Source organism: Paenibacillus sp. S02, from assembly GCF_019454065.1.
GTDB classification, from domain to species: domain Bacteria; phylum Bacillota; class Bacilli; order Paenibacillales; family Paenibacillaceae; genus Paenibacillus; species Paenibacillus polymyxa_B.
Map to the genome: position 1 here is coordinate 704,044 of NZ_CP073682.1, position 461,373 is coordinate 1,165,416.

A 461,373-nucleotide genomic window follows, 5' to 3' on the forward strand; every position below is an offset into this window, starting at 1 on the left:
CAATCACAGGTGCGGCGGGTTCCGTGGCGATTGCTCCAGGTATACCGGGCTTGGCATCCCTGCCGATATTCTTCGGCACAGGATTTGCTGGATTCGTAATTGCCATTATAGTAGCTTATATATTCACAGCCATTACTACGTATTTCTTTGGATTTAATGATTCAATGGAAAAAGAAATGATTGCAGTCCATGAAGAGAAGAAAGAAGCTGAAACCCCAGCTCCTGCGCTGACGAACGAGAATATTTCCAGCCCGCTGACGGGTGCTGTCAAACCGTTATCCGAGATATCTGATGAAGTGTTCTCTACTGGAGCCATGGGTAAAGGCGTTGCTATTGTGCCTGAGGATGGCAAACTGCTCTCTCCATTCAACGGAACTATAGCTAATGCCTTCCGTACAGGCCATGCGATTGGTATTGTATCGGATGGAGGAACGGAGATCTTGGTTCACATCGGTATGGACACCGTCAAGTTGAAAGGACAGCATTTTAAAACGCATATCTCAGAAGGGGATCGGGTTACCAAAGGTCAACTGCTGGTCGAGTTTGATATTGGAGCAATTAAAGCTCTGGGCTATGACATGACTACACCGATTATTGTGACGAATACAGCCGAATACTCTGACGTTAAGGTGCTGGGAAATAACCGAGTGTACACAGGAGATTCATTGCTGGAGGTCAAGCTATGAAGACTACGGAAAGACTAAATCAAATCAATGCACCTTTGGTTATTTATGAGGTAATGAGCGAAGCATTCCGCCCGTATGGAAGGCTGCTGCCTCATTTTAATACCACAGAGCTCATCAAGTATGCAAAAGAAACGACCAGTGTACCCGATCAGGGAAACCATTATGTACCTTCGGTCGCAGAACTCGAAGACTTCGGTGTAATTCACCGGATTCAAGATGAGGTGTACGGCCAACTTCCAATTCAGGCTGGTTTTTGCGCAGGTCAGAATACAGGTCTGACCGGGCTGGAATATCATCAGGGCAGCGAGGTGGTGATTGCCGCTACAGACTGTATTCATCTTGTCGGCAGAGTACAGGACATTGAGGACAATTCCTATGACAGTGCAAATGTTTAGGTGTTTTTTCAGCCTAAAAACACGGTTGTCGAGATATATTCAACGACACTTCATTATGCTCCCTGTAAAGTTGACAGTGAAGGATATTTGACGATTGTGATCCTTCCGGCAGGAACGAATATGCCACTTGGAGCGGGAGAAGGTAGCCGTGGGAATCTACTGCTGACTAAGAAAAATAAATTTCTTATGGTTCATAGTACACAGATGGAAAAAATCGCGGCTGGCGTCCATCCCGGGCTGAACGGGAAGTTGCTGAATATTTCACCCATTTGAGTCAAAGTCCATCATTCATAAATTAAACTAAGGGACCAGCTAGCGGGTCCTTTTTTTAACTCAATTTCAGCTGCTTACCTTTATCCCTTGAAACGGAATAGGGAAATCCCTAAATATTTTTAATTTGAACTACATTGTGATTCTAATCACATATAGCTCTATCTGCTGCATTAGAATAGAAGCATAAGCAATATTCATAGGAACGTAGGAGATGTCATCGGATAGGAAGCATCGTCGAATGAATGGAGGAACCGGTATATGATAAACAGTAAACAGAAACTTGTGGTTATAGGGAACGGGATGGCTGGTATCAATACGGTCGAACAAATTTTAAAATTAACGGATAAGTATGAAATTACGGTCCTGGGAAATGAGCCGCATCCGAACTATAACAGGATCATGCTCTCTTATGTATTGGAAGGTAGTAAAACGATTGATGATATCATACTGAACGATTTGCAATGGTACGCGGATCAAGGGATTACTTTATATACAGGAAAAATGGTGAAAAGCATTGACGGTGAGAACAAGAAGATTCACACCGAAGACGGACTGGAAATTGATTACGATGTAGCTTTGGTAGCTACTGGCTCACAATCATTTATTTTGCCTATTCCGGGCAAAGAATTACCGGGTGTCATCGGTTTCCGAGATATCGCCGATTGCTCGGCAATGCTTGAGGCAGCGAAGACCTTTAAAAAGGCAGCTGTCATTGGTGGAGGCCTATTGGGGCTGGAAGCAGCTAAAGGCTTGGTCAACCTGGGTATGGATGTTACGGTCGTTCATTTAATGGAGGATTTGATGGAACGTCAGCTGGACCGGGAAGCCTCTGCGATGTTGAAAGCAGAACTAGAACGCCAGGGAATCAAGTTTGCTATGCAAATGCAAACTGCGGAGGTGTACGGTCAAGATCGGGTACAAGGACTGCGATTTTCAGACGGAAGCGAGCTGGAAGCGGATTTGGTCGTTATGGCCGTCGGGATCAAGCCTAATATTCAGGTGGCTGTGCAAAGTGGTATGGAAACGAACCGTGGTATTGTAGTCGATGATTTGATGAGAACCTCCGTGCCGGATGTATATGCTGTAGGGGAATGTGTTGAACACCGCGGAACCTGTTACGGCTTGGTAGCTCCGCTGTTTGAACAGGGGAGTGTAATTGCCAAACATTTGGCAGGCGCGGATACTGAAGGTTATATGGGATCGGTGGTTTCCACCAAGCTCAAAATTTCAGGGGTGGATGTTTTCTCTGCTGGCGAATTCATAACCCAGCCTGAACATACGGTGATTGTAGCAAAGGATGAGTGGAAGCGCACATACAAAAAAGTGCTGCTTCGTGAAAATAAGATTGTTGGAACTGTACTGTTTGGCGATGTGAGCGAATCTGCTAGTCTTCAAAAATATGTGCGTCAGCAAACATTGATGACAGATGAGATATATGGACAGATCATGGGTACGGGATGCAGCAATCACGGGGCGAAAACATCATCCGCTGAAACGATGGCCGATGATGAAATTGTGTGTGGCTGTAACGGTGTAACTAAAAAGGCCATTGTGGATGCAATTAATGAAAATGGACTGACTACAGTCGATGAAATTAAAGCATGTACCGGAGCAACGCGCTCCTGTGGAGGATGTAAGCCGGTCGTGGAGCAGATTCTACAATATGTTCTTGGAGACAGCTTCAAGACGTCAGCCAAGCAAGGAATATGTGGCTGCACAACATTGAGTCGGGACGAGATTGTGGAAGCGATCAAAACCAAAGGGCTGACAACAACGCGTGAAGTTATGAATGTACTGGGTTGGCATAATGATGAAGGATGCTCCAAATGCCGTCCGGCGCTGAATTACTATTTGGGAATGATTAACCCGGATACCTATGAAAATGAGGGAGATTCCCGTTTTGTAAATGAGCGATTGCACGCAAACATTCAAAAGGATGGAACATTTACAGTTGTTCCTAGAATGTACGGTGGTGTAACGACCCCAGAAGATTTGAAGAAGATAGCAGATGTTTCTCTTAAATACAACGTTAAGGTCGTTAAAGTAACAGGAGGGCAGCGGCTTGATTTGATTGGTGTCCGTAAAGAGGATCTGCCTAAAGTATGGGAAGAACTCGATATGCCGTCAGGATATGCCTACGCGAAGTCACTTCGTACGGTTAAAACCTGTGTTGGATCGCAATTCTGCCGGTTTGGCACACAAGACTCGATGGGAATGGGAGAAGTGTTGGAACGAAAATTCGAACGATTGGATTTCCCGGCAAAATTCAAATTAGCGGTTAATGGATGTCCACGCAACTGTGCGGAATCATGTACCAAAGATATCGGAATCGTAGGTAATGATGGGGGCTGGGAGATCTTTATCGGTGGTAATGGCGGAATTAAAGCAAGGTTGGCTGATTCACTCTGTAAAGTGAAAACCGACGCCGAGCTGATTGATATTGTAGGAAGCGTAATGCAACTCTACCGGGAAACAGGACAATACCTGGAACGTACTTCGGAGTGGGTGGAACGGATCGGTCTGGAAGAGATTCAGAAGGCAGTCGTTCATGATACAGATCATCGACAAGCTTTAGTAGAACGCATCGAATTTGCATTACAACAGGTCGAAGACCCTTGGAAAAAGATCATCAATGATGAGGATTCTCGTAAGAACTTATTTGAGGTTGTCACCCCGTCTATTGTGTAATTGTATCTAAAATGCCTGAGGAAGGGAGCAATCAAGCAAATGATCAAGAATGCCGAATGGCTTGTTGTCGGTCATAGTAAGGATTTTCCGATCAGAATAGGACGTACCATCCATATCAAAGGTGCTGAAATTGCTGTTTTTCGCACTTCGGAGAATGAGCTTTATGCCGTTGAAAATGTCAGTCCTCATCCCAAAAGAGGCCCTCTTACAGAGGCGATAGTATCTGGTCATTATATTTATGATCCTTTATATGACTGGAAAATTGATCTGCAGACAGGCGTCGTTCAAGAGCCTGATCACGGACAAGTCAAAACGTTCGCCGTTTGTGAAGAGGGAGAAGAAGTAAAAATATCGCTCGAAACGGTTTAGTTCGTCTGATGGAATACAAATAAAAAGGGCTCGACAGGAACAATCCTGTTGGGCCCTTTTTGGCTTGGATTAGGTAATGGTGACGCCTGCACTTGCATAACCTACGATAGTGTTTACGAGGGAAATACCTGTAGCTGTGGCAGAGAAAACCATAAGCAGACGGGTCTGTGCGGTTACGGGAATAGCCAAACTGGTAGTAATGCCACTAGAGGTCGTTCCTAAAGCAATGATACCAGTCAGTGGGGGAGCCAATGTAACGATTGCTCCGGGAACTGCTGTAAAGGTATTATCAGGTGTTGGGGAGCTAAACAACTGGGCAGTAATCGTCGCAGTTGAACCAATGAGAGTTAACGCAGCTGTTGTACTGAAGTAACCAGTAATAGATGTAATTACGCCATCCCGTGGAACAGAAAAAGCAAAGTTAATCAGAGGTCCTACAAGTGTACCTGTCAGGTCTATGACCCCGCCTACGAGACTAATACCTGTTGCTGAGCTCCCAAAGCCGATCAAACTTGTGGTTCCTACCACTCCGCCAAGAACAGTTGTCAGTATAGCAGGTCCTCCCGAAGCAAACGGGATGATGGCTCCCGAGCCGGTGGCTCCGGTAATCCCTGTAACGCCCGTAACACCCGTAACACCCGTGGCTCCAGCAGCTCCGACAGCGCCAACTGCGCCTGGCAAACCATCAGCCCCAGTCGGCCCTATGGCTCCAGCAGGCCCTATGGCCCCGGCTGGCCCGACCAATCCATCCGCGCCCGTAGCGCCCGTGGCGCCTGTCACACCCCCGGCAGGTCCCGCAGCACCCGTAGCGCCGACAGGTCCGGCAGGTCCAGCCGCCCCAATTGGCCCCGCAGGCCCGGCAGGGCCAACAGGTCCGGGCGCTCCGATAGGTCCAGCGGCGCCGATAGGTCCGGGAGGCCCTTGTGGCCCTGGTCCACCTGCGGGTCCAGGCGCACCGCCGGGTCCCACAGGTCCAGGAGGTCCTTGTGGGCCAGACTCCCCTGACAAGTATGTTTCACCTAATACGTTGCTAACCGTCGTTCCAGCGATTCTGATCGCGCTGATTAAGCTGTCTTTAAGAGCAGGATCAAGGGATTCTTGTAAAACGATGGACAATAGGGCATCCAGCAATTGTTGCAGTGCAGTACCTACGCCGATCGGAGAGAAAGGTGTAGCTTCTAACGCAACAATAGCAAGTTCCAGCGCTGCCAGTAAGTCTGCCTTAACCCCGCCTCTAAGTCTTAAGCTTTTCGCCAGAGACAACAAACGTCTTAAAACCTGTTGCAAGGAAGATACATTGGCCGCAGAGGGGTTTGCGAATACGACGGGGATGATCGCGGTCAATTCATGAATCAGTCTGAGAAGAGCTTCGATACTTTTATTTACTCTTGTTGGTTTACAGTCTTCGTCTTTTTTTGAAGCACCACTGAACCTGAACGGTTTTTTATGTTTCATGCTCAAATATCTCCTCCTTATCATTCTTCCTACTGTAGAGGTGATAGGTGGTTCATCGCCCCGCTTCGCAGATATTTATAATATATTTACTGAAGCGAAAAGGGTGAATAAACAAGCAAAAATGATTGTTGAAGGCTTGTACATAAAATATACATAAAAAAATACGGCCCCCGAGAAGCTTGGGGGCCGAGTTGTATTTGCTTATACTCATCTGATGTATGAAGCTTGAAAAGTCTTATTTAAGAATACGTACCAGCAGTTCAGCCATTTCACCTCTGCTGATGGCCGCTTTTGGCTTGAGCGTTCCATCTGGATAACCGCTGATCCAACCGGAGGATACTGCATTTTGGAATGCTGCCGAGGCCCATGCTGCAATCTGCTGCTCATCCTTGTAGGATTGCAGTGCAGTAGTGCTGGAAATGGATGTTTGATTCTGCATCGCGTGTGACAGGATCACCATCGCCTGCTCACGGGTAAGACTCTCATCAGGTCCGAAAGTTTGAGCGGTTAGCCCTTGAATCCATCCCTGCTGGTGAGCAAAATCCACGGCTGATCCAGCCCAGTGTCCCTGCATATCTGTAAATGAGGTAGAAGGGCTCTCATCTCCAGCAGTTCCCAATGCTCTGGTCAGTATGGCTACAAATTCTGCACGGCTTACAGCGCGCTCAGGGCGTATGTTGCCGTCTTTATAGCCTTGTATCCAGCCTTTGTCTGCAAGAGATTGTAGGGACTTCGCTGCCCAATGGCCTTGTACATCCGGCCATACCTGAGCTAGCTCTTGTGAACCTGACGAATTGATTTGGTCATTTTGCACACTGGCATTATCGGTTTGAGACTTTGCGTCTGTGGCGACGGCAAAGGTACCTAACCCGGTCGTATTGACACTCACACCCGACAAAATCCCCTTTGAATCCATTACAGCAGTCCCTTTTAGAATCTCACGCTCGCCATTCTCATGAATAACAAGAATGGAGAACTGGGGCTCTGGATTGTGTAACTCACCTAAGGATTCGTTATCCAGCGGTAGAATGATCGACGAGGTTCCTGTCACATTGGCTTTGATGTCTGTAACCGGACCCATCAGCGTCAGGCTGGATTGTTGCTCAGCCCAATCACGGATCTGCTGTGCACGTTGTACATCTACCTGCTGGAATGACAATGTAACGTCCTGCTGGCCTGAGGCCATGCTGGTTAAGGTGTCACTGGATATCATCAGTGTTCCATATCGGGATATTACCGATGCACCAATCTTATCCCATTTATTCAGTAAAGAATGAGAAAGGATAACACGACTCAGTTGCTTCTCCTGCTCCAAACGAATGTCTGCGTATGCTTTGCCTTCGCGAAGTGCTTGCTGTATCTGCTCATCCAGGAATGCCGGCGAAGGAACAAAGAGGGAGAACTCTTTCCCTTGTTCAGAAAATCCGATCTGTGGTATGAAAGCAGATAGATCCTCATTCTTATCTTTGTTAGATTTGCCTGTGTTTGCAATTACCTTGGCAGGGACGGTGACTTCTATGGCTTGCGTCAAAGCACGAGAACCATCGCTTACCCTCATAACATCCAGCATGATAGTTACAACGGAAGGAGTATCTGCTTGAACAATAGTTCCGTCTGTACGCACGATGTCTGGCTGGCTACTGCTGCTGATGGTCACACGGAAACCATCAGGTACAACAGGCAACCTGAGCAGTGTGTCACTTGTTGTAGGAGCTGCTATGCTTGTGATGGAATCCGCAACGCGCTGTGCGGTTAACCCTTGCGGATACACTAGCCCTGACGGAGCGCTCTTCATACCATTTACGTTCTGCAGCACATAGTAGCTGGCTCCTTCAGGAACAGGTGTAAATGTATATCTTCCCTCTCCCGAAGCAATTCCTTCCGCTATAAGCTCCTGCTGGGCATTGTACAGCTCAAGCCGTGCGCTCGGTAAGGCGCCTGTAACGATCACAGAGGCTACATCCTCATTGCCTGCTGCGGCTGTAACAGCACGAGGCAGCACGTTTATACGGCGTTCTGCCGGCTCTGCCGTCCAACCACCGTTGTCGCTATAAGCATAGTTCAATACATATACACCAGGTACATTTGTATCAACATTTCCGCTACCTGAAAGCTCAGGGAGCAGGATATTGCCGTATACACTGTCCAGTACGCTGGCTCCTGGATCAGTGAAGCTGTCGCCGGTTTCCAGAACAATTGGATTACTGCCGTTTAATCGTACGTAAGGTGTATTCGGTAATGCCTTCAGCACTGTGATCGTGAATGTTCTTTGTACAGAAGCTGCACCTTTAGAAATAATGGCAATTAATTGTACATTCACATCACCGTCTGCATATTTAGGCCGATTCACCTGACCGCTGTTGCTGAGTATATCTGGTTGATCCGAAGACCAGTCGATCTGGGTGTCAAATGCTCCTGTATGAGGCAGAGCGATGGAATCCTTGATCCCTTGCGGATAATCTAAATTCAGTGTATTGGCTGCCAAATTTACGGCTTCATCAGCGCTTACGGGCAGTGCAGGCACGAGTAGGCCGAATGTTTTTCGTAGCTCAACCCCGCCTCGTGACACAACTGCTTCCAGCGTGATGGTCTGATCGCCCTGCACATAGCTTGGGAATGTTACATGCCCAGTATGATCCAGGAACTGGGGCTGATTCGATGACCATGACACCTGAACACCATTCAGAGCGTCTTTTGGCAAATATACGTCTCCGATTACTGTAGTCATTGGCAACTCAAGCGCCCTGTATGCTGCGTCAACGGCTTCTGTATCGCTCATGGGCAGACTGACTACATGTGCATTAAAATTCTTTGTTTTCGTTAAGCCTGCAAGTTGCAGGGTAGCCGTTAGGGTAACATCCGTATCTCCACTATTATAAGAGGGTCTGGTGAGTGTTCCATCTGCTGCAATAATTAGTGGTTTGGCTGAGGACCATTCGATCTGCGCTCCACCATAACCGGATAAAGGGAGAGGAATATTTTCTGTTACCGCAGACAAATTGCCAAGTGAGAGGGTGTCTACTGCTTGATCCAATGTATCTTGTGCAGTTATCTTCGGTACGGTTACTTCGAAAGTTTGTGTATCCGAGGTGCTTCCCTTCGCAATCGTAGCTGTCAGTTTTACTTTTCGGTCACCCAGATCGTACCGCGGGCGTGTGACAGCCCCCTCGTTCGTAATGACGTCAGGAGTATCCGAACTCCAGCTCACCGTCGTATCATTCAATCCAGCGAGTGGTAGCGTCAGCTTTTGGGATACCGAATCAGCTGTATCTCCAGGTGAGAAGCCTAAAGCAAGAGCGGCTTTTGCCTGTGCAACCCTCTCGGCATCGGTAAGTATGTTCACTTTAACCTCTGAGGGAGTGCTCTCCCCCTTAGCATTTACAGCCTGAACCGTGTAAAGGGCTTCACCTGGCGGCAATGCTGAAGTGTCTATAAATTGGGTTGAGTTACCTGTATAGAGGGTTACACTATCTCGTATGACTTTGTAGGAAGTTGCATAAGGAACAGCATCCCAGCTTAACTCCACCGTATTTCCATTTTTGGTTCCTGTAAAATGACCCGGAGCCTGTGGAACGGGCAATCGCTCCCCATAAGCTGCGAATTCCATGATGGAAGCCCATTGATTGTTTCTCGCATTTCCTTGATCAATATATACTCGCAAGTATCGTGTAGTTACAGGAGTAATGCTCTTTTCAACATTAGAGCTCCCATTATTCTGGACGGTATCAACAGTCACCCAATTACTTCCGTTGCTGCTTGTTTGCAATCGGAAACTGTATGGATCACGTTGATCCTGCCACCCGTCATGGACTCCCATACCTGTAACAACGTATCGATCTACGATATACCAATCTCTCAAGTCTACCTGGATCCATTTCTCCCCGTCGCTGGCTTGATACCAGCGGCTTGTCGGCCCGATTGACCCATCCACAGCTCTGGAGGGATCATAGGGCTGGCTATAGCCACTGGATGTGGTTGGTTTATTGAGTACCACATTTTCCCAACCGGCAGCATGTGCCTCATTCGTCCCTATGAGCAGGAACGCACCGCTGATGAATGGCAGCAATGGAACCAGCAAGCGATACGGTTTCAAATTGTTGCGTGTGAAGTTATTGCCTTCGAGCACGCCATCACCTCTTCTTCATTAATTAGCCCACCGATGAACGCATTCATTAAGGGCGGGATGGGTAGTTCCCTTCGGTTGCGATGTAGTAGTTTACATTTGGCAACGGGGAAGCCCCGCGCAAGTCAGGCAATGCAAATGTGTTCATTCCATCGCCGCCAAAATTAGTGCCCAGCAGGCTGAACAATGCAGCATTCTGATTAATGCTCAAGAGCTGACCCTCGCATTTTAGCCATCCCTGGGGAGCGAACATGTACGGGTAGATTGTAATTTCCCCTATATAAGGCTCGGGCGATGCTTGAGCCTGTTTAGGGCTGATTGCCGTTCCTCCTAACAAAATGACCGCCAGCAGACTCAATACGGCGGCTTTCTTCCAAAAATGATTCTTCATACCTACAACTCCTTTTTAGATTCGAATAATGGCCCACGAATTCAACAAATTTGTGACATTAGTCATAGAATGAATAGATATTATCATGTAATTCCACTTTTGGCACTACAGTTCATCTATCAAATTCACCTTTTTATTCCTTTTGTGAGTAAAGAAATTTATTCCATTGCCGATGCATCATTTTTCTAATCCAGGTAAATCTATATACAAATCCTATGGAAGTGAAGGAGGAAAGAGTGTGTGGCAGGTCATCGGAACTCATATGCCCAAATGGAACGTATGGTTGGAAGCTTTCTTTTTGTTCATCATACCTTTGATTATTTTTCTGACAGTACGACAAATTAGAGCGATGGATGGTCGAGAGAGCAGACGTATGGAACGATTAAAGCTTTTAGAAGAAGAAGACCGTTCACAGCATACAGATCGTAATCCGTCTGTAAGTGAGGCTGAGAAGGTAAAGGAGACCTTTATCGAAGATTATGAAGCCAATGTAGCAAAAATCAGACAAGCCGTCACGGATATGTCAGACGTGAACGAACGATCTATTTTTCTGGAAAAATTGAGCGCTGTAGGCACACTTTTTTTTGTGGATGGATTAACGGACAAGGTTGGCATGGATCAGAACATTTTAAAGCCGCTGATGGATTGGGGCAGCTCCGGGCAAGGGGGGGAAGATCTTCCGAGAGGAGAAGAGCTTCGGGATATGTTAATTCGTCAGGTTATGCTGGTATCGGAGACAGAGTATACGTTAGAGGTGCAGTTCTCCTTACAAAAGGTGCTGTTCGGTTCAGTCATACTCTTGATTCAGGGCATACCGGGTGCTTTCGTGCTGGGTACACCCAAAGGGAATACACGAGGGGTGGAAGACCCCATATCGGAATCGGTGCTGCGGGGACCACGAGTCGGTTTTACAGAGATACTCAGCGACAATACGGCAATGCTGCGCAGGCATGGAGAAAGTACGGAGCTGGCCATGTCGTCCTTCAAAGTGGGCAAAAGAGTGGAAAAGCAGCTGATGGTGGTGTATTTCAGAGACATTGCCGACCCGGAGCTTGTGGATGAGGTGAAGCGGCGGGTCAAAACCATTGATATGGATGAGGTGCTGGAGTCGGGCTATGTGGAGCAACTTATTGAGGATAATTTTCTTAGCCCCTTTCTGCAAATTCAAAATACGGAGAGACCGGATCGGGTCATGGCTGCATTGCTGGAGGGACGTGTGGCGATTCTGCTGGACGGTACACCTTTTGCGCTCCTTATGCCTGTGACGTACGGCATGATGCTCCAGTCTCCCGAAGATTACTATGAACGATGGATACCGGGGTCGCTTATTCGATTTCTTCGTTTTATGGCAACTTCGATATCTCTGTTCGCCCCATCGCTCTATATTTCCTTTATCTCGTTTCATCCCGGACTGATTCCAACCAAGTTGGTCATTTCCATTATCAGTGCGAGACAGGGAGTTCCGTTTTCGACACTGATTGAGGCCCTGATTATGGAAATTTCCATCGAAATTTTACGCGAGGCAGGACTTCGGCTCCCCAAACCCATCGGTCCAGCAATGGGCATCGTCGGCGGTTTGATTATTGGACAGGCCGCTGTTGACGCCGGGATTGTAAGTCCTATTCTCGTTATTGTGGTAGCAGTCACGGCGATTTCTTCCTTTGCCTCACCTGTATACAGCGCCGGGATCTCTATGCGTGTTCTTCGTTTTGGGGCCATGTTCACGGCGGCTATTTTCGGTTTGTATGGAGTAATCATGTTTTTCCTGATGTTGAGCATTCATATGGCTAAATTACACAGCTTCGGCGTGCCATATCTTAGTTTAACGGCCCCTCGTTCGTTGAAGGACTGGAAAGATTACTTCTTGCGAGCACCGTTACAATTTATGAAAAACAGACCCATTCTATTGAAGCATAAAGACCCTAAGCGACAAGGATGAGTTCAACAACACAGGAGGGAGCAAGATGACCCGTGGGAAAAAAACGGATAAAATTACAACATTACAGACGACGGCGATTGTGGTCTGCTTTATGCTGGCTGCCGGGTTGCTTACCCTTCCCAGAGTAGCCGTTGAAACTGCAAAAACACCGGACGCGTGGATATCTGTCATTTTAGCAGGGGCTATCACTTTCCTGTTTGGATGGATTATGGTCAAGCTAAGTTCACGTTTTCCGGAAAGCACCTTCTACCAGTATGTTCAGCGGATAACAGGCAAAGCCATCGGCAAAGTGATGGGTATGTTGTTCGTTATCTATTTTGTTTGTATAGCCGCATTCGAAATCCGAACTGTGGAGGAAGTAACGTCGTTCTTTTTACTTGAAGGCACTCCGGCGTGGGCAATTTCAGCACTTTTTATGTGGCTCTCTCTGTACCTATGCATGGGTGGGGTGGGAGCATTAGGTAAAATATGTCAAGTTATATTCCCGATTACGGCAGCTATCTTTTTATTGATATGCTTGCTGAGTTTGAATATTTTCGAATTGAATAATTTGCGTCCTGTTTTGTCCGAGGGTGTGATGCCAGTGCTTAAAACGCTCAAGACTACAACCCTGACCTTAACGGGGACAGAGTGCCTGCTGATTATTCTTTGTCGGATGGAAAAACCGGAGAAAGCAACCAAGGCGATTGGACTTGCTATCGGGATCTCGACCATTTCTTATGCAGCTACGCTGATCTTATGCATTGGCGCCTTTTCGGTGGAAGGAGTTATGACCAGAACCTGGCCTTTTTTAGATTTGGCCCGCAGTTTTGAAGTGGAGTATCTGTTATTGGAACGGTTCGAATCCCTATTGTTGTCTATTTGGATTATGCAAATTTTTGCTACATTCAGTATTGCTTTTTATTGCGCTTCGCTCGGAGTTTCTCAAATTTTGAATAGCTCTTATTCCAAGGCGCTGTTTATTTTGCTCCCGTTCATCTACGTCCTGTCCCAAATCCCCAAAAATCTGAATGAGTTATTTTCTTTTGGAACGATGATCGGGAATGCAGCTTTCATTTTATTCGCTCTGCTTCCACTCCCTCTGCTGCTTATTTCTCACTGGAGGGGGCTGCGGTCATGAAGAGAGTCCAGTCAGGATTACTCGGAATGGTGGCTCTCCTGATATGCTGTACACTTTCAGGCTGCTGGAGCAGCTCTCCGGTGGAGGATCTAAATCTGGAGACGGGCATTGCTATGGATGTAGTGTCACAATCTTCACAAGAAGAACAAATCAATCGAAAAGGAGGAAACTATCCAAAAAAAGAGTTAATCACCGGTACCTTTCAATTTATCATCCCAGAGGAGAGCGGCGGCTCCAACAGTTCCTCCCCACAAGCTAAAAAGTTTTTTAATATTACGGAAACGGGGGATTCCGTTTTTGAAATGATAAGAGAAATTTCATTGCGAACCAACCGACCGCCCATTGGACAACATTTGAAAACGATTATTATCAGCTCCAGTCTGCTTCGCAAGATTCCATTGTATGAGCTGCTGGACTTTTTCTTGGGGGATAATGACATTCGGCCCAGCGTCCAGCTGCTGATTAGTACAGACAAGGCAGGCAATGCGCTTCAGGAAAAAATTCCCGGTCAAATTCCTGCCTATATCTTAAAGGATATTTTCCAAAATCGTAAACGGAACGCGCGGTTGATAAAGCCCGTGGCTTTGGTTAAAGTGGTCGGGCCCATGAAGGGTAAAAGAAGCTTTATATTGCCCAATGTCATTACGGCGGAGAATGAAATCAAGCTCGCAGGTGCGGGAATCATCAAGGGAAAGACACAAACCTACGGTGGTTTTCTGAATGAGTCAGAGGTCGAGGGTCTCATGTGGATCAAAGGTCAATTGGTTGGAGGCGTGCTGAAAAGTAGTGATCCCCAAACCGGTAAAAATATAGCTTATGAGATCAAAGCGGTGAAAAGCAGGATCAAGGCCAACGTTCAGGGGGACGACATTTCCTTCCAAGTAAAAATGACCTCAGAGGGACGTGTTTCCGAGGTTTTTAACAAGAAAGAAAATTTGCGTAGCAATGATGTGCTCGGACAAGAAGAGAGTATCTTTCAGGAGAGAGTTAATTCATTAGCTGAACAAACTGTAGCCAAAATGCAAAAGCTGCAGGCTGATGTTGGAGGCTTCGGAGAAGCGTTGAGGATTCAACACCCTAAAGTTTGGCGTAAGGTTAAAGAGGATTGGGATACCACTTTTAGTACCATTCCTGTACGTTTTAGCACGGATATCCATATTGAAGATTACGGCTCTTCGATTACGACGGCAGACTAGTTTGCACCTATGTAGAAAAACCTTCAATACCACGAATCTACGTGGCGTTGAAGGTTTTTTAGGCTATTCAAACAGGGACAGTGTTTCTTCCAGCCACGTAATATAGCTTTCTTCCCGATTAATGGCACGGCTCAGCACCAGATAATGCCCAAATTGATTAGAACCGGGGGCTTGGAGGTTTTCGTCCAGCTGTTGGAGGGTTTTTTTACTTTCGTACAGATACTCCAGCTTCTCTTTACGTTTGGTTATCTGATCCTCGAACAATCGCTTGTTCTCTTCCTTGGGGATGGCTGCTGAGAAATACAGCATGAGCATAAACTCATCCTTTTCCGTTTCCGGTAACTCTTTGGGGCTCAACAGCCATTCGGTCAGCTCTTGGGTTCCTTTGGGGGTGATGCAGTACAGCTTCTTTTCCAGCTTGGCTCCTGTAATAGAGGTGCGATATTCAATAAGCTCTTCTTCGGTCAGCCTTTTTAACTCAGGATAAATCTGACTGTGTTTGGCGCTCCAAAATTGTCCGATTTCCTGCTTGAATTGACTCGTAATATCGTAGCCGCTCATTTCCTCTTTGTGAACAAGACCCAAAATGGCGTATTTTAATGTGCGTTTCAACGTAGCTCTCCTTGTCAAACGTTATTTGACACTAGTATACCATAGTGCTACAATTTATATGTACTTAACAACATGTTTAATATTACATGTTTTGAATTGAATACTTATTATTTTTGGTCTCCTATTCAATTCATAAAAACTTATAATTTAGGAAAGAAGGATGCAAGATGGACAAATTTATCGGCAGCCACATGATCTACACTTATGAGAATGGTTGGGAGTACGAAATATATATTAAAAATGAAGATACGATCGATTATCGCATTCATAGTGGTATGGTAGGCGGCCGCTGGGTACGTGATCAGAAGGTCAATCTGGTGAAGCTGGTGGAAAATGTGTATAAAGTATCGTGGACCGAACCGACAGGCACTGACGTGTCTTTGAATTTTATGCCTGAGGAAAAACGTATGCACGGCATTATTTTCTTCCCTAAATGGGTTCATGAGCATCCAGAAATCACTGTGCGCTATCAAAACGATTTTATTCCACTGATGGAGGAATCGCGCGAAAAGTATGAAACGTATCCGAAGTATGTGGTTCCTGAATTTGCAGATATTACATTTATCGAAAATGCGGGTGTGAACAACGAACAATTAATTTCCCAAGCACCTTATGCAGGAATGACAGACGATATTCGTGCAGGTAAACTGCAAGTGTAATCAACTCTGTGCTGAAAGTGTAAAAGCCTGGCCTGTGATAAACAGTCTCAGGCTTTTTTACGTGAACTGGAAAGTGGATTGACAATGGAGTTATGGACGATATTTAGAATGAATAGTAGACCAGGCCATGCTCGATAAGATATGAACGACTAATCCGAGGGGGGAGTATGGTCGCTGATGGGGAGAGAATGTGCAGGTTCGCATGGGTAGTCAGATCGGATAAGGCAGATAGAGCTAGCCCTGTTTTATCAGGCCCCCAGTGATCAGCATGGTGCTGAATATATTGCTCAGCCTCGGTTAAGGAAAGACCCTTGAGCGAGGTAAACACGGAAGCCCAGCGGACAAGGTCAAAGGCACCTTTAATTTCAGGCAGCTCATATTCCGCCAGACCTTGAGCGCCGTTACACGACATAGTAAGCAAGCCACAGCAATGGTGTTGATAAGGTTTTGAGTCAGGAAATTGACGATAGTCGTATTGAATCATTTCCATGGAACCAATGCGTAATTGGGTCGCTTGGGACGTTGTGGGCTGGGCAAGCGTCATGCTCATGCTAGAACGGCCTCCTTCTCGGATTCACTGTAAATAGGGATGGAAGAATCATACGTCACAGCGGATGTAATGTAAATCACGAATACAAGTGTAAAATGAGGATATGTAGCGGAAAACGAGCTTTAATGCCAATGGAAACGGATACTTGCATCCATTTCTTTTATTATCTTGGGGAACGTCTTTATATCACAAAAAAACAACCCCAGATCTCCCCAGGGTCGTCTCTACTAAAAATATAGTTCAGCATTTCGTAAAATGCTTGTTTTGCTGGTCACACGGGTGTGACGTCCTGAATCGCTTCTTCTTCTTTCCAAATCACGTTCTCGCGATAGTTTGATCCCCAATCGTACATTGCTCTCAGTACCGGAATCAGGCTTTCGCCATGCTCTGTCAGGGAATATTCCACATGAGGAGGCACGACAGGATAGACTTTACGCAGAATGAGTTTATCTTCCTCTAGCTCACGCAATTGGTTAGTCAGCATTTTTTGCGTAATGTGGGGGATTAGCTTCTTCAATTCACCAAACCGCTTGGTGCCTTCCATACCGAGATGCCACAAAATAATCAGCTTCCATTTTCCACCGATGACCGCGAGAGTCAATTCCTTATCACAATTAATCAGCTTCAAATCAATCCGGTCTTTTACAGTAGTGATATTCATCGACCTCCTGTCCGTAGTTATTCCAAGTATACTATTTATAGCTACTATACGCAAAAGGATATACATCCATTTTGGAAACTATACATATGCTTGGACACTTATAGACCGGACAGGGATACCTAATGATGTGTACAAGCGGGAAGAGTCCAGAAATCTGCGGCGTTAAGAAGGAATTACGATAGTATTAAAGGACTCCGGCTCCAGCTCCAAGCGGTGTGTTGTTTCACCGAGAGACAGATTCAGCACACGCGATTCCTTGAACGGATTGGCGATGATTACCACCCTTTGCCCGTCTGTATTTTGAAAAGCAACTGCATTTCCAGTCCATGAGCCACGAAGTCCGATGCGTCGGGCACCCGGTAATACAAAATGAGAGAAATGCTTCATGACATAATACTCTGGATTCAGGACAGGTTTTCGATCCGCTGGATCAACCGTAATCATCGAATTTTGCTCCCAGCCCCATGTGCTCTTGCCTCTCGGCTCCAAAACCATATTCCAGTAAATATAAGCATTCACGCCATTGGTGAAGTAGTGCTGGTACAGATTATATACATATTTGGCGTAGTCCCATGAGTTTTCTCCGTTACCGCATTCATTTTCTGTTTGCATGTAACGAAGCTCAGGATAGCTGGCAACGGTGCGCTGAATGGCATTTTTGCCTGCCCACTGGTAGCCTACGCCTTTAATATATTTGTAGGCCTCGGGGTCACTCAACACGGTATGGGCATACTCATCGAATCCGGTCGAAGTCTTTTTCATTAATTCCTCCCACGGATCGGGTGCGTTAATGGTGCCCAGCCAAATTTCCGTATCCAGTCCGTGTTCCTCAAAAGCAGGGCCCAAATAATCACGAATAAATTCACGCAGTTGCTCTCCGGTCCATACACAGGAAGGGAACTTCTGATCGGCAATGACTTCATTTTGAACATGAATCTGATGAATTGTAATACCTGCATCTCGATAAGCCTGAACAAATTTGACAAAGTACAATGCATACGCTTTCAAAATATCCTTTTCCCAGCGCAAAGTGCCATAATTGTAGGCTTTCGGTGATTTCATCCATGTTGGCGGGCTCCAGGGTGAAGCGAACAACTTCAAGTCTGGATTGAGTTGTAACGCTTCCCGAATAAAAGTAATGAGATATTGCTGATCACGCTCAATGGAAAAATGCTTCATTTCCACATCGCCGTCTGTTTCATTGTGGCTGTACCACTCCAACGCGTAGTCACTCGCTCCAATAGGGAGTCGGCATATTGCAAATTTGTGCTCGCCCTCTGGATGAAAGAGAGAATGAAGCACCCGATCTCGTTCGTCCTTTTCCAAATGGTTCAGGGCCACATAACCCAATTCATTAAAACAGCCACCAAAGCCTTCGACAAGCTGATGAGTTTCTCCCGTAAGGGCTAGGTTGGCACTCTCTTGGGTATCGGTCAAATGATGAGCTTGGGAATGCCAAGCTTTAGCTTTGGAAGTGGAAAACCACTGAATGGTTTGATTACTCATGCGTTACCCTCCTGTTCAAGCTTTTTGTATCTCTTCTTATTATAGGGTAGGATCATAGGAGATGAGATGGCCTGAGCCACGACAAATTTGCCCTAATCCAAGGTTGAATTTGCGAATGAGAACTTCTGCTGATAAGAAGTGTCAAGAACACATAAAGTACACATGTCTTTGATATGCTGGTGCCCTAGAATGACCGAAAGAGGGAAGTCGATTGAAGAAAAGAGTTCTTCTCGTGGAGGATGAAATACGTATTCGTGAAGTGATTGCTGATTATTTTAAACAGAATAATTGGGAAGTCTATGAAGCAGGCAATGGAAAAGATGCACTTATCTGGCTTGATTCTGTGCAGCCGGACCTGATTATACTCGACATTATGATGCCGGAACTGGATGGTTGGGAGGTGTGCCGCCAGGTGCGTAGCCGTTCAGGTGTGCCGATCATTTTGTTGACAGCCAAATCCGGTGATGATGATAAAATATTAGGCTTTGAACTGGGAGCCGATGATTACGTTACCAAACCTTTCAGCCCCAAGGTGCTGGTCGCCCGCGCCAACGCGCTGATGAAACGGGTGGAGGGACATGTACAGCCAGAGTCGCATATTTTGCGGTTCGGTAGTGCCATTCTCAACACGATGGCTCATCGGCTTGAGGTGGATCAGGCGGAAGTCGAGCTGACGCCCAAGGAGTATGAGCTGCTGCGGCTGCTTATACATAATAAAGGCATAGTCATTTCACGGGATGCGATACTGAACCGGGTGTGGGGCATCGACTTTGAAGGAGATACACGAGTTGTCGATACGCATATCAAAAAGCTGAGAAGTAAGCTGGGCCGTGAATCACGCCATATCCGCACGGTTTTTGGTACAGGCTATAGGTTTGAGGAGGAAGAATGAACAAACGGGGAGTTACCTTTAAGTTGTTCATTATGACGGTTGTGTTTTTCCTGTGTTTTTACGGTATGGTGATTTTAAGTCAATTGCTGTTTTTTGAAAATTTTTATCAGCAACAGAAGATTGGTCGTGTAGAAAGCCGTTTGAAAAGCTTCGGTCAAAGTTATGTCCAGGAGGCTTGGGGATCGGGTAGGGTTTCGCGAGAGGCAGCTCGCTTTATGCTTCAGAATAAGAACCAGTTGGCGATTGTAACGCTGGACGGAAAAGTAAAGCTGGATGATGCGTTTCATATCAATCTAAGAACAGCAGATGGTAAAATCGTTAAAATATCGCTGTCTCTGTTTATGAGTGAGTACGGAGATGAACTGAGAGCTGCCCGGATTCAGCCCGGTGATACGGTAACGGTTGAAGGTGAGGGATTGGGAACGGAAGGCATCTCTACCGCTAATTTAATTTATCCAACCGGCATACAGAAGCTTGGTTTCAAAAATATAGGACCGACTTCGGAAGAGGCAAGCACAGATGGCAGTGTAAGGTTTTCCGGTACGGTGACAGAGATTGTACTGCCGGATCTGAAAACATGGAGTCAGCGACAAGGTTTACTGTTTAGTGCGCTGGAGGAATGGTTCCCTTTGTCACAGGCGCATCTGGAGAAACTTAAGAATTTCGAAGTGTTGGAGGAAGATTGGACGGAACCTTGGACAGGGGTACGTAATGCAGTCATAGTCCATCCTGTTCGTCAGGACACGGGCGAGATCGACCTCCTGTTTACAGTGACATCGTTGCAGGAAATTAGTGAGACGAATGAAGCTCTGCGCTGGTTTTATCTGTACCTAGGGATCGGGGGATTTGCACTCATTTTGATTTTGTCCCTATTCTATTCCCGGATGGTGACCCGTCCGCTCATTGCTTTGAATAATACCGCCAAGCGAATGGCTAAGCTCGATTTTACAGCCCATACACCAATCCGGCAGAATGATGAACTGGGCAGCCTGTCCTACAGCATGTATACCCTGTCCCAGAACCTGGACACAGCTTTGCGCGAGCTTCAGGAGGCCAATCAGCAATTGGTGGAGGACATGGAACAGAAGCAGAGGATGGAGGCTGTGCAACAAGACTTTTTTGCCAACGCTTCTCATGAGCTAAAAACCCCGCTGAGTATCATTAAAGGCTTCGCAGAGGGACTACAAGATGGAGTTAGCGCCGGGAAGCAGGATCATTATATGAAAGTCATTATAGAGGAAGCGGACAAAATGGAGCGATTGGTCAAAGATATGCTGGACCTCGCCAAATTGGAATCTGGAACCCTCAAGCTCCGCAAGACGACCTTTATATTGAGTGAGCTGGTGGAGGAAGTCGTGGACAAGCTATTTCATCTGTTGAAGGAGAAAAAGCTGGAAGTGGTCATTATCCCCGCCAATGAGATGCCGATTCATGCCGATGTAGGATGGCTGGAACAGGTGATTATCAACTTTTTTGTCAACGCCATACGGCATGCTGAGGAAGGAAGCTCGATCACGATTCGTATCGAAGGATCTGGAGAAATCAGTATTTTTTCCATTGAAAATAAAGGTGAGACCATTCCTGACGATCAACTGGAGCAGATATGGGATCGGTTTTACCGGGCCGAGCTGTCCCGAAGCCGCCAGACAGGTGGGACAGGACTGGGGCTGTCTATCGTCAAACGAATTTTAGATTTGCACGAATTCCGCTATAAGGTGGAGAATACCAAGGACGGCGTCCGTTTTGTTGTTATATTCGGAGGCTAAGCTACGGCAAAGGAGTTAAGAATATGAAATGGAATTGGTTGCCCTCACTGTGCACGATTGCAAACCTGGGGGCAGGGGTCTTATCCCTGTATTTCACGATTCATGAGCAATACATGACCGCTTTTATTCTCGTGGTGGTGGCTGCTTTATGGGATGTATTAGACGGTTTGCTGGCAAGGCTGCTGCATTGCTCCAGTGATTTTGGCAAACAGCTCGATTCGCTGGCGGATGTTGTCTCATTTGGGGTTGCCCCTGCTTTCTTGATCTTGTTATACAAGCTGGGAGATACCCATTGGATAGGACCGCTTGTGGCTGTTTTGTTTGTCATATGCGGTGCGGTAAGATTGGCAAGATTCAACCTAATGGCTTTTAGCAAAGGCTTTGTAGGTATGCCGATTACGGCGGCGGGTGTGATTTTGTCCTTTATGTTTTTATGGAGTGAGCATTTGAAGCCGGGGTTGTTGCTTGCATTAATGGTAGTGCTGTCGTTCCTGATGGTTAGCCGTATTCCCTTTCCGTCCTTCAAAAAATAATCGGTCAGGAGGTGGCTCCCCTATGGAATGGGTCATCAGCATGATTACACAATACGGATATATCGCTATTTTTGCTCTTCTTGCTCTTGGGATTATCGGCTTACCGGTTCCAGATGAAATTATTATGGTGTTTGTCGGCTATTTATCTTCTATTATGGTACTGAATTATTCGGTGTCTATATTAGTCAGCTTCATCGGTGCAATGACAGGGATGATGATCAGCTACACGCTAGGCAAAAAGCTGGGTCAGCCCTTGGTGGATAAGCATGGCAAGTGGGTTGGATTGACACCGAAGCGATTTGCAAGAGTTAAGGGGTGGTTTGCGCGTTTTGGGTTATGGACCATTTTGTTTGGTTATTTTATCCCAGGAGTCAGACATGCGACAAGCTATTTGTCGGGCATTAGTGCGATGCCTGTCCGAAAATATATGCTGGTGGCAAGCGCAGGTTCTCTGATATGGACGCTTATTTTTATCTCCATTGGTTATATTGCAGGGGCGAATATAAACTTTCATTAAGGTGACCTCAAAAGTAATGTAGCATTTTTCACGTATACCACCGATAATATAAATAAAGATACTGTACAACCAGTGAGGGGATCTGTATTGAATGCATTAATGAAGTATATTGAGAAGTTACCTAGTTTTCTGCAAATGATCTTGAATATCTCGCTGTTTCTGGTCGGGCTGATTTTAAGCTTCTTACTTCTAAAAGAAACATGGTCCATTTTTTCTTATGTTTTTTTGTACACAGAGGCCGACAAAAATTACTATGAATTCACGGAAGAGTTGCTTGTGTTTTTCTTGTATTTTGAATTCATAGCATTAATAGTTAAGTACTTTAAAACCAATTTTCATTTTCCATTACGTTATTTTATCTATATTGGGATCACGGCTGTCATCAGGCTCATTATTGTAGATCATGATGATGCTAAAAATACATTCTGGTGGTCTATTGCTATCTTAGTCATGGTAGGTTCTCTATTGATCGCTAACAGTAAATTGATAAAAAGAGAAAATTGATGCTCAGGAAGATTGCAAAGTTGACAGTCAAGTGGGAAAGAGGGAATAAAGACGAATGGTAAGAAACTGGATGAATCATGCGGGCGTCAGGCGGGTAGCCGTCCTTGCGATAATCGTTTTGCTGTTGTTTATGTTAAGAAGCATGATGAATATTATGTTGTTAACACTGCTGCTTACGATCTTGATTGGTAGTATATATAACGGAGTGAATAAGTTGGTCAAGCGGTTCGTCAATGTGCCGTCAATGATCGTGCTGCTACTGGTGTATGGGTTGCTAATTCTGATTATGGTGTGGGGCGTTTACAGAATGGTGCCGCTAATCGTTGTACAGGTCAAGCAGGTGTATCTCATGATTCAGCAAGCGTATATGTATCCTGATCGTAATCAATGGAACGAAACGATTATCGAATTTATGGACACGCTGAATGTTCAGCGGCTATTTGAGCCTGGCCTGAGTGCAGTGATGAAGGTCAGTCAATTGGGAACACAGCTTCTGGTGTCGATTATTTTGAGCTTGTTCTTTCTGATGGAAAAATCATATATTACACGTTTTACAGCTACGTTTGTAGATAGCAAGCTGGGCTGGTTTTTCAAGGAAGTGGGTCATTTTGGCCGTATGTTTCTGGATACGTTCGGGAAGGTATTGGAGGCTCAACTGCTGATTTCACTTATTAACTGTATATTGACCACGATTGCACTCTGGATTATGGGCTTCCCTAATCTGCTCGGTCTTGCGCTCATCATTTTCGTACTGGGATTGGTTCCGGTGGCAGGTGTGTTTATCTCACTGGCACCGCTCGGCCTGATCGCTTTCAGTGTCGGCGGCATTCAATATGTGATTTATCTAGTTATTCTGATCGTGGTGATTCATGCGATTGAGGCCTATTTCTTAAATCCGAAGCTGATGTCATCCAAAACGAATTTACCGATCTTCTTTACCTTTGTCGTACTTATTTTCTCTGAGCATCTGATTGGAATTTGGGGCTTGATTGTAGGTATTCCGTTGTTTGTTTTCTTCCTTGATCTGATTGGGATAAAACGCAAGCAAGAGAAGGATACTTGATTCAGCACTACAGATTCCACCCTTGTATAGTGACTATTGATTCATCACGAATGCCTGCGAAGCCGCAGGCATTTTTTTATTGCCCTTTTGTTCATAGGAAAAAATCGCTGACGTTCATCATCATGCAGGAGGTGTCCAACGGTACACTTCGCTTTCTTGGGGATAATGAATACCGTCAGGGTAACTAATCAGCTCGATAATCATTCCCCAGGGTGATTTTCCATATACAAACTGGTTACGTGCTCCTGCTTCAATTCCGGTTAGCGCATGTGGACGCGACAAGAGTGTTCCTCCGGCTTGTTTTCCTTCTTGTGGAGGCTGCTGCTTGTTGAGGGCATCGTAGCAGATGTCGGCCCCGAAAGCGTCCTGTAAAAAGGTCGTCGCCTGTTCCACGTCAGGTACCGTGATTCCAATATGGTCGATTCCGCGTGTGGGATGTTGTTTTGGAGTCATGTGTACATCTCCTCCTTCTCGTATCTATTGTTTTACCCATTATCTAATGAATTTTCACTTACTTTTTAATTCTCTTGTTAGCTATAGTACACTGAATATGCAAGATTAGATCAAGTTAAAAGAAATGAGATGATCGGATGGAACAGAAAATTAAGGTATTGGCTATATCGGGTAGCCTTCGTCAAAAGTCCTCCAATACAGCGCTTATGAAGGCTACTATTGAGCTGGCTTCTGAAAATATGATATTCACAGTTTATGATGGATTGGGGGATCTTCCGCATTTTAACCCTGACTTGGATGTAGATGAGGGGTCAGCTTCCGTAAGAGAGCTGCGGGAACAATTGAAACAAGTGGATGGAGTGCTGATCTGTACACCGGAATATGGGAATGGGGTGCCGGGTGCTTTGAAAAATGCCTTGGATTGGCTCGTATCTTCAGGTGAATTTGTAAATAAACCTACAGCGGTCATTAGCGCGTCACCGTCTCCTATGGGCGGCCATCTGGCGCATGCCTCGCTGCTGCTCACATTGCAAATGATCAATGCAGAGATTGTGGAGAATGGAAAGGTCATTATTCCGCATATCACATTGAAGTTAAATCAGGAGGGTGAAATTACAAACGCTGAAACTAGGCAGGAGCTGGAAGCATTACTTCAAGGGCTTGAGCAGGCTTGCACAAGCACAGGAACTCTTTAGACTTTTGAAGTTTAATAAAGGAAAAGCAGCGGCAGTCTAAGATTTCATTTTCACCTTCGAAGCTGCCGCTTCCTCTTTTAATTGATTTTAAAGTTTGAATTTTAGACAGTGTCCAATAAGCTCTCGTATACCTTTAATCGGGCATATACCGTTTCGAGTATGGGGTAAACAGTATTACTTGTTGAAGCCAATGCAAGCAGTGAACCATGTAAATGACTGGCTTCAATCGGAAGCTTTTTAAGCATATCGCGTTGCATGGATGACATCATCTCTGGTCGTAAGGATTCCATCGTTTTCAGTGTATGAGCTTCCATCTCTGAATCAATCGGCATCCCCGCGTTGCGAGCAAGTATGACAATCTCATGCAGCAGCTTTTCGTAAATAGCACGTGACTCTGCCGTGGCAAGTATAGTTCCAACCGAGGCATCCATCAGTGTTGTAATTGCACTCAAGCTGGCAACGAATATATATTTCTGCCAAACTTCACGCTGGATATCGTGGCTTCGTGCCACTGTGAAGCCTGCATGATCAAGATGATTCAGCAGCAATTGTGTACGCTCTGAGTGCATTCCGTTCCATTCACCGAAGACGATACGGTGGAACGGACTTGTCTGAACAACAGAACCATCATGATCCAGCGTAGTTTCAATATAACAAAGTCCGCCCAGCACTTTTTCAGAACCGAATTGCTTGCGCAAAAAGTCAAAATGTTCGTAACCATTAAGTAACGGAAGAATCATGGTATGATCACCGACATAAGGCTCAAGATCGAATTGCAATTGGGGAAGATGATACGCTTTGACCGAAATGATAATACAGTCGAACGGATCGGCAGCTTCACCATTTGTAATAGCACGGACTGGTGTCTGAAAATCCCCATGAACACTTTTAACAATCAGACCGTCTTCTGCCAACTGAGATTTTTTTGAAGGGCGTACGAAGAAGGTCACGTCTTCTCCTTTTTGAACAAGAAGTCCCCCAAAATAGCCTCCAATCGCCCCTGCACCTACAATCAGAAATCGCATTATAGGGTCCCTGCCTTTACTTTTGCATTCCCGTATAATCCTTCTACTACGTTCTCATCTGCCTTAAAAACATGCTCCTCGCCTGGAAAAGAACGATTCTTCACGTCTTCGACATATTGCCCGATGCTGTTACGAATCAAAGCACCTATATCCGAATAGGTTTTTACGAACTTCTTCTCCCGGTAAGGAGCTGAGTATTGTAACATGTCATGATACACCAAAACCTGGCCATCACAGTATCTCCCCGCACCGATGCCTATGACCGGAATAGATATCTCTCGGGTGATGCTCTTCGCTACTTCCTCTGTCACCAGCTCCAGCACGATGGCAAAAGCTCCCGCTTGCTTCAGGGCCCGGGCATCATTTAGAAGGCGCTCAGCGGCCTGTGAGTTTTTACCTTGAATGAAGTATCCGCCGATTTGATGCACAGACTGTGGTGTAAGTCCGATATGCCCCAGCAGTGGGACGCCGGATTGAACAATTCTCTTCACGGTGTCGCAAATTTCCATGCCCCCTTCTAGTTTCACGGCATGGGCATGTCCCTCTTGCATGAGCCTGCGCACATTAGTAAGGGCTTCTTCACTACTCCCGTGGTACGTCATAAATGGCATATCCGCGACAATAAAAGTATGTTCCGCACCGCGCACGACAGACCGTGTATGATAGACCATATCATCCATAGTGACGGGCAGCGTGGAGTCATAATTAGATAACACATTACCTACGGAATCACCGACAAGGATGATATCGACCCCGGCTTCCTCAGCCAAACGAGCAGATGGATAGTCATACGCCGTAATCATACTTATAGGTAAGCCTTCTTGTTTCATTTTCTTCAATTGCAAAATATTAAGTGCTTTCGAGGTTGCCATGGTTGCATTCAAATCCTTTCCTACCTTTATTTTAGATCACAAAAAAAACCTTTCAGCACATGGCTGAAAAGGTCCGAAAGGCAAAAAAAGAGTCAATTTGCGACCGTTCTTTTGTCTCGGTCCTTGCGGATCAGAGCAAAATCCAACGAGTTCACCTCCATAGGCTCACACATCTACATATTGAATTACACTAACTAGAGTACCATTCGAATGTATCGATACAGCCTCTCACGGAAGTATACCAAAATATAGGGCTGTTGCATAACATTCTCTACTATATGAACAAAACAAGCCCCTCCAACTTCCTATTCGGAAGTAAAAGGGCTGTCAGCTTGGCAGATACACTAAATGAAATATTGCTAAATCATCAGGACGTGTATGAGGTCACGGACGGTCGATAAATTCATATAGAAAGGATTGACCCTCTCGGTTGAATTCTAATTGTAGCATGGGACTATTGTATGTGGAGAGCGTGATATAATAGGGCACAAATCGTTTCATAGATGATGACTCAAGCAGAGGAGTGAAGGCTGGTGTATGAACAAATTGTAGCGTATGGTCTGAGCCAAAAAGAGGCTGTTAAGGATTATCCATTCGGTGCTGAAACGCTAGTACTGAAAGTTGGAGGCAAGATGTTTGCTCTATTATCTGAAAAGGACGGCATTAGCCACCTATCCTTGAAATGTGATCCGATCATTGCGGTAAATCTGCGTGAACAAAACAAGGCGATTAAGCCAGGCTATCATTTAAATAAAAAGCATTGGAATACGATTGAGGTTGATGCTACCTTCCCACTGGAGGATTTGTACAGCATGATCGACCATTCGTATGAGCTGGTCTTCAAGAGCTTAACCAAAGCGCAACGCGAAGCGATTACGATGAGAATACGGGCAACGGATTTGTAAAGGGCTGGTGAAGCCCTTAGGTTGTATCCAAAAATACTTACTAACATGATTATAGTTTTACTTGACAGAAATCACGAATAGATATATTCTTAATTTAAAGATAATTCATTTGAAAATAATATCAAGGAGTGGAACTTAACATGAGCGAACTGGTGAATATTATTCAAGAGAGAAGATCAGCTTCTAAATTTATTCCTGATGTTACTATAGATGCAAAAGAACTAGAAGAAATATTTCAGCTGGTGAAGTTTGCTCCATCGGCTTTTAATTTACAGCATGCGCGTTATATCGTAGTGCAGGATGCAGATACCAAACAAAGACTGCATGATGAGGCGAGTAAGCAGTATAAAATATTAACGGCTTCGGCGACCATTATAGTGCTGGGGGATACAGAAGCTTATACCAAGGTAGCTGACCTCAACGAAGGCTTCCTGAATTTGGGTGTTCTGAGCAAGCAGGAATATGATAGTACAGTGGAATCGGTGACTCAGTTTTATCGCGAGCGGGGACCTGTCTTCCAGAGAGAAGAAGCGATCCGTAATGCCAGCCTGTCGGCTATGCAATTGATGTTGATTGCCAAGGACAAAGGCTGGGATACTTGCCCGATGATCGGTTTTGATCCGGCGAAGGTGCAGGAAGTACTGAATATTCCAGAGCAATTTGTACCCGTGATGATGATTACCTTGGGCAAAGAGGACGAATCGGGTCAGCGGGCACGGGGATATCGCAAGCCGGTTGGACAATTTGTCAGCTACAATGGGTTTTGAAATTTGTAAATCATTTGTGTAAATAAATCAACATGTTAATGAAGGAGTGATAAAGATGTCATTGAAAACCGCTGGAATTCACCATATCACGTCCTTTGCAGGAGACCCGCAGGGCAACGTTGATTTTTACGCAGGCGTACTTGGTCTGCGATTGATTAAAAAAACGATCAACTTTGATGCTCCAGAAGTATACCATTTGTACTTTGGTAATGAAGAGGGCAGCCCGGGAACGATCATTACCTTTTTTCCAGCTCCGGGTACACGCAAGGGTAAGATTGGAGGTGGACAGGTCGGGATTACGACGTATGTCGTGCCGTCCGGTGCTTTGGAATACTGGGAAAACCGTCTGCACAGCTTGAAGGTATCTTTCACGAAGGCCACTCGTTTTGGCGAGTCATTCATCCAGTTCCGAGACAACGAGGGCTTGCATCTGGAGCTGGTGGAGCGGGAAGATGGCCCGGTGAACACGTGGACAGCAGGCGGCGTGCCTACGGATAAAGCTATCAAGGGCTTTGGCGGGGCCGTACTGTACAGTGCGGATTCCAAGCATACGCAAGAGGTGTTGGAGAACGTCTTGGGGATGACTCCCATCGGAGAAGACGCAAATGCAGGCTACATCCGCTATCAGACGACAGGTGATTTGGGCAACCTGATCGACATTCCGGTCAAAGATGTCCCGTGGGGGAATGGCGGCGCTGGTACGGTTCACCATATTGCCTGGCGCGCGCAGGACGATACGGAGCATCAGGCGTGGAACGAATGGGTTCATCAGCATGGTTTTGGGACCAGTGGTATTGTAGATCGCCAATACTTTAATGCCGTATACTTCCGCGAGCGGGGTGGTATTTTATTCGAGATCGCAACCGATCCACCCGGATTTACCGTGGATGAGGAATTGAATGAGTTGGGGCACAAGCTGATGCTGCCTGAATGGTATGAGCCTCAGCGCACCCAGATTGAGTCTAACCTGGTTCCCATTGAACCTAGAGTATTAAAACAGGATTAATCTGCTCGATCCAAACAATCATATTAGAAGAAAAAAGGTCCAATGCGGGAAGATTTCTACCGTAATTGGACCTTTTTTGCATGTGGAATTGTCATACTAACGTAAAAATAAGCGTGGAAGAGTCGGCTAGATCATGAGCAGTTCGCGAATCTCCAGCTCGGTCAGTGCCGAAAGGGTTTCTTGCCCCGGTTGGATGACCTGGTCGATCATGTTTTTCTTTTTTTGTTGCAGCTCATACATTTTATCCTCTACCGTGCCTTGGGCGACGAGACGAATAACCTGTACGACTTTTTTCTGGCCCATTCGGTGTGCGCGATTGGTAGCCTGCTCCTCTACAGCGGGATTCCACCACAGGTCATACAGAATGACAGTATCTGCGCCGGTGAGGTTCAGGCCAGTGCCTCCTGCCTTTAGGGAAATCAGGAACAGCTCGCGTTCTCCTTCGTTGAAGCGACTGCACAGCTCGACTCGTTCCGGAGCGGGAGTCTGCCCATCCAGGTAAAAGTAGGACCCCCCTTCTCGAGCAAGCTCGCGTCCGATCATTTGAAGCATCGTAGTGAACTGTGAAAAAATGAGTATCCGTTTCCCGGAGCTAAGACATTCCGTAATGATCTCCAACAGCTGTTCAAATTTGGCGGAGCTTCCCGTATATCCTTCGATGAACAAGCCTGGATGACAGCAGAGCTGACGAAGTCGGGTCAGACCTGCGAGAATTTTGATCCGATTTTTCTGAAATCCTTCCTCGTTGAGATGCTTCAACGTTTCATGCTGGAGCTTGGCCAGATAGGCTGTATACAGCTTTTTTTGATCTGGCAGAAGCCGGGATACCTGCACGGATTCGATTTTCTCCGGCAACTCCTTGAGGACATCACTCTTAAGACGGCGCAGCAGAAACGGACGAACCCGCTTGGCAATCACATTTCGAGGCAGGTTGTGAAACACTCTTTTCCCACCGGGAAATAGCGCAGGAAATACAACGTCAAAGATGGACCATAGCTCTTCCAATGTATTTTCTATTGGCGTTCCTGTCAGGGCAAAACGGTAACGGGCTTTTACATCCTTAACAGCTTGTGCTGTCTGGGTGGCATGGTTCTTGAAAGCCTGCGCCTCGTCCAGTATGAGCGTATGAAACGATGGTTTGCTGTACACATCTGCATCGCGCCGTAGCAGCGGGTAGGACGTAATGACGACGTCATAACTGGCGGCATCCCGTATGATCCGGCCGCGTTCTTCCGGGCTGCCATCTGCGATAGTGACGCGGACGTGTGGAGCAAATTTCTCCAGCTCATTCCGCCAGTTGTACACCAGTGATGCAGGGGACACGATCATGGCTGGAAGCTGCTGGCTGCGAATCTCCGGCAATACTGAGACGAGAAAGGCGATACTTTGCAGCGTTTTACCCAGCCCCATATCATCTGCCAAAATGCCCCCAAAACGGTAATGCGCCAATGTCTTAAGCCATTGAAAGCCGTAAACCTGATAATCTCTCAAGATGGGGGCAAGCATGTCTGGAACTGGAAAGTCGAGATGGTCTGGGTTGCGTATATTTTCCAGTAGCTGGCGAAAGGTTTTACCCAAAGTCAGGTTTTTCCCATGATCGTGAGGATCAATTAAGTACAGTCCTTGCGTGACGGGAACACGAATTTGCGCTGCATCCAGATCGCTTTTGCGGATACCTGTTTCATTCATGAACCGAATCAATTCCTTGTACTCCTCTGTTTCCAGCGGCAGCAAGGCGCCATTCGGCAGACGGTGATATCTCTGTTTTTCCTCTAACGATTTGAGCAGTTTGCGAATTTCCGGTTCCGGTATGCCCTCAATGTCAAATTTAAATTCAAGCCAATCCGTACGTTCATCCCATTCCGCCCGTATCCTTGGGGTAGGCAGAGTATTGTTTATTTTTGCTTTGACTGCACCTGTAGCATAGACATCCAGCAGCTTTTCCAGTTGCGGAACAGTATGATACAAAAAATCATACTCTGCATCTTCATCTTCCATAAAATATCCGCTGTCTGTTCTGGCAAAAGAGCTATGCTCCATCAGTTCCAAAATCCGCTGCTCCTGTTCCCCATCACGTATCAGAATTCGGTCGTTACCAGGAGTTCGTGCATCTGTTTCCAGTGGGTTGATGATGATATCCCCATATTGGAACTCCAGCCCTGCCAGTAGCTTGTCTCTTACCCGGTCCAGATATAGCTTTGCCTTCAATGGCTGCTGTGTGACCCGATCTGAGACGGACCGAGTCATATGAACACGTCCGAGCTTCATTAACCCGGGTACAACCTTGTCCATAAAAGATTCCATCTGCTCTGGCGCAATCAGAACTTTTCGCCTGTGGTGTACCTCTACCATCCGTTTTAGATCGGACAAACGCCGTAAGGGATCGGCCTTCTGTTTGACAAGCTTGCCATCGGCAATGACGACACCATAGTCCTCCATGATAGTCAAGTCATCCAATCCTTGTATGCTTAGCTGGTAGCCTTCGGTTATGGTCCCGGCCTCATCAAATTCAAATTGCAGTGGAAGCATTAGGTCGGACTGGGGAATACCCTCGCTCATGTTTCCGTGAATTTCAAAGTAGACGCCCTGTGCTGTTGTCAGCAAGGGGAGCAGCTTTTCCCAAGCCGCAGGCGGAATGAGGAGCATTCGCTCGCCGCTCATATGACTACCGGAAGATGAATACGTACCTGAAGTTTCCCGAATCATACGCTCATGGTGGCACACCTGGGATAATTGCTGGAGAATAGCGTCATGTTCAGGTCGGAAGCGGTATACCTCAGGCTCGTATGAGAAGCTTTTCGTGAACATGTAGCTATCCCCACGGTCAATACTATCCAGAAACGGACGAATTTTCTGGACGATATATAATCGTTTGGGACCAGCCTTCATTTCTACACTAAACATATATTTTTGGTAACCGTAGGCAAAAGGCCGGATCACGAACTGAAAATCCAAGACCGCACGAGTATCCAGCAGGGTAGGCGTGCTGCGAAGCGGTCGCTTGCGGTCAAATAGTTTTAACATACTGTCGGTCAGCTGGAGATCCCCTTGTGTGATGTCAGAGGATCGTGCCGTTTTAGCAGTGTAATCATACGAAGCATCTGTAGATGTGTACATCCCGTCTGAATCCATGCTTCCTGCTGTATCTGGGGCAGTACCGGGATGAAGTCTGGAGGCGTAGGAGCGCACTGACAGACTTTTTCCACGGCGTATATCATGGGCGTTAAGGAGAACAGCAGCGATATGTTTGCAATATCGTCCGGTGTTCTGAAATGTGCTACAGGTGCACTCTGCTCGGATACTTCCATTGGATCGGATCATCGCCGCAACAGCATAAAAGCTGCTTCCTTTGACCGTAGCTTCGTATACCCCTTCATCATGATCTATTTGTGTAAAGGCCACTCTTTTGGCCCGGTAATAGGCATCCCCGTCGTCATAAGCAGCTTGACTGCATAGTTGTCTGATGGCTCGCCGGGTAAGTTCAAAACTCATGATTCGTAATCCTTTCCTGAGTTATTCCGTTTTCTTACATGATAACAGAACAGACAGGAGGATGGACACTTGCGTGCGAAACGTAACTCTACAAAAAAAGGAGAACAGAAAAAAACAGGCCTTGGTCCGTCATTGAACCAAAGCCTGCCAGGGGGCTACAGCTATATTATATGTCGGGCAGTCCTTCTTCTTGCTCATGGACACCCAGCGCGTTACGTGCCATCTCCATATATTCATCTAGTCCGGATTTGAGGGCGAATTCGGCGATAAGCACAGGGTAAGCCGCGGTCAGTTCAACGATATGTTCGCTCATACACGGCCATACACGTCCGCCAGCTGTCTCGTAAAGCTTCAATAAACGAGTAAGCTCTACTTCTCCGAACAAAGTATAGTAGCTCGTAAAATCAATCGCCGGATCAGCCACTTCGGCCTCGGTCCAGTCCAGCATTCCAGTAACCTCTGTATTCGAAGAGACTAGAATATGGCCTGGGTGCAAATCGCCGTGTACAAGTGCGGAATATTCCGGCCAGTAGCTATCGTCTGCCAGCCAGGTTTGCCATCGTTGCCATAGCTCGCCAGATACACCAAAGACGCTCCTTATTTCCTTCATCCGCTGGGCCATCAATTGCCGAACTTCGTCGTGCTGCTTTACGCGGACACCGAAATCTGCTGCCTGTTGGTGATCCGTCCGGTGCAACGCGGCTAAGGCTTTAGCGAGCGAAGCAACGAATCTTTCCGTCATAGCCTCAGGATTGATGAACCATACGTAGCTTTTGGTTTCCATATCAATGGTAGCGGCAGGAGTGCCCTCCAGTTGAGGGTAGGCGATGAACTCTGGACTATACACTTGCCAATCCGGTACCGCTACAGGAAGAGTATCACGAATCAACTGAAGCACTTTGTGCTCGTAAGCGGCTGATTGGACCACATCTGTTCGTCGCGGTGTACGTAGAACCCAAGGGGTACCCTGAATGTCTTTGGCGAATAGTGCCCGGAAATCTAGCCCGGACTCGTTGAGCTCCAATCCTTCATGTAGTATGTGAAGCCCGTTGCTTTTGGCAAGGGCCAATATATCGCTAACTTCTTTTGAGTTAGTCAAGGAACGCTTTTCAGTCATATGAAACACACCTCATTGTTCAGATTTAGTTTAAAAAAAGGTAACTTAAACAAGCCTCAACCTTCCATATAAAAAAACCGGTTGAGCTTCATTGAAAAGCCTATCCTTTTATCTGAGACGCATGTAGTGAGTACACATGAAAGAGCAAACCTCCTTTACAAAATAGGGCATCTAACCCAGCACCAATATAACATCCTACATTGGAGGATGTCTACAATACGAGGAATAATATAAATGGCTACCCCGGTTCGCTTATCTGTGGGTTAGAGAAGTTTTTACAAGCTGCACATAGCAGGATACAATGGAAGTGTTAAAGAAAGGAGACGGATACTTTTGCAAAATGAAGAGAAAAAGACCGATTCCAAATCCGGCTCATCCAAATGGTACCTTGGTAGTGCAGCAGCATTGCTTCTTCTGAAAGGTAAGTCGTTACTTGCTCTTTTAAAATTCAGTAAATTTGGCGGTGCGCTGATATCTATGGCGCTAACGATTGGCACATATGCGATCATTTACCCGTGGGGATTTGCGGTCGGATTCGTGTTGCTGTTGTTTGTGCATGAGCTGGGACATGTATTGGCCGCCAAGCGCAAGGGGCTTCCCGTGTCAGCACCGTTATTTATTCCTTTTCTCGGTGCGCTGATCACAATGAAACGGCAACCTTTGGATGCGCAGACAGAGGCTTATGTAGCCATGGGCGGCCCGTTACTGGGGACGGTTGGGGCTATGGCGGTATACGCAGGAGCCTATGCAACAGACAGTCCCCTGTTGTATGCGCTCTCGTATGTCGGCTTTTTCCTGAACCTGATCAACCTGCTGCCGATTCATCCGCTCGACGGAGGACGGATTTCCACGGCAGTGACGCGTTGGCTGTGGCTGGTGGGCCTATTGGGTGGAATTGTAGTCGTAGTATATTTAAAATCCTTTTTATTTTTCTTGATATGGGCGTTCTTTGCCTACGATTTGTACAAAAAATATGTTAAACGCAATAAAGAGGAGGTTAAGGTCCAATCCTTTTTGCAAAAGCCACTGGTGAACGTACAGCATCTGTATGAGCAAGGATATCCGCTACCCGGACCGGAGCACACGCGCAGATTATCTTTTAATACCTACTCGGATTTGGAGGGGCAGCAATATGTGACGGTGTATATGGAAAGTCTGGATGTGGAGCAGACGCTTCTGCTGCCACAGCAGTGTCTTGTCCAGCATGTATGGCTGAACGGTGTGGAACATATACCGACGCCGGATGCGTACCAGCTCAGATTGCTGTGTGGGATTGATTACATTCCGTTTGAAAATGATAAATATTACGAAGTACCCGCATCATCGCGCTGGAAATTCGGCATCGGTTACTTGGCTTTGGCCGTATTCCTGATGGGGATGATGTATGTGGTGCACCAGCATATAGGGGATATTAGGCTGTGATTCGAATAATGAGAGCTTGGTCAAGATTTTAGATCATTAAGGCAACGGTACAGCTTATAGAAAATAGAGTCAAGAGAGCGCGACAACCGCAATATTCGGTGTCACGCTCTTTTTTTGGTTGAATAACACGGTGGAGCCTTTGCTATCCGTCCTTATATCTTAAATCCTTTGTGCATCAGTAATCGGCTTTAACGTTTGACGGTATTTAAGTGGGCTGGTGCCTGTCCAGCGTTTGAACTGTCTGCTGAAATGAGCCAAACTGGAGTATCCGAGCAGGGAAGCTACCTTGTTGAGTGGCAGATTGGGCTGCTGGATCAGCACCTTAGCCTCATGCAGCTTGGTCTCCGATAGATAGTGACGTGGAGAATAGCCGTATACCTTGCGGAACACTTCCTGGGCGTAGCCAGGACTGATCCCGAGGGAAGCCGCTACATCTTCAAGGCGGAACGCTTGCTCGCCAGATTCATCTTCCCGATAAGGCTTAAACCTTGATTGAATGGCTTCCATGATGGCCTTGGCATATTGAACGGATGAAGGCGCAATTCTGGGCTCCAAACCGGTAGATATCATTTGCGAGAATATCCCGAATAGCTCAAATAAGGCAATTTGCATACGAAAACGATCTGCTGTCGTATATTCTCCGCTTTCCTGCACCATGCCAATCCAGCTATGGACGACCTTTTGCAGCTTGGTATTCGTTTCAGTACCCGCTGGGAAAAAGAGCTGATTGCTCTTAATCATTTCCTGACGGAACAATGGATCATCGACATTAAAATGAGAGCTAAAATAGTACATGCCGTTTGGGGAAACACACTGACTCACATGCTTGAAACCCGGCGGAATAATTAAAATATCACCTTCCCCAACCGAATATACGTTATTTTCCATAATCGTTTCCTGACAACCTTCTAAAATAAGTGCAATTTCAAAACCGATATGAGATTCCTCAGGCATGCACCAATCCGCTTTGACCCGGTGAATATGGGCGCCAAAAAATTTCACATTCCAGTCAATAATGGGCAGCCATTGGCAATCGTGGAATAGAGCTGGATCAACATCAGGATTTAATATCATCAGATCACCTTCGATTAGGGCAAATTTTACACCGCTTAGACAATCTCATTGTATCTAACATTTAACTATAATAAAAGAGCGTTTACAAATGCTATAGTATAAGCTTTTACATAAAAGAAAGCGCTTATAAGTAGATTTTTTGAAAGCGATGCCATATTGTAATCAGGAGGAGCTATGGAAACAACATCGAAAGAACGTGTATCGTATTACGTTTACTTTTTGGGGAGCAACGTAATTCTCTGTCTGGTCGCCTCTTTTGCGATGCTATTTTATACGGATTATGTTGGCATATCTGTTTCTATTATCGGTACTTTATTCGTACTAGCCCGTATATGGGATGCCCTTAGCGCTCCGATCTTCGGTGTGATCATTGACCGAGCCAATCTAAAGGGCGGCTTGGTTCGTCTATATCTTGCACTTCGGAGCGACTGGAATCGAATTTTGCTAAATCCTAACGAACCTAATTGGAGGACGACTTGATGAAAAAACTACTGTACGGTGTTGCCTATTATGATGAGTATATGCCATATGACCGTTTGGACCAGGATATCCAAATGATGAAGGATGCGGGCATCAACGTGGTGCGGATTGCCGAATCCACTTGGAGTACGCATGAACCACAAAATGGTGTGTTTGATTTTACCTCTGTGGATCGGGTGCTGGACGGCATGCATAAGGCGGGTATCGAAGTCATTGTGGGGACGCCCACCTATGCTGTACCCACATGGCTAGTGAAGGAGCATCCCGATGTATTGGCGACAACGCCTCAAGGTCCGGGCAAATATGGAGCTCGCCAGATTATGGACATTACGAACCCGGTGTACCTGTTCCATGCCGAGCGAATCATACGCAAGCTGATCGGACGGGTGAGTCAGCATCCGGCGGTCATTGGCTTTCAGACGGATAATGAGACCAAGCATTACCACACGAGTGGGCCCAATGTGCAATTGCAATTTGTAAAGTATTTGCGGGAGCGGTTCGAATCGCTGGAGGAGCTAAACCGCAAATTTGGTCTGGACTACTGGAGTAATCGCATCAATAGCTGGGAGGACTTTCCTTCGGTGGTCGGAACGATTAATGGAAGTTTGGGCGCAGCCTTTTCCCAATTCCAGCGCAAGCTGGTGACGGATTTCCTGGCATGGCAGGTCGCGCTGGTGAATGAATATAAGCGGGAAGACCAATTTGTTACGCAAAACTTTGATTTTGAATGGAGAGGTCATTCCTTTGGTGTTCAGCCAGACGTGGATCACTTTGCGGCATCGCAAGCCTTTGATGTGACTGGGGTGGATATTTACCATCCATCACAGGATGACCTAACTGGCATTGAAATTTCCTTCGGTGGCGATGTGGCGCGTTCGACGAAAAATAACAACTATCTAGTGCTGGAAACGGAAGCGCAGGCCTTTACCCACTGGGTTCCCTATCCGGGGCAATTGCGTCTGCAAGCGTTCAGCCATCTGGCTTCCGGGGCCAATATGGTGGCATACTGGCACTGGCATTCCATCCATAATTCCTTCGAAACCTACTGGAAGGGTCTGCTCAGCCATGATTTTGAGCCGAATCCTGTGTATGAGGAAGCACAGACCATAGGGAAGGATTTTGCAAGATTGTCTCCGCATTTGGTCAACCTGAAAAAGAAAAATAAAACGGCGATTCTGGTCAGCAACGAAGCATTGACGTCGATTGACTGGTTTAAATTTAATATGAGTAGCCCGTTGAATTACAATGACATCGTACGTCGTTTGTATGACGAGTTGTATAAACTGAATATCGGGACGGATATCGTTCATCCAGGTACAGAATCGTTTGACGACTATGATCTCTTGATCGTCCCAGTCCTCTATTCTGCCCCAGACGAACTACTGGAGAAGCTGAACCGATATGTGGAAAAAGGTGGTCATGTCGTATACACATTCCGAAGCGGATTTACCGACGAGCATGTGCAGGTAAGAACGTCCCGGCAACCGGGCGTGATTAGCGAAGCCTGCGGCATTCATTACAGCTTGTTCGTGGAGCCAAAGGAGGTGACGCTTAAGAATAATCCTTTTGAGGTGGCACCAGAGGACAATCAGGTAGATACATGGATGGAGCTGATTACCCCGACGACCGCCGAAGTGTTGGCCTATTACGATCACCCGCATTGGGGAAAATATGCCGCGATTACGCAAAACCGCTATGGTCAGGGAACAGCGACCTACATCGGCTGTATCGTCAGCCCGGCGGTCATCCGCGAACTATTCAGCTCTGTAGCCAAAAAGGCGGGAGTATGGGGAGTGGATCAGGAAACGTCTTATCCGATCATTGTTAAATCCGGCACGAATGAGCTGGGACGGACAATCCGGTACTATTTTAACTATTCCGAACAAGCAGGCTCGGTGGTATATCCACATGGAGACGGCAAGGAGTTAATCGGGGGGCGTACAGTTATCCAAGGACAAACGCTTTCATTAGAGCCTTGGGGTGTTATAATTATCGAAAAAGCGTAAATGATGAATAATGAGCTGAAATCGATTTACGATTAATATCATATAGGTATTCTCCGGAAGTATCCGGTAAATGAAGCGCCCCTGCGAATTGCGGGGCGTTTTCGCATATGGCTGAATAGAGGAGTGCATCGCTATGCCAAACCGAGCAGTCCGCTGGTTCCGGGCGCTGACGGCCCCGTATCGACGCAGCATTCAGCTCAAGCTGATCTTGACGATGATTGTTCTATCTGTGCTACCGGTCATTGCTGTCACGGTGCTGGCTGCGGAAAAAAGTAGAGCTTCCATGGAAACTGAAGTGGTAGAGACGAACATGTCCAATATGAAATGGACGGGGATTTATATCAGCGACCAGCTAGATCGTCTGAATCATCTGATTTACAGCATTCAAATCAGCCCTGATCTGAGCGATTATTTGAATGAGCGCGAGCCTGACAATCTTTCAAGCCAATTTAATGCTCAGCGAAAAATGCTGAATACGATGGCGAATGTGTATTATTCGGCCGGAAGTCATGTGATCGGCATCCAGCTTTATTTGAAGCAATCGCAAACCCTGTTTACCTTTAATAGCATGCAAAATGAAATTACGACAGTGAGCGGTATTCCCCCACAGTATGCCGAGATGTGGCAAGCGAATAAGGATTATTCGATTCGTCCAAGCTCTGCTGACCCGGAACGCTTTACTTTGACGCGCAGTATTCGGCGTTTTGAAGACCAGAAGCAGACGGGGGCTATTTCATTGGATGTATTGTGGTCGCAATTCGATCAGACGCTGGGCCTGCTGGGACGAGGGGATCAGCATCAGGTGCTTATTACAGATGGAGATGGCAGGGTCATGTATCCAGCACAGGCTCGGCAGTCGCCTCCACCTACAGGTGTGCTGACAGCTCTTCGTGACGTTAAGCCAGGCCCTGGAGTGATTCAAACTACTGAACATTATGTGTTCTATAATGATCTGGATGTAGTTGGGCTAAAGCTGGTCAAAATCGTACCCACTTCCTCCATTAACCACAGTGCCTTTTCAACCATGCTGTATGGTATTATCGTAGGCGTGATTTCAATCCTAGTTTCCATCTGCATTGCCGTTTTCATCGCATGGCGGACTGCACGTCCGATTGTTCATTTGGCGCGTTCCGTACAGGAGCTGGATATGATCAAAGGACCGATTGGACAGCCAAGTACACGCCCGGATGAGATTGGGCTGCTGGAAAGAAGTCTGCATGGGATGGCAGGCCGAATTCGCGAGCATATTCAGGCGGAATACAGTATAAATTTGCAAAAAAAGACGGCTGAATTGAAAGCGCTCCAAGCGCAGATTCATCCACATTTTCTGCAAAATACGCTGCAAATGATCGGAAGTATGGTATTTTCTCAAAAGCCGGAGGACACCTATGAAGTCATTCGGTCGCTGAGTGAGATGTTCCGTTACGTGGTACGGGAACCTCAGGATTTGGCCTCTTTACGCGCAGAGCTCGACCATGTGGGACATTATATGCGCATCCAGCAACGGCGATTTCCACAAAGATTGGTGTTCCAGGTGGAGACGGAAGAACAGGCGATGGATATTCGACTGCCTAAGCTATCGCTTCAGCCATTGTTGGAAAACGCGTTTCAGCACGGTCTTGATCGAAAGGCGGGGGCATGGCAAATGGGGATTCGGGTGGAGATTATGAAACAAGATGTGTGTATTACGGTTTGCGATAATGGAAACGGCATGGCCCCGGACAAGCTGGAAAAACTACGGGCAAAGCTGGAAAACGCGTCGGAGGAACCGATCTGGGCGCAGGGTAGTCATATCGGATTGAGCAATGTGTCTTCACGCATACGGATGAATTTTGGAATGCACTACGGAGTGACGATAGATAGTGTGCAGGGAGTCGGTACACGTGTCACCATTCGCATTCCATTCACCTCAGCAGAGGAGGGAAAAGTATGATCAGAGTATTAATTGTGGACGATGAGCCGTGGAATCGCGATATTCTGAAGACATTTGGCACATGGGAAAAACTTGGAATGTTGGTAGTGGGTGAGGCTGAAGACGGGGACGAGGCGTTCAGGCTGGTCGAGGAGTTAGCTCCCCATATTGTGATTACTGATATGCGCATGCCGGGTGCGGACGGAGTGGAGCTGCTGCAAGCGCTAAATAACCATTGTCCTGATGTGAAAATCATTGTCGTAAGCGGATATGATGACTTTGCGTATGCCAAACATGCCATCCGTTATAAGGCCGTCGATTATTTGTTAAAGCCAGTCAATCCTGCAGAGCTGAATGCAGTGCTACTCAAATGCAAAAACGATCTGGAGGTCAAGGTGGCCGAACAGCAACAAGAAGCGACAGAGCTGGATTATGAGTTTTTTCACAAGTTGACCCGGTATAAGCAACTGCTGCGTCTTTATTTTAATGAGTTGAACCGTGACGGGGTGAACCTAACCTGCAGGCAGGTTATGCAGGAGCTGGAGAGTTATGGAGCACCAAGTCCACATATGCTAGGCAGGCTGGTGCAGGAGCTTCTTTCCCTGCTGAAAGAGCTCGCAGCGGATAACGGGCTGGATACTTCTACGGCAAAGGCAGGATTTCCACTGCCGCAGGATGCCGTGTCCTCTGTAGAACATGCGCTGGAATTCGTATCGTCGTGCTATGTTCAGGAACTGGATCAGCTCATTCGGCAGCGAAAATACAAAAACAAACTGAATTTAGAAGAGGTACGGCGATATATCGATAGTCACTTTGCTGGGCCGATTACACTGGAGCAGTTGGCGAAAAACTTTTTTGTGAGCAAAGAGTATATGAGCAAGGTATTTAAGCAGGAGTATGGTCAAAATGTAACGGACTACATCGTAGAGCGAAGAATGGAAAAGGCGCGGGAATGGCTGGCCAATAAACAGATTTCAATTAAAGCAGTTGCGGAGATGGCAGGATATGAGGATGTGTCTTATTTCTATCGGGTATTTAAAAAGCATTTTGGCATGGCACCCGGTGAAATGAGGAAGGAAGTTTAAAAAAGTCCAATTCAATAAGCTAAGGGTGTCCAATGGCAGAAGTGACCTCCCACTCTATAATGAAAGCGTATACAAAACGAGCAGTACAAAGGAATTTGGCCTTTACGAAGTTCGCACAGAGCTGAATAGAGGTTGAAGACCGGCGGAATAGCTGCTTTGAATAACAGCTGATTTGCCGATGGGTAACAGTTATTTTCAAAATAGGGGAGGTCATTTTTTATGAAAATGTGGAAAGGTGTATTGAGCACGATGCTGGTTGGCACGTTATTGGCCGGGTGTGGAGCGAATTCTTCAGGCAGTGACAGCAGCGGTTCCGGTGGAGATGGCAAAACGGTGAATCTCAAAATGTTTATTGCTCAGCCCCGTTTGAAGGAGCACTACGATAAATACATTAATGCGTTCGTAGCGAAAGAGAAGAAAGATAAAAATATCGACGTTACGGTTCAACTGGAGATGCCGCCTGCTGACAACGCCGCACAAATTTTGAAGACAAGACTCGCATCCAACGATGCGCCGGACGTATTTGCATTGCACGCGGTGAATGAAATTCCTCCGTTTTATAAAGCGGGCTATTTGGAGGATTTGTCCGGTCAGCCTTTTGTTAACAAATTGATGGATAGTGTGAAGCCTTCGGTGACAACCAAAGACGGAAAGGTCGTAGCGGTTCCTTTGGAGACGATCTCATGGGGCTACTTGTACAATAAAAAGATATTTAAGGATTTGGATTTGCAGCCGCCGGGAACGTTGACCGAAATGAAGGCTGTGGTCGAGAAGCTGAAAGCGAATAATGTGAAACCGTTCCTGTTGTCCTACAAGGAATCCTGGATTCCACAGCTGTTCGTGCCTCTGACAGCAGGTGCAATGATGAACACACAGAATAAGGATTTTATCGACCGGATGAATCAGGATAAAGGCTCTTTTTCCGAAATGAAGAGCATGTTCGATATTATTGATCTGGTGAATAGCAATGGTACTGACAAGGCGCTGGAAATCGGCGGGGATGATGGATCGGCTGCGTTTGCCTCGGGTAAAGCGGCGATGTGGATTCAAGGGCCGTGGTTTGCGGAAACGATTTTAAAATCGGATCCGAAGATGGATTTTGGGGTAGCACCGCTGCCGATCAATGACGATTCCAATGCGACATTGATTAATTTGTCCACTTCGACTTCGCTGGCTGTATCCTCTACAAGCAAGAATAAGGAGGTTGCGCTCGATTTTGTTAACTATGTGCTGGATGACAAGGATTCTAGCGCGTTCTATGAAGCATTGAAATTCAACCCGATCTCCAAAGTGCATACGTTTAAAAGCTATCCTTGGGTTAATGACGCTACCGAATACGTGAAAGCAGGCAAGTCGTACCAAGATCCATCTATCCCGCAAGCGGTCAAAGACGAGGCAGGCAAATCGCTACAATCCTATTATGCTGGTCAGCTCTCCCAGGATGACGTAATTAAGGCGCTGGATAAGGCATGGAAATCGTATAACAAAGTGAACAAGTAACGGTAACCTACAGAATTACACCGGGAGGGAGAGACTCCATGCCTTTTAAAATCTATAAAAAATACGTCATGCTACTGGCGTTTACAGCCCCGGCGCTGATCTTTTACGCCATCTTCCTGCTCATTCCAACGATCAGCGGCATGTACTACAGCTTTACAGACTGGAACGGATTGAATCCCAATTACAGCTTTATCGGCTTGGGGAACTTTGTGGAATCGTTGAAGGAAGACCCCGATTTTCTCAATTCCCTTTGGTTTACCCTTAAATACGTATTGGTCATGATTGTGCTGCAAAATGTACTGGCCCTGGCTCTGGCAGTGTTGATTGAGTCGCGTACACGTACCAAAGGATTTTTCCGGACGATATTTTTCATGCCCAATATGATCAGTACCATTATTAGCGCATTTATGTGGACCTTCGTTTTTTCTTCCGTGCTGCCACAGATCGCCGAAAAGACGGCTATCGCTTTTTTGGGCCAATCGTGGCTGGGCGATCCGAAAGTATCTTTCTTCTCAATTATTATCGTGTCGCTCTGGAATGGTGTCGGTTATATGATGATCATCTATCTGGCTGCGCTTCAAGGTGTACCACAAAGCTTGAAGGAGGCTGCTATTATTGACGGGGCGAACGCATTTCAGACATTGCGAAGCGTAACGATGCCGATGATTACCCATGCGATTACGATCTGTTTCTTCCTGACGCTGAATGGTGCCTTCAAGGTGTATGAGGTCGTATACGGACTGACTGGCGGGGGGCCGGGGCGCAGTACACAGGTGATTACGATGAACATTTATGAGGAGGCGTTCTCCAACAACTTCCGTTATGGTTATGCGAGCGCCAAATCCGTTATTTTGTTCGCAATCGTTCTCATTTTCACCCTGATTCAGCTGCGTGTCATGAAGAAGAGGGAGGTGGAGGCATGAGGCTGAAGAAAGCCAATTCCTTGCTGATTACGCTGATTCTGTGCGTGGGCGCTGTCGTGTCCTTCTTCCCAATCTACATGGCGGTAATTAACTCGTTTAAAACACAGGGTGAGATGTTTGCATCCTTTACGGCGCTGCCCACGAAGCTTCACTTTGAAAATTACAGTCAGGCTTTTCATCAGACTCATTTGCTGAACAGCGCCCTTAATTCCACGATTATTTCTTTTATCGGCATTGGTGGCATTGTGATCTGTTCGGCACTGGCAGGCTACAAGCTGTCTCGTACACAGGGGAAACTGAGCAGTGCGATTTTCTTCCTGTTTGTCGCATCGATGCTGGTACCGTTTCACTCTATTATGATACCGCTTACGCGAATGGCAAAAGATTTGTCCGTTCAGGGCAGTACGTACGGCTTGGCCCTGATCTATATCGGCTTGGGTGTGAATATGGCGATCTTTTTGTATCATGGATTCGTCAAATCCATACCGCGTGAGCTGGAAGAATCCGCCCAAATGGACGGCTGTAATGAGTTTCAAACATTCTTTCGCATTATATTTCCTTTGCTGCTGCCAATCACAGTTACCATTGCGATTTTGGATTTTCTGTGGATTTGGAATGACTTTTTGCTTCCATTGTTAATGCTGACGGATGTGAACCATTACACCCTGATTCTCTCGACCAATATGCTGTTTGGAGAGTACAACAAGGATTGGTCGCTTATTCTGGCCGCACTCGTGCTGACCTCCATCCCGGTTATCCTGATCTATGCCTTCTTTCAGAAATTCATCATGGAGGGCATTGCGGAGGGAGCGGTTAAGGGATAACTGGAGACGGCGGGCAGTCAGATGGTACTTCCCATCGCCCTCATATCATAAATATCAAAGCCTTCCTATAAACAAGGAAGGCTTTTGTTTTGGAATGACTGCACATCCAATGTTACTTCGAGAAAATGCTGATAATGAGCATTTTGCATAAATCCCAAGAGCGTTTTCAAATCAGTAATATATGTACTTACGAGCGTTGGAAATCAATTATGCAAAATACTGATAATAAAAAATAAAAGCGAAATGATGATCAAAAATAGATATATACTAGAAATCCGTTTTCCGATTGTAGCTCCAAACTCTTTAGGATTTTTATATCCAATGATTAAACTGGGAATAAAAAAAATACTGGATAGAAAAATGGTGTAGTGAAACCTAGTATTATCAACACTGTTAGACCAGGCGGGCAATCCTAAAAAGGAAAGCAACTGGTCTCCTAATATGTAATTGCCGAATTCGAAAGAAACAACCATGCCAAGAAGAGATAACAGCAGTGAAAGTGATCCCCAACCTATTTTTTTTCTGTTTTTTCTCAACAATTCAAAGATAATTAGTAAAATTACAATTGCTTGTATGCTGTATGTCAACATGATTGAAAACATAAAGTACCTCCTTAAACATCAGAATCAAATGATAAGATGTCAATTTCGGAAATGAGTATACCATTTTTTGGAATGTTTTCATATGCCTTTCAATACAGCGATCGTATGATCAAAAGGAACGCGAAGCGGCCTTAGCCATACAATATTTCATCTGAATGTAAAAGGAGATGATTATGTTGGCTACCTTCTCGGCCGCGCTTCAAGTGAAAAAGCGGATGGCCAAGCGAGTTTTAAAAATGTCCGGTGTCCACGGCATTGGCGTAGGGTACAGGGACCCTGCCCATCCCAAAAGAGGAGCCGCTGTCATTGTGTACACAGACCGTCTCGTTTCGGCCTCTACCGGACTCCTGTCGGCCACCGCATTAGGAAAGAAAACGAACGTTCCAGTCCGAATTGTAAAGACTGGAAAGATCAGAGCCAATGCCACGGACTACAAAGTGCGCATACGCCCGGTCATCGCCGGCTACAGTGTCGGGACGATTGAAGGCTCCGGTTCAACCGGACTCATCGTTGCCCCAACTGGAGCGCCGGCGACACGTTATCTTTTTAGCAATAACCATGTCCTCAATCCCTCCAATACAGACAATCGAGAGGCTACAATTCAGCCAGGCGGAGCCGATGGGGGGACGGTTGCCCAGGATCGTGTAGGACGGCTTTATCGTTATGTACGCTTGAATCCCACCGGAACGAACCTGATTGATGCGGCGCTTTCGCTTCCGACCCGTAACAACTTGCTCAATCCGCGTTATGCTACAGTAGGAGCGATTCCGGGTCATGTGACCGCTTATCGCATAGGGGAAAGATTGAAGAAGGTAGGGCGTACGACCGGGCGGGTCAATGGCACGGTAGAATCCGTCTATACGGACCTGCAAATCAATTATGGCGGAGAGTTGGGCTTACTGACCTTCGAAGATCAGACGGTTATTAGAGGTACGACTCCCGTATCACTACCTGGGGATTCCGGCTCTGTATGGCTCAGACAGTCAGATAATTATGCAGCTGCGGTTAACTATGCAGGTACGGCAGATGGTCGCTTATCTATAGCCTTTCCGGTGCAGTGGGCCATGCAGGTATTCAATACACGGGTAGCCCGCCCCAACGGGGCAGGCAGGGTGCTCAGGGTAGATACAGGATCTTCCCCTCGCTCTTATACTAGGCAGCTCACCAGCGAGGAGCTGGTTCGCCTAAGACCAAGGACGACACGCATTAGACGGAGCTAAGCACTCTCCAGATGGAAAAGTTGTCGCTGATCGTCCCGGTAAAGCGGTCGCTTTAAATGCTTTCCATAGGACGGCTCGCTTCGAAAGCATCATTTCCCCGGATTTCTCCCCTGATTACAGATTTAACTTAAGAAATCCGGGGGTGGAGCTAATATAGCAAGAATCATTCACGATACCAATCATTTACGACACAAATGATTCACGACACAAATGATTCACAGTACAAATCATTTACAATCTAAAACGTTAACGGCATGAATGAATGTGTAAATGTATTCTAATCTGCTCCTTCGGCATATGAACGGGCTCCCACATCATGGGCTGTAATGGTGCTGCTTGCCGAGGCCAAGCCCCGGATTTCCTGAGCGGTCAGGGCTCTGTTGTAAATGATCAGTTCATCCACTGCACCGTTCAGGTAGGGATCATCAAACTGGGATTTCCCAATATAGTTCCGATCTGTCAGTCCAAGGCTGGAAGGCTTCAGCGTCAAGTTCGTGTTACGCGTCGCCTCTACACCGTCCACATACATCATTCCAGTATTGCCTGACAAAGTCACGGCGACATGCTTCCAAACCCCTGTTGCGAGTTCTGGCGCATTCAACTGTTGTTCCTCTCCGTTCCCCGAGACAGTGATAGCAAAGCGCATACCCGTTCCCTCGGCCTTGGGTGTCAAAAACATATACCGATCCGTGCCTGCTCCAAAATCAAACAGGCGTGCCCAGCCGTTATGCGTGTTCACCCGTACCCACGCGGCAATCGTAAAGTCATTTAGGCTGCTAACGATACCACCGGGCAGGCTAGCAAAGGCGTTTGTACCGTTAAAGTGCAGGGCATTGCCTTTTCGTCCGGCGCCCCACGCGCCTCCACTTACACTGGCCTGCTGTCCATAACCTGACGAATCGGCTGCGGTAGATCCGGCCGTTTCGTCAAATTCATAACGGGCTACAATATCTCCGGCGGGAGACGGGTTATCTGTACTCGACTGGATACGGATATCATAGTTGGCTGCTGCACCGATATTCAGTCTGACCGTGGTCGCAGAGCTGTTAGCAGCCGTGACTGAGCCGGTTTTGGTGCCGTCTACGAGCACGTCATACGTACCTGCCGCGAGTCCGGTCAAGCTCATAACGGTGGTATGAGTCGTGCCTGGGGTCATATTTTTCAGTGTCAGACGGATGTTGTTCTTGGACTTGGACACGATGGCCGAGCTATATTGATCCCGATTCAGCTCCAAACTCAGCTTTTGGGTGATCAGATGCAGACGTTGGAATACACCGTCTTTTGGAGTAATCGCGTAGCTGTTACTGCTTTCTGTAACGTCACAGCCATAGCCGAACAAGCCGAATATTGGATCTACAGCAACATCCGAGCTTAGGATTTTAATGGCTCCAAACAGTCCCAGATCGGCTTCTCCGGACATGCCGCGCCATCCGTTAAAGAGGGGGCCGCCGTCCAGACCGAGTGCGCCATAATTGCCCTTGCCCGCCTGATATGTCCACGATACCGCCCCGATGTTGGCAGGATCAGAGCTGATCTGTCCCGAGTTAATCGCTCCGATGTTCGCCAGCTTGGCGGCATAGGATAGACGCTGATCCACTTCGGGCTTGGACGAATGCCGACGTGTCCAGTCATCCATCGCATAGCCGGCAAGTGAGGTGGTGTACTGGAAGTTCCACCAATTCTCTCCGGTGATGGTGACCGGATCGGCGTAATAGTACCAGACAGGCATATGACCGCGTGCAGCACGCGTTTTGGCGTTGATTTTGCTCATCATCGTCGTATTGTTGTTCATTTTGGCGAGTGTATATACGGCTTCTTCGCCTGTATTGTCATAGTTATACTCAGAGCCATAAGGATAGGTGGTGTTTTTGAAATTGTTGTACTTGGTAGCCATTTTGCCAATCAGGTCGTTAGCCTCGGTGGTCAAGCCTTCTTCCTGAAGCGCTTTAATAATATCAGGTGTAGTTAGCTCACCCATGAGTCCCGTGTTCCAGTTATAAGCAACAGGGCCTTCATACAACGCTTTAAAAATACGATAAGCACGTAGCAAATATGTGTTTTTGCTATTGCGATAGCTGATCAGGTTGGGATACAGCTTGGCAAGTTTATACATGCTAAAAAACGTATTATAAATGTGCGGATAGGCATAGCCACGGTACGTTGGTGTCGTGTTAGGCTGCGGCATCAGGAAATCAGGAACCAGATAATCGGTATGATGGCCTTCCATCAAATTCGTCCAGATGGCCACTTCCAAATAATCATCGACTGCCTTGATCTCAGATGCCACGGGCTTCTGAACGTTTTTCTCCGCCAGAAACTGGCCGTGAGTTAGTCCCCAATCATCACCCCAGCCCCAGTAACCAGCAAAGCTGTTGCGTCTAGCCTTGTACTGCATCATCCAGTCATCAAAGACCTTGTCCCTCAGGTCGCCCGGCACGTTCCATTGGGTGCTGTTGACCATGAAGGTAGAGTGGCGCTGAAGTGCAGCTTCGACTGGCTCGATGGCATAGAACTGGAGAACGGTTTTTTCGCCGTTACCATAGTTTACAGTAATATTGTTATGTCCCAGTCGTCCCAGTGTAAGTTCATATATTTTATGGTTTGTAGGGGCTGTTTCCAGATAGCTGATGGTCGTTTCAGACGGATATTGCGCTGTAACAGAGGTAATGGATTTGCTGGTATGCAGATCGAATTTGGCCTTGAGATTCGTCGGGAAAATCATACCCGGAACCACGGTCACATCCACATGTCCCTCACTGTACAGCCTGTCCTTTACGGCCTGCTCGTCCGCTACCTTGTAAAATTTAAAGGCATACGTTTTGCTTTCACCAGGAGCCAGCGACAGACTGGTGCTTCCAAGATAGCCACGGTTGGTGCTCTTGATGACATTGGAATGGATATAGAACACATTCAGTCCTTCGGACCAGCCACCTTGCTCCATAGCCCATGTGCTGCCGGGATGCTCCTCAGTTCTCCAATGGTCCTGATATTCGAGACCAGCACCCGTTGAGGCATCAGGGATCAGCAGTACATACGGTCCGATGCCGCTAGGTCGTCCGGCGGTAATAAAGGAGCTATTATGGCCTACAAAGGAGTGTGAGAGTACTCTGGTTTCATAAATTTGTTCATTATTGCCACCGGACCAGTACTCATTAAACGGAAGCGGCAGTCCCCAATCTCCGATCTCCAGTGTTTGATTAGAGGTGTTCGTTACTTTCATTTGCCAATGCAAATAATCGTTAACCAACGAATAAGTTTCATGTAAAATGAAATTACGTATTCCCTGATTGTTTGATGAATTCTGATAGGCTACCTGGACACTGTTTCCAGAAGAGGTGATCTGGCGCGCATCAGCAGAATTACTTGTCCATGCCCGAATCCACGCACCGTTGCCGAGACGATAGGTGAACATCAGTTCACCCAGCCACTGATGATCCGACGTATTCTGTTTAGGTGCGTTGGAGCTGTTCATGACATAGTTGGTATTAAAAGTGTCCCCTACCAGCCGTAAGGAAGAGAGATCCCCGTAATCTCCGACAGAGATGGAGAACACTTGATTAGATAGCTGTACTGACATGCTATCAACCTCCTAACAAAGGTTCGTGAGAGTGCTCACAACGTTAATATATGTGTGAGAAATACTTTTGCTACCCTATGCATGAGAATTGATAGAAAATAGATTCATATAGATGTCCTAGAGGGCTCTCAATCGTGGAGGTAGAGGTATTATGAAAATTAAAATGGAGTTGCCAAAGATTCCTGCGGACTTACCTATACTAAACGAAGAAATGTATTCCTTACGGTCCAAAGGCGAATATCGTATGGGGTCTGTAGAAGATATGATTTTGGATAATGTGGAAGCGGTTAAGGTTTCATTAGAAAAGATGACTTTTAAAAATGTAACGATCATGGAATCGTCATTACCGGAAAGTGAATGGACAGACGTCATTTTTGATAAATGCGATCTGTCTAATGTTAATTTTTCCGGTTCCTTTATCCATCGGGTAGAGTTCAGGAACTGCAAACTGCTTGGAACAGACTTTTCCAGAAGCAGGCTCCAAAACGTTCGTTTTTCGGATTGCTTAGCGGATTATTCAATGTTCCGTTTTGCTAATTTTAAGCAAGTTGGTTTTGAGGATTGTTCTTTAATAAGTGCCGATCTGTATCATTTAACACTACAAAAAACCTTTTTTAACCGTTGCAATCTGGATCAAGCGGTGCTATCCGGGTCCAAGCTCAAAGGAATTGATCTGAGCGATTGCGAATTTGATGGGTTGCAGGTGGATATAGAAGATTTGAATGGCTGCATCATCTCACCGCATCAGGCTTCATCATTTGTAGGGCTGTTGGGACTAGTGATTAAATAAAGAAACTCTTCACTGATTTTTAATATGGTCCCAAGCCTGGCGCAGACGGTTAAACCCTTCAATAATTTGTTGCTCCGTTAAATGGGCAAAGATAAAGCAGGCTGATGGAGGTCCCGGTGTCAGTTGGTAATCGGCGGCATCACGCCATGTGACTCCGTAAAATCGTGCTGTCTGCATCAAATGATGATACTGGGCAGACTCATGCTTCCAGATGGCATAGGCATGTAGTCCACAATCGTTCTGATGCCAGTGAAACAGTTCACTTAACTGCTGTATTTCACGCTGGAATACGTCGTAGCGTGATCTGTATATTCGAGTCATCCGACGCACATGGCGAACGTAGTCCCCGCGCATCATAAAACGTGCCAGTGCGCGCTGTTCCAAGCGGGCAGGCGGCAGGGGATCGTATAGTCGTTTGGCAGCTGTCAGCGCTTGGGCTAATTCAACGGGCAGGATTGCAAACCCGAGTCGAAGGCTGCTGAACATGCTCTTGGAAAAGGAGCCGACATAGATGACACATTCTGTGCGATCCAGTGCTTTTAATGGTTCAATGGGTCGTCCTGCCCAACGGAATTCACTGTCATAATCGTCCTCAATGATCCACGCTCCCTTGGATGCTGCCCATTGCAAAATATGTTGACGGCGTGTTAATGGCAACACTGCACCAGTTGGAAACTGTCGTCCAGGTGTAACAAATAGGAGTTTGGAATCCCAATCCTGTGGGACAATTCCATATTGATCCATTTCAGCAGCATGTATCTGTCCGCCTGAGGCAGTAACTGCACGATAGATGCCGGAATAACAGGGATTCTCCAATACAATTCGATCTTGTTCATGAATAAGCAACTGACTTAATAACGTGATCACTTCCATGGAACCACTGCATAATACGACTTGATCCGGCGTGGCCGTAATTCCGCGTGTTCTGCCAACATGATGGCAAATCGCTTCACGCAGCCATTCATCACCGCTCACTGGTGCAGTCGTCGCGTCAGACGAGGGCTTTTGCAGATCTTTTCCAGCGGCAGTCATTGCGCTTTTCCATGCGATCTGTGAGTTGCCCTCCAATACAACTTCTCCTGCCTGAAAAGAAATCAAAGGCTGTTGCGCACTGTCTCTATTTGTAGCAGAAGCAGGAGACCGCTGTAAGTTTCGTTCCCTTTCGATCTGCATGATTCGTTGTCCCCAAGCTGATAGAGCAGGGGCTTTTTGTTTTACAACAGGTGAATTTTGTTTCTGCTGGTTGATTAAAGATTTGTCAGGCAGCACCGCGGTCTGTTCCATAACAAAGGTTCCTCTACCTACTGCCGAATCTATATATCCTTCTGCCAACAACATATCATATGCCTCTTTAACGCTCCCTCGCGAAATTCCATACATCACAGCCAGATCACGAGTGGAAGGCAGACGCGTACCACTGGCAAGGGAGTCATTGAGGATTCCCTCACGAAGAGCATGATACAATGCCAAATATTTTAAATGATACTTTTGAAGCGCACGCTGATAAGCAATCGTAATATCCATACTCTTCTCCTTCGATTGGACCACTCATTTTCGTTCATATTGGATCTTTTTATGAATCCATTTTCAACATAATCTGAAATGTATCATTGGTCAATAGATGAAAGGAGAGTTCCCTGTGAGAAGAAAAGAATTTACGGTGGCAGAACTAGAGGAAATAGAGCAGTTTCTAAGCGAGGTCAGTTTCGGATTTTTAGGCATGAACAGCGAGGATGGTTTTCCGCGTGTGGTTCCCTTGAATTTCGCTTATGGAAATGGCGTTTTTTATATTCATGGCAGCCGTGCTGGAGAAAAGATGGAACGGATGAAAGAGGATAATCGAGTTACTTTTTCAGCCGCCAAAGAATATGCGCTCATTCCATCTTATTTTACGGATGAGCATATGGCATGTCCGGCGACTTCATTTTTTAAAAGTATTACCGTGCGTGGTCATGCGGAGCATGTAGTGGATTTGGAAGAAAAAGCATCGGCATTTTCCATTTTTATGAGTAAGCTGCAACCAGAAGGTGGGTATGACACGATTGATGCCAGCGATTCTCGGTATGCTTCACGTTTAAAAGGGGTCGCTCTGATCAAAATTGTACCGGAGGAATGGACTGCCAAGTTTAAATTCGGCCAAAATGTTAAAGATCAGGAACGTCAGCAAATTATTGACGGCTTGCAAAAACGGGGGCTGGATGATGATCTGACAACGATTGAGATGATGCGCAAATATTGTCCTCATCACTGATATATATTGAAAGTCAGGATTTTGCAAAATCCTCAAGTATAAATATTTGAATTCGGCGTAATAATTCCTGCTCGCTCACCGTCAGATTGGTTAATTATACCTTGTAGGGAGATGCCCTTGATTTTCCAAAACGTTCAGTCCTTCTGTATTAGGACTTTTGAAGGACAGGTATATATCATCCTCAAGCCCGTTGTTCTTACTGCATAGGAACTTTATAATACGATAGATTTGTGGCGTAAGGGGGCAAGACCGTGATGAGAGCAGGAGTCAGAAGTCGGGAGAGTCGACGGTTGTTACTGGAAGCGGGGGCTGAAGAGTTTGCTCAGACGGGGTTTTATCAGACAAAGGTAAGTTCGATCGCGGCACGTGCAGGATTGACGCAGCCGGATTTTTATATTCATTTTGAAAGCAAGGAACAGTTGTACGAGGAGCTTGTGGAGAGCTTCGGTACTTTGGTGAATGATACGGTACAAAGCATGAAGATAGGCCCAGACCTAAGCGAGGCTGAAATTTTGAAACGGGGACAAGTGTTTCTGGAAGCTATTTTTCGCGTGTTGTCTAATAATCCGGCGATCACTCGTGTCGGATTTTACCAAGCGACAGATTCAGTACGTATTAAGGCAGAAATGGCTGAGCATATCAAAAAGCATCTGCTGGCGGCGCAACGATGGGGCTCCTGCCGTGAGGAACTGGACCCTGAACTGACAGCAGAATGCGTGATCGGCTTGATTGAACGGCTGACGTTAACTAAATTGCTGCCTGGACGTGAAAGTCCGTCTGTGCTTGCCAAGCAGGCACGAAACCTCCTGTATCACGGCATGCTCGGGTCCGAAGAATAACAGGACAGTACAACCTCAACCTAGATTTGGGCGGTTGGTGCGGCATTTGTCCCTATCATGGAAGACGGCATAAGCATAAGATGCTCTTGTAAACCATGAAGGGAGGAATCACCATGTCTGGAGTAGGCGCTGGTTATGGAGCTTTTACATCTACAGGAGCGATTCTGGTACTTTTCATTCTGCTCGTTATTATTTCCAAAGCATTTATCATCTAATTCGTAGCTCAAGGATTTAAAATTCGGGAGATTTGCTGGAATCAGTAGGGAGGAGGAATACGAAATGGGTGAAGTAGATAGAGGTTGTGGCGGTTGTAACATGTTCACCTCCACTGGTGTTATTCTGGTTCTCTTCATTTTACTGGTTATCATCACTCGTACTTGTTTCATCTAAAGCTATATTCATGGGCTTGAGCACCGATGCTCGGGTCTATGACCGTGCAAGCCAAACTAGGAACTGTCTCCAACAGAGGCGGTTTCTTTTTTATATAAAAGTTTACGTTGACGTTAACGTTATAGAGGCGTAGTATTTATATATAATCTTTTTCATAAGGTGGGTGTCATGGTTACGTATAAAATTGATGAGGTCGCTAAACAAAGCGGATTAACCAAGCGAACCATTCGTTATTATGAGGAAATCGGCTTGTTGCCCTCTCCGCAGCGCAGTGAAGGAAATATGCGCCTGTATACACAGGAGGATGTGGATTTACTAAAAAAAATAGTGAGTGCCAAGGAAGTGCTTGGATTCTCCTTGCAAGAGCTTCAGCGTTACATATCCACAGCAGAAATGCTCAAGGGCCAGCGGGAGGAATATCGCGAGCGAACAGAGCATTTGCAACCGAACGAGCGACGGGCCATGTTGGAGGATATGGAAGGTACACTGAACGAACAGTTGGAATTAATGGAGGGAAAAATCAACAGCATCCGTATGCTCCAGACTGAGCTGGAGGAGTTGCGGGTTAGGGTGCGTGAACGCAAGATTCTTCTGGATGAGGAACTTGATCACGACCCGTCATAACAAGAACATTTACATTCAGATGTGGAGGTAACATCATAATATGAGTTCACAACACGCATTACCTGAAGAGTTAAAAGAACGCTCAGGCTTGCTGTCTCAACCTAAAGCGGTATGGGCGGTCGCCTTTGCTTGTGTTATTTCATTTATGGGTCTGGGATTGGTCGATCCGATTCTTCCGGCCATTGCCGATCAGCTTCATGCTACGAAAAGCCAAGTGTCATTGCTGTTCACCAGCTATAATCTGGTAACAGGCGTTGCGATGCTGATTACAGGCGTTGTATCTAGTCGATTGGGTGTCAAATGGACACTACTAACCGGGATTTTGTTTATTATTGTGTTTGCCGGACTGGGCGGCACCGCCAGTACAGTTGGCGGAATTGTGGGCTACCGGGCAGGCTGGGGTTTGGGGAACGCTTTGTTTATCGCAACAGCGTTGTCTGCGATTGTAGGCCTGTCCACTTCTGGAACAGCTAAAGCAATTATTTTGTATGAAGCGGCATTGGGCCTCGGGATTTCAGTAGGTCCGCTACTGGGCGGTGAGTTAGGTTCCATTTCCTGGCGCGGTCCGTTTTTCGGTGTAGCCGGACTGATGGTAGTGGGATTTTTGTTCATTACGTTTATGCTGCCTTCGATTCCAAAGCCCAAAAAACGCGGTTCCATTGCCGATCCGTTCAAAGCGCTCAGTTATCCGGCTTTGCTCACGCTCGGTATTGTAGCGTTGTTATATAACTTTGGATTTTTTACGTTGATGGCGTATTCTCCATATGTAATGAATCTGGACGAGCATGGTTTAGGTTATGTGTTTTTTGGCTGGGGAATTATGCTGGCCTTTACCTCGGTGTTTGTAGCACCGAAGATTCAAGCACGCTTGAGCGTGGTATCTTCCATTAGTATCATGCTGACGCTGTTTGCCATTGATTTAGGTGTTATGGCGATCGGGACGGTAGCTGGCTCGCCAACGACTGTCATTGTCGCCGTCATTGTAGCTGGTATTTTTCTGGGGATTAACAATACATTGATTACAACTGCTGTTATGCAGGCTGCTCCAGTGGAGCGCTCGACAGCATCTGCGGCCTACAGCTTCATGCGGTTTTTGGGCGGGGCAATTTCGCCGTGGCTTGCAGGGAAGCTGTCAGAGTGGTACTCAGCAGAAACCCCGTTTTATTTTGGAGCATTGATGGTACTGATTGGCGTAGCTGTGCTGATCGTACGTCGTCGACATATGCAGGATATTCAGGTGGATGCACACTAAGATCGAACTTCTGAGGAGGAAAAGAGTATGAGCGAATACAAACATATTCTGGTCGCGATTGATGGTTCGGAACACGCTATGAAGGCGTTGCAGACAGCCAAAACGTTGTCTAAGCAGCTTCAGGGGAATCCGCATCTGACTGTATTGCATGTAAATCCGGCTTTATCCATGAATGAGCCCCCGGTTGGGGTTGATGTGGATGAGCGGATCGAAGAGGAAGGTCGTCATATCTTGGAACCAGCATCCGACTATTTGAAGGACGAGGGTATTTCTTACCGTATGCTGGCGGGTCATGGTGATCCGGCGAGTGTCATTTGCGAAAGTGCAAAGCAGGAGAAGACGGATTTGATCATTATGGGAACGCGGGGCAAAGGACTTGTTTCCGAATTGATACTGGGTAGCGTGAGTCATCAGGTGATTCAGCATGCACCTTGTCCGGTGTTGACGGTAAAATAGATGTTAAAAGGAACGTTGATATCAAGAGAAGGAGGAAAAAGCATGCAGCAGCATTTATTTATTGGTGGAGAATGGAAAGCAGCTTCATCGTACACGACGTTGAAATCACCGTATTCCGGGGAAACCATTGCTGAGGTGGCAGAGGCCACAGCAGAGGATGCCAAGGCGGCTATTCGGGCGGCCTCTGATACACGCTCGGAGATGCGGGCCATGCCAGCGCACCAGCGGTCAGCCATTTTGGAGAAGCTGGCCGACCTGCTGGAAGAGCGGCGTGAGGATGCAGCGCGCATCATTGCACGTGAAGCGTCAAAACCATGGAAGGCTGCGCTGGCGGAGGTTGACCGGACGGTGCAAACCTACAAGTTCGCAGCTGAAGAAGCCAAGCGGATTCACGGGGAAACCATTCCGCTGGATGCCGCACCGGGCGGCGAGGGCCGTATGGCCTACACGCTCAAAGAACCTGTAGGGGTAGTAGGAGCTATTACACCATTTAACTTCCCGATGAATCTGGTTGCTCATAAAGTGGGTCCCGCGCTGGCAGCAGGCAATACGGTCGTATTGAAGCCTGCGGAGCAGACGCCGTTGTCGGCTTACTTGATTGCGGAGCTGCTGGAGCAGGCTGGATTGCCTGCGGGCGCTCTTAACGTGATCAGCGGCGATGGTAAAACCATTGGCGACGTACTTGTCACTGATCCGCGCGTCAGCTATATCACTTTTACCGGTAGCCCAGCGGTCGGTACAGAAATTCGCTCCAAGGCTGGCTTGAAGCGGGTCACGCTGGAGCTGGGTTCCAACGCGGCCGTTATTATCGACCGTGATACGGATGTAGACGCGATCATCGACCGTTGTGTGAGTGGAGCCTTTGCCAATCAGGGGCAGGTATGTATCTCAGTTCAACGTATTTACGTTGCTGATGAACTGTATGATACCTTTGTATCCCGATTTATCGAAGCAACTCAACGTTTAAAAATTGGAGATCCGCTAGAGCCGGACACGGATGTATCCGCGCTTATTTCAGCCAAGGATGTCGAACGTGTCCGTGAATGGCTGGAAGAAGCGGTTCAAGCAGGCGCAAGGATCGCTCTGGGTGGCCAAGCCAAGGGAGGTATTCTGGAGCCGACGGTTTTGCTTAATGTGGACCCGACTTCCAAGGTGTCCTGTCGTGAAGTGTTTGCCCCGCTTGTGTTGATTCATTCTGTTAGCTCTATAGATGAAGCCGTAAACCATGTGAATGATTCGATCTATGGCCTGCAGGCGGGAATTTACACGCGTAATATCACGACCGCGTTGGATGCAGCGGACAAGCTTGAGGTGGGCGGCGTGGTAATCAATGACATTCCAAGCTTCCGTGTCGACCATATGCCGTATGGTGGTGTGAAGCAAAGTGGCACCGGACGCGAAGGCGTAAAGTATGCCATGGAAGAAATGCTGGAAACAAAGCTGATCGTTATTAAACGGTAGTAGTTATATAAAAGCCTATCTGATGAACATAGATAATACGTTTTGCGTATGTCTGCTCATTAGATGGGCTTTTTTTCACCTTTTGCGCGATTATCAGATGAAAATAAAGTATTAAACTGGTAAATATTTGGATAAAGCGTAATTAGCTTGAGTTTTAGACCGTTGGAACTGTTCCACCGTCAATATTATATTCACTTCCTGTAATTGAAGCGGCCCGGTCGGATACCAGAAAAGCAACAAGCTCAGCGACTTCTTCTGGTCGTCCTGGACGACCAATTGGAATTCCTCCCAACGAGTCCATCAGTTGCTTTAATGCACTTTCTCGGTCACCTGTCGTCTCAGCAATCCGATCAATCAAACTTTGTGCTGCCTTCGTTTCGATAAAGCCTGGCGCAACTGTATTAATACGAATGCCTTGAGGTGAAAACTGCTTGGATAGCCCTTTGCTGTAAGTAGTTAAAGCTGCTTTGGCCGCAGCATAAGCCAATGTTGCATCATATAGCGGCAAGCGACGTTGAATGGATGAAATATGAATAATAACACCGGAACCCTTTTCCACCATAGCCGGCAGCAATCCACGGTCTAAACGGATGGCAGCAAACAGATTGGCGTTAAAAGTTTGCTGCCAATGCTCGTCTGTCAAGATAAGGGCTCCCCCGGATGGGGCTGACGAGCCTCCAACATTGTTGACAAGAATATCTACACCGCCTAGGCGCTCAAGAACACTGTTTACTACTTGATCTACACCTTCAGGCGTACTAATATCGGCTGGAATAAACAGGTCTGGATTTTCTAAATTAACTGGAGTCGTTCGAGCCGTAGTTATTACGGTAGCACCTGCAGCCGTAAGTCTCTTAGCAATAGCCTCTCCCATTCCTTTGGTACCGCCTGTGACCAAGGCTCTTTTGCCTTTAAACTCACTTAAAATGTTTTCTAATTGAAAACTCATGCGAATAATTCCTCCTAAATTTTACAATGTGGTTGAGAAATACCTCTAGGTATCTCCCCTCCGAGTTCACTTGTCTTGCGAACCTTACAAACTTTCGACAATGACACCCCGGTACCGCCCTCCGCGCAGTCGATGCTTTAGGGCTTTTTGATAGGCTGGACTAAAGTACCAAGCTTGTGCTTCCTCAAAAGTGGGGAATTCCAAGATGGCCAGCCCTTCAATATCGGGTCCTTCGAGGACTTGGTATGCGCCATACATTGCTAGGGGGTTGACGGAATGTCCCGCCAAACCTGCCGGTGCCAACTCAGAATAGAGTTGGAGTTCAGTTTGATCGGTACTCTGTTCACGTATAAAAACAACATAAGCGGGCATATTCGTTTTCCCTTTCTTATTTTTTTCAGGATTTTGCAAAATTCGATTCCAGTCGCTCCGAAGTGCAAGATATAGACGAACTAAACCATTTCGATCTATATCTTGTTCATTGGAAGTCGCTTATGGGATTTTTGCAAAATCCTCTTTTAATTACTTTATGGAAGTGTAATAATCAGTTCTTTAATTTTATTGTTGTTTACTAGAAATTGATGTTTAAGTAGGAGTGGGTCGGGAAGATTCGATTTATCAAAGTCTCCGTCTACTTTCGCAATTACGACGATGGTATTATTACTGTCATCCATATCCACGATCTCGAAGGTGACATTCGGCTCCAATATTTCTGCTTCACACCATGATTTTATGGCTTCCATACCTTTGATTTCGCGATGATTATCCAAGATCAACGCATCTTTATCGAAAGCGGAAGTAAATACTTCAAGCTGGGATTTGTTCGCTGATGTAAAGTAAGTTTCTACTGCCGGTGGCATGGTTCTATGTGGATTCATTGATTCTTCAACCTCCTATGGTGAGTATGTTGTGAGCGATAACTTCAAACTCATCATAGCAGTAATAATATGACTACATGGTGTCATATTATAGAGGATCATTTAAATTTCTTTTCATCGTTTCTAAATGAGACAATATTCTTGTACGTACTTGTTCGGGGCTAACCTCTATAAGGAGGGGACCAAAGGACAGCAGATAACTGTCCAGCCAATTGCCTACAGGAAATTGTGCCGTGACGGAATAAGAGCCGTCTTCCTTCTGAGTAATTGTTTTCTCGGCAAATTCATCGTATACGCGGTAAGCTCCTTGAGCAGAAATGTGAAGAGTTACTTCAATGGTATGAAGCAAGTCGTTCATCTTTGTATCTGTAGATGCTACGACCGTTCTTGGCTCATAACTAATTTCGGTAACTGCAATCTCTTTCATTCGGCTAATCTTAAATACACGATGACTTTCGGTATTTAAACAGTAACCTTCCACATACCAGGATTTATCTTTAAACAAGAGCTTGGCAGGTTCGACACTACGATAACTCTGTTCCCCGGCGACGTTATAATAGCGGAACTTTATAACACGGTTTGTGATTATTGCGTTGCGTATAAGCGTGAATAGCTGTCTCTGGCTATTTTGGCTTCCCCATGGCGAAAAATCTACTTCGATCCAGTTTCCCATGTCTTTTTTAAAAAGCCTACTCAATTTGTTCAACACTTCTTCTACCTGTGGGATGGTAGCTGTAGCCACACTCTGAAGGGCCATTAAGATATCATCTTGTTCCTGCTCGGACAGTAAAGAGGTGTTAAAGACATAACCCTCCATCAATGATATTCCGCCGCCCTTGCCTCTACTGCTGTAGATGGGAATCCCAGCTGCGCTTAAGGCATCTATGTCCCGATAAATCGTTCGTGTGGAAACCTCAAAATGCTCTGCCAATTCATCAGCAGTCACTTTTTTCTTATGGAGTAACATATAAACGATTTCAAAATGTCTGCTTAACGGCATACGCATCACCTCTCTCGGTAGCATACACCTTATAACATGACATTATAAAGTCATATTAAGTGATTCTTGACATCACACCCTAATGGGCATCAACTGGGGGACTTTATTTTCTTTGAACAGCGATAATAACACTGCCTTGGGATCAGATCTTTTTACAATCTTTTATATAAAGTTGAACAAAAAGCACTTGCAAAGTAAAAAGGAATAAAATATACTGAGACCAATCAATAGTGATTGATCAATCACTAACTAAATCAATAAGCAACGGAGGTGATATTCATGAGCAGGATACTGCTCAAGTTTACTCAAACGTATCTTTATCGGAACAATGGATTGAGCATATTCAGTTGATTGAAGGAGTACGAAGTTAAGTAATTGATCAATCACTTATTATAAAGTAAATGGAGGAGAGAACATGAAGCATCTTATTATTTACGCACATCCATCCGAGGGAAGCTTTAATCATGCAATTTTGACCACAGCAGTCGAGGGGCTAAAGCAAAAAGGACATGATGTGGTTGTTCGTGATCTATATGCAATCAACTTTCAACCTGTGGTTAGCAGCAGCGAGGTTATTAGAGGAATCGGAGAAGATGTTGTACGTGAACAGGAATTTTTGCAATGGGCAGAGGTAATCACCTTTATTTATCCTATTTGGTGGACGGGGATGCCAGCCATTATGAAGGGATATATTGACCGCGTATTCTCTTACGGATTTGCTTATAAATATGTAAATGGAGTGCAGATGGGAATGCTCAAGGGAAAGAAAGCTATTATCCTCAATACGCAAGGAAAATCACATGCGGAATATGCCAGCAATGGCATGGATCAAGCACTTCGCTTGACGTCCGACAAAGGCATATTTGAATACTGTGGACTTGACGTCATGTATCATATATTCTTCGAGTCGGTACCCCATTCTGATGAAGATACGCGTAAGAAGTGGCTTCGCCAGATTGCAGATATGGCCAGCAAAGCCTAATGGAAATATGTTTTAGGGGCAGAGGATTAAGAATTAGGGGAATCGAAGTAGCCAGTGGCTAACCCAAAAGGCATCGCGTGCATCTACAGGCGATGTCTTTTGGGTTGATCCAATATTGAATGTGTTCCAATCGACACTCGCTCATGGCAAGCGGCAATTGCTACAATAAGGGTTGGATATTAGTTTTTCCGATTTTTCCGATTGGCGCTACGAGATCCACCGGAAGGCCACTGTGATCCACCACCTTGACCATGTTGAGGCCACCACTGTGACCCACCGCCCTGACCGCCGCCTTGACCATGTTGAGGCCACCACTGCGACCCACCGCTCTGACCGCCGCCTTGACCATGTTGAGGCCACCACTGCGATCCACCACCTTGACCGCCGCCCTGACCATGAGGAGGCCACTGCGATCCACCACCTTGACCGCCGCCCTGACCACCGCTTTGTCCTGGAATAGAAGGCATACTTGGATAAGGGCCTTGTGCCTGACTGATTTGAGTAACATCAATATAAGACTGCGTACCATTAGGATATAGCACTAACATTGATTTGTTAGTGGGATCTACGCTTTTTACAAAAGCGACGATCTGTTGACCATTTACAGTAAATATTCCCCATAAATTAACAAAATTGCTCACTTCAGTAGTGGTCGCGAAATGTGGTTGTAACGGCCCCATCGAACGATGAGAAGAATGTTTAGACAAGGTGTGTATCTCTCCTTTAAATTGAATTTTGCAACATCATATGTGCAAACGTACTCGTTGGAATGGGCAATGTTCCTACAAGATATTTTCTTGAAAAAATTCATTGTCCCAAAAAAGTGTGCCTTTAGCGACTACTAAAAACATACCTTTACGAATGAAAAACATTTGGTTTATAGCATCATGGATGAAATCGAGATAAATGCATCTTAGAGAATTTAGTTAATCAATTGAAACAATTTGCCATGCACCATCTTTATCTTTTTCTAAATAGAAGGTATATCGTATATCGGGTGAATATCCTTCTTCATTATTCAGCCGTTCCCCTACAATGGGTATCAATATCCGATTATTTTCTTTCATAGCTTCAGCAATACCAGTAAACTTCACCGGATGATCGAAGAGGTAATCGTGACCTGTTCCAACGTCTGGACCGAGCGCAGCATGGAATTGATCCAAATCTTTTGACACGAAGGCAGCTATTGCTGCTTTGAGTTTTGCTATCATGGCATCCTCAATTAGAGGGTCTTTAACATCATTCCATTTGATCTCGTCCAAGTTTTGCATGGCGACTGGTTGATCTGTTCCTTCTTTTACTACCGTACCTGAGGTTGTTGGTATTGTTTCATTGGTAGATGTATCCGTTGTTTCTTGCTTTCCACAACCAGCAAACACACTTACACTTATGGAAAGTATAAGAATAGAAATAATTTGAGCAGGTTTGTTCATATTAGATTCACCCGTCCTTATTTACAACCATATGTAAAAACAGTTTTACTTTTTTTGGTGATAAATCATAGTTGTAAAATATTTTTTACATTATTGGGGTTAAAGTGGATTAATTGAAAAATAACATTAGAAGTGTGCGGTGGTTTACTATAGAAAAATGAATAAATAAATGAAATGACCTTCTCTAATTAAAGAAGGTCATTTTTTAATTCAGGAACCATTATTAAATGTAGCACAGCCTTCTGCTTATAGGTGTTCTCGCTTGCAAGTCATGCAGTGGTTCTTTATACCTAGTTTGGAATTTTCGCATGGACGTTCATGCGTTTTGTCGGTTAGCTATGATGCTGCGTATCACGGTTCAAAAGTAGCTGCACATGATGAAATCTCTGGTGTATATCTATGTAGGTATCAAGCTGTAGTTATAGCATTTTTTTGAGCTGGGATATACGGGCTTGGGAAACTTCAAGTATTTTGGCATATTCGTGCTGTGCTGCATTGGGGTGTGTTTGCATTAATTCTTTTAGACTTTCGATCATCTGTTGTGTCGATCGCCGCAGACGTTTGGGCTCTTTAATAGATCGTTGTGAGTTGGATAAAGCTGATTTGGCTGGTCTTAGGATAGGGCTAAAATGTATTCCCTTTTTTAAACTTTCAATACAATCCCCGCAAATAAAGCTGTCTCTAAAATAAGTTAATTGTTCTGTTGAACCACACATTTTACACGTCACCCCAGTATATTTTCGAAAGGCAAGAATACCAGTTTCCTCATCTGCAAAAATCTCAACAGGATCACCCACATTATAATCCATGGAAATTCGCATTTCTTTGGGGATAACGATACGGCCTAACGCATCTAGGGGACGTGTCATACCTGTACTTTTCAAATGATAACCTCCTTTTTTTATATCCTTATAATACTAAATAGTTATGATAAAAAAGAATAGGCTTAGAGAAGCAATCGCATATATTTAGTAAACTGTTGAAAAGTATACAAGTAATTACCAAAATATGTTTTATTATTAGAGGAAACGTGTTGAGGAGATTATAAAGAATTTCCGATATATATTCATAAAGGATATTCTAGTTGGCAATGAAATTGTTAGTAACACGGGATAAGGAGATGTGAATTACATATGAGAATACTTCAGTTTTGGAAGAAGAATAAGAAAGCTGTGGTGGCAATCGATTTGGATACTGCTATTCCAGCAGCGATTATAAAGGTTAGCGGATTAATAGATCAACCAGAGGAATTTACCGCCGAGGCGAAGAAGTCTGCTGCTATGCTGGGGGAAGAGGCACTGGCTCTATTTCCGCGTTATTTTTTTGGGACGGAGTTGCAGAAACCAGAGAGCTTGGCGGGAAAGTACGAAGGTTTGGGCGACTGGCTTCATATTCAACAGGATGCGATTTTTGAGATCATCTACTATTACAAGGAACAATCGATTCCCATGTTGTATGAGGTGGCGTTTGGTGTGTACGATTGGACGCAATATAAGGCGGTACGGGTACTAACTCGATTAGCACGTGAAGGTCTTCAGACCGATCAGATTGTGGATGATATTATCAGCCATGTCGACGATTTTCGTTATGAGGCACAAATGCCCACGTTCTATTTTCTGTCCGGACTGACGGGCAATAAGAAGGTTGCTTCGCTGCTGCAAAGGCATTTCCTTGAGAATCTGGAATACGATCCGATCGATGCCTTTGATATTTTCGAGAATTTGTACCGTTGTTCGCCGGATGTTGCCATGAGGCATGCCGATTTTCTCAAAGCAATTGCCCGCGGTGAAGGCCTAGAAGGCCGTTCCCCCTTGCTGGATGGAGCTATAGGGACTACCGATGGGAATGGCAAGCAAGAGTACCACTGGCCCGACGATGAACCTGTCGAAGAGCATCACCAATTACGAGCGGCCATATTTTATTATCGGCTGAATCCTCAGGATGAGGAGGTTAATCGGCTGTTGGATCATTGGGAAGTGAACCATCCGGAGGAGAATGTTAGGAGTTATATTGGGAAATTGAGAGAAGAAGGACAGGGAGAGAGCTAGCTTTTCTGCTAGACGAATATCGGAATCTTAATTTTGCACTCTTTACTATGAAAACTTATACTTATCGTTAAAGCTGACTTGAAGAGAAAATAAAAGAACGAGGAGGGGAATAACCATGTACTCCATTAAAGAAGTTCAAATCAAGAGCGGATTGCCCGCATCTACCCTTCGTTATTATGAAAAAGAAGGCATATTACCTGATGTCGGTCGGGATGAAGGTGGCAGAAGGGTATATACCGAAAAACAAATCGATTGGATTAGGTTCCTTATGGCTATGAAAGATACAGGGATGACTATTGAAGAAATTAAGGCATACCTTGAGCTAAATGTAAAAGGAGAAGCTACAATCCAAGAGAGAAGAGATTTTCTTGTAGCCCACAAAAAGAAAGTGGAAGCACATGTGGCACAAACGCAGCACAATTTGGAGAAAATTATTCAAAAGATAGCTTTTTATGATCATGTGGTTATGGGGAAAAGCCTCTCTTAGGTATCGTTTGATCTGTAAATAGTGGTAAAGTCAAATCGAATAGATGGAGCCCCCGGCATATTTGAGAATACGTGCTGGAGGGCTTTTTTGCATAGATATCTAAAGATGCAGATTCTAGGTCGTAAGTATGGAAAATGGGCGGTTCACAACGCGCTTATAGGGTAAAAGTGTAGTACCAAGGTGGGCAAGTGGGGGTGTTGACTCTCACGCCACGTGAGACACTAGACTGTCAAGCAAGGGAGGTGAAGCGGAATGGCCTATACGGTAAAGGAAGTATCTAATCTGTCGGGAATCAGCGTACGAACTTTGCATTATTATGATGAAATCGGATTGCTGAAACCGCATCATATTGGAAATAATGGATATCGCTATTACGAACAGGAACAACTTTTGAGGCTTCAGCAAATCATGGTGTACAGGGAACTGGATTTGCCTTTATCTGAAATTGGAAATGTGCTGGAGCAAACCAAGGAACAAAAAGCCGAGGTTTTGCAGGAGCATCGAGCCAAGGTCGAGGCCAAAGTCTTCCGCTTGCATACTCTCCTACAGACCATCGACGAAACGGTGGCTCATTTGAAAGGGGAACAAGCAATGAAACCAGAGCACATGTACCAAGGGTTTAACCCGGAAAAGCAGGAAATGTACGAACGTGATTTGACAGGCCGTTATGGTCAAGAGGCTCAGGAAACAATTCAGGAAAGCAAGACGGCGACAAAGAACTGGAGCAAAGAGGATTATTTGGATTCACAGGCAGAGGCTGATCAGATTCATCGGCAGCTGGCTGAAGCCATGAATAAAGGATTGAAGCATAATAGTGAAGAAGTACAGGCACTGATCCGCCGTCATCTTCAATGGGTAAGCCGATTCTATACTCCTACAGCAGAAATTTATAGCGGGCTGGGAGACTTGTATGTGGAGCATGAGGATTTCAGTAAAATGTATGAAGGCTATCGCCCCGGACTAGCTGAGTATTTGCGAGACGGGATGAAAGTTCTAGCCGAACGGGAATTAAATTAACAAAGTGGGGAAGAAGGGCTGTAAAAGGTCTGAAAAAGAGGTGAACAACAAGCCAATTCCGATGGCCTACTGTTCACCCTTTTTGTGTGTAGAGCAGTTTACATGCTGCTTTGTGTCGCTCTCATGCCTTGCTGGCTGTTGTTTCCGTACTGCTGCATGCCACTACCGCTTACATAATGCTGTCCAGTCGTCCCCATGTGTTGCGGGAAGCTGTGATTCATGTGGCTTCCTGCATTATAGGAGGATGGTTGCATACTGCGTGAGGCGTAGCTATCGCCAAATCCGGGCTGAGTCATTTGACTACTGGATCGAATAGAGTTTTCCAACTGACTACACAGTTGAATAACTTGCTGGTACTGCTGCATAGCCTGCTGGTGATGCTGAATTGCAGTTTGGATCATTTGAGCTGCACTTCGTTCACGTTGCACCAGGCTTTCAAGACTGGATGCATTTTGTTGTTCCTGTTGCAGCAACTGCTGATACATGGCAGTTCCTTGCTGTGTTTGTTGTACCAATTGCTGCATGATTTGTTCACATTGATGAAGTTGTTGTTGTGGAGCCATGTTGTTGTACATGAATCATCAATCTCCTTCGCCGCATAATTTTGGGTTTCAGACCCTCATATATTGTGGCGAAGGGAGACCATATATATGCACAATTTTGGTTACAAGCTAGACACCAGAATAGCCGTAAATTCCTCTAGGAATACACGATCTTCGTGATCAAAGCGGCCTTTTAGCGGGCTGTCAATGTCCAGCACTCCAATCAGTTCCCCGTTCTTGACAAGGGGAATAACGATTTCACTATTGGAAGCAGCGTCACAGGCGATATGTCCTGGAAACGCATGCACATCATCTACAACAAGCGTTCGTTGTTCTGCGGCTGCAGTACCGCATACGCCACGTCCCAGTGGAATCCGTATACATGCAGGTAATCCCTGGAAAGGACCAAGTACAAGCTCAGTGCCATCATAAAGATAGAAACCGCTCCAGTTAATATCTGGAAGGAAATGACCGAGTAATGCTGAAGCATTCGCCAGATTGGCAATGGTATTGGATTCATCATGAATAAGTGCCCGGAGTTGTCCAAGAACCGATTCGAATTGTTCATGACGTGTGCCTTCGTAAGGAATAGCTTGAAACATGTAGAGTTCACGCTCCTAACATTAAATTGGTTGTATATATCATCAAAAATAGGTAATTATGCAATTCGCTTTTACCATTGGTTAATTAATTTAAGATATAACGATTGTATATATTCAGTCAAGTGGAAAATCACTTTGTAACCTTTCGGTATTCTCCGTACTCTAACCTCTGTACAGAATCATTTTGGGAAGGGGAAAGCTGTACGTTTTAGCGGGGCAAACAATATAGAAAGTAATTCAGCAAGGGTTGCCCTCATCTGTTTCCAGCTTATCCTCTATGGGTAAAAACAGTGTAACATGGTTGGCCTAGGCCAGGGAGGAGTTACAATTATGCATGCAGATGTTCAGAACTTGTTTATCCGTATACAGATGCTTTCTTATGCACATCAGAACGATCTCACGGTAAGAGATATTCAACCTGTGTTGGAAGAGCGCGGTTACCGTGTAGGAGAACGTGAGGTCAAGCAGGAGCTTGAAAACCTGACGCAGGAAAACTTTCTGACACCGCATGATGATATGTTCAGCATTACTGGTGCAGGGATCGATGAATTACAGGAAATTCAGTCGATGCTGGGCGTACTGTACAAGGATGTTGTGAAAAAACCGACTCGCACCACTACCCGAGCCTCTTCTTAAAGGCTTAGATGCTCAATACTTTTGATTCGGAAGACAAGCCCTCAAACGGTTTAATCTCTTATAATATAGAAGATGCCCTTCTAATTCCTAATTCTAGGAACAGGAGGGCTATTTATATATATAAGCTTCTCAGCTTTAAATAAGGTTGTGTTTGTTGAAGGTGTATGCTTAAATGTAGCGTATATTTAGTCATTTTAATGCTGGAAGGATGATTGAACATGTGTGCATATGCATGTAAAGGGCATATACCACCGCTGGAAAGTCCGCGTCTTTGGCTGCGAAGGATGGAAAGCGGGGATGCGTCTACGATGTTCGCTTGCTGGTCTGACCCGGAGGTTCACCGTTATATGAACCTTTCTGGTATGTCAGGACGTGAGGACGCAGAGGATATGATTGAGCTGTTGAATGAGCTGGCGAAGACGGAGGATGCGCTGCGCTGGGGAATAGAGCTGAAGGAGAATGGGAAGTTGATTGGAAGCTGTGGTTTTAATTATTGGCAGACGGAGGGAGCCTATAAAGCCGAGATTGGTTATGAAATAGCCAAGCCTTATTGGCGACAGGGTTACATGACCGAGGCGCTACGCTTGGTGCTGTCATTCGGGTATAACACGATTCGGTTGAATCGGATCGAAGCGCTGGTGGACCCGCGTAATACAGGCTCGCAAGCCCTGCTGTCCTCGATGGGCTGGACAAAGGAAGGGCTGCTGCGGCAGGTACAGCATACATCTACAGGTTTTAAGGATATGCTGATGTATTCTTTACTGCATGAAGAATGGCTCAGATTGGAGGCACAACGAAATGCTGTTTCAGTATAACGGCGGTTCGTCGCCGCTGCACAGGCTAGGGCCGTTAAGTAAGCTAATATGGGTGGGATGTTTTAGCCTCCTGTCGATGGCATGGGATTCGACGTTGCGGGAAGCAGCACTCTTGGCTGTACTGATTGCTGTGGCTGGCTTGGGCGCACGTTTGACCTTAGCACGCCAACTTCGGGCTATGTCGTTCCTGATTGGTTTAGGTATCCCGTATTTTATACTGTCTATCCTAGCGATTCGAGAAGGACATACCGTGGCTTCATGGGGACCCATTGTCATTACAGCAGAGGGACTGGATATCGCAGGGGCGTTAACGTTGCGGATTTTTGTGTTGTTTTTGGCATCTTATATCTATCTCTCGACGACCGATCCCCGAGATTTTGTGCAGGCATTGAATCTGCGCTTGCGTGTTCCTTATCGGTTTGCGTTCGGTATTTCAGTGGCACTAACGTTTCTCCCCTTATTGGAAGAAGAAGGGCGAACCATTATGGCAGCACGGCGTGTTCGTGGACAGGAACCACCACGAGGGTGGGGCAATCGGTTATCATGGTGGAGCGGGTATGCGGCTGCCGTGTTGGTGAATGCTGTAAGACGGGTTCAGCAGACGGCGCTGGCTATGGAGGGCAAAGGTTTCGGCGCTTATGCAGAACGGACATATCTTCGTACACTGAACAATGGGCGTGTAGGCAATTTATGTGCTATGACTGCTGTATTAACTACGGCTGTTTTATGGTGGAGCTTATAAAGTGAAGCCTCTTATTTTTGTTCTTATTGTCAACCTATTAAATATAATTAGGTTGACAATAAGGCTGCAAATGAATACATTTATACAGTAGCAGCTTGTATAAGGATCAGAGCTGTAATCTTATAGATTAGATAGGGAGAGGAGTCAAGAAGTACATATGAAGGAATCTCGTATGTTTGCAAAGTTTACAACGCTGGATATCGTACTCATGGCGATGCTGGCCACGTTGAACGGCGTCATGACCGTGTATTTGTCGATCATTAACAAAACATTAAATAGTCTGGGAGGGCCTATTGCAACTTCCGCTATTGTCGGGCTGTACATGATATACGGCTTGTTGGCCTATTATATTATTCGTAAGCCGGGTACGGCGGTTATTGCTTATGCTTTTGGCGCGGTAGTGCAGTCTTTTATGGGCTCTGCTTATGGAATTGCTTCTATTATCGCGGCGGCTGTCTGCTATATGATTGCGGCTGAGTTGGTATTTGCCTTGTTGCGATATCGGCGCTGGAACGCAGTTTCGCTGATGCTAGTGGGTGGGGCTATGGTTCCGCTGTGGTTTATTGTCGCAGCCAATATGTTTGGCTATATGCATTGGGGTTGGAAGGTGCTAACGATTGCACTGGTCGTTCGTATCCTGAGCGGCATTGTCCTATGCGGTCTGCTGACGAAAGTGCTGGGCGATGCCTTAAATCGTACGGGACTGTTAAAACGTTTTGAACTGGGACGCGCTTCACGTGCATAGCCGTGGCTATGCGTGTGGTTATATCTTCAACAATGGGGATCGAGGGTATTTCAGTTATGAATGAACATAGCGATAATAATTCTAGCCGTAAAATAGCCGTATCCTTGAAGAATTTTGGCTATCGGTATGATGATCAGGCAGAGCCAGCGTTACATGGTCTGACACTGGACATTGCGGTGGGTGAGCATGTAGCCATTGTCGGAGCTAGTGGAAGTGGAAAGTCTACGCTATGTCAACTGCTTCATGGCGGATTGTCCCGTTCCGGTGAGGGCGAACGGACAGGGGAGCTGACCGTGTACGGGATGGACCCCGATACCGCTGATCTGGCTACTGTCGCCACCACTGTCGGCGTCGTGCTTCAGGACCCGGATGCCCAGCTGGTACAGGGAATCGTCGAAGACGAGATTGCTTTTGGGCCGGAGAACCTGCGCGTGCCTCCGGCAGAAATAGCGCAGCGCATTGCTGCTGCGCTGGAGGCCGTCGGCCTAGCTCCCGAGCGCGGCTCCTTCGTGCGGCGCCTCTCGGGAGGCCAGCGCCAACGCACCGCGATTGCTGCGGTACTGGCGTTAGAAGCGCCGCTGGTCGTGTTCGACGACGCAGCTGCGCAGTTGGACCCGCCGGCTGTATGCGACTTCGCCCTGTTATGTCGAAGGCTCCATGCCGAAGGCCGGACGGTGGTCACCGCGTCCGGCCGCATAGACGATGGCGCGCGAGCAGCGCAGCGCGTCATCGTCTTGAAAGGCGGGACCGTGCAGCTGCAGGGTCCGCCCGAAACGCTGCTGCGCGAGCATGGTGCGCAGCTGGCCGCCTTGGGGCTGCTCCCCTCTCCCGCAGGGAGGGGAGACATGCCACGTGAGCCGGGGGTGAATCCCGGCTCAGCGGCGGACCGCGCTGGGCAGCCATTGTTGGAGGTGAAGGGATTGACCTTCACCTATCCCGGTAGCCAGCGGGAAGCGCTAAAGGGCGTGAGCCTAGCTCTTGCGCCCGGTGAACGAGCCGTGCTGCTGGGTGAGAACGGCTCGGGTAAAACCACGCTCGGCAAGTTGCTCATGGGCCTACTCCCAGCACCGAAGGGGTGCATGCGGTGGGAGGGGCAGGATATGGCGAAGCTGCCAATTCACCAGCTGGCTACCGGAATCGGCTATGTGTTCCAGCAGCCAGAGCATCAGTTTGCAGCTGCAACGGTGTGGGAGGAGTGCTTGTATAGCGTGCGCGCCAAGCTTGGTTTACGGACCGGGGAGCCGGTTCCCGCGGCATATGTGGAACGGGCGCAGCGCTTGCTGGCCGCCGCCAGGCTGGAGCACAGACTGGATGCCTCCCCGTTCCTGCTAAGTGGAGGCGAAAAAAGGCTCTTGAGCGTTGCGGCACAGTTCATCTTGCCCAAAAAGCTATACATTTTGGATGAGCCTACCGCAGGAACGGATTACGAAGGGGCGAGTATTCTGCTCCGTATGTGCACAGAGCAGTCTGCCGAAGGTGCGGCTTTTCTGGTCATCACCCACGATATGCAGGTGGCTGAAAGCTTTGCCAGCAATGTTCTGTGCATGGAAGAGGGTCATCTCTATAAAGTGGAAAATAGTGAGATTTATCATATGATTACAGTTGACAAAAATTAACGACTTGTAGACAATAATATATATACATCGTACAAAACAGGCGGCCTATATAGGCCGCCTGTTTACGATTATGCAGTGCGGGTAATAATCCAATCTGGAAAGGCAAACAGCACAGATACAACATAGTTTTTATAAGGGAAGGATTTGTGATTTGCTTGGGAAACGATAAACCCATGAAGCGCGGACTCGTGCTGACAGGTGTTCTATTGGCCACTTTTCTGGCCGCAATTGAAGGAACGGTTATCGGTCCAGCGGGACCGACGATTGTTAGCGAACTGGGCAGTGTGAATTTGCTCAGTTGGATTTTCACGGCATATTTGCTGACGATGGCAGTGACCACGCCTATTTTCGGCAAGCTTAGCGATTTGTTTGGCCGAAAACCCATTTTTTTAATCGGCTGTTCGTTGTTTGTACTTGGCTCTTTGCTTTGTATGCTGGCTAGTAGTATGGAGCAGCTTATTATCTACCGGGCCATTCAGGGTATTGGTGCGGGTGGTGTCATTCCCGTTACCTTTACCATTATCGGTGATATATACAAAATGGAGGAACGCGGCAAAGTCCAAGGTATGATCAGCTCCGTATGGGGAATTTCTTCCCTGATCGGGCCTCTCTTGGGTGGTTATGTGGTTACCTATTTTGGTTGGGAGTGGATTTTCGGCTTTAACGTTCCCTTTGGATTGCTGGCTATGTTCTTCATCGCCCGTTACTTGCGGGAACAGGTAAGCAAGCGTACTGCGCGTATCGACGTGCCGGGAGCGGTTACCTTTACCATCGGGATGACGGCTCTCTTGCTCGTATTGGCACTGGGCGGGCAGTATATCGGTTGGGCTTCTCCTGAATTGCTGGCCTTGGCTGCCGTAGCCATTTTGTTCCTGATTTTGTTTTTGGTTATCGAAAAACGCGCTCAGGAACCGATGGTGCCACTAAAGCTATTTCGGATACGGGATATCGCTTATTCCTGTGCCGCAGCACTGTTAGTCAGCACCCTGCTGATCGGACTGACTAGCTATCTTCCACTATGGATTCAAGGTGTACACGGTGGAGATGCCGCTTCATCTGGCCTCGCGCTGGCTCCAATGTCCGTAGGCTGGCTATTTGGCTCCATGATCGGAGGACGCATTTTGCTGACCTTGGGCTCACGTCGAACCTCTTTGATTGGGCTGACCCTGATTGTATTGGGGGCCTTCGTCATGACCTTGATGGGCCAAACGGCCCCGATCTGGCTGCTGTTCCTGTCTACATTGTTGTATGGACTGGGGTTCGGCTTCTCGATGACTGTGTTTACGATTATTGCCCAGTCCTCGGTCGGGTTCCAGTTGCGTGGCGCGTCTACAGCTTTGAATACATTCCTGCGCACGTTGGGGCAAACAATCGGGGTTGCAGCCTTCGGTTCATGGCTGAATTATCGCATTGCTGCCCAGACAGCAGACGGACAGCTTACACAGCAAGGGGTAACGCAGGAGGATATTAACGGTCTGCTTGCACCTCATGCTTCACAGAGTCTAAGTGACAAGGTTGCCGGATTACTTCGTTCTGTACTGGAAAACAGTCTGCATTCCCTGTTCGTTATCATGGTCGTTATTGCAGTTATTAGCTGGTTTGTCGTCCTCGGATTGCGGAACCGCCCGCCGGGTACGGAAGAAGAGGCAGATCAGCGCGTAAAGACACCACAAAGAGAACACGCATAAAAAATAATATAAATCTTTCATTATAAAAGAGATAGCCCGGACCTTTGAATAAAAGTCCGGGCTATCTCTTTATTCAAAGGTCTCTCCTCCTACTGATTCAACAAAAAACCATCTCGTATAGGACCAATAAATTTCCCAGCATACAAAAAGAAAATAAAAATCTCTTTGAGATTGCGATATATTCATAGGGTATAGGTAACAAAATGGTAAAAAAGTCTTAAGAAATTGTAACAAAAAATATGTTTCTGAATTGAGCTGTAGGGTACTAAGGAACCATTTTTTTGAATTCGCTTACAAATTGGGCTTTGTATGATTTATTTTAGAACGATTTTGCATGTGAATGAAGCAACCAACCTAGCAAAATGGGACACGGAAAAAAATCAAGTAGCAAATTTTTCTGAATGTAATAGGAATGAAAAAAAAGGAATTTTCAGAAAATTACTAGGAAAATATGAGGATGAAATTCAAGAGGCGCCTGTTTTCTTACCTCATATAATAGGGCTTTTCAGTCTATATCAATCGTTTGACATACCGTATAAAATGGCCCTACCAACCAAAAAGTTGGGTTTCAAATCTAGAAGCATAATTAGATTAAGGGAGATGGAGTACTTGAAGTTTAACAAATGGTTCAGTAAAGCAGCCACTGCAACAGTAGCAACTACCTTGCTGTTAGGAGGCGGCGTTCAGGCTTTTGCCGAGGAAAATGATGCATCTGATCTCAAAACAGACAATGCATTTACGCAAATTACGCGTAATGACATGCTGAATATTTTCAAACAGCAAGGCAAAGAGAAATATGAGGTTCCGTCCTTCGATGCCTCTACAATTAAGAATATTCCTTCTGCTATTGGTCGCGATAGCTCAGGCAAGCTGATTGATTTCGATGTCTGGGACTCTTGGCCGTTACAAAATGCCGATGGCACAGTAGCCAATTACAAAGGGTATAATATCGTTTTTGGATTAGCAGGCGATCCTAAAAGAGGCGAGGATACATTCATATACCTGTTTTATCAAAAAGCGGGCGATACTTCACTGAGCGGCTGGAAAAATGCCGGCAGAGTATTTAAGGACAATGATAAATTGCTTGCCAACGATCCGATTCTAAAAAATCAGTCAGAAGAATGGTCAGGTTCAGCTACCTTAACCTCTGATGGACAAGTACGTTTATTCTATACCAGCAGACAGCCCTATGATCCGAATAACAAATTATTCGGCAAGCAAACCTTGAGTACGGCTCAAATTAATGTCTCTCAGTCTGATGATAAGACACTGAAAGTAGATGGAGTCGAGGATTTGAAATCCATCTATGACGGTGGAGATGGGAAAACCTATCAAAATGTGCAGCAAAGCGTCGGAGTGGATATGGATAATCATACCCTTAGAGACCCTCACTATGTCGAGGATCAAGGCCACAAATATATTATATTTGAAGCCAATACAGGGACTGAGACAGGCTACCAAGGCGAAGATTCGCTTCAAAACTCAGCTTATTATGGCGGCAATAAGAAATTCTTCAGTGAAGAGCTTTCTAACCTGCAGCAAAGTCCTAAGAAAAAAGGAGCTGAGCTGGCGAACGGCGCACTGGGCATCGTTGAATTGAATGATGATTATACGTTGAAAAATGTAATGCCCCCTTTGATTGCATCCAATCTGGTAACAGATGAAATTGAACGGGCGAATGTTTTCAAAATGAACGGTTTGTGGTATTTATTTACGAGTACGAGAGGTTCCAAGGTGACTGTAGATGCGATCGGTGACGATGATATTTACATGCTGGGTTATGTTTCTACTTCCTTGACAGGGCCTTATAAACCGTTGAATGGAACCGGTCTCGTTCTTCATCAGGATCTGGATCGTGATGATATTACCTGGACGTATGCCCATTTTGCTATCCCGCAAGGCAAAGGCAATAATGTAGTCGTTTCGAGTTATATGACTAATCGAGGGCTTTTCCCGGATCACAAATCTACTTTCGCACCAAGCTTCCTGCTGAATATTAAAGGCTCGAAAACCTCTGTTGTGAAAAATGGTATTTTGGAGCAAGGGCAAATCACGATTGATCCAGCGAATGATAAAAAAGAACACCAAAATGAATATGGAAAGAAATAAGTAGGTATATGCAGTATGTCCGAAGGCGGCGGCTTGGTAGCAACCCGATCTGTCGTCCGTCGGACGATACATAACGATGTAATGAGAGGTAAGGAGGATCGTCATAATGAGAAAAAAAGCTCCCAAGAGCATTTGGATACGATCCGTTGTAATCATCACAGGCTTAACTATATTTATAGCTATGGGATGGAGTATGTACCAACAGGATGCAGCCGAACCCCAAAAACCTGCTGCAAATCCAAAAAATCAAGCTAATCAAAGTAAGCATACAACACCAACCTACCGGGCATCCTATCATTTTACCGTTCCGGATAAGTGGAAGAATGATCCTCAACGGCCCATTTATTTTGATGGAAAATATCATTATTACTATTTGTATAATCGTGACTATCCCAAAAAGAACGGTACAGAATGGCGACATGCCACATCAACCGACCTGGTTCATTGGAAAGATGAGGGGGTGGCGATTCCCAAATATACGAACCAGAATGGAGATCCTTGGTCCGGTTCGGTCGTGATCGATGATAATAATACCGCAGGGTTTGGAAAAGGCACGCTGGTAGCCATTGTGACACAGCCCTCCGCAGATGGCGGAAAGCAGGAACAATTTTTGTGGTACAGTAAGGACAAAGGCAAGACGTTTACTTCTTACCGCAACAAGCCTGTGATGTCCAACCCCGGTACAAAGGACTTCAGAGATCCCAAAATCATCCGAGATACTCAACGTAATCAATGGGTGATGGTCATGGCAGAGGGAACAAAGATTGGCTTTTATGAGTCTGATAATTTAAAGAATTGGCGGTATACGAGCGGCTTTCAAACGGAAAATATCGGGCTTGTGGAATGTCCTGACCTTTACCGGATGCGGGCGGATGATGGAACCTATCAATGGATTCTAGGTGTGAGCGCCAATAGTAAATCAACAGGCGGACCCAACACGTATGCTTACTGGACGGGAGATTTTAATGGAGAAGCATTTCTCCCTGATCACAGTGAACCTGGGTGGCTGGATTATGGGTTTGACTGGTATGGTGCAGTTACGTTCGAGGAAGGAAAAGACAAAGATAAATATAGTCACCGTTATGCTCTGGCCTGGATGAACAATTGGGATTATGCCAATAACACGCCTACCCTAAAGGAAGGCTTTAATGGAATGGATTCGATTGTTCGCCAAATTCGACTGAAACATACGGCAGATGCTGGATATCGTTTGGTTTCACAGCCTATACCCAATTTGGAGCGATTCCAAACATCCAAAAAATCATTAGGAATGATTAAAGTAGAGGGTACTCACCGGCTTCCGGTAGCAGGCGATGCCTATCAGCTAGAGGCGGATGTCTCTTGGTCCACGATTAAAAATGTAGGATTGAGGCTTCGAGAGTCGACGGATGGCAAGCGCCATGTCGATGTGGGTGTCTCAGTGGACGGTCAATACTCTTACGTAAACAGAGCGAACACTGGGCAGCCGGATCAGAGTGGAAAATATGTAGAGAGCAAGGCGCCATTTGATCCCGATAAGAAAAAGGTCCACCTGAACATTCTCGTCGATAAAACCAGTATTGAAGTGTTTATCGATGATGGAGCAGTAGCTTTTTCCTCCTTAATATTTCCACGATTAGAGGATCAGAAAATCACTCTGTTTTCCGATGGCGGTCCAGCAATTTTTAATAATGTAGTGGTCAAACATTTTAGTCGATAGCAGGTTATGCTGCTCGTAAGCTTGGGCATATTTCGCTCTATTCAGGTATATAAAAAGTCCACTCATGAATATAAGGGTGGACTTTTCTGTGTAAATCTAAATTTTCGTTTAGCACAGCTATAAGATTGTTCGTTTATTCACAAACGATCAGTTGCTAAAATTACTATTCGTTCTATTTGTGATAAGGTGACAGGTTATCAGCGCTACGGCCCAATTTTTTGAGCAAGCCGATGAGTTGATCTCTTTCGGTTTCACTGATTCCGCTAAAGGCACGTTCAATCTGACGTGTATAATCAGGATAAATTTCGTCCATGACACGTTGTCCTTCGTCCGTCAATTCTGCATATATAATCCGACGATCTTGGTCGCACGGGTGACGGTGCAAATAACCGCGGCTTTCCAGCTTGTCAATAACATAAGTGACATTTCCGCTTTGCAGAAGCAGCTTTGCTCCAATTTGTTGGATTGGCTGCGCGCCCTTGTGATATAAAACTTCCATCACGGCAAAGGCCGTTGGGTTGAAGCCCACCGTTTTGATGCCAGCAACCGCATGTTCGTTTACACTTTTGAATGACTTGGCAAACACGCTATACAAATGCATAGATTGTTGTGTCACCAATGTTCGGTAATCTATCATCTTCATTCCGCCTTTATGTATGGATTTGGGCATCCTTTGACCGCTCGGCTCGGATGACCGGGCAACCATACCCTTGTTACTAGCATAAAGGGATTTACGTAGCGAAAACATGCGATTTGTCACAGTAGCTGCTTTTTTAACTATTTAATTTCAAAGCTTTAAAGTAAATTTTTGAAAAATAAAGGTTTTGAATGTAAAAATACTGTTCCGGTTGGTTATATTAAAAATAACATACCTAAACTAATGACCCCAATTAACAAAATAAGCTATTTCAGAGGAGATGAAACACATGGATACGGGTTCTTTCCGTTTTCAATTTCGTGATCCGCAGCAAGCCGCCCAAGCCTGTGAAACATTAAAGGAAATTGGATACTCCGCCAGCACAAATGGTGACACAGGTCTCAGTGTTCATATTGAGAACCAGGATGTGCTGTCTGCATTGGAGATTTGCCAAGCCTATGAAGGAAGTATGATTGAGGTAGGAACTCTGTTCTCTAGACCGGATGCAATTCCCGATCTGCAAGGAAATGTCGGCGTACAAAATCCAGGTTATAGCCCGGAGGACTGGATTATCCCGGCGCACACGATCAACGAGGATTGGAGTGAAGCGTATAAAAACGGCTCCTCTCGAACGTACAGCAACACAACGGGGGAGCACAACGTCAGCTCTGATCAACAACCGGAGGACGAAGTGGATGGATTTTCTGGAAGTATCCATATTTGACCCGAATGATGACGCAATGTCGTTCAGGTGGATGTTTATGTTCCAAAAATGTTTTGTGAAGTAAAAGCACCAGTAAACCTTGAGCGGGTTAGCTGGTGCTTTTTTATTGATAAAGAAGAGTCATTCATTCACATGAAATATATTGGAGAGGGCAATCTAAAGAATGGAGAGATCTGTCTCAAAATTCAGGAGTAGGGTGATTTTTTAAATGGACAAACCGTCTGGTATGCAAAAAGAACAAAAACTAAAATGGTGGCAACTTAGCTTGTTAGGAGTTGCAGGTACTATCGGTACAGGATATTTTCTGGGGTCCGGCTTAGCGATTTCTATTGGCGGTCCAGCCGTACTGATTGCGTACTTTTTGGCAGCGGTTGGAACATATGTAGTGTTTGATGCTCTTTCGCGAATGACGGCAGATCATCCTGAACAGGGTTCTTTCCGTTCCTATGCCCAAAAAGCATTTGGAAGTTGGGCAGGATTCGGCAGTGGCTGGGTATATTGGTTTTCAGAATTGCTTATCAATGGGAGTCAACTAACCGCGCTATCTATATTCTCACGCTTCTGGTTTCCTCAGGTACCGATGTGGATCTTTGCGGCAGGCTTCGGGATTTTAGGGCTTGTGATTGTTTTTTTTGGCAATAAGGGTTTTGATCGAGTTGAAAATGTATTGGCCATCATTAAAATGGCGGCTATTGTTATGTTTCTGGTCTTGGCCGTTGCTCTTTTGGCAGGCTGGATCGGAGGAGGAAAATATAATCCAAAGCTCCCCAACAGTTACAAAGAGTTTTTCCCTACCGGCGGTATAGGATTGTGGTCATCTTTTATTTTTGCCTTTTATGCATACGGAGGTATTGAAGTGCTCGGAATTATGTCTAATCGGCTTCAAAAACCGGAGGATGCACCTAAAGCAGGAAAAGTAATGCTGGTTACACTGGTTGCAGTGTATGTGCTTTCGATTGGTCTGGCTGTGTCTATGGTGCCATTAAGTGCCTTTAACCCGAAAGAAAGTCCTTTTGTGCTTGCGCTCAGCAGCGATCATCTAGTTTTTGTGCCTCATTTATTTAATGGAGTGCTTATTATTGCAGGGTTCTCAACAATGACAGCATCCCTATATGCAGAGACATCAATGATGCTTACGCTCGCACAGGAAGGAGATGCCCCCACATTATTTTCACGGAAGTGGAAGGGTAAATATCCTCTTTATGCACTTAGTTTGATCTCCGTCGGATTAATCTCAGCCATCGTAATGTCGTTGCTACTACCGGGAAAAGTATATGAATATATCACTACTGCAGCGGGTTTAATGCTGTTGTATAATTGGTGCTTTATTTTGCTGTCTTCAGGTAAGCTACTGGAATCGAGTAGATCAAATAATATTAAACGTTGGATTGGATTATTGTTGATAGCTATGGCTGTGGTCGGATCATTTTTTCATAAACTTAGCCGCCCGGGAGTGTACATCAGCTTATTGCTTGTCTTGTTAATTGCAATATGTGACCTTATCGTACAATGGGTTCGCCGAAAGCCCACCAAGGAATCTCGTTAACTTTGTCAGGAAGTTAAGTGTTAGCGTAAAAAAAGTAATTGAAATGCTTGTACACCAAAATAAAAGCCAAAACCGATAAGAGATAATCCAGACATCCAAGAGATGGTTTTAAGCAATCCGGTTTTTAGAAACCTACGGAAAATACTTGAAGCGGCTGCCATAGTCACATCCCAGAGTAGCACACCTAATACAATCGCTCCGCTAAAGATCATTAGCTGTTGTACTGGATATGAATTAGCGACGTTTGCGAGTATGGACCCGTAAATCCCAAGCCAGAACAGGATGGAGAGAGGATTGAATAATGACATCAGGAAGCCCGCTAGGAATGAGTTGGTTAGGGTATTACCATTTCCCCGTAATTCGGACTCTGAAATCACGCCAGCATTTTTAATACTTTCAAGACCTGTATACACAAGCACGAAAAATCCAAACAACCATAAAAAAGCTTTGACAAACGGGGCATTAAGAAGGTGGATCATTCCCAAATAGACAAGCAACATATAGATTATATCTGCGGTTATTGCACCAAGACCAATAAACCAGGCATGCCAAAACCCATTCTTAATACCTCGATCCAACTGTGCGGCATTAATCGGTCCAATGGGAGCGGAAAGTGACAAACCAAGAAAAATATAACTGATAAACGTATTAATGTCCTTTTTCCTCCTTGAGTATTATTGGATGTTATGTATTTGTCTATATTAGTTTATTCGGACAAACCCATCTGTAAGACCATTTTTTTGTACGTATATTGCAGGAGTAGTCTCGTTATTGCCAACCACTATCAATGAATTAAAACTAAAAAAGGAGCTCTAATCCCGTACACAAAAGGATTAGAGCATTTTTAATGACAGGTTATAAAAAAAAGTCTATTTGATCGAATAATTGGGCTTGACACTTTTATTGAAAGCGCTTATATTTATCTCGTAAACAATACGTTATATAACGTTATATAAAAGGGAGAGATCACAATGAATGTACATCAGACGGTTCAAACGATTTATGAACAAGCGAGTGGGAAGATTTCAGAGGTTTATTTAGTAGCCTGCGGGGGCTCATTAGTCGATATGTATCCCTCAAAATATTTTCTGGATAGTGAAGCAAAGAAGTTGGTAGCAGGCATGTATACAGCAAATGAATTTGTGCACGCGCTGCCAAAACGTTTAGGTAAAAACGCAGTAGTCATCGTTTGCTCCCATGGTGGAAACACACCGGAATCGGTTGCGGCTGCTAAATCAGCCAAAGAGAAAGGCGCTTACACCATCGGCTTAACCCACAATAGTGAAGCGACACTGCTCAATTATTCCGATTATTCATTCCTCTACGAATGGGGAGATGAGAGCGATGTCAAAAATAATCCTATGGCCATTATTTTAGAGCTTACTGTTGAGCTGCTTCAGATCGCTGAAGGCTATGTGCATTATCAAGCTTTCCAGAACGGCTTGGGAGCAATTAATGGAATTATTAACCGGGCAAAAATACAAGTTGAACCGCGTGCGAGTGTATTTGCTGACAAATATCGCAATGAAGATCTCTTCTATATTCTGACTAGCGGAGCTTCTTATGGACATGCCTACGGATTTGCTATCTGTTCTCTGATGGAAATGCAATGGCTCCATGCGGCGTCAATCCATTCCGGTGAATTTTTCCACGGTCCGTTTGAAGTAACGGATAAAGAAACTCCATTTATTCTGATGATCAACGAAGGACGCACACGGGCATTGGATGAACGGGCACGGACTTTCCTGAATCAATATGCCGAGAAAGTGGAAGTGATCGATGCGAAGGAGCTTGGAATCGGAACCATTGCCGACGAGGTCGTCGAGTTTTTTAACCCGGTTTTATTTTACAGCATTGTATGCGTTTATCGTGAAGCACTCGCAAATGTACGCAATCACCCACTGGAAACTCGCCGTTATATGGGCAAAGTAGCTTACTAAGCGCACTTACCAACAGGAGGAAACCATCATGAAAGTTCTAGGCATTGGCGATAATGTGGTAGATAAATATGTTCATCTGCGCATGATGTATCCTGGCGGCAATGCGCTTAATTTCAGTGTGTTTGCCAAAAAAGAAGGAGTAGATGCAGCCTTTATAGGAGTATTCGGAGATGATAACGAAGCACAACATGTAGAACACATTCTCCGTGAGCTGGAAATCGACATTTCACGGTGCAGATATCACAGCGGTGAGAACGGCTGCGCACGTGTAACCCTAGAAGACGGAGACAGAGTATTTCTGGGCAGCAATGAGGGAGGAGTTACACGTCTCCATCCGCTGGAGCTGAGTGAAGATGACAAGGCCTATGTTGGCGGGTTCGACCTTATTCACACCGGCTTGTACAGTCATACAGGGCACTTGCTGCCTGAATTGGAGACGCTGGGAATCCCTCTTTCTTTTGACTTTTCGGATGATTTCGTAGATGCACAGGTGGAGAAATATATTGCGTATGCCGATTTCGCTTTCTTTTCTTGCAGCCATATGACGGATGAAGAGACACAGAACTATATCCGCTCCAATCGAAAAAAAGAGGGGCAAATCCTGGTAGCCACACGCGGTGGAGATAGATCTATTGCCTATGATGGTACTAAGTTCTATTTTCAAATGCCTGATTCCGTGGACGCTGTGGATACGATGGGGGCAGGAGACTCTTATATAACCGCCTTTTTACTGAGCTTTTTAAAAAATAGCAACATTCAGGACGCTATGGCAGAGGGTTCGAGGGTTGCCGCCCAGAGCTGTCTGGTAGAAGGTTCTTTCGGATACGGCGTCCGTTACTAATAAAATATTTTCAAATATCTTCACTTGTAAGAATATGTAACATTTGATACTCTAAGTGGGAGTAATATAACGTTATATGACAAGTGAGGGCACATTATGTTGAATTCAGATCAAGCAGAGCCATTATATATTCAATTACAAAAAGCAGTCAAAACCGCTATTCATAATGGAACATTTACGCAGGGAAGTCGTATACCGACCGAAACTGAGCTAAGCGAGACCTACAATGTAAGTCGAATTACCGTAAGAAAAGCAATTGCCGAATTGGTTCATGAAGGTTACCTGACCAAACGTCAAGGCAAAGGTACCTTTGTCAATGTACCCAAAATTGGGCGGAAGATTGAACATATCATCAGCTTTACAGCTGCCTGCAAATCCAACGGCCTCTCTTCACACAGTGTGGTCACAGAACGTGAAATCATAGAAGCAGATGAGGAAATTGCACATCAGTTGCAGCTGCCACAAGGAGAAAAAGTGTTATTTATTCAGCGCAAGAGATACGCCGGTGATCGACCGCTAATGCTGGAGAATAATTTTTATCCTTATGACCGATTCTCTTTTCTAATGGAAGAACAGTTGGAGGGGTCTGTATACGAACTGCTGCGTCATAAATACAGCATCGATCCAAACCAACCGGGAGAGACGATATTACAAATCGCTTTGGCGGATGAATACCAGGCAAAGCTGCTGGAGACGGCCATCGGACAGGCGTTGTTCTACATGCACACGATTATTTATGATCAGCATGGAAGCCCCGTTCATGTAGGTAAGCAGTACATCATTGGAGACCGTTATCAATTCTCAATATAAATCCGTTGCCTGTTAGGTAATGTTATTCAGGTACGGCGCAGCTTCTGCTTCCACTTCATAAGAGAAGCAGAAGCAATATTATAACGTTATATTACGTTATGTTATAGGCGGATAAATAATGAGGGGGTGAAACTGTGCAAGGGAAGAATGACACATTAGCGGACAAAGTCTTACTGTCAAATGCTATTTTTAATGGCTTAGAAAATGAAGCTTCGCCTGGGTTTGTTGCACTGCGAGGAGAATGTATTGCAGCAGTAGGGCGTCCCGAGCAAGCACAAGCTTGGATAGGAGCGGAAACGGTTGTCTGTGATTTGGGTGATGCTTTTATCATGCCAGGAGTTCATGACAACCATGTATTTTTTACCGGATATATGTCGATGCATCGGGGCGTGGATTTGACTCATGCAGCCTCGATCGAAGAAGCAGTGAAATTTATGCTACAAGCGGCAAACAACCTTCCGCCAGGGAAAGATGTAACCGCTTACGGTTGGAGCGAGGAAGGATGGGGCAAGCTGCCTGAGCAAAGCTTGTTAGACGAGCTGTTCCCTGATCGTGCGGTAATTGCCATTAACCTAAATAAAAGCTACTGCTGGATGAACCGACTGGCTCAGGAGAAATATCAATTTTTGCCGGATCAATGCAGTGCTGAGGCACGCGCATTGCTGCTCCAAGCTATGATGCAGGACCACAGCCTTGTCAAACAAGAGTTTATGGAGTTTTGCCGCATACTAGCTGCACGAGGAGTTACTTCCATAAAAGATATTGGCTTTGACCGGCATAGCGAGCTGCTGCCGATCCTAGAAGAATTGAAAGAAACAGAGGAACTGCCGCTCAGATTTCATTTCTCGCTTGAACCCGTTGTTGAATCGCTTGATATTGCCACCGGAATGAAGTATAAAGCACTTTATAATGGAGACCTTATTCGTTTCCAAGGATACAAGCTGATGCTTGACGGTGTCGTAGCAGATCATACGGGGGACATGCTGGAACCTTACGCAGATATGCCCGGAGTAACGACTTTGAGGACGGTTGACTACAAAAAGATTGAAGCCTCTGTGCTGGAAGCAGACAGCCAAGGTATCAAATGCTGTCTAACTGCAGAAGGTGACGCTGCGATTCGCCAAGCGGTATCCATGATTGAAAAATGCCGCGAACAACAAGGTAATAACCTTATCAGACATTCTATCAGTGATCTAGAGTATCCTCATCCAGATGATCTGATCAGAATGGGCGAGAACGAAATTTTTGCCGAAGTCTACGCCCAAATCCTGCTACTGAATCCAACCTATGAAGAGGCCTATATGCCTGTTGTGGTAGGCAAAGGTAATGAAAATCGGTTTTATAATTATAAATCTATGCTGGAGGCTAATGTGCCAATAACCATTGGGACTGATCTGCCTTTATTTATCACCAGTGTTCCCGATTCGCTATATGCAGCCTCTCACCGATTATTCCCGGATGGCTCGCCTGCAGGAGGCTGGTATCCTGACCAAGGGATGCCGCCATCCGAAGTTTTAAAGGCATGGACCATTAATGGAGCCAAACATTGTTATATGGAAGAGGTTACAGGCACGCTGGAGGCTGGAAAATATGCTGACATCGCCGTTTTTGATCGCGACCTCCTTAACGCATCCGCTGGTGACATCAGGGACGCCCAAGTGATATTGACCATTATGGGAGGGAAGGTTACGTATAACCATTCTTGGAATGAGGGATAAACATGAACATCAAGAATATGAAATGGAAATTATCCTTGCCCCATAGCTATACTTTAATTTTTTTGATTATTATTACAGTCGCCGCATTGACATGGATTGTGCCCAGCGGACAATTTGAGCGTCATGAAGTGACAGTGAACGGTGTGACCAAAACGGCGATCGTTTCGGGAACCTATCACACTGTACCCAAAACTGGTGAGAACGGTGATTTAAGACAAGGACTCCCCCAAATCCTAAGCGCACCTATTGAGGGGATTATCAATGCTGCGGATGTCGTCTCTTTTGTCCTTATTGTGGGCGGCTCCTTCGGGATTATACTGCAGACGGGAGCCATCGATCGTGCCCTGACAGCTCTTGCCAGACGGCTGAAGAATAAGGGGATTCTGCTTATTCCAATTGCCATGGTTATATTCAGTCTCGGAGGCTCTACCTTTGGGATGAGCGAAGAAATTATTCCGCTTTATGCGATTTTTATTCCGTTAATGTTTGCCCTAGGCTTCGATTCTATGACTGCTATTCTCATTCTATTTCTGGGAACGCAAATCGGCTACGTTGGTTCGACTGTTAATCCATTTTCAGTATTGATTGCCCAGGGGATCGCAGGAGTGGAGGGGAATCCTCAACTCTGGCTGAGATTTATTGAATGGCTTGTATTTACTATGATTTCTATTGCCTTTACGATGTGGTACGCGCATCGTGTTAAGAGAAATCCGGAGAAATCCATTGTGTTTCAGAGTGATATTATAAATCGTGAGCAATTTATAAAAGAAAATACAGGTGAGGACGTCGTCTTCACGTTTCGGGACAAATTAATAATAGGTGGATTTATTGTAACGCTTGGAGCAATTGTCTGGGGAATTTTGGCCAAAGGCTGGTATATGACTGAAATTGGTGCCCTTTTCTTCGCACTCGGTCTTTTTGTCGGGGTAGTTACTAAAATGAGCCAGAAGGAAATAGCTGAGAATTTTGTAAAAGGGTGTGGAGAATTCATCTACGCTGCAGTGATCATAGGTCTCGCCCGCGGAATTCTGATTATCGCCGAGCAGGGTATGATCATCGATACCGTATTGAATGCACTCGCAAGCATTCTGGAAGGATTGCCAAGTTACTTGTTCACTACCATTATGTTGGTTGCACATAATATTATTACTTTCCTAGTCCCATCTTCTTCGGGGGAAGCAGCACTAACCATGCCTGTACTTGCACCGCTTGGCGATCTTGTAGGTATCAATCGTGAAGCAGTAGTCACAGCGTACCAATTCGGTAACGGGTTAACCAATCTAATTTCACCGACAGGCGGAGTACTGCTGGCGGGATTGGCCATTGCCCGGATCAGCTTTGGACAGTGGCTGAAGGTAATCTTCAAGCTATTCCCGATCCTGTGGTTAGTTGCTGCTATTTTTGCTGCTATTTCGGCTGCGGTGGGTATCTAATAAATCAAGTGAGAGCCCCTGTCTTCTAGAGACAAGGGTTTCTTTTTATGCATAAGTTTACGTGGAAAATGAATAATATGGATAGCATTTTCCTAAGGAGGAAATAAAATTGATGCATGCTGATAATAGATTACTCATTGCTGCTCTAGGCGGTGTTAATGAAATCGGGAAAAACATGTATTTTATCCAATACGATCAGGATATTGTCGTTATCGATTGTGGCTCCAAGTTTCCTGATGAGAACTTGCCTGGTATTGACCTCATTGTGCCGGATGTCACCTATCTGCTGGAAAATCAGGATAAAGTCAGAGCTCTCATTGTGACTCATGGGCATGAGGATCACATCGGAGGTATTCCCTATCTGCTGAAGCAGATTAATATGCCCGTTTATGGCACAAAGCTCACCATCGAATTAATTAAGATTAAGTTAAGGGAGCACAACCTTTTACGTGATGCTGAGCTACATCTTATAGATGCGGATTCAACGGTTCAAGCGGGAACGATTCAGGCATCCTTTTTCACTACCGTCCACAGTATCCCGGATTGCCTGGGTGTCTTTTTTCAGACACCGGAAGGAAATGTGGTCCATACTGGGGATTTCAAATTCGATATGTCTCCCGTCAGTGGACCTTTCCCCGATCTTCATCGCATGGCTGAAATAGGAAAGAAGGGGGTAAAAGTGCTGCTCTCCGAAAGTACAAATGCCGAAAGGCCAGGATTTACTCCTTCAGAACGTTTGGTTGGCGGACATATTTTGGATGCTTTTGCCAGAGCCAAACAGCAAGTATTTATTTCTACGTTTGCATCCAATGTTAACCGTGTCCAGCAAGTCATTGACGCGGCTGTGGAAACAGGCAGGAAACTCGTTCTACTGGGTCGCAGCATGATAAATGTGGTGTCAGTGGCTAAGGAGCTGGGTTTCTTACACATGCCTGAGGACTTGTTGATTGAGGCGGGAGAAACAGAACGGTTTCCTGCAGAAGAAATTGCTATTTTATGTACAGGAAGTCAGGGTGAGCCGATGGCTGCACTGTCCCGTCTAGCCAATTCTTTGCATCCCAGAATCGAAATTTTGCCTGGTGATACTGTAATCATTGCTGCAGGAGCCATACCCGGGAATGAACGGAATCTTTCCCAAGTCATTGATAACCTGTACGTACTGGGCGCCAACGTTATTTATGGATCAGGCAGTACCACAGGGATGCATGTATCCGGTCATGGCAGCCAGGAAGAATTAAAATTAATGATGACCCTGATGAAACCTGAGTATCTGATTCCCATACACGGTGAATTCAGGATGTTGTATCAGCATCGTCAGCTAGCGGAGTCTGTAGGGATTCCGATGGAGAATGTATTTATCGTCCATAACGGTGACACTGTTCAAATCCAAGAGGGAAGGGCATCTCTGGGGCCCAAAGTATCAGCCGGCAATAGCTTGGTAGACGGATTGGTGACAGGGGACGTAGGTAATATTGTACTGCGAGACCGTAAAAAGCTTTCTTCAGACGGAATGCTGATTATTGTGATGACGTTGAGCAAAAACGAGAAACAAATGCTCGCAACACCTGAGGTCATTTCAAGAGGCTTTGTATATGTTAAGGATTCCGAAGAGCTCATGAGTCAGATCCACGACACGATTATGTCCACAGTGAACGAGTTAACAGAAATCGAAATGAGTCAGTGGGGACTGATTAAGCAGATGTTAAAAGATGATGTTGGCCGGTTTATTTACAGTCAGACGAAGAGAAGACCCATGATTTTGCCTATCATTATTGAGGTATAGCATAGCGACAAATGTCAAAACAAGATGGAGCTTGTTCTTTACGCCATTTTTAAAAAAAGGCTTAAATCAGTAAGATGACTGATTTAAGTCTTTTTGATTTCCTTCCTACTTTTCCTATAAGAATGCGGATGTAATGGCGGTTTGCAGCGCAGCGGAGGATTTGAATCTGGAGAAGCGACAGCGTTCGCCTTTGCCACGGAATTCTTACCCTTAAATGTTTTATATAATCAAGAGAATCCCGTGGCAACAGCGATCGTAAGATCAAATCCTACGCGCAGCGTCTTAATCGCTTACGGCCGCTTGGGTTCCTGCTGTATGCCCTGTCGTAAACGCCGCTGTAATATTATAACCACCTGTGTAACCGTGAATATCGAGAATCTCACCGCAGAAGAACAATCCAGGCATCAGCTTGGACTCCATTGTTTTCGGATTAATCTCCTTCAAATTCACACCGCCCCCGGTAACAAATGCTTCCTTCAGAGAGAGCGTACCGTTCACACGGATTGGAAATGCCTTAATACGATGAGCAAGTTCTTGCCATTGCTGCTTGGGAATATGATCATAGGTCAAGTCCTCACGCAGTTCGGCTTGCTGGAGCAACAATGGAATCAAGCGTTCCGGCAAATAAGGCTTAAGCACGTTTTTGATCGCTTTTTTAGCATCGACCGATGCCAATTCCAGCGTCTCACGGTAGACTTCATCGGCATGTTTGTGAGGCTGCAAATCGAGAGTCAACAACACCGTGTTCACCTTATCCTTTTTCATTCCCTTGACGACAAACTGACTGCACCGCAAAGCAGTCGGGCCAGATAGACCGAAATGTGTAAAAATCATATCTCCTTCATGGACGACAACTTTCTTTTGCTTCGCATTCCATACGGTCAGACTGATGTCGCGTAAGGATAGTCCCTGAAGCTCTTTCGTCTGGATGAACGTCTCGCCTGAGGTCAACGGCACCTCTGTTGGATACAGCTCCGTAATGGTATGCCCTGCTTGTTCTGCCCATGCATAGCCGTCACCTTCCGAGCCGGTATGCGGGACGGATTTGCCACCAACGGCTACAATGACATTACGGCTATGTAGGATTTCACCGGAACGCAGTCGCACCCCAGCTGTATGACCTTCATTGTAAATAACCTCTTGAACAGGACAGCTTGTCCGAATCTCGACTCCTTGAGAGCGTACTTTGTTGATCAAAGCATCGACAACTGTTTTGGCTTTGTCCGTCACTGGAAACATACGCCCGTTGTCTTCTTCCTTTAAGGCTATACCCAACTGTTCAAAAAAGGCGATGATATCCCGATTGCCGAAAGCCGCCAGTGCACTGTGCAGAAATCGGCCATTGCCGGGAATGTGCCGAATGAGTTCGTCCAGCTCTTTGGCATTCGTGACATTGCAACGGCCTCCACCAGAGATCCCCAGCTTACGCCCGAGTTTGTTTCCCTTTTCCAGCAAAAGAACCTTGGCACCTTCACCGCTGGCAGCAGCAGCCATTAATCCGGCTGAGCCGCCTCCGATCACAATAACGTCGTAAGTCATAAACCTCTTCCTTTTCGTCGACAAATTTTCAAAATCATTCAGAACGGCGTAACCGATTTTTCATCATAACGTAATACCGTCACTTTAGATAGCTTTCGAGTACAGTAAAACGCGTATATCTTTCAATTGTAGGGATTTGGATTGCGTAAAAACGCTCCTCTTATAAACATCTAGTATTTAGCAAATTTTGTCGTTCTACACCGGGATTTTAACACATATATTGTAATATATTGTAGCCTGTGCTTTAATTCAACTAACGGCGTCAAGGAAAGATGATGAGGGGGAGAAGTCCTTGTTAATTGCGTTGAAGGAAAGTGTGCTCCAAGTTCTCCTTGCCGTTATATCGGCGGGTTTTTTCTCTATATTAACGGATTATGGGGATAAGAAAAAGGTTTGGGGTAGCAATCTGCTTCCTGGACCCAATCAAGGAATACTGTATTTGTGTTGCTTGCCAGCCATATTGCTATGTACACTCTTTCAATATCAGTCTCCATATGGTCTACCTTCCAATCTCGGTATTATTCCCCTTGCAGTTGGCATCATGTACGGTAGACGTCGCACTGCCTTCGTGCTCGCCGCTTCCGCACTGATGGGAGTCCTAATTATAGCCCAGTCGACAGAAATGTCCCCGATGTATGTGGGCACGGGTTTTATCCTTTTTCCTTTTATGCTCCTGCATGTCAAGTTTTTTCAAAGAGGAACAATGTTGGACAAAAAACTCCTGATCTCCGCATATGTTGTGGCTGATATGCTGTTTAAGGCGATATTTCCGCTACTGTGGGGCAAACAGGATATTGCGGTATACATTCCTGACTTACTTACAACGTTTTGGAATATTGGTGCAGGGGTGCTGGCAAGTTTTACGGTCGTGAGCCTGATGCATAATGCCTTTGAGAAGCTGGCGCTACGGCGTGATGTGACTGAGTTTACGAGCAAATATTTAATTGAAGTGGATAAGCTGCGTCAAGTTATGGATTTGATGCCGTTATCTCTTGTTACTTTGGACAGCGAAGAACGAGTTATACATATGAACAAAACGATGCTGGAACTCTATCGGGACTACGATCCCTACATTACGCTGCCTGAGGTAGTAGGTCGTCCATTCACCTCGTTATATGGTTTTAGCGCTTTGCCTGCGGTTAACGAACGAGTTGCGAAAGCGTTGGAAGGAGAGGCGGGGGCTGATTTTATAAATGTTACCCCCAAAGTATTCTTCTCAAGTTTCCTTCCTATTCGGGACAAACATGCAAACCAAACGACAGGTGTCATTATCGCCTTGCAAGATATTACAGAGCTGGAGACGCTGCGCAGTGAGCTAGGCAATTTTGAAAGGCTCAGTCTGGTTGGACAGATGGCAGCAGGCATTACTCATGAAATACGTAATCCGATGGCGGTTGTGCGTGGTTTTTTACAGCTTATGCGTGAGAAAAGCCCAGAATCCCTCAACCATTATTACCGCATTGTGATGGAGGAACTTGACCGGGCGAACGGGATTATTAACGATTTTCTTTCACTGGCCCAGAATCGAATTGTCGAAAAGGAGCAATGTCATTTGCATGATATTATTCGCGAACTGACGCCTTTATTGTGGGCAGATGCGAATCTGAGGGGACAGACGATTGAGCTAAAGCTGGAGGATCATGTGACGATGCTGCATTTGAACCCTAAGGAAATGAAGCAATTGCTGCTTAATTTATCGCGTAATGCGATGGAAGCTATGGGGGAAAAGGGAGTGCTGACCATTTCTACTCATGAGGAAGGGGATTTTGTGGAACTGGAAGTAAAGGATACAGGGCCAGGAATTCCGCAGAAACAGCTTGAAAAGCTGTTCCAACCTTTTTACACCACCAAAACGAAAGGTACAGGTCTGGGTCTGGCCTTATGTCAAAGTATAGTGGAGCGTCATCACGGTACGATTGTCGTAGATTCGGTGGAGGGAATGGGCACGCAGTTTAAAGTTCGATTGCGCAGAACCGTTCCAACTTACCGGGAGCATTCTGAGCTTCCTGTCATGAATTCGATACAGAAATAATCGTGCAAATATATAGCCGGATTTTTGCAAATTACGTGAAAAAGATTGTATAATGAAGTTTAGATGTCCATGCCTTTACTACGGCAAAGGATGAAATTAGAAACGTAGTATACATGATTTTTGGAAAAGGAGTGAAAGAATATGTCTATGTCTTTCGATCAATATATGAGAGATTCAGTTCAGCCGATGCGCGATGAACTGACGAATCTTGGGATTCAGGAACTGCGTACTTCTGAAGATGTGGAGGCCAAGCTGCCTAATGCTAAAGGTACAGTGCTAGTTGTTGTGAACTCGGTATGTGGTTGTGCCGCAGGCCAATGCCGCCCAGGTGTGGCTGAAGCACTGAAGCATGATCTTACGCCAGATCATCTGTATTCGGTTTTTGCCGGACAGGACAAGGAAGCAACAGCAAAGGCTCGCGAATTTTTCGCACCTTATCCACCGTCTTCCCCTTCTATCGCGCTGTTGAAAGACGGCGAGCTGGTTCACTTCATCGAGCGTCATCAGGTGGAGGATCGTTCGGCAGATCAGATCGCTGCTGATTTGACCAGTGCATTTGATCGTTTTTGCCGGTAAGACTGCTCAAGCTATGCCCCGCATTTTTCGCCTGCGAAACTTGCCGGGGCTTTTGCATGTTGGCTTGTGAAGGAAATTCCTAAAAAAGAGGTGCTTATCTGATGAGTTTGCAGGAACAGATTATTGCTGAATTGGGAGTACAGCCTACGATTAACGTAGAAGCGGAGGTCCGTAAGCGGGTGGATTTCCTCAAGTCGTATGTAACGAAAACGGGAAGCAAAGGGCTGCTGATCGCCATCAGTGGCGGGATTGACAGTGCCGTAGCAGCCGCTTTGTGCAAGCGGGCTACAGATGAGTTGACGCAGGAGCAAGGGGACGAATACAAAACGCTGGGTGTATTCCAGCCATATGGCCAACAGGAAGATATTGAGCATAGCTACGCGGTAGCCAAAGCGTTCGACCTGAAATATGCTGGGGAAACGAACATTAAGGAAGCCGTGGACAAGGTTGCCGTGGAAGTGGAGCATACGTTAAAGAATATCGGTCTGGAGCGTTCCATTACTCCGCAAGTGAGAGGGAATGTAAAGGCAAGAACACGTATGGTGGTTCAGTACGCACTCGCGAATGAGTTGAATCTGCTCGTCGTTGGCACAGATCACGCTTCAGAAGCCATCACAGGCTTTTATACCAAATGGGGCGATGGAGCGGTCGATATTACGCCGCTTAGTACGCTTAACAAACGTCAGGTGCGCTTGCTGGCCAGCTATCTCGGAGTTCCGCAGGCCATTTTGGACAAAGCGCCTACAGCAGGATTGTGGGAAGGCCAGACGGATGAAAAAGAACTGGGGATCTCCTACGAAGCAAACAGCGACTACCTGGAAGGCAAGGAAATTGACCCGGCGGCACGCGAAAAGCTGGAAAGCTTCTTTACACGTACAGCGCATAAGCGGACAAGCATCCCAGGAGTTTAAGCATTAATCATTTTGGAATTGTAAAATGCTCAAGTGAGGATTTTACAAAAATCCAATAAGCGATTTTCAATAAACAATATATAGATCGAAATGGTCTAGTTCGTCTATATATTGCACTTGGAGCGACTGGAATCGAATTTTGCAAAATCCTGAAGTAAATAAATGCGGCGATCCGCCCGGCGGATCGCCGTTTGTATTGAAGGGGCAATAATTAATTGGCGATCCACTCAATGAAGCGACGGGTTTCGGTAATCGCTTGATCGAGTGGAAGACTGCCTCCCTGGAATGGATGAACGGTATTAAAGGTATGAGTGCCGCCTTGAATTTGTACCCATTCGATGTCGGGACGAACGGAAGTGAGCAGGGCAGAGCCTTCCCGTAGACGTTTGGAATCTTCGGTTCCCTGGATTAGTACAGCTGGGAGCTGGCTGTTGGCAAGTCTGTCTACAATGGCAAAACGCTGGCGATTTTGTTCCAGGTCTTCCAGAATGACAGCATCCAGCGGAAGCTGTTGCCCGGTTCTTGCGTTTTCCACATAGCTACGCCCCTTGGCGCGCATTTCTTCTTTTTGCGGTAAAGTAAACAGATCAAGATCTGTCACGCCATTCCATGAAATGACGCCAGCAATCTCGCCAGGATGATCTAGAGCATATACAAAGCAGCTCCCCGCGCCTCGGCTATGTCCTAACAGAAACAACGGCAATTCTCTGAACTCATGACGTGCTCTCAGATTGGATAGCAATAGTTCCAAATCCTCTTGTTCGCGGCTATAGGTGTTGCGTGCGAACTTTTCCAGCTCGGTAAAATTCTCTAGATCCTCACCTATGCCATTATGTGAAAAGTTGAAGGTCACAACATGGTTATCCATACTCAATGCTTCTGCTATATAGGGGAACATGCCCCAATCCTTAAATCCTTTGTAGCCGTGAGCGATGATGAGCAGGCTTTTGGCTGTATTTTTAGCGGGAAACCAGGAAGCCCGGATCACCGCATCTGTACCTGCTTCGGTACCTGCTTCAACAATAATGGTTTCTGACATCCTATCCTTCCTTTCAACGGGAATTTTTTTAAATGGGCATATCAGCTGAATTTCAAAACATTCACCTATAGCCTTTCTTATTTTAACATATTTTGGTGCTGTTTTTACGCCTTTGTGACTCGCCAGGGTGTGGACGCACTGTTACAATAGATCCAGTAAAGTAAAAAGGACGGGGAATACCCAAATGATCTACGGAATTGGACATGATGTGCTGGAAATAAGCCGTATGGCTAATATTTTGGCAGGTAAATATGCAGACGCGTTTTTGAATCGGGTGCTGACCCCGGCAGAACGTGAGCTTGCTGTGGAACGCAAGGGTAGACTAACGGAGTTCGTAGCAGGGCGCTTTGCCGCCAAGGAAGCGATAACGAAAGCCTTCGGTTGCGGAATTGGGCAAATCATCGGGTTCGGCGATATGGATATTTTACCGGAACCTGGGGGGAAGCCAGTAGTTTATTTGTCTTCATCCGCGTGGGATAGACTGAGGTTGCCGTCTACAGGTGACTCGAATTACAGCATTCACTTGAGTATTACACATCAGCCTAACATTGCCTCTGCTTTTGTGATTGTCGAATATAAGGAGATGTGATGTGATGACTACAAATACATTGGAACAAAAGCGTTATTTCAGCTTTGAACTGTTGAATTGGTATACACGTAACAAACGCGATTTGCCGTGGCGCCGCCATCGGAATCCTTTTTATATCTGGATCTCGGAAATTATGCTTCAGCAGACGCGTGTGGATACGGTCATTCCGTATTTTAATCGCTTTATTGCACGTTTTCCTACAATTGAAGCGCTGGCGGAAGCACCCGAAGAGGATGTGCTTAAGCTGTGGGAAGGGCTGGGTTATTATTCGCGGGCCCGGAATTTGCAAACTGCGGCAAAACAAGTAGTTGAGCTTCACGGCGGGCAGGTACCGGATGATACACAAGCTGTCGCTGCACTGAAAGGGGTAGGCCCGTATACGACGGGGGCGATTATGAGTATCGCCTTCAACCGACCAGAGCCTGCTGTGGACGGGAATGTGATGCGTGTGCTGTCGCGTTATTTTCTCATTGAAGAGGATATTATGAAGGGCAGCACGCGGGCGCATATGGAAAGTCTGGTACGGGAGCTGATTCCCGAAGGAAGAGCCTCTGATTTTAATCAGGCTCTGATGGAATTGGGGGCGCTGGTCTGCACGCCGAAGTCGCCTCATTGTCTGACCTGCCCAGTCATGGAGCATTGCTCGGGCAGGTTGGCAGGTCGCGAGGAGACACTGCCAGTCAAGACCAAGGCGAAGCCGCCGCGGCTGGAGCCGCGCTCCGTTGCTCTCATCGAGGGCAGCGGAGCGAACGCCGGCCGCTTGCTCGTACGGCAGCGCCCGGCCAAGGGCCTGTTGGCCCGCATGTGGGAGCTGCCGCATGAGCTTGCCGGGCCGGAGGGCTACAACGGCCCGGTGCCGGATGAGCCCGCCATGGACCATTTGGCGGCTCATTTGCTGGCAGAGGGCGTGCTTGCGCGCCCGGTGCGGTTTGTACGTGAGGCGGAGCACACGTTCAGCCACATTCACTGGAACCTGCGTGTGTTCCAGTGTGAAGAGGTCGCCGCCCCTGCCGGGGAGGCGGGAGGATATCCGTTGGCTGCCGAACAGCGGGCCAGCTACATCACCGGAGCGAAGCCGAGTGCATTGATTACGCTGGCTGAGCAGGCGGAGCACACGCGCAATGCGCTGCCAGCGGGGTACCGCTGGATCAGCGAGGCAGATATGGCCACCTTGGCGTTTCCCAAGGTGTTCCTCGATCTGATCACCGAGTATTATACGAAGCAAAAAGGGAACTGATGTTAATTGAATAGCTGTCAGCAAAAAATAAAGTATTTTCTTAGTGCTTAGGTTAAGATAAGTCTCCTGTTTAAGCACTACATGCTACCCGCGTACGTTCTTTAATTAAATATTGGAAATGGATGTAGGGAGGGGGGCGTAGCGCAAGCGAAGGTGTAGGAGCGTCCTATTATTGAACTAACGGGCAGGTTAACGAAATCATGTCATGTTCTTCGTATTAAGCATAAAGTGTGATTTGACCATAACATTTTCAGTCATATATACAAATAAGCCACTCCGAATGCGGAGTGGCTTATTTCAATAAAAATCAGTTACGATTAACCTAATGCCTTAGGATTGGTTTTCTCCTGTCTGTTTGGAAATGGCAGTCTTTGTGAATGTTAAATCAATCTGATATTAATTTTGAGTAAATATTAAGATCGCTAAACTTTCCTTCAGTTTTTTCGTATTGTCTAAGTGTTCCTTCAAACGTAAAATTGAGTTTTTGTAAAAGCTTTATAGAATTTGCGTTTTCAGGAACAACCTTGGCCTCGATTCGATTTAATTTTAAAGAGGAGAATGCGAAGTCCAACAACGAAGAGATAGCTTCTGAAGCGTATCCTCTTCCCCAAAATGACTTAGCTATGTCATATCCAATTTCTGCTTTTTCATTTTCAAAATCCAAAAAATTATAACCACAAGAGCCTATAATTTCGTTCGTTTCTTTTTTAATTATTGAGAAACGAACAGCCTTCCTGTCTTGAGAAAGATCTTCTAAAAGAGTAATCATTTCTTTTGCCTGACTCTCATTAGTAAAACAACTAACATTCATAAACCTTGTAACACTTGGATCAGACCAAATCTTAAACAAGCTAGACGAATCTGATACCTGCATTTTCCTCAGATGTAAACGTTCTGTGTGTAATTCTGTAATCAATACTTTTACCTCCATTATATTTTAATAATTAGGTTTAAATATTGACATCTGCGCATAGTTCAGTCCCTTCATCTGGAAGTTAGCTTCATTGTATCAATAACTTATTAGATAAGACAAATTATTTCTGGGGTGAAAAGGGGAAAAGAGGAGAAACTTTAAAAGTAATATTCAACATTGACTGCAGTTTTACATTTTTTTTATCTTTATTTGCGAAACGGTTACCAGATTGTTTTGGTGTTTGCTTAGCGAACGTTACACACATTACGACACCAGTGTTTACCACAAAGATGGACCACCCAACTGACTCATTGCAGATTGTAGCGGTCAATAGAGCAGTCTAAGCTAACGGGAAACGATAGCTCGATAAATTGGCTTTTACCACTTTTAAACAACATGCTAAAATACATGTGTACCAGTTAACCCCTGAGTCTAACGTGGAGCATATAAGACTTCTATAAAGTATTTGTGGTAACTGGTACCGTATTAGAAGGAATTAGCCCTTAATAGGCGTATATATAATTGTGCAGTGACCTCTCTGGGAACAACCGCCCAGAATAGGTTTGGAGCCGGCAGGACATCCTCCTGGACTTCTTTAACAAAAATGAGGCGCTCCATGTTTTTGGCGCTGCACATTTGATGATTATTCAACCTGTCGAAATGACAGGTTTTTTTGCGTAGAAAAATAAAGAACTTAATAGAGAAAGCAGGAAATTGTTTCCTTCTGTCGAAAGAACTTAACAGAAGCCCTTTAAAGTTATTGAGGCAGATTCTCGACCTCTCAGTTTATTATGGGTAATGCACCGAATCTAAAACCTGACATGCTACATTGGGCCCATTGCGGAGCTCTTAAGAAAACTTGGTTAATCTGGTGCAAATGATTCGAATAGGTGATCATAAGTTGAATAATTTTATGCTTACGGATACGAGCATTATTGAAGACCAAGACAACTCAAGAGCTTTTTATCCCTTCTATGTTGGAATAGATATGGTTCGGATTTCCATGTTGCTGCTTGCATTCCATTTGAAAAGTTCCGCAGTGAGAAGGAATGGAAACGTAGTAAAACAATGAAGTTTAACTCGGATAGCCAAGGGATTACAAAGTTTATCCATGCTTTAGAAGATATTCAAGCACAATTCGAGTATAAACCCCAGGATTTCTTTATATTACTGGAACCAACTGGTGGGCATTATTCATATTTAGTTGTTAGAGTTCTATTAGATCGAGGTTACTCTATATATCAGGTTGAAAATAAAGCTGTAAAGGATTTTCGTGAACGCCAGCTAGGGCTTATGAAAAATCCGATGAAATTAATGCTAGAATCATGGCCTATATGGGATGGCACAAAACCCTTCATCCTGATACGCGTTCGGTGCGTATAGTTCGTCCTGCAAGTGCAGAGCAGGTTTTATACCGCACATTAACTAGGGATCGCTGGTTGCTTACTACTCAATTAACGAGACGTAAGAATCAAGTCCAGCAATTATTTTCTGTAACCAATCCTGAACTTAAACGAGCTTTTAAAAAGACAGGTGCGTTAAGTGTCCTCAAATTAGCCTGAAGTATCCTACAGCGCAAGAAATGGCCAAGGTAACTCAGGATGAACTTAGGCAAACTCTAATAACAATTGGTGCAAGAACTACTGCTACAAAAGCCTCTATGACCTTGGCAGAACTGTTACCCAACACATTAGCCTTGAACATTCCACATCTAGCTGAACGGCAAACGTGGCTTATTGAAGAGGCCTTGCGTATAGATGAAGCGATAAAAAGCATGGATAAACAGATAGCTTCCCTGCTTTATGGGAATAAAGAAAAAGGATATAAACCTCATCCTTATACAATGATACTTATGTCCTTCCCTATCATGAGTGAATCTATGGCCTGTACATTTATCGGTGCTATTGGTGATATTGAACGTTTCTCAACATATTTAGAGCTTAAAAAGTACCTTGGTGTAGCTGCGGAGAATAAAATCTCGGGAACATCCGTTTTTAAGAGTAGGCAGACATACGAGGGTGTTAGAGATACTCGTAGAGTTCTATTCTTAATGACTTTGCTACTAATATCTCCAAAAATAAGTAAAAATAGTTTTCGTGTTTACTATAAACGATTAGTTGATCGAGGAATGGCAAAGAGAAAAGCAATAGGGCATGTATGCGGTAAGATTGCCCAAGTTTTATACTCATGCCTTAAAAACAATGAAACGTATGATCCTTTCAAACACGCGAGCAAAATGGGAGTAATCCTTGACGAAGATAAAGTAAGATTAAAGATCCCAGCTAATTTAGAAGATTACGAACGCCAAGCGGATGAGTTAGCAGATGACGATGTCTTATAAACGACCAGTATCTTACACTGCCTTACACTGAACATAAATAGCTCATTGCATGTAAAATTGGAAATAAGAAGCTTCCAAATTTCGGTAATGGGCTCATTTACATTTTTCTAAGCGCTACACTACATTAGACTGAGGCTAGAAAATTGAAACAGCGACAACCAAGGACGAGAAAATAAAGTCCTAGACTGTCGCTGTTTCCATTGAACTAACGTTTCACGTTAGTTTAGAGACGTGCGAGTTCAACTGCATTTTCTAGTTTATTACGACTGCACTGATAACTAAAGGCTGCTTATTCTATTAAATTCAAATCTTCAGCTTTACCACTACTTGTGATACGTTCCCCGCGATGTCTGCAACGGCAAGTTTCAAGGCCTTCATTTGCTGGAAAACACATTCTTCATGCAACCTAATATATATGCCCCTCAACTGAAAGCTTTTCCAAAAAACTATCCGTCACATCTCGCGTCATGATGGATATATAGAAAATCCAATATGTCTGCAATAAGCGTTTTATGGAAATATTCGCGATCAAAGCCGGAAGGGTCTTGCGAAGGGAGAAATGCCGGGGTCTTCATCGATTCCGGGAAGGGGCTCAGAAAGGAGTAATGTCCAGCGTTTTCAACTGTTCTGTATTGTATCTTCTTCGGATCAGCAGCGCCACCCAATATCATTTGTGCGTGAAAAGGGGGAGTGTATGGATCCTTCTCTGCATCCAGCATCAAGATGGGAAGGTTAACCGCACGCAAGGCCCCTTCAGCTCGGAACCAAACTGCCGCCGGTGCTAGTAGAACTAGGGACTTGATTCTGTGATCCCGTGTAACCTCTATGAGCTGCGGCTTCCCGTCCGAGGCTTCATGAGGAAACGAAGTAGGCATGCCACCCGCCGCTGCCAATGCCGTGTAACCGCCCAAGGAATGCCCGATGATCGATACGGCGTTCGGCATTAATTTCTCCTTAAACATCTTACTTTCGAAAAACCAGTCGGTGGCCATCCTAAGGTGTCTAGGTCTGTAGGCAAGGTTCTGTACCGTCCCTTCCAAGCTGTTGTCGTTTCGATTGTTGTACGGATGCTCCGGCATGCCGACGATAAAACCGTTGCGCGCTAAATGCTGAGCCAGCGTCCGGTATACAAGCGGCGAACCTCCGGTACCGTGAGAAATAATAACCAATGGAAGCCTCCCTCCCGAAGGCTCTGCGCCTCTGGCCAATTCCAACAGGTATGGCCCCAATCGCTCTACTTGTTCAGGATTGTCTACCGGATACATCACCGTCATGGGAAATGTAATGCCTAAAGAAGCATCGTCTATTTTTACTTCTCGGTATCCTGCATACCCTTTCTTAAACTCTGCGTTTCCTATCATCCACCATACTTCCTTTCCTCGCACTTCGCTCCAGTTACAATATGGGGCCAATGGGTATATAAATATCAAACTCGGAATCATCATTCGTAGGACCCAAATATCTATGATCGTATCGTGCAATTTCCGGATCGTTCGTGCGCATTCTTCCCGATTTCGGTAACCAAGTGTTATAGATGTAATAGAACGTATCTGGCATTCTATCCAACGAGCCCCGGTGCGTGAATACGGCGTATGTAGCTGCTGGGAGGACTTTATTGATCATACCTTCAGGGATCTGACCCTCTTCACTTACTTCGACACAGGCGGTGTAGGAGACTTCCCATTGAACTCCTGTAAGCATAATTAATGCGTAAAAGGTGGATTCAGGATCTCGTCTTCTCTCGATTTCCGCCACTCGTTGCCTGAAACAGCTCCACAGCTTTCCGATTTCTCGGGAGTCCAGTCCCCTTAATTCCATTCCAACCAAATAGCGTTTTTCCTTGTTGATAATTAAAGGGGCGAGGGTTACTCCGTAGAGCAGATGCCTCATCCCGGTTTCATCCAACGCTTTCTTCTCCATCGTCCGAAACAGCGTGTCTTTCATGTTTATTTGCTTGCGGAACCGTCCCGGCGATATGGCGAACATTTTTTGAAAGGCACGTGTGAAGGCTTCCTGAGATTCAAACTGATATTTGATGGCAATCTCTACGATTCTAAGATCGGAATGAAACAAATCGTACGCCGCATGAGTCAATCTCCGCCTCCTGATGTAATCCGAGACGGTGTTTCGTGTGACGGATTGGAAGATTCGGTGAAAATGATAGGGGGAGTATCCTACCCATTCCGCAATTTCTTCGGCTGTGGTCTTTTCTATCAGATGGTCTTCAATATAGGCTATCGCTTTGGTCACCGATTCAATGTAATTCATTCAACACCTCCATGGAGTTACCACAACTGTACATCATTTCGTCATTTTATTTTTGATATATTTTGCGGAAATGGGGCACATCAGAAACTTTCCGTTATTTGTGATACGGTTAAGCGTATCATTATTAACTAATCTGCCCGTTAGCTTAATGAAGCAACGTCAGTCTAATACTTTATTTTTCAGTCTAGAACTTTATTTTCTTTTGACAATAGCGGCAGTATGGACATGAGGTTGATCCATACTGCCGCTATTTTTCTGTTTTTGGAATGAATATGCCTAATTTAGTTGCGAACGAAGCGTGTTATTTTTGGGGATTTTTTCGGTATTCGGATGGAGTCATCTTGTTTACCGTTTTGAACATTTTGGAGAATAGGAGTACATCTTTATACCCTACAGACCGCGCAATATCTCCGATTTTAAGGGAAGTATTTCTTAATAGGGAGCACGATTTTTCAATCCTCAAATGTAATAAAAATTCCTGCGGTGACTTATTTAGTTGCTGTTTAAATAAACGATGCAAATACGAACGGTCAATTGAAATGTACTTGGCAATGTCACTTACGGTAATGAAGTGTGAATAGTTTTGTTGAATGAAGAGAAGCGCTTCTTTAATATACCGCTGCTGTCTTACCTCATGGTTGACTTCCTGATTAGGGTAATGTTCAAACATCAAATACAGAAATTCATACAGCTTGGATGCAAGCAGCAGGTCTTTGTTGGATTTCAGTGTAGAAGAAACGACGATGCTCTCCATACAGCGGGCAAGGCTGCCCTCCGCTTCCAATCGGAAAATGGGATTGTCCCTATTGATACAGGTCCGGCTTAGATATTCTTTTGCTTGCACCCCATTAAAACCAATCCAGGCATATTCCCATGGGTCCACTTCATCTGCTTCATAATAAATTAAAACCTTCGGCTCAATAAAGAAAGCATCGTTTTTCTCCAAATGATAGATTTTATCGTTGACTTTAAAGATCCCTTTTCCTTTTAAAATATAATGCACCATATACCCGCTTCGAATGGCTGGACCATAAGAGTGTTTGCTGGTACAGCTTTCTTTGCCACATGTGTATAAATTGAGATCCAGGTTGTTATAGGAATGATTGGAAAAGTGTGAACTCATTTGTTTTCACCCCTTAATTCATCTCTGCATATTATCACACCGTTTCATATAGAGTCTACATTATTCCATATAATTATTAAAACTATTCAATTATTATTAGGATGTAAACAATAATCAAACAACATAATTTATAATTTTTGAAAAACGTACTATTGGCGCTATAAGGGGGTTGCTATGGCTATACACATCGATAAAGAGAAGCTTTTATTCCATTTACAAGGCAGCAATACGAGTTATGTCATGCAGGTTATACGAGATGGTTATTTAGCCCATCTGTATTGGGGAAAGAAAATTCAGAACTATCGGGGAAGCAATAAGATCATCTTTATGGATAGAGGATTTTCACCCAATCCGGATGGCGAGGATCGAGCCTTTTCACTGGATACCATCCCACAAGAATACCCGTCATTTGGAAATAGTGATTTCAGAATTCCTGCGTATCAGCTTCAATTGGAGAATGGTTCTACCGTGACAGACTTTCGGTATAAAGAACATCAGGTTTACCAAGGCAAGCCCAAATTGAAAGGGCTTCCTTCTACTTATGCAGAGGATGATGGCGAAGTAGAAACCCTGGAAATCGTCCTTGAAGACCCATTAATTGATGTAAAGATTGTACTATCCTATAGCCTGTATCAAAAGCGGGATGTCATTACCCGTTCAGTCCGTTTCGATAATGAAGGTCGGCAGCAGCTAAAACTGCTTAAAGCGTTAAGTGCTAGTGTGGATTTTCGTGATGATGAATACGAACTAATTACCTTGTACGGTGCGCATAATAATGAAAAAAATATAGCAAGGCGAAAAATTTTACCCGGAATTCAAATGGTAGACAGCTGCCGTGGAGCTAGTAGCCCTCAACAGGCACCCTTTATGGCACTTGTAAGAGAAGGAACAGATGAAGAACAGGGTGAAGTGTACGCCTTTAATCTGGTGTACAGCGGGAACTTTACGGCCCAGACTCAGGTAGATTCCTATCGGAACACAAGAGTCACCATGGGGATTAATCCTTTTGATTTTACATGGCTGCTTGAACCGGAGGAATCGTTCCAAACGCCAGAAGTGGTCATGGTATACACCGAAAATGGCTTGGGCGGCATGTCGAGAATTTATCATGAATTATACAGGAACAGATTATGTCGTGGGCCTTTTCGTGACAAGGAGCGGCCGATCCTGATTAATAACTGGGAAGCCACCTACTTTAACTTTGATGCCGACAAGATTGAGCAGTTGGCGAAGGAAGCTCAAAGTGTAGGAGTGGAGCTGTTTGTATTGGATGATGGATGGTTTGGAAAACGGGATGATGACAATACTTCATTAGGCGATTGGGTGGTGGATCGTCGCAAACTTCCAGATGGATTGCCGGATCTTGCAAACCGCATACGAAATCTGGGTATGGAGTTTGGTTTGTGGTTTGAACCTGAAATGGTATCCATAGACAGCGATTTATACAGAAAGCATCCAGATTGGTGTATCCATGTCCCTGATCGTCCGTATACGTTGGGAAGAAATCAGCTGATGTTGGATTTATCGAGGAAGGAAGTGTGTGAGTACATTATTAAGTCGGTTTCCGATATTTTATCGGACGTTCCAATTACTTATGTAAAATGGGACATGAATCGTCACATGACGGATGTGGGTTCGGCAGCCTTGCCGCCAGAGAGACAAAGGGAGACTGCGCATCGTTATATCCTGGGACTCTATAATATTATGGAAGAGCTTACATCAAAGTTTCCCCATGTCTTATTCGAGAGCTGTTCTAGTGGAGGAGGCCGTTTTGATGCCGGCATGCTCTATTACATGCCTCAGACCTGGACGAGTGACAATACGGATGCCATTTGCCGACTGAAAATTCAATGGGGAACAAGTCTTGTCTACCCTCCAATTACCATGGGGGCACACGTCTCCACAGTACCCAACCATCAAGTGGGCAGAATAACTCCCTTGGAGACAAGAGGTTATGTCGCCATGGCCGGGAATTTTGGATATGAGCTAGATTTGACGACATTAACCGTTGAGGAAAAAGAAATAGTAAAAAAACAGATAGCTCTATATAAAGAAATTAGATCGCTTATTCAATTTGGAAAGTTTTACAGAATAATCAATCCGTTTGATGATAATGAAGCCGCATGGAGCTTTGTATCAGAGGATCAAACGGAAATGGCGGCCAGCTATTTCAAGATTTTATCCCAACCTGCTGCCGCGATTAAAACATTAAAATTCAAAGGTCTGAATCCAGACTACGTTTATAGAAATGTAGAAACCGGTGAGCTATTCGGCGGTGATGAATTAATGCATGTCGGCATAACGCTTGCCAGGGTGAAGCAGGACTTTTTAGGCATGTTCTGGAGATTTGTTAAAGAAGACATCTGACTCAGCTAGAGGAGGTTTTACTAGATGGAAGCAAAAGAGAAGCAGTATAAGCAAATTTCTCAAGAAATTTTAAAATATATCGGTGGTGAAGAGAACATTATCGGTGTGGCCCATTGTGCCACAAGATTAAGAATTGTCCTTGAGGACAATGAAAAAGCGGAATTAAAAAAGATTGAAGATATTGATCTGGTTAAAGGCGTTTTCATAGCGGGGGACCAACTGCAGATCATTTTTGGAGCAGGGTTGGTCAATAACATCTATGCCGTGTTCTCCAAACTGACCGGAACAGAAGATATGTCATTAAGTGATGTCAAATCGAAGTCCGCACAAAAGCAAAATCCTTTTCAAAAAGCCATTAAATCGCTGTCAGATGTCTTCATTGAGATCATGCCGGGAATTCTTGCCGCCGCATTGTTAATGGGGATAACCGGGCTGTTAGGTCAGAAGGGGTTATTTGGTCCTAAGTCGATTGTGGAGATGTACCCAATTTTTCAAGGGATCAATCGCTTCGTTCAAATCGTTTCCACGGGTATTTTTACAATCCTGCCGCTGCTTGTTGTTTATTCCGCAACCAAGAGATACGGCGGTCGTCCTATTCTGGGGCTTGTGCTGGGTGCGATTATGCTTCATCCGGCACTGGCAGATGCTTTTGAGGTAGCTAAAGGGAGTCAAAATCCGGAATCGATCAGTCTTTTCGGCCTTCCCGTACAGTTGGTTGGATTTCAGGGCGGTATTATTATTGCTCTAATGATGGGATATGTGGTAGCCAAGTTGGATCAGTTTTTTAACAAAAAGGTTCCAGACATGATTAAACTATTTTTGGCTCCTTTGCTGACTGTCTTTGTTTCTTCCCTTCTATTGTTTACGATTATCGGCCCTCTTGGGCGAGAGCTAGCCAGTCTGGTCACCGTTTCGCTGCTTTGGATGACGCAAAATCTTGGGATATTCGGTTTTATGTTTTTTGCAGGCATTCAGCAGATCATTGTTATTACAGGCTTACATCATGTTATGGGTGCGGTAGAAGCGCAGCTGTTAACCGATACAGGCAGAAATTTTATCAACCCATTGGCATCAGTAGCTTTGATGGCTCAAGGGGGCGCCGTTTTGGGGTATATTCTTTTGAATCGCAAAGACACCAAGGTTAAAGAAATGGGTTACTCTGCATTCGGGTCTGTACTTTTTGGAATCTCGGAACCAGCGATCTTCGGGGTCACTTTAAAGTATAAGTTTCCCCTGGTTGCTGGATGCCTCGGAGGAATGATTGCGGGAGCATATGTATATTTAAGCAAGCTGACAGCCATAGGATTCGGAACCACGGCTCTTCCTGGCTTTGCAATTGCAGCGTCAGAGAACCATGGTCATATGAATTATCTTATCGCTCATCTTATTGCCCTGTTATGTGGAGCATTATTTACATTGGCTTACGGTGCTTTCAAGAGCAAGAGGTCAACACTCTGAACCAAGAGAATATTGATAGGTGAATAACTTAATCAGTTACAATCAAGCTTTTATGAAAACGATTAAAAGAAGAGAATATGCGTGGAATGGACAAGAGAGCATAGATGAAAAAATAAAAGGGCCGTCCTCGGTAGTTAAAAACTACGGAGGACGGTCCTATGTTCACATGAGTATATATTTACTGCTTAAAGCTAATCGATGCTAACATCGCTCTCAATCAGCCCTTTGCCGATTACATTGGCCGAAACCGGAGCCTTGCCGAGCTCCCGAGACCATATGGACAACTGCCCAATATGGTGGATTTGGTGGGCAATGACATGGCGCATCACCTCGCCCCAGGCATCAATTACAATTCTGCCGTCCGGGAGGTGATCTTCAAACCTTTTCCGTTCCAGACCATCATGCCAGGCGAGCACGAACGGCTCGACATCGAGTCGAAACTTTGCATCCAGCTCACGGACTTTGTCGAGCGTATCATACAGAGAGAAGTCCTCCTGAAAGTCGGGTTTGCCCTGAATCGTTTGAATCCAGCTCCACTCCACATCAACGATATGAAAGAGTGTCTTTAGAATGCCGCCGACTCCGCCGACGCGTTGTTTCAGTAATTCCTCCTGCGACACCTCTTCACACCAGCGGTACCATTGTTCCCGAATTATCCAGTTGTATCGAAAAAAAGTCTGCATCCATCAACCTCCAGGGACTGTATTTAAGAATCCTCTCCATCAGTTTACCATGCAATGCCAAAAGGGCTGTCTCATTCGTAGAAAATCTACTTTTGAGACAGCCCTTTATTATAGGATAGAGATGTTGTTACTGGCTTATTTCTTTGCAGCCGCGTAACGTTTGTTTACTTCATCCCAGTTGATTACATTGTAGAATGCTGCAATGTAGTCTGGGCGTTTGTTTTGATATTTCAGGTAGTAAGCATGCTCCCAAACGTCCAGTCCAAGTACCGGAGTCAGACCTTCGGACAGCGGGCTATCCTGGTTTGGAGTGCTAGTGATCGCCAGTTTGCCGTCTTTGCCGACAACCAACCAAGCCCAGCCGCTACCAAAACGTGTTGTAGCTGCTTTAGTGAAGTCTTCTTTAAATTTGTCGTAGCCGCCCAGCTCGTTGCTGATTGCTTCAGCAATAGCACCTGTCGGTTGTCCACCGCCGTTAGGACCGATAACTTCCCAGAACAGGCTGTGGTTGTGGTGTCCACCACCGTTGTTGCGAACCGCAGTGCGGATGCTTTCAGGAACGCTGTCCAGATTGGAGATCAGATCCTCCAGGCTTTTGCTTTGCAATTCAGGAGCGCTCTCCAGAGCTGCGTTTAAGTTCGTTACATATGTGTTATGGTGACGATCATGGTGAATTTCTACTGTCAGTGCATCAATGTGCGGTTCCAGTGCGTCTTTTGCGTAAGGAAGTTCTGGTAATTGAAATGCCATAGTAAAATCCCTCCTGGTTATATGGTTGGGTAAGTGTTCCTATGTAATAATACCCTCGACAGTTATATTAAACCGCATTCAGCCTATTTAATCAACATTTTTGTTTGTAAAATAGCAAACTGGGCAATACGGCCTGGTAGCTAGCATGTCCAAAAACCCGATTGGAATACATAATACATAGGTAATAAGAGGTAAATTGTGAACATTAAAATGTAAACGCTTTATATACAGCGCTTACATGAGAAAAAGGGATGTATTCCGTCAAAAAGTATGGTTTAATGGTCAAGGAAGCAGAAATTTCGGCTTTTTTGTCGTCTGCTATAATCTGTCATGTCTATGACATGACGAACTTGAGGGCATACACCCTTTTCCTGTTCTTCATTTCATATATAGCAGATCGTATGCATTTTTATCATAATGCCTTGTGATTAACACCATGATAAGAAATTTAAGGATTTATGTAAAAATGACGGTGCTGTCTCAATTTTTTTATTATGCTTACGAAAAGGGAGATATTACTTATGCACGTTCGTTCCTTTCAATTAAGTGATGTGAACTCAGTAACGGAACTCATGCAAATTGCCTTGTCAGAGGAGTGCTACAAAGAGACGGTGAGTGCGTTTGCCCGTCAGCTTTCGTGGGATTCCGGTTTGATCATCGTTGCAGAAGAAGAGGGTGAGATCGTTGGTGCTTTGATCGGCACGATCGATCAGAATGATGGTTGTTACTATCGTATCGCTATTCACCCAGATCGTCGTCGGATGGGAATCGGCAAATCGCTTGTGGAGTCCATGGAGCAGCGTTTTCAGCAACGTAAGGTTAGCCGTATTTGGGTAGCAGGGGACAAGCATAACAGTGCGGCCATGCCTTTGTACGAAGCGATGGGCTATGGAGCAAGCCAGATTTTACAGGCTTTTCAGAAGCTGAGTATTTTGGCGCCTCATTAATCGGGAATCGAAATAAAGAGAATTGAATAACATTAAGTATAATATTTACATTTAGAGCATATCTGAGTAACCGTTGCAATCGGGTACGGGATATGCTTTTCTATTTATAACAGGGTTGAGGAGGTTTAATTATGGACGCTTTGGCTCCTTCGTCAGGCCCACTTCCCTCGCCGGAAACGTCCAAACCAGCAGGTCGCTCTGGTTACATACGCGATTGGTTAGTCACTCTTCTGATCGCCATGGTCGTCTTGCTGCTTCTGAACCTGTTTGTATTTAACTTGTCCACGGTCAGAGGACATTCGATGCAGCCGACGCTAATGGAAAGCCAGCATTTGTTCGTCAACAAGCTGGTTTATAATTTTCATGATCCGGGCAGGGGGGACATTGTGATTTTAAAAGATCCCGATTCCAAGCTGTCGAGTCCAAGATTTTTAGTGAAAAGAGTCATAGGTATTCCCGGAGATGTAATCCGGGTTGAACATAATCATTTGTATGTGAACGGTGAACTGCTAAATGAACCTTACACCAACTCTGACGTGGAGGATGGTGATTATGGTCCTTTTACGGTGGAGCCGGAGCACTTTTTTGTCATGGGAGATAATCGCCATACTGCAGCAAGCAAGGATAGCCGCTATTTTGGCAGCATTAAATCTCAAGATTTACTGGGACGTGCAGAATTTATATTTTGGCCGATATCTGAGTGGAAATGGCTATAGAGCAACTAAAGTCTGAAATTAATGCGGAACACGTCCGAACCGATCAGGACCATGACGGAGCAGGCGGTTACCGATTAGGAAAGGAAGAGGATGATGAAAGAAGTGATGGTATATACCGACGGTGCTTGTTCGGGAAATCCGGGTCCTGGGGGCTGGGGGATTGTTTTGCTGTATGGGGAACATCGAAAAGAGCTGTCAGGTGCCGAGAAAATGACGACAAACAACCGTATGGAGATCAAGTCTGTGATTGAAGCACTGAAGCTGCTCAAGGAGCCTTGCCATGTGAAAGTACACAGTGATTCTGCCTATGTCGTCAATTGCTTCAAACAGGGCTGGATTAAGAATTGGCTTCGTAATGGCTGGCGCAACAGTAAAAATCAGCCAGTGGAGAACAAGGAACTATGGGAAGAATTGTGGGAACTGATGGGTAAGCATGAGGTTGAATATGTGAAGGTTAAGGGGCACAGTGACAATGAACTGAATAATCGCTGTGATTTTCTGGCGACCAGTGCTGTTAAAAATTTACGGTAGCATCTGCTGCTGTTTTCTGTTGAAATTTGAGATATGAGAATTTTGCAAATCCTCATATCTGTAATGATAAAAAGTGGAAGAGAGGTGAGTATCGGATGCAACGCGGATTGACTCAGGCGGCTGCCGGAACCGCTTCGACTTGGGCTTCGCTCAAGCAGGAAATTATTGAGGCAGCCCCAGGGCTGGGTATCGACTCCATCGGGTTCGCATCCGCCGACCCCTTTCTGTCTCTGAAAGCTATATTGGAAGAGCATCGTGCGAAAGGCTATGAATCCGGCTTTGAAGAGCCAGATATTGATAAGCGGATCTACCCGGAGCTGTATGGCTCACAGCCTGCATCTCTGATTGCTATTGCGGTGGCGTACCCTTCCAAAATGAAGGACCCGCCGAAGTCGGACAAGGGGAAGTACCGTGGTATTTTGGCACGTTCAGCCTGGGGGAAAGATTATCATCTGGTACTACGCGAAGCGATGGAAAAGCTTGAGGCTTTTATAAGTGAGCGGGTACCTGATGCCATATTGAAAAACATGGTGGATACCGGAGAATTGTCGGATCGAGCCGTTGCGGAACGCGCAGGGATTGGCTTTAGCGGCAAAAATACGATGATGATTTCACCGACGCTGGGATCATGGATTTATCTAGGTGAGCTGTTGACGAACATTCCTTTCCAGCCAGATGAACCGGTAACGGATGGTTGCGGCGAGTGTACCAAATGTTTGGATGCCTGTCCTACGGGCGCGCTTGTGGGTCCTGGACAGCTGAATGCCCAGCGGTGTGTGTCCTTTTTGACGCAAACGAAGGGCTTTCTGGATGAGGAGTTTATGCGGAAGATAGGGAATCGGCTGTACGGATGTGATACCTGCCAAATGGTATGCCCCAAAAATCGGGGTCTCAACTGGGATCACCATCCCGAGCTTACACCCGATCCTGAAATTGTGAAGCCGTTGCTGCTGCCGTTATTGGATTTGAGCAACCGTGAATTCAAAGACCGATTTGGACAAAGTGCGGCGGCTTGGCGAGGGAAGAAGCCCATTCAACGCAATGCAGTCATTGGACTGGGCAATTTCAAAGATATCAGCGCAGTGCCCAAGTTAACGGAGGTTTTATTGAATGATCCGCGTCCCGAGCTGCGAGGCACGGCGGCATGGGCTTTGAGTCGAATAGGAGGGGAAAATGCTATGACAGCGATCAAGCAAGCATCAGAGAAGGAACAACATGAGCAAGTACGCGAAATGATCGCGCAAGCGCATTCCAAACTAGAGGAACAAGAGCAGGCAGAACAGCAAAAGGCGTCTGAATTACCAAAATCAGAAGTAACGGCCGGGGATTCACAGGGTCCAACCACCATTTATTATGATGAGATGGAGACACCTGTGGGCACGTTGACGCTGTGCGCTACGGATCGGGGGCTGTGCCGAATAGACTATGGCGTTTTTCATGCGAAGGAAGCATTGCTTCAGCAATGGGCTCGCACATGGATTGGGGAATATGTCTATGTGCAGGAGCCGGAAAAACTGCGCGAAGCCGCAGACCAATTGCGTGAATATTTTGCGGGAGAACGACGGGAATTCAGTATAGCCTATGATTTGAGAGGCACTCCTTTTCAAGAGCAGGTATGGCGTGCACTGCAAAATATTCCGTACGGGCAAAGTGTGTCCTACAAAGATATTGCGGAATCGATCGGACGAGCCAAGGCGGTACGTGCTGTGGGTGGAGCCAATAACAAAAATCCGTTACCCATCCTGTTTCCATGTCACCGGGTATCGGGTGCAAACGGAAGTTTGGTCGGTTATGCTGGAGGCTTACCAGTCAAGACGAAGCTGCTGGATTTGGAGAAACAATAAGGACATATGTTTGCAAAAAGTGATTTGCTAGCTGTCCCATGTTTTGCTATGATAGGTTCGTGCAATTCAAGATGTTTCATATAAATATACAGAGGTGACGACTTCGTGGTGTGGAATATTGTCATTCCGATTATTACCCTGATTGCTGGTTTGGTTGGGGGATTTTTCATCGGTGCTTATTATCTTCGTAAACAGCTTGAAAAGATGCAAAACGACCCTGAAACGCTGCAAAAAATGGCCAAACAGATGGGTTACAACTTGAATGGGAAACAAATGCAAAAAGCCCAGCAGATGATGAAGAACCAACAGTTCTCCAAAAATCAGCCTGGTCCGCGTAAAAATCAGGGCCGTCGGAAATAATGAGCAACGAGAGCACGGATGCCGCATGAGGTTGCTGCATAGAGGAGGATTACTGTGGCTGGCGTAAAAGATTATATTAACCGCAAAGCTGCGGATAACCGGGATAAAATCGAGTACCATGTGGAGCAGATTTTACAACTGATCGGTGAGGACCCCAAGCGTGAAGGGTTGTTGGAAACACCGGCACGCGTTGCGCGCATGTATGAGGAAATATTTGCGGGTTATGAGGTTGATCCCCGGGATGCGTTGGGTGTGACATTTGACGAGAATCACGAGGAGCTTGTGATCGTAAAGGACATCGTCTATTACAGCCAGTGTGAGCACCATATGGCTCCTTTCTTCGGAAAAGTGCATATCGGCTATGTACCCAGCGGCAAAATTGTAGGACTGAGCAAGCTTGCACGTCTGGTAGAGGCAGTGACCCGCCGATTGCAGGTACAGGAGCGTATTACATCACAGATCGCTGATATTTTAAATGAAGCGGTCTCCGCTCACGGGGTTATGGTGGTCGTGGAAGGCGAGCACCTGTGCATGTGTGCAAGAGGTGTCAAAAAGCCTGGCAGCAAAACGGTAACGTCTGCAGTACGCGGTACGTTTCGTGATGATGCAGCGCAGCGCGCAGAGTTTTTGTCGCTGCTCAAGGATTGATCGAACATCGCAAGACGTTTATGTGATGAACAAAAAAAGGGTGGTTTACGCATAGGCGTAGCCACCTTTTTTTGTTAACATCAGAAATAGAGACGACGGGATAGCTGCCTTAAAATTACGATTTGCCTATGGATAACAGTTATTTTTAAGATAGGGGATAACGTATGGAGAATGTACATAGATCAACAGAAAAAACAACAGCTTTGCCTGAGTTGCAGTGGTTTGAAACGCCACTCGCGGCCACTCAGGAGGATGTTTTGTCTCCGCTGGCTTGGGAGGAGCTGGCCTGTCGGCAAGTAGGGAAAGGAGCTGCACCCATTTTGCATCTATGGCGGCATCCGTCAGCGCTTGTGATCGGTCACCGGGACCGCAGGCTTCCCTACGCCCCACAGGCGATGGAGCGAGTGCGCAACGCGGGAACCTCGGTATGCGTACGCCCTTCGGGTGGAGCAGCTGTCATGCTGGACAGGGGGGTACTGAACCTGTCCTTGATCCTGCCGAATCCACAGCGGGCCATCAGCCTGCATGAAGATTTTCGGCTCATGGCAGCGCTAATTGCCGATGCGCTGGTTCCGTGGTCTGGCGAGGCGCAGACCGGAGAAATCCTCGGGTCCTTCTGTCCCGGGGATTACGATGTCAGCGTCCGGGGCCGCAAGTTTTGCGGCATTGCACAGCGGCGCCAAGCCAAGGCGTATATCATCACAGCCTTCGTGATGATTGAGGGCAGCGGTGCAGAGCGTGCACAGGCGGTGCAGCAGTTCTATACAGAGGCAGCCGGGGACACGTCGGCAGGCGTGCAGCAGCAGGATTACCCCCGGGTGAATCCAGCAACGATGGGTAGCCTGACAGAGCTGGCTGGCGTGCCGTCTGTTGAGGCGTACACGGCATCTCTGCGTCGTGTCGTCGAGAGCCAGGCAGCCATTTTACCTGCCGATGGCTGGCTGGTACACCCGGAAGGATTGACCGAACAAATAGCAGCGCTCAGAGAGCGATACGATTTGCAGGTGTAGTCTTTCTTTAGCTTAGAAGCTTAGAAGGGTTGCCATCTCAGTTTGGAGGCTTGTGTATAGCGCTCTGCAACCTCCGGCCAGTTAACGACATGCCACCAATCCTCAATGTATTTGTTGCGCTCGTTTTGATGCTTTAAGTAATATGCATGTTCCCATACATCTATCGCCAGCAGCGGAATGGACTCCCATTGAGTCAGATTCTGGTGCTTTTCGGCCTGCAAAATTTCAAGCCGTCCCGCGCGTGGACTCCATACCAGGATAGCCCAGCCGCCACCCTCGACCTTTTCGGCTGCCGAACTGAATTGCTTTTTGAATGCATCGTAGCTGCCAAAATCCTTTTTAATCTGTTCAGCCAGCGGTCCGCTTGGGTTTCCACCGCCTTGAGGACTCATGATCGTCCAAAAAAGAGTATGCAGATAATGGCCTGCGCCGTTAAATGCCAGTTCACGTTCCCAATGTTTTACGAGGTCAAAATCACCTGTTTTTCGGGCTTCTTCCAGCTTCTTTTCCGCTTTATTCAGGTCATTCACGTAGCTCAAATGATGCTTATCATGGTGAATACGCATCGTTTTCTCATCAATATACGGTTCAAGCGCATTATAGGGGTAAGGGAGCGGCGGTAGCCGATGTCCCCCAATAGGAACCGACCGGCCGGGTGAGGATTTTTCCGTTGCCGAAGGTTGTGCCTGGCTGGACTTGACGCCTTTAGTCGTCCATGCGCCTTCTCCCCTTATGCCTGCCTGCCGTTCTCGAAACGCTTCCTCTGGGTAATTCTCACCCTCTGCCGCTACATGATACAACCTAGCAGCCCTTGCGATGGAGCCAGGTTCTTGAAAGGGGGTTGTCGAGATCAGGAAATATTGGCTTTCATGTGCCGCGTGTAATACAACTCCGGCGGATTTTGGCTGCTGACGCAATGCATGACTGTGCTCGCTCAGCAGACCGAGCTGTCGTACATACTCCTGTGACTGACGGTTTGCGGTTTGCAACAAATCGTCCAGTCGACGATTTAATTCTTGTGAGTCAGGCTGAGAGTTTAAGGCTGACTCTGACAATGGCATCTTTACAGATGATGTTGCGTCTAATCCCCTTGACTGTTTTGAATGTTCAGTGAATTCGTGTGTATGTGCTTGTGGAGCAGCCGACATCTGTTTCCATTCCTGATGCCACGCCTGATCTGCCGGATCGAGTGCGCTCCGTTGCTCTTCTAGCAACTCTATGGCGGTGCGTTCCGTCTGTTCGAATACAGTCCGCCAATCATCCAGCAGCCGTACATAAGTAGGCTCCAGTCCCTCGGTAGCGGATTTAATTACTTCCACATGCCAACTTTCCTGCTGCTTCCAATGCCGAATTTCCTCCAGCACACGTAAGGGCAGGAAAGACCCATAAGTACTCAGCATCGTTTTTTACCTCCCGTATCCTACTATGGCTATCCGGCGGATCTGGCAGATCTGCCCTGGATGCATACGTACCCAGTATATTCGCTGTCCCATCGGGAATATGTCTATGAACTCCCTTAATCTGGTCACATCTGTTACGTAGAACAATGAATAACCATGGAAAACGAAAAAGAAGCCCAGCTACGGCACGGGTTAAGTGTCCATAGACAGGCTTCTTTCAGACGAAGAATAGAATACAGTTCTTCGAAAAATTTACTTCGTAGTCGTTTGTTTGTGGGCATCAGCGACGGTTTTCTTGTCCTCCAGCTCCTGTACACTGCTTAGAAACGTCGATACCCGTCGCAAATATTCACGAGGGTGCTCTCTGAAAATAAGCTCATGTATCCCGTTTTTAACAATCCATACACTGGAAAGTGGGTTGGTTTGATTGGCAGCGAGCTTTTCCGCAATAGGATAAGGAGCTTTTTCATCCTGTGTACCATGCACAAACATGATCGGGAACGGATAGTTTTCCTTTTTAACCTCCTGATATGGAATCTGATGCAAGCTGGTGCCGTTCAATACTGGAAACAGCAACTCCAGAATTTCCAAAGACGGATGTCTTGGCAGATTAATTTGATTGTGAATGTTATGGTACAGCGTATCCGGTTCCAGCAGGAAAGTGCTGTCCAAAATCATTGCGTCCACATCCTTGGTTTGCAAGCCTGCCTGAAGAGCGGTTCCTGCCCCCATAGAGAAGCCCCATACGATAATTTCCGACGAGCCGCGTTGCTTCGCAAGCTGAATTGCCCCGAGAAGCTGTTGGGATTCCGCTTTGCCTCCGGTCGCGACTGCTTTGCTGTTTTGTGACGCGAATCCATAATCGAACATCACCACATTAAAGTTCAAACTGTGGGCATAATGCGCCAGATCATACATGGGAATCCAGCTTTCTTCGCGGTTAGCTCCATAACCATGGCTGAAAATAATCGTTTTCCGCGATTGATCTGCCGGGATATACCAGCCTTGTACCATGCGGCTACCATCCTTGGCAGGGAAGCTGACTTCCTCATAAGGCATGCTTTTGGCCTGCATCGGATTAGAGTACAGCGGTGCAACGGTGGGATTCGTAAGTACCCATGCGATGTAAGCATGCAAGGCAATAAAACAAAACAACAGAAAAAAGACGACCGACAGCAGCAGAGCAATCACAACGTGCTTGAACCGCAGCAGACGGGGATTAGAGAGTGGGGTGGACGGCTCCTGAACAGCGGTCTGTAGCTGAGAGTTGCGCTGGGATGTCGAAATCATGTAAGAGCCTCCTTATACAAAATTGATCTTCATTTCATAGAATATAGGTATAATTCCACTTGAAAATGATAGTGTAGATCCGTATAGATACCTATTATCGTATGATGGGGATTATCCAAAGTCAACGCCTGAACCGGAAAAGTAAAAATGATGCAAAGAATTGTCGATGTTTGTTCTCGTTCTGTAATATGGTTGTCACAAAAACATCGGTTTACAGTAGCCGCGACTATTCTATATAATTTATGTAACCATGTTTCATAGTGTGAAACGAATATGGATACAAGAGGAGCGGTTCACGATGGAAGACCGTAAATTAACCGTTCGCGCTGTAGAGCGTGCACTTGATATACTGCTGTGTTTTACCGCAGATTCGGATCTTGGCCTGACGGAGATTGCCTCCAAAATTGGTCTACATAAAAGCACGGTTCATCGGCTGCTGACTACGTTGGAGGATCGGGGCTTTGTCGTTCGGAATGCCGAAACGGAAAAATATCGACTTGGCTTCCGCATTTGGGAGCTATCCACGCATTTGTCCCAAAGTGACGAGCCGGCGGTGTTGTTACAGCCTGCAATGGAAGGACTACGTGACCGTTTGGGCGAGACGGTCAGCTTGTACTTACGGGACGGCAGCATGCGTATTCGCATACAAGCCGTGCAGAGCAATCAAGCGATCCGCAGAGTTGCGCCTGTAGGTGCGCGTATGCCGCTGGCTGTAGGGGCCTCCAGCAAGGTGCTGGCAGCCTTTATGCCGCCGCAGGAGCTGGAAGCCCTGCTAAGCGGGGATGAATGGCCGCTCTCGGTAGACCCGGAGGTCTATAAAGCCCAGCTACAGGACATTCGCGAGAAGGGCTATGCGACCAGCTATGAAGAACGGGAGCCAGGGGCTGCTGCTGTGGCTGCGCCAATTGTAAACCGGAAGGGACAGGTCACTGCGGCTTTATCTGTATCCGGTCCGGTCAGTCGGCTTGCACCCGAGACGCTACATGACTTTGCTCCGATTTTGATTGAAGCGGCGAAGGAAATGGGGCTTATGCTTCCGTAACAAGAATGAACACAGTTGAAGCAAGCAGAGTGATTTGATGGGGAGCGTCTCCTTGGTAAAGGGAACCTAGAAGGGTTGCCAAAGCCATAAATTTAAAGTAGTCTGGTAAGGATGGCGGGATGTCTGTTATAGCCGCCTCATGTGAATAGAAGTATCACAGTTACTGGGGGAGCCTGTAATGCCGGGCTGAGATGGAATCGTGCAAGATTCCGGACCCTTTGCACCTGATCTGGATCATACCAGCGTAGGGAAGTAATCGGCCATTGAAATGTATACGCGGCTGCTGTCTACGGTGACGCATTGGAATAGGATTATTCCACATGCGTACTGTCTGGATAGCTGCCTCGTTAGATTAGCCGGTTCCCTGGGGAACCGGCTTTTTTGCATAGATCAGCGCCACCCTGGGAATGGTTCCGGATCGGTGTGTCATTTCATCGAAACGGGAGGAATGGACAATGAAGCCGACAGAAGCAGAAGGAACAAAAGGAACAGAATTGAAATCAACAGAAGTAAGATTGGTAGGAACAAAAGAAGTTGAGGTAGAGAAGACAAACGGGGAGCAAGCCAATGGGATAACGCCCTTTCCAGGGAGCCGTAAGGTATATATTCAAGGCTCGCGGCCGGACATTGCCGTGCCAGAGCGCGAAATTGCTCTTCATCCTACACATACGCCGCAGGGCACGGAGCATCATGAGCCATTGCGTGTATATGATACAAGCGGTCCCATGACTGACGAAGCCTATCAGGTCGATATTCGTCAGGGCCTGCCTCCATTACGGCGAGCTTGGGCACTGGAACGGGGCGATGTGGAGGCTTATGAGGGACGCGCCGTCAAGCCGGAGGATAATGGACTGAAACCTGGCTCCAAACGGGAGACAGTTGAATTTCCCGGCGTGACCAACCGTCCGCTTCGTGCTTCGCAAGGTCGTACAGTGACACAAATACATTATGCGCGGCAAGGGATCATTACGCCCGAAATGGAATTCGCGGCGATCCGCGAAGGGGTGGAGCCTGAGTTTGTACAGCAGGAGTTGGCGGCTGGACGAGCCATTTTGCCTTCGAATATCAATCACCCGGAAAGTGAGCCCATGGTCATTGGGCGTCATTTTCACGTGAAGATCAATGCGAACATTGGCAATTCTGCGGTTACCTCCTCCATCGAGGAGGAAGTGGAGAAAATGACCTGGGCTGTGCGTTGGGGCTCGGATACAGTTATGGACCTGTCCACAGGCCGTAATATCCATACAACACGTGAATGGATCATTCGAAATTCTCCTGTACCGATTGGGACTGTGCCGCTGTATCAGGCACTTGAAAAGGTGAACGGCGAAGCAGAAGCGCTGACGTGGGAGCTGTATCGCGATACGCTGATTGAGCAGGCGGAGCAGGGAGTGGACTATTTTACAATTCATGCGGGTGTATTGCTGCGGTATATACCGATGACGGCGAATAGAATGACGGGAATTGTATCCCGTGGCGGGTCGATCATGGCAGCCTGGTGCCTTGCGCACCATCAGGAGAATTTTTTGTATACACATTTTGAAGAAATCTGCGAAATTATGAAAGCTTATGATGTGGCCTTTTCTCTCGGGGATGGTCTACGTCCGGGTAGTATCTATGATGCAAATGATGAAGCACAGTTTGCAGAGCTGGAAACGTTGGGCGAGCTAACGCAAATCGCCTGGAAGCATGATGTTCAGGTCATGATTGAAGGGCCAGGACATGTCCCTATGCATAAAATCAAAGAGAATGTGGATTTACAAATGGAGATTTGTAAGGAAGCTCCTTTCTATACCTTGGGACCGCTCACGACGGATATTGCCCCCGGATATGATCATATTACTTCAGCCATCGGGGCGGCGATGATCGGTTGGTTCGGGACGTCCATGCTGTGCTATGTTACGCCTAAGGAGCATTTGGGTCTGCCCAATAAGGATGATGTCCGCGAGGGTGTCATTACCTACAAAATTGCGGCACATGCTGCCGATCTGGCGAAGGGTCATCCACGGGCGCAGCAGCGGGATGATGCTTTGTCCAAGGCACGCTTTGAGTTCCGCTGGCGGGACCAGTTCAATCTGTCGCTTGATCCCGAGCGGGCCTTGTCCTACCATGATGAAACGCTACCGGCAGAGGGCGCCAAGGAAGCACATTTTTGCTCGATGTGTGGTCCCAAATTTTGTAGTATGCGTATCACGCAGGACATTCGCGCCTATGCAGCGGATAAGGGGCTGAACACTCAAGAAGCAGTAGCTGCCGGGATGCGTGAGAAGGCAGAGCAGTATCGGGATGGAGGTCAGTAAAACGAACGTGTGAGTTTAGGAGCAAATGAATTAAAAAAAGCCGTGGTTCTCTACAGTCGATGTAGGGAACTACGGCTTGTTAGCTTATGTAAAGCGGGATCATGTAACCGGATAAACGGCGCCTTATTTTTTACCCATTTTTTCATTCAAAATGTCCTGAAAGCTGAGCTTCTTCTCCGAGCTATCTTCTTTCTTCTGCATACTCACCGCGTTGGCACGTTGGTATTGGTGGTGAAAGGGCATCAGGGTGTGGACGGTTAAGTTCATTGTATTCATGTAGGTCATTCCTCCAATTCCATATTGTCAAATTCAGATTGAGTTGCTTAGGACGTCTGTATAGGACTATTTGTATGTACTTGATGTCGTAATGCTATGTAGGTTGCTTGGTAATGTTTCAATCATTATACCCACATTTTTTCAAAGTAAAACGCTTTTGACATAAAACAGGAAGATGGTCATATGTGTCCAAAATGTCGATTAGGAGGATGGTCGTTTTAGAGGAAAATGTGCCTAGGTCTAAAACAAGGGCTAGAGGCCCGTTTTCTTAGTTTAGTAGTCGGGATTGTGTTTTTTTGTCGAATAACCTTGTAAAAGGAGAATTTTGCGAAATCCAAGTCAGGATTGAGGCAGTCTGGTGGCGAATTAAAGTGTCAAAGTTGTATTGACTTTATGTTTGGTAGTAGATACCATGAACTGGTTGTCAGCGTATTTTGACAACAAGAGTCAGCCAATCCATCTGGCGATTCATCCTTTGAAATGTTAGAGAAAGGATTAGAGTATATATGAAAAAAAGTATTGCAGATATCGCATTTATTATTCTGGGTGCGTTTTTTTTCGCGCTAGCTGTTAATCTGTTTGTGATCCCGAATGAGTTTGGTGAGGGGGGCGTTACAGGGGTCACGATCATCCTGTACTACCTGTTTCAGTGGTCTCCCTCGATCGTTAATCTGGTGATTAATGGCTTGCTGTTGATTGTCGGATATAAATTTTTGGACAAGAGAACGACCCTGTACACTATAATTGCGGTCGCTTTTAACTCGCTGTTTTTACATTTAACGGTCAACTGGCGGATTGATTCGCATGAGCCGACGATTAATGCTGTATTTGCCGGAGTTTTGGTGGGGGTCGGCATTGGCTTAATTGTACGGGTAGGTGGCACTACGGCGGGAACGGTCATTTTAGCCCGAATTGCCAACAAGTATCTGGATTGGAATATCAGCTATGGCCTGCTGTTTTTTGATTTGATTGTCGCGTTCTCTTCCTATTTTATTATTGGTCCAGAAAAATTGATGCTAACTATCGTTATTTTGTACGTTGGTACGAAGGTGATGGACTTCATGATCGAAGGGCTAAACCCCAAAAAAGCGGTCATGATCATTTCGGAGCACCAAGATAAAATTGCCGAGATGGTTATCACGAAAATGGATCGTGGAGTTACTGTCCTGTCAGGCCACGGCTATTACACTAAAAATCCAAAAGAAGTGCTGTATATCGTCATTAGTAAACAAGAGGTGTCAGCGCTTAAAAAGATAGTGAAAGCCATCGACACAGCAGCATTTATCACCATTCATGACGTGCGGGACGTGTTCGGAGAGGGCTTTTTGGATATTTCGAAGTAATTCGCGTGCGAAGGTAAGGTTATAGGAGAATATAATTTGGAAGCCGGTCCTGAGAGGATCGGCTTTTTTTGTCCTGTTTTTTACTTTATATAGGTTCTCATACAGATAAAAAAATACCCCCGATCCGCAGATAAATCTGCACTCGGGAGTTCTGTACATATGATGTTACATTATTAAGCTTGAATCATTTGACGCAATACGGTTTGCAGAATACCACCGTTGTGGTAGTAGTCGATATCGACAGTGCTGTCCAGACGGGCAATTACCGGGAATTCGAACTTCGTGCCATCCTCGCGTTTAGCCACAACCGTAAGCTCTTGACCCGGCTTCACGTCATTGTCGATGCCAAGAATGTCAAACGTTTCACGACCGTTCAGACCCAGGCTGGACCAGCCATAGCCTTCCTGGAATTGCAGAGGTAGCACGCCCATGCCGACCAGGTTACTGCGGTGAATCCGCTCGAAGCTTTCCGCAATGACAGCCTTAACGCCCAACAAAAGCGTACCTTTGGCCGCCCAGTCACGGGAGCTGCCTGTGCCGTATTCCTTACCAGCAATGACGATCAGGTTCTGATCGGCTGCCTGATATTTCATGGATGCATCATAGATGGACATTTCCTCATCCGTTGGCAAGTATTTGGTCACGCCGCCCTCAGTGCCTGGAGCCACATTGTTGCGGATACGGATGTTGGCGAATGTACCGCGCATCATGACCTCGTGGTTACCGCGACGGGAGCCGTAGGAGTTGAAGTCCTTGCGTTCCACGCCATGCTCCTTCAAGTACAGTCCTGCCGGGCTGGAAGGTGCAATGTTGCCTGCTGGTGAGATATGGTCCGTTGTGACCGAATCATTCAACAGGGCAAGCACACGGGCATTACGGATTTCCTTGATATCCTGCACGCCATCCTGAAGTTTTTCAAAGAATGGTGGATTTTGAATATAAGTTGATTTTTCATCCCATTCATACAGTTCGCCTTCAGGAACCGGAATGGAGTTCCATTTTTCGTTAGCAGTAAATACATTCTCATATTTACGACGGAACATATCTGGGCTGAGAGACAGGCTGATGGCTTCCTTGATCTCCTCGGAGGTTGGCCAGATATCTTTCAGGTAGACAGGCTGATTGTCCTGATCGTAACCGAGCGGATCATTCACCAAATCAATGTTCACTGTGCCTGCCAGCGCATAAGCGACAACCAGTGGCGGTGAGCCGAGATAATTGGCTTTGACCTGCGCATGCACACGACCTTCAAAGTTCCGGTTGCCGGAAATGACTGCGCCAACCGTCAAATCATTGTCTGTGATGGCTTGACTCACTTCGTCAGGAAGTGGGCCGGAGTTACCGATACAGGTTGCGCAGCCGTAGCCTGCTACATGGAAGCCGAGGGCTTCGAGCGGTCCGATTAATCCGGCTTTTTGTAGGTATTCCGTCACGACGAGGGAGCCTGGTGTCAAGCTTGTTTTAACATAGCCTGGCTTTTTGAGCCCGCGCTGCACTGCTTTTTTGGCCAGCAAGCCCGCACCGAGCATAACGCTTGGATTGGAGGTATTCGTGCAGCTTGTGATAGCTGCAATAACGACTGCTCCTGTACCCAACTCGCTGGTGGAGCCGTCCGGATGGGTCAGCGGAATCTTCTGTGCGATTTTTTCATCGCTCAGTCCATAGCCGCCCTTGTCCACTGGAGTACGGATAATGCCTTCAAACGTTTCTTTCATGCGGCTAAGCTCAACACGGTCCTGCGGACGTTTGGGTCCGGCGAGACTTGGTACAACCGAAGCTAGATCCAGTTCAATCGTATCGCTGAACACAGGGTCCGGCGTATCGGATGTGCGGAACATGCCTTGGGCTTTGTAATATTCCTCTACGAGGCTTACTTGCTCATCAGAACGTCCGGTGCTGCGCAGGTAGGCCAGCGTTTCCGCATCGACCGGGAAGAAGCCAATCGTTGCGCCGTATTCCGGTGCCATGTTGGCAACCGTCGCACGGTCAGCCAAGCTGATGTTAGCCAGACCAGGCCCGTAAAATTCTACGAATTTGCCGACTACGCCTTTTTTACGCAGCATTTGCGTTACAGTGAGCGCGAGATCGGTAGCGGTAGAGCCTTCCGTCAGACTGCCTGTCAGCTTGAAGCCAATCACATCGGGAGTGACAAAATACAGCGGTTGCCCCAGCATGCCCGCCTCTGCCTCAATCCCGCCGACACCCCAGCCAACAACACCAAGGCCGTTAATCATTGTGGTATGGGAGTCTGTTCCCACGAGGGAATCCGGGAAGACGACCGTTTCGCCGTCAATGGTTTTGGTGGCGGCCACGGAGGCGAGATACTCCAGATTGACCTGATGGACGATACCGGTGGATGGCGGAACGGCGCGGAAGTTGTTGAATGCCGTTTGCGCCCAACGCAGAAAACGGTACCGCTCCTCGTTGCGTTCAAACTCCACATTAATATTGTAATCCAGCGCATCACTGGTACCGAAAGCATCGACCATGACCGAATGGTCGATAACGAGATCGACAGGAACGAGTGGATTGATTTGTTTCGGATCACCGCCCGCTTTTTTCACCGTATCACGCATGGCAGCCAAATCGACAACCACCGGGACGCCAGTAAAATCCTGAAGCACGATGCGTGCAGGAATGAATGGAATCTCCTTGTTGGTGTCCCGATCCTCAGCCCAGCCTGTCAGCTGCTGTACATGTTCTTCTGTAATGGCGCGTCCGTCAAATTGGCGAACCGCAGCTTCCAACAACACTTTAATGGAGAAAGGCAGCTTGGCAATACCGCTCTTTCCTTGTTCCTCTAGTGCCTTAAGACTGTAGTAGCGATAAGGCTTACCGTTAACTTCGAGACTACGGGCAATGGAGAATTGATCTTTTCCTGACATAAGTATTACCTCCTTGAAGTGGATGCTTGGGGGAAAATAGGGATGTCGTTTTTTCGACGTCTTGCACAGTTGGTTTAAATTGGTTGCGTTCTCAATTACATCTTCAGTGGTTCATTACGTGTTAGAGGTTGTGATGAATACAATTTGTTTCATTAGATGAAACGTGATTTCAAAATGATTGCTTTTGGATTAAGTATACCGTTTTCAGGCAGTTCCGTAAAGTTTTTTTGGCCTAAAAGATGTGTTGCAGATTGGAAAATAAAACGTTCCGCTCCCTCGCGTTTCGATGTTCATACCAAGCTTTAGAGATTCATACTTATAGATAGAGAGCATATCAGACCAGAGATGCAAGAAAGGAAGTTATACATCATTCCGGTTATCCCCGGAAAAGGATAGCGGGACGAATATGGAGGGATAGGGATGGGGGAGCGGGAATGGAAACAGGCCCTTTTTGCTTACGTGAATCAATACAATCGCAGTGAGGTGAATGGTGTACCGCAGCCGGATGAGTATCTGGAGGTGGGTCAGCGGATGGAACGAGCAGCACGTGCGGCCAGATTGGACCAGTGGTACAACGAACGGGATGCTGTTCCCCTACGCAGCGAGACACGCGCCAAGCCGCTACGAATGGTGCAGGATACCCCGGATGAGGCTGTGGTAGATGTACAACTGCATGTCCGACTCTTTTATGAGAAGGGTGGGATGACTCACCGGGAGGATCGGATTGAACGGGAGCGTCTGACGTTCACACGAGAGGGTGAAGCCTGGCAGGTAGCAAGAATTGAGCGCGATCCGGCAGAAAGGAAGCCAGCGGGGGGAGAGGTTCCTTTTGAACAGGCTTCGTTTAATCAAGGAGGAAATCTGCCACTGTTGAATCGCGGTGTGCTGGGCTTTGGTTCATCAGCACGTCCCAGCCGATATCGCCGCGAAGAAGCAGCGGCCTATGCAGATCAATGGTGGGATAGCTTCAATCCGGAGTTTGAAGGTTTTGATGTGGATTGCACCAATTATATCTCGCAATGCCTCTTTGCAGGGGGGGCACCGATCCACTATACTGGTAAAAGAGAATCGGGCTGGTGGTATAAAGGACGGGTTGCCGGACGTGAGCTGTGGAGCTACAGTTGGGCAGTTTCCAACAGTCTGGAGCGGTATTTGGGCTCCAGTTCATGGGGGTTGACTGCTGAGCAGGTGAGTCGCCCAGAGCAGCTCATGCTGGGGGACGTCATTTTTTACGATTGGGATGGTGACGGAACCTTCCAGCACAGCACGGTGGTAACGGCCTTTGATGCGGGCGGCATGCCGCTAGTCAATGCACATACGGTAAGCTCCAGACATCGTTATTGGGACTATAAAAATTCGTATGCGTGGACCGACAACACGGTATATCGCTTTTATCACATCGCCGACTATTTTTAAATGAGATGATGAATAACAGGTACAGTGATGCAAATCAGTCACAATGACGAAAGCAGGAAAGCGGAGGATAGGCATGGCAAATCAAAAATTGACCGTAGGGCTGGTGTACGGTGGCAAATCGGGCGAACATGAGGTTTCGCTGCAAACGGCGTATGCCGTAATGAACGCTTTTAACTATGAGAAATACGAGATTATTCCTTTTTATATTACGAAGGCTGGCGATTGGCGTAGAGGGGCGCTATTAAGCGCTCCTCTGGCTTCTGTAGAGCAATTGAAGCTGGAACGGGCAGAGGGCGGCACCAAGGCGGCATTAGATACGTTGTTCGGCAAGCTGTACGGAGAGCAGTCGCTGGATGTGCTGTTTCCGTTGCTGCACGGCACCTTTGGCGAGGACGGAACGATTCAGGGTCTGTTCGAAATGGCGGATATGCCATATGTCGGTGCAGGAGTGCTGGCTTCGGCAGCAGGTATGGATAAAGGCGTCATGAAGAAGCTGTTTGAGCATGCAGGATTGCCGCAAGTGAAATACTGTTATTTTAATAGTACACAGTGGGCCCAAACCAGTCATGATCTGGTACGTAACATGGAAACCGAGCTAGGTTATCCTTGCTTTGTCAAACCAGCCAATCTGGGATCAAGTGTCGGTATTTCCAAAGCCAGCAACCGAGAAGAACTGGAAAAGGCTGTAGATCTGGCTTTGCAATTTGACCTGAAGGTGATTGTCGAGGAGTATGTCGATGCCCGTGAGATTGAGGTCAGCGTACTTGGCAATGACGAGCCGATTGCCTCTGTACCGGGTGAAATTGTATCGTCGAGTGATTATTACGATTACGCTGCCAAATATACAGATGGCCAATCGGAAATGCTTATTCCGGCACCGTTGGATGAGGAAGTGGCAGATCGTATTCGTGAAGCCGCATTGCAGGCATTCCGCGCTCTGGAAGGCTGCGGGATTTCCCGTGCCGATTTCTTCGTCAGACGCTCGGACGGACATATCCTTATTAATGAAGTGAATACAATGCCTGGTTTTACACCGTTCAGTATGTATCCATTACTGTGGAGAGAAACAGGCGTATCCTATGCAAGTCTGCTGGACCGCATGATTGCCCTTGCACTGGAGCGTTATGAGCGCAGGTCGGCACTGCACTACGAGAACTCATAAACGAAACAAAGGGGAGCTGATCACTCTCCTTTTTGTTCATATAAATGGCATATCTTTGAGCACAACACTAAACCCTTAATCATGAAAGGTGGCGGCTACACATGGGCTTTCAAACTGAATTTAACTCAGTGTGCAAATTCAAGAGCGAACAAGAACTTTACGAACTCCTGGAATACGGACGTGGCAAAATGGTTAAATCCGGGCTGCGCGTGTTTCCGACAGGCCAGAAGGTCATCGCTTACAGCGTGGATAACGTGGCAGTAGCCATCGTGCAGATTGTGGGCTGTATCGCCGAAATTAATTTCCAGGGCGATGAAGTGACCGAAGTTGAAATGATTCTCATTCGTAAGCTGAATGAAGAGGAAGCGAGAATTCAGACCGCATTGGCGGATGAAATGTTTTTTGGAGCACAGCAGCAATCCTAGCTGTTTCCTTCTTGCAATTTGTGCGATAACACCGAATCAGCAGGTGCTTTTCCGGGTATGATCAGTAGAAAAGGGTTTTAGGTCACAGAACGAAAGCGGCCTTACCATCTACTGCGACTGCTGAAAGGAAGACACCCTATGATAGTAAGGTTCGGTTATGTAGCCATGTCGGTCACTGTACAAAATGCATCCCCCTCTAAAACCATGACAATGGCCAGCTTTAACAAGATTGGAGACCGAGAAGCTGCGATCCGCAAGCTAGAACGGATAGCAGCCGAAAATCTCCATAATACGTTGAGGCTACTGCGCCATAATCGCGCGAGTGATGTCCAGGTCTATCGTTTCTCATCTAAGCTGATTCCGCTCGCGACCCATCAGGATCTGCGGGATTGGGACCCTTTTCAGGCGCTTGCTGCTGACTTTGCAGAGGTTGGGAACTATGTCAAGGCGAATAGGATGAGGGTATCGTTTCACCCCGATCATTTTACAGTGTTAAGCACTCCCCGCCCTGAGGTGTTGCAGAGCTCCATTAATGATCTGAAGTACCACAAAGCGATGCTGGAGGCCATGGGGCTCGGTGCCGAAGCCAAGAACAACATTCATATTGGTGGTGCATACGGAGATAAGGTGACCTCAGGTCAGCGTTTTGTAGAGCAGGTTAGTGCGCTGGATCTTTCGTTAAGAGAACGGTTAACGCTGGAAAATGATGATAAAACGTTCAATGCGGTGGAAACGCTGGAGGCTTGCAAATTGACGGGGTTGCCGATGGTTCTCGATATTCATCATCAATGGGTGAATAATGAGGGGGAAAAGCCGTGGGAGCTATGGCCGGATATTTTGGATACCTGGAAAGGGGATTTGGCCCAAGCGGGATCTTCTGCTGATTATCCATTGCCACCCAAAATCCATGCGTCCAGTCCCAAAAGTGAAAAAGATCCCCGGGGCCATGCGGACGGTGTTCTAGTGGAGCCGTTGCTTACCTTTTTGCGCAATATTGCCGGATATACGGATCGGATTGATGTCATGCTTGAAGCCAAGCTTAAGGATGAAGCGTTATTCGGATTGATGAATGAACTGTGCCTTCAGGAAGACAATGGGGTTAAAGTGCTGGATGGGGCTTCCGTAGAAATTATGCCTTAGAAAGTGGCATTTCGCGGATAAAGCTCCCATTTAGAGAAACTTTATGCAGTTTATTGTGTATACTAGAATGTGTAAACTAGCAAACTTGTACTGAAACAGAGATGGTTAAGAGACTGTGCTGTAGGGCAGATTCGTAAACCACGTAACAATGATATAGAAAGTAGAGTGAACACGTTGAACGAACATGAAAACGAAAAGGTTCCCTATATCGTATCAGGAAAAAGCTATACTGCCGTGGCTATCAACGCGGCATCCAAAGCCGGGGAATGGATTAAGAGCAGACTGGGAACTGTTGAACATTTGAATACCAAACAGTCTCCTACGGATCTAGTGACCGAGGTAGATAAAGGTGCAGAGCAGATGATTCGCAGACTGATTCTGACCCATTTTCCCGATCATGCCATTTTGGGTGAAGAGAGTGTAGAGCCGGGAGCCGAAGCTTCGGCTCGTGCATTAGAGGCTGCCCGTGAAGAGGAATATTTATGGATTATTGATCCGGTAGATGGCACTACCAATTTTGTACACAGTCTGCCGTATTACAGTGTGTCTATTGCCTTGGCTCATCGTGGAGAGGTGATTGTCGGGGTCATTTATGATCCGTCCCGTGATGAAATGTTTGTAGCGGAAAAAGGAAAAGGCGCGTATGTACATGGCAATCGCATGCAAGCATCGAGAGAAGAAACACTGGGAGATAGTCTGGTCTGCATCGGCTTCCCACCGGACCGTACGTATGCACAACCGCTAAATATGAAAATTACGCAGGTTCTTACACCTCAAGTACGTGGCATTCGGGCGCTGGGCTCGGCAGCATTGCATCTGGCTTATGTAGCGTCAGGACGGCTGTCGGCTTATTGCGAAATTGGTTTGAATGCGTGGGATGTAGCAGCGGGCGCTTTGCTGGTACAGGAATCAGGCGGTACCATCACCGATACATTGGGCAGACCTTATGACCTGAGTGTACGGCATATTGCAGCTACGAATACAGCTATTCATTCTCAACTTATTCAAGTGCTGAAAGAAGCAGACGCAACCGGGTTATAATTCTACGTAGACCATCATCCAGAAGGAGGAAATCGCGATGAGCCAATCCGAAGAATTGGAACGCCAGCTCAGTGAACTGCTGACGGAAGGCGAAATTCGTGAGAATGAGGCCAAAAAGCGGGAACGGCTCAGCCCTAAATATGAGGTGCGGGTTCAGACTCATATCGATCCCATTGTTGAGGAGACGCGTAAATACCGGAGTATGGCACGTGAACTTGATGACCGATACGACGAATATATGAGCAAGGCGGACAAATCGAAACCAACCGATCAACGCTAAGCAAATACAAATACCTCTTGCCGAATGACCAAGGCATGGGGTATTTTGTATGTTATAAAGGAGGCGACATTCACTGATTACCTACTTTAAAAGCGCTTACAAAAATGCTGGAATCCATCATAAAATGGTACTACTGATTACGGTGCTTATGCTGGTTAATTTTGCAGTTGTTGCAGTCATACTTAAGTACGTATTTCATATTTATGATAATCAAATGTACAAAAAAACATCCGAAGTACTCAATATTTCTTCAATCGGCATAGAAAATGAGCTGAAGGATGTGGAAAAAGTTACTTTCAAGGTAACAACGGACGAGCAGCTTCAACGTTATTTGCTGCAATTAGAAAAGGAAACGTCACCTTATGCCAAAATGGTGCTGCGTAAAAAAATAACGAATAGGCTCGTCGCCTTTGCCGGCTCTGAGACCTATGTCTATTCTATGATAGTAATCGATAAAGAGGGACAGGTCATGAGCGCGGGCAACCGCGAAGGTATTCCCCAAGAGCTTCGATCCACCCTGTCGGAGCTGGCAGACGAACATGACGGTTCCAATGCATGGTATGCGGCAGGCCATTCCTCCTTGCTGGCAGCTCGGCAGTTCAAATCCTTTACCGATTCCAATTTTACACTGAATGGGCTCGGAACGCTTGCGATTCGTGTGCGAATTGACCGGATTGTAGCGGATCGTGTGCAGACCTCCGGCCGTGACGGACAACTGATGATTACAGATGGAAGGCGGATGATTTATCCCGAAACACCACTTTTGAGTGAGAGTGATATTCAGGCCGAGCTTGGTCGGAAGCAGCCTTACGGGATTGCGACCTACTCAGGAGGGACCTTCTTCGCTGCTCAAATCAAATCCTCTTATACAGGTTGGACGTATTTGCATATGACCCCCTTCGATGATATGTTTCGCAGTATTACGATCATTAAAGAAGTTGTAAGCGCTATTTTTGTCATTATGCTTCTTATTGCATTGGCACTGGGGGCTAGGTTGTCAGGGAGCATTACCAAACCGATCGTTCAACTAATCCAGAACATGCGTAAAATAGAAAAAGGCGATCTCGACCGTTTGGAAGAAGAAGCACTTGGCGCGGTCCCCCTTTCTACACAGGATGAGGTAGGCTTGCTACATCGGACATATAAGAAAATGATTCGCCGCATTCGTGAGCTCATTAATGAGAATGTTGCCAAGCAGCTATTGCTGCGAGAAACAGAGCTAAAGGCACTACAGGCACAGATTAATCCACATTTTTTATACAACACGCTGGAATCCGTGAACTGGCTCGCCAAGGCCAATAAGCAGGATCGGATTTCAGAGATGGTGGAAGCACTTGCTTTTCTACTGCGCAGTGCGGTTAGTTTTGAAGAGCAGCTGATTCCGCTTCGAAAAGAACTGGATATTGTAAGGAGCTATGTAACGATCCAAAAAACACGTTTTGATGAACGTCTCATTTTCCATCTGGATGTCCCGGAAGAACTGATGGACGCGCAAATTCCGAAGCTAACGCTTCAGCCCTTGGTGGAGAATGCCATCCATTATGCGCTGGAGCCGCGGATTGAACCCTGTCGAATTGCTATTATTGCGAGAGAAAGCGAGGGGGCTCTGTTTCTGCAAGTTGAAGATGACGGACCGGGAATGACGCCTGATTTCTTGGAAAAGCTGCGGAGCGGGCAGGTCACGACTCGTGGACAGGGCATTGGACTTACGAATATTCAGGAACGGATTAACCTGACATTTGGTACACCTTGGGGGATAGAGCTGCATAGCGAGTCAGGAACAGGAACGTCGATTCATGTCTGTATTCCATATGTGAAAGGGGATCAGGGTCGTGTACAAGGTGCTACTGGTTGATGATGAGCGTATGATTTTGGAAGGCATATCACAGGTGGTTGATTGGGGTAAAGCGGGAACGAAATTGGTTGGTACGGCACGTAACGGGATTGAGGCTTATGATCAGATTCAGGCCAGCCCGCCTGACTTTGTGATTAGCGACATCTCTATGCCTGGACTAGACGGTATCGGACTGGTTGCCAAAACGACGGAGCACTTTCCAGACGTTCGTTTCATTCTGTTGTCTGGTTACAAAGATTTCGACTATGCCTGTCGGGCCATGCAATACGGGGTGAAGCACTACTTGTTGAAGCCATGCAATGAGCGGCAAATTCATGAGGCTCTGACCGAGTTGGGGCAGGAGCGGGAGGAGCAGGAAGAACGCAAGCAGTTTGTGAACCGGATGAAGCTAGATTTTCAGCGTATGCTGCCTCATGTGAAGGAACACTTTTTGAAGGAGTTTATTTCCTATAAAACTTACGGTAGCCGTGATATCGCATTTTATGAGCGGTTATTCGGACTTGAATTGCAAGATAAGCAGGTTCGAATGCTACTGCTGCGGGTGGAGGAATCCCATGAGCCGGAGCATTTGTTTGCATTGCAAAATATAGCGGCAGATTTAATGGATGATGTCTTGCTCAGTACGACCATGCAGGGGCAATTGCTCATCGTGCTGGAAAGCGAGGATGATACGTCACGGTTTATGAAACAAATTGAAGCGGTACGTGCGACATTTCATCGCTTTTACAAGCTGGAGGTAACGGTCGCAGTTAGTGAGTCGGATAGTATGCAGCATTCACGGGGGATGTACCGGGAGACACTGCATTGTATGAATCACCGTTTTTACACCGGGGAGGGTAGTCTGATTACGAAGGAGGATTTAGCGGCTGAGGATACCCGGGAGATGGCAGATTTGGAACTGGACGAGGAGAAGTTCGGTCTGCTGATCAAGGCTGGAAATACGGTGGAGGTTGCACAGGAAGTGGATCGGTTGTTCGGTATTCTGTCCCGTATGAAGCTGGAAATTTCCGTGACCCGCTCCTATGTGCTTCAGCTCTATGCCGCTATGATCCGTATATGCCCTGAAGAAGAGCGTGCGGCGTTTACGAGCCGAATGGTGGTGCTGGCAGAGCAAAAAACGCTGGCATGTCTCAAATCTTTTGTACAAGAAGCTGCCGAACGAATGACCGCAATATATTATAAAAGTAATGTGTATCGCCAATCTTCCACCGTTGATAAAATGATCACTATTATTGAGCAAAACTACAGAAAATCCGATCTGTCGCTGAACGGAGTGGCAGGTCAAATGCTGTATATGAATTCCGACTACTTAGGGAAGATTTTCAAAAAGGTGACGGGTGAAAACTTCTCCCACTACGTCAATCGTTATCGGATCGAACGTGCGGCTGAGCATATTCGGGAGACCGGAGACGTGAAGGTGTTTGAGCTGGCGGAATGGTTCGGCTTCGGCGGGAACGCGCAATATTTTAGCCAGGTGTTCAAAAAGTGGGCGGGTATGACGCCTTCCGAGTACATTAAATCACATGAACGGGGATGAGCGTATGGAGTCCCACTGTTTTTTAAACCCAGGAAACCTGATTTGTGTATTCCATTGTTTCTCTGCTTTTGGGAAAATAACAACAGGAGCTAATGTAAACGCTATCATTTACGTAAATGCGTTGTCACTCGTAATTTGGCTCCTTTCTAGAACAGTGAAAAGGGGAGAGATAGGTGGGCAAAAAGGGATGGTTTCTGATCATAGCTATGCTGCTCGTTTTGACGACGGCATGTAGCGGAGCGGACAGCGGCGGCAATTCGGGCACAAGTGCAGACGGGAAAGTAAAGTTACGTATCGCTTGGTGGGGATCGGATACGCGTCATGAATACACGCAAAAGGTCGTTGATTTGTATAAGCAGAAAAATCCAAATGTAACGATTGATGTGGAATATGCCTCTTTTGATGACTATTGGAAAAAACTAGCTCCGCAGGCTGCGGCTAATCAGTTGCCAGATATCGTGCAAATGGACATTTCGTACATTAGCCAATATGCGAAAAATGGTCAGCTGGAGGATCTCGCGCCTTACTTGAATCAAAAAATTCAGGTTGCTGATGTGACCGAAAATGTACTCAAAACCGGCGTAATTGCTGGAAAGCAATATGGTATCCCAACCGGTGTTAATGTTCTGGGTTTCCAGTATGACCCGGCGTTGCTCAAAAAAGCGGGTATAGACAAAATTCCTGACAACTGGACATGGGATCAATACAAAGAAATGGCTTTAAAGGCTGGTTCCAATAAAGTATACTTTGACAGCTCGATGGCTGCCGATATTTTCTTCCACTACTATTTGCGTACGCAAGGAAAGACTCTCTACAATGCGGAAGGAACAGGATTGGGGTATGACGACGATAAGCTGTTTGTTGACTTCTTCAGCGGATTGGCTGAGCTGATTAAGAAGGGAGCGACCCCGCCTCCTGAAATCATGAACCAGACCAAGGGGATTCTTGAGGAATCCGATATCGTAAAAGGAACAGGCATCGGTATTTGGCAGTGGTCCAATCAATATGTGGGCTTACAGCAGGTCGTTAACCGCCCAATGGCACTGGCTCCGATGTTTGGGCCGAATATGGAAAAAGGCGTATATATGCAGCCTACGATGTACTGGACGGTTGCTTCCCGTTCACAGGTGAAGGATGAAGCCGCTAAGTTTATTGATTTCTGGATGAACGATGTAGAAGCGAATAAATTGATTAAAGGCGAACGGGGCGTACCGATTTCCGCCAAAATCAAGGAAGCTGTAGCGCCGGAGTTGAGCGAGCCTACGAAGCAGGTGTTTGAATTTGTAGCTTCCATGGAGCCGAAGGCTTCTCCAATGAGCCCGCCGCCACCAGTCGGATCGCCGGAAGTGATTGCGACTCTGACCGATTATATTGAGCAGGTCAATTTCGGACAGATGACGGCTGAAGACGCAGCGGTCAAATTCCGGGCTGATGCGAATACCATCCTTGCGAATAACAAGCAATAATAAGCGCAATAAGGCCTTTGGATATCTGACAACGTTTTAGCATAAGAATCGATAGGATCGAAGGAACATCTCATTAAGTTAACCGTGCGTAGTCCAAAGCATGATTGCGTACGGTTGATTTGACGAACCAACTGCATAAGCACCCTCTGCAGACATCACAACATTATTCATATAACAACGAATTATTAACATTAAAAAGTATTGCTAATTCTTTAAATGCAACAGAAGGGAGGCTTGATGAGCTTGCGAAATCATCAGAGCTTGAAAGCCAATATGACCGGATATGCGTTTATCAGCCCGTTTATTGTGGGCTTTCTGGCGTTTACGTTAATTCCAATGTTTATTTCGCTGTATCTGTCCTTTACCACCTACAACCTGTTCACCCCGCCCAAATGGATTGGTTTGGGTAACTTCGAAAAAATGTTCACAGGCGACCCGAAATACTGGAATTCGATCAGGGTCACGTTTACGTATGTATTGGTCGGTGTACCGTTGCGACTGATTTTCGCGCTGTTTGTGGCTATGATTTTGAATACCAAATCGCGCATGGTCGGCACCTATCGGACAATGTACTATCTGCCATCCATTATCGGAGGTAGCGTTGCGGTATCGATTATGTGGCGGAACATTTTCAGTAATAACGGCATAGTGAACAGCCTACTTTCGACTCTAGGGGCGACTCCGGTGAAATGGTTTGGTGATCCGGATGCTTCGCTTACGATGCTGATTACCCTGTCCGTATGGCAATTTGGCTCCTCTATGCTGATTTTTCTGGCAGGTTTGAAGAACATTCCTGTTGAATTGTACGAGGCGTCCAGTGTAGATGGTGCTAAGCCAGTACGAAAATTTTTCAGTATTACGCTGCCGTTGCTTAGCCCCATTATTCTATTTAATCTGATTATGCAGACGATCAGCGCCTTTATGACCTTCGTCCCGGCTTATGTTATTTCTAAGGGTGAAGGAGGCCCGATGGATGGAACGATGTTGCATTCTCTGTATCTGTTCCGGCAGGCGTTTATGTTCAGCAACATGGGATATGCGGCAGCCATGGCTTGGGTCATGCTCATTATGATTGGGATACTGACAGCGATTTTATTTATAACCTCCAGATACTGGGTATTTTATGAAACGGAAAAGGGGCGCTGATAACGATGGCATGGAAAACGGTCAAATGGCCAATTTATCACATACTGGTTGCTGCACTGGCGCTCCTGATGCTGTATCCCGTTTTTTGGATGCTGTTCAGCTCGTTTAAAGAAAGTCGGACGATATTCGTCACGGCATCCTCGCTTTTCCCTACAGAATGGATCTGGCAAAACTATGTAACAGGCTGGAAAGGGACGACTGGCTACAACTTTGGCACGTACATTCTAAACTCGCTCACGATCGTGGTGATTTCAACGATTGGAGCCGTGCTTTCCTCCTCATTGATCGCATTTGGCTTTGCACGCTTGAAATTCAAAGGGCGTAACTTGTGGTTTGCTTTGATGATGGTGACGCTTATGCTACCAGGGGATGTGGTACTGGTACCGCAATATATTATTTTCACCAAGCTCGGTTGGATCAATACGATCTTACCGTTGGTGGTACCCTCCTTTTTCGGGATGCCGTTCTTCATCTTTCTGATGGTGCAGTTTATACGGACGATTCCAGCAGAGTTGGATGAAGCGGCGACGATTGACGGATGCGGCAAGTTCCGGCTGTATTTCAGAATTATTTTACCCTTACTCAAATCGTCGTTGGCTACAGCGGCAATCTTCTCTTTCTACTGGAAGTGGGAGGATTTGCTTGGTCCGGTACTCTATCTGAATTCGCCGGAGAAATATACCGTATCTATTGCACTCAAGATGTTCCTCGACAGCGAGTCGGCTTCCAACTGGGGAGGAATGTTCGCGATGTCTATCCTAAGCCTGCTTCCAGTTATCGCTGTATTCTTCGCATTCCAGAAGCAAATTGTAGAAGGAATGAGTACGAGTGGTTTGAAGGGGTAAGATCCAAAATCCATAGCGTGAGTTATGAAGCTTACGAGTGGAAATGGAAGGCATCCGGGTTGGTGCGATTGAATGGACGGGATTTGAGGGCGATGGCTGAGAGGTGAGTAAATTGTGGAAGTTTGATTTTGGTCCGGGGGAGCCTGCGGATGGCTACAAGGGAGTGTCTCCGGATTGCTTATATACAACTGAACAGGGCTATGGCTTTGAGACTACGGAGCATGTGTACGGTCGAAAAAGGCAGAGTGCAGCCAAGGATGCACGCACGCGGCTGCGAAGCAGTTTTTGTATTCCACTGAACGCTGCATTTGTTGCAGATGTGCCAGACGGGCTGTATCTCGTCACTATACTGGTCGGCGATTCGCAGGCTGAAACGCTCACGCGACTCAAGGCTGGTGAAGGCAAGCACATGCTTCCCCCAGTGCACACGCTGCCGGGCCAGTTCGCCGAAGCACTGTTTGCGGTGCCTGTCCGGGGTGGCAAACTGCGCCTCACCGTATCAGGCACCGCGCCACGGCTCAATGCGCTGGAGATTGCGCCAGCGCCACAGACCCTCCGGCTATTCCTAGCCGGAGATTCCACGGTTACGGATCAGGACGCATCCGGTTATCCGTATACTGGCTGGGGCCAGGCTTTGCCCGCCCTGTTCAAGCATGATGTCTGCGTGGATAATCATGCCGTATCGGGACGAAGCTCCAAAAGCTTCGTGGACGAAGGACGGCTGGGTGTCATTTTGGGCGAAATAAAGGCAGGAGATTTCCTGTTCATCCAGTTCGGTCATAATGATCAGAAGCCTGATCCGGAGCGGGCTACAGAGCCTTTTACAACCTACAAGGAGCACCTTCGCCTCTACATCGATGGGGCAAGAAGCCATGGGGCAACCCCGGTACTGGTCACGCCCGTACATCGTCGCTATTTTAGCGAGGATGGTACGCTATCTGACACGCATGGTGACTATGTAACAGCGGTTCGTGAGCTGGCGGAAGAAGCGAATGTACCGCTGATTGATTTGTCTGCCCGTACGCAGGAGTTATATGAGCAGATGGGTCCCGAAGAGAGTAAAGAACTTTTTATGTGGTTGCTGCCTGGTGAATACATGAACTTTTCCGGCGGCTTAGAGGATAACACACATTTTCATGAGAATGGCGCGGTTCGTATTGCAGACATGGTGGTGGATGCTGTGAAGGAACTGGATTTGCAACCGCTGCGCATGTATTTACGTTGAAGGACGACCTTTTCATGTACGGGCGTCAAGGAGGTAACTCACGTGAAACTTACCAAAGGGGGAGACGTGGAAATGCCTGCATTGATTTTTGATGAAGAACAAGTTAAGCAGGTGATCGACCGGGTAGTAGAACGCACCTTTCAAATGCACTACAGCTGGGATTGGCCGGGCGGAGTAGCCTTTTACGGAGTATGCGAAGCGTATGAAGCGACAGGGAACGAAAAGTATCTGACCAAGCTGAAAGAATGGGTTGACGAAAATATCGAGGATGGGCTTCCATCTCTCTCGGTGAACGGCGTTTCTGTTGGGCACTGTTTGTTGACGCTTTATCAGGCCACAGGTGAGCAAAAATACCTTGATATTGCTATCGAGATGGCAGAATTTTTGGCCAAAAAAGCGGAGCGGTTTGCCGACGGCATTTTCCAGCATACGGTGAACTCACTTCATGATGTATTTCCGCAGCAAGCATGGGCGGATACGATGTTTATGGCCGGTTATTATTTGCTGCGCATCGGTCATCTGTTAGGCAACAAGGAGTATTGGGAGGATGGGGTTCGTCAATATCACGGGCATGAAGAATTTTTGCAGGACCCGGATACGAATCTGTATTATCACGGATGGGATCATGCGAATCAAAGCCGGATGTCAGGAATATATTGGGCGCGCGGCAATTCATGGGCAGCCCTCACGATGGCAAAAGCGCTGAAACTTGTGGAGGTGCAGCATCCATCTTATATGATCATCGACGGCTCGCTGCGTGACCAGCTCAATGCACTGGTGCGGCTGCAATCCCCAGAAGGGCTGTGGCATACGGTGCTGAACGATGATACCTCTTATCTGGAAACCTCGGGCTCGGCAGGAATTGCGACCGCCTTGCTTATGCAAGGAAGATTGTTTAACAAATACACCCAAAAGGCGATCGAAGTTATTCTTTCCCGCATTAAGGACGACGGAACAGTAACGGGTGTATCCGCTGGAACTGCTGTAATGAACGATATTGACGGCTATCGAAACGTTCCATACAAACGCATTCAGGGATGGGGTCAGGGATTGGCGCTTGCTTTTCTGGCTCAACTATTGCGTACCAAGGAGAATCCGTACGGCTAGAAGAAGGGACATAGGGAAACGAAAGTATTCATAGGTCAAAGGAGGCCGATAGCATGGGAGATACTGAACTTTCTCAGGAGCTTTCTCATGAAAAAGTAGCTAATCAGCCGCGAGGCAGCCTATTCTGGGTCATCCCCGATGGGTATATTCCACCGGAAAGCCGGGGAGAGCTGCTCAGTCATGAGAGTATATGCGTGCTGAATTGTGGGAGCCGTGTGGCAAATCTGAGTATAGACATCTATTTTGAAGACCGCGAGCCATTGGAGGGATTGATCGAGGTGGTGGAAGGAAGACGAACCCGTCATATCCGAACAGCCTCGTTGGAGAAATCCGGCGAACGGATTCCGGTAGGTATTCCTTACGCAATTACGGTCACTAGCGATGTGCCCGTAATCGTACAATATAGCAGATTGGACGCGACACAGCCGGAATTGGCGTTAATGAGTGTCATGGCGTACCCTATCTAATGCGACGAAGACTAAGAAATGAAAAAAGAAATCTCTCGGCTGGAATTGCGCAGCTTGGAGATTTCTTTTTTTGCAGGCAAATGAGTGTCTATTTTTAGCCCGTTTTTTGTGATTTTGCCGAAGTTGTTTTGATTGGCGTGAAGTTTTTTCGCCCTCCGAAATTGGTACCCAACACGCCGATAATGATCATCACAGCCCCAATAATGTGATAGTAGGCAAGCTGCTCCTTCAAAATGTAAGCACCAGCAATCATGGAAATGAGGGTGGATAAATTGCCGATCACACTCATTTTGGAGGCTTCGATCCACTTCAAGGCAAAGCTCGATAACAGCGAGGTGACGAGGGTAGACAGAATGCCCAGATAAATCAGTGCCATCCAATAACCAGGCTTCACCAGTGGAGCAGTATAGGCGCTCATGGAACCGTCTATGGCATGATATCCCAGTGCCACCACGTTAAAAACGATACATCCCAAAATAGAGGTAACGTAGGTCAATTCCATTGGGTTGTACTTTTGTGTTAATGGTCGTGCCAGCACATTATAGCCGGATAGGCATATCGCAGAAAGCACGAGCAGAAGAATACCGCCATAGCTATTGGATGCTAGCGGTGCTCCGCTTTTCATCACAAATATAAAAACCACGCCAAAGACAGAGAGCAGTAAGGAAATCTTCTGGACTACCGTTGTACGCTCTTTAATAAAATAGGAAGCTAACAGCAGCGTAAAGATGGGAACGGTTGCTTGGATAATTCCACCTTCCGATGAAGAAGTGCTCATCAGCCCGAAGGCTTGCAGTGGAAAATACACTAATGGCGAGAGCAGCGCCAGTGGTAAAATGCGCAGAATGTCACGCATCTTGATGTTGATCTTGATCCAACCGAGCAACACGGGAATGGTCAAAGCGATAAATGACAGCGCAAAGCGGTGGGCGATCACATCCAGCGGGCTCGCCTCTGTGACTGTCAATTTTACAAATAAAAATGAAAATCCAAGTATAGCTGCATAGCTGAGAGCTGCCAGATAGGCGGCTCCATTTCTGGAACGACTGTTCATAATAAACCTCCGTAATAATGACCTTAACCTGTGGTTCTCTCAATATACCCGGATGGCATAACCTGATACAATCCATAAAACCTGCAACTGTACGGGTACAGTTGTGAAATGAAAAAAAGCCGGAACGAAGTCCCAGAGGTCGGATACCCATCCCTAAGACTACTTCCAGCTCTTATCCTATTCATATTCTATCACTTACTGCTTGGTTTACTTACCTTGTGACATCGCCCGGAACGAATCGTCCGCCGCTTCCAGCGTGGCATCCACATCTTCGTCCGTATGCGCTGTTGTGAGGAACCATGCTTCGTACTTGGATGGTGCCAGATGAATACCGCGATCCAGCATGTGACGGAAGAAGGATGCAAACGCTTCGCTATCCGTATCCTGCGCCTGCGCGTAATTCGTGATCGGATGATCACAGAAATGCGTCGAGAACGCTCCACGAATACGATTGATCGTCAATGGCACGCCGTAGCGTTCGGCAGAGGACTGGATACCGTCCGTCAGCCTCACAGCCAGACGTTCCATCTCTTCATACACGCCTTCCCCTTGAAGGACTTCAAGGCAGGCGATGCCTGACGAGATGGACGCCGGGTTGCCCGCCATCGTACCCGCCTGATAAGCTGGGCCGAGTGGGGCAACCTGCTCCATGATGTGCTTGCTGCCGCCGTAGGCACCAATCGGCAGACCACCGCCCATGATTTTGCCCAGCGCGGTCAAATCTGGCTGAATCGCATCATGGTTGTCCAAACCTGCATACGTTTGGGTGGAACCGAAGTGGAATCGGAATGCGGTAATGACCTCGTCATAAATGACGAGTGAGCCGTTCGCACGCGCCATGGAGCACAACCCTTCCAAATAACCGGGCTGCGGCATGACCATGCCGAAATTACCGACAATGGGCTCGACCATGACTGCCGCCACATCGTCGCTCCAACGCTCCAAGGCTTGGCGCAACGCATCGAGATCATTGAATGGCACGGTAATAACCTCACTCGCAATGTTGGTCGTAATGCCTGCGCTGTCCGGTATGCCCAGTGTGGAAGGACCGGAGCCTGCGGCAACAAGTACCAGATCCGAGTGACCATGGTAGCAGCCGGCAAATTTGATGATCTTGTTCCGCCCAGTATAGGCCCGTGCCACACGAATCGTCGTCATGACCGCTTCTGTGCCGGAATTCACAAACCGGACCTTGTCCATGGAAGGAATTGCTTCCTTCAGCATCTTCGCTAGTTTGATTTCCAATACCGTTGAGGTTCCGTACAATACGCCGTTCGCGGCCGCTTCGCTGATAGCCTTGGTAATATGGGGATGGGCATGTCCAGTAATAATAGGACCATAAGCCGCCAAATAGTCGATATACCGATTATCATCCTCATCCCAGAAATGAGCACCTTTAGCGCGTTTCATGAATACTGGAGCGCCGCCGCCCACAGCTTTAAAGGAGCGTGAAGGGCTATTAACGCCCCCGACAATATGCTCCAGGGCTTCTTTATATAGTGCTTCGGAGTTTTCCCGTTTCATCATCAAAAACTTCCTTTCCGTTCATTAAAATAGGGTATACACACGCCAAAGGGCAGCGTTCACGGCTGCCCCTGCATACATCATTATAGCTCTTTTTGACCTGTCTTTGTTGTTGATTGTGTGGAAGCATCCTCATTACTGGTTTTACTGCCCCCTGTAAAAGAAGCTTTATCCTTCTTGGTAGACGATGCACTGTCTGGCTGTTTCGTTTCGTTCTGATCCTTATTTTGTTCCTGTGTTTGTGCGGGTGGATTGTTAAATATATCCTGCACATACGTTTTCAGTTCTTCCGGATCGCGGACAGTAAGAACTGCCGCGCCGCCCACATTCTCTTCTCCGAGCATCTTCATCGGTGGAACCTGTTCGCTGCCTGCAAAGTTGCTTTGGTACCCCACATTTGCCAGCTTCCACATATCGTTAACACTGAGATTCGTGTCAATGAACGGGTTAACCTGCTCTAAAATATTCGGCAAGTTAGCGATGGAAGTCGTGGTCTGCATTTTCTGGGCTATTGCCTCCAAAAATGCCCGTTGCCGTCCTGATCGGGAGAAGTCGGACATTGCATCGTGGCGGAACCGCACATATTGAAGCGCCGTGTTTCCATCCAGATGCTGCATGCCCTTTTTCAAATCAATATCGTATTGATGTTTATCCGCATTACTTGTATAATGCATATCCTTTTCCACTTCAAAATCAATCCCGCCTACGGCATCCACCAGTTTGATAAAGCCCTGGAAATCCGTGTACACATAATATTGCACTGGGATGCCTAATAGATCGCCAGCCGTCTTCATGGCTGTGTTGGGTCCGTGAGTAATGGCGGTGTTAATTCGATTTTTTCCATAGCCGGGAATATCCACGTACGTATCACGCAAAATAGAGAACAGGTGGATTTTTTTCTTAACGGGGTCCAGCGATACGACCATCATGCTGTCTGATCGGGGAACTTCCCCTTTCTGGATACCGCGCCCATCGACACCCATCAGTAAAATGTTAACCATATCGGTACCTTCCCACTTGGGCGGTTCTGGCGTACGAACCTGATCGACCTGCTTAACATTTTTGAAGGGGGAGTTAGCGCCCTCTTTATGCAGATTATCCAGCTGATTATAAATGGATGTAAAATAGTACACGGCAAAGCCGACAATCGCGACGATTACCACGGCTAGAACCGACCATATCGTCCTTTTGGTTCTGCTTGTCATGGATGCTCTCCCTTTCGCTTTTCAGTTCATTACATTATAATTTCTTTTTGGAGCACAATCAATTTAACTATGGATTTTACAAATCCTGATTGAGAGGTATAACATGCTGGCAATTGATGTGCAGGATCTGCGCAAAACATTTAAGGTTCAAAAAAATCGCGAGGGCTTAAAAGGTGCCTTCCTTGATTTATTCGCCCGCGAATACAACGAGGTAGCCGCGGTCAAAGATATATCCTTCCGTATTCCGCAAGGAGAAATATGCGGTTATATCGGTGAGAACGGCGCCGGAAAGTCCACCACGATTAAGATGCTGACAGGCATTCTCGTGCCGACATCGGGACATCTCAAGGTAGGCGGTTATGTCCCCTATGAGGAACGCGAGAAATTTGTAGGCAACATTGGTGTTGTTTTCGGTCAACGCAGCCAGCTTTGGTGGGACATCGGTGTGATCGAGTCATTTCAACTACTGCGGAAAGTATATCAGGTTCCGGCTACGGACTTCAAACGTAGGCTGGATGAGCTGGTAGAGAGACTGCAATTGCAGGATCTGCTAAGCCGCCCGGTACGCAAGCTTAGTCTCGGGCAACGGATGCGCTGTGAGTTGGTAGCAGCCTTGCTGCACAATCCGTCCATTGTTTTTCTGGACGAGCCGACCATTGGGCTCGATATTATGGTAAAGTCCGAAATCCGCGAGTTTCTAAAGGACATGAACCGGGATTACGGTACGACTATTTTGCTGACAACCCATGATTTGCAGGATATTGAAGCGCTGTGCTCGCGCGTCATTATGCTGGATGATGGGAATATCATCTATGATGGTGGTCTGGAGGATCTGAAGGCACGTTGGGGTACAGGTCGAGAAGTACGGTTTCAGTTCGGCACACCGACCCAATTGGAGCAATTACAGGCATGGACTGCTGATATGCCACTGGCTTGGACGGCGGATAACGATTTGGCTGCCAAGGTATGGATTCCGCTTCATATTAATGTATCGGATGTGCTCGCAAGCGTAGTCGGTCGCACGGACATTACGGATATCAAAATCATTGAAACCAACACGGATGATATCGTCCGCAGTATCTATCAGTCTGGCTCGGCGGAACGCCAGGGCAATCCGGTAGTGGAGGCCAAAGTTCATGCTTAGCGTATACACCGATTTTATTCGTATCCGATTTCTCACGATGCTTGCGTATCGTGTGAACTACTATTCAGGAATCCTTATTTATTCCATGAATATTGGCGTGTATTATTTCACATACAAAGCGATATATGGCGATGCGGGTAGTATTGGAGGTTTTACCGCTGCTCAGATGACGACGTATGTTGCAGTATCGTGGATGGCGAGAGCCTTTTATTTTAACAATCTGGATCGTGAAATCTCGACGGATATTCGTGATGGAAGCATCGCAATTCAGATGATCCGACCTTATAACTATGTACTTGTTAAATTTATGCAGGGACTCGGTGAGGGAATGTTCCGTTTTCTGTTGTTTATGATTCCGGGCATGGCGATTGCGATGCTGCTGTTTCCGGTGACGCTCCCCAGTGATCCGGTAGCCTGGGTTGGTTTTCTGGTCATGCTGTTTTTCAGCTTTCTGATCAACACTCAGATCAATATTATTACGGGGTTAACGGCCTTTTTTATCGAAAATAATGAGGGCATGATGCGTATGAAGCGCGTAGTTGTAGATCTGTTTTCTGGGTTGATTTTGCCAATCAGTTTGTTTCCAGGCTGGCTGGCGACGATCGCCCAATGGATGCCGTTTCAGGCGATTACCTATTTGCCGGGCTCTGTATTTACGGGACGTGTAAAAGGCGTTGGTATCTGGAATGTACTGGGTATCCAAATCATTTGGCTGGTCGTTCTGCTCGTGCCGATGATCATCATTTGGCGACTGGCGCGCAGACGTCTGTTCGTGCAGGGAGGGTAAGCCGATGATGTACTATTTGGGTCTCATTAGCGAATATTTAAAAAATTACATGAAGTCACGGCTCACCTATCGGGCCGACTTCTGGGTAGAAGTTATTTCTGACCTGCTGTTTCAGGCCACGAATCTTATTTTTATCCTGGTTATTTTTATGCATACAGACAGTTTGGGCGGCTGGAGTGAAAATGAAGTCGTGTTCGTTTATGGATTTTTCATGGTTCCATACGGACTATTCAGTTGTTTTGTCAATCTTTGGAACTTTAGCGAGCGTTACATTGTGAAAGGTGAACTCGACCGGGTAATGACCCGTCCCGCGTATAATCTGTTCCAGATTTTCCTTGAAAATGTGGATCCGCCTGCGCTGGTGGGCTCAGTGATCGGCCTGATTATTATGGGGATCAGCGGGGCACAGATGGATTTGGCTATGGAGTGGTGGTTCGTACCAGCGCTGATCGTTTTGAGCCTAAGTGCCGTGGCGATCTATACGGGCATATACACCATATTGACTTCTCTTTCATTCTTTTCGGATGCGCCTACAGGAATTATCCCGCTCATGTACAATATTCAGGGCTACGGACGTTATCCAGTAACGATCTATAACCGAGCCATTCAGGTTGTGCTGACTTGGATACTACCTTTTGCTTTTGTTGGTGTATATCCAGCCTCCCTGTTCCTTCACCGAGAGGACATGCGCCATATGGCGCTCTTAACTCCTGTGATGGGGATTGTCTTTCTGACATTGGGCTTACTGGCATGGAACTGGGGGATTCGCCGTTACAGGGGCGCAGGCTCATAGGGCGGATCACATAAGAACCCCCACAAGATAGGAGATGATGAGATGTCCACGACATTTACCGTTATTGGGCAAGAGGCACCAGATTTTGAATTGCCTGGGAGTGAGGGAAAGTGTGTCAAGCTGTCTGATTATCGAGGCAGTAGGGTATTACTGTATTTCTATCCCAAGGATTTGACCTCTAGTTGCTCGACTCAGGCTTGTGATTTTCGGGATAAACATACGGAGTTTGAAGACTTGAACACGGTGATTCTGGGGATAAGCCCTGATCCACTCAAACAGCATGACAAGTTTATTGCAAAGTACGGACTCCCTTTTCAGTTGTTATCTGATGAAGAGCATCAGGTGGCTGAGACGTATGGGGTATGGCAGCAAAAACAGATGTACGGTAAGCAGTACATGGGCATTGTTCGGTCTACGTTCCTTATTGATGAAAATGGCATTTTAGTTCATGAATGGCGTGGTTTAAGAGTAAAAGGGCATATTGATGCTGCGCTGGCATACATTCAGGATATGGCGTAAGTGAAGAACCAAAGAAAACCTTTTGAAACCGAATCGTGCTTTCAGGCGTATCGGTTTCAAAAGGTTTTTGTTAATTTTTAGATATATTTTGCCGCTGCTTCCACTTTTGTTTGCAGAGATAAACACCCCATAATAGAAGCGGAATGATCAAGCCGTTCGTATAATTCCAGGCTGCCAGTGGATAAACAAGAGTTCTCACATAATAGAAGACATTAGGCGATATCAAAATGGTCATGCCAAACACAAGCGCTCCTGCGGGGATGACAAAGGGACGGATATTAGAAATTCGGAATAGTTGGGTAGTTCCGAAAGTAAACGCGTAAAAGAAAAGAACACCTTTGAAATAGGCAGCAAGTGCCCAGGTTAAAGTTACTAACGATTCAACTCGTGTAATATAATTGAGCTCATTAATCTTTGTTGTGAGTGCAGAAGAAATGTAAGGACTATAATTGGTCACAAAGGGACCAACGACAAGGAGAGAGAGAAGCAAAAACACGCTAATCAGGAATCCGCCTATTAGAGAGGCGAGTAACACGTCCTTTCTAAAATGGGCATGTTTGTTAACATAGGGAAAAACCATGAGCATGACAGACATTCCAGCAAATGGCATAGCTGTAGCTGGAACGATCCCTTTACTAATGGGACCCATTCCGTTTTCCAGACTAGGCTGTAAATTAGAAAGATGAATTTGCGGCAAGAGTGCAAGAATCAAACCAAAGAAAATGAATACATATACAGTTAACAGCATCTCACTAACGCGACTAAAAGCCTCTATTCCCGATAGCACAGTAAACACCAGTAATGCTACCTCCATAGCCAGCAGGATGCGCAGAGGGGTTTCTACAAGTAACTGTGAAGTTAGGAAATCACCTACTTCTCTCGCATTAAAGGCGGTGTTCATTAAGAAATAAAACAAATACCAACAGGAAAGAATGGTTCCGAAAACAGGTCCCAAAATTCTACGGATGGCTTCAATAAGCGAAAGGTTCGGGTATAGCTCGTGAACGCGAATAAGCACGTAAATGATAACTAAGCCTAACGGGATGGATAGTATAGAGCTGATCCAGGCATCTTGGTGAGCGATATGTGTAATGATAGTCGGATAGATCAAGAGCATATCCCCGATTAAACACAGGAAAGTAAGGACAGTCACTTGTCGGACACTGATACGGAATTTTTTTGACATGTGTGCCTACCTCCTTTTTAAAAACCAAATAGATGTGACACAAAGGTATTTATGGGGTTATAGATCATTTCGATCAAAATCAGCGGGCTTGGTGTAACCTCTAATTTTACTGCAAGGACACTCAACCATGTTCCTAATCCAAGCATAAGGATGTACACCAACATATCCTTAAAGCGACGCTTGCGGTACAAGCCTGGCAAATCTTTGACGGCGATAGCCAGACCGATACAGATGACGATAATGGTAGCCAGCATGCGCATGCTCCTTCCGTGAGGGGTGAGAATTCACCCGGGTCCCAGACTGTGACGGCCCTTCGATCTAAACTTATATACAACAAGCAGCAGGAGAGGAAGGACAACGGAATCGGTCAAATCCCAATAAATCCAGGCATGGACGATCGTATCCAAATAGTAAGTAATATTGGGTGCCGAGACGATAATCAAACCAAATAGAATCATGAAGCTGGGGCCAAGAAAGGTCCTTACATTGTCCAGTCTCAGCAGTTGAGTCATGCCCAGTGTAAAGGCATAGAAGTGTAAAATGGTTTTAAAGAAAGTAGTGATAATCCAGGCTGTGCTCATCATGGACTCTACCCGTTGCAAGAAACCACCAATATTAATCTTTTTGGATAACGTATAGGAGGTGTACACGCTGTTCTCTGTTACAAAAGAGCCCAGTACCATGAGTGAAACAATTAGCAGCACGCTTAACAGGATGCTGGCAGTAAGCCCGGATAGTAAAACGGACTTTTTTAGACCCGGTTTTTTGCTTACATAGGGAAGAATCATCAATAAAAAGGCTAATTCTCCGAATGGATAGGACAATGCAAATATGCTTCCTTCGATAACCTTAGGTATATCTTGCTCCATTATCGGCTTAAGCTGCTGACTGTCACATTGGGGGAGTAAGCACAGGATTAGAAACAAAGTGAACACCAAACATAAGGGAAACAATATTTGAGCAGTACGGGCAATAGGCTCCAGCCCCATATACAATCCCCACATCATGACAAGGATTAAAATTAAATTGATAACGGGGAGAGGCGTCATGACATAGGTCTGGTTGTTCATAAAATCCCCGACCTCTCTTAAATAAATCGCGGAGTTTATTAATAAATGGAATAAATACCATATCGAAATGAGTGCGCCTAGCCATGGGCCCAAAATTCGCTGACAGAGTTGGATAAAGGTGAGCTCAGGATAGAGCTGATGTACCCGCAGGAGTAGCCATAGTACAGCCAGTCCTGCAGGGATACTTAACAATGAGCTGATCCAGGCATCCTGTTTGGATATGCCTGTAATGATGGAAGGATATACCAACACGCAGTCTCCGAAAATACTCAAAAATACGAGTACGGCTATATTTGAGATGCTGATTCGCCCTTTCTCCTCCACCAAGCTCACTCCTTCATTTGTTTTTGGAATGATTCAAACAAGGAACCAATTTTTTTAATTTTCGTCTCTGCTTTGTATTCGATTTGCAAGTCCATAAATGGATTTTCTTTTTCTTCTTTCATCCTTTTCCAAAGTTTGGGCTTAGACTGGTGAATCAGCTGGCCAAAGCCGAAAATGTCTGACTTATATTGATGACGGACAGTCTCTACCGAATGCTTCATGATTTCAACGATTTTTTCATTACTTGCGGCTTCAATTTCTTTAATATCATCCATACTGTCTAGCTTCATATGCTGGCAGTTGACTTCTCGTACTGTGCTGTTGTTGGTAACTGATATCAAGATAACAGGCTCTCCATCACGAATCATAACTTTGTTTTTGGTGTCACTACTCAACGTTAACAAGGCGATATTACCACCTCCCTGACAGTCCGCGTGTCCCGTGGTAGAATCCACTTTATTCCGGATATAGTTGAATCCTTTACTGTCTTGTTCACTGATCCACCCCAGCAATCGGTCTTTTTGGAATACACCTATACCAGAAAACCTCAATATGGTTCCAGGCGATATGCTTTTGGTGTCATCTTCACCTTTTTCAATGGATGCCTCAATATCTCCCACAGCCTCCAAAGCCGGCAAAGTAGATTGGATGTCGGGATTAGTCAGATCGCTAAGCAATTGATCCATGGTTACTTTGGTCGCAGGTGCCCACGTCTTGGTTAAGGTGTCCAATGAAGCGAACATTTTGTTGGCCGGTAACTTTTCCAAAGAAGTCGGTATTTTTAAAATCGTAGAAGCCTTATTATTCTTGGCTATCGCAATATAAAAGTCACTTCTTGTAGAGGGCTCTCGCATCAAGGCTTCAATCACATCAGAAATTCCTTTTCTCGCATACTCCTCACCTAAAATCAGCATACGAATATGAGATAAATAAATGGAGCGCGGACTTGTGTCAGTCATTTTTTGAATGGCCTCCTGAATCGTGGGTGCTGTGGCCTCATAAGTAACCACTGGAGAGCCTGCACTTGGTGAAGATTTTGAAGCCACTGCAGAAGGAATAACCACCTGAGCCGTCACCTGATACTGGTCTCCTTTCATATCCACTCCGATTCCAATAGCGATGCCAAGTTCGTTTAATTCTTTGCGGTCCCAGCAGCCCCCTAATATTAATCCGATCAGCCCCCAGACGAACAGCAAATGAATGGTCTGCTTCATGGTTGATCCCTTCTGGTTTGTGATTTATTGCCGATCCGTCTTTTTTTCGTTTTTTGGCGGATCGTATTTTGGATAGAGATGGATTGAGGACGCTTCGTCATATGAGGCCAGGGCAAGCGAAACAGCGTATCTTTCATATCGCTTTCCACATAGGGGCCAAATGGACTCATGTAAGATACTCCAAAGGATCGCAGACTGGTCAAGTGCAGTAAAAGTACGATTAATCCCATCAATATTCCTAGAAGTCCGAAGGCTGCGGCTAGCATCATTAAGGCAAAGCGGACAATACGAACTGCTATGGATAGACCGTTTTCCGGAATAACATAGCTGGAGATGGCAGTGATTGACACGATAATGACCATAGCCGCCGAGACAACCCCTGCATCCACAGCTGCTTGTCCAATGACCAGTGTGCCTACAATAGATACAGCTTGTCCGACTGTCTTGGGAATACGCACCCCGGCTTCACGCAAAATTTCATAGGTGATCTCCATAAGCATCGCCTCGACAAAAGCCGGAAATGGGACGCCTTCCCTTTGTGCAGCGAGGCTGATCAGTAAGTTTGTAGGGATCATCTCCTGATGGAAGGTAGATACAGCGATATAGACTGCCGGTGCAAGCATAGCGATAAAAAAAGAAAAAAAGCGCAACATACGCAGCAAAGTGCTGATGTCAGCGCGCTGGTAATAATCCTCTGCTGATTGGAAAAATTGGACGAACAATGCAGGTATCAACAGAACAAAGGGTGTCCCATCTACCAATATAGCGATTCGGCCCTCCAGCAGGCTGGCAGCGACTGAATCCGGGCGCTCGCTGTTATATATGGTGGGAAACGGGGTGAAGGTCGCATCCTGAATTTCCTCCTCGATGTAACCCCCTTCCAAAATCCCGTCAATATCAATTCGGTCCAGACGTTCTCTCAGTTCCTGAATAACTCCTTCGTCAGCAATCCCTTTGATATACATCACGGACACATTGGTATGCGTGACTTGACCGATCTGTCTTGTTTCCATCCAGAGGCGCGGATCGCGGATTCGTCTGCGAATTAGAGCTGTATTGGTACGCAAATTTTCGGTAAAACCCTCCATTGGACCCCGTACAACAGTCTGTGATTGGGGTTCGCTGACATTGCGATCCTCCCAACCGACCGCATCAATCCATATGCCTTTTGTGTATCCGTCCAGCAGAATGATAATACCGCCGGATAACATCCGGTCGAATAAAGCATCCATTTCCTCCAAACTACCTGAGTTACCAGCAATCAATACTTGATCCTTTAAATAGTCGAACGGTTCCGCGCCCTCTGGTACATGATGTTCGTTTACCCGCATTAATGAACGCAGAACGGAATCATGGAGCAATTGAGTGTTAACCAGACCATCGATATAAAACAAAGCTGCTGGCCATTTTTGCATCCATAATAGCTGTTTAATGATTAAATCTCCGCTGTTTCCAAAGGAGCTTTCAATATGGTTTACATTATCTTTCAAGTTAGAGGACACATGAGTAAGTGGACAACTTTTATTCTGATTTGGCATACGTAAAATCCTCCGATATTGGAGTTTGTTGGCTTAGTATGCTCTGAATATATGAATTTATGCCTTGACGATTATAGAGTGATTTTTATAAATTAGATATATAACTAATTAGACCTATGTGTAATAAATGAATCCTAAGTATCGGAGTTGATTAAAATGGTAGATAGGCAATACAGGAAGTTATTTGCCGCAGGTATCATTAACGGAATGGGAGATCGATTCTGTCAGATCGCTTTGTTGGCTTTAATTTATCGGCTTACCGGTTCAGGATTCAGTGTGGGTATCATGCTGGGATTGCGGGTGATTCCTTTTTTAGTCCTGTCACCTGCGGCGGGCGTGCTTATTACCCGCATATCCCGGCGTGTGCTTATGATGACCACGGATCTTTTCAGAGGCTTGGCAGCCCTTGCCTTTTTAAGTGTTCATAGTCCTGAGGACATATGGATCATTTATGGAGTCAGTACCCTGCTAGCCTGCGGAGAAGCTTTGTATGCTCCTGCTCGTAAATCGTCCATTCCGCTGCTTGTTCATCCCTCCGAATTATTGAAGGTGAACAGTCTTGAGCAGGTGATGAGCGGGCTGGTGCTGGTCATTGGTGCTGCTGCCGGAGGCATCATATCTGCTCTCTTTGGACCACAAGCTGCATTTATATTGAACGCAGCAAGTTTTTTTGCCGCAGGTCTGATCGTTCGCAATATTGCATTTCCACCTGTCATGAAGGAGAAAATAAGCAGGGACGATTCCTATGTTAAACCACAAAGTCCTTCGTTGTTAGATCATCCAAACCGGAGCAGATCGCGAATGTTGGACTGTATTCGTGCATCCGTTCCTCTCCAAGTTGTTGTTGCATTTGAGTTGCTGGTTCCCATGCTCAATGGCATTGATAATGTTCTGATTAGTGTATATGCAGTGCAGGAATTCAGGCTGGGCGATGCCGGGATCGGATTGTTTTACGCCGCTTTGGGCGCGGGTCTGGTTGCCAGCTATGCAATAGGACATTTATTCAGTTGTTCTTTATTGAAAGGAGGACTGGTATGCCTTTTGTTGGAGGGGATTTTACTTATGGGATTAAGCGGTATTTATCACGCATGGGCGGCGGTTGCTATTTACTTCTTAATTTCGTTGGCTGGCGGGGTAGGGGCCATTTGTCTGGATACATTATTAATGCGGGAGACCCCATTGTATTTACAGGGTCCATTGTTGGGCATGCTGACGGCGTGGAGCCAAGGTATCATCGGACTGTCTATGTTTGGAGCAGGGGTGGCGATTGAAATGATGGAGCCGCGTATGTTGGGTTTGGCTGGAGGCGCGGGGTTTGTGGTGATATCTATCGTGATTTCGATGTATTATGAAAGGACTCGTAACCGTAAGGCAGCAGGAGTTTGATTACTTCGTGTCATCCTTGTTGCTGGTTTTCACCGATTTTTCGGATTTGCGTAGCGAGCTAAACAGGAAGCTTCTCCACCGGTAAATAATATATAGCAGGATCATGAACCCAACGACTCCCGCAATTCGCAGTGCATACAGCTCTACCAAATGGAAAATGGCATCCCATTGGGGACCAAACAGCTTGCCGATGCTTAGAAAGAGGATGACCCAGAATAAAGCGCCGCTGTAAGCATACAAGACAAATTTACGGAAAGAAAGAGCAATAATCCCGGCAAAATAACCGGTAAAATGCCTGACACCGGGGATGAAATATCCAAGGAAGATAAGCCAGTATCCATATCGTTGGAACCATTTTTGTGTTTTCTGAAGCTTGTCCGGCGATAACAAAATCCATTTACCGTATTTCTGAATAAAGGGGAGTCCAGCCCATCTTCCAATAAAGTAGGTAATAGTCATACCGAGGGTTGTGCCCAAAAAAGCTAGCAGCACCAGTTTACCGAAATCTAGGGTACCGGCATAGGAAAGATATCCCGCATAAGCCATTGTGGTTTCCCCGGGAAAAGGTAAAGCAATAAACTCAAGCAGCAAGCCGAAAAAAAGGACGCCGTAGCCGTATTCTTCGAACAATTGCGCGATCCACTTCAGCACATCCATCGTTTACACTCCTACGAACAGATTGAGTATTTTAGAATCAATTCATTTTAACAATCTTTTCATGCCCACTCAACTCCGGCTGATTTCTTGACGTCTTGTTTTATCGTTGCGTATAATGAAACGAACAATTGAGGGAGGCACGGTAATGAATAAGCCTAATGAAATCGTTGTAGTTCTCGATTTTGGAGGACAATACAACCAGTTAATCGCAAGAAGAATTCGGGATCTCGGTGTATATAGCGAGCTCCTTCCATACAATACGCCTGCGGAGAAGCTGAGAGAGCTGGCGCCAAAAGGGATTGTTTTCTCAGGCGGACCTTCCAGCGTATATACAGACAATGCTCCTCAGGTGGATCGGGCAATTTATGATCTTGGCATCCCTATCTTTGGTATTTGTTATGGCATGCAGCTGATGGCTCACCAACTGGATGGTAAGGTAGAACGTGCGGGCAAGCGTGAGTATGGCAAAGCAGACGTGCAATTCAATGAGGATGCCCGCTTGGCTAAAGGACTGGATTCTCGTCAAACCGTATGGATGAGCCATGGGGATCACGTAACAGATCTGCCAACCGGATTTACACTAGATGCAGGAACAGAGAGTGCGCCGATTGCCGCGATGAGTAACCTGGAGCGGAATCTGTATGCGGTGCAATTCCATCCAGAGGTACGTCATTCCGTTCAAGGTAACGAGATGATCAGCAACTTCCTTTATGAAGTGTGCGGTTGTGAAGGCAACTGGACCATGGAATCGTTTATTGAAGATCAAATTCGTGAGATTCGTCAACAGGTTGGCGACAAGAAAGTATTGTGTGCCTTAAGCGGTGGCGTGGATTCTTCCGTTGTAGCGATGCTTATTCACAAAGCGATCGGTGACCAACTGACGTGTATGTTCATTGACCATGGATTGCTGCGCAAAGGTGAAGCCGAAAGTGTAATGGAGACGTTCGTTGGTAAATTTGATATGAAAGTTGTCAAAATTGACGCACGTGAGCGCTTCTTGTCCAAGCTGGCAGGAGTTGATGATCCGGAACAAAAACGTAAAATCATCGGTAACGAGTTTATCTATGTGTTCGAGGAAGAATCTTCTCAATTCGACGATTTTACTTTCCTGGCACAAGGTACACTGTATACGGATATTGTAGAGAGCGGAACAGCAACGGCACAGACCATTAAATCCCATCATAATGTGGGTGGTTTGCCGGAGAACATGAAGTTCAAGCTGATCGAGCCGTTGAATGCCCTGTTCAAGGACGAAGTGCGTAAAGTCGGAGAAGAATGCGGACTGCCACCTGAGATTGTATGGCGTCAGCCGTTCCCAGGTCCGGGTCTTGCCATTCGTGTGCTGGGTGAAGTGACAGAGGACAAGCTAACCATTGTTCGTGAGTCGGATTACATTTTGCGCGAGGAGATTGCTAAAGCCGGTCTGGACCGGGAAATCTGGCAATACTTCACCGCTTTGCCGAATATGAAGAGTGTTGGCGTTATGGGCGATGCTCGTACGTATTCTTACACTGTTGGTATTCGTGCAGTAACCTCTATCGACGGTATGACTGCCGACTGGGCACGTATCCCTTGGGATGTGCTGGAGAAAATCTCTGTGCGGATCGTAAACGAAGTGGATAACGTGAATCGCATCGTGTACGATATCACTTCCAAACCACCAGCAACGATTGAGTGGGAATAAACGCGGAGACTCCCGCGCCGTAACCATGAATCCTTTAAGATTTACCAATACAACATCAGGACTCCTCCGTATCGGCGAAATATCGCTATGCGGTTGGAGTCTTTTTTATGAGGGCAAGGATGGAGATATGAAGTCATTTATTGTTGCAAAACGGAATATGAAGCTGAAAAAAGGAGATATTATTCAATGTTAATGTCTCCTTTTTTTATATGGTTTTATTAGATTCAAGCTATAAATAGCTTAAATCAAGTATGAAATTAAACGTTCACTTCTTTTTCATGTCATGCTCTAATGGTGTCATGTTTTGATACTAATATATTTTATAATGTACCTAGATTAAAGTGTTGCATATCTCGTTTTATTAAACGCTGTTCTAAGGAGAATAAAGAGATGAAAAAATTATTTCTGTCGTCCTCATTTAAGGATGTTGCACCATGCTTAGTCCATTTCGCTGGTGAAAACTTAGAAGGAAAAAAAGTCACCTTCATCCCAACCGCAAGTATTCCAGAGAAAGTTAAGTTTTATGTGGATTCAGGGAAAAAAGCATTGGAGAATTTAGGATTAGTCGTGGATGAAATCGAAATCGGCACAGCAACATTGAATGAAATAGAGAGTAAAATTAGAGGAAATGACTATATTTATATTACCGGAGGCAACACATTTTATTTACTTCAAGAGTTAAGAAGAACCGGGGCTGACAAAATCATTGCTGATGAAGTTAATGCAGGGAAGTTATATATAGGCGAATCGGCAGGTTCGATAATTTTATCACCGAATATCGAATATGCCCGACTTATGGACAATGTGGAGGAGGCGCCTGCTTTGGATTCCTTTGTTGCGCTCGGGATAATTGAATTCTATCCAGTCCCCCACCATACGAACATCCCGTTTAAAAAAGCAGTGGAGAGCATCATTGAGGAATATGGCAGCCAATTAAATTTATATCCAATCAGCAACGCGGAAGTTATTTTGGTTGAAAGTGACAGTATAAAGGTCGAGAATGCATGATTTTAAAAGATCAAGAACCTTTAACTCCACATCTATCGTGGTGTTAAAGGTTCTTTTTTATAATTCTACCTTACCATACGATCTTTTTCCCAGTTGCAGCCGATTCCTCAATGCGGTCCAGTAGCTGATGCAGCTTTAAGGCATGGTTGAAATCGGGAGCGAGACGGGTGTGTGTCAAAATATCCTCGGCAAAAACATAATGAGCCTTGGCTACATTCAGGGTTACCCCTTCTTTTGGAAAATCCAGGCTTATATTAGGCTCTCTAGTTATACTTATTTGTTCAAAAGCGCCATTAGGACCATGACTCTGCGTACTGTTTGGATCGTACACAAGTTTTTCGAGCGTTAGATTCCCGAATTGAACATGCCCAAGTGAAGGATTCTGTGTCAAACGCAAAATGCCCTTTTTCCCCTGAATCTCTATCTCAAACTTAGACTTCACTCCACCTTGAATGTGAACGGATACCGGTGCTCCTTTTTCCAATATTCCGTGAATCAGAATCTGATCGGCTGTATCCTTGGAAATGACTTCACCCGTTTCCTGAATAGTGGCTTCGCTATAACGGAATGATGTGATGGCCGATAGCTCGCGGAATTCGCCAACGATGTATTGCAACGCATCCAGGGAATGCCCACCATTAATCGTGAGCAGATTAGCCCCATTGGCTCTTTTTAGCAAATAAGCAGTGTCCTGATTTACTTGTCCTCCTTTGCCGGGAGTAGCTACATGCATATGACAGGATATAATTTCACCAATCTCTCCGCCCTCCACGATCTTTTTCATCGTTTGCACTTCAAGATCCTGCCGTGCCTGCAAGCCGACGGTATGATGAATGCCTGCCAGCTCCGCCGCCTTGGCCATTTCAGCAGCTTCCGCAGTGTTTGCCCCCAAGGGCCATTCACAAAAAATATGTTTTCCCTCTTGAATTGCCGCCATCACCGCCTCGTAATGATGGGGAACTTTTATGCTCACCACAACCATGTCTACATCCTCGGAAGCTGCGAGCTTTTTGGAATCATCAAAAGCCAGAGCCGCACCTACTTCTTCTGCGCTTTGTCGCGCACTCTCCATACGAGAGGTACCGACGGCAGTGATATCCAGGTTCGAGTGCTTGAGCAAAGCCGGAATATGCGTTTGACTGGCCCATTTATTATTCATCGAACCTCCTACGATACCTACACGAATCTTCTTTTTGATCATGTTGCCATACCTCCTGATTTTTAAAATGAGGGTGGAAAATAGCATCCAAGGCCAATATAATACACTTAACTCATAAATAATAATGCTTGTTTATGATATAGGTATCATTTTATTTGATGGGTGGTGAAGGGGTGGATATTGAAAATATGCAGGCATTTGTTTCGGTGGCAGAGCTGAGAAGCCTGACAGAAGCAGCACAAAAGTTGAATCACCTGCAATCGAATATGACGGCCAAAATAAAGAAGCTGGAGGCCCATTACGGGACAGCGTTATTTTACCGAAAGCCCCGTGGTATGGAGCTGACACCCGCAGGAGAAACCTTGTATGCTCAGTTCAAGCAAATGTTGTTGCTATGGCAAGACACGGAGATGAAAATGAGACCGCAGGAGGAAAAGCTGCGCATCGGTACCATGCAGTCTATCGTGGCGGGCGAAACAACGAGGGCGCTCACGAAGGTATATGAGCTGTATCCGCAGGCTTCGGTTACATTAAAAACCGGAACCACCACGGAAATGGAGCGGTTGATCCTTGACGGCGAACTCGATATTGCTTTTGTTACAGGGTATCCCGCCAACCCGTATATTCATTATCAAAAATTATGCCGTGAAGAACTGGTGCTGGTGGGGAAAGGCATACATGAAGGCTCGGATCTCAAACAGGTACTCCAAGGAGCGTCTATTATCATATTGTCGGATGGCTGCCTGTACCTCACGTATTTAGAGAAGATGTATCAGGACATGCAATTGACCCATGGCGAGGTGGTAGAGGTCGGTGTGTTTGATACGATGGTGCAATTTTCTTTGATGGGAATGGGAATCACCCTCATGTCCAAAAAGCTGGCGCGGCAATTTAAAGTAACATCCTATTTGCCCGCTCCCCCAACCTTCGGCTACATGGATACATATTTAATAACCCGACCAAATCACGAAATGACAGCGATTGAACATAAATTTATCGAAATCAACAATACGATCTAATAGATAGGAGAGACATCGAATGACAATCAATCAAGGCAAATACCAAGGCAGCCATGCTGTATTTCTGGGCGATAGCATTACGTTTGGATATGAATTGCGTGATGGAGAAAAGCCTTACCCCCACCTTGTGAGCGACGCACTGGGATTCCTAACCTTTGAGAATCACGGCATATCTGGCAGCAGTGTAGCCAGCGGCGGTTTTGAACCGATGTGTGAGCGTTATGAGAAAATGAACCCTCATGCGAACGTGATCTTTTTTATGGGGGGAAGAAACGATTTTTCGATGGGAGAAATACCGTTCGGTAGCTTGGATACGCCATCGACAGAAACGCGTACGTTTTATGGTGCGCTCAAGCATATTGCCGAAGGACTAATTAACCGTTACCCGGACAAGCTGATCGTCTTTTTGACTCCGCCTCACGGATCAAGTGATACGGTTCCTGAGCATCTGCCTAATGCCATTACTGGTCAAGTCTATAGCGCGTATGCACAGGCCGTGAGAGAAGTGGCCTCACTTTATTCTTTCCCGTGCTGCGATCTGTGGAATATCGCCGGAATTCAACCACTATTGCTTGTACATAAACAGATGTACTTTACAGGGGAAAATGGTGTTCCTGACGGCCTGCACCCGAATCAGGCAGGCCACGAGCGGATGGCGGCCCGTATTATCGGATTTATGAATACACTGTAATTTGGACCATTTCATCGTTTTATCGAATGACCCTACTAACTACAAATTCTAGAATGCTCAGGCTATTCGTTTAGCTTGAGCATTTTTTCCTGATTGTAGGATTTGTATATACAGACTTGTCTCAGGACTTGTTTATTTTTAGTGAGGGTGTATAATACTTGATATATCAATTGATGGGTCAAGTATTAGGAGGAGGGTTTGTCATCGAACATTGCTCTGAAAAAAGCCAGTTGTTTTATCGCATGCATCTTTTGTGTAAAGAAATGAATAACGCCTTTGAAGCACAGTTAAAAACCAGCTTTACCAAGGTTGAAATTTTGTATCATATTGATCATCGTCAGGAACTAAGTCAGCTGGAGCTCCAACATCTGCTCGTTCTGGATGGTGCAGCAGTAACCCGACATCTGAGAAGGCTGGAAGAGGAAGGTCTGATTTTACGTAGTAAAAAAGAGCAGGATAAGCGTGTGACCTATATACGTTTGACCGAATTAGGGGTTCAAGAACTGCAAGTTTTGTCAGAGCAAAGACAAGCCTTTCAGGAAAAGCTGCTATGTAAGTTTACAGATGAGGAAATTGTGGCTTTGACAGATGTGCTACAGCGTATGTCTAGCAATGTAAAGAATATGTAAATGTGCGAGGAGGAAATGAATATGAAAGCCATCGTTATAGATCAGTATGGAAGCAAGGATGAATTGAAAGAAAGAGAAGTGGCTACTCCTACACCACAGGCTCATCAGGTTGTAGTTAAAGTGGCGGCTACCTCCATCAATCCAATTGACTGGAAGCTGCGTGAAGGTTACTTAAAACAAATGATGGATTGGGAGTTCCCGATTATTTTAGGCTGGGATGTAGCCGGCACTATTTCGGAAGTAGGCAGCGAGGTCACCGATTGGAAAGTGGGAGATGAAGTGTTTGCACGCCCGGACACCACCCGGTTTGGTACTTATGCCGAGTATACCTTGGTGGATGATCACCTGCTGGCACGTAAACCTGCCTCAATTTCTTGGGAGGAAGCCGCTTCTGTACCTTTGGCGGGGTTGACTGCTTGGCAGGCGCTCTTTACACATGGTCAACTGGCCAAAGGGGAGAAAGTATTAATCCACGCAGGTGCAGGTGGCGTAGGCATGTTTGCTATCCAGTTTGCCAAACAAGCCGGAGCCTATGTCATTACTACAGCCAGTGAGCGTAATCATGAACTGCTTGCTTCATTGGGAGCCGACCAAATCATTGACTATCGTACAACTCGTTTTGAGGAAGTTTTATCTGATGTGGACGTGGTGTTCGATACGATGGGTGGGGATGTTCAGGAGAACAGCTTTAAGGTAATGAAAAGGGATACTGGACGGATCATATCCATTGTCAGCAATTTTGACGAAGAGCTGGTGAAGGAGTACAACGTAACGGCCAAAAATATATGGCTGGAGCCCGACGGACAGCAACTACAGGAAATTGCCGATCTGTTGGAGCAAAAGAAAGTAAGATCGGTAGTAGGAGCTACGTTTCCTTTTTCACAAAAAGGTTTGTATGACGCACACGCTTTAAGCGAAACCCACCACGCTGTTGGTAAAATTGCAATAACCTTCTCATAAGGACGCATACACATATACAGCACGAAAGGAATTGCACACGATGAAGATTTTAGAAGATTATTTTCACTACTATGATTTAGCAAAAGATGACGAGAAGAGTAGAGAACGATTAATTAGCCTTTTTTCTGAGAAGATTGAGTTTGTATTGAATGGTGATCGAAAACAAGGTATGAACAGTTGGAAAAGCTTCTTGAATATGTTCTTTGAGGGATCGCTCGAAATCAAGCATATGTATGAAGGTTGGAAACCTGTACCCAGAGAACCTGATACCTATCAAACCAAATGGGCAGTGTGTGGTAAAAAAGCAACAGGCGAAGTTTATACACTTACTGGAGTGGACAAGGCCCGGCTGGATGCGGAAGGTAAGATCGTTTATCTGGAAAATATACCAGACACAGCGAATGCCTTTGATAAGTACAAAAATATCTGATTCCTCTAAATCATAACCCGTCAGCTGCATAATAGCTTGCGGGTTTTCTGTTTTCCGAACAATACATATGTGTTCAATTTGTAACATTCGCTTTTTCTGTTGACAAGCAGTAGGTGAGAGCCTAAAATAACGAATGTAATAATATAGCGCATATGAATGCGAATATTACTTCAAACGAACGATAACAATACGAGTATGCTTTGCGTAGGAGGAATTACGACTCATGGAGCGTTTCTTTAAATTAAAGGAACATGGCACGAACGTCCGCACAGAGATTATTGCGGGGATTACTACTTTTATGACCATGGCTTATATTCTGGTGGTCAACAATACCTTTTTAGGTCCGACTGGAGCAGGTATGCCCAGTGAAGCTGTCTTTTTTGCGACGGCGGTAGGTGCAGGTTTGGTCACCATACTGATGGGTTTATTCGTTAATGTGCCGATCGGCATGGCGCCGGGTATGGGCTTGAATGCTTATTTTATGACTGTAGTCCTGAGTTCCAATGGCATGATTACTTGGCAAGCGGCACTTGGCGCTGTATTTATATCCGGTATCGTCTTTCTGATTTTAACCGTGACACGAGTAAGACAGATGCTGCTTGTCGCGGTTCCGGAAAATTTAAAGACAGCCATTACAGTGGGTATCGGCTTGTTTATTACGATTGTCGGCTTCAAGCTTTGTAATCTGGTTATGGTGAGCATCGTTCCAGGGACAGATGTTGGTCAACCGGTTCCAGGGCATGCTTTTAATTTGATTCTGGGAAGTCTGGTACATCAAAAGGATGCACTACTGGCGCTAATCGGATTGCTTATTATCGCAGCACTGATGGTCGTTCGGGTCAAAGGTGCATTGCTGATTGGGATCGTAGCTACTACATTAATCGGTATTCCGATGGGAGTAACAAATCTGAGTAGCTTGACAACAGGCAACTGGATTCCTGATTTCAGTAATTTGGCTGTAGGTCAGTTAGACTTGAAAGCAGCTTTGCATATTGGTCTGTTTGATATCATTTTCATTTTCACATTTGTAGAGTTGTTTGATACGTTTGGTACCTTGGTAGGTACAGCTACACGCGCGGGTATAATGAAAGATAAGAAAAAAGGCGAGAAAATTATCGGTAAAGCGATGCTGGTGGATGCTGTTGGTGTAAGTACCGGCGCAGTATTGGGTACAAGTACGATTACAGCATTCGTAGAAAGCTCCGCAGGGGTAGAAGAAGGCGGACGTACCGGACTGACTGCTGTAACGACAGGTGTTCTGTTCTTGTTGGCCCTGTTTATTGCACCATTGGCTCTGGTTGTGCCTTCTGCCGCTACTGCTCCAGCTCTGATTATCGTTGGGGTCCTGATGATGAGTCAGGTTCGCAACATCGACTGGGATAACTTCCTGTTGGCGTTTCCTGCATTTTTGACCATCGTGCTAATGCCTTTCACAGGTGGAATCGCGAATGGTATCTCTGCTGGTATTCTGTCTTACGTTGTGCTGGCTGTGTTCAGTAATCTGTTTACCAGCAATAAAGTTAAAATTCACTGGCTCATGTGGGTGCTTGCTATTATTGTAGTGATCCGCTTTGCCTTTATGGGCTCCGAATAATCAGTAGATATAGAACACAGAACCTCTTTCCTGTTGCTTAAGGGAAGAGGTTCTTTTTTTGTAGTTAGACGCAGATAGATACAAGTAGCTATTATATAGAAGGAAAACGAATAATAAATAAAGCATTGTGAAATCTTATCTAATAAATGCTTGCAAAAGGGATATGCATATGGTATATTCTAATTCCGGCCAAGAAATACAATGTTGCGAGCGAGTGTTACAAAAAAAGATTTCAAAAAAATGCTTGCAAAGTTGGTTCGGACATGATATGATATAAGAGTTGATGAAGCGACAAACTGAATCAACGGAAAAGAATGTTTGATCTTTGAAAACTGAACAACGAGTGAGTAAAACGATTTTGTTCGCAAAATCAAACAAGAGATATTTTTATCTCGTCAGTTTCAAAATGAGCTTATCGCTCTTTCTATAAACCAGCTTCGGTTGGTCTTTAATGGAGAGTTTGATCCTGGCTCAGGACGAACGCTGGCGGCGTGCCTAATACATGCAAGTCGAGCGGGGTTGTTTAGAAGCTTGCTTCTAAACAACCTAGCGGCGGACGGGTGAGTAACACGTAGGCAACCTGCCCACAAGACAGGGATAACTACCGGAAACGGTAGCTAATACCCGATACATCCTTTTTCTGCATGGGAGAAGGAGGAAAGACGGAGTAATCTGTCACTTGTGGATGGGCCTGCGGCGCATTAGCTAGTTGGTGGGGTAAAGGCCTACCAAGGCGACGATGCGTAGCCGACCTGAGAGGGTGATCGGCCACACTGGGACTGAGACACGGCCCAGACTCCTACGGGAGGCAGCAGTAGGGAATCTTCCGCAATGGGCGAAAGCCTGACGGAGCAACGCCGCGTGAGTGATGAAGGTTTTCGGATCGTAAAGCTCTGTTGCCAGGGAAGAACGTCTTGTAGAGTAACTGCTACAAGAGTGACGGTACCTGAGAAGAAAGCCCCGGCTAACTACGTGCCAGCAGCCGCGGTAATACGTAGGGGGCAAGCGTTGTCCGGAATTATTGGGCGTAAAGCGCGCGCAGGCGGCTCTTTAAGTCTGGTGTTTAATCCCGAGGCTCAACTTCGGGTCGCACTGGAAACTGGGGAGCTTGAGTGCAGAAGAGGAGAGTGGAATTCCACGTGTAGCGGTGAAATGCGTAGATATGTGGAGGAACACCAGTGGCGAAGGCGACTCTCTGGGCTGTAACTGACGCTGAGGCGCGAAAGCGTGGGGAGCAAACAGGATTAGATACCCTGGTAGTCCACGCCGTAAACGATGAATGCTAGGTGTTAGGGGTTTCGATACCCTTGGTGCCGAAGTTAACACATTAAGCATTCCGCCTGGGGAGTACGGTCGCAAGACTGAAACTCAAAGGAATTGACGGGGACCCGCACAAGCAGTGGAGTATGTGGTTTAATTCGAAGCAACGCGAAGAACCTTACCAGGTCTTGACATCCCTCTGACCGGTCTAGAGATAGGCCTTTCCTTCGGGACAGAGGAGACAGGTGGTGCATGGTTGTCGTCAGCTCGTGTCGTGAGATGTTGGGTTAAGTCCCGCAACGAGCGCAACCCTTATGCTTAGTTGCCAGCAGGTCAAGCTGGGCACTCTAAGCAGACTGCCGGTGACAAACCGGAGGAAGGTGGGGATGACGTCAAATCATCATGCCCCTTATGACCTGGGCTACACACGTACTACAATGGCCGGTACAACGGGAAGCGAAATCGCGAGGTGGAGCCAATCCTAGAAAAGCCGGTCTCAGTTCGGATTGTAGGCTGCAACTCGCCTACATGAAGTCGGAATTGCTAGTAATCGCGGATCAGCATGCCGCGGTGAATACGTTCCCGGGTCTTGTACACACCGCCCGTCACACCACGAGAGTTTACAACACCCGAAGTCGGTGGGGTAACCCGCAAGGGAGCCAGCCGCCGAAGGTGGGGTAGATGATTGGGGTGAAGTCGTAACAAGGTAGCCGTATCGGAAGGTGCGGCTGGATCACCTCCTTTCTATGGAGAATCGTTTCCTGCAATGGAAACATTCAAATATGAAGCGTAAGCTTCAAAACTCAGGTTTAGGCCTGTTACTCACTCGTTGCTCAGTTTTGAGAGCTCAAACTCTCAAGCTTCGACGAATGTTTCATTCACACATCCGTGTGGAACCGAAATATTCATCGGGTTTCGCTTCGATGAAGCGAATTGCACCTTGAAAACTGGATACCGAAACGAAATTGCGTTTTAGAATATTCCTTTAAGCTGATCTTGTGTAAACAAGTGAAATAAAGGTAGCTGCCTTGAATTTCATTCACACGTAAGTGTTGAACTGAAATTCAAAGCAAATCGTATTTACGATGTAAATACTAGGTTAAGCTACAAAGAGCACACGGAGGATGCCTAGGCGCCAGGAGCCGACGAAGGACGTGGCGAACAACGATAAGGCCTCGGGGAGCTGTAAGCAAGCTTTGATCCGGGGATGTCCGAATGGGGAAACCCGGCTGTCTTCATCGACAGTCACTTTCTGCTGAATACATAGGCAGAATAGAGGCAGACCAGGGGAACTGAAACATCTAAGTACCCTGAGGAAGAGAAAACAATAGTGATTCCGTCAGTAGCGGCGAGCGAACGCGGATTAGCCCAAACCAAGGAGCTTGCTCCTTGGGGTTGTGGGACGTCTCACATGGAGTTACAAAGGAACCGGTTAGATGAAGAGGTCTGGAAAGGCCCGCCAGAGAAGGTAAAAGCCCTGTAGTTCAAAACTTGTTCTCTCCGAGACGGATCCCGAGTAGTGCGGGGCACGTGAAACCCCGTATGAATCCGGCAGGACCATCTGCCAAGGCTAAATACTCCCTGGCGACCGATAGTGAAGCAGTACCGTGAGGGAAAGGTGAAAAGCACCCCGGAAGGGGAGTGAAATAGATCCTGAAACCGTGTGCTTACAAGAAGTCAGAGCCCGATCTATGGGTGATGGCGTGCCTTTTGTAGAATGAACCGGCGAGTTACGTTCCCGTGCAAGGTTAAGGTGAAGAGCTGAAGCCGCAGCGAAAGCGAGTCTGAATAGGGCGAATGAGTACGTGGACGTAGACCCGAAACCGGGTGATCTACCCCTGTCCAGGGTGAAGGTGCGGTAACACGCACTGGAGGCCCGAACCCACGCATGTTGAAAAATGCGGGGATGAGGTGGGGGTAGCGGAGAAATTCCAATCGAACCCGGAGATAGCTGGTTCTCCCCGAAATAGCTTTAGGGCTAGCCTCGGAAAAAAGAATCGTGGAGGTAGAGCACTGATTGGGTGCGGGGCCCGCAAGGGTTACCAAGCTCAGTCAAACTCCGAATGCCATAGATTTAGTTCCGGGAGTCAGACAGTGAGTGCTAAGATCCATTGTCGAAAGGGAAACAGCCCAGACCATCAGCTAAGGTCCCCAAGTGTGTGTTAAGTGGGAAAGGATGTGGAGTTGCACAGACAACCAGGATGTTGGCTTAGAAGCAGCCACCATTGAAAGAGTGCGTAATAGCTCACTGGTCGAGTGACTCTGCGCCGAAAATGTAACGGGGCTAAACACACCACCGAAGCTATGGCTTGATGCTTGCATCAGGGGTAGGGGAGCGTTGAATGCGGGTTGAAGGTGTACCGTAAGGAGCGCTGGACTGCATTCAAGTGAGAATGCCGGTATGAGTAACGAAAAGATCTGTGAGAATCAGATCCGCCGAAAGCCTAAGGGTTCCTGAGGAAGGTTCGTCCGCTCAGGGTAAGTCGGGACCTAAGGCGAGGCCGATAGGCGTAGTCGAAGGACAACAGGTCGAAATTCCTGTACCACCGTAATCCGTTATGAGCAATGGGGTGACGCAGTAGGGTAGTGACGCGGACTGATGGATGTCCGTCTAAGCAGTGAGGCTGGTGTGTAGGCAAATCCGCACATCGTTAAGGCTGGGCTGTGATGGGGAGCGAAAATTGTAGTAGCGAAGGTCATGATCTCAGACTGCCAAGAAAAGCCTCTAGCCAGGAGAAGGTGCCCGTACCGCAAACCGACACAGGTAGGCGAGAAGAGAATTCTAAGGCGCGCGGAAGAACTCTCGTTAAGGAACTCGGCAAAATGACCCCGTAACTTCGGGAGAAGGGGTGCCTCGGTAGGGTGAATAGCCCGAGGGGGCCGCAGTGAAAAGGCCCAAGCGACTGTTTAGCAAAAACACAGGTCTGTGCGAAGCCGCAAGGCGAAGTATACGGGCTGACGCCTGCCCGGTGCTGGAAGGTTAAGGGGAGTGGTAAGCCCTTCGGGGCGAAGCTATGAACCGAAGCCCCAGTAAACGGCGGCCGTAACTATAACGGTCCTAAGGTAGCGAAATTCCTTGTCAGGTAAATTCTGACCCGCACGAATGGCGTAACGACTTGGGCGCTGTCTCAACGAGAGATCCGGTGAAATTTTAATACCTGTGAAGATGCAGGTTACCCGCGACAAGACGGAAAGACCCCATGGAGCTTTACTGCAGCTTGATATTGAATTTGGGTACGATCTGTACAGGATAGGTGGGAGCCGTTGAACTTTGAGCGCCAGCTTGAAGGGAGGCATCCTTGGGATACCACCCTGATCGTATCTAGGTTCTAACTTGGTACCGTGATCCGGTGCGAGGACAGTGTCAGGTGGGCAGTTTGACTGGGGCGGTCGCCTCCTAAAGAGTAACGGAGGCGCCCCAAGGTTCCCTCAGAATGGTTGGAAATCATTCGAAGAGTGCAAAGGCAGAAGGGAGCTTGACTGCGAGACCTACAAGTCGAGCAGGGACGAAAGTCGGGCTTAGTGATCCGGTGGTACCGCATGGAAGGGCCATCGCTCAACGGATAAAAGCTACCCTGGGGATAACAGGCTTATCTCCCCCAAGAGTCCACATCGACGGGGAGGTTTGGCACCTCGATGTCGGCTCATCGCATCCTGGGGCTGAAGTAGGTCCCAAGGGTTGGGCTGTTCGCCCATTAAAGCGGTACGCGAGCTGGGTTCAGAACGTCGTGAGACAGTTCGGTCCCTATCTGTCGTGGGCGTAGGAAATTTGAGAGGAGCTGTCCTTAGTACGAGAGGACCGGGATGGACGTACCGCTGGTGTACCAGTTGTTCCGCCAGGAGCACCGCTGGGTAGCTATGTACGGAAGGGATAAGCGCTGAAAGCATCTAAGCGTGAAGCCCCCCTCAAGATGAGATTTCCCAGTATGTAAGACCCCTTGAAGACGACGAGGTAGATAGGTTGGGGGTGGAAGTGCAGTAATGCATGGAGCTGACCAATACTAATCGGTCGAGGGCTTATCCTAAAATAAAACGCAAATGAGTTTCGGATCCAGTTTTCAGGGTGTAACCTTGAAGGTATGTACAAGTGACATACGACAAGCGCATGGCTATTCATTCACACGATAAGTGATGAACCGAATAACCGTACGGTAGAATTTACAATGTAAATTCATGTTTGGTGGCGATAGCGGAGGGGTTCCACACGTACCCATCCCGAACACGACCGTTAAGCCCTCCAGCGCCGATGGTACTTGGACCGCAGGGTCCTGGGAGAGTAGGACGTCGCCAAGCAACAAACAAAAGAGACCATGATCTTCTGAAGATCATGGTCTCTTTTTTGCGTTAAAAGGCAGAGGAATTTTATTTAAAGCGAGTTTGTTATAAGTTCAACTGGATAAGTGGATATTAACTAGTAAATAAGAAGACGTTTTTAAAATAATTTAGTACCAGGTATTAGTATCTGGTGTTATAATGTGAATAAGGATTACAAAGGAGAGTGATCAAATTGTTGAATTCAAAAGCTAAGCTTACGGCCTTTGGCACTTATGTGCCTGAACGCATTTTGACAAACGCCGATTTGGAGAAGCTTGTGGACACTAGTGACGAGTGGATTGTACAAAGAACGGGTATGCGTGAAAGACGAATTGCGGCTGAAGATCAATATGTATCTGATTTATGTATACAAGCTATTACACGTATGATTAACCTGTATGACGTAAATATAAACGATGTTGAGATGATCATTGTAGCGACTAGTACACCTGATTACTACTTTCCAAGCACGGCTTCACGTATTCAGGCTCATTTTGATATTCCGAACACGGGGTCAATGGATATTAGTGCAGCATGTGCAGGTTTTTCCTATGGACTTCATTTGGCAAATGGCCTTATTACGGGTGGTCTGCATCGTAAGGTGCTAGTAGTGGGAGCCGAAACGTTGTCCAAAATTACAGATTATACGGATCGGACGACGTGTATACTTTTTGGAGACGGTGCAGGAGTTGCACTTGTTGAATATGACGAGGATGAAGGATCATTTTTAACTTCTGATATAGGTACTTATGGGCAAGGGGGAGCACATCTTTACCGTGTGGGATTATCTGATCATTTGGATGGAGAGAAGCTGCAAGACCATGGATTTATTGCTCAAAATGGACGTGAGGTTTATAAATGGGCTGTTCGCTCTGTTCCAACGGGAATCGATCGATTATTGGATAAGGCAAATATGAAGAAGGAGGATCTTGACTGGTTTGTCCCTCATAGCGCTAATTTGAGAATGATCGAGTCCATATGTGAAAGAAGTACAGTACCTTTGGAAAAAACGCTGACCAGCGTAGAGTTGTATGGTAATACATCGGCGGCATCCATCCCGTTGGCTTTGCAGTGTGGTTTGGATGATGGACGTTTACGGTATGGACAACATGTGTTGTTATATGGATTTGGGGGAGGCCTCACCTATGCGGGGCTGCTATTAAAATGGAGTGTGCCTGATTTGTAAGTTATCCTAACCGATGTAGAAGCAATAGCAATAGTATGTAGGATCATGTTAATAAGAGCCGTTGGCATTAGAATTTATCGTAAGATGGCAGGATGGTATAATTAACACTATGAGAGAAAGGAGCGTAACATGAAGGTATTGGTATTGGCAGAAAAACCGTCTGTGGCCAGAGAGATTGCACGTGTGATGGGTAGCCGCGAGAAGCATAAAAGTTATATAGAAGGACCCCAGTACGTGGTGACTTGGGCACTGGGACATTTGGTCGGCTTAGCAGAGCCGGAGGATTACGATTCTAAGTATGCGACCTGGAATTTGGAGGACCTGCCTATTCTTCCGAAGAGTTCAAAGTTAAAGGTGCTGCGCGAAAGTAATCACCAGTTCAAAGCTGTGCAGCAGCTCATGAAGCGGCAGGACATTGGAGAGCTTATCGTGGCAACAGATGCTGCTCGTGAAGGAGAATTGTTGGCACGCTGGATCATCCAAATGGCAAACTGGAAAAAGCCCTTCCGGCGCTTATGGATCTCCTCGCAGACGGACAAGGCGATTAAGGCAGGTTTTGCAAAGCTAATGCCTGGTCAGCAGTTTGATCGTTTATATGAATCGGCTCGCTGTAGAGCTGAAGCAGACTGGATGATTGGTCTCAATGTAACTCGCGCGTTGACTTGTCGTTATAACGCCCAACTTTCGGCTGGAAGAGTGCAGACGCCAACGCTGGGGATGATTATGGGGCGTGAGAAAGAAATTACCGAATTCCGTTCTCAGGAATATGATACTTTGACGGCGGATTTCGGCGATTTTCAGGCAACTTGGCGGGCAGAGAGCGGGGATTCACGCATGTTTGACCGCACTCAAGCAGAGGCTTTGCGCCGCAGGCTTGAGGGGGCCAAAGGCACAGTTGCGAGTGTTAAAAAGAGCGAAAAGAACGAGCCTCACCCGCTAGCGTATGATTTAACGGAGCTGCAAAGAGATGCTAATCAGCGCTATGGCTTTTCGGCTAAACAGACGTCTAATCTGCTTCAGCGTCTGTATGAACAGCATAAGCTGGTGACCTATCCACGTACGGACAGCCGTTATCTGACATCCGATATGGTGGACACACTTAAGGAAAGGCTCAGTAGTGTAGCAGTAGGTCCATATGCTTCCTTGGCACGTCCGCTATTGCGTAACAACCTACCAATCACAAAGCGAATTGTGGATGACAGTAAAGTCACGGATCATCATGCGATTATTCCTACTGAGCAGACATTATTGCTTAATCAGTTGAGCCCGGAGGAACGTAAACTGTATGATCTGATTGCACGACGTTTTATCAGTCTATTCTATCCGCCTGCACGTTATGATGCTGTAGCCGTATCAGTAACGGTGGAGCAGGAGACGTTTCAGGTAAAAGGCACAAATGTAAAAGATAGCGGATGGCGTGCTGTATATGACGCGAACCATTATGATATGGATGATGAAGAAGCAGAGGATCGGGAAAACAATGGACGAGGCGTTATTTTACCTGAGCTGCAAAAAGGAGATTCAGTCCGGTTACAGCGTTGTCTTGTACGAGCTGGGCGAACGATGCCGCCGAAGCGGTATACAGAAGCAGCCTTGCTCGCTCAGATGGAAAAGCATGGACTGGGTACTCCTGCTACCCGCGCAGATCTGATCGAGAAGCTTGTCAGCTCGGATACGATTGAGCGTCAGGGGAACGTGATGCATCCCACGGGGAAAGGTAAGCAACTGATTGAACTGGCAGCTCCACAGCTTCGAACGCCCGAACTGACGGCACGTTGGGAAGCGGAGCTGGAACGGATTGCTCGTGGTCAAGGACAACCGGAACCGTTTTTGAATTCTATTCGTGCTATGGCGAAAGAGTTGGTTTCCACTGTAAAAAATAGCAGTGCGGAGTACAAGCCCCACAACGTGACGAATAGTCATTGTCCTGATTGTGGTACAAAGCTGTTGGAAAAGAAGGGCAAGAAAGGAAAGTTCCTTGTATGTCCAAGTGCGGATTGCGGTTACCGTCGTTCAGGGGAAAAACGTTTGTCCAATCGACGTTGTCCGCAGTGTCATAAGAAAATGGAAATGAAAGAGGGCAAGGCAGGGCTATATGTAAGATGCCTGCCCTGCGGCATTACTGAGACGTTGGATACGGACAAGCAACGGGTAAACAAACGGGAACAGCAAAAGCTAGTAAGACAATTTGAAAAACAGGAATCTTTTGGCTCCAGTTTGGGTGATTTGCTAAAAGCAGCGATGGAACAAAAGCAGGGCAAATAACGGATGACCAAAAGTGCTGTAGTCAACATAATCAGCAGGTATACGTCGGTATAAAAACGATCACTCCTTGGCATGGTAATCCGAGGAGGTGAGTATTTATGCCCAAGCATAAGTCGCTTAAAATCAATAATCAGCAAAATAAATCAAGTATTCTGGAGGAAGAAATCGCTCCTCATCCAGAGAAGCAAGCGAAATATCCTCCAAGCTTGAATGGGATTCCCAAACAGCAGTCTTGATGCTACATGGGAGGAACAACGAATTACTGTTTAAGACCAAGACGATTGGATATCAGATGAAATAGTTACTAATGCTAGAATTGTCTCGCAAAAAAAGAAGCAGCAGTTACGGTGGTCAACCGTAATCGCTGCTTCTTTTTCATAATAAAGATGATCTATTTATTTGATTTGGGATGACTGCTTTTAGTATTCATTAAAAAAGGATTGAATTTGGTTAACATCGTGTGTTTGGGTCAAAGCAAGCATGAGCAAAATCCGTGCTTTTTGCGGATTAAGCGAATCGGTCGACACAAAGTTCGATGCTGCGTCTTTTGTTGACGGGGACACAACTCCACTTCCCACGCGGCTGGAGCGGGCAATAATAACTCCTTTTTTACCTGCGGCCTCTGCGCCTTCTGAGGAGGTCTTGGACAAGGAACCATTACCGGAACCAGCTACGACAATACCCTTGGCACCAGCTGCTACGGCTGCATCATACAGATAGCGACCATTGTTTTGATACTCGTATAAAATATCTACTTGCGGCAGTTGAGTCAGGTTAGAGATGTCGAATACAGAAGAAGTCGTATGCTTGTGCGTGGATTTGTTGTAGTAGTACACTTGATCACCCACAACAGCTCCAAGGTATCCCTGCTCTACAGACTTGAACGTATCGACTGCTGTTGTGTTCGTTTTGGTGATGTATCTTGCTGCACCGATACGGTCGTTCAGCAGGACGAGTACACCCTGACCTTTAGAGGCCGAAGCCCCGGCGACTTTCACTGCATTATACAGGTTGAAGGGACCATCGGCACTGATGGCAGTAGCTGGACGCATAGAGCCAACGACAACTACTGGCTTATCGCTTTTGATAACAAGAGTGAGGAAATAAGCGGTTTCTTCTAATGTATCTGTGCCATGTGTAATGACAATGCCGTCTACATCGTCTCTGGCAAGCAATTCATTGGTACGTTTGGCAAGTTTTAAGAGGATTTCATTATTAACGTCGGGGCTACCTACATTAACAACTTGTTCACCACTGACATTTGCAATACTTTTCATCTCAGGAACGGCATTGATCAAGGTTTCCACACCTAACGCTCCTGCTTTGTAGCCGGTCGTATCAGTATTGACGGAAGATGATCCTGCAATGGTCCCTCCCGTGGCAAGTATTTTAATATTGGGTAAATGATTGGTTTGAGGATTTTCGGATGTGTCCGACGTAGTAGTGGTAGAAGCAGGTGCAGTTGTGCTGGTTGTTGTAGCTGCTGCCGCAGCCGCAGCGTTGGCGGTAAATCCACCACTCCATAAGGTACTACCGAGAATAAAGCTAGCCAACAGGGGAATCATCGTCATTTTTTTCATGTTAGTCATATAAAGCTCCTCTCCAATCTTAAACCTCAAATATTAATGATAGATTAACTGACAAATATTTTGTCGAATTGCGTTAATATCACGAATTATAGGGTGTAAAATTGTTTTTAGTCAACACTTATGTTAGAAAATATGACTTTAGAACTTATTTATTATAAATGTAATCGCTTTATTGTGTGTGGAAGTGTATTTGAAAAACAAAACAACAAGCAGATATCTCATAAGGAGTCTGCTTGCTGTTATTGTGGAAGCTAAACAACGGAGTTTACCTTGTACTCAATTCTCAGGAAAAGCTGCAAGGTTAAGTTGATACTATACGTTAATAACGTGGCTATACAGCTTAATACAGATTCCTTGATCAAGGATTGTTGGTATGCTGTTTTGTAGGCAAGCTGGCGCTGGGAGTTCCTTTTCCTCGTTTACGGTTGCGTTCTGCTTTTTTTGCATTTTCTCGCAGCTTTTCAACGTATTCATGGGTGCTTTCCATCGTAGTTCCTCCTTTAAGACGAAATAGATGCACTCGGGGAGCGCCCTTATGCCACCTTACTATTTCCGCAAAAGCACTATCCAAGTCAGGGGAGGCGTTGTTTCTGTAAAAGGGGTGGGGTTATAATGAGGGGGGAGAGCGCTATATAAGGCCTAATCCTGAACTTGGTAGGTGTGCAAAAGGAGGAGAGACATTGCAGACAGGCTTGTTGGTATGGCTGCTGTTTATCAATGCAGTAGGCTATCTGGTAATGTCGGAGGATAAAAAGAGAGCACGTAAACATCGCGATCGTGTACCTGAACGGACGTTATTTTTCCTGGCCCTGATCGGGGGAGCATTAGGCGTGCTAATTGCCATGTACCGTAAACGCCATAAAACACGGCATATGAGCTTCAGATTAGGTATTCCTGCGTTGCTATTCATGAACGCATTGCTGTATGGGTATTTTTTACAGTAAAGGGGAGGAGTTTAGGTTCTCATAGGGAAGTTTAATGATGAGTGAGAAGACTACTCCAGCCATCCAGTGATGACATGGCATGAACAACAACAGGAATACATATTTTAGGCATTGAATCAACAAACTGAATGAGGAAGAGGTGCGTATTATGCTATTTTCAAAAATATTGCTTGCTTATGACGGTTCGGATGCATCCAACAAGGCTTTGTTGAAGGCGACTGAATTGGTCAAGGCATCACCGTCCTCACAGCTTGAGGTGGTAACAGCATTTGATTTTCCACGGATTTTTATGGGCGAAGGTTTGGCTCCAATTCCAGCTTCGGTGAATAAAGAATATTACGATTTGGCCGAACAAACTACAGATGAAGTTAAAAAGCGGCTTGCTGAGCAAGGCGTAGATGCCAAGGTGGAGCTCATTCAAGGTTCGCCAGCCGAAGTCATTTTGGATTATGCCAATGAGAATGACTTCGATGTGATTGTGATCGGTAGCCGCGGTTTAGGTGGTATCCGTGAATTCGTATTGGGTAGCGTAAGCCACAATGTGGTGCAGCATGCGCGTATTCCTGTGCTGGTCGTAAAATAACTGAATAAAAAAGTAAAAGTCGGTTTACTGCCTGTATAGGGAGTGCCGACTTTTACTTTTTGTCATTGGAATGCGGTGCGCTCGCTGTTATCAGGATAGGTGAGAGATAGCTAAATGTAATACAATAGTCCAGACCAATGGGTATATAAGGGTGTTGATTTTGTTAAACACGAACATTCTATTGTATGATTATTATAATGTTCGTTTTCAAGTTGACATAAGGTGTAGGGAATTGTTAAACTAGGAAGTGTATTGTCGATAAAAAATGAACTTTAGGTACAATTTAATAAGGTACACATGTTTGAGCCGAAACTGACCACGATCATACTTGTAAAGAATATCGTTGGGTATGGAGTAGGCACAATGCTAACTCGTATAATGCCGGGGATATGGCCCGGAAGTTTCTACCTGGAAACCTTAAATTTCCGGACTACGGGAGACATACGGCTGAAGCCGCATTGGATGCGGTGGAAGAGGCTTGCTTTTGGCATGCCTTTAAGAGGCTCTGTCGTTTGTTTTTTCGTAGTCCGGTGTCTTGAAAATAACGTTATTTTCGAGTGCCGGATTTTTGGCGCTTATTGATAAACAGGGAGTGAAGGACATGTCAGTGCAGGTCGCTGTCATTATGGGCAGCACATCAGACTGGGACACCATGCAGCATGCATGTGCTGTGCTGGACGAGCTTGAAATCGGATATGAGAAAAAAGTAGTTTCAGCCCATCGTACACCGGATTTAATGTTTCGTTTTGCAGAAGAGGCCGCCGGGCGTGGACTAAAGGTCATTATTGCTGGAGCGGGTGGGGCTGCGCATCTGCCAGGGATGGTGGCTGCGAAGACATCCTTGCCGGTCATTGGTGTGCCTGTTCAGTCGAAGGCTCTGAACGGTCTGGACTCCCTGCTCTCCATTGTGCAGATGCCGGGTGGTATTCCGGTTGCCACTGTGGCAATCGGTAAGGCAGGTGCTACGAATGCAGGGCTGCTGGCAGCACAAATATTAGGCGCTTTTGACGAAAAGATAAGCCAGCGGGTTTTGGCGAGACGCGACCGTATCCGTGATGAGGTGCTGGAAGGCAGTGACTCACTATGAATGGGGCATGTGAACCCACAGGCTGTATCCGACCTCCTGGTACAACGATTGGACTTTTAGGAGGCGGGCAATTAGGAAGAATGCTTGTACTGGCGGGAACCAATCTAGGATATCGCTTTGTGACACTGGACCCTACACCGGATAGCCCATGTGGACAGGTGTCAGAACAAATCCGCGCTGCCTATGATGATGAGCATGCAGCCAGAGAACTGGCTGAGCGGTGCGATGTGATCACGTATGAGTTTGAAAATGTGGACGCAGGTGTGGCTGCACTTTTGGAACAGGAATCCAGCGTTCCGCAAGGCAGCAGTCTTTTGTACACAACACAGCATCGTCTGAGAGAAAAGCGTTCTATTGAAGCTGCTGGTGTCCCTGTCGCTCCGTATCGTGAAATCAGTAGTCCTGCGGATATGGTTCAAGCGGTAGCTGAACTGGGTGTACCGTGTGTGCTCAAGACAGCAGTCGGTGGTTATGATGGCAAGGGACAAGTGGTCATTCGCCAACCGGAGGAAGCCACGGCTGCCTACAAACAACTGGCAGGAGGCGGTGCGGAACTGGTATTGGAACAGTTCATCCGTTTTCGCTGCGAAATCTCGGTGATTGTAGCTCGCAGCACGAACGGTGAAGCCAAAGCCTTTCCACCTGCCGAAAACATTCACGTGAACAATATTTTGCACACGTCGATTGTGCCTACGCGTGTGCCAGAACCTGTCCAGGAGGAAGCACGCAAGTTGGCGCTGGCTGTGGCAGAGTCGCTGGGTGCGGTGGGACTGCTCGCTGTGGAGATGTTTGTCACCGAAGATGGACAATTGTACGTTAATGAGTTGGCACCACGACCGCATAACTCCGGCCATTACACGATGGAGGGATGCGCGACGTCGCAATTCGAGCAGCACATACGTGCGATTTGCGGTTTACCCTTGGGCAGCACGAAGCTGCTGACTTCCGTCGTGATGGTCAATGTGTTAGGTGAGCATTTGGAGGACGTGGTTCGGCGGTTTGCGCAATCGGATGTTGAAGCTGAAAGATTGGATGTTGTACCCAAGCTGCATTTGTATGGAAAAAGTGAAGCCAAGCCAGGCCGAAAGATGGGACATATTAATCTATTGTGCCAGGATGCGGAACAAGCGCTGGAATGGATTGAACAAACCAATATTTGGGGGAATAAATAGTCATGATCGAACGCTATAGCAGACCGGAAATGAGAGCGATTTGGACGGAAGAAAATAAATTTAAAGCGTGGCTGGAAGTAGAGCTGTGTGCCTGTGAAGCTTGGGCGGAATTAGGGGTTATTCCAAAAGAGGATACCGTGGCTTTGCGTAAGAATGCAAGTTTTGATATTGAACGGATCTATGAAATTGAGCAGGAGACAAGACATGATGTCATTGCTTTTACCCGCACGGTGTCCGAAAGTCTTGGAGACGAGCGCAAATGGGTACATTATGGTTTGACCTCCACAGACGTAGTTGATACGGCACTGGGCTACCTGTTAAAGCAGGCAAATGAAATTCTGGAACGTGATATCTTGAATTTTATTGAAATTTTGAAGGAAAAGGCATTGGCTTACAAGCATACACCGATGATGGGGCGCACACACGGAGTACATGCTGAGCCAACAACGTTTGGACTGAAGATGGGATTGTGGTACGAGGAAATGAAGCGCAATCTGGAACGCTTTCGTTTTGCGGCTGACCAAGTACAATACGGTAAAATGTCCGGTGCAGTTGGGACATATGCCAACATTGACCCGGCTGTAGAAGAATTTGTATGCCGCAAGTTGGGCACCAAGCCTGCACCGATTTCTACACAGACGTTACAGCGCGACCGTCATGCAGAATACATGGCAACATTAGCGTTGATCGCCACATCGTTGGACAAATTTGCTACAGAAGTCCGTGCTCTGCAAAAGAGTGAGTTCCGTGAGGTGGAAGAAGCCTTTGCCAAGGGTCAAAAAGGATCTTCCGCGATGCCGCATAAACGCAATCCGATCGGAAGTGAAAATATCTCCGGTCTGGCACGCGTGATTCGTGGGCATATGGTATCGGCGTATGAGAACGTAACCCTGTGGCATGAACGCGACATTTCGCATTCTTCCGTAGAACGCATCATTCTGCCGGATGCAACGATGCTGTTGAACTACATGCTGAACCGTTTTGGTAATATCGTAAAAAATCTGACGGTCTTCCCTGAAAATATGAAGCGCAATATGGCCCGTACGTACGGCGTACCGTTCTCCGGTCGTATTATGACGAAGCTGATCGACAAAGGCTTTAGTCGTGAAAAAGCTTACGATACTGTGCAGCCGCGTGCTATGCAGGCGTGGGAAGAGCAACGCCAATTCCGCGAAATCGTCGAGGCGACCCCGGAAATTACTGCCGTGCTCAGCGCAGACGAAATCGAGGACGCGTTCAACCCAGCCTGGCATCTGAAGAACGTGGATACGATCTTCAAAAAGCTGGGATTAGGGGAGTAGGAGGGAAGGTTGGCGCTTGGTGAGGCCGCTGCGCGAACGGATCATTCTTCCGATTGCTGTTGCCCCTGGATTCCTGTGATTGTATAAGACCAGATATTGGCTGGAATCCAGAGGCAAAGGCAAGCGCTGACGCTTCTCCAGAACGATTCCGTCCGCTCCGCTGCTTCCAGCACCAACCTTCGTGAGGGAGCAGAACTAGGGAAGGTACGGCACATAAGATACCGCACCACCCCGAAGAACGATAGAAAAGCGTGTTCCACTGTTTTTCTATCGCAAAGCAACGTGCTCGTGAGGGCTGCCGAATTTGCGTAGCAAACAGCCTGCGGTCCTCACGAGAACGCGCAGGCTCAAGAAGCGAAGCCTCGAGCTACCGTATCCGTGCGCAGCGTAGCACATGCGCACAACAGGCGAAGCCCAATGCTCGCTGCACGGCCACGGGCCGAATGGTTTGGCGGTATGTAGACGCTGAACCACGGTCGAGCTGTAAGCGGCATAAAACTTGTCGCTTAGAGTTGGAAGCGTTAATGCGTTGTTAATACGTAAAAACGTCGCTCTGAGCCAGCATAAAAGCGTTGCTTGATGAAAGTTTGTGCCAACAAGCCTTCATCAAGCGGAACGCGCTCATACCACCCCAGCTACAAAATAGACGGCCCCACCCCCCTCACCAGCCGACCCTTGCGGGAGTCCCGAGGGCAGCAGCCCTGGGGGTCCTCCCTGAGGGGAGGATTTAGGAGGGGCAAGGTTGATTTAGGAGGGGAAATACTCTTTTGAAAGAGGTGTAATGAAATGTCATTGTCTACTGCCGAAGGTCTGATCCATGCGCCGCTCTTGTACAAAGGCAAGGTGCGTGAACTGTATGATCTCGGAGAGCATTTTCTGATTGTCGTTACGGACCGAATTTCGGCTTTTGATTATGTGTTAGAGCCACCCGTGCCCGAAAAGGGGAACGTGCTGAATAAACTCAGCGCTTTCTGGTTTGAGCAGACGAAAGACTTGTTGGAAAACCATGTCGTGCACACCGATGTGAACAAGCTCGGGCATGTGATCGACGAACAGAATAAAGAGTTGCTGAAGGACCGGATCATGGTCACGCTGAAGGCTGAACGCATCGACATTGAGTGTGTGGTGCGCGGATATATTACCGGAGGCGGATGGCGTCAGTATGAGCAGAACGGTGAGGTGAACGGCATTCCATTGCCAGAGGGGCTGCGTAAAAATGAGCGCTTTCCCAAGCCTTTATTTACACCGGCTGCAAAAAATGATGTTGGACACGACGAGGACATTTCCCTTCACCAAATGAAAGAACTGGTCGGGGTTGAACTAACAGGTGAGCTTGAAGAAAAGAGCTTGGCGTTGTACGAATTTGCACGTGCTTTCTGCGAGAAGCGGGGAATTATTTTAGCCGATTGCAAGTTTGAGTTTGGTCTTGTTAACGGTAAGGTGATTTTGATTGACGAAATTTTCACTCCAGATTCATCCCGTTTTTGGGCGCAGGAAAAGTATGAGCTGGATGTTGAGATTGACAGTATGGACAAGGAGCCGGTACGAAGCTATTTGGCATCATCCGGTTGGGACAAGAATAGCAAGCCCGATCCGTTGCCTGCTGAGGTCGTAGAAGAAACAACTGCAAGATATACGGATATTTGGCGGCGTCTGACGGCACAGTAAATAGTAATCATAATTCAACCAATAGGATTCACTCATTCGGAGGAGGAACTGAAGGAACATGATGAAAGCAACAGTCTATGTCACGATTAAGCAAAGCGTTTTGGACCCGCAGGGGGTTGCGGTGCAAGGCGCACTGCATTCTATGGGTTTCGGAGAAGTGGACAGCGTCAGAATTGGTAAGTATATGGAATTGAATCTGGATACAACAGACCGCGAGAGTGCTGAAAAGCGCATCATTGAGATGTGCGAAAAGCTGTTGGCCAACACGGTCATTGAAGACTACCGCTACGAACTGGAGGGCTGATTCCATGAAATTTGCAGTTCTGGTTTTTCCGGGCTCCAACTGTGATATTGACTGCTATAAGGCGGTAGAGGACACAGTCGGTGAACCTGTCGATTATGTTTGGCATACTGCGACGGATCTGTCGCCTTATGATTGTATTCTTGTTCCAGGAGGCTTCTCCTACGGGGATTACCTGCGTTGCGGCGCGATTTCCCGGTTTGCTCCGGTGATGAAGGAAGTTGCCAAAGCGGCTGCCGAGGGCAAATATATTTTGGGGATTTGCAACGGTTTTCAAATTCTGACCGAAGCTGGGCTGCTGCCAGGGGCTTTACGCCGTAATCTGTCGATGAAATTCCTATGCCGGGATACGGTGTTGCAGGTTGCGAATAACCAAACACCTTTTACAAAAGATTACGCTGCTGGTGAAGAGATCGTCATTCCGATCGCCCACGGCGAAGGCAACTATTACTGTGATGATGAGACGCTGGCTCGTTTGCAGGCGAACAATCAGATTGTATTTAAGTATAAAGATAATCCTAATGGTTCCGTGACGGATATTGCAGGGATTTGTAATGAGCAAGGTAATGTGCTGGGCATGATGCCCCACCCGGAACGCGCGGTGGACGCATTGCTTGGAACAGATGACGGCAAACGTATGTTTACATCTATTTTGAACGCTTGGAGGGATCGACATGGCGCAGCAAGTGTCCGCTAAGGAACCGACGGCAGAGCAGGTTGCCGAACATAAACTGTATCAGCAGATGGGTGTATCGGACAGTGAATATGCGTTGATCTGTGAATTCATGAGACGTCAGCCGAATTATACGGAGATTGGCGTATTCAGTGTCATGTGGTCAGAGCATTGTGCTTATAAAAACTCCAAGCCGCTGCTGCGTCGTTTTCCAACGAGCGGTCCGCGAGTTCTGATGGGACCCGGCGAGGGCGCAGGCATTGTAGATATCGGTGACAACCAAGCGGTTGTATTTAAAATCGAAAGCCATAACCATCCGTCGGCTGTGGAGCCTTTTCAAGGGGCGGCGACTGGGGTAGGCGGTATCATTCGTGATATTTTCTCCATGGGTGCAAGACCAGTTGCGGTGTTGAACTCTCTGCGTTTTGGCAAGCTGGAGAGCGACCGTGTGAAATATTTGTTCGAGCATGTGGTATCTGGTATTGCGGGATACGGGAACTGTATCGGTATTCCGACTGTAGGTGGCGAGGTTGTATTTGATGAAAGCTACGAAGGCAATCCGCTCGTTAATGCAATGTGTGTCGGACTGATTGACCATGATAAAATCCAGCGTGGTGTTGCTAAAGGGGTCGGTAACCCGGTGTTCTATGTGGGCCCGCCGACAGGTCGTGATGGGATTCACGGAGCGACATTTGCATCGGTTGAACTGACGGAGGAATCTGAAGCGAACCGGACTGCGGTTCAAGTAGGCGATCCTTTTATGGAGAAGCTGGTTATGGAATCCTGTCTGGAACTGATCGACAGCGGTATTGTGCTGGGTATTCAGGATATGGGTGCCGCGGGGCTTACCTGCTCCAGCGCGGAGATGGCGAGTAAGGCTGGCAACGGCCTGGAGCTGTATCTGGATCAGGTACCGCAGCGTGAAGAGGGCATGACACCTTATGAAATGATGCTATCCGAATCACAGGAACGGATGCTGTTCGTAGTAGAGCCTAAGGATGAAGCACAGGCACTGGAAATTTTCGAGCGCTGGGGCGTTATTTGTGCCAAGGTCGGTAAAGTGACGGATGACGGTCGTTTGCGTTTGTTCCATCACAATGAAGTGGTCGGGGATATGCCAGTGACGGCGCTGGTTGACGAGTGTCCGATTTATGACAAGCCTTCCGAAGTCCCTGCTTATTATGAGCAAAATGCTGCTATTGACACACTGCGTTATGCAGAAGTGACGGATTTGAACGGTGCGTTGAAAAAGGTGCTGTCATCACCAAGTGTAGCCAGTAAGAAATGGGTATACGAGCAGTATGACTACATGGTACGCACGAGTACAGCCGTTCGTCCGGGATCGGATGCAGCTGTAGTGACTGTACGCGGAACTCGTAAGGGGCTCGCCATGACGACAGATTGTAACGGACGTTATGTATACCTTGATCCAGAGGTAGGCGGACGGATTGCAGTCAGCGAAGCAGCGCGTAACATTGTATGCTCCGGCGGCGAGCCGTTGGCGATTACGGATAACCTGAATTTCGGTAACCCTGAAAAGCCGGATATTTTCTGGCAAATGGAAAAAGCCGTGGACGGTATGGCAGAAGCTTGCCGTGTACTGGATACACCTGTCATCGGAGGCAATGTCAGCTTGTACAATGAAAATGCCAAAGGCTCCATCTATCCGACGCCTGTTGTCGGTATGGTAGGTCTGGTACATGATACAGATCATATTACGACACAAGGCTTCAAAGCCGAAGGTGATGTAATTTTCCTGGTGGGGGAAACGAAGGCCGAGCTGGGAGGCAGTGAGTTCCAAGCTGTCGTACACGGTGTATCCGAGGGACGCCCGCCTGAGCTGGATTTGAACGTAGAGAAAAAACTGCTGACTGCGGTACTGGGAGCGATTCAGGGTGGATTGGTACAATCTGCGCATGATTTGGCAGAGGGCGGATTGGCTGTAGCGCTTGCGGAATCCGGGATTAGCGGCGGATTGGGAGCACAGGTCAACGTAGAAACGAGCTTGCGTCCTGACCATGCGTTGTTTAGCGAAACCCAATCCCGTATTTTGTTATCTGCATCGCCGGATAAAGCGTCTGCTTTGGAAGCACATCTGCGTGGTGTGGAAGTGCCAGTTACCGTATTAGGAAAAGTTGAAGGATCACAATTGACAGTTGAGGTGAACGGACAACCCGCTTTAAACGAGGCAGTCGCCAGTTTGAAGCAAATCTGGGAGGATGTCATTCCATGTCTGATGAAATAACAGCACGGACGTTGTGGACTGGAGATTATTATAATGAAGGCTCTGGTAAAGAGGGGCTGTTTGATAAATTAAAAGAGGAATGCGGCGTGTTTGGAGTATACAGACACTCCGATGCCGCTTCCCTAGCATATTACGGATTGCATGCACTCCAGCATCGCGGGGAGGAAAGTGCAGGCATCTGTGTGAGCAGTGGCGACGAGTTCCATTATCATCGTGGAATGGGTCTTGTAAAAGAAGTATTCAATAAAGATTTGATGGCTTCGCTGACAGGCGATATTGCCATAGGACATGTGCGCTACTCGACAAGTGGAGACAGTAAGCTAACGAATGCACAGCCTTTGGTGTTTAAGTATCGTGATGGGGATCTAGCGGTAGCGACGAACGGAAATATCGTGAATGCTTTGCAAATCCGGCATGAGCTGGAGCAGGGCGGGTCTATTTTTCAAACGACCAGCGATACAGAAGTAGTGGCGCATTTGATCGCACGATCGTCCAAGGATTTAGTGGAGGCCGCGAAAGATGCATTGAAGCGTATTGTCGGCGGATTTGCTTTTCTCATTATGACCAATGATAAACTGCTGGTCGCTTCTGATCCCAATGGCTTGCGTCCGTTGACGATGGGCAGATTAGGTGATGCATATTTGTTTGCTTCCGAAACCTGTGCTTTGGAAACGATTGGGGCAGAGCTGTTGCGCGATATCGAGCCGGGTGAACTGTTGGTGTTGGACAAAAATGGTCTGCACGAAGACCGTTACAGTGAAGGCAAGCATCGTAAAGCACTGTGCGCGATGGAATATATTTATTTTGCCCGTCCTGACAGTGATTTGAATGGTTCCAATCTTCATGCTGCACGCAAAAGAATGGGGAGCCAGATGGCGCTGGAAGCTTTTGTCGATGCGGATCTGGTGACGGGAGTGCCGGATTCCAGTATTTCGGCTGCGATTGGTTATGCAGAGCAGACAGGTATTCCTTATGAGCTGGGTATGATTAAAAATAAATACACTGGACGTACCTTCATTCAGCCGAGTCAGGAGCTACGCGAGCAGGGTGTGAAAATGAAGCTGAGCGCTGTACGCCGTGTTGTTGAAGGTAAACGAGTCATTATGATCGACGATTCTATCGTACGGGGCACCACGTCCCGTCGAATCGTGAATATGCTGCGGGATGCGGGCGCGTTGGAAGTACATGTACGTATTACCTCACCGCCTTTCAAAAACCCGTGCTTCTATGGCATCGACACGCCAGATCGTCGGGAACTGATCGCTTCATCCAAAACCGTCGAGGAAATTCGTGAGGAAATTAACGCCGATTCGCTCTACTTTATGAGCGCCGAGGGTTTGATTGCCGCTGTAGGTGGATATAACGAAGAGGATTACAAAGGCGGCTTGTGCCTAGCCTGTTTCGATAATGATTACCCGACTCAGGTAGATTTCAAAGGTGAAGAAAAGTTCGGATGTAGTTGTTGAGAAAAGGGAACAAAAGAGGTGCATGGCAGGTGTGGGGATGGCGGTTTTGAGGGGGCCACTCCGCCTGTGGAAGGTTCCTACGATCGCTGTTGCCGCTGGATTCTTGGATTGGAATAACCCTTACAGGGTTAGAATCCAGCGAAAAAGGCGAACGCTTCGCTTCTCCAGAATCCTTCCACCTGCTGCGTTCCTCAGATGTGCAGCATTTTGCAGCAGTGCCTGTACCTCTTTTGCTCCCACCGGGAAGAGGATAGGTAAGGCAGTTAAAAACTCATGGCATAACTATTTCATGCCATGAGTTTTTAAAGGGGCAGTGACTCATAAAAAGTCACCCTGCTCTTATAAGGTTGAGCCAGCGAAGCGAAGTTCGACACCAGGCAGAGCGAAGCTGCCTGCCTCAATGGTCAAATAAGTAAGCCGCCCGTTGGCGCTGCTCACTTATTTGACCGGCCCGTCCCCGCCTTTGCGAAGCAAACAGCCAGGGACGGGCCCCGCCGCCGCTGCATAGGCGGCCTCGCACTAAAGCGTGTCCCTTTGTATTCGTGGGTATAGCCCACGAATACAAAGGACAACACGCGACTCACAGCACGAACCAACCACCAAGCAGCACCCAACCTTACACATCTGACCGACTCTTGAGGGGTCCAGGGGGAGCAGCCCCATGGAATCCTCCCTGTTAGGGAGGACTTAGGAGGGTCAATCATTTGAAGGAGTGTTCATGAATGTCCGAAGCATACAAAAACGCAGGGGTAGATATCGCTGCCGGTAATGAAGCAGTAGAACGGATGAAAAAGCACGTTAAACGTACCTTCCGTCCCGAAGTGCTGACGGACTTGGGCGGATTCGGTGCGTTGTTCGGCCTGAATAAGGATAAGTACGAGGAGCCTGTACTCGTTTCCGGTACCGATGGTGTTGGCACGAAGCTGAAGCTTGCTTTCGCAATGGATCGTCATGACACCATAGGTATTGACGCGGTTGCGATGTGTGTAAACGACATTATCGTCGGGGGCGCGGAGCCACTCTTTTTCCTGGATTACCTCGCTTGTGACAAGGTTGTACCCGAGAAAATTGAAGCTATAGTCGCTGGAATCGCAGAGGGTTGCCATCAATCGGGCTGTGCGCTGGTCGGCGGTGAAACCGCAGAAATGCCAGGGATGTACAGCGAGGGTGAATATGATATTGCCGGATTCACGGTAGGGATTGTAGATAAAAGCAAAATCATCAACGGTAGCTCTATTGCTCCCGGAGATACCGTTATCGGACTGGCCTCCAGTGGAGTTCACAGTAACGGCTTCTCACTGGTTCGCAAGCTGTTATTGGAACAGCAGGGCTATGATTTGCATGATGAAATCGAAGGCTTGAACGGCAAACTGGGCGCTGTACTGCTGGAGCCAACAAAAATTTACGTGAAATCCGTTTTGGCATTGCTGGACAAGGTAAAAGTAAAAGGCATGGCGCATATCACAGGTGGCGGGTTTATTGAAAATATCCCTAGAGTGTTACCGGATCACGTCAATGTGGATATAAAATACGGCACTTGGCCGATTTTGCCGATCTTCCAGCTCATGCAGGAAAAAGGCGCAATCTCCAACAAAGACATGTTCACAACCTTTAATATGGGAATTGGAATGGTAATCGTTGTAGGCGAAGAGCATGCACAGACTGCACTGGAAGTTCTGAAGGAACAGGGCGAAGCCGCATATGTGATCGGAAAAGTAACGGAAGGCAGTTCTATCGTGACCTTTACGGGAGCCGAGGTGTAATGAACGAGTACCGAATTGCTGTTTTTGCATCAGGCGAAGGGACGAATTTTCAGTCATTGGTGGATGCGGCTGCACGAGGAGAACTGGGCGGCGCCTCGGTAGAACTGCTCATCTGTGACAAGCCTGCGGCTCCTGCCGTAGCTAGAGCACAGAAAGCTGGAATTGCGTGCCATACTTTTCGACCCAAGGAATATCCTTCTCGAGAAGACTATGAGCGTGAACTGGTGACTTTACTGGAGCAGAAATCGATTGATCTCATCGTGTTAGCTGGCTACATGCGTTTGCTATCCAGCGTCATGGTTGATGCCTACGCAGGAAAAATCATTAATATTCATCCGTCACTACTTCCGGCATTTCCAGGGAAAGATGCTGTTGGACAGGCATTGACCTATGGGGTCAAGGTAAGTGGCGTCACCGTTCATTTTGTGGACGGGGGCATGGATACGGGGGCCATTATTGCCCAGCGTGTCGTGGAAGTTGACGACCATGATACAGCGGAATCCTTATCCGCAGCCATTCAATCCGTGGAACGTCAGCTATATCCAGAGGTAGTTGGCAAATTGGCCCAAGGTAAAATCCAATTAAATGGTCGCAAAGTGATTTCACTTCTCTAAGAATGATTGTAATTTGTCATATCATTGTCATATCAAGGATGTTGTACAGGCATTTTCCGATATTTCTCGGGAAATAAAATGATAAAAGAGAATTTTGCAAAATTTCTGAAAGAGCTAAAGGAGGAGACAGGGTGAGTATTAAAAGAGCGCTCGTCAGCGTATCGGATAAGCGGGGGATCGTGGAATTTTGCCGCGAGTTGTCCAAATTGGGTGTGGAGATCGTTTCGACAGGGGGAACGAGCAGCTTGTTGTCGAAGGAGGGCATTCCCGTCATCGGCATTTCAGAGGTAACGGGTTTTCCTGAAATTATGGATGGACGTGTTAAAACACTCCACCCTGCGGTACACAGCGGCTTGCTGGCTGTTCGGGATAATGAAGAGCATCAGCGTCAGATGAAAGAACTTGGATTGGGTTATATTGATCTGGTCGTTGTGAATCTGTATCCTTTTGCGGAAACGATTGCCAAACCCGGTGTAACTTATGAGGACGCGATTGAAAATATCGACATCGGCGGTCCAACGATGCTGCGTTCTGCGGCAAAAAATCATGCTTTTGTCAGTGTGGTAGTCGATGCTGATGACTATAGCACAGTGTTGGAGGAAATCCGTAAGGATGGCGATACGGAACTGAATACCCGTAAGCGTTTGGCCGCAAAAGTTTTCCGTCATACGGCGTCATACGACGCTTTGATATCCGATTATTTGTCGAATGTGACAGGCGAGCCGTTGCCTGAGCGATACACCGTAACCTATGAAAAAATTCAGGATTTGCGTTATGGCGAAAATCCGCATCAGCAGGCGGCATTTTACCGTGAGCCATTGGCGGCAAAGGGTACACTGACAACAGCGAAACAACTTCACGGCAAAGAGCTGTCTTACAATAACATCAATGATGCTAATGCCGCTTTGCAAATTGTCAAAGAATTCAGCGAACCTACAGTAGTAGCAGTTAAGCATATGAATCCTTGCGGTGTGGGAATTGGCGACAGTATTTATGAAGCGTACAGCAAGGCGTATGCAGCTGATCCAACCTCGATTTTTGGCGGCATCGTAGCAGCTAACCGGATTATTGACGGTGATACAGCAAATAAGCTGAGTGAAATCTTTTTGGAAATTGTACTGGCACCGGGCTTTACGAAAGAAGCATTGGAGATTTTAACAAAAAAGAAAAATATCCGTTTGCTTGATCTGGGTGAGCTTTCCCGGTCTGAACAGGCAGAGAGCCGTTTCGTCGTGACTTCCATTGAAGGCGGTATGGTAGTTCAGCAAAATGACATTCACGCTGTAGACTCGGATGCACTTACAGTTGTAACGGAGCGGGCACCATCCGAGGAAGAACTGAAACAGCTTTTGTTTAGCTGGAAAGTGGTTAAGCATGTGAAATCCAACGCCATCGTACTGGCGGCAGATAATATGACCATTGGCGTAGGCGCAGGACAAATGAACCGTGTCGGTGCGGCCAAGATTGCTATCGAGCAGGCCGGTGACAAAGCAAAAGGTGCCGTACTGGCATCCGATGCATTTTTCCCGATGGGCGATACGTTGGAGTTGGCAGCTAAAGCAGGCATCACAGCAGTTATTCAGCCGGGCGGCTCCATCAAAGACGAAGAGTCCATCAAGGTTGCTAACGAATACGGCATTGCCATGGTCTTTACAGGCGTACGTCATTTCAAGCACTAACTTGTATGAGTTGAGGATGCAGCAGCATTTTCACCTGAACAATCTTAATGGGAGCGGGAGGAATCACCTGAATGGATATTTTGGTTATCGGAGGGGGCGGCCGCGAACATGCAATTGTATGGGCGCTGAAGAAAAGCCCCAAGGCCGGACAAATCTATTGCGCACCAGGCAATGCTGGTATCGGACAGTTAGCGGAGTGTGTGCCGATTCCGGTGAGTGACTTTGACGCGCTGACAGAGCTGGCGGAATCCAAAAAGGTAGGACTTGTCGTGGTTGGCCCCGATGATCCGCTGGCAGATGGTATTGTGGATGCATTTGAAGCGAAAGGCATTCCAGTATTCGGACCGCGTAAAAATGCAGCGGAAATTGAAGGTAGCAAAATCTTCATGAAGGATTTGCTGCACAAATATCATATTCCGACAGCAACCTATCGCAAGTTTTATACTTACGAGGAAGCACATGCCTACTTGAAGGAACAACCGATCCCAGTCGTCATCAAGGCAGATGGACTGGCGGCAGGCAAAGGGGTAACGGTCGCGTACTCGATGGAGGAAGCGGAAAAGGCTCTCTCTGACATTATGGTGACCAAGGTGTTTGGTGAAGCCGGGGCACAAGTCGTGATCGAGGAGTTTCTGGCTGGTCAGGAAATGTCGATTCTCTCCTTTGTCGACGGTGAAACGGTTCGTCCGATGGCTGCGGCGCAAGACCACAAGCCAATTTTTGATGGTGACAAAGGGCCGAATACAGGTGGCATGGGTACGTATTCTCCGTTGCCTCACATAGCCAATTCCATTATTGAGGAAGCTATTGAGACGATTATTAAGCCGACGGCCAAGGCCATGGTTGCTGAAGGGCGCCCGTTCCGAGGTGTATTATTTGCTGGATTGATGATTTCGCCGGACGGCAAGCCGAAGACCATTGAGTTTAATGCACGTTTCGGTGATCCGGAAACTCAAGTGGTTCTGCCTCGTTTAAAATCCGATCTGCTCGATATATTTCTCGCTGCTGTAAATGGCACGCTGGATCAGGTGGAGATTGAGTGGAAGGATGAAGCGGCGGTGTGCGTGGTGCTGGCATCCGGAGGTTATCCTGCAGCTTACGCCAAAGGCGTACCTATCCACGGATTGGAACAGGTAGACGAAGCCATTGTGTTCCATGCTGGAACAGGCGTCAACGAACAGGGTGAGTGGGTAACGAATGGCGGACGTGTATTAGGTGTCGTCGGCTTGGGACGTGATATTGCCGGGGCACGGAACAAAGCTTACGAACAGGCGGATCGTATTGCTTTTGAAGGTAAACAAAACCGTACGGATATTGCGGCAAAAGCATTGCTGTAGCAGCGATATAAAGGATAAAGAGAACCTCTGAGGGGTTCTCTTTTTGTTCAAAGAAAATAAAGTTGTAGACTGAGAAAATAAAGCGTTTTCTTAGTGCTTGGATTAAATAAAGGCTTCTTTAAAAGCACTACATGCTACCCGCGTATGTTCTTTAATTAATATTTGGCGCGGGAGCTTCCTTTTTTATTGAACTCCCATGAAAATTAAAGCATCTAAAAACCCGAAAAAGACAATAACAAAATAGACCTAGCCAAATGATTTTTTTTTAAAAAGGCAGTGCCTGAGAAGAGTTATGAAATTAAAGTATCAAAGATTTTTCAAGGCTGAACGTAAAAATGAGGCTGGTGTAAAGGTTGTTTTAGTTCATTCAAATGATTAAACTAACGGTTAATAGTAGGTTCAAGTAATCGATGAGACGAAGAGGGGGGAACCGAAATGAAGACGATCAAGTGCATGATGGACCACTTGTACTGGGCGGACGGACGCATCTTGGATACGCTCGAGGAGAGTGAGACGAAGAACAAGGACCTTCTGAAGCTGGTTCGGCACGTCGCGGTCGCGGAACGAGTCTGGCTGTCCCGATTGCAGGGCAAGGGCAGCGCCCAATATTCGTTGTGGGAGGAAGCAGAAGACCTGACGGCGATCCGGACGATGTTCGAAGAAAATGCCGAGCAATATCGCGTCTATATCGAAGGACTTGAGGAATCCGAGTTGGACGAGATGATCGACTATGCGAATCAGAGCGGGGTTCCGTTCCAAACGTCCGTCCGGGACATCCTGTCACAGGTCCTCTTACATGGGCAATATCACCGGGGACAGATCAACCGGGCGCTTCGGATCGAATCGGCAGAGCCTGTCCAAGTCGATTACATCACGTTCGCGAGGCTCTAACAGGGCCTAATAATCACCATTACTCGGAATGGGATTGGCATTGAACGACGGGTACGATAGCTCAACAAATTGCTTTTACCATATAAGAGCAACATGCTAATGTATATTAGCAGACGATGATGTTTTATAAGTGATAAGAACCTACACTGCCTTATTTAGGATCAAAGAGAGCCCATACCCTTATAAATTGGAAAATTCATTTGCTTCCAAATACGGTTATGGGCTTATTTACTTTTCATAAGCACTACACTACATTAGACTGCCGGTACTTGTTTAAGCTAACGGGCAGAATAGTTTAAAGCTTTTGATAAATCGTATGGCCTTACGAAAGACAATAAAAGCGCAGCTCATGATTGGAAAAGACCGTTTAAAAGAGCACCACCAATTCCACTGGCAATTATGCAAATTTATTAGCATTAGCGCTGCGCCACTAGGCGTACTCGTCCCATTGAACACTGCGGAACTCATGCTGGTTGCTATACAAGAAGCGCGTGCCAATTGCGACGAGCCGTTCGCTCTATATCATTCAGCGGTTACTTTGTATATTTGGTGCAGCAGGTCGTATCCCATGCCGTCAGCCAATATGTGCACCCTGAGAACACATAATCGTCCTATAAGTATGGCCAGATGAGATTCCCAGCAAACGCAAAGCGAGTTTTAAGCTGTGGCGTTCTTCGTGTATTCGGTCAAATAATACACGGGGAATGGGAAAGTCATTTTTTCAACTATAAACAGTTGCCTGAAAGGGCAGAGAGGATTTCCTGTGTTGTCCGGGTACGCCCGATGCGTGGAAAAATGAAATTTTTTACGTAATCATGCCCGGTTTCGGAAAATCCAGTCATAGCATCAATCGCCAAAATCAGCTGATACCCATGCATAAACGCTTCCCGCGCAGTCGTATCAACGCCCAACTCAGTAGCGATGCCGCATAAGACGATGGTATCAATTCCCCGGCGGCGCAACTGAAGGTCGAGCTCCGTTCCGTAAAAAGCCCCCCATTGCTTCTTCGTGATGATATGGTCTGTCTCGGTGACCCGCATTTCCGGGACGATTTGATCCCATCCTTCAGGCAGATTCAGGGGTGGTCCAGGCGAATCCAACTTAGGACGCGGGATATCCTTCAAATCTTTACTAGATACCCGGACCAGTGCAACCATTGAGCTTTGCTCACGGAAAGTATCTGCCAAGGCTGCGGCGTTAGACACTACCTGCTCAGCAGAATAAGGGGCGTATTGATTTCCTATCCACTTTTGCAAGTCAATAACAACCAACGCTGTTTTTTGTGGATCCCATAATCGTTCCATTCTGTATGTTCTCCTCATCTCTTCGATTTGACCGTATGTTTAATGACGCGAACATATAGTCATTTGACTTCCTGTTTCGTATTTTGTACTATCATTCATAAATAGTCAAGGGGGAGATTTTTCTTATGAGTGTGACAAGGGAAGAGGTTTTAAAATCGGCGATGAAGCTTTTTAAGGAACATGGGTTTCTTTCGACGACGATACAGGATATTGCCGAGGATTGCGGTATTGCCAAAGGATCAGTCTATAAATATTTCCCTTCCAAGGAAGACCTCTTCAGCGAGGTGTTTGATCAATGCCATAACGCCTATTTTGATCAAGTCGATGAACTGAAACGCTTTCCCGAACTCTCGCCAGAAGAGCAGTTTCTGCAGCAGATCATTCTGCGATTCCGTTATTTTATGGAATACAAGCATATTCTGGTCGAATTCACGGAGCTCCCCATCCAACAGGATCCCAAGTTCCAGCCGCTTAGACACAAGGTTAGAGGGCGGCTCATCCGATGGCATAAAGAGTGCTTGATACAGGTTTATGGCGAAGAAATTTATCCGTTCCTGTGGGATTTGGTTTCCATCTATCGTGCGATTCTGAAGGAGTACTTATTTTGGATCGTTTATGAAGAAAAGTCTCTATCGCTTGAGGAAACGGCAAGGTTCATTTTGGATAAGCTCAATGTGCTCGTTAAGCATATGATGGCCTCTAACCTGAAGCCTCTGCTGAAACTGGCTTCGTTCGAGAGGTATTTAAGCTGGGGGCTCGAGGACCGCCAAGGGGAGAGAGAGCAGTTCCTTACCGAGCTGTTCCGGGAGATGGATTCGGCCCTTAATGTTCTTCCATCCGGCGCAAAACATCGTTCAGAGTTGAAAGAGGTTTACCATTTTATCCAGAACGAAACTCGTAAAGCGGAACCGAACTTCCCGTTGCTGCAAGCTTCGCTCTACTTTTTGGAGAGAGAGAAAGAGCTTAAAAGTCAGGTCATCCAGTTAAGGAATATTATTTATTCAGGTAGGGGGAGATAGCTTGTTATGTGAAATCAAATCTAACCCCATCGGGGACAAGAGTGAAGACTCTAGGGGTGGAGAGAACAATACGTGAGAAAGGTACGTCTAATGTTGTTACGGTTAGCGAGCATTCCGCTAACGGGAAACGTTAGTTTAATAAAACAGCGGTAGTCTAAGACTGCCGCTGTCTTTTTTGTTGTCGCCAGTCTAATACTTATTTTATGGGATCTGTCGTTTTTAAAATTTAAAAGCCGCTTGGAGCAGCAAAACTTTATTTTATTCTGACACTTTTTTCTTTGACAAAAGTATACTTATCCTATAGGATTAAAAATACAAAACTGACTGACTGATCAATCGGGAGGAGGAAACCCATTGCAGCCACGAAAGGCGAAGCAGTCCGAGGCCGTCTCAAATGACCAACCTGCTGAGCATGCGGGGGAAGAAACAGACCGCAGAACACAGCTTCTTCACATTGCATTGAAGCGGTTCGCCGAGCAGGGTTACCATCAAACGAAGATTTCAGATATCGTGGTAGAGGCGGGAGTAGCCCAAGGCACGTTTTATTGGCATTTTAAAAGTAAAGAGGCACTGGCGCTAGAGATTATCGCTACCGGTCGTGAACAACTACTGTCAGCGATTGGACAGGGATATCGCCGTGATGCGGGAACGCTGGCTGATATGGTTAAGGCTTCGGAAGCGCTGTTTGTTCGGTTATTTGATTTTGCATTGGAGAACCGCTATCTGATGGGTTTGCTGTTGATCGGCAGCGGTGTCGATGAACCGGTGCGCCAGAGTATCCGAGAGACAAGGGCCGCGATGGAGCTGGCATTCCGGCGCAATATGGAAAGAGCGATCGAGCTGAACATGTTGCCTGCTGAATTGGATGTCGAATTAAGAGCGGCACTACTCATGAGTATGATCGAAGGTGTCATTACACGCTGGCTATTCGGTTCAGAGGGAACACATGACCACATCACGCAGATAACTGCTAAAAGATTGGCAGCAGAGGCGGCTAATTTTGAGTTTTATGGACTATTAGGTCAAAGCTAGATGTGCAACATCGCATGAATGGGGCGTTGGCAACAAATAATATAGCCAAATCACATAGAAGAACTCAATCATTTACATCCAGACAGGAGAGAACGATACATGAAAACACGTAAAAAAGGGTTCTTGGTAACTACACTCATAGCTCTGGCATTGTTCAGCCTTGTGCTGAGCGCTTGCGGTACTAAGCCAGAAGCTTCTAATACTAGCAATGGAGCGGGTAGCAGTAATGTGGCAGCGAGTAACCAGCTCGAAGCAATCAAGAAGGCTGGTGTAATTAAGGTAGGCATGATGGGCACCTATCCGCCGTACAATTTTTTGAACGACAACAAGGAATTGGACGGATTTGATGTGGATATCGCCAAAGAATTGGCGAAGCGGATTGGAGTGAAACCGGAGTTCACGGCACAAGAATTCTCGGGACTGATTCCAAGTTTGCAAAAGAAAAAATTCGATGCAGTGATTAGCCAAGTGACGATCACAGAGGATCGTAAGAAGGCCATTGACTTCACAGAGCCTTATATCACAAACAATGTAAACATTATCGTAAACAGCAAAACAAATGATATTACCAAGCTGGAGGACTTTAAAGGCAAAACCATTGGTGTCGGCTTGGGAACGAATGATGAATCTTATCTGCGGAATGAAGTACTGCCGAAGGTAGGCGATTTTGAGATTAAAACGTATGATGATGTCATTACTTCCTTAAAGGATCTAAACTCTGGTCGCATTGACGCAACCATTAACAATCTGTATGCACTCAAGCCCATTATCGATAAAAACGGGTTCCAAATTAAAGCCGTAGGCGAGCCGATTAAATCGGATCAAGCGGGTGTAGCCATTAACCAGAAAACTCCTGAGCTTAAAGAAGCCTTGAACAAGGCTTTGAAGGAAATGAAGGAAGACGGCACTTACAAAACAATTTTCAAAAAATGGTTTGGCGAGGAGCCAAAAGAATAACGTAAGCCTTTTAGAGGCGTCTGGCTCCAGTCTTGGCTTTTATGCTGACATGGGGCCACTCGTCTGAAAGAAGGGAATATAATCGATGCTTGAATTAATGTGGGAGAACGTCCCTTTTTTATTAAAGGGTGCTTATTATACGCTATATATTACGATTGTCTCTATGTTTTTTGGCCTAATCATTGGTTTGGTTGTTGCTGTGGCCCGGTTGAAGGGGAATCGACCCGTTCGATGGCTGGCGCGCATGTATGTATCGATCATTCGGGGAACGCCGGTTTTGGTGCAGATTGCGGTCATTTATTATGGACTAGATGATTATGGAATATCATTCGGATCGCTGACGGCTGCTTGTCTTGCACTCAGTATTAACACAGGAGCGTACTTATCGGAGACGTTCCGTGGAGCTATTTTAGCCGTACCCCAGGGACAGACCGAGGCAGCTTATGCGACGGGAATGTCGCCCGGTCAAACGATGTGGCGCATTATTCTTCCGCAGGCGGTACGCATTGCAATTGCACCGATGGGGAATACATTTGTAGGTATGCTTAAAGAAACGTCGCTGGTGTCGGTTATCGGGGTCAGTGAATTGATGCGACAGGCACAGCTTTTACAGGCACAGTATTTGCTCTACATGCCGTTTCTGCTCGAAATTGGCCTGATGTACTGGATTATGAGCATTGGATTCTCCGCTATACTGGAGCGGGTGGAAAAGCGTCTGGCTCGAGCTTATTAAGGTGGAGATGATAGATGATGATAACAACAAACGGATTAGGTAAACGATTCGGACAGGTAGAGGTTCTGAAAAGCATTGATTTTCAGGTTGTCGCTCGCGAAATCGTCGTATTACTCGGCCCGAGCGGTTCAGGTAAAAGTACCTTGCTGCGCTGCCTGAACGGTCTGGAAGAGCTGTCTTCCGGCAAGTTTGAGGTGAATGGGATTGAGGTCGATGCTACGGCTCCCGTTCGTGTCCGCCAAGTAGCCATTCGTGAGATTCGCAAACAGACGGGGATGGTGTTCCAGCAATTCAATCTGTATCCTCACAAAACCGCAATCGGCAATGTCATTGAAGGGCTGCTGACAGTAAAAAAAATTCCGCGCGACAAGGCTATGTCCATCGGACAACGGTTGTTGGAGCGGGTGGGGTTATCGGACAAGCAGGATGTACATCCTTCACGTCTGTCCGGTGGACAGCAGCAGCGGGTAGCCATTGCGCGTGCGCTGGCGATGGACCCGGCGATTATGCTGTTCGACGAGCCGACATCAGCACTTGATCCCGAGCTGGTAGGGGAAGTGCTGGGTGTTATGCGAGAGTTGGCTCAAGACGGAATGACGATGGTCGTCGTTACTCATGAGATGAAATTTGCTCGCGAGGTGGCAGACAAGGTTATATTTATGGCAGATGGTATCATTTTGGAGGAGGCAGCGCCACAGGCGTTTTTTGACACTCCCCAGCATGAGAGAACACAGAAATTTTTACGCCAAATCAGTGAGTTTTAAAGTAAGATCGAGGATAAATCATAGATTATTAAGATGGAAAGAAGGCCTTTGAACATGAAAGTATCTACAACTTGGCACGGCAAACGCGCGTTTACTTCGGAGGGACCATCCGGTTATTCTGTAGGGATGGATGCTACGGCGGCTTATGGCGGTGATGGTAAAGGGATGACACCCATGGAACTGCTGTTGGCAGGTCTGGCAGGATGTATGGGGATCGATATCACAATGATTTTGGATCGTTTCTTGTCGGACATTACTCGCATTGATATTGACGCAGAAGGTACGCGCAAGGAAGAAATGCCGACAGGCTTTACAGCGATTGATCTGACATTCCACGTAGATGGAGATATTCCGGATTACCGCGTATGGAAAGCGATTCAGATGGGTAAGGAAAAATATTGTGCAGTATCCGACTCCTTAAAAGCGGAAATTCGGATGCACCTCATATTGAATGGAACCGAAGTACCCTATCCAGCATAAGTGTCGAAGGGTAACGAAAGAGAGTCAGCCTGTGTTATATACAGGAGGCTCTCTTTTTTATGTTATTTGCAAATATGACACGTAATGAAACTTTTTGTACTGTGTTTTCGTTTAAAATAGAAATTGAAATATAAAAATGGGAAAATAAACCTGTGTGTGAAGTGTATACAGGGGGAGGTTATAGTGAAACGAAAGCGCCTTATCATAGTAGCAACTATTTTGGCTACAGTGCTCATCGTTATGGGTGTGGCAACAGGATTACTATCTTTCATGCAGAATCAAGTGGCTAATCCCCCGAATACCGTCCGGCCCACAACTGCGATTGCAGCCGAGGTTAAGGGTGAAACAAAGGAACAGGATGCTGCTCGGTGTTTACTTCATTTTGTGGAGGAGAATGCAGAAAAAGTTTCGATTACGATTCTGAGAGATGGAAAAAAGCTGGCAGGCCAAGAGGAAAACCGGATGATGCCTTTGGCGAGCACCGTCAAAACAATCATTGCAATCGAATATGCCAAGCAAGCGGCGGTGGATCAGATCAACCCGGATGAAAGAGTGAAGCTGATTTCGCTGGAAAGGTTTTATTTGCCGGGTTTGGATGGTGGTGCTCATACGGCGTGGCTACAGAATATGGAGGCCAAAGGGCGGATACAGAATGAAACTGTATCTGTACGTGACGTCGCCAAGGGGATGATTCAATTCAGTTCCAACGCCAATGCCGAGTATTTAATGGACAAATTGGGGTTGGAAGCGATCAATCGGACGAGAGCCAACTTGGGTTTGCAAAATCATGATCCCATTTATCCGTTTGTATCCTCTATTCTGATTCCCTACGAACGGATGAAGGAGAGCCAAGGTGAGAATTGGAATAATGCAAAGAATAATATTTCTGCCAAAGAAGCCATCCAGGCAATGTCTGATACGGAATTTCGCCGATATGCCCGCGTGATTCATAACAAGCTGCGCCGTGATGTGAGTGGTTCTTACAAGAAAAACGCAGATATTGAGACCTGGTATGATCAGGATTATGACCGTATTAATACGGATCGTTTTATAGCTTCAACGACAGCCGATTATGCCTCTTTAATGAGTAAGCTGAACCGCCGTCAAGGGTTCACAAAAGCTGAGCAAAAGTTATTGTCCGAGGTCATGGAGGAACCATTTATGGTTCTTCCTGAAAACCAGCAATTCCTGAAACATACTGGGCAAAAAGGAGGCTCCACGGCTTACGTTTTGACACTGGCAATGTATGCGACAGATAAGGAAGGGCATTCGACAGAGCTAGCTGTCTTTTTTAACGATTTGGACCCTAGCACAAATGCCAGCTTTCCTGAAATGATAAATGTTTTTAAAAAGAGGTTACTACATGATGAATCGTTTAGAAAAGAAGTTAATCGGCGTATCGGTGTACAGGTAGCGCTGCTAAACGCTAGGGTATAGTGCAGCGCTTAACTGCGCTGCGCAACTTCTTATCCTAATCCTATTCGCTGCCTTTCTGTTTGCGTTCCCGCAGCAATAGATACAAAAAATATGGCGCGCCAATGACGGCTGTCACGATGCCAGCGGGAATTTCGAGCGGCGGCTTCAGCCCCCGTCCCAACGCGTCGGCGAGGACGAGAATCAGGGCGCCGATCATCGCCGAGCCGGGCAATAAATAGCGGTGGCGATTGCCAAATAACCGCCGTGCCAGATGCGGTGCCAGCAGTCCGATAAAGCCGATGGAGCCGATGGCAGCGACACAGGAGGCAGCTAAGGCGACTGACACGGCTAGCAGTCCTGTACGCACACGCTTCACGCTAAGTCCCAGCCCAGCAGAGCTTTCTTCATCTAGGCTCATAATGTCGAGCTTGCGCTGTAGGGTATAGGCGAGAGGCAGCAACACGATTAACCACGGCAGTAGCCCATACACTTCGTCCCAGCCTTTGCCCCACAGACTTCCAGCTAGCCAAGTGAGCGTGTCGCTGGCTTCGAGTGGATACTTGACCAGTATATAATCGGTCGCAGCCTGAAAAATAGCGCCCACCGCCAGTCCGGTCAAGGCTAGCATATTGGGACGCATGCCTCCCTTCATCGAAAGCTGTACGAGCAACAGTGCAGCTAGTCCGGCACCGACAAAGGCTGCTACAGGCAACAGCGCCACTGGGGATGAGGGCAGCAGTACGATGACAAGAACCGCCGCAAAGCCGGCCCCCTTGGATACACCCACCACATCTGGCGAGGCCAGCGGGTTGCGGATCATGCCTTGCAGCAGAACACCGGCTACTGCCAGCCCAGCTCCGGCCATGATGGCCAGCAGACCGCGTGGCAGCCGATAATGGTGAACGATGAACCAGGAAGAGGCATTCCGGTCAGTCAGAGCTGTGATCAGCTCAGAGGGTGTAATGTAGGTGCTGCCCACGCCTATAGCTATAAAAGCAACACCCAGCATTAGTGCGAGTAAAATCCACAGTTTTTTCATCGTGAAGCCCTCCCGTTCTTATGCGCCAGATATAAAAAGAAGGGCGCACCCACCAGCGCCGTTACAATACCAACGGGCGATTCATAAGGAAATGCAATGAATCGTCCAAGCACGTCTGCATATGTCAGCAGCAGAGCTCCGCAGATTGCAGACAGGGGAATGACCCGCCTGTAATTGTCGCCTGTAAACATCTTGATGATATTCGGCACCATCAGGCCCACAAAGCCGATGGACCCGGCTACCGCTATGGCAGAGCCTGCCAGCAAAATCACTGAGGCCGAGGCCAGTAGACGGACAAGACGTACGTTTTGTCCCAATCCTTGTGCGACTTCCGTCCCGAGGCTCAGCACAGAGAGCGAGGGCGCCAACGCCAGCGCAAGGATCATACCCACGGCGAACCATGGCAGCACCAGACGCGTGTCGGCCCAAGTGGAACCATCGATGGCTCCGGCGAGCCAATACAGCACATCGGATATTTGCTCGTTGAACACGAGCAGTCCCTGGGTGATGGAGGCCAGCAACAGATGCACGGCCATCCCGGCAAGGGCCAGCTTGACCGGCGTCATGCCCGCCGTTCCGGCCAGCGCATATACGAAGGAGCCGCCTGCGATGGCCCCGGCAAAAGCAAAATAAATGCTGTCGGACGATCCGATATTCGGCAGCAGCACGACGGACAGCACGACAGCCAGCGAAGCGCCTGAGCTGACCCCGAATACCTGCGGCGAGGCCAGCGAGTTGCGTGTGATGGCCTGCATCAGGGCTCCCGCCACGGCGAGCCCCGCCCCGACGATTAGGCCAATAACGGCACGCGGTAGGCGTACCGTCAAGACAATGAGCTGATCCTTGGACGGATGCTCGGTGAACAGCGCAGTCAGCATGGTGGGGATGTCCATCCTGACTGGGCCAATCGCCACGCTGAGCAGCAATCCAGCCAGCAACGCAGCGATAAGTGCAAAGAAGACCGGCTTATTCAGCCGGTCGCGTGAGGCTTGTCCGATCAACGGGAGCCGTCTCCTTTACTTTGCGCGGGATACAGAAGCGAAATGGCTTGCTCCAGTATTTTCTCGGCTGAGCCGAGTCCACGGTACCGGGTCCACAGTGCCCGGTTCACTTCGTAAACTTCCCCTTTTTTGACGGCCGTAATGTTTTGCCAAAGCGGGTTTTGCTTCCATTCCGCAATCAGCTTCTCATCGGCTTCCACCAAAAAGATCACATCAGGATCCGCTTGTGCAATCTGTTCCAGCGTCAGCTTGACGGTAGGCTCGCTTGTATTTTGAAGGGCATTGTGAATACCCGCTTGCTCCAGCAATTGTCCATCAAAGGATGAAGCACCGTGAGCCGATAGTGAATCAGAGCGGAATACCCCTAGCAATACGCTACGTGACTCGCCAGCTTTGATGCCTTCTTTCAACTTTTCCATGGTAGCTTTATGCGCAGCGAGAATTTGCTCGCCTTTTTCCTTCTCACCCAACGCATCGGCGATGACACCGAAGGATGCCAGGTTTTGTTCATAGGAGGAATTGCGGCTCTTTAGAACAATGGTCGGAGCAATCTCGCTTAGTTCTTTGTATATGCTTTTATGACGATTCAGATCGGCAATAATCAAATCCGGCTTCAGGGAGCTGATCGTTTCCAGGTTTGGCTGTTTGCGCGTGCCTACTGGTGTAAAGTTGATTTTCTTACCGAGCAGCCCATCAATATCATCGTCATTTTCCTGAGCTATGCCGACAGGAGTTACGCCCAGTTGGGTTGTGGCATCGACAAAAGAGAATTCCAGGGTTACGATTCTTTTGGGTGTACCTGTAACTTTGGTTTCTCCCATCTCATGTTTAATCATTCGAGTGTCACCTGTTGCTTGAGGTGCTGCTGCGCTGTTATCTTGTGACTGGCTTCCACATCCCGCCATAATGACCGTCAGTAGTGCCAGGATCGCTGCAAGCAGCATGCCTGTGCGCAGTGGTTGTTTCGGTGTTGCCATATGTTATCCCCCGTTCCAGTATGCTTATCAGAGAAACTGATAATCATTATCAATTAACTAACTGTTGATCATTCTAGCAATCGGGAAGGAGGACGTAAATAATGTGGTCATTTAAACCGTTTTGGTCGATTAAGTGAATTAAATTTATTAAAATTATGAATAGGAGGAGGGGGAAGTACCAGGACATCAGAGTTGGGTGGTTTATACATCTCCCCGCTGTCGGCGATAGATACGCTCCGGTCTGCCGACGGTTCCATACACCTGATCGTGGTGCGCGTCGCCACTTTCCACTAAATACTCCAGGTACCTTCTGGCTGTAGAACGGCTCATACCCAGCTCAATTCCCACTGTACCTGTAGTCACCTCACCCCGTCGATTCAGGAGATCTAGCACTTTGTCGCAAGTTACTTTATCGATGCCTTTGGCCCATAGTTCTCCGTTCCCCGCCATCCGACCGGTGCCCGCGCTTTGAAGCAAACTGTCAATTTCCGATTGCTCCACCGTGGATTGTTCCTCTTGCCATGTTGTAACTTGTCGCCGAAATCGGGCATATTCCTCCAAGGTCGCACGCAATCTCTCGAATATAAGCGGCTTTACGATAAAATCAAACACGCCTGCTCGAACGGCTTGTACCACTGTTTCAGCTTCTTTGGCGGCAGTCAGCATAATAACATCTGTACCCGGATAGTGTTGCTTGATGAACGATAGCAGGGTTAGACCATCTGTATCAGGAAAATAAACATCCAGCACGACCAGAGGAGGACGGAGCACGTCCAGTTGAAGTTTTGCCTCAAATTCGTTCGTGGCGATTGCACATACGGTGAACCCGTCTACCTTTTCAATAAATCGGCGGTTAATCTCCGCAATTCGCGGATCGTCTTCAATAATAAGAACCTCAATGTCCGATAAAACCCGCTCACTCATGGGCATAACCTCCTTTTGCATCATTACTCATATCTGTCCTATGTAAAGGAATGTATACCTCAAAAATACTTCCACCACCAGGCCGTTCATGCACTTCTATAGAGCCGTCCATTCGTTCAGTGTACTCCAGCACGAGAGCAAGGCCATATCCATGTCCTGCTTCTGCTTTGGTCGAAGCTCCCCTGACAAACAGCTTTTCTTGGATATCGTCCGAAATTCCCGATCCGTTATCCGCAACTTCGACGATGATGGCTTCAGTCGTTTCTTCAAGCCGGAACCAGACCTGTCCTTCAGGGATGGAGGGCATCGCGACAGCTTCCATGGCGTTATCCAGCAGGTTTCCAGCCATGGCAGCGAGAAGCGACCACTCCAACGTAGGAGACTGGGTTGAGAATGCTCCTTTAATATCAGAATGGAGTAATATCCCTTTTTCCAGCGCCTGTTTCTTCTTACCGATCAGTAGGCTGGCGATGATTGAATCGGGCAGGAGAGCAGTAGCAATCGGTCTGTGTACACGATATTCCTCTGATTCCTGGGTGATAAAGTCCACCGCTTCGTCATAACACTCCAACTGAATCAGGCCGGATATGAGATACAGCCGATTGGCGTATTCGTGTGTTTGTGATCGCAGTACTTCCGCGTAATCTTTGACCTCTGTCAACTGTTGTGTCATGTGGAGCAGTTCGGTCTTGTCACGCAGACTGGCAACCGTGCCCATGATGCGACCGGATCGATCCTGGATCGGCACACGGCTGACGACTACAATTCGCTGCTGGACCTCAATTTCCTCATTCCATACGAGCTGTCCCTGTTCTGGCCCCATCATTGAATGCTCTACTGTGTAATCTGCAACAAGCATATCAGCCAGTACATCCGGGACACCCGTCAAGTGACGAAGGTCGCATCCGTATATAGAGGTTTCCGGGGGGAGTCCGATCAAACGAGCCGCCTGTGGATTGGCAAGTGTGATTTGTCCGTGACTATTAACCGCGATAATCCCTTCGCCGATGGACTCAATAATGGCTTGCTTTTCCTGGTACAGCCGTCCGATCTCCACTGGCTCCAGTCCATGCAGTGCGCGTCGAACCCGTTGTGCTATAACCAGGCTTCCCAATATGCCGATCATCAGCGCGCCCACCATAAACCAGAGCCACGCATATGTGTATGTACGAATATTTTGCTGCACATCTGTCATTAAAAAACCTACAGAGACGAGCCCGATGGCCTTACCTTGCTGATCATAAACGGCAGTTTTGGCGCGTAGTGAGGGTCCAAGAGAGCCTGTCGATTCAGTGATAAAGGACTGCCCTTGCAGTACCTTATCATTCATGGGGTCTATCATAGGCGTGCCGATGCGTTCCGGGTTTACATGCCACTGCCGGATGAGATGACGATCAGCAATAGTAATAAAATCAGCGCCGCTGCTGGCTTGGACGGGCTTTATGGCCTCGTTGATACGCGAACGCAATTGCGTCGTCTCGGTCTGCTCCAGAGCGTCTCTGACCTGTGCATCTACGGCGAGGGTATTGGCGACGGTTAGCGCCCTTTTTCCGATTTCATCGTATAGAGCGGAGGTGATCATATATCGAAAGGATAATCCCAACAACCCGGTAACTACCAGTACTAAAAGGGATATAAATACCATTAGTTTTGTCTGAAAACGCACATGCCTTCACCGCCGTTAAACAAAATATAGGAGGAACGGATCAGCCGATCTTCTCCCCCATACGATCCATTTTACTGTATTACAGAAACGCCCGCACTTTTATTCTGTCGAAAGAATGGTCTATAATAGAAATAGTTACATAATACGAGGAGGAACATAATATGATTATTATTCATGCCGATATGAAAGTTTTACCTGAAAAAAGAGAGACTTTTCTGCAACAAACCCAAGGGCTGATCAGCGCATCCCAAGCTGAAGAAGGCAATGTACGTTACACGTTAATGCAGGATCTGAATGATCCCAACGCATTTACGATGGTTGAAGAGTGGAAAGATGCTGCTGCTGTAGATTTCCATAATAATTCTGCCCATTTCCAAGCATTTGTTGCTGCGGCTAAAGAATTGTTGGCTGCTCCGCTTCAAGTGAATGCTTTTCAGGATGCAACTAAACTGTAATCATCCCGTTGGATAATTCATAATCAGGAACAGGAGGAATAGACATGGGGAACATTGCGGATACAACTGTACTGAATAACGGAGTTCAGATGCCTTGGCTTGGTTTCGGCACTTACAAGGCGGAAGGCAATGAGGTCTACGAAGCGGTCAAAACAGCTATTGAGGTCGGTTACCGTCACATTGATACAGCGGCGATCTACGGCAACGAGGAACTGGTTGGACGAGCCATTCGTGATAGTGGAGCGGCTAGAGAAAATCTGTTTGTAACTACCAAGCTATGGAATCAGGATCAAGGCTACGATTCAACACTGCGTGCCTTTGAGGAAAGCCGTAAGCGGCTGGGTCTGGATATCATTGATCTGTATCTCATTCATTGGCCTGGCAAGGATAAGTACAAGGAAACCTGGAAGGCATTCGAACGACTGTATGAAGAAGGAAGCGTGCGCGCTATCGGAGTTAGTAACTTCCAAGTTCACCATCTCGAAGACCTCCTCAAAGACAGCAACATGGTTCCTGTCATCAACCAAGTGGAGCTTCACCCTCGTCTGACTCAACAAGAGCTGCATCAATACTGCCGGGAGCACCAGATTCAGCTTGAATCGTGGAGTCCGCTGATGAAGGGGAAATTAACCGAGCAAGCGGACATCGTTGAGATTGCTGCCAAATACGGTAAAACCTCTTCGCAGGTTATTTTGCGTTGGCATCTGGATCGGGGGATTGTGACGATTCCCAAATCTGTAACCGCGCATCGTATTCGCGAAAATGCTGATTTATTCGATTTTGAATTGACGACTGAGGATATTGAACGAATCAATGGTCTTCATCTTGATGAGCGTGTAGGCACGCATCCCGATAAGCTGTTGTTCTAATATTAAAATTTAATGTACAAAGAACCTCCTATTCTACGTTTATCGTGGATTGGGAGGTTTCTTTTTTAGGTTCAGGTTTGGCTTTGTCTGCTTACTGGTTTAGCTTACGATACAACAAGAGAGAATAGAGTATGGGAGAGATGACGGATATGATCAGCACGGATAGAAAAATGACCGTTCCCGCCACTCCATCGACCCATGCCGCCACCAAACCCGAAGCACCACCGAGCATCATCATAGGTCCACCGAAACGGTGCGTTTTACGCCATACCTCCGGGTTAGACAGAGTCCACGGAGTACGGATACCGAAGGTATAGTTCGGCTGCACCTGAGTCATATAATTACCCATCACCAGCAGCAGCAGGCCTATTACCCCCAAAATTATAGTATTCATTTGCAGTCGTATGTTCAGGTTATACAGCAGCATCCCCCATCCAGCCACAGCGAGAACCAAAGAAATACCTGCACGCGTAACTTCATAGGCTTTTGAAAATTTCTCATAATTAGCTCTGTTGGGGTCCATGTAGCGTGCCAATCGGATGACCAGCGGTACTAGACCCAACAGCACGAGCATGATAATAGAACCACTTTTGCTCATATACCCGTCTGCAGTATTGTCAAAGCCAAAATGCGAGGCTAGAACATTGGGAAGTCGGTCGTACAGCAGTATAGCACCTATAGCGGGTGATAAGGCAATCAAAGTCGTCAAAACATCCGTAAAGCCCCAAGGTGTTCGCAATTTCATTCAGATCCCTCCGTATCCTTGATATGATTCACATTTTTCTGGGCAGGGGTATCGGAGTGGGCGATGCTGAACATCCAACCGATGACATCTGCCACAACCGTTGTATGCAGGGTGTAGATAATGTTTTGCCCCTGTCGTTCATCCAGCACCAGCCCAGCCTGCTTCAGGATATTGAGATGGTGGGAGATGCTGGGCTTACTAATTTGAAAATGTTCAGCCACTTCACCTGCGCTCATACTTTTCTCCTTTAAAAGCTGTAAGATTGTACGCCGGGTCGGATCAGCCAAAGCTTTGAAGGCATCGTTCAAAATACATTTCCTCCTTTAGATATTTAGATAATATTCTAAATATCTAACACCATAGTAAAATAGAGCTATACTACATGTCAATGGAACAAGGCATCATTTTAGAAAAAAGATGTAGACCAGACTAATTAGGTTTGTAAAAGGCAGCGAAGTTGGCTATAATTAATTTATACTAAAAATAAGAATCTTAATTTAAAGAAAAATGAGGAGGAAATATAAATGAAACACGTATTTCGTAAAGGAAATCATCCGCAAGCCCCGGTTATTTTGCTGTTGCATGGTACAGGCGGGAACGAACAAGACCTGATACCTTTGGCTGAGATGGTAGCACCGGGAGCTTCTGTATTAGGCGTGAGAGGAAATGTGCTGGAAAATGGGATGCCGCGTTTCTTTCGCCGTTTGGCAGAAGGAGTGTTCGACATTGAGGATCTCGTATTTCGCACCAAAGAACTGAGCGAATTTGTGGACACAGCTGCAGAGCAATACGATTTTGATCGTAATAACGTGGTGGCTCTTGGCTATTCCAATGGTGCAAACATAGCCGCCAGCATGCTCTTTCACGATGCAAAAGCGTTACGTGGAGCTATTTTACACCATGCAATGGTGCCGTTGCGTGGGCTGGATTTGCCCGCTTTGAATGGTATCCCTATATTTTTGTCTTCCGGTGAGAATGATCCGATTGTTCCGATTTCGGAATCTCAGGAGCTGCAAGCATTATTGGAAGGGGCTGGAGCGCAGGTGGAAGCATATTGGGAACGCAATGGTCATCAATTGACTCGGACTGAAGCCGAAGCCGCAGGAAAGTGGTTTGGGGAGCATTTTAATGCATAAAATACTCCGATAGCGATCAAGCTACGGATTAGCGCTCTACTGAGCGACCCCATTATTAGGAGGCGACAAACGAATGGCAAAACCAGATAATCGAGCCGATAATGTTGAACATTTGCAACAAAGTATTCAGAACACACAGCAGAACCTGCATGAAGCTGAAGGATATCTAAACGAATTTTCCTCTGAAATCAGCAACGAGGAGCGTAAGCAGATCGAAGAAAAAAATAATCGTCGTAAAGAAAGTATTAGATCATTTCGGGAAGAAGTGAAGGACGAAGCAGCCCATTCCCAAGAGTAGTTAAAAAAGCGAGGCCCAACTTCGAGTTTCAATTCGAGTGGGGCCTCTTTTTTATGCAAAAATCATCATAGCCTCATTCAATTCATTTTCCCCCTATAATGCAAAGGAGACGCTAATCTGCGTTGAAAATAAATATTTTATAAATAATGTTGTTGTAAACTAATTTGTGTTGATGTTAAATAATAAAAGAAAGCGCAATCATTTACGAATTAGGATTTCATCATGCGAAGGGGGAAGGATATGCTGCTGCGAAGAAAACGCATGGCTTTGATGCTTATGGCGGTGGTTTTGATGGCTGGACTGCTGCAAGGCTGTTCTTTCAAGACCGATGAAAAGGATGGGCCGGGAACAGAACTTGTATTATGGACGTTTAATGAACTGCATGAGAAGTTTTTTCTGCAAATGGCTGACCAATGGAACCAACAGCACCCTGATGAATTGATTAATTTGAAAGCGAATACATTTCCTTATGATAACCATCACAGTAAGCTGTCGATTGCGCTGCAATCGGGGGTGGGAGCGCCGGATATCGCGGATATCGAGGTGAACAAGATTGGTAATTTTCTCAAAGGCATACCGCAGCTGGTCCCGCTCAATCCGGTGATTGACCCCGAGATCAATAACATTGTGCCCTCCAGAGTACAGATTTACGGCAAAGACGGTAAATATTACGGCATTGACTTCCACGTTGGGGCCGAAGTGATGTATTACAATAAAGAGATTATGGATCAGGCGGGGGTAAACCCGGATTCCATCGTCACCTGGGCAGACTATGCTGCTGCAGGCAAGCAAGTACTGGCGAAAACAGGCAAGCCCATGGCGACCTTAGAAACGAATGACCTATGGAGCTATTGGCCGATGATCTCCCAGCAAAATTCAGATTTTCTGGATGACAAGGGCGAGTTGACGTTGGATAACGAAACCAATATTAAAACACTCGAGTTTCTTCAACAGATGGTAAAAGATAAAATCGCTATTCCCGCTCCAGGCGGCGGGCATCACATGGAGGAATACTACGGATTTATGAACAAAGGTGGGGCCGCTTCGGTATGGATGCCGATGTGGTACATGGGACGTTTTACGGATTACATGCCTGACCTGAAAGGTAAAATTATCATCAGACCTATGCCGGCGTGGGAAAAAGGCGGTTATCGCTCAGCGGGTATGGGTGGAACTGGAACGGTAGTCACGAACCAATCAGAGCACCAGGATCTGGCGATGCGCTTTCTGGCCTTTGCCAAGCTATCCAAGCAAGGGAATGTGGAGATCTGGAAGCAGCTTGGTTTTGATCCCATCCGTAGTGAAGTGTGGACATTGCCGGAAGCCAAAGCCAAGAATAAATTTACGGAGTATTTCGGAACGAATATTTTTGACACGCTCATCGAAGTCAAAGATGAAATCAATGCGGTGCATATCGGACCGAAAACGCCTGATATCGCCAGTGCTGTGCGCAATAAAATACTTTATCGGACACTACAGAATGGCGAAGATCCAGCCACGGTGCTACATGAGCTGGCAGATGAACTGAGATAGACCCCAACAGGAAAGGGAGTGAGATTCATGGCAACGCCCGTTCATACGAACGCTAATGTACCGACAGGTCAGCCGCCACAACCTCAGCGTCCGACCAGAAGCCGATGGAGTCGCTTTATTCATTCCAGCCGTACGGCACCGTATGTGTTTGTCCTTCCATTTTTACTGTCCTTTGCGCTATTTTTTGCCTATCCGGTCATCTCGACGGTCATTATGAGCTTTCAGGAAGTCCTACCAGGGATAACAACTTATGTTGGACTGGAGAATTATAAGGACTTAATCAATCCTACGTTTGGAAAGGCGATATTGAATAGCGTCCTGTACACGCTGCTTACACTGGTCGTGCTGATTCCTCTGCCGCTGGTATTGGCGGTATTGCTGAATTCGCCTAAAATGCCGGGCAGAGGGGTGTTTCGCTCCGTGATGTTTATACCTGCACTAACCTCGGTGGTGGTAGCAGGAACGATCTTCCGCCTCATGTTCGGGGAATTGGATGGTTCTCTGATGAACTCCCTGTTGGGGGTATTCGGTCTGGAGCCTTACAAATGGCTAATGAACGCGAACACCGGCTTTTTAGCGTTGATCGTGCTGGCCTTGTGGAGATGGTTAGGCGTGAACATGCTGTATTACATGTCGGGACTCCAGAACATTCCTCCCGAGTTGTATGAAGCTGCGCAGATTGATGGAGCCAGTCGTTTCGATTCATTTTGGCGGATTACGATTCCTATGATGAAACCAGTGACGATCTACGTATTTACGATTAGCATTTATGCGGGGTTATCCATGTTCACGGAGAGCTATATGCTGTGGAACGGAAATAACTCCCCGAACGATATTGGTTTAACGATTGTTGGCTATCTCTATCGCCAAGGTCTGGAGCAGAACAGTATGGGCTTTGGAGCTGCGGTAGGCATTGTATTGCTCGTATTTACACTCGTGCTGAACCTGATCCAGCTCAAATTTTTCGGCATGTTCCGGAAGGAGGATTAAGCGATGGCTCAGAAACAAAAAGGCTCGTTATCCGCATTGCTCGTTGTCCTGTTCATTCTATTTGCCGGGTTTGCCCTGTTTCCGCTATTTGCCGTGACGCTTGCCTCGTTCAAGCCATCGACGGAGCTGCTGCGCTACGGGTTGAATCTTAAGCTGGAGTGGGGCATCATGTCCTTGAAAAACTATGCGTTCATCTTTCAGGGGACGACGGATTATTTTCAATGGTACTGGAACAGTATTGTCATTACCGTCTTGTTTACGGTGTTATGTCTGATATTGTCCGCGATGGTAGGCTACGGTCTGGAGATGTACCGTTTTAGATTGAAAAATGTGATTTTCACACTGGTACTGGTCGTGATGATGATCCCGGTAGAAATTATCATGCTGCCGCTCTACAAGCTAATGATTGGCATGAAGCTAATTAATACAGTATGGGGCGTAATTCTACCCTTCGTCGTCGCGCCGATCCCGATCTTTTTCTTCCGTCAATATTTGAGTGGTGTTCCCAAGGACTTCATGGATGCTGCGCGGGTTGACGGCTGTTCAGAATATGGCATTTTCGTACGGATTATGATGCCTCTGATGGCGCCTGCATTTGCGGCAATGGCTATTTTGCAGGCGATGAACAGTTGGAATAACTTCCTGTGGCCGATGATTGTATTGCGTACCAATGACATGCTGACACTACCGATTGGTTTGTCCAGTCTGCTGACGCCGTATGGCAACAATTATGATGTGCTGATCGCGGGATCCGTTTTGGCTATTTTACCGATTCTCGTCGTGTTCCTGTTCTTCCAGCGTTACTTTATTGAAGGGATGACGGCAGGCGGAGTAAAAGGATAATCGGAAAGGTATTAAATAGAGCAATGGAATACAAGAAATATGCAACGTCAGAAAAGGCTGATCGGGCATTGTCCCGGTCTGCCTTTTTTTAGATTCGATTGATTTTCATTCTCATTTTCATGACTATCATCTGCACAAGCTATGGGTAAACGTGGTATGATATTTGAAAGATTTCAAATACAGCACTTTGCATAATTCGATTCCTGACGCTCAAAAGTACAATATATAGACGAACTAAACCGTTTCGATCTGTATATTGCTGATTTGAAATCGCTCTTGGGATTTATGCAAAATGCTCAAATACAGAAATATTCAGGCGGAGCGTGGAGAACCTATGGAACCAACAGAAACCCAGAAAACTGACCCGACCATGGCGTCAACCGTTGGCATGGAGGATATTGTACGGGCGCATCATATGCTGCGTGAGGTGATTGTACGTACACCTTTACAGAGGGATGCCGTCCTATCGGCCAAATATAACTGTAATGTGTATCTGAAAAGAGAGGATCTCCAAGTCGTGCGGTCCTTTAAAATCCGTGGAGCTTACAACATGATCCGCAGCTTGACCCCTGCGCAAATGGAAAAAGGAATCGTGTGTGCGAGTGCGGGGAATCATGCGCAAGGTGTGGCTTTTTCATGTAATGCACTTGGTATCCACGGTAAAATATTTATGCCGAGTACAACGCCCAATCAGAAGGTCAAGCAGGTTCGTCGCTTTGGCGGTAACAGTGTAGAGGTCATTTTGACCGGAGACACGTTTGACGATGCCTATGACGAGGCCATGAAGGTGTGCAGCGAGCAGGCAATGACCTTCATCCATCCGTTCGATCAGCCGAAAATTATTGCGGGCAATGGTACGATTGCGATGGAAGTGATGGAGAGCCTAGATACACCTATGGACTATGTGTTCGTAACGATTGGCGGCGGCGGTTTGGCGGCAGGTGTAGGTACGTATGTTAAAACCGTGAGTCCGTCCACCAAGGTAATTGGCGTGGAACCCCTCGGCGCGGCGTCGATGACGGAAGCGATGCGTTTGCACAAGGTGGTTACACTGGATCAAATAGACAAGTTTGTTGACGGAGCTGCAGTGAAGCGTGTCGGTCAGCTGACATACGATATTTGTAAACATACCTTGGACGATATTGTAAAGGTACCGGAAGGCAAAGCATGTACCGCGATTCTGGAGCTGTATAATGAAAATGCGATTGTTGTGGAGCCTGCGGGTTCACTGCCTGTTGCAGCACTTGATCTGTATCGCGAGCAGATTCAAGGCAAAACGGTTGTCTGTATCGTCAGCGGTGGTAACAACGATATAGATCGAATGCAGGAGATTAAGGAACGGTCCCTAATTTATGAAGGACTGAAGCATTATTTTATGGTGAATTTCCCGCAAAGAGCTGGGGCACTGCGTGAGTTTCTACAGGATGTGCTTGGACCAGACGACGATATTACTAGGTTTGAATATACGAAAAAGAATGATAAGGAAAATGGACCAGCTCTGGTCGGCATTGAGCTGTTCCACAAGGAAGACTATCTTCCTTTAATTGAACGAATGAACCGCAAGGGGCTTAAATATACGGAACTGAACAAAAACGAAAATCTATTTAATATGTTAATTTGAAAAGGAGCCTACGGGCTCCTTTTTTGTATCAGGATTTTGCAAATCCTCGTGTATATAGTGTTATGCGTAGTTTATTAATTTCTTTTTATTTGAAATAAAGCGTTTACAAAACTGAATGTGATAGGTTAATATATGGGTAACTTCATAAGTATAAACACTAATGTAATAGGTGTGTCACCTGAATTTCATTATAAGATACTCATTCGGAGGTGCGAAAGAATGTTGAAAGCATGGAAAAAATCAGTACAGAGTAAATTGACCCGAACGGCGTTTGCTGCCGTAACCTCGGCTGCTTTAATGCTGTCAGTGATGCCATCTGCATCCGCAGAGCATTGGGCGTTAACTGGCGATGTGGCAGTGCATGATCCGTCCATTACGAAGGAAGGCAACGCATGGTATATTTTCTCCACAGGGCAGGGGATACAGGTTCAAAGATCGGATGACGGACGCAATTTTTACAGATTGCCGCAAATATTCCTGTCACCGCCATCATGGTGGAAATCGTATGTACCTAAGCAAAAGACTAACGATGTATGGGCACCGGATGCTCAAAAGTATAATGGACGGGTATGGCTGTACTATTCCATTTCTACTTTTGGTGCCCGGACCTCGGCTATCGGACTAGCTTCCGCAACGAGCATTGGCGCGGGGAGCTGGAGAGATGATGGACTAGTGCTGCGTACGACGGATGCTAACGATTATAATGCCATTGATCCAAATCTCGTCATTGACGCTTCCGGTAACCCTTGGCTTTCCTTTGGTTCATGGAATTCAGGCTTGAAAGTGACTCGATTGGACAAGAATACGATGAAGCCTACGGGCCAGATCTATTCTATCGCCAAGCGTACGGCTGGTGGTTTGGAAGCGCCACATGTTACATACCGCGACGGCTATTATTATCTGTTTGCTTCCATTGATAACTGCTGCAAAGGCGTAGACAGTAATTATAAGATTATTTACGGTCGCTCTACTAGTATTACTGGACCGTATGTGGACAAGAGCGGCAAAAGCCTGATGGATGGGGGTGGAACGATACTGGATGCAGGGAATGACCGTTGGAAGGGACCGGGTGGACAATCTGTCTATAACAACAGTGTGATTGCACGTCATGCCTATGATGCTACTGATGGTGGAAATCCAAAGCTTCTGATTAGTGATTTGAAATGGGATTCGGCAGGCTGGCCTACGTACTAAAGAGAGGCCCGTTTGGAGTCATTTGTGCAGTAAAATCATATAGATATATTCAAAAACTGTTCCTCCTAAGGGGGAACAGTTTTTGGCTTGCAATGTCATAGAAACATGCTATTATGTATCAAGTTGATAATAATTATCATTATCGTTATAAGAGACGTGATGATTTTCAGGTATGGAGGGAGTGACCTCACCAAATGCAGTCTAAAGACAGCATGGACAAACATACAGCTCTGACAGAGAGGGCAGTTCCTGAAGTAGACATAACAGCACGTCCAGTGCTTCGAGCGGGTAGGGTTCGGCAGGTGTTGTTGTTCACAGCTTCGGCTGTATTGTTGACTTTGGCCATATTCGCCGCCATTTCTCTCGGAGCCAAGGATTTGACCGTAAGCACCGTGTGGTCGGCAGTATTTCACTATGATCGTTCGCTAATGACACATCAGATCATTCACGAGCTGAGATTACCGCGTGTACTCGGTGCAGCAGTTATTGGAGCTGCGTTGGCGGTGGCTGGCTCTCTGATTCAGGGTATTACACGCAACCCGCTGGGAGATACAGGTGTGCTGGGCATTAACGCAGGGGCGATGTTTGTAGTTGCAGTGAGTTTTGCCTTTTTCCCCAATCTACCTTATGGGACGTTAATTGTATTGTCGTTCCTGGGGGCGCTGATGAGTACCTTACTGGTATTTGGTCTGGGAGCATCTGCACCGGGAGGATTGACACCTATGAGATTGACGGTGTCTGGAGCTGTGACGGCTGCCTTGTTAGGTTCCATGACTTCGGGGATTGCGATTTATTTTGATCTAAGTCAGGATTTAGCCTTCTGGTATGCGGGTGGTGTAGCCGGGATTAAATGGTCGCAGCTTGAGATTCTTGCACCGATTTTGCTTATTGTGATCGTCTGGTCTATGGGGCTGGCACGTTCTATTTCGCTGATTTCGATGGGCGATGAGGTGGCGTTAAACCTTGGGCTGAATCTCAGGCGTATCAGGCTTTTGGGTCTGCTGACTGTAGTGGTACTGGCCGGCCTATCTGTATCGGCTGCCGGAGCCATCGGCTTTGTAGGTTTGGTTATCCCACATATCGCCCGCAAGCTAATCGGTGTGGATTATCGCCAGATTGTGCCGCTGTCTGCATTATTGGGAGCCGTGCTGCTGGTGCTGGCAGATTTGGGAGCGAGAATGGCAAATCCGCCGGAGGAGCTAGCTATTGGAATTATGGTGTCTTTTATTGGAGTACCCTTTTTCCTCTTTCTCGCCCGTAAGGAAAGGAGGGATTTATAGTGAGTCGCTCTTTAGGGATTGGGGACACCAGAACGAAAAAGGCTTGGCTCGTTTGTTTGGTATTGGCGGGGATCAGCTTTGCTGTCCTTGTTTTGGGTTTGAATACCGGAACGATTCGTATTCCACCGCTACGCGTGCTGGATACGTTGTTTGGCGGTGGCAACGGACGTGATCATATCGTTCTGTTCGAGTATCGTCTGCCACGTATTGCTGTAACGGTGCTAGCTGGAGCGGGACTAGGTGCAGCCGGGGCGGTCATGCAAGGCTTGTCACGGAACGCACTTGCTGATCCGGGAGTGCTCGGTCTTCATGCGGGGGCTGCGTTGGGGCTGGTAATGTTCGTTAGCTTTTTTCGCGACCTGGACGGATCGGCCGCCGTTCTGATCCCCTTGTTTACCTTTGCAGGAGGTGTCATTGCGGCGGTGCTGATTGTTTTGTTGTCCTATAACCGCAGCAGAGGAATCGTGCCGGTGCGTCTGATTTTGTCTGGCATCGGTGTAGCCTCGGGTCTTAGCGCCATAACGCTGTATTGGTCGTTGCGGCTGGATGAGGATACGTACGCATTTACTGCACGTTGGTTAGCTGGCAGCGTTTGGGGCCGGGACTGGATACACGCAGCGGCTTTGCTGCCTTGGATAGTCATTGTATTACCCTACGTTCTGTCGCAGACGCGCAGTCTGAACAATCTGTCGTTGGGCGACGAGACCGCAGCTGGAATTGGCACAAATGTGAAGCGCCAGCGCCTGATACTGCTGGGCGCAGCCGTGGCTCTATCGAGTGCCAGCGTATCCATGGCCGGAGGCATCGGTTTTATTGGGCTGATTGCGCCTCATCTGGCTCGCCGTCTGGTTGGGCCGATGTACCAGCATTTGCTGCCAGTAGCCTGTTTGGTCGGGGTCGTTATTCTGGTCACCGCAGACACGATTGGGCGTTCGGTGTTTCAGCCGAATGCGATTCCCGCAGGTGTGGTGGTTGCTGTGGTAGGAGCTCCGTATTTTTTATTCCTGTTGTCCCGAACAAAATGACAGAAGGAATAGGTACATATAAAATCAAATGCTGCAAATGATGCAACCCACTGAAATTAATAACTAAACAGAAGCCTTCTATATTGATCATTATAATGTAGAGTTTCTGTAGCATAGGAGAGAGTAATCATGAGAAAGCACAAATTTGAGGGTTCAGGTTTTAAACGTTCATGGGTAGTCACAACTCTTGTTGTATGCATGATCATGTTGTCCGCTTGCGGACAAGCAGCCGACAAACAGGCTACCGATACGAAAGCGGCTGGCAGTACGAAGACAACCATTAGTGCGGATTCGCGTATTGCTTCGATGTCTATTCATTTGACGAACAACCTGCTGGCATTGGGCATTACTCCGGCTGGTTCGGTCATTGGTGGAGATGTGAAGGATTTTCTGCCCCATGTAAAAGATCGTCTTCAAAGTACCCGTAAGCTAGGTGTTGTCACAGACCCGGATATGGAAGCGGTATTGGAACTTCAACCTGATCATATTTTCTTGGACAAAAAATATTCGGGAACCGATGTGGCCAAGTTTGAAAAAATTGCGCCGACCGAAGTTTTTGATCTGGATGAAGGCACATGGAAGGATCAATTGAAAAAAATAGCCGTTATGGTCAAACATGAAGCACAGGCAGACGCATTTCTAAAAGATTATGATACACAGAAGGAACGAGTCAAAAAGCTGATTCATTCAAAAATTGGGGACGGAACGGTTATGGCTGTACGTGTGACGGCGAAAGAGGTTCGTGTTATGGGGATGAAGCGTCCCGTAGGACCGCTGTTGTATCAGGACTTGGGTTTAAAGCCAGCCAAGGGTGTAGAAAAGATCAATAAGGCTTATCAAGTTGTTTCCCAAGAGGTTTTACCGGATTATGATGCCGATGCGATCCTTGTTATCATCAGTAAAGGCGCGGATGCCCAAAAGGTATACAAACAGCTGGAAGGAAATACAGTATGGCAAGGTCTCAAAGCGGTGAAGCAAGGGCATGTCTACATGTTGGACGGACAGCCTTGGCTGGACTACTCCGCGATGGGACATAAAATTGCTCTGGATAATGCAGAACAACTATTTTCCAAATAAGTTCTAAAGTATATCAAGCCGTATTCCCCCATGCAGCTTCTTGCAGGCCAGGAATACGGCTTTTTAGCGCACACCCAAGCTGTAAGTTGGTTGCCTGATTGCAATGAAAAGGAGCTGCTACGATCCAAAATGAGGCAGCTCCATATAATGAGAATTGCGGGCTATGAACGTTTTTTACGCAGAAAAATCGGTTTGAGTCCAATAAAGCCGATGGCGGCGAGAATTAAATTTACCCAAGGGGAGATCCTGAATACCGGCAGTACACTGCGCAGCGCTAGTCCGGCGACAAGAATCACGACAACTAACACAACATACATCAAGATGGATTTAAGATTCATCTGGGGCTTTACTGGGGCATGGTCTGGCTGTTGTGTCTCCTCGCCTTCTTCGGGACGGTCCATAAAATTCATCAGGGCTTCAACGAGTAGAATGGCTCCTGCGGCGATGATGATAAGGGTGGATAGGCTGATTTTTTCAAAGGGTCTGATATCCCCGCCTGTAAAGGTGACAAACCATCCGATAATTGCCTGTGTCAAAAAAAACATAGACAAGGCAATCCATGCAATAAGCGTATAATTTTTTGCTTTAGTCATTTCTTCCTCCTGCTTTATGAGCGTATCCCAGGGTGATGGAACCGCCATTTCGTAACAAAGACAGTATACGTGAGGAAGCGTCGGATGGCAAAAGACTTTATCTATAGAATGTATATTACCGCTGCATTCTCCTCAAACTGGATAAAGGGTGAGCACATAGAGCAACCTGAATATAAACGTTAAGAGGGTGTGGCATCATGAAACTGGAGAACCAGGCAGATTATTCAGTCCAAAAACGATTGGCAAACGCTTCGAACAGGAATAGCGGGGTGGCCTCGTCTACAAATGTGAGTCACCGGAGTGTTCAAGGAACTTCTCCAACCTACCGTATACTGGACGATATTGAAGTGGCTGAGGATACAGAATTTGCAGGTGAACTAGGTGCACAGAACTACCGTAGCCTGTGGCATGAGGATGAACATAACGGCGCCTCTTGTAAGCTGGAGTGGGAGGGACGAACGGAGACCCACCAAATGTTTAGGAGCAGCTACGAATAACGAATGTCTACTTTAATGTAGTGGATTCACTCTAATAAGTGTAGTATAGCGTTCTCCGGAATCGCATCGGGGAGCGCTATTTGTTTGTTTTTTTAACGATGTGAACTGACAGGTTGACAAGGAAGCAGGGCGATGATAGACTGACTTTACTATAAAACTTATTAAACTTATCGGAATTAAAGTGAATGAATATCCTGGATGGATATTCCACGTTACTATATGAGTTTGAATTCATAAATGTGTAGTGAAGCTTGAAACAGGGGGAATCAGGATGGAACGGCAAATTGGAATTCGCTTTGAACATGAAGAACTGGCCGCAACAATTCATTATCCAAACCGTACAAATGAGGGAGAGCGTCAGAGACGAGTTCCCCTCGTTGTTATATGTCACGGTTTTGTAGGCAATCGTATTGGAGTAGATCGATTATTCGTCAAGACTGCGCGTGAACTGGCCGAGGGGGGATACTTTGTCCTGCGCTTTGATTTTGCCGGTTGTGGGGAAAGCACAGGTGAATACGGCAAGCAGGGGCTCGAGTCCATGATTAATCAGACACGTACCGTGTTGGACTACGCCGTCAATTGTGCGGACATTGACCCGACCAAGGTGACGCTGATCGGTCACAGTCTGGGGGGCGCGGTTGCCCTTCTCACAGCCGTACGGGATAAGAGAGTACAAAATCTGGTTCTTTGGTCAGCAGTGGGCTATCCATTCAACGACATCGTCAAAATTACGGAGCGAAGCGTGTACGATGAGTCTGTTAAAACGGGTCATGCCGACTATTTGGGCTATAAGTTTACGCCTGCTTATTTTGAGTCGTTAGCTCAATTCCAGCCGTTTCAGGAGGCCGTTAAATTTAACGGAGATGTGCTCGTTATTCATGGCACCTCGGATGATATTATTCCTGTGGATTATGCATTTCTGTTTCAAAAGATATTCTGGATGCGTCCAGAGGGACGCTGTGATAAAGAGATTATTTTCCAGGGAGATCACACTTTCTCGTCAGGTAAAGAGCGGCAACGGCTCATTGATCGGACGCTTGAATGGCTAGATGAACAGGAAAATATTCAACGGGATTGGCAGCACTGGATGATCTGATTTGAGTGTGTAACGGATTGTATTGGAAATTGCGCCTTCGCCGGAGTAAAATGGAAGAGTAACACTATACTGGCGTGTGGAGGTTGGCAGCGATGACATTACCCTCAATTTTTGTTGCGCATGGTTCACCGACACTGGCTGTAGAAAATAACGCATATACCAGCTTTCTTGCAAAGCTGGGCGCGAGCCTGCCCCGACCCAAAGGAATTGTCATTTTTTCCGCGCATTGGGATAGCCCCGATCAATGTATTGGCGCGGATGATCAGCATGCAGCGTTGCACGATTTCTATGGCTTTCCCGAAGAAATGTACTCAATCGATTACCCTGCACCAGGCGATCCGAAGCTGTATGAGGAGATAGAGCATCTGTTCAGTCAGCATAACCTGTTCCACCAGCCGGTTCGGAACCGGGGACTGGATCATGGAGCATGGGTGGTTTTGCGGCATATATATCCTGATGCAGACATACCGGTCGTACCCTTATCCATTGATTCTCGGCGCGCTCCCCAGGAGCAATACGAGATTGGACGGATGCTGGCACCGTTGCGAGAACAAGGGATTTTGATTATCGGTAGCGGCGGATTGGTCCACAACTTGCGGACACTCAAGCAGACGAGTGAGCCAGCCGATTGGGCCGTTCAATATGATGACTGGATTGCACAGCAGCTCCAAGACTGGAATTTGCGTCACCTATTCCAATATGACAAAAAGGCTCCATATGCCAAACAGGCGGTACCTTCTTATGGAATAGAGCATTTTTCACCTTTGTTTTATGCGATGGGGGCTGCGGATCATGAGCGCTCTGCGCATAAGCTTTTTCAGTCGTATGTCCTTGGCTCGTTGAGTCTCAATTGTTGGGCTTTTGGTCAAGAAAGTGATACGTAAATGTAAAAAAAGAACTTCCGAATCCACATGGTGTGTGGGAATGGAAGTTCTTTTGTGTATTTTGCGTCTTTGATTAATTAGAAGGCACGTTCTTTTTTAGCCAAGTGGATACCTGCGTAGTACGCTGATCTGCATTTTGATCCAACAGTGTCATAAATGCTTTCAGCTTTTGAATGTAGGTACTCTTCGAATCCATATTACGTTGAATGACGAATTGATACCCTTTTTTGGCATTCGGATGAATCTTCCCGGTATCATAATCGAATAATGGCGTATTGTTCGTGCCATAGAAAGTATAGAAGAAGTACAGATCGTGCAATTTTTTTATAGCTTGTGTACGGTTGGAATGTGGATATTGGTTTAAAAATGCCTCCTGTGCCAGCACTCGTCCGGCTAACTGTTGATAGCCGATACGGAGCGCGGCATCCTTGGTAGCCGCCTGTCCGGATTCCATCGCCATGATGTCAATATAGCTGCGGATATCTGTCGTGGTGTGCTTCCCGAAGACTTTATATTTTTCATAGTTGATGACTGGGTAGTACATGCCTTCTGCAGTTTCAAGTTTGTAGCCGGCATCTCTTGTTTGAGTTAGCAACTTTTTCAGGTTCGCATCGCTTGAACGGCTGATTACATTTGTGAACGAATCACCGGGTTTATAGATTTGATTTATTTTGATTTGAACAGAGGCTGGGTATAAGGTCTTTGCATAGGAATCCAATTGCTGGTTCTGCGCATTTTCCAGATGAAGCACCATGATGGTAGCTTGAGAGGCTGGAATGGATTGAATATGCTTTTGCAAATAAGTGAATGCCTGAGGTAGCTTGCCGGGTTGGCGTAGTAGCTGCTCGAAGGTCTTGGAGATAAGTTGTACACTTTCTGCCTGAGATGTCGTAGTAGACGTCGCCGCTTTGACTGATGTTGTATATCCCAATCCCATAGTCTGCACTGTGAAAGTTACGGCTGCGAGCATGAGATAGGCTTTGGTAATTTTTTTCATGATATAACCCTCCATTACGTTCTTTGATGTAACTGTAGTGTATAGGGTAAATGTATCGTGAGCATTCCATGTTGTATCCAACTTGTAAACGTTTGGGGGGGATGATGAATCCGATAAAAGAGTCCGAGTTAGAAGGAGCTGAAAGACCCCTTGTGAGTATAACAGCGCAAAAAAATAACCATTACCCCGGAGGATAACGGTTATTTTGGGATGTTTAAGCTATTTTTCGACTAGGGTCCGCTGGAAAGGTATCTTTATTTTTACGAAACAGTCCACGCAGGAAGGGCAGTACCCAACGGTCAAAGCCAATTCTTCCGGCATTTGCACCAGCGACTACAAGGAAGATTTCAAATAGCAGGTAGATTGCATTGGTGCTTACTGTACCCGAGAACAGGAACGAGAAGTTCATAACCATAGCCATCAAAGCAGCCAGTGTAGTCAATGTACCGAGAAGCAGGCCAACCCCTACCAAGAACTCACCCAATGGGATCAGGACGTTGAACAAACCTACATTCGGCAGGGCAAAGGTTTCCAAGAACGATCCCCACCAGCCTTGTACAGCGGGATGGTCTCCACCTGTTTTAGCAATGGCCCCCGAGATAAATCCGCCTGCATCAAATCCACCTGTCAGCTTTTCAAGTCCGTGGGTCATCCATTCATACCCTAGATAAACCCGTACTACAGTCAGCAACCACATTGCGACTTTGTTCTCACGTAACCAGCTGTTAAACATTCAAACCACTCCTCTTTCTTAATCTATAATGTTGGTTGTATTTCATTTTGTTGGGGATGATCATCTTTGCTACACCTTTATTGTAGTAGGTTCAGTTACAGTTATTTGTGATAAAAATCACAAAGTCTAAATATTTTTTAAATTTTAATGTCTTCAGATAAGTATTCTATAGATTGGTCATGCTTCAATCAAGACAAAAACAGGAAATAAAGCTTATAATGAGAAAAATAACTAAGTGGAGGGATGAACTTGTCCGGGCCCATTTCCCAACGAAATCATTGGTTGCGTGTGATGGCCTCAGCTCTGTTATGCATGACGCTGATGTCTTGTTCTGCTATGTCCAATACGGGTGAATCTGAATCCGTTCCCCAACTGACCAAGCAAGAAACAGAGAAGGAGGCACTTGAACCGCCGAAGGAGCAGTCTATTCCGGCATTTACAGCTCCGCTCACCGGGCTTCCGGTGGAGCAGCCAGTTTTGGAGCGACCGCTCGCTGTCATGATCAATAATGCTCCGGCTGCACGTCCACAGGCAGGACTTAGCCAGGCAGACATGGTATATGAAGTTCTTGCAGAAGGCGGGATTACCCGTCTGGTCGCTTTTTTCCAAAGTCATGGCGGAGATGTAAAGATCGGACCGGTCCGTAGCATTCGACCGTATTTGATTGAGCTAGGCGAAACCTATGGTGCGTTGCCGATACACGCAGGGGGAAGCACAGATGCCTATGCGATTTTACAGCAGCAGCGTAAGGAACATCTGGATGAGATTTCAAATGGAGGGGCTTACTTCTGGCGAAGCAAAGATCGTCGTCCTCCACATAATTTATACACAGACGTGAACAGACTGCGCAAAGGAAGCGATAGTAAAGGGTATGCCAAGCAGACGGACGTTCCAGTATATTCTTACCTCAAATCCGGTGAAACCCCAGTTATGGTGGACGAGACAGCAGCATCTTTACAAATCCGGTTTTTGCTTAAAAGCTATCGGGTATCTTATACCTATGATCCAGCGGATCAACAATATAAGCGTTTTGTGAACGAAAAGTCACATGTGGATCAAAATAATAACCAACAGCTCTCAGCAGCCAATGTCATTGTGATGAGCGCTAGACATCGAACGTTGGATGATGTAGGCAGATTAAGTGTTGAGGTGGACGGTAGCGGAGAGGCCATGGTGTTTCAACAAGGACAGTTAATACAGGCTGAGTGGCAACATACACCAGGCGATGCGATTCGTTTTATGAAAAATGGGGTTGAAATCCCGTTAACGCCAGGTACATCCTATATACATGTGGTACCTGCAGATACTTCACTAAAGGAACATGTAACCATAGAAGCAAATTAGAAAACGAAATACACCTTTTTAGGGAAAAAATGTCGGATAATGACCTTCCATGTCGGGCAATGTATACGTATATCATGAAATTTGCTTTTACAAACATTACAAAAACATTGATGAGTGTGATAAGATAGCAAAGGTTGTCTATTGCAGTCGAAACAGGTTGCGGATATTTTCGTAAAGGGGTAATCGTTATGAGATTGAAGAAAAAGGATATATTCTTCGAGACGTTGGAAAATATGGCAGATACGATCGTGCAAGCAGCCGATTATTTTGCCCAACATACTTCAAATCTTCAGGATGTAACTTTGTTTACAAATGAAATGAAGAAGTATGAAAATAAGTGTGATGATTACACACACACGATTATTACTGAGCTGAACAAGACCTTCATTACGCCGTTGGAACGCGATGACATCATGGAACTGACAACAACCATGGATGATGTGTTGGACGGTCTTGAAGCGACGGCTTCTCGTTTTTATATGTACAATATTACGGAGCCGGACGAGTATATTGTGCAGTTCGCTGATATTTTGCGTCAATCAGCTTACGAAATTCAGAAAGCTGTGCATTTGCTTTCACAGAAAAAATTGCTGGCCATTCGTGAATACACTATTCGCCTGAATGATTTGGAAAATCAGGGGGATGAATTGTTGCGTATTTGCATTAAAAACCTGTTTGCAACTGTAACTGACCCTATTGAACTGATTAAACGCAAAGAATTGTACGAACGCCTTGAAACGACAACGGATTCATGCGAGGATGTTGCAAATATGCTGGAATCCATCATTATGCGTAACTCGTAAGGGAGTCCTTTTACATGGATACAAGTTTACTGGTATTGGGTATTGTTATTTTTCTTGCTCTGGCATTTGATTTTATTAATGGTTTTCATGATACGGCGAACGCGATTGCAACTTCGGTATCGACCCGTGCATTGACCCCGCGACGTGCGATTATTATGGCTGCGGTCATGAATTTTCTCGGGGCAATATTGTTTACAGGGGTTGCGAAGACCATTGGTGGAAGTGTCGCTGATCCAACCAAGCTTACGAATGGAATTGATATCGTCATTGCGACGCTGATCGCTGCGATTATCTGGAACCTCTTAACCTGGTGGTTCGGTATTCCTTCATCCTCTTCTCATGCATTGATTGGTGCATTGGCTGGAGCGGTGTATGTAGGTGCGGGGTCGGATAAATTAAACTGGAGCGGCTTCATCGGGATTGTCGAAGGACTTATTTTCTCCCCGCTGATTGCTTTTGTTGTCGGTTACATCGTGATGATGATTTTAAAATATATCTTCGCTCATCGTAGTCCGCATACGGTGAACAAAGGGTTTCGTACAATGCAGGTCATTACAGCAGCGCTTCAGTCGTTCACGCATGGTACGAATGATGCTCAAAAGGCGATGGGGATTATTACATTCGCACTCGTTTCGGCGGGGTATCAGGACCATTTGGAAGTACCCATGTGGGTAAAAATTTCAGCTGCAACAGCGATGGCGCTGGGTACGTCAATCGGGGGCTGGAAAATCATCAAGACGATGGGAACCAAGATTTTTAAAATCGAGCCAATTAACGGATTCGCAGCTGACATTTCGGGAGCCTCTGTTATTTTCACAGCTACATTGCTTCATTTGCCCGTAAGTACTACTCATGCTATTACCTCGGCTATTTTGGGTGTGGGTTCTGCGAAGCGCTTTTCCGCTGTGCGTTGGTCGCTGGCCGGTCGAATTATTATTACTTGGGTGATAACCATACCGATTGCTGCACTGTTATCTGGATTGATTTTCAAAATTCTTTTCTAGTTCATTATTATTTCTTGAAAAAAAGGTACACACTATAGAATACACAATAAGCTTCCGTCCGCTTTTTGCGGCAGGGGCTTATTGGCATTCTGGGACAAAACTGCTTCTTTAAAGTTTACACATCCAGATAGTTCCATGAAACGTTTTTCAAAAATACCTGACATCAAAGTAGTCAATTTTTAATAACTCCTGTAGAATAAACAGAAAACTTTGAACCGTTCAACTGACTGGAGGAAATTATGCAAAAATCTAGAAAACTAATAGCACTCATGATTTGTTTGTTTTTTGTGGTTGCCCTGGCCGGTAATTTCGGTGTAGTGGCACATGCAGAAAATAAAACAAAGTATGATATCGGCACGGATACAACGTTCGCGCCTTTTGAGTTTGAAGATGTAGATGGTAAATTTGTCGGTATCGACATGGATTTGCTGGCAGCTATTGCCAAGGATCAGAATTTTGAATATACCATTAAGCCTCTTGGCTTTAATGCGGCAGTGCAGGCCCTTGAAACGAACCAAGTGGATGGTGTCATTGCCGGGATGAGTATTACCGATGAACGCAAGCGGAAATTTGATTTTTCCGAGCCTTATTTTGATTCAGGCGTTGTCATGGCGGTCCGCAAGGATAATGATACGGTTAAACGCTATGAGGACTTGAAAGGACAGCGTGTCGCTGTCAAAACAGGAACGGAAGGTTACACATTCGCAGAATCCATTAAGGCCAAATACGGCTTTACTACAGTACCGTTCGACGATTCTTCTCAAATGTATGATGAAGTTAAAACAGGTAATTCGGTTGCCTGCTTTGATGACTATCCGGTACTGGCATACGGTGTAAACCAGAATAACGGCCTTAAGCTGGTAACAGATAAGGAAAAAGGTGCTTCTTACGGGTTTGCTGTTAACCAAGGCAAGAACCAAGAGTTGCTGGAGAAATTTAATGCAGGGCTTGTTAATCTGCGCAATAGCGGGGAATACGATAAAATTTTGGCTAAATACCTTGGCGAATCGGGCAAAGGTGTGGCGCCTGTAGAGACCAGCCGCTGGGGACTGATTTCCGCTTCGCTGCCTTCGCTGATTAAGGGCATGGGAAATACGTTGCTGTACACACTTGTATCTTTACTCGTAGCCTTTATCCTAGGATTGGTGTTTGGCTTTATGAAAGTAAGCCATAACAAGGTGTTCCGTGGTATTGCAACTGTTTTCGTCGATATATTCCGCGGTATTCCGCTGATCGTGCTTGCTTTCTTTATTTACTTTGGTATTCCACAGGCACTGGATTTCAAAATGCCGCTTTTTGTTGCGGCTGTATTGACGTTATCCCTGAATGCGGGTGCGTATGTAACTGAGATTATCCGTGGTGGTATTCAGTCCATTGATCCGGGACAAATGGAAGCAGCTCGTTCGCTTGGTCTACCATATCGGACGGCTATGCTTAAAATCATTTTGCCACAAGCTGTGAAAATCATGATCCCGTCGTTTATCAATCAGTTGGTTATTACGTTGAAGGATACGTCCATTTTGTCTGTTATCGGTTTGGTCGAATTGACCCAATCGGGTAAGATCATTATTGCGCGGACATTCCAATCCTTTGATATTTGGCTGGTAGTAGCGGTGATGTATCTTATCGTCATTACAGTCCTGACCAAAATTTCCAACCGTCTTGAAGGGAGAGTTCGCCGTGGGTAAAATTATCGTTAAAAACCTGAAAAAAAGCTATGGTAGTAATCAAGTGCTAAAGGGCATCGACATGCAAGTACGTGAAGGCGAAGTTGTGTGTGTCATTGGCCCATCTGGTTCGGGGAAAAGTACGTTTTTGCGTTGTATGAACATGCTTGAAGAAATTACCGCAGGTGAGGTCATTGTCGATGACTACAACTTGAGTGACAAAAACGTGGACATTAACAAAGTCCGTGAAAATATAGGTATGGTATTTCAACATTTCAATCTGTTTCCGCATATGACCGTGCTTAAGAACATTATGTTCGCGCCGACTGAACTGGGCAAACAGTCCAAGGCAGAGGCCCGGGAAACGGCTATGAAGCTGCTGGATCGTGTAGGTTTGGTCGATAAGGCAGATGCATTGCCAGGACAGCTTTCCGGCGGTCAGAAGCAGCGTGTGGCGATTGCACGTGCGCTGGCAATGAACCCAGACATTATGCTGTTTGACGAGCCTACCTCGGCGCTCGATCCTGAAATGGTGGGCGAAGTGCTCGGCGTAATGAAAGATCTGGCGCGTGAAGGCATGACGATGATGATCGTAACGCATGAGATGGGTTTTGCACGCGAAGTAAGCGACCGTGTCGTGTTTATGGACGGTGGTTACATCGTAGAAGAAGGAACGCCACAAGAGGTATTTGGTAATCCGAAAAATGAGCGGACCATTAGTTTCTTAGAAAAAGTATTGTAAGTGGGACAGGGTTTACGTTGAGCGTAGATAGAGCTGAGAGTACCGCTCCGCGTTCCATATGATCTTTCGATCGCTGTTGCCCCTGAATTTTTGGATTGTATAGGACCTTATAAGGTGAAAATTCAGAGGCAAAGGCGAACGTTGCCGCTTCTACAGATTCAAATGGACCGCTACGCTACTGCCGCTAAACCCGCTAAACCTGCTCCTTCTTGTTCTTACAAAAGTCTGTCCCATTCATTCGGGGGGAGCAGAAGGAGGAATTAGCACATCGCTTTGATTGCTGCGCCGAGGGAAATAGCGAGACAAGCAACATATGACTGCGTAATGGCGCTTGTGTACATCTTTAGAGAGCGCGAGTGATGATTTTTCATTTTTGATGTTTATTTTCATAAGTGGAGGGCTTGCTTTGAAGATAAGGACTGCTCATCATGAGGATATTCCGGCTTTGGCTTATCTGATGGAGGAGCTTGGTTATCCTACATCTGTAGAAGATATGAAGATGAGATATGATCGTATCGCTTCTGACCCTAACTACCATACTCTGGTGGCTGAGGATGAAGGGGAAGTCGTTGGGATGGTTGGACTACATGCTGATATCTTTTATGAAAGAAATGAAGATTACGCGCGTATCGTCGTTTTTGTGATGGATTCAAAGCATCGTAATAAAGGCATCGGCAAGGCGTTAAATCAGGAAGCGGAAGCTTGGGCTAAAGAGAACGGTTTGGTTGCCATTGCTTTGAACAGTGGTAATCGAAGTGAGCGACAGGATGCTCATCATTTTTATCGCCGATTAGGATATGAAGCGACAAGCACAGGGTTTGTGAAAAGGATTTAATCTATAATGAATTGATTATTTTATAAGGATATCTTGGGAGGCATGTTGGCCCGGAGATATCCTTTTCTTTATTAAAAGGAATACAGGACTTGAGATTTGTATAATGTTAATTGGCTTATATAAAATATAAATAACATAACAGACGCGAAGTGTAAGCGAGGGGGACGTACGGTGATACGTACATTGACTATAGGTCATGATCATCAGGTAACAGTGGGAAAACCATTGGATCAGATCGTCATGGAGGATTACATATGGATGTGGGTAGATTTTAGCGAGCCTACAGATCGTGAGACGGAGCTGCTGACGAGTTATTTTCATTTTCACCCATTGGCTGTGGAGGATTGTATGCATGTTCTGCAACGCCCCAAATTGGATTATTACGAGGATGTGCAGTTTCTGGTCGTGCATGCGCTTGAAGTAGATACGTTAGCTGCGGAAGAAGTGGATATGTTTATTAGCAGTCGTTTTTTGGTTACATATCACCATCATGAGTTAGAGGAGCTGGATCAAGCCTGGGAGCGGATTGTCCAGCATGCGAATGAACGCAAAATATGGTCGCGAGGACCGCTGGCTGCAGCCTACACGGTGATGGACAAGCTGGTAGATAACTATTTTCCGAGCCTTTTTATGATTGAGGATGAATTGGCCGAGCTGGAGGGCTTGGGCGGTCGCGAATCCGTAGAGGAATTAATGAAGCAGGTGTTTGACCTGCGTGGCAGGCTGCTCAAGCTGCGTCGTACCATCGTACCCATGCGTGATCTGATGTACCGAGTTTTGAATTCGCAGCATGTGCAGGGCCAAGGAGATCATATGGCTTATTTTACCGATATATATGATCATTTATTGAAGCTGACAGACATGCTGGAGGCCGACCGCGAAATGACAGCCGACCTGAGGGACAGTTATATATCGCTTAATTCCAATCGTATGAATTCAATTATGAAGACGCTGACCGTAATTACGACCGTTTTTATGCCCTTGACGCTGATTGCAGGAATCTATGGTATGAATTTTTCGAATATGCCCGAGTTGGGCTGGAAATATGGATATTTTGGCGTACTGTTCTTCATGTTTTTGTTGAGTGTTGCAATGGTGGTCTGGTTTATGCGCCGAGGCTGGTTCAAATAGTTTAGTCTACTTTCTTTTGCGCTTGCGCGGACGTCTGCGCGGGGTAGTGGTGCTTTTGCGCTGTGTCTTTTTCCGACGTGGGCGTGGTGGTGTGTATTCATCCAATTCCTCGGCGATATCTGTTGCAGAATTTTTGCTCGCGGATTTGCCGAATGCTGGGAGAGAGCCCATAATCAGCTTCGCCATTGGAGCAAATTGCTGCACACTGGACATGACCTTTTGCACCTTGCCGACCGTAGCAACAATTCCATCAATACCACCCATACGGTCAATGAAGCCTTTGATTTCGTTGAGATTACTGAGGTTGCCAAGACCTCCAAGCAGTCCTCCTTTGGCTGGAACCGGGTCTGGTGTGACCACGGCAGAATCCGTAATACTCGCTGGCGCCTCGTAAGGAACCAGCCCGGAAGAACCGGCTTGCGGAACCTCGTTGTATGGATCGAGTCCGGGATAAGGAGATGAACTATACGGATCGGAAAGGGAACGCTGTAGCGGCCTCCGATGATAGTAGTGTCCAGGCATGAGATCACATTCCTTTGCAGGTTGATACTCTACTGTATGTTACAAACGCACAGTGGGTTTAGGCGCGTGTCCCGAAATCAGGTATAAAAGCGGATTTGGGCATTCGTACGGTACGTTTCTATGGTCATAATGTTGTTCTGTAATGCGTGAAACCGTTAATGCTTGAAAAACCGACTATTCCTCGGGTACAATGAGGAGAGATCGTAACCTTGGGAGATGATAATCCATGCAGCTTAAGAAGCTTAATGATAAAAGTATTGATCAATTGTTCGAAGCTATTTTAACTCTTAAAAATTTGGAAGAGTGCTATGTATTTTTTGATGATCTGTGCACGATTAATGAAATTCAATCCCTCTCCCAACGTCTGGAGGTTGCCCGTATGCTAGGCAAAGGCAGCACATATAATCAGATTGAAGCAGAGACAGGGGCCAGTACAGCCACCATTTCACGTGTTAAACGTTGTCTGAACTATGGTAATGACGGGTATAAAATGACTCTGGAACGTTTGGGACGCTAATGCGGAGCCCTGGGATACTGGTAATCAGCCATGGCTCCAGAGAGCCATATTGGGTGGAACAGGTGGATCAGGCAGTTGCAAAGCTTCATTTGCCGGAAGAAATACCGGTAGAGGTTTCATTTTTGGAAACGGTTAAAGAAAGATTGATTCAAAATGGTATTGACCGTCTGGAAGCCTTGGGTGTAACAGATATATTGGTTATACCTTTGTTTGTGTCATCAGGCAGTACGCATGTAGATGAGATTAGCTATGCGCTGGGTGTCAAAGATGCGCCGGACAAAGAAACAGATTTGAAGCCGTTTCGAATGAAGGCGCGAGTACATTTTGGCAGCCCGCTGGATGACGGAGAAGATGTTGCCCGCATGGTGTGGGACAAGGTTCGCCCGCTGTCGGCCGACCCTGCGAGAGAGGTTATTTTACTCGTAGGTCACGGCAGTGTGCACAACGGCTTTTTTCAGCGCTGGGAGCAGGGGATTTCTTCGTTGGCCCGTACGGTGCAAAGCGTGAGCGGTATCATTACGGACCACGCTTTGCTAAATCCCGAGAGTGTGTACGACAAGGCAGCGTATTGGAATCAGGAGCGGGGTCATGATGTTATTGTGGCACCGCTATTTTTGAGTTCTGGATATTTTACAAGTCACATAATTCCTAAACGCTTGCAGGGGCTCGAATACCGTTATTCAGGAGATCCTTTATTGCCGCATCCTTTGCTCACAAGCTGGATGGATAGACAAGTTCGTGAATTATTGCAAAGTGTGCAGAAGCAACCAAGGTCAAGTCATAGGTAGTCTGGTTCGGCTATAGCGTCATCTTAGCCTTAAATTTCCTTATTTGGGCAAAGTCTGGCTTCTTTTATTGTAAAAGAGGTCTTTTTCCAGTATGATGATATTTTGTACAGACTGAATGTGATGAACTGCTATGTGAATATAAATATCATTAAATATACGGGTGGCGTAACGGAATGAAAAGAGCTAGATTAATCTATAATCCGACCTCTGGGCGTGAGGAAATGAAGCGACGTCTTGCGGATGTTTTGCAGCGCCTGGATGAAGGTGGTATTGAAGCCTCATGCCATGCAACTACGGGTGAAGGGGACGCAACGCGTGCCGCAATAGAGGCCATTGAGCGTGGGTATGACATGATTATTGCCGCTGGTGGCGACGGTACATTGTATGAGGTCATTAACGGGATGGCTGAAAGAGAAAACCGCCCGCCCCTAGGTGTGTTTCCTCTGGGGACGACGAATGATTTCGCCAGAGCACTGGGCATCCCCAAGCATTGGGAGGATTATTGCGACCTAGTTATTCGTCAAAATCCGAAGCCACTGGATATCGGAAAAGCGAACGACCGCTACTTTATCAACATTGCAGGCGGGGGAACTTTAACCGAGCTTACGTATGAAGTTCCGAGCAAGCTAAAAACGATGATTGGCCAGTTGGCGTATTATTTTAAAGGCATGGAGAAAATGGTCAGCCTTGCTCCACAGGAGCTGATCATCAAGGCATCGGGTCAGGAAGTGATCCACGACGAGTTTATGCTCTTCCTGATTGCGAATACGAATTCGGTGGGCGGGTTTGAAAAGCTTGCTCCTGGGGCGACAATAGATGATGGGCTGCTTGACGTCATCGCTGTGCGGAAATGCAATCTGGCGGAAATGATCCGATTGGTAACACTTGCGCTGCGTGGTGAGCATTTGCAGGATAAGAAGATTGTTTATTTTAAAACAGATTACATGGAAGTGACCTCACCCGGCTACGTCCAGCTTAATCTGGATGGCGAACTGGGCGGTACCTTGCCAGCGACTTTCCGGAATTTACCTCATCATTTGAATGTTTTCCGGTGAGGAATGATGAGGACATACTTCTGCTTCCGGGCGGCAACACAATATAGTATATGGAATGCAGAGTAGGTAGTTGTTTTTGTGAACATATTGGTTTTTGCCGTTCTCCGTGGGGAGTAACGGCATTTTCGAGTTGATGTTTGTATACTTGGATGACGTTAGTATTGTATGTACCGTATGAAAAGAAGATAAGAAAGAAGTGACAATCATGACGAATAACCGTAGCGGACGTGGAAAAAGCCGCCAGAATGCAGCAACAGCAACTCCTGTTCAAGGAAATCAGCACAAAAAGACTATGAAGGCGACAAGAGAGAGAGAACCGGAACAGTCTCAAGTTAGAGCTGGAAATGGGCTGCTTCAAGCCGAAATCAAACATAAAAATGGAAATGTGAATGAAGTGACTCGGAAGAAAAGGGAAAATGGACGAGATACTCGTCGTTCTTCCAACGGTGGACGAAGTCAGGATGCTTCCAATCGTATCCGATCCAGTGCAGAGCGTACTGATCTGCCTGTGCAAAAGAATGATGAGGCCGTGATAGACATTATCGGCATGAACCACGATGGCGAGGGTGTAGGACGTGTCGAGGGTTTTACGCTGTTCGTTCCAGGTGCGTTACCGGGTGAAAAGGTTCGAGTAAAGGTGCTGAAAACGAAAAAGCAGTATGGCTATGCCAAGCTGCTAGATATCGCGCAGGCTAGCCCTGACCGGATTGCAGCTCCGTGTGCCATCTACGATCAATGCGGTGGCTGCCAGATTCAGCATATGAGCTACGAAGCGCAACTTAGCTGGAAACGCCAGCATGTCGTGGATGTGCTGGAGCGTATCGGGAAGCTGAGTGTGGCTGGTAACGACGGCATGTCCGTTGATTTATCGCGTGTACAAGGCGTAGTCGTGCATCCTACACTCGGTATGAGTGAGCCTTGGCGGTACCGCAACAAAGCCCAGGTGCCGATTGGTGTCACCGAGGGCGGGCTTGTCGGCGGTTTCTACGCACGTGGCAGCCATCGAATTGTGGATATGAACACCTGTCTCATTCAGGATGAGCGTAATGACGAAGTTGTCGCACGTGTGAAAGAGATTGGCCGAATGCTGGGCATCAGTGCATATAATGAAGAAACCGGACGCGGGCTGCTGCGCCATGTCGTTGTAAAGACTGCTTTTCGCACGGGGGAAATGATGCTGGTGCTCGTGACGAATGGACGAGATATTCCGCACGCAGATGCGTGGATCGGCAGTATCCGTGAGCATATCCCACACGTGGCAAGCATATGCCAGAACGTGAATACGAAGCGAACGAACGTTATTTTTGGCGACGAGACTCGTGTACTGTGGGGGCGTGACGTGATCTACGACTACATTGGAAACGTACAGTTTGCGATTTCCGCGAGATCCTTTTATCAGGTGAATCCCGTACAAACAGAAGTGCTGTATAGCAAAACCGTCGAATATGCCGGGCTCACGGGCAAAGAAACGGTAATTGATGCGTATTGCGGCATCGGCACGATTTCTTTGTTCCTCGCTCAGCATGCGGACCAGGTGTATGGGGTGGAGATCGTCAAAGAAGCCATCGACGATGCACGGAGTAATGCGCTGTTGAACGAAATGCGCAATGTGAAATTTGAGGTAGGTGCGTCCGAGGACGTCATTCCTGCATGGAAAGAGCAAGGCATCACCGCCGACGTTATCGTCGTCGATCCGCCTCGCAAGGGCTGCGATCCACGCCTGCTCGACACCATTCTGGAGATGAAACCAGAGCGCGTGGTGTATGTATCCTGTAACCCAAGCACACTGGCGCGGGATTTAAGGATATTGGAGGATGGCGGGTATAGTACAGTGGAAGTGCAACCTGTAGATATGTTTCCGCATACGGTGCATGTGGAGTGCGTGGCGATGCTGGTTAAGGATTTTATGGCCCATGCGCTACAGAAAACAGATTAAATGAATGTAGGATACAAAGTGATTTAAATAAATTGTCTCATCTTTCAAAAAGAAAGCCTGACAGCCGCAAATACTGGTAGTAGGCTTTGAGAACATAGAAGGATACATGTCCTGGAGCAAATTGAAGCAACAGCTGGAGAGTTTCCTCTGTCCTGGTTATATGGAAGGGTCGAATACCGGGCAACCAGTTATCGGTATTTACCTGATAAATCTGGAATTTGTTATATTGCTGTAGATAAAAAGAACGTAATCAATATGAGTGATATAACGAGCTCGATCAGATGGTATCAGTCGGAGCAGGAAATTAAGAATGATCCAGATATCCAAGTTCCTATCAACAAAGAAGAAATTGAAGCGGTCAGAAAAGATACCAAGGGAATTGTTCCAGAGGATCGTCTATGGTAACTATAAAACATATAACTTTTTTAGTTATAATGATTTTAAAATATGGACTAGTTGGGGACCAGATGGAAGCCATGTTTCCAAAACAAATGTCCCTATCACAGGTCCATACACATCCCTAGCTATAAGTAACATAAACGCTTTTGCTACTTCTCATGCCAGTATGAAATATAATTTGGCTCAAACTTTGATTGCTCTTGGTGTAGCGGCAGTTACATGGGAAACAGTTGTAGGATTAGTTGGCTCTGGACTTACTGGAGCAGCATCAGCGGCTGGTGTGGTTAATGATCGTTCACAAGCTAGATCAAGTCTTAAACAAGCATATAATTATATTCAACGTATGTAATTTTCGACTGAAGAGTAATAAAATTAGCAAAGGTGATATTAAACCTTTGCTAATTTTATTTTAAAGGGGGACATGCAAATATGGTTTTTGTTATTATCTCAATAGTATCTTTCTTGCTACTATTTTTTCTGATTTATAGAATTATTAAATATAAGACAAGGAAATATAACCGTGAAAATTTTGGACTATCATTAATTATGCTTCTTATTCTAGTAGGAAGAATATATATCAATACAGGAGAATCTAATCTAAAACCCTTGCTAATAGGTTATATATTTTTATTCTCTGTTTTATTATTATTTTTTTTATTTGGTATGATTCGTAAGAAAAATAGTAAGCAATGAACGGAAATTGACCGTTTTTATGAGCTGCTGATGATAACTATTTAATGCGTTGGTGGAGAAGATAACCATTCTCTCACCAGCGCGTTTTGTTTTTACCTTGAAAAGTGGAATGAGTATGGATGAAATACTGGACTAACAGAACCATAGGCTAATGCGATCAATAGACTAACGAGTAACTGTGGGGTGTATGACGGGGAGAATCAATCGAATCCCGTCTTTTACTCCTTCCATATAGATGGATTGTTTGTCTTGGCTTAACTGATAGCATATGCTTTCTTCCCATTCGGATAGCAGATGTTGAATATCTTCAGTTTGATTACTTTTCAGTTGCTCAATTTGAGCGAATAGATTTTTGTCCTCTGTTGAATATGAAGCCTGTTGTTCGCTGGCGTGTTCTAATTGATAAAAACGTTGGCGTAATGCTTCCAGAAACCATTCTGGCCAATTTAGCATAGTACATTTTCCCTCCCGTGGTTGAAGTGTGTGTATGTTAACTCTGATGGGGAGGAATGGCAAGTCATTGTTTTTGTAAGCAAAATAAGCCCATTCTGACTCATAGGTTCAAGTCGGAACAAGCTTTGGGTAGCTTTTTAATCGTAAAAAAATGCCTATTCAGAAATTTCAATATAGTTCTGTTCATTAATTTGTTCATATTTTATTTTTATTTTTTCCGTTCCTTCTAAAAGTGAGGCAATGTATCTTGTTATTTCTACCGTCACTCTCTCAGCATCATCTGGGCCTTCAGTGTATGGGCTTGGATTGACTTCTAGTATATATCCACCCTCACCTCCATACCCTTGTATAACTAACTCAAAACCCAATATATTGGCATTAACATATACTGCCGGTACTTCTTCATAAATGTAATCTTCTAAACCACCAAATGGAATACCACCAACCAGTTTATCTGAAATAATCTTTGCAACACCAAAGATATCTTCCTCAGATTCTATTGGTAGAGAACAAGTAAAGTAAGGGTATTTTTTCATATTAATTTTTCTCCTAATCATTATCAATTATTTGAGTACCTGCTTTAATTTTTTGGTTATATTCTTCTTGCGTAAATATACGAAAAGTAAGCTTGTCTGGTCTCCCTTTCTTATCCACTCTCCTTAGACCATCTAAAGATTCTTTAAGGATTTTATCGGCTTGCCGTTGTAATTGTTCAACCTCTTTAATTTTTGCCCCTGACCTCCATTTATCATCAATCCGAAATCTTGAAGCCAGCTTATCACTGACAATAAATGCATCAATATCAAAGTCCGTTGGATCAAATGGCGCGTTCCCCTTATGTGAGCCTTTCTGGCCTGTTGCCAAAGAACCTCTATACCCCACTTTAGCATCCGGGTCTAATTCTTTTATTTTCTTCGCAGCAGGACTCAGTGTCGCTCGAACCGTATTCATAATATCTATTCTGGTTTTAGGTTTACCCGTCCCTTTAGTTTTAGTTAGACTCGATTTCGGCTCATTCGTTGGCTTCAAGGGTTTTGGTTCTGGAACATCTTTGGAATTATGATGTGTCCCTTTTCCACCTTTTATTTTTCCCTTACCCAGAAGAGAGCTAATTAGCATCCCAGCTAATGTCTCACCCTCCATGTAACTTTGGCCCTTCTCTAACATCCGTTTATCGTCTTCTTTTAAACCTTTGAGATACTCATCTCTAGCATTTTCCTGATCCAAAACATAATTTTTAGCAAATACCAAATCTCCCTTTGCCTCTTCATATTGGCCCGACACTATAGTACTTATAGTATCCACAGGATGCTCGATAAGAGCATCTTTTAACTGTTTCAAGCCTTCAACGTTCGCTTGAACTGTTTCCTCCATGCCCTGGAAAAAGAGTGTGGTTTCCTCGCCAAAACTTTTTTTAGGGGGGGCGGGACGATTAGCTTCCCAGTCACGAATACTTTGCGCATACTTTCTTGCTCTCTGTAATTTTTCTTCTTCTGGGGAAAGCGGCTTAGGAGGAGGTTGTTGCTTCATATAATCCCTAATCCATTTTTCACGAACACTTTTAGGAACCTGCTGATACGCATGAACCATCATCTTAGACTCTTTCAGCAAGTTTTGAACCAGCTCCAATGTTCCACCGGAATGAGCCATATGACGAGCACTTGTATACACTTTCCCCAAAATCCACTTGTTATAATAGGCTTCCTGAGCTCGCTCATACTCGTATTGACTGACCAGTCCCTGCATTGTTAAACCAGCCAAGTATTTTAATGGATGAATTCTGGTTCCCTTACCGCCTCCCCCAACCGTAGGTGTTCCTTTACTTCGAACAGGAATGGCTGCAGTTGCTTTCAGAATGACACCCGCCGCAGGCCCACTTAGTGCTCCTATAACAGCACCAGCCACTTTTCCCATCACCGGAATGGAGCCTAAAAGCTTAGATACCGTACCCATCAAGGTTTTGGCTTGTTGAAGGGCTGCCGGACTTGTGACTTTCGCGGTAGGAGTGTTGCTGGATGGAGCTTTGGCTGTTACTGCAGTTTGAGCCGCTTCATAGGCTTTAATACTCATCAATGGAGGCTCAGGTACAGGAGGAAGGTCAGCTACGAAAACTGGAGCTTTTACCGTACCTTCTTGATAAATCACTGGAGCTTTGGTGTCTGTCTCACCATCCAATACCATGCTGCTGGTTCCACCTTTTAAGTATAGCGCCGTCCCAGCTTCCAGTGAAAGTTCCTCACCTGCATTGAGCTTCACATGACCACCCTGAATCTGCACATTCCCCGGACTGTTAACGGTAATGCCACCATCTTCATTTAGTGTAATTGAAAATCCATCCGAGGTGGACAGGGTCAGTTCTTGCTCAGACATTTCTATGCCGCTTCCTTGCAGGTGTTGCCACACCTTCATATCGGGTTGTCCATTCGCGTGGCGTTGTTGTCGTAATGAATCTGTCACATAGGCATCCTGTTCGTGATGTGTAGGCAGATATAACTCGACTTGTTCCCCGATCTCAGGCATATCGTACCAGCCACTATGTTCTTCAGCTACATATCGAGTCGCTACAGGAAACCAGCAGGCTTTGGCAGGATCTTGCTTTGGGTCGATGTCCAGTTGAAGCTGCACAAAATCATGCTGTACCTTCAGCACCGTTCCTGTCAGCGAAATCCCGGTCGCCTGATCGTTCTCATACCGGGCATAGCGAATATCCTGTTCAGCTTGAAGATCATAACGAGTACGCAGTAAGCCATCCGTTAGTGTGGTCACTGCTCGAACCACGACCAGTTCTTTGCCTTGTCCAATGGATAACGTGATGAGGTCGCCCAGCGCATAGTATTGCAGACTTTCAATCATATAGGTGACATACGAGCCAGCACGTTCTCCCGGCTTTTCCGTATCCAGCTCATGAAACGTTTTTCGTACACGATAAAATACATCCCGCTCCACCTTATGCTGCTTGCCTTCGGGCATCCCGAAGAAAACCTTGGGCGAAGCTGCGGTTACCTCTGGCACAAGTACGGAACCAAAGCGAGAAGCGAGACGTTTTAAAAACGTCCAATCGGTCTCCTCATATTGTAAAACAAATGCCTCCAGTTTGGCATAGTTCGTGACGGTATCAATGGCATCTCCATACTGATATTTTCGAATCATCGTAGTGACCAGATCATCATAAGTGCGGTGAATATCTTGATAGGAGCGTCTTTTTACCTTGATATCCATCTGGTACGAATGGGAAGCGGCCTCCAGTTCAAATGTATATACGCCTCGCACACAGTGTACGGACATACGTGTAACAATTCCATGGAACAGTCTTCTCAGCGATTGTCCCTGATCATCCAACTGACGAATCACAATCGGCTCCTGCTCCATATTCTGTCCAATGCATGCAGTTCCTTGTTCTTCGGAGAGCATACCACTAATATGTAAATAGGCATGATCATTGATGGCACGTGTTATTTGAAGTTGTTCAATATGTTGTGGCTGAAAGGGAGCATAAAAGCGTAGGCTTTCATATCCGATTCCATCTGAAAATACGCTCAAGTGAGTTCATGACTCCTTTCTAGATGCGATAGGTATTTCCAAGTAAAGTATGTCATCTTGCATTCGCTTCTGAATTATAGAAGCCGTGAATGAGTACAAATTCAAGATAGATATGTATACAAGGTTTGTTGGGCATAAAGGAACGAGAGGTGATATTTAATAAACAACCCAGCATATGTATTTATCGGTTAAAAGAGAGATTTAGTTTACAGAATGACCCATTGGTTGAGGGATTTACTATGTGTATTTTTGGAAGCAGGTGATACGGGAGGGAAGTGTAACATGCGCTAATATGGAAATAAGGTGATACGCCACATGGTTTGCCATTACGATGCTTTTCGTGTTGCCAAATCAGATACTTAAACCAAAATCGATCTAATTTTAATAATGGAGTGATAGAATGATATGGGTTCTTGTACCTTTAAATAGTGGGAATATTGAAGATTACTTACCAGACTTATATGATTGGAGTCTTACTGAAACCGAAAAAGAGCAACATACTTGCCGACCCATAAACGAACTACCTCCATATAACAATTATAAAGTGAATGTACTGAAGAGACTTGCGAATGGGCTATTAATATATATCTTAGTTGATAAAAGTAACAATAATAAACGTGTAGGCAAGATACAGCTTTTTGACTATAATTCTCGAAATAAAAGTGCCGAGATCGGATATTACTTGCCTTTAAAACATAGAAAACAAGGACATGCAAATGTATTACTTGAGTTATTTATAAGCACTATTTTTGAACGTAAGGATTTGGAGTTGAATAAAATTTATGCAACGGTTGCGGCATGTAATCAAGCATCCATAAAATTTATAGAAAATTCCATTTTAAGCTGGAGGGGACTTATCGAGAGCATTATTGGTTTAGTGATGGTTCGATATACGATCAATATCATTATTCTTTGCTAAAAAGAGAGTATGTTAGCTTAGATGAAAAAGAAAATAGAGGCAATTGAATGATATTCATTTAAATGAATTGGAAGTATATCCTTTCCATCGTCTCGATACATGTGGAGTGTTGTTCACTATTGGTCAGAAAAGACTAATAGTTGAGGTGTATTGGCGTTTGAAAAAGGTAAAAATCAAAACAAATTTACTGATAAAAACATCAATAAGATTATCGAAACGTACCGAAATCGTGTAGATGTTGATAAATATGCTCATGTGGCATCACTTGAAGAAATCAAAGAAAACGAGTTTAACTTAAATATTCCTCGCTACGTGGATACGTTTGAAGAAGAGCAAGTCATTGATCTTGCCGAAGTAAGTAAGCTTTTAGAACAAGATAAACAAGAAATCGCTGAACTTGAAGCCAAATCAATGAACAGCTGAAAATTTTGGGTATTCATGTGTAGTAATTGACGAAATGGGTCAAGGATATTATTTCTTGGCTCTTTTTTTAAGACATTCGCTTGGGAACGGCGTAAGCTGGGGGAAGTTATGCCGTGCAGTATTTCTATGAACTGCGGCGCAGTACGTTATAGAAGATGGCAAGGAGGGGCGGCGCTCTTCCTTTTTTTGCGAGTCTTTTGGGGAGTCTGCTCCTCTCTTGGGTATGATATACTCATTTAGATGTCTATGCTTAACATATACTGCCGTTTGAACTACGTTGCTTAAACATGTTATATGTGAAGAAGAAGCAAGGACATGAACAGGTTAGCTTTACCATTTTGGGACCAAAGATTTGTCCTGGTATTTATAGAGGAGTTTTTGATATGACGAATAATTTTTGGCGTGATTTGCCACGACCTTTTTTTATACTGGCACCGATGGAAGATGTGACGGATGTTGTGTTTCGCCATGTCGTAAGTGAAGCAGCCAGACCGGATGTGTTTTTTACGGAGTTTGCGAATACAGAGAGTTATTGTCACCCGGAGGGGAACAAAAGTGTACGCGGGCGTTTGACTTTTACAGAGGATGAACAGCCCATGGTGGCCCATATCTGGGGAGATAAGCCGGAATATTTCCGTGAAATGAGCATTGGTATGGCGAAAGAAGGCTTCAAAGGCATCGATATTAATATGGGTTGTCCTGTAGCGAATGTAGCCGAGAATGGGAAGGGAAGCGGCCTGATCTGCCATCCCGAAATCGCAGCGGATATCATTCAGGCCGCCAAACCCGGGGGACTGCCCGTCAGTGTGAAAACAAGGCTCGGTTTCACTGCCGTAGACGAATGGCGCGACTGGTTGACCCATATTTTGAAACAAGACATTGTGAATTTGTCCATTCATCTGCGGACAAGAGAGGAAATGAGCAAAGTAGACGCCCACTGGGAACTGATTCCGGAGATTAAGAAACTTCGTGATGAGGTGGCACCAGATACACTGTTGACCATTAACGGAGATATTCCGGACCGTCAGACCGGCTTGAAGCTCGCTGAGCAATATGGAGTGGATGGCATTATGATTGGGCGTGGTATTTTCCAGAATCCATTTGCGTTTGAGAAGGAGCCGAAGGAACATAGCAGTGAAGAATTGCTTGAACTGCTGCGGCTTCATCTAGATCTCCATGATCATTATTCAGCGCAGGAGCCGCGTTCGTTCAGCCCTCTTGCCCGCTTCTTCAAAATATATGTCCGTGGATTCCGAGGGGCAAGTGAACTCAGAAACAGCTTAATGAACGCCAAATCAACAAATGAAGTGCGTACACTGCTTGATGAGTTTGGAAGCAAGGATCATGATGAGGTAGAGGAACGTGGAAATTAAATTGCCAACTTGAGGGGCGGGCTGTTAGTAGGCATTGAAAACATAGGAGGATATATGTCCTGGAGTAAATTGAAGCAACAACTGGAGAGCTTCCGCTGTCCTGCGTTAGACGGAAGGGTCGAATACCGAGCTACCAGTTACCGTTATTTGCCTGATAAGTCTGGAATTTGTTATATAACTGTAGATAAGAAGAACATACTCAATATGAATGATATCACTAGTCCAATCAAATGGTATCAGACGGAGTTGGAGATCAAGAATGATCCCAATATCCAAGTTCCTATCAGCAATGAAGACATTGAAGCGGTCAGAAAAGATACTAATGGGAACGTTCCCGAGGAGCGTCTACAAGTAATTGCAAGAGGTAGAAAAATATCAGAACATGCAAAGGAGCTTTTATCAGCACAGGCCTCATTAAGCAAGTCTAATTTTAATGTTGTAGCTAATAAGTTTTTAACTACTTCTATAGAAGACAGCTTAGAGAGTAATGATATCTTATTGAATATTCTAGCTTTAGTGGACAGACGAGTAGGAAAAAAGCGAATTTTAAACATGACCGAGAAGATGAAGTTAAAGCATCCGATTGTGCAGTATTTTTATGAACTACGACGTAGTACGTTATGAAAAAATTAACTTTCATTGATGGGGGCACGTCATATCAGGGTTGTTCTCACTGAAGACATGAATAAGACTTGAAAAAATCAGGGAAAAGGTTGAATGGAGAACGGGGCAAACCCGCTTCCGTCATGTCTTTTCCCTGTTTTTTTATATTCGGCAATGGAATTATCACCTATCGTAACTGTCAAAGTTTCTGTTGTTTTGCTCTGGTTTGACAGATCTAAGCCACTGAATTACACTAAAAATGAATGGTTTATTCATTATTGATCGAGGGTGTTTATTATACAGGCGAAAAAAGATGAAGTGAAAAAAGAAATTGAATCAGCCGCTTTAAAGGTATTTTTTCGAAAAGGCTTTGTAGATGCCAAAATGAGCGATATTGCGGATGAAACCCAAATTTCTGTCGGAAATATTTATACTTATTTTAAAAATAAGAAAGAGTTATTTTATACGGTTGTTCCGCCATCTTTAGTGGATTATTTGAAGAATGTGTTAGTGGAAAGCATTCATATCGATAACCAGACTTTTTTTGAAGAAACCAATAACGAAAAAAAATCGGCCATTGTTCAGGAGCAAATCAACCTATTAACTCAATATAGCAAGCAGATCGTCATTATTTTCGAAAAAAATAAAGGCACGATTTACAGCGATGCAAAAAATGAACTGATCGATTTGATGATTGAAACCAAGAAGCCTTATTTGAGAAACACTTATAAAAGGTATGAAATCGGAACTGATGAGAATATGATTTTGCTGAACATCATTGCCAATAATGTCATCCATATGACTTTGGATTTATTGAAGAGGGATATGAGCGCCGATAGCCGGAAACGGATTTTTGAGGCACTTAGTCTATACAGGCTGCATGGACTAAAAAGCTTGAATGAGTAATGTCGACAAGTAGGAATGATTATTTGCGGGACGGTCTATCATTTTTTTGGCATTAAGGCTGTCCCTATATTTTTATTCCAAAAATGAATTTATAATTCATTATTAAACACCATGAGCGCAGCAGGAGGGAGAAACGATGGGAACAGGTTATGCACTTAAGAACTGCAATGTAATTTATGGAGACGCGAAAAAAGACGTTGAAAAAATGATGACGATTTTAATTCACGAAGACGGGCTGATTCAGGAGATTGGGAAGGCAAGCGATTTGGCTATCCCCAGCCATTATCAAACGATCGATGTATCAGGAAAATATGTGATGCCTGGCCTTATCAACGCACACGTCCATCTTTTTGCAGATGGAAAGCCATTTACGCTGTCTGCAAGCGAAGGGCTGCTGAATTTTGCATTCCGTCATATTTTGGATACGAGGCTGGGCCGAAGTGTGTTAAAAAAACGGGTGAAGAAAAATGCACTGACGGCACTGCATTCCGGTGTAACCACGATGCGTAGCGTCGGCGAGTTTTTTTATACTGATGTACAGCTTCGAGATGAAATTAATGCAAACCGGTTTGTTGGCCCCAATCTTTTGGTGTCCGGGTATTTCCTGAGCGTAACGGGTGGTCATGGGGCACCCTATTTGGCTTTGATCGGCGATTCGCCATGGGAAGCGAGAAAAAATGTAAGAATTAATGTGAAAAACGGAGTAGATCTAATCAAAATATGCGTGACTGGCGGGGTTACCGATGCCAACATGGTCGGTGAAGCAGGCCGCTTGCAAATGACGGAGGAAGAGGTTGCCGCCATATGTGAGGAAGCCCATAAAATCGGTATGCGTGTAGCGGCCCATGTGGAAAGTACCGAAGGCGTAAGAATCGCGCTAAAGGGCGGGGTGGATACCATTGAACACGGTGCGGAGATGGATGAGGAGATCATAAGTCTGTACAAAAACAATCCTAGGGCATTAAATGGCTATACCGCCTTGATTCCTACTATGCAGGCTGCGTATCCCACTGCGAAGTTGGACACGAGCCTAACGAAGGTGAATGAGACTGTTAAGGAAAATTCCCGGCTTGTGTACGACTCCATGCTGAAGGGACTGCGACAGGCTGTGGAACATCATATCAAAATTGGGGTTGGAACGGATGCCGCAATGTCCTACGTCACCCACTATGATATTTGGCGGGAACTGGACCACTTTATGAGACAAACGAAACTGGAAGCGAGTCAGGTCATCGAACGGGTAACAAAATCTAATGCGGAAATCTTAGGCATCGATCACCTTACAGGGAGCATTGATGTCGGAAAACAGGCGGATTTAATCGTGCTGGAGCAAAACCCTTTGGACAACATAAAAGCTTTGTCGGATGTAGCTATGGTCATGGTCAAAGGCAATCTTATACAAACACCATCGGTGACCAGAATTCGAGAACTGGACGAGCTGCTTGATTCCGTTTGGTAAAATCAAACCCACCCCGTAAACTCCAGTATAGACGCTTTTGCGGATTGCGCTTCGGATTGCGCCCCTTTACGCCATTCTTTTGGCGGCTTTCCCATAAGCCTGGAGAAGCAACGGTTGAAGCTGGAAATGGAGCGATAACCGACTTGCTCGGAGATCGAAAGAATGGAGTCTTCTGTGCTTTTTAACTGCTTGCAGGCCTCTTCGATTCGGGTGCTGTTTAGGAAATCGAGAGGCGACGTCCCCATAATTTCATGGAATTTTCTTCGGAAATGAGTTGTGCTTAAATGGCACAGGTCGGCCAAAAAATCCATCGTAATGGGGTTCATATAGTTTTTCGTGATGTACTCCAGAACCGGAGAAATGACAAAATCGCTTTTCAGACAATGCTCTGTTTCTTGATCTGCCAACAGTTCATTCCTGGAATGAATTCTAAGGAGTTCTATATAAAGGGATAGCAATAAGCCGTAGGCACTTTCCTGATAGTAAGGATTCTGCTGTTTTAATTCCTCTACGATTGAAGTCGCAAGTGTATAAACCTTGGGATGTTGCTCCTTATTCAATATACAGTTCATTCCCTTCACCACCCACAAATTCGGCTCGAAGTTGCTATAAGCACTTTTAAATGAATGTTGAAAGAGGTCCTCTGGCGAAAAAAAGATATAAGACCAAAGACTGGCTGTATTTGGCGAACTATACGTGGTATGAGGAAGATACCTGGGGATGAAGGTCACATCGCCGGCTTTGAAGGGTACAGATTCTCCTTTGATCTCCATGATGCCGCTATCCGAATAGCATATGCCAATCTCCAAATGGTTATGGAAATGGAGATGTTCACTTTTAATATCTGAAATCTTCCAACGCTCACCGCTTAATAGCAAGACAGGGAAATTTATGGGCAAGCTGTAGTGTCGGTATTCTATAACGGGCTTCTTTTTTCTGGGCATATCCAATACTCCCATAACTTTGATTTTAACCAGCAGATTATACATCAGGATTTTGCAAAATTCGATTCCAATCGCTCCAAGGTGCAATATATAGACGAACTAGACCATTTCGATCTATATACTGTTTATTGGAAGTCGCTTATTGGATTTTTGCAAAATCATCACATAAATGATTGGAAATGCGCAGTTTTGTTGCGAATATGCTTAGATGGAGACTATTTTACTGCGTACAATGGAATAAGTAAAGCGTTTACAAAACAGTGACGAACAGCTCTCAAGCGCCTTTGGGGGCGTGTGCGAAAGAGAGGAGAACATAGATGCTTCAATTAACTTATGACAAGGAAGAGATGTTAATAGTTATCGACAAAGTCGTCAGAAAAACAATGGCGATGGATTTGACGTGGGACTGGCCTTGCGGTGTGGCTTATTATGGTGTATCCAGAGCCTATACCAAAACAGGAAATAAAGAGTATTTGAATATGCTTGTGCAATGGGCAGATGAATATATCGAGCTGGGGCTGCCGCATTGGACGGTAAACACATGTGCTATGGGCCATATGCTGATCACATTGTATGAAGAAACAGGGAACCAGAAATATTGGGATATTGTGATGAGCAAGGTGGATTATATTCGGAACCATGCTCTCAGGTTCGGAGACAATGTTCTGCAGCACACGGTATCCGTTGCTAATGATTTTCCAGAACAGGCATGGGCGGACACATTGTTTATGGCGGCATTTTTTCTGCTCCGTGTAGGAACCAAATTAAAGGATGAGGAAATGATCCAGGACGCCTTAAACCAATATTACTGGCATATCAAATACCTGCAAGACCCTAGTAGCGGTTTCTGGTACCATGGCTACAATAATGTCAAGCAGGATCACATGTCCGGATTTTTCTGGGGGAGAGCGAATGCTTGGGGAGCATATACCATGTCGCAAGTTAAAATTTATTTGAAAGACTGGTATCTATATCCGCAGTGCATGGACGTGGAGTGTTCGCTTCGGGATCAACTGGCGGCACTGAAGGGTGTTCAAACGGAGAACGGCCTATGGCGGACGGTACTGGATGACGAGGAATCCTACGAGGAGGTGTCTGCATCTTGCGGCATCGCGGCGGCCATGATCAATAACGGCAATCCGCTGCATACCAAATACGTGCAAAAGGCATTGGAGGGCATCTTAAACCATATTAGCGAGGACGGACGGGTACTAGGTGTTTCTGGCGGCACAGCGGTTATGAAAGATCGGGATGGGTATCGCAATATTCCAAAAGACTGGATTCAGGGCTGGGGTCAAGGTCTGGCATTGGCTTTTCTATCCGATATGTTGAATTAGGAGGGAACCAAGTTGTCTAAAAAAACCACGGGGGCCTTTACACTACCGGGAGAATCCGGTTATGAGGCGCTGACCCTGAAATTAGCTGAACGGTGGGGTGCCGATGTCATCCGTGACAGTGACGGCACGCAATTGTCCGATGAGATTATAAACGCTGGGTACGGCATATATTCGACAATCTGTATCATCAGAGATCATAACGAGTGGGCGTCCCACAATCTTGACAAGCTGCAGCAATGTTTTTTAATTACAAATCCGAAGGTAGCTGTACAAGATTATGTATCCATTTATCTGATGGAGGATTTTTTTGCTGAACAATTCAAAGTTAATGATTCCAAAGAGGCGTTTAACTATTGGCAAGTTTTTGATAGAACGACCGGGGAGGAAGTTCCAAGAGAACAGTGGAATTATGAAAGGGAATCCGGAAATGTGGTTATTACCGGAATTGTTCCTTGGCATAAATATACGGTAAGCTTTATGGCCTACCGGATCTGGGAAGAGATTTCCATGTACAATCACACAACGAATCATTGGGACAAAGAGCATTTGATGCAGATTGATCCTATCTATGCAGAAACGCAAAAGTATCTGCTGGATTGGATGGAAGATTGGTGTCTCCATCATAAGGAAACCACGGTTGTTCGGTTTACCTCCTTATTTTATAATTTCGCCTGGATATGGGGTAGTAATGAGCGCAATCGCCATCTGTTCTCTGACTGGGGTTCATATGATTTTACGGTAAGTTCAAGAGCGCTTGATCTGTTTGCCAAGAAATACGGGTATTCGATGACTGCCGAGGATTTTGTAAATGGCGGAAAATACCGCGTCAGTCATATCCCGGCTGAGCAGCGCAAGCTGGATTGGATGGAATTTATCAATGATTTTGTAATCGAATTTGGCAAGAAATTAATTGACATTGTACATAGGCACGACAAGCTGGCCTATGTTTTCTATGATGACAGTTGGGTTGGCATGGAGCCTTACAATGACCGTTTTCAAGAGTTTGGATTTGACGGGTTGATTAAATGTGTGTTCTCAGGTTACGAGGCGAGACTTTGTTCAGGTGTAAAAGTGAATACGCATGAGATTCGGCTGCATCCATACTTATTTCCGGTTGGTTTAGGCGGGCTTCCCACCTTTATGGAAGGGGGGAACCCCACGCTGGATGCCAAAAAGTATTGGATTAATATTCGGCGCGCCTTGCTGCGGGAGCCTATTGACCGAATTGGACTGGGCGGATATTTACACCTTGTAGAGCCTTACCCGGATTTTTGCGATTACATCGAAAAGATTGCCAATGAATTCAGAGAAATTAAGGAACTGCACCATGAAGGCAAGCCCTATCACATGAAGACGAAGGTAGCTATTCTGCATAGCTGGGGAAAATTGAGATCGTGGACATTGTCCGGACATTTCCATGAAACGTATATGCATGATTTGATTCATGTCAATGAGGCTTTATCCGGCTTGCCGATTGAAGTGCAATTCATTGATTTTGAAGATATCCGTCAGGGAATTCTACAGGATTGTGATGTAGTGATCAATGCCGGCTCTGCTGGTTCAGCATGGAGTGGTGGGGAGTACTGGAATGACAACAAGTGTGTGGACTTACTGACCAAATGGGTTTATGAGGGTGGTACCTTTATTGGCATCAACCAGCCTTCTGCGGTTGAAGGTCACGACAGCTTTTTCAGAATGGCACATGTTCTTGGACTGGATGAGGATACAGGCTCCAGAGTAGGTCATGGAAGATGGACTTATGAGGTTAGGGATGAGCATGGATTGGTGCCTGAAGGAGCCAGTATAACGCCAAAGAATAGCATTTATCTTACTGATGGGTCAGCTGCGGTAGTGGAAGAAACGAGTGGTATGATAACACTGTCTACTCATGCCTTTGGTAAAGGAAAGGGGATATACCTTCCTTCTTTCGAATTCAGCTGGGAAAACACAAGGTTGCTGCTGAATATGATTCGCTTTGCGGGTAATGAGTTACATGAAACGAAGTACATTACGGATAACCTATATACAGAGTGTGCTTATTATCCAGAAAGTAAAATGTTGGTTGTTATTAACAATAGCGATCAACTTCAAAGAACGACGATTGATACGGAATATGGCAAACAAACCATGGAATTAGAACCGTTTGACACCATGATCACCCATATCGGCTTAACAAAATCGGTATAGGAACAGAAAAAGGATTCAAGGTTATAATATTGAAGAGGCTCAAGCTTGAGGCTATCCTGCCGATGCTTGAGCTTTTTGCTGCAATATTTACGAAAAGGAAGCAATCTCTGTACCACATCCTTATCAAAACAATGGTTGTCATGGTCTGCTGATCGTCCATGTGATATCATCGTATACTCGAAATTAGATACAGTTTATCTAGTCGAGGTGAAAAATACTAGTTACTTATCTATGGATTTCATGGCAGTAAAGGACAAAAGAGAACGCTAAATGTATTACATTTTTTATAATTCTCATCTATTATTAAAATAGTAGAATTTATGTTGTGATTTAAGTGAGTTCTTGAAAAATGTAGAATTAAATTTAACTTGTTTTGGAGTGGACATCTTTGGATTTAATAAATCATAGTCAATATACGGTAGGAAGTCTTTTTGCAGGAATAGGTGGATTCTGCCGTGCATTCAAGAATGAAGGTTTTGATGTTGTATGGGCAAATGAATTAGACAGCTATGCTTCGCAGACGTATCGCCATAATTACTCAGATACTAGGCTGATCGAAAAATCGGTAGAAGAGCTTTCAGTAAAAGCGGATGAGCTTGAGCCGGTCGACATTCTAACTGCCGGCTTTCCTTGTCAGTCTTTTTCCCTTGCTGGTAATAAGCTTGGATTTAAAGATCCTAGAGGACAGTTGTTCTTTGAAATAATTCGTTTGATTAAGGAGTTTGGAGAACATAAACCTAAAATTCTTGTGCTGGAAAATGTAAAGAATCTGATCTACCATGATGACAAAAATACCATTAATACAATCGAAGAAGAAATTAAAAGGGCTGGATACTGGTTTAGAATTCCTTTGGATCAGAAAGGAAACTTGATCTCGCATCGCAGTAATGCAGTAGTTCTGAATACTAAGGAGCATACCGATATTCCGCAGAATAGAGAGCGACTGTATATGGTTGCCTTCTCACAGCAGCACTTCAAAATGAATACATTCAATTTTCCTAAGGCCTTAGAAGACATTAATGACGTAAGAGCGTATCTGGACATACATGAAAAGGCAGATGAAGAGTATTACTTTGATTTGAACAGCAAGTACGGCAGGATGTTCGCAGACAAAATAGCGGAAGGTAGTGATGACTCCGTCTATTTGTTGCGTAGGGCTTATGTACGAGAGAATAAGAGTGCTGCCGCCTTTACCCTGACAGCAAACATGGGGGAAGGTGGGCACAACGTTCCGGTGATTAAGGATGATTGGGGAATAAGGAAGCTATCACCTATTGAATGCGCTCGGCTGCAGGGATTTCAAGATTCCTTTTTTTCTTTTCCGAAAAGTATGCCCAAAGGTAAGCAGTATAAGCAGGTAGGCAACGCAGTCACAGTTGACTTGGTGCAGAAGTTGGCAGCAGAATGCAGAAGAAATTTGATTGAGCAGGGAGTGCGATAATGATAAACTGGAATTTTCCTCCTAACAACTACGGACAAGTTACTGGTCTTAACGATGCAGGTATTGAAACATTTAAGGGGAACCCTTGGGATTCACTCGCCCGAGAGATTAACCAAAATTCTTGCGATGCTAGAGTTTCTGGGAGTATCGAACCTGTTAGAGTGGAGTTTGAAGTTAAAGAACTGCCTGCATCGGCTTTCCCCAGAAAAGATATGTTCATCAATGTTTTAAATCAAAGTTTGGATTATTGGAAAGAGAATGCTAAGACAGTCAGTTTTTTTGAGCAGGCATTAAACGTTATGCAGGCAGAAACAATCAAATTTCTGAAAATAAGTGACTACAATACAACTGGACTAACTGGAGCAAATCAAGGTCATCACGGAGGATGGCATAATCTAATCAAGTCGGTTGGCTCCTCAAACAAAGATTCCAAGTCGGGGGGTTCCTTTGGTATTGGAAAACATGCTCCTTTTGCATGCTCGGACCTTAGGACCGTTTTTTACAGCACTAAGGATCAACATGGCGTTGAGGCGTTTCAGGGTGTATCCAAGCTTGTCACTCACTATGATGAGAAGGGAGAACCTACTCAGGGGACCGGTTATTACGGACAAGTAGAGAAAAATGAGCCAATACTTCTTCAAGAGCAGATCAATGAATTTTTCAGAAGAGATGAAACAGGAACTGATGTATTTATAGCGGGATTCAATGCGGAAGAAGAGTGGGAGACCAAGGTTATCCGCTCCGTTTTAGAAAGTTTTTTTGTTGCTATCTTGGATCAAAAGTTGATAGTAAAAGTTGGAGAAACAGAGATTAACGCTGAAACGATTCCTAGTATACTGGGACAATATACGAAGGGCGAATCAGACTGTTTGTCCTATTCTTATTATGAGGCTTATACGTTGTCTAATACATCTAAGTTTGTACTCAATAACTTTGAAGGTTTTGGGGAGATCCGAATGTACATACTTCCCGGAAAAGATGCACCTAAAAGAGTAGCAATGGTTAGAAGTACTGGAATGAAAATCTATGATAAAGGTAGCTTCCGAACTCCATTTAAATTCTCCGGCGTCTTAATTGCAGATGGAGATGAGATTAATGAATTCCTTCGGAAGATAGAGCCTCCTACACATACTGCTTGGGAGGCTGAACGGCATGATGATCCAAATTATGCAAAAGGGATTATAAAAAAATTATACGGTTGGATGAATGAGCAGATTAGATCAATTTCGCTAGGGAATGCCGTTGAAGAATTAGATGTTGAAGGGCTGAGTGAGTATCTCCCTGACAAAGGTGAGGACAGTAGCTCGGCTCCTGCATTAGCTGAAGAAGAGGGAGAGAAAAGTGAGCCGAAAGAAATTGAGCTTCAAGTAAATTACCAGCAGAGTAAGCCGAATACTGTAAACATAACAAGTAAAGGTGATTTACCAGGCTATGACCACGAACAAGAGGCAGAAGAAAGCGACCTTGATTCTGGTGTAGACCCTGATATTAATAAAATAGACTCTCTTGATAATATCACTGAACAGAGCAATGGGGAAAAGGATTCTGAAGAACATGGTCCGTCCGACTCCAATCATAATGATAATTCGGACGAAGATAATAATACTGAATCGGAGGTATCAGGAGAAGAAAAACAATTACAGCCCAAAGTAAATAAAAATTTGCGCATAACTCAATCCAGAATTTTCTGCACTGATCCGGGTAAAGGGACATATAAGATGACTCTTAAGTCTAATGAGGGAGGATATGGATATGTTGGAGTTAATATTATAGGGGAAGTCGGAGGAGAAAAGGCTAAAGTACGTTCCGCAGAACAGTTTGAGGAGAATGTGCATATAGAGAATGATGTAAAGATCGGTCCAGTACGCTTTGATAGGAATGAGCGAACAGTGATAACTATTACACTTAAAGAACCGCTTCGCTGTGCTTTGGAGGTGGCTATCTATGCAAATTAGTTCAAGACAGTACCCGCATCCCGTACTTTCTTATAATTCGGATGACTTTATTAACAGCGATTTTCAGGCTTCCCTTAAAAATACTAAAAGTCACAGTTCATATATTTTTGATGCATACTGTGTCACAAGCAGTGAAGGGATAAACCAGCTTATAAAAGATCATAAGGCTAGGTTTGCATTTCATTTTGAATGCCAAACAACGCGTTATCGTAAAATATTTTCCTCTTTTGATAATAATTTCAACTTTAGCCTTTCTGCCCAAGATATTGAAGGGAAAGTACAAATCTGTGCATTTATAATAGCTGTAGAAGATTTAGAAAGCTACGAACTGACTGAGTTTCACCCTGACTATGAAGGATACAGTTTTCAAATAAGGAAGGGGGATATTCTTGCTGTTGATGCTGAAAGATCATTTTTTGCTGAAAAAGATATTGACCCATTAAAGCGAATTCCGTCGATTTTCTCCATTCAACCTAATCGTAGTGAAGATGCTCAAGCTATTGAAGTAGATTCCTCTGGGAATAAAATCATCATCAAATTGTCCCAAGAAAACTTTGATTATTATAAGTCTATTTCCTTAAATGCCAGCTTTCAACCCATCCTTTCTTCGTTAATTGTTATTCCGGCTCTAGTATCCATTCTTGAGACGCTGAGACATGAGGAGACGGATATTGACTATGAAGAGTGCCGGTGGTATCAGGTTATTCTGCTAAGACTAAAAGATTTTGGGATAGAATTGGGTTCTCACAGTTTTGAGCAGGAGTCTACAATCTCAATTGCACAGAAGCTGATTGGGGATCCACTTAGTCAGTCTTTTTCAGCGTTAATGAATTTAGAGGAAGATTGAGGTGCTAAAGTTTGAATTTACATTATGTAAGCGACAGTTCACTAGATGATATAAAATCAAATATAAAACATAATATTCCCTATTATTCTTCTAACATTCCTTGGTTGGATGAATATTTTGGGTCTGAGCCCTGGAGTTTCACTTCAAAGATTCGAGTAGAGGATATAGACCTACACATGCCAATAAGTTCAACTGTTCATTTTGACTTAGAAAATACTAAAAAGGTGTATTCAACATTAAAAGATATAACTTTAATCCAAGCTTGCGATGAGCGGATGTGGACGCATCTGACTCATCAAACTTTTTGGAATTATATGCGTGAAAGATGGCCTGTTGAATCCTACTTAAATAAAGAGAAACCTGAAGATGCGATAAAAGAACGTTATTTTTTTATGTCGAACAAAGGTAGAGCACTCGTTCGTAATGGAATTGCCCGACTATGGTGGTACGGCTATGTGTCCTATGATGAGGAGAGGGAAGATCCTTTCGAGCTTACTGCTATACTCTTATCCAAGTTGGATATTGCTCAAAGTTTGCTTGAACGTGTATTCTCTGGGAATCGGGACATCACTCGAGCTGTATTATCTGTTATCCATCAGAAAGATAAAATCGAAGGTGTAGCAGTAAGCAGAGATATCTTCAGAAGTTTAATGATGTACATTAACCAGCTTGGTGGGGTGACCATTCTAGATGCTCTTGATCGATCAGAATTAGAGGTACTAATTGAAACAAAGCTTAATAACCTCCTATAAGAAAGCTAGGGTCTGCCAATAGGCAGGCTCTTTCTATGCTGGTCATCAACGCAATTTCGCGGTAGAATAGAATTCTTGTAAAGTAATTGATTGTTTTTTGCAGGTGAGTATGATAAGCTGCTTTTAAAGAGAACGCGTGTTCTTGATTGAGGAGGGTTCACAGAAATGAGTGGTAAGTTGGTAGCTGTTGATCTTTTCTCTGGAGCAGGTGGCTTAAGTTTAGGATTTATACAAACCGGCCAGATTCGAATAGCAGTAGCCGTTGAGAATAATAAATCAGCACAGCAAACCTATTTAGCAAATCACCCTGACGTAAATATGTATGGTGATATTAGAAATGTTGATTACAACCAAATTCTAAATGAATGCAGAAGAATGGGGGCAGAAAAAGTCAATATTGTTTTTGGTGGTCCCCCCTGCCAAGGTTTTTCTAATGCAAACAGACAAAAGGTAGCACTAATCTCTGCCAATAATCAGCTTGTAAAGGAATTTGTCAAAGCTATTGAACTGCTTAATCCAGATGGTTTTGTTATGGAGAATGTTAAGGAACTTAAGTCCAATAAGCATAAATTTTTCTTATCTTCACATGACGAGCAGGAGGTTGCTGAACTTCGACTTGTACCATCGGAAGAAAAAGTCTCCTTGGGGGAAGTTAACACACTTAAGTCTGAGCTTTTAGTTTTTTTAAATGAGTCGTTACGGGTTTCTATACCTAGTTATGTAGTCGGAAATAAAGTTCTATTTTCCAAACTGAATCATTTATACCGAAAGAAAAAAGAAGCAGAAGTTTATCTCAAGAAAACTCGCGTCGCGATTAAAAGCTTCTATAGTAATTGGGAAGATCTGCATGAGTATTACTGGAGTCCAGAGTATAAAGAGAAGTGGATGCAGTTGAAGGATCTATTTCAGAATGAGGAAAGTTCATTAGAAGAGGTTTTCTCATGTCTAAACGAAGTTATAGCTATTCAGCAGATCATCATGCGAGCAGGAGAAATTGAAATTAACGGGTTAAAAGCAGGGCAATTTTACTCAGAACACAATGAGATTCTTGTAAATCTTCAAACATATATTGTATTAGATTATCTAAAAGCAAAGTTTAAAAGCTTAGGTTATAAATTTAATGAGGATCAGCTGGTTTTGAATTCTGCTAATTTTGGAGCTCCTCAGCAAAGGGAGCGTTTGTTCCTTGTTGGTGTAAAAAATGAATTAGTCGAAAATATAGAAATAAAGCTGCCTGAGCCCATTATTAAAAGTACGGAACAATTCTATACTGTGAAGGATGCTGTTGAGGATCTTGAAAATGTAGAGCCTTTGGTCCTTATGGAGGAAGATCAGCCTTTAGTTAAAGCGAATATTGAAAATGCAAACCCATTGCTGAAGTACTTACAGGCAGGAATCGGGGACGTTAGAAATCATATTATGACTGATACAAGGGAAACTGCACTTCGGAGATTTAAGATGCTACAGCCGGGACAAAATTTTCACCACCTAGATGATTCTTATAAAGATACGTATTCAAATCCGAAGCGAACACAAAATACGGTTTATCTGCGGCTGAACTATAATACTCCTTCCGGGACTGTTTTGAATATCAGAAAATCTATGTGGATCCATCCTGTAAGAAATAGGGCTGTAAGTATAAGGGAAGCTGCTAGGTTACAAACTTTTCCAGATAGCTTTGTGTTTATGGGGGCCAAAGATGCTCAATACCAGCAGGTAGGAAATGCAGTACCTCCTCTGTTGGGGAGAGCTGTAGCAGATCAGCTTCTCTATTATTTAGGGCATTCTCCAGTAGAGTCTTTAAAAGATGTAATTACACCACTTCAAACTGTAGATATATAATAAAAGATTCCCTACTCTATTTGAGTAGGGAATCTTTTATTATAGTGAATACATTGAACATTTAGAAGGCATTCTTCATTCTTTGCACTTAGGGTTGAACGTTGTGCAAACCATCCCAGCAAAGTCCAGTACAGCTAAATTCGCTGTCTTGAAGTCATACAGGTTTCTAATTTTCGAGGCTAGTATTTTGTCGGTTCTTGGACGGGATTTGTTGGAAGAGAGATCAAAATACCTTATAAATAACCTAATGACATTGGTATCGATGGGAACTGTGTTTTGATGATAAGCTTAGCAGAGCACTGCATTGGCAATGTAGTCTCCAATCCCAGGAAATTTTATTAGTGTATCAAATTTATCTGGTACTTTTCCATTAAAATTAGTAGATATTTGTATAGCAGTTGATTTAATTCTAGTTGCGCGGTAAATTAGACCAATAGGACTAATTATTTCAACCAATCATGATTCTGAAGCCTTAGAAAGTTGTTGCATAGTAGGGAAACTAGAGAGCAGAGGTCCGTATACCTCTCCAACCTTCTTACATGGGTTTGTTGCAGTAAAAATTCGGTTAGGAGTACATGATATGGATAGTAGAGCGCCATGGATAATTTTTTTTATTTTGATCAAACCATTGCTTCAGAGTATTCCAATAGAAGGATATTTCTTTCATTATTACACCTCATAAGCAGATTATATAGTAATGTGAAATTAACCCTTAGTCCATTAATATAAGCAATGAACAATTTAGCAATTAACTTTTATGATTTGAAAGCATACTGAAAAGGTGTGGATATATGAAAAAGGAAGTCATAAATCCCAATATAAGGAATTTTATTGTGTCGCTACGGGATGTAGGCTATACATTTGATGTAGCTGTAGCAGATGTTTTGGATAATAGTATTGCAGCACAAGCATCGGAAATACATATTCAGATGCTTGAAGAGCCAGAGCTTATTTTTTGTATGCTCGATAATGGTAATGGAATGACCACTACTGAACTAATTGAAGCTATGCGTCTGGGGACTAAAAATCCCAATGAAGCCAGAAATAAGTCTGACTTAGGCAGGTTTGGCTTGGGACTGAAAACAGCTTCTTTTTCCCAATGTAAACGTCTAACAGTAATTTCTAAGAAGAACAAAAAAACTTCAGTTCGACAGTGGGATCTGGATTATATCGCAGATGCAGACGAGTGGATTCTACTTGCTCCGTCGCTAACTCAGTTAAATAGTTTGCCTATGTTGAAAAAGCTAAAAAACCAAGATAGCGGAACACTTATTGTATGGCAAGGAATAGATAGCGTAAGTAAGGCAGAACTATCTTCTGTTATCACGAATTTAAGGAGGCATTTGTCGCTTGTATTCCATCAGTTTTTGGAAGGTGGACCTAAACAAAAGGCGATTAATATACAGATCAATAATAATCCTTTAGTACCGTTTAATCCTTTTAATATCAATCATCCAGCTACACAGCAACTTACGAATGAGAAATTAAAAATAGGAAAGTCAACAATTACTGTTCAGCCGTATATTCTTCCGCATCATTCTAAATTGTCACAACAGGAATACGAAGAGTATGCCACAGATGAAGGGTACACAAGATCTCAAGGATTCTATTTATATAGATCTCGTAGATTACTTATTTATGGCACTTGGTGGGGGCTTCATAGAGCAAATGATGCTCATAAGCTTGTCAGGATTAAAATTGATATTACAAATGATCAGGACAAACACTGGGGAATTGATATTAAAAAGTCTACAGCAAGTCCAATTCCAGAGATAAAAAACGATCTTAAAAGAATTATTAGACAGGTTACAGAAAAAGGTTCAAGACCTTATACAGGAAGAGGGAAAAAGATTGAAGATAAGACGACAACAAAGTTTTGGCAACTCGTTCCGCATGACTCAGGATTTCGCTTTATTTTGAATCAAGAGCACCCTCTGCTGGAAAAGCTGCAGGATGATTTATCTGGAGAAAACCGTCAGTTGCTGGACATGTATCTAAAAGGGCTACAAGCCTATCTGCCGCTGGAAGCCATTCAAGCGCAACTGCAGCAGAATCCTTATGAGGTGCAACAGGAGACACTTATGACGGAGGAAGATATTAGAGAATTAGCAGATAAGTTAAAAGCAGCAGGGTTAAGCGAAGATGCTATTAAAGATTTGCTTAAAACAGAGATGTTTAAGAATCGAGAGGGGTTATTAAAGGGTGGACACTAATAGTTATCAGGCAATAAAGAATTTTATTCTTAAGAAGCTTCAGGATGTAGAAGGAGTTCTCCCGGAAGATAAAATTAAAGAAGAAATACAAAATGCTAAAACGATTATATCTACAGTAGGAATTTCCATGTTTTCGATGATCTTGTCGGTCTCCGATTTGATAGAACCTTCAAAAGAAGACTGGCTTCGGATGGAGCGTGAGCTGGAAACTCACTTTGATGTGAGAATGGAGGCTGGCATACTAGTACAAGGTGAAGAACAGCAGAAGAGAGATACAACATGGTGGACAGGAAAAGTTAAACAAGAATGCAGTGGATACTATTGGAAACGATATAAAGATCATATGAGCCGCTCCATGGCACCAGAAGTCGTAAAAACAACGGACGAAGACACAGACAGAGTCATGGACAATATTGAAAACCCTATGAACGATTCCATACAAGCATTTGAAAGATTAGGAATGGTAGTAGGACATGTACAGTCAGGTAAAACCGGCAACTATTCAGCACTGGTTTGTAAAGCAGCTGATGCAGGATATAAGTTTATTGTAGTCATTGCTGGAGGGATGAACAATCTAAGAGATCAGACTCAGGTACGTATGAATGAGGCCTTTATTGGACAAGACAAAGGCATTCCTGTCGGCGTGGGTAAACTTGGGGATATGAGATCTGAAATGCTTCCGATCAGTTTGACAACAGCTGAACAAGACTTTAATAAACGAGATGCAGATAGAAATAAGCAGGGGATTAACCTTGATAATATCAGCACGCCTATTCTGTTAGTCATCAAAAAAAATTCAAATACTCTAAAAAATGTGATTGATTGGCTGAAGACGCAATATCGAGGACAAATCGCCAAACATGCCATGCTTATGATTGATGATGAGTCTGATTATGCGTCGATTAATACAAGCAGTGAAGAAGATCCTACGATTATTAATAAGCGGCTCAGAGAGCTCCTGCGTTTGTTCCATAAGAGTGCCTATGTAGCTTATACGGCTACCCCATATGCCAATATATTTATTGATCATGAAGCTTCAAATGATGATGTAGGCAAAGATATTTTTCCCAAGGATTTTATTTATGCCCTTAAAGCACCAACCAATTATTTTGGAGCAGCAAAGATTTTCTTAGATCCTAAACAAAAAAACATCGTGAAAATTAAAGATTATTCTAAATCCCTACCAATTACACATAAAAAAGGTGAGCCTATAAGCGAGCTGCCTGATAGTTTGTATGATGCTGTTCGCCATTTTTTCGTTAATGTAGCGATTAGAAAACTTAGAGGCCAAGGGGATAAGCATAACAGCATGTTAGTACATGTAACCCGGTTTACAGCGATTCATGAACGAGTCAGTTCTCTCATAAAAGAATACGTAGAAAAAATGCAACAAGCTGTGAATGCATATGGAAGATTAGACGCTGTAGAGACACAGCATCCGATGCTTCAAGATTTAAAGGATACTTTTGCACTAAGGTATTCTGAATTGGAGTTTGAGTGGAAAAAGGTTCTTCATAGCATGGTGGATATTGTTAGTTCTATCATAGTAAGAGAAGTCCATAACAACACTAAAATTCCGCTGGTATATAGGAACGATACAGCCACCAATGCCATTGTTATTGGCGGAACAAGTTTATCAAGAGGGTATACGGTTGAAGGCTTAAGCATTAGTTATTTTATTAGAAGCACAGTGTTTTATGATACGTTGATGCAGATGGGAAGATGGTTTGGTTATCGTCCAAATTATGAAGATCTTTGTTATATATACATGCCTGAAGAAGTCGCTACTAGGTTTAGACTGATTATTGAAGCCACAGAAGACTTGGTAGATGATCTGAATCGAATGGCAAAGGCAAAAATGACTCCTGAAGATTTTGGGTTATCCGTAAAATATCATCCTGATAGTGGTCTACAAGTTACGGCTAGGAATAAGCAAAAGAGTAGCAAGGATCTTTATTTTGAAATGAAGCTTGATGGTACGTTGAAAGAAACCAGTTGGATTCCTAGCAATCCTATATCAAACAAGAAAAATTTTAAGTTAATCAAGAGTCTTGTCGATCAATTAGAAGATAAGTATGGAGCTGAAAAATGGTCGGACTCTATTGAAACAGAAAATACTTTTAAAAGCTATCTTTGGAAAAATGTCCATAAGGAAGTTATTGAATATTTCCTAGATCATTTCGAAGTTGTAGTTTCGGATCAATTTGGTTTGAATTCCAGAATGCCTATTGAATTTGTTCAGGAATACGTGCGCAAGATGGAAACAGAATGGGATGTTGCTTTGTATAACGGTAGCAGTGAGAAAGAATTCGTCGCAAGTAAAATTAAGACAAAGCAAGAAAGACGTAAATTCACACATAAAGTTGATCACTTAGAAGTAAGAAATAGGCAGGTTTCAAGTGGCAGTGCTGAATTTATTTCTCTTTCAGAGGAAGAACGCCAAGAGTGTGGAAATGATCGGAAAGCAGCTAGAAGCAAACTCAAGAGACCCCTTCTCATGCTTCACATTATGGATGGAGAAATTAGTTTGGAAGAAAATGGACAGATTAATCTTCCTTCTCAATCGGATTTGGCTGCTTTTGGAATCAGCTTCCCGGGGGGCATTGAGAGTGGAAAAAGGACCGTAAAGGTAAAAATTAATAGTGTAACAATTAAAAACTTACTAAATGAAACTGAGGAAGATTTTGATGATAACCAAGAATAAGCCCTGGAGAGGAATGGAAAAACAATCCCAAAGACGTGCAGATGCTGACACACCTCACAACTTATTTTGGATCATAGGGCCTCAAGGTAATTACGGGTTGCGAATTCAAACGAAAGACAGTGTTAAATTTGTCGATGACAAAATTAGTCTCAAAGGCATTCAGTTAATTATAGATAGTTCCGTGGCTCACCAAACTGATTTTTTCTTAATTCTACAAAACAAAGAAGATTGGGAGATCTTTCATACACTTTGTGAAGATCTAATCAAAGTAGTTCGTGATAATCCTAATGGAAAAGAATTGATCAGTGCCATTGAACTTCGACTCAAACGTTGGCAACATTTGCTGAAGCAGGATAAGCGTTTGTCTTTATCCATAGAGCAGCAGATGGGATTATTCTCTGAACTTTTTTGTCTAATGAACATTGTTATCCCAAAGCTAGGTGTTCAACAGGCCATTTTAGCATGGAATGGCCCTGATTTTGATAAACAAGATTTTTTGCTTGATGATGCTGCACTTGAGGTGAAATCGTACAGAACTTCTAAGGGAGATACTGTGAATATTTCTTCGTTGAAACAGCTCTACAGTGAAAAGGATTCGATATATTTAGTATCGTATGCACTTACAGCTTCTGAGAATGGAACTTCAATTGAAGAGATCGCCGCAGATATTAGACGGATTATAATTATTAACGGAACAAATAACGATTTAGATTTATTTGAATCTAAGCTTTTAGCGTATGGATATGCCCCTGAAACTCTAATAGAAGAACTAAATAGCTTTATAGTGGATAATCAACGGATCTTCAGCGTTAAGGATGAGTTTCCAAGGATTATACCGCAGGATGTTAAAGCTTCAATAACATCAGTTAAATATTCTGTGGATCTTTCTAGATGCCTAGAGTTTGAAATATGCTTGGATAACTTTCTGAAATGAGGGAGTAGAAGTGATCAGTTTAGAGGAATTTCATCAGGATTTTTTACAGAGTATTCTTACCGATGCAGAGAGCAGAGGATTAATGCGAAGTCAGGCTTTTTTCGAAAACACATGTGAAGCTTTAGTAAGCATAGGCGAACTGACTAGCGATTATACTGCGGCTGATTATTCAAAGACAGGTATTGAAGTTCACGGATATGACTATGACGAAACTCGAGAAATTCTTACTGTCTTGGTCCATCATTTTTTCCAAGAAGATCGTATTGAGACGCTAACAAAAACGCATATCACAATAAAGTTCAATCGACTTAGAACTTTTGTGCAAAGAAGTATTCGTGGTTTTTATAGAGACTTGGAAGAAACATCTGATGCATATTCAATGGCCTACAATATTCACCAATACGCCTATAGTGGAAAAATAAGTAGGATTAAATTGGTTGTGATGTCTGACGGGAAAATGACGAGAACTTTGACAGATCTACCCTCTGAAGAGCTGGATAGCATTTTAGTAGACTTGAGAGTAATTGATATTGAATATATTCATAAAATTTATCTTTCGGAGTATAACGGAAGTAGTTTTGAAATAAATGTAAAACTACCATGTTTAGAAATTCCAACTAGTTCTCAAGAGTACCAGTCCTTTTTGTCTTTTTTAACAGGAGAGGACCTCATTGGGATATATGAGCAGTACGGGCAAAAGCTGTTTGAGCAAAATGTTAGAACTTTCTTGCAGTTTAAGGGCGGTGTGAATAAAGGCATTAGAAACACGATTGAATTTACTCCTGAACTATTCTTCGCCTATAACAATGGTATTACGGCGACTGCAAGTGAAGTAGAGTTTGATAATGAGGGAAAAATTTCTAAAATTATTGATTTCCAGATTGTAAATGGTGCACAAACTACATCATCTATCTATGCAGCTAAAAAAAATTCTAAATTAGATGTATCTAAAGTATCAGTTCAAATGAAATTATCAGTAGTTAAAGAGAAAGAGAAACAATATGATTTTGTATCAAAAGTCTCTGAATATGCCAATACTCAAAATAAAGTAAATAAGTCTGACTTTTTCTCTAATAATCCATATCATAAAGAAATGAAAAGCAATTCACAGCGTGTGTGGGCTCCAAGTGTAGGAGGATCGCAACGTAGAACACATTGGTTTTATGAAAGAGTAAGGGGAGAATATCTTAACGAACAGGCATATCTGACAAAAGCAGAAAAAACTAAATTTCAGCTCGAAAATCCAAAAGCTCATCTCATTGACAAGACCTTTCTATCTAAAAGTGAAAATTCCTGGCTTAGAAAGCCAGATGTTGTATCCAAGGGGGCGCAGTACAGCTTTGCTTCTTTTGCAGATCATATTATAGAGTGGCTTGAGAAGGATAATCTTGCTATCACTGAAAGCTATTTCAAAGATGCTGTAGCACGGATTATTCTGTTTAAGAACGTAGAGAAATTGATTTCTAACGCGTCGTGGTATGATGGGGGATTTCGGGCACAGACAGTTACCTATACTATTGCTTATTTGTCACAGCTGGTAGAAAAAACAGGAAGGTACTTTAACTTTAATTCGATTTGGGAAGAGCAACAACTTCCTAAAGATCTATTACCTGTTATCAATACAATAACAAAGGAAGTTTACGATTCCATTACAGTCCCACCTGGCGGATCTGCGAATATAGCTCAGTGGTGTAAGAAACGCGAATGTTGGGAAAGAATACAGAAACTTGATCTTGGTATAGAACTAGACAATTCGCTTTTAATTGAAAAGGAAGAGAGTAAATATATTAAGCGTGAAGCAAGGAAAGAGAAGAAGCTTACCAGTGGTATAGAGGTTCAAATCTTTGTTGTGAACATGCAGAGACAGGTATGGACAAAAATGCTTGAACATTTTAGAAAGTATCAATCAGTCAGTAATGTTTCACGACTACAGATGGATATCTTAGAAAAAATGGCGGTAGGTTCTTTACGAGCTCCATCTGAGAAGCAAAGCAAAGTACTAAATCTTTTATATGAAAAAGCAATTAATGAAGGGATAATAAGCTAAAGGGTTGATCTACCTTCCTTCTTTCGAATTCAGCTGGGAAAACACAAGGTTGCTGCTGAATATGATTCGGTTTGCGGGCAATGAGTTACATGAAACGAAGTACATTACAGATAACCTATATACAGAGTGTGCTTATTATCCAGAAAGTAAAATATTGGTTGTTATTAACAATAGCGATCAACTTCAAAGAACGACGATTGATACGGAATATGGCAAACAAACCATGGAATTAGAACCGTATGACACCATGATCACCCATATCGGCTTAACAAAATCGGTATAGGAACGGAAAATTTGAGAAGTAGCGGTATCAAGCCCTCCTTTATTTTAAGGAAGGGCTTTTTGTTTCAGCACCTCCAGAAAATCAAGCCAATTTACCGGGGATTTTGTCCATTCAAAAGTATCTACTCCATCATTAACTATAAGTAAAACAATTAAGGAGATGATTTCTTTGAGAAAGGCAACCTTAATGAAAATTAAAAAGACAGAAGCAAAGTTGGGAAAAAAACTAAAAAAAAATAGTCACGTGATTATGAATCTTAAAAAAGCCATTCGTGTAACTCAACTTGGAGATGGATTCGCACGATTCACTTTCGCACCGATCACTATTTCTCCTAATAGCTTTAGAAGCACTACGATTAACGGTAACGCCTACAATCTGATTAGCGGTGCATGGACTTTCTCTGGTAATGAACAAGGGTTTCTTCTCAATAATTATTCCGCGGCTGAAGACAGATGGGTATTTACTGCATGGAATCCATCTGGATTCACAAGAACGGTATCCTATGCTGTTATCGCCAAACGGAAGCCATAATTCAAATGTCATAGCTAGTAAAGAAAAGGAGCTTGAAGGTTCCTTTTCTTTACAAGAATGTAGAGAAAATTTTGAACAAACCTTCGATGATCTTATAATTTTTGATAGTGATATAAGAGATTCTTTACTTTATCTTGGATCATTTGTCTTAATGATTCAGGCTTCACTGATATTACATAATGACCATATCTCATAAAATATTGAGCGATAAACTCCTCTTCTCCAGGATTATAAAATCCCTTAATAACTGTCTTATCACCATTTTCTATTTTCATTGAAGGATAATGTTCTTTATAAAAAATATCCTTTGCTTGTTCTAAAATCTCTACTTCAAAGTCAATGCTCTTCTCGGATTGATACATTTCTAATGAACGACTAAGGAGTTCATCTATAGAAAAGCGAGAATTGTTCTCCGCTTCTTGTAAAAAGGTTATTCGATCACATCTGAAAACTCTATATTTATTCGTATTTAACTCTATTCCAGTAGCATACCACTGACCAAACTTAGCGGAAATTTTGAAAAATTGAACATAGTAACTTTTTTTCTGATTATTTTTTACATAATTAACTTTACAGGTACTCTCATTAAGAATGCTTGTTAGAATTTTATCTAAATAACGACTAACATGATTATGCTGATATACTTCAAATTGTAGAACCCTTTTCATTTTATGAATCTGGTTTATTTGTATTTTAGAAAGACAGTGTTCAAACTTTTCATTTAGTTTATTAACACTTAAATGAAAGGGGGTGGATTGATAAGCTTCTAACGTCAACATTGCAAAGTACAGAGCATATACCTCATCCATCGTAAAAATAATAGGGGATAACAATCTATTTTTTAAGATACCATATCGTCCATGTCTACCATGTTCCGAAAAAATAGGCATACCTAATTGTTCTAATGAATTAATATCACGTAGAGCTGTACTTTTTGAAATATGATATTTATCCATTAGGTCATTTAAATTAAAGAACTCTCGACTGTTTAAGTATCTGATCATATCATTTAATCTTTCCGATTTTTTCATCTAAATCTCCTTAAAAAGGTGTCATGTTTTGATACCTTTTTATATGATAATAAGTTCAAGGGAATATTTCAAATTCATAAGATATCTACACATATAAAAGGAGATTGATACCATGAGTACAACACTGGAAGTAGCTATTTTCTTATCCATGAACGGAAAGGCAAAGGAAGCTATACAATTTTACAAAAAACACTTCAGCGCAGAGGAATTGTTTCTTGTTACCTATCAAGACATGGCCCAACGTGACAGCTCCATACAGCTTACGGATGAAAATAAAAATTATATTTCTCATTCAGTCTTATCCATCGGAAAAACAAAAGTAATGATAGCAGAAGATACAATGAATCCCAGTGAAGAATATACAGTAGGGAATAATACTTCATTATGTATTCAAAGTGCTGACCTAGAAGAAATTAAACGTTTTTATGATAGCTTAATTACAGATGATCGCGTGAAAATTATTGTGCCTTTATCTAATAATGTGTTTAGCCAAGCCTACGGTATTATTGAAGACCCGTTCGGTATTCAAATACAATTAATGTTTGATAATCGATTATAATAAAAAAGCATATTCTATGTTCCATGTTTCATAATTGGATAATAAATGGGCAGAAGTAAAAACTAAAATGGGAAAACCTAAGATACCGCAGCAGAAAAGGAGACACTATGACGGAGAAAAAAGAAATAGCAGATAAAATAGGGTGGAACTTCGACAACAGTTACGCTCGTTTGCCGGAATCATTGTTTACAAAGCTCAATCTAACTCCTGTCCGCTCACCAAAGCTGATCATTCTTAATCATCCGTTGGCAGCATCACTGGGGTTGAACGGCACGGCGCTGCAAGGGAATGATGGCGTAGCGGAGCTGGCCGGCAACCAGGTTCCTGAAGGGGCTACGCCTCTTGCTCAAGCTTACGCAGGGCATCAATTCGGGCATTTTAACATGTTAGGAGACGGACGTGCTCTGCTGCTTGGCGAACAGATCAATCCCTTGGGTGAACGGGTTGATATTCAGCTCAAGGGCTCAGGCAGAACGCCATACTCCCGTGGTGGTGACGGCCGTGCCGCACTTGGTCCGATGCTTCGCGAATACATTATCAGTGAGGCGATGCATGCGCTAGGTATTGCTACCACCCGCAGCTTGGCGGTGGTATCCACGGGTGAGTCGATCATCCGGGAAACCGAGCAGCCCGGAGCCATTCTGACCCGTGTGGCTGCCAGTCATCTTCGCGTCGGAACCTTTCAATACGTCTCAGCATGGGGCACGTCCCAAGATCTCCATGCTCTGGCTGATTATACATTGGAAAGACACTACCCGGAAGTTGCCAATGACGAAAGCCGTTACCTTTCACTGCTTCAGGAAGTGATTAAGCGACAGGCCGAACTGATTGCCAAATGGCAGCTAGTTGGTTTTATTCACGGGGTGATGAACACCGACAATATGACCCTTAGCGGAGAAACCATTGATTATGGTCCTTGCGCCTTCATAGATACCTATGATCCTGAGACGGTGTTCAGTTCCATCGATAGGCAGGGACGCTATGCTTATGCCAATCAGCCGCATATTGCTGCGTGGAATCTCGCGAGATTTGCTGAGACGCTCTTGCCACTGCTGCATGACAACAGGGAGCAGGCTGTCACACTAGCTGAGCATGCAATTTCAGATTTCGCAAAAATGTTTCACCATCATTGGCTTGGAGGAATGCGGGCGAAGCTGGGGATCTTTAACGAAGAGCAGGAGGATGAATCTCTTATTGAGGATCTTCTGAGTATCATGCAGAAGCATCGTGCCGACTACACCAATACCTTCCGTACCCTAACTTTGAACAAGCTGGAAGATACGGTTCTGTTCAGCGCTGCGGAATTCACCCAGTGGCACGAGCAGTGGCAGGCGAGACTGGGCAGACAGCAGGAATCACAAGCCTCCTCGTATCAGCTGATGCGCAGCAGCAATCCTGCAATCATTCCACGCAACCACCGGGTAGAAGAAGCACTGGAAGCTGCGGTGGAACGAGAAGACTACCGTGTGATGGAGCAGCTTGTTGAAGTTCTTTCGAACCCTTATGCATACTCTACCAAACAGGAAATTTACTCTACTTTGCCTGAGGAATCCACCCGTCCTTACCGAACCTTTTGCGGTACCTGATGTGGAGCGAACTATTTGAAGATAACCTATATTATGCGTTGGTGGAGAAGATAGCCAATCTCTCACCAACGCATTTTGTTTTTATAGTGGTAGGTTGCACCTGATTAATCCAGCTCCTGACCGTCATTTTCGATCTGTATGTGCCCGCAATAAAGACATTGATGCGTACAGTTCTGCGTAAGAGCAGGCTGGCCTTCGATGCGCATGTCGCTTTTTCCGTTCAGCCAAGGCATTGTAAGGACAGGAATACACGGGGCCTTTTTCACCCCATAAATATCGACCATCTCACTGGCTTGCACGGCCGGATTCAGCGGACTGGAGCAATTCCCAAAAGATTTTATGTTCACTCCGGGCACATAATCTCCAATATTCATCTGAGCTTTATTTTTGACATACACCCCATGGCTAAAAGGGCGCTTCAAACGCGTAGGTTGTGTACCGTAACTACAGCTTAAAATCGCACCTGCCACGACATAGCTTTTTTTCGCACCTGTTCCAGGCTGCACACTTGTTTCCTCCATACGGATTATTCCTCCTTTGTGGCCATCTCTACTTTTTGCACACGAACACCTATAAATGGACGACGCAGTAGACTTTCCGCTACCGCGAGATTGATATAGATATGTGCTTCCAACAAGCCGGCAATCCGAAATATAGACGATTCGATTTTCCTGTGTTTAAGTATCAATTGCTTCAAGGTGTGGTCGGGATACCACTCGGTTTGTGAGGAAAGACAATCCACCACAGGTGGACGCAGTACCCAGTACACATCCTGCCTGGCTTTCTGAAAATCGGTAAGTATAGCGGCCTTCCATTCCAGCTGCGGCATATATTTTTCCAACAGGGCTTTCATGGAGTCTGAAACCAGTGGCAAAGGGAACTCCAGAAAATCCGGATATACGGTTCGTGGATCTGCATGTACTGCTAAAAACAGGGGAGTATCCTCCGCCTGAAGGGTATGACCCGAAAGGATATCCTCCACCTGCAAGGGAGACAGGGGCGCAGTCTCCACCCGTTGCTTTACGCGCTCGTCCACCATGAGTCGGTAATACCTCATGACATCCACTCCCCTTTACTCATTGCATCTGTTATCTGTGTAGCCAGGGGCGTTTCCACAGCAGCAAGGCCAATAGCTTCGCTTAGTTGGTCATCTGTAAAGATTGCCCGGTGTAGTTTTGCTCCTGTAAAATTAGCGTTTACTAAACATGCACCTACAAACGAAGCGTCAGTAACATCGGCTCCTACAAAGCAGGCACCTGTTAGATCCGCGCTGTTAAATAAAGCTCTTTGCAGCGCGGCATCTTGGAAAGTAGCTCCTTGAAGCTGTGCATGTTGAAAACTAGCTCCCTGTAAATTAGCTCTTGTAAAATTCACTCCATCCAATCCTAACGGTTCCCAATCCAGCCAAGCATCCGATCCATATTCACTATTGCTTATAACTTCGTCCAGTACAGCCTCTTGCAGGGAACAGCCACTGAAATCGGCTCCGTGAAGCAGGCTGTGCGAAAAGTCGGTTCCATCTAGCTGAGCTTCTTGCCATACCGTGCCTACGAGGATACAGTGATGCAATCGACTTTGTTTCATCCCGATCTGGCGAAAGACTGTATAGCGAAAATCCAAGGAGCTGTAATCTCCATCGGACAGTTGAACTTGAGATAGTGCTTGGTAGCTGTAGGCCGAATCTTCTTTTTCCTCCAGCCAAGACTTTATTATGTTTGCATCCATGGGTCTTCGATCTTCCCGGTACACGGAGACACTATGATCCATATACTCTCCGACGCGAATCTCAAAAGCCTCTTCACGATCCAACGTCTCAAACTCTGGTAGGTCGACTGCTTGTTTCATAGCCTGACGAACCAGACTAACGATCATCGTATGAAGATATCCCGCTGCTTCCAGCATGATCTGTTCCAATTCAAGTTCGGAAAGGGAGACTTGCTGCTTCAAAGTTTCAGCCCCAAGCTGTTCACGTAATTGAGTCCAATAGAGAAAAATCCAACTTGCATCGTACTCCAACTGAACGGGCTCAGCATCAAGCATCCATAAGGCATCCGTAGCTTCAACAAGATAAACGGGCTTCTGTTCAAGCCATGTGGTGCGCAGCATAGAGTAGGTGATGTAACCGATATGACCTTTACGACCTGTGAGTTGTTTTTGCCGAACCAGCTCACAAAAGGCGCGAAAATGTTCTACTAGATGCTGTAATCTTTGTGTTTGTGTTGATTTACATTTCAACGCCCATTCTTTGCGAATGAAAGACCAAGCCTGATGAAGAGCCGCTTGTTGCTGATCTAACACATCTGTTTGCTTTTCCATTTCTAATCATCCTTAATTCGACTTCACTTCGCTGCCTTTCATATCCGCCGATCCGCTTAATTCAATATGACTGCCATTACAATCCATACGGAGCTGACTACCTGCGGACAGACTCATCGTCTTCCCCGCAGACAGGCTGAGATTGCCTCCCGCCGTAATATTCACCTGTTTGCTGCTCGCAATATGAATGCCTTCTTTATCATCCAGTTTGATATAAATAGCGCCGTCCTTACCTGTAACGACCAGTTCATCTGGTCCCAGTCGAATTTCCTTGCCATGCGGGGTACGCCATATTTTCATTTGCGGATTGGAAAAATGGTTATGCGTACTCTTGCGATCTGCCCGTCTCACGGCACTACCTGCAACGCCGTCTTCTTCCCGACTACCGGGGAAATAGAGGGAAACTGAATCGCCTTTTTCTGGCATGACGTACCAGCCGGTATGGCCACCGCCACTGTACACAGTAGAATAGTTGAACCAGTGTGCTTGGTTTGTGTCCTGTTGTTCATCACAATCCAGATGAATGCGCACCTGATCCTGACGTACGTCCAGCACAACACCGCTTAATGAGGCTCCTGCCAGCTTATCCTGGTAGTAGCTTTTTTGCCGAAATCCTTGGTAAGAACCCAACACATACTGATGCCGCAGCAGTCCTTGACTCATGGCGGTGTAGGCTTCCATCACATATAGGTTATGCCCCTGAAAATTCAACTGAGCGCCCAAGTCGAGTACCTCATCCGTTTCTACCTCATAAAAAATAAAATCGTGTTCACTGAGTTTGGTTTGCTCATTCTCCTGAAAATAACGAAAAGGTAGCAACTGCTTACGTACGGTATAACGGGTATGATCCAGTATCGCCTGTGCAGGGCTGTCCTCAATACCAAAATAAAATTTGGGACTGTCAAAACGGGCTACAGGCATCAGACTTGTATGATAACGGGAGGCTATGCGTCTTAAAAATGCCCAGTCTGTCTCCTGATACTGAATGGCAAGCCGCCCGATGGCTTCTCCTCCAGTAGCCCCGTCGATCACATCCAGTCCTTCATAGTCCTTACCTATGTGCTCCAGCATTTGAGGAATCGTCATTTTCGTATACTGAAAAGAACGAGTACGCTGCTTCATGTCCATCCGGTAAGTATGGGAAATAGCTTCCACCTCCAGATAGTACACACCTCGCACGACTTTTACCTCGACCGAGAGGGCAATCCCACTAAATAGCGGCTTGCTTGCTCCAGATTCATCTTGTTGGCTGACTTCGATGATGGTATTTTTTTCTGTCGTTTCCACGTAACTGTCTTGCAAGTCTTCGGGGATAATACCTGTAAAATAAAGCCGAGTATGCTCGTTAATTTTTTTCGTTAAGGTAAGCTCCTCCAGATCAATTTGTTCATAAGGGTGAATTTGAATTTGATCGTATCCCAGACTCATGGTGTAATCATTCCTTTCTCATTTGTAGAATAGATGGAGGGTGGAAGGACAGAAAGGGATTGAACCCAGTATTCTGCTACAGGTAACCAGACTTCGAGATCTACCTCCAGACAGCTAAAGGAACCTATGACAACTCGTCCATTATGGATGAAGAGCAGCATTTCGTTGTATAGATTACCGTCGATTCCCGCCGCCACAAAACGAATCTGCCCAACTGAAAGTCCGGAACCGTTGGTGACCATTTCGGTACCTAGCCAGTTGCGAATCGGTTGTACAGACCGTAAAATATCCGCCATTTGCTCTACAAAATCGGGCAACGCTTCCGCTTCCAGAGCGGTATCTGTAGGATTAAAAGTGATATTGATGGTCCCCTCAGATGAGGTATAAATGACCTTTGGTCGATGCTCTGAAGGATATTTGATTATAGCTTGCTCCATTGGCATAGGAGTAAAGGACTTGGGGATGTAGAAACCAATCTCTCCGTCTAGTATTGTAATGGGCTCCAACGTGAGATAATCATTTTCAATATGAAGTAGCTTTGTTTCTTCAAACATGGAACCGTCCTGTTCCGATTTCTGAGTTTGAGCTGAGATGGATTTCACATTACCGTTATTAGTTGTCTTTTGATCCATCATTTTAGCTTTGAGGCTAAGTATATGCTCGTCTAGATAGTTCATAGAAAGTCCCCTTTTAGGAAAAATGCGCGTTTGTACTTGAATATTTAAAGATGGGAGGAGATATTTAAGTACAGAACCAGCATATGTATTTATCGGTTAAAAGAGAGATTTAGTTTACAAAATGAACCATTTGTTGGAGGAGCATTGTTCGATATTAGATCCTATTTCATTCCATAACCCCTTTTTGCCGTAACAATTCGGTTGTAGTACTCCAAAGTAGGCGTTGCATCTTGCTATCCCCACCAGGATATGTCGGCACAATCGGCTTACCAGTGCCAACATTAAAATATCCACCTGTCACTTCTTGATATTGGGATTCTGTTGCTAAACGAACAATAATTTCTGCTCCTCTCCGTGGGTCTCCGATATGCAAAGCGTTCAATATTTTTGCAAGTACCGAAGAAAATCCTAACTCACGGCCAAGGCCGGTAACGTTAAATCCTGGATTAAGTGCGTTAACTGTGATCCCAGTTCCATCCAACTGACGTCCAAGTTCTTCTGTAAACATGATATTAAGAAGTTTAGTCTTTCCGTATATCTTAGATGAACCTCTTGCGGTAAATGCAGATGTATCTATTAAATCCTCCGGTAATTTTAATTCACCATGGTTGCGTGACGCTTCAGAAGCTACATTGACGATCCTAGCATTTGTGGATTCCATTAGTGAATTGAGTAGTGTATGCGTTAACAGCCACGGGGCAAGATAGTTTACTGCTATCATTTCTGCCAAACCCTCTGAGGTTATTCGCTGTTCAAATCCATGTAATCCAGCATTGTTCACTAATACATCAATCTTTGGATAATTAGCTTTAATTTCATCCCCAATACGTTTGACATCTTTCATAAGAGACAGGTCCCCGAAAAAAAAGTCTACCTTTGTACTTGGCGCCAGGTCTCTCAGAATATTTCTAGTCGTTTCAGCACGCTTTTCATTTCTGGCTGTTAAGACTAGATGTGCTCCGCGTTGGGCTAATTCAATTGCTACCCATTGTCCAAGACCGTTAGTAGCACCAGTGATTACAATAATCGGGTATGTCGACATATACATCATCCTCCAAATTCTCGATCCAATTACATGCTTATTCATGTCTACGCTTTACGGTTGTGGATGCTTTATACTCTAGATCTTCTGCTTGACACTTATCAAAGCTGGAAATATGATTGACATATATCAAGTATATGTATTTTGATTGATATATGTCAAATATATTCGAACTCATTCAAATAAGGTGGAGACATATGGATAGTAAAAATCAACATCCAAATTCTACAAGAGAGCAATTAGAGCTGAATCTTGGTGAACAACTTAATGCACTTATAAGCGCGTCACATGCACTCAATGTAAGAACTGCGGCACTTTTCGATCCATCATTACAACCGGCGGCTTTTCTGATCGTACGCTGTCTTCTTTCGTACGGCCCGGCAAGCGCTACATTTTTGGCGGAATCCACCGCTATGGATCGAAGTTCTGTCAGTCGACTTGTTACTCAGCTTAAACACTTGAATTATGTAAAAAGTGAAACTCACCCTGAGGATCGCCGGGGAGTGTTGATATCCCTGACAGCTAATGGTCGTGAAAAAGCCTTGGAAGCTTTAAAAGAAAAAGAAAATGAGTTTTATCAACGCATTTCAACATGGGAGGATTCCAAACTTGAAGCATTTATTGGGATGCTGAATTGTTTTAACGGTCAAGATTGCGAGGATTAATGAGTTTAGACATAAAGCATCGTATGATGAAAATAGGAGGCATTTCAAAAGTGAAAGAAAAAAATGTTAGGGAAATTAGGGTATCTGATTATCATGATATTTATTTGTTGAACCAAGACTTTAATCCCAATCTATATCTATTTCCTGAAGAAAAAGTAAAAGAGAAGATTGAAATGATTATAAAGGAATCAAAAGACGTGATCTTTGTTTATGAAGAAAATAACGAGGTATTAGGTTATATTCATGGAAACCCATATGAATTACTTTTTTCTGAATCTTTGGTAAACGTACTAGGATTTGTTGTTAAAGAAAAGTATAGAAATCAAGGTGTAGGTAGCATGTTGATTGAGCGTCTTGAACAGTGGGGAAAGTCCCATGGATTTTCTGGGATCAAACTGTTATCTCACCCAAGTCGGATACAGGCTCACAGGTTCTATGAACGACGTGGCTATATGTTTACCAAGGATCAAAAAAATTTTATAAAAAATCTCAAATAAATACATATTCATTCATCATTGAATAAGTGGGTTCAAAAGCCTGATCTTCAGCTAGACTTTGAACCCTTCAATTTTATAGATGAGATCCGCCATTTGCATCAATCCATTGACCAGTTATATCTTCATCTCAGATTTCAAATAGACTTAATATCGTGATATTTATCATTGAAGAAATATGTTTGTTTAGCACTCTAATGCATTGCATTAAATTGACCATTGTTCAGAAAATATGAATAGCCTTCCTTTCCATTTCATGCATAAAAATGTCTGCTAATTAGCAGTTGTATTTAGGCGTTTTTTGTCATACAATGCATCTAATGCTACGGACTCGGTCTTAGAAACAGTAAGGTTTGGACGGTAAATAGGACGTGGTTTTCTTGTATATTTACGAATCGTGGAACTACTTTGTAGTCGTTCACTCAGGACCACGTCAGTCTGAAAAGTTAATAATGTTTGGGGACAGTTTTCCGGATCATTAGCGTTTGATGATGAACATATACGAAGGGGAGCGTTCTTTTGGAATCGAAACAATTAACGAGAGGGCTAAAGCCACGGCACGTTGAGTTGATTGCGCTTGGAGGTACGATTGGCGTCGGTTTGTTTATGGGATCGGCAAGTACGATAAAATGGGCAGGTCCCTCAGTGCTGCTGGCTTATCTCTTAGCTGGGATTATTATGTTTTTTGTCATGCGGATCATGGGGGAAATGCTGATTCTTGAACCGGTGACAGGCTCATTCGCTACATTTGCTCATAAATATATCAGCCCTTTAGCCGGTTTCTTGACCGCCTGGAGCTATTGGTTTTTGTGGGTTACCGTAGGGATGGCGGAAGTCACTGCGATTGGGGTATATGTGGGCTACTGGTTCCCAGATATCCCGCAATGGTTGCCGGCTTTGGCAGGTGTAATTATTATTGCATTGGCCAATTTGGCGGCTGTGAAATTTTATGGGGAATTTGAGTTTTGGTTTGCGATGATTAAGATTGTCGCCATTATCTTCATGCTAGTAGTTGGTACGGGGATAATCTTCTTTGGACTCGGTAACGGTGGACAACCGATAGGTCTATCCAATCTGTACAGCCATGGCGGCTTCTTTGCAGGTGGTTTGAAAGGGTTTCTATTTGCACTCTGCATTGTAACAGCGGCTTACCAAGGGATAGAGATGGTGGGTATTACGGCAGGTGAAGCTGAAAATCCGAAAACGACACTGCGAAAAGCCATTAAAAACATCATCTGGCGTATTCTGATTTTCTACGTGGGTGCAATCTTTGTCATTGTTACGATTTATCCTTGGAACCAAATAGGCGAGATCGGCAGTCCATTTGTTCTGACTTTTGCCAAGGTAGGAATTGTGGCCGCTGCGGGTATCATTAACTTTGTTGTTCTTACAGCAGCGATGTCCGGCTGTAACAGTGGTATTTACAGCGCGGGAAGAATGTTATACACGTTGGCTAAGAACGGACAAGCTCCTAAGTTTTTCGGGAAAGTTTCTCCAAGCGGCGTCCCTAGAAATAGTATAATAACGACCATTTCCTTGCTGCTGGTAGGGGTGTTATTTAACTATTTAATGCCTGATTCCAAACTGTTTCTGTATATTTACAGCGCCAGTGTTCTTCCAGGCATGGTACCGTGGTTTGCATTAGCCATCAGTCAATTTAAATTCAGGAAAAAGTGGAAGGACGAAATGAAGGATCACACCTTTAAGTCTCGTTTTTTTCCGATCAGTAATTACATCACCATTGTCTTCTTGTTGCTGGTGATCGTTGGAATGTGGTTTAATCCAGACACACGCTTGTCGTTGATTGTCGGAGCAACATTCATGGCGATCGTCATTATTGGATATTTTGTCTTTGGCATAGGAAAGCGGCAGAGAATTGAAGAATTAGAGGAAAACTAAAAGATTGCTAAATACGTAACATTTGCCGAGCGCAATTCAGATGATCCTGAGTTCGCTCGGCTTTTCTTTTACATGACGAGGGAGGGGCTATGGAAGGGTTGTTACTGAGGTATAGAACCGTGTGGTTATCCTGTTCGCACTACAAGTGTAAATATAGACACAAAAAAAGTGAGAACGAAAACTGAGAAGTTTATTATTGCTACACTCTTACGATTGGCCTTAAACTCTGTAATTCCCGAAAATAAAAACATAAACGCTAAAAAAAATTGTGAGACTTTGTATAAGTCCTCGTAGGTGTCTGGGTATGCGAGTGATAAAAAGGAAGAGATATAACAACTACAGCAAATATTAAAGTGAGGATTCGGTAAATATCCATTTTCTTAAACATAGATAAGTTCACCCTTCCTTTATAATGCCTAGTACATTATATATTTTAAAGGTCAGACCGTGGATCTTCAAATGAATACAAAAAAAGGAGGAAGAATGGTACCCGATAAGCGAAGAACAGAGAATGCGAAGGTATACTCATACATTCCATGTTCAAGTATTTATGATTGAACTTATTTTCTTCTAATATTTAACTGTTAATAGAATTATTGAAAAGCTATAATGCTATTAATGATTTGAGTGTACTTGGAGAAAGAGGTTGAGGGTATGGTGTTGAAAAAATGGCCATTATTATTGATGATTGGTATTCTCATGGTGGCATCTGTGAGCTGGAACGGTGGAGTATCTTATGCAGCTACAGAATATACTTGGGATAAGTACAAGGGAACTGAGGTCAAGACATATAGATTGACTGCGGTACCTGGAAGAGTCGAATATATGGATCAGGAAAGGTTTTTTGCAGCTTTAAGTCAAACCCCAAATGTGTATGGAGATTTCAGCGGCTATAAAACGGGGAAGACAACTGGAGTTGTAACCGAAAGTATAACGGATGATGTGTACAAATATACAGTTACTGATTTTCTACGCGATCAAGAGCCTGAGGTTGTAGAGTATATAAATCCCAGAGGCGGAATTCCTCATAGATGGAATGGAACTAGTGATATTCAAATTTTTATGAGAGGGTCAGAAGCGGCTTCTTTGTCTGAGCTGTTTTATGAGGGGACACCCAGTGAGGGACGCTTTCATTTTAATGCCGACGATATATATTTAGTTACATTCTGGTCCAGTACCGTAAGACTTATCAGTGGGATGTCTGCTGAAGCGTTAATAGAGGAAGGCCCTCACACGTTTAACAATCGGGAGCTTGTAGGTCAAGTAACCAGCGAAGATCCTGCAGCTTATCCGCAAGATGGGATTTCAGAAGGTTATTATTATGTTTTTAATGGTGCTGGCAACAAAGAATCAACAGATGATGGAGATAGCCAATAAAAACAAAAGAAGAGATAACATTGTGTATGGTGCTTTATACATGATGTTATCTTTTTTATTGTGATGCTCGCATCAGAAAATTTAGTAATGAAAAAATGCTGGAAATTTAATTCCCAATGAAAACCATTTTAAAAGATCGGGATATATGCCTTTAAAATAATGACAATTTTACGGATGGAATCGTAATCTAAAACTACTTTTTTTGCTGTCTTTATTCAATCCTAGGGATATTATTCCGATAATTCAAGTATATACAGTTTGGTGTTAATTGAAATGAAATCCGTTTGAAAACAAAAGAAATAATTTTCGGAATTTACACAGAAGTCCAGGTGCAAGTAACCTGATGCTATATTGTAAAGGAGGTGCAAGAATCCAAAATAATATGAAATGTGAAAAAAAGTTAAAACAAATTAGGCAGTACATCGCTGCTTTACTGGCTGTTTGGTTGTTCTGTATACATACTGTGCCTGTTTTTGCAGACAGGGCCTTTAACGATATTGAACATTCCTACGCAGCTGATGCAATTGAGGCCATGGCTGCTCAAGGGTATGTTACGGGTTATCAGGATGGTAGTTTTCGACCTGTACATTTTATATCGCGGCAGGAATGGGCGAGTATTTTCGCTAAAACCTTAAAACGAACTTCGGTTAACAAAAGCATTGTTCCTTTTAGTGATGTGTCACCGTGGGCTCTACCCTATGTGCAGACCTTGCAAGCAGAGAACATTACCAAAGGAATTAGTGATCAGTTATTTGGTGCAAAACACAATATGACTCGTCAGGATATGGCAGTGTGGTATGCCAGGTATTTTGGTGTCTCTGAAGATACCCGCGCTTCCGATAGATCCAGTTTTGTGGATCAGTCTGATATATCAGACTATGCACAAACGAGCGTATGGCTGATGGAACGTTTGGAGCTGATCGAGGGGGATACGAATCATTATTTCCATCCCAAAGAGTCTGTGAGACGGCAGGATGCTACACTGGTAGCGTATCGGATATGGCTAGGTGGCGACGGTCTGAGAGAACGTGCCAAGCGTTTGCTGGAGTCATTAGGAAATGGAACTGCAACGACGAATCAGCTAGCCAGTCCACCGGAATCGAAGAAGATCGTGGTCGACCTGGCGCCAGAAATTAGTCACCAGCGTGCGAATCCGGAGATCGAAGAGCCTAAAGGCCACAGTCCAAGACCCGATCCACCGGTATCTCCGGTAACACCTACAGAGCCGAACCCGGAACCGCCAGTTGTACGACCAGATCCCGGTCCCAAACCACCAGTGACACCACCAGTCATACCGCCAGTGATACCACCAGTGACTCCCTCAGAACCATCGGATCATTCTTCGGATTTTCTAGTGGATGAGGTCGTAATCAAGGCGCCCGAGTTGGTCAATCAACCGGAAACGTATCCTTCGTATCAGCTGTCCTTTGATCTCTACAATAAAGGGCACTTGGTAAGCATTCCCGCTGTTAGCGTCACAAGTGTCACCTACACATTTAGTGATACATTAGGTGTATTTGATGAACATGGGAAAATTGCGCATTCCGAAAATATACCTGCTGCTGATGGTTACATTCCTGTAGAGATGGAAGTCATCATTGCTAAACCCCATCAGGTGCTTAAAGCACAGACCAAGCTGATCGTGAAAGGAATGACTCCTCCGGTAGAGGACCCGAGTGTAATCAGGTCCGTATACTTGGCGACGTACACCATTCCACAGGCCACGACTCTAGACCCTGATGCCTGGAGCATGCCCTATGTATTTCAAAATGCAAAGGGAGAGGTCATACCGTCCGGTCTATTGCCGTCAGATTTAAAGCTTCGGATAGAGGATTCCAGAGGGATATTTGACGAGGATGGACATATTGCCAATCTGCATCTGATTCCTGCATTAAACTCTGTCATTCCATTCAAGATTGAGGTTGAGTCACCCTCTCAGGGAATTCACTTTATATCCGATGCCGAGTTAACTGTAGTACCAGGAGCACGCAAAAAGCAATATTTTGCTATCTCCATGATGCTGCAGGGAAAAGATGCGGGCAGTACGACCACGGTAGAGCAAATTGAGCAGTCACGTCAATTACTGATGGATCACTTTGGTACCAACTTAAAAGTGACGTGGGCCATGGAAAATAGATTTATTTTTGTGGAATCAAATCGTCCGCAGCTTAAAAAGGTTTTGGAATACGTGGATCAGTATGGCGATGAAGTTGGGATTTTGGATGGGTATCCGAATAATCTGTTTGATCTTCCTGAATGGGAAGCACAGATGAACGAGTGGTTGTATATGTATCGTTATAATGCCCTCAATGAGCTGCACCAATCTGGTTCGTTGGGATCACCTTCGGTGTTTGAAAGTATGGATACAGACCAATATCGGAAGTATCTGCCTAAATCATTGACCGGCTTTACGGTGAATCCTGAGCAGGCCCAATGGCTGAAGGATCATTTTAAGATCACCTCAGCGATGGGATGGTCGGCAACACAGTATAATGTGAACAACATGTATGGTGAGGGTTCACCTTTGATGCCTTACTGGTCCCATAAGGATAATCCGATTGTTCCGGCACAAGGGCTTACAAATAATAGCGGTATCGTATTTATGAACTCGATTACGATTGATCCCATTGGGTCGCGCTATACCAAAGATTCTTCACGCTGGACTCTCCATCCAGGTGATCCATATGTGACGGAAACGGATGCGGCACCACAACTGTATATAGCACAGCAATATTTAGATAACCCGTATCAACGTTTGAATACAGTAAACTACATGTCCATTATTTTGGATGTCAACTGGCTTGCCAAAAACCATAACATGTCTCAAATATGGGAGAACTTTGTGAAGCACTTCCCTGTTGACCGTGAGGTTGAGATTGTGGGCGTGGATGGGCTGAAACAGATTTATGAATCGATAGCTGGATTGAGTAATGATCATACGGAGTTTTCGCTCATGTTTAGAGGCTCAGGTTTTAAGGCAGTTATGGACTCCAATAATTCACCAGCCAATCTGCGTTACTTGTGGACTGAAAACGCCTCACAGCGGATTATTTTATCCAAGGAGGATGGAGATGCGGCATGGTCCATTATTGACTTTACTGACTATACCCGAAATCCGGTTCCGAAGATGGCCTACAATCTGGGTAAGAACACAGATGTAAGCTATGTCACTGGAAGGAACTTTAAGCTGCATCCTACGGCTCCGTTAACAGCAGATGAAATTCAGCGCGTAAAGGATCGTTTAAAGGAAATCTATTTCGCGGAAGAAGTAAATTATCAGTAAGGGTTTGGAATGACAGAATTTTTAAGACTTGAGGTTTTATGAAAAGGGGGTGTCCCAACAGCCATGGAAATGGTTGTGGGACGCCCCTTTGTTTTAGAGAAAAGCTTTTACACCCATTCAATAACCTGATTTACAGATCGCCGAGTTTTGCCACGCGGTTCGTTGAGACGGTATCCAAATGCCACCATACAAGAAATACCGAAATGCTCGGCATCCATAATGCCTTCTTCGGAGAGGATGCGTTCGATTTCCTGTTTATTAAAACCTTCGATAGGGCAGGAATCAATGCCGATTTGAGCTGCGGCAGTCATCATGTTGCCCAGTGCGATGTAGGTTTGTCGGCAGCCCCACTCGAACAAGGCTCTTTTATTTTCCTCCAGCCCAAAATCTGATTTTAGAAAGGCATCATACACTTTCTCTCTGCCTTGAATCACTTCAGCGGGTAATTGCTGCACGTTCTCCATCATACTCTTGATATAATCGGAGGAGGCTACCATATCTTCAGGAAGTCTAGAGAGGATGAGTACAAAATGGCTGGCTGTTGGCAGTTGTTTTTGGGCCCCCCAAGAGTAAGGCAGCAGCTTCTCACGCATAGCGTTACTCTGAACGACAACAAATTTCCAAGGTTCAAAGCCAAATGAGCTTGGAGATAAACGACCGGTTTCAAGAATAAAATCAAAATCGGAATCGCTAATTTTCTTATGACTATCAAACTCCTTCGTTGCATGTCTGAACTCGTATGCAGATAAGATTTGATCTTTAGTAGTAGTTAAGGTTTCCATCGTTATTCCACTCCTTATGGATGTGATTAAAATTGACGCTTACCAAGTGACATGCTTAATATTAGAATATACATGATCGTTTTTGAAGTACGCACATTAATGTGCTGTAGTATATAAAATGATACCTAGGAGGAGAAAAGCCTATGCGCAATCGGAAAGGCGGCTTTGGGGAATGTACCGCTGGAAATGATCAGGCGTGTCCAGTTGAGTTCACGCTGGACGTGATTGGGGGCAAATGGAAAGGGATTATTTTATATCATCTTATGTATGGGACTAAGCGATTTAGTGATTTTCGGCGGATCTGTCCGGGAATTACTCAGCGTATGCTGACACTCCAATTGCGCGAGCTGGAAGAGGACGGAGTCGTTCACCGTGAAGTCTACCAACAGGTTCCTCCTAAGGTCGAATACTCTCTAACTGAATTTGGAAAAACGCTGATCCCGATTATTAACCTGATGAAGGATTGGGGAGAAGAATATAAAACAAAACAACGACCACCAGAAAGCAGCCTTCAGCAACCTAGCCCCAATGTGTAGGTTTTTGAGACGGCTCCACGAAAAAAGACCTGGCCATCATTTTGGCAGGTCTTTTCATTTTTAAAGTGAAATGATGCAAAGTTCTTTTTTTAGTTGACAGTAAGGACGACGCTTGATATATTTCTTACGATATTGATAATCATTATCATTATTATGTGTATCGGGAGGATCATCTTCACAATATATAGGGGGCTAATCAGTTGAAAAGAAAATCGTATTTTATGATGACAGCTATGTTACTTGTATTGTCTGTATTCATCAGCGCTTGCGGCGGAAATAATAATGGAAGTAATCCGGCTTCATCTTCAGGAGATAAGCAAGAGTCGGCTACTACTGGAGAGACTAGAAGCTTTAAAACGGTTAAAGGGGATATTCAAATTCCTGCTAAGCCACAGCGCATTGTAACGGATTTTTACGGCGGAGAATTGCTGTCCGTGGGTGCTAACGTGGTGGGTGTGGAGCCGACTGCGTTTCAAAATCCTTTTCTGACCGATTTGCTGAAGGAAAAAGGAACCAAAGAGGTGGGTGATCCGACCAATTTGGAAAAGACGCTGGAACTCAAACCCGATCTGATCGTGGTTATGAAGGATACGAATTATGAGGCTCTTTCTAAAATCGCACCTACCCTGTACATTCCGTACGGTACGACGACTAATATCTATGATACGGTCAAGCTGTTCGGCGATATCACCGGGGAAAAGGAGAAGGCTGAGCAATTTATTGCTGCATTTGATAAAAAGGCCGCTGAAGGTCGCGCACGTCTTAAAGGTGTGATTGACGAAAAGGCAACTTTCGGTCTGTATGAGCTGACGGACAAAAACGCACTTTGGATTTTTGGCGACAATGCGGGGCGCGGCGGACAAGCCGTGTACAATGCGCTCAAACTGAATATGCCAAAGAAAACAGCTAACTCCAAGGAACAAACGGTGCAGCTTTCGATGGAGGTATTGCCACAGTATGACGCAGATTATATGTTCCTGACTACGTATGACCCGGAGAAAAAGGGTGACGCGCTCAAGCAACTGAAATCGTCCGCTGTGTGGGGGAATCTTCCTGCGGTGAAGAACAATAGAGTGTTCTTTAACGATTTTGATACGTATTATCGCTATGATCCAATCGCTATTACCGGGCAAATTGATATGATCGTAGATATGCTGGTCGAAAGAGAAAAAGAGAATAAAGCTAAACAATAGATGTGAGATTCTGCGTTGTAATGAATTGCCCAAAACGACTAAGAGATCGCATAATATACGCAGTATCTAGCAATAAAAACCAGTCCAACATGAATCATGTTTGGACTGGTTTTTTATTTACTATTTCGTCGTAATTTCAATAGTATCTTCTTTTTGTATCCAATCTACTTTGGCCCCTAGTGTTTCGCTGATTAGCCTTAATGGAAGATAACCAATACCATTCACCATGAAGGGCGGATTGGTGAGCTTTACAGCTTTACCGTTCACTTTTGTTTGGATGGTTTTGAAATTTACTTCTAGAGAGACAGGATGGTCTTCTGTCTTAGACTGATTCATATTCGCTATTTTGCTGTTGAAATCATAAGCGATCTCGGCCCCCAGCTTGTCAAAAACAGAACGAAGGGGAATAAAAGCCTGCCCGTTGCGGGTAATGGCACCATTACTCAGAGGGACAGGCGAACCATTAAGACAGACAAGAATCGGTTTTTGTACAGGAACTGGTGAACTATAAAGAAACTCATAGTCCCCTATACCGAGCTGCGCGTGTTTGTTGACACCCCAGCCCCATAGGGCGCCATCTGCTTTTTGCATGATTACGTGCCGTGGGCCTGCTTTGATGCTTTGAATATTTTTAGCAAGTAATGTAAAGGGGGCATTGGATGATAACTTTTCACCATCTAGAGACGCAACATATACATTCCCAGCAGTGGTTAGGGCAAGTATGGAGCGTTCAACGAAAAAGGCGTCTTTAACATCCTTTACTCCTGTTAATAGTACAGGGGTATTTTCGTTGTGATAGGTTGTATTATCTGAGGAACCTGTAACTGTAGCACCCCAGAACCATAGTCGACTTTGCTGATCAATCGCGAGATTGGAATACCTATTGGCCTTGATTGTCTTGATGCCCGATAAGGATTGAATTTGCGATACGGATAGAGTTTCGGACGGAGTTGCATTTTTATCAAATTCTTTGGGCCACGTCCACACGGTGCCATCTTTTTTTAAGGCTATGTTTTTAGCAATTGCAGTAATATCCTTTAATGATGAAATAGGTTCGAAGCCCTGCAAGGCTTTTGTATTTTTCCACACACTGCCGTCTTTCTTTAGAAATATCCAGCGTTCCTCATAATCCGGTCTTTCCTCATAGTAACTATCTATATTGGCAACCTCTTCGAGGCCAGATAGGGTTTGAAAAGGACTAGAGATGTTTCCATTGTCGAGTCGATCAGCGGAAGATATGCTGCCTTCGCTGCTCAGAGCGAGCACATGATCATTCAAACTACTTACAGCTGCGAGGTTTTGTAATCCTTTCAGAGGAACGAATTTCACGGATTCAGCAATATTATTTCTAGGCACATACCAAGCAGAGTGGTCTTGTAAGGAAAATACCAGATCGCCCTCGTTGATGATATTAGAAAATGTTTTTACAACGTCCGGCTTACCCTCTACGCGAGTCGGTACGGATTGATTATAGCCCCACAGCCACAAGCTTCCATCGGATTGAATCAGACTCCCAGAATCATAGGAACGAATATGGGATGTAGACTCCTTTTCGTCCGCCCACGCGTTAGAACTGAATAACAATAACGTGAATATACTGAGTAATAGAGTTCGTCTTTTCATACGATTTTCCTCATTTCTTGATCAATGTGTATAAGATAAAAAATGATACCTTCGAGAATATCCTCCTATCCATAGACGTAGATAATATAGAAAAGTTTTCCAAAATGTATAAATTTCAATAAAATAACCTCCAAACCCACGATTAGAGATGGATTTGGAGGCTATTTCTTTTAACGAGTAAGCAGAAATATGTTGGTTAGAACAGGTTAAACACGGTTATGAGCAGACTAATTCGCTATTCGACTGCGCACCATCAACAAGGTTTGGTCTTTGATTTGTCCGATTTCACGGATGAGTGCGGCTGTCTTGGTCTCATAGGAGTATTTGACGTCCAAGTCTTTCAGCGAAGCAAGGTTAATGTCGACGGTAAGCAGGGCAGATTGAGCTGCTGCTTCGAACAGGATCGCGCCGATGCCAAGATCCGAAATCACATTTTTATTGGACATTTCCACAATGTTATAGGCTTGCGACAATCCGTCCCGGCATACTTCCAGCAGACGCATGGGTACCTCAATGGCAGCGATCACCGCTGTCTGTAAGGAATGGGTACGATAGCGCTTTTCTTCATCTGTTTCCTTGGGCAAACGCAGCGCGGTCATGTACTGTTCAAAGGATTGGATGTCTGCGACCATTAGTTCCTCACAATGTGTCGACAATCTTTCCATGCTGCTAATGACGTCCGTGATTTGTTCATGGATGTGCGCATATTTTTCTCCTTGTGAAAGGTTGGCGGTCATGGAGGTCATAGCCGCGCCTAGTGCCGCAGCCAGTGCGGATACACTTCCTCCGCCGGGGGTAGGCGCTGCACTTGCAGCCTCTTTCAGAAAATGTCCGATGGAATTGTTCCACGACAGTTCACTCATGAATAGACCACCTCTCTGGAGTAGTGTTGCAGATGTATCGCTTTGAGCAGATTTTTGTACAAAATCGCAGTCGTTAAGGTGCCAACACCGCCGGGAACCGGAGAAATGGCATGTACCTTTTCACCCACGTTTGAAGCAGCGTCACCCACGATTTTTCCTTCCAGCGTCTCGTTAATTCCTGCATCCACGAGAATCAGACCAGGATGGACCATATCCTGCGTAATCACATCAGGGCATCCGACTGCAACGAAGGCAATGTCTGCATGGCTCAGATGCTCTGCAATATCACGCGTACCTGCATGACAGGCGGTAACGGTGGCATTTTCTCTTTGCAACATGTGGAAAAGGGGAAGTCCCACTGTCTGCCCGATGCCCACGAGAGTGACATTTTTGCCTGCCAAGGTGTGACCGTAATGCTTGAGCAGCTCGATACAGGCTTGAGGTGTTGCGGGATATAGTCCGGCGTCACCTGTTACGGTAGCCAGCTTGTTATCAGGTGTTATTCCATCAATATCTTTGTAGGGGGCGATGGATTGTTTAATAACGGAGGCGGAAAGATGTTGGGGAAGCGGCAGTTCCAGCATAATACCATGTACATGGGATGCATCGTTCAGACTGCCGATCAGGTGCAGTAGCTCGGTTTCGCTAACATGACGATCAAAAGTATGGAGATGAAATGAGATGCCCAGCTTCTCCGCTATTTTTTGCTTGGTCCGGGCATAGTATGCAGATGCCGGATCGCCTTCTACCAATAGGGTCGCCAGATGGGGACGGTGTCCTTGCTGCTTCATTTTTTCTACCTGTGAACGGATCGTTGCATATACTTGCTCAGCTGCTTCTTTGGATTTCATGATTATAGCCATAGTCCGTGCCTCCTCTGAATTTATCGCATGATTTATCAACAGGGTGTCATGGTCTTAAAACGAAAAAAAAGTATTTGCACAAGGTCGTCAAGACAGACGAATCCTCTGCAAATACTTCTCCCAGGCGAACGGTACGCTTTTTTTGTATGCTCCCTCGTGGTTTATTCCACTGACTTCGCCAGTCACATACAGCGTTATTATACCTTATATTTTAACAAATAATCATCAGAAAAGAAACCCGCGAACATTTGGAAAACGGGTTGTGTTACTTGTCTATATGACAAATGTCATATACTCGAGCTGACGTTTATGACTACAGCGCCTAGAGGCTTTACCTTATACTGAGATTAGATCAACATGTACGCCTAACAGAATCAAGGTATAGGCGTCATTTTAAAGGAGGATCATAATGAGTATGACACAACTCCCATTAGCCCAATTGAAAAAAAATATGGCTCCCTACGAGAAAATAAACACAAAATCCAGCGTTCTGCAACTCATCAATACCTTGGGTCCACTGATCCTATTGTGGTATGCTGCTTATCTTAGTCTGTCGGTTTCGTACTGGCTGACACTTCCAATTGCCATTGTTGCATCGGGGTTTGTGGTACGGACGTTTATTATTTTTCATGATTGTGGTCATCAATCCTTCTTCAAAAGCCGCAAGCTGAACGACATTGTGGGAACGATTACAGGTATTATTACGCTCTGTCCTTATCACCAATGGAAAAATAGTCACGCAATCCACCATGCAACCAGCAGTAATCTGGATAAAAGAGGCACAGGTGACATGTGGGTGCTTACGGTAGAAGAGTACACAGAGGCTTCCACATGGACACGGTTGGCCTATCGCATATATCGAAATCCTTGGGTTATGTTTGGACTAGGTCCGATCTATACTTTTTTGATTTCCTATCGCTTTAATATCAAGACAGCCAAACGCAAGGAAAAAATGAACACCTATGTGACGAATATATCCATCGTTGTATTGTACGCACTGTTGTCATGGGCTATTGGATGGCAGGCCTTCCTTCTGGTACAGGCACCTATCTTTTTTGTATCTGGTATGTTGGGAATCTGGCTGTTCTATGTACAACACCAATTTGAGGATTCGTATTTTGAGCACGATGAAGAGTGGAGTTATATTAATGCAGCCGTAGAAGGCAGTTCTTACTACAAGCTTCCTAAAGTATTGCAATGGATTACGGGCAATATCGGATTTCATCACGTTCATCACTTGAGCCCAAAAGTGCCAAATTATAATTTGGAAAAAGCGCATGAAGCGACACCGTTACTTCAAAAAGCAACCACAATCACAGTGAGTAGCAGTCTGCAATCTTTGAAGTTCCGACTTTGGGATGAAAATACGAAAACCTTTTTGACCTTTAAACAAGTGAAGCCGCTCCTCAGCAAACGTGTTGCAGTTACGAAACCCATCCCTACACCTGTTGTAAGCACAGAAAGAAAATAACTTTGTACAAAACTCTTCTGAAGAGATGTTGAAAAATTGCAGTTTACTTTGAGAAATCTAAAGGGATAACATCCTTTTAGATTTTTTTGTTTATATTGAAAATGCAGTACTTTCATTCTTTGTTTTAGCAAGCGCTATTGACAAATCGATCGTCAACCTTTACATTCTATATATCGAGACGATATATATCGATTATATATAAATTAGCTACATATAAACAGAGATAAGTTCCCTTTGATTTCAGAAGGATAATTCACTATGCCAGGAAAGAAGGAATAGATTTTATGTTGATTTATGTAATACTTGGGTTCCTCTGCGAAAAGGATATGACAGGATATGAAATCAAGCAGAAGATGACGATAAGCACTTCCAACTTTATTGATGCCAGCTTCGGAAGCATATATCCTATGCTGAAAAAAATGGAAAAGGGGGAGCTTATCAAGTATGAAGAAGTGGTAGAGGAAGGCAGATTCAAAAAATCATATGGTATTACGGAAAAAGGGAAGAGTGAATTTATAGAATGGTTAAAAACACCATGTACTTTTTCCCCTTTTAATTATGAGTATTTGAGTAAGCTTTTCTTCTATAAATATCTTGACGACATTGAGGTTGTTCGTTTGATTGCCAGCTTTCAAACTACTGTCGCCTGTGAATATAACCAGCTTGCCTTGATAGAAGAGAAGCACGTTCATGAGATGGGTGTATATGAGCACGCGACGTTGATGTTTGGCAAAGAATATTTTCAAATGATTATGAATTGGCACGATGAACTCACAAGAAAAATTACAGGAAAGAAGGATAGTGAATATGAGAATGACAAAGAAATTTAAATTGCAGATTGCAGCTAAAAATGTGGATTTGTACAAATGGGTAACTGAGATGACTCCAGCTGAATATGAATCATTTTCAAAAGCTCATAAGGCAATGGGCAGTTATTTTGAAGATGGTGAATTCTATATGGTTAATGTGGAAAATATGGGGAATGAGATGATTGTTCAGCACTATCAATTAAAAGAGCACACAAAGGATCATTTGCGTTTCTACTCTGACAAGACAGAAGCATATATATGGCGATGGATACCCGCCATCGTTGGAGTTCCATGGGAAATGAAGGTCACGCCTGTTGATAACAACTCTTGCGAATTTAGTTGTACGATTGGAGCGGACTTTCCATCTCGGCTATTGGCTTTTGCAGCATGGATAAATGGTTTTGGTGGATTCTTTATGAGAAAACATTTAGCTGATGAGGGCGGAAAATTTGCTAAAGATATAGAAAAGAAATTTAATAACGTCAGGTATGTATAATTCATGAACGAGCTGATCAGAAATATAGACCAGTCCCATTTCAAAGCACGATCTGGTGCAGTGGGTGGAGTGTACAGTGAATGGCTTAAGCTTGAGATCAGTTCCCGCAAACTGGACGGCTTCTAATCAAAGTGTTCATTTGCGGTTCACAGTTATTGATCGGCAGCTATTTCTCGAATGAGGGGGCATGGGTGAACTATCATCCATGAGTACGTAAGCGGCAACACCCCCAGGAAAGGCTTCACCTTTGGTGCTTTCGAGCAGACGAGACCAGTGGTATGATAAGATAAGGGATATAAGTCATGTGAAGTAGAAGAGGGTGGAAGGATGCAAAAATGGTATCAGATTTTCCAAAGAAATACAGGGCTTAGCCCTTATGTGTGGGTCGTCTTTTATATCCTGCCCTTTTACTACTTTAGCTCTTCATCTACAAGTCATATTATTCTGGGTACTGCTATTATTTTGGTATTCTTTGCATGTTATGTATTGGCTTTTGTCTCAAAAGGCTGGCTCATATACTTCTGGACCAGTGTACAGATTGCCATATCGATTACCATGACATTGCTGTTTAGCTATATGTATTTTTCTATATTTATTGCCTATTTGATCGGTAATATTAAAAGTAAGGCTGCATTTACGACGCTGTATATAATTTTAATGGTTATTACGATTGGATTGATCAATTACGGTTTTGTATCTCAGAATCCCGTTTTTATTAAACAGATTCCTTTTATCCTGCTCAATCTGATCGGTGTGATTCTCCTTCCGATTACGAATTTTAATCGCAACAAAAGCGATCGGCTCCAAGTCCAATTAGAGGATGCCAATAAGAAAATATCGGAATTGATTAAGCTGGAGGAACGGCAAAGAATTGCGCGTGACCTGCACGATACCTTAGGTCAGAAGCTGTCACTCATCGGGCTGAAGAGCGATTTGGCGGGCAAACTGATGGATCAGTACCCGGAGCGTGCTCATGCTGAAATTAACGATGTTCGTCTCACAGCGAGAAGCGCGTTAAAAGAGGTGCGGGAAATGGTTACTCAAATGCGCGGTATGCGACTAGAGGATGAGCTGTTACGTATTCGGCAGATCTTAAAGGCTGCTCACATTGAATTGACTCTGGAGGGCGACCCAAAGCTGGAGCATACATCATTAATGAATGAAAATGTACTTAGTATGTGTATGAAGGAAGCAGTGACAAATGTGGTTAAGCACAGTGGAGCCACCGCTTGTTCCATCACCATTGAGCCGTCTCGTAAGGAATTAACTCTTCGGATTCAGGATAATGGAGTCGGTGCTACGGGGGAAAATGGGGCCTTTCGGGGAAATGGCCTGCAAGGAATGAAGGAAAGGCTCGAATTCGTGAACGGGTGTATGGAGTTGCGTTCAGATCAGGGAACGACCTTGGTCATTAAAGTGCCCAATATCCCTGAAAAGCCAAATGAGGAGGTGGGGCCATGATTCGAATTGTTATCGCGGAGGACCAGCGTATGCTGCTGGGTGCTCTAGCCTCCCTGCTAGACTTGGAAGAGGACATGAAAGTAGTCGGAAAAGCAAGCAACGGGGAAGAAGCTATAGAACTGGTGAAGCTGCACCAGCCAGATATATGCATTATGGACATCGAAATGCCGATTAAGAGCGGATTGGATGCGGCTGAGGAACTCAAAGCCTTGAACTGCAAGGTACTGATTTTAACTACGTTTGCTCGCCCCGGGTATTTTGAACGAGCGATCAAGGCGGGGACACACGGTTATCTGCTCAAGGACAGTCCCAGTGAAGAGCTGGCTTCCTCTATTCGAAGTATTATGGCAGGTCGACGTATTTACGCTCCAGAACTGGTCGATGATGCTTATGCCGAAGTCAACCCGCTAACAGAGCGTGAAAAGACCGTTTTGGCGCTCATCGCTGACGGAAAGAATACAAAAGAGATTGCTGGTGAACTGTATTTAACGACAGGGACGGTGCGCAATTATATTTCAGTCATTCTCGATAAGCTGGGTGTCAGTAACCGGATCGAGGCGATTACACGTTTTAATGAAAAAGGTTGGTTTAAATGAGAAACAGGGACGCTATGAAGCAAAATGTAGCGCTCTGTTTTTTTTGTTTTATCCATAGATTTGGTATGCCTTTAGCATACTACCTTGTGATACAATAGGATAGTTGTCCACAGGATGGACGGGAGTACAAGGAGGAGCAGAACCACATGAAACAAGCCCCATTTATAGCCGTTGAAGGGCCAATCGGAGCAGGTAAAACGACGTTGGCTTCGATGCTTTCAACCGAGCTACATTTGCCGATAATCAAAGAGATTGTCGAGGAGAACCCATTTCTCGATAAATTTTATCAAAATATAGATGAGTGGAGTTTTCAGCTGGAAATGTTTTTTCTCTGCAATCGGTATAAGCAGCTGGAGGATACTGGTCTGCAATATATCGAGAAAGCTCAGCCCGTTATTTCTGATTATCATATCTACAAGAATTTGATTTTTGCTGAACGTACGCTTAAGGGTGTGAAGCTCGAAAAATATCGTCAAATCTATCATTTGCTCACAGATGATATGCCTAAGCCGGACATTATCATTTATATTAAAGCAGATTTGGATACCTTACTGGGGAGAATTCGCAAGCGTGCACGCTCTTTTGAACAGGAGATGGACCCCGCCTATCTAGAGCAATTGATAATAGATTATGATAAAGGCATTCAGTTTCTCGCTGAACAGTCCCCTTCCCCTCGTATATTGACCGTGAACGGGAATGAAATTGATTTTGTAGAAAACCAGGCACAATTTAAACAAATTGTTTCCGATGTAAAGGAGCTTATATAGTGAATAATTACAACATTCCTGCGAATGCCCTGATTACGGTAGCGGGTACAGTGGGTGTAGGTAAATCCACGCTGACTGGTGCTTTGGCCGGACGCCTTGGTTTTAAAACCTCCTTGGAGCAGGTCGATCATAATCCCTATCTGGAGAAATTTTATCACGATTTCGAAAGATGGAGCTTTCATTTGCAAATTTATTTTCTCGCGGAACGCTTCAAGGAACAAAAGAATATTTTCTTGTCTGGTGGAGGTTTTGTGCAGGATCGTTCTATTTATGAGGACACAGGCATTTTTGCGAAAATGCATGCCGATCAGGGAACGATGAACCCTACCGATTATGAAACGTATACTAGCCTGTTTGAGGCGATGGTGATGACACCGTTTTTCCCGCACCCTGATGTGTTGATCTATCTGGAAGGCAGCTTGCCCTCCATACTGAGTCGGATTGAGGAGCGCGGTCGCGAGATGGAGATCCAGACCGAGCGTTCTTATTGGGAGCAAATGCATCGCAGATATTCCAATTGGATCAACGAATTTGATGCCTGTCCTGTACTGCGTCTGAACATTGATGAATATGATGTACACGACCCAGCTTCCATGGATGCCATTTTGGAAGAAGTAGGAAAAGTGATATCAAAAAAATAGAGATATAACCCCAAATAAATAACAGGGACTGTGGTACAATCAGTATAAATTATGCTGATAGACTACAGTCTTTTTTTGTCGAATGAACATGTTAAAGCATGAGATATGACTAACGGTATAGTGGACAAGTTTAGGCTGGAATGCGAGAATAGGTACATATGAATTGTAATGACTCACGGGAAGGATGGGATACTGTGATGCGTTTTGGTATTGTTGGAACCAACTGGATAACAGAGAGGTTTATTCAAGCTGCGATGGAGACGGACGAATTTTCCCTGACGGCGGTGTACTCACGCACAGAGGATAAGGGCAAAGCTTTTGCTGACAAATATAACAGCCAGCCGGAGGTTTTCACAGACCTGGCGCAAATGGCCGCAAGTGATCAGGTAGATGCCGTATATATTGCCAGTCCCAATTCCTTGCATGCGGAGCAGGCGATCCTATGTATGAATCACGGAAAGCACGTGCTGTGTGAGAAGCCTTTTGCTTCTAATGCAACAGAGGTGCAGAGCATGATCGAAGCTGCGCGCAACAACGATGTTCTGCTGATGGAAGCCGTTAAATCCACGCTTATGCCTAACTTTAAAATAATAAAGGATCATATGTATAAAATAGGCCGGGTTCGGCGTTATTTTGCAAGCTACTGTCAATACTCCTCACGCTTTGATGCTTTTAAGCAAGGTAAGGTATTGAATGCGTTTAATCCGGCCTTTTCCAATGGTTCCTTGATGGACCTTGGAGTGTATTGTTTGTATCCTATGGTGACTTTGTTCGGCAAACCGGAGGAGGTTCGGGCGGTTGGTGTACTTTTGTCCTCTGGTGTCGATGGCGAGGGCAGTATCGTGATGAGGTATCCTGATATGGATGCTATCGTCATGCATTCCAAAATTACAGATTCCTATCTGCCTGCTGAAATTCAGGGTGAGAATGGAACGATGGTGATCGACAAAATCAGCCAGCCCTATGAGGTGAAAATTCATTATCGGGACGGTACGATTGAGGATTTGACGAAAGCTCAGACGCGTGAGCCGATGTATTATGAAATTCAGGAATTTATTGATCTGATCAAGAGTGGTGAACGCAACAGTTCCATCAACTCCTTGGAGTGTTCACTAGCAGTCGCTGAAGTGATGGAGGATGCAAGACAACAAATCGGCCTTCGATTTGAAGCGGATTTGAAAAATACTTCTACACGTTAGTCTGTGGGATGATCAAGCTTACAAAGCACAAAGGGCTGCCGATTTTGCAAACTTTGCAAATATACGGTTAGCCTTATTTGGCTTTGTAGGCCTAAAAGTGTAAGCAATTGTGATTACAGAAGTCTGAAAGCTATATTCATTTTTTATTGACAGATTCTTCTTCTTGTCTTAAGGTGTTAACAATGCAATATACAGTTAAATAATCCCACCTTCGTTCAAACGAAGATTAGGGAATTTTTTTAGGGTATAAATCCGATTAAATCCACCGGATTACTAAAATGGGATGGAGGAATACATACATTGTAGACGTAAGGAGGAAGCAGTTTGATAAAGTTTGAACAAGTTAGCAAAATATTTACCTTACCCAATCGTAAGGTAAATGCACTCGAAGAGGTTTCGTTATCGATTGAAAAAGGAGAAATTTTCGGCGTGATTGGCTTTAGCGGTGCAGGTAAAAGTACGCTGCTCCGGCTTGTCAATTTACTGGAACGCCCCTCAGAGGGACGAATTGTCGTTAATGATCAGGATGTTACTCAGATACGACCCAAGGAACTAAGAAATTTAAGAAGACGGATCGGGATGGTATTTCAAACCTTTAATTTGTTTAACTCTCGTACTGTATATGGGAATCTGGCTTATCCTCTAAAACTGGCTAAACTGCCCAAGGCACAGATAGATGCTCGTGTTAAGGAACTGCTGCAATTTGTTGGATTGGAGGATAAAGCGGATTCCTATCCGGAGCAGTTATCTGGCGGGCAAAAGCAACGGGTCGGCATTGCCAGAGCACTGGCGAATTCGCCCGATATTCTCATCTGTGATGAAGCGACCTCGGCCCTCGATCCGGAAACGACAGAAGATATATTGAGGCTGCTGAAAAAAGTAAATGAAGAGTACCAGATTACGATCTTGCTCATAACCCATGAAATGAATGTGATTCGCAGTATTTGTGACCGTGTGGCGGTGATGGAGAATGGTAGGGTGATTGAGCAGGGCAGTGTGTTCGATGTATTTGCCAATCCACAGACGAAGACGACGAAAAATTTTATTCGCTCTGTACTAAATGATCAGCTTTCACCCAAACTGCTGAGCAAGATTCGGGAGCATCACGCTGGCCGATTGTACAGACTTGTTTTTCGGGGTGGGGCGACCAGTGAACCGGTGCTTTCTAGAGCGACACGGAAGCATAATCTGGATTATAACATTGTATATGGAAGCATTAATGAGCTGCAGGGAGCGCTGTTCGGAAGCCTGATTGTCGAGTTAATCGGCGCAGACGATGAAGTTAACAAGGTCGTGGAGGAACTACGAACGACGGTGGAAGTCAGGGAGGTCGTCGATCATGAGAGTTAATTGGGATACATTTTGGCTCAAGGTAGTGGAGGCTACAGGGGAAACGCTTTTGATGGTTGTTGTCACGCTGATTTTTGCCAGTATTCTGGGGCTTATGATTGGTTTAGTACTATATGTGACACGTAAAGGGAGCTTGTTTGAAAACAAATTTGTGTTTATGTTTCTGAATTTGCTGATTAATATCATTCGCCCGATTCCGTTTATCATTTTTTTAGTGGCGATTAGCCCGTTTACGCGTTTAATCATGGGAACCACGATTGGAACCTCGGCGGCTATTTTCCCAATGACTATTGTAGCGGCCTTTGCTGTAGCGAGAATTGTAGAAAATAATCTGGTCTCCATAGATCCGGGCATGATAGAAGCTGCCAAGGCACTGGGAGCGACTCCATTTCAGATCATCACGGGTGTGTTGATTCGGGAAGCGCTGGGACCTTTGATTCTTGGGTTGACGTTTATTACCGTGGCCTTGATTGATTTCTCTGCCATGGCTGGTACGGTGGGCGGAGGTGGTCTGGGGAATCTAGCAATGACCTATGGTTATCAACGATTCGATACCTCGGTCATGATTGTCACGATTGTTTTGCTGATCCTTTTTGTACAGGTTGCCCAATATGCGGGGAACTACTTGTCTCGTAAATTTCTACGGCGCTAATGGGAACAGAGTATTATACATAACGATTAAAGGGGAAATGAAAATGAAAAAAATATTTCGCTTGGGTTTACTGGCTATTCTTAGTGTAGGGGTTCTATCTGCTTGCTCAGCTAACGGTTCGGGCTCAAATGCGAATGAAAAAGTACATGTTAAAATCGGGGTTTCAGGATCTGAGGACACGTATTGGGATGTGCTCAAGAAGAAAGCAGAGGCCAAAAATATTGAAATTGAGCTGATCAGTTTCTCGGATTATACATTACCCAATAAGGCGCTCGCCAATAAAGAGGTAGATTTGAATTCCTTTCAACATTTGGCCTTTCTCAGTCAGTTTAATGTAGAAAATGATGTGAATATCGTCCCTATTGGTGCAACGATTATCGCTCCGATGGCACTGTACTCTGAAAAATTCAAAAACGTATCGGATATTCCTGACGGATCAAAAATTGCTATACCGGATGATCCGTCCAATCAGGGACGGGCTTTAAAACTTCTCCAGTCTGCAGGGCTGATTAAGTTGAAGCAGGATGCGGGCCTGTATCCGACCACGGATGAAATAGAAGGGAATCCTAAAAAGCTGGAGATTGTCCCAGTTGTCGCTCAGCAGACGCCACGCGTCTTGTCTGATGTAGCCGCCTCAGCTGTGAACAGCGGTGTTGCTACAGATGCCGGGCTCAAGCTGGATGGAGCCATCTACAAGGATGATGCAAGCAGTGAAGAAGCGAAGCCATATGTGAACGTGTTTGCTGCCCGTGCGGAGGATAAGGATAATGCGACTTACAAAACGATCGTGGATTTGTACCATGATGCTGATGTAGCCGAGGCGGTAAAACAGGATTCCAAAGGAGCTAACGTCGTGGTAGACCAGTCTGCCGAAGAGCTACAGGCCACATTGGATAAGCTGGTAGCAGATGTTAAAGCGCAAAAGAAATAAGAATGTTGAACAGAAGTAGGGTTGGAAGCATACTAATCTATTTTCGAAACGAGGAGAGATTGCGATGAGTACAACGAATACGGTCGATACACATAGACAGCGGATTATTAAGGAAATTGAGGAGTCTCGTCAGCTTTACACGGAAACGAGCCGGTTTATTCATGCTAATCCCGAAATCGGCAATCAAGAATTTCAAGCTTCCCAGGCACTGACGGGTATTTTGGAGCAAGCGGGGTTTAAGGTAACTCGTAATGTAGCGGGACACGAAACCGGATTTGTTGCCCGTAAGGCTTCTGCTAGACCAGGTCCGAAAATCGGATACTTGGCTGAATATGATGCATTGCCCGGTCTGGGCCATGCTTGTGGCCACAATATTATCGGAACCGCAAGCACGGCAGCAGCCATCGCCTTGGCGCAGGTGATCGACGAAACGGGAGGTGAGGTGTATGTGTTCGGTACACCAGCGGAAGAAGGCGGTCCTAATGGCAGTGCAAAAGGCAGCTTCGTGAAGCACGGGCTGTTCGAAGGGATTGATGCTGCACTGATGGTTCATCCATCCGGTGTGACCCGGCTGACCTCACCAAGTCTGGCAGTTGATCCGCTAGATTTCCATTTTCACGGCAAAGCGGCTCATGCCGCAGGATCACCAGAGCAGGGAATCAATGCGCTCGATGCGGTGCTACAGTTGTTCAGCGGTATCAATGCTTTGCGTCAGCAACTGCCGACCGATGTGCGTATTCATGGCATCATCACGCATGGAGGAGACGCGCCCAATATCATTCCGGACTATGCGTCGGCACGCTTTTTCATTCGGGCAAGTACTTGGCAGCGCACAGAGGAGGTTTCCACGAAAGTTCGCCATATCGCAGATGCTGCTGCTTTGGCAACAGGAGCCACTGTGAAAATCGAACGTTTTCAAAATGAAGTGCGTGATTTCATTCTGAACGATACCCTGGATGAGGTAGTAGGTCGTGAACTGGAAGCGCTGGGAGAACAGCTGGATCGTGGCCCTCGTGCCGGACTGGGTTCGACGGATGCGGGAAATGTAAGCCATGTTATCCCGACTGCACATGCTTACATTAAGATCGGTCCAGATGATCTCATCGCTCATACGGTGGAATTCAGGGAAGCGGCTGGCTCTGAGAAGGGTGAGGAAGCCTTAGTGATTGGAGCCAAGGCGCTAGCCTTGTCAGGCTTGGAGCTACTGGTGAATGAAACACTGCTGGTTGCGGTGAAGGAAGATTTTAAGCGTACGCATTCAGCGGCACAGTAAGCCAAGTCCTCACATGGCGTAGCAGAGCCGTCTAATACGAGTGTTATAGTTGAAGAGGATATCCTACAGTCTGTTTGGCTGCATGGATATCCTTTTTCATTTTCTTATAAGCTGCTATCCTTGCTCCTCAATCGCTAGGTCACTCATAACCTCATTTTTACAAAGTACTATATTTCCAAAAACAACGTATTAACATTTGATTGTTATGATTATAGTTATAACTTTTACATATTAACTGCAAAGAGGAGTGTACACATGTTTAAGAAGTTTCAAAAATGGTCAGTAACATCTATGTCTATTGCTCTTATGCTAGGTTTGATTACTGGTCCGTCTGCTTTGCCTGTCTATGCTGAATCACCAGGGAACACAGATGGTATTAGTAAAGTTACAGCTACATTTTATGGAGACACAAAAGGCTCCAAAGGGTTTACCTGGTACACTTCAAAACTTCTCACGAACAGCACTGTTCAAGTAATAAAGAAAACGGCTTCTGAAGCTGATTTTACGAAAGCTATCGCATTCGTAGGCGCTTCTTCTCCATCGACCAATTCTGCAGAAGAGCTTGTCCATAAAGCCGTAGCTACAGGTCTTCAAGCGAACACAACTTATTATTATCGTGTGGGTGATGCAGCGCGCGGGATATGGAGCGAAACAGGTACGTTTCAAACGGCTCCTAAGAGCGGTGAATTTACCTTCATTGATCTAGCTGATACTCAAGCAAAAAGCGAAGATGAAGCCATATTGTCTTCACAGACGCTCGAAAAAGCACTTCAAACTGTAGGTAATGCTCAGTTTGTAGTCCACAACGGAGATATCGTAGACACCGGTACCAAAGAAGAGCAGTGGGACTGGTTGTTGGGACATTCACAAAAAAGTCTTTTGAATACAACCATTGTTCCTTCAGCAGGTAATCACGAGGATGAGAACTACGCTTTTTATGATCACTTTAATATTAATGAACCAGCTGGTTCTGCTACTAAAACAGGAGCATACTACTCCTTTGATTACAGCAATGCTCACTTTATCGTACTGAACTCCAATGAGGACTCAGAGAAATATGCCAATTTTTCTGAAGATCAAGTTGAATGGTTAAAGAAAGATGCTGCGGCAGCCAAAAGGGCAGGTGCAAAGTGGATCATTGTTAACATTCATAAAGGTCCCTACACTACCTCTAATCATGCAACAGACTCTGACATCATAGATAATAACGGAGTTCGTAACCAGATCGCACCATTAATGGCCGAGCTAGATATCGACTTTGTTGTGCAAGGGCACGATCATATTTATGCTCGTACGAAACCAATCAACCAAGAGGGTAAAGCAATAACGCCAACAAAAGTAAAAGATACATTAAATGATAAGACGATTGAATATAGTGTGAATCCAGATGGAAGTATTTATGTCATCCCAGCAACCGCTGGCCCCAAAGTCTACTACAAGAATCCAAGCGAAAAACTTGGAGATAAGTATTATAATCTCTTTGAACTAGCTGAAGAGAATCATGCGGCAGTATATGGCCCAGATCCGAGTGACAATCGTAGACCCACACGAGGACAAGTACAGAATTTTGTTGGCATCACTGTAGACGAAAATAAACTTACAGCCGTAACGTACGAAATTGATCAAAACAAAAATGATGCTAAACCGTTTATTGTGGATCAATTCGGAATCATCAAAAAATATCAGTAAAATTGATTTAATAGTTTCTAAATGATCATAAAAGGATATCCTACAGTCTGTTTGGCTGCATGGGTATCCTTTTTCATTTTCTTAGGGGATATCTACTATTGTACTTGTAATACTTACGCCCTGTTCGGAAGCTGGTGAAACGTACATAATGCAATTAACGACTTTACAAGTTGAAACATGGAGTGACTTACAGGAGGATGAAACGACGATGGCTTATCAAGAAATCAATGGAGTACGAGTATGGGGAGCACCTGATCCAGGGGCATTATCTCAAGCTCGTACATGTGCCGAAAACGGTAATGTGATTCAAGCGCTGCTGATGGCAGATCATCATAAAGGCTACAGTCAGCCGATTGGCGGTGTGATGGTGTATGACGGACAAATTTCGCCTTCAGGTGTCGGGTATGATATCGGTTGCGGGAATAAGGCAGTAAGAACCAAGCTGTTTGCAGCAGATATTATGCCGCGTATTTCAGCTGTGATGGATGAGATTGCACGTCATATTTCGTTTGGCGTAGGCCGTGTGAATGCGATTCAGGTAGACCATGAGCTGTTCGATGACCCGGATTGGGCAGTATATGCAGCGATTGGGAAACAAGAACATGACAAACTGAAGTCCTTGGCGAGAGAACAGCTGGGTACAGTAGGGAGTGGCAATCATTTTGTTGATGTATTCGTGGAGGAAGCGACAGGGCAGGTCTGGATTGCCAATCATTTCGGTAGCCGGGGCTTTGGGCATAAAACAGCAAGTGGGTTTCTAAACTTAGCTGCTGGACGAGAGTTCCTCGGAAAGGCGCCGGGAGAGCATATGGATCAGCCGCCTGTGCTGCTGGATATGAACAGTGAGCTGGGGGACATGTACTACCGTGCGATGCGCCTTGCTGGACGCTATGCGTATGCGGGACGTGACTACGTGATAGAACAAGTGCTTGGTATTATAGGGACTGAAGCGGACTTTACTGTGCATAACCACCATAATTACGCATGGAAAGAACAGCATGATGGGCGTGACACCATTGTGGTCCGCAAAGGCGCTACTCCCTCGGCACCTGGCCAGATGGGCTTTATTGGAGGAAGCATGGGCGATATTTCGGTGATTGTACGCGGAAAAGATACGGTAGAAAATCGGGATTCCTACTATAGTACAGTTCATGGGGCAGGTCGTATTATGAGTCGTACCCAGGCAGCCGGTAAAATGAATTGGAAAACCCGCACACGGTGTGGTGGACAAATCACGGATGTACAAATGAAGGAGGCCGTTCGGAACTATGGTGTCGAGCTGCGCGGAGCTGGTACAGATGAAAGCCCGTTCGTCTACCGTAAACTTCGCGAGGTACTGGACGCTCATTCCGAGACCGTGGAGGTTATGCATGAACTGAAGCCTATTGGGGTATGCATGGCTGGGGCTAATGAATTTGACCCTTATAAGGATTAATAAAAAGACTATGCCCGGTAGAAGTGTTCATTTGCCAAGCATAGTCTTTTGAGTACATAAATGAGTATATAATAGAAGGAATTCATTGCTTGATACGTTTGTTAGTAGCTTTATGTTTACAGCTTATCAGCAAAAAGCTGTTCTTTAATATAAGCGACTGGCATTTCTTGAGCTGTCCACAGTTCGAAGGCCAATGCGCCCTGCCACAGCATCATGCCCAGACCGTTAATGGCAGTTGCACCTACGGATTCGGCTTGTTCCATCAGCTTGGATTTAGCTGGGCTGTACACTACATCGGTTATGATCAGGTCGGAACGAAGCATGGACACATCTTCAATCACACTTTTGCCTTCCAGTGGTTTCATACCAACACCTGTACCGTTAGCGAGAATATGACTTGTGCGGATCTCTTCACGTAGCTGTTCTTGATTTTCCAATGGATAGATATTCGCCTTAACTTGGGTGTGTTTCATATCTTCATTAATAATACGGACATTCTCTTCTGCACGAGCAAAGAACTGATCGTTACGGGCAAAGATTGAAATTTCAGCCAGACCTGCTTGAGCCGCTTCAATAGCAATCGGTGTAGCTGCGCCGCCAGAGCCGACAAGTGTCATTTTCTTACCTTTCAGGTCAATGCCGTGTTCACGCAAGTTACGAACATAACCAGATCCATCTGTACTATAGCCTTTCAGTTTACCATCTGTGTTCACGACGGTGTTGACTGCACCTGTAAATTTAGCGCTGTCGTCCAGCTCATCAAGGTACTGTAAAATAGCTGTTTTGTTAGGCATGGACACGTTATAACCACGTATGTTCAGAGCGCGCATCCCCCGTACCACTTCTTCAAGTTGTTCATTTCCTACTTCAAAGGCCATATAAGCGTTATTCAGGCCCAGCTTTTCAAACGCAAGATTATGCATAGCCGGGGATAAAGAGTGTCCGATTGGTGTAGCAAGCAGTCCGATTAATTGTGTTCTTCCGTCAATACGTCCAGCATTTTTCATAATATAAGCCTCCAAGTAATCTGTGTAGTTTAATGAAATACTTTTTTATATCGATAAGCAACAAACACGGCCAGCAAAATACTGACTACAGCAATCGCAATATCCAGAATGAATACCGAGGTAATTCCCAAACTTTTGGACATGCCCCCAGTAGCCAGAGGCATCAGGATGAACGAAAGACTGGCTGCTATGTTCACGAGAGAAGTCGTAGTGCCTTTGTTCTTGCGGAAAAATTCCGTCATAACCGTGAGGGCAATTTGGAATATGCCTGCGGTAGACAAGCCGATCAAGAATGAACTGATCAAAGTAGCGACAGGATTGTGCCATGTAATTAAAGCTAGCAAAGAAAGCAGAGCAATAAACGGATATACAATCATGACAGTAATCGGTTTAATGAATCTACCAAGTACCACAGCTAACAGAATAACGGAAACCAATGAACCTATACTATAGTAGCTCAGCAGTTTAATGGCACTGGCTTTGTCCATGCCCAGGGCCTCTTGTCCAAAGGTAGGAAGCCATAGCTGCACGATCATGAACAATACAGTAGAAGTAAAACCGATAATAATTAGAGATAAACCTTCTTGCCAAAACTTAGGCTCGCTGCGGAAAATATCTGTGGATTGGGCAGCCTCGGTTGGAGCCTTTTGTTCCTCTGCTTTGTGGTTAGGGAAAGCTGTCATCGATAAGAAGATACCGTTCAGCAGATAAATCCCTGCTGGAATAAAGAAGGAATATCCATAGAACATATCGTGATTAATAAAGAATGCAATCATGAACGGAATCACAATAGCACCGATAGAGATGGATGCTTTGACCAGTACAGTTGCAGATCCGGCTTTTTTTCCAAAGCCTTCAATTAATGCAGGATACGTTCCCGAATCCATCATAGAGTTGCAAAGCCCTGCGATAATGGCAAACACGAATGCCAACGAATAGTTAGGTGCAAGCGGAATGCCAATCAGAAAGATTAAATAAGCAAATGATGCAATAACAATGAGTGGTTTTCTTCCGTATTTGTCTGACATTTTTCCGGCTACCCCGAGAGCGAGCAACTTACCGATCCCAATCGCGGACACCAGATAGCCGATGGCTGCTTTATCCGTGTTCAATTGGACGGTCAGGAAGCTCATATTCGACGAGAGAATAACATTGATCATACCCAGAAGAAAATAGTTGATGTAAAGCCCTGCTGCCATTCTGATATAAGGATTTTTCATAAGTGTAACTCCCAACTTAAGTTTTAGATCAATGGCCTAGGTAGGCATCGTCCAGCGGTATTACATTACGCCTACAGATAAGTGAAATTATTCACATTCTTTCTATGTCATTATTATATAAGGAGTGTTATTATAAATCCAATGCATATTTCTATCGTTTTTCATAGTTTGGGTCTATAATTTAAAATATGAATTAAAGAAGGAGATTACATAATTATGAACCTGAAGCACTTACAATATTTTCGTGTACTTGCGGAGATGGAGCATTTTACCCAGGCAGCTATGCGACTATGTATTACACAGCCCAGTTTAAGTCATGCGATTTCAGAATTAGAAAAAGATTTGGGAGTTCATCTGTTTGAGAAGCAGGGGAGAAATATTCGGTTAAACAAATACGGACGATTTTTCCTGAAGTATGTGGAGCACGCGATGGATGAATTAGAAAAGGGAGAACACAATTTACGGGAGCTAGTGAGTCCAAGCCATGGAAATATAGATTTGGCGTTCATTTACACGTTAGGCTCACACTTCATTCCAGCGATTATTCAAGCCTTTTCAGCTCTGGATGCCCGTAAAGATATCTCCTTTTCGTTTCACCAAGGGAATACGAACGATATTATCCAGGGGCTGAAGCAGGAAGATTATGATGTGGCGTTCTGCTCTCACATGGAAAATGTACCGGATGTGGAGTTTATTCCGTTGGCTCAGCAGGAACTGGTTGTCATTGTTTCGCCTGATCATCCACTGGCGACTCTAGACCAAATTGATCTCAAGGATACAGCGGATTATCCGGTGATCTTCTTCAACAAAAAGAGTGGAGTTCGGCCCATTATTGAGAATTTGTTTGTCAAAGCGGGCGTTACGCCACAGATTATTTGCGAGATTGAAGAGGATACAGCAATGGCAGGGCTGGTGTCTGTCAATTACGGAATTGGGGTTATGCCTCGAATTTCATCGTTAGATTATTTTAACGTCAAAACATTGCCTATTGTAAATCCAGAATACGAGCGTTTTATCTACCTGGCCAGCATCAAAAATAGGTATTTATCCCCGGCAGTAGTGGACTTTCGGAACTTTGCACTAAGCTACGGCAAGGAGTTTTATCTGAAAACGCATCAGCGCGTCTAGGCTGGGGTCCCGCAATATTTAAACTTGATAAATTTTAAAATGTGTTCTATACTTCATCATCGACACAGGTAATGTGAAATGATTCACATTTTTAATACTACAAGACTTACTTACAAAAGCAGGTGAATTCATGATGAAACGTTCTTCTTTTCCAGTGGCGACAGGCCTTTATGTAAACTATCTTTTGTTCGGCATGTTTAATATTATGCTGGCGTCCCACATGTCCTTTTTAACAGAGCATTTGCATACAGATCAGACGGGCATCAGTCTCTTGGTTTCTGCGATGGGATTTGGCAGGCTGTTTACCCTGTACATATCCGGGGTGCTCTCCGACCGTTATGGTCGTAAGCCGTTTATTGTGGTAGCAGGGCTACTAATGGCTGTATTCTTGGTCGGTATACCGCTGAGTCCCAGCTTTGAGATGGCGATCGTACTGGCTGTGCTGGCAGGCGTAGCGAATTCTTTTCTTGATTCAGGTACTTATCCAGCGCTGATCGAAGCTTTTCCCCAATCCTCTGGTTCGGCTACAGTGTTGGTGAGAGGTTTTATATCCATCGGGGCGGCATTTTTACCGTTAATGATTATCTTTTTTATGAATCACGACATTTTCTACGGATTCTCTTTCTTTTTACCAGCCCTCATATTTACTTTGAATGCAATCTACTTGTTCAGAATGAAGTTTCCAGATATGCGGGTTCAGTCACCCAAGGAGCCAGTTGGTGATACTTCTGTATCGAGCGTTGAGCAAGCGGGAAAATTGGAGGCAAATGATCGGAGTAAGCCGCGGTTTTGGCAGGAAGGGGTATGCCTTATCTTGCTCGGATTTACCGGACCGACTTTGCTTTATATTGTGCAGTTATGGCTGCCTACTTTTGGACAACAGTTTATCGGTATGACCCAATCAGAGTCTCTCAGATTATTAGTTTATTACAATGTCGGTTCACTGATTTCCGTGTTTGTATTAGTAATTGTGTTAAGAAAATGGGTTAAACCTGTTCACATTATTCTTATTTATCCATGTATTTCTCTCTTGGCTTTTGGAGCGCTTCTCCTTTTCAAGTCAGGGGCTGCGGCCATTATTTGTGCGAGTGTCATCGGGTTTTCAATATCAGGTGTACTTCAACTGACATTAACCGTAATGAGTGAATTTTTTAGTCAACGAAAAGGACAGATTACCGGGTTTGTGTATACAGCAACCTCGCTGTCATACACGGTCATTCCCGTGTTTACAGGCTTTCTTTTGAAACATTCTCAGATATCGAGTGTTTTTATGCTAGCTATTATTGTGAATGTGCTAGGGATCGTACTGGCGGTGTTTGTTAATTTTCGGTACAGTTTAGTTTTTCCAGCAAGTCGCAAATTGTCCCCTAAAATCGTACTTGAACCCAAATAAATGACGACTGGACCTAATCATCTGCATGCTTATTCAGAATGCGTTATACTATGAATTATTGTACATGTTCGACTTGAAAATGTAATTTGGGAGTGAGATAGAGATGGCTAAAATCGTAAAGGTGAAAGATGTTCTGATCGGTGAAGGAGCGCCAAAAATTTGTGTGCCAATGGTGGGAGAAACGTTGGAGCAGTTGAAGGAAGAGGCCACTTATTTACGTACGCTCGACCTGGATATCGTGGAGTGGAGAGTCGATTTTTTCGAGCATGTGGAGGATCTGGAAAAGGTTAAAGCTGCCTTACATGAAATTCGGTCTATTTTAGCAAATGTTCCGCTCGTATTTACGTTCCGTAGCGCTCGGGAAGGCGGAGAAAAGGAAATCAGTGCAGCGAGTTATGTGGAATTGAACCGTACAGTAGCCGAAACGGGGCAAGTCGAACTTATTGATGTAGAGCTTTTTAATGAGGAAGCTGATGTGAAGACGCTGGTAGAAGCAGCACATAAGCATAACGTATATGTGATTATATCTAATCATGATTTTCATAAGACGCCGTCGAAGGAGGAGATTGTGTCCCGGTTACGTAAGGCGCAGGAATTGGGAGGCGATCTGCCTAAGATAGCAGTGATGCCAACCAATACAGCCGATGTACTCACTTTGCTGGATGCCACTCGTACCATGGCAGAAGAGCATGCAGATCGGCCGATTATTACGATGTCGATGGCAGGGAAAGGTGTCGTGAGCCGCCTGACCGGAGAACTGTTTGGTTCCGCTCTGACCTTTGGTGCTGCTAAGAAAGCTTCCGCTCCGGGGCAGATTCCTGTCACTGAACTGAGAGAGATATTGACGGTGCTGCATAGCCATTCTTAAAAGATGGATGGTATTACTCGCTAGTCAGTAATATATCCGCAGTGAACCAAAAAGGAAGGCCCCCATGCGGTAAGCATGCTGGAGCCCTCCTTTTTGTGTAACTCTTAATTCAATCCCCGAGTAGGTTCATACAACTCCCAACCTAGATTCAGCGTTTGAATAATATAGTCTGCGACTTCTTCCGCATCCAACTGATCCGTATCGATCTTGGAGTGATTCACCGCGTAAATGTCCTGTCTGGAACGGAAGAGATCCTCAATTTCCCCTAAAGTCTTGTTTTGTAGATTGGGACGGGTGTCAATCAGCATCTTGAGCCGATCTTTCCAGGAATCCCAATTTAAATCCAAGAAGAAAACAATCGATGAAGCCAAACAAGCTTGCTTCACCTCTTCCTGTAAAAATGCACCACCGCCAACGGAAATGATTTTAAGACGTGTGTTGCTGCACAGCTTCAAAATATGCTCTTTTTCAATCTCACGGAAACGCTTCTCTCCATAAGTTTTGAAAATCTCTGTTGTTGGCATGTTGTATTCTCGTTCAATCTCCTGGTCAATATCCACGAAATCGCGATACAGCTTGCGCGCTAGATGGGAACCGATCGTTGTTTTGCCTACACCCATAAAGCCGATGAGCACAATATTTTGTTCTTTTAATGGAATCTCACTATTGTTTTGCACCATAACCACTCTTTTCTCACCAGTAATGTTGAGATGTGACGCTTCAAAGCACTAAATACATTATACGTTCATCAAACGTGTCATTCAATAGTATAGATTACATCAAAAATGAGGTATAGAACGAAATAAGGTTCTGATTACCATTGTAGTGACATAGAGCACGCATTCGAGACTAGATACTCAGCGATTTGATGCGTAAATTGTCAAAAAATAAACTTGTACAAGTATAAAAGAGGCAATATTGTGTACTTAATTGAAAAAAAGGACATATTTTGGCGGAAAATATATTGAAATTACTGGAAGTATGATTATAATAAAGTTATGCAAATTGTAAATGTAATCGCTCTATTTACAATTTGTGCTTTATATTAATTAGGAGACAAAATTGCTTTGAACCAAAAACCAAGTATACATATGCAAATAGTTGAATAATGATTTATAGACATGTATCGGTCAATGGGTTCATTGTGCGAAGGTGGTGATACGGTCTACGCGTTCTAGTCAACGAAGAATTGGAACAATAAAAAAATATCTACGAGAGGGATGAATTGAAATGAAAACAAACACAGCTAAAGTATTGAAAAAGGGAATCAGTATCGCTTTATCAGGAATGTTGGTCGCTTTATTTGTCGGCAATTATTCTGCTCATGCAGCTCCAGAAGTCGTTCATAAGACCATACTTGTTAAAGCCGGAGAAGTATACGATGGTAAGGGCAAGACTGTAGTAGCTGATCCCGATACCTTGGGAGACGGAAGCCAGAAAGAGGCTCAAAAGCCTATTTTCAAACTTGAAAATAATGCAACTTTGAAAAATGTGATCATCGCTGCCCCTGCTGCGGATGGTGTGCATGTATATGGCAACGGCACAATTTCCAACGTAACATGGGAGGATGTAGGTGAAGATGCATTGACGCTTAAAGAACCAGGCACGGTAAACATTACGGGCGGTGGAGCGTTCCATGCGTACGATAAAGTATTCCAAATTAATGCCGAAGGCACGATTAACATTAAAAACTTTAGAGCCGATGATATCGGAAAACTGGTTCGTCAGCTGGGAGACTCTACTTTTAGAGTGAATATGACTTTGGATAACTCGGATATTTCCAACGTTAAGGATTCAATTCTGAGATCGGACGGTCCTAACAGCAAAGCTAAAATTACGAACACTCGTTATCACAATGTGAAACAATTGTTCAAAGGCTTTAAATCCAGTAATACGAGTGAATCCGGTAATACTAAATATTAATCGGAGAGTAGGATAGGAGTACGGATATGAAAAGGGGCTGGCCGACAGATCGTGTGGATCTGATTGGACAAGCCCCTTTTTTGGTACGTCGAGTTACCCAAAGATGATCTGGGCTTCGTTCGAAACGAGGACTGTGATATGATCGTGCTATTACATTTTATACAAAAAAGTTGGGTGGCTATGAATCCTTTTCATCAATATGTGAATGTTGACGGCACCTTGAATGATACGCTGGTGCGGAATCGTGAAATTTTATATACAGGTACGAATGGTCGGCATGTGGAACGTTTTTACGTGTCTTCCTCTGAAAGTTATATATTCAAACCGCTAACCAACGATGATCAGGAGGGGCGGGAGAGATGGGTGTATGAGCATGTGCTTCCTGCGTTATCACCGATCTATCCCCGATTGCTAGCCTGGTCTGATGCAGGTGCGGATGGCGGAGGAGAATGGATGGTTTTTGAGGACCTTGGTCCGTTACATCATCTACATGCAGACGAAACTTTATTGCGAGCTGTTGGACTTGTTGCATGGTGGCATGTTTTGCCGACGGATCGTTTTGCTGGGATGCCGCTGCGAGGACCAAAGCCACTCATTCAGGAGATGGTTTCCGAGCTATACACGCGCAAGCCGGATGTGTTAAAGCTTTGCAGCTCACTGGGATTATCTAAGCAACAGATGCAGCGTATGTATGTACAGCTGGAGCATTTATCTTTTTCACAGCAGCTTGTACTGTCTCATGGTGATCTTCATCCGGGGAACTATGCGCTGAGCGGGGAACGGCTTATGGTACTGGATTGGGAGCATGCTCATCTGAACACACCGCTGTGGGATGTATATCACCTGATCGACATGTCCCATCCGTTGTTTCCCCGGCGCATGACGTCCGAATTTCGTATTCGTATGCTGGACACATACGTGGAGCAGCTGGAGCTGTTGGGGATAAGAGTGGATCGAACGGCATTTATGCTGGAATATGGCATGTTTGCGGTGGTATTTTCGCTCTGGATGCTGTTGTTAATCACAGGTGATTTGCAAAGGATTGGAACGAACCTGCATAGAAACGGCGATAAATGGTCAAAAGAGCAATTAGAGTCCCAGTTGGATGAAACGTTAGCCTGTTTGAACCAATGTGCAGCGATGATGGATTCGGGACAAGCCCAACAATGTAGATAGTAGCTTAAGACATAGACTGTATTTAGTTAGCAAAAGAAGGTAGGGAAATAAATCCATGAAAAAAGTCGGTTTGGTTATGAGAAAAATACAATTTGCTGAAGCACAGGGTCCACGTATTTTTGCAGAACGTCTGAAGCAGATCGGGTTGGAATTGGGGGTGGACATCGTATTTGTATCACCAGAGCGCCATGTGAGCAGCCATGACTGGCTTCCGGGTTATGAGCACGAAAAGGGCGACTTGGTCAACTATGACGTCGTACTGGACCAACTCCATGAGCAGCAGATTGAGCACGTTATTTATACGGTATCTGGCTTTACCTATTTGAACATGTTTTTTAAAAACAGCGTGCTTTTTCCGCATAGTTTTCCTGATCCGGCACTTACAGGCTATGAGATGATGAAGCCTTTTTATCAGATCGTGGACAAGGCTATCGTACAGACTGCCTTTCTCAAGCAGGAGATGGCTTCGAAGTTTGGCGTAACCGATGTGACAGTCATCCCGATCGGATTTAATGAGCGGCTGGTGGAAAAGCATTTTGATCCCTCGCAAGTGGTAGAGAACCGGGTGATGTGGATTGGTAGAGATGAGGAGAACCGACGTCCGGATTTGGTGCTGGAGTATGCGAGGCATAATCCTGACAAGGATGTCTATATGGTATTTGGCGGTGAACGCTACAAGGAAAGTATGAAGAAGTACGATATCCCGGACAATGTTAAACTTCAATTTGCGTTGACGCAAGATGAGGTGTTTGCACTGATGAACACGGCAAAGGTGTATTGGAGCTGCTCCAAATTCGATACGTTCGCGATGCCACTGACCGAAGCGCTGGCTATGGGTAAAATCGTCGTGAAGCCAGAGCACCCTTGCTATGGACATATCAGCTCTACGCATTCTTTTTCAGGGAATGAGAAAAACTGGTTCGAGCTGGTCAATATGGCTGCCGCCTCACCGCTCCGGGTTTCTACAGAAAATCAGGCATACGCTATGGAACAGTTTTCAAGTCAGGTGATGAAGCAGGGCTATCGGGACTTTTTTGATCATTGGTTAAGCTGAACGGCGAGGCAAAATACTGTGGTTGCAACAAGCGTCTGAATGTCCAGAGTGAAATAAAAATAACCCGCAAGGTGGTCACTTTTATTCAAAATATCCATCATGCGGGTTACGGTTCATCATTGACTTACCGTTTGGACTTTACTGGAACTGGGGTTCCTTTTTTAAATCGAACCGGTCTTCTCGGAATTCTGCGAATGCTGGATTCTGCGGATTTGGAAGGTAACGCCGTACGAGTTGTCTTTGATGCCGGTTTGCTTTTACTTGTACTGGTGATGAACTCGAGAGTGAAATTGACTATAGAATCGTCAATGGGTAGTCTACGCATCCCCACTCGTCTGGATGATCCGCTGCTATAGTTCCAACACCAATGAAAATCACTGCTAGTGCTTCTCGGAAGCCGTGTGCGGTACGTACCGCTCCATGTATTTCCGGAGTGATCTTCAGCATAATAGTAGAATGTGGTTCCCCCTACAGAACCGCTCCATACTTCTCTCGTATCACCAGGTTCTATCCGATACCAGCCCATTTTAGAATAATTGGTGGGATGACAGTCGGAATCAGGATAAGCATAGGCAGCATAGATGGTGTTACTCGTGTTGTTTGTAAAAAAAAGGCTCATCATACACACTTCTTTCCTCATAAATTTGTATTACAATGTCATACTATGAGGAATGTAGAAGAAGAGACTGGACAATATCTCTCAATCTATGAAAAATGAACCATTCGTTTACGTCCAACCTGCTAAACGATTCTATGACTGTATCTCAGCTATCGCTTCAGTATGAGCCGTCTTGCGATCCAAAATGTAGCTAACTAACATGAGTAGCAGACCGCCGACAGTAATTAGCGATGCAACCCATGGAATAGCGGCGAGCCCCATTTGATTAATAACGACTCCCCCGATAAAAGCGCCGCCTGCGTTGCCCAGATTTAATGCGGAATGGCTGGAGGTAGAGGCAAGCAAAGGAGCCTCATAGGCCAGATTCATGATGCGAACCTGAATACCCGGCATGATGCCAAACGCAGCAATGCCCCAGATAAAGACTGTGATGACGGCCAATACCTTGTTTTGAAGCGTAAATGTCAGAATGGCCAAAATAATAGCCAGTACAGCATAGTTTGCGATCAGGGATGGAAGCAGTTTCCAATCTGCGAGCTTGCCGCCAACGATGTTGCCGATCGTTACCCCTAGGCCAAACAGGACGAGAATCCAGGTAATGCTATGCTCGGCAAAGCCACTAATATCCGTAAGCAAAGGCGTAATGTACGTAAAGACAGTGAACAGGCTACCACAACCGACTGCACCTGTGAGCAGCATCAGCAGCACTTTTGGATTAAACAGGCTTTTGACTTCTTGTTTGAGACTGGAAGGCTTGTCCTGATGAATCACCGGAATGTAACGAATGATACCAAACAGAGAAATCAAGCCGATGACCACAATAGCTCCAAAGGAAGCACGCCAGCCGAGTTGTTGTCCGATAAAGGTACCAAAGGGCACACCAATAATGTTCGCCACGGTCAAACCGGTCAGCACCATAGAAATAGCACCCGCACGTTTGTCAGGACGAACCAGTCGGGCAGCGATCAGGGAACCGGCTCCCAAAAAGGTTCCGTGCGATAATGCAGTAGCCATACGGGCCGCAATCAGAAGTTCGTAATTGGGAGCAATAACGGAAAAAAGATTACCTAAAATGAATATAGTCATTAGGAGGCATAGCAGCTTTTTCTGCGGAACCTTATGGGTTAATACAGTAAGTACAGGTGCGCCAATGGCCACACCAAGCGCGTAACTGGTGATTAACTGCCCGGCTTGCGGAATCGTGACATGAAGATCATGGGCTACATTGGGCAGAAGTCCCATAATGACGAATTCGGTCATGCCGATGGCGAAGGCACCAAGGGTCAACCATAGCAAGGAGGGGGGGAAGCGATTTGCTGTCATATTTTCTTGATTACTCATAAGTGTCTTGTATCCTCCTGAAAAAATAGTAATGCGAGTATATCATTACAGGCGATATCTGGCGACCCATTTTGCAAGAATTTTACTTACTAAGTTGATAAGTTTTATGTAATTTACAAAAGCGGCAGGTAGGAAGGAGGCAAGTATGTTATTTTGGTAGTGTGATATTAAGATCGTAAATGACGCTGTAAGGAACGATCCAAGGAGGATATAACGATGGCACCTAAAGTGGTACATAGTATTACAGATTTAATAGGAGATACACCTTGTGTAAGGCTCCAACGGCTCACAGGGCCGCAGGATGCGGAAGTGTATGTGAAGCTGGAGTATTTTAATCCAAGCGGCAGTGTTAAAGATCGGGCGGCGGGCAACCTGATTGCCGAGGCGGAAAAGGCAGGACATCTAAAGCCGGGAGGCACCATTATTGAGCCGACGAGTGGCAACACGGGAATTGGTCTTGCGATGAATGCGGCAGCCCGAGGTTACCGTGCAATTTTGGTGATGCCTTCGAATATGACGAAGGAACGGATCAATATTTTGAAAGCCTACGGGGCTGAGGTCGTACTGACACCAGCGGAAGAACGGATGCCAGGTGCGATTCGCAAGGCACTCGAACTGGGGGCTGAAATTGAAGGGAGCTTTATCCCGCATCAATTTGAAAATGAGGCCAATCCCGATATCCACCGTACGACGACGGCACTTGAGATTTTGGAACAGACGGAAGGGAAGCTGGATGTGTTTGTCGCTTCTTCGGGAACGGGCGGTACCATTACGGGAACAGGTGAAGTGCTGCGTCAGCATTTGCCGGATCTGCGGATTGTTGTAGTTGAGCCGAAGGGCTCGCCAGTGCTATCTGGAGGAAAACCCGGTCCACATAAGCTGGTTGGCACCAGTCCAGGCTTTGTTCCCACCGTGCTGAATACGGAAGTGTATGACGAAATCGTGCAGGTTTCGGATGAGGATGCGATTGCAATCACACGGGCGATTGCTGCCCAGGAAGGGATTCTGGTTGGCCCCTCTAGCGGAGCTACGATATGGACGGCGATTCAGGAAGCTCGGCGTTTGGGAGCAGGCAAACGGGTACTTTGCATTGCCCCGGATACCGGAGAGCGTTATCTGAGCATGGGGATATTCGGATAAAAGATGTGGATTGGGACCAAAGTGATACACGACCGTAAGTAAGTGGTAAAATAGGTGTGTGATAGCGGTTTCACGAACTATTCATATGTGGATGAAGCAGGGAATATTTTGAGGGTTGAAGGAGGAGCAGCATGAAGATTATGCCTTTACAGAAACGTGGAATCTCCGATAGTCGGCTGGCGCTCGGTTGTATGCCTTTTGGTGGAGAATGGAGCCATGCACCGTTTACGCAGGAGCATGTCGTTGAAGCGGAAAGAGCTGTAGAAGCTGCACAATCCATTGGGATTACGATGTTCGATCATGCGGATATCTATCGTATGGGGAAAGCGGAAGAAATTTTCGGTCGGGTTTTAAAGGGACAGCCGGGCTTGCGTGAACAAATCGTAATTCAGTCCAAATGCGGCATTTTTCTGCCGGATGGTACGCTCCCGGGCCGTTTTGATTTCTCATATGCTCATATTATGGAGTCCGTGGATGGTATTCTGAAGCGTCTGGGTACGGAATATTTGGACATCCTGCTGCTGCATCGCCCCGATCCGCTGGTAGAGCCGGAAGAAGTAGCGAAGGCGTTCAGCGAGCTTAAGACATCTGGCAAAGTACGGCATTTTGGCGTTTCCAATATGAATGTAAGCCAAATTCGTTTTCTGGAGCGGAGTCTAACGGAGCCGCTGATCGCTAATCAGCTGGAAATGAGCCTGGCGCATCTGCATTTTGTAGATCAGACCGTACATGTGAACCAGCAGGCGGGGACGAATGTACATTTTGGCGAAGGTTTGCTGGAATATTGCCAAACCGAGGATATTCAGCTCCAAGCCTGGGGACCGCTGGCGCAGGGACGTTTTAGCGGAGGTTCTTTGAAAGGGGAGCCTGAGCATGTCGTTAAGACGGCAGAGCTGGTGCAGAAGCTGGCTTCTGAAAAGGAAACGACACGTGAAGCGATCGTCCTTGGCTGGCTTATGAAACATCCGGCACCGATTCAGCCTGTCATTGGCAGCGCCAATCCTGAACGAATCAAGGCATGTCAGGATGCGGAACGCCAGAGCGAGCTGATGACCCGTGAGGAATGGTATGAATTGTACGTCAGTGCGCGCGGACAAGCCTTGCCATAAACTCGTACTGCGGACCCGTTTGTTACAGCAGGCGTATGTGGGCGTAAGTGTATGACCTTGTTTATACGAACCGTAGTTTAATAGCCGCTCCTTCGTCTCATTAACAGACGGAGGGAGCGGCTATTTACATGGCTGCATCTCATATTGCCTCAGCAGCTATTCCTCTTCGTATCGTGCAAGGGCCTTGGCCGTTGTTTCCTTCATTCGTGAAATCAGCCGGGAGCCTTGGACGACCTTGACACGTTTGCCAAGGAAACGGATTTTGGATAGCACATATTCACATTCGTCTGCCTGGAAGGTGAGCGTAATACGATAGGTATCTGCTTCCTGAACATATTCGACCTCTTTTTCAAAGCAGGAAAAAGCATATAAAATACGGGACATTTCTCCGTTGTATACAGGAATAATTTCGATGATGCCCTGCTCTTTGCGCGACTCCAGTATACCGAGAATACGTTGGGTGAATTTTTCGGCCTCTTCGGGTAGAAGCTCATCTTCCGTGATGTTCACGATATTAGACAGCTTGGTAGACATGAGCGCGCGGTGTCTGCGGTTATACCACAGCAGGCTCCATTCTTTTTTGACCATGGAGAACTCCAGCTTGTATGGAAAACCGGACATTCGCTCATGCATGCGTCCGTTGCGCAGTTTGTAGGTCATACAGATGCCTGAACGGGACCGCAGAATGGGACGCAATTCACGCAAGAGTGGATGATATACCGAGACAGCAGGGATACCTGCTTTTTCCCGCAAACTTCCATCGGCCTCCAGAGGCTCGTCGTCTGCGAGCATCTGCCGAAGCTTATCAAGCGTAGACGGGGTGAAAGCCTCTATTGCTGCCGAGTCTGTCAGCATAGATTGGAGCCAGACTCTTTCCTGCGATGTGGTAGCAAAAGCGCCCGATTCATCCAGCCGAGAGACGATCTGGTAGTTAAATATTTTCTCGAACAGGCTCATAATAGGCTTGCAGCTCCTTCCATTCCTCTCTGAATTCCTTACGCAGCCGCTGAGGCTCCAATACCTCACAGCTTGATCCGAAGCTGCGAATCCACGGTTTAATCTCGGTGATTCCATTCACTGTGATTTCATAGATAAAGGATTCACTTTCTTCCTCCGCGATCGTACCCCATTGTCCCTGTGACAGTACACGTTCCCGAATAAAGTTGCGCTTCGCGCCCTCAGGGTTAAAAAAACGTACCCGTACCTTCACGGGACGACCGGTATCAACAAGCCAGCTGTACCGCATTTTTTCTTCCAACACCGCTAGCAGGTCGGCATAAAGCTGCTCTGGGACAGGCTTGCCCTCCACCAATTGAGTCATGCCTTCCATACGAAACTTCATGATTCCTTTACCGCCTACGTGACCGAGCACATACCAACGTCCATATTGATGATCATAGATGACTTGCAGGGGCAGAATGGTATGTTCACGGCCCTCCGTCTCTTTTTCAAACAACGGGTTTGTGTTCTGTGACCCGTACATGCTTCGTTTGGACGTCGAAAAATATAAAAAAGTTACACAGCGGCGTTGCCGAATGGCGTGTAGAAGCGGATGAATATGGGCTTCGTCCAGAATGCGTGAATAATAGTGGTATTTATATAAAAAAGGTTCGGCCAAATCCCGATCTCCGGCTTGACGGCGCATGGCTTTTTTTAGATGATCTCGCAACAGATATCCCTGAACAGAGGGAAGCTGGGTGTTGGCCATAATGTCTACAAAATCATATAAGTCCAGTAATTCCTCGTCCGTCAGTCCTGTCACCAGATCGTTGCGGACAGCATAGCGATAAGGTCTGCCGCCGGGTTCCTTGCGAACCACGCCGACTTCGACCAGATATTTCAGATCGGAACGAATCGTTTTCTCATCCGGTAGCGAACTGTCGGAAGGCAGCCCGTTGCAGCAAGCATCCAGCAATTCCATAGTGGTCAGAGGCTGTGACTGTAGCGCTGTCAGCAGAAGAGATAAGCGGACGCTTTCTGATTCCTTGAGCGATTTGGCCCGAAACAAGAATAGTAGTAATGGATCAGCGGATTCATAATAATTAAAGCGCAGCATCTCATTAAAATCATGTCCCTGGTCCTCAGGCAACTGCTGTTGTACGGATTGGACGATTTCCTTGAGACGCCGGATTGTTTTATCAAAGGTATGCACTGAAATGCCCAGTCTGTCTGCAAATTGCTGCCGATTATAAGCGCCGCTGGTCAGTGTGAGCATGCGCAGGAATTGAATTTCTTTATCAAAACTCTCTCTCGCCATGATGCATTCCCCGTTTCTGTTGCCGTTCTCCGAAAGCAAGTATCCCTTTATTCTAACAGGGAAGGGAAACAGGAAAAAGGGAAATTATTCTTCTTTGTAATACTTTCACCATGTTCACGACTTCCAAAATAAAGCATCATAGAAATATAAGATAGCACGATGAAATAAGAAGCAATACATAACAGAAGGGTGATGCAACATGTTTGGACGACGCAAAAATGAAGTGTTATATCCATGGGTAGGCAAGCTTTCGATTTATGAAACGATTATGCAGGGAATGGATACTCAGGGCAGGCTTACTGATGATCAATTACCGGATGATGAAGAATATTGGGCAGGTCACACGATGCGTTGGGTGGCAGGAGGATTAGATGGAGCATTTGGGCATCATGGTGATGGCGAGCATGTAGCCGACAAAATCAAGGATCTGGTGCAGCTGTTGTCCAGACAATGTCGTAAGCCAGGAATGAAGACGAGACGTGAGACGTATGTACGCCTGATGGAGGAAAATGCGCTCAGCCTGATTGATCCGTTGCTGGATGCGGTGCGCCAGCATCCAGCAATTCAGCCAGACCGATTGTATGAGGAAGCGCGTTGGCTGGCTGAACATGGAGCACACCGTAATGTGGTGAAGATCGGCATTGCGTTGCTTGGATTACTGGAGACAGAGCAGCATCACGAGCTTCTTTTTACATTAGCGAAGCATGATGAATTCACGCTATATGCGGCTGTGGCAATCCATAATATTTCGGAGCAAGCCAATGAACAGTTGTATACGTTAGCCAATCAGGTACATGGATGGGGACGTATTCACGTAGTGGAACGGCTGGAGCCTGCGCGTCAGGAAATACGTGATTGGCTACTGCGGGAAGGATTCCGCAATAATGTCATGTATGAATATCTTGCTTATGAGTGTGCTCATAAAGGCGAACTGCATACAGCCATCGCCGTTCCGCAGATTGATCAGGAGTTGTTTGACGGAGCAGGCGAAATTCTGTCGGCTTTGCTGGCAGCAGGCGGACCTGCGGAAAGTATAGACGATTATGAGCATGCCGCTATGGTTATAGGTAACTACCTTCGTCATGCCAAGGCCATGTGCACGACGGTGCAACATTTTACGATCATCATGGATATTGCAGACTTTCTGGATGAAGAGGACGTTTCATGGGAGGCGCGTTATGAGCATGAATGGACACCGGAATTGCGTAGACGTTACGCGTCGCTGTGCCAGCAGATGATGGACGATCCGCAGTGGGTGCAGCTGGTGGAGCAGGAGTTGCAGCATGCAGATTCACCTCATCTCCACTATGCCATTCGTGTAGCTCGAATGCTTACACTAGATGTATGGCCTGTGCTATTTGATCAATTAAGCAGATACCCAGTTAAGCCGACTCTGTACTTTGAACTCATCAAGACAGAGGATGAGCAGCGGGTGCGCAAGTTGGTGGCTTTTGCAGAACAGCACTTGCCCTTGGGAGAGATTGCTTCCGGCCCTGCTAATCTACCTGGGTATGGACTGGAGTATGAAGCGCATCAATGTCTGGGTATGCTGTTGCAACTATTGTCTTCTCACGAAGGAATGGGACAAGAGCTAGTTGCTGCCGGGCTTTGGAGTCCGGTGACCTCCAATCGCCGTGCAGCGCTTCATGTACTCAAGGTATGGTCTTCTGAGATGTGGGGAGAGAAAACGACAGAGCGCCTTCGCCGCTTATCGGTAGCTGAAACGGAGGAGTCGATTAGAGAACAGATTCGGGAAATACTATAAAGGATCGGGGAGGGAACAACATGACAGATATAAAGCATGAGCAGGGTTTCATTCAACCGGACATGCGCGAAACGATTTTGCGTGAGCTGCGCGCATTGGAGCAGGCGGAGCAGGTGCGCATTGTGTACGCCTGTGAATCAGGCAGTCGGGCATGGGGGTTTCCTTCACAGGACAGTGACTATGATGTACGATTTATCTATGTAAGACCCGTAGAATGGTATTTATCTATCTTTGATAAGCGGGATGTGATTGAGCGACCCATCAGCAATTTGCTGGATATGAACGGCTGGGATTTGAAAAAGGCACTCCATTTGTTTCGCAAGTCCAATCCGCCTTTGCTGGAATGGCTGCAATCTCCGATTCCCTATCTGGAGCAGTATTCAGTGGCTGACCAGATTCGTGCGATATCGCCGTTAACTTTCTCTCCGAAGTCCTGTGTGTACCATTACCTGAATATGGCGCGGGGGAACTATCGGGATTATTTGCAAGGAGAACAGGTGAAGATTAAAAAGTATTTTTATGTACTGCGCCCACTGCTGGCCTGTGGCTGGATTGAACGTTACAACAGCATGCCTCCGATGGAATTCGTAGGCTTGCTAGAGGAATTAATTCCGGCCGATACAGAACTTTATCAGGTGATCGGGCATTTGCTGCAACGTAAAAAAGCGGGCGAGGAGCTGGATATTGAGCCACGGCTTTCGGTGGTGAATGATTTTATCCAGCAGCAAATTGCTTATTTTGAACAAAAAGCGCCCTTGCTTCAGCATATGGAGAGTGGACGTGATCAGCAGTTGGATGATTTGTTCCGCGCTGCGGTGAATGAAGTATGGAAAGCATAAACTGGGAAGGAGAAGTGGAGTATGCACATTACGCTAAAAGCAACCGGAACCAATGCAGGGATGATTTCGCATTTGCTTGCTAAGAATCCTTACAATACGTATGATCGCACAGAAAAAGGCGCACGTGTACGCATGGTGTACACTGTTTTTACCGAGGAAGAGACTGAGATCGTCATTCAGGCTTCGCCAGATTCGATTGATTTGGTCAAAAACAGTCCGGACAGCTATGATATTACACAATATATTAATGACCGGGAGTTTGTAACCAGCAGTTTATTTTGCACCTATATTCGTGGCTCGCTTGGCACAGCCCTGAACGGCAAACCCAAGGAAGACTATGCAGGATGGGTGACGCACCCTTTTGCGCTGGAGTTATCGTTTGGGCCCGTTGCTTCGGATTTGCCGGATTCTGTGGTGGAGGGATTGTTTACTCCGCTGGGCTATCAAGTGGCCATAGAAAGAGGGGAAGCGGATTATTCTTTTCAGTTGAAAAATCGAAGCACCGTCAGATATGTCACGTTAAGTGGCCACCAGACGGTGCAGTATGCGCTGCGTCAGTTATTGCTGTTGATTCCGGTGCTGGATAATTATAAGCATTACTATATTAGTGAAGAAGAGTTTGACAAGCTGAGACGTTACGGTGAAGGCTGGCTGCCAGAGCATCCGCTACGCGAGCTCATCATTCGACGCACGCTTCGTTTTACCAATCTGATTGAGCAATTTGAGCAATCTGATTCTGCTGAAACAGGCCCTAAAAAACATATTGAAAAACATACTGTTCAAGCTCAAAAGGATAAGCACGAACAGATTCAACAGCCAGAACAGCCACAGGAGGAAGGGAAGCAACAGCCTACTGTACGGCTGAATGAGCTGCGGTATCAAGCTATTATGGACGTGATTCGCAAGCTGCCTCGAAGACAGAAAATCGTAGATTTTGGTTCAGGAGAAGGGAAGCTTTCAGCTCGGATGGCCCGAATGACGGGCATCGAAGAAATTTGGGCGGTGGAGCCGTCTGCGTATGCACAGGTGAGAGCCATGGGGCGTTTTGCCAAGCTGGAAAGGCATACCGACGCGATCATTCCTACACCCATGATGGGCTCTCTCTTTTATTATGATGAACAATTGCGGGGCAAAGATGTGATGATCCTATGTGAGGTCATTGAGCACGTGGACGAGCATCGTCTGAACCGGGTGATGAAGACGATTGTGACGGAGTATCAGCCAAATGTGCTGATCGTGACGACTCCCAATCGTGAATATAATGAGGTATATCGCATGAACCAGCAACAACTGCGGCATGGCGATCACCGTTTTGAATGGAATAGAAGCGAGTTTCAGGAACAATGTGAGCAGTGGATTGAGGAAGCTCCTTATTCGATAGCGCTGAAGGGGATCGGAGAAGAGGTCGAAGGCTTTGGACAACCGACCCAAATGGCTATATTTACGCGCAGAAAGGAGCAGAAGGAAGCATGAGCAATTCATCCAAACGTACGATTCATTTACTGCATGCTGGACTGGTTGTGTTGGTGGGGGCCTCCAACAGTGGCAAAACCACATTATTGGACAGGCTGGTGAGAGAAGGGACTCTAATGGAGACAGAAGTGGTATCCTCGGATCATTTTCGCAAGCTGGTCGGAGATACGGAATTTATAGACTGGAGTGGACTTCCAAGGCTGGAATCGGACGTACTGTTCTATGAGTATCAGCAAATGTCAGCCAAGGCGTTTGAGGCGATGGATACGATTCTGGCTATGCGCTGTCGCTTGAATAAGCTGACGGTTGTGGATGCCACCCATTTGTACGCTGAGGATCGCCAGAAATATGTACAGATGGCAGCCAAGGCGCATGTTCCTGTTATGGCCTTGGTACTGGATGTACCCGAAGCTGTGCTGCTGGAACGTGATTTAGGCAGGGAGCATCCGCGTGGCCGCCAACGGGTCAAGCAGCAGGCACAGCTGTTAAAGCGGAACCTGCGTGGTATCCGTGAGGAAGGCTTTAACGCTTGCTATGTCCTTAAGGATGTAGAAGAAATGAACTTTGTTCGCCGTGTGCAGCCACTGTTTCATGAGATTGGTTCAGGTATTGACATCATTGGTGATATCCATGGGTGCTACCGTGAGATGCTGGAAGTGATAGAGCGGCTAGGATATACGGAAGATACGGAAGGACTATACCATCATCCAGATGGTAGAAGACTAGTATCTGTCGGGGATGTGATGAGCCGTGGCCCAGAATCGTTACAAGCGGTGCAGTTCTGGAAAAAGCACGTGGATGCCGGACTAGCGTATATGATTGACAGCAATCATGGCTGGAAAATCGGCCGTTACCTCGATGGAAGAAATGTGACTCTCAGTCATGGCGATGAACGATTTGCAGAGGAACTGGCCCAATATGAACAAAAAGCGGGCAAGACAGCGGCGGAACAGCTTAGAAGCGAGTTGAGGGATTTTCTGCTATATGCACCCTCTCATCTTATTTTTGGCAGAAATGGATTGCGGCACGTGGTCGTGGCTCATGCCGGGATTAAGGATCATTTTATTGGCAAACAATCGACACGTATTTCTGATTATTGCCGCTATGGAGATACGGAGGGGCAGGATGCGAACGGAAAACCGATCCGCAAGGATTGGTTCGTAGACCATGAATCGGGAGAAATAGTAGTATGGGGACATGATCCGAGACCGCAGCCTACTCTTGTGAACCAGACGGTGAATATTGATCAGGGTGTGGTATTTGGCGGTATGCTGACCGCTTATCGTTATCCGGAAAAGGAATTTGTCAGCGTTCCGGCACATGAGAATTATGCGAATGATCCCGATAGCCCACTTGTCCGGTGGCAGAGAAAACGGTTTTCCCCACCGAATTTACGCAAGCTAATCGCTGGTTACAGTGTGCTGACGGAATCGTATGGCGAAGTGCGCGTACAAGGAGAATGGATCAAATCCGCTATAGATACCGTGTCACATGTGACTGTACCCATGGAGGAGCTGGTGTATATTCCACCGACGATGAGCCCTGCTCCAGCGGTGTCTGCAGAGGAAGGATATCTGGAGCATCCACGTGAGGCGCTGGCTTATTATCGCGGGCAAGGAGTACAAACGATGGTGGCCGAGAAAAAACATATGGGTAGCCGGGCTATTTTGCTATTATTCAAAAACGAACAGGCCGCTGTTGAATATGTAGGCTACCCGACATTGGGCGCGATCTACAGTCGGAGTGGGAGAGCTTTCTTTGAACAAAGCCTTGGGAAGCAAGTGCTGGAGAAGCTGAATGTGGATCTACGGACTGCTGGATATTTTGAACGGAACCAGACGGATTTTGTATTGCTGGATGCGGAAATTGTACCGTGGAATCTCAAGGCTCGGGAACTGATTGCTGCACAGTATGCGCATGTGGGGGAGGCAGCTCTGCTGGATCGCAGTAAGCTGGTAGACAAGCTGAAGCAGGCGAAGGTTGCAGGTCGAGAGGTTGGAGACTGGTTGGAGGAAATGGAACAGAAGTATGCGAATGCCGTAACGTTTCAAGAGGCTTTTCAAAAATATTGCTGGGATGTGGACGGTCTGGATGAAATTCGTATCGCACCGTTCCATACGCTGGCACACAGCGGAAAGACTTTTTTCGACCATTCTCATATTTGGCATATGGAGCAAAACCGGGAACTGGCTGGGCTGTCTTCCCTGTTTATGGAGACAGAGTATCGCGTTATCACGGACGAAGCAAGCGAGGAAGAGGTCATTCGCTGGTGGAACGAGATGACAGAGGATGGTCATGAGGGGATTGTGATCAAGCCGGAACGCTTTTTGATGAAAAATCGGGACAAGATGATTCAGCCTGCAATCAAGGTGAGAGGCCGGAAGTATTTGCACATCATTTACGGTATGGATTATCTTGCCCCTGAGAATTTAAAGCGTCTGAAGCAGCGTCGAACGAACAAAAAGGAGCGTCATGCCCTGATGGAAGGAGCGCTTGGTATGGAAGGCGTGGAACGTTTTGTCCGCAAGGATACGGTAGATCGTATTCATGAATGCGTCCTTGCCGCGCTATCTCTGGAATCGGAGCCGATTGATCCGAGATTGTAGTTTGCGAAGGAGGGATTGAGATGGAAAGGGGTACACCGTTAATTGATATTGGCGTGAACTTGATGCACCGTTCGTTTCATGCGGATCGGGAACAGGTGGTAGAGAGAGCCGCAGCTGTAGGGATTTCACCCCTGATTATTACCGGGACTAGTGTCCGCAGCAGTCGGGAGGCTTCTCAGTATGCAGCACGTTATCCGGGCAAGTTGTATGCGACAGCTGGCGTGCATCCCCATGATGCCAAAGACTGCAGCGCAGATACGATTCAGCAGCTCCGCCAGCTGGCGAGTCAGCCGCAGGTTGTATCCATAGGGGAATGCGGATTGGACTATAACCGTGATTTTTCGCCGCGTGATGTGCAGCGCCGATGGTTTGGGGAGCAAATCCAACTGGCGGGTGAGCTGAATATGCCGTTATTTCTGCATGAACGAGATGCACATGAGGATTTTGTTGCTATGCTTCGGGAATATCAAGGGCTTGTCGATAAAGCGGTAGTGCATTGTTTTACCGGCACGGAACAGGAATTGCATACGTATGTAGAAATGGGACTGTATATCGGGATCACCGGCTGGATTTGCGACGAACGGCGTGGCAAACATCTGCGTGAACTGGTCAGAGATATTCCCTTGGACCGTCTGATGATTGAAACGGATGCTCCATTTTTGACCCCGCGTAATTTGCCCGTTAAGCCTAAAGAAGGGCGTAATGAGTCGATGTATCTCGCTCACATTGCTGCTACGGTTGCCGAATGTACAGGCCGAAGCATGATGGAGATCGAAATCGCCACGACGGAGACAGCCAAACGTTTCTTCGGATTATAGGATTGTCAAAGCCATAGATGTGGTATATATTATAGTGAATTAAAAAAGCATTGTCGGGAGCTTGAGAAAGTCAGGCTGAGAGGGTGGCCCTTGCCACTGACCGTGAAATCTGATCTGGGTAATGCCAGCGTAGAGAAACCAAGAACACTATACAGGAATGCCGCTTGTTTCGCGGTTGTCGATAGATTCAATGTATGTCCTAGCATTTTACCTTGACCCTGACTTTGGCTTGGTATCAGTGTAGTAGCTTAGACTACTGGTTATATAAGGCATATCGACGAATGATGTTTTGTATGGTGCTTCACCTTTTACTGCGCATAAAGCTTGCCTGGAGATTCAGCTCCAGACAAGCTTTTTTTTATGGCCAAGAGGCCAATTATAAGGAAAAAGGGGAGCACGCAATAATGAATACTGCTGTAAGAGCGTCCAAAGGGTTGAAGCTGACTGATATTTTGGTCACGATTGTGATCGCTGTTGTGTTCGGGTTAGTCTACAAAATATGGGGACCTGCCTATGATTTAATGAAACCATTTGGTCTACACGCCGAGCAACTGATGTATGGCATGTGGTTTATGGCAGGCACGTTTGCTTATCTCATCATTCGCAAGCCGGGTGTTGCAATTTTGGCAGAGGTGGCAGCGGCAACGGTCAGTGCTTTTTTGGGAAGCGAATGGGGGATGTCCACTTTGTACTATGGCCTGCTGCAAGGCTTGGGAGCGGAGCTGTTTTTTGCAGCTTTTCTGTATCGGAACGCAAACCTGTGGGTTGCTTCGCTAGCCGCGGCTGGGGCGGCTGTCGCTTCTCTAATTTTAGATTTCAGCTACGGGTATATTGATCAGCTTTCGACCTGGAACTATGTTTTGTATATTGGTTTTCGCATGATTGGCAGCATTGTGATTGCCGGGGTATTCGCGTTCTATCTGGCTAGGGCATTGGAGGTAACCGGAGTTACGCGAAGTTTGAGGCCTGCAACGGAACAAGATTATAAGGGGCTGGATTGATGAGCCAGGCAACCGAAGATGTGGTGGCTTCGATCACCCGTCTTCGGTTGAAATTCCCCGGTGAGCAGGAGCTGCTTTTTCACAATATGTCTTTGTCTGTCCACAAGGGAGAAAAGCTGCTGCTGCTGGGACCAAGTGGATGCGGTAAATCAACGCTGCTCCAAGTGCTAAGCGGTCTGATTCCACGCACGATAGAAGTGCCTATGAAATGCGATGCTGCTGTAATCCCAAGTGTCTCAGGTATTGTATTTCAAGATCCTGATACGCAGTTTTGTATGTCATATGCAGACGAAGAACTGGCTTTTGTGTTGGAAAATAATCAGGTTCCTCGTGAGCAGATGCGATCCCGTATTCGCGAGCTGCTGATACAGGTTGGTCTATCAACGGAGGATATACACATGCCCATTGGCAGCATGTCACAGGGAATGAAGCAGCGGCTGGCAATTGCGTCTGTGCTGGCTATGGAGCCAGAAGTGCTTTTTCTGGATGAGCCCACGGCTTTGTTGGACGAGGAAGGCACTACACAGGTGTGGGATACCATTCGAAACATTTCGGTAGACCAGACACTGGTGATTGTGGAGCATAAAATTAATGAAATTGTCCATGATGTGGATCGGATTGTAGTGCTTTCTGCTCAAGGGGAGATTATTGCGGATGGAAGGGCGGAAGAAGTATTTCATGTGCATCGGCAGGCATTGTCCGAGTACGGCGTGTGGTATCCGGGAGTATGGAATGAATCGTCTTCGCCACGTTGGAGTGAAACAGTGACGCAACAGAACGGTGCGGGGATTGATTTGCTGGAGCTGGAGCATTTTAGCGGCCTCCGCAGTTTAAGTCCAGTGATTTATGTGGAGCATGCGCAGGTGAAGCCTGGCGACTGGATTGGCGTGGTTGGTGAAAACGGGGCTGGCAAAAGCTCGCTGCTGCTCTCCATGATGCGCTTACTTCGCACACAGGGACGTTATAGCATGCGCGGAATTGAGGCAGGCAGTACGGAACAACTGGCAGAGCGTATCGGGTTCGCGTTTCAAAATCCCGAGCTGCAATTCGTAGCACACACCGTACGAAAGGAACTAGAGTATTCGTTACCCAAGAGCTTGTTCACCGTTGAACAGTGCCGGGAACGGGTCGATCGGATGCTCATACAGTTCGGACTGGAGCGGCTGGACGAGCGTCATCCGTATCAGCTTTCGTTGGGCCAAAAAAGGCGATTGAGTATTGCTACGGCTATGATCCGTGAGCCGGAAGTGCTGCTGCTGGATGAACCGACTTTTGGGCAGGATGCGCGTAATACCTTTGTCATGCTGGATATGTTGGAGCAGCTGAGAGCGGCAGGCACGGCCATTGTGATGGTCACGCATGACCCGGAAATTGTCCGTCGATATTGTACCGATATATGGCGGATTCAGAAAGGGGAACTACAGTATGAACCTGTCCTTTCCCCATCATAAAACATGGCTGCATCGCGTGAATCCGGGCCTAAAGCTCGTTATGTTTTCCATACTGTTTGTGGTCGTTATAGTCATTCATGATCCGAATGTCATGTTTAATGTTGCGTGTGCTATGCTGCTGCTGCTTGTCTGGTCAGGCCATCCATGGAAGCGGCTGCTGCTGTATGGATCTCCCTTTATATTGGTGTTTATTTCAACCTCAACGGGCATGATGATGTTCGGTAAAGGGGTGACGACCTGGTGGACATGGGGCTTGATCCATATTACGCAGGAAAGCTTTTATCGGGGTATGCATCTGGGCTTTCGTGCGCTGAGTATGGCTGCGGTAGGGTTGCTGTTTGGTTTAACGACTCGTCCGGTGGACCTTTTTTATTCACTGATGCAGCAATGGAGGCTCTCTCCAAAGTATGCGTATAGCTTTTTGGCAGCTATGCGGTTGATGCCCATGATGGTGGAGGAATTCCAGGCATTGAGACAAGCCCATCGTATTCGAGGTTTACATCAGCATGTGTCCAAATGGAATATGTATGCCACGCTTCGTAGGTATGCAATTCCGCTGCTCGCTCAAAGTATCCGGCGTGCACAGCGAATTGCTATTGCCATGGAAGCCAAGGGTTTTACCAATGAAACCAAACGCACGTATTATTATGCGATTGGCTATTCGGCTGTAGATATTGTGTTCATATTCTATTTTGTCATCATGCTTACACTGGCTTGGGGACTCGGTATCTGCTTTCCTTATGTGGGGGTGTGGGATGTACGTTAATTGTTGTCAAAAGGCTTTGCCCGTTTTCTGCTCTGTGGTATATTAATGCAATGGGAATTGAATTGACGGCTCGTACAGACCCGCCTGGGCTGGCGGGCTTATTACATTTTCCCTGAGAAATGGATCATCAGGAGGCCAGGTTTCATGATTACGCTGCATCAGGTAAGCAAGTATTATACCACCTCAAGCGGCCAATTTCATGCGGTTCAATCCGTGTCCCTTCAAGTGGAGGAAGGGGAAATTCACGGTATCATAGGTGCCAGCGGTGCCGGTAAGTCTACGTTGCTCCGGTTGATGAATGTATTGGAAAGGCCGGATGAGGGAAACGTGGTTGTAAACGGGGAAGATCTGACTCGCATGCCGGAAAAACGTCTCCGTGAAGCGCGGCGATCCATAGGGATGATTTTTCAGCATTATCATCTTGTTCACAATCGAACGGTCAGTGGAAATGTGGCAATGCCGTTGGAGCTGGCAGGTGTCGCGAAAAAAGAGAGAGCAGAACGTGTGCACGAATGCCTGCAATTCGTCGGTTTAGCTGATAAAGCAGAACAGTATCCGGCACAACTGAGCGGAGGCCAAAAGCAACGTGTGGCGATCGCCAGAGCGCTGGCGAATCGACCTGCAGTGCTGCTGTGTGATGAGCCAACCTCGGCGCTTGATCCGCAGACGACCGCGGATATTTTGGGCGTGTTACGGGAGATCAACCGTGAACTGGGAGTTACCATTGTAATCGTAACGCACGATATGGACGTGGTACGCAATATTTGTACCCGTGTATCAGAAATGCGGGATGGGCAGCTGCTTTCCACGCAACGTGTAGCTGACGCTGCGGTAGGTTCAACAGCGGGAGCAGGTGAAGCTGATGAATGAAATGCTGAGCATCATTGCGCAATATCAGTCTGAGATATGGAAAGCCATCGGAGAGACGTTTATCATGGTGGGGATTTCTATCGCAGCAGCTGTACTGTTAGGGCTTCCGGCAGGAACGATTTTGTATTTGTGCGGCAAAGGGCAAAAATATGAAAATCGACTGCTGTTCACCCTATTGAACAGTGTGGTCAATGTCATCCGCTCGTTCCCGTTTTTGTTGCTTGTCGTGTTTATGATTCCATTTACACGTCTGGTCGTAGGGACGGCGCTGGGCACGATGGCTGCTACGGTTCCCTTGTCAGTGGTGGCCATCGCCTATTATTCGAGGCTGGTGGAGCAATCATTGCTTGAGGTGCCCAAGGGTGTAATTGAAGCTGCTACTTCTATGGGGGCATCCACCCTCCAGCTTATTTTTAAATTTCTGTACGTGGAAGCTCGTTCCGGGCTTGTACTGGGTTTGACCACGTCCACCATTAGCTTCATCTCCTACTCCACGGTGATGGGCATTGTGGGCGGCGGCGGGGTAGGCGATTTTGCCATCCGTTACGGTTACCAGCGTTTCGAAACAGGCTTGATGGCGTTCACCATCGTCGTCATGATTATTTTCGTACAAACGATCCAGTTCACCGGAAGCACCATATCCCGCCGGATCGACAAACGATAGGGCAAAAATGTAACTTTTCGCTACACTTGCACCACCCACTATGGGAAGTGAAAATGACTTTACAGTGCCTCAAAAGCGAAGCGAAGGATTTGAATCTGGAGAAGCGTTAGCGTTCGCCTTTGAAATGGGATTCTAACCTATAAATTAATTCATAGATCAGAGAGAATCCCGTTTCAACAGCGATCGGAAGATCAAATCATTCGCGAAGCGGCTGCGGCTCCCACTGTAACTCATTTTTTATCTTCCTAATCACAATTTACTTGGAGGTTCCTCATCAAATGAGTCGGAAAAACAACATGAAAACGAACTTGAAATTACTTACACTATTTGCTGTCGTTATGCTACTGGTTGCCGGATGCGGTGGTCAAAAGCAGGCTGCTCAAGAAACACAGTCTAAAGAAGCAACTTCCCAAAAAGAAGTGACCTTGAAAGTAGCAACGCTAATCCCACCGATGACAGATGTGCTGGATATCGTGAAGCCGCTGCTTAAACAGGACGGAGTCAATCTGGAAATCGTCGTGCTTTCAGACAATATCCAACCGAATAACGCATTGGCAAGCCATGAAGTGGATGCTAACTTCTTTCAGCATGCTCCTTTTATGCAACAATATAATGAAAGCAACAAGTCTGATTTAGTAGCGATAAAACCAATTTACAACGCCATTTACGGTGCGTACTCCAAAAAATACAAGAACATTAAAGACCTGCCCGAAGGTGCGACTATTGCCATTGCCAATGACCCGGCCAATACTGGACGTTCTTTAGTAATGATGGAGCAAAACGGTTTGATCAAGCTTAAAGAAGGCGTAGGCTATAATGCTACACAGGCTGATATTATTGAGAATAAGAAAAAATTCGTGTTTAAAGAAGTGGATTTGTTGATGCTGGCGCGGTCACTGGATGATGTGGACATGGCTGCCATGTATCCCGCATATGCCAAGCCGCTCGGTCTGACACCGAAGAAGGACGCGCTGATTACCGAAAAAGACGATACGCACTTTGCCATTAATCTGGTAGCGCGTAAGGATAACGCAGATTCCGATGCTATTCAAAAGCTGGCAAAGCGAATGACTGGACCGGAAGTACGTAAATTTTTTGAGGATAATTACAAGGATAGCGTTGTTCCAGCATTTTAAATAAATAAGTATGTTGAAACATCGTTTTATGATGGAATACGACCTGTATAATGGAACGAAGTCTGTGAAGAGCAGATGGTCTCCCTTGTGCAGGTCTTTTTTTCATCCTTAATATGGAAAGGAATTATCGAAAACAGGGTATAAAGTCTTATTTTTTAAGATTTTAGGGTGTTACACCGCTGCAAATTTTGGTCATAAAGGGCGATGGAGTAATGATAAGGAACATATTAAAATAAATATACGAACAAACATTCGTTTTCGATTTCGTTAACGGTGTTTTTAAACGGGTCAAAAAATTCAGCTGACAACGGGCCAAAAGCGTGAATAAAAAGGAAGGGGAACGACATGAAGCTGTTTGTAACTGTAAAAAGTCTGGGAAAGCGCAAGCCCGCACTCGCACGACAGGAATTAGAGCTGAGTCCTGCTCCAGGAACATTGCGAGATTTGATCACTGCAACGGTTGCTCTGAATGTTCAAAAGCTACGGGAAAAGCAGGAGAGTGTCGCGCTGATTCCGTTCCTCACGGGAGAGGAAGTTCAGGCACAAGGCGAGATAGGCAAAGTAGGATTCGGTTCCATATATAATGAGGGTGTCCCGGATATTAAGGATGCCGTGAACACGGCGATGCAGGCTTTTGAAGATGGTTTATACAGAGTTTTTGTGTGTGACGAGGAAACTATTGAACTGGATGCTCCTTTGTCACTTAAGGATGGGAATGAGATTGTATTTATACGCTTCACAATGCTGGCTGGAGGCCTATGGTAGAGGGGGAAACGAAATATGCATCAAGAGAACAATGAGCAAGAATATTTCACCACACTGAAGGAGCGCGCGGCGCAACTGGATGGACAACAACAGGAGTTGGCTCAGTATATTGTGGAACTGGGTAAGCTTCATTACATACAGGAGGACGAGGAGCCATTTAACGAATGTCAGCGAATATTAAAAGAACGGGCGACGGAAAGCGGAGAACCGCTGTTTAAGCCACTGACAGAGGTATTACGTGCTCTAATTGGACAAACAGCGGGCGATGTATTCGCACATCTAACAGAGCATGTGACTGAATATCCATACAGCACAGGGTATGCGCGAAAACCGTTTCGCACTTCGGATATTACGGCCCATGCTTCCCGGATTTATAAAAGAATGGTGCAGTTGATTCGAATGGACTGTATCGGGTTCTCCGTAATGGATTATTTAACAAAAAAGGATTATGAACCAGGCAGGGATTACCGGATTCAGGAAACGATTGGTGACTGGATTGCTTATGAGCTGGATAACGGTAATTCGCAGGTGCTTGAGGCGTTAAAAGCTATTATTTATGGGGATAATCAGGCGGCGTTACTTACGCGCAATATGATTAAAGGCATGCTCCTGAGTCATCAGGAGGAGAATTATCGCATGATCGGCGAGCTCTTGGCAGCCGCCAAGCTCCAGGAGGGATTGCGCCAAAGTATCGTGGAACAAATGGATGAAGGAACCCCGGAGGCTCTAATATATCTGTTAAAGGTGATTATCGACCAAGGCTTCATTCGTTACAGCTCGGTAGTGCGGGCGCTTGCAGTATGGACGGGAATGGGCTTGGAATCCGCCAATCAGCGGGTCGTTCGCCAACTGATCGAGCAGGCATATGAAGCATTGACTCGAAGTGAACTGCGCCAGGAATGGCTGACCAGCTCAAATGCTAATGAAGTATATATGAGTCTGTGGGCTACCGCAGTACATGAGGAACGTGATCTGTATGGACAGGTTCGGAAACTCATGAAGCAGGGAGCACCTTACCAGAAGATTGTAGCACTGTATGTACTGTCTAACAGTGACAACAAGGATGTGCGCCTCGGAATTGCGAGAGAATATCTGGATGAAACGGACCCGGAGCTTCAATATTGGATACTAACGAACTATACAAGCAATTATTTTTATGAATGGATAGAAAGCGGGACGGTCGCGGATCGGATCGTTAAAGTGGTGCGCACTCCTTTGCTGGAGAGCAAAGAGGAGCGGCGTAAGGATTTTGAACGACTTCATAACCTGTTTGTACATATGAAAAAGGGTGAGTCCACTGAGCCTTCCAAGGTGCTGGATTTTGTAAATCTGTATCACCGCTCAGATGCACCTATTCAAAAAATGCTGTATCTCGCTGGTTATGATATGGACGCTTCCTGGATTGGGGAAATCATAGCCTTAAAGGAACAGATTAGCCCTAATCTTCGTGGCGAACTGTTGAACCATTTTGTGCAAAACCCTGAGGATACGGTACAACGTGATTTTATTTTTTCCAGTTTGTCTGACAAAAGTATGAGTATCCGTGAGTTCGCTGTGGCCAAGGCGCGTAAGCTGACGCTGTCGGAACCAGAAATGCAACAAATGGAAGCCTTATTAAAGCTCAAGACGGGATCATTGCGACAAAGTGTCATTGGTGTGTTGCTCTCACAATCGGAAGGGCCGCTGGCTGGCTCATTGGAACGCTTGCTGCGTGCTAAGGCGGAGCTGCAACGATTGGGTGGACTGGAAGTATTGACGAAGATATATGCAGACCCGGATCGTGCCGAACAGTATGAAAGCCTGCGGGCTTTGGCGGATATCATTCAGCAACCTACAGCCAAAGAGGAGCAACTGCTGTCCAAGCTGGGACAGGAGGATGCTCATACAGGGGCTAACGGTTTTGGCCTGTACGATCCGAATGTCAAGGAAGCTTGGTTGGAAGAGAAAGTTGATCTGGGTGATTTTCGATTGGCCGATGTTTTTGTTAGTCCATTGGAGAAGCTCAAGCAGTTTCTGAGTGGACTGGATGAGCTTGTTCATCATCATCGTGATGTGGAATATACTGCGGAGTATTATTCGGGCTACAAAGATACATTGCTTATTGGGACGAACCTTCGTCCTCTACGGCTGGTTCAGGTCGATGAAGAAGTAGATTCCAGACTGTCTTTATATCCTCTATATGAGGAGTGGGACCGTTATTTGCAGGAAAGCGGCATGGAAGCGCGTGAACTGCTGGAGCTTGTTTTTTATGACCGATTGGAGCCTATGGACCGAACGCTGGATCGCTACTATCGATACTTTTCTTTTAACATGAACTATTCAGAACAAAGCAAGCACAAGCTGCTGGAAGGATGGCGTAAAGACTTCGCTGAGCAAATGTATCCTTTGGATCGGATTAACGAGGTTCAGAAATGGATGGCAGAGCTGACCTATTCCGATCAGGTAAGCACATTAGTTAATGCTTATTTTATGGACACATCCGGTGACCAAACATTTGACGTAATTGACCTTGCTTTAAATTCACTAATGCAGGGCGTGCCTAAGGACAGACCTGTAGAGGATATGGGAATGCTCCATCTATTGTCCAGCCCGTGGGTGGCACTGGAGAAGGGGCAGGTTCATGATGGTGAGTCCTTTAAGCGCTTTTTCCATACCTTTGTGAACTACGCAGAACTGCCAGGAGCGGAAAATCGTTTTTATTCCCCGCTGGATCTAGAGGATTATTTCAAAGCATATGAAAAAGGGTTGATCGGTGTAGGGGAAGTGTATCGGGAACTGCTGGCCGGTAGGGAAAGCAGAAGACATATGAGTTCATTAACCAATGCCCGCAATACATGGATTTCTAGCAAACATGAATTTTTGGAAATACGTCGTACGGTTATTGATCGACTGTTAGAGGTTGAATTGGTTCGAGGCGATTTGCCTACCGAGGCTACGCCAAAGGTTATGGGATTGAGCCAATTTGAAGGTATGGATTATTTCATCCGTATTCTGGAGGCTCTCGACAAGGAAACGTTTGTGCGTGGTTATGTGTACGGCTACGGTGATCGTATTACCAAAAAAGAATCGTTCAGCCACTTGCTCAAAGCATGTTATCCGAGTGATGGCGAGAATGCCACGTTGCTCAAGGAAAAGCTGAAAAACACTAAAATTACGGATAAACGTCTGCTGGAGGCTGCTATGTATGCTCCGCAGTGGATTGAGATTGTAGCAGACTATCTCGGTTGGGAAGGGCTTCGCAGTGCGGCATGGTATTTCCATGCACATATCAATGAAGGTTTTTCGGCCGAGAAGGAAACGATTGTAGCTCATTACTCGCCGATTGCTCCGCAAGATTTTAATGATGGTGCCTTCGATATTCACTGGTTTCATGAGGCCTATGAGACGTTGGGCGAGGAACGATTTGATCTGCTGTACGATTGTGCCAAGTATATTTCGGCTGGAGCCAATCATCGTCGATCCCAGTTGTTTGCGGATGCGACGCTGGGTAAGCTCAAACGGAGTGAAATGGAAAGATCAGTGGAGGACAAGCGAAACAAAGACCATTTGCTGACCTACAGTCTGATTCCACTTGCTCAGCCGCCTGAACCAGATGTACGCGAACGTTATGACTTTATCCAGAGGTTTCTGGAACAAAGCAAAAAATTCGGGGCACAGCGTAAGGCCAGTGAGGCACTCGTTTCACGGATTGCACTCGGGAATTTGGCACGTAACGCAGGTTATGATGACGTAACCCGTCTCGTATGGGACATGGAAGCTCGTAAGCTGGATGATCTCCGGTCTTATTTTGAGCCACATGCTTTGGACGAGGCAACAACGGTACAGCTCGTCATTGATGATGAAGGAGCGGCAGATATTGAAATTGTCAGCAAAGGCAAGACGCTGAAATCCATTCCGGCTCGTTTCAAGAAGGATGAGTATGTTACGTCGCTGAAGGAGCTTAAAGGAGATCTAGTGGATCAGTACCGCAGAGCTCGCAAAGAATTGGAACGCTCTATGGAGTCTGGTACGACCTTTATGGTGAAGGAATTGAGAGGACTGCTGGGTAATCCTGTGCTTGCTCCGTTGGTGCGGACACTGGTTTTCAAGGCTGATGATCACCTTGGATATTTTAATGAGGAAACGTTGGTATTGACTGCTCCTTTTGCTGAACAGCATACTATAGGAGAAGAGGACAAGCTGATTATCGCTCACCCCCTTCATTTGTTCGAAAGTGGTCGTTGGAGCGACTTCCAGAAGGACTTATTCGACCGCCAGATACGCCAGCCATTTAAGCAGGTGTTCCGTGAGCTATATCTGCTGAATGCTGATGAACGTGCAAACGCGACAGTTTCCCGTCGATATGCGGGACACCAGGTACAGCCGAATAAAACGGTATCCCTATTGAAAGGTCGCCAATGGACAGTCAGCTATGAGGACGGACTCCAGAAGGTGTACTATGCCGAGAATCTGATTGCGAACCTGTATGCCATGGCAGACTGGTTCTCACCAGCGGATACCGAGGCTCCTACGCTGGAGACAGTGCAGTTCTTTGATCGGACAACGTATAAGAGCGTACCGTTGGACGAAGTTCCTCCTGTTCTGTTCTCCGAAGTTATGCGGGACGTGGATCTGGTCGTCAGTGTTGCCCATGTAGGCGGCGTTGATCCAGAGGCCAGTCTGACGACCATTGAAATGCGTAGGGTGATTGTGCAGGAATCACTTCGCTTGCTGAAAATTAGCAATGTACGCTTGGATGGGAATTATGCACGTGTAGATGGGACTCTTGGCGAATATGCTGTGCATCTGGGAAGCGGGGGTGTCTATAAGCAAGCGAAGGGAGCACTGCATATTATTCCGGTGCATTCGCAGCATCGTGGACGTATCTTCCTGCCGTTTCTGGACGAAGACCCCAGAACAGCGGAGATTCTATCCAAAATTGTGTTGTTGGCTGAGGATCAGAAGATCAAGGACCCGCAAATTCTTACACAGCTTCAAGCGTAGAATAGAATTCTGATATATTGAGATTCATAATTAACTCAACGTTCGCACCTGGACAATGGTTTCAAATCCTCTACTGTGTAGGTGGAAACTTAGTTTAGTTGCGGAGGTTGAGTTATTTAATATTGAGCGTCTATCAAGCGCCAATAAGGAGATATGGGTAATATTTTAGGTTCTGTGGTTTGATGAGAATCTAACAGTATAACAATTGACGATAATAGGAGAACACAACGATGTTTAAAAGTATCTTTCTAAAAGAGTACTCAACCGAGTATCAATCACAAGTTGTCGATTTAATTTTACATATTCAAAAAGATGAATATAATATCGCCATAACCAAAGAAGATCAGCCAGATCTGCTTGATATTGAAAACTTTTATCAGCGTGGTAACGGCAACTTCTGGGTAGCTCTTAGTGAAGGAACCGTAGTAGGGACTATAGCTTTATTAGATATTGGAAACCGTAAGACAGCACTCAGAAAGATGTTTGTAAAACAAAACTATAGAGGTAAAACATTCAATGTTTCGAATCAATTATTGCATCATGCCATAGGATGGGCCAGGGAAAGGTCTATTGAAGAAATCTATCTTGGAACAACACCACAATTCGTAGCAGCTCATCGTTTCTATGAGAAGAACGGCTTTGTTAGTATAGCTCCAGGAGAATTGCCGATTGGTTTTCCAGTCATGAAAGTGGATAAAAAGTTTTACAGATACGTCATTCAATAATGGGTATAAATGAAGATGCTGCTGGGTCACAAAAGAAACTGTCGTCTAGCAATTGTTTCTTTTGTTTAGGACAGGCGTTTGCTAGAATAAAAGAGTATGTTGTAAGTCAACGTTAACCAAATTGCTGGGAGGGACACAAGTATGAGCAAAAAGATTAAATGGGGAATTGTCGGCACAGGCTGGATCTCAGATCAATTTGTTGCGGATTTGGCGCATGTTACGAATGGAGAAGGGTATGCTGTTGGATCACGCACTATTGAAAGCGCTACCGAATTTGCAGCTAAGCATCAAATATCACGGGCTTACGGGAGCTATGAGGAATTAGCACAAGATCCTGAGGTAGATGCTATTTACGTAGGGACTCCTCATCCTTTTCATAAAGAAAATGTTCTGACGGCTCTTCGGGCGGGCAAAGCAGTCTTGTGTGAGAAACCCTTCACCGTCAATAGCAAAGAATTGGAGGAAATGATCGGCTTTGCACGTGAGCGTAAGCTATTCCTGATGGAAGCAATGTGGACACGTTTTTTGCCTCCGATTCGCCAAGTGCGGGAGTGGATACATGCGGGACACATTGGCGAGGTAAAGCTGGTTAAGGCGGAATTTGGTTTTCGAATAGATTGGAACCCGGAGGGGCGGCTTTTGAACCCTGAGCTGGGCGGAGGTGCTCTATTAGATGCAGGAATTTATCCGGTTTCTTTTGCTTCAATGGTTTTCGGTCCTGAACCTGAGCATGTATGGAGCACTGCTCATATCGGGGAGACAGGCGTTGACGAGACATTTTCGATCTTGCTGGATTATGGAAAAGGACGCACGGCTATGCTTAACGGGGCAGTCCGTCTCGGATTGACGAATGAGGCATACATCCATGGAACAAAGGGCTATATCCACATTCCGTCATTCCTGAACAGCACATCGGCTACTTTAGTTGTGGACGGTGAAGAGGCACAAAACTTTCAGGATGACCGATCCTCTACAGGCTATGCCTTTGAAGCAGAAGAAGTCGGGCGTTGCTTGAACGAAGGTTTGCTCGAAAGTTCTACTATTTCTTTGGATGAATCATTAGGAATTATGAAACTGATGGATCAGATTCGTTCACAGTGGGGGCTTCGATATCCGTTTGAATAATCACATTAATTCCAGGTACCTTTCAGGTTCTCTGGAATTTTTTTGTTTATGAGCGTTAATTCTTTATACTAGGATTTTTGAAAAATCCTCATACATAAATATTTCCAATTCCCAAATAGCGACTTTGGTCGCACGCTAGGTAACGCCATATGAGTAAGTCAAGAGTGGGACATATGAATCATTTTTTGTGTTTAAAATTAGTTAAAAAACTGTCATTAAAAAGTTACAAAAGTGTAATTTTATTATCAGTTAACTGAATTGTGAGCGCTCTCTTTTCATGGAAAAGAATGAAGGTCCTAGTGCTGTACTTCCAAAAACTTTCAATGAAATTTTCGAAAATGTACGGTAGGGTGGTAAACGTGTCACTTGAGCCATTGCGGCTTTTGCTGACTTGCTTGCTTATCCCGTGGCTCTGGATTCTTGTCGGAGCTCGCAGGATCGAGAGCCTTTGCAAGCCTGTGAGAGTTGAATAGGCATTCACCTTATGACCTAACATCAAGGAGGAATTACAAACGTGAAAGTGAAATCAACATGGTTGTTCCGTATGGTGATGATGACAGTTATCGCGGCTGTTGTGATCGGACCTATGAATATTGCAGGAGCGGCAGGAAGCCAGACAGATCGGCCTTGGATGAACACGGCCCTGTCGGCTGAGAAACGGACAGCGTTGCTGATACAGGAAATGACGCTGGAAGAAAAAATAGATTTGGTGACTGGCAAGGTCAACAATTACTATGGATTCTATAATAATTCGATGGAGCGGTTGGGCATTCCGGCGCTGACGATGGCAGATGGACCTGCGGGTGTGCGCATCGCTAATCCAGATGTGCAGGACAAGCAATCTACTGCGTTGCCTGCTCCAATTGCGTTGGCTGCAACGTGGATACCCAAGCTGCCAAACAGTATGGTGATTTGATCGGAGACGAGGCTTTTAATACAACTCATAATGTTGCGCTTGGACCGGGAATGGATATTGCCCGTATTCCATGGGGATCGCGAAACTTTGAATCTATGGGTGAGGACCCGCTACTGCAATCGCAAATGGCGACCGCTTATGTCAAAGGTATACAAAGCCACCCTGTTTTGGCGACTGCGAAACATTACCTTATGAATAATCAGGAAACAGAGCGCTTCACGACGAATGTCAAAGTCAGTGACCGTGCGTTGCATGAGATTTACATACGCCCGTTCCAAGAAGTCATCGCCAAAGCAGATTTGGGAGGGGCAATGTGCTCCTTTAACAAGGTCAACGGCGAGTCTGCTTGTGAGAATAAAACTCTTTTGACCGACCTCTTGAAGAAGGAACTGCAATTCAAGGGCTTCGTGATGAGTGATTACGGTGCGAACCTGAGTACAGTCGAATCGGCAAATAGCGGATTGGACCTGGAAACACCGGGGACCCCTTATGGTAAATGGGGAGATCAGCTGCTGGCGGCTGTTAAGAATGGCAAGGTAAGTGAAAAAACGATTGATGATAAGGCTGGGCGCATTCTGGTGCAAATGTTCAGCAAAGGTTTATTTGACCACCCGGCTCAAAATAATCAAATTGATGCCCGTGACCATGGCAAGACAGCCCGTCAATTGGCTGAGGAAAGTATGGTACTGCTTCAAAATAAAAACAATGCATTACCGTTGTCTAAAGATAAACTCAAGTCCATTGCTGTGATTGGCCCCGATGCAGATAACGGCACTGTGGCAGGCGGAGGCAGTTCGTTGGTGAACCCGACGTATACCGTGAGTCCGTTAGAGGGCATCCGCAATCGTGTCGGCAAAGGAGTTACCGTCCAATATGCACCGGGTACAGACCCGATCTCTGCTGGAGATATTATGCCTGGCCCATCGGCTGTTCCGTCTTCACTGTTGACTACATCTGATCAGAAAGAGGATATCAGTGTTGGATATGCGACTTATGGAGATGGCGAACAGGGGCTTCGAGGCGAATACTGGAAGAATAACAAGATGGAAGGCAATCCGATTCTTGTACGCAATGATGACCAAGTCAATATGAACCTTGGATTTTATAATTATCAGGGCTTCAATGCGAAGTCCCCTAAAGTTCCAAATACACCAACGACACTGAACGGCTTGATATCTGCACGCTGGACAGGGGCAATTGCAGCTCCCAAGGATGGTGACTATGCATTGTCATTAACCAGTTTGGGATCAAGCAAGCTGTATCTCGACGATAAGCTTTTCGTGGACAATCAAGGTGAAAAGCTGGGCACTACGAAGAAGAACATCTCCCTTAAAGCGGGTGAAAAGCACAAGATACGTATTGAATACCGCGCTGATTATCCGACAAATGGTCGTGATTCTGGTGGTATGGTTCGTCTGGGCTGGGAACCTCCGGCAGATACGTCAGATAAGTTGATTGACAACGCTGTGAAATTGGCGGAAAAATCGGATGTTGCGATTGTTGTTACGCGTACGTATGAGAGCGAAGGATATGTTGAGCGTTCCGATATGGAACTGCCGAACAATCAGGATCGGCTGATCCGTGCGGTTGCGGCAGCAAATCCGAAAACCATTGTCGTACAAATGAGCGGCAGAGCCGTGCAAATGGATACCTGGCAGGACAAAGTCCCTTCCATCGTACAAGCATGGTTTGCTGGACAAGAGCAAGGGAATGCTATAGCGCGCGTCTTATTTGGGGATGTGAATCCTTCGGGTAAGTTGCCGGTAACCTTCCCGGTTAACGAGCAGTCTACACCCGTGTCCTCACCAGAGAAGTTTCCGGGTGTGAACGGTATAGGTGACTATTCAGATGGTATTTTTGTAGGCTATCGTGGGTATGAGAAATCGGGTATTCAACCGGCGTTCTCCTTTGGACACGGTTTATCCTATACGACATTCGGATATAGCGATCTGAAAACAAAACAGCATGCGAGTGGAAAAAAATCCGATCGTACGAGTTCCGTCGAAGTTTCGCTAAAATTGAAGAACACGGGCAAAACAGCCGGAGCTGAGGTTGTACAGGTGTACAGCGGTAAGCTTCCGACAAACGTAGAGACTCCATCCCGTCAACTGGCAGGCTGGTCCAAGGTAGAGTTAAAGCCTGGTCAAGAGAAGAAGGTTCGCATTGAACTCGACCCGAAAGCTTTCTCATATTGGGATGAAAAGTCCAAAGCATGGGTTATGCCGGCGGGTGAAGTGCCCATTTATGTGGGCAGTTCCTCTCAGGATTTACGACTGACAGGAAGTGTTACGATTCCGGCAATTTCTACAGAAAAGGCAAAAAAGTAATCCCGTTATATTCCTTTTAAAATGGTTATATTCAAGAGAGCACGGGCACAAGCACCGGCTCTCTTTTTGCTATCGGTATGTAAACGTCCAACAGGTATGCAAAGGGAAACCCAAGTGAAAGCTGAAATAGTAGGGAGAATGGGGATAGGCTAATGATAGAGAGAGGAGGATATTAGATGAAGAAACTCCAAAAGCAACGACGTACTGACATCTGGCTACTTATAGCTGCAGTAGCCATTTTGATCTGTGCGGTCCTGGCCAGTATGGCTATACGGAATGTTCCGGGGCCGAAAGCAGAAAATAACGTCAACATGTGGCTAACAACACCCGATCCGGCGAATCGCCTAACCCAACAAGCCCCGATCCGTTGGGATAAGGATAACAGTAAAGAAAATGTTGCGAATGCGGATACACTGACGATTGAGATTAAGCCAGATATTCGTTACCAGACGATGGAGGGATTTGGCGCAGCGGTGTCCGGTTCGTCCGCATACCTGATGAATTATGGCATGTCTGCCAATCAGCGTGATCAGCTGCTAAATGATTTGTTTACAGCCAGCGGCATTCAACTGAGTTATATTCGCCATACCATTGGAGCCTCAGATTATTCCGTAGATGAACAGGGACAGCCTGGCAGCTATACCTATGACGATGTGGCAACAGGCAAGGACTATGAGCTGAATCATTTCTCCATCGCCAAGGATCGGGATGTGATCGATGTGCTGAAGCAAATCCTGAGAAGAAACCAGGATTTAAAGATTATGGGAACCCCATGGACAGCTCCGCCCTGGATGAAATATGGGGAGCAGATTTATAATGGGTGGTATTTGGACTATACCGATCCGCGTGTCTACCAGGCGTATGCTGACTATTTTGTTCGTTATCTACAGGCTTATGCGAACGAGGGAATTCCGATTCAGGCGATTTCCATTCAAAATGAGCCAGAATTCACGACGTCCAAGTATCCCAGCATGAGCATGGGAGCAGCAGAACAGGCGAATTTTATTAAACAATACCTGGGCCCGACCCTAAATCGAAACCATTTATCTACTCACATTATTGCCTTTGACCATAACTGGGATACAGGGAGCGAATATGCCAAGACCGTGTTAGGAGATGAACAGGTTCGAAGCTATACGCACGGAACGGCCTTTCATTGCTACAAAGGAGAGCCCACAGCGATGACAGATGTGCATAATGCTTTCCCTGATAAGCCTGTATATATGACAGAATGTAGTGGGGGAGCGTGGAGTCCGGGCTTTGGAGATGATTTGAGTTGGGACATGTCCAAACTGATCATTGGTGCACCCCGAAACTGGTCGCAAAATGTCCTCTTTTGGAATATCGCACTTGACCCGTCCGGGGGTCCGACCAATGGGGGTTGCGCCAACTGTAGAGGTGTAGTGACCATCGACCCGTTAAGCGGTGCAGTTACGAAAAATGTGGAGTACTATGCGATTGGGCACGCCAGCAAATTTGTCCGTCCAGGTGCGGTACGTATTGATTCTACACATTATAGTGGAAGTATCGAAACGGTCGCTTATCGCAACCCCGACGGTACGCTTGTCCTGATTGCCGCCAATACGGGAGAGAACACAAAGACATTTAAGGTTCGGCAGGGAAATAAGGTTTTCAAATCTACCCTTCCATCCAAGTCCGCAGCTACCTTTCAATGGAATCCTACGGTTTCCTGACAAGGCATGTACATCAACGTTGTATAGAAGTTTTAGAGCGCTTAGCCCATCTGGCTGAGCGCTTTTTTTTCATTTGCTACAAAGTCCAGACTGTGAAAAAGATAAAATTTTAATATTGTTCAGAATTGGTTCAGAGGCGGATGATAAGATCTTTTCACTAATAACAAGAATGAACCGTTCACGGGGGAGAGTCTGATGAATCAAGAAACGAATAAAGAATGGCAAAAAGTGCTGATGGTGACGTTGCTGGCAGGTATGGCATGGGGGCCCCAGCTTGTTCATGCGGAAACGAAAGGGGAGACGTCAGCGATTGTGACTAAAGCCAGTACAGTATCTTTTACAGATCAGTCCACTATATCATCCCAGGCATTACAGGCGGTACAGGAGGCTGTGAAGCAAGGACTGATCACGGGTTATCCAGATGGTTCTTTCCGTCCAGATCAACCGTTAACGCGCAAGGAAATGGCGGCTTTGCTGGCAAATGCACTTAAGCTTGACGCAACGGAGAAAGCAGTAACTTTTAAGGATACGCAGGGGAGTTGGGCAGCTTCTTATATAGAAGCTGTACGTGCGGCAGGTCTAATGACCGGAGATGAATCAGGTGCTTTCCGCCCGGATGCTGCAGTGAGTCGTGAGGAATTGGCAGCAATTCTGGTGAGAGCGATTGGAGGAACCCATGTTCAAGGCGGAGATGTTCAGGACATTTCTGATGGGGATCAGGTGAGCGCATGGGCCAAAAGCAACGTAGAGGCAGCTCTCAAACTGGGATTAATGGATACGCCGGATAATCGGTTTGACTCTAAAGTACAGGTAAAACGTCAGGATATCGCAGCCTTTTTGGTGAATGTATTCCAATCGGGTGAACGGACGGGAATCCTTTCTCGTATCGACGGGGATATCGCCTATATGGATGGAAAGCCCTATTTGATCGGCCAGCAATTGAAGCAACTGTTCGGAGCAGACAATGTGCCGGCGCTTCAAGGGGCTACCCTGACCTATCAGGCATCGAACCGAAACGTGGCTGATCTGTCGGCGCTTCAAATTGTACAAAGTGGTACAGCCCAACATCCGGTGACTTTGTATAGCAAAGGGACAGAATTTAAAGGCAAGTTAGCTATTGCAGCGGATTATGTGCGTATTCAAGGTGATACGTTACCTCAGGTAACCCTGATGCAGGGTGCCAAAAATGTAGAGATTCATGCAGACGTAAACGAAATGATCGTGGATACGCATGAGCCTATTCAGATTCAAGGAAGTGGTGTATGGCAGCAGCTTAAACTGAATTTTGCCGATACACAGGTACGTCTCGCCAATGGGATACAGACTGTGCAGACCCGTCTTGCGGAGCGGGGAACAGAGACTCAAATTATACGTGATACCACGTTGGGTGCATCTTCGGATACATCCTCAACAAGCACTAAAAAAAGTTCATCCGGTGGCGGCGGTGGCAGTTCTACAACGAATCCAACGCCAACACCTAATCATGTACCTGTCTCAGCTATAGTTCCTGCCGATCAATATGCCATTTTGGGTTCTGGAGATACCCTAGTGGATTTGAAAAATGTGTTTTACGATGCCGATCAGGATGAGCTATCGTATCATGCGGTCACTTCGGATGTATATGTAGCAGAAGCAGAAGTGGCAAATCAACAGCTTACACTAAAACCTAAATCAGTAGGAAGCACACAGGTATTTGTTACGGCAGAGGATGGAAAAGGCGGTAAAGCGAGCGTGTTTTTCAGCTATACAGTGACCAGCTCTACTTATGAGGAGGACATTAATCACAGTCCTGTCGCGAGCAACAGCCTAAATGACATTCCTTTGCTCTTAAATGAAGGTGGCAAGCAGATCAGCCTGTCTGACTTGTTTAACGATGAAGATGGCGATGCACTGACCTACACGGTGGAATCGGCTTCGCCAGAAGTGGCCACAGGAGAAGTTACAGGCGATCAGCTTATGCTTACGCCGCTTCAAGCCGGCATTAGTCTAATGACAATAACAGCCCATGACGGCAAGGGAGGCACAGCCTCGCTTCAGTTTGCTGCTATGGTGAATGCGCCTTTGCCTGATCCGCAGCCTGAGAATCACATACCTGTGGCTTTGCCTCATTTACCTATCGTAGTTGCTAATGTGTTGCAGGACAAGCTGATGCTGTATCCGGGTTCGTTATTTATGGATCAGGATGGCGACACCTTGACGTATACCATCACTTCTTCCAATCCCCAAGTAGGCAGTGTGGTGGAGAATGGAGAAGATTCATTTGTAACACTGCATAATGCCGGTATTACGATGATTGGAATTACGGCGAATGATGGCCGTGGGGGCGTTTCTTTCACTTCATTTATGCTGCAAGTTGATGCTCCTCAACCCGTAAATCACCGTCCGGTAGTGACCCGTGTGCCTGAACCTCAATATTTGGACCCGGGAGATGGTCAGCAAACATTGCAGCTGAATGATATGTTCTCTGATGAGGACGGAGACACGCTGACCTATACTGTGGTGTCTTCTGATCCATTGGTGGCAGGGGGGCAGGTAGAAGGGAATGCACTTTTCATACAACCTTTGCGTAATGGTCTGACGTTCCTTACGATTACAGCAAATGATAATCGGGGTGAAACGACATCTTTTACGATTCCAGTGATTGTTGAGAAAAGAGACTTGTTCATTTCCGAAGTCGTGTGGCAAGGCGAACCAGATTATCTGGACCAGGCGATTGAATTGTATAACCCTACCAACAGACCGTTGGAGAAAAATAGAATATGGATTGAGCGATCCGACCAACCAGACCCGATTATTATAAATGCCAATGACGGGGATGTGATTATGCCTGGCCAAACATTTGTTATTGCGAATGATTTGAGTTCGTTCGTATCGGAGGATTGGTATTATACCTTCCTGCAGTTACAAAGTAACAATTCCGAACCTGTAACGCTTAAGCTGTACTACAACAACACGCTTATAGATATCGCAGTTATTGGTCAAGGGCAGGCTTTGGGACGGAATAGCGGTACGGTCATTGGTAATCCAAACCATTATCAATCTGGTGAATGGAATGTTGAGGGGACGAACTACCCTGTTAATTTAGGAGTCTTTATCGGTCGTCCTCGGCCGTAAAACATACGTATCCTAAGATTTTGAATACATGATTACATTTATCGGTGGGGAGAGAATTGCACCATGAAAAATAAGAAGTTAACCGCTCAGCTGGCAGCTGCTTTGCTGCTGCTGACCCCCTCGTTTCCTGCCGGAGCAGAGCAAGCTACCGTGATAGATACGGCTTCCGTATCCAAGGGGTCCACAGGGAACAATACTGCCGCCTGGACGGATGTACAGAAGCTTACAGCACAGCAATTGGAACAACTACAAAAAGCCCGTGAACTCGGGATTATCCAAGGCGATCCCGCCGGAACGCTCAGACCTGAGCAGAAGCTCACACGTCAGGAGCTAGCCGTGCTGCTGGTCAAAGCGTTGCAGCTTCCGACGGGCAACTTGGACGGCGCTGCCTCCTTCACGGACGTGCCCGCTGATAGTTGGGGGCGCCCGGCTATAGAGGCGGCCCGTAAGGCCGGGCTGATGCAGGGCGATGCCAACGGACACTTCCGTCCGAATGACCTGATCAGCGCCCAAGAACTGGTCGCGCTGTTGGTCAGGTCCGCTGGGACGGGTACGTCTGCGGGCACGCCCGCCAGCACAACCGACTCGCCGTCGGCGCAGACGCTGCCGACGGCGTGGAAGGACGCCAGCCCGTGGGCGACTCCGATGATTCGGGCGGCGCTGAATGACGGGCTGATGAGTGAATTTGGCGGAAATCTACACGCCAAAGACTCGGTAAGCCGCGTAGATGCGGCCAGCCTGCTCGTATCTGCCTTGTTTCCACAGGAGCGTACTTCGCAGCTCCAGGAAATGGACGGCAAGCAGATACGGATCAATGGCATCGCTTATGACGTGGCAGAGCCGCTGCGCGGCATTTTTCACGCGGATAATCAGACCGTGCTGCGCAACGCAGGCATTCGTTTCCATGCCACAGGCCGGACGGTGGACAAGGTCACTTGGCTGGAGCTTCGCAGCAGCGGGACTTCGGCTCGTGACGGCGAAGCGGAGTTCAGCGGCAACGTTGTGCTGAACGGACACGGCTCCACGTTGAACGGAGATTTGGTGATCGCTGGTGATTTTACATCCATACTGCATTTGAAAGTGGAACAGCAGTTAACGGTGGATGCCCGAGTACAGCAGGATTTTTATGCACAGGATGTGCAGGTGCAGGGACAGACCCACATTAACGGCGGAGATAACAATACAGTTGTATTTGATAGCTCAACGTTGACACAAATGGATGTCACAAAGCCGGAAGTTCACGTTGTATTCAGTGGTACCGCAAGCGCGACAGTCATGAACGTGCAATCCAGCGCAAGCATTGAGGTTAGCGCGGATGCTTCCTTGCCGCAGCTGAATGTTAATGAAGGGGCGGACAAAGTCAATCTTCAGGGAACGGTTCAGACCGTTCAGGTAACTGGCAGCCAATCCGTCGAGATGACAGGTAATAGCACGATCCAGCAGCTGACCGTCACAGGGACGGGTGCCTTGGAATTGAAAAATACAGGTAGTATTGAAAATATTCAAGTCAGCAACCCGGCAGCAAGGGTAAATGTGAGTGGAAATGTACAGGTATCTGCGGTCACACTGGGTACCGGAGTAGCTTCCAACGCTGTTACGGGTCTAGCTGTGGCAAGTGTAACAGGTACGTCCTCATCTTCTGGAAGCTCATCCGGTTCATCTAGCAGCGCTAACCGTTCACCTGAAGTCGTAAATGCTTCTGTAGAGCGTGTAATTACAGAAGGCGCTGGTGAACAATTGTATGATTTGCGCCAATTCTTTACCGATCCTGATGGGGATACCTTGACCTTCTCGGCAGCTTCTCTTCAATCCGGCATCGTACGGGCGTCTGTATCTGGCAATACATTAAAGCTTACGCCAGTCAGTGTCGGAAAAGCATCCATCAGTGTATCGGCTAATGATGGACGGGGAAAAAGGGTGTCGTCGACCTTCAAAATTATCGTGAACGGCCAGCCAGTATCTGCAGGTATACCAGATCAGGCGCTTACTGTGGGACAGTCCGACTTGGTACTGCATTTGAACGACTATGTTCAAGACCCGGAAAATGCTAGCTTAACGTATCAGGTTACTGTTGATAATCCTGCTGTAGCGTCGGTGGTGCTTACAGGAGATGAATTGCGTTTGAGTCCGCTTCGCGCGGGCAGTACGATCGTTCATGTCACTGCCAATGACGGACAGCAGGGAGAAGATGGCAGCACAGGACAAAAGCAGATTGAATTCAAGCTAACGGTTCAGGGCGCTCCTAACCATGCTCCGCATGGACAAGCTCCTCAGCCATTAACCGTCACTTTGGGCCAGCCTAATACAACGCTGGATCTTTCAACGATATTTACGGATGTAGATGGTGACCCGCTGGTGTTCACAGCGACCAGTTCGGATGCTTCTATCGTGCAGACTGCCATAACGAGAGATCAGCTATCTTTCCAGTCGCTGCAAGCGGGGAGCGCAAGTATTACCCTGACGGCAGACGATAGCAAGGGTGGAACAGATACAGTTACCTTTATTGTAACGGTTTTGCCTATACCGAACAGTAGCCCGGTGGTAACCCGTGTACCAGACGCGGTACATCTGATTTTAGGCAAGGCTGACGGAACCGTGGATCTGTCCACTATCTTTGCCGACCCGGATCATGATCCGATTCGTTATGAAATCAGTTCGTCTGATCCAGCCGTCGCAGATGCTGCACTTCAAAATGATCAGCTTGTCATTCATGGGCTGACTAGCGGCAATACCGTGATTACCATCACGGCTAAAGACGATAGAGGCGGAGAGATTAGCACAGACCTACAGGTTCATCTATTGGAGAATGCAGTTATTACAGCGATCCCTGAGCAGTTGCTTCAATTGGGAGATGCCGCCTCAGAACTGGATCTCTCACCGTTCCTATTGAACTGGGATCTAGCATCCCTGTCAGTGACAGCAGACACGTATGATACAGGAATTGCTACGGCCCATATGAATGGTCAGAAACTACAGTTAAACCCAATGAGTGTAGGAACCACAAGTGTAACACTCAGTGTGTATGATCAGTACGGACGTGCAGAGGGAGCGACGTTCCCGGTTACCGTCAGCATGCCTCAGCTCAATCATGCTCCTCAAGTCATTTCGGCTATAAACGAGCAGGTATTGACCCCCGGAGTTACACAGCAAAGGGATTATGATCTGCAACAACTGTTCAACGACGAGGATGGGGATGAGCTTCGGTTTACAGTCAGCTCCAGTGATCCGACGTTGGTGAGTGCATCGCTTAATGGCAGTATTTTAACACTGGCTTCGGGTACAGGCAGCGGCCTTGCTGAAATTACTATAACGGCTGCGGATGATCGGGGTGGCTCAGTTCAATACACGTTGAATACACGCAACGCGGAGCTGGTTTCCGGCGGTATCACTCCGATTGGGGTTAAATATGGCTTGCCGCACAGAACCGTGGATCTGTCCAGTTATTTCCCAGGACAATCAAAATTCCTGGTATATAGAGGAACGCCATCATCGACATTCCTCGGTCCTGTAGAACTCATGGGCACCTCTATCCCCCTTTCCCCCGAACCTTTACTGGTATGGGTAGTAGGAGCAGATGGAAGGGCTGCTGTGTTTCAGGTCCAACAGGAACCACAGCAAGCGCCTGCTGTATATTTCTCGCAATATGTGGATGGCGGGGATGGAAGAATTGTTTTGCAATTGCATTATAACGGGAATGGAGACCCTTCCCATAGGGCAGACGGTTATTCACTTGAGTTTCATCAATGGATGAAGAAAACAAACCAAATGAAAGTTACCACTTTACCGATTAATCCGCTTTATCCTGCCATGCCATATATAATCATCGACAGTATCTTTTATGATTTCATGGATATTACGAATGCTTGGTATTTCAATGATGAGGGCGATTTCTACAACCCGAGCGAATTTAATACCGTTGCATATGTTTTAAAATACCAAGGACAAGTGGTAGATGTATTAGGAAATCCAAATTCGCATGAGCAGTTTGCACCGCAAGGAGGAACGTTCGTCCGCAAGCCAGGAATATCCTACGGATCGTCTGCCTATAATCAGCCAGATGAGTGGAATGCGTTTCCGAAAGGGACCTATCAATATGTCGGCACTCATACACCATAAACGGTATGCTTTGCAGCACCAAGGAGACTCCTGTCCCCTCGAAAATGATTATTTGACTTTTTTAAGAGTCCAGCTTAAGTAGGTCGTAGGAGTTGCTGGCAGAGCGATTATATTTCAGGTTCATCAGGAACCACAGGAGGCATTTCTTTTGTTTTTTTCACAATATGTCGATGGTGGAGACGGTCGCATCGTGCTGCAATTGTTTTACAACCGAGAATATGACTTCTCTCATAAAATAGAAGGATATGAGCTGGAGGTTCACCAATTCATGAAAAACACGAACCGCATGAACGTATCCAGCATAGCGCTATATCCGGTTAATCCAGTAATTCCGTATCTGATCATAAACAGTATCTTTTACGATTTCATGGATGTCACGAATGTTGCCTATTTTAATCAAGAGGGTCATTTCTATAACCCAAGTGAATTTAATACGGTCGCTTATGTACTGAAATATCATGAAACTGTGGTAGATGTAATTGGAGAGCCTCATTCGCAGAATCAATTGTTTCCTCAAGGTGGGACATTTGTTCGTAGACAAGGTATATCATGTGGCTCGCCCGTTTTTAATCAGCAGGATGAGTGGATTGCATACCCGAAAGGTACTTATCAATATGTAGGCAGACATACACCTTAATCGGTATGTTTGTCTGAGACCGCTGTCTGTTGAAGACAGGTCATGAATTACTTATAAAGGTGTAACCCAACAACTATGGAGGGTTACACCTTTTTGTATACTGAGCATTTTGTATTCATCCAAGCCTTTGCTGTACAAGGAGATTTTCAACATGAAACTAGAGGCATGGGGAGTTCTTCCACAGCAATATCAATATGCTTGAACAATGTACTCAACTGAATTACAATACAATTGATAATGATTTTTAATATCAATTAGGATGAGAAGGGGGAGTTGGACTACGTGTTTGGATTGACAAAAAAGCTACATATTTATATAGCACTTATTCTGATGATATCGGTGCTGGCTGGTTGTGCCTCGGGTGGAACTACAGGGACAACTGACCCTTCAAGCAAGTCTGCAAATGGTAATAAGAGCAATACAGTAGGCAGTGGTGCGGACGAGCAGACCAGAGTTATCAAACATGCCATGGGTGAAACGACAATTAAGGGAACTCCGAAGAGGATTGTAACCTTGTTCCAGGGTGCCAATGATGTTGTTGTTGCACTTGGTGTGAAGCCAACGGGTGTTGTGGAATCCTGGGTTCAGCAACCCGTATATAAATATTTGAAAGCGGATCTGGATGGCGTGACGCAGGTAGGTCAGGAATCACAGCCGAATCTGGAAGAGATCAACAAGTTGAAGCCGGATCTAATCATTGCCACCAAAACAAGACATGAGGATATCTATGATCAACTATCCCAGATTGCTCCAACGGTAGTTACCGAGACGTTGTTTGACTGGAAAGAGACGGTAAAGACGGCTGGTGAAGCGATGAATATGAAGGAACAGTCGGACAAGTTGCTTGCCGATTGGGATGCAAGGGTAGCGGATTTCAAAGACAAAATGGGTGACCGTCTTCCCATTGAAGCGACTATTACGAATTTCAGAGCCGATCAGGTTCGCATTTTCTATATGGGATACGCCGGGAAAATTTTGAAAGAGCTTGGATTTACCAGACCGCCTGGACATGATGAAGACACCTGGGGTGTGGAGTTGACTTCGAAAGAGAACATCCCGGATATGAACGCAGATATGATCTTCAACTTCAATTCAGGTACGGAAACAGAAGCTATTGAGAAAAATTATAAGGATTGGACCAGCAGTCCGCTCTGGAAAAATCTCGATGCGGTAAAGAATAACCAGCTGGTACAGGTTGATGAAGTGGCCTGGAACATGGGAGGCGGATACACATCGGCCAACATGATGCTGGACGACCTATACAAGCAGTTCAATCTGAATTAATGGGAGCAAGACCTGCCATGCACCAGGACATTCGTATACGAAGTGTATGGGCAGGCAGGTTTTTTTGCATTTCACGAATGAAAGAGTGAGAATATGTTTCCCCTTTTTACGAAGGCAAGTACGAAGATGTATGGACTATCCGGCTTATTCATTTTGCTATTACTCGCCTGTGTAGCCAGCATGATACTGGGACGCACACACATAACATTTCAAATAGCAGTGGATGCACTACAACACTATGACGAAAGCTCAGTGGAGCATGTCGTACTTCTGACGGAACGTTTACCACGCACAATTATTGCCGCTGTTGTTGGTGCAAGTTTGGCGGTGGCGGGAGGACTCATGCAAGCGCTAACTCGTAATCCGCTCGCTTCACCAAGTGTGTTTGGGATCAATGCGGGCGCCATCTTTTTTATCGTTATTGCCATCGTGGTGCTGTCGGTGTCCTCGCTCAGTACGATGATGTGGTTTGGTTTTGCCGGGGCAACCATTGCAACAGTGATTGTGTACGCGCTTGGGTCCATCGGTCGTGATGGTCTGACTCCCATCAAGATTGTGCTGGCAGGTACCGCTATCTCTGCACTTTTTGCTTCGTTCACACAGGCAATCCTGGTGCTGGATGGAACGGGATTACAGGACGTGTTGTTCTGGCTTGCAGGTTCAGTGAGCGGTCGGACACTCGACATGCTGTATCCTGTACTGCCATATATGACGGTTGCCACTGTAGTATCCCTGTTTATGGGCCGGGCGATCAATCTGCTCTTGACCGGTGATGATATCGCCAGAGGCATGGGACAGAATGTGCTACTGGTTAAGGTGCTTATGGGAGTCGTTACGGTATTGCTGGCCGGTGGTTCTGTTGCGGTGGCCGGTTCGATTGGTCTGGTAGGATTAGTTGTACCACATATCATGCGGGCGTTTGTTGGCAACGACTACCGCTGGCTTGTTCCCTACTGCATTCTGGGCGGCGCCATTTTGTTATTGGCGGCGGATGTCGTTGCACGACTGATCATCATGCCGCAGGAAGTTCCGCTTGGCGTTATGACAGCACTCATTGGTGGTCCCTTCTTCGTCTATATTGCCCGCAAGGGGGGGACGAAGATATGAGGAAGATGATTACTTTTCGCAATAAAAAAGATACGTTATCCTTGCAAATGGAGCGCAAATCGCTGTTCATCATCGGAATCTGTATGGTTTTGGTATTGATTGCATCCATTCTAGGAACCAGTGTGGGTAATGATTTCATATCTCCGCTGAATGTGCTGCAGACGATCTTCGGACTGGGCGCAGGCGATCATGACTTTGTCGTGTTGACGCTAAGGCTGCCGCGTGTGCTGTTATCGTTGCTTGTTGGTGCAGCACTGGGCATGTCCGGTGCCCTCTTACAGGGGATTATCCGTAATCCGCTCGCTTCACCGGATGTGATCGGGATAACGGGAGGAGCTGCCGTTGCCGCTGTGGGTTTTGTCACCCTGCTGGGTGGAACCATCAGTATCAAGCTGTTGCCGCTGTTTGCCATTATGGGGGCGATGATTACCACAATCATCATATATCTTCTTGCCTGGAAAAAAGGAGTAAGCCCGATTCGACTGGTGTTGATCGGAATCGGAGTGTCAGCCATTACGGGGGCCGGGACGACCTTCATGCTGATTCTTAGTCCATTCTATACGGCTGGTCAGGCGTATATCTGGCTGACGGGGAGTGTGTATGGAGCATCGTGGACCGATGTCAGAACGATCATCCCGGTGATTGTAATCGTGCTTCCGTTGGCGATCTGGTTTGCCCGCAGTCTGAACGCACAGGAATTCGGGGATGATCTGGCCACCGGGCTGGGGGTCACTGTACAGCGTCATCGTTCGGCACTGCTACTGTGCAGTGTACTGCTGGCTGGGGGGGCTGTTGCTGTCGCGGGGACGATTGGTTTTGTCGGTCTGATTGCGCCACATATTGCCCGGAAGCTGGTAGGGCGCATGTTTGGCAGCATGCTCATCGTTTCGGGACTGGTCGGTGCCCTGCTTGTATTTGCTGCTGATCTGATTGCCCGTACGGTATTTCTGCCACTCGATGTTCCGGCAGGGGTATTTACCGCCGGGGTAGGAGCACCGTTTTTCCTGTATCTGTTGTTCAAGAATCGAAATCAGTTTTGAGGAGGAGAATGCCGTGAGTATTCTGGAAGCCAAGGACCTTACGATCGCCTATGGCGCAGAGCCTATTATTGAAAATCTGAACCTGACTATTCCCAAGGGGAAAACTACTGTCCTGATTGGCAGCAACGGTTGCGGGAAGTCCACCTTGCTGCGAACGATGGCGCGACTGCTGAAGTCCAGTTCAGGCTCGGTGCTGCTGGATGGCGAGGAGATTGCGAAGTTGCCTACCAAGGAAATTTCAAGACGTATGTCCATTCTGCCGCAAGGTCCTTCTGCTCCAGAGGGACTGACGGTAAACCAACTGGTTCGGCAAGGACGGTACCCACACCAGACATGGCTGAAACAGTGGTCCTGCGAGGACGAACGCATGGTCAGGCTCGCGCTGGAATCCACACATCTGACTGCTCTGGCTGATCGGCCCGTGGACGCATTATCCGGCGGACAACGCCAGCGCGCCTGGATTGCGATGACACTCGCACAGGGAACAGAAACCCTGCTGCTGGATGAACCAACGACTTATCTGGATATGACCCATCAGATTGATATTCTGGATCTACTGTTCGATTTGAATGAACAGGAGGGACGCACCATAGTGATGGTCCTTCATGATCTGAATCTTGCGTGTCGCTATGCTCACCATATTGTGGCTGTCCACAACAAGTCCATCTACGCGGAAGGAAAACCGGAAGACATTGTTACGCAGGACATGGTCCGCGCGGTCTTCCAGATGGAGTGCGACATTGCGGTTGATCCGCTGTTTGGCACACCAATGTGCATTCCGCACGGGAAGGGAAGGAAGTTAAATGAAACCAAACGCTACAGCCACTTGGCTTGACGATCAAGAGATGCAGGCCTTGGCTGCCGAATACCGTCTGACCTGGGAGCCTTCGACAGATCGCACATTTTCGATGCCATTTACGGACTTGCTGGACCCGTCCAAAAGCCTGAACTATTTGCAAGGAGTTAGTAGCATCTTTGAGACGGACTCCCAAACGGCTACTGTATCTCTCTTTGCTAAACGGTATGCTTACTTGATTTTGGCTTCGGGCCTCTATGCCATGTCACGCTTCAACAAAGGCCTGAATTATGAGATTACCAACGGCACGATCGAATCCAGTTATCAGGGGGAGGCGTGGCTCCCCAAGGCTCGTCTGACCGATTGGCAGACGACCTCACCAGAGGCGGATCAGCGTGGCAAATGGAGAGATCAGGTGATTGAACAGATGTTCGCCGGTAATCTGGCCAAGGTGTGGCAATCGCTATCCAAGGCAACCCGGATTTCCCGTTCAGTTCTGTGGGAGAACACGGCCATTTATGTATACTGGCTCTATGAGAACAAGTTTGCTGAAGGAGCCACGCCTGAAGAAAAACAGCGTGTCGAAGAGGACTTCCATTATCTAATTCGTGATGCATCTGCACATCTCTTCGGTGAATCCCGTAATCCGCTCAAGCAGTTTAACACACCCAAGCGGGCAACAGCTGCTTCAGATACACCCATTCGTGTACGCACAACCTGTTGTTTCTATTATCTCGCTGCAGATGATCCACAAGATTACTGCTCTACCTGCCCCAAATTAAAGCATTAATGCCGATGATCATCATCCACATCCCCAGCCTATACTTCATTGCATCTCAATACAGCGAATAGCACAGGCAAGCTTATGACATAACGAAATTCAGAGCTTGTCTTATTAGTTGTGCCCATTGTTCCATGAACATTCCTTCATTTGGGGATTCTCTCCCTGCAAAAACCATCTTATTTTTCCTGAAAAGCTTATTATTGACAAGGTGACTGAAATTGCCATAAAATAGATTTTGTTTGAAACTGATAATCATTATCAATATTATTTCCATCAAATCAATCCGATGAAAGCACAACCAGGAGCGAACGCCTTCATTCGGTCGGGGAGGATTTTCATTGTTTCCGAAAGGAATTCATAATCTGCAAAACCGACTCATCATAAGCAAAGCAAGAGAAATGGGAATGACCTGCGAGCCACTTCTCGCAGAATGTGAAGATTTTTTGGAATTATCCTATGGGGATAAGCGCAGAGTCATTAATAAAACCAGATCGCATCGTCTACCCTTGATCGCTGGACTGCTCGCCAAGAACAAGCAGGTTTGTAATATGCTACTGCATGAGCGTGGAATGCCTGTGCCGCCGTTTATCGTTATCGAGGCAATGGGTGACAAGGCAACGCAGTTTCTGAAACTGCATCGCTCCGTTGTAGTGAAGCCGCTGGACGCAAGCGGCAGTGTAGGTGTGACACTCGACGTTCGAACAAACGAGGAACTGGAAGCGGCTATTGCCCGAGCGGGTACCCATAGTAACAGCATCATGCTGCAGCAATTCGTAACGGGTGTGGATTACAGGGTACTGGTCATTAACGGGGAAGTGGCGGCAGTAAATGAGTATCGACCTGTCTATGTAGAAGGAGACGGCACCTCAACCATCCGGGCGTTGATTCGAATGTTGAATCAGCAGCGAATCCAGCATACCAGTATAGGGAAGTTCGAGGCCTTTCCCAAGATTGATGAAGACGCAGAGCCTTTGCGAAAAGTTCTGCTTGGACAGGGAATCACGCTGGAGGAGGTACCTGCGGCAGGAAGAGAGATCGAGCTATATGATCTTCGCAATTCGGCCGCCGGGAACATCAGTGAATTTTATATGGACTGTACGGAAGCGATTCTTCCTGACAATGCACAAATGGCAATTGAGGCCGCAGGAGCCCTCCGGATTGATGTGGCTGGCATTGATATCCGTTGTGAGAATATCCGCCAGCCGCTGACAGGAGATCAGGGAGGCATTTTGGAAGTCAACGCATTGCCGGACCTGACCCACCATGTCTTCCCCTTTGGGGGGACCACACGTGATGTCGTCCGGTTGTACCTGGAGTATCTTTTTCAGATGGAACATCATTTCGAAAAGTCGATTGCAGAATAAGGGCAAATCATTGCTTGTTCTGGCTGAAAGGCCCACTTGCGTTTTGCGTTGTTCTTGCTCCTATGGTGTGATCGGTATATTCGAATGTACGTGCCTGCCCGCCGCAAGCGGTGGCATCCATCCAGCATTCCGCTGCTGGTCAGCAGTGTAGGTACTTTGGATGATTAGTCTGCTAATGGTTCAACGGGTCAGAACACCAGCAGATACGGCCAGATGGGCGGCACTGAAAGAGATTAATATGGGTCTCGGCTGTGCCATCTTGTGACCTTGTCCCTTGTTTTATTTATAACCCGAAAGAAGGTTGGCAACATTGTTCGAGATGGAAAACAGGCTCAGGTCTGAAGCAGAGCAGCAGGCGAATATACACTCTTGTAAGCTGCTGCTCAATTGTTATATCCGAGAGCTTGCGGTGGAGAAGGAGGGCGACATTCAGATTGATCCGAATGCAATGACGTACGCAGTTGCTTTTCAGGCCAGCGGGGTGATGATAACCGGACAATTAGCGTATTACTCGGCTATGGGAGAGCATGAGTACCGAAGCGTACAACAGCGCGGGCAAGCGGTGCATTATCAGGACCTGGTTCGCTGGATCACACTGGAGCTGAGTGAAGACACGGTGTTTGGAAACAGCCGGCATGAGCAAGGCAGGTTGACCCATGCGGCTGATTTGCGTGATTTTGCGGAAAAGGTAGATAACAGCGTGAATAATCTTGTGCTGTATATCGAGCAGGCTGCTGGACTTGGCATGTATGATTACTGTACTTCCGAACAGTCTTTGGTATATGGTCATCCCTTTCACCCGTTTCCGAAAAACTCCAAAGGCTTCACCGAACACGACGTACGGATGTACAGCCCAGAACTGCGTACCTCGTTCCAACTCTGTTACGTTGCTGTGAGGAAGGATGTGTACATGCAGGAATGGGTGGATGATCACACTAGGATCAAACTGCATGCCAGCCTGCACGGGCATGTGGAACAAGCTTGGGAAGTAGAGTGCGGTGAGCATGGGGATGAGTATGAACTACTGCCTATCCATCCCTGGCAGTATGCGTACGTGTTGGGCTTGTCCGAGGTCCAGCAGTATATTCTGGACAAGAAACTCATTCCGATGGGCAGCGGCGGGCCGAAGGCCTACCCGACCTCCTCGGTACGCACCGTCTATATTCCAGAGCTGAATTGCAATATCAAGCTGTCGCTGAACATGCAGATTACCAACATGATTCGCACCAATAGTGCGGAGCAGATGCGAAGGACGCTGGACGCCTCCAGGTACGTCAGGCAGCAGAATTGCTTCGGTGCAGATCAGCATACGCAGATTGCCTATGAGACAGGTGTAGCCACTTGTGACTTTCAGGAGGGAGAATTAACGAGTCTGTTTACCGTCGCATACAGACCGATTGAGTTTGACCCGGAATGTACATATGTCCTGTCGAGTCTGGTAGAAGCCCCCTTGCCGGGAATGCGATCACGACTTATGACGATGCTGGGTGGCGTACGTGCTGAAGCCGAGCGCTGGTTTGCACGTTATCTGACCTTGTCTTTGCTGCCCATTGTACGAGCGGCTGGAGAGCGCGGCATTCACTTTGAAGCTCACTTGCAAAATACTCTCGTGACGCTAAGGGACGGAATGCCTGAGGCATTTATTGTGCGCGACTTGGAAGGAGTCAGTGTCGATGCGGAGCTGATCCATGAGGAAGATACCGCTCCCTCCAAATTGCTGTTTTATCCACGGGACAAGGCTTGGGCGAGGACATCCTATTACTTTATCATCAATCATCTGGGTTCCCTCATTCATGCGATGGCAAGGGATGTGAACGTACCGGAGGAGCATTTCTGGGCAGAGGTCCGCGAAGTGCTGGTGAAGGAACTAGATCGAACTGGAAACGTGTACGTGCAGCATTTGCTGACCGCGGACAGTTTTCTGGCGAAACAAAATCTGGTGAGCTGTCTCAGGGGGATTAGTCAGACCCCGGCGTATGTGCCGGTGAGCAATATAATGAACCGAATAGGGAGTGAAGTGGCGTGGGGTTCATAGGGTACAGGGCTGAGAAAGGTCACAAGACGGCAGTATACACGGATGTACAGGAACGGATCATGCGGCAGGCGCTGGAAGCCATGTGGTTCGAGGGTATCCTTGACTGTAAGGTGGGGGAAAACGAATGGTGTACTGTGGGGCGGAGTACGTCAGGGCAGGCTGTGACATACAGCTGTGAGGCGGAGCGAAAATTTTCATTTGGCCGAGTGAAGGTGGCGAAGGGCTCGATTCGAAGAGAGGGCGTTCCCTGCACCGATCTGGATCTGTTTCTGGAGGAAATGGTGCTGAACCTTCTGGAGGGTGCGAATGTGGCGGCCTTCATTCAGGAATTGCTGGAGACGATGGTGAAGGACAGCCAGTGCCGGGCTTTGCTGCCTGAGAAGATTCCGGGTGAAGACCTACACTATGATGCCCTCGAAAGCCATATGAGCGACGGTCATCTCTACCATCCAAGCTACAAGTCGAGGCTTGGCTTCACCCTAAAAGACAATCTTGCTTACGGTCCAGAGTTTAACTCGGATGTGACCGTATACTGGATTGCCGTGAAAGAAGGACTTGTGCAAACGGCTCTTTCCACAGGCTACACGTCAGAACAGTTGGTGAGACAACATCTCACAGAGGAGGATATCAGCCGATTTAATCGGATACTTCAGTCGGAAGACACGGAGGGTAAACGCTATATATTCATTCCTGTTCATCCGTGGCAGTGGGAACACCAGCTGGAATCGGTGTTTGCCCGGCAACGAATGGACAGAGATATCGTTTTTCTCGGCCCTTCGGACTCAACCTATCGCGCCCAGCAGTCCATTCGTTCCCTGTCGAACCGGGTGAATTCGAAGGCACCGTATCTCAAGCTGTCGCTGAGTATTACCAATACATCGAGCATACGCATTTTGGCACAGCACACGACCCAGAATGCACCGCTAATCAGCGACTGGCTGGAAGCACTCATTCGAGAGGATGAGTTGTTGCAACGGGAAGAGTTTGCCATTCTGAAAGAGATCATGGGACTCTCGCTCCGGTACGAGAACTTGCCTGCAATCCAGTATGGACGGGCGTATGGCACAATAGGGGCGATCTGGCGTGAAAATGTATCTGTTCATCAGCAAGAAGGCGAGACAGCCTGGCCCTTAAATGCACTTATGCTGGTACAGTCGAACGGGGTACCGTTTATCGAGGGTGCAGTTGAGCGTCATGGCATTCAGAAGTGGAGTGAAGCCCTCGTTCGAACGGTATCGCTGCCTATTATTCATCTGCTCTATGCACACGGCATCGCGCTGGAATCGCATGCCCAGAATATCATTTTGGTGCTGGAAAATGATCTGCCGAAACGGATCATCATCAAGGACCTTCATGATGGTGTCCGCTATGTACCCGAGAAGCTGCTGAATCCAGAACGAGCCCCGAAGCTGCACCCCGAACTGGAGACCCATCGCAAATTCAATCGGTATTCCTTTATCTACGCGGGTGACGTGTCGGAAGTCCGGGACTATACGTATGATGCGTTCTTTTTTATCTGCATGACGGATATTGCGCTGACGCTGGAGAATTTCGGTCTGACGGAAGAAGCGTTCTGGCAGCTGTGCGCGGCCACGATTGTGGACTATCAGCGGGAGCACCCGGAGTACGAGGAACGGTTCGAGTGGTTTGATCTTTTTGCCGAGGATGCGCTGATTGAAGAGATGACCAAGCGCCGCCTGTATGGGGATGGGGAACTGTATTTCCGTAAGGCCAGCAATCCGCTGAAGTTGGCGAAGGACGTTCTCGGATGAGAACCAACACGCTGAAGGAGAAAATTGTACGTAAACAGCCGGTGTTTGGCCTCTTTGTCTCTATCCCACATCCGGTCATCATTGAGATGATTGGACATGCGGAGTATGATTTTGTAATTATCGACCTGGAACATGCCGCAACGAATATGGAATCGGTGGAAGAGCTGGTTCGTGCTACGGAGCTGGCAGGAATGACCCCGCTGGTACGCATCTCGAAGGTAGAGCGAACAGAGATTCTAAAGGTATTGGACTGCGGCGCACAAGGCATTGTCATTCCTCATGTGGAACAGCGGGAACAGGTGGAGGAAGCGGTTCGTCATGTATATTATCATCCGCTTGGCATGCGGAGTCTGAACAGTGGGCGTCCGGGAGTATTCGGCAAGTATCCACTCACCGGATATATTCAGGAAGCGAATAAACAGGTGATGGTTGTACCGATGATCGAAAGTGTGGAGGGCGTCCGGCAAAGTGTGAGCATACTGTCTCATCCCCAGGTGAGCTGGGTACTAGAGGGGGCGGCAGACCTGTCGCAATCACTTGGCGTACCGTGGCAGACGGAACATCCAGACGTGCAGCGTTCGCTAGGTGCACTACATGAAGCCGCAAAGCAGTGTCAGGTACCGTATGCAACAGTGGCCAGAAGCAAGGAAGGCATGGCGCTGTGGGCCGAACGGGGGGTATACATATATGTGTTGGGCGATGACCGGAATACGGCTTTTCGGGCGTACGAACAGAAACGGAATGACTATGGAAATGCGGGTGGACTGACTTGAAATCAAGCGTATGGAATATGATTCATGAACTGCAAAGGGATAGTGAAGACCCGGTATGTGCTTATGTCTACGATCTGGCTGGTATTCAGGAGCAGGTCCGTCACATGCTGCACACGCTGTCCAGTGGCACGCGGCTATTCTATGCCATAAAGGCCAATCCAGATCCCCGAATTATTGAGGCTTTGCTACCCTGGGTTCACGGGTTCGAGGTAGCTTCCATTGGTGAGTTGCTCAAGGTGAGGAGTGTAAGTAGCGAGGTTCCAATCCTGTTTGGCGGTCCAGGGAAAAAGGAGAATGAGTTGAAGCAGGCTATCGAGCATCAGGTGAGTTTCATTCATGTGGAGAGCCTGCTGGAACTGCGGCGTGTCATCGCCATTGCTACAAAGAGAGAGCAGGAAGTCCGCATTCTGCTGCGGATCAATCTGAGAAGCAGCACATTGCCGCGGACCCGGATTGTAATGGGCGGCGGTCCGAGTCCATTCGGCATGGATGAGGAGAGCGTGGAGGAAGCAGTCCGGGTCATTCGTGAGGAAGGCGCGGGTACGGTGCGTTTATGCGGATTTCATTTTCACTCGTTATCGAACAATGTGGACGCGAGACTACATGCCGAGATGTTCGAACTGTATTTGCAAAAGGCGGAGATGTGGCAGCAGGCATATGACCTGCATCTTGAAGTAATTAACGCCGGAGGCGGGTTTGGCGTCACCTATGATGGTAGCCCCGGGTTTGACTGGTCCCTGTTCACATCCCTGATTGAGCGAAGTGAAGCCAGAGGGCGCCTTGCTTCACGCGGCATACAGTTGTATTTTGAGCCGGGGCGCATGCTTGTCGCTGACCACGGTTATTATGCGGCAGAGGTTACGGACATCAAAACATCGCATGGTCAGCATTTTGCCGTGTTAAGAGGGGGTACACATCATAATCGTCTGCCCGCATCATGGGGACACGACCATCCGTTTCACATTATGTCTACGGACCGGTGGAGGCATCTGTTCGCAAGACCAGAGGTATGGAACAGCAAAGTTCATATAGTCGGAGAACTGTGTACGCCCAAGGATCGTATGCATTCGGATGCGGAAGTAGAGCGGCTGCGTGTAGGCGATATTGTTGTGTTTGAGAAGTCGGGAGCTTATTGCTGGACCATTTCGCATCATGATTTTCTGGGCCATCCGCACCCGGCATTCCATTATTTGACGGAGGACGACAACCATGTCAACAGTGATGAAGCGTTCCAGTCTGCAAGACGCTGAGCGCCGGATTATGGAGGATCTGATCAATGCATTTCTAGCCGAGCAATTGCTACCGCTGGAAGGGCATCCGTTCATTGAACTCTCTACTTCACCTGAACCGTTCCGCCGAATGGTTCTGGGGGATGGTAATGGAGGTCCTTCGCAGAGCGGATGGGGAACGGGTAACGGAACCGACGGCAATGTCGCAGGTAAGGATAAGCAGGATGAGAATGGGGCAGGTAGACATAGTGGACAGCTTATGCTGCATCAGAAAGGGATTTTGTTTCTGGTGAAAGCAGGCAAAAGACAGGGATATCAATGGGTACAAGGTTCACCCGTCTATGGAGAGAAACCGGATGGAGGCTGGAAGCTTCTTGAATCTCCGGCAGTCGTAGGACAGGCTGTGCTTCGGATGACGCTTTCCGATGAAGCATATGCGCATCCCGGGGTTGCGGAATTCTTGGCAGGCGTGGAAATAGCCACCGAGCAATTGGCACTGGGACTCCAGCAGGTGCAAGGACTGGGAGAACAAGTTCCGTTCAATGCCTACGATTGGTTTATCAAGGGAGAGCAGGTTGCAGCTTTGCGAGATCGTCCATTTCACCCCAGCTCCAAGGCCAAGGTGGGATTCACGGAAGCGGATGTGACCCGGTATTCAGCGGAATTCAGGAAGGAAATCCCGCTGCGATGGGTGGCGGTGCGTTGGGATGCCGTACAACAGGGATGTAAGGAAGGGTTGTCCACACTGGATGTACTGGATGAAGAACAGCGGAGCAGGCTGGAAGCAGAATTGGCCCGGAAGGGCCTGAATCTGCAAGAATACATGCCCATGCCAGTACATCCGTGGCAGATGGAACATATCATCTTGCCACGTTTCAACGGAGAGATCGCGGACGGTACCATCGCTGTACTGGATATTGAATTGGGAGAGGTTCAGGCGACATCGTCCCTGCGCTCGATGGCCCCGATGGAGGAATCCACACAGATGCTCAAGCTTCCGGTCAGTGTGTTATCTCTCGGGGCCGCCCGCTATCTCCCGGTGGTGAAGCTGCTGAATGGTCTGGCTGGGGAGAAGATGTTACGACAGGCGGTGGCCTGCGATGAATTGCTCACAGGTAAAGTGTGGCTCTGCGAGGAACGGAACTGGTGGGGATACATGCCTGAATCCATGGGATTGTTCGATGATCATCCTCGCCATCTGGCCGCCCAGATTCGCATCTATCCGCCAAAGTTGCTGGAAGAAGGTGTGCAGGTCATTCCCATGGCTGCGCTTGGGGTGACGCTGGAAGGTCGCCATATGTTATCCGACCTGCTGGGCAGAGAGTTAACTAGTGAAGAGGTTATAGGATTCTACACCGATCTGACGGCGTTATTCTATGATGTGGTGATGCGGCTGTTCAAGGTAGGCGTTGTACCCGAAATTCACGGTCAGAACTGCTGCGTGGTCCTGCGGGACGGACAGGTGAACGGCCTATTATTCCGTGACCACGATTCCGTACGTTTGCATCAGCCGTATCTGGACAAACACGGCATTGCGGACCCAGGTTATCATATCCGGCCGGGATACTCGAACAGCTTGTATAATGAGACGATCCGCAAGCTGATCTTCTACGTGCAGTCGCTGGGCACGCAGGTGAACCTGGCTGCGATTATGGAAGCGCTAAGCGAGGTGTATCCTATCCCTGAAGCGAAGTTATGGGATATCACCGAGCAGGCGTGGAAGGAAGCGCTACGGGTGGTGCCGCTTCCCGAAGCTGACCGGGCCGAGCTGTTCCAAGCGGTATTCGAGAGTAGGGAGTGGCCGGTGAAGCTCATAATCCGTCCGCTGCTTGAAGCGGACGGTGTGCCTGGGGCGATGCCATCAGGCAAAGGCACAGGTCTTAATCCTTTTTACAAAGGATAGAAGTTGTGACTAGAATGTTGGTTTAGTTAAGATGAGAAATGACGGAGGTGACCCGGTGTAATCGGGTTTCCTTTTTATGTAAGAGTTCATTGATAGCAGTGAGTGCAGTCACATAGACACATACGAAAACATGACTATAATGAACACATAGTTAAAATTTAGTCTTTATGGAGCTGACGGCTCCAAACATCTCACTTACAAAGGAGAGAATTCATCTCATGAGCATACATTTAGAATTGGATTCCTTGTCCGTTGAAAGGCTAGAATTGGCCCTTTCAGGAAGACCGGGAATGTTCAAGTTGTTTTATGACACCGAGGATTGTGGATGCAATGGTGTACTCGTCATCTTGGTTGTCACTACACCGAATGCAACTGATAAAGTAGTTCAGTCTGAGCCTTATTCTTTTTGGGTAGATCAGCAGCAGGAACAGCAGTTCGATGGCAGAATGCGGCTTGAGGCAGACCCTAGTTACCCGTCATTCAAGCTAAGTAGTGATGCCGGTATATTTAGTAGCAACCTTAGAATTAAAGATGTCCGCATAAAATCGTCTGAGGAGTGATAGGGAATGGAAAAGAATAATCTTACCCAATTTCAAGAATATCAGGAGAACTAATTCACCAAACGCATTATTCATAAGGAAGCGGCGGTAGTCAAAGGGGATATCATTCATATCACTGGGGACGAGCATTTTGCTTATCGTAACGGCGCAGATACTACGTCCAGCCTGTATGTCGTTTTAACGAAAATACCAAGTGAGGATTATGCTCAGAATAGATAATAGCGATGGGTAAAGCATCCATTCAGAACTAGTACCAAACTCCAAAAGACGAACCTGATCCAGCCCAATTGGAAGAGGTTCGTCTTTTGCGTTATATTCAATTCGTTCCTCCAAAAAACGAAGTGTTTAGTGGTCTGCTCTGAAGTGGTACAATAACCTTTATGATAATCGGAGAAGGACGTTGAGAAGATGAAAAACTTGCTTGTTTCGGGCTATCGTGCCCATGAGCTGAATATTTTCAATCAGAAGCACGAAGGCATTCCATATATTAAAAAGGCGATTGCAGGCAGGCTTATTCCCCTGGTCGAAGAAGGGCTGGAATGGGTGATTACCCCTGGCCAATACGGGGTGGACTTGTGGGCCTGTGAGGTCGTTACTGCACTAAAACAGCAATATCCCCACCTCAAATGCTCTATTATGATGGCTTATCAAAATATGGAGGAAAAATGGAAAGAGGATAAAAAGGAATATTTTCAGCAGATTTGTGCCGAAGTTGACTATGTGGGAGTAGTCAGCCGCCAGCCTTATCAGGGAATATGGCAACTTAAGGCACGGGATGAACTTCTTTTCCGCAAAACAGACGGTTTATTGCTTGTTTACGATGAGGATGCGGGAGAGGGCAGCCCACGTTTTATGAAGGAACTTGCATTGAAAAAACAACAGGCAGAGGGCTATCAGTATATCAGCATCAGCTCGGAGGATATCCAGAGCATTGCGGATGAAGAACGATTATTCATGGACCTCTGATTTTTAAAGCATTAGCCCGGATTTTTGAACAAAAAGGACGTATTCGTCCCTTTACATTTATGTAAGCGCTATCATAAAATTTAAATAACAATAACTTATCAGTCACATAAAATAAATCTATTGAAAATACAAACCATGAAAGGAGCTAATGATTCAGATGAACAAAAGGTTTCGGTATACTGCGTTGCTCTGTCTCGGTGTAATGTTGAGTGGAGTGGTCACCCCGATGGATAGCCAGGTCTCTGCTGCCTCTACGAGGCAAATGGAAAAGCTGAGCCGGGGAGCTGTCGCTGTTAAGGTGCCTGAGGGTGTACTGGTGAGCTGGCGCTTGCTGGGCACGGAAGCGGATTCGGTCGGCTTTAATTTGTACAGAGGGACAAGCAAGGTGAACGATGCGCCGATTACATCGAGAACCAACTTTTTGGACAAGGCAGGTACGACCTCATCTTCGTATACCGTTCGTGCCGTGGTCAATGGAGCAGAGCAGGGCGCTTCTCCTGCGGTGAAGGTATGGAACAACAACTACCTGGATGTTCCGATCCAGCAGCCCGCGGGAGGCACAACTCCAGATAATGTGAACTACACATACCATGCCAATGATGCCAGCGTAGGGGATCTGGATGGGGATGGCGAGTATGAGATTGTGTTAAAATGGGACCCTTCCAATGCCAAGGATAATTCGCAATCCGGTTATACGGGAAATGTATTTTTGGATGGCTACGAGCTGGATGGAACACGCAAATGGCGGATCGACCTGGGACGGAACATACGGGCTGGAGCTCACTACACGCAATTTCTCGTCTACGATTTTGATGGAGATGGTAAAGCAGAGATCGTATGTAAAACAGCAGACGGCACGGTGGATGGTGCAGGTGTAAAGATTGGGGACGCTTCGGCTGATCATCGAAACACGAGCGGATATATTTTGAAAGGTTCTGAGTTTCTAACTGTGTTCTCAGGTGATACAGGCAAGGCTCTTAGTACGATTGACTATGTGCCACCGCGCGGAACGGTATCGAGCTGGGGAGATAATTATGGTAACCGTGTAGATCGTTTTCTTGCCGGGGTTGCTTATCTGGATGGCGTGAGACCCAGCATAGTGATGGCACGTGGTTATTACACCCGCACCGTTCTGGTCGCATATGATTGGCGGAACGGTAACCTGAGCCGACGCTGGACCTTTGACAGCAACAGCTCCACCAATGCCGGGACGGCTGGACAGGGGAACCACAGTTTGAGCGTGGCGGATGTGGATGGAGATGATAAGGATGAGATCGTGTATGGCTCACTGGTTGTAGACGATAACGGAGCGAAGCTGGCTAACACGGGGATGGGACATGGAGATGCACTTCATGTTGGCGATCTGGACCCCGACCGTTCAGGTTATGAAGTGTTCAAGGTGAACGAGGACAAAAATGCCACCTACGGAGCTGCCATGTACGACCCGCGTAATGGAAATATTTTATGGGGCGTAAATACAGGCAAGGATACCGGAAGAGGCATGTCGGCAGACATTGACCCGCGGACCAAAGGGAACGAGCAGTGGGCACCGGGTATTGGTTTGCGTTCAGCCAAGGGGCAGCTCATCACCAACACACTACCGTCTTCCATTAATTTTGGCATCTGGTGGGATGGGGATCTCCTCCGTGAACTGCTGGATCATACCTCATCAAGCGCTGGGAAAATAGACAAGTGGAACTATACGAACTCGACTACTTCCAACTTGCTTACGGCAACAGGAACGAGTTCCAATAACGGAACCAAAGGAACGCCGTCCTTGCAGGCCGATCTGTTCGGTGACTGGCGTGAGGAAGTCATTTGGCGCAAAAGTGATAATTCGGCGCTGCGGATCTACACAACACCATACGAGTCAGAACATCGATTCTATACGCTTATGCATGATCCAGTGTATCGCCTCAGTGTTGCCTGGCAGAACGTAGCTTATAATCAGCCGCCGCACACCGGGTTTTATCTCGGAGAAGGGATGTCCAAGCCCCAGCAGCCGAATATATATACTCCTTGATATGTCGTTCGACAGTAGTCTGAAAGCAGGTAGAATGAACAAAAACAGAGAGGGCTCCTGGCTAATTGGAGCTCTTTTTGTCATGAGAGCCCAAAAGATAACGTATGATTTTCATAAAAATGGGAACATTAGTTCTTATTGATGGAACATATGTATGAAAAAGGAGGCGGAATCTGTGAGTTCTTTAACGACTGAAGGCATGATCGAGCTCGTAACTAATGTCGGATTCCCTGCTGCATTAAGTCTGATTCTGTTAAAATACATCCTCTTCACTTTGAGTCGCAGATTGGAGGAGCTGGACCGATCTGTTAAGCAACTGTCGCTATCCTTGGAAGAGATGGAGGCAAAGCAGTTGAAACAATCAGAACAGCCGTCCCCGGCAAATACGGACAAACTTCGTGCAGAATGAACAAAAAAAGGCAAATAGAAACAATTTAGCAACCCAATCGAGAAGAGAAATTCTTATAATAGAAACGTGTGCAGTTTATGCAGACATATGATTATGGAGGTGTATATGAGTATGAAAATAAATACGAAGCTATCCGCACTATGCATTGCGGCCACACTTATGAGCGTGGCACAGGCCGCCGCTGCCGCACCCGCCGTGACCGCTCCAGCGGAAGCGACGCAACCGAGCGTTGCCAGTCCGGCCGCATCCGTCCCAGCCCAGGTGCCAGCACCCGCAGCGTCTGCGTCGGCTACGATGCCAGCCCCTGCGCAAGCGCCGTCGGTTCCAGCAGCCTCGACTCCGGCTGCAGCTGCAGGTTCTGCCAAAGCCGCTACACCAGTAGCTCCGTCTGCACCAGCACAGCGTCCATCTACATCGGTAGCACCAGCGGCTGCTCCGTCCGTACCGTCGACTGTGAAGCCGTCTAAGCCGCAACAGCCTTCCACTTCGGCGCCAATAGCCCCGGCTACTAGCGTGAAACCGACGCAGCTGGACAAGCTGAACCACGAGAGTGCGGTTCCGCTTGTGCTGGAGGCACAGTCTCGTTATCAGTATGCGATTAGTGGTGGCAGCCCGGTGGGAGAGTCGTTCCAGTTGAACGGTAAAAGCTACCGCTATTTATCCGAGGACATCGGCACGAAGACCAAATTGATCAGTTATCTGACGCAGGCCTACACAAAGCAGGCTAGTGAGCAATTTGTCGGTAAATTTTTCGTTGAAGTTAACGGCAGATTAGCTCAGTTGAACGCAGATGGTGGCAATTTGCTAGAGTTCAACCGGGCTACGGCGAAAATGGTAACCATGACTCCGGTGAAGCGCAGCTACTTGCTGACCGTGCCTTATCCGGCAGAAACCAAGCAGGCGAATGAGAAAATCACCGTAAACTTTGAAAAGGTCGGTAGCTACTGGAAAATCAGCTCCGCGCCGCATGTTATTTTCTAAATTAAGATTTTGCAACAGGCTTCATATGGGGTAAAGTGATGTTAAGGGCTTGTTTTATAAGCCCCAATTCAATGCAGGGGAGTGCTGTGCAATGATGACACCCATCAAGGTAAAAGACGTTAAGGATATTGAAAAAATCAATCAAATCGTTTCGAATTATACCTATGATATCTGGATTCATGGCAAAAGCGGCATGGCAGATGCCAAATCCATTTTAGGCATGTATGTGCTGAAGCTGGATGAGCCGCTAACTCTGGTTGTACCTGACAATGTTAATCCCAAGAAGCTGTTCAAGGAGTTGGAGGAGTTTATCCATTTTCCTGCTCAAGAAGGATAAAAGGCAAGAAAGCACCTGCTCTATTACTAAAATAACGCAAAGAAGCCGTGGAACCTAAGTCCCACGGCTTCTTTTTTTAGTGTTCTTCCTCGTCCAAAAACGGGAGATTCACCGAATAGTACATAACCCCCATAAGCAGCACGCCACCAACCAGATTTCCGAGCGTCACCGGAACGAGATTATGGATCACACCAGCGACAGAAACCGTACCCGGATGATCCAGCACGAGCGCAATGGCGAAAGTACACATATTAGCCACGCTATGCTCATATCCCGAAATGAAAAAGCAGAACACAAACAGCATCATGGCAAACATTTTTGCGCCATTTTCCTTCATAAACATTGGAACAAAAAAGGCAAGACAGACCAGCCAATTACACAAAATAGCTCGGAAGAATAGCTGCATTGCAGGCGCTTCCATTTTATGCTCAACCACGTTCAGTAGAAAGCTGTTCACGCTGGAGGAGTCAAACAGCCCGGTCAAGTAAATAAGGAGTGCAAATACCCCCGCACCCAGCAAATTACCGCCATAGCTGGCAGCCCATAATCGAAGCACCTGCCCCCAGCGCAGCTTTTTACGGAGCGCAGCATAAGTGTAATAGAAGGTGTTACCTGTAAACAAATCCCCGCCGCCGTAAGCGATCAGAATGATGGCCGCTCCGAACGTGAGTGCCGCCATGGGATAAGTGAATGGAGAATGCTCCATGTAAAAAAAGTTGCCCGTCTTGAAGGCTACAATAACGCCGAACCCGATGAACATACTCGCCAGCATGGAACGTGCCAAATACCGGAGTAGGCTCTGCTTGTAAATTTTGTACTTCTTCATGGCTAGCTGTTCGACATTGCGTAAGCCTTCCGTCTCCATATTTAAGGACAACCTCCTATTTTCTCATATGTAAGTCTTTAAACAGACTTTATTTTTTCCGAAACATGTCCAGTTTGTCAGCAATCCTGTTAGCTTAACAAACCAAGCTTTTGCAGTCCGTACAAAATACCGTCTTCGTCTGCGCGTTTTGTGACCATTTTAGCAGCGGCTTTGGCTTCATCACAGCCGTTGCCCATCGCGACGCTGTTATGTATAGCTGTCAGCATCTCCACATCATTTAAGCCATCGCCAAAGGCGTATTGATTTTCATCGGCAATGCCGAGTCTGGATGTAATTTCGCGAATGCCCTTCGCTTTGGAGCCAGCATGAGGAACAACGTCCACAGAACTCGGATGCCAGCGCACAAAGTCAAACGCCTTGAATACCGCTTCATAGAAAGGCTCTTCTTCTGCTGTACACATCAACAGCGTCTGATAAATATCTCTTCCCTGGAAATAGAGCGGGTCGTATCCAACTGAAATCTTGGCTTTAAGTGTTTGGACCGATCTCTCCACTAGCTCATCGTTAGGAATATTGGCCTTCATGTCCATATGATCCATATATACGAGAGCATGATTATGTGTGAGGGCCAGATCGGTCATCGCTTGCAAAGCTTCTCTGTTCAACGGATTGGTAGCGACCACTTCCCCGCGAAGCACGACATATTGCCCATTAAAGCTGACGTAGGAGTCAATTTCCAACTGCTCGCGGATATCTTTGAACATAAAAGGCGCACGGCCTGTTGCGATGGCCACCTCATGTCCCAGCTCTTTCAAAGCAAAGACGGCCTTTTCTGCCGTTAACGGCATTTTCTTGTCATCGTCCAGTAATGTACCGTCGATATCGAAAAAAATAATTTTTTTGTCTGACATGTCCCTACACCTGACTTTCAATAATGTATTGTCGAAATGAACTCATATGGATTCATTATATCAAAGGAACTGCTTCTGAATACACAAATACGTATAAATCCTCATGAATGTCCGACCTCTATAGCTTACAATATGAAATAAGGATTACTGTAAAATATAATTTCTATCTCCTATTTTCATAGATGGGATGTGATCACCATGACAAAAATCCAAGTCACACCGGAGCAGCTGGACAGCGTGGCCTCCCAATTTGCCAATGCCCACGGCACACTGTATAACCAGTTAAACGGCCTGGATAGCACAATGAACCGCCTTCACAGCCAGTGGGATGGTATGGAGAGGAATCGTTTTTATAATGACTATCGTACGGCTAAATATACACTTTCTTCTGTATTAAATAAGGTTCAATCCATTGAAATTGAGCTGAAAAGCATCGCTTCGAAGTTTAGAAATGCGGATGGTGAAAGCACACGTGGCTTCTGGACAGCCCTAGCAGCGGCAATGAACGCTAGCGCAGCGCTGGAAGGCAGTGGAGAGGCTGGGGATCATGGTGGAGAAATTGCCAAACAGCCCAAAAACATAGACGAATGGGATCAGGCAGACGCGGATAAATATCATCAATATGAGGAACTACTGAAAAACGCCGAGGCCATCGGTGACAAGCAGGTTATGCAGAAAATTCACGACCAGATGAATGTCCTGCGGCTGCAATATGAGGACTCAGTTACCCGTACAGATTACAATACAGGAGAGACCTCCAAGATCACATCCGATTCCCTTGTCGCCGTCACCGAACTGACAGGTAAAGACGGAAGCAAAACGGATATATCTATCGATAAAAAAGGGAATGTTGTGAGTTATGAGCAAAATACGGATAAATACGATTACTGGGTCCAAAAGCATACCCAATCAGCCGGAGAGCACGCTCTAGGTAAAACGGCCCAGACCGTCACCGGATATGGAATAGGTCTTATTTTGTCGCGCGGGGCTGGAGTTAGTGGGGCAGGTTCGGGCATCGGTTCTGGGGCAGCCTCCGGGTGGGGGGAACATGTCGTTGGCATTGGCGGCGGCATGCTCAGTGACAAAGTACTCTTCTCTGTACCCGATGAGGGAGAAACCCGTACCATGATCTACCGAACGAATAAAGAAACCGGACATATTGAAAATATGATCATCGTCACCAAAGGTGAGAATGAAATGGAGTATCGCTATTGGGAGGATTATAATTAGGTCTTGAACTGTGAACGATAATAGCGTGAATAGGAGTATCTATAAAATCTACAGTCTTTTTTTCTGGAACAGGTGAGCGGCAGGTGGAAACTGTAAACTCGCTAGCTGGAGAAATCTGTAGATTTTTTTGTTTACCAATTTTTTCTGAATTCCGATATATTAAATAGATAGAATACATATTCAAGTTATTTTAAATGAATATTCGAAAAAGATTAAAGTACTAGTTTTAGAGGGAGAAATAGTAAATGAAAAAAAGAGCCAGCATAGGGAGAGGAGTTACTATATGCAACAATCAGAGACATTACTGTACAAGTACAGGCTAACATTGAAAGATATCATGTTATTTAATTTTTGTTTGAAGTATCAGAAGTCTACTGGGCTTAAGTTGATGGCATCAATCCAGTTTCTGTTGGTCATTATGGCTACATACAAGCTTATAGTAGATAATGAAGTAGATCCTAATACGATAGCGATGTTCTTCTTTCCATTCCTAGTTTTTATAATTATTCCTTTCTTTACTATTAAAGAAGTGAAAGCTAACTACCTAAATCACCCACAATGGCCTATTGAGAAAGATTATGAGTTTTCAAAGGAGGGTCTTCATTTTACGTACTCTGCGGGTTACAACTGGGATGAAGTAAAGGGGGTCATTAATACTCTGACTGCCTTTTATATATTGTTGCCTGATCATAAGTTTATATTGATTCCCAAACGGGTTTTTTCTAGTAGACTGGAGGGCCGACAATTCAAAGAAATGTTGAAAACCCAGATCGGATCAGAGAGATGGGATTATAAATTTATAGACAAGATGAGCAAATTTAAATAGAGAATGATTGTATTTCTAGTAAATTTAATTGATGCCTAATACGGTTGTTAAAAGGAGGAACTCATATGTATCTTCTATTTTGTAGCGATCCTCTGAATTCTAAAAATGTGGATATGGATTACCGTGAAGAGTGCGAGGTTGCACGGAGTCTTGGTTTTGATACAGGGTTGGTCAATTTCGATAATCTGATTGAGGATGAACGGGAAGAATCAGGGTCTAACCCATATATTGTTTCTAAGAATATGCGAGAGTATGTTGCTAAACAGGGAAACGAGTACGTGAACGCGCTATACCGAGGATGGATGTTAAGGCCCAAAGTGTATGATGCTTGGACTGCAGCCTTGGAGGCCGATCGAATCAGGATGCTGACAAGTGCTGAGAGTTATAGGAACTGTCATTATTTCCCTGATTCATACTCGTTAATTCAAAACTTTACGCCTCGAAGTGTATGGCTGGAGCGGGACCAATTGGATGCGGAGTATATTCGAAAGGCGGTCATGCCTTTTGGAAAGACAGCAATAATGGTCAAGGATTTCGTTAAATCACGGAAACATGATTGGCTGGACGCTTGTTATATCCCAGATGCGTCAGATCAGGTGCATGTGGAACGTGTGATTCGTCGTTTTGTTGAACTTCAGGGAAAGGAATTGAATGGAGGAATTGTGTTAAGGGAGTTCGTACCTTTAGAATTTCTTACCCTTCATCCCAAAAGTGGTATGCCCTTGTCTAAAGAATATCGTCTTTTCTTTATGTTCGGAAAGCCTGTTTTTACGGTTAATTACTGGGATGAGGCCGCATATGAGACAGTTCCTACAGATTTGAATGAATTTATTCAGATTGCACGTCAAATCCAAAGTCCGTTTTTCACAATGGATATTGCTCGTACACAAGCAGGACAATGGATTATTATAGAATTGGGAGATGGACAAGTTTCGGGACTGCCTGAGCACACGGATCTTGAAGCGTTCTATACCAATTTAAAAAAAGCGGTGGTGAACCGTGGATTATGGTAAAAGGCACAGTGCTTCTGTTGAATTGGAAGGCTGTGCCTTTCTTTCAACTCTACCATTCTACAGACTTGCAATTGGGGTACCAAATGATGGATGATGGAAGAGAGAGTTTTATGTAGAAAATAGGGCTAAAGATAGAGAGGATACCAATAATAAATAGATCGGATTTACCGTATTTTTGTATATTATTGTAGAAAAAGATCGTAATTCAGGTTATAGTAAAGGAAGAAATTAACTAGGATGCCTTTACCCAAATACGTAATTGTGGAGGGAAACATGAGTACATTTAAAAATTGGTTGAATACAACTAAAAAAGGACTTGGAGACCAAGTTAAGAAGTTTAAGAATAAAGATTTTATGGAGGCTGTTGTTGCAGGCTGTGCATTAGTAGCATTTGCTGACGGTACGATTAGTCCGGAAGAGAAAACAAAAATGGCCGGATACATAAATATCAGTGAAGAATTGAAAGTGTTTGATATGGGCGAGGTCATCAACCGTTTCAATCACTATGTAGCGAACTTTGAATTTTCACCTGAAATCGGTAAACAGGAAGCACTGAAGGCGATTGGTAAATTGAAAGGTAAGCCTGAAGTAGGCCGAATCGTCGTTGGCGTATGTAGCGCTATTGGCGCAGCTGATGGTGACTTTGATGCCAATGAGCAGCGAGTTGTGGCTGAGATTTGCGGCGCGCTTGGTTTGAATCCGTCTGAATTTAGTCTGTAAATTTTACGGAAGGGAGGTGTGTTAATCAGTGGCTGTAATTAATCTGGTCAAGGGCCAGAAAATTGATTTGACCAAGGGAAACACAGGACTAACCAAGGTTATAGCAGGATTGGGATGGGACCCTGTACAGTCCAAAGGATTTTTTGGCTTCAAGAAGCAACCCAATATTGATTGTGATGCTTCTGCCATTTTGCTGGACGCCAACGGAAAACTGACTCAGTCAGATAACGTAGTGTGTTTCCACAATAAAAAAAGTCCATGCGGCTCTGTCGTGCATTCCGGTGATAATCTGACCGGACAAGGCGACGGTGATGATGAACAAATTGCGATTGACCTGGCACGTATTCCTGCCAATGTCGACAAAGTGCTTGTTGTTGTGAATATATATGATTGCGTAAACCGGAAACAGGACTTCGGCATGATCGAGAAAGCGTATATCCGCATTCTGGACGGTGCTAATTCCAAGGAACTGGTGACGTTTAATTTATCTGATAATTATGAAGGGCTGACCGCACTGGTCTGTGGAGAACTCTATCGTCATAACAACGAATGGAAGTTTGCTGCAATCGGTGAAGGAACCCATGCCGTACATATTGATGTGCTGGCTCAGCGTTATATGTAATTTTAGGTTGCTCATACAAAACTTAATGTGAAAAGGGGTTCTTACTCATGGCAATTAACTTATCCAAAGGTCAAAAAATCGATTTGACGAAAACAAATCCAGGTTTGTCCAAAATTATGGTTGGACTCGGTTGGGACACAAACAAATACGATGGCGGTAAAGATTTTGACTTGGACGTATCCGTGTTTTTGGCTAATGCGGAAGGTAAAGTAGAATCCGATAAGAACTTTGTCTTTTTTAATAACCCACAAAATGAGAACGGCTCTGTCGTTCATACAGGGGATAACCGCACAGGTGATGGCGACGGAGATGACGAGCAAATTAAAATTGATCTGGGTAGCGTGCCAGCTAACGTTGAAAAGATCGCTTTTACGATTACAATCTATGAAGCACAAGAACGCAGCCAAAACTTTGGACAAGTGTCCCGTGCTTATGCTCGTATCGTAAACGAAGCAAACAATGAAGAATTGGTCCGCTTTGATCTGGGAGAAGATTTCTCAATCGAAACAGGCGTTGTTGTAGGCGAACTGTATCGTCATAGCGGTGAGTGGAAGTTCAATGCCATTGGCAGCGGCTACCAAGATGGTCTTGCAGGATTGACGCGCGATTACGGTTTGGCGTAAAAAATCTATACAAAGAAAGCAGGTATGCGGAATGACCATTAGCCTTTCCAAAGGACAACGTATTGATCTGACCAAAACGAATCCCGGCTTGACTCGTGTCGTTGTAGGTCTTGGATGGGATACGAATAAATACAGTGGTGGCGCAGACTTTGACCTGGATGCTTCGGCTTTCCTACTTTATGAAGATGGTAAAGCCAAAGCAGCGGATGATTTTGTATTTTACAACAACCCGACAGGCGGAGCAGGATCGGTTACTCATACGGGCGATAACCGCACAGGTGAGGGCGATGGGGATGACGAGCAAATCATCGTTGATTTCTCGAAGATTCCTGCGAACATCCACCGTATCGGGATCACGGTTACCATTTATGATTACGAGGCACGCGCGCAAAACTTTGGTCAAGTGTCCAATGCTTTTGTACGTGTGGTAGATGCGGCAACAGATCGTGAAGTGCTGCGCTACGATTTGGGAGAAGATTTCTCCACCGAAACGGCCGTCGTATTCTGTGAATTTTACCGTCAGAATGCGGACTGGAAATTCCAGGCTATCGGTAGTGGCTTTGCTGGTGGATTGGGTGCGCTTGCTAAAAACTATGGCTTGGACGCTCAATAATATCCACTTGGGGTGGTGTCCATAGGGCGCTACCCTTTCTTTTTAAGCTATTACATTAGCGTACGCTGACACATGACAAACGGACAGAAAGGTGACACAATCATGGCTGTTATCGTAGTAAAGGGACAGAAGGCGGATTTGACGAAAACAAATCCGGGCCTGACCCATGTCAACGTAGGGATTGGCTGGGAGTCCCCAGCGTCTCTGGAGCTGGATACTTCGGCATTTTTGCTGGGTCCTGGAGGAAAAGTATCGGGCGATGAGGACTTAATTTTTTATAACAATCCGACCACGCCCTTTATCACCTATTCAGACGGACAACAGTCCGGTGACAAAAAGCAATTTGCCCTTGATCTGACGCGAATTCCTGCAAACATCGAGAAGATTGCGTTTACGCTGACGATTTATGATGCGGATCAGAAACGGCAAAATTTTGGACAGGTTCAAGGTGGGTTCATTCGTTTTGCTCATCCGGTTAGCGGAGAGGTTTTGCGGTTTAATTTGGACAGTGGATTTACAGTGGAAACGGCGATTGTCATTGGGGAACTGTATCGTCATAACGGGGAATGGAAATTCAACGCGATTGGCGCAGGTTTTTCCGGTGGATTGGATGCGTTGTGCGTTAATTTTGGAATTGAAGTGGAAAACAATCCGGCTCCTCCCACGCCAGTGCCTGCACCTCCGTCTCCAGCGCCTCGACCAGCACCAACGCCGCCACCAGTACCACCTGCTCCGAAGCCAGAGCCATCTGCAACACCGGTGAATCTGAATCTGCGGAAAATTGAGCTGAAGAAGAAGGGCGACACCATCAACCTGAAAAAAGGCTCAGGCGGATTGGGTGAAATCCTGATCAATCTAAACTGGAATCAGGTCCAGCAAAGCAAAGGCTTTTTCAATCGCGGTTCCAAGGGTGTCGATCTGGATCTGGGCTGCTTGTATGAGATGAAGAACGGAGATAAAGGCGTTGTGCAGGCGCTCGGGGAAGTTTTCGGTTCTCTAAATCGCTTCCCGTACATTGCTCTGGATGGCGACGACCGTACAGGCTCTGTGAAAACAGGGGAAAATCTTCGCATTAATGGTGCTAAAATTTCTGAAATTAAGCGAATTTTGGTATTTACCTTCATCTATGAAGGGGTCACGAACTGGTCACAAGCGGACGGGGTAGTCACGCTGTACCAGAAGGATGGGCCGGACATTATTGTTCACATGAATGAACATGACAATCGCAAAGGGATGTGTGCGATTGCCATGATCCAAAATGTAAACGATGAAACGTTCAGCATTGAAAGACTCGTGCAGTTCTATGGCGGTCATCGTGAGTTGGATCGGGCCTATAACTGGGGCATGCGCTGGTCGCAGGGTAGCAAATAAATTGAATTATCGGAGGCACTCTTTTCATGTTGAATGATTTGTTTAAAAATATCAGCGAAAACTATGGCCATTTCTTTTCATGGAGTGATGTTGTAGCTACGCTTACTGATCCAGTGAGTTGGGGGATTATAGGAACTCTCATTTTGCTGGAAGGACTTTTATCGGCGGATAACGCCTTGGTTCTCGCAGTTATGGTTAAACACTTACCCAAGGAACAACAGAAGAGAGCCTTATTTTACGGGATTTTGGGTGCGTATATTTTCAGGTTCCTGGCTATCGGTTTGGGTACATTCCTGATTAAGTTTACGCTGATTAAGGTACTGGGTGCGGCTTATCTGCTCTATATCGCTTATAAGGGCTTATTCAAGTCCGAAGGTGATGGAGAAGTGAAAAACAAACCTACTTCTTTTTGGAAAACCGTATTAATGGTCGAACTGATGGATATTGCCTTCAGTATTGATAGCGTCATTGCCGCTTTCGGTGTGAGCGAGAAAGTATGGGTTCTGTTCCTGGGTGGTATTCTCGGCGTTCTGATGATGCGTGGTGTTGCTCAAGTGTTCCTCAAGCTCATTGATAAATTTCCGGAACTGGAACAGACAGCCTTTATTATGATCGCCATTATCGGGGGTAAAATGCTGGCTGCTGCTTTTGGCTTTCATATGTCGCAGGTTTTATTCTTCGGCATTTTGATTGCTGTCTTTGTAGGCACAATGGTTATCAGCTCGGCGAAAAGAAAGAAAAAGGCCGACAAAGAGGCTTAATGTACAAAGTATAGCGAAATCCCTCCTGAAACTAAGGGGGGATTTCTTTTATACCCGAAGCACAGGGCTTCAGTCAGGCAAGAAAGAGCAAGAGGAGGGGAAGGGCCCTGAAATATTTTAATGATTTAACCTCTGAGGAAGTAGAAGCGATCTTTTATACTCCACCGTTGGAGTTTCATAACCGTTCTCCCAAAAGTATTTTGGCTTATGCGATAGGAGCGGCTTTGTACATGCCAGCGACCCGCTCGGAAGTAGCGGAAGAGATCAAAAATGGAAAACATGAAGGGCTAACAACGGTCATTTTGGATTTGGAGGATGCTATAGGGGATCAGCAGGTCGGACAGGCAGAACAATCGCTGGCACAGCAACTGCTTCAACTATTATCCTATGTACGGACGGGGATGATGAGTGAACAGCAATTACCTTTGTTATTTGTGCGTGTGCGCTCTGTGGAGCAGTTGGAACGACTGCTGAACGGTTTGGAAGAATCTTTGTCGCTGCTCACTGGCTTTGTCTTACCCAAGTTCTCTTCTGATAATGGACGGGCGTATTTTTCACTCATTGCTGAATATAACCGGAATATGCATACAGGGGCAGGAAACGCAAGTGACATGCCTGTGCTGTACGGATTACCGATTCTTGAAAGCTCCAAAATTATTTATCGGGAAACTCGCTGGAAAGAGCTACTGTCGATTAAGGAGATTTTAGACGAGTACCAGGAATATGTGCTGAATGTACGAATTGGGGCAACCGATTTCTCCAGTCTATATGGCTTGAGACGCAGTCCGGATATTACGATTTATGAAATTGCCGTCATTCGGGATTGCATCGCAGATATTATTAACTTGTTTGGACGCGTGGGCTCAAATTATGTCATTTCCGGTCCTGTATGGGAATATTTCTCTCACCGAGAACGTGTCTTTAAACCTCAATTAAGAGTGTCTCCTTTCGAAGATGCACTTGGAAAGCCGGGACGACACTTGCGGATGGACTTCATCTCAGATGCCGTAGACGGACTGATTCGAGAAGTCATGATGGACAAAGAGAATGGGATTATCGGCAAAACAATTATTCATCCCTCCCATATTAAACCGGTACAGGCCATGTATGCGGTGACACATGAAGAGTATATGGATGCACTTGAAATTGTTGAGCGTAACGACGGCAGTCTGGGTGTATTCAAAAGTACCTATGCCAACAAAATGAATGAAATTAAGCCGCATTTGAATTGGGCTCATCGAATTATCAATAGATCAAAAGTATACGGGGTGTTACATGAACAACAACATTTTGTCAGTCTCTTACCCAACCACGAAAACACATCTGCTGCCAATCCTGGAGCAGTTCAGCGTTAAAATTACGGAGACACATAATCCATTCCGCCTTCCTGTGGACAAGCTGTTTGCGATGGCGGCACGGGTCAATAAAAAGCGTTCGTTTTTGTTTGTCAGTAAGGTGCTGGGTAAGCATATTCCGGTAAACCCATACACTTCTCTGCTCAGTGGTGCGGCGCTGGCGATTCTACTATATAAGGAGCTTGTCCCACAGGCAGGACAACAAATGGATGAACTGATTGGAGAGGCCGTGAGAGGACTTCTTGACCCGGACTATGCGAAAGAGGCCTACCAAAAGCTGATGGATGAACGTTTAGCTTTTGCTTTTACGGAGCCGATCAAGTTTGTTGGTTTTGCCGAGACGGCTACAGCATTGGGACACAGCATGTATCGGTTGTTTGACGACGGAGCCTCGTATATTCATACGACGCGCGAGGATATTCCGGGTCTTCGGCCTATTATTCGGTTTGAAGAAGAGCATTCGCACGCTGTTGATCATCGTTGCTATGCACTGGATGAAGATGCTTTTGCAGGAGATGGCCCGATTGTGCTGGTAGATGATGAAATTACGACGGGAAAAACAACGCTTAATATCATACGGGATATTCAGGAGCATTTTCCGCGTAAACAGTATGTGATTGCTTCGTTACTGGATTGGCGGACAGACAGCGACGAGCAGGCTTTCACTGATCTGGAGGCAGAGCTAGGCATTACGATTACGCCTTTAAGCTTGCTCAAAGGAAAGATTGAGGTACAGGGAGTACCAATACTGGATCACGCAGAATATGCCGGACAGGCCTTGTACCCAGAACATGCAGCCACTAGCATGGCAGAGGTTAATAAATACGCTTCTGGAATAATTGACCACCGTTTTGAAAAGGATGCTTCCGATTTTGAGCGGGTAGTACACAGCTCCATGTCAACGGACGGGTACGCCAATACAGCTCCTTATCTAAAATATACAGGCCGTTTTGGTCTACAATCCGCTGATAATTCAGCGTTGGATGCAGAAATCACGCGTACAGCTGAACGACTGAACCAACTTCGTTCTGGGCAACGCACGCTGGTTATGGGCACAGGCGAATTCATGTACATTCCAATGCGGATTGCAGCAGAGTTAGGTCCGAATGTGTATTTTCAATCGACGACACGCAGCCCGGTGTATCCCCACCGCGAAGAAGGGTATGGAGTCGCCTGTGGTGTGACATATCCATCACCTGAGGACAGTACGATACGCAATTTTATTTATAATGTAGACCCCGGTCAGTATGACGAAATATTCGTTTTGATGGAAAGGGAGTCTGACCCAGAGCGGATGAACCCCATGCTGGAGGCTTTGACCCGTCTGGGCTGCGATAAAGTGCATGTCGTTTATTTTAACGGTTTAACTAGACAGGAGAGTAAAGGAGCGCGGATATGAAGCAAGCACTCATGGAGCAAATACAGCAGAAGAACATTCATCCGCCCGAACCGCTGGGCAGTTATCCTGCCTCGGATGTCACTTTTTTATTGAAGGATTTGAGCCGGGTTACGTTGGAAAAAGGGACGGAGGATCGTGAAGAGGCGATTCAGTCGGGAGTCCATTATTCAGAAATGCTGCCAGTGGAATACGAGCCGACAGCCGAGTATATTGCATTGTTTCACGAAACACTTGCCCAATCTGCCAAAAAGGTTGCATTAGCGGCAGCTTCTGTGGCTGAGATGATTGTGAGAAAAAGAGGCCTGAACACGGCGATTGTTTCTCTTGCCAGAGCAGGGACGCCCATTGGTATCCTGATCAAGCGTTATATTGACTGGAAGTATGGCGTATCCTTGCCGCATTACAGCATTTCTATTATTCGTGGCAAAGGCATTGACCGGAATGCGATTTTATACATTTTACAGCAGCATGGACTGGAGATTGAACTTCAGTTTGTCGATGGCTGGACGGGGAAAGGGGCGATTCGGCAGGTATTGATTGAGGCCTGTCGTGAGATGAACGCGGATTACGGTTTGCGTCTAAATGATGATCTGGCGGTGCTGGCCGATCCGGGCAGATGTTCAGAAACCTTTGGTACACGAGAAGATTATTTGATTCCAAGTGCTTGTCTGAATTCGACTGTATCAGGTTTGATGAGTCGGACGGTATTACGCGACGATCTCATAGGCCCTGATGATTTCCATGGGGCCAAATTTTATGAATCCTGGCGGTCAGTGGATCAGTCCAATACGTTTGTGGATACGGTATCCGGGTACTTTCAAGACGTGGCTGAAACGGCCGTTGCATATGCTGAACAAATGACATTGAATCCGCCTGCGGTGACATGGCAGGGCTTACGGGATATTGAAGCGATTCAGCAGGCATTTGGTATTCGGGATATCAATCTGGTCAAGCCCGGAGTGGGGGAGACGACTCGTGTACTGCTGCGCAGAGTGCCGTGGAAAATTCTGATTGACCGCGAAGATAATCCGAATCTTCAGCATATTATGCTGCTGGCAAAGGATCGTGGAGTGCCTGTAGAAGTATTTGAAGGATTGACTTATTCCTGCTGCGGAATTATCAAGCCGCTCAAGGGGGGACAAGAATGATCTACGCAAGTGATCTGGATCAGACACTGATTTACTCCAAACGTTCGCTTGGCGTACCGCTGGAGTCCCCTGGCCTGTTGCCTGCGGAACAGATAGACGGGGCAACGTGGGCTTTTATTTCTGAACAAGCCCTGCAATTGCTAAAGACACTGCCTGAAGATGTGATGTTTATGCCCGTGACGACTCGGACGATAGAACAGTATAGACGAATCACTGTGTTTCAGACGGAGTTGGTTCCCGCATATGCCGTGACGAGTAATGGTGGAAACATCATCGTCGGAGGCGAGGTGGACCAAGAGTGGAATCGGCGTATTCATGAACAAGTACGCCGTGATGGTGCTCATGCAGAAGAAGCACGTCAGGTGTTCGGACAGGTGCTGCATGAAGACTGGGTGGTAAACGAGCGCTTTTGCGACGAGTTATTTTATGCTTTCATGATTGAACGGGATCGTATGCCGCTGGAACAGGTGCTGGAGAAGGCGCGAATCATGCGTGAAATGGGCTGGGAGGTATCCATTCAAGGTCGTAAGGTGTATCTGGTACCTGCGGCGGTGAATAAACAGGCAGCCGTGGAGCACATCCGTAATCTCACGAATGGAGGGGCTGTGGTTGCGTCCGGTGACTCTTTGCTGGACCGTTGTCTGCTGGACTATGCCGATTATGCGATTGCTCCGCGTCATGGTGAATTGTATCGGGAACAGCTGCGGGATAAGTTGGAGGTCAATTACCGTTTTACAGAAGTGTCGGGGGTTTATGCAGCGGACGAAATCATGGCGTATGTTCATGAGATACACCGGAGTGTGTTCGCAGCTCAAACTTCATTTTCAGAATAGATAGGGGACGTGGCTCTGTGAAGAAGGTTAAGGTGTATTTTAACCGCTGGTTTTCAGTGGCGTATCATTATATGAATGCTATTCGTAACAATGAGGACGGTATTCCGTTCGAGATCTATGCGACGCACTCTGATCCGCAGCACATGGCGCTACAGGCCAGTGATATAGCTGAAGTAGAGCCTCGCACCAGTGGTGTGGAGTACGCACAATTTTGCGCTGATTTTTGCAAGCGGCACGGAATTGATGTCTTTATCCCACGGTGGAATATGCTCGATATTAGCAAGCATCTTTATTTGTTCGATGGTATTGGGACAAAAGTGATGGTATGCCAAGATACCGAACTGCTGGAGCAACTGATGGAAAAGGATTTGTTTTATGAATCCATTCGTCAAAAGGAAATTGTCACGATTCCCGATTATGCCATTGCCAGCAATGCCGAGCAGTTTAAACAGGCATATGAGTCGTTAATAGCACTTGGACATAAGGCATGCTTCAAGCCATGTAATGCAGAAGGCGGAATGGGCTTTCGTATCATCGACAATGAACGTAATCCGCTGGAGGAACTGTTCGGCCATGCGCTGAATCATATTTCGTTCGAGGAAGCACACCGCGTATTGTCATCCACAGAATCATTTCCCAATCTGATGGTGATGGAGCTGCTGGAGGGATACGAATACAGTATTGACTGCCTGGCTGACCGGAACGGAAAGCTGCTAGCGGCGGTTCCGCGTAGGAAGGCAGGAGGACGATTACGGCTGCTGGAGCAGCATCCCGAGTTGTTGGAGGTGGCACAGAAGGTCGCTGAGGCGTATCACATTCCGTACAATTATAACATTCAGGTAAAATATAACGGCGAGCATGCCAAGCTGCTAGAGATCAATCCGCGGATGTCCGGAGGACTTCATGTATCATGTTTGTCTGGTATCAATTTTCCTTATCTAGCGGTGAAATCGGCTTTGGGTCATGAGATCGGTTCACTTCATCCGCAATACGACATTTTAGCCAGTCATATCGAGCAGCCAATCACCATACGTAAATCCGTACATTGACACACACAAATATTGTTTTCTACAATATGGTAAGGGTTTACGTCAGGAGGTACAAGCTATGACGTCAAAAATGTGGGGTGCCACGATTGCTGTGGTTAGCTACCTGATTGCGCTTTTACTAAGTTTTTGGTTGCCACTGTTTGTGTGTTTGGCGATTCCGATCATTGGTTTGGGAGGATACAGTGCCATCATGGCTATTCGCCATCCTCGCCCCAATCTGACCGGTTCCGTGATTCCGGTGGTGCAGGAGCAGGTCGCTGAGACACATCAGCATGAAAAGGAAGCTGCCGTTCGACCGGAGTCTATGACAGGACAAGTACGTCAATCAGTTCAGGTGAGCAGTGAATTTGCTCAGGTGATGGAGTATTTGGAGGTACTGGAGGATATGGTGATCTCCGAGGGGCAGAAGGATGCGCTTGATAACGAGATCGTCGAGAAGGCGCTGGCTCTATTTGCACGTTTGCAGCGGGTCATTCCACTTTTGCATGAACTGAACAACAGCGAAGTGAATCACACGGTTCGGAGATTGATTTTGAAGGATTTGAACGGACTGATTAATCCGTTTCTTCGGCTCAGCGGCGATGCGAAGCGGACCAACCGGAGGACGTTATTAAACGGATTACGGGATGTGGACAGCAAAATATCTGTAATTGTATCTACGGTGGAGCATAAGGATCTGTTGGAATTACAGAGCAAAGCGGAGCTTATTCACCAGCGATATAGCAGTTCCGAATTGTAGGCGATTTTTTGAGAAAATAAAAAAAGTAGCAGTATAGCTGCTCTGAATAACAACGATTAGACTTGGGTAACAGTTGTTTTCAGAATAGGAGGTAGCGTATGGCGACCCCATGGGCTGAATTGAAAAAAGAAGATGAACAAAAGGTGACTGAGGAGGCTTCACAGCTGATTCAGAAGGTATCACAAAGCGATGTCATGAGCCTGGATACCTTAATGGATGATATCGGTAAACTGGGGGTTAAAACGCAGGAACGTGCGGGGCAGACCCTTAAAATGCTGGATCGTCCGGTAAACGACCTCATGTCCGGTGATCGGGCTGAGGTATCCAATATGATCTTAAAGCTGCGTGATGAATGCGAAACGCTCCAGCAGAGCAAAAATGTGAGCTTTTTTGGCAAGCTCCTGCGTAAAAGCCCGTTAAAAAACTACATTTACAAGTATCAGTCGGTGAAGACGAACATCGAGAAAATCATTACTGCCTTGAGAGATGGTAAGGATAATCTGGAAGAAAACATCGTCAGCATGAGACAGTTGAAGAAGGCTTCCATTGAAGAAATCTACAATTTACAGACGAAGATTGCCTTTGGTAATCGCTTGAAAGAACTGTTTGAGACCGAGATTGCTAAGCCGGAAAACGAAAACCGTAAGCCTCATCTGGAGCGGGGGTTGCGCAAGGTGGTTACTCGTACACAGTCGATGACTGAAATGATTTTGTTATACAATCAGGCGATTGCGGCAACAGATATTATTAATGATAACAATGATAAACTGATTGATTCTGTAAATAATGCGATTGATAAAACATCGAATCTGATCACTGTATCGGCTATGATCGCGATGGCGCTGGCGGATCAAGACAAAATCATTTCAGCCGTCGATGCAACCAACCGTACCATTGAAGATCAATTCAAGGAAAATGCGAAGCTTCTCAAAACGACGACCGAGAGAACGACAGATCTGCTTAGCAAGCCTTCTATGTCACTGGAGGCTGTGAATCAGGCGATTGGTGATTTGGTATCTGCTTTGGATCTGTCTGAAAAATCGAACCGCCAAATTATTGAAAGCTGCCATGACTACACAAGTAAAATGACAGCAATCAATGCCAACCTTAGCCAACGTTTGGGGATCGAAGGGAAAGAACCATCCAAAACGCTGAAGGATAGCAATTCTTCTGAGGGTTTAAGCTCGTTTTTGAACTGATGACAATTTAGAATAATAGACCCAATCTATTAAAAAGACGCCGGGATGACTCCGAAAGGCGTCTTTTTTTGGTTTGGCAGTAGCTAATAAAGGACATGATGAACATACATAGCATTCTCGTGCATAAACTCTTAAAAAGCGAATGACAAAAGGAGAGAGCGAGCGTATGATGTCCTTTATTTTAGGGTGTGTGATTGTCTATTTACTCGTGGCTGTCAGCAGCGAAAAAGCAGATTCAATTGTGGAATTAAATGATTCTGTGAAATAAAATTTTTTATTGAAAATCATGCATTTTCTGATAGGATAGAGTTAAATATTGGAATCCCAAAGGAGAATGCATGCTGGAATTTTCATTTGAAATCATCGACGAATCGAAAATCAACATTGTATATCAGTATGGAAGCAGCAGCTTCAATTTTAATTTATTTTTTAACTACGGTGTGTGGACGCTGCATCCTTTTGACGGGATTCTGCTCCAGAACAAGGAAATGTGCCGTCTGATCGTTACGGATCTGTTTAAGAACAAAGATTTTCATGTTATGCTGGCGCGCGAAAATATTTTATTATCAACCTTGCGTACCTCTATTGATCTCAATCCCGAAACTCGGGGAGAGCGATATCAGGAACAGGAGTTTGATGAGCTGTCTGATTTTGCTGAGACACACAGCTTTGAAGAGGTACTGCAAATCGAGCAGGATTCCGTCCGCGAACGTATGGATTTCTTCCAAAACATCATTCAAAAAATGTATATGGAAGGATTCGGCCCGGAAGACAATGATTTTAACAAGGTACAAGCTATTCTTCGCATTTATAAGGCTGCACATGACCAACTCGGAGAATTGAGCGACTTTCCCCTGAGAGGCGATGAACGACGCAGATGGTAGAGTAGGCGTACAAACGCAAACATCATAGAGGAGCGTGGGGGACATGAGCGGTATTTCTTTACTTAAAAAGAATGCGCAACTGGTACTGACTAAAAAGAATCTATCAAATGTGACTGCGAGAGTTGGATTGGTGCTCGATATTTCAGGATCTATGAGAAGTTTGTACAAAAATGGTACCGTTCAAAAGGTGTTGGAACGAATTGTTGCAGTAGCGAGTTCTTTGGATGATGATGGTGTACTGGACGTATGGGTGTATGATCACCGTTTTTCACGTTTGCCGTCCGTTACCGAAAATGACGTTGACAACTATGTTGAAAGACATATTCTGTCCAATGATTATTTGCTCAAGTTCGGTCGTAATGATGAGCCGCCTGTGATGCGCGATGTCATCGCCAAATACACCAAGGAAGAACCCTCTTCTGATCCAGCCTTTGTTATTTTTATTAATGATGGCGGTGTGAAGCGTGGAAAAGGAGATAATATCGATAACGCAGTCATTGATTCGTCAGGAGAGCCGATTTTCTGGCAATTTATCGGTGTGGGTGAGTCAGATTTTGGCGTATTAAAGAAGCTGGACAACATAGAAGGCCGTGTGGTAGATAACGCTAACTTCTTTCAAATTCAAAATATCGAATCTATGGAAGACAATGAATTGTACGAACTATTGCTTAACGAGTTCCCGTTATGGCTGCAAGAAGCCAAGGAAAAGCATATTTATTAAGGCTACTAAGTATTGTACTATGAGCCCTTTTCAAAGTTTAATATAAAAAATGCAAAAAGAGAGAGTTCCGCTAGCAAACGCTTTGCGAAACTCTCTCTTTTCATTTACACACCTCTAAAACGTATGGAAGCTCTACGGCGGTTGCCAGCGGAGCGGGCAGAATTGTTCTGAAGAAGCGAAGCGTTCGCTTTTGTCCTCGGATTTTAACCTTTACTGGTTGTGTACAATAATGAAAATCCGAGGGCGGTGGCGATCGGAAGAACAATCTGCACGCGCAGCGCCCACCAACCGCAAGAAAGCTTTCATACGCCCTAACTAACTTATCCCCATTAATATCATCGAGCAAAGGATAAGCCCCGCCCCGCACCCCGAAGTATATACCTTGAGGTGGCGGAACATGGATGTTTTCCAGGCTGACAGAGATTCATCGGAACGCAAACGTTCATTTTCCTCCCGTAATGCCTTGGATTGACGAATGAACAACTGTCTGATGTCGGCAAACCCCTGCAGGAAGAGGGTGAGAAAACCGCTTTGCAGAACGTGGAAGATTGCACCGATCACCAAGCCCAGCAACCCCAACAGGAATAGCAGATTTGCAGTAGCCATGTTTTCACGACCATACAAGAGATGGGGGATGGCGTACAGAAATCCTAAGGTACCGACGATCAGGGCAGTGATCCCGAAACGTAAAATCATTATTTTTCGACCCGTTTCGCAAAGCGCAGGTCTGGGTTCGAACGAGCATCAAATACGATACCTTGAATCTTAGGACTGATTAATGCGGTGTCCGCAGAGAATTGGATCGGAATAATCGGCAGATCTTCCATCAATACGTCTTCTGCCTGATGGAGCTGTTCAAAGCGTTTTGCCGGATCAAGCTCAAAGGTTGAGGATTCGATCAGTTTGTCATACTCCGGGTTGCTCCAGTTGGTAAAGTTGTTCGAATTTTTGGAAGTATAATGCCCCAATACGCCGAGTGGATCCAGGAAGTTTCCTTCCCAGCCCATACGGGCGATCTGGAAGTTCTTTTGTTTAAAGGTATCAATGTACGTTTTCCACTCCTGATTCTCCAGCGTCACTTCAACACCCAGGTTTGTTTTCAGCATTTCCTGAATCGCTTCAGCTACTTTTTTATGCTTATCCGAAGTGTTGTATTTGAAGGTGATCGGTGGCAGCTTGGTCAAACCTTCTTCTTTCAGACCTTCGGCCAGCAATTGTTTCGCTTTTGCAGCGTCAAACTCATAGTATTTTTTCGGTGCTTCATCACGGAAGTCCTTGCCGGATGGCGTTGTTGTTCCGTATGGAACATAACCGTAAGCAGGAGTTTCGCCACCTTTGGTTACGCTGGTAGCCAGTGCTTCGCGGTCAATCGCGTAGGAAATGGCCTGTCTGATTTTTTTATTGTCAAACGGCTTTTGTTTTACGTTAAAAGAATAGGTGTACACACTGAAAGATGGATGCGACAGGAATTCCTTGTTGCTCTTTTCCTGATCCAGTGTATCTACGGGAAGGCTCAAAATCAGGTCCAGATCGCCCGTTTTATACATTTGATAATAAGTTGTGGAGTCTTGAACCATTTTAAAATTAATCGTTGCCATTGTAATGGCATCTTTGTTCCAGAATTGATCGTTTTTCGCCAGCGTAATTTGTTCGTTATGCTTCCATTCTTTGGCTACATACGCACCGTTGCCGACAATTGTGCCCGCTTCTGCTGCCCATTTGTCATTTTTCTCAACAACCGATTGGTTTACTGGCAGATAGGCATGACCCACTGCGATCGTTGGGAAGAAGCTCAGCGGTGATTTCAGCTCAACTACAAGAGTTTTATCATCTTTGGCTGTAACACCCACGTCTTCAATTTTACCTTTGCCTGTGTTGTACGCTTCGGCACCTTTGATGTAGTAGAGGGCAGAAGGATCGTAGGCAGCTGTTTTCGGATTCAGTACCCGTTTCCAGGAGTATTCAAAATCCTTAGCTGTCAGCGTGTCACCATTCGACCATTTTGCACCGTCACGGATAGTAAAGGTGTAGGTTTTGCCGTCAGGAGATACGTCTACTTTGCTGGCAGCGCCTTCTACGATTTTACCGGCCTTATCGTATGTATACAGCCCTTCGTACAAGTTATCAATCACAAAGTAGGACGTTGTATCTGATGCGAAAGCAGGGTCTAGCGTATAAGGCTCTCCACCTGCCAGATTGGCAGTGATTTCTTGCGGGATATCTGCTTGAGGCGCAGCGGACGGGTCGTTGCTTGCTGTTTTGTCCGTAGTACCAGAGCATCCAGCCAAAGCCGTTACGGCCAAAAGTAAGATGATCGTCATCCAATGCATTTTTTTCATCGTGGTTTTCCTCCATTACTGTGATTAGTTATGCCAAAAATAAGGTACACCGTACCGGGATTTATTCATCCTCCTTTCCCGCAGGTATGCCGCGTGTGCGCACTTCGATAAAGGAACTGCCGTTTTTCCTGCGGTTAGGCGAGAAGCTGCGGATCATGGTGACACCCCTCCTTGTCCAATTTGGATATCTCTGTTGTTAATGTTGTGAGCGCGGGTCAAGTGCATCCTGAAGTCCGTCTCCAAGTGTATTGAACGCCAGCATGGTGAGCGATATCATCAGCCCGGGGAAAAATAGGCGCCACCATTGACCGCTTAAAATAACGCCAAGTGAATCGTTAGCCATCGTCCCCCAGCTGGCCGAAGGAGACTGAATCCCCAGACCGAGAAAGCTCAGGAACGATTCGGCAAAAATAGCCGACGGAATAGTGAACGTCAAATTTACAATAATGATTGCCGCTGCGTTCGGTAGCAAATGTCTGAAGATAATACGCGAATGAGATGTCCCCAAGCTACGAGCTGCTAACACATATTCCTGCTGCTTCAGCTGTAAGATTTGCCCACGCACTACACGGGCCATACCGACCCAGCCAGTAATAGATAATGCAATAATCATCGTGAGCAGGCCTGGCTTCATAATAACCAGCAGCAAAATGATGACCAGCAGATAAGGAATGCTGTACAGAATTTCAATAATACGCATTAGGACATTGTCGATTCGGTCGCCCGTTTTACCACGTCCCGCACAATAACCAGCTACACAGCCGACGAGAATGCCAAGCACCAAATCAATGGCAGCAGCGGCAAAGCCGATCATAAGTGAAATTCTAGCCCCGGCCCATGTCCGTGCCCATACGTCCCTCCCTAGATCATCCGTGCCAAACCAGTGCTCTCCCGAAGGAGAAAGATTCGTCTTCAAAAGGGATTGATCACTCGGTGCATAAGGAACCATGGAGGGTCCAACAATCGCCAGCACAATAATAATGATAAGTAGGGAAAGTCCCAACAGAGCAAGCTTGTTGTTAAAAAGTCTGCGTAGCCGATCCCGCCAGGGTGATTCTTTGGGTCTGGTCAACGTGGGGGTAGGGATCTGGCTGCGGTCTACAAGACTGAACAGGCTGTCCTTTTCGACAGTAGGTGCTGCTTTCATGTTAATCTCCTTTGCTGTCTAATTTGATTCGCGGATCGACAAGGCGATAGGATATATCAATTAAAAATAAAGTGACGACCAGAATGGCACTGTAGAAAATGGTCGTCCCCATAATCACTGGATAATCCCGGTTAAAGATACTGTCTACGAAGTATTTACCGATGCCGGGAATGGCGAATATTTTTTCAACGACAAAGGTACCTGTAATAACGGAAGCGAATAACGGCCCGATAAAGGACAGCACCGGAATCAACGCGTTGCGTAATCCGTGACGAATGACTACTGCCCAAGAGGACAACCCTTTTGCTTTGGCAGTGCGTATGTACTCCTCATGCATAACTTCCAGCATACTTGTCCGCATAAAGCGGGCGATAACGGCAAGAGGTGAAACAGCGAGAGCCAGCGACGGGAGCACCGTATGCTGCCAGGTTCCCCATGAGGCGACCGGAAGCAGGTGCCATTGGACGGCAACATACTTGATTAACAGCGGTGCCAATATGAAGCTGGGTACGGAAATACCAACAATGGCGATAAACATCGAGATATAATCCAGTGGTCGATTATGGTGCAGAGCAGCTAGTGTTCCGAGCGAAATACCGGCAATAATCGCGACTACGATGGATTGAATACCCAGCAATGCAGAAGGTGGAAAACCTCGGGCGATGAGCATATTGACGTCCGTCGTTTTCGATTGAATAGACGGGCCCATATCCAGTACTAGCAGATTTTTTAGATACAGCACATACTGCACGGCGAGCGGCTTGTCCAGATTGTACCTGGCACGCATGTTTTGCAATACCGCTTCCGGAATCGTTTTGGAATCGTTCGAGAATGGATCACCCGGAATGATGTGCATGATGATAAACGTTAAAGTGACGATAATCCACAACGTTATGAACATCGTAAAAAGACGCTTTAAAATGTACATGGGGCTTTATTTCTCCTGTCTATCAAGCTGATTTACATACTATTGTTGCTGGAATTTTAAAATTAATAAAAGTATATAAGAATACTAGGAAATAATAAGACGGTTTAGGTGACATGTCAAGGTAAGGTTTTACATTATAGAACATCGGTCAAATTTTCGTCACAGGTTTTCCATTTATATAAGGCTAAGATTCCGCTCATTCCTCTCGACGAGTATCCTGCGGTGTGTTATGATGATACTCTGATAACGTGTTAACGAACTAAAGCGTTTGCCACCTGTTCTTGGATACGGGGGTCATCATTGTTGGAGGGGAATAAGATGAGAAAAGCAGCCATGTTTACGATGTTAATTGGATTGATGATGATCGTGTTGGCCGGATGTTCCGGCGGTAAGGATGACAGTAAATTGATTATTGGAATTGATGATAAATTCGCCCCGATGGGCTTTAGAGATGAAAATAACGAGCTGACCGGCTTTGATATTGATTATGCGAAAGCGGCCGGGGAACAAATGGGTAAACAGGTGGAATTTCAGCCGATTGACTGGTCTGCCAAAGAATCCGAGCTGAACAGCGGACGTATTGATCTCATTTGGAATGGATACACCATTACGGATGAGCGTAAGGAAAAAGTGCTGTTTACGAAGCCATATCTGAAAAACAGTCAGGTGATTGTCATTCCGGCTACTTCCAGTCTTTCCAAGCTGGCTGATCTGGCGGGCAAAACGGTGGGACTCCAGACGCTGTCTTCAGCAGCCGATGCACTGGATGCGAATCCGATCAAAAGTAAATTGAAGCAAGTTTCCGAGTTCCCGGATAATGTGCTTGCTTTGACAGACTTGAAAACCGGACGTCTGGATGCGGTTGTCATTGATGAAGTCGTTGCCAAGTACTATATGTCGAAGGAACAAGGGACGTATAAGCTGCTTGATGAATCACTGGCCCCTGAGGAATACGGCATCGGTGTGAAAAAAGGGAATGAAGAGCTGTTGACGCAGCTGCAATCTGCATTGGATGAGCTGCACAAGAACGGAAAAGCTGCTGAAATTTCAAAAAAGTGGTTTGGTGAAGATAAAGTATTAAATTAATACGTAGTGTATTGAACTAAGGGTTTAGGAGTCGAAGGTTATGAGTATGGAATATATTTTACGAATTATGAAGCCTATGCTTGAAGGGGCACAGATGACGGTTATTTTATTTTTCATCACGCTCATCTTGTCTATTCCATTGGGTTTTATCGTTACTTTACTGGCCAAAAGCCGGATTAAGCCAATCGCCTGGCTGATGCATATGTACATTTATGTTATACGCGGTACGCCGCTATTGCTGCAATTATTGTTCTTTTGTTTTGGTCTGCCGATGTTGCCTGTCATTGGGGAGTATCTAGTATTGGACCGGACAACGGCAGCGGTACTGGCATTTGTACTGAATTATGCAGCTTATTTTGCGGAAATTTTCAGAGGCGGGATGTTGTCGATTGATAAAGGGCAATACGAGGCTTCGCAAGTGCTGGGCTTGAGCAAGTCGCAGACGCTGATTAGAGTCATTGTGCCGCAAATGGTGCGGATTGCTTTGCCTGCGGTAACCAATGAGGCGACAACACTGGTAAAAGATACGGCACTACTGTATGCAGTAGCGGTACCGGAACTGCTGCATTTTGCCAATACGGCTGTAAACCGTGATTTCTCGATTGTACCTTATGTTGTAGCGGCGGTTATTTATTTGTTGTTAGCTTTGGTGCTGACGCTATTCTTCAGGGCGCTGGAAAAACGTTTTAAATTCGAGTAAAAGGAATGTCGAGATATGAATACTAATGCAATAGAAGTTACCGATTTGAAAAAATCGTTCGGCAAGCTCGACGTTCTGAAAAGAGTGAGCTTTAACGTTAAAGCGGGCGAGGTTGTAGCCGTCATCGGTCCTTCAGGTTCAGGAAAAAGTACCATGCTCCGTAGTTTGGTACACCTGGAAGATGTGACGGGCGGAACGATCCGCATTCATGATAAAGCACTGGTGGAAAACGGTCAGTACGCTCCGGCAGGTGATATTAAGGGCATTACCACTGGGATGGGCATGGTGTTCCAGCATTTTAATCTGTTCCCTCACTTGACGGTACAGGATAATCTGGAGCTGGCTCCGAAGCTGGTGAAAAAGGTGAGCAAGGCTGAACTGCGTCGCCAAAGCGCTGAGTTGCTGGCTAAAGTCGGATTGGCAGATAAAGCAGATGCGTATCCATCCCGACTGTCGGGGGGGCAGAAGCAGCGTGTGGCGATTGCCCGGGCAATGATGATGAACCCTGATATTTTACTGTTCGACGAGCCGACCTCGGCCCTTGATCCCGAGCTGACGGGTGAGGTGCTGCGAGTTATCAAAAAGCTGGCTGAGGAACATATGACGATGGTCATCGTGACCCACGAGATGAATTTTGCGAGAGATGTGGCGGATCGTGTCATTTTTATGGATAATGGCGAAATTGCAGAATCCGGTACACCAGAGCAGATTTTCAACAATCCGCAGCTGGAACGGACGAAGGTGTTTCTGAATCGGGTGGGGGATTAAAAATAGTTACTGGTGGTGCGGGGAGGCGCTGCGCGTGCAGATTGTTCTTCCGAACGCTCCGCTTCTTCAGAACAATTCTGCCCGCTTCGCTCACCGACAAGCTGTGCAAGCAATATGTTTTTAAGCAGGAAGTATGAGGGAAGAATAAGAGCAAGGGGGATGGCCAGCGCCATCTCCCTTTTTGTAGTTGCAGAGCATGTAGAGCATATAGCAACTTTAAAAAAGCTTCGAATGCAAGCTGGAGTAGCCGAAAGTTGTGGACTCTACTGCTTGCATGAGCATATTAAGAGTTTGGAAATCGTTACCGCTCCGTCCGTTCTAGCCTAAGTGAAGGAATCCGGTTCAGACAAAATCGGTTCGGGACGTGTTGCAAACAGGACTTAAAGCTCCGATTCAGAAGCTGATGACTAATAAAAATGAAGCCAACAACCAGTTAGGAACGTATCAGGTCGTTAAGCTGAGCCCGCCGTGTCCAAGGAACAACTGGCCCAATACCGAGCGGTACGAAGTAGAAGGATTCGTACAAAGCAAAGCACTTCAAGGCAAAAGATTATTTCTGCCGATTGAAGTGCTTTTATTTTAAGTCATTAGTTAAATTTCTCCATCATCTTTCTTATGGTTTATTACCAGCAACCCATTCTTTTTCCCCGCTAAATACCTCAATCATCGTCACTGCCCCCGTTCGGTACCCGTGGATGAACGCTGCTGCGGAGTGCAAGGAAGTTGACTCGCTTAATAAATCAAACATGACTTCAATTTGCTCAAAATCGACTGCTGGTAATTTATTTTTCAACATCTCCATATATTCACTAATTTTTTGATTCACTTTTTGAGACTCAGGGTCGGTTGACTTTATTTGTTCACTGGGACGCCAATTCCCATAATACAGATCCTCCAAAATCATTTTCATCAAGCCCCCTATGAAATGTTAAGTGTTTTGTCCTCACGTGAATTGAGAATTCCCTTATGCGCTGTTCATCCCCCAAGCACAGTTTACAGCATGCGATGGATGCATATTGATATTTATGCGTTATTTGCATAAAGTTTTTTTATAAGCTGAGTTAAAAATGTACACGAGGCGCCACTACGCGGTCGGATGGTGATTCCCATCGTTGTTGTGCCCCGATTTCTTAATCAAGCTAAGAAGGTTGAAATCCGGGCACAAAGGCGAACGTTATCGCTTGTACAGCACCATTCCGCCCACTTCGTTCTTAATCAAATTGGCGGATTTCCACAAGGTGAGTATCGACTTTATTCTTGGTCAGACAGATAATCCTAAACGTTACAGGTAAAAAGGCATAACATTCACAATAAAGCTCCCGTGATGATTCACAGGAGGTTTTTTGCTGGAATTATTCATTAAGTCGTCCCATCATAACTGTGTTGAGGTAATTACCATCGGACAGAATTTTGTCCTTTTTTAATATGCCTTCGCTCTCAAACCCCAGTTTTTTTATACTGAATTGCACTCCTTAAAATTGACATTGGAAAAACTCCATATGGGAAACCGACGGGACTGACCCCAGTTGCCATTGGCAGCTTTTTGGTTTTAACGATATAAGTTCTTGTCTTCAGCTTGGGACAAGAACTTATATTGTTTCCGATTAGATGAATATCTAAAAAATCCGACATAAAAATAGATTCGCATATTGCTCGAATAATTAAAAGCAGCGAAGACCTTCTTCCAACGTTACGAAACTCGATTACCCTTCAACGGCTTCTATAAAATTCAAGGTATTCTAAACATAATAGAGTTAAACCTTTAATTTGCTAGGTTTTTATGCAAACGCTATCATTCTATAATTTACTCAGAAAGGAGGTAAAAGTAAAAAAACGGAATATGGCACTGATAAGAGATGTGCTGCAAAGAGAATCAACTAACAAGCAGATGTATGGGACAAACACAAAAATTTTAGGAGGTAAAGTATGTTTAAGTTTAGTAAGAAAATGATGACGGTAGTTCTTGCAGCTTCCATGAGTTTTGGGTTGTTTGCAACAACCTCAAGTGCAGCGACAGACTATTGGCAAAATTGGACCGATGGCGGTGGGACGGTCAATGCTGTTAATGGATCAGGCGGTAATTACAGCGTAACATGGAAGGATACCGGGAATTTTGTTGTCGGCAAAGGCTGGACTACTGGATCGCCAAACAGAACGATTAACTACAATGCCGGTGTCTGGGCGCCGTCCGGTAATGGATATTTGGCTCTCTACGGGTGGACGAGAAACTCACTCATCGAATATTACGTCGTTGATAGCTGGGGGACTTATCGACCTACCGGAACGTATAAAGGTACGGTGACCAGTGATGGGGGCACATATGACATCTACACAACAATGCGATACGACGCACCTTCCATTGAAGGCCAAAAAACGACGTTTATTCAGTACTGGAGTGTTCGACAGTCGAAGAGACCGACCGGGGGCAACTCCACGATCACTTTCAGCAACCACGTGAAAGCATGGGCGAGCAAAGGAATGAATCTGGGGAATACCTGGTCTTACCAGGTGTTAGCAACAGAGGGGTATCAGAGTAGTGGGAGTTCTGACGTAACGGTGTGGTAATCACTCAATCGTAAGCTGTTCAACGAACAGGCGCGGTTGGGACTGTCTCACGGGATAAGCGGGTTTTGAGAGCTGTCTGATAGATAGGGTTTAAATGAATCGATCATAGAGGAAACATTAATCCCTAAACACTGGAGGCAAACGGAAGGACGTTCCCCTTCAGTTCTATCATTAATCCGGATACGTCAAAGGTCGTTTCCTATCAGACAAAACGACCTTTGACATTGTAATCAAAGAAGTATACGAGAGGGTTTAAAACCGTATTACAACATAGACAAGGATAAAAAAAAGACCCAAACAATAAGAATGATAACGATAATATAAAATGGACAGTAACGATCAATGAGGGGGCTAACGGTTACCGATTGCCTACAGAAGTAGAGTGGGAATATGCAGCAGGCGAGGTCAGGTGAGCAAGGGCTACACATACAGCGGAAGCAATAATGCCGACGAGGTCGCATGGTATTGGAAAAATGCCGGAGACAAGTACTTATCTGGAGACTGGAGCTGGCCTATCATAGAGAGCAACAATAATACAACAAAATCGATCGGTACCCGGAAACCCAACGAGTTAGGAATTTATGATATGTCTGGCAACGTAGAGAATGGTGTTGGAACTGGTATGGAGACTTGGATAACCAAAGCGGTTCCTACAGGAAGGTATATTCTAAGGCTATGTTAAATGTTATTGTTGATATTTGACCATAAGAAAACCGCCTTGGTGAAAAGGCGGTTTATTGAGCTAACGTTCCCGTTAGTTGAGTCCCTGTAATTTGGTTTTGCATTGATTTCCGTTAAAGTTCATGCATCACGATGTCCCACCGAGTTAAGGCAGCTTGCTGCCGGCCACGATGCGGTTAGTCGGTGCGGATGTGTCCCGGCAATTACTTCCTCGTTCCTAGTTTTCGGGACCGAGGGTCGCCCAGACCCCGAGTGTGAATGCGGTGTTTATATGATTGATGCACCCGACTTCTTCGAAATACTTTCACACTGCTTTTTTGTTTCTATTTTTTACTCTAGCAATGTATATTTCAGTTAAGTCTTCTTTTAAACGTCACTTATTTATTACCGAGTTGTTCCGCCAAACCGATTAGAAGTCCTTCAATTCCACGAATGTAGCAGAGCCGATACGAGTCCTCGTACTGAACCACTTCGCCAACGATCTGAGCACCATACTTTGTGAGTCTGGATACCATTTCGTCAATGTCTTCAACGGTGAACATGACGCGTAGATAACCGAGGGCATTTACAGGAGCAGTTCGGTGATCGGATATAGTAGGTGGGGTGAGAAATCGCGAAAGTTCAAGTCGGCTGTGGCCATCTGGGGTAACCATCATAGCAATCTCTACACACTGTGAACCCAGCCCGGTTACACGACCAGCCCGGTTACACGACCAGCCCATTCACCTTCGACAGTAGCTCGCCCTTCGAGCTTCAAGCCAACCTCCTCGAAGAAAGAGATTGCGTCATCAAGGGATTCTACAACGATGCCAACATTGTCCATTCTTAGTAATTTGTTTTTTGCCATAATTTTTATCTCCTTATGTGTACAAATTTATTATCTGATCATCTTCATACTTTATGCTTCTGCTCTTGAATTTCATCAATCGCACGAACTGGAACCGCCACACCCTTGGTTCGAGACTGTAAAAAGTAGATAAGCTCTCGCTTACCGTTATCGTCCCATGTATCAGCATGCCTCTTCAGTTCCTTTAAATCCATGGGCAAATCATCTCCGAACAGTGATATTACCCTTATTATAGAACGCTAGTTCGTAAGTATCAAATATCAACAATAACATTTAACATAGCCTTTTTTAAAGAAAAATGCTCCCGTACCCTTGGTTAGAATTTACGGGAGCATCCAATCAGTTGTTGAAGTAGTGAGACTGTTCGAGGTCGTGGATCAGTGCAGGTTGCACAGGCCGCCATCCCAGAAGTTCCTGAGTTGCAACGCTTGATCTCGGGATATCGAGCGCTGCAAGTGTACTGAGGAAGCCGAAGTGTGTGTCTGCTTCTTCACGTGAAATGCTGACTACAGGCACGTTCAGGTGTTTACCGATAACACTTGCGATGTCGCGAAATGGCACTCCTTCATCTGTGACCCCATTTAGTCGTGAACCGGCGGGTGCCTTTTCTAACGCAAGGCGGTATAGATGTGCAGCGTCAAGGCGGTGCACAGCCGGCCAGCGGTTGGTCCCCTCTTCCACATAGGCTGAGAAGCCCTTCGTTTTGGCGATGTTGATCAGTCTCGGCACAAATCCTGTGTCACCCTCACCGTGTACCGAAGGACAAAGCTCTACGACTGAACGCAAATTTCGTGTCCTAGCGGGCCTAGGCTCCTTTTTGCAGCATCCGGAATTTGCCGAAGCAGGAACAGCCGGGATTTTCGAGCCATGGGTTGTTGTGAACCGCGAGCTTATGAACCGAGCCGTCGTCCGCGGTGAAATTCCCGCTCACGCGGACATTGAGATGGCTTGTCACGTCATTACTTCAATGGCTTCCTTTCGCGGACTCATCCAGCGCAAACCGTTCGACAAGCCTTTCTTCACAGCGCTAATCGATGGCATTCTACTGCCTGCACTCAAAAACCCGCAAACAGCTCCAAATATCATGGACAGATGATGACCAGGCGCTTACCAGAAGAATCTACAAGGTGGATCAATCACAGAAATGATTCAACTAACGGGAAACGATATTTGAATTTAGAACAGGGAGCACACTGCCACTGTGAGGTACAAAAAGAGACCCAAATGTGATTTTGGTTGACGCAGTGAAGGCTGATTAAATTTTGTAATGATACTGAAAGAGTGTTGGGCTTGTGGTATAACATCACCCTACTAAACACCCAATATTCTAAAAATGGTTTTTAGTCTAGCGAATAACCGGCTATTCGTCCATGCCTAAAATAAACAACTCACGTACACTAAACTATCTTTATAGGGAGGTGTCGTTATTGAGTTGTCCGGATAAAAAAAAACGTGCAAAAAGAAAACTACAATTGTTTGCCATCCAAAAGAAAAGAAAAAAGAAACTGTTGAGTTTTCTGCATAAAAAAAAATCGTGCAAAAAGAAAACCGCAATTGTTTGCCATCCAAAAGGGAAAAAAAAGAAACGACGTCTTCTAGTTATTAAAAAAATAGTGCGGGTACCGTGTCCCCCACCTAAAGGTCAGCAATTACTTCAAGGACTTGCGGGAGCAATTGCAGAAGCAGGACCTCAAGGACTTGCAGGAGCCCTTGGCCCCCAAGGATTGGCAGGACTTGCAGGAGCGATAGGAGCACTTGGTCCCGAAGGACTTGCAGGAGCCCTTGGCCCCCAAGGATTGGCAGGACTTGCAGGAGCGATAGGAGCACTTGGTCCCGAAGGACTTGCAGGAGCCCTTGGCCCCCAAGGATTGGCAGGACTTGCAGGAGCGATAGGAGCACTTGGTCCCGAAGGACTTGCAGGAGCCCTTGGCCCCCAAGGACTTGCAGGGATTGCAGGAGCACTTGGGGCGCTTGGCCCTCAAGGACTTGCAGGAGCACTTGGTCCCCAAGGACTGGCAGGGATTGCAGGAGCGATAGGCGCACTTGGCCCCGAAGGACTTGCAGGAGCACTTGGCCCACAGGGACTTGCAGGGATTGCAGGAGCAATTGGCGCAGCTGGATTGGCAGGACCAGCGGGACCAGCAGGAGCAGCGGGACCAGCGGGACCAGCAGGACCAGTGGGACCAGCAGGACCAGCAGGAGCAACAGGAGCAACAGGAGCAGCAGGTCCAGCAGGAGCAACAGGGGCAACAGGAGCAGCAGGGCCAGCAGGTGGAGTATTAGGTTTTGCAGATTTCTTTGCCTTGATGCCTCCTGATAATGCAGCAACTGTTGCTCCCGACACGGACGTGAGTTTTCCGCAAGATGGTCCAATCAGTGGGACTGCAATTACCCGTATAAATGCGAGTTCTTTTAACTTGGCTACAATTGGCACTTATCAGGTTTTGTTTCAGGTAGGTGTAAACGAACCGGGTCAACTCATTTTAACACTCAACGGCGCTGACCTGGCTTATACGGTGGTCGGGCGTGCAACAGGTACATCTCAAATAGTAGGAATGGCTCTTGTGCAAACAACGGTCATTAATTCAGTACTCACAGTGCGAAATCCTGCTGGCAATGCCGCGGCACTCACGATCACTCCATTAGCTGGAGGAACAAGACCAGTTTCCGCGCACCTTGTTATTACGCAGGTTGCATAGAGGGAAAGCAGTATTTTTCGATAATAATGCCAATATCAAATAGAGGCCGCCCTCAATATTTCTGCGGTGCAATAATTTGGTACGGGGACATTGTGCTCCTACGACATAAATGTATTGCTTTGTAGCGATCACCGCCGACAGGCGAACAGGAGCGGAAATTGTGGAATGAGCAAGGAATCAGGCACATCGTCCGGCCGCCATATGCACCAGACGGAAAGTCAAGAGATAGGGGTGTTTCTCCAGACATCTGTGATGGGGGACATCCCTTCTTTGATAAATGTATTAAACTAACGGGGAACGATTATTCAATAAATACATTGATACCGCAAACGAAAAAGAGGAGTAGATTTCCTTAGGGCATCTACTCCATACTTCTAACGGTTATTGTTAAATTGTTGCTTCTTTTGGCGTAATCAAAACCTACGGGTGATCTTTTGAAAGAGGGTTAGATATCGAGTTTACGGGTACCGATCCATTTCACCATGTCAGGATCACGATGCGAAAAGAACAGACTCTGTTTCGTATCTAATGTAGTAATCGACTCCATATCCTCTTGGCTTAACTCAAAGTCAAAGATATTGAAGTTTTCGATAATTCTTTCTTTACGAACAGACTTTGGAATCACAACAACTTCTCTTTGTGCCAACCAGCGTAAAACCACCTGAGCAACGGATTTATTATACTTTTCAGCTATGGATACCAATATTTCATGCTGGAACAAGTCATTTTTCCCTTCAGCAAAAGGCGCCCAGGATTCGATCTGAACATTATTCTCTTTCATGAATTTTGCATTTTCAATTTGCTGATTGAATGGATGCGTTTCAACCTGGTTTACGGCAGGAACTACTTCATTATGAATAATCAAATCGATCAGGCGATCCTCATGGAAGTTACTAACGCCGATTGCACGGACCTTTCCTTCACGGTACAATTCCTCCATAGCGCGCCAAGAACCAAACACATCTCCATATGGCTGGTGAATTAAATACAAATCCAAATAATCCAACTGCAATCTTTCCAGTGATTTTTCAAATGCCTTTTTTGTACGCTCATAACCAGTATCCTGAACCCAAAGTTTCGTAGTGATAAATAACTCCTCTCTTGCCACGCCACTACGTTTGATCGCTCTGCCAACTGCTTCTTCATTTAAATAAGAGGCAGCGGTATCAATCAGCCGATAACCTGTCATAATAGCGTCATAAACGCTTTGTTCACATTCATTTGCATCTTGGATCTGATAAACACCAAAACCGAGTATAGGCATCTCAATCCCATTGTTCAAAGTTACTTTTTGCATATAAAACCCTCCAGTATTTTTAATTATTATGTGTAAATCAACTACAATCCATATTCTTAACAGACATCCACTTCACATACTTATTATGCACCAGATGACAAAGCGATCGTTATCCCGTTCGTGCCAAATGTTTGCCTAATCCTCTCACTACCACCTATTTAACAGATACATATGGACTATAATCGAACTATAAAGAATGACGGAACGGGAAGGACCCAATATCTGAAATAATCACTAAGCAGCAAAATGAACTAGCCAAAATGATTAAACGTTATGCAAAAACCGATGGTGTTCATGTTACTGCCATTCCGTCATTAGTTTTCATACACGACTCTAAAAGCGTCTAAAAGCGTCTAAAAGCGTCTAAAAGCATAAAAAGGTTCAAAATATAACGAAACTAGTAAAGGGAAGGGAAATACTTTTACGGAATGTAAGCAAAACTTAATTCGGGGTTCAACTAACGGAAAACGATAGTTGAATTTAGAACAGGGAGCACACTGCCGCGGCAAATGCTCCCTCTTTCATTGAAGTAACAGGCAGATTGGTGCAATATCCGTCAAAATTAAATAGACAAAAAAATTGACTTCGAGTGAACTCGAAGCCGTAGACTATCTTCTAAGGTCAAGCATGAACTTTTGACGCTGATTTGATATGTTCCGGTATATCGTACTTTTCTCCACATTCTGGGTTATTGTTAACTGGATTCCAAGTATCGTCCAATTGACCAGCCAAGACACTTTCGTAGTAAGCCTTCTTCTCTTTTATGTGCATTAATTGAAGGTTGTACTCATGGATCTTCGCTTCCAGTTCTTTTTCTTGTTTTGCAACAAGTTCAGCCCTTTCAGGAATCGTCTCATCACCTTGCAAACACATAGCAATGTAATGTTTGACTTCTGAAATCGGCAATCCTGAAATACGAAAGCAATGCACCATTCGCAACCAATCCAGATCATGTTCAGAGAATAAGCGATTGTTTCTGCCGTCTCTCGAAACGAAAGGTATTAATTGTTGGTCATCATAGTAACGGATCGTATGTTTTGTAAGGCCAGTTATTTCAGATACATCTTTTACCGTATATTTTGGTTCATGTAATGTCTGATTCAAAATTTCGAACCTCCTTGCTATTGACTTCGAGTTACTCGAATACTTTATGATGTCATTGTACCAATGTTGTGAGCGCTCATCAACTGGTAATCTCCTTTGGGAATGCGAATAAACGCTTTAACTTAAGACAACAATTACTACAGTTTATAAATGAATAACTAGAAAGAGGTTAGAAAATGAACGCAAAATATAACAAACTATTTGAATCCTTTACACTCAAAAATGGAATCGCCCTTAGAAATCGAGTCATTATGGCGCCTATGACCACTTGGGCCAGTAATGACGATTACACGATTTCAGATGAAGAAGTAAATTATTATAAAAAAAGAGTGAACGGTGTAGGTTTGGTTATAACAGGCTGTACGCATGTCCAACCAAGCGGTATAGGTTTTACGCATGAATTTGCAGGCTATGACGATACATTTATTCCAAGTTTACGAAAATTAGCCGATGCGGCGAAAAGTGGAGGAGCTCCTGTGGTACTTCAAGTTTTCCACGCAGGCAACAAAGCACTTCCGACCTTAACTCCAAATGGAGATGTGGTAAGTTCCAGTGCTGTACAGACTGAAGCTACGGCATTTGCTCCTTCCGTTTTGCCAAGAGCACTTTCACATGATGAGATCATGGAAGTAATTCGTGCATTTGGAGAAACAACAAGACGAGCCATTGAAGCAGGATTTGATGGCGTTGAAATTCATGGTGCACATGGATTTTTGCTGCAAAACTTCTTTTCTCCATTCTTCAACAGACGTGAGGATCAATGGGGAGGTTCTTTAGAAAATCGCTTGCGTTTTCCGTTGGCGGTTGTTCAAGAAATGAAAAATGTGATTCAAAAATTTGCAACAAAACCGTTTATATTGGGTTACAGGCTTTCTCCTGATGAACCAATTGAAGGTGGTCTGCGAATGAAAGATACCTATACATTAATTGATCACCTGATTGAAGAAGGTGTTGATTATGTGCATGCTTCACTCGTAAATGCGCTCTCGTTAAAGCCGTTCGATAGTCAGGATGAAAAAACATATCTTGAATTAATTGTAGAACATGTAAATGGCAGATTGCCTGTAATGGCAGCTGGTGCTATGCACACTCCGGATGACGTTGTAACGGCTTTAGATAAGGGGCTGTCCTTAGCGGCTATTGGTCATACGTTAATCATGAATCCAGACTGGGTAGAAAAGGTTCAAAGTGGACAAGAGTCTGAAATCCAAACAGCGATAAAGGCTTCAAAAGTTAGTGAACTTGAGCTTCCGGAAAAACTTTGGGGTGTCATCCAAGCTTCAGGTCCATGGTTTCATATCGAAGAATAACATTTTTATCGTTATCACGTTTTCATCAAGAAAGGATGTGAATTATATGTCAAATATTCAAGATAAGGTTGTCATTATTACAGGTGCCTCAAGTGGAATTGGAGAAGCGACTGCAAAAGAACTTGCCTCTAAAGGTGCGAAGCTGGTACTGGCCGCTCGTCGTGAAGATCGTTTGCAAAAGCTGCAAGAAGCAATTCAAAATAATGGCGGGCAAGCTGTTTATAAAGTGACGGATGTTTCCTCACATGAGCAGATGGAAGAGTTAGCGGATTATGCGCTTAAAGAGTTTGGAAAAATAGACGTAATGGTCAATAATGCAGGAGTCATGCCGTTATCCCCTGTTCATAAGAAGAAAATCAAAGAATGGGATTTGATGGGGATGTTAACATAAAGGGTGCACTTTATGGTATTGCTGCCGTTCTTCCATCCATGAGAGAAAGAAGAGAAGGGCATATCATTAACGTTTCCTCTATAGCAGGGCACTTAGTATTCCCTGCTAGTTCAGTTTATAGTGGTACAAAGTTTGCTGTGCGTGCCATTACAGAAGGCCTTCGTAGAGAAGAGTGTATCAACAATATTCGAACGACTATTGTCTCGCCAGGATCGATTGATACAGAATTAACAGCAGCAATTTCAAACTCAGAGTTAAAAACTGCAATTAATGAAGGATATGAAAATTGCTATCGAGCCTTCTAACATTGCTCGTGCCATAGCATTTGCAATTGAGCAGCCAGCCGATGTAGCAATTAATGAGATGATTATTCGTCCAACAATTCAAGAACTATAAAATAGAAAAATCATGTGATTTGTCGATACTGCCCTAAAAATAGATTTTGGGGCAGTATTTATATTTGTACGGTTTACATGCCTCTTGCTATGGATAGATATGATTTGTTAGCCTTCACCTTTTTCTAAAAACTAACTCATCTCTCGTTCAACTAACGGGACACGATAGTTCAATGATAAAGTGGTGGTCTGGAAATTTTCAAAGTTCAGTTACAGTTAATAGGGCTTTTTTCATTGTCTACAAAATGGGGCTTGACCAATACAAAGCATACCATTGGAATCAGCTCAGTCGATAGATGCTTTCAGCAGATTTTTCCCCATACCCTATCCCAAAAATTCTTTACATACGCAGACTCCAAATTCTACCTTAGGAGCGAATCTATCTTAATAAATACCCTCGCATCTAGAAAACCCAACGTATCAATTCCCCACTACAGCAACTCAAAATAAATTCTCGATTTTATAGTGTCCGTTTGTATGATTTGTTCAAACCCCGATGTATCTTGAAAGTCTTACCTTGCTCTCTATCTAAATTTCCTGTCTCTCCATCATCTGTAATCTTAATTCAGATAAATCTGTCGTAGCTTGGTTGATTGCCGATCTAACAGTATCCCCCTATTAGGTTGAAATCCTATATAAATCGGTTGAAAATGTTGATTTTACCAATGGACAAGGATTTGTACAATAGAGTTGTAACGCTTACATTTCCAAGGAGGTTGCGGCGAAATGAAGAGACTTCAGGTGATTGGCAAGCAAATCAGGACCCCGAGATCCAAAAGGAGGCCGTGTTGATGAAATTTAAGGGAATATTGGCGGCATTTTTGTTTTTAACCACAGCGTCTGTGTTGTTTGGGACGCATACGGCAGAGGCCCATGAACTATCTAATGACAAGCTGACGATTCAGACAGGCGAGCATGGAGAAATTTCATCAATACGTATCAAAGGAGATGCTTTCCCGACAGAGTACGTGATGAACGCAACGGTTACACCTGAGCAGAACACCGCAGATCATCAATGGCTAGGAGAGTTGATGTTCACGTACCGATTGGATGGAGGCAGCTGGACGAAGGCATGGACGAACAAGTCGGCAGACGCACGTAAGATCACAACCAGTGGTAACCGTGTCACTGTCACGTACGAGAATTCTACTAATGCAGAAGGCATACGCAATTTTAAAGTCATTGAAACGTATTCGGCAGAGTCGAATGGTTCGGTGCTGTGGAATATACAGGTGCAGAATACAAGTGGAAAAAAATTGGAGATTGGCGATTTCGGTTTGCCTCTGCCTTTTAATGAGCAGTGGACCAACGGTGATGCGATCTACGAAACTAGAGTGGTGACGCATTCCTTTGTCGGCAATAACAGCTCCTATATTACAGCTGGGCGTCCCAGCGGCATTGGTTCTTCCCTGCTGCTGATTCCTGATTCCACAACGGGTGCGGGCTTTGAGTATCAGGATCACTGGCGGGATGAGGAGCATCCGGGCAGTAAATGGGCCTGGAACCCGGCCAACGAAGGCAAATGGCTGGAAGGACTCAATGTATTTTATATTCATTCCAATGTCATCAAGTCCACCAATCGGGGGTATTTGCCCAATACAAGCCTGATCCTGAATCCTGGTCAAAGCAAAAACTATGGCTTCAAGTTTCTGGCGGTGAAGGACGAGCATGATGTAAAAGATACGTTGTACCAAGAAAACTTGGTGGATACAACAGTCGTACCCGGCATGATCGTGCCTACGAATCAAAAAGCGAAGGTGGACCTGCGCTCCAAGCAGGCGATCAGCAAAGTAACCTATCCAGACGGAACCGTTATTCCGCAGACGGATAGCAAGGCCGGAGGACATTACATTTATGAACTGAAATTTACTAAGCTGGGCCCGAACTTCATAACGGTAGAATACGGCAACGGCAACAAAACGGTGTTACAGTTCTATGCCATCGAGCCGATTGATCAGGCGTTGCAACGGCATGCTACATTTATGGTCGACAAAACCCAATGGAACGTACCGGGTGATCTGCGCGACAAGGTATTTGACGATTGGATGATGCACACCAAATCCAAACGCAACATTTTCAACGGCTATTGGGGCTGGGGAGACGATTGGGGTCTGACCCACGGACAGTTCCTGGCTGAGAAAAACACACTGTCTCCAGTCGCCAAAGAGGTGCGGGCAGTAGACGATTATTTGGAGACGGCGATCTGGACAAATCTGATGAACGGACATCATGAGGATTATTTAATTCATGATTTCTTGATGCCAGAGCCTAATGATACACCGACCTATCGAGGGTATGCGTATCCACACGTATACAACACGTATTTCAGCATGTATAAGATTGCCAATGAATACCCGGATCTTGTCACTTACAAGCATCCAAAGGAAACCTATTTGCTGCGGGCGTATAACATTTTCAAAGCATTGTATGAAGGGCCAGTCGCGTACAACTGGGAAACAGGTTTGATGGGCGAACTGACCACACCGGATATTATTCAGGCACTTCATGATGAAGGCTATGATGATGAAGCGAATGATCTCAAGGAAAAAATGGATCGTAAATATAACAATTTTAAAAATACAAAGTATCCTTACGGTTCTGAATATAGCTATGACAATACAGGGGAAGAGGCTGTATATACGTTAGCCAAGCAGAATATAGATACAGAGGGCGAGCAAAGTAAAGCCCTGGAAATGATGAGTAAAATTAATGCCAAAACCCGTGCAGCACGCGGTCACATGCCCGTATGGTACTACTACACCGATCCGGTGACGATTACCGGGGAGAACTGGTTTAACTTCCAGTACACGACTTCGCTTGCTGGATATGCGATGGATGACTGGATTCGCCATCATGAGGACAATCACCGTGAGGAACAACAACGGTTGTCCTATGCAGCTAAAATTGCCAATGTTGGAGCGATTAACTCCGGGCAAATCAGCTCGGACCCTGAAAACATCGGGGCGGTCGCATGGACGTATCAAGCGGAAAAAGGCAATAACGGCACGAACGGCACTGGCGGCGGTAAAAATGTTCCGCTCTTTAACGGCTGGCGCGGCATGAGCGGTGAGGCTGATCTCGGATTGTTCGGTGCGCTCAAAACATTAAGTGCTGATATCGCGATTGATCCTATTTTCGGATTGACGGGCTACGGTGCAGAGGTGAGCAAAAGCGGCAACGTGTATACGATCAAGCCACTGGACGGCCTGTTCAAGCGGGTCAATCTGATCACGGAAAAGCTGTATATCGAGCTGGAAAAGGACCAATATACAGAAGCCAAGTTGGCAACATCCAAGGATTACGTATGGCTCCAACTGAAAAATCAAACGCCGGGCCAAGCCCATTCCACGTACGTTACATTTGACGGTTTGAAGAAAGGAACGTATCTGGTTAAAGTGGGCGGTCAATCGCAAGGAAAGTTTAATGCGTATGCGACCACCAACAAACTTAAATTGGAGATTGGTACAGCATCCTCCTATACGGTAGAGCTGACACCGACCACACCTGATCCGAACAAGGCGCCTGTCGTAGATGCTGGTAAAGCTTCGAAGGTGAAGCTGCCGGATCAGATCATTCTGAAAGGCACGGCTACGGATGATGGGCTTCCGCAAGGAAAGGTGACGAGCGAGTGGAGTCTGGTCGAAGGACCACAGGACGCGAAGGTCACATTCAGTAACAAAACATCGCTGCGCACGAAGGTGGACGTTTCCGAGCCAGGAACGTATGTGTTCAAGCTGACAGCCAGCGATTCTCAGTTGTCAGCTGAGGCTAAAGTAACGGTGGTAGCTGAACCGGCGGCTCCGTTACTTGAACAGCTTGCAGTTTACAAGTTTGATGAAACAAGCGGTTCTGTAGTTGCGGATTCATCGGACAGTGGCAATGATGCTGCCGTGAAGGGAACGGCTGCATGGGCTGCGGGTAAAACAGGCAATGCTGTCAGCCTGAACGGCAAGGACAGCTATGTGCAGCTTCCGGCGGGTATTGTCAGTCGGACACAGCAATTGACCGTATCCGGCTGGGTCAAAGCGAACAGCCTGAGCGATTATGTGCGGATTTTTGACTTCGGCTCCGGGACGAATGAATATATGTTCCTGACGCCTAAAGCAGGAAATACCATGCTGTTTGCTATTACCAACCAAGGCAACGGGCAGGGACAGGAGCAGACGATTGAAGGCCCTGTACTGCCGACAGGCGTATGGAAGCATGTTGCGGTCACGCTTTCGGGTTCCACAGGTATTTTGTACGTGGATGGAAAAGAAGTGGGACGCAATACCAACCTGACCTTGAATCCTACCAGTCTGGGTCAGACCAAAAATAATTTTATCGGCAAATCTCAGTACCCTGATCCGTACTTCAATGGTCTGGTGGATGAATTCCGTATCTATAGCCGTGCTTTGAATGCAACCGAGGTGGCAGGTCTGGCCTCCGGTACAGCACAGAATCTGGCGGCAACTGAGAAAATCACCGCGCTAAAAGAAGTAAACGTGACGACTCGTGCGGGTGAAAAACCGGAACTGCCAAGCGTAGTGGAAGCTACGTATGGAGAAGGCTCCACCAAATGGGTGGCTGTGGAATGGGAGGATATAGACCCTGCACAATATGCTGCTCCAGGTTTGTTTGAGTTGAAGGGTAAAGTAGAAGGGACAGAGTTAAAGGCAATTGCGAAGGTAACCGTGATTGAGGCAGGGGCTGCGGCTCCATCGGTAACACCAGTTAGCCCGGAAACTTCAGTAACCCCGCCAACTACGACATCCCCGGTAACATCTGCCTTACCGCCTCGGCCTATCAGCTCCGTTAAATCAGCGGGGGTATCCTGAATGGGAGGCAACAACGCATAGTCATGACTAACCTTTCCCATCGTCACTTTCCTCCTATAAAGGGGAGAGTGGCGGTGGGTATCCTTGCATTTGAGGTGCAAAACCGCGAACAAAAAGGTGAATGGGGGAAAAAGTATGAGCAAGATTACATTTCTGGGTGCAGGGAGTACGGTATTTGCTAAAAATGTGCTTGGCGATTGTATGTTGACGCCTGCTTTGCAGGGCTTTGAACTGGCGTTGTTCGATATTGACCCCGTAAGGCTGAAAGATTCAGAAAATATTTTATCCAATTTGAAAAAAACAACAGGGAGCACCTGTGTGATTCGCTCTTATACTGACCGCAAGGAAGCGTTGCGTGGGGCGACCTATGTGGTAAATGCCATCCAGGTGGGCGGCTATGATCCGTGTACAATTACGGATTTTGAAATTCCTAAAAAATACGGCCTGCGCCAAACGATTGCCGATACGGTCGGCATTGGCGGTATTTTCCGCAATTTACGCACGATTCCGGTGATGCTCGATTTTGCGGCAGATGTGCGCGAAGTGTGCCCAGATGCATGGTTTCTCAACTACACGAATCCGATGGCAGTGCTAACGAATGTGATGAACGTTTATGGCGGTGTCCGTACGGTAGGGCTATGTCATAGCGTGCAGGCGTGTATACCGGAACTGTTTAAAAGCCTCGGGCTGGAGCAGGAAGGTGTAAAGGCAAAAATCGCAGGCATCAATCATATGGCGTGGCTGCTCGAAGTGAGCAAGGACGGTGTGGATTTGTATCCTGAGATTAAAAAACGAGCCGCCGCTAAGCAACAGGAAAAGCATCATGATATGGTGCGCTTTGAAATGATGCTAAAATTCGGCTATTACATTACGGAGTCGTCCGAGCATAATGCGGAGTATCATCCGTATTTTATCAAACGGGCATACCCTGAGCTGATCGAGCGCTTCAATATTCCTTTGGATGAATACCCGCGCCGCTGTGTGAGCCAGATTGAACGATGGGAAACGATGCGTGAAGAGCTTTTGGGTAATCAGGATCTGCGTCATGAACGGTCAAACGAGTATGCCTCTTATATATTTGAGGCGATCGAAACGAATCAGCCTTTTGCCATTGGCGGCAATGTGATGAACACAGGCTTAATTACCAATCTGCCGAAGGAAGCCTGTGTGGAGGTACCTTGTCTGGTGAATCGTAGCGGGGTTACGCCAACCTTTGTCGGGGATTTGCCACCCCAATGCGCTGCGCTGAACCGGACGAATATTAATACCCAGCTGTTAACGATTGAAGCTGCAATCACCGGGAAAAAGGAGCACATTTATCATGCTGCTATGTTGGACCCGCACACGTCCGCAGAGCTGTCCATGGATGATATCGTTTCTCTGTGTGATGACCTGATTGCAGCGCACGGGGCGTGGCTCCCAGCCTATGTGTAAGGGAGGCAGATGAATGGGAGGCCGTGGTCGTCAAAAGTTCGCCGGGATTCCTACAATTCGTGGGAAATTCATTGTACTGACGCTGGTACTCACCGTCATTCCGATGGTGGTGCTGACTTTTACCTTTTACCGGATCGCGGCCCATTCCCTTGGTGAGAAGTCGGAAGCACTGGCTATGCAGTCCCGGCAAATGAGTGAAAATTACGTCAATGCGACGCTCTCCGATTTGAATGATCTAACCAATGCCATTCTCAGCAATCCTGATGTGCAGTCTACACTGGAGACCAAGCCGGAAGATGATTATGAATATTTACGGAACGATGAAACACTCAGTATGGTTGTCCGTACGCAAACCCAGACCAAGCCGTATATCACGTCCTCTCTCATATATGCCGCCAATGGCGGGCTCAAGCATTCTCTCTATCAGGGGAATGTTTCGGTCCGTTTTGGCGGCCTTCCTACATTAGAGGAAGCACGTGTGTACTATCGCCGCCTGCTGGCCGAGCGGCCCATGATGTGGATGGCTCATTCGCCGTTTGAATCCGGACGCGGAATGGCGGAGGATCGCATCTATGTGGGGAAACTGCTCCGAAAAACGACTGGAGATTATGCAGCCCTCGGATTTTTGCTGCTGGAAATCGACAAGGCCAGTCTGTTTCGGGGGCTTGCTTTTCATGAAACAGACGGCAATACCCAGATGTGGGTGCTGGATCAGGAGGGCGAGCCTGTATACCGATTGCCGGAGCAGGGGGTTGCGGATCAAGCGCTATTGCGGCAGATTGCCAAATCGGCTGTGGATAGGCCCGTGCTTACGAAGGATTGGAGAACATGGAACGGCCGCCAGACGATGATCTCTTACGGCCCGTTAAATGAAGGACAATGGACGCTGCTGCAAAAAGTCGATCAGTCCGTGCTGTTCGAGGATGCGCGGAAAATTGGTGCCTGGACCATTTGGACTTTTTTGATTGCACTGATGCTGGGCTGGATGCTGTCTTATCGGCTGAGTGACACGATTCGTCGCCCCCTGCTTCAATTGAGCCGATTAATGGCGGTCGATGGGAGTGTGAGTGCTACAGGCTCAGCCCAAGCCTTCGAAGCTCCTACTTCCGTTGTTTTTAATCCTAAGGATGAGGTAGGGCAGATCGGGGAGCGTTTTCTTCATATGATGCAAAAAAATCATGAACTGTACGGTCAGGTCTACGAAGCGTTGCTGTCGCGTAAGCAGGCTGAGTTCCGCGCGCTTCAGGCGCAGATTAATCCGCATTTTTTGTACAACACGCTAGAATCACTGAAAGGAATGGCCTTGGCGAATGGGCAACGGGATATGGCAGAGGTAATCGGTGCCTTCGGTAAATGCTTTCGTATTTCGCTAAGTTATGGCCGAGAGCAAATCAGTTTGGGACAGGAAGTCGAGCATGTAAGCGCCTATGTGAAGGTGCAGCAGTTCAGGTTTAGGAATTCGTTCGAGTGGATTTGCGAGGTAGAGGAGGATATTTGCGGATTTTATGTACCGAAACTAATCCTCCAGCCGCTCGTTGAAAATGCCATTTACCACGGCTTAAAAGGGCGTACCGACCGTGGCTATATCATGTTATCCGGTACAAGGGAAGGGGATATGTTGCGTTTGACGGTCAGTGATGATGGGGGCGGTATTGGAGTCGAACGTCTGAACGATATCCGGAAGTCGCTAGATGCAGAACGGGGGAGTGCTATTGGCTTTGGGCTGCGCAATGTGCATGAACGTCTTCGGCATTATGGTCCGCAATATGGACTGTCCGTGACAAGCGAGCCGGGTCAGTACACCTCGGTTACCTTACTGGCACCCATTCGAACCGAATAAGAAAGGGGAGAAGGCATGTACCGGCTGCTGATTGTGGACGACGAATATCATATTCGGGAAGGACTGAAGCTGATGGTGGCGGAAAGTGGCCTGTCAGTGGAAGTCAGTGATGTGGCGGAGGACGGCGCGACGGCATTACGTTTGTATACGGAGCAGCGACCGGACATGATTTTACTGGATATTAATTTACCGGATATGAGTGGACTGGACGTAGCAAAAACCATTCGGGAAAAGGATCAGCAGACCCCGTTATTATTCCTGACAGGGTACGAATCTATGACATATATTCGTCAGGCAGTCTCGCTTCAAGCGGTCGATTATTTGCTCAAGCCGGTGACCAGCGAGGATTTCGAAGCGGCATTGAGCCGGGCAGAGGATCGCATTGCGCAATGGCGAAGAAGCGAGGAGGAAGCCATTCACCGCCATCGTTCATTGGAGCCATTGTACAGGGAGCATCTACTGCTGGATTTGCTCCAGCAGCGGCGTCCTGCAGCCGAGGTTATTCGGGAGATGGACGGGCTGGGATTTTTCAGTGAGACGAGTGGGCCGCCTTATACCGTGCTGTGCTGCGAGCTGGAGGAGGCGTCGCAGCAGGAGGCAACCGCCACTAGCAAGCCACACGGTTCCATGCATAAAAGCAGCCATGTATTCGCCGGACTAGCTGGGGAGGCAGCGGCAGCAGCCGGGGCGAAGGCACATGGTGCGGCGGTTTCCCGCGATCGGCGTGTTGTGCTGCTGGCGACGGCATCTTGCAGGGCGGCGGAGCGGACGGCACAGCAGATTCGGCAGGTCGTGCAGGAACGATTGAGCCAGGGCGTGTCTATCGGGATTAGCCGTCCCGTACAACGGATGGAGCAACTTCCCGAAGCGTATGAGGAAGCTGTGCAAGCGGCGGAACATCGGGGGTGGGTGGGCTATAGCCAGATCATCCCCTATGAGAGCATTCAGGCGGCCGAGCCGAACAGCAGTCAATTACTGGAGAAGGAACTGCTAATGATTACGGAAATTCGAGCAGGCAATGATGCTGCCGTACATGCGATTTTACAGGAATGGTCAGGACAGTTGGCAGGGTTGCCCGTCAAGCAGGTGAAAATGATTGTCACTCAGCTCGTGCTGTTCGTCATGCGGATCGTTCAGAGTGATGCATCTGTAGGACAAACGTCCATGCAGGAGCAGGACCCGTTGTTGGAGCTTTCACGATTACGACATGGGCCCGAGATGATTGATTATGTATCGCGCTATTTTGTCCGGGTGGGTCGTCATGTTCGAGAATCACGCGAGAAGGGGATTCCACGCAAATTCCAACGGGCCAAGGAATGGATTCGAGAGCATCTTCAGGAGGATGGCGGGCTGAACCGTCTTGCAGAGTACATGAATATGAGCCCCAAGTATTTGAGTGCCCGTTTCAAGCAAGTTACAGGTGAAAGCTTCGCCGATTACCAGACGCGTGTTCGCTTTGAGCGAGCCCGAGAACTGCTGCTGGACCCGAATCGCAAGGTGGCGGAGGTAGCGGAGGTTGTGGGATTCACAGATACGAACTATTTTAGCATTGCCTTTAAAAAGCATACCGGACTGACCCCGACGGAGTTTCGTAAAACATTTTTGTAAACGCGCTGTTAAAAAAATCATACCAAAACAAAGAGAGTCTGGAGTCGTTGGGTGGTCGGCTCTGGGCTCTCGGCGCATAATAGGCTTGTAAGGAGAAACCAGTTCAGGAAGGGGCCGGTTGATTTGCTGAAACGAAGGTTACGGACATGGATGGCTCTCGTGATGACGGCGATGTTGACAGGGCTGACGGCTTGCAGTGGTAACGCTGGCGAACCGGCTAATCCTAATGCGGTCGAACTCAAGTTCATGTACTGGGGAAGCAATGATGAGAAGCAGGCGATGGAAAAAATGATTCAAAGCTTTAATGCTTCCCACCCGAACATCCGGGTGAAAGGCGAGCATGTCCCTGGTGACTACACGACGAAAATTAACACGTTAATGGCTGCCAATCAGCTTCCTGATATCGCCTACCTGGGCGATTCCCTCACGATGAAATGGGCAAGTGAAGGCAGACTCCTGGATTTATCCTCTTATTATGACGAATATCCCGAATTAAAAAACAAGCTCAAATCCTCCTATCTCTACAGCGAACCCGGCAAGTCTATTGGAAATTACACCGCATTGGAAGTGATGCAGTTATTTTACAACAAGGAGTTGTTTACAGAAGCAGGGGTACCCGTCCCTCCGGCTGATCCTCAAAAAGCGTGGACATGGGATGGATTTCTGGAAATTGCCAAAAAGCTGACCAAGGATCAGAACGGCAAGCATCCGGGAGACAGTGGATTTGATCCGAAAAATATTGTGCAATACGGCTTTGCCTTCGGCAATGACCGCAGCTCCTGGGGGCCGCTTTTAGCGAGCAACGGTGGAGGTTTGACTGACAAAACGGGCAAGAAGTACACCCTGAACAGTCCTGAGTCGGTGGAGGTTTTTCAGAAGTTGCAGGATCTGGTTTTCAAGGAACATGTTTCTCCTGATTTGATCCAGCAGCAGGACATGCCGTCCAATACGATTCGGCTTCAGACAAGAAAGGTCGCTATGGTGGTGGACGGGACATGGTCCCTGCTCGATTTTTCGAACAACAAGCAGCTGCAATGGAGTATCGGCGTTCTGCCGAAGCTAAAAGAGCCCAAAACGATGATTGTTGCGGGAGCCACGGTCATTTTCCAGAGCACCAAGCACCCGAAGGAAGCGCTCGAATTTTATTTGTACCATAACAATCCCGAAAAGGTGGATTTGTTCAAGTCCGGTCTTTGGATGCCTATTGAGGAAAAATATTATACCGATGAGCAGGCCATCCAGTCATGGACAAATAATGCCGCACATCCACCGGAATTTCAAAAGGCTGGCATTGAGTATGCCAGAGATTATGCGATCAAGCCATCAACTTCGACCCTTCGCAACTGGCCTGATATCGGTTCCAAGCTGACTCCAGGGCTGGATCTGATCTGGACGAACAAGAAGACGCCGCAGCAGGCGCTGGATGAACTGGAACCTATCATTCAGCCATTGCTTCAAGGAGTATACCCGGATGAATAATGCGGCGGGACAGCTGCGAAAGGAGAACGGCCCATGAAGCGACCAAAATCAGGAATGATGCGTATGGAGCGAAACTGGGGTCTGCTATTCGCGCTTCCTGCCATCCTCGGATTAATGATATTTACAATTGGACCGATCGCGGCCTCGTTCGTATTCAGCTTAACCGATTGGACGATTGGTGGACAGATGACCTTTATCGGATTGGACAATTACCGAACCATTTTGACCGAGGATGCTACCTTTTCCCAATCCATGTTCGTGACCACATATTATGCACTGGGTAGCGTACCTCTAGGCTTGGCGGCAGCTTTTATCATTGCACTGTTATTAAATCAAAAGGTGAAGGGTTTGTCGGTGTTCCGTACGATTTATTATTTACCTACCATTGTACCGAGTATTGCCAACACGATGCTGTGGCTGTGGATGTTCAACCCGGATTTTGGTCTGTTAAATTCGCTGTTGGAGAGCGTTGGACTGCCGGGGAGCAAATGGATTTATGACGAGAACACTGCAATACCCTCGCTGATCATGATGAGCACCTGGGGAATCGGGAACACGGTCATTATCTTTTTGGCGGGACTTCAGTCGGTTCCCACCCATCTGTATGAAGCAGCTGAGGTAGACGGCGGCAATAGGTGGCATAAATTTTTTCACATTACCGTTCCTTCAATGACACCAACCATTTTCTTCAATCTGGTCATGTCTTTAATCAGCACCTTTCAGGCATTCAATCAGGCGTATGTTATGACCAACGGGGGACCTAACAATTCAACCCTGTTCTATGTGTTCTACTTGTGGCGTACGGCCTTTACGGAGACTAAAATCGGCTACGCCTCAGCGCTGGCCTGGATCTTATTTTTCGTCATTATGGTCCTAACGGTTCTGATTTTCTCCACATCCAAAAAGTGGGTCCACTATGAAGGAGGGGAACGTTCATGAATCAGGTCACTTCTTCTGTCAATCCTTCAGAAACACCGCAACATCCGCTTCCACAGCCTGAACGCTCCCGAAGTCCTGCTACCGCCACCCGTTCCAAACCATTCCCAATCAGCCGTGTTGTACTGTATGTCGTTTTAATTATAGGTAGTGTTTTAATGCTGTTGCCATTTGCATGGCTCATTCGCAGTTCTCTGATGGGGACATCGCAAATTTTCGTGTTCCCGCCAGAGTGGATACCCTCTCCTTTTCAATGGAGCAATTACCCCGAAGCGCTGACTTCAGTACCGTTCGGCAGGTATTTTATGAATACGTTCATGATTGAGGTATGTGTGCTGGCAGGAGTGATGTTGACCTCGATTGTATCGGCGTTTACCTTTGCCCGCCTACGCTGGCCTGGACGTAATCTGATTTTTTCCCTGCTGATCGGGTCGATGATGCTGCCTTACGCGGTGACGCTAATTCCCACTTTCGTGATGTGGCGTGAGCTGGGCGGTCTGAATACATTTCTGCCGCTGATTGTTCCTGCATGGTTCGGTGGAGGGGCGTTTAACATCTTTTTGATGCGACAATTCATGCTGACGATTCCACGCGATTTGGACGAAGCGGCTTATATGGACGGAGGTACGCCTCTGACTGTACTATGGCGCGTCATTATTCCTTTATCTTCGCCTGCGTTGATCGTGATCGGAATATTTACATTTATTGATGTGTGGAATGATTTTTTGGGCCCGATTATTTACTTAAGTGACGAAAAGCATTTTACGCTAGCGCTGGGGCTAGCGACTTTTCGGGGATTGAACAATACCAACTGGCCTTACCTGATGGCGGCTTCCAGCACGATTTTGGCTCCCATCGTCCTGATATTTTTTATCGGTCAACGCTATTTTATCGAAGGCATCACATTGACAGGGATTAAAGGCTAAAAGGAAGCTGAGACGCGCTGGTGTGCTTGAAAAAGAGACGGAGAATTGGGTGCAGGACTTACGGGAAAAGCGGCAACGAGAAGAGCATACATGTGTTCAAAAGCAAGTGGAGAGTGTGTTCTAAGGCATATGCCCTGAAAAGAGATGTGGAATAAGGAGGCGTACGAGTGAAAGAGGAAGAGAGTCAAAAGACAAAACCGTTACAGGGTGTTCCTGGCAGACTGGCCCGGTTACGCTCGGAATTCCCGGCTCTAGGGATAGATGCACTGCTTATTACACATGGGCCTAATCGAAGATATATGACCGGGTTTACAGGCTCGGCTGGAATTGCGCTTGTTACGCAGGAAGAGACTTTTTTAGTGACGGATTTCCGCTATATGATGCAGGCAACAGATCAGGCAGTGGAATATTCAGTTATTCGGCATGAGGCGCAAATCTTCCAAACCGTGGCCGATCTCACAAGTAAATTGGGTGTCCACAGACTGGGTTTGGAGAGCAGGCATGTCTCACTTCAACAGTCGGGACAGCTTCAAGCCGCGCTGGGCTCGTTGGAGTACGTACAAACGGAGGATGTCATTGAACGGCTGCGCGATGTGAAAGACGAAGAAGAGATTCGCATCATTAGCGAAGCTGCGCGTATTACCGATGCCGCCTTCACGGAGGTGCTGAATTATATTCAGCCTGGAGTTACAGAGCGGCGGATTGCGGCGGAACTGGAATATCAGCTTCGGCTCGCAGGCGCGGAATCAGGCGGTTTTGCGTTCATTGTCGCTTCAGGTGAGCGTTCGGCGCTGCCGCACGGACTGGCCAGTGACAAGGAAATTGGTCAGAACGAGTTCGTCACAATGGATTTTGGCGCAAATGTGCGTGGTTATCTATCCGATATCACGCGTACCGTATTCGTAGGCCAGCCCTCAGAACGACATGAGAAATTGTATGCCATTGTGCTGGAGGCAAATATGAAGACGATTGCAGGGCTTCGCCCCGGTTTAAGCGGTCGGGAGGGAGACAGTCTGGGGCGGGATGTGATTGCCTCTTACGGCTATGGGGAGCAGTTCGGTCACGGGCTGGGCCACGGCTTTGGTCTCGAGATTCATGAGCAGGTACGGCTGTCCCGCGAAAGTAAGTCGGTGCTCGTACCGGGTCATGTTATTACCGTGGAACCGGGCATTTATATTCCAGGTTTCGGCGGGGTTCGGATTGAGGACGATGTGCTGATCACAGATGACGGTGTCAAGGTACTGACCACTTCGCCTAAGGAGCTGCTTTTATTATAAAACGCAGTGGCGTTATAGGTAACTATCCATAGTTTGCAAGTCATTCAAAAATGAGATGGAGGGGATCAAATGAACACGCATAAAAGACACACCAAAATATGGCTGACTGCGCTGGCGGCTTCTCTCATTGTGGCTTTGACACCAGCTATTCCGGGTCAACAGGCTTATGCCGAGGCGGAGTCGGATGTAAAAGTCATCGACATCTTTAGTCGGACGGTGAACGATTATGGTATAGATCTGGTTGATTGGCAAGGATATCTGGCGAACCCGTATGTGAAGCTAAAAGTGAAGCCGCCAGCGAATGCCGCTTTTCCGTTAACGGTTACGTTAAATGCGCAGGGCACGTCCCGGCTGATGATGGATTTGCCTAGTACGTTGTCGGCGCAAGGTGCAAGCAAAACGCTGACTTTTGCCAATGCACAGGAGGAAAAAGATTTTCGGTTAGCCATCCATCCTGACCGGATTGGAGGAAACGGTGAAATAGAGAACTATACGCTGTCTATGTCCGTTGCCGGAAATGATGGTCACACGACTACTCAGTCCATTCCGATTCGCGTGTTGGATCAGGACGATAATAAAGAGCCCACAGTCCCTCTCCATTTTGATTACCGCTTCGATACGATCAAGCCTTATTTCAATGATGCGGCTACCAAAAAAGCCGCAGAGCTGGCGGTAAAGGACTGGTTCTATTTCTTTGATCTGGCTCCTTTCGATGAGGTTCCTGCCAACGCGGAGGTAAACCATCTGCCAGGAGACGACTGGCAAAATGAAATACAGGTGACAAATGATAAGCCCTACAAAGGCATGTGGGTGTTTATGAGAGGGCTAAACGGGCCCTATTCTACGGGCTTTCCAGCCACGAACGGCAATTATCATACACGTAACGGTGTGACCGTCCCGGGGAACCTGAACCGTTCCTATAGTTTGATTCTGGATTTCTATGATGATGCGATTCCATTCACATCCGTGGACGATGAAGAATGGTATCAATCCGATCTGTCCAAGGTGACGGATGTGCATGGGCTGATCATGCATGAATTCGGTCATGCGATTGTGTTCAGCGACACATTCCCGGGTGTCAAAGCGTTGAAGGAAGCGGCGGGCAATGACCCGGATATTATGGCTTATCAGCACAGACCGGCTGCATTGGACGACAGCTATCATCTCTCCGGAGAGCTTGCAGAAGTCGACCGATTGAGCGGTCAAAATGGAGGCTGGCGCCATCTGTTCCCGACCCGGCGCTGGATGAACACGAAGCTTTCGCTGCTGGTAGCAGAAAAAGCAGGCTGGCCGCTGCGTAAGGACCTGACTCCTTTCCTCGCGCCAGAAATCATGACGAAGGAATTGCCAGCACCCGTCAAAGGCAAAGCGTACACGGCCAAGCTGGAGGCCAAGGGAGGCGTTCCGTTTTACGATTGGACGGTGACAGGCGGTCAACTGCCCGCAGGGTTCACACTGGACCGCTTTACAGGAACGATTAGCGGAACAGCAGGCAGCGGAGCAGGCAACAAGACGTATACGTTCACCGTACAGTTACGGGATTATGATGAGCTGAGCAAGCCTGTGACACAAAGCTTTACGCTCAAGCTGTAAATAATACCTCACAAACAGATTAAAACGGTCGAAGGGAGGGAAGCGAATGAAACATGATGCCGCGGATCTGGTCATTGTAGGCGGCGGAATCATCGGTACAGCCATCGCTTATTATGCAGCTAAGTCCGGTATGAAGGTCGTGCTGGCTGAGCGAGGGGAGATTGCTGGAGGCACTTCGTCCCGTTGTGATGGAAATATATTGGCAATTGATAAAGAGCCCGGTTTTGACAGTCGAATGTCGTTGGTATCGCAGGAGCTGGTGGCAGAGCTGGCTAGAGAACTGGAGGATGAGTTTGAGTATCGTGCGCCTGGCAGTATTCTGGTCTGTGAAAACGATCAGGAGATGCAAGCGGCTGAGCAGTGGGTAGCCCGCCAGCAGCAGGAAGGACTTCCGTTTCGCATGCTGGATCATCAGGATTTGCGAGAGGAATGGCCGCATTTAGCGAAAGATTTGCCGGGCGGGCTGGAGTGTGCGACAGATTCCACTGTGAATCCGGTGTTGATGACGTATGCACTGGCCGAGGCCGCGCGTCGGATGGGAGCGAGGCTACTGCCCCGCACACCGATACAATCTGTCCTTAAGGACGAAGAGGGAAACGTCCGCGGGGTAGAGACAACCAATGGCGTTATCCGTGCTGGGGCAGTTGTGTTGGCGGCAGGTGTGTGGACACGCAGCATCGGTCATTCACTCGGTTTGGACCTTCCGATTATGCCGCGCAAAGGACATATACTGGTGTCTGCCCGAATGCCTTCCATTGGGAACCGCAAGGTAATGGAGTTCGGCTATCTGATGAGCAAGTTTGGAGGTCAGCGGAGTGTGGATGAGCTTTATGAAAAATACGGTGTAGCGCTGGTATTCGAGCCAACCGCATCCCAAAACATTCTGATCGGCAGCAGCCGTCAGTTCGTCGGTATGGACACACGTGTCGATCAGCAGGTGATTCGCTTAATCGCCCGCAGAGCCATTCGTTTTTTTCCTGCTTTAGCCAATGTATCGCTGATGCGGGCATATACCGGCTTGCGTCCATGGACACCTGATCATTTGCCAATTGTATCAGCGGTGGACGAAGTACCGGGGTTGTTTATCGCTTCTGGCCATGAGGGGGATGGCATTAGTCTTGCGGCGGTTACGGGTAAGCTGGTGACCGAAATGGTACGAGGTGAATCCACTTGTATTCCGGTGGAGCTGCTGCGATATGACCGATTTGGGGAGGCTTTTACCAGCCACGAGGTTCACGGGGAGGTAACCGGATGAGTGTACTGGGCAGAATTACTACCATTGATACCCATACGGGAGGCAATCCGACGCGAACGGTCATTCACGGCGCGCCTAAGCTGGTAGGTCATACGATACTGGAAAAAATGACTTATATGGCAGCACATCATGATGATTTTCGCCGTTTGCTGATGTTCGAGCCGCGAGGGCATGAGGTGATGTCGGGCTGCATTTTAACAGAACCTTGTCATCCAGATGCAGATATCGGTGTGGTCTTTATAGAGACTGGCGGCTATTTACCGATGTGCGGTCACGATACGATTGGAGTATGTACGGCGCTGATGGAAGGCGGGCTGATTGCTGCGGATAAAAAATCGATATTGCTGGACACTCCGGCAGGCCCGGTTCAAGTGCGGCTGGAGGTGGATGCGGGCAAGGTGCGACAAGTAACATTCACAAACATCCCTTCTTTTGTGTACCGCCGTGAGGTGGAGGTTCAGGTAGAGGGCATCGGTCAAGTCACGCTGGATATTGCGTATGGAGGCAACTTTTACGGCATTGTAGAGGCGGCTTCCATCGGTCTTGCACTGGAGCAGAGCAATGGGGCGAAAATTGTACGAACAGCGGTGCAGATTCGGGAGGCAGTGAATGCTGTTGTTGAGGTAGTACATCCTGAAAATCCGGTTATTCAAGGGTTGACGCATATTGAATTTTACGGGGAGCCTGTGGCTCCACAGGCCGATTGCCGCAATGTCGTCGTCATCCCACCGGGAGGTATCGATCGTTCTCCTTGTGGCACAGGAACCTCAGCCAAGGTAGCGGTGCTGCACGCCAAGGGAAAACTGGGCTTAAATGAGCCGTTTGTACATGAAAGCATCACAGGCTCCATGTTTCGGGCTGAAATCGTGGGCGAGACGCAGATAGGTCCTTATCCGGCAGTCATTCCACAAATTACAGGCTCGGCTTGGGTGACGGGACATCATCAATTTGTGTTGGACCCCGAGGACCCGCTTAAAGAAGGTTTTTTGCTGATGTGAGCATTTTGCATCATTCCCGAATGCTGAATATGAAAATAAAGATGGGAAAGGGTTGGTGAGCATATGGCACGTTTTGAAGGTGTATATGTGGCCTTGGTTACACCGTTCACGGCAGAGCTGGAGGTAGACCATAAGCGTCTGACCGAGCTGTGCGAGCATCTGATCGCAAGCGGCATTAGCGGACTGGTTCCTACGGGATCGCTGGGAGAATACGCGGCTTTGTCCCCGGAGGAACGGTCGCAGGTTGTGCATACCGTAATTGACGTTGCGGCAGGGCGTGTCCCGGTTGTTGTCGGCTCGGCGGCTCCGTCCACCAAACAGGCGGTGCATTGGATTCAGCATGCGAAGGATGCCGGGGCTGCGGGTGTCATGGCACTGCCGCCCATTAATTATAATCCACTGCCGCACGAGGTAACGGCCCATTATGAAGCATTATCGGAGGTGGGCTTGCCGATCATTGCGTATAACAACCCCCATGATTACAAGGTTGACTTGACTCCAGATATTCTTGCGGACTTGTCGCGAATTGAAAATATCGTAGCAGTCAAGGAATTTTCCGGTGATGTACGGCGTATTCACGCTATTTTGGATCAGACAGAGCTGGAGGTCATGGTCGGAGTGGATAATCTGGCGATGGAGGGGGCATTATTCGGCGCGACAGGCTGGATTTCGGGGGTGCCTAATGCGCTGCCCAAGGAAGGGGTAGAGCTGTTCCGACTTGCGCAGGAGGGAAATATGGCGGAAGCGTCCACGTTGTATCGCAGGCTGCTGCCGCTGTTCCACTATGATGCCAGCCCGCAATTGGTACAGTCCATCAAATATATGATGGAGCTGGCTGGATTTCCGGTCGGTCCGACACGTCCGCCCAGACTTGCGCTGCCGCAGGCGGATTATGACCGGATTCGCGAAGCTTTTGAGGTGGCAGTTCGTCCGAGCGGTGTTTCATCCTGAATGGAGGTGAAGACGATGGAGAGCCGAAATTGGATCGGCGGTGAGTGGCTGAACCCTTCAGGCGAGGAAATGGTGGTTCACAATCCTTCGTCCTTGAAGGAGGAGGTCGGAGTCGTCCATTTTTCAGAAACGGGCGATATTACACAGGTCGGGGATGCGGCACGGCTGGCTCAGGCGGGCTGGGCCGCTTTAAGTCCCGCAGCTCGGGGAGCTTATCTGTTCAAAGCAGCCGGGTTACTAGAGGCAGCATTACCTGAATTGGCTGAGCTGGCTAGCCGTGAGATGGGCAAGCCGATTACCGAGATGCGCGGAGAGGTCATGCGAGGTGTCCATCTGCTCCGGTACTATGCGGCAGAGGGCGTACGTTCCATCGGTACGGTCATTCCTTCGAATGAGCCGGGAGTGCTCCAATACACGAAGCGCATTCCGCTGGGGGTAACGGCAGTCATTACGCCGTGGAATTTTCCGGTAGCTATTCCGCTATGGAAAATCGCCCCTGCACTCTTGTGCGGAAACACGGTCATCTGGAAGCCTGCCGAACATGCTTCATTAACTGCAGTGCGGGTCGCCGAGCTATTCGAGGCGGTGCAGCTTCCGCCCGGCGTACTGAACTTAGTCATTGGGCAAGGTAACCGTATTGGCGATGCCTTACTGGAGCATCCGGTACTGGATGCGGTCAGCTTCACGGGTTCTACTGCTACAGGTTTGGGCATTGCCGAGCGATGCGCGCGCCGTAACATGAAGTACCAGACCGAGATGGGTGGTAAAAATGCCGCCATTGTGCTGAAGGACGCGGATGTAACACAGGCGGTGGCGATGATTGTTAGCGGAGCCTTCCGTTCAGCCGGGCAAAAATGCACGGCCACCAGTCGAGTGATTGTGGAACAGTCTGTCTATGAGACGTTCACGGAAGCCTTACGCCAAGCGGTGGAAAAAATACAGATCGCTCCGGCGCTTGACCCCAGTGCGTATCTTGGACCTGTGGCATCCGCAGGTCAGTATGAGAAGGTCATGTCCTATGTATCACTCGCCCGCCGGGAAGCTCACATTTTGGCCGAAGGTGGAGCCACCGCCGGGACGGAGAACGGGTATTATGTGCGCCCATTGGTGGCGACTGGACTAAATTCGTCCCATTCTTTGATTCAGGAGGAGATTTTTGGACCTGTGATGGGGGTAGTGCAGGCGGACGACTTCGAGGATGCGATTCGACTGTGCAATGATTCTATTTATGGATTAAGCGCGTCTCTATTCACCCGCGATTTGCGGCTGGCTCACCGGTTTCTGGATGAGGCGAACGCCGGTATGGTCCGGGTTAATCAGGAGACGGCTGGTGTTGAATACCAGGCTCCGTTCGGCGGTCTGAAGCAATCCAGTTCACATACCCGGGAACAGGGTCAGGCGGCGCTGGATTTTTATTCAGCAATTAAAACCTGCGCGATTAGCTATGAGTAAGCGGGCGACGGGACGAAGTGAGACGGTTGGGACGGATGTGCAGAACGGGCAGCTCAGGAAACATGACGCGGCAGATTCATTGCTCGTATGTCGCTGTGAAGAAGTGAGTATTGCACAGTTGGAACAGGCTTGCCTCATGGGCGTGGACACCGTGCGCCAGCTTAAAATGGCTACGCGGGTGACGATGGGGGCATGTCAGGGCAGGGTATGCCGACAATTGGTGGAGTCATGGTTTTACAATCAGTATCCTGCTGCCCGCCGGGAGGCGGAGCTGTTATCACAAAGGCCTCCCGTACGTCCCGTAACGTTCGGGCAGCTGGCAGAGGGAGGTTCTTTATGAGCCGCATGCGTATTGTAAATCATCCTATTTTGGGACCCAAGCCGGAACGGCGGCAGGTATCTTTTATTTTTGACGGTCGTCCCATGCAGGGATTGGCCGGAGAGCCATTGGCAGCAGCACTGCTGGCCAGCGGCGTCCGTTTGCTGAGAAGGCATGAAGAATCCGGTACGGCCAGAGGTGTATACTGCGCCATTGGGCATTGTAACGAATGCCGCCTGACGGTTCATCCGTTCGGTACCGTCCGTTCCTGCCTGACCAAGCTGGAGGAAGGCATGGTGGTGGAAACCGGACGGCAGCTTTCGAATGAAATCACAGGGAGAATTGTGACATGAATGAAATGGCGCATCTCATCGTCATTGGGGCGGGTCCCTCCGGATTGTCCGCAGCGGTATCGGCTGCTGAGCAAGGATTGCCAGTCACGGTACTGGATGAGTTTACAGAGCCGGGTGGACGCATGCCCGGGCAATATCATGAGGAAGGCAGTCAAGGCTGGTGGGTTGGAAAACACGTTTCGGATGAGCTGATTACCCGTTGCAGGGAACTTGGGGTGGACATTCGCTGCGGCGTTTCCGTACATGGTATGGAATATACAACAACGTGGGAAATTTCCACTTCCTGTGGTTTGTTCACTGCGGTTTACGTATTGCTAGCGACTGGAGCTGCCGAAATTCCCGTTCCGCTGGATGGCTGGACGCTGCCTGGCGTAATGTCCATCGGGGCCGCGCAGGTAATGACCAACGTTCATTACGTTAAGCCGGGAGAACGCGGCATCATAGTAGGCATGAACGTATTGTCTATGGCGATTGCTCGCGAGCTGTCCGTCGCCGGAGTGAACGTGGCGGCGATTACACTGCCGTGCGCTAATCCGCTAGCTGGTGCGGCGGCAGATCCGACAGCCTCCGCGAAGCTGCTGCTTCAGCTGTCAGGGCTTGCTCCTGCCGCCTGGATGCGTGCAGGCGGCAGGCTGGCAGCTGCGATGCGGATGGAGAAACTCATAGCGTGCTGCTATCCCCACAGAGGCTTCCGTCTGTGGGATATCCCGATCCGGTTGCGGACAGCAGTGCTGTCCGTCAACGGGCAGGACCGGGTCGAATCCGTGACCCTGGTTCACGTTAAACCGGACGGCTCGCCTATTCTCGGCAGCGAGCGCGTCGAACCCGCCGACTTCGTGGCGCTGAGCGGCGGCTTGTACCCGCTCGCCGAGCTGGCGGCGGTAGCCGGGTGCAAATTCGTGTACAGCCCTGAGCTAGGCGGGCATGTTCCACTGCATGGTGAGCGAATGGAAACCTCGCTCAAAGGGCTGTACGTTGCCGGCAATATTACCGGCATCGAAAGCGGGCTGGTCGCCATGGCCCAAGGTCGATTAGCCGCCGCTTCCATGCTCCATGCCGCTGGACTCGGCGGAGCTGGCGGGGAACAGCGGGTACAGGAGGCGATCCGTGAGGTCCATTTTACACGGAAGCATGCGCTGATTCAGTTTCATCCCGGCATTACAGAGGCGAGAACACAGCTGTACCAGCAGTGGGGGCAAACCTCTGGCAGCGGCGTGTAACGGCTCGTTGTGCTTGCTATGCGTTTTTTTCCATCCCAAATTCGCCTTAAAGGAGGAACGGAATATGACTCTTAAAGCAAAAGCCCATATGAAAGCAAGGCCGTTCGCACTGAACGAGGTGGTACTGGCTGAAGGTCCCTTCAAACAGGCGATGGAGCTGAACCGATCTTATTTGTTGGAGCTTCAACCAGACCGCTTGCTGGCGCGTTTTCGGGAATATGCCGGACTTACGCCCAAAGCGCCTCAATATGAAGGCTGGGAAGCCATGACTATTTCTGGTCATACACTGGGACATTATTTGTCCGCTTGCTCCATGATGTATGCTTCGACGGGCGATGAGCGTTTTAAAAAAATCGCACATTATATTACGGATGAGCTGGACGTTTGCCAGGAGGCGCATGGTGACGGATATGTATCCGGGATTCCGGGGGGAAAGGAACTTTTTGAAGAGGTGTCTGCTGGAAATATTCGCTCGAAGGGGTTTGACCTGAACGGTGCCTGGGCTCCCTTGTATACACTGCATAAGTTATTCGCTGGTCTGCGTGATGCACACCATTTGACAGGCTGTGACAAGGCATTAGGTGTAGAGCGCAAGCTGGCGGACTGGCTCGAAGGAATTATGAAGCCGATGAGCGATGAGCAGATGCAGCAGATGATGTTTTGCGAATATGGAGGCATGAATGAGGTATTGGCCGATTTGTATGCGGATACCGGGGAAGAGCGCTACTTGTGGCTGGCTGAGTGCTTCTGGCACAAGCTGGTGCTGGACCCGCTTAGCTCGCAGGAAGACTGTTTGCAGGGCATTCATGCCAATACACAGATTCCGAAGCTGATCGGGCTTGCCAAGGAATATGAGCTGACCAATGATACGAAACGCCGGGCAACGGTGGAGTTTTTTTGGGAGCGGGTGGTGGATCATCATTCGTATGTCATTGGCGGGAATAGCTTTGGAGAATATTTTGGAGCGCCAGATGGCTTGAATGATCGCATCGGGCCTCATACGACGGAGACGTGCAATACCTATAACATGCTCAAGCTGACAAATCATCTGTTTCAATGGAATGTTTCCGCCAAGGAAGCGGACTTTTATGAGCGAGGTCTATTCAATCATATTTTGGCTTCGCAGGACCCGGTTCACGGGGGCGTAACGTATTTTCTGTCGCTGGCGATGGGCGGGCACAAGCATTTTGAAAGCAAATTTGATGATTTTACGTGCTGCGTCGGCACAGGGATGGAAAACCATGCGAGCTACGGCAGCGGCATTTATTTTCACGATCACGATAAGCTGTATGTCAATCAGTTCATTGCTTCCACGCTGGAATGGAAGGACACGGGCGTTACGCTAAAACAAAACACTTCCTATCCAGATACGGATCATACGACGCTGGAGATTCAATGCGATCAACCTGCCTCATTTATGCTACTCATCCGCTATCCATATTGGGCTGAAAGAGGAATTACCATTCGTGTAAATGGCAAGGAACAATCGGTTGTATCGGAACCGGGCAGCTTTGTCTCCATCGCCAGAACGTGGATTGACGGTGATGTTGTAGAGGTGACGATTCCGATGACGCTGAGACTGGAGCAGATGCCGGATAACCCGGATCGGGCAGCTGTCATGTATGGACCGCTGGTGCTGGCAGGCGACCTGGGACCCTTAGAAGATCCTAAAGCCAAGGGTTTCCTGTACACACCGGTATTCATCCCCCAAACGGAAAAGCTGGATGCCTGGATACAGCCCGTGGAAGGCAAGACCAATACGTTTCGTACCTTGAATGCAGGGCATCCCCGGGATGTGGAATTGTCTCCTCTGTATAAAATGCATGACCGTACGTATTCCGTATACTGGGACATTTTTACCAAGGAAGCGTGGCAGGAGGCGGAACAGGAATACACAGCGGCACGCGAAAAGCTGGCGATTCTGGAGCAGTGCACGATTGATTTTGCCCAACCCGGAGAAATGCAGCCGGAGCGAGATCATAACTTCCAGGGAGATGCTTCGACTCGCACCGGATATGTGAATAACCGACCTTACCGGAATGCGGGAATTGACGGCTGGTTTTCTTTTGATCTGAATACAGATCCGTCTGCTCCGATGCTGTTGGTCATTACCTACACAGCTACACTGGAAATGCCTAACTGCGGTTTTGATATTTTGATTAACGGTCATCCGCTTGAGCATTTTAGGGAAGGCTTTGATGAGGCCGATAAGTTTTACAACGTTAATACTGCTATTCCGGCTGCATATCTGGAGGGTAAGGATCAAGCGACGGTGACCTTCAAGGCCAAGCCGGGACAGCGTATCCGCAGATTATTTGGGCTGAGGATGGTCAACAAGGACGTATATGAGCAACTCTATCAAGCTGGAAGTTCAGGTATACATGAATGATCTTTGAAATGTTTCGTGAGAGAAAAGTAACGTTTGATTTTTAGTCCGGTATGATTTATGATGTAAGAAATATTGGATGATGCTGGAATAATCCATATGGTGGTATGAACTGATATATTCATAGTTTTTTTTGCGCGTGAAGCACACGGGCTGTTTCTTCCTTCATAGGGGAGAGGCAGCCCTTTTTTGTTGAGATTTTGCAGAAATATAACTTTTTTAAGGAGTCAGCTCTATGATTTAGGGGGAGGGATTGCTCAATAGAGTCTATTTTTTGGAATACTTTATATTAGAAGCTTTTCTTATAGATTTTGTAATAGGGAAACCCTATAATATATAAGTTGTATCCAGTATTTTCCGAAAGTGGGGATGCGATAAGTTTATGAGATTAGAGATGATATACATAGTTTAAAGTTTAAAGTTTAAGCTGACAAAGGGGATAGAGAGATGAGTATGAAAAAATGGATGTTGAGTTTGACCGCAGTCACGTTGCTATGGGGCACGATAAGTACGATTCCAACGACAGAGGCGGCAAGCAGCACCAAACCGATTGAAGTCTTGTTAAACGCGAAAAAAATACAGTTTCCAGATGCTAAACCTTTTCAGGATAGTAACGATTATGTGATGGTTCCGATTCGTTTTGTATCCGAAGCGCTAGGGGCTAAGGTAGGCTGGGAGAAAACAGGCGGTCAATTGGCTGTGTCGATTAAGAACGACGCCCATGCTGTTAACATGACAGTGGGTCAAAACACCGCTACCGTGGATGGGCAGACCAAAACGTATGAAACGAAGATTATTTTGAAGCAAAACCGTACTTTTGTGCCGCTGCGGTTGGTAAGTGAAGGCCTGGGGCAAACGGTGGAGTGGGATAAGGTCAGCCGCTGGGTCTGGATTGGAAAGAAAGAAATTGCTGCGCTGGAGGATACGGGGCATCAGGCGGTGAGTATTGAACCGTATAAGAAGGCGATTGGCACTATACCAAACCTCATTAATGATGTTGCAGGTAAGCCATACGACAAAGTAGTAATCTTCAAGCAATCTGACTTGCCTATTAAGCTACTGAACGATATTTATTCTGTTGAACCTTACACGGCGCATAGCGGCGTACCATATCTCCAAATAAGGGTAAAAACGAAGTCTACAGCAGGCAGCATTTTTTTCATTACCAAATACAATGATACCCGTCTTCGCGCTCCTTTTAGAGCAATGACAAAAGACAATGGGGATGGTACAAAGATGATCTATTACCCAATTTATTCGTCTGGAGACGAACTCTTTCAAGGCATAAAAAATTATAAATCTTTTAAACTCCAAGACATTGAATATATTGCATTCGGATTAGCGTCAAGGGAGTATATTCCGATGATGGTCAACCCATGGAAAGGTAATTAAGCGCATGAAGAAGGCACAACGCATTCTGGCCGTATTGCTGGTGGGGGTACTGCTACTGTTGCAGTTCCCACCTTTTTCTTTTCTCACAAATAAGGCAGTAGCCGATACGGAAATTACACCGTTGTCCTACTTTGCAGACAAGAATGACCGTTACTTTGTCGGCATGATGTACTTCGACATGTGGAAGAATACCGCGGGTAAATGGGTTACAGACGGCGGCAAGGAACCTTATAAGAACATGCAGGGTGAAGCCACATTCACGTATAAATTTAGTTTTCCGGGTCGTAAAATCAAGGCAGTTACAGCAAGCCTGTATACGAAAAATGACAATGAGAATCACCCAGAATACTTTAGAGAATCCCGTTCTGATAACTATGAACAATATGCCTACTCGATGAGTAAAGGCACAGATTATGATAAGGATGTTCGTCCTTTCCAGAAACAGGGGCTTGGTACGGATACCACGATTATTCCGATTACAGTAAACATAAGGTTGAATCCAGAAGTTCAAGCAGAAAATATAAAAGAAGAGAGTTGCCCTACCTGCGCAAAGGAAGTAGAAGCCTGGCGCATCTACCAGCCCATCCTGTTCAAGATCGAACTGGAGAGCAGTCTAATCGTCAAGCATTTTACAACTGATGGGAAATCGCTTAACAACGTATTTACACCAATAGAAGATGAACTAAAAGCTGATCAACCGTATGATTTTACCCCGCCAACCAACCCGAAATATGAGTATGTGGGTTATAAGAAAAGCACGACAGGTAAACCGCCAAGCGGAGATATTTTGCCGGGAATTGTACCCGGATTTACCTATGACGGTTCTTTTAAGCAGTTTACCGCTTATTTGTATTACAAAGAAGCTCAGGGCTGTCCTAAGCCTGGAGAAAGCCAAGAGGGAGCACCCTCAGATTGCCAAGATGATGATGAAAACAAGAACGGTGTTGTCTGCTCCCGCCCCGTTCCAGGTCTGCGCTTAGAAACTGAGGAATTGGACCCGACAGTATCTGCCGTTATCAAAGCGGACCAGCGTGGTCGGGAACGATTTGACGTATCCAAAGGTATTCCTACATCTGAAAGCCTATACGGTCATGTGCAAGCGAAGAGATACCTTTTTCAACATAAGTTTGTGAACATGACAGGCCAGTGTACATATACGGTGAACGTAAAACGGGAATATCGGTTGACCTGGCGGCCTAAGAAAAAATCTCGGAGAAGTGAGACTGTGAAGCGAACCTATACTTACCAGATCGTCCGTCCGTATTCTTACTGGAAGATAGATAATTTGGAGGTGTACGGCATCAAGGAGGCTACGCTCCGAAATTATGCGTTACCCAATGAAGCAATCACTTTGCGTCCGCAATCCTATACACCCCCTTCCTATGTTGCAGCGACTCAGGGCAACTTTTATCCGCCCCCTGCACCCGGGACAGTGGATGGCGGTAGCCGTAGCAAAAACGGTGGCAGCAGCAAGCCGAGTGTACCTGATGACCGTAGTGTACTGAAATCCAAGGCAGAGGGGGCTGTTAAGGAAATCGAAGTGGAAAACGATACTCTGACCTTTGAAAACAAGATCATTATGAATCCAGAGCGTGTTAAGGTGAATGGCCCTAAGCCGGGAGTTATTCCCTCTTCCGGAGCGATTGGGCCGGATGTGTTGGACAGTCCGGATCATGTGATTGATAAGCATAAGATAAATAAGTCCAATACGCCCAGCAGCGGTGACATCACTTACGCCATTCTCAAAGGGAATATCAATGGAGGTACGGATAAAACGTTCCCGATACAGGGGATCAATACAGTGACTGTCCACACTCCTGTAGTGAATCTGTCTAGTGTGTCGGACGATGCTGCTCATAACCAGAAAACCCAACCTACGAAGGAACGATCCGCGCTTATTTTGGAGCGCCCTTTCCGGGTGACGATCTCGACAGCAGGCCCACATTTAAATATTCCTGGCTATGGTGATCGGGAGTATGCCAAATATGTACGAACCAAGCAGGTGCGATTTCCGTTCGATGTCTACGACAAAGGGAAGACACAATTTTATCCACGAGGTACCTGGATCGACATTCCGGTGCTGCAGCTCGACACAGACTTTTATCTTCCCGTATGGGTGGATGAAGGCAACTACACAGTTGAGTTCCGTACCATTGCCGAAAATGCACCGGACGGGTTCACCGAACAGCGCCATGCCAACACGGATATCGCCCATCATGTTGCCAATGATGTGGTAAATATAGAGGTCATCGGACGGATGTACGATTTTCATATCACGGATATTGCCGATTACCATTGGGAGCGGGTGTTTCGGCAGCGAAAAGGAAGCTCGATGCATAGCGGTTTGTCCTATTGGACGGGGCTTGGCAATATTGACGGGGTGCCCAGAGGGAACCCGGAGCCATTCACCTTGCCCGTTCGTCCCGGCAGTCACCCATATGAAGGTTATGCAAATGTGGCGGTCAAGACAGGCTATCATTTCAAGTTTGACCTCAAAACCAAAGGCAATATGTTTAGCGCCAAGGACGGTATTCGCATCACGCCATCGTTCTATTGGGTGAGCAAAGATGGGCGACAGCGGGAAGAGGTGGATCTGTATACACATTCCGGCAGTCGAAAATTTATCCGTTTGGGATCGGCGGAGGATCGGGAAAAGCGATATGTTATTTTGAATGAACGGCTACGCAATGTGCCGATGGAGGAAATGCAGGACACGGCAGCCTACCATTACAAGCATGAGCTGAGTGAAGTACAGCAAAGCCAGTCGACGCTGGAACGCTATGTTTCACTGTATGCCCACCGTATTGCACGCAGCAAGACCTGGATCGGACGCTACGACTGGCTGGTGCTGCCTGCGGCTGTGCGTACCTTGATCGGTCCGAAGACAGACCTGCCGGATGGGGTCAATTTGGATCGCGCTAATGCGTCGATTCAGCGCTGGTATGGCGAATATAGTCTGCCTGCTGATGTATACGCAGTCATCAAAGGCACGGATTTGCGCGAGGTCAGTCGCCGTCGAGAGCTAAACGAACATACGGATATATTCAAGAAAACGGGCTTTATCGTCGTTCGCTTTAATTTGGAGTCACTCCGTCAGGGGGACACCGAGCATCCGCATTTACAGTATATAAATGGTCCGCTATTGAACCAGTGGCAACTGGAGGGTTACCGCCGAGAGATAAAAGACCCGTACGGGCATACCTTTCATTTACAGGACGGGGATGTAGTATTTTATCATGCGGATCAGTCCAGCCGGGACGATTTTAGTTCATTTGTCCCTCACTAGCTTGCAGAAATCAAGACGAATCCTAATCAACAGCTAGAGCGAAAAATACGAAAACGGACAATGGGAATCAATCCACTGTCCGTTTTTTTATGCCTAAGTTTTTCATGCGTTATAATAGACCGATATATCTGTGGTTTTTTTCTACAGAGAACAAAGGAACGGCTAAACAAAGGAATGATTGAACTGAAGGAGTGATCATGATGGATGAAAAGGATTGTTTGATGTTGTGCTACATTGCAGAAGAACAGAGCTTGAAACGTGCCGCCGAGCGTCTATATATTACACAGCCTGCCTTGACCTACCGTTTGAACCAATTGGAAAAGGAGTTCGGTGTCCCCCTTATTGTACGTGGGAACAGAGGAACGAAGCTGACCATGGAAGGTGAGCGACTGGTGGAGTATGCCAAGCGGAATTTGAGGGAACTGACCGAATTAAAAGAAGCTGTCATTCACCTGAGAGGGGAAGTAAAAGGCACGCTGCGCTTGGGAATTTCAAGCTATTACGGGCATTACCGGCTTCCGCCGATTCTTAAAAGCTTTAAAGATATTTATCCTGACGTGCAATTTTCAGTCACCTGCGGACTCAGTGCGGAAATCTATGAGATGCTGCGCGGGGATGAGATTCATCTGGGTGTCATCCGCAATGATTACCCTTGGTCTGAGGGAAAGCATCTTCTTCATGAGGAGCATATCTGCGTGATCTCCAAAGAAGCTGTAGAGCTTGAACAATTGCCGGAGCTTCCAATGATTCGTTATAAGGACCCGGGGAAGCCGCAACTTTCCGGTCATATGTATTCCTCGTTCAATGAATCGGTACAGGCATGGTGGAGTGAGAGGATGGGCCGTGCACCACGAGTTTCTATGGAGGTGGATAGCTACGAAACCTGCAAGGAAATGGTTCGGCACGGACTGGGATATTCAATCGTACCCGAAATATTTATCTCTCCCAAGGATGAACTGTATGCATTTAATTTGATTCGTAAAAATGGAGATCCTGTCCTGCGTAGAACATGGATGTTGTATAAAAATAAATCCAGCCGTCCTATGGCAGTGGAAAGATTTATAGAATGGATGCTCCAGTCTTGATGCTATAAATACATTGAATATACGTAATTAATGGTGAAAAATAGCGTATATCAAGGACTGACATGTCATATATAAAATAATTTTAAGGATAAAGTCAAAAAATATTAAATTTACTTCACTGGTCTTCGCTTATACAATGTTGAATATTGATTGTATAATTATTCGTTATTGCGAATGAAAGGCGGTATTCCATTGATGGATTTAACAACGAACGGACATAATGGCAGAACGTCATCCCATGAAGAGATTTTGAAGGCTGTAGATGCAAAGGATCACGAGCTACGGGAGCTTGCCCGAACGATACATACCCATCCTGAATTGAGCTTTCATGAATATCAGGCTCAGGGATGGCTCACGAGTACACTGGAACAAGCTGGTTTTGCTGTGGAAAAGGGGATTGCCGGACTGGAAACCTCCTTCCGCGCCGAATGGGAAGGGAAGCCCGGCGGACCGACAATTGCTTTGCTGGCAGAGTATGATGCACTTCCGGTGATCGGACATGCCTGCGGTCACAATCTGATCTGTACCGCATCGGTCGGAGCAGCCATAGCCCTGAAAAAAGCGATACCGGACCTACCCGGACGTATTGTGGTATTGGGCACACCCGCCGAGGAGGAGGGTGGCGGCAAAATCATGATGTGCGAGCACGGTGTGTTTGACAGTGTGGACGCCGTGATGATGGTGCATCCACAGAACAAAACGATGGTTTTACGCGGGGGACTGGCCTGCGTGGACGCCACGTTCACGTTTCATGGCAAGCAGGCTCATGCTGCATCCTCCCCGGAGAAAGGCATTAGCGCGCTCGATGCTATGATCAATGCCTTTGTGGCGATTAATTCGGTTCGCCAGTTTGTTACCAGCGACGTACGTATACACGGCATTATTACCAAAGGTGGGGATGCTCCCAATGTCGTGCCGGAGCTGTGCGAGGCTGTGTTTATTTTACGGGCGCAAACCGTCGTCGGTCTCGCTGAGGTGAGGGACAAGGTGTATCGCGCTGTTCGAGCGGCGGCAGAAGGTATGGGCGCGACGGTGGAGATTGCCGAGGGGCTTATTTATGCGGAGCGCAATACCAACAAGAAGCTGGCGGCTTTGTTCCAGAGCAAGTTGGAGCAGCTGGGTCTGGAGGTTCACGAGCCACCTGCGCAAGGGGGGATCGGTTCGTCGGATATCGGCAATGTCAGCCAGATTACTGCAGCGATTCATCCTTATATCCGATTGGGTGACGCGTCCACGCATACGCCGGAATTTGCCCGGCTTGCAGGAGCAGAGGAAGGCATGATTGAAATGAATTATGCCGCCAAAGCGCTGGCACTGACCGCTTATGATCTGGTAACCGATCCGGTGGCTTTGAGAGAGGTACGGACTGAATTTGAACAATGGCAAGCGTTGAGAAACGGGGGAGCATCCGAATGAGTAGCAACACGACCGTACCGAGCGGTCCTAAGAAATGGCTGAAAATGCCGCACACCTTTGTCATTCTTATTTTTCTGACCTTAGTGGCTGGAATATTGACTTATGTCGTTCCCGCTGGAGAGTTTGAACGCGTTAAAAATGAAACGACCGGCAAAACGCTGCTCGTTCCCGGTTCGTACGCTCATGTCGATCCGAATCCGGTTACGCTGTGGGACATCCCGAAATCCATCGTATCCGGTCTGGTCGATTCGGCTGATGTTGTCTTTTTCATTCTAATCATTGGCGGTGTCTTTCAGATTATTACGTCCTCGGGCACAATTGAGGCGGTGACCGGAAGAGTTGCGAGGTCTTTTTCGAACAAGGGGTTATGGGTCATTCCCGTGTTTATCACCTTGTTTTCCGTAGGTGGTTTTACCATGGGGATGTCCACTGAGGTGATGGTATTCGTGCCGATTGGTATTGCTATTGCCCGGGCGTTGAAATTTGATGCGTTGACGGGTACGGCCATGATTTCGCTGGGAGCCTCCTGCGGGTTTACCGCCGGGCTGCTGAACCCGTTTAATGTCGGCTTGGCACAGGCGATTGCACAAATTCCTATTTTTTCAGGGCTGTGGCTTCGTGCCATCCTGTTGGTCATTCTGATCGTTATTACGAGCTTATATATTATGCGTTATGCCAGTAAAGTGAAGAAAAGCCCGGAAAGCAGCCTCGTTTACGAATTAGAAAAGAGCGCTGAAGACAAGCCGGTGGATCTATCCAATCTGCCTTCCATACAGCTTAAGCATATCCTGATCATTTTGACCGTTGTAGTAAGCTTCGCGATGTTGATCTGGGGAGTGTCCAAAAAAGATTGGTGGATGGAGGAACTGGCTGCCCTGTTTCTTTCGATGGGAGTCATTTCCGGCTTTTGTGCAGGCTATGGGCCAAGTCGCATTGCGACAGAGTTTGCCAAAGGGGCCAAAGATATCACCTATGGTGCGCTGATTATCGGTTTTGCACGTTCCATCGTGGTTGTACTGGATCACGGTAATGTGATTGATTCGATCGTTAACAGCCTTGCTATCATGGTGGGACATTTGCCTGAATCGGTACAAGTGCTGGGCATGTATGTGTTCCAAAACATTATGAATGTATTCATTACCTCCGGTTCGGGGATGGCAGCGACGACGATGCCCATTATGGTGCCGCTGTCAGATTTGTTGGGCATTACACGGCAGACGACGGTGCTTGCCTTCCAATTGGGAGACGGATTTTCGAATATGATTTTGCCTACTTCCTCAGCCTTAATGGGGAGTTTGGCCGTATCGGGTATTCCATATCAGAAATGGGTTCGTTTCTTTTGGCCGTTACTGGCCACCTGGTTCGTACTGGGTGCAGTATTCGTGGTTGTAGCTCAAGTTATTGGATATCACTAAATTTTAAAAGGAAAATTAGATATATATTGAGCCCTCAGTATGCCGTTTACAGGCTTGGTGGGGGCTGTTTTATTTGGAATGAGTAAACAACACGGTTTTGTGTAGAGAAATCCTCGGATATTTAAACGCGTTTGGGGGAACGGCAAAACTATAATAATAGGGAATTTAATTTATGTAAGCGCAATCATTTCAGGTATTTGCTTGTCATCACAATACATTCGAGGAGGACGACCTGGATGGCTCAAGGGAAAGGCGCATGGCGAAAGGGAAGCTTGACCGCCGCGTTGGCAGCGATGCTGGCGATGACGGGGACGACTGGAGGAGTGGCTGCGGAAGACTTGTCCGAACCGACGCTACAGGCGGAATCAGCAATCGCAGTTGAACAGAATCGTAGCGGCAGCATTCAGCTGGAAAAGCTGGATCGCGGACTGGTAGCTGCGGTGACGCAGGAGGGAGTATTTTTAAGCTGGCGGTTATTAGCTCAAGAAGTGAACGGTTACGGTTCAACGGGGCTGACAGGAGCGGACTTTAACGTATATCGTGACGGTAAGAAGATCGCGACAGTGACCGACAGTACCAACTATGTGGATAAGGAAGGGAATGGGAAATCGGTATACAGAGTAGCTTCAGTCGTTAATGGACGGGAAAAGGATCGTAGCGCCAAAGTGAAGCCATGGCAGCAGGGTTACTATGAACTTCCTCTCCAAAAGCCTGCCGATGGCGTAACACCCGCAGGTGAATCCTATACCTATTCGGCCAACGATATGAGTGTGGGGGATGTGGATGGAGATGGGCAATATGAATTTTTTGTAAAATGGGACCCGTCGAACTCCAAAGATGTATCTCAGAAGGGGTATACCGGAAATACGTATGTTGATGCGTATACGACCGAAGGCAAGCTGTTGTATCGGATCGACCTGGGCGTGAATATTCGATCTGGTGCGCATTATACACAGATGATGGTGTACGATTTTGACGGCGATGGTAAAGCCGAGCTGATGTTCAAAACGGCCCCAGGGACCAAAACGATTTCTTTTGATAAGAAGGGCAAGCCGAAAAAAGAAAAATATATTACTCTGCCACGTGAGGATCGCAAAGCAGGGATTACACATGAGGACGATTACCGTTTGAGTCGCTCGGATTATTATGAGCATGTGGTGAACATGTTCATGAACTGGACAAAGCATGAAGAAGTGGTCAAGGGAAAATGGCCTGCTACGCTGGAGGAATGCTTTGGCATCGCTCCGAAGTACAGTTATCCGTTATCCCGAAAGGATGCCGAAAGCCTGACAGACTACTTTATGGATGTATACGCACCTTCACGGAGCGACAAAAACAAGCTTAGAGAGTTCGAGGGCTTCATCGTCGATGGACCGGAGTATTTGACGATTTTCAAAGGGAAAACGGGAGCTGAGCTGGATACCATCCGCTATGAGCCGGAGCGTCATGACGATGGCCTCATGTGGGGAGACTACGCCATGGCCCGAATTGAACCCGCCAATCGTGTAGACCGCTTCCTGGCAGGTGTAGCTTACCTGGACGGACGCAAGCCGTACGCCGTATTTGCACGCGGCTATTATACGCGTTCCACTTTGGCTACCTACACATGGGATGGTCGCCATCTCCAAAAACATTGGATGGTGGACAGTGGCTGGACACCGATGACCAATCCATTTAACGATAGTCCGCACGGGCGTGATGGAACGGACCCGAAATTTGGCACCTTGACCACACAGGGAGCGCATTCTTTGAGCGTGGTGGATGTGGACGGTGACGGCAAGGACGAAATCGTATACGGTTCCGCCACGATTGACCATGATGGCAGCCTGTTGTACAGCTCATTTGATGTTATGCCTCCTGAAAGCGCAACTCCGGGTCAAACCGCCAGATTGGGACATGGCGATGCGCTGCATGTAACCGATATTGACCCGGATCGCCCCGGTAAAGAAATCTTTATGGTACATGAAGGTGGCACCTACGCTCCATATGGCTATTCTTTGCGGGATGCCAAAACGGGTGAAATCATTTACGGCGCATATTCTGGCAAGGATACAGGTCGGGGGATGGTCGGTGACATAGACCCGGATCAGCGAGGTCTGGAGACGTGGGCCATAGGCCTGTGGACCGCAGCGGGTAAACAGCTGGATACGAAGATGCCCGGTACCAATATGAGTATCAAATGGGCAACTGATATGACCACACAAATCGTAAACGGCGCAATTGATGTAACCCCAACCATTGAAGATTGGAAACGAGGTACATTGTTGACCGCCACTGGAACCAAAACGAACAACTATACGAAAGGAACTCCATCGCTGGTAGCCGACATTTTCGGAGACTGGCGGGAGGAAATGCTCGTCCGCACAGCGGATAGCTCAGCAATCCGTATCTATCTGAGCACAGAACCTACGACGCATAAATTGTACACGTTAATGCATGATCCGCAATATCGCACGGATGTGGCGCGTCAAAATACCGGGTATAATCAACCTTCCTATACGAGCTTTTACTTTGCGTCCGATATGGATTGGGCGAATGTGCCGATTCCCAAGCTCTACACGCCAAAAGCCTTGATGGATGGAGATAGCAGCGACGAAGCGGATGAAGTAGAGGCAGCGGAGGTGGATGAGGCAAAGGCAGTAGAGGTAGATGAAAAAGAAGTCGATGAAACGAAAATCGATGAAACGAAAGTCGATGGGGTGGAAATAGATGCAAAGGAAACAGAGGGAGAGTCAGCAGTCCCAGTAGTTCCTGTAGTTCCAGCAGAGGATTTATAAACAACTAGCTGAAGACTAAGATTCTATTTCCGGGTATAAATTAGTTAATGGATTTAGCAAAAAGGCAAGCCTCGGGAATATGATATGATCCCCTCATAGTAGACAGAAAAGAGCAAGCCGACTAATCTGTCTATTATGGAGGGGATTTTTCTATGGGAGTAATAAGAAAAACTTACGATGTGAGCTTCAAGAAAAAGACAGTGGATCTGTACCTCAACAAGGGAATTGGATATAAAAACGTGGCACGAGAAATGGAGATTGACGCTTCGCTGGTTCGCCGATGGGTGAGACACTTCAAAGCCGAGGGAATGAAAGGTCTAGAGGAAAAACGAGGCAAAGCAAAAGGGCCTGGCATCGGCAGACCTCGAACACGCCCCGAAGATCCGGAGGTCAAGCTGAAACGCCTTGAAGCAGAAAATGAAATGCTAAAAAAGCTCTTGCAGATGTGAAAGGAGGAATGGAGGCTGTACCCAAGAGTAAAAAGTTTGCGGTGATCCAAGAATTGCTTAGTAAGGGACATAGCATCGTACTACTATGTGAACTGGCCGGAGTATCCAAAAGCGGCTTTTATAAATGGATAAAGCGAAAGATGTTCGTTTCACAAAAACAGCGGGAAGATGAAACCATGAAGCTAAAAATCATGGCTTGTTACGAGAAATTGAAAGGAATATACGGCTACCGCAGGGTGAAGGTTTGGTTGAATCGAATCTATGGCATACATATAAATCATAAGCGTGTACGGAGACTTATGGGTGAACTAGGAATCAAGGCGATCATTCGTAGGAAGAGACCTTACTACGGCAAGAAAGAAGCCTATGTCATTTCTGGCAATCATCTAAACCGGGAATTTAAGGCCGACCAGTTGAATCAAAAGTGGGTAACAGACATCACTTACCTCATATTCAATGGACAGAGGCTCTACCTTTCCGCGATTCAGGATCTTTTTAACAACGAAATTGTTGCCTACCAGATCAGCCGCAGAAACGATTTGAGCCTGGTGTTGGATACAGTGAAAAAGGCAAGGAAGCGACAGGATGCGCGAGGTGTTCTACTGCATAGCGACCAAGGATTTCAATATACCTCTCGCCAATATACCAACCTGCTCAAGCGATACGGAATACAGGCCAGCATGTCCCGAAAAGGGAACTGCTGGGACAATGCATGTATAGAAAACTTCTTCAGTCATTTTAAAACCGAGTGTTTCTATCTCCACGCCTTCCATTCAGCTCAACAGGTGGAGCATGCTGTTCAAAAGTATATCCATTTCTACAACCATGAACGCTTTCAAGAGAAACTAAACAACCTGACTCCTTATGAATACAGGACTCAGGCTGCTTAATTATTGCTTTTTGATAGCTGTCTACTTGACAGGGTTCACTTCATTATTTAGAGGCTTGTCTCTTTGCTTTCTTAGAGCTTTCACAGTAGAGGTAGCTCTATCCAAGGTCTATATTGATGGTTAGAAAATCCTTAATAATGAGGGAAACGCTGAAAGCAGCGGAGAGGACAGAACGATTGCGAAAAAGCGTGAGCGGTCGCCTTTGTATCCGGATTTTTACCACTAGGCTATTTAATAAAATCCGGATACAACAGCGATTGGAGCAACGTTCCGTTCGCGGAGCATCGTCAGAACACCTTTTTTACCTTTCTATTTGTAACACTGGAGTGGATTCTCTAAATATCGGCTCTGTTCTGATATGCGTGATCTGATAAGGTCGGGAAGGATCTTTGACCCGCGCCAGTAGCATCTCAGCCGCCGTAATGCCCATTTCGTTGTTGTAGATATGCACGGTGGACAAATGAGGTTCCACAATCCGGGATTCAGGAGCGTTATCAAACCCAAACACGGCAATATCGTCAGGAATTTTCAAGTTTTTATTTTTGAGCGCTTTCATGACACTGACGGCAATAAAATCATTGGCGCACACGAACGCAGACGGTAACACGCTCATGCCTTCCAATTGTTTATCCATCCAATCCGATTCGGAGAAAAAATTTCGGTCCTGATCGACGATACAGCAAGATAAATCCACATTTAGACCTGCCTCGATTAAAGCTCTGTTATATCCAACCCACCGCTCGTTGAAGCTTTTGCAATGCTTATAATCCCCGGCAAACCCGATCCGCGTAAATCCACGATGAATCAGGCTTTTGGTGATAGAATAAACACTATGTTCATTTTCCATCAGCAATAAATCCGCTTTCAAATCAGGATAAGAAATGTCCACAGAACAATCAATAAAGATCGTAGGCAGTCCCAAATCCGTAATAAGCTCACTATATTGTGGATCAAACATTTCAATACAAATAATTCCATCCACCTTAGAGGCTTCAAAATTATTAGGAAGCGTTCCTGCATGGATTTCATTTTCCCGCACAATATGAATCGACAGATTATACCCTTCTGCGCTTATTCTTTTCTCCAAACCACTGATGAGTAAGGAGCCAAAATGTGAGCTGTTCGGCAGATTGCATGTGACCAGGGCAATGTTACCTTGATTTTTCGGGATGATGCTCTCCGTTTCCACATAGGCAAATTGCTTATATTTAAGTTCTATCGCTTTTTTAATGACCTTGTTCCGAGTATCAACCGGGATGCTATCATTACCGTTAATCGCTTTGGACGCGGTATTTCGAGAGATTCCCAAAGCGTCAGCAATGTCTTGAATGGTGACTTTTTCTTTCTTCATAGACAGGTTCCACCTTCACTAATAAATGGATTGCCTGAGAGGTACAGTTGCCCCTTACGGCTCTCCGTTTAGATATTAAATGTATCTTAAATGTATCTTAAATGTATAATAGTTCGCATAAAATAGCAATGTTCACATTACAAATAAACAAATAATATTTACATTTGTAAGGTTTATTTGATAACTTATATTTATCTCCATCGGATCGACAAATGAATTTGAATTCAATCTTATATAAGCTGGACAAAAAAAGTACGCATGGGAAACGGAGAGGACAGATCCATGCTGTATAAGTAAAGCGGTCATTGTTAATGGGTAACTTTCAAAGTTGGATTATATACTATGACTGTTATCATTTCTTCTTGCAAAAGCATAATTTGTTAATGCTATATTTAGTCAAATGTAAATGAATTTTTTACAAAAATAATTGACGAATAACATTTCGATTTGGTAAATTGAAGATGGAAAATGTAAGCCTTTTCAAATTTGTTGTACAGACGATTTATTACAGATTGGGGGGGGATTGCGGGTATCAGACGAACAGGAGACGCTCGTCGGCTATGCTTCCGAAACACTGGAAGTATATGTAGACCGGACAAGGTCAGGTCGTTCGGATTTTCATGAAGACTTTGCAGGGAGACACGCAGTCCCACTGGAAACGGCAGAAAACCGATTGGACCTTCATATCTATGTGGATCGTTCGTCCATTGAAGTGTTTTTTAACCACGGGCAGGTGGTAATTACCGATTTAATATTTCCTGATGCAGAATCTAGGGGTCTTGAAATATTCACAGCGGAAGAGCAGATCACGTTGTTTTCGCTGGAGCTTTATACGCTGAAATGAGATTTTCTTCATGATGACCTATACAGTGATTTCCCTGTTGTTTTGTAGTGGAAGCGCAGTGTTAATCCGTACTGGAAGGCAGGAGGTTGGGAATGGAGATGGAGTTGGCAAACACGCGAACGAATCTGACGGACTGGAAGGTTACAGGGCAGGGGCACATAGAAGATAACATCCAGGGACTTTTGCTGAGGTCGGAGCCGCAGGAAAATGTGATGGCTATGTCCGGAACAACGTCTCAGAATTTTACTTTTGAGGCGGATGTGATGGTCACTGACACACAGGCGGATGCTACGCTAGTATTCCGTTCCAGTGAGGACGGGTGGTCTTCCTATATGCTCCAGATCGTACCAGCTGCCGGATTGTTGCGGCTGCGGGATGCTGCCGGGGATATTGGAAAACTGAAAGAGGAACGTCAGGTCAATTTAAAAAAAGGAGCTATTTATCATCTCAAGGTGAGCGTAGAGGGCTCCCATCTTAAAGTGTTCTGGGATGAGGGATATCGCCCGATTATAGATGTGTTCGATACGACTTATACATCAGGATATTTGGGGCTGAATGTTTGGAATGGATCGGCGTTATTTCAGAACATTCAAGTCAGTGATATGAATACGAATCTATGCGGACCGCTTCTGATCCGTGGAAAATGGCAACCTGACCTGCGGGGGCTAAGAGCGGAGGGAACAAGTACAGAAGATGCGTTGAAAATATATGGCTCCGCAGCTACAGACCTGGTGCTGGAAGGCGGTGTGACGCTGAATCCTTCTGAACCGGGAATGGAAGCAGGACTATTTTTCAGAGGGAGTCAGGATGGGAAGGATGGATATGTTGCTTCTGTGCAAGGCGAAGGCAATCAGGTTCGCGTACAACTGAAGAAGGCGGACGGAACGTTGATTACAAGGTCGGCGCAGACATATCCGGGTGGGTTCAGCGGCAAACACCACTTGGAAATCATCGCTCATGGAGAGCGGATTCAGGTGTTTGTAGATGGCTATACTCCTGCGGCAATTGATATCATGGATAGCAGCAATACCAACGGCTTTACAGGCTTGAAAGTGACCGGAGGAATCGCTTATTTTCAGGATTTCTACCTTACCGCTGTCTCGAATTACTATACAGAAAAATATCGCCCGCAGTATCATTATTCCCCTGCCAGAGGCTCGGCGAGCGATCCGAACGGATTGGTTTATTTCGAGGGGGAGTATCACCTGTTCCATCAGGATGGTGGACAATGGGCGCATGCGGTCAGCCAGAATTTGCTGGATTGGAAAAGGCTTCCGTTTGCATTGGAGTGGAATGATCTTGGCCATATCTGGTCCGGCTCGGCTGTAGCTGATCTAACCAATACTTCCGGCTTGTTCGGCGACTATGGAGGAACAGGGCTGATTGCCTATTACACTTCCTTCAATCCCGATCAGCCCAAGGGAAACCAGAGAATCGGTCTTGCTTACAGCACAGACCGGGGGCGCACATGGCAATACCCGAAAGACCATCCAATTGTAATAGAGAACCCGGGCCAAAGTGAAAATGATCCTGGCAATTGGGATTTCCGTGATCCTAAAGTAGTGTGGGATGAAGCCTATCAGCGCTGGATTATGGTAGTGTCGGGAGGCGATCATATCCGTTTTTTCACCTCCACCAACCTAATAGATTGGCGCTGGACAGATAACTTTGGCTATGGTGATTATATACGTGGTGGAGTATGGGAATGCCCGGATCTATTTCAGCTTCCGGTAGACGATGGTAACACTTCTAAATGGGTGCTGATGATTAGCACTGGAGCCAGCACAAACACTCAAGGCTCGGATGCGGAATATTTTATCGGTGAACTGACGTCTGATGGCAAATTTCAAAATGATCATTCACCGGGGAAGGTGTTAAAAACCGATTGGGGCAAGGAATTATATGCCTCAATGTCCTTCTCTGATGTACCCGACGGGCGGCGTATCATGCTGGCATGGATGACGAATTGGGACTATCCGTTCAGCTTTCCGACTTCTCCCTGGAAGGGACAGTTTAGCATCCCGAGAGAGTTATCGCTAAAAACAACTCGTGAAGGCATCCGTTTGATACAGCATCCGATATCCGAGCTGACTTCGCTGCGTTCCCGTTTATTTGCGATAGAAAATCAAAGTGTCACGGAATCTTCTCCGAATATACTGGAAGGTTTGGATGCAGGTGCCTATGAGATTGAAGCGGTGTTCGAACTGCCTTCTGTTGGGGCTGCTTCAGCATTCGGGTTTTACGTGCGGGATGGCGGTGAGCAAAGAACGGCGGTCGGCTATACAACAGACGTACAACAAATGTTTGTAAACCGTGCTGATTCAGGGCTTACAGATTTCTCTACTCTGTTTTCAACGCTTCATAAAGCATCACTTGCACCTATCGAAAATCGAATCCAAATGCGTATATTTGTGGACGAATCCTCGATTGAGGTGTTCGGGAGTGATGGAGAAGTCGTATTTTCGGAGATTATTTTGCCCGATTCGGCGCGAAGAGGGATGAGCTTTTACAGCCAGGGAGGTGTGGTCAAAGTTGTTTCCCTCCATGTTTATGCCTTGCGGAACAGCTGGAGGCTACCAGCTGCTTCGTCTGCCAGAGTGATCATGGATCACACTTATGTGGAGCTTGCGAGGGAGCAGACGAAGCGTCTGTACGCGAGTGTGGAGGATGAGTCTGGAGAAAAAGAAAACTCGCTGATTTGGGTCTCTAACAATCCTGAGATTGTAAAGATCACCGGGTCCGAGGACGGGAGTGCGCTAATGGAGGCGATTGCCCCAGGAGAAGCTGTTGTTACGGCTTCCGATTCGGAGGATACGGTCCGCGGTAGTACCTTGGTTAAGGTGCACGGTGGGGTGTTTCATACCAACCTTACAGGTTGGAAGGCAGATGTTTCCGCATCGCGGTGGATCGTGACAACGGATGGGATACGAGGAAGTTATATCGGCGATGCGAATTATATGGCTACTGAGCAGGTGGAAGATTTTACGTATGAGGCTGATATGAAGCTGCATGGAAATGGGAGTGCTGGATCCATGATATTTCGCGCCAATGCTGACGGATCGAGTGGCTATTATCTGAATTTGGACCCCAATCTGAAATCCATCCGTCTGTTCTATAAAAAAGAGGGTCGATTTGAGGAGCAGCAGGTGCTTGCCAAGGTTCCAAGATTCGTTTTGCCGGAAATGTTTCATCATATTAAAATCGTGGCGGAGGGCTTGCGCATTTGCATTGATGTAGACGGTGAGCAGGTCATCGACCTGGAAGATGGTACGTTTACCGAGGGACATGTGGGTGTGAATGTATTTGGAGGGCAGGCATTTTACCAACATGTAAGGATCGAGCCAATTTGAATTTCTTATTTCAGAGGAGAGCCGTCTTAACGGACTCTCTTTTTTTACGTCTTAATGTTATTGAGAATATGAAATGTAACCGCACACATGTCAATTGTGTGATATATTACCTGACGTTAAATTTGACACATATGTGAAATGAAGATAAATGTCAGGGATTTCATGGAGAAGTGAATTGACTGGATTTGTCCCTGTCTCTAAGATGTAATTATATTCCAGACAAAAACAGAGATTTATGTAAGGGAATATAACGTGGAGAGGAGGGAATGAATGGACTCTTTAGCTGATCTCTCGGAAACCCCCTTAGCATTGGAAACCCTCAGACGACATCCCTGTTATAACGAAGAGGCACATCGCTATTTTGCGCGCATTCATCTTCCAGTAGCCCCGGCATGCAATATTCAGTGCCATTATTGCAACCGCAAATTCGATTGCGTCAATGAAAGCCGTCCTGGCGTTGTTAGTGAACTGCTCACGCCGGAGCAGGCGGCGAGCAAGACCTATGGCGTAGCGGCACAGCTCATGCAGCTGTCCGTTGTCGGCATTGCGGGACCTGGAGATCCGCTGGCCAATGCGGAGGCAACCTTCGATACCTTCCGCCGGGTCCGTGAGACAGTTAAGGATGTCATATTCTGTCTCAGCACGAATGGCCTTACCTTGATTAGGCATGTCGACAGGATTGTAGAGTTGGGCATTTCGCATGTCACGATCACGATCAATGCAGTAGATCCAGTGGTGGGGAGCCGCATTTATGGATGGGTCAACGATGAAGGAAAACGCTATGCAGGAGAGGAGGCCGCACGGCTGTTGATTGACCGCCAGCTGGCAGGCTTGAAGATGCTGGCTTCGAGAGGCGTATTGTGCAAGGTGAACTCGGTGCTGATTCCTGAAGTCAATGATGCCCATCTGCCGGAGGTAGCCAGGGTGGTCAAGGAGCACGGCGCAGTGCTGCACAACATTATGCCGCTCATCATCGCACCTGGTAGCCGGTATGAGCAGGAAGGGATGCGGGCCCCCCGTCCCCGTCTGGTCCGGCAGCTGCAGGAGCAATGTGCTGACGCGGGGGCTGTCATTATGCGCCATTGCCGTCAGTGCAGGGCGGATGCGATTGGACTGCTGGGCGAAGATCGTAATCAGGATTTTACATGGGAGAACATAGCGGCTGCTCCTCCCATGGATGAAGGGGCAAGGGCACAATTTCAGAAAGAACTGGATGAGAAGGTGAGAGTGAGAATGGAACGCAAGGAGGGACAATCGCACCACAAACAACCGTCAACCGGGGCTGGCTGTAGCTGCCCGTTATCGGGAGATAAGCCTGAAGCGAGCTTTACCTCGAAGCCAGTCCTAATCGCTGTGGCTAGTCGTGGCGGAGGGAAGGTGAATCAGCATTTCGGCCGTGCCAAGGAATTTATGATCTATGAAAGCGACGGGACCATCGTAAATTTCATAGGCATTCGTAAGGTGCAATCCTACTGCCACGGGAAAGCCGATTGCAATGGGGACAAGGCCGAGACGATGAAGGAGATCCTTTCCATGGTGCATGACTGTGCATTGCTGCTGTCGTCCGGCATAGGCGAAGCCCCCAAAGAGGCATTGCAGGAAGCAGGCGTGCTACCTATTGTATGCGGCGGGGAAATTGAGGAATCCGTTCTGGAATATGTGAAATTTCTACGTTATATGTATCCTGTGCAGAGCAATAAGGGAAGTAAGCGCAATAAGGGAGTTAAGGGCAATCATTCTGATTTACCCATTGAACATTTTGGAGGCTGAGAAAATATGAGACAAATTGCGTTTTACGGTAAGGGCGGTATCGGCAAATCGACAACCTCGCAGAATACACTGGCTCAGCTCGCGACCAAATTCAAACAAAAAATTATGATCGTAGGCTGTGATCCCAAGGCAGACTCCACCCGTCTTATTCTGAATACGAAGGCCCAACAGACAGTGCTACATCTGGCTGCTGAAAGGGGCACGGTAGAGGATTTGGAGCTGGAGGATGTTGTCCAGAAGGGCTTCGGTGACATTCTGAACGTGGAATGCGGCGGGCCAGAGCCCGGTGTCGGCTGTGCAGGGCGTGGCATCATCACAGCCATTAATTTTCTGGAGGAAGAGGGCGCCTACGAAGGGCTGGATTTCGTATCCTACGATGTACTGGGGGACGTTGTGTGCGGGGGCTTCGCCATGCCGATCCGGGAGAAGAAGGCGCAGGAAATCTACATCGTATGCTCAGGCGAGATGATGGCTATGTACGCTGCCAACAATATTGCACGCGGGATCTTGAAGTACGCCAACAGCGGCGGCGTGCGTTTGGGCGGCTTAATCTGCAACAGCCGGAACACGGACCTGGAAGCGGAATTGATTACAGAGCTTGCGAGAAGACTGAACACGCAGATGATCCACTTTTTGCCGCGTGACAATGTTGTGCAGCACGCAGAGCTGCGCCGTATGACCGTTACCCAATATAACCCGGAACATAAGCAGGCTGCGGAGTATGAAGAGCTGGCAGGTAAGATTTTGAATAACGATATGCTAACGGTTCCCACTCCCATTTCCATGGAAGATCTGGAGGATCTGTTGATGGAATTTGGCATTATTGAGGATGAAGAAACCGCAATCAACAAAGCTGAGGCGTCCGGGCAGTAGGCTGCAGCCAGAAGGCTTAATGACGGAACCATCGTGTGATGATGGAGGGAGCTGAACGCGTAGCTCGCAGGAGGGAGGAATAGGCCAAATGAGCAGTATTGTGGATAAGGGAAAGCAGATCGTAGAGGAGATACTGGAGGTATATCCCAAGAAGGCCAAGAAGGACCGGACCAAGCATTTTGAGATCGCGGATGAGGAGCTTGTGAACTGCGGAACCTGTTCCATTAAGTCCAACATGAAATCACGGCCCGGCGTCATGACAGCAAGGGGCTGTGCTTATGCAGGCTCCAAGGGTGTGGTATGGGGCCCGATTAAAGACATGGTGCACATTAGCCATGGTCCCATCGGCTGCGGGCAATACAGTTGGGGTACCCGACGCAATTATGCGAATGGGGTATTGGGAATCGATAATTTTACCGCCATGCAGATTACAAGCAATTTTCAGGAAAAGGATATCGTGTTCGGCGGAGATAAGAAGTTGGAGGTGATCTGCAGGGAAATTAAGGAGATGTTCCCGTTGGCTAAGGGCATCTCCGTGCAATCTGAATGTCCGGTCGGACTGATTGGTGATGATATCGGGGCCGTGGCTAAGAAGATGACAGAGGAGCTGGGCATTCCGGTCATTCCTGTACGCTGTGAGGGCTTTCGCGGGGTGAGTCAGTCTCTGGGCCATCACATTGCCAATGATGCTATCCGCGATTTTCTGATGGGGCGCCGCGAGCTAAAGGAGTCCGGGCCTTATGATGTCTCCATTATCGGGGACTACAATATCGGCGGTGATGCCTGGGCTTCGCGCATTTTGCTGGAGGAAATGGGACTGCGGGTTATAGCACAGTGGTCGGGTGACGGTACGATCAATGAGCTGGGGATTGCGCATAAATCCAAGCTCAATCTGATCCATTGTCATCGTTCCATGAATTATATGTGCACAACGATGGAACAGGAATACGGAATTCCCTGGATGGAATATAACTTCTTCGGCCCGACCAAGACGATGGAGAGCCTAAGAGCGATTGCTGCCCGCTTTGACGAGACGATTCAGGAAAAATGTGAGCAGGTCATCGCCCAATATATGCCGCAGATGGAGGCGGTCATCCGTAAATACCGCCCACGTCTGGAAGGTAAAAAGGTGATGCTTCTGATTGGCGGACTGCGGGCAAGGCATACCATCGGTGCCTATGAGGACCTGGGTATGGAAATTGTGGCTACAGGCTATGAATTTGCCCATAAGGATGATTACGAAAAGACGTTTCCCGATGTAAAAGAAGGCACCATTCTGTACGATGATCCAACTGCCTATGAGCTGGAGGAATTGGCCCAGCGGCTGAATATTGACTTAATGGGCGCCGGAGTCAAGGAGAAATATGTGTATCACAAAATGGGCATTCCCTTCCGTCAAATGCACTCCTGGGATTACAGCGGGCCTTATCATGGTTTTGACGGCTTCAAGATTTTTGCACGTGATATGGATATGACCATAAACAGTCCAGTATGGAGCCTGCTGCCGTCCCGGCAGACTGCGGAGGTGCCGGTATGAGCAAGCGTCTGAACATTGTCGATCACAATCAGCTGTTTCGGCAGGATAAATATGTGCGCCAGCGTGAGGAGAAACGGGCCTTCGAGGCCCCTTGCTCGCCAGAGGAGGTTACCGCCACCCTGGAGTACACCAAGACCAAGGAATACAAGGATAAGAATTTTGCCCGTACAGCCGTAGTCGTGAACCCGGCCAAGGCTTGTCAGCCGCTGGGAGCGGTTATGGCTGCGCTGGGCTTCGAAAAAACGCTCCCTTTCATTCATGGCTCACAGGGCTGTACGGCTTATTTCCGTAGCCATCTTGCCCGCCACTTCAAAGAGCCTGTTCCTGCCGTCTCCACCTCGATGACCGAGGATGCCGCCGTATTCGGTGGCATGCGCAACCTCATTGACGGTATAGAGAACTGCATTGCCTTGTATCAGCCGGAGATGATTGCGGTATGCACGACCTGTATGGCAGAGGTGATCGGAGATGACCTGTCTGCCTTCCTGGCTAATGCCCGTCAGGAGGGAGCCCTTCCCGAGGATATGCCGGTTCCTTTTGCCAATACCCCCAGCTTCTCCGGTTCACATATTACAGGCTATGACGCCATGCTGCGCTCTGTGCTGGAGACGCTGTATAACAAGTCAGGCCGGACGCCGCAGCCTGGTCATGAATTGAAGCTGAATGTACTGCTCGGGTTTGACGGGTATACGGGCAATTTTGCGGAAATGCGGCGCATACTGGGGATGTTCGGCGCTACGTATACCATTTTGGGTGACCACAGCAGTAATTTTGATTCAGGGGCCACTGGAGAGTACAGCTACTATTACGGGGGAACGCCGCTTAAGGATGTGCCCGAGGCCGCAGATGCTGCCGGCACGTTGGCGATCCAGCAGTACTCTCTTCGTAAAACATTAGGCTATATGAAGCGAACCTGGGGACAGCAGGTGTCTTCCATCTCCACGCCGCTGGGCATCCGCGCGACAGATTGCTTGCTTGAAGAGATCAGCCGTCTGTCCGGAAAAGAAATTCCCGAGGCATTGAAGCAGGAGCGCGCCCGAATTGTGGATGCCATGATGGATTCGCATGCTTATCTGCACGGCAAACGAGTGGCTATGGCGGGAGACCCGGATATGCTCATCGGCCTGATTGGCTTTTGTCTGGAGCTGGGCATGGAGCCAGTGCATATTGTTTGCTCCAATGGGGACCGGAAATTTGAGAAGGAAGCAGAGCTCCTGCTGAAGTCCAGCCCTTACGGTGCAGAAGCCACAGTTCATTCCGGTCAGGATTTGTGGCATATGCGTTCGCTGCTGTTCCAGGACCCAGTGGACCTGGCTATTGGTAGCTCCCATCTGAAGTTCGCGGCCAAAGAGGCGAAAATTCCTTTGCTCCGTGTGGGTTTTCCGATCTTCGACAGGCATCATCTGCATCGTTATCCGATTATCGGCTACCAGGGTGCGCTGAATCTGCTTACCCAATTCGTGAATACCGTGCTGGATGTCATGGAAGAGCAGGCTCCGGATCATAGCTTTGATCTGGTGCGCTAATTGCTGTACCGCGTAGATGGAAGTTGGCAGCTTGGCTTGTGATTTCAATGGATTCTATTTGAAATAAGGGGGTGTGCGGATGGAGCCGGCTGTGTCTAACGGAAGGCTGGAGATATCCTGCGGCAACAAAATTCCCAAAAGCACGCCCTGTCCCCGGCCTGTGCCGGGGGAGGCTTCGGGTGGCTGCTCCTTTGACGGGGCCCAGATTACACTGATCCCCATTGCAGATGCGGCTCATCTGGTGCACGGGCCGATTGCCTGTCTCGGCAATAGCTGGGAGAGCAGAGGTAGCCTGTCCAGCGGCCCGGAGCTGTCGGCGTATGGCTTCACTACTGATCTTGGAGAACAGGACATCATTTTTGGTAGTGAACAGAAGCTGCATGAATCGATTCGCTACATTGTCAGCCGCTTTGCTCCTCCCGCTGTGTTTGTCTATACAACATGTGTCACAGCCCTCACCGGTGAAGATATCGAGGGGGTCTGCAAGGCTGAATCGGAGCGACTGGGGACGCCGATCATTCCGGTGAACAGTCCGGGATTTGTGGGCAGCAAGAATCTCGGGACCCGGTTGGCCGGAGATGTGCTGTTCCAGCATATTATCGGCAGCACCGAGCCGGAACAGACAACCTCCCATGATATCAATCTCATTGGGGAATACAATATTGCGGGTGAGATGTGGCATATCGAGCGGCTGATGCAGCAGGCGGGAATGAGTATCCTGTCCCGAATTACCGGGGACGGTCGGTTCCGTGAGGTGGGATGGGCGCATCGTGCCAAGGCCAATATGGTCGTATGCAGCCGGGCTTTGCTGGGTCTGGCAGTCCAAATGGAGCGTAAATACGGCATTCCTTATTTTGAAGGTTCATTTTATGGAGCAAAGGAGACGAGTTATTCCTTACGGCAGATGGCTTACCTGACCGGAGATCGTGATGTAGAGCGACGGGTGGATAAGCTGGCCGCACGGGAGGAAATGAGGCTATCGCTGGAGCTGGAGCCCTATCGCA

The 461,373-nt window shown here is 46.2% G+C and carries 396 protein-coding genes, 3 rRNA genes, 12 pseudogenes and 4 riboswitches (2 of these 415 cut by a window edge); of the genes and pseudogenes, 309 read left to right on the forward strand and 102 right to left on the reverse strand.

Annotated elements, in window-relative coordinates; genetic code table 11:
• The 4 genes and pseudogenes from KAI36_RS03165 to nirD all read left to right on the forward strand — a co-directional run.
• Positions 1 to 686, forward strand: partial view of a beta-glucoside-specific PTS transporter subunit IIABC gene (locus tag KAI36_RS03165; RefSeq protein WP_220026920.1) — the end only. Its footprint begins 1,174 nt before the window's first position; only the last 686 of its 1,860 coding nucleotides appear in the window; the start codon falls outside the window, past its left edge; it ends in the stop codon at positions 684 to 686.
• A gap of 53 nt (positions 687 to 739) precedes the next feature.
• A pseudogene (locus KAI36_RS03170) lies at positions 740 to 1,354 on the forward strand (DUF4867 family protein).
• A gap of 258 nt (positions 1,355 to 1,612) precedes the next feature.
• Positions 1,613 to 4,042: a nitrite reductase large subunit NirB gene (gene nirB, locus KAI36_RS03175; protein WP_220026921.1), complete on the forward strand. Its 2,430-nt coding sequence runs from the start codon at positions 1,613 to 1,615 to the stop codon at positions 4,040 to 4,042.
• Between the two features lie 39 nt (positions 4,043 to 4,081).
• The gene (gene nirD, locus KAI36_RS03180) at positions 4,082 to 4,411 is read left to right on the forward strand and encodes a nitrite reductase small subunit NirD (protein ID WP_220026922.1); all 330 of its coding nucleotides are present in this window, start codon (positions 4,082 to 4,084) and stop codon (positions 4,409 to 4,411) included.
• Positions 4,412 to 4,480: 69 nt separating this feature from the next.
• Here the strand turns inward: nirD and KAI36_RS03185 are convergent, their stop codons facing one another.
• From KAI36_RS03185 to KAI36_RS03195, 3 genes are all read right to left on the reverse strand, one after another.
• Positions 4,481 to 5,866 (reverse strand): exosporium glycoprotein BclB-related protein, encoded by a 1,386-nt coding sequence (locus KAI36_RS03185; protein WP_220026923.1) that lies wholly within the window; start codon positions 5,864 to 5,866, stop codon positions 4,481 to 4,483.
• 235 nt (positions 5,867 to 6,101) lie between these two features.
• Positions 6,102 to 9,992, reverse strand: a complete 3,891-nt coding sequence (locus tag KAI36_RS03190; RefSeq protein ID WP_220026924.1) for an immunoglobulin-like domain-containing protein — start codon at positions 9,990 to 9,992, stop codon at positions 6,102 to 6,104.
• Positions 9,993 to 10,038: 46 nt separating this feature from the next.
• On the reverse strand, positions 10,039 to 10,380 hold the full coding sequence (locus tag KAI36_RS03195; RefSeq protein ID WP_220026925.1) for a phage tail protein: 342 nt from the start codon (positions 10,378 to 10,380) through the stop codon (positions 10,039 to 10,041).
• A 238-nt stretch (positions 10,381 to 10,618) separates the two neighbouring features.
• Here KAI36_RS03195 and KAI36_RS03200 point away from each other — a divergent pair, with 238 nt between their 5' ends.
• From KAI36_RS03200 to KAI36_RS03210, 3 genes are read left to right on the forward strand one after another with little or no spacing between them, the layout of a single operon-like run.
• Complete coding sequence (locus tag KAI36_RS03200; protein ID WP_220026926.1) at positions 10,619 to 12,319, forward strand: spore germination protein; 1,701 nt, start codon at positions 10,619 to 10,621, stop codon at positions 12,317 to 12,319.
• Between the two features lie 25 nt (positions 12,320 to 12,344).
• Positions 12,345 to 13,439, forward strand: coding sequence for a GerAB/ArcD/ProY family transporter (locus tag KAI36_RS03205; protein WP_220026927.1), 1,095 nt, complete (start codon positions 12,345 to 12,347; stop codon positions 13,437 to 13,439).
• The gene (locus KAI36_RS03210) at positions 13,436 to 14,635 is read left to right on the forward strand and encodes a Ger(x)C family spore germination protein (RefSeq protein ID WP_220026928.1); all 1,200 of its coding nucleotides are present in this window, start codon (positions 13,436 to 13,438) and stop codon (positions 14,633 to 14,635) included. Before KAI36_RS03205 ends, KAI36_RS03210 begins: the two co-directional genes overlap by 4 nt.
• A 63-nt stretch (positions 14,636 to 14,698) precedes the next feature.
• On the opposite strand, the gene KAI36_RS03215 is transcribed toward KAI36_RS03210, so the two are convergent.
• Positions 14,699 to 15,247: a PadR family transcriptional regulator gene (locus tag KAI36_RS03215; RefSeq protein ID WP_220026929.1), complete on the reverse strand. Its 549-nt coding sequence runs from the start codon at positions 15,245 to 15,247 to the stop codon at positions 14,699 to 14,701.
• A 167-nt stretch (positions 15,248 to 15,414) separates the two neighbouring features.
• Here KAI36_RS03215 and KAI36_RS03220 point away from each other — a divergent pair, with 167 nt between their 5' ends.
• The gene (locus KAI36_RS03220) at positions 15,415 to 15,906 is read left to right on the forward strand and encodes a phenolic acid decarboxylase (RefSeq protein ID WP_013308656.1); all 492 of its coding nucleotides are present in this window, start codon (positions 15,415 to 15,417) and stop codon (positions 15,904 to 15,906) included.
• A 103-nt stretch (positions 15,907 to 16,009) separates the two neighbouring features.
• On the opposite strand, the gene KAI36_RS03225 is transcribed toward KAI36_RS03220, so the two are convergent.
• The 3 genes from KAI36_RS03225 to KAI36_RS03235 form a co-directional block, all read right to left on the reverse strand.
• Positions 16,010 to 16,456 carry a hypothetical protein gene (locus KAI36_RS03225; protein WP_220026930.1) on the reverse strand — a complete coding sequence of 149 codons (447 nt, stop codon included), beginning with the start codon at positions 16,454 to 16,456 and terminating at the stop codon, positions 16,010 to 16,012.
• A 271-nt stretch (positions 16,457 to 16,727) separates the two neighbouring features.
• Entirely contained in the window at positions 16,728 to 17,117 is a 390-nt protein-coding gene (locus KAI36_RS03230) for a winged helix-turn-helix transcriptional regulator (protein WP_023986908.1), read from the reverse strand.
• 162 nt (positions 17,118 to 17,279) lie between these two features.
• Positions 17,280 to 18,623, reverse strand: coding sequence for a glycoside hydrolase family 30 protein (locus KAI36_RS03235; protein ID WP_220026931.1), 1,344 nt, complete (start codon positions 18,621 to 18,623; stop codon positions 17,280 to 17,282).
• 211 nt (positions 18,624 to 18,834) lie between these two features.
• Here KAI36_RS03235 and KAI36_RS03240 point away from each other — a divergent pair, with 211 nt between their 5' ends.
• The 6 genes from KAI36_RS03240 (at position 18,835) to KAI36_RS03265 (ending at position 23,898) form a co-directional block, all read left to right on the forward strand.
• The gene (locus tag KAI36_RS03240; protein ID WP_220026932.1) at positions 18,835 to 19,515 is read left to right on the forward strand and encodes a response regulator transcription factor; all 681 of its coding nucleotides are present in this window, start codon (positions 18,835 to 18,837) and stop codon (positions 19,513 to 19,515) included.
• Positions 19,512 to 21,281, forward strand: a complete 1,770-nt coding sequence (locus KAI36_RS03245; RefSeq protein WP_220026933.1) for a sensor histidine kinase — start codon at positions 19,512 to 19,514, stop codon at positions 21,279 to 21,281. Before KAI36_RS03240 ends, KAI36_RS03245 begins: the two co-directional genes overlap by 4 nt.
• Positions 21,282 to 21,304: 23 nt before the next feature.
• Positions 21,305 to 21,814, forward strand: coding sequence for a CDP-diacylglycerol--serine O-phosphatidyltransferase (gene pssA, locus KAI36_RS03250; protein ID WP_025677988.1), 510 nt, complete (start codon positions 21,305 to 21,307; stop codon positions 21,812 to 21,814).
• A gap of 22 nt (positions 21,815 to 21,836) precedes the next feature.
• Positions 21,837 to 22,331, forward strand: a complete 495-nt coding sequence (locus tag KAI36_RS03255; protein WP_013308662.1) for a DedA family protein — start codon at positions 21,837 to 21,839, stop codon at positions 22,329 to 22,331.
• An 87-nt stretch (positions 22,332 to 22,418) separates the two neighbouring features.
• Positions 22,419 to 22,835, forward strand: a complete 417-nt coding sequence (psiE, locus tag KAI36_RS03260) for a phosphate-starvation-inducible protein PsiE (protein WP_025723919.1) — start codon at positions 22,419 to 22,421, stop codon at positions 22,833 to 22,835.
• Between the two features lie 55 nt (positions 22,836 to 22,890).
• Entirely contained in the window at positions 22,891 to 23,898 is a 1,008-nt protein-coding gene (locus tag KAI36_RS03265; protein ID WP_023986914.1) for an AI-2E family transporter, read from the forward strand.
• A 120-nt stretch (positions 23,899 to 24,018) separates the two neighbouring features.
• Here the strand turns inward: KAI36_RS03265 and KAI36_RS03270 are convergent, their stop codons facing one another.
• Positions 24,019 to 24,351 (reverse strand): VOC family protein, encoded by a 333-nt coding sequence (locus KAI36_RS03270; protein WP_220026934.1) that lies wholly within the window; start codon positions 24,349 to 24,351, stop codon positions 24,019 to 24,021.
• A 137-nt stretch (positions 24,352 to 24,488) separates the two neighbouring features.
• Here KAI36_RS03270 and KAI36_RS03275 point away from each other — a divergent pair, with 137 nt between their 5' ends.
• Positions 24,489 to 25,046, forward strand: coding sequence for an NADPH-dependent FMN reductase (locus KAI36_RS03275; protein WP_220026935.1), 558 nt, complete (start codon positions 24,489 to 24,491; stop codon positions 25,044 to 25,046).
• 101 nt (positions 25,047 to 25,147) lie between these two features.
• On the opposite strand, the gene KAI36_RS03280 is transcribed toward KAI36_RS03275, so the two are convergent.
• Positions 25,148 to 26,071: a ketopantoate reductase family protein gene (locus tag KAI36_RS03280; protein WP_220026936.1), complete on the reverse strand. Its 924-nt coding sequence runs from the start codon at positions 26,069 to 26,071 to the stop codon at positions 25,148 to 25,150.
• Positions 26,071 to 26,943: a 3-methyl-2-oxobutanoate hydroxymethyltransferase gene (gene panB, locus KAI36_RS03285; RefSeq protein ID WP_220026937.1), complete on the reverse strand. Its 873-nt coding sequence runs from the start codon at positions 26,941 to 26,943 to the stop codon at positions 26,071 to 26,073. Before panB ends, KAI36_RS03280 begins: the two co-directional genes overlap by 1 nt.
• Before the next feature lie 278 nt (positions 26,944 to 27,221).
• Between panB and KAI36_RS27085 the strand changes: the two genes are divergently transcribed.
• The 4 genes from KAI36_RS27085 (at position 27,222) to KAI36_RS03300 (ending at position 29,621) form a co-directional block, all read left to right on the forward strand.
• A complete protein-coding gene (locus KAI36_RS27085; protein ID WP_258382239.1) occupies positions 27,222 to 27,344 on the forward strand; it encodes a hypothetical protein in 123 nt (40 codons plus the stop codon).
• A 132-nt stretch (positions 27,345 to 27,476) separates the two neighbouring features.
• Positions 27,477 to 27,848, forward strand: a complete 372-nt coding sequence (locus tag KAI36_RS03290; protein WP_023986918.1) for an MmcQ/YjbR family DNA-binding protein — start codon at positions 27,477 to 27,479, stop codon at positions 27,846 to 27,848.
• Between the two features lie 140 nt (positions 27,849 to 27,988).
• A complete protein-coding gene (locus KAI36_RS03295) occupies positions 27,989 to 28,615 on the forward strand; it encodes a nitroreductase family protein (RefSeq protein WP_220026938.1) in 627 nt (208 codons plus the stop codon).
• 55 nt (positions 28,616 to 28,670) lie between these two features.
• Complete coding sequence (locus tag KAI36_RS03300) at positions 28,671 to 29,621, forward strand: ring-cleaving dioxygenase (RefSeq protein WP_025723925.1); 951 nt, start codon at positions 28,671 to 28,673, stop codon at positions 29,619 to 29,621.
• Positions 29,622 to 29,747: 126 nt separating this feature from the next.
• On the opposite strand, the gene KAI36_RS03305 is transcribed toward KAI36_RS03300, so the two are convergent.
• Together KAI36_RS03305 and KAI36_RS03310 are read right to left on the reverse strand one after the other, a co-directional pair.
• Entirely contained in the window at positions 29,748 to 33,113 is a 3,366-nt protein-coding gene (locus tag KAI36_RS03305; RefSeq protein ID WP_220026939.1) for a DEAD/DEAH box helicase, read from the reverse strand.
• Positions 33,114 to 33,279: 166 nt separating this feature from the next.
• Positions 33,280 to 34,230 carry a macrolide 2'-phosphotransferase gene (locus tag KAI36_RS03310; protein ID WP_220026940.1) on the reverse strand — a complete coding sequence of 317 codons (951 nt, stop codon included), beginning with the start codon at positions 34,228 to 34,230 and terminating at the stop codon, positions 33,280 to 33,282.
• Between the two features lie 333 nt (positions 34,231 to 34,563).
• Here KAI36_RS03310 and KAI36_RS03315 point away from each other — a divergent pair, with 333 nt between their 5' ends.
• Complete coding sequence (locus KAI36_RS03315; RefSeq protein ID WP_220026941.1) at positions 34,564 to 35,652, forward strand: site-2 protease family protein; 1,089 nt, start codon at positions 34,564 to 34,566, stop codon at positions 35,650 to 35,652.
• Positions 35,653 to 35,811: 159 nt separating this feature from the next.
• Here the strand turns inward: KAI36_RS03315 and KAI36_RS03320 are convergent, their stop codons facing one another.
• The gene (locus KAI36_RS03320) at positions 35,812 to 36,726 is read right to left on the reverse strand and encodes a helix-turn-helix domain-containing protein (RefSeq protein WP_220026942.1); all 915 of its coding nucleotides are present in this window, start codon (positions 36,724 to 36,726) and stop codon (positions 35,812 to 35,814) included.
• Between the two features lie 174 nt (positions 36,727 to 36,900).
• Between KAI36_RS03320 and KAI36_RS03325 the strand changes: the two genes are divergently transcribed.
• From KAI36_RS03325 to KAI36_RS03355, 7 genes are all read left to right on the forward strand, one after another.
• Positions 36,901 to 37,206 carry an MFS transporter gene (locus tag KAI36_RS03325; protein WP_258297266.1) on the forward strand — a complete coding sequence of 102 codons (306 nt, stop codon included), beginning with the start codon at positions 36,901 to 36,903 and terminating at the stop codon, positions 37,204 to 37,206.
• Positions 37,206 to 39,212 carry a beta-galactosidase gene (locus KAI36_RS03330; protein WP_220026943.1) on the forward strand — a complete coding sequence of 669 codons (2,007 nt, stop codon included), beginning with the start codon at positions 37,206 to 37,208 and terminating at the stop codon, positions 39,210 to 39,212. The genes KAI36_RS03325 and KAI36_RS03330 overlap by 1 nt, the downstream gene beginning before the upstream one ends.
• Positions 39,213 to 39,345: 133 nt before the next feature.
• Positions 39,346 to 41,145, forward strand: coding sequence for a sensor histidine kinase (locus KAI36_RS03335; RefSeq protein ID WP_220026944.1), 1,800 nt, complete (start codon positions 39,346 to 39,348; stop codon positions 41,143 to 41,145).
• Complete coding sequence (locus KAI36_RS03340) at positions 41,142 to 42,209, forward strand: response regulator transcription factor (RefSeq protein WP_220026945.1); 1,068 nt, start codon at positions 41,142 to 41,144, stop codon at positions 42,207 to 42,209. Before KAI36_RS03335 ends, KAI36_RS03340 begins: the two co-directional genes overlap by 4 nt.
• A 219-nt stretch (positions 42,210 to 42,428) precedes the next feature.
• Positions 42,429 to 43,709, forward strand: coding sequence for an ABC transporter substrate-binding protein (locus KAI36_RS03345; RefSeq protein WP_220026946.1), 1,281 nt, complete (start codon positions 42,429 to 42,431; stop codon positions 43,707 to 43,709).
• 38 nt (positions 43,710 to 43,747) lie between these two features.
• The gene (locus tag KAI36_RS03350; protein WP_023986930.1) at positions 43,748 to 44,632 is read left to right on the forward strand and encodes a carbohydrate ABC transporter permease; all 885 of its coding nucleotides are present in this window, start codon (positions 43,748 to 43,750) and stop codon (positions 44,630 to 44,632) included.
• Positions 44,629 to 45,456, forward strand: coding sequence for a carbohydrate ABC transporter permease (locus KAI36_RS03355; protein WP_013308681.1), 828 nt, complete (start codon positions 44,629 to 44,631; stop codon positions 45,454 to 45,456). Before KAI36_RS03350 ends, KAI36_RS03355 begins: the two co-directional genes overlap by 4 nt.
• 203 nt (positions 45,457 to 45,659) lie before the next feature.
• On the opposite strand, the gene KAI36_RS03360 is transcribed toward KAI36_RS03355, so the two are convergent.
• Positions 45,660 to 46,058 (reverse strand): hypothetical protein, encoded by a 399-nt coding sequence (locus KAI36_RS03360; protein WP_220026947.1) that lies wholly within the window; start codon positions 46,056 to 46,058, stop codon positions 45,660 to 45,662.
• 173 nt (positions 46,059 to 46,231) lie between these two features.
• On the opposite strand from KAI36_RS03360, the gene KAI36_RS03365 reads away from it, so the two are divergent.
• A complete protein-coding gene (locus tag KAI36_RS03365) occupies positions 46,232 to 47,278 on the forward strand; it encodes a hypothetical protein (protein WP_220026948.1) in 1,047 nt (348 codons plus the stop codon).
• Positions 47,279 to 47,555: 277 nt separating this feature from the next.
• Here the strand turns inward: KAI36_RS03365 and KAI36_RS03370 are convergent, their stop codons facing one another.
• Positions 47,556 to 50,855: a DUF5695 domain-containing protein gene (locus KAI36_RS03370; RefSeq protein ID WP_220026949.1), complete on the reverse strand. Its 3,300-nt coding sequence runs from the start codon at positions 50,853 to 50,855 to the stop codon at positions 47,556 to 47,558.
• A gap of 151 nt (positions 50,856 to 51,006) precedes the next feature.
• Here KAI36_RS03370 and KAI36_RS03375 point away from each other — a divergent pair, with 151 nt between their 5' ends.
• Positions 51,007 to 51,645, forward strand: coding sequence for a pentapeptide repeat-containing protein (locus KAI36_RS03375; protein ID WP_220026950.1), 639 nt, complete (start codon positions 51,007 to 51,009; stop codon positions 51,643 to 51,645).
• Between the two features lie 9 nt (positions 51,646 to 51,654).
• Here KAI36_RS03375 and pdxR read toward each other — a convergent pair whose 3' ends face one another.
• Complete coding sequence (gene pdxR, locus KAI36_RS03380; RefSeq protein WP_220026951.1) at positions 51,655 to 53,169, reverse strand: MocR-like pyridoxine biosynthesis transcription factor PdxR; 1,515 nt, start codon at positions 53,167 to 53,169, stop codon at positions 51,655 to 51,657.
• Positions 53,170 to 53,284: 115 nt separating this feature from the next.
• On the opposite strand from pdxR, the gene KAI36_RS03385 reads away from it, so the two are divergent.
• The 7 genes from KAI36_RS03385 to KAI36_RS03415 all read left to right on the forward strand — a co-directional run bounded on the left by KAI36_RS03385 (position 53,285) and on the right by KAI36_RS03415 (position 58,918).
• Complete coding sequence (locus KAI36_RS03385) at positions 53,285 to 53,896, forward strand: pyridoxamine 5'-phosphate oxidase family protein (protein WP_220026952.1); 612 nt, start codon at positions 53,285 to 53,287, stop codon at positions 53,894 to 53,896.
• Between the two features lie 254 nt (positions 53,897 to 54,150).
• Positions 54,151 to 54,735, forward strand: a complete 585-nt coding sequence (locus KAI36_RS03390) for a TetR/AcrR family transcriptional regulator (RefSeq protein ID WP_220028040.1) — start codon at positions 54,151 to 54,153, stop codon at positions 54,733 to 54,735.
• Positions 54,736 to 54,848: 113 nt separating this feature from the next.
• Complete coding sequence (locus KAI36_RS03395; protein WP_023986941.1) at positions 54,849 to 54,950, forward strand: hypothetical protein; 102 nt, start codon at positions 54,849 to 54,851, stop codon at positions 54,948 to 54,950.
• 343 nt (positions 54,951 to 55,293) lie between these two features.
• Positions 55,294 to 55,749, forward strand: coding sequence for a MerR family transcriptional regulator (locus KAI36_RS03400; RefSeq protein ID WP_220026953.1), 456 nt, complete (start codon positions 55,294 to 55,296; stop codon positions 55,747 to 55,749).
• Between the two features lie 40 nt (positions 55,750 to 55,789).
• Positions 55,790 to 57,001, forward strand: coding sequence for an MFS transporter (locus tag KAI36_RS03405; protein WP_023986944.1), 1,212 nt, complete (start codon positions 55,790 to 55,792; stop codon positions 56,999 to 57,001).
• A 27-nt stretch (positions 57,002 to 57,028) separates the two neighbouring features.
• On the forward strand, positions 57,029 to 57,457 hold the full coding sequence (locus KAI36_RS03410; protein ID WP_220026954.1) for a universal stress protein: 429 nt from the start codon (positions 57,029 to 57,031) through the stop codon (positions 57,455 to 57,457).
• Between the two features lie 42 nt (positions 57,458 to 57,499).
• Positions 57,500 to 58,918 carry an aldehyde dehydrogenase family protein gene (locus tag KAI36_RS03415; protein ID WP_220026955.1) on the forward strand — a complete coding sequence of 473 codons (1,419 nt, stop codon included), beginning with the start codon at positions 57,500 to 57,502 and terminating at the stop codon, positions 58,916 to 58,918.
• 154 nt (positions 58,919 to 59,072) lie between these two features.
• Here the strand turns inward: KAI36_RS03415 and KAI36_RS03420 are convergent, their stop codons facing one another.
• The 4 genes from KAI36_RS03420 to KAI36_RS03435 form a co-directional block, all read right to left on the reverse strand.
• Positions 59,073 to 59,867 carry an SDR family oxidoreductase gene (locus KAI36_RS03420; RefSeq protein ID WP_220026956.1) on the reverse strand — a complete coding sequence of 265 codons (795 nt, stop codon included), beginning with the start codon at positions 59,865 to 59,867 and terminating at the stop codon, positions 59,073 to 59,075.
• Between the two features lie 84 nt (positions 59,868 to 59,951).
• A complete protein-coding gene (locus tag KAI36_RS03425; protein WP_258382240.1) occupies positions 59,952 to 60,278 on the reverse strand; it encodes a DUF1330 domain-containing protein in 327 nt (108 codons plus the stop codon).
• A 116-nt stretch (positions 60,279 to 60,394) separates the two neighbouring features.
• Positions 60,395 to 60,745 carry a nuclear transport factor 2 family protein gene (locus KAI36_RS03430; RefSeq protein WP_220026957.1) on the reverse strand — a complete coding sequence of 117 codons (351 nt, stop codon included), beginning with the start codon at positions 60,743 to 60,745 and terminating at the stop codon, positions 60,395 to 60,397.
• 88 nt (positions 60,746 to 60,833) lie between these two features.
• Positions 60,834 to 61,745, reverse strand: a complete 912-nt coding sequence (locus tag KAI36_RS03435) for a helix-turn-helix transcriptional regulator (protein WP_220026958.1) — start codon at positions 61,743 to 61,745, stop codon at positions 60,834 to 60,836.
• A 415-nt stretch (positions 61,746 to 62,160) separates the two neighbouring features.
• On the opposite strand from KAI36_RS03435, the gene KAI36_RS03440 reads away from it, so the two are divergent.
• Positions 62,161 to 62,727: an NAD(P)H-dependent oxidoreductase gene (locus tag KAI36_RS03440; protein WP_220026959.1), complete on the forward strand. Its 567-nt coding sequence runs from the start codon at positions 62,161 to 62,163 to the stop codon at positions 62,725 to 62,727.
• Positions 62,728 to 62,906: 179 nt separating this feature from the next.
• Here KAI36_RS03440 and KAI36_RS03445 read toward each other — a convergent pair whose 3' ends face one another.
• The 3 genes from KAI36_RS03445 to KAI36_RS03455 all read right to left on the reverse strand — a co-directional run bounded on the left by KAI36_RS03445 (position 62,907) and on the right by KAI36_RS03455 (position 65,044).
• Positions 62,907 to 63,434, reverse strand: a complete 528-nt coding sequence (locus KAI36_RS03445; RefSeq protein ID WP_220026960.1) for a hypothetical protein — start codon at positions 63,432 to 63,434, stop codon at positions 62,907 to 62,909.
• Positions 63,435 to 63,653: 219 nt separating this feature from the next.
• Positions 63,654 to 64,160 (reverse strand): hypothetical protein, encoded by a 507-nt coding sequence (locus KAI36_RS03450; RefSeq protein ID WP_025719259.1) that lies wholly within the window; start codon positions 64,158 to 64,160, stop codon positions 63,654 to 63,656.
• Between the two features lie 419 nt (positions 64,161 to 64,579).
• A complete protein-coding gene (locus KAI36_RS03455; RefSeq protein ID WP_220026961.1) occupies positions 64,580 to 65,044 on the reverse strand; it encodes an AbrB/MazE/SpoVT family DNA-binding domain-containing protein in 465 nt (154 codons plus the stop codon).
• Positions 65,045 to 65,293: 249 nt separating this feature from the next.
• On the opposite strand from KAI36_RS03455, the gene KAI36_RS03460 reads away from it, so the two are divergent.
• The 3 genes from KAI36_RS03460 (at position 65,294) to KAI36_RS03470 (ending at position 67,712) form a co-directional block, all read left to right on the forward strand.
• Positions 65,294 to 66,208 carry a transcriptional regulator gene (locus tag KAI36_RS03460; protein WP_258382241.1) on the forward strand — a complete coding sequence of 305 codons (915 nt, stop codon included), beginning with the start codon at positions 65,294 to 65,296 and terminating at the stop codon, positions 66,206 to 66,208.
• A 115-nt stretch (positions 66,209 to 66,323) separates the two neighbouring features.
• Positions 66,324 to 66,695 (forward strand): MerR family transcriptional regulator, encoded by a 372-nt coding sequence (locus tag KAI36_RS03465; RefSeq protein WP_013308707.1) that lies wholly within the window; start codon positions 66,324 to 66,326, stop codon positions 66,693 to 66,695.
• 252 nt (positions 66,696 to 66,947) lie between these two features.
• Entirely contained in the window at positions 66,948 to 67,712 is a 765-nt protein-coding gene (locus KAI36_RS03470) for a MerR family transcriptional regulator (RefSeq protein WP_220026962.1), read from the forward strand.
• Positions 67,713 to 67,810: 98 nt separating this feature from the next.
• Here KAI36_RS03470 and KAI36_RS03475 read toward each other — a convergent pair whose 3' ends face one another.
• On the reverse strand, positions 67,811 to 68,287 hold the full coding sequence (locus tag KAI36_RS03475) for a hypothetical protein (RefSeq protein WP_023986958.1): 477 nt from the start codon (positions 68,285 to 68,287) through the stop codon (positions 67,811 to 67,813).
• An 89-nt stretch (positions 68,288 to 68,376) separates the two neighbouring features.
• Positions 68,377 to 68,856 carry a GAF domain-containing protein gene (locus tag KAI36_RS03480; RefSeq protein WP_220026963.1) on the reverse strand — a complete coding sequence of 160 codons (480 nt, stop codon included), beginning with the start codon at positions 68,854 to 68,856 and terminating at the stop codon, positions 68,377 to 68,379.
• A 330-nt stretch (positions 68,857 to 69,186) separates the two neighbouring features.
• On the opposite strand from KAI36_RS03480, the gene KAI36_RS03485 reads away from it, so the two are divergent.
• The 8 genes from KAI36_RS03485 to KAI36_RS03520 all read left to right on the forward strand — a co-directional run bounded on the left by KAI36_RS03485 (position 69,187) and on the right by KAI36_RS03520 (position 78,906).
• A complete protein-coding gene (locus KAI36_RS03485) occupies positions 69,187 to 69,492 on the forward strand; it encodes a hypothetical protein (RefSeq protein WP_220026964.1) in 306 nt (101 codons plus the stop codon).
• Positions 69,493 to 69,710: 218 nt separating this feature from the next.
• Positions 69,711 to 70,307 (forward strand): GNAT family N-acetyltransferase, encoded by a 597-nt coding sequence (locus KAI36_RS03490; protein ID WP_220026965.1) that lies wholly within the window; start codon positions 69,711 to 69,713, stop codon positions 70,305 to 70,307.
• Positions 70,291 to 71,049 (forward strand): energy-coupling factor transporter transmembrane component T family protein, encoded by a 759-nt coding sequence (locus KAI36_RS03495; RefSeq protein WP_071639500.1) that lies wholly within the window; start codon positions 70,291 to 70,293, stop codon positions 71,047 to 71,049. The genes KAI36_RS03490 and KAI36_RS03495 overlap by 17 nt, the downstream gene beginning before the upstream one ends.
• 157 nt (positions 71,050 to 71,206) lie before the next feature.
• On the forward strand, positions 71,207 to 71,794 hold the full coding sequence (locus tag KAI36_RS03500; RefSeq protein WP_220026966.1) for an ECF transporter S component: 588 nt from the start codon (positions 71,207 to 71,209) through the stop codon (positions 71,792 to 71,794).
• A gap of 56 nt (positions 71,795 to 71,850) precedes the next feature.
• Positions 71,851 to 73,410: an ABC transporter ATP-binding protein gene (locus KAI36_RS03505; protein WP_220026967.1), complete on the forward strand. Its 1,560-nt coding sequence runs from the start codon at positions 71,851 to 71,853 to the stop codon at positions 73,408 to 73,410.
• A 173-nt stretch (positions 73,411 to 73,583) separates the two neighbouring features.
• A complete protein-coding gene (locus KAI36_RS03510; RefSeq protein ID WP_220028042.1) occupies positions 73,584 to 75,098 on the forward strand; it encodes an MDR family MFS transporter in 1,515 nt (504 codons plus the stop codon).
• A 609-nt stretch (positions 75,099 to 75,707) separates the two neighbouring features.
• Entirely contained in the window at positions 75,708 to 77,207 is a 1,500-nt protein-coding gene (locus KAI36_RS03515; RefSeq protein WP_276572458.1) for a glycoside hydrolase family 68 protein, read from the forward strand.
• Between the two features lie 106 nt (positions 77,208 to 77,313).
• Entirely contained in the window at positions 77,314 to 78,906 is a 1,593-nt protein-coding gene (locus KAI36_RS03520; RefSeq protein ID WP_220026969.1) for a glycoside hydrolase family 32 protein, read from the forward strand.
• A gap of 172 nt (positions 78,907 to 79,078) precedes the next feature.
• Here the strand turns inward: KAI36_RS03520 and KAI36_RS03525 are convergent, their stop codons facing one another.
• Entirely contained in the window at positions 79,079 to 79,543 is a 465-nt protein-coding gene (locus KAI36_RS03525) for a MarR family winged helix-turn-helix transcriptional regulator (protein WP_013369372.1), read from the reverse strand.
• Between the two features lie 289 nt (positions 79,544 to 79,832).
• Here KAI36_RS03525 and KAI36_RS03530 point away from each other — a divergent pair, with 289 nt between their 5' ends.
• Together KAI36_RS03530 and KAI36_RS03535 are read left to right on the forward strand one after the other, a co-directional pair.
• Positions 79,833 to 80,267: a hypothetical protein gene (locus KAI36_RS03530; protein ID WP_013308721.1), complete on the forward strand. Its 435-nt coding sequence runs from the start codon at positions 79,833 to 79,835 to the stop codon at positions 80,265 to 80,267.
• Between the two features lie 208 nt (positions 80,268 to 80,475).
• Complete coding sequence (locus tag KAI36_RS03535) at positions 80,476 to 81,813, forward strand: amino acid permease (protein ID WP_220026970.1); 1,338 nt, start codon at positions 80,476 to 80,478, stop codon at positions 81,811 to 81,813.
• A gap of 20 nt (positions 81,814 to 81,833) precedes the next feature.
• Here KAI36_RS03535 and KAI36_RS03540 read toward each other — a convergent pair whose 3' ends face one another.
• Positions 81,834 to 82,433, reverse strand: a complete 600-nt coding sequence (locus KAI36_RS03540) for a LysE family transporter (protein WP_103744612.1) — start codon at positions 82,431 to 82,433, stop codon at positions 81,834 to 81,836.
• A gap of 351 nt (positions 82,434 to 82,784) precedes the next feature.
• On the opposite strand from KAI36_RS03540, the gene KAI36_RS03545 reads away from it, so the two are divergent.
• The 6 genes from KAI36_RS03545 to KAI36_RS03570 all read left to right on the forward strand — a co-directional run bounded on the left by KAI36_RS03545 (position 82,785) and on the right by KAI36_RS03570 (position 90,338).
• Entirely contained in the window at positions 82,785 to 83,753 is a 969-nt protein-coding gene (locus tag KAI36_RS03545; RefSeq protein WP_220026971.1) for an SIS domain-containing protein, read from the forward strand.
• A gap of 28 nt (positions 83,754 to 83,781) precedes the next feature.
• Entirely contained in the window at positions 83,782 to 84,594 is an 813-nt protein-coding gene (locus KAI36_RS03550) for a PfkB family carbohydrate kinase (RefSeq protein ID WP_220026972.1), read from the forward strand.
• A gap of 96 nt (positions 84,595 to 84,690) precedes the next feature.
• Positions 84,691 to 85,404 (forward strand): GntR family transcriptional regulator, encoded by a 714-nt coding sequence (locus KAI36_RS03555; protein WP_220026973.1) that lies wholly within the window; start codon positions 84,691 to 84,693, stop codon positions 85,402 to 85,404.
• A gap of 134 nt (positions 85,405 to 85,538) precedes the next feature.
• Positions 85,539 to 87,122: an amidohydrolase gene (locus KAI36_RS03560; RefSeq protein WP_220026974.1), complete on the forward strand. Its 1,584-nt coding sequence runs from the start codon at positions 85,539 to 85,541 to the stop codon at positions 87,120 to 87,122.
• Between the two features lie 2 nt (positions 87,123 to 87,124).
• Positions 87,125 to 88,555 (forward strand): YfcC family protein, encoded by a 1,431-nt coding sequence (locus tag KAI36_RS03565; protein ID WP_053324627.1) that lies wholly within the window; start codon positions 87,125 to 87,127, stop codon positions 88,553 to 88,555.
• 112 nt (positions 88,556 to 88,667) lie between these two features.
• Positions 88,668 to 90,338, forward strand: a complete 1,671-nt coding sequence (locus KAI36_RS03570; RefSeq protein ID WP_025722882.1) for a ribonuclease J — start codon at positions 88,668 to 88,670, stop codon at positions 90,336 to 90,338.
• A gap of 282 nt (positions 90,339 to 90,620) precedes the next feature.
• Here the strand turns inward: KAI36_RS03570 and KAI36_RS03575 are convergent, their stop codons facing one another.
• Positions 90,621 to 91,877 carry a BaiN/RdsA family NAD(P)/FAD-dependent oxidoreductase gene (locus KAI36_RS03575; protein WP_220026975.1) on the reverse strand — a complete coding sequence of 419 codons (1,257 nt, stop codon included), beginning with the start codon at positions 91,875 to 91,877 and terminating at the stop codon, positions 90,621 to 90,623.
• A gap of 292 nt (positions 91,878 to 92,169) precedes the next feature.
• Here KAI36_RS03575 and KAI36_RS03580 point away from each other — a divergent pair, with 292 nt between their 5' ends.
• The 3 genes from KAI36_RS03580 to nadE all read left to right on the forward strand — a co-directional run bounded on the left by KAI36_RS03580 (position 92,170) and on the right by nadE (position 95,396).
• The gene (locus tag KAI36_RS03580; RefSeq protein ID WP_220026976.1) at positions 92,170 to 93,909 is read left to right on the forward strand and encodes a two-component system sensor histidine kinase NtrB; all 1,740 of its coding nucleotides are present in this window, start codon (positions 92,170 to 92,172) and stop codon (positions 93,907 to 93,909) included.
• Positions 93,910 to 94,050: 141 nt separating this feature from the next.
• On the forward strand, positions 94,051 to 94,485 hold the full coding sequence (locus tag KAI36_RS03585; RefSeq protein ID WP_023986978.1) for a BrxA/BrxB family bacilliredoxin: 435 nt from the start codon (positions 94,051 to 94,053) through the stop codon (positions 94,483 to 94,485).
• Between the two features lie 101 nt (positions 94,486 to 94,586).
• The gene (nadE, locus tag KAI36_RS03590; protein ID WP_013308728.1) at positions 94,587 to 95,396 is read left to right on the forward strand and encodes an ammonia-dependent NAD(+) synthetase; all 810 of its coding nucleotides are present in this window, start codon (positions 94,587 to 94,589) and stop codon (positions 95,394 to 95,396) included.
• 211 nt (positions 95,397 to 95,607) lie between these two features.
• Here the strand turns inward: nadE and KAI36_RS03595 are convergent, their stop codons facing one another.
• Complete coding sequence (locus KAI36_RS03595; protein ID WP_028541020.1) at positions 95,608 to 96,435, reverse strand: alpha/beta hydrolase family protein; 828 nt, start codon at positions 96,433 to 96,435, stop codon at positions 95,608 to 95,610.
• 184 nt (positions 96,436 to 96,619) lie between these two features.
• Between KAI36_RS03595 and acpS the strand changes: the two genes are divergently transcribed.
• Together acpS and mutY are read left to right on the forward strand one after the other, a co-directional pair.
• Positions 96,620 to 97,024 carry a holo-ACP synthase gene (acpS, locus tag KAI36_RS03600; RefSeq protein ID WP_220026977.1) on the forward strand — a complete coding sequence of 135 codons (405 nt, stop codon included), beginning with the start codon at positions 96,620 to 96,622 and terminating at the stop codon, positions 97,022 to 97,024.
• Between the two features lie 4 nt (positions 97,025 to 97,028).
• Positions 97,029 to 98,261: an A/G-specific adenine glycosylase gene (gene mutY / locus KAI36_RS03605; protein WP_220026978.1), complete on the forward strand. Its 1,233-nt coding sequence runs from the start codon at positions 97,029 to 97,031 to the stop codon at positions 98,259 to 98,261.
• Positions 98,262 to 98,646: 385 nt separating this feature from the next.
• Here mutY and KAI36_RS03610 read toward each other — a convergent pair whose 3' ends face one another.
• A complete protein-coding gene (locus KAI36_RS03610) occupies positions 98,647 to 99,177 on the reverse strand; it encodes a GNAT family N-acetyltransferase (protein WP_220026979.1) in 531 nt (176 codons plus the stop codon).
• Between the two features lie 883 nt (positions 99,178 to 100,060).
• Here KAI36_RS03610 and KAI36_RS27650 point away from each other — a divergent pair.
• A pseudogene (locus tag KAI36_RS27650) lies at positions 100,061 to 101,515 on the forward strand (IS110 family transposase).
• Positions 101,516 to 101,961: 446 nt separating this feature from the next.
• On the opposite strand, the gene KAI36_RS03625 reads toward KAI36_RS27650, so the two are convergent.
• The 3 genes from KAI36_RS03625 to KAI36_RS03635 all read right to left on the reverse strand — a co-directional run bounded on the left by KAI36_RS03625 (position 101,962) and on the right by KAI36_RS03635 (position 104,906).
• Positions 101,962 to 102,876, reverse strand: coding sequence for an alpha/beta hydrolase family protein (locus KAI36_RS03625; protein ID WP_258297292.1), 915 nt, complete (start codon positions 102,874 to 102,876; stop codon positions 101,962 to 101,964).
• A 34-nt stretch (positions 102,877 to 102,910) separates the two neighbouring features.
• Positions 102,911 to 103,783, reverse strand: a complete 873-nt coding sequence (locus KAI36_RS03630; protein ID WP_220026982.1) for an AraC family transcriptional regulator — start codon at positions 103,781 to 103,783, stop codon at positions 102,911 to 102,913.
• A 301-nt stretch (positions 103,784 to 104,084) separates the two neighbouring features.
• Entirely contained in the window at positions 104,085 to 104,906 is an 822-nt protein-coding gene (locus tag KAI36_RS03635) for an AraC family transcriptional regulator (RefSeq protein ID WP_220026983.1), read from the reverse strand.
• 174 nt (positions 104,907 to 105,080) lie between these two features.
• Between KAI36_RS03635 and KAI36_RS03640 the strand changes: the two genes are divergently transcribed.
• Together KAI36_RS03640 and KAI36_RS03645 are read left to right on the forward strand one after the other, a co-directional pair.
• Entirely contained in the window at positions 105,081 to 107,273 is a 2,193-nt protein-coding gene (locus KAI36_RS03640; RefSeq protein ID WP_220026984.1) for an alpha-galactosidase, read from the forward strand.
• A gap of 24 nt (positions 107,274 to 107,297) precedes the next feature.
• Positions 107,298 to 108,731 carry a PTS transporter subunit EIIC gene (locus KAI36_RS03645; RefSeq protein WP_025722636.1) on the forward strand — a complete coding sequence of 478 codons (1,434 nt, stop codon included), beginning with the start codon at positions 107,298 to 107,300 and terminating at the stop codon, positions 108,729 to 108,731.
• 191 nt (positions 108,732 to 108,922) lie between these two features.
• Here KAI36_RS03645 and KAI36_RS03650 read toward each other — a convergent pair whose 3' ends face one another.
• A complete protein-coding gene (locus KAI36_RS03650) occupies positions 108,923 to 109,414 on the reverse strand; it encodes a DinB family protein (RefSeq protein ID WP_025722635.1) in 492 nt (163 codons plus the stop codon).
• A gap of 135 nt (positions 109,415 to 109,549) precedes the next feature.
• Entirely contained in the window at positions 109,550 to 110,164 is a 615-nt protein-coding gene (locus KAI36_RS03655) for a superoxide dismutase (RefSeq protein ID WP_023986992.1), read from the reverse strand.
• 521 nt (positions 110,165 to 110,685) lie between these two features.
• Between KAI36_RS03655 and KAI36_RS03660 the strand changes: the two genes are divergently transcribed.
• From KAI36_RS03660 to KAI36_RS03690, 7 genes are all read left to right on the forward strand, one after another.
• Positions 110,686 to 111,111: a GNAT family N-acetyltransferase gene (locus tag KAI36_RS03660; RefSeq protein WP_023986994.1), complete on the forward strand. Its 426-nt coding sequence runs from the start codon at positions 110,686 to 110,688 to the stop codon at positions 111,109 to 111,111.
• 131 nt (positions 111,112 to 111,242) lie between these two features.
• Positions 111,243 to 111,827: a signal peptidase I gene (lepB, locus tag KAI36_RS03665; RefSeq protein WP_025722634.1), complete on the forward strand. Its 585-nt coding sequence runs from the start codon at positions 111,243 to 111,245 to the stop codon at positions 111,825 to 111,827.
• Positions 111,828 to 111,920: 93 nt separating this feature from the next.
• Positions 111,921 to 112,358, forward strand: coding sequence for a ribonuclease HI (gene rnhA / locus KAI36_RS03670; protein WP_023986996.1), 438 nt, complete (start codon positions 111,921 to 111,923; stop codon positions 112,356 to 112,358).
• 95 nt (positions 112,359 to 112,453) lie between these two features.
• Positions 112,454 to 114,202 carry a tRNA epoxyqueuosine(34) reductase QueG gene (gene queG / locus KAI36_RS03675; RefSeq protein ID WP_220026985.1) on the forward strand — a complete coding sequence of 583 codons (1,749 nt, stop codon included), beginning with the start codon at positions 112,454 to 112,456 and terminating at the stop codon, positions 114,200 to 114,202.
• A gap of 105 nt (positions 114,203 to 114,307) precedes the next feature.
• Positions 114,308 to 114,562 (forward strand): YneF family protein, encoded by a 255-nt coding sequence (locus tag KAI36_RS03680; RefSeq protein ID WP_013308742.1) that lies wholly within the window; start codon positions 114,308 to 114,310, stop codon positions 114,560 to 114,562.
• Positions 114,563 to 114,616: 54 nt separating this feature from the next.
• Entirely contained in the window at positions 114,617 to 115,210 is a 594-nt protein-coding gene (gene folE / locus KAI36_RS03685) for a GTP cyclohydrolase I FolE (protein WP_013308743.1), read from the forward strand.
• Positions 115,211 to 115,374: 164 nt separating this feature from the next.
• Complete coding sequence (locus KAI36_RS03690) at positions 115,375 to 116,220, forward strand: lipoate--protein ligase family protein (RefSeq protein ID WP_220026986.1); 846 nt, start codon at positions 115,375 to 115,377, stop codon at positions 116,218 to 116,220.
• Between the two features lie 20 nt (positions 116,221 to 116,240).
• Here the strand turns inward: KAI36_RS03690 and KAI36_RS03695 are convergent, their stop codons facing one another.
• Positions 116,241 to 117,620 (reverse strand): Fe-Mn family superoxide dismutase, encoded by a 1,380-nt coding sequence (locus tag KAI36_RS03695; RefSeq protein WP_220026987.1) that lies wholly within the window; start codon positions 117,618 to 117,620, stop codon positions 116,241 to 116,243.
• Positions 117,621 to 117,872: 252 nt separating this feature from the next.
• Complete coding sequence (locus KAI36_RS03700) at positions 117,873 to 118,910, reverse strand: alpha/beta hydrolase (RefSeq protein ID WP_220026988.1); 1,038 nt, start codon at positions 118,908 to 118,910, stop codon at positions 117,873 to 117,875.
• A gap of 298 nt (positions 118,911 to 119,208) precedes the next feature.
• On the opposite strand from KAI36_RS03700, the gene KAI36_RS03705 reads away from it, so the two are divergent.
• Together KAI36_RS03705 and thiC are read left to right on the forward strand one after the other, a co-directional pair.
• Positions 119,209 to 119,952, forward strand: a complete 744-nt coding sequence (locus KAI36_RS03705; RefSeq protein ID WP_028541007.1) for an IclR family transcriptional regulator — start codon at positions 119,209 to 119,211, stop codon at positions 119,950 to 119,952.
• A 155-nt stretch (positions 119,953 to 120,107) separates the two neighbouring features.
• Positions 120,108 to 120,220: riboswitch (TPP riboswitch) on the forward strand.
• Positions 120,221 to 120,407: 187 nt separating this feature from the next.
• Positions 120,408 to 122,252 (forward strand): phosphomethylpyrimidine synthase ThiC, encoded by a 1,845-nt coding sequence (thiC, locus tag KAI36_RS03710; protein WP_258382242.1) that lies wholly within the window; start codon positions 120,408 to 120,410, stop codon positions 122,250 to 122,252.
• A gap of 123 nt (positions 122,253 to 122,375) precedes the next feature.
• Here thiC and KAI36_RS03715 read toward each other — a convergent pair whose 3' ends face one another.
• Complete coding sequence (locus KAI36_RS03715; RefSeq protein ID WP_010348453.1) at positions 122,376 to 122,528, reverse strand: hypothetical protein; 153 nt, start codon at positions 122,526 to 122,528, stop codon at positions 122,376 to 122,378.
• Positions 122,529 to 123,034: 506 nt separating this feature from the next.
• Between KAI36_RS03715 and KAI36_RS03720 the strand changes: the two genes are divergently transcribed.
• Positions 123,035 to 123,871 carry a YitT family protein gene (locus KAI36_RS03720; RefSeq protein WP_023987004.1) on the forward strand — a complete coding sequence of 279 codons (837 nt, stop codon included), beginning with the start codon at positions 123,035 to 123,037 and terminating at the stop codon, positions 123,869 to 123,871.
• A 173-nt stretch (positions 123,872 to 124,044) separates the two neighbouring features.
• Here the strand turns inward: KAI36_RS03720 and acnA are convergent, their stop codons facing one another.
• A complete protein-coding gene (acnA, locus tag KAI36_RS03725; protein ID WP_220026989.1) occupies positions 124,045 to 126,756 on the reverse strand; it encodes an aconitate hydratase AcnA in 2,712 nt (903 codons plus the stop codon).
• 420 nt (positions 126,757 to 127,176) lie between these two features.
• Between acnA and KAI36_RS03730 the strand changes: the two genes are divergently transcribed.
• The 14 genes from KAI36_RS03730 (at position 127,177) to KAI36_RS03795 (ending at position 141,868) form a co-directional block, all read left to right on the forward strand.
• Entirely contained in the window at positions 127,177 to 128,172 is a 996-nt protein-coding gene (locus tag KAI36_RS03730; protein ID WP_220026990.1) for an amidase domain-containing protein, read from the forward strand.
• Between the two features lie 73 nt (positions 128,173 to 128,245).
• Entirely contained in the window at positions 128,246 to 129,334 is a 1,089-nt protein-coding gene (locus KAI36_RS03735; RefSeq protein ID WP_025722150.1) for a D-alanine--D-alanine ligase, read from the forward strand.
• A gap of 101 nt (positions 129,335 to 129,435) precedes the next feature.
• Entirely contained in the window at positions 129,436 to 129,759 is a 324-nt protein-coding gene (locus tag KAI36_RS03740; RefSeq protein WP_023987008.1) for a hypothetical protein, read from the forward strand.
• Positions 129,760 to 129,897: 138 nt separating this feature from the next.
• Entirely contained in the window at positions 129,898 to 130,899 is a 1,002-nt protein-coding gene (gene uvsE / locus KAI36_RS03745) for a UV DNA damage repair endonuclease UvsE (protein WP_220026991.1), read from the forward strand.
• Positions 130,900 to 131,073: 174 nt separating this feature from the next.
• Positions 131,074 to 131,940 (forward strand): inositol monophosphatase family protein, encoded by an 867-nt coding sequence (locus tag KAI36_RS03750; RefSeq protein ID WP_023987010.1) that lies wholly within the window; start codon positions 131,074 to 131,076, stop codon positions 131,938 to 131,940.
• 37 nt (positions 131,941 to 131,977) lie between these two features.
• Positions 131,978 to 132,220 carry a hypothetical protein gene (locus KAI36_RS03755; RefSeq protein ID WP_076293115.1) on the forward strand — a complete coding sequence of 81 codons (243 nt, stop codon included), beginning with the start codon at positions 131,978 to 131,980 and terminating at the stop codon, positions 132,218 to 132,220.
• 124 nt (positions 132,221 to 132,344) lie between these two features.
• Entirely contained in the window at positions 132,345 to 134,075 is a 1,731-nt protein-coding gene (locus tag KAI36_RS03760; protein ID WP_258297301.1) for a sensor histidine kinase, read from the forward strand.
• On the forward strand, positions 134,053 to 135,612 hold the full coding sequence (locus KAI36_RS03765; protein WP_076160626.1) for a response regulator transcription factor: 1,560 nt from the start codon (positions 134,053 to 134,055) through the stop codon (positions 135,610 to 135,612). The genes KAI36_RS03760 and KAI36_RS03765 overlap by 23 nt, the downstream gene beginning before the upstream one ends.
• Positions 135,613 to 135,785: 173 nt before the next feature.
• Positions 135,786 to 137,078, forward strand: a complete 1,293-nt coding sequence (locus tag KAI36_RS03770) for an ABC transporter substrate-binding protein (RefSeq protein WP_220026992.1) — start codon at positions 135,786 to 135,788, stop codon at positions 137,076 to 137,078.
• A gap of 237 nt (positions 137,079 to 137,315) precedes the next feature.
• Entirely contained in the window at positions 137,316 to 138,224 is a 909-nt protein-coding gene (locus KAI36_RS03775; RefSeq protein WP_023987015.1) for a carbohydrate ABC transporter permease, read from the forward strand.
• A gap of 5 nt (positions 138,225 to 138,229) precedes the next feature.
• Positions 138,230 to 139,069, forward strand: coding sequence for a carbohydrate ABC transporter permease (locus KAI36_RS03780; RefSeq protein WP_023987016.1), 840 nt, complete (start codon positions 138,230 to 138,232; stop codon positions 139,067 to 139,069).
• Positions 139,070 to 139,181: 112 nt separating this feature from the next.
• On the forward strand, positions 139,182 to 140,294 hold the full coding sequence (locus tag KAI36_RS03785; RefSeq protein ID WP_220028046.1) for a rhamnogalacturonan acetylesterase: 1,113 nt from the start codon (positions 139,182 to 139,184) through the stop codon (positions 140,292 to 140,294).
• 72 nt (positions 140,295 to 140,366) lie between these two features.
• Positions 140,367 to 141,401 carry a glycoside hydrolase family 88/105 protein gene (locus KAI36_RS03790; protein WP_220028047.1) on the forward strand — a complete coding sequence of 345 codons (1,035 nt, stop codon included), beginning with the start codon at positions 140,367 to 140,369 and terminating at the stop codon, positions 141,399 to 141,401.
• 53 nt (positions 141,402 to 141,454) lie between these two features.
• Positions 141,455 to 141,868, forward strand: coding sequence for a sensory rhodopsin transducer (locus KAI36_RS03795; protein ID WP_076160638.1), 414 nt, complete (start codon positions 141,455 to 141,457; stop codon positions 141,866 to 141,868).
• A gap of 94 nt (positions 141,869 to 141,962) precedes the next feature.
• Here KAI36_RS03795 and KAI36_RS03800 read toward each other — a convergent pair whose 3' ends face one another.
• From KAI36_RS03800 to KAI36_RS03810, 3 genes are all read right to left on the reverse strand, one after another.
• Positions 141,963 to 142,922, reverse strand: coding sequence for a DMT family transporter (locus tag KAI36_RS03800; protein WP_071559300.1), 960 nt, complete (start codon positions 142,920 to 142,922; stop codon positions 141,963 to 141,965).
• A gap of 207 nt (positions 142,923 to 143,129) precedes the next feature.
• Positions 143,130 to 144,446 (reverse strand): glutamate-1-semialdehyde 2,1-aminomutase, encoded by a 1,317-nt coding sequence (locus tag KAI36_RS03805; protein ID WP_269465967.1) that lies wholly within the window; start codon positions 144,444 to 144,446, stop codon positions 143,130 to 143,132.
• A gap of 83 nt (positions 144,447 to 144,529) precedes the next feature.
• On the reverse strand, positions 144,530 to 145,651 hold the full coding sequence (locus KAI36_RS03810) for an LCP family protein (protein WP_023987022.1): 1,122 nt from the start codon (positions 145,649 to 145,651) through the stop codon (positions 144,530 to 144,532).
• 103 nt (positions 145,652 to 145,754) lie between these two features.
• Here KAI36_RS03810 and KAI36_RS03815 point away from each other — a divergent pair, with 103 nt between their 5' ends.
• From KAI36_RS03815 to bcp, 4 genes are read left to right on the forward strand one after another with little or no spacing between them, the layout of a single operon-like run.
• Positions 145,755 to 146,795: an ABC transporter ATP-binding protein gene (locus KAI36_RS03815; protein ID WP_013308769.1), complete on the forward strand. Its 1,041-nt coding sequence runs from the start codon at positions 145,755 to 145,757 to the stop codon at positions 146,793 to 146,795.
• Positions 146,788 to 147,582 carry an ABC transporter permease gene (locus KAI36_RS03820; RefSeq protein WP_069081078.1) on the forward strand — a complete coding sequence of 265 codons (795 nt, stop codon included), beginning with the start codon at positions 146,788 to 146,790 and terminating at the stop codon, positions 147,580 to 147,582. Before KAI36_RS03815 ends, KAI36_RS03820 begins: the two co-directional genes overlap by 8 nt.
• 4 nt (positions 147,583 to 147,586) lie before the next feature.
• A complete protein-coding gene (locus KAI36_RS03825; RefSeq protein ID WP_080710685.1) occupies positions 147,587 to 148,375 on the forward strand; it encodes an ABC transporter permease in 789 nt (262 codons plus the stop codon).
• 42 nt (positions 148,376 to 148,417) lie between these two features.
• Positions 148,418 to 148,894, forward strand: coding sequence for a thioredoxin-dependent thiol peroxidase (gene bcp, locus KAI36_RS03830; protein WP_220026993.1), 477 nt, complete (start codon positions 148,418 to 148,420; stop codon positions 148,892 to 148,894).
• Between the two features lie 70 nt (positions 148,895 to 148,964).
• Here the strand turns inward: bcp and KAI36_RS03835 are convergent, their stop codons facing one another.
• From KAI36_RS03835 to KAI36_RS03855, 5 genes are read right to left on the reverse strand one after another with little or no spacing between them, the layout of a single operon-like run.
• On the reverse strand, positions 148,965 to 150,080 hold the full coding sequence (locus KAI36_RS03835) for a GerAB/ArcD/ProY family transporter (protein ID WP_220026994.1): 1,116 nt from the start codon (positions 150,078 to 150,080) through the stop codon (positions 148,965 to 148,967).
• Positions 150,081 to 150,097: 17 nt separating this feature from the next.
• Positions 150,098 to 150,334, reverse strand: a complete 237-nt coding sequence (locus KAI36_RS03840) for a hypothetical protein (RefSeq protein ID WP_220026995.1) — start codon at positions 150,332 to 150,334, stop codon at positions 150,098 to 150,100.
• A gap of 30 nt (positions 150,335 to 150,364) precedes the next feature.
• Complete coding sequence (locus KAI36_RS03845; RefSeq protein WP_220026996.1) at positions 150,365 to 151,474, reverse strand: GerAB/ArcD/ProY family transporter; 1,110 nt, start codon at positions 151,472 to 151,474, stop codon at positions 150,365 to 150,367.
• A gap of 5 nt (positions 151,475 to 151,479) precedes the next feature.
• A complete protein-coding gene (locus KAI36_RS03850) occupies positions 151,480 to 152,688 on the reverse strand; it encodes a Ger(x)C family spore germination protein (protein WP_220026997.1) in 1,209 nt (402 codons plus the stop codon).
• Positions 152,685 to 154,226 carry a spore germination protein gene (locus KAI36_RS03855; protein WP_220026998.1) on the reverse strand — a complete coding sequence of 514 codons (1,542 nt, stop codon included), beginning with the start codon at positions 154,224 to 154,226 and terminating at the stop codon, positions 152,685 to 152,687. Before KAI36_RS03855 ends, KAI36_RS03850 begins: the two co-directional genes overlap by 4 nt.
• A 156-nt stretch (positions 154,227 to 154,382) precedes the next feature.
• Here KAI36_RS03855 and KAI36_RS03860 point away from each other — a divergent pair, with 156 nt between their 5' ends.
• Positions 154,383 to 155,612: an MFS transporter gene (locus KAI36_RS03860; protein WP_220026999.1), complete on the forward strand. Its 1,230-nt coding sequence runs from the start codon at positions 154,383 to 154,385 to the stop codon at positions 155,610 to 155,612.
• Here the strand turns inward: KAI36_RS03860 and KAI36_RS03865 are convergent, their stop codons facing one another.
• A complete protein-coding gene (locus KAI36_RS03865; protein ID WP_013308776.1) occupies positions 155,613 to 156,269 on the reverse strand; it encodes a DedA family protein in 657 nt (218 codons plus the stop codon).
• A 145-nt stretch (positions 156,270 to 156,414) separates the two neighbouring features.
• On the opposite strand from KAI36_RS03865, the gene guaA reads away from it, so the two are divergent.
• Both guaA and KAI36_RS03875 read left to right on the forward strand, forming a co-directional pair.
• The gene (gene guaA, locus KAI36_RS03870) at positions 156,415 to 157,953 is read left to right on the forward strand and encodes a glutamine-hydrolyzing GMP synthase (protein ID WP_220027000.1); all 1,539 of its coding nucleotides are present in this window, start codon (positions 156,415 to 156,417) and stop codon (positions 157,951 to 157,953) included.
• Between the two features lie 390 nt (positions 157,954 to 158,343).
• Complete coding sequence (locus KAI36_RS03875; RefSeq protein ID WP_220027001.1) at positions 158,344 to 158,961, forward strand: Type 1 glutamine amidotransferase-like domain-containing protein; 618 nt, start codon at positions 158,344 to 158,346, stop codon at positions 158,959 to 158,961.
• Positions 158,962 to 159,031: 70 nt separating this feature from the next.
• Here the strand turns inward: KAI36_RS03875 and KAI36_RS03880 are convergent, their stop codons facing one another.
• Complete coding sequence (locus tag KAI36_RS03880; protein WP_220027002.1) at positions 159,032 to 160,162, reverse strand: Gfo/Idh/MocA family protein; 1,131 nt, start codon at positions 160,160 to 160,162, stop codon at positions 159,032 to 159,034.
• Positions 160,163 to 160,293: 131 nt separating this feature from the next.
• Between KAI36_RS03880 and KAI36_RS03885 the strand changes: the two genes are divergently transcribed.
• The 12 genes from KAI36_RS03885 (at position 160,294) to KAI36_RS03940 (ending at position 174,704) form a co-directional block, all read left to right on the forward strand.
• Positions 160,294 to 161,139: a LysR family transcriptional regulator gene (locus KAI36_RS03885; RefSeq protein ID WP_025723826.1), complete on the forward strand. Its 846-nt coding sequence runs from the start codon at positions 160,294 to 160,296 to the stop codon at positions 161,137 to 161,139.
• 19 nt (positions 161,140 to 161,158) lie between these two features.
• Positions 161,159 to 161,830, forward strand: coding sequence for an SGNH/GDSL hydrolase family protein (locus tag KAI36_RS03890; RefSeq protein WP_220027003.1), 672 nt, complete (start codon positions 161,159 to 161,161; stop codon positions 161,828 to 161,830).
• A 158-nt stretch (positions 161,831 to 161,988) separates the two neighbouring features.
• A complete protein-coding gene (locus tag KAI36_RS03895; RefSeq protein WP_220027004.1) occupies positions 161,989 to 162,459 on the forward strand; it encodes a MarR family winged helix-turn-helix transcriptional regulator in 471 nt (156 codons plus the stop codon).
• A 21-nt stretch (positions 162,460 to 162,480) separates the two neighbouring features.
• Positions 162,481 to 163,419, forward strand: a complete 939-nt coding sequence (locus KAI36_RS03900) for an NADP-dependent oxidoreductase (protein WP_220027005.1) — start codon at positions 162,481 to 162,483, stop codon at positions 163,417 to 163,419.
• A 40-nt stretch (positions 163,420 to 163,459) separates the two neighbouring features.
• Positions 163,460 to 163,849: a nuclear transport factor 2 family protein gene (locus KAI36_RS03905; RefSeq protein WP_220027006.1), complete on the forward strand. Its 390-nt coding sequence runs from the start codon at positions 163,460 to 163,462 to the stop codon at positions 163,847 to 163,849.
• Between the two features lie 223 nt (positions 163,850 to 164,072).
• Positions 164,073 to 165,443, forward strand: coding sequence for an NCS2 family permease (locus KAI36_RS03910; protein WP_023987039.1), 1,371 nt, complete (start codon positions 164,073 to 164,075; stop codon positions 165,441 to 165,443).
• Between the two features lie 448 nt (positions 165,444 to 165,891).
• Positions 165,892 to 167,447: ribosomal RNA gene (locus tag KAI36_RS03915) — 16S ribosomal RNA — on the forward strand.
• A gap of 353 nt (positions 167,448 to 167,800) precedes the next feature.
• Positions 167,801 to 170,728, forward strand: a 23S ribosomal RNA gene (locus tag KAI36_RS03920).
• Between the two features lie 151 nt (positions 170,729 to 170,879).
• Positions 170,880 to 170,996, forward strand: a 5S ribosomal RNA gene (rrf, locus tag KAI36_RS03925).
• The 16S, 23S and 5S rRNA genes sit together here, the layout of an rRNA operon.
• 214 nt (positions 170,997 to 171,210) lie before the next feature.
• Positions 171,211 to 172,203 (forward strand): ketoacyl-ACP synthase III, encoded by a 993-nt coding sequence (locus KAI36_RS03930; RefSeq protein WP_220027007.1) that lies wholly within the window; start codon positions 171,211 to 171,213, stop codon positions 172,201 to 172,203.
• A 129-nt stretch (positions 172,204 to 172,332) separates the two neighbouring features.
• Entirely contained in the window at positions 172,333 to 174,468 is a 2,136-nt protein-coding gene (locus KAI36_RS03935) for a DNA topoisomerase III (RefSeq protein ID WP_220027008.1), read from the forward strand.
• A 98-nt stretch (positions 174,469 to 174,566) separates the two neighbouring features.
• Entirely contained in the window at positions 174,567 to 174,704 is a 138-nt protein-coding gene (locus KAI36_RS03940) for a hypothetical protein (RefSeq protein WP_023987042.1), read from the forward strand.
• 183 nt (positions 174,705 to 174,887) lie between these two features.
• Here the strand turns inward: KAI36_RS03940 and KAI36_RS03945 are convergent, their stop codons facing one another.
• Positions 174,888 to 176,057, reverse strand: a complete 1,170-nt coding sequence (locus KAI36_RS03945) for a type II asparaginase (RefSeq protein WP_220027009.1) — start codon at positions 176,055 to 176,057, stop codon at positions 174,888 to 174,890.
• A gap of 358 nt (positions 176,058 to 176,415) precedes the next feature.
• Positions 176,416 to 176,544, reverse strand: coding sequence for a DUF4023 family protein (locus KAI36_RS03950; RefSeq protein WP_023987044.1), 129 nt, complete (start codon positions 176,542 to 176,544; stop codon positions 176,416 to 176,418).
• 193 nt (positions 176,545 to 176,737) lie between these two features.
• Between KAI36_RS03950 and KAI36_RS03955 the strand changes: the two genes are divergently transcribed.
• The 5 genes from KAI36_RS03955 to purB all read left to right on the forward strand — a co-directional run bounded on the left by KAI36_RS03955 (position 176,738) and on the right by purB (position 181,144).
• Positions 176,738 to 177,001, forward strand: a complete 264-nt coding sequence (locus KAI36_RS03955; RefSeq protein ID WP_220027010.1) for a DUF1294 domain-containing protein — start codon at positions 176,738 to 176,740, stop codon at positions 176,999 to 177,001.
• Positions 177,002 to 177,149: 148 nt separating this feature from the next.
• A complete protein-coding gene (locus KAI36_RS03960) occupies positions 177,150 to 177,584 on the forward strand; it encodes a universal stress protein (RefSeq protein ID WP_023987046.1) in 435 nt (144 codons plus the stop codon).
• 351 nt (positions 177,585 to 177,935) lie between these two features.
• Positions 177,936 to 178,037, forward strand: a riboswitch (purine riboswitch).
• Positions 178,038 to 178,185: 148 nt separating this feature from the next.
• The gene (gene purE, locus KAI36_RS03965; RefSeq protein WP_023987047.1) at positions 178,186 to 178,671 is read left to right on the forward strand and encodes a 5-(carboxyamino)imidazole ribonucleotide mutase; all 486 of its coding nucleotides are present in this window, start codon (positions 178,186 to 178,188) and stop codon (positions 178,669 to 178,671) included.
• The gene (gene purK, locus KAI36_RS03970; protein WP_220027011.1) at positions 178,668 to 179,843 is read left to right on the forward strand and encodes a 5-(carboxyamino)imidazole ribonucleotide synthase; all 1,176 of its coding nucleotides are present in this window, start codon (positions 178,668 to 178,670) and stop codon (positions 179,841 to 179,843) included. The genes purE and purK overlap by 4 nt, the downstream gene beginning before the upstream one ends.
• A 2-nt stretch (positions 179,844 to 179,845) precedes the next feature.
• A complete protein-coding gene (gene purB, locus KAI36_RS03975) occupies positions 179,846 to 181,144 on the forward strand; it encodes an adenylosuccinate lyase (RefSeq protein ID WP_013308794.1) in 1,299 nt (432 codons plus the stop codon).
• 347 nt (positions 181,145 to 181,491) lie between these two features.
• Here purB and KAI36_RS03980 read toward each other — a convergent pair whose 3' ends face one another.
• The gene (locus KAI36_RS03980) at positions 181,492 to 181,638 is read right to left on the reverse strand and encodes a hypothetical protein (protein WP_220027012.1); all 147 of its coding nucleotides are present in this window, start codon (positions 181,636 to 181,638) and stop codon (positions 181,492 to 181,494) included.
• A gap of 292 nt (positions 181,639 to 181,930) precedes the next feature.
• Here KAI36_RS03980 and KAI36_RS03985 point away from each other — a divergent pair, with 292 nt between their 5' ends.
• From KAI36_RS03985 to KAI36_RS04035, 11 genes are all read left to right on the forward strand, one after another.
• Positions 181,931 to 182,812: a phosphoribosylaminoimidazolesuccinocarboxamide synthase gene (locus tag KAI36_RS03985; RefSeq protein WP_025719826.1), complete on the forward strand. Its 882-nt coding sequence runs from the start codon at positions 181,931 to 181,933 to the stop codon at positions 182,810 to 182,812.
• Positions 182,813 to 182,870: 58 nt separating this feature from the next.
• On the forward strand, positions 182,871 to 183,116 hold the full coding sequence (purS, locus tag KAI36_RS03990) for a phosphoribosylformylglycinamidine synthase subunit PurS (protein ID WP_013308797.1): 246 nt from the start codon (positions 182,871 to 182,873) through the stop codon (positions 183,114 to 183,116).
• A gap of 4 nt (positions 183,117 to 183,120) precedes the next feature.
• Positions 183,121 to 183,810: a phosphoribosylformylglycinamidine synthase subunit PurQ gene (gene purQ / locus KAI36_RS03995; protein WP_013308798.1), complete on the forward strand. Its 690-nt coding sequence runs from the start codon at positions 183,121 to 183,123 to the stop codon at positions 183,808 to 183,810.
• Complete coding sequence (gene purL, locus KAI36_RS04000) at positions 183,788 to 186,031, forward strand: phosphoribosylformylglycinamidine synthase subunit PurL (RefSeq protein WP_220027013.1); 2,244 nt, start codon at positions 183,788 to 183,790, stop codon at positions 186,029 to 186,031. The genes purQ and purL overlap by 23 nt, the downstream gene beginning before the upstream one ends.
• Positions 186,016 to 187,497: an amidophosphoribosyltransferase gene (purF, locus tag KAI36_RS04005; RefSeq protein ID WP_220027014.1), complete on the forward strand. Its 1,482-nt coding sequence runs from the start codon at positions 186,016 to 186,018 to the stop codon at positions 187,495 to 187,497. Before purL ends, purF begins: the two co-directional genes overlap by 16 nt.
• 89 nt (positions 187,498 to 187,586) lie before the next feature.
• Positions 187,587 to 187,751 carry a hypothetical protein gene (locus KAI36_RS04010; protein ID WP_220027015.1) on the forward strand — a complete coding sequence of 55 codons (165 nt, stop codon included), beginning with the start codon at positions 187,587 to 187,589 and terminating at the stop codon, positions 187,749 to 187,751.
• A gap of 468 nt (positions 187,752 to 188,219) precedes the next feature.
• Positions 188,220 to 189,260, forward strand: a complete 1,041-nt coding sequence (gene purM, locus KAI36_RS04015; protein WP_220027016.1) for a phosphoribosylformylglycinamidine cyclo-ligase — start codon at positions 188,220 to 188,222, stop codon at positions 189,258 to 189,260.
• Positions 189,260 to 189,874, forward strand: a complete 615-nt coding sequence (purN, locus tag KAI36_RS04020; RefSeq protein ID WP_209940988.1) for a phosphoribosylglycinamide formyltransferase — start codon at positions 189,260 to 189,262, stop codon at positions 189,872 to 189,874. The genes purM and purN overlap by 1 nt, the downstream gene beginning before the upstream one ends.
• A 131-nt stretch (positions 189,875 to 190,005) precedes the next feature.
• A complete protein-coding gene (gene purH, locus KAI36_RS04025; protein WP_220027017.1) occupies positions 190,006 to 191,553 on the forward strand; it encodes a bifunctional phosphoribosylaminoimidazolecarboxamide formyltransferase/IMP cyclohydrolase in 1,548 nt (515 codons plus the stop codon).
• Positions 191,554 to 191,624: 71 nt separating this feature from the next.
• Positions 191,625 to 192,890, forward strand: coding sequence for a phosphoribosylamine--glycine ligase (purD, locus tag KAI36_RS04030; RefSeq protein ID WP_220027018.1), 1,266 nt, complete (start codon positions 191,625 to 191,627; stop codon positions 192,888 to 192,890).
• Between the two features lie 435 nt (positions 192,891 to 193,325).
• Positions 193,326 to 193,781 (forward strand): DinB family protein, encoded by a 456-nt coding sequence (locus KAI36_RS04035; protein WP_220027019.1) that lies wholly within the window; start codon positions 193,326 to 193,328, stop codon positions 193,779 to 193,781.
• Between the two features lie 725 nt (positions 193,782 to 194,506).
• Here the strand turns inward: KAI36_RS04035 and KAI36_RS04040 are convergent.
• On the reverse strand, positions 194,507 to 195,085 hold the full coding sequence (locus KAI36_RS04040) for a hydrolase (RefSeq protein ID WP_029515795.1): 579 nt from the start codon (positions 195,083 to 195,085) through the stop codon (positions 194,507 to 194,509).
• A 125-nt stretch (positions 195,086 to 195,210) separates the two neighbouring features.
• Between KAI36_RS04040 and KAI36_RS04045 the strand changes: the two genes are divergently transcribed.
• The 7 genes from KAI36_RS04045 to KAI36_RS04075 all read left to right on the forward strand — a co-directional run bounded on the left by KAI36_RS04045 (position 195,211) and on the right by KAI36_RS04075 (position 201,507).
• Positions 195,211 to 196,104: a TetR/AcrR family transcriptional regulator gene (locus KAI36_RS04045; RefSeq protein WP_071639567.1), complete on the forward strand. Its 894-nt coding sequence runs from the start codon at positions 195,211 to 195,213 to the stop codon at positions 196,102 to 196,104.
• A gap of 354 nt (positions 196,105 to 196,458) precedes the next feature.
• Positions 196,459 to 197,136: a TetR/AcrR family transcriptional regulator gene (locus KAI36_RS04050; RefSeq protein ID WP_220027020.1), complete on the forward strand. Its 678-nt coding sequence runs from the start codon at positions 196,459 to 196,461 to the stop codon at positions 197,134 to 197,136.
• A gap of 99 nt (positions 197,137 to 197,235) precedes the next feature.
• A complete protein-coding gene (locus tag KAI36_RS04055) occupies positions 197,236 to 198,093 on the forward strand; it encodes a substrate-binding periplasmic protein (protein WP_220027021.1) in 858 nt (285 codons plus the stop codon).
• An 85-nt stretch (positions 198,094 to 198,178) separates the two neighbouring features.
• Entirely contained in the window at positions 198,179 to 198,826 is a 648-nt protein-coding gene (locus KAI36_RS04060) for an amino acid ABC transporter permease (protein ID WP_013308808.1), read from the forward strand.
• 14 nt (positions 198,827 to 198,840) lie between these two features.
• Entirely contained in the window at positions 198,841 to 199,590 is a 750-nt protein-coding gene (locus tag KAI36_RS04065; RefSeq protein ID WP_276572459.1) for an amino acid ABC transporter ATP-binding protein, read from the forward strand.
• Between the two features lie 54 nt (positions 199,591 to 199,644).
• Complete coding sequence (locus tag KAI36_RS04070; RefSeq protein ID WP_023987060.1) at positions 199,645 to 200,070, forward strand: OsmC family protein; 426 nt, start codon at positions 199,645 to 199,647, stop codon at positions 200,068 to 200,070.
• A 183-nt stretch (positions 200,071 to 200,253) separates the two neighbouring features.
• Positions 200,254 to 201,507, forward strand: coding sequence for a serine hydrolase (locus KAI36_RS04075; RefSeq protein ID WP_220027022.1), 1,254 nt, complete (start codon positions 200,254 to 200,256; stop codon positions 201,505 to 201,507).
• Positions 201,508 to 201,547: 40 nt separating this feature from the next.
• Here the strand turns inward: KAI36_RS04075 and KAI36_RS04080 are convergent, their stop codons facing one another.
• The 5 genes from KAI36_RS04080 to KAI36_RS04100 all read right to left on the reverse strand — a co-directional run bounded on the left by KAI36_RS04080 (position 201,548) and on the right by KAI36_RS04100 (position 207,072).
• The gene (locus KAI36_RS04080) at positions 201,548 to 202,525 is read right to left on the reverse strand and encodes a FecCD family ABC transporter permease (protein ID WP_220027023.1); all 978 of its coding nucleotides are present in this window, start codon (positions 202,523 to 202,525) and stop codon (positions 201,548 to 201,550) included.
• Complete coding sequence (locus tag KAI36_RS04085) at positions 202,522 to 203,526, reverse strand: FecCD family ABC transporter permease (protein ID WP_220027024.1); 1,005 nt, start codon at positions 203,524 to 203,526, stop codon at positions 202,522 to 202,524. Before KAI36_RS04085 ends, KAI36_RS04080 begins: the two co-directional genes overlap by 4 nt.
• Positions 203,523 to 204,503 carry an ABC transporter substrate-binding protein gene (locus KAI36_RS04090; RefSeq protein WP_023987064.1) on the reverse strand — a complete coding sequence of 327 codons (981 nt, stop codon included), beginning with the start codon at positions 204,501 to 204,503 and terminating at the stop codon, positions 203,523 to 203,525. The genes KAI36_RS04085 and KAI36_RS04090 overlap by 4 nt, the downstream gene beginning before the upstream one ends.
• 201 nt (positions 204,504 to 204,704) lie before the next feature.
• A complete protein-coding gene (locus KAI36_RS04095; protein ID WP_220027025.1) occupies positions 204,705 to 205,427 on the reverse strand; it encodes a response regulator in 723 nt (240 codons plus the stop codon).
• A complete protein-coding gene (locus KAI36_RS04100; protein ID WP_481856506.1) occupies positions 205,420 to 207,072 on the reverse strand; it encodes an ATP-binding protein in 1,653 nt (550 codons plus the stop codon). The genes KAI36_RS04095 and KAI36_RS04100 overlap by 8 nt, the downstream gene beginning before the upstream one ends.
• A gap of 182 nt (positions 207,073 to 207,254) precedes the next feature.
• On the opposite strand from KAI36_RS04100, the gene KAI36_RS04105 reads away from it, so the two are divergent.
• Positions 207,255 to 207,548 (forward strand): putative quinol monooxygenase, encoded by a 294-nt coding sequence (locus KAI36_RS04105; RefSeq protein WP_013308817.1) that lies wholly within the window; start codon positions 207,255 to 207,257, stop codon positions 207,546 to 207,548.
• Between the two features lie 44 nt (positions 207,549 to 207,592).
• Positions 207,593 to 208,417: an aldo/keto reductase gene (locus KAI36_RS04110; protein ID WP_220027027.1), complete on the forward strand. Its 825-nt coding sequence runs from the start codon at positions 207,593 to 207,595 to the stop codon at positions 208,415 to 208,417.
• Between the two features lie 91 nt (positions 208,418 to 208,508).
• On the opposite strand, the gene KAI36_RS04115 is transcribed toward KAI36_RS04110, so the two are convergent.
• Both KAI36_RS04115 and KAI36_RS04120 read right to left on the reverse strand, forming a co-directional pair.
• Positions 208,509 to 209,162, reverse strand: a complete 654-nt coding sequence (locus KAI36_RS04115; protein WP_028541994.1) for an SdpI family protein — start codon at positions 209,160 to 209,162, stop codon at positions 208,509 to 208,511.
• The gene (locus KAI36_RS04120; protein ID WP_013308820.1) at positions 209,159 to 209,470 is read right to left on the reverse strand and encodes an autorepressor SdpR family transcription factor; all 312 of its coding nucleotides are present in this window, start codon (positions 209,468 to 209,470) and stop codon (positions 209,159 to 209,161) included. Before KAI36_RS04120 ends, KAI36_RS04115 begins: the two co-directional genes overlap by 4 nt.
• Positions 209,471 to 209,686: 216 nt before the next feature.
• Between KAI36_RS04120 and KAI36_RS04125 the strand changes: the two genes are divergently transcribed.
• The 10 genes from KAI36_RS04125 (at position 209,687) to KAI36_RS04170 (ending at position 220,159) form a co-directional block, all read left to right on the forward strand.
• A complete protein-coding gene (locus tag KAI36_RS04125) occupies positions 209,687 to 210,298 on the forward strand; it encodes an alpha/beta hydrolase (RefSeq protein WP_103744829.1) in 612 nt (203 codons plus the stop codon).
• Positions 210,299 to 210,371: 73 nt separating this feature from the next.
• Positions 210,372 to 210,596 carry a small acid-soluble spore protein Tlp gene (gene tlp / locus KAI36_RS04130; RefSeq protein WP_013308822.1) on the forward strand — a complete coding sequence of 75 codons (225 nt, stop codon included), beginning with the start codon at positions 210,372 to 210,374 and terminating at the stop codon, positions 210,594 to 210,596.
• Positions 210,597 to 210,836: 240 nt separating this feature from the next.
• Entirely contained in the window at positions 210,837 to 212,129 is a 1,293-nt protein-coding gene (locus tag KAI36_RS04135; RefSeq protein ID WP_025721179.1) for an ABC transporter substrate-binding protein, read from the forward strand.
• Between the two features lie 27 nt (positions 212,130 to 212,156).
• Entirely contained in the window at positions 212,157 to 213,119 is a 963-nt protein-coding gene (locus KAI36_RS04140) for a carbohydrate ABC transporter permease (RefSeq protein ID WP_220027028.1), read from the forward strand.
• Positions 213,120 to 213,122: 3 nt separating this feature from the next.
• Entirely contained in the window at positions 213,123 to 213,962 is an 840-nt protein-coding gene (locus KAI36_RS04145; protein ID WP_023987072.1) for a carbohydrate ABC transporter permease, read from the forward strand.
• 334 nt (positions 213,963 to 214,296) lie between these two features.
• Positions 214,297 to 215,583: a threonine ammonia-lyase IlvA gene (gene ilvA / locus KAI36_RS04150; protein ID WP_103744831.1), complete on the forward strand. Its 1,287-nt coding sequence runs from the start codon at positions 214,297 to 214,299 to the stop codon at positions 215,581 to 215,583.
• Between the two features lie 219 nt (positions 215,584 to 215,802).
• The gene (gene abnA / locus KAI36_RS04155; RefSeq protein ID WP_023987074.1) at positions 215,803 to 216,777 is read left to right on the forward strand and encodes an arabinan endo-1,5-alpha-L-arabinosidase AbnA; all 975 of its coding nucleotides are present in this window, start codon (positions 215,803 to 215,805) and stop codon (positions 216,775 to 216,777) included.
• 212 nt (positions 216,778 to 216,989) lie between these two features.
• Entirely contained in the window at positions 216,990 to 218,057 is a 1,068-nt protein-coding gene (locus KAI36_RS04160; RefSeq protein ID WP_374755059.1) for a FecCD family ABC transporter permease, read from the forward strand.
• Positions 218,057 to 219,082: a FecCD family ABC transporter permease gene (locus KAI36_RS04165; RefSeq protein WP_103744827.1), complete on the forward strand. Its 1,026-nt coding sequence runs from the start codon at positions 218,057 to 218,059 to the stop codon at positions 219,080 to 219,082. Before KAI36_RS04160 ends, KAI36_RS04165 begins: the two co-directional genes overlap by 1 nt.
• A 129-nt stretch (positions 219,083 to 219,211) precedes the next feature.
• A complete protein-coding gene (locus KAI36_RS04170) occupies positions 219,212 to 220,159 on the forward strand; it encodes an ABC transporter substrate-binding protein (RefSeq protein WP_103744826.1) in 948 nt (315 codons plus the stop codon).
• Positions 220,160 to 220,320: 161 nt separating this feature from the next.
• Here KAI36_RS04170 and KAI36_RS04175 read toward each other — a convergent pair whose 3' ends face one another.
• A complete protein-coding gene (locus tag KAI36_RS04175) occupies positions 220,321 to 220,752 on the reverse strand; it encodes a hypothetical protein (RefSeq protein WP_103744825.1) in 432 nt (143 codons plus the stop codon).
• Between the two features lie 197 nt (positions 220,753 to 220,949).
• Here KAI36_RS04175 and KAI36_RS04180 point away from each other — a divergent pair, with 197 nt between their 5' ends.
• The 3 genes from KAI36_RS04180 to KAI36_RS04190 all read left to right on the forward strand — a co-directional run bounded on the left by KAI36_RS04180 (position 220,950) and on the right by KAI36_RS04190 (position 223,229).
• The gene (locus KAI36_RS04180; RefSeq protein ID WP_103744824.1) at positions 220,950 to 221,249 is read left to right on the forward strand and encodes a hypothetical protein; all 300 of its coding nucleotides are present in this window, start codon (positions 220,950 to 220,952) and stop codon (positions 221,247 to 221,249) included.
• Between the two features lie 271 nt (positions 221,250 to 221,520).
• Positions 221,521 to 222,345 carry an alpha/beta hydrolase gene (locus KAI36_RS04185; protein WP_029517128.1) on the forward strand — a complete coding sequence of 275 codons (825 nt, stop codon included), beginning with the start codon at positions 221,521 to 221,523 and terminating at the stop codon, positions 222,343 to 222,345.
• Between the two features lie 92 nt (positions 222,346 to 222,437).
• Complete coding sequence (locus KAI36_RS04190; protein WP_023987081.1) at positions 222,438 to 223,229, forward strand: dioxygenase family protein; 792 nt, start codon at positions 222,438 to 222,440, stop codon at positions 223,227 to 223,229.
• Positions 223,230 to 223,302: 73 nt separating this feature from the next.
• On the opposite strand, the gene KAI36_RS04195 is transcribed toward KAI36_RS04190, so the two are convergent.
• Both KAI36_RS04195 and KAI36_RS04200 read right to left on the reverse strand, forming a co-directional pair.
• Complete coding sequence (locus tag KAI36_RS04195) at positions 223,303 to 224,226, reverse strand: hypothetical protein (protein WP_220027029.1); 924 nt, start codon at positions 224,224 to 224,226, stop codon at positions 223,303 to 223,305.
• A gap of 214 nt (positions 224,227 to 224,440) precedes the next feature.
• Positions 224,441 to 224,959, reverse strand: coding sequence for a DoxX family membrane protein (locus KAI36_RS04200; RefSeq protein ID WP_220027030.1), 519 nt, complete (start codon positions 224,957 to 224,959; stop codon positions 224,441 to 224,443).
• A 249-nt stretch (positions 224,960 to 225,208) separates the two neighbouring features.
• On the opposite strand from KAI36_RS04200, the gene KAI36_RS04205 reads away from it, so the two are divergent.
• The 7 genes from KAI36_RS04205 to corA all read left to right on the forward strand — a co-directional run bounded on the left by KAI36_RS04205 (position 225,209) and on the right by corA (position 232,485).
• On the forward strand, positions 225,209 to 226,303 hold the full coding sequence (locus tag KAI36_RS04205; protein WP_220027031.1) for a DUF3048 domain-containing protein: 1,095 nt from the start codon (positions 225,209 to 225,211) through the stop codon (positions 226,301 to 226,303).
• A 188-nt stretch (positions 226,304 to 226,491) separates the two neighbouring features.
• Positions 226,492 to 227,106: a DUF47 domain-containing protein gene (locus tag KAI36_RS04210; RefSeq protein WP_007428879.1), complete on the forward strand. Its 615-nt coding sequence runs from the start codon at positions 226,492 to 226,494 to the stop codon at positions 227,104 to 227,106.
• A gap of 14 nt (positions 227,107 to 227,120) precedes the next feature.
• The gene (locus tag KAI36_RS04215; RefSeq protein WP_023987085.1) at positions 227,121 to 228,110 is read left to right on the forward strand and encodes an inorganic phosphate transporter; all 990 of its coding nucleotides are present in this window, start codon (positions 227,121 to 227,123) and stop codon (positions 228,108 to 228,110) included.
• Positions 228,111 to 228,349: 239 nt separating this feature from the next.
• Positions 228,350 to 229,798, forward strand: coding sequence for an amino acid ABC transporter substrate-binding protein/permease (locus tag KAI36_RS04220; protein WP_023987086.1), 1,449 nt, complete (start codon positions 228,350 to 228,352; stop codon positions 229,796 to 229,798).
• Positions 229,791 to 230,519, forward strand: coding sequence for an amino acid ABC transporter ATP-binding protein (locus KAI36_RS04225; RefSeq protein WP_023987087.1), 729 nt, complete (start codon positions 229,791 to 229,793; stop codon positions 230,517 to 230,519). Before KAI36_RS04220 ends, KAI36_RS04225 begins: the two co-directional genes overlap by 8 nt.
• A gap of 406 nt (positions 230,520 to 230,925) precedes the next feature.
• Positions 230,926 to 231,354 carry a GNAT family N-acetyltransferase gene (locus KAI36_RS04230; protein ID WP_025721202.1) on the forward strand — a complete coding sequence of 143 codons (429 nt, stop codon included), beginning with the start codon at positions 230,926 to 230,928 and terminating at the stop codon, positions 231,352 to 231,354.
• A 171-nt stretch (positions 231,355 to 231,525) separates the two neighbouring features.
• Entirely contained in the window at positions 231,526 to 232,485 is a 960-nt protein-coding gene (gene corA, locus KAI36_RS04235; protein WP_220027032.1) for a magnesium/cobalt transporter CorA, read from the forward strand.
• Between the two features lie 6 nt (positions 232,486 to 232,491).
• Here corA and KAI36_RS04240 read toward each other — a convergent pair whose 3' ends face one another.
• Positions 232,492 to 233,007, reverse strand: coding sequence for a hypothetical protein (locus tag KAI36_RS04240; RefSeq protein ID WP_025721205.1), 516 nt, complete (start codon positions 233,005 to 233,007; stop codon positions 232,492 to 232,494).
• 226 nt (positions 233,008 to 233,233) lie between these two features.
• Here KAI36_RS04240 and KAI36_RS04245 point away from each other — a divergent pair, with 226 nt between their 5' ends.
• The 6 genes and pseudogenes from KAI36_RS04245 to KAI36_RS04270 all read left to right on the forward strand — a co-directional run bounded on the left by KAI36_RS04245 (position 233,234) and on the right by KAI36_RS04270 (position 238,051).
• The gene (locus KAI36_RS04245) at positions 233,234 to 233,524 is read left to right on the forward strand and encodes a YerC/YecD family TrpR-related protein (protein ID WP_007428885.1); all 291 of its coding nucleotides are present in this window, start codon (positions 233,234 to 233,236) and stop codon (positions 233,522 to 233,524) included.
• Positions 233,524 to 234,312 (forward strand): sirohydrochlorin chelatase, encoded by a 789-nt coding sequence (locus tag KAI36_RS04250; RefSeq protein ID WP_103744820.1) that lies wholly within the window; start codon positions 233,524 to 233,526, stop codon positions 234,310 to 234,312. Before KAI36_RS04245 ends, KAI36_RS04250 begins: the two co-directional genes overlap by 1 nt.
• 173 nt (positions 234,313 to 234,485) lie before the next feature.
• On the forward strand, positions 234,486 to 235,367 hold the full coding sequence (locus KAI36_RS04255; RefSeq protein ID WP_013308843.1) for a diacylglycerol kinase: 882 nt from the start codon (positions 234,486 to 234,488) through the stop codon (positions 235,365 to 235,367).
• Between the two features lie 205 nt (positions 235,368 to 235,572).
• A complete protein-coding gene (rlmD, locus tag KAI36_RS04260; RefSeq protein ID WP_220027033.1) occupies positions 235,573 to 237,303 on the forward strand; it encodes a 23S rRNA (uracil(1939)-C(5))-methyltransferase RlmD in 1,731 nt (576 codons plus the stop codon).
• A gap of 106 nt (positions 237,304 to 237,409) precedes the next feature.
• Positions 237,410 to 237,702 (forward strand): annotated as a pseudogene (locus KAI36_RS04265) (SF0329 family protein); the annotation flags it as partial.
• The gene (locus tag KAI36_RS04270; RefSeq protein WP_220027034.1) at positions 237,683 to 238,051 is read left to right on the forward strand and encodes a hypothetical protein; all 369 of its coding nucleotides are present in this window, start codon (positions 237,683 to 237,685) and stop codon (positions 238,049 to 238,051) included. The pseudogene KAI36_RS04265 and the gene KAI36_RS04270, both read left to right, overlap by 20 nt.
• Before the next feature lie 509 nt (positions 238,052 to 238,560).
• On the opposite strand, the gene KAI36_RS04275 is transcribed toward KAI36_RS04270, so the two are convergent.
• The 3 genes from KAI36_RS04275 to KAI36_RS04285 all read right to left on the reverse strand — a co-directional run bounded on the left by KAI36_RS04275 (position 238,561) and on the right by KAI36_RS04285 (position 242,388).
• Positions 238,561 to 238,848 (reverse strand): hypothetical protein, encoded by a 288-nt coding sequence (locus tag KAI36_RS04275; RefSeq protein ID WP_220027035.1) that lies wholly within the window; start codon positions 238,846 to 238,848, stop codon positions 238,561 to 238,563.
• A gap of 155 nt (positions 238,849 to 239,003) precedes the next feature.
• A complete protein-coding gene (locus tag KAI36_RS04280) occupies positions 239,004 to 239,384 on the reverse strand; it encodes a hypothetical protein (RefSeq protein WP_076160002.1) in 381 nt (126 codons plus the stop codon).
• 13 nt (positions 239,385 to 239,397) lie between these two features.
• A complete protein-coding gene (locus KAI36_RS04285; protein ID WP_258382243.1) occupies positions 239,398 to 242,388 on the reverse strand; it encodes a contractile injection system protein, VgrG/Pvc8 family in 2,991 nt (996 codons plus the stop codon).
• A gap of 400 nt (positions 242,389 to 242,788) precedes the next feature.
• On the opposite strand from KAI36_RS04285, the gene KAI36_RS04290 reads away from it, so the two are divergent.
• From KAI36_RS04290 to KAI36_RS04315, 6 genes and pseudogenes are all read left to right on the forward strand, one after another.
• Positions 242,789 to 243,307: a GNAT family N-acetyltransferase gene (locus KAI36_RS04290; protein WP_081384274.1), complete on the forward strand. Its 519-nt coding sequence runs from the start codon at positions 242,789 to 242,791 to the stop codon at positions 243,305 to 243,307.
• Between the two features lie 156 nt (positions 243,308 to 243,463).
• Positions 243,464 to 243,753: pseudogene (locus tag KAI36_RS04295) on the forward strand (N-6 DNA methylase); the annotation flags it as partial.
• Between the two features lie 360 nt (positions 243,754 to 244,113).
• On the forward strand, positions 244,114 to 245,103 hold the full coding sequence (locus KAI36_RS04300) for a tRNA dihydrouridine synthase (RefSeq protein ID WP_220027036.1): 990 nt from the start codon (positions 244,114 to 244,116) through the stop codon (positions 245,101 to 245,103).
• A gap of 54 nt (positions 245,104 to 245,157) precedes the next feature.
• Positions 245,158 to 245,727 carry an SF0329 family protein gene (locus tag KAI36_RS04305; protein WP_220027037.1) on the forward strand — a complete coding sequence of 190 codons (570 nt, stop codon included), beginning with the start codon at positions 245,158 to 245,160 and terminating at the stop codon, positions 245,725 to 245,727.
• A gap of 297 nt (positions 245,728 to 246,024) precedes the next feature.
• Positions 246,025 to 246,612 carry a TetR/AcrR family transcriptional regulator gene (locus tag KAI36_RS04310; RefSeq protein ID WP_258382244.1) on the forward strand — a complete coding sequence of 196 codons (588 nt, stop codon included), beginning with the start codon at positions 246,025 to 246,027 and terminating at the stop codon, positions 246,610 to 246,612.
• A gap of 136 nt (positions 246,613 to 246,748) precedes the next feature.
• The gene (locus KAI36_RS04315) at positions 246,749 to 248,071 is read left to right on the forward strand and encodes a metal-dependent hydrolase family protein (protein WP_220027039.1); all 1,323 of its coding nucleotides are present in this window, start codon (positions 246,749 to 246,751) and stop codon (positions 248,069 to 248,071) included.
• A gap of 2 nt (positions 248,072 to 248,073) precedes the next feature.
• Here the strand turns inward: KAI36_RS04315 and KAI36_RS04320 are convergent, their stop codons facing one another.
• Positions 248,074 to 248,838 carry a helix-turn-helix domain-containing protein gene (locus KAI36_RS04320; RefSeq protein ID WP_258382311.1) on the reverse strand — a complete coding sequence of 255 codons (765 nt, stop codon included), beginning with the start codon at positions 248,836 to 248,838 and terminating at the stop codon, positions 248,074 to 248,076.
• Here KAI36_RS04320 and KAI36_RS27090 point away from each other — a divergent pair.
• The 14 genes from KAI36_RS27090 to KAI36_RS04385 all read left to right on the forward strand — a co-directional run bounded on the left by KAI36_RS27090 (position 248,773) and on the right by KAI36_RS04385 (position 268,088).
• Positions 248,773 to 248,919: a hypothetical protein gene (locus KAI36_RS27090; RefSeq protein WP_258382337.1), complete on the forward strand. Its 147-nt coding sequence runs from the start codon at positions 248,773 to 248,775 to the stop codon at positions 248,917 to 248,919. The two genes, KAI36_RS04320 and KAI36_RS27090, sit on opposite strands and share 66 nt — an antisense overlap.
• Positions 248,920 to 249,332: 413 nt before the next feature.
• Positions 249,333 to 250,352 carry a glycoside hydrolase family 88/105 protein gene (locus KAI36_RS04325; protein WP_220027041.1) on the forward strand — a complete coding sequence of 340 codons (1,020 nt, stop codon included), beginning with the start codon at positions 249,333 to 249,335 and terminating at the stop codon, positions 250,350 to 250,352.
• Between the two features lie 12 nt (positions 250,353 to 250,364).
• Positions 250,365 to 252,539: a 1,3-beta-galactosyl-N-acetylhexosamine phosphorylase gene (gene gnpA / locus KAI36_RS04330; RefSeq protein ID WP_220027042.1), complete on the forward strand. Its 2,175-nt coding sequence runs from the start codon at positions 250,365 to 250,367 to the stop codon at positions 252,537 to 252,539.
• 388 nt (positions 252,540 to 252,927) lie between these two features.
• A complete protein-coding gene (locus KAI36_RS04335) occupies positions 252,928 to 253,980 on the forward strand; it encodes a DNA cytosine methyltransferase (protein WP_220027043.1) in 1,053 nt (350 codons plus the stop codon).
• A complete protein-coding gene (locus tag KAI36_RS04340; protein WP_220027044.1) occupies positions 253,980 to 255,935 on the forward strand; it encodes a hypothetical protein in 1,956 nt (651 codons plus the stop codon). The genes KAI36_RS04335 and KAI36_RS04340 overlap by 1 nt, the downstream gene beginning before the upstream one ends.
• The gene (locus KAI36_RS04345; protein ID WP_220027045.1) at positions 255,925 to 256,782 is read left to right on the forward strand and encodes a hypothetical protein; all 858 of its coding nucleotides are present in this window, start codon (positions 255,925 to 255,927) and stop codon (positions 256,780 to 256,782) included. Before KAI36_RS04340 ends, KAI36_RS04345 begins: the two co-directional genes overlap by 11 nt.
• A gap of 11 nt (positions 256,783 to 256,793) precedes the next feature.
• The gene (locus tag KAI36_RS04350) at positions 256,794 to 257,534 is read left to right on the forward strand and encodes a DUF6339 family protein (RefSeq protein WP_220027046.1); all 741 of its coding nucleotides are present in this window, start codon (positions 256,794 to 256,796) and stop codon (positions 257,532 to 257,534) included.
• 165 nt (positions 257,535 to 257,699) lie between these two features.
• A complete protein-coding gene (locus tag KAI36_RS04355) occupies positions 257,700 to 259,376 on the forward strand; it encodes a DNA cytosine methyltransferase (protein WP_220027047.1) in 1,677 nt (558 codons plus the stop codon).
• Between the two features lie 791 nt (positions 259,377 to 260,167).
• Complete coding sequence (locus tag KAI36_RS04360) at positions 260,168 to 261,589, forward strand: ATP-binding protein (RefSeq protein WP_220027048.1); 1,422 nt, start codon at positions 260,168 to 260,170, stop codon at positions 261,587 to 261,589.
• On the forward strand, positions 261,579 to 264,293 hold the full coding sequence (locus KAI36_RS04365; protein ID WP_220027049.1) for a Z1 domain-containing protein: 2,715 nt from the start codon (positions 261,579 to 261,581) through the stop codon (positions 264,291 to 264,293). Before KAI36_RS04360 ends, KAI36_RS04365 begins: the two co-directional genes overlap by 11 nt.
• Positions 264,277 to 265,227, forward strand: coding sequence for a PD-(D/E)XK motif protein (locus KAI36_RS04370; protein ID WP_220027050.1), 951 nt, complete (start codon positions 264,277 to 264,279; stop codon positions 265,225 to 265,227). Before KAI36_RS04365 ends, KAI36_RS04370 begins: the two co-directional genes overlap by 17 nt.
• 10 nt (positions 265,228 to 265,237) lie before the next feature.
• Positions 265,238 to 267,274, forward strand: a complete 2,037-nt coding sequence (locus tag KAI36_RS04375) for an AIPR family protein (RefSeq protein ID WP_220027051.1) — start codon at positions 265,238 to 265,240, stop codon at positions 267,272 to 267,274.
• A gap of 61 nt (positions 267,275 to 267,335) precedes the next feature.
• Positions 267,336 to 267,557 carry a 1,3-beta-galactosyl-N-acetylhexosamine phosphorylase C-terminal domain-containing protein gene (locus tag KAI36_RS04380; RefSeq protein WP_258382245.1) on the forward strand — a complete coding sequence of 74 codons (222 nt, stop codon included), beginning with the start codon at positions 267,336 to 267,338 and terminating at the stop codon, positions 267,555 to 267,557.
• 159 nt (positions 267,558 to 267,716) lie between these two features.
• Complete coding sequence (locus KAI36_RS04385) at positions 267,717 to 268,088, forward strand: hypothetical protein (RefSeq protein WP_233901821.1); 372 nt, start codon at positions 267,717 to 267,719, stop codon at positions 268,086 to 268,088.
• Positions 268,089 to 268,180: 92 nt separating this feature from the next.
• On the opposite strand, the gene KAI36_RS04390 is transcribed toward KAI36_RS04385, so the two are convergent.
• The gene (locus tag KAI36_RS04390; protein WP_220027052.1) at positions 268,181 to 269,119 is read right to left on the reverse strand and encodes a helix-turn-helix transcriptional regulator; all 939 of its coding nucleotides are present in this window, start codon (positions 269,117 to 269,119) and stop codon (positions 268,181 to 268,183) included.
• Positions 269,120 to 269,231: 112 nt separating this feature from the next.
• Between KAI36_RS04390 and KAI36_RS04395 the strand changes: the two genes are divergently transcribed.
• Positions 269,232 to 269,678, forward strand: a complete 447-nt coding sequence (locus tag KAI36_RS04395) for a VOC family protein (RefSeq protein WP_220027053.1) — start codon at positions 269,232 to 269,234, stop codon at positions 269,676 to 269,678.
• 107 nt (positions 269,679 to 269,785) lie between these two features.
• The gene (locus KAI36_RS04400) at positions 269,786 to 271,264 is read left to right on the forward strand and encodes a protein adenylyltransferase SelO (RefSeq protein ID WP_220027054.1); all 1,479 of its coding nucleotides are present in this window, start codon (positions 269,786 to 269,788) and stop codon (positions 271,262 to 271,264) included.
• Positions 271,265 to 271,368: 104 nt separating this feature from the next.
• Here the strand turns inward: KAI36_RS04400 and KAI36_RS04405 are convergent, their stop codons facing one another.
• The 6 genes from KAI36_RS04405 to KAI36_RS04430 form a co-directional block, all read right to left on the reverse strand.
• The gene (locus KAI36_RS04405) at positions 271,369 to 271,785 is read right to left on the reverse strand and encodes a DUF4280 domain-containing protein (protein WP_220027055.1); all 417 of its coding nucleotides are present in this window, start codon (positions 271,783 to 271,785) and stop codon (positions 271,369 to 271,371) included.
• A 5-nt stretch (positions 271,786 to 271,790) separates the two neighbouring features.
• Complete coding sequence (locus KAI36_RS04410) at positions 271,791 to 272,321, reverse strand: hypothetical protein (protein ID WP_220027056.1); 531 nt, start codon at positions 272,319 to 272,321, stop codon at positions 271,791 to 271,793.
• Positions 272,318 to 273,580: a pentapeptide repeat-containing protein gene (locus tag KAI36_RS04415; protein ID WP_220027057.1), complete on the reverse strand. Its 1,263-nt coding sequence runs from the start codon at positions 273,578 to 273,580 to the stop codon at positions 272,318 to 272,320. Before KAI36_RS04415 ends, KAI36_RS04410 begins: the two co-directional genes overlap by 4 nt.
• A 12-nt stretch (positions 273,581 to 273,592) precedes the next feature.
• Positions 273,593 to 275,008, reverse strand: coding sequence for a phage baseplate assembly protein V (locus tag KAI36_RS04420; protein WP_220027058.1), 1,416 nt, complete (start codon positions 275,006 to 275,008; stop codon positions 273,593 to 273,595).
• Positions 275,005 to 275,685 carry a hypothetical protein gene (locus tag KAI36_RS04425; RefSeq protein WP_220027059.1) on the reverse strand — a complete coding sequence of 227 codons (681 nt, stop codon included), beginning with the start codon at positions 275,683 to 275,685 and terminating at the stop codon, positions 275,005 to 275,007. Before KAI36_RS04425 ends, KAI36_RS04420 begins: the two co-directional genes overlap by 4 nt.
• A gap of 166 nt (positions 275,686 to 275,851) precedes the next feature.
• A complete protein-coding gene (locus KAI36_RS04430; RefSeq protein ID WP_220027060.1) occupies positions 275,852 to 276,727 on the reverse strand; it encodes an SDR family NAD(P)-dependent oxidoreductase in 876 nt (291 codons plus the stop codon).
• 197 nt (positions 276,728 to 276,924) lie between these two features.
• Here KAI36_RS04430 and KAI36_RS04435 point away from each other — a divergent pair, with 197 nt between their 5' ends.
• The 3 genes from KAI36_RS04435 (at position 276,925) to KAI36_RS04445 (ending at position 279,785) form a co-directional block, all read left to right on the forward strand.
• Positions 276,925 to 277,392, forward strand: coding sequence for a MarR family winged helix-turn-helix transcriptional regulator (locus KAI36_RS04435; protein ID WP_220027061.1), 468 nt, complete (start codon positions 276,925 to 276,927; stop codon positions 277,390 to 277,392).
• Between the two features lie 50 nt (positions 277,393 to 277,442).
• Positions 277,443 to 277,889, forward strand: coding sequence for a GNAT family N-acetyltransferase (locus KAI36_RS04440; protein ID WP_220027062.1), 447 nt, complete (start codon positions 277,443 to 277,445; stop codon positions 277,887 to 277,889).
• A gap of 516 nt (positions 277,890 to 278,405) precedes the next feature.
• Positions 278,406 to 279,785 (forward strand): amino acid permease, encoded by a 1,380-nt coding sequence (locus KAI36_RS04445; protein WP_220027063.1) that lies wholly within the window; start codon positions 278,406 to 278,408, stop codon positions 279,783 to 279,785.
• A gap of 125 nt (positions 279,786 to 279,910) precedes the next feature.
• On the opposite strand, the gene KAI36_RS27095 is transcribed toward KAI36_RS04445, so the two are convergent.
• Positions 279,911 to 280,036: a hypothetical protein gene (locus tag KAI36_RS27095; protein WP_230486263.1), complete on the reverse strand. Its 126-nt coding sequence runs from the start codon at positions 280,034 to 280,036 to the stop codon at positions 279,911 to 279,913.
• Positions 280,037 to 280,439: 403 nt separating this feature from the next.
• On the opposite strand from KAI36_RS27095, the gene KAI36_RS04455 reads away from it, so the two are divergent.
• Together KAI36_RS04455 and KAI36_RS04460 are read left to right on the forward strand one after the other, a co-directional pair.
• Complete coding sequence (locus KAI36_RS04455; protein WP_220027064.1) at positions 280,440 to 281,162, forward strand: hypothetical protein; 723 nt, start codon at positions 280,440 to 280,442, stop codon at positions 281,160 to 281,162.
• Positions 281,163 to 281,544: 382 nt separating this feature from the next.
• Positions 281,545 to 284,445 (forward strand): S-layer homology domain-containing protein, encoded by a 2,901-nt coding sequence (locus KAI36_RS04460; RefSeq protein WP_220027065.1) that lies wholly within the window; start codon positions 281,545 to 281,547, stop codon positions 284,443 to 284,445.
• Between the two features lie 107 nt (positions 284,446 to 284,552).
• Here the strand turns inward: KAI36_RS04460 and KAI36_RS04465 are convergent, their stop codons facing one another.
• Complete coding sequence (locus KAI36_RS04465; RefSeq protein ID WP_220027066.1) at positions 284,553 to 285,227, reverse strand: NAD(P)H-dependent oxidoreductase; 675 nt, start codon at positions 285,225 to 285,227, stop codon at positions 284,553 to 284,555.
• A gap of 143 nt (positions 285,228 to 285,370) precedes the next feature.
• Here KAI36_RS04465 and KAI36_RS04470 point away from each other — a divergent pair, with 143 nt between their 5' ends.
• Together KAI36_RS04470 and KAI36_RS04475 are read left to right on the forward strand one after the other, a co-directional pair.
• The gene (locus KAI36_RS04470) at positions 285,371 to 285,763 is read left to right on the forward strand and encodes a winged helix-turn-helix transcriptional regulator (protein WP_025721270.1); all 393 of its coding nucleotides are present in this window, start codon (positions 285,371 to 285,373) and stop codon (positions 285,761 to 285,763) included.
• A 200-nt stretch (positions 285,764 to 285,963) separates the two neighbouring features.
• Positions 285,964 to 286,956, forward strand: coding sequence for an ABC transporter substrate-binding protein (locus tag KAI36_RS04475; RefSeq protein WP_104496661.1), 993 nt, complete (start codon positions 285,964 to 285,966; stop codon positions 286,954 to 286,956).
• A 120-nt stretch (positions 286,957 to 287,076) separates the two neighbouring features.
• Here the strand turns inward: KAI36_RS04475 and KAI36_RS04480 are convergent, their stop codons facing one another.
• The 3 genes from KAI36_RS04480 to KAI36_RS04490 all read right to left on the reverse strand — a co-directional run bounded on the left by KAI36_RS04480 (position 287,077) and on the right by KAI36_RS04490 (position 290,305).
• Entirely contained in the window at positions 287,077 to 288,579 is a 1,503-nt protein-coding gene (locus tag KAI36_RS04480) for a stalk domain-containing protein (protein ID WP_220027067.1), read from the reverse strand.
• Between the two features lie 227 nt (positions 288,580 to 288,806).
• Positions 288,807 to 289,442 carry a cyclodeaminase/cyclohydrolase family protein gene (locus KAI36_RS04485; RefSeq protein ID WP_023987124.1) on the reverse strand — a complete coding sequence of 212 codons (636 nt, stop codon included), beginning with the start codon at positions 289,440 to 289,442 and terminating at the stop codon, positions 288,807 to 288,809.
• Positions 289,439 to 290,305, reverse strand: a complete 867-nt coding sequence (locus KAI36_RS04490) for a bifunctional 5,10-methylenetetrahydrofolate dehydrogenase/5,10-methenyltetrahydrofolate cyclohydrolase (RefSeq protein WP_220027068.1) — start codon at positions 290,303 to 290,305, stop codon at positions 289,439 to 289,441. The genes KAI36_RS04485 and KAI36_RS04490 overlap by 4 nt, the downstream gene beginning before the upstream one ends.
• 111 nt (positions 290,306 to 290,416) lie before the next feature.
• A riboswitch (ZMP/ZTP riboswitch) is annotated at positions 290,417 to 290,501 on the reverse strand.
• 213 nt (positions 290,502 to 290,714) lie between these two features.
• On the opposite strand from KAI36_RS04490, the gene desA reads away from it, so the two are divergent.
• The 15 genes from desA (at position 290,715) to KAI36_RS04560 (ending at position 305,075) form a co-directional block, all read left to right on the forward strand.
• Positions 290,715 to 291,776, forward strand: a complete 1,062-nt coding sequence (gene desA / locus KAI36_RS04495; RefSeq protein ID WP_071639671.1) for a Delta(5) desaturase DesA — start codon at positions 290,715 to 290,717, stop codon at positions 291,774 to 291,776.
• 284 nt (positions 291,777 to 292,060) lie between these two features.
• Complete coding sequence (locus KAI36_RS04500) at positions 292,061 to 292,606, forward strand: PadR family transcriptional regulator (protein ID WP_220027069.1); 546 nt, start codon at positions 292,061 to 292,063, stop codon at positions 292,604 to 292,606.
• Positions 292,584 to 293,081, forward strand: coding sequence for a hypothetical protein (locus KAI36_RS04505; protein ID WP_023987128.1), 498 nt, complete (start codon positions 292,584 to 292,586; stop codon positions 293,079 to 293,081). The genes KAI36_RS04500 and KAI36_RS04505 overlap by 23 nt, the downstream gene beginning before the upstream one ends.
• Positions 293,082 to 293,084: 3 nt before the next feature.
• Positions 293,085 to 293,207 carry a hypothetical protein gene (locus tag KAI36_RS27100; protein ID WP_258382246.1) on the forward strand — a complete coding sequence of 41 codons (123 nt, stop codon included), beginning with the start codon at positions 293,085 to 293,087 and terminating at the stop codon, positions 293,205 to 293,207.
• Between the two features lie 201 nt (positions 293,208 to 293,408).
• The gene (locus tag KAI36_RS04510; protein WP_220027070.1) at positions 293,409 to 294,542 is read left to right on the forward strand and encodes a sensor histidine kinase; all 1,134 of its coding nucleotides are present in this window, start codon (positions 293,409 to 293,411) and stop codon (positions 294,540 to 294,542) included.
• Positions 294,539 to 295,138 (forward strand): response regulator transcription factor, encoded by a 600-nt coding sequence (locus KAI36_RS04515; RefSeq protein ID WP_013308918.1) that lies wholly within the window; start codon positions 294,539 to 294,541, stop codon positions 295,136 to 295,138. The genes KAI36_RS04510 and KAI36_RS04515 overlap by 4 nt, the downstream gene beginning before the upstream one ends.
• A 146-nt stretch (positions 295,139 to 295,284) precedes the next feature.
• Positions 295,285 to 295,905 carry a deoxynucleoside kinase gene (locus KAI36_RS04520; protein ID WP_023987130.1) on the forward strand — a complete coding sequence of 207 codons (621 nt, stop codon included), beginning with the start codon at positions 295,285 to 295,287 and terminating at the stop codon, positions 295,903 to 295,905.
• Positions 295,905 to 296,546: a deoxynucleoside kinase gene (locus KAI36_RS04525; RefSeq protein ID WP_013308920.1), complete on the forward strand. Its 642-nt coding sequence runs from the start codon at positions 295,905 to 295,907 to the stop codon at positions 296,544 to 296,546. Before KAI36_RS04520 ends, KAI36_RS04525 begins: the two co-directional genes overlap by 1 nt.
• Before the next feature lie 197 nt (positions 296,547 to 296,743).
• Positions 296,744 to 297,745 (forward strand): Gfo/Idh/MocA family protein, encoded by a 1,002-nt coding sequence (locus KAI36_RS04530; protein ID WP_276572466.1) that lies wholly within the window; start codon positions 296,744 to 296,746, stop codon positions 297,743 to 297,745.
• 324 nt (positions 297,746 to 298,069) lie between these two features.
• A complete protein-coding gene (locus KAI36_RS04535; protein WP_220027071.1) occupies positions 298,070 to 299,095 on the forward strand; it encodes a methionine ABC transporter ATP-binding protein in 1,026 nt (341 codons plus the stop codon).
• Entirely contained in the window at positions 299,085 to 299,747 is a 663-nt protein-coding gene (locus KAI36_RS04540) for a methionine ABC transporter permease (RefSeq protein WP_023987133.1), read from the forward strand. Before KAI36_RS04535 ends, KAI36_RS04540 begins: the two co-directional genes overlap by 11 nt.
• A gap of 43 nt (positions 299,748 to 299,790) precedes the next feature.
• Positions 299,791 to 300,678: a MetQ/NlpA family ABC transporter substrate-binding protein gene (locus KAI36_RS04545; RefSeq protein ID WP_104496654.1), complete on the forward strand. Its 888-nt coding sequence runs from the start codon at positions 299,791 to 299,793 to the stop codon at positions 300,676 to 300,678.
• 64 nt (positions 300,679 to 300,742) lie between these two features.
• Positions 300,743 to 301,951: a M20 family metallopeptidase gene (locus KAI36_RS04550; RefSeq protein WP_220027072.1), complete on the forward strand. Its 1,209-nt coding sequence runs from the start codon at positions 300,743 to 300,745 to the stop codon at positions 301,949 to 301,951.
• A gap of 255 nt (positions 301,952 to 302,206) precedes the next feature.
• The gene (locus tag KAI36_RS04555; protein ID WP_220027073.1) at positions 302,207 to 303,640 is read left to right on the forward strand and encodes a purple acid phosphatase family protein; all 1,434 of its coding nucleotides are present in this window, start codon (positions 302,207 to 302,209) and stop codon (positions 303,638 to 303,640) included.
• A 208-nt stretch (positions 303,641 to 303,848) separates the two neighbouring features.
• Positions 303,849 to 305,075: an RtcB family protein gene (locus tag KAI36_RS04560; protein WP_220027074.1), complete on the forward strand. Its 1,227-nt coding sequence runs from the start codon at positions 303,849 to 303,851 to the stop codon at positions 305,073 to 305,075.
• 116 nt (positions 305,076 to 305,191) lie between these two features.
• Here KAI36_RS04560 and aroE read toward each other — a convergent pair whose 3' ends face one another.
• On the reverse strand, positions 305,192 to 306,082 hold the full coding sequence (gene aroE, locus KAI36_RS04565) for a shikimate dehydrogenase (protein WP_220027075.1): 891 nt from the start codon (positions 306,080 to 306,082) through the stop codon (positions 305,192 to 305,194).
• 29 nt (positions 306,083 to 306,111) lie between these two features.
• Positions 306,112 to 307,302: an MFS transporter gene (locus KAI36_RS04570; RefSeq protein ID WP_071639680.1), complete on the reverse strand. Its 1,191-nt coding sequence runs from the start codon at positions 307,300 to 307,302 to the stop codon at positions 306,112 to 306,114.
• A 216-nt stretch (positions 307,303 to 307,518) separates the two neighbouring features.
• On the opposite strand from KAI36_RS04570, the gene KAI36_RS04575 reads away from it, so the two are divergent.
• The 3 genes from KAI36_RS04575 (at position 307,519) to aroD (ending at position 310,691) form a co-directional block, all read left to right on the forward strand.
• Positions 307,519 to 308,430 (forward strand): LysR family transcriptional regulator, encoded by a 912-nt coding sequence (locus KAI36_RS04575; protein WP_220027076.1) that lies wholly within the window; start codon positions 307,519 to 307,521, stop codon positions 308,428 to 308,430.
• A 130-nt stretch (positions 308,431 to 308,560) separates the two neighbouring features.
• Positions 308,561 to 309,823, forward strand: a complete 1,263-nt coding sequence (locus KAI36_RS04580) for an MFS transporter (RefSeq protein WP_220027077.1) — start codon at positions 308,561 to 308,563, stop codon at positions 309,821 to 309,823.
• 103 nt (positions 309,824 to 309,926) lie between these two features.
• The gene (gene aroD, locus KAI36_RS04585) at positions 309,927 to 310,691 is read left to right on the forward strand and encodes a type I 3-dehydroquinate dehydratase (RefSeq protein ID WP_028542038.1); all 765 of its coding nucleotides are present in this window, start codon (positions 309,927 to 309,929) and stop codon (positions 310,689 to 310,691) included.
• A 104-nt stretch (positions 310,692 to 310,795) separates the two neighbouring features.
• Here aroD and KAI36_RS04590 read toward each other — a convergent pair whose 3' ends face one another.
• On the reverse strand, positions 310,796 to 311,368 hold the full coding sequence (locus KAI36_RS04590) for a shikimate kinase (protein WP_023987143.1): 573 nt from the start codon (positions 311,366 to 311,368) through the stop codon (positions 310,796 to 310,798).
• A 553-nt stretch (positions 311,369 to 311,921) separates the two neighbouring features.
• On the opposite strand from KAI36_RS04590, the gene KAI36_RS04595 reads away from it, so the two are divergent.
• The 4 genes from KAI36_RS04595 (at position 311,922) to KAI36_RS27105 (ending at position 315,200) form a co-directional block, all read left to right on the forward strand.
• Positions 311,922 to 312,614 carry a pectate lyase gene (locus KAI36_RS04595; RefSeq protein WP_025721306.1) on the forward strand — a complete coding sequence of 231 codons (693 nt, stop codon included), beginning with the start codon at positions 311,922 to 311,924 and terminating at the stop codon, positions 312,612 to 312,614.
• A gap of 138 nt (positions 312,615 to 312,752) precedes the next feature.
• Positions 312,753 to 313,790 (forward strand): aminoglycoside phosphotransferase family protein, encoded by a 1,038-nt coding sequence (locus KAI36_RS04600; protein ID WP_220027078.1) that lies wholly within the window; start codon positions 312,753 to 312,755, stop codon positions 313,788 to 313,790.
• A 55-nt stretch (positions 313,791 to 313,845) separates the two neighbouring features.
• Entirely contained in the window at positions 313,846 to 314,844 is a 999-nt protein-coding gene (locus KAI36_RS04605) for a glycosyltransferase (RefSeq protein ID WP_220027079.1), read from the forward strand.
• Complete coding sequence (locus KAI36_RS27105) at positions 314,832 to 315,200, forward strand: hypothetical protein (RefSeq protein WP_258296077.1); 369 nt, start codon at positions 314,832 to 314,834, stop codon at positions 315,198 to 315,200. The genes KAI36_RS04605 and KAI36_RS27105 overlap by 13 nt, the downstream gene beginning before the upstream one ends.
• A gap of 62 nt (positions 315,201 to 315,262) precedes the next feature.
• Here KAI36_RS27105 and KAI36_RS27655 read toward each other — a convergent pair.
• A pseudogene (locus tag KAI36_RS27655) lies at positions 315,263 to 315,484 on the reverse strand (DUF1036 domain-containing protein); the annotation flags it as partial.
• A gap of 111 nt (positions 315,485 to 315,595) precedes the next feature.
• On the reverse strand, positions 315,596 to 316,804 hold the full coding sequence (locus tag KAI36_RS04615; protein WP_220027081.1) for an MFS transporter: 1,209 nt from the start codon (positions 316,802 to 316,804) through the stop codon (positions 315,596 to 315,598).
• A 216-nt stretch (positions 316,805 to 317,020) separates the two neighbouring features.
• On the opposite strand from KAI36_RS04615, the gene cysK reads away from it, so the two are divergent.
• Both cysK and KAI36_RS04625 read left to right on the forward strand, forming a co-directional pair.
• Entirely contained in the window at positions 317,021 to 317,944 is a 924-nt protein-coding gene (cysK, locus tag KAI36_RS04620; protein ID WP_013308935.1) for a cysteine synthase A, read from the forward strand.
• Positions 317,945 to 318,075: 131 nt separating this feature from the next.
• Positions 318,076 to 319,053 (forward strand): aldo/keto reductase, encoded by a 978-nt coding sequence (locus KAI36_RS04625; RefSeq protein ID WP_220027082.1) that lies wholly within the window; start codon positions 318,076 to 318,078, stop codon positions 319,051 to 319,053.
• A gap of 156 nt (positions 319,054 to 319,209) precedes the next feature.
• On the opposite strand, the gene KAI36_RS04630 is transcribed toward KAI36_RS04625, so the two are convergent.
• The gene (locus tag KAI36_RS04630; protein WP_220027083.1) at positions 319,210 to 320,010 is read right to left on the reverse strand and encodes a WYL domain-containing protein; all 801 of its coding nucleotides are present in this window, start codon (positions 320,008 to 320,010) and stop codon (positions 319,210 to 319,212) included.
• Positions 319,985 to 321,310 (reverse strand): helix-turn-helix transcriptional regulator, encoded by a 1,326-nt coding sequence (locus tag KAI36_RS04635; protein ID WP_220027084.1) that lies wholly within the window; start codon positions 321,308 to 321,310, stop codon positions 319,985 to 319,987. The genes KAI36_RS04630 and KAI36_RS04635 overlap by 26 nt, the downstream gene beginning before the upstream one ends.
• A 199-nt stretch (positions 321,311 to 321,509) precedes the next feature.
• On the opposite strand from KAI36_RS04635, the gene KAI36_RS04640 reads away from it, so the two are divergent.
• From KAI36_RS04640 to KAI36_RS04820, 38 genes and pseudogenes are all read left to right on the forward strand, one after another.
• A complete protein-coding gene (locus KAI36_RS04640) occupies positions 321,510 to 323,075 on the forward strand; it encodes a limonene hydroxylase (protein WP_220027085.1) in 1,566 nt (521 codons plus the stop codon).
• A 20-nt stretch (positions 323,076 to 323,095) separates the two neighbouring features.
• Positions 323,096 to 323,914: a nucleotidyltransferase domain-containing protein gene (locus KAI36_RS04645; RefSeq protein WP_220027086.1), complete on the forward strand. Its 819-nt coding sequence runs from the start codon at positions 323,096 to 323,098 to the stop codon at positions 323,912 to 323,914.
• A 21-nt stretch (positions 323,915 to 323,935) separates the two neighbouring features.
• Complete coding sequence (locus KAI36_RS04650) at positions 323,936 to 325,387, forward strand: 3' terminal RNA ribose 2'-O-methyltransferase Hen1 (RefSeq protein ID WP_220027087.1); 1,452 nt, start codon at positions 323,936 to 323,938, stop codon at positions 325,385 to 325,387.
• A complete protein-coding gene (locus tag KAI36_RS04655; protein WP_220027088.1) occupies positions 325,384 to 327,993 on the forward strand; it encodes a polynucleotide kinase-phosphatase in 2,610 nt (869 codons plus the stop codon). The genes KAI36_RS04650 and KAI36_RS04655 overlap by 4 nt, the downstream gene beginning before the upstream one ends.
• A 20-nt stretch (positions 327,994 to 328,013) precedes the next feature.
• Complete coding sequence (locus KAI36_RS04660) at positions 328,014 to 328,811, forward strand: TatD family hydrolase (RefSeq protein WP_220027089.1); 798 nt, start codon at positions 328,014 to 328,016, stop codon at positions 328,809 to 328,811.
• 44 nt (positions 328,812 to 328,855) lie between these two features.
• Positions 328,856 to 328,965: riboswitch (TPP riboswitch) on the forward strand.
• Between the two features lie 250 nt (positions 328,966 to 329,215).
• Positions 329,216 to 329,812 carry an ECF transporter S component gene (locus KAI36_RS04665; protein WP_023987157.1) on the forward strand — a complete coding sequence of 199 codons (597 nt, stop codon included), beginning with the start codon at positions 329,216 to 329,218 and terminating at the stop codon, positions 329,810 to 329,812.
• On the forward strand, positions 329,812 to 331,263 hold the full coding sequence (locus KAI36_RS04670) for an ABC transporter ATP-binding protein (protein WP_025721332.1): 1,452 nt from the start codon (positions 329,812 to 329,814) through the stop codon (positions 331,261 to 331,263). The genes KAI36_RS04665 and KAI36_RS04670 overlap by 1 nt, the downstream gene beginning before the upstream one ends.
• A complete protein-coding gene (locus KAI36_RS04675) occupies positions 331,238 to 332,029 on the forward strand; it encodes an energy-coupling factor transporter transmembrane component T family protein (RefSeq protein ID WP_025721333.1) in 792 nt (263 codons plus the stop codon). Before KAI36_RS04670 ends, KAI36_RS04675 begins: the two co-directional genes overlap by 26 nt.
• A 144-nt stretch (positions 332,030 to 332,173) precedes the next feature.
• Entirely contained in the window at positions 332,174 to 332,899 is a 726-nt protein-coding gene (locus KAI36_RS04680) for a methionine ABC transporter ATP-binding protein (RefSeq protein ID WP_220027090.1), read from the forward strand.
• On the forward strand, positions 332,892 to 333,563 hold the full coding sequence (locus KAI36_RS04685; protein ID WP_013308947.1) for a methionine ABC transporter permease: 672 nt from the start codon (positions 332,892 to 332,894) through the stop codon (positions 333,561 to 333,563). Before KAI36_RS04680 ends, KAI36_RS04685 begins: the two co-directional genes overlap by 8 nt.
• Positions 333,564 to 333,841: 278 nt before the next feature.
• Positions 333,842 to 334,699 carry a MetQ/NlpA family ABC transporter substrate-binding protein gene (locus KAI36_RS04690; RefSeq protein ID WP_220027091.1) on the forward strand — a complete coding sequence of 286 codons (858 nt, stop codon included), beginning with the start codon at positions 333,842 to 333,844 and terminating at the stop codon, positions 334,697 to 334,699.
• 345 nt (positions 334,700 to 335,044) lie between these two features.
• On the forward strand, positions 335,045 to 335,464 hold the full coding sequence (locus KAI36_RS04695) for a hypothetical protein (protein WP_220027092.1): 420 nt from the start codon (positions 335,045 to 335,047) through the stop codon (positions 335,462 to 335,464).
• A 15-nt stretch (positions 335,465 to 335,479) separates the two neighbouring features.
• Complete coding sequence (locus tag KAI36_RS04700) at positions 335,480 to 340,447, forward strand: DUF4132 domain-containing protein (RefSeq protein WP_220027093.1); 4,968 nt, start codon at positions 335,480 to 335,482, stop codon at positions 340,445 to 340,447.
• 230 nt (positions 340,448 to 340,677) lie between these two features.
• Positions 340,678 to 341,172, forward strand: coding sequence for a GNAT family N-acetyltransferase (locus KAI36_RS04705; RefSeq protein WP_220027094.1), 495 nt, complete (start codon positions 340,678 to 340,680; stop codon positions 341,170 to 341,172).
• Positions 341,173 to 341,313: 141 nt separating this feature from the next.
• Positions 341,314 to 342,297 carry a Gfo/Idh/MocA family protein gene (locus KAI36_RS04710; RefSeq protein WP_023987166.1) on the forward strand — a complete coding sequence of 328 codons (984 nt, stop codon included), beginning with the start codon at positions 341,314 to 341,316 and terminating at the stop codon, positions 342,295 to 342,297.
• A 514-nt stretch (positions 342,298 to 342,811) separates the two neighbouring features.
• Positions 342,812 to 345,540: pseudogene (locus KAI36_RS04715) on the forward strand (glycoside hydrolase family 3 C-terminal domain-containing protein).
• Between the two features lie 176 nt (positions 345,541 to 345,716).
• The gene (locus KAI36_RS04720) at positions 345,717 to 347,234 is read left to right on the forward strand and encodes a glycoside hydrolase family 30 protein (protein WP_220027095.1); all 1,518 of its coding nucleotides are present in this window, start codon (positions 345,717 to 345,719) and stop codon (positions 347,232 to 347,234) included.
• A 195-nt stretch (positions 347,235 to 347,429) separates the two neighbouring features.
• Positions 347,430 to 350,348: an S-layer homology domain-containing protein gene (locus KAI36_RS04725; RefSeq protein ID WP_220027096.1), complete on the forward strand. Its 2,919-nt coding sequence runs from the start codon at positions 347,430 to 347,432 to the stop codon at positions 350,346 to 350,348.
• A gap of 63 nt (positions 350,349 to 350,411) precedes the next feature.
• On the forward strand, positions 350,412 to 354,464 hold the full coding sequence (locus KAI36_RS04730; RefSeq protein WP_220027097.1) for an S-layer homology domain-containing protein: 4,053 nt from the start codon (positions 350,412 to 350,414) through the stop codon (positions 354,462 to 354,464).
• Between the two features lie 148 nt (positions 354,465 to 354,612).
• Positions 354,613 to 355,101 (forward strand): RTX toxin, encoded by a 489-nt coding sequence (locus KAI36_RS04735; protein ID WP_220027098.1) that lies wholly within the window; start codon positions 354,613 to 354,615, stop codon positions 355,099 to 355,101.
• Positions 355,102 to 355,383: 282 nt separating this feature from the next.
• A complete protein-coding gene (locus tag KAI36_RS04740) occupies positions 355,384 to 356,385 on the forward strand; it encodes an ABC transporter substrate-binding protein (RefSeq protein WP_258296093.1) in 1,002 nt (333 codons plus the stop codon).
• 93 nt (positions 356,386 to 356,478) lie between these two features.
• A complete protein-coding gene (locus tag KAI36_RS04745) occupies positions 356,479 to 357,492 on the forward strand; it encodes a FecCD family ABC transporter permease (protein ID WP_220027099.1) in 1,014 nt (337 codons plus the stop codon).
• A complete protein-coding gene (locus tag KAI36_RS04750; RefSeq protein ID WP_023987174.1) occupies positions 357,489 to 358,532 on the forward strand; it encodes a FecCD family ABC transporter permease in 1,044 nt (347 codons plus the stop codon). Before KAI36_RS04745 ends, KAI36_RS04750 begins: the two co-directional genes overlap by 4 nt.
• A 13-nt stretch (positions 358,533 to 358,545) precedes the next feature.
• A complete protein-coding gene (locus KAI36_RS04755; protein ID WP_220027100.1) occupies positions 358,546 to 359,367 on the forward strand; it encodes an ABC transporter ATP-binding protein in 822 nt (273 codons plus the stop codon).
• A complete protein-coding gene (locus tag KAI36_RS04760) occupies positions 359,336 to 360,118 on the forward strand; it encodes an IucA/IucC family C-terminal-domain containing protein (RefSeq protein WP_258296094.1) in 783 nt (260 codons plus the stop codon). The genes KAI36_RS04755 and KAI36_RS04760 overlap by 32 nt, the downstream gene beginning before the upstream one ends.
• 332 nt (positions 360,119 to 360,450) lie before the next feature.
• The gene (locus tag KAI36_RS04765) at positions 360,451 to 361,476 is read left to right on the forward strand and encodes an ATP-grasp domain-containing protein (RefSeq protein ID WP_220027101.1); all 1,026 of its coding nucleotides are present in this window, start codon (positions 360,451 to 360,453) and stop codon (positions 361,474 to 361,476) included.
• A gap of 319 nt (positions 361,477 to 361,795) precedes the next feature.
• Entirely contained in the window at positions 361,796 to 363,511 is a 1,716-nt protein-coding gene (locus KAI36_RS04770; RefSeq protein WP_258382312.1) for an IucA/IucC family protein, read from the forward strand.
• Positions 363,499 to 365,283: an IucA/IucC family protein gene (locus KAI36_RS04775; RefSeq protein WP_220027103.1), complete on the forward strand. Its 1,785-nt coding sequence runs from the start codon at positions 363,499 to 363,501 to the stop codon at positions 365,281 to 365,283. Before KAI36_RS04770 ends, KAI36_RS04775 begins: the two co-directional genes overlap by 13 nt.
• The gene (locus KAI36_RS04780; RefSeq protein WP_220027104.1) at positions 365,280 to 366,056 is read left to right on the forward strand and encodes an HpcH/HpaI aldolase family protein; all 777 of its coding nucleotides are present in this window, start codon (positions 365,280 to 365,282) and stop codon (positions 366,054 to 366,056) included. Before KAI36_RS04775 ends, KAI36_RS04780 begins: the two co-directional genes overlap by 4 nt.
• Positions 366,053 to 367,306, forward strand: coding sequence for a type III PLP-dependent enzyme (locus tag KAI36_RS04785; RefSeq protein ID WP_258296098.1), 1,254 nt, complete (start codon positions 366,053 to 366,055; stop codon positions 367,304 to 367,306). The genes KAI36_RS04780 and KAI36_RS04785 overlap by 4 nt, the downstream gene beginning before the upstream one ends.
• Positions 367,266 to 369,188 (forward strand): IucA/IucC family protein, encoded by a 1,923-nt coding sequence (locus tag KAI36_RS04790; RefSeq protein WP_220027105.1) that lies wholly within the window; start codon positions 367,266 to 367,268, stop codon positions 369,186 to 369,188. Before KAI36_RS04785 ends, KAI36_RS04790 begins: the two co-directional genes overlap by 41 nt.
• Before the next feature lie 218 nt (positions 369,189 to 369,406).
• A complete protein-coding gene (locus tag KAI36_RS04795; RefSeq protein WP_220027106.1) occupies positions 369,407 to 369,748 on the forward strand; it encodes an iron-sulfur cluster biosynthesis family protein in 342 nt (113 codons plus the stop codon).
• A gap of 6 nt (positions 369,749 to 369,754) precedes the next feature.
• A pseudogene (locus KAI36_RS27115) lies at positions 369,755 to 369,967 on the forward strand (hypothetical protein).
• Positions 369,968 to 370,156: 189 nt separating this feature from the next.
• Positions 370,157 to 370,714, forward strand: coding sequence for an SLOG family protein (locus tag KAI36_RS04800; RefSeq protein WP_025722922.1), 558 nt, complete (start codon positions 370,157 to 370,159; stop codon positions 370,712 to 370,714).
• 157 nt (positions 370,715 to 370,871) lie between these two features.
• A complete protein-coding gene (locus KAI36_RS04805; RefSeq protein ID WP_481856508.1) occupies positions 370,872 to 372,737 on the forward strand; it encodes a rhamnogalacturonan lyase in 1,866 nt (621 codons plus the stop codon).
• Positions 372,738 to 372,912: 175 nt separating this feature from the next.
• Positions 372,913 to 373,146 carry a hypothetical protein gene (locus KAI36_RS04810; protein WP_025722924.1) on the forward strand — a complete coding sequence of 78 codons (234 nt, stop codon included), beginning with the start codon at positions 372,913 to 372,915 and terminating at the stop codon, positions 373,144 to 373,146.
• A 111-nt stretch (positions 373,147 to 373,257) separates the two neighbouring features.
• Positions 373,258 to 374,127, forward strand: coding sequence for a DL-endopeptidase inhibitor IseA family protein (locus KAI36_RS04815; protein WP_104496625.1), 870 nt, complete (start codon positions 373,258 to 373,260; stop codon positions 374,125 to 374,127).
• A 91-nt stretch (positions 374,128 to 374,218) separates the two neighbouring features.
• Positions 374,219 to 374,464, forward strand: a complete 246-nt coding sequence (locus KAI36_RS04820) for an HPr family phosphocarrier protein (RefSeq protein ID WP_023987189.1) — start codon at positions 374,219 to 374,221, stop codon at positions 374,462 to 374,464.
• 76 nt (positions 374,465 to 374,540) lie between these two features.
• Here KAI36_RS04820 and KAI36_RS04825 read toward each other — a convergent pair whose 3' ends face one another.
• A complete protein-coding gene (locus KAI36_RS04825; protein ID WP_013308962.1) occupies positions 374,541 to 375,329 on the reverse strand; it encodes a formate/nitrite transporter family protein in 789 nt (262 codons plus the stop codon).
• 89 nt (positions 375,330 to 375,418) lie between these two features.
• A complete protein-coding gene (locus KAI36_RS04830) occupies positions 375,419 to 376,201 on the reverse strand; it encodes a Cof-type HAD-IIB family hydrolase (protein WP_023987190.1) in 783 nt (260 codons plus the stop codon).
• A 198-nt stretch (positions 376,202 to 376,399) separates the two neighbouring features.
• Between KAI36_RS04830 and KAI36_RS04835 the strand changes: the two genes are divergently transcribed.
• From KAI36_RS04835 to KAI36_RS04920, 18 genes are all read left to right on the forward strand, one after another.
• The gene (locus tag KAI36_RS04835) at positions 376,400 to 377,431 is read left to right on the forward strand and encodes a WXG100 family type VII secretion target (protein WP_220027107.1); all 1,032 of its coding nucleotides are present in this window, start codon (positions 376,400 to 376,402) and stop codon (positions 377,429 to 377,431) included.
• Positions 377,432 to 377,714: 283 nt separating this feature from the next.
• Positions 377,715 to 378,257 (forward strand): YcxB family protein, encoded by a 543-nt coding sequence (locus KAI36_RS04840; protein ID WP_220027108.1) that lies wholly within the window; start codon positions 377,715 to 377,717, stop codon positions 378,255 to 378,257.
• A 65-nt stretch (positions 378,258 to 378,322) separates the two neighbouring features.
• Positions 378,323 to 379,270: an ATP-grasp domain-containing protein gene (locus KAI36_RS04845; protein ID WP_220027109.1), complete on the forward strand. Its 948-nt coding sequence runs from the start codon at positions 378,323 to 378,325 to the stop codon at positions 379,268 to 379,270.
• Between the two features lie 273 nt (positions 379,271 to 379,543).
• Entirely contained in the window at positions 379,544 to 379,990 is a 447-nt protein-coding gene (locus KAI36_RS04850; protein ID WP_025720837.1) for a tellurite resistance TerB family protein, read from the forward strand.
• Between the two features lie 28 nt (positions 379,991 to 380,018).
• Positions 380,019 to 380,612 carry a TerD family protein gene (locus KAI36_RS04855; protein WP_013308969.1) on the forward strand — a complete coding sequence of 198 codons (594 nt, stop codon included), beginning with the start codon at positions 380,019 to 380,021 and terminating at the stop codon, positions 380,610 to 380,612.
• A 47-nt stretch (positions 380,613 to 380,659) separates the two neighbouring features.
• The gene (locus KAI36_RS04860; protein WP_025720839.1) at positions 380,660 to 381,235 is read left to right on the forward strand and encodes a TerD family protein; all 576 of its coding nucleotides are present in this window, start codon (positions 380,660 to 380,662) and stop codon (positions 381,233 to 381,235) included.
• A gap of 31 nt (positions 381,236 to 381,266) precedes the next feature.
• On the forward strand, positions 381,267 to 381,848 hold the full coding sequence (locus KAI36_RS04865; protein WP_023987194.1) for a TerD family protein: 582 nt from the start codon (positions 381,267 to 381,269) through the stop codon (positions 381,846 to 381,848).
• Positions 381,849 to 381,950: 102 nt separating this feature from the next.
• Positions 381,951 to 383,219: a TerD family protein gene (locus KAI36_RS04870; RefSeq protein ID WP_220027110.1), complete on the forward strand. Its 1,269-nt coding sequence runs from the start codon at positions 381,951 to 381,953 to the stop codon at positions 383,217 to 383,219.
• 26 nt (positions 383,220 to 383,245) lie between these two features.
• A complete protein-coding gene (locus tag KAI36_RS04875) occupies positions 383,246 to 383,980 on the forward strand; it encodes a TerC family protein (RefSeq protein ID WP_023987196.1) in 735 nt (244 codons plus the stop codon).
• A 167-nt stretch (positions 383,981 to 384,147) separates the two neighbouring features.
• Entirely contained in the window at positions 384,148 to 385,335 is a 1,188-nt protein-coding gene (locus KAI36_RS04880; RefSeq protein ID WP_220027111.1) for an HpcH/HpaI aldolase/citrate lyase family protein, read from the forward strand.
• Between the two features lie 52 nt (positions 385,336 to 385,387).
• Entirely contained in the window at positions 385,388 to 386,734 is a 1,347-nt protein-coding gene (locus KAI36_RS04885; RefSeq protein ID WP_220028053.1) for a phosphoribosyltransferase family protein, read from the forward strand.
• A complete protein-coding gene (locus tag KAI36_RS04890) occupies positions 386,731 to 387,882 on the forward strand; it encodes a cysteine protease StiP family protein (protein ID WP_023987199.1) in 1,152 nt (383 codons plus the stop codon). The genes KAI36_RS04885 and KAI36_RS04890 overlap by 4 nt, the downstream gene beginning before the upstream one ends.
• Complete coding sequence (locus KAI36_RS04895; protein WP_220027112.1) at positions 387,879 to 388,715, forward strand: HAD family hydrolase; 837 nt, start codon at positions 387,879 to 387,881, stop codon at positions 388,713 to 388,715. The genes KAI36_RS04890 and KAI36_RS04895 overlap by 4 nt, the downstream gene beginning before the upstream one ends.
• 17 nt (positions 388,716 to 388,732) lie before the next feature.
• On the forward strand, positions 388,733 to 389,764 hold the full coding sequence (locus KAI36_RS04900; protein ID WP_220027113.1) for an ATP-grasp domain-containing protein: 1,032 nt from the start codon (positions 388,733 to 388,735) through the stop codon (positions 389,762 to 389,764).
• Between the two features lie 58 nt (positions 389,765 to 389,822).
• Complete coding sequence (locus KAI36_RS04905; protein WP_028542074.1) at positions 389,823 to 390,503, forward strand: hypothetical protein; 681 nt, start codon at positions 389,823 to 389,825, stop codon at positions 390,501 to 390,503.
• A 98-nt stretch (positions 390,504 to 390,601) separates the two neighbouring features.
• The gene (locus tag KAI36_RS04910) at positions 390,602 to 391,702 is read left to right on the forward strand and encodes a toxic anion resistance protein (RefSeq protein WP_023987203.1); all 1,101 of its coding nucleotides are present in this window, start codon (positions 390,602 to 390,604) and stop codon (positions 391,700 to 391,702) included.
• A 338-nt stretch (positions 391,703 to 392,040) separates the two neighbouring features.
• Positions 392,041 to 392,586, forward strand: coding sequence for a hypothetical protein (locus KAI36_RS04915; protein WP_039272512.1), 546 nt, complete (start codon positions 392,041 to 392,043; stop codon positions 392,584 to 392,586).
• A 43-nt stretch (positions 392,587 to 392,629) separates the two neighbouring features.
• A complete protein-coding gene (locus tag KAI36_RS04920; RefSeq protein WP_220027114.1) occupies positions 392,630 to 393,307 on the forward strand; it encodes a vWA domain-containing protein in 678 nt (225 codons plus the stop codon).
• Between the two features lie 315 nt (positions 393,308 to 393,622).
• On the opposite strand, the gene KAI36_RS04925 is transcribed toward KAI36_RS04920, so the two are convergent.
• The 4 genes from KAI36_RS04925 to KAI36_RS04940 form a co-directional block, all read right to left on the reverse strand.
• Positions 393,623 to 394,003 carry a DUF3899 domain-containing protein gene (locus KAI36_RS04925; RefSeq protein WP_220027115.1) on the reverse strand — a complete coding sequence of 127 codons (381 nt, stop codon included), beginning with the start codon at positions 394,001 to 394,003 and terminating at the stop codon, positions 393,623 to 393,625.
• On the reverse strand, positions 394,003 to 395,646 hold the full coding sequence (locus KAI36_RS04930; protein ID WP_104496616.1) for a peptide ABC transporter substrate-binding protein: 1,644 nt from the start codon (positions 395,644 to 395,646) through the stop codon (positions 394,003 to 394,005). The genes KAI36_RS04925 and KAI36_RS04930 overlap by 1 nt, the downstream gene beginning before the upstream one ends.
• Before the next feature lie 196 nt (positions 395,647 to 395,842).
• Positions 395,843 to 396,793 carry an ABC transporter permease gene (locus tag KAI36_RS04935; RefSeq protein ID WP_220027116.1) on the reverse strand — a complete coding sequence of 317 codons (951 nt, stop codon included), beginning with the start codon at positions 396,791 to 396,793 and terminating at the stop codon, positions 395,843 to 395,845.
• Between the two features lies 1 nt (position 396,794).
• Entirely contained in the window at positions 396,795 to 397,721 is a 927-nt protein-coding gene (locus KAI36_RS04940; RefSeq protein WP_023987210.1) for an ABC transporter permease, read from the reverse strand.
• 318 nt (positions 397,722 to 398,039) lie between these two features.
• Between KAI36_RS04940 and KAI36_RS04945 the strand changes: the two genes are divergently transcribed.
• The 3 genes from KAI36_RS04945 to KAI36_RS04955 are packed head-to-tail and all read left to right on the forward strand — an operon-like array spanning position 398,040 to position 400,275.
• Complete coding sequence (locus KAI36_RS04945) at positions 398,040 to 398,807, forward strand: amino acid ABC transporter substrate-binding protein (protein WP_075153808.1); 768 nt, start codon at positions 398,040 to 398,042, stop codon at positions 398,805 to 398,807.
• A 40-nt stretch (positions 398,808 to 398,847) separates the two neighbouring features.
• Positions 398,848 to 399,507, forward strand: a complete 660-nt coding sequence (locus KAI36_RS04950; protein WP_220027117.1) for an amino acid ABC transporter permease — start codon at positions 398,848 to 398,850, stop codon at positions 399,505 to 399,507.
• A 15-nt stretch (positions 399,508 to 399,522) separates the two neighbouring features.
• Positions 399,523 to 400,275, forward strand: a complete 753-nt coding sequence (locus KAI36_RS04955) for an amino acid ABC transporter ATP-binding protein (RefSeq protein WP_028542079.1) — start codon at positions 399,523 to 399,525, stop codon at positions 400,273 to 400,275.
• Here KAI36_RS04955 and KAI36_RS04960 read toward each other — a convergent pair.
• Complete coding sequence (locus KAI36_RS04960) at positions 400,272 to 400,448, reverse strand: hypothetical protein (protein ID WP_220027118.1); 177 nt, start codon at positions 400,446 to 400,448, stop codon at positions 400,272 to 400,274. The two genes, KAI36_RS04955 and KAI36_RS04960, sit on opposite strands and share 4 nt — an antisense overlap.
• A 230-nt stretch (positions 400,449 to 400,678) precedes the next feature.
• Between KAI36_RS04960 and KAI36_RS04965 the strand changes: the two genes are divergently transcribed.
• Entirely contained in the window at positions 400,679 to 400,858 is a 180-nt protein-coding gene (locus tag KAI36_RS04965; protein WP_220027119.1) for a hypothetical protein, read from the forward strand.
• Positions 400,859 to 400,888: 30 nt separating this feature from the next.
• On the opposite strand, the gene KAI36_RS04970 is transcribed toward KAI36_RS04965, so the two are convergent.
• Both KAI36_RS04970 and KAI36_RS27120 read right to left on the reverse strand, forming a co-directional pair.
• Positions 400,889 to 401,179, reverse strand: a complete 291-nt coding sequence (locus KAI36_RS04970) for a DUF6809 family protein (RefSeq protein WP_220027120.1) — start codon at positions 401,177 to 401,179, stop codon at positions 400,889 to 400,891.
• 448 nt (positions 401,180 to 401,627) lie between these two features.
• Positions 401,628 to 401,729 (reverse strand): annotated as a pseudogene (locus KAI36_RS27120) (GNAT family N-acetyltransferase); the annotation flags it as partial.
• Between the two features lie 472 nt (positions 401,730 to 402,201).
• On the opposite strand from KAI36_RS27120, the gene KAI36_RS04975 reads away from it, so the two are divergent.
• Complete coding sequence (locus tag KAI36_RS04975; RefSeq protein ID WP_220027121.1) at positions 402,202 to 402,840, forward strand: glycoside hydrolase family 11 protein; 639 nt, start codon at positions 402,202 to 402,204, stop codon at positions 402,838 to 402,840.
• A gap of 222 nt (positions 402,841 to 403,062) precedes the next feature.
• Positions 403,063 to 403,503: pseudogene (locus tag KAI36_RS04980) on the forward strand (SUMF1/EgtB/PvdO family nonheme iron enzyme); the annotation flags it as partial.
• A gap of 395 nt (positions 403,504 to 403,898) precedes the next feature.
• On the opposite strand, the pseudogene KAI36_RS04985 reads toward KAI36_RS04980, so the two are convergent.
• The 3 genes and pseudogenes from KAI36_RS04985 to KAI36_RS04995 all read right to left on the reverse strand — a co-directional run bounded on the left by KAI36_RS04985 (position 403,899) and on the right by KAI36_RS04995 (position 405,097).
• Positions 403,899 to 404,368, reverse strand: a pseudogene (locus KAI36_RS04985) (VOC family protein).
• A gap of 50 nt (positions 404,369 to 404,418) precedes the next feature.
• Positions 404,419 to 404,562: pseudogene (locus KAI36_RS04990) on the reverse strand (IS1595 family transposase); the annotation flags it as partial.
• Positions 404,563 to 404,707: 145 nt separating this feature from the next.
• Positions 404,708 to 405,097: a Rossmann-fold NAD(P)-binding domain-containing protein gene (locus tag KAI36_RS04995; RefSeq protein WP_220027122.1), complete on the reverse strand. Its 390-nt coding sequence runs from the start codon at positions 405,095 to 405,097 to the stop codon at positions 404,708 to 404,710.
• Positions 405,098 to 405,104: 7 nt separating this feature from the next.
• On the opposite strand from KAI36_RS04995, the gene KAI36_RS05000 reads away from it, so the two are divergent.
• Positions 405,105 to 405,464 (forward strand): TetR-like C-terminal domain-containing protein, encoded by a 360-nt coding sequence (locus KAI36_RS05000; protein ID WP_258382249.1) that lies wholly within the window; start codon positions 405,105 to 405,107, stop codon positions 405,462 to 405,464.
• 274 nt (positions 405,465 to 405,738) lie between these two features.
• A complete protein-coding gene (locus KAI36_RS05005; protein ID WP_481856509.1) occupies positions 405,739 to 407,067 on the forward strand; it encodes a collagen-like protein in 1,329 nt (442 codons plus the stop codon).
• A gap of 445 nt (positions 407,068 to 407,512) precedes the next feature.
• Here the strand turns inward: KAI36_RS05005 and KAI36_RS05010 are convergent, their stop codons facing one another.
• Together KAI36_RS05010 and KAI36_RS05015 are read right to left on the reverse strand one after the other, a co-directional pair.
• A complete protein-coding gene (locus tag KAI36_RS05010; protein ID WP_220027123.1) occupies positions 407,513 to 408,364 on the reverse strand; it encodes an aldo/keto reductase in 852 nt (283 codons plus the stop codon).
• 621 nt (positions 408,365 to 408,985) lie between these two features.
• On the reverse strand, positions 408,986 to 409,468 hold the full coding sequence (locus tag KAI36_RS05015; RefSeq protein ID WP_220027124.1) for a MerR family transcriptional regulator: 483 nt from the start codon (positions 409,466 to 409,468) through the stop codon (positions 408,986 to 408,988).
• A 176-nt stretch (positions 409,469 to 409,644) separates the two neighbouring features.
• Between KAI36_RS05015 and KAI36_RS05020 the strand changes: the two genes are divergently transcribed.
• The 27 genes and pseudogenes from KAI36_RS05020 (at position 409,645) to KAI36_RS05150 (ending at position 449,118) form a co-directional block, all read left to right on the forward strand.
• Positions 409,645 to 410,778, forward strand: a complete 1,134-nt coding sequence (locus KAI36_RS05020; protein ID WP_220027125.1) for an NADH-dependent flavin oxidoreductase — start codon at positions 409,645 to 409,647, stop codon at positions 410,776 to 410,778.
• A 46-nt stretch (positions 410,779 to 410,824) separates the two neighbouring features.
• Positions 410,825 to 411,565 (forward strand): annotated as a pseudogene (locus tag KAI36_RS05025) (SDR family oxidoreductase).
• A gap of 790 nt (positions 411,566 to 412,355) precedes the next feature.
• Positions 412,356 to 416,381 carry a DUF5695 domain-containing protein gene (locus KAI36_RS05030; RefSeq protein ID WP_220027126.1) on the forward strand — a complete coding sequence of 1,342 codons (4,026 nt, stop codon included), beginning with the start codon at positions 412,356 to 412,358 and terminating at the stop codon, positions 416,379 to 416,381.
• Positions 416,382 to 416,516: 135 nt separating this feature from the next.
• On the forward strand, positions 416,517 to 417,815 hold the full coding sequence (gene melA / locus KAI36_RS05035; RefSeq protein ID WP_220027127.1) for an alpha-glucosidase/alpha-galactosidase: 1,299 nt from the start codon (positions 416,517 to 416,519) through the stop codon (positions 417,813 to 417,815).
• Positions 417,816 to 417,828: 13 nt separating this feature from the next.
• Positions 417,829 to 419,655 (forward strand): cache domain-containing sensor histidine kinase, encoded by a 1,827-nt coding sequence (locus tag KAI36_RS05040; protein WP_220027128.1) that lies wholly within the window; start codon positions 417,829 to 417,831, stop codon positions 419,653 to 419,655.
• A gap of 15 nt (positions 419,656 to 419,670) precedes the next feature.
• Positions 419,671 to 421,263 carry a response regulator gene (locus KAI36_RS05045; RefSeq protein WP_220027129.1) on the forward strand — a complete coding sequence of 531 codons (1,593 nt, stop codon included), beginning with the start codon at positions 419,671 to 419,673 and terminating at the stop codon, positions 421,261 to 421,263.
• A gap of 123 nt (positions 421,264 to 421,386) precedes the next feature.
• Positions 421,387 to 422,742 carry an ABC transporter substrate-binding protein gene (locus KAI36_RS05050; protein ID WP_258296117.1) on the forward strand — a complete coding sequence of 452 codons (1,356 nt, stop codon included), beginning with the start codon at positions 421,387 to 421,389 and terminating at the stop codon, positions 422,740 to 422,742.
• A gap of 33 nt (positions 422,743 to 422,775) precedes the next feature.
• Complete coding sequence (locus tag KAI36_RS05055; protein WP_220027130.1) at positions 422,776 to 423,681, forward strand: carbohydrate ABC transporter permease; 906 nt, start codon at positions 422,776 to 422,778, stop codon at positions 423,679 to 423,681.
• Positions 423,678 to 424,604: a carbohydrate ABC transporter permease gene (locus KAI36_RS05060; protein ID WP_190298712.1), complete on the forward strand. Its 927-nt coding sequence runs from the start codon at positions 423,678 to 423,680 to the stop codon at positions 424,602 to 424,604. Before KAI36_RS05055 ends, KAI36_RS05060 begins: the two co-directional genes overlap by 4 nt.
• Before the next feature lie 167 nt (positions 424,605 to 424,771).
• Positions 424,772 to 425,881, forward strand: a complete 1,110-nt coding sequence (locus KAI36_RS05065) for a M24 family metallopeptidase (RefSeq protein ID WP_220027131.1) — start codon at positions 424,772 to 424,774, stop codon at positions 425,879 to 425,881.
• Positions 425,882 to 425,950: 69 nt separating this feature from the next.
• Positions 425,951 to 427,474 carry an Ig domain-containing protein gene (locus KAI36_RS05070; protein WP_220027132.1) on the forward strand — a complete coding sequence of 508 codons (1,524 nt, stop codon included), beginning with the start codon at positions 425,951 to 425,953 and terminating at the stop codon, positions 427,472 to 427,474.
• 46 nt (positions 427,475 to 427,520) lie between these two features.
• Positions 427,521 to 428,729 carry an NAD(P)/FAD-dependent oxidoreductase gene (locus KAI36_RS05075; RefSeq protein ID WP_220027133.1) on the forward strand — a complete coding sequence of 403 codons (1,209 nt, stop codon included), beginning with the start codon at positions 427,521 to 427,523 and terminating at the stop codon, positions 428,727 to 428,729.
• Entirely contained in the window at positions 428,726 to 429,727 is a 1,002-nt protein-coding gene (locus KAI36_RS05080) for a proline racemase family protein (protein ID WP_220027134.1), read from the forward strand. Before KAI36_RS05075 ends, KAI36_RS05080 begins: the two co-directional genes overlap by 4 nt.
• Before the next feature lie 63 nt (positions 429,728 to 429,790).
• Complete coding sequence (locus KAI36_RS05085; RefSeq protein ID WP_220027135.1) at positions 429,791 to 430,678, forward strand: dihydrodipicolinate synthase family protein; 888 nt, start codon at positions 429,791 to 429,793, stop codon at positions 430,676 to 430,678.
• A 15-nt stretch (positions 430,679 to 430,693) separates the two neighbouring features.
• Positions 430,694 to 432,130 (forward strand): aldehyde dehydrogenase family protein, encoded by a 1,437-nt coding sequence (locus KAI36_RS05090; RefSeq protein ID WP_220027136.1) that lies wholly within the window; start codon positions 430,694 to 430,696, stop codon positions 432,128 to 432,130.
• Entirely contained in the window at positions 432,123 to 432,470 is a 348-nt protein-coding gene (locus tag KAI36_RS05095) for a (2Fe-2S)-binding protein (protein WP_220027137.1), read from the forward strand. Before KAI36_RS05090 ends, KAI36_RS05095 begins: the two co-directional genes overlap by 8 nt.
• On the forward strand, positions 432,467 to 432,802 hold the full coding sequence (locus KAI36_RS05100) for a (2Fe-2S)-binding protein (protein WP_023987257.1): 336 nt from the start codon (positions 432,467 to 432,469) through the stop codon (positions 432,800 to 432,802). The genes KAI36_RS05095 and KAI36_RS05100 overlap by 4 nt, the downstream gene beginning before the upstream one ends.
• A complete protein-coding gene (locus KAI36_RS05105) occupies positions 432,799 to 434,022 on the forward strand; it encodes an NAD(P)/FAD-dependent oxidoreductase (RefSeq protein WP_220027138.1) in 1,224 nt (407 codons plus the stop codon). Before KAI36_RS05100 ends, KAI36_RS05105 begins: the two co-directional genes overlap by 4 nt.
• A gap of 64 nt (positions 434,023 to 434,086) precedes the next feature.
• Positions 434,087 to 436,411: a glycoside hydrolase family 127 protein gene (locus KAI36_RS05110; RefSeq protein WP_220027139.1), complete on the forward strand. Its 2,325-nt coding sequence runs from the start codon at positions 434,087 to 434,089 to the stop codon at positions 436,409 to 436,411.
• Between the two features lie 444 nt (positions 436,412 to 436,855).
• Positions 436,856 to 437,800, forward strand: coding sequence for a copper amine oxidase N-terminal domain-containing protein (locus tag KAI36_RS05115; RefSeq protein WP_220027140.1), 945 nt, complete (start codon positions 436,856 to 436,858; stop codon positions 437,798 to 437,800).
• 4 nt (positions 437,801 to 437,804) lie between these two features.
• Positions 437,805 to 441,086 (forward strand): DUF5704 domain-containing protein, encoded by a 3,282-nt coding sequence (locus KAI36_RS05120; RefSeq protein WP_220027141.1) that lies wholly within the window; start codon positions 437,805 to 437,807, stop codon positions 441,084 to 441,086.
• 197 nt (positions 441,087 to 441,283) lie between these two features.
• Positions 441,284 to 442,171, forward strand: a complete 888-nt coding sequence (locus tag KAI36_RS05125) for a LysR family transcriptional regulator (RefSeq protein ID WP_258382250.1) — start codon at positions 441,284 to 441,286, stop codon at positions 442,169 to 442,171.
• A gap of 195 nt (positions 442,172 to 442,366) precedes the next feature.
• On the forward strand, positions 442,367 to 443,587 hold the full coding sequence (locus KAI36_RS05130) for a M20 family metallopeptidase (protein WP_220028057.1): 1,221 nt from the start codon (positions 442,367 to 442,369) through the stop codon (positions 443,585 to 443,587).
• Positions 443,584 to 445,002, forward strand: a complete 1,419-nt coding sequence (locus KAI36_RS05135) for a YfcC family protein (protein ID WP_220027142.1) — start codon at positions 443,584 to 443,586, stop codon at positions 445,000 to 445,002. Before KAI36_RS05130 ends, KAI36_RS05135 begins: the two co-directional genes overlap by 4 nt.
• Positions 445,003 to 445,238: 236 nt before the next feature.
• Positions 445,239 to 447,779 (forward strand): rhamnogalacturonan lyase, encoded by a 2,541-nt coding sequence (locus tag KAI36_RS05140; protein WP_220027143.1) that lies wholly within the window; start codon positions 445,239 to 445,241, stop codon positions 447,777 to 447,779.
• Positions 447,780 to 447,931: 152 nt separating this feature from the next.
• Positions 447,932 to 448,228, forward strand: a complete 297-nt coding sequence (locus tag KAI36_RS05145) for a transposase (protein ID WP_220025382.1) — start codon at positions 447,932 to 447,934, stop codon at positions 448,226 to 448,228.
• Positions 448,225 to 449,118 carry an IS3 family transposase gene (locus tag KAI36_RS05150; RefSeq protein WP_220025381.1) on the forward strand — a complete coding sequence of 298 codons (894 nt, stop codon included), beginning with the start codon at positions 448,225 to 448,227 and terminating at the stop codon, positions 449,116 to 449,118. Before KAI36_RS05145 ends, KAI36_RS05150 begins: the two co-directional genes overlap by 4 nt.
• Positions 449,119 to 449,419: 301 nt before the next feature.
• Here KAI36_RS05150 and KAI36_RS05155 read toward each other — a convergent pair whose 3' ends face one another.
• Complete coding sequence (locus KAI36_RS05155; protein ID WP_220027144.1) at positions 449,420 to 450,469, reverse strand: substrate-binding domain-containing protein; 1,050 nt, start codon at positions 450,467 to 450,469, stop codon at positions 449,420 to 449,422.
• A gap of 523 nt (positions 450,470 to 450,992) precedes the next feature.
• On the opposite strand from KAI36_RS05155, the gene KAI36_RS05160 reads away from it, so the two are divergent.
• From KAI36_RS05160 to nifE, 7 genes are all read left to right on the forward strand, one after another.
• Positions 450,993 to 451,313: a glycoside hydrolase family 32 C-terminal domain-containing protein gene (locus tag KAI36_RS05160; protein WP_258382251.1), complete on the forward strand. Its 321-nt coding sequence runs from the start codon at positions 450,993 to 450,995 to the stop codon at positions 451,311 to 451,313.
• Between the two features lie 92 nt (positions 451,314 to 451,405).
• Positions 451,406 to 454,663, forward strand: a complete 3,258-nt coding sequence (locus KAI36_RS05165; RefSeq protein WP_220027145.1) for a GH32 C-terminal domain-containing protein — start codon at positions 451,406 to 451,408, stop codon at positions 454,661 to 454,663.
• Between the two features lie 270 nt (positions 454,664 to 454,933).
• The gene (gene nifB, locus KAI36_RS05170; protein WP_220027146.1) at positions 454,934 to 456,433 is read left to right on the forward strand and encodes a nitrogenase cofactor biosynthesis protein NifB; all 1,500 of its coding nucleotides are present in this window, start codon (positions 454,934 to 454,936) and stop codon (positions 456,431 to 456,433) included.
• Positions 456,434 to 456,439: 6 nt separating this feature from the next.
• A complete protein-coding gene (gene nifH / locus KAI36_RS05175) occupies positions 456,440 to 457,306 on the forward strand; it encodes a nitrogenase iron protein (protein ID WP_023987270.1) in 867 nt (288 codons plus the stop codon).
• An 88-nt stretch (positions 457,307 to 457,394) separates the two neighbouring features.
• Entirely contained in the window at positions 457,395 to 458,843 is a 1,449-nt protein-coding gene (nifD, locus tag KAI36_RS05180; RefSeq protein ID WP_025720286.1) for a nitrogenase molybdenum-iron protein alpha chain, read from the forward strand.
• Positions 458,840 to 460,369, forward strand: coding sequence for a nitrogenase molybdenum-iron protein subunit beta (gene nifK / locus KAI36_RS05185; protein ID WP_025720284.1), 1,530 nt, complete (start codon positions 458,840 to 458,842; stop codon positions 460,367 to 460,369). The genes nifD and nifK overlap by 4 nt, the downstream gene beginning before the upstream one ends.
• 79 nt (positions 460,370 to 460,448) lie before the next feature.
• Positions 460,449 to 461,373: the 5' portion of a nitrogenase iron-molybdenum cofactor biosynthesis protein NifE gene (gene nifE, locus KAI36_RS05190; protein WP_220027147.1), read on the forward strand. 437 nt of this gene lie beyond the right edge of the window; only the first 925 of its 1,362 coding nucleotides appear in the window; it begins with the start codon at positions 460,449 to 460,451; its stop codon lies off the right edge, out of view.

Bases quoted from the DNA above. Each gene is read 5' to 3' on its own strand.
- KAI36_RS04185 (WP_029517128.1), top strand. From the start codon at position 221,521: ATGGAACGGCAAATTGGAATTCGCTTTGAACATGAAGAACTGGCCGCA.
- KAI36_RS03465 (WP_013308707.1), top strand. From the start codon at position 66,324: ATGTACTCCATTAAAGAAGTTCAAATCAAGAGCGGATTGCCCGCATCT.
- KAI36_RS04060 (WP_013308808.1), top strand. From the start codon at position 198,179: ATGCTTGAATTAATGTGGGAGAACGTCCCTTTTTTATTAAAGGGTGCT.
- KAI36_RS03410 (WP_220026954.1), top strand. From the start codon at position 57,029: ATGAGCGAATACAAACATATTCTGGTCGCGATTGATGGTTCGGAACAC.
- KAI36_RS04625 (WP_220027082.1), top strand. From the start codon at position 318,076: ATGAAGATTATGCCTTTACAGAAACGTGGAATCTCCGATAGTCGGCTG.
- KAI36_RS05010 (WP_220027123.1), bottom strand. From the start codon at position 408,364: ATGCAAAAAGTAACTTTGAACAATGGGATTGAGATGCCTATACTCGGT.
- KAI36_RS03440 (WP_220026959.1), top strand. From the start codon at position 62,161: ATGAAGCATCTTATTATTTACGCACATCCATCCGAGGGAAGCTTTAAT.
- KAI36_RS03945 (WP_220027009.1), bottom strand. From the start codon at position 176,057: ATGACTAACATGAAAAAAATGACGATGATTCCCCTGTTGGCTAGCTTT.
- KAI36_RS05040 (WP_220027128.1), top strand. From the start codon at position 417,829: ATGGGAGGCCGTGGTCGTCAAAAGTTCGCCGGGATTCCTACAATTCGT.
- KAI36_RS03640 (WP_220026984.1), top strand. From the start codon at position 105,081: ATGGCTATACACATCGATAAAGAGAAGCTTTTATTCCATTTACAAGGC.
- KAI36_RS03790 (WP_220028047.1), top strand. From the start codon at position 140,367: ATGCCTGCATTGATTTTTGATGAAGAACAAGTTAAGCAGGTGATCGAC.
- KAI36_RS05100 (WP_023987257.1), top strand. From the start codon at position 432,467: ATGAGCCGCATGCGTATTGTAAATCATCCTATTTTGGGACCCAAGCCG.
- KAI36_RS03850 (WP_220026997.1), bottom strand. From the start codon at position 152,688: ATGAAGCAGACCATTCATTTGCTGTTCGTCTGGGGGCTGATCGGATTA.
- KAI36_RS04520 (WP_023987130.1), top strand. From the start codon at position 295,285: ATGAAACAAGCCCCATTTATAGCCGTTGAAGGGCCAATCGGAGCAGGT.
- KAI36_RS03805 (WP_269465967.1), bottom strand. From the start codon at position 144,446: ATGAAACGGGAAAACTCCGAAGCACTATATAAAGAAGCCCTGGAGCAT.
- KAI36_RS04705 (WP_220027094.1), top strand. From the start codon at position 340,678: ATGTTTAAAAGTATCTTTCTAAAAGAGTACTCAACCGAGTATCAATCA.
- KAI36_RS03645 (WP_025722636.1), top strand. From the start codon at position 107,298: ATGGAAGCAAAAGAGAAGCAGTATAAGCAAATTTCTCAAGAAATTTTA.
- KAI36_RS04510 (WP_220027070.1), top strand. From the start codon at position 293,409: ATGCAAAAATGGTATCAGATTTTCCAAAGAAATACAGGGCTTAGCCCT.
- nirD (WP_220026922.1), top strand. From the start codon at position 4,082: ATGATCAAGAATGCCGAATGGCTTGTTGTCGGTCATAGTAAGGATTTT.
- lepB (WP_025722634.1), top strand. From the start codon at position 111,243: ATGGACGCTTTGGCTCCTTCGTCAGGCCCACTTCCCTCGCCGGAAACG.
- KAI36_RS03740 (WP_023987008.1), top strand. From the start codon at position 129,436: ATGGGCTTTCAAACTGAATTTAACTCAGTGTGCAAATTCAAGAGCGAA.
- KAI36_RS04425 (WP_220027059.1), bottom strand. From the start codon at position 275,685: ATGAACTATCTAGACGAGCATATACTTAGCCTCAAAGCTAAAATGATG.
- KAI36_RS04200 (WP_220027030.1), bottom strand. From the start codon at position 224,959: ATGTTTAACAGCTGGTTACGTGAGAACAAAGTCGCAATGTGGTTGCTG.
- purD (WP_220027018.1), top strand. From the start codon at position 191,625: ATGGATATTTTGGTTATCGGAGGGGGCGGCCGCGAACATGCAATTGTA.
- KAI36_RS04950 (WP_220027117.1), top strand. From the start codon at position 398,848: ATGAGTATGGAATATATTTTACGAATTATGAAGCCTATGCTTGAAGGG.
- KAI36_RS04910 (WP_023987203.1), top strand. From the start codon at position 390,602: ATGGCGACCCCATGGGCTGAATTGAAAAAAGAAGATGAACAAAAGGTG.
- KAI36_RS03810 (WP_023987022.1), bottom strand. From the start codon at position 145,651: ATGACAAGCAGAACCAAAAGGACGATATGGTCGGTTCTAGCCGTGGTA.
- KAI36_RS04805 (WP_481856508.1), top strand. From the start codon at position 370,872: ATGAACAAAAGGTTTCGGTATACTGCGTTGCTCTGTCTCGGTGTAATG.
- KAI36_RS03835 (WP_220026994.1), bottom strand. From the start codon at position 150,080: ATGTCAAAAAAATTCCGTATCAGTGTCCGACAAGTGACTGTCCTTACT.
- KAI36_RS04280 (WP_076160002.1), bottom strand. From the start codon at position 239,384: ATGAAAAAATACCCTTACTTTACTTGTTCTCTACCAATAGAATCTGAG.
- KAI36_RS27095 (WP_230486263.1), bottom strand. From the start codon at position 280,036: ATGTTTTTATTTTCGGGAATTACAGAGTTTAAGGCCAATCGTAAGAGT.
- KAI36_RS05095 (WP_220027137.1), top strand. From the start codon at position 432,123: ATGAGTAAGCGGGCGACGGGACGAAGTGAGACGGTTGGGACGGATGTG.
- KAI36_RS04070 (WP_023987060.1), top strand. From the start codon at position 199,645: ATGAAAGTATCTACAACTTGGCACGGCAAACGCGCGTTTACTTCGGAG.
- KAI36_RS04215 (WP_023987085.1), top strand. From the start codon at position 227,121: ATGGATACAAGTTTACTGGTATTGGGTATTGTTATTTTTCTTGCTCTG.
- KAI36_RS03950 (WP_023987044.1), bottom strand. From the start codon at position 176,544: ATGGAAAGCACCCATGAATACGTTGAAAAGCTGCGAGAAAATGCAAAA.
- KAI36_RS04760 (WP_258296094.1), top strand. From the start codon at position 359,336: ATGAAACCAAACGCTACAGCCACTTGGCTTGACGATCAAGAGATGCAG.
- KAI36_RS03705 (WP_028541007.1), top strand. From the start codon at position 119,209: ATGGAAGACCGTAAATTAACCGTTCGCGCTGTAGAGCGTGCACTTGAT.
- KAI36_RS04925 (WP_220027115.1), bottom strand. From the start codon at position 394,003: ATGATTTTACGTTTCGGGATCACTGCCCTGATCGTCGGTACCTTAGGA.
- KAI36_RS05120 (WP_220027141.1), top strand. From the start codon at position 437,805: ATGAAGAAGGCACAACGCATTCTGGCCGTATTGCTGGTGGGGGTACTG.
- KAI36_RS04830 (WP_023987190.1), bottom strand. From the start codon at position 376,201: ATGTCAGACAAAAAAATTATTTTTTTCGATATCGACGGTACATTACTG.
- tlp (WP_013308822.1), top strand. From the start codon at position 210,372: ATGGCAAAACCAGATAATCGAGCCGATAATGTTGAACATTTGCAACAA.
- abnA (WP_023987074.1), top strand. From the start codon at position 215,803: ATGTTGAAAGCATGGAAAAAATCAGTACAGAGTAAATTGACCCGAACG.
- KAI36_RS04685 (WP_013308947.1), top strand. From the start codon at position 332,892: ATGAATGAAATGCTGAGCATCATTGCGCAATATCAGTCTGAGATATGG.
- guaA (WP_220027000.1), top strand. From the start codon at position 156,415: ATGAATAAGCCTAATGAAATCGTTGTAGTTCTCGATTTTGGAGGACAA.
- KAI36_RS04975 (WP_220027121.1), top strand. From the start codon at position 402,202: ATGTTTAAGTTTAGTAAGAAAATGATGACGGTAGTTCTTGCAGCTTCC.
- KAI36_RS03825 (WP_080710685.1), top strand. From the start codon at position 147,587: ATGATGTACTATTTGGGTCTCATTAGCGAATATTTAAAAAATTACATG.
- KAI36_RS04550 (WP_220027072.1), top strand. From the start codon at position 300,743: ATGAGTACAACGAATACGGTCGATACACATAGACAGCGGATTATTAAG.
- KAI36_RS04380 (WP_258382245.1), top strand. From the start codon at position 267,336: ATGATTCGGTTTGCGGGCAATGAGTTACATGAAACGAAGTACATTACA.
- KAI36_RS03280 (WP_220026936.1), bottom strand. From the start codon at position 26,071: ATGCGATTTCTGATTGTAGGTGCAGGGGCGATTGGAGGCTATTTTGGG.
- KAI36_RS04730 (WP_220027097.1), top strand. From the start codon at position 350,412: ATGAAAAATAAGAAGTTAACCGCTCAGCTGGCAGCTGCTTTGCTGCTG.
- KAI36_RS04250 (WP_103744820.1), top strand. From the start codon at position 233,524: ATGCGGAGCCCTGGGATACTGGTAATCAGCCATGGCTCCAGAGAGCCA.
- KAI36_RS03585 (WP_023986978.1), top strand. From the start codon at position 94,051: ATGTCTATGTCTTTCGATCAATATATGAGAGATTCAGTTCAGCCGATG.
- KAI36_RS04245 (WP_007428885.1), top strand. From the start codon at position 233,234: ATGCAGCTTAAGAAGCTTAATGATAAAAGTATTGATCAATTGTTCGAA.
- KAI36_RS04905 (WP_028542074.1), top strand. From the start codon at position 389,823: ATGACGTCAAAAATGTGGGGTGCCACGATTGCTGTGGTTAGCTACCTG.
- KAI36_RS04665 (WP_023987157.1), top strand. From the start codon at position 329,216: ATGAATACTGCTGTAAGAGCGTCCAAAGGGTTGAAGCTGACTGATATT.
- KAI36_RS03880 (WP_220027002.1), bottom strand. From the start codon at position 160,162: ATGATCAAAAAGAAGATTCGTGTAGGTATCGTAGGAGGTTCGATGAAT.
- KAI36_RS03365 (WP_220026948.1), top strand. From the start codon at position 46,232: ATGTTGGCTACCTTCTCGGCCGCGCTTCAAGTGAAAAAGCGGATGGCC.
- KAI36_RS03820 (WP_069081078.1), top strand. From the start codon at position 146,788: ATGCTTAGCGTATACACCGATTTTATTCGTATCCGATTTCTCACGATG.
- KAI36_RS04100 (WP_481856506.1), bottom strand. From the start codon at position 207,072: ATGGTATTTATATCCCTTTTAGTACTGGTAGTTACCGGGTTGTTGGGA.
- KAI36_RS03565 (WP_053324627.1), top strand. From the start codon at position 87,125: ATGAACATCAAGAATATGAAATGGAAATTATCCTTGCCCCATAGCTAT.
- KAI36_RS03450 (WP_025719259.1), bottom strand. From the start codon at position 64,160: ATGAACAAACCTGCTCAAATTATTTCTATTCTTATACTTTCCATAAGT.
- KAI36_RS04415 (WP_220027057.1), bottom strand. From the start codon at position 273,580: ATGGAAAAGCAAACAGATGTGTTAGATCAGCAACAAGCGGCTCTTCAT.
- KAI36_RS05030 (WP_220027126.1), top strand. From the start codon at position 412,356: ATGAAATTTAAGGGAATATTGGCGGCATTTTTGTTTTTAACCACAGCG.
- KAI36_RS03345 (WP_220026946.1), top strand. From the start codon at position 42,429: ATGAAAATGTGGAAAGGTGTATTGAGCACGATGCTGGTTGGCACGTTA.
- KAI36_RS03340 (WP_220026945.1), top strand. From the start codon at position 41,142: ATGATCAGAGTATTAATTGTGGACGATGAGCCGTGGAATCGCGATATT.
- KAI36_RS04935 (WP_220027116.1), bottom strand. From the start codon at position 396,793: ATGAAAGCAGCACCTACTGTCGAAAAGGACAGCCTGTTCAGTCTTGTA.
- KAI36_RS03545 (WP_220026971.1), top strand. From the start codon at position 82,785: ATGAATGTACATCAGACGGTTCAAACGATTTATGAACAAGCGAGTGGG.
- KAI36_RS04435 (WP_220027061.1), top strand. From the start codon at position 276,925: ATGGATAGTAAAAATCAACATCCAAATTCTACAAGAGAGCAATTAGAG.
- KAI36_RS04710 (WP_023987166.1), top strand. From the start codon at position 341,314: ATGAGCAAAAAGATTAAATGGGGAATTGTCGGCACAGGCTGGATCTCA.
- KAI36_RS04915 (WP_039272512.1), top strand. From the start codon at position 392,041: ATGCTGGAATTTTCATTTGAAATCATCGACGAATCGAAAATCAACATT.
- KAI36_RS04315 (WP_220027039.1), top strand. From the start codon at position 246,749: ATGGGAACAGGTTATGCACTTAAGAACTGCAATGTAATTTATGGAGAC.
- KAI36_RS04885 (WP_220028053.1), top strand. From the start codon at position 385,388: ATGGCGGCACGGGTCAATAAAAAGCGTTCGTTTTTGTTTGTCAGTAAG.
- aroD (WP_028542038.1), top strand. From the start codon at position 309,927: ATGGCTAAAATCGTAAAGGTGAAAGATGTTCTGATCGGTGAAGGAGCG.
- KAI36_RS04850 (WP_025720837.1), top strand. From the start codon at position 379,544: ATGAGTACATTTAAAAATTGGTTGAATACAACTAAAAAAGGACTTGGA.
- KAI36_RS04780 (WP_220027104.1), top strand. From the start codon at position 365,280: ATGAGAACCAACACGCTGAAGGAGAAAATTGTACGTAAACAGCCGGTG.
- KAI36_RS03935 (WP_220027008.1), top strand. From the start codon at position 172,333: ATGAAGGTATTGGTATTGGCAGAAAAACCGTCTGTGGCCAGAGAGATT.
- KAI36_RS03205 (WP_220026927.1), top strand. From the start codon at position 12,345: ATGACCCGTGGGAAAAAAACGGATAAAATTACAACATTACAGACGACG.
- KAI36_RS04640 (WP_220027085.1), top strand. From the start codon at position 321,510: ATGTTTGGACGACGCAAAAATGAAGTGTTATATCCATGGGTAGGCAAG.
- KAI36_RS03815 (WP_013308769.1), top strand. From the start codon at position 145,755: ATGCTGGCAATTGATGTGCAGGATCTGCGCAAAACATTTAAGGTTCAA.
- KAI36_RS03800 (WP_071559300.1), bottom strand. From the start codon at position 142,922: ATGAACAGTCGTTCCAGAAATGGAGCCGCCTATCTGGCAGCTCTCAGC.
- KAI36_RS04090 (WP_023987064.1), bottom strand. From the start codon at position 204,503: ATGGCAACACCGAAACAACCACTGCGCACAGGCATGCTGCTTGCAGCG.
- KAI36_RS04630 (WP_220027083.1), bottom strand. From the start codon at position 320,010: ATGAGCCTGTTCGAGAAAATATTTAACTACCAGATCGTCTCTCGGCTG.
- KAI36_RS03795 (WP_076160638.1), top strand. From the start codon at position 141,455: ATGGGAGATACTGAACTTTCTCAGGAGCTTTCTCATGAAAAAGTAGCT.
- KAI36_RS03980 (WP_220027012.1), bottom strand. From the start codon at position 181,638: ATGCCGCTTACAGCTCGACCGTGGTTCAGCGTCTACATACCGCCAAAC.
- KAI36_RS05140 (WP_220027143.1), top strand. From the start codon at position 445,239: ATGGCTCAAGGGAAAGGCGCATGGCGAAAGGGAAGCTTGACCGCCGCG.
- KAI36_RS03460 (WP_258382241.1), top strand. From the start codon at position 65,294: ATGAGAATACTTCAGTTTTGGAAGAAGAATAAGAAAGCTGTGGTGGCA.
- KAI36_RS03985 (WP_025719826.1), top strand. From the start codon at position 181,931: ATGTCATTGTCTACTGCCGAAGGTCTGATCCATGCGCCGCTCTTGTAC.
- KAI36_RS05130 (WP_220028057.1), top strand. From the start codon at position 442,367: ATGGATTTAACAACGAACGGACATAATGGCAGAACGTCATCCCATGAA.
- KAI36_RS04355 (WP_220027047.1), top strand. From the start codon at position 257,700: ATGAGTGGTAAGTTGGTAGCTGTTGATCTTTTCTCTGGAGCAGGTGGC.
- KAI36_RS03775 (WP_023987015.1), top strand. From the start codon at position 137,316: ATGAGCTTGCGAAATCATCAGAGCTTGAAAGCCAATATGACCGGATAT.
- KAI36_RS05105 (WP_220027138.1), top strand. From the start codon at position 432,799: ATGAATGAAATGGCGCATCTCATCGTCATTGGGGCGGGTCCCTCCGGA.
- KAI36_RS03760 (WP_258297301.1), top strand. From the start codon at position 132,345: ATGGTACTACTGATTACGGTGCTTATGCTGGTTAATTTTGCAGTTGTT.
- KAI36_RS04770 (WP_258382312.1), top strand. From the start codon at position 361,796: ATGGAAAACAGGCTCAGGTCTGAAGCAGAGCAGCAGGCGAATATACAC.
- KAI36_RS03855 (WP_220026998.1), bottom strand. From the start codon at position 154,226: ATGCCAAATCAGAATAAAAGTTGTCCACTTACTCATGTGTCCTCTAAC.
- KAI36_RS04605 (WP_220027079.1), top strand. From the start codon at position 313,846: ATGAAAAAAGTCGGTTTGGTTATGAGAAAAATACAATTTGCTGAAGCA.
- KAI36_RS03490 (WP_220026965.1), top strand. From the start codon at position 69,711: ATGTGTGCATATGCATGTAAAGGGCATATACCACCGCTGGAAAGTCCG.
- KAI36_RS04460 (WP_220027065.1), top strand. From the start codon at position 281,545: ATGAAATGTGAAAAAAAGTTAAAACAAATTAGGCAGTACATCGCTGCT.
- KAI36_RS04240 (WP_025721205.1), bottom strand. From the start codon at position 233,007: ATGCCTGGACACTACTATCATCGGAGGCCGCTACAGCGTTCCCTTTCC.
- KAI36_RS04305 (WP_220027037.1), top strand. From the start codon at position 245,158: ATGTCCTGGAGTAAATTGAAGCAACAACTGGAGAGCTTCCGCTGTCCT.
- KAI36_RS04720 (WP_220027095.1), top strand. From the start codon at position 345,717: ATGAAGAAACTCCAAAAGCAACGACGTACTGACATCTGGCTACTTATA.
- KAI36_RS03520 (WP_220026969.1), top strand. From the start codon at position 77,314: ATGAGAAAAAAAGCTCCCAAGAGCATTTGGATACGATCCGTTGTAATC.
- KAI36_RS04870 (WP_220027110.1), top strand. From the start codon at position 381,951: ATGGCTGTTATCGTAGTAAAGGGACAGAAGGCGGATTTGACGAAAACA.
- KAI36_RS03220 (WP_013308656.1), top strand. From the start codon at position 15,415: ATGGACAAATTTATCGGCAGCCACATGATCTACACTTATGAGAATGGT.
- KAI36_RS05090 (WP_220027136.1), top strand. From the start codon at position 430,694: ATGGAGAGCCGAAATTGGATCGGCGGTGAGTGGCTGAACCCTTCAGGC.
- KAI36_RS05085 (WP_220027135.1), top strand. From the start codon at position 429,791: ATGGCACGTTTTGAAGGTGTATATGTGGCCTTGGTTACACCGTTCACG.
- cysK (WP_013308935.1), top strand. From the start codon at position 317,021: ATGGCACCTAAAGTGGTACATAGTATTACAGATTTAATAGGAGATACA.
- KAI36_RS04540 (WP_023987133.1), top strand. From the start codon at position 299,085: ATGAGAGTTAATTGGGATACATTTTGGCTCAAGGTAGTGGAGGCTACA.
- KAI36_RS04825 (WP_013308962.1), bottom strand. From the start codon at position 375,329: ATGGAGACGGAAGGCTTACGCAATGTCGAACAGCTAGCCATGAAGAAG.
- KAI36_RS04325 (WP_220027041.1), top strand. From the start codon at position 249,333: ATGCTTCAATTAACTTATGACAAGGAAGAGATGTTAATAGTTATCGAC.
- nifH (WP_023987270.1), top strand. From the start codon at position 456,440: ATGAGACAAATTGCGTTTTACGGTAAGGGCGGTATCGGCAAATCGACA.
- KAI36_RS03660 (WP_023986994.1), top strand. From the start codon at position 110,686: ATGCACGTTCGTTCCTTTCAATTAAGTGATGTGAACTCAGTAACGGAA.
- KAI36_RS04575 (WP_220027076.1), top strand. From the start codon at position 307,519: ATGAACCTGAAGCACTTACAATATTTTCGTGTACTTGCGGAGATGGAG.
- KAI36_RS04895 (WP_220027112.1), top strand. From the start codon at position 387,879: ATGATCTACGCAAGTGATCTGGATCAGACACTGATTTACTCCAAACGT.
- KAI36_RS03715 (WP_010348453.1), bottom strand. From the start codon at position 122,528: ATGAATACAATGAACTTAACCGTCCACACCCTGATGCCCTTTCACCAC.
- KAI36_RS04965 (WP_220027119.1), top strand. From the start codon at position 400,679: ATGACTAATAAAAATGAAGCCAACAACCAGTTAGGAACGTATCAGGTC.
- panB (WP_220026937.1), bottom strand. From the start codon at position 26,943: ATGGCAACCTCGAAAGCACTTAATATTTTGCAATTGAAGAAAATGAAA.
- KAI36_RS04410 (WP_220027056.1), bottom strand. From the start codon at position 272,321: ATGAGGTATTACCGACTCATGGTGGACGAGCGCGTAAAGCAACGGGTG.
- KAI36_RS03910 (WP_023987039.1), top strand. From the start codon at position 164,073: ATGGAGCGTTTCTTTAAATTAAAGGAACATGGCACGAACGTCCGCACA.
- KAI36_RS05075 (WP_220027133.1), top strand. From the start codon at position 427,521: ATGAAACATGATGCCGCGGATCTGGTCATTGTAGGCGGCGGAATCATC.
- KAI36_RS05070 (WP_220027132.1), top strand. From the start codon at position 425,951: ATGAACACGCATAAAAGACACACCAAAATATGGCTGACTGCGCTGGCG.
- KAI36_RS04145 (WP_023987072.1), top strand. From the start codon at position 213,123: ATGGCTCAGAAACAAAAAGGCTCGTTATCCGCATTGCTCGTTGTCCTG.
- KAI36_RS03330 (WP_220026943.1), top strand. From the start codon at position 37,206: ATGAAAAAACTACTGTACGGTGTTGCCTATTATGATGAGTATATGCCA.
- KAI36_RS03310 (WP_220026940.1), bottom strand. From the start codon at position 34,230: ATGACTGAAAAGCGTTCCTTGACTAACTCAAAAGAAGTTAGCGATATA.
- KAI36_RS04115 (WP_028541994.1), bottom strand. From the start codon at position 209,162: ATGAAATTGCGAACACCTTGGGGCTTTACGGATGTTTTGACGACTTTG.
- aroE (WP_220027075.1), bottom strand. From the start codon at position 306,082: ATGAAAAATGCTGGACGTATTGACGGAAGAACACAATTAATCGGACTG.
- KAI36_RS05080 (WP_220027134.1), top strand. From the start codon at position 428,726: ATGAGTGTACTGGGCAGAATTACTACCATTGATACCCATACGGGAGGC.
- KAI36_RS04055 (WP_220027021.1), top strand. From the start codon at position 197,236: ATGAAAACACGTAAAAAAGGGTTCTTGGTAACTACACTCATAGCTCTG.
- KAI36_RS03325 (WP_258297266.1), top strand. From the start codon at position 36,901: ATGGAAACAACATCGAAAGAACGTGTATCGTATTACGTTTACTTTTTG.
- KAI36_RS04945 (WP_075153808.1), top strand. From the start codon at position 398,040: ATGAGAAAAGCAGCCATGTTTACGATGTTAATTGGATTGATGATGATC.
- KAI36_RS03400 (WP_220026953.1), top strand. From the start codon at position 55,294: ATGGTTACGTATAAAATTGATGAGGTCGCTAAACAAAGCGGATTAACC.
- KAI36_RS05055 (WP_220027130.1), top strand. From the start codon at position 422,776: ATGAAGCGACCAAAATCAGGAATGATGCGTATGGAGCGAAACTGGGGT.
- KAI36_RS04470 (WP_025721270.1), top strand. From the start codon at position 285,371: ATGCGCAATCGGAAAGGCGGCTTTGGGGAATGTACCGCTGGAAATGAT.
- KAI36_RS04370 (WP_220027050.1), top strand. From the start codon at position 264,277: ATGATAACCAAGAATAAGCCCTGGAGAGGAATGGAAAAACAATCCCAA.
- KAI36_RS04190 (WP_023987081.1), top strand. From the start codon at position 222,438: ATGACATTACCCTCAATTTTTGTTGCGCATGGTTCACCGACACTGGCT.
- KAI36_RS04670 (WP_025721332.1), top strand. From the start codon at position 329,812: ATGAGCCAGGCAACCGAAGATGTGGTGGCTTCGATCACCCGTCTTCGG.
- KAI36_RS04750 (WP_023987174.1), top strand. From the start codon at position 357,489: ATGAGGAAGATGATTACTTTTCGCAATAAAAAAGATACGTTATCCTTG.
- KAI36_RS05020 (WP_220027125.1), top strand. From the start codon at position 409,645: ATGAACGCAAAATATAACAAACTATTTGAATCCTTTACACTCAAAAAT.
- KAI36_RS03270 (WP_220026934.1), bottom strand. From the start codon at position 24,351: ATGACTCCAAAACAACATCCCACACGCGGAATCGACCATATTGGAATC.
- KAI36_RS04400 (WP_220027054.1), top strand. From the start codon at position 269,786: ATGACGGAGAAAAAAGAAATAGCAGATAAAATAGGGTGGAACTTCGAC.
- KAI36_RS03435 (WP_220026958.1), bottom strand. From the start codon at position 61,745: ATGCCGTTAAGCAGACATTTTGAAATCGTTTATATGTTACTCCATAAG.
- KAI36_RS04110 (WP_220027027.1), top strand. From the start codon at position 207,593: ATGGGGAACATTGCGGATACAACTGTACTGAATAACGGAGTTCAGATG.
- purB (WP_013308794.1), top strand. From the start codon at position 179,846: ATGATCGAACGCTATAGCAGACCGGAAATGAGAGCGATTTGGACGGAA.
- acpS (WP_220026977.1), top strand. From the start codon at position 96,620: ATGATCTACGGAATTGGACATGATGTGCTGGAAATAAGCCGTATGGCT.
- desA (WP_071639671.1), top strand. From the start codon at position 290,715: ATGAGTATGACACAACTCCCATTAGCCCAATTGAAAAAAAATATGGCT.
- KAI36_RS04875 (WP_023987196.1), top strand. From the start codon at position 383,246: ATGTTGAATGATTTGTTTAAAAATATCAGCGAAAACTATGGCCATTTC.
- KAI36_RS03960 (WP_023987046.1), top strand. From the start codon at position 177,150: ATGCTATTTTCAAAAATATTGCTTGCTTATGACGGTTCGGATGCATCC.
- KAI36_RS03865 (WP_013308776.1), bottom strand. From the start codon at position 156,269: ATGGATGTGCTGAAGTGGATCGCGCAATTGTTCGAAGAATACGGCTAC.
- melA (WP_220027127.1), top strand. From the start codon at position 416,517: ATGAGCAAGATTACATTTCTGGGTGCAGGGAGTACGGTATTTGCTAAA.
- KAI36_RS04500 (WP_220027069.1), top strand. From the start codon at position 292,061: ATGTTGATTTATGTAATACTTGGGTTCCTCTGCGAAAAGGATATGACA.
- KAI36_RS03700 (WP_220026988.1), bottom strand. From the start codon at position 118,910: ATGATTTCGACATCCCAGCGCAACTCTCAGCTACAGACCGCTGTTCAG.
- KAI36_RS03690 (WP_220026986.1), top strand. From the start codon at position 115,375: ATGGAGAATGTACATAGATCAACAGAAAAAACAACAGCTTTGCCTGAG.
- KAI36_RS03475 (WP_023986958.1), bottom strand. From the start codon at position 68,287: ATGTACAACAACATGGCTCCACAACAACAACTTCATCAATGTGAACAA.
- KAI36_RS04465 (WP_220027066.1), bottom strand. From the start codon at position 285,227: ATGGAAACCTTAACTACTACTAAAGATCAAATCTTATCTGCATACGAG.
- KAI36_RS04095 (WP_220027025.1), bottom strand. From the start codon at position 205,427: ATGAGTGAGCGGGTTTTATCGGACATTGAGGTTCTTATTATTGAAGAC.
- KAI36_RS03375 (WP_220026950.1), top strand. From the start codon at position 51,007: ATGAAAATTAAAATGGAGTTGCCAAAGATTCCTGCGGACTTACCTATA.
- KAI36_RS04220 (WP_023987086.1), top strand. From the start codon at position 228,350: ATGCAAAAATCTAGAAAACTAATAGCACTCATGATTTGTTTGTTTTTT.
- KAI36_RS04955 (WP_028542079.1), top strand. From the start codon at position 399,523: ATGAATACTAATGCAATAGAAGTTACCGATTTGAAAAAATCGTTCGGC.
- KAI36_RS04480 (WP_220027067.1), bottom strand. From the start codon at position 288,579: ATGAAAAGACGAACTCTATTACTCAGTATATTCACGTTATTGTTATTC.
- KAI36_RS27090 (WP_258382337.1), top strand. From the start codon at position 248,773: ATGAGGAAGATACCTGGGGATGAAGGTCACATCGCCGGCTTTGAAGGG.
- KAI36_RS03275 (WP_220026935.1), top strand. From the start codon at position 24,489: ATGGAACAGAAAATTAAGGTATTGGCTATATCGGGTAGCCTTCGTCAA.
- KAI36_RS03720 (WP_023987004.1), top strand. From the start codon at position 123,035: ATGAAAAAAAGTATTGCAGATATCGCATTTATTATTCTGGGTGCGTTT.
- KAI36_RS04570 (WP_071639680.1), bottom strand. From the start codon at position 307,302: ATGAAAAATCCTTATATCAGAATGGCAGCAGGGCTTTACATCAACTAT.
- KAI36_RS03575 (WP_220026975.1), bottom strand. From the start codon at position 91,877: ATGACTTACGACGTTATTGTGATCGGAGGCGGCTCAGCCGGATTAATG.
- KAI36_RS04390 (WP_220027052.1), bottom strand. From the start codon at position 269,119: ATGAAAAAATCGGAAAGATTAAATGATATGATCAGATACTTAAACAGT.
- KAI36_RS04890 (WP_023987199.1), top strand. From the start codon at position 386,731: ATGAAGCAAGCACTCATGGAGCAAATACAGCAGAAGAACATTCATCCG.
- KAI36_RS04170 (WP_103744826.1), top strand. From the start codon at position 219,212: ATGAGAAAGCACAAATTTGAGGGTTCAGGTTTTAAACGTTCATGGGTA.
- KAI36_RS04545 (WP_104496654.1), top strand. From the start codon at position 299,791: ATGAAAAAAATATTTCGCTTGGGTTTACTGGCTATTCTTAGTGTAGGG.
- KAI36_RS04035 (WP_220027019.1), top strand. From the start codon at position 193,326: ATGAAGACGATCAAGTGCATGATGGACCACTTGTACTGGGCGGACGGA.
- KAI36_RS04455 (WP_220027064.1), top strand. From the start codon at position 280,440: ATGGTGTTGAAAAAATGGCCATTATTATTGATGATTGGTATTCTCATG.
- KAI36_RS03230 (WP_023986908.1), bottom strand. From the start codon at position 17,117: ATGAATATCACTACTGTAAAAGACCGGATTGATTTGAAGCTGATTAAT.
- KAI36_RS03350 (WP_023986930.1), top strand. From the start codon at position 43,748: ATGCCTTTTAAAATCTATAAAAAATACGTCATGCTACTGGCGTTTACA.
- pssA (WP_025677988.1), top strand. From the start codon at position 21,305: ATGAAATGGAATTGGTTGCCCTCACTGTGCACGATTGCAAACCTGGGG.
- rnhA (WP_023986996.1), top strand. From the start codon at position 111,921: ATGAAAGAAGTGATGGTATATACCGACGGTGCTTGTTCGGGAAATCCG.
- KAI36_RS03595 (WP_028541020.1), bottom strand. From the start codon at position 96,435: ATGTCAGAAACCATTATTGTTGAAGCAGGTACCGAAGCAGGTACAGAT.
- KAI36_RS03940 (WP_023987042.1), top strand. From the start codon at position 174,567: ATGCCCAAGCATAAGTCGCTTAAAATCAATAATCAGCAAAATAAATCA.
- KAI36_RS03300 (WP_025723925.1), top strand. From the start codon at position 28,671: ATGTCATTGAAAACCGCTGGAATTCACCATATCACGTCCTTTGCAGGA.
- KAI36_RS04865 (WP_023987194.1), top strand. From the start codon at position 381,267: ATGACCATTAGCCTTTCCAAAGGACAACGTATTGATCTGACCAAAACG.
- KAI36_RS03555 (WP_220026973.1), top strand. From the start codon at position 84,691: ATGTTGAATTCAGATCAAGCAGAGCCATTATATATTCAATTACAAAAA.
- KAI36_RS04800 (WP_025722922.1), top strand. From the start codon at position 370,157: ATGAAAAACTTGCTTGTTTCGGGCTATCGTGCCCATGAGCTGAATATT.
- purK (WP_220027011.1), top strand. From the start codon at position 178,668: ATGAATGGGGCATGTGAACCCACAGGCTGTATCCGACCTCCTGGTACA.
- KAI36_RS03295 (WP_220026938.1), top strand. From the start codon at position 27,989: ATGAGCGAACTGGTGAATATTATTCAAGAGAGAAGATCAGCTTCTAAA.
- pdxR (WP_220026951.1), bottom strand. From the start codon at position 53,169: ATGGATATTACGATTGCTTATCAGCGTGCGCTTCAAAAGTATCATTTA.
- KAI36_RS03840 (WP_220026995.1), bottom strand. From the start codon at position 150,334: ATGCTGGCTACCATTATCGTCATCTGTATCGGTCTGGCTATCGCCGTC.
- nifD (WP_025720286.1), top strand. From the start codon at position 457,395: ATGAGCAGTATTGTGGATAAGGGAAAGCAGATCGTAGAGGAGATACTG.
- KAI36_RS04655 (WP_220027088.1), top strand. From the start codon at position 325,384: ATGAGCAATTCATCCAAACGTACGATTCATTTACTGCATGCTGGACTG.
- KAI36_RS04555 (WP_220027073.1), top strand. From the start codon at position 302,207: ATGTTTAAGAAGTTTCAAAAATGGTCAGTAACATCTATGTCTATTGCT.
- KAI36_RS05110 (WP_220027139.1), top strand. From the start codon at position 434,087: ATGACTCTTAAAGCAAAAGCCCATATGAAAGCAAGGCCGTTCGCACTG.
- KAI36_RS05135 (WP_220027142.1), top strand. From the start codon at position 443,584: ATGAGTAGCAACACGACCGTACCGAGCGGTCCTAAGAAATGGCTGAAA.
- KAI36_RS04125 (WP_103744829.1), top strand. From the start codon at position 209,687: ATGAAACACGTATTTCGTAAAGGAAATCATCCGCAAGCCCCGGTTATT.
- KAI36_RS03510 (WP_220028042.1), top strand. From the start codon at position 73,584: ATGAAGCGCGGACTCGTGCTGACAGGTGTTCTATTGGCCACTTTTCTG.
- KAI36_RS04680 (WP_220027090.1), top strand. From the start codon at position 332,174: ATGATTACGCTGCATCAGGTAAGCAAGTATTATACCACCTCAAGCGGC.
- KAI36_RS04650 (WP_220027087.1), top strand. From the start codon at position 323,936: ATGCACATTACGCTAAAAGCAACCGGAACCAATGCAGGGATGATTTCG.
- KAI36_RS04275 (WP_220027035.1), bottom strand. From the start codon at position 238,848: ATGCTAAATTGGCCAGAATGGTTTCTGGAAGCATTACGCCAACGTTTT.
- KAI36_RS03730 (WP_220026990.1), top strand. From the start codon at position 127,177: ATGGGGGAGCGGGAATGGAAACAGGCCCTTTTTGCTTACGTGAATCAA.
- KAI36_RS03875 (WP_220027001.1), top strand. From the start codon at position 158,344: ATGAAAAAATTATTTCTGTCGTCCTCATTTAAGGATGTTGCACCATGC.
- KAI36_RS03335 (WP_220026944.1), top strand. From the start codon at position 39,346: ATGCCAAACCGAGCAGTCCGCTGGTTCCGGGCGCTGACGGCCCCGTAT.
- KAI36_RS03525 (WP_013369372.1), bottom strand. From the start codon at position 79,543: ATGATAGATTACCGAACATTGGTGACACAACAATCTATGCATTTGTAT.
- KAI36_RS04960 (WP_220027118.1), bottom strand. From the start codon at position 400,448: ATGGCGCTGGCCATCCCCCTTGCTCTTATTCTTCCCTCATACTTCCTG.
- KAI36_RS04065 (WP_276572459.1), top strand. From the start codon at position 198,841: ATGATGATAACAACAAACGGATTAGGTAAACGATTCGGACAGGTAGAG.
- KAI36_RS03655 (WP_023986992.1), bottom strand. From the start codon at position 110,164: ATGGCATTTCAATTACCAGAACTTCCTTACGCAAAAGACGCACTGGAA.
- KAI36_RS05115 (WP_220027140.1), top strand. From the start codon at position 436,856: ATGAGTATGAAAAAATGGATGTTGAGTTTGACCGCAGTCACGTTGCTA.
- KAI36_RS04255 (WP_013308843.1), top strand. From the start codon at position 234,486: ATGAAAAGAGCTAGATTAATCTATAATCCGACCTCTGGGCGTGAGGAA.
- KAI36_RS03650 (WP_025722635.1), bottom strand. From the start codon at position 109,414: ATGCAGACTTTTTTTCGATACAACTGGATAATTCGGGAACAATGGTAC.
- KAI36_RS04340 (WP_220027044.1), top strand. From the start codon at position 253,980: ATGATAAACTGGAATTTTCCTCCTAACAACTACGGACAAGTTACTGGT.
- KAI36_RS04580 (WP_220027077.1), top strand. From the start codon at position 308,561: ATGATGAAACGTTCTTCTTTTCCAGTGGCGACAGGCCTTTATGTAAAC.
- KAI36_RS04395 (WP_220027053.1), top strand. From the start codon at position 269,232: ATGAGTACAACACTGGAAGTAGCTATTTTCTTATCCATGAACGGAAAG.
- KAI36_RS03370 (WP_220026949.1), bottom strand. From the start codon at position 50,855: ATGTCAGTACAGCTATCTAATCAAGTGTTCTCCATCTCTGTCGGAGAT.
- KAI36_RS03395 (WP_023986941.1), top strand. From the start codon at position 54,849: ATGTCTGGAGTAGGCGCTGGTTATGGAGCTTTTACATCTACAGGAGCG.
- KAI36_RS03390 (WP_220028040.1), top strand. From the start codon at position 54,151: ATGAGAGCAGGAGTCAGAAGTCGGGAGAGTCGACGGTTGTTACTGGAA.
- purQ (WP_013308798.1), top strand. From the start codon at position 183,121: ATGAAATTTGCAGTTCTGGTTTTTCCGGGCTCCAACTGTGATATTGAC.
- KAI36_RS04635 (WP_220027084.1), bottom strand. From the start codon at position 321,310: ATGGCGAGAGAGAGTTTTGATAAAGAAATTCAATTCCTGCGCATGCTC.
- thiC (WP_258382242.1), top strand. From the start codon at position 120,408: ATGAAGCCGACAGAAGCAGAAGGAACAAAAGGAACAGAATTGAAATCA.
- KAI36_RS04515 (WP_013308918.1), top strand. From the start codon at position 294,539: ATGATTCGAATTGTTATCGCGGAGGACCAGCGTATGCTGCTGGGTGCT.
- KAI36_RS03470 (WP_220026962.1), top strand. From the start codon at position 66,948: ATGGCCTATACGGTAAAGGAAGTATCTAATCTGTCGGGAATCAGCGTA.
- KAI36_RS04725 (WP_220027096.1), top strand. From the start codon at position 347,430: ATGAATCAAGAAACGAATAAAGAATGGCAAAAAGTGCTGATGGTGACG.
- KAI36_RS04820 (WP_023987189.1), top strand. From the start codon at position 374,219: ATGATGACACCCATCAAGGTAAAAGACGTTAAGGATATTGAAAAAATC.
- KAI36_RS03570 (WP_025722882.1), top strand. From the start codon at position 88,668: ATGCATGCTGATAATAGATTACTCATTGCTGCTCTAGGCGGTGTTAAT.
- KAI36_RS05045 (WP_220027129.1), top strand. From the start codon at position 419,671: ATGTACCGGCTGCTGATTGTGGACGACGAATATCATATTCGGGAAGGA.
- KAI36_RS03495 (WP_071639500.1), top strand. From the start codon at position 70,291: ATGCTGTTTCAGTATAACGGCGGTTCGTCGCCGCTGCACAGGCTAGGG.
- KAI36_RS04615 (WP_220027081.1), bottom strand. From the start codon at position 316,804: ATGAGTAATCAAGAAAATATGACAGCAAATCGCTTCCCCCCCTCCTTG.
- KAI36_RS03630 (WP_220026982.1), bottom strand. From the start codon at position 103,783: ATGAATTACATTGAATCGGTGACCAAAGCGATAGCCTATATTGAAGAC.
- purE (WP_023987047.1), top strand. From the start codon at position 178,186: ATGTCAGTGCAGGTCGCTGTCATTATGGGCAGCACATCAGACTGGGAC.
- KAI36_RS04175 (WP_103744825.1), bottom strand. From the start codon at position 220,752: ATGACTAAAGCAAAAAATTATACGCTTATTGCATGGATTGCCTTGTCT.
- KAI36_RS03900 (WP_220027005.1), top strand. From the start codon at position 162,481: ATGAAAGCCATCGTTATAGATCAGTATGGAAGCAAGGATGAATTGAAA.
- KAI36_RS04815 (WP_104496625.1), top strand. From the start codon at position 373,258: ATGAAAATAAATACGAAGCTATCCGCACTATGCATTGCGGCCACACTT.
- nirB (WP_220026921.1), top strand. From the start codon at position 1,613: ATGATAAACAGTAAACAGAAACTTGTGGTTATAGGGAACGGGATGGCT.
- KAI36_RS03185 (WP_220026923.1), bottom strand. From the start codon at position 5,866: ATGAAACATAAAAAACCGTTCAGGTTCAGTGGTGCTTCAAAAAAAGAC.
- ilvA (WP_103744831.1), top strand. From the start codon at position 214,297: ATGGAACCAACAGAAACCCAGAAAACTGACCCGACCATGGCGTCAACC.
- KAI36_RS04135 (WP_025721179.1), top strand. From the start codon at position 210,837: ATGCTGCTGCGAAGAAAACGCATGGCTTTGATGCTTATGGCGGTGGTT.
- KAI36_RS04485 (WP_023987124.1), bottom strand. From the start codon at position 289,442: ATGAGTGAACTGTCGTGGAACAATTCCATCGGACATTTTCTGAAAGAG.
- KAI36_RS04195 (WP_220027029.1), bottom strand. From the start codon at position 224,226: ATGAAAAAAATTACCAAAGCCTATCTCATGCTCGCAGCCGTAACTTTC.
- KAI36_RS03430 (WP_220026957.1), bottom strand. From the start codon at position 60,745: ATGAATCCACATAGAACCATGCCACCGGCAGTAGAAACTTACTTTACA.
- KAI36_RS04835 (WP_220027107.1), top strand. From the start codon at position 376,400: ATGACAAAAATCCAAGTCACACCGGAGCAGCTGGACAGCGTGGCCTCC.
- KAI36_RS04695 (WP_220027092.1), top strand. From the start codon at position 335,045: ATGAAGCTGTTTGTAACTGTAAAAAGTCTGGGAAAGCGCAAGCCCGCA.
- KAI36_RS04840 (WP_220027108.1), top strand. From the start codon at position 377,715: ATGCAACAATCAGAGACATTACTGTACAAGTACAGGCTAACATTGAAA.
- KAI36_RS03890 (WP_220027003.1), top strand. From the start codon at position 161,159: ATGACAATCAATCAAGGCAAATACCAAGGCAGCCATGCTGTATTTCTG.
- KAI36_RS03635 (WP_220026983.1), bottom strand. From the start codon at position 104,906: ATGAGTTCACACTTTTCCAATCATTCCTATAACAACCTGGATCTCAAT.
- KAI36_RS03235 (WP_220026931.1), bottom strand. From the start codon at position 18,623: ATGAGTAATCAAACCATTCAGTGGTTTTCCACTTCCAAAGCTAAAGCT.
- KAI36_RS04105 (WP_013308817.1), top strand. From the start codon at position 207,255: ATGATTATTATTCATGCCGATATGAAAGTTTTACCTGAAAAAAGAGAG.
- KAI36_RS04360 (WP_220027048.1), top strand. From the start codon at position 260,168: ATGAAAAAGGAAGTCATAAATCCCAATATAAGGAATTTTATTGTGTCG.
- KAI36_RS03535 (WP_220026970.1), top strand. From the start codon at position 80,476: ATGGACAAACCGTCTGGTATGCAAAAAGAACAAAAACTAAAATGGTGG.
- KAI36_RS04420 (WP_220027058.1), bottom strand. From the start codon at position 275,008: ATGAGTCTGGGATACGATCAAATTCAAATTCACCCTTATGAACAAATT.
- KAI36_RS04845 (WP_220027109.1), top strand. From the start codon at position 378,323: ATGTATCTTCTATTTTGTAGCGATCCTCTGAATTCTAAAAATGTGGAT.
- purM (WP_220027016.1), top strand. From the start codon at position 188,220: ATGTCCGAAGCATACAAAAACGCAGGGGTAGATATCGCTGCCGGTAAT.
- KAI36_RS03420 (WP_220026956.1), bottom strand. From the start codon at position 59,867: ATGAGTTTTCAATTAGAAAACATTTTAAGTGAGTTTAAAGGCAAAAGA.
- purF (WP_220027014.1), top strand. From the start codon at position 186,016: ATGTCTGATGAAATAACAGCACGGACGTTGTGGACTGGAGATTATTAT.
- KAI36_RS04560 (WP_220027074.1), top strand. From the start codon at position 303,849: ATGGCTTATCAAGAAATCAATGGAGTACGAGTATGGGGAGCACCTGAT.
- KAI36_RS04490 (WP_220027068.1), bottom strand. From the start codon at position 290,305: ATGGCTATAATCATGAAATCCAAAGAAGCAGCTGAGCAAGTATATGCA.
- nifK (WP_025720284.1), top strand. From the start codon at position 458,840: ATGAGCAAGCGTCTGAACATTGTCGATCACAATCAGCTGTTTCGGCAG.
- KAI36_RS04675 (WP_025721333.1), top strand. From the start codon at position 331,238: ATGAACCTGTCCTTTCCCCATCATAAAACATGGCTGCATCGCGTGAAT.
- queG (WP_220026985.1), top strand. From the start codon at position 112,454: ATGCAACGCGGATTGACTCAGGCGGCTGCCGGAACCGCTTCGACTTGG.
- KAI36_RS03255 (WP_013308662.1), top strand. From the start codon at position 21,837: ATGGAATGGGTCATCAGCATGATTACACAATACGGATATATCGCTATT.
- nifB (WP_220027146.1), top strand. From the start codon at position 454,934: ATGGACTCTTTAGCTGATCTCTCGGAAACCCCCTTAGCATTGGAAACC.
- KAI36_RS04405 (WP_220027055.1), bottom strand. From the start codon at position 271,785: ATGGAGGAAACAAGTGTGCAGCCTGGAACAGGTGCGAAAAAAAGCTAT.
- KAI36_RS03210 (WP_220026928.1), top strand. From the start codon at position 13,436: ATGAAGAGAGTCCAGTCAGGATTACTCGGAATGGTGGCTCTCCTGATA.
- KAI36_RS03550 (WP_220026972.1), top strand. From the start codon at position 83,782: ATGAAAGTTCTAGGCATTGGCGATAATGTGGTAGATAAATATGTTCAT.
- KAI36_RS03320 (WP_220026942.1), bottom strand. From the start codon at position 36,726: ATGATATTAAATCCTGATGTTGATCCAGCTCTATTCCACGATTGCCAA.
- KAI36_RS03500 (WP_220026966.1), top strand. From the start codon at position 71,207: ATGAAGGAATCTCGTATGTTTGCAAAGTTTACAACGCTGGATATCGTA.
- KAI36_RS04970 (WP_220027120.1), bottom strand. From the start codon at position 401,179: ATGATTTTGGAGGATCTGTATTATGGGAATTGGCGTCCCAGTGAACAA.
- KAI36_RS03480 (WP_220026963.1), bottom strand. From the start codon at position 68,856: ATGTTTCAAGCTATTCCTTACGAAGGCACACGTCATGAACAATTCGAA.
- KAI36_RS03625 (WP_258297292.1), bottom strand. From the start codon at position 102,876: ATGATAGGAAACGCAGAGTTTAAGAAAGGGTATGCAGGATACCGAGAA.
- purN (WP_209940988.1), top strand. From the start codon at position 189,260: ATGAACGAGTACCGAATTGCTGTTTTTGCATCAGGCGAAGGGACGAAT.
- KAI36_RS03415 (WP_220026955.1), top strand. From the start codon at position 57,500: ATGCAGCAGCATTTATTTATTGGTGGAGAATGGAAAGCAGCTTCATCG.
- KAI36_RS04530 (WP_276572466.1), top strand. From the start codon at position 296,744: ATGCGTTTTGGTATTGTTGGAACCAACTGGATAACAGAGAGGTTTATT.
- KAI36_RS03225 (WP_220026930.1), bottom strand. From the start codon at position 16,456: ATGAGCATGACGCTTGCCCAGCCCACAACGTCCCAAGCGACCCAATTA.
- KAI36_RS03405 (WP_023986944.1), top strand. From the start codon at position 55,790: ATGAGTTCACAACACGCATTACCTGAAGAGTTAAAAGAACGCTCAGGC.
- acnA (WP_220026989.1), bottom strand. From the start codon at position 126,756: ATGTCAGGAAAAGATCAATTCTCCATTGCCCGTAGTCTCGAAGTTAAC.
- KAI36_RS03265 (WP_023986914.1), top strand. From the start codon at position 22,891: ATGGTAAGAAACTGGATGAATCATGCGGGCGTCAGGCGGGTAGCCGTC.
- KAI36_RS04660 (WP_220027089.1), top strand. From the start codon at position 328,014: ATGGAAAGGGGTACACCGTTAATTGATATTGGCGTGAACTTGATGCAC.
- KAI36_RS04080 (WP_220027023.1), bottom strand. From the start codon at position 202,525: ATGAAAAAACTGTGGATTTTACTCGCACTAATGCTGGGTGTTGCTTTT.
- KAI36_RS03780 (WP_023987016.1), top strand. From the start codon at position 138,230: ATGGCATGGAAAACGGTCAAATGGCCAATTTATCACATACTGGTTGCT.
- rlmD (WP_220027033.1), top strand. From the start codon at position 235,573: ATGACGAATAACCGTAGCGGACGTGGAAAAAGCCGCCAGAATGCAGCA.
- KAI36_RS04690 (WP_220027091.1), top strand. From the start codon at position 333,842: ATGAGTCGGAAAAACAACATGAAAACGAACTTGAAATTACTTACACTA.
- KAI36_RS04700 (WP_220027093.1), top strand. From the start codon at position 335,480: ATGCATCAAGAGAACAATGAGCAAGAATATTTCACCACACTGAAGGAG.
- KAI36_RS03355 (WP_013308681.1), top strand. From the start codon at position 44,629: ATGAGGCTGAAGAAAGCCAATTCCTTGCTGATTACGCTGATTCTGTGC.
- KAI36_RS03505 (WP_220026967.1), top strand. From the start codon at position 71,851: ATGAATGAACATAGCGATAATAATTCTAGCCGTAAAATAGCCGTATCC.
- KAI36_RS04920 (WP_220027114.1), top strand. From the start codon at position 392,630: ATGAGCGGTATTTCTTTACTTAAAAAGAATGCGCAACTGGTACTGACT.
- KAI36_RS03485 (WP_220026964.1), top strand. From the start codon at position 69,187: ATGCATGCAGATGTTCAGAACTTGTTTATCCGTATACAGATGCTTTCT.
- KAI36_RS03305 (WP_220026939.1), bottom strand. From the start codon at position 33,113: ATGAGTTTTGAACTTACCCGGCGAGCCATCAGACAACTATGCAGTCAA.
- KAI36_RS04940 (WP_023987210.1), bottom strand. From the start codon at position 397,721: ATGTACATTTTAAAGCGTCTTTTTACGATGTTCATAACGTTGTGGATT.
- KAI36_RS04290 (WP_081384274.1), top strand. From the start codon at position 242,789: ATGATATGGGTTCTTGTACCTTTAAATAGTGGGAATATTGAAGATTAC.
- KAI36_RS04430 (WP_220027060.1), bottom strand. From the start codon at position 276,727: ATGTCGACATACCCGATTATTGTAATCACTGGTGCTACTAACGGTCTT.
- KAI36_RS04040 (WP_029515795.1), bottom strand. From the start codon at position 195,085: ATGGAACGATTATGGGATCCACAAAAAACAGCGTTGGTTGTTATTGAC.
- KAI36_RS05060 (WP_190298712.1), top strand. From the start codon at position 423,678: ATGAATCAGGTCACTTCTTCTGTCAATCCTTCAGAAACACCGCAACAT.
- KAI36_RS04345 (WP_220027045.1), top strand. From the start codon at position 255,925: ATGCAAATTAGTTCAAGACAGTACCCGCATCCCGTACTTTCTTATAAT.
- KAI36_RS04140 (WP_220027028.1), top strand. From the start codon at position 212,157: ATGGCAACGCCCGTTCATACGAACGCTAATGTACCGACAGGTCAGCCG.
- purL (WP_220027013.1), top strand. From the start codon at position 183,788: ATGGCGCAGCAAGTGTCCGCTAAGGAACCGACGGCAGAGCAGGTTGCC.
- KAI36_RS04795 (WP_220027106.1), top strand. From the start codon at position 369,407: ATGAGCATACATTTAGAATTGGATTCCTTGTCCGTTGAAAGGCTAGAA.
- bcp (WP_220026993.1), top strand. From the start codon at position 148,418: ATGTCCACGACATTTACCGTTATTGGGCAAGAGGCACCAGATTTTGAA.
- KAI36_RS04790 (WP_220027105.1), top strand. From the start codon at position 367,266: ATGTCAACAGTGATGAAGCGTTCCAGTCTGCAAGACGCTGAGCGCCGG.
- KAI36_RS04930 (WP_104496616.1), bottom strand. From the start codon at position 395,646: ATGAAAAAAATGCATTGGATGACGATCATCTTACTTTTGGCCGTAACG.
- KAI36_RS03905 (WP_220027006.1), top strand. From the start codon at position 163,460: ATGAAGATTTTAGAAGATTATTTTCACTACTATGATTTAGCAAAAGAT.
- KAI36_RS27100 (WP_258382246.1), top strand. From the start codon at position 293,085: ATGAACGAGCTGATCAGAAATATAGACCAGTCCCATTTCAAAGCACGA.
- KAI36_RS03360 (WP_220026947.1), bottom strand. From the start codon at position 46,058: ATGTTTTCAATCATGTTGACATACAGCATACAAGCAATTGTAATTTTA.
- purS (WP_013308797.1), top strand. From the start codon at position 182,871: ATGATGAAAGCAACAGTCTATGTCACGATTAAGCAAAGCGTTTTGGAC.
- KAI36_RS04745 (WP_220027099.1), top strand. From the start codon at position 356,479: ATGTTTCCCCTTTTTACGAAGGCAAGTACGAAGATGTATGGACTATCC.
- KAI36_RS04505 (WP_023987128.1), top strand. From the start codon at position 292,584: ATGAGAATGACAAAGAAATTTAAATTGCAGATTGCAGCTAAAAATGTG.
- KAI36_RS04180 (WP_103744824.1), top strand. From the start codon at position 220,950: ATGAAACTGGAGAACCAGGCAGATTATTCAGTCCAAAAACGATTGGCA.
- KAI36_RS04645 (WP_220027086.1), top strand. From the start codon at position 323,096: ATGACAGATATAAAGCATGAGCAGGGTTTCATTCAACCGGACATGCGC.
- KAI36_RS05165 (WP_220027145.1), top strand. From the start codon at position 451,406: ATGGAGATGGAGTTGGCAAACACGCGAACGAATCTGACGGACTGGAAG.
- KAI36_RS05125 (WP_258382250.1), top strand. From the start codon at position 441,284: ATGATGGATGAAAAGGATTGTTTGATGTTGTGCTACATTGCAGAAGAA.
- KAI36_RS27085 (WP_258382239.1), top strand. From the start codon at position 27,222: ATGAACAAAACAAGCCCCTCCAACTTCCTATTCGGAAGTAAAAGGGCT.
- KAI36_RS03860 (WP_220026999.1), top strand. From the start codon at position 154,383: ATGGTAGATAGGCAATACAGGAAGTTATTTGCCGCAGGTATCATTAAC.
- KAI36_RS04385 (WP_233901821.1), top strand. From the start codon at position 267,717: ATGATTTCTTTGAGAAAGGCAACCTTAATGAAAATTAAAAAGACAGAA.
- KAI36_RS03195 (WP_220026925.1), bottom strand. From the start codon at position 10,380: ATGAAGAATCATTTTTGGAAGAAAGCCGCCGTATTGAGTCTGCTGGCG.
- KAI36_RS05005 (WP_481856509.1), top strand. From the start codon at position 405,739: ATGCCTAAAATAAACAACTCACGTACACTAAACTATCTTTATAGGGAG.
- KAI36_RS04045 (WP_071639567.1), top strand. From the start codon at position 195,211: ATGAGTGTGACAAGGGAAGAGGTTTTAAAATCGGCGATGAAGCTTTTT.
- KAI36_RS04160 (WP_374755059.1), top strand. From the start codon at position 216,990: ATGGACAAACATACAGCTCTGACAGAGAGGGCAGTTCCTGAAGTAGAC.
- mutY (WP_220026978.1), top strand. From the start codon at position 97,029: ATGACTACAAATACATTGGAACAAAAGCGTTATTTCAGCTTTGAACTG.
- KAI36_RS04860 (WP_025720839.1), top strand. From the start codon at position 380,660: ATGGCAATTAACTTATCCAAAGGTCAAAAAATCGATTTGACGAAAACA.
- KAI36_RS04300 (WP_220027036.1), top strand. From the start codon at position 244,114: ATGACGAATAATTTTTGGCGTGATTTGCCACGACCTTTTTTTATACTG.
- KAI36_RS03755 (WP_076293115.1), top strand. From the start codon at position 131,978: ATGAGCCAATCCGAAGAATTGGAACGCCAGCTCAGTGAACTGCTGACG.
- KAI36_RS05145 (WP_220025382.1), top strand. From the start codon at position 447,932: ATGGGAGTAATAAGAAAAACTTACGATGTGAGCTTCAAGAAAAAGACA.
- KAI36_RS03245 (WP_220026933.1), top strand. From the start codon at position 19,512: ATGAACAAACGGGGAGTTACCTTTAAGTTGTTCATTATGACGGTTGTG.
- KAI36_RS04595 (WP_025721306.1), top strand. From the start codon at position 311,922: ATGAAAACAAACACAGCTAAAGTATTGAAAAAGGGAATCAGTATCGCT.
- KAI36_RS03695 (WP_220026987.1), bottom strand. From the start codon at position 117,620: ATGCTGAGTACTTATGGGTCTTTCCTGCCCTTACGTGTGCTGGAGGAA.
- KAI36_RS04600 (WP_220027078.1), top strand. From the start codon at position 312,753: ATGATCGTGCTATTACATTTTATACAAAAAAGTTGGGTGGCTATGAAT.
- nadE (WP_013308728.1), top strand. From the start codon at position 94,587: ATGAGTTTGCAGGAACAGATTATTGCTGAATTGGGAGTACAGCCTACG.
- KAI36_RS03530 (WP_013308721.1), top strand. From the start codon at position 79,833: ATGGATACGGGTTCTTTCCGTTTTCAATTTCGTGATCCGCAGCAAGCC.
- KAI36_RS03735 (WP_025722150.1), top strand. From the start codon at position 128,246: ATGGCAAATCAAAAATTGACCGTAGGGCTGGTGTACGGTGGCAAATCG.
- KAI36_RS05155 (WP_220027144.1), bottom strand. From the start codon at position 450,469: ATGAAGAAAGAAAAAGTCACCATTCAAGACATTGCTGACGCTTTGGGA.
- KAI36_RS04210 (WP_007428879.1), top strand. From the start codon at position 226,492: ATGAGATTGAAGAAAAAGGATATATTCTTCGAGACGTTGGAAAATATG.
- uvsE (WP_220026991.1), top strand. From the start codon at position 129,898: ATGATAGTAAGGTTCGGTTATGTAGCCATGTCGGTCACTGTACAAAAT.